Source organism: Bradyrhizobium erythrophlei, from assembly GCF_900129425.1.
Classification (GTDB): Bacteria; Pseudomonadota; Alphaproteobacteria; order Rhizobiales; family Xanthobacteraceae; genus Bradyrhizobium; species Bradyrhizobium erythrophlei_C.
Map to the genome: position 1 here is coordinate 7,504,852 of NZ_LT670817.1, position 461,373 is coordinate 7,966,224.

Annotated in this window: 405 protein-coding genes, 3 tRNA genes, 1 other RNA gene and 24 pseudogenes (1 of these 433 only partly in view); 241 read left to right on the top strand and 192 right to left on the bottom strand. The window is 60.8% G+C overall.

What is annotated here, in order from left to right:
* Nucleotides 1-90, bottom strand: partial view of a LysR family transcriptional regulator gene (locus tag B5527_RS35700; RefSeq protein WP_079605679.1) — the start only. It extends 807 nt beyond the left edge of the window; only the first 90 of its 897 coding nucleotides appear in the window; it begins with the start codon at nt 88-90; the stop codon falls past the left edge of the window.
* Between the two features lie 128 nt (nt 91-218).
* Here B5527_RS35700 and B5527_RS35705 point away from each other — a divergent pair, with 128 nt between their 5' ends.
* Nucleotides 219-875 carry a pyridoxamine 5'-phosphate oxidase family protein gene (locus tag B5527_RS35705; RefSeq protein WP_079605680.1) on the top strand — a complete coding sequence of 219 codons (657 nt, stop codon included), beginning with the start codon at nt 219-221 and terminating at the stop codon, nt 873-875.
* 3 nt (nt 876-878) lie between these two features.
* Here the strand turns inward: B5527_RS35705 and B5527_RS35710 are convergent, their stop codons facing one another.
* Nucleotides 879-1,607, bottom strand: coding sequence for a glutathione S-transferase C-terminal domain-containing protein (locus B5527_RS35710; protein ID WP_079605681.1), 729 nt, complete (start codon nt 1,605-1,607; stop codon nt 879-881).
* 217 nt (nt 1,608-1,824) lie between these two features.
* On the opposite strand from B5527_RS35710, the gene B5527_RS35715 reads away from it, so the two are divergent.
* Nucleotides 1,825-2,523 carry a helix-turn-helix transcriptional regulator gene (locus tag B5527_RS35715; protein ID WP_079605682.1) on the top strand — a complete coding sequence of 233 codons (699 nt, stop codon included), beginning with the start codon at nt 1,825-1,827 and terminating at the stop codon, nt 2,521-2,523.
* A 50-nt stretch (nt 2,524-2,573) separates the two neighbouring features.
* Nucleotides 2,574-2,894, top strand: a complete 321-nt coding sequence (locus B5527_RS35720; RefSeq protein ID WP_079605683.1) for a YkgJ family cysteine cluster protein — start codon at nt 2,574-2,576, stop codon at nt 2,892-2,894.
* 61 nt (nt 2,895-2,955) lie between these two features.
* On the opposite strand, the gene B5527_RS35725 is transcribed toward B5527_RS35720, so the two are convergent.
* Together B5527_RS35725 and B5527_RS35730 are read right to left on the bottom strand one after the other, a co-directional pair.
* Complete coding sequence (locus tag B5527_RS35725; protein ID WP_079607764.1) at nt 2,956-3,348, bottom strand: hypothetical protein; 393 nt, start codon at nt 3,346-3,348, stop codon at nt 2,956-2,958.
* A gap of 122 nt (nt 3,349-3,470) precedes the next feature.
* Nucleotides 3,471-4,352, bottom strand: a complete 882-nt coding sequence (locus B5527_RS35730; RefSeq protein ID WP_079607765.1) for a haloalkane dehalogenase — start codon at nt 4,350-4,352, stop codon at nt 3,471-3,473.
* Nucleotides 4,353-4,525: 173 nt separating this feature from the next.
* Between B5527_RS35730 and B5527_RS44835 the strand changes: the two genes are divergently transcribed.
* Nucleotides 4,526-4,690, top strand: coding sequence for a hypothetical protein (locus B5527_RS44835; RefSeq protein ID WP_154072696.1), 165 nt, complete (start codon nt 4,526-4,528; stop codon nt 4,688-4,690).
* Here B5527_RS44835 and B5527_RS35735 read toward each other — a convergent pair.
* Nucleotides 4,671-5,075, bottom strand: a complete 405-nt coding sequence (locus B5527_RS35735; protein WP_079605684.1) for a DUF3307 domain-containing protein — start codon at nt 5,073-5,075, stop codon at nt 4,671-4,673. The two genes, B5527_RS44835 and B5527_RS35735, sit on opposite strands and share 20 nt — an antisense overlap.
* Before the next feature lie 358 nt (nt 5,076-5,433).
* Between B5527_RS35735 and B5527_RS35740 the strand changes: the two genes are divergently transcribed.
* Entirely contained in the window at nt 5,434-6,834 is a 1,401-nt protein-coding gene (locus B5527_RS35740) for a TAXI family TRAP transporter solute-binding subunit (protein WP_079605685.1), read from the top strand.
* Between the two features lie 9 nt (nt 6,835-6,843).
* On the opposite strand, the gene B5527_RS35745 is transcribed toward B5527_RS35740, so the two are convergent.
* Complete coding sequence (locus B5527_RS35745) at nt 6,844-7,713, bottom strand: DUF6537 domain-containing protein (RefSeq protein ID WP_425305045.1); 870 nt, start codon at nt 7,711-7,713, stop codon at nt 6,844-6,846.
* A gap of 29 nt (nt 7,714-7,742) precedes the next feature.
* Entirely contained in the window at nt 7,743-8,402 is a 660-nt protein-coding gene (locus B5527_RS35750) for a Crp/Fnr family transcriptional regulator (RefSeq protein WP_079607766.1), read from the bottom strand.
* 303 nt (nt 8,403-8,705) lie between these two features.
* Here B5527_RS35750 and B5527_RS35755 point away from each other — a divergent pair, with 303 nt between their 5' ends.
* Together B5527_RS35755 and B5527_RS35760 are read left to right on the top strand one after the other, a co-directional pair.
* Nucleotides 8,706-9,818 (top strand): cyclic nucleotide-gated ion channel, encoded by a 1,113-nt coding sequence (locus B5527_RS35755; RefSeq protein ID WP_079605687.1) that lies wholly within the window; start codon nt 8,706-8,708, stop codon nt 9,816-9,818.
* A pseudogene (locus B5527_RS35760) lies at nt 9,818-10,613 on the top strand (enoyl-CoA hydratase/isomerase family protein). The gene B5527_RS35755 and the pseudogene B5527_RS35760 overlap by 1 nt, the downstream one beginning before the upstream one ends.
* Nucleotides 10,614-10,784: 171 nt before the next feature.
* Here the strand turns inward: B5527_RS35760 and B5527_RS35765 are convergent.
* The 6 genes from B5527_RS35765 to B5527_RS35790 form a co-directional block, all read right to left on the bottom strand.
* The gene (locus B5527_RS35765; protein ID WP_079605688.1) at nt 10,785-11,489 is read right to left on the bottom strand and encodes a nitroreductase; all 705 of its coding nucleotides are present in this window, start codon (nt 11,487-11,489) and stop codon (nt 10,785-10,787) included.
* Nucleotides 11,490-11,636: 147 nt separating this feature from the next.
* The gene (locus tag B5527_RS35770) at nt 11,637-12,881 is read right to left on the bottom strand and encodes an acyl-CoA dehydrogenase (RefSeq protein ID WP_079605689.1); all 1,245 of its coding nucleotides are present in this window, start codon (nt 12,879-12,881) and stop codon (nt 11,637-11,639) included.
* Between the two features lie 148 nt (nt 12,882-13,029).
* Nucleotides 13,030-14,274: an acyl-CoA dehydrogenase gene (locus tag B5527_RS35775; protein WP_079605690.1), complete on the bottom strand. Its 1,245-nt coding sequence runs from the start codon at nt 14,272-14,274 to the stop codon at nt 13,030-13,032.
* Between the two features lie 125 nt (nt 14,275-14,399).
* The gene (locus B5527_RS35780; protein WP_079605691.1) at nt 14,400-15,527 is read right to left on the bottom strand and encodes an acyl-CoA dehydrogenase family protein; all 1,128 of its coding nucleotides are present in this window, start codon (nt 15,525-15,527) and stop codon (nt 14,400-14,402) included.
* Nucleotides 15,528-15,683: 156 nt separating this feature from the next.
* On the bottom strand, nt 15,684-16,442 hold the full coding sequence (locus B5527_RS35785; protein ID WP_079605692.1) for an SDR family NAD(P)-dependent oxidoreductase: 759 nt from the start codon (nt 16,440-16,442) through the stop codon (nt 15,684-15,686).
* A 121-nt stretch (nt 16,443-16,563) separates the two neighbouring features.
* Nucleotides 16,564-17,214, bottom strand: coding sequence for a TetR family transcriptional regulator (locus B5527_RS35790; protein ID WP_172842762.1), 651 nt, complete (start codon nt 17,212-17,214; stop codon nt 16,564-16,566).
* Nucleotides 17,215-17,362: 148 nt separating this feature from the next.
* Here B5527_RS35790 and B5527_RS35795 point away from each other — a divergent pair, with 148 nt between their 5' ends.
* The 6 genes and pseudogenes from B5527_RS35795 (at nt 17,363) to B5527_RS35820 (ending at nt 22,844) form a co-directional block, all read left to right on the top strand.
* Nucleotides 17,363-18,535, top strand: coding sequence for an acetyl-CoA C-acetyltransferase (locus B5527_RS35795; RefSeq protein ID WP_079605693.1), 1,173 nt, complete (start codon nt 17,363-17,365; stop codon nt 18,533-18,535).
* 115 nt (nt 18,536-18,650) lie between these two features.
* Nucleotides 18,651-20,195, top strand: a complete 1,545-nt coding sequence (locus B5527_RS35800; RefSeq protein ID WP_079605694.1) for an acyl-CoA synthetase — start codon at nt 18,651-18,653, stop codon at nt 20,193-20,195.
* A gap of 156 nt (nt 20,196-20,351) precedes the next feature.
* Nucleotides 20,352-21,536, top strand: coding sequence for an alpha/beta hydrolase (locus B5527_RS35805; RefSeq protein WP_079605695.1), 1,185 nt, complete (start codon nt 20,352-20,354; stop codon nt 21,534-21,536).
* A gap of 91 nt (nt 21,537-21,627) precedes the next feature.
* Nucleotides 21,628-21,966, top strand: coding sequence for a hypothetical protein (locus tag B5527_RS35810; RefSeq protein ID WP_079605696.1), 339 nt, complete (start codon nt 21,628-21,630; stop codon nt 21,964-21,966).
* A 185-nt stretch (nt 21,967-22,151) separates the two neighbouring features.
* A pseudogene (locus B5527_RS46830) lies at nt 22,152-22,349 on the top strand (alpha/beta fold hydrolase); the annotation flags it as partial.
* A gap of 120 nt (nt 22,350-22,469) precedes the next feature.
* Nucleotides 22,470-22,844: a hypothetical protein gene (locus B5527_RS35820; RefSeq protein ID WP_079605698.1), complete on the top strand. Its 375-nt coding sequence runs from the start codon at nt 22,470-22,472 to the stop codon at nt 22,842-22,844.
* A gap of 217 nt (nt 22,845-23,061) precedes the next feature.
* On the opposite strand, the gene B5527_RS35825 is transcribed toward B5527_RS35820, so the two are convergent.
* Nucleotides 23,062-23,784, bottom strand: a complete 723-nt coding sequence (locus B5527_RS35825) for a hypothetical protein (RefSeq protein WP_079605699.1) — start codon at nt 23,782-23,784, stop codon at nt 23,062-23,064.
* A 181-nt stretch (nt 23,785-23,965) separates the two neighbouring features.
* Between B5527_RS35825 and mbfA the strand changes: the two genes are divergently transcribed.
* The 4 genes from mbfA (at nt 23,966) to B5527_RS35845 (ending at nt 28,148) form a co-directional block, all read left to right on the top strand.
* Nucleotides 23,966-24,937, top strand: a complete 972-nt coding sequence (gene mbfA / locus B5527_RS35830; RefSeq protein ID WP_079605700.1) for an iron exporter MbfA — start codon at nt 23,966-23,968, stop codon at nt 24,935-24,937.
* A gap of 18 nt (nt 24,938-24,955) precedes the next feature.
* Entirely contained in the window at nt 24,956-25,828 is an 873-nt protein-coding gene (locus B5527_RS35835) for a hypothetical protein (RefSeq protein WP_079605701.1), read from the top strand.
* A 79-nt stretch (nt 25,829-25,907) separates the two neighbouring features.
* Entirely contained in the window at nt 25,908-26,438 is a 531-nt protein-coding gene (locus B5527_RS35840; RefSeq protein ID WP_079605702.1) for a cytochrome b, read from the top strand.
* Between the two features lie 237 nt (nt 26,439-26,675).
* Nucleotides 26,676-28,148 (top strand): amidase, encoded by a 1,473-nt coding sequence (locus tag B5527_RS35845; RefSeq protein ID WP_079607767.1) that lies wholly within the window; start codon nt 26,676-26,678, stop codon nt 28,146-28,148.
* A gap of 256 nt (nt 28,149-28,404) precedes the next feature.
* Here B5527_RS35845 and B5527_RS35850 read toward each other — a convergent pair whose 3' ends face one another.
* Nucleotides 28,405-29,493 carry a Zn-dependent alcohol dehydrogenase gene (locus B5527_RS35850; RefSeq protein ID WP_079605703.1) on the bottom strand — a complete coding sequence of 363 codons (1,089 nt, stop codon included), beginning with the start codon at nt 29,491-29,493 and terminating at the stop codon, nt 28,405-28,407.
* A gap of 220 nt (nt 29,494-29,713) precedes the next feature.
* Nucleotides 29,714-31,498 (bottom strand): acyl-CoA dehydrogenase family protein, encoded by a 1,785-nt coding sequence (locus tag B5527_RS35855; RefSeq protein ID WP_079605704.1) that lies wholly within the window; start codon nt 31,496-31,498, stop codon nt 29,714-29,716.
* A 102-nt stretch (nt 31,499-31,600) separates the two neighbouring features.
* Between B5527_RS35855 and B5527_RS35860 the strand changes: the two genes are divergently transcribed.
* Genes B5527_RS35860 through B5527_RS35870 form a run of 3 tightly spaced genes read left to right on the top strand, consistent with a single transcriptional unit; the run spans nt 31,601 to nt 34,200 of the window.
* A complete protein-coding gene (locus B5527_RS35860) occupies nt 31,601-32,599 on the top strand; it encodes a glutathione S-transferase family protein (protein ID WP_079605705.1) in 999 nt (332 codons plus the stop codon).
* Nucleotides 32,600-32,630: 31 nt separating this feature from the next.
* Nucleotides 32,631-33,332 carry an SDR family NAD(P)-dependent oxidoreductase gene (locus B5527_RS35865; protein ID WP_079605706.1) on the top strand — a complete coding sequence of 234 codons (702 nt, stop codon included), beginning with the start codon at nt 32,631-32,633 and terminating at the stop codon, nt 33,330-33,332.
* Between the two features lie 37 nt (nt 33,333-33,369).
* Entirely contained in the window at nt 33,370-34,200 is an 831-nt protein-coding gene (locus B5527_RS35870) for an enoyl-CoA hydratase (protein WP_079605707.1), read from the top strand.
* 14 nt (nt 34,201-34,214) lie between these two features.
* Here the strand turns inward: B5527_RS35870 and B5527_RS35875 are convergent, their stop codons facing one another.
* Together B5527_RS35875 and B5527_RS35880 are read right to left on the bottom strand one after the other, a co-directional pair.
* Nucleotides 34,215-34,835: a GNAT family N-acetyltransferase gene (locus B5527_RS35875; RefSeq protein WP_079605708.1), complete on the bottom strand. Its 621-nt coding sequence runs from the start codon at nt 34,833-34,835 to the stop codon at nt 34,215-34,217.
* Nucleotides 34,836-34,908: 73 nt separating this feature from the next.
* Nucleotides 34,909-35,112: a DUF1127 domain-containing protein gene (locus B5527_RS35880; protein ID WP_079605709.1), complete on the bottom strand. Its 204-nt coding sequence runs from the start codon at nt 35,110-35,112 to the stop codon at nt 34,909-34,911.
* A gap of 115 nt (nt 35,113-35,227) precedes the next feature.
* Between B5527_RS35880 and B5527_RS35885 the strand changes: the two genes are divergently transcribed.
* The 4 genes from B5527_RS35885 to tcuB all read left to right on the top strand — a co-directional run bounded on the left by B5527_RS35885 (nt 35,228) and on the right by tcuB (nt 40,161).
* Nucleotides 35,228-36,127 (top strand): transcriptional regulator GcvA, encoded by a 900-nt coding sequence (locus tag B5527_RS35885; RefSeq protein WP_079605710.1) that lies wholly within the window; start codon nt 35,228-35,230, stop codon nt 36,125-36,127.
* 157 nt (nt 36,128-36,284) lie between these two features.
* The gene (locus B5527_RS35890) at nt 36,285-37,592 is read left to right on the top strand and encodes an MFS transporter (RefSeq protein ID WP_079607768.1); all 1,308 of its coding nucleotides are present in this window, start codon (nt 36,285-36,287) and stop codon (nt 37,590-37,592) included.
* 84 nt (nt 37,593-37,676) lie between these two features.
* A complete protein-coding gene (tcuA, locus tag B5527_RS35895) occupies nt 37,677-39,065 on the top strand; it encodes an FAD-dependent tricarballylate dehydrogenase TcuA (protein WP_079607769.1) in 1,389 nt (462 codons plus the stop codon).
* Nucleotides 39,052-40,161: a tricarballylate utilization 4Fe-4S protein TcuB gene (tcuB, locus tag B5527_RS35900; protein ID WP_079605711.1), complete on the top strand. Its 1,110-nt coding sequence runs from the start codon at nt 39,052-39,054 to the stop codon at nt 40,159-40,161. Before tcuA ends, tcuB begins: the two co-directional genes overlap by 14 nt.
* 137 nt (nt 40,162-40,298) lie before the next feature.
* Here tcuB and B5527_RS35905 read toward each other — a convergent pair whose 3' ends face one another.
* On the bottom strand, nt 40,299-41,519 hold the full coding sequence (locus tag B5527_RS35905) for an integrase core domain-containing protein (protein ID WP_245332377.1): 1,221 nt from the start codon (nt 41,517-41,519) through the stop codon (nt 40,299-40,301).
* Between the two features lie 1,092 nt (nt 41,520-42,611).
* On the opposite strand from B5527_RS35905, the gene B5527_RS35910 reads away from it, so the two are divergent.
* The 4 genes from B5527_RS35910 (at nt 42,612) to B5527_RS35935 (ending at nt 47,578) form a co-directional block, all read left to right on the top strand.
* Nucleotides 42,612-44,186 carry a L,D-transpeptidase gene (locus tag B5527_RS35910; protein WP_079605713.1) on the top strand — a complete coding sequence of 525 codons (1,575 nt, stop codon included), beginning with the start codon at nt 42,612-42,614 and terminating at the stop codon, nt 44,184-44,186.
* A gap of 23 nt (nt 44,187-44,209) precedes the next feature.
* Complete coding sequence (locus B5527_RS47230) at nt 44,210-44,335, top strand: hypothetical protein (protein WP_276329294.1); 126 nt, start codon at nt 44,210-44,212, stop codon at nt 44,333-44,335.
* A 475-nt stretch (nt 44,336-44,810) separates the two neighbouring features.
* Nucleotides 44,811-45,743 carry a hypothetical protein gene (locus tag B5527_RS46835; protein ID WP_245332378.1) on the top strand — a complete coding sequence of 311 codons (933 nt, stop codon included), beginning with the start codon at nt 44,811-44,813 and terminating at the stop codon, nt 45,741-45,743.
* A 1,448-nt stretch (nt 45,744-47,191) separates the two neighbouring features.
* Nucleotides 47,192-47,578: a hypothetical protein gene (locus B5527_RS35935; protein ID WP_079605717.1), complete on the top strand. Its 387-nt coding sequence runs from the start codon at nt 47,192-47,194 to the stop codon at nt 47,576-47,578.
* Between the two features lie 210 nt (nt 47,579-47,788).
* On the opposite strand, the gene B5527_RS35940 is transcribed toward B5527_RS35935, so the two are convergent.
* From B5527_RS35940 to B5527_RS35950, 3 genes are read right to left on the bottom strand one after another with little or no spacing between them, the layout of a single operon-like run.
* The gene (locus B5527_RS35940) at nt 47,789-48,202 is read right to left on the bottom strand and encodes a Rieske (2Fe-2S) protein (RefSeq protein WP_079605718.1); all 414 of its coding nucleotides are present in this window, start codon (nt 48,200-48,202) and stop codon (nt 47,789-47,791) included.
* A 54-nt stretch (nt 48,203-48,256) separates the two neighbouring features.
* Entirely contained in the window at nt 48,257-49,366 is a 1,110-nt protein-coding gene (locus tag B5527_RS35945) for an amidohydrolase family protein (protein WP_079605719.1), read from the bottom strand.
* Entirely contained in the window at nt 49,363-50,448 is a 1,086-nt protein-coding gene (locus B5527_RS35950) for an amidohydrolase family protein (RefSeq protein WP_079605720.1), read from the bottom strand. The genes B5527_RS35945 and B5527_RS35950 overlap by 4 nt, the downstream gene beginning before the upstream one ends.
* A gap of 170 nt (nt 50,449-50,618) precedes the next feature.
* On the opposite strand from B5527_RS35950, the gene B5527_RS35955 reads away from it, so the two are divergent.
* Together B5527_RS35955 and B5527_RS35960 are read left to right on the top strand one after the other, a co-directional pair.
* The gene (locus B5527_RS35955) at nt 50,619-51,584 is read left to right on the top strand and encodes an MBL fold metallo-hydrolase (RefSeq protein ID WP_172842764.1); all 966 of its coding nucleotides are present in this window, start codon (nt 50,619-50,621) and stop codon (nt 51,582-51,584) included.
* Entirely contained in the window at nt 51,584-52,069 is a 486-nt protein-coding gene (locus tag B5527_RS35960; RefSeq protein ID WP_079605722.1) for a CinA family protein, read from the top strand. The genes B5527_RS35955 and B5527_RS35960 overlap by 1 nt, the downstream gene beginning before the upstream one ends.
* A 501-nt stretch (nt 52,070-52,570) precedes the next feature.
* On the opposite strand, the gene B5527_RS35970 is transcribed toward B5527_RS35960, so the two are convergent.
* Both B5527_RS35970 and B5527_RS35975 read right to left on the bottom strand, forming a co-directional pair.
* The gene (locus B5527_RS35970) at nt 52,571-53,881 is read right to left on the bottom strand and encodes an HlyD family type I secretion periplasmic adaptor subunit (protein ID WP_079605724.1); all 1,311 of its coding nucleotides are present in this window, start codon (nt 53,879-53,881) and stop codon (nt 52,571-52,573) included.
* A complete protein-coding gene (locus B5527_RS35975; protein WP_079605725.1) occupies nt 53,878-55,623 on the bottom strand; it encodes a type I secretion system permease/ATPase in 1,746 nt (581 codons plus the stop codon). The genes B5527_RS35970 and B5527_RS35975 overlap by 4 nt, the downstream gene beginning before the upstream one ends.
* A gap of 354 nt (nt 55,624-55,977) precedes the next feature.
* Here B5527_RS35975 and B5527_RS35980 point away from each other — a divergent pair, with 354 nt between their 5' ends.
* Nucleotides 55,978-56,394, top strand: coding sequence for a DUF1236 domain-containing protein (locus tag B5527_RS35980; RefSeq protein ID WP_079605726.1), 417 nt, complete (start codon nt 55,978-55,980; stop codon nt 56,392-56,394).
* Nucleotides 56,395-56,503: 109 nt separating this feature from the next.
* Here B5527_RS35980 and B5527_RS35985 read toward each other — a convergent pair whose 3' ends face one another.
* On the bottom strand, nt 56,504-56,773 hold the full coding sequence (locus B5527_RS35985; protein ID WP_079607771.1) for a GlsB/YeaQ/YmgE family stress response membrane protein: 270 nt from the start codon (nt 56,771-56,773) through the stop codon (nt 56,504-56,506).
* Between the two features lie 223 nt (nt 56,774-56,996).
* On the opposite strand from B5527_RS35985, the gene B5527_RS35990 reads away from it, so the two are divergent.
* On the top strand, nt 56,997-57,200 hold the full coding sequence (locus B5527_RS35990; protein WP_154072698.1) for a hypothetical protein: 204 nt from the start codon (nt 56,997-56,999) through the stop codon (nt 57,198-57,200).
* Between the two features lie 285 nt (nt 57,201-57,485).
* On the opposite strand, the gene B5527_RS35995 is transcribed toward B5527_RS35990, so the two are convergent.
* From B5527_RS35995 to B5527_RS36015, 6 genes and pseudogenes are all read right to left on the bottom strand, one after another.
* A complete protein-coding gene (locus tag B5527_RS35995; RefSeq protein WP_079605728.1) occupies nt 57,486-58,898 on the bottom strand; it encodes an Asp-tRNA(Asn)/Glu-tRNA(Gln) amidotransferase GatCAB subunit A in 1,413 nt (470 codons plus the stop codon).
* 3 nt (nt 58,899-58,901) lie between these two features.
* Entirely contained in the window at nt 58,902-59,105 is a 204-nt protein-coding gene (locus tag B5527_RS36000; RefSeq protein WP_079605729.1) for a hypothetical protein, read from the bottom strand.
* Nucleotides 59,102-59,243: pseudogene (locus B5527_RS46840) on the bottom strand (dipeptide/oligopeptide/nickel ABC transporter ATP-binding protein); the annotation flags it as partial. The pseudogene B5527_RS46840 and the gene B5527_RS36000, both read right to left, overlap by 4 nt.
* A 161-nt stretch (nt 59,244-59,404) precedes the next feature.
* Nucleotides 59,405-61,294, bottom strand: a complete 1,890-nt coding sequence (locus tag B5527_RS36005; protein WP_172842765.1) for a tetratricopeptide repeat protein — start codon at nt 61,292-61,294, stop codon at nt 59,405-59,407.
* A gap of 27 nt (nt 61,295-61,321) precedes the next feature.
* Nucleotides 61,322-63,550: a CHASE2 domain-containing protein gene (locus tag B5527_RS36010; protein ID WP_079605730.1), complete on the bottom strand. Its 2,229-nt coding sequence runs from the start codon at nt 63,548-63,550 to the stop codon at nt 61,322-61,324.
* 85 nt (nt 63,551-63,635) lie between these two features.
* Entirely contained in the window at nt 63,636-81,860 is an 18,225-nt protein-coding gene (locus tag B5527_RS36015) for a hypothetical protein (RefSeq protein ID WP_154072700.1), read from the bottom strand.
* Between the two features lie 610 nt (nt 81,861-82,470).
* Between B5527_RS36015 and B5527_RS36020 the strand changes: the two genes are divergently transcribed.
* From B5527_RS36020 to B5527_RS36060, 9 genes are all read left to right on the top strand, one after another.
* The gene (locus B5527_RS36020; protein ID WP_079605732.1) at nt 82,471-83,268 is read left to right on the top strand and encodes a transglutaminase-like cysteine peptidase; all 798 of its coding nucleotides are present in this window, start codon (nt 82,471-82,473) and stop codon (nt 83,266-83,268) included.
* Nucleotides 83,269-83,415: 147 nt separating this feature from the next.
* Nucleotides 83,416-84,528, top strand: a complete 1,113-nt coding sequence (locus tag B5527_RS36025) for a lysozyme inhibitor LprI family protein (protein WP_079605733.1) — start codon at nt 83,416-83,418, stop codon at nt 84,526-84,528.
* A 246-nt stretch (nt 84,529-84,774) separates the two neighbouring features.
* The gene (locus B5527_RS36030) at nt 84,775-86,526 is read left to right on the top strand and encodes a methanol/ethanol family PQQ-dependent dehydrogenase (protein ID WP_245332379.1); all 1,752 of its coding nucleotides are present in this window, start codon (nt 84,775-84,777) and stop codon (nt 86,524-86,526) included.
* A gap of 10 nt (nt 86,527-86,536) precedes the next feature.
* The gene (locus B5527_RS36035) at nt 86,537-86,893 is read left to right on the top strand and encodes a c-type cytochrome (protein WP_079605734.1); all 357 of its coding nucleotides are present in this window, start codon (nt 86,537-86,539) and stop codon (nt 86,891-86,893) included.
* Nucleotides 86,890-87,825 (top strand): substrate-binding periplasmic protein, encoded by a 936-nt coding sequence (locus B5527_RS36040; protein WP_079605735.1) that lies wholly within the window; start codon nt 86,890-86,892, stop codon nt 87,823-87,825. The genes B5527_RS36035 and B5527_RS36040 overlap by 4 nt, the downstream gene beginning before the upstream one ends.
* A 129-nt stretch (nt 87,826-87,954) precedes the next feature.
* Nucleotides 87,955-88,707: an ABC transporter ATP-binding protein gene (locus tag B5527_RS36045; RefSeq protein WP_079605736.1), complete on the top strand. Its 753-nt coding sequence runs from the start codon at nt 87,955-87,957 to the stop codon at nt 88,705-88,707.
* The gene (locus tag B5527_RS36050) at nt 88,704-90,227 is read left to right on the top strand and encodes a permease (RefSeq protein WP_079605737.1); all 1,524 of its coding nucleotides are present in this window, start codon (nt 88,704-88,706) and stop codon (nt 90,225-90,227) included. The genes B5527_RS36045 and B5527_RS36050 overlap by 4 nt, the downstream gene beginning before the upstream one ends.
* A 94-nt stretch (nt 90,228-90,321) precedes the next feature.
* On the top strand, nt 90,322-90,573 hold the full coding sequence (locus B5527_RS36055; protein WP_079607774.1) for an AbrB/MazE/SpoVT family DNA-binding domain-containing protein: 252 nt from the start codon (nt 90,322-90,324) through the stop codon (nt 90,571-90,573).
* A complete protein-coding gene (locus tag B5527_RS36060) occupies nt 90,570-90,968 on the top strand; it encodes a type II toxin-antitoxin system VapC family toxin (protein WP_079605738.1) in 399 nt (132 codons plus the stop codon). Before B5527_RS36055 ends, B5527_RS36060 begins: the two co-directional genes overlap by 4 nt.
* 27 nt (nt 90,969-90,995) lie before the next feature.
* Here B5527_RS36060 and B5527_RS36065 read toward each other — a convergent pair whose 3' ends face one another.
* On the bottom strand, nt 90,996-91,931 hold the full coding sequence (locus B5527_RS36065; protein WP_079605739.1) for an alpha/beta fold hydrolase: 936 nt from the start codon (nt 91,929-91,931) through the stop codon (nt 90,996-90,998).
* 166 nt (nt 91,932-92,097) lie between these two features.
* Here B5527_RS36065 and B5527_RS36070 point away from each other — a divergent pair, with 166 nt between their 5' ends.
* Entirely contained in the window at nt 92,098-92,916 is an 819-nt protein-coding gene (locus B5527_RS36070; protein ID WP_079607775.1) for an MBL fold metallo-hydrolase, read from the top strand.
* A 13-nt stretch (nt 92,917-92,929) separates the two neighbouring features.
* Here the strand turns inward: B5527_RS36070 and B5527_RS36075 are convergent, their stop codons facing one another.
* From B5527_RS36075 to pqqA, 3 genes are all read right to left on the bottom strand, one after another.
* Nucleotides 92,930-93,289, bottom strand: coding sequence for a c-type cytochrome (locus B5527_RS36075; RefSeq protein ID WP_172842766.1), 360 nt, complete (start codon nt 93,287-93,289; stop codon nt 92,930-92,932).
* A gap of 75 nt (nt 93,290-93,364) precedes the next feature.
* On the bottom strand, nt 93,365-94,633 hold the full coding sequence (locus B5527_RS36080) for a PQQ-dependent sugar dehydrogenase (protein WP_079605741.1): 1,269 nt from the start codon (nt 94,631-94,633) through the stop codon (nt 93,365-93,367).
* A gap of 345 nt (nt 94,634-94,978) precedes the next feature.
* Nucleotides 94,979-95,059 (bottom strand): pyrroloquinoline quinone precursor peptide PqqA, encoded by an 81-nt coding sequence (gene pqqA, locus B5527_RS47235; protein ID WP_079607776.1) that lies wholly within the window; start codon nt 95,057-95,059, stop codon nt 94,979-94,981.
* A 141-nt stretch (nt 95,060-95,200) separates the two neighbouring features.
* Here pqqA and B5527_RS36090 point away from each other — a divergent pair, with 141 nt between their 5' ends.
* Together B5527_RS36090 and B5527_RS36095 are read left to right on the top strand one after the other, a co-directional pair.
* Nucleotides 95,201-96,253 (top strand): amidohydrolase family protein, encoded by a 1,053-nt coding sequence (locus tag B5527_RS36090; protein WP_079605742.1) that lies wholly within the window; start codon nt 95,201-95,203, stop codon nt 96,251-96,253.
* A 155-nt stretch (nt 96,254-96,408) separates the two neighbouring features.
* Nucleotides 96,409-97,281, top strand: coding sequence for a formate/nitrite transporter family protein (locus B5527_RS36095; protein WP_245332381.1), 873 nt, complete (start codon nt 96,409-96,411; stop codon nt 97,279-97,281).
* Between the two features lie 82 nt (nt 97,282-97,363).
* Here B5527_RS36095 and B5527_RS36100 read toward each other — a convergent pair whose 3' ends face one another.
* Together B5527_RS36100 and glk are read right to left on the bottom strand one after the other, a co-directional pair.
* Nucleotides 97,364-98,620 carry an aminopeptidase gene (locus tag B5527_RS36100; protein ID WP_079605743.1) on the bottom strand — a complete coding sequence of 419 codons (1,257 nt, stop codon included), beginning with the start codon at nt 98,618-98,620 and terminating at the stop codon, nt 97,364-97,366.
* Between the two features lie 113 nt (nt 98,621-98,733).
* A complete protein-coding gene (gene glk, locus B5527_RS36105) occupies nt 98,734-99,687 on the bottom strand; it encodes a glucokinase (protein ID WP_245332382.1) in 954 nt (317 codons plus the stop codon).
* 180 nt (nt 99,688-99,867) lie between these two features.
* Here glk and B5527_RS36110 point away from each other — a divergent pair, with 180 nt between their 5' ends.
* Nucleotides 99,868-101,115 (top strand): multidrug effflux MFS transporter, encoded by a 1,248-nt coding sequence (locus B5527_RS36110; protein ID WP_079605744.1) that lies wholly within the window; start codon nt 99,868-99,870, stop codon nt 101,113-101,115.
* 24 nt (nt 101,116-101,139) lie between these two features.
* Here the strand turns inward: B5527_RS36110 and B5527_RS36115 are convergent, their stop codons facing one another.
* The 4 genes from B5527_RS36115 to B5527_RS36145 all read right to left on the bottom strand — a co-directional run bounded on the left by B5527_RS36115 (nt 101,140) and on the right by B5527_RS36145 (nt 108,424).
* Nucleotides 101,140-103,140 carry a DEAD/DEAH box helicase gene (locus B5527_RS36115; RefSeq protein ID WP_079607779.1) on the bottom strand — a complete coding sequence of 667 codons (2,001 nt, stop codon included), beginning with the start codon at nt 103,138-103,140 and terminating at the stop codon, nt 101,140-101,142.
* Between the two features lie 183 nt (nt 103,141-103,323).
* A complete protein-coding gene (locus B5527_RS36120; RefSeq protein ID WP_079605745.1) occupies nt 103,324-103,815 on the bottom strand; it encodes a GlcG/HbpS family heme-binding protein in 492 nt (163 codons plus the stop codon).
* A 1,442-nt stretch (nt 103,816-105,257) separates the two neighbouring features.
* Nucleotides 105,258-106,670: an argonaute/piwi family protein gene (locus B5527_RS36140; RefSeq protein WP_079605749.1), complete on the bottom strand. Its 1,413-nt coding sequence runs from the start codon at nt 106,668-106,670 to the stop codon at nt 105,258-105,260.
* A complete protein-coding gene (locus tag B5527_RS36145) occupies nt 106,667-108,424 on the bottom strand; it encodes an SIR2 family protein (RefSeq protein ID WP_079605750.1) in 1,758 nt (585 codons plus the stop codon). Before B5527_RS36145 ends, B5527_RS36140 begins: the two co-directional genes overlap by 4 nt.
* A 342-nt stretch (nt 108,425-108,766) precedes the next feature.
* Here B5527_RS36145 and B5527_RS36150 point away from each other — a divergent pair, with 342 nt between their 5' ends.
* Nucleotides 108,767-109,282 (top strand): hypothetical protein, encoded by a 516-nt coding sequence (locus B5527_RS36150; RefSeq protein WP_079605751.1) that lies wholly within the window; start codon nt 108,767-108,769, stop codon nt 109,280-109,282.
* A gap of 115 nt (nt 109,283-109,397) precedes the next feature.
* On the opposite strand, the gene B5527_RS36155 is transcribed toward B5527_RS36150, so the two are convergent.
* Nucleotides 109,398-110,015: a hypothetical protein gene (locus tag B5527_RS36155; protein ID WP_079605752.1), complete on the bottom strand. Its 618-nt coding sequence runs from the start codon at nt 110,013-110,015 to the stop codon at nt 109,398-109,400.
* Between the two features lie 167 nt (nt 110,016-110,182).
* Here B5527_RS36155 and B5527_RS36160 point away from each other — a divergent pair, with 167 nt between their 5' ends.
* The 7 genes from B5527_RS36160 (at nt 110,183) to B5527_RS36190 (ending at nt 115,764) form a co-directional block, all read left to right on the top strand.
* Entirely contained in the window at nt 110,183-110,554 is a 372-nt protein-coding gene (locus tag B5527_RS36160; RefSeq protein ID WP_079605753.1) for a hypothetical protein, read from the top strand.
* 238 nt (nt 110,555-110,792) lie between these two features.
* Nucleotides 110,793-111,782 carry an LLM class flavin-dependent oxidoreductase gene (locus B5527_RS36165; protein ID WP_079605754.1) on the top strand — a complete coding sequence of 330 codons (990 nt, stop codon included), beginning with the start codon at nt 110,793-110,795 and terminating at the stop codon, nt 111,780-111,782.
* Nucleotides 111,783-112,027: 245 nt separating this feature from the next.
* Entirely contained in the window at nt 112,028-112,234 is a 207-nt protein-coding gene (locus tag B5527_RS36170) for an antitoxin MazE family protein (protein WP_245332383.1), read from the top strand.
* Nucleotides 112,231-112,581, top strand: coding sequence for a type II toxin-antitoxin system PemK/MazF family toxin (locus tag B5527_RS36175; RefSeq protein ID WP_079605756.1), 351 nt, complete (start codon nt 112,231-112,233; stop codon nt 112,579-112,581). The genes B5527_RS36170 and B5527_RS36175 overlap by 4 nt, the downstream gene beginning before the upstream one ends.
* 277 nt (nt 112,582-112,858) lie before the next feature.
* The gene (locus tag B5527_RS36180; RefSeq protein WP_079605757.1) at nt 112,859-113,317 is read left to right on the top strand and encodes a hypothetical protein; all 459 of its coding nucleotides are present in this window, start codon (nt 112,859-112,861) and stop codon (nt 113,315-113,317) included.
* 82 nt (nt 113,318-113,399) lie between these two features.
* Nucleotides 113,400-114,671, top strand: coding sequence for an IS701 family transposase (locus tag B5527_RS36185; RefSeq protein WP_079602812.1), 1,272 nt, complete (start codon nt 113,400-113,402; stop codon nt 114,669-114,671).
* Between the two features lie 418 nt (nt 114,672-115,089).
* The gene (locus B5527_RS36190) at nt 115,090-115,764 is read left to right on the top strand and encodes an HAD hydrolase-like protein (protein ID WP_079607780.1); all 675 of its coding nucleotides are present in this window, start codon (nt 115,090-115,092) and stop codon (nt 115,762-115,764) included.
* A gap of 290 nt (nt 115,765-116,054) precedes the next feature.
* On the opposite strand, the gene B5527_RS36195 is transcribed toward B5527_RS36190, so the two are convergent.
* The 5 genes from B5527_RS36195 to B5527_RS36215 all read right to left on the bottom strand — a co-directional run bounded on the left by B5527_RS36195 (nt 116,055) and on the right by B5527_RS36215 (nt 120,652).
* Nucleotides 116,055-117,044, bottom strand: coding sequence for a Bug family tripartite tricarboxylate transporter substrate binding protein (locus B5527_RS36195; protein ID WP_079605758.1), 990 nt, complete (start codon nt 117,042-117,044; stop codon nt 116,055-116,057).
* A gap of 33 nt (nt 117,045-117,077) precedes the next feature.
* Nucleotides 117,078-118,043 carry a D-2-hydroxyacid dehydrogenase gene (locus B5527_RS36200; protein ID WP_079605759.1) on the bottom strand — a complete coding sequence of 322 codons (966 nt, stop codon included), beginning with the start codon at nt 118,041-118,043 and terminating at the stop codon, nt 117,078-117,080.
* Nucleotides 118,044-118,053: 10 nt separating this feature from the next.
* Nucleotides 118,054-119,247 (bottom strand): mandelate racemase/muconate lactonizing enzyme family protein, encoded by a 1,194-nt coding sequence (locus B5527_RS36205; protein WP_079605760.1) that lies wholly within the window; start codon nt 119,245-119,247, stop codon nt 118,054-118,056.
* Nucleotides 119,244-119,864 carry a MarR family winged helix-turn-helix transcriptional regulator gene (locus B5527_RS36210; RefSeq protein ID WP_172842767.1) on the bottom strand — a complete coding sequence of 207 codons (621 nt, stop codon included), beginning with the start codon at nt 119,862-119,864 and terminating at the stop codon, nt 119,244-119,246. The genes B5527_RS36205 and B5527_RS36210 overlap by 4 nt, the downstream gene beginning before the upstream one ends.
* A gap of 350 nt (nt 119,865-120,214) precedes the next feature.
* Nucleotides 120,215-120,652 carry a RidA family protein gene (locus B5527_RS36215; RefSeq protein ID WP_154072701.1) on the bottom strand — a complete coding sequence of 146 codons (438 nt, stop codon included), beginning with the start codon at nt 120,650-120,652 and terminating at the stop codon, nt 120,215-120,217.
* A 215-nt stretch (nt 120,653-120,867) separates the two neighbouring features.
* On the opposite strand from B5527_RS36215, the gene B5527_RS36220 reads away from it, so the two are divergent.
* The gene (locus B5527_RS36220; protein WP_079605763.1) at nt 120,868-122,496 is read left to right on the top strand and encodes an NADP-dependent glyceraldehyde-3-phosphate dehydrogenase; all 1,629 of its coding nucleotides are present in this window, start codon (nt 120,868-120,870) and stop codon (nt 122,494-122,496) included.
* A gap of 356 nt (nt 122,497-122,852) precedes the next feature.
* Here B5527_RS36220 and B5527_RS45565 read toward each other — a convergent pair whose 3' ends face one another.
* Nucleotides 122,853-123,206 (bottom strand): hypothetical protein, encoded by a 354-nt coding sequence (locus tag B5527_RS45565; RefSeq protein WP_172842768.1) that lies wholly within the window; start codon nt 123,204-123,206, stop codon nt 122,853-122,855.
* A gap of 765 nt (nt 123,207-123,971) precedes the next feature.
* On the opposite strand from B5527_RS45565, the gene B5527_RS36235 reads away from it, so the two are divergent.
* On the top strand, nt 123,972-124,847 hold the full coding sequence (locus B5527_RS36235) for a GGDEF domain-containing protein (protein WP_245332384.1): 876 nt from the start codon (nt 123,972-123,974) through the stop codon (nt 124,845-124,847).
* A gap of 128 nt (nt 124,848-124,975) precedes the next feature.
* Here the strand turns inward: B5527_RS36235 and B5527_RS36240 are convergent, their stop codons facing one another.
* From B5527_RS36240 to B5527_RS36250, 3 genes are all read right to left on the bottom strand, one after another.
* Nucleotides 124,976-125,188, bottom strand: coding sequence for a DUF433 domain-containing protein (locus B5527_RS36240; protein ID WP_079605767.1), 213 nt, complete (start codon nt 125,186-125,188; stop codon nt 124,976-124,978).
* Nucleotides 125,189-125,268: 80 nt separating this feature from the next.
* Nucleotides 125,269-125,345 (bottom strand) — tRNA-Arg (locus B5527_RS36245).
* A 327-nt stretch (nt 125,346-125,672) separates the two neighbouring features.
* Nucleotides 125,673-127,151, bottom strand: a complete 1,479-nt coding sequence (locus tag B5527_RS36250) for a sensor histidine kinase (protein WP_079605768.1) — start codon at nt 127,149-127,151, stop codon at nt 125,673-125,675.
* Between the two features lie 413 nt (nt 127,152-127,564).
* Between B5527_RS36250 and rpmH the strand changes: the two genes are divergently transcribed.
* The 11 genes from rpmH (at nt 127,565) to dapE (ending at nt 137,173) form a co-directional block, all read left to right on the top strand.
* Nucleotides 127,565-127,699, top strand: a complete 135-nt coding sequence (rpmH, locus tag B5527_RS36260) for a 50S ribosomal protein L34 (protein WP_006609582.1) — start codon at nt 127,565-127,567, stop codon at nt 127,697-127,699.
* A gap of 24 nt (nt 127,700-127,723) precedes the next feature.
* The gene (rnpA, locus tag B5527_RS36265; RefSeq protein WP_079605770.1) at nt 127,724-128,149 is read left to right on the top strand and encodes a ribonuclease P protein component; all 426 of its coding nucleotides are present in this window, start codon (nt 127,724-127,726) and stop codon (nt 128,147-128,149) included.
* A gap of 18 nt (nt 128,150-128,167) precedes the next feature.
* Nucleotides 128,168-130,030, top strand: a complete 1,863-nt coding sequence (gene yidC, locus B5527_RS36270) for a membrane protein insertase YidC (protein WP_079605771.1) — start codon at nt 128,168-128,170, stop codon at nt 130,028-130,030.
* Between the two features lie 151 nt (nt 130,031-130,181).
* Nucleotides 130,182-130,835, top strand: coding sequence for a ribosome biogenesis GTP-binding protein YihA/YsxC (gene yihA / locus B5527_RS36275; RefSeq protein WP_079605772.1), 654 nt, complete (start codon nt 130,182-130,184; stop codon nt 130,833-130,835).
* Nucleotides 130,832-131,209, top strand: a complete 378-nt coding sequence (locus B5527_RS36280) for a DUF423 domain-containing protein (protein ID WP_079605773.1) — start codon at nt 130,832-130,834, stop codon at nt 131,207-131,209. Before yihA ends, B5527_RS36280 begins: the two co-directional genes overlap by 4 nt.
* Before the next feature lie 235 nt (nt 131,210-131,444).
* The gene (gene argB, locus B5527_RS36285) at nt 131,445-132,341 is read left to right on the top strand and encodes an acetylglutamate kinase (RefSeq protein WP_079605774.1); all 897 of its coding nucleotides are present in this window, start codon (nt 131,445-131,447) and stop codon (nt 132,339-132,341) included.
* A gap of 32 nt (nt 132,342-132,373) precedes the next feature.
* A complete protein-coding gene (locus B5527_RS36290; protein ID WP_154072702.1) occupies nt 132,374-133,363 on the top strand; it encodes a DUF1036 domain-containing protein in 990 nt (329 codons plus the stop codon).
* Between the two features lie 169 nt (nt 133,364-133,532).
* Nucleotides 133,533-134,222 (top strand): pyrimidine 5'-nucleotidase, encoded by a 690-nt coding sequence (locus tag B5527_RS36295; RefSeq protein WP_079605775.1) that lies wholly within the window; start codon nt 133,533-133,535, stop codon nt 134,220-134,222.
* A 230-nt stretch (nt 134,223-134,452) separates the two neighbouring features.
* Nucleotides 134,453-135,298, top strand: a complete 846-nt coding sequence (gene dapD / locus B5527_RS36300) for a 2,3,4,5-tetrahydropyridine-2,6-dicarboxylate N-succinyltransferase (RefSeq protein WP_079605776.1) — start codon at nt 134,453-134,455, stop codon at nt 135,296-135,298.
* Nucleotides 135,299-135,372: 74 nt separating this feature from the next.
* Complete coding sequence (locus tag B5527_RS36305) at nt 135,373-136,026, top strand: DUF805 domain-containing protein (RefSeq protein ID WP_079605777.1); 654 nt, start codon at nt 135,373-135,375, stop codon at nt 136,024-136,026.
* Complete coding sequence (gene dapE / locus B5527_RS36310; protein WP_079605778.1) at nt 136,019-137,173, top strand: succinyl-diaminopimelate desuccinylase; 1,155 nt, start codon at nt 136,019-136,021, stop codon at nt 137,171-137,173. The genes B5527_RS36305 and dapE overlap by 8 nt, the downstream gene beginning before the upstream one ends.
* A gap of 164 nt (nt 137,174-137,337) precedes the next feature.
* On the opposite strand, the gene truA is transcribed toward dapE, so the two are convergent.
* From truA to def, 3 genes are all read right to left on the bottom strand, one after another.
* On the bottom strand, nt 137,338-138,075 hold the full coding sequence (gene truA / locus B5527_RS36315; RefSeq protein ID WP_079605779.1) for a tRNA pseudouridine(38-40) synthase TruA: 738 nt from the start codon (nt 138,073-138,075) through the stop codon (nt 137,338-137,340).
* A gap of 126 nt (nt 138,076-138,201) precedes the next feature.
* On the bottom strand, nt 138,202-139,134 hold the full coding sequence (fmt, locus tag B5527_RS36320; protein ID WP_079605780.1) for a methionyl-tRNA formyltransferase: 933 nt from the start codon (nt 139,132-139,134) through the stop codon (nt 138,202-138,204).
* 139 nt (nt 139,135-139,273) lie between these two features.
* On the bottom strand, nt 139,274-139,801 hold the full coding sequence (gene def / locus B5527_RS36325) for a peptide deformylase (protein WP_079605781.1): 528 nt from the start codon (nt 139,799-139,801) through the stop codon (nt 139,274-139,276).
* A 172-nt stretch (nt 139,802-139,973) separates the two neighbouring features.
* On the opposite strand from def, the gene B5527_RS36330 reads away from it, so the two are divergent.
* Nucleotides 139,974-141,182 (top strand): DNA recombination protein RmuC, encoded by a 1,209-nt coding sequence (locus tag B5527_RS36330; protein WP_079605782.1) that lies wholly within the window; start codon nt 139,974-139,976, stop codon nt 141,180-141,182.
* Between the two features lie 227 nt (nt 141,183-141,409).
* Nucleotides 141,410-142,777, top strand: a complete 1,368-nt coding sequence (locus B5527_RS36335; protein ID WP_154072703.1) for an AmpG family muropeptide MFS transporter — start codon at nt 141,410-141,412, stop codon at nt 142,775-142,777.
* A 102-nt stretch (nt 142,778-142,879) separates the two neighbouring features.
* On the opposite strand, the gene B5527_RS36340 is transcribed toward B5527_RS36335, so the two are convergent.
* The 5 genes from B5527_RS36340 to ffs all read right to left on the bottom strand — a co-directional run bounded on the left by B5527_RS36340 (nt 142,880) and on the right by ffs (nt 146,314).
* Complete coding sequence (locus B5527_RS36340) at nt 142,880-143,284, bottom strand: hypothetical protein (protein WP_079605783.1); 405 nt, start codon at nt 143,282-143,284, stop codon at nt 142,880-142,882.
* 19 nt (nt 143,285-143,303) lie between these two features.
* The gene (gene recR, locus B5527_RS36345) at nt 143,304-143,909 is read right to left on the bottom strand and encodes a recombination mediator RecR (RefSeq protein ID WP_079605784.1); all 606 of its coding nucleotides are present in this window, start codon (nt 143,907-143,909) and stop codon (nt 143,304-143,306) included.
* Nucleotide 143,910: 1 nt separating this feature from the next.
* Nucleotides 143,911-144,231, bottom strand: coding sequence for a YbaB/EbfC family nucleoid-associated protein (locus B5527_RS36350; protein WP_079605785.1), 321 nt, complete (start codon nt 144,229-144,231; stop codon nt 143,911-143,913).
* A 20-nt stretch (nt 144,232-144,251) separates the two neighbouring features.
* The gene (locus tag B5527_RS36355) at nt 144,252-146,105 is read right to left on the bottom strand and encodes a DNA polymerase III subunit gamma/tau (protein ID WP_079605786.1); all 1,854 of its coding nucleotides are present in this window, start codon (nt 146,103-146,105) and stop codon (nt 144,252-144,254) included.
* Between the two features lie 112 nt (nt 146,106-146,217).
* An RNA gene (ffs, locus tag B5527_RS36360) (signal recognition particle sRNA small type) lies at nt 146,218-146,314 on the bottom strand.
* 195 nt (nt 146,315-146,509) lie between these two features.
* On the opposite strand from ffs, the gene B5527_RS36365 reads away from it, so the two are divergent.
* The 4 genes from B5527_RS36365 to B5527_RS36380 all read left to right on the top strand — a co-directional run bounded on the left by B5527_RS36365 (nt 146,510) and on the right by B5527_RS36380 (nt 149,512).
* On the top strand, nt 146,510-146,938 hold the full coding sequence (locus B5527_RS36365) for an HIT domain-containing protein (protein WP_079607783.1): 429 nt from the start codon (nt 146,510-146,512) through the stop codon (nt 146,936-146,938).
* Between the two features lie 13 nt (nt 146,939-146,951).
* Entirely contained in the window at nt 146,952-147,902 is a 951-nt protein-coding gene (nudC, locus tag B5527_RS36370; protein ID WP_079605787.1) for an NAD(+) diphosphatase, read from the top strand.
* Between the two features lie 76 nt (nt 147,903-147,978).
* Nucleotides 147,979-148,941, top strand: a complete 963-nt coding sequence (locus B5527_RS36375) for a sugar kinase (protein WP_079607784.1) — start codon at nt 147,979-147,981, stop codon at nt 148,939-148,941.
* 70 nt (nt 148,942-149,011) lie between these two features.
* The gene (locus B5527_RS36380) at nt 149,012-149,512 is read left to right on the top strand and encodes an Lrp/AsnC family transcriptional regulator (protein ID WP_079605788.1); all 501 of its coding nucleotides are present in this window, start codon (nt 149,012-149,014) and stop codon (nt 149,510-149,512) included.
* Between the two features lie 146 nt (nt 149,513-149,658).
* On the opposite strand, the gene B5527_RS36385 is transcribed toward B5527_RS36380, so the two are convergent.
* The 5 genes from B5527_RS36385 to B5527_RS36405 all read right to left on the bottom strand — a co-directional run bounded on the left by B5527_RS36385 (nt 149,659) and on the right by B5527_RS36405 (nt 156,843).
* Nucleotides 149,659-151,158, bottom strand: a complete 1,500-nt coding sequence (locus B5527_RS36385) for a phosphomannomutase/phosphoglucomutase (protein WP_079605789.1) — start codon at nt 151,156-151,158, stop codon at nt 149,659-149,661.
* A gap of 126 nt (nt 151,159-151,284) precedes the next feature.
* Complete coding sequence (locus B5527_RS36390) at nt 151,285-151,806, bottom strand: TIGR02281 family clan AA aspartic protease (protein WP_079607785.1); 522 nt, start codon at nt 151,804-151,806, stop codon at nt 151,285-151,287.
* A gap of 176 nt (nt 151,807-151,982) precedes the next feature.
* Nucleotides 151,983-152,669, bottom strand: coding sequence for an HAD family hydrolase (locus B5527_RS36395; protein ID WP_079605790.1), 687 nt, complete (start codon nt 152,667-152,669; stop codon nt 151,983-151,985).
* Nucleotides 152,670-152,776: 107 nt separating this feature from the next.
* Nucleotides 152,777-155,338, bottom strand: a complete 2,562-nt coding sequence (gene hrpB, locus B5527_RS36400; protein WP_079605791.1) for an ATP-dependent helicase HrpB — start codon at nt 155,336-155,338, stop codon at nt 152,777-152,779.
* 185 nt (nt 155,339-155,523) lie between these two features.
* Nucleotides 155,524-156,843, bottom strand: a complete 1,320-nt coding sequence (locus tag B5527_RS36405) for a UDP-glucose dehydrogenase family protein (protein ID WP_079605792.1) — start codon at nt 156,841-156,843, stop codon at nt 155,524-155,526.
* 176 nt (nt 156,844-157,019) lie between these two features.
* Here B5527_RS36405 and B5527_RS36410 point away from each other — a divergent pair, with 176 nt between their 5' ends.
* Together B5527_RS36410 and polA are read left to right on the top strand one after the other, a co-directional pair.
* A complete protein-coding gene (locus B5527_RS36410; protein ID WP_079605793.1) occupies nt 157,020-158,096 on the top strand; it encodes an acyltransferase family protein in 1,077 nt (358 codons plus the stop codon).
* A 173-nt stretch (nt 158,097-158,269) separates the two neighbouring features.
* Complete coding sequence (gene polA, locus B5527_RS36415) at nt 158,270-161,347, top strand: DNA polymerase I (RefSeq protein WP_079605794.1); 3,078 nt, start codon at nt 158,270-158,272, stop codon at nt 161,345-161,347.
* 62 nt (nt 161,348-161,409) lie between these two features.
* On the opposite strand, the gene B5527_RS36420 is transcribed toward polA, so the two are convergent.
* Nucleotides 161,410-162,036 carry a glutathione S-transferase family protein gene (locus B5527_RS36420; protein WP_079607786.1) on the bottom strand — a complete coding sequence of 209 codons (627 nt, stop codon included), beginning with the start codon at nt 162,034-162,036 and terminating at the stop codon, nt 161,410-161,412.
* Between the two features lie 244 nt (nt 162,037-162,280).
* Here B5527_RS36420 and pyrE point away from each other — a divergent pair, with 244 nt between their 5' ends.
* Together pyrE and B5527_RS36430 are read left to right on the top strand one after the other, a co-directional pair.
* Nucleotides 162,281-162,838, top strand: a complete 558-nt coding sequence (gene pyrE / locus B5527_RS36425; RefSeq protein WP_079607787.1) for an orotate phosphoribosyltransferase — start codon at nt 162,281-162,283, stop codon at nt 162,836-162,838.
* Nucleotides 162,839-163,032: 194 nt separating this feature from the next.
* Nucleotides 163,033-163,833, top strand: coding sequence for a DUF2865 domain-containing protein (locus B5527_RS36430; RefSeq protein ID WP_245332385.1), 801 nt, complete (start codon nt 163,033-163,035; stop codon nt 163,831-163,833).
* A 148-nt stretch (nt 163,834-163,981) separates the two neighbouring features.
* Here B5527_RS36430 and B5527_RS36435 read toward each other — a convergent pair whose 3' ends face one another.
* Entirely contained in the window at nt 163,982-164,413 is a 432-nt protein-coding gene (locus B5527_RS36435; RefSeq protein ID WP_079605795.1) for a hypothetical protein, read from the bottom strand.
* Nucleotides 164,414-164,561: 148 nt separating this feature from the next.
* On the opposite strand from B5527_RS36435, the gene B5527_RS36440 reads away from it, so the two are divergent.
* From B5527_RS36440 to B5527_RS36455, 4 genes are all read left to right on the top strand, one after another.
* Complete coding sequence (locus tag B5527_RS36440) at nt 164,562-165,683, top strand: tyrosine-type recombinase/integrase (protein ID WP_079605796.1); 1,122 nt, start codon at nt 164,562-164,564, stop codon at nt 165,681-165,683.
* A gap of 970 nt (nt 165,684-166,653) precedes the next feature.
* Nucleotides 166,654-166,839, top strand: a complete 186-nt coding sequence (locus tag B5527_RS36445; protein WP_079605797.1) for a hypothetical protein — start codon at nt 166,654-166,656, stop codon at nt 166,837-166,839.
* A gap of 534 nt (nt 166,840-167,373) precedes the next feature.
* Nucleotides 167,374-169,584, top strand: a complete 2,211-nt coding sequence (locus B5527_RS36450) for an ATP-binding protein (protein ID WP_172842769.1) — start codon at nt 167,374-167,376, stop codon at nt 169,582-169,584.
* Nucleotides 169,585-169,619: 35 nt separating this feature from the next.
* Entirely contained in the window at nt 169,620-171,203 is a 1,584-nt protein-coding gene (locus B5527_RS36455; RefSeq protein ID WP_079605799.1) for an RNA-directed DNA polymerase, read from the top strand.
* Between the two features lie 313 nt (nt 171,204-171,516).
* On the opposite strand, the gene B5527_RS36460 is transcribed toward B5527_RS36455, so the two are convergent.
* The 7 genes from B5527_RS36460 to B5527_RS36490 form a co-directional block, all read right to left on the bottom strand.
* Entirely contained in the window at nt 171,517-172,566 is a 1,050-nt protein-coding gene (locus tag B5527_RS36460; protein ID WP_245332386.1) for a DEAD/DEAH box helicase, read from the bottom strand.
* A 44-nt stretch (nt 172,567-172,610) separates the two neighbouring features.
* Nucleotides 172,611-174,209, bottom strand: coding sequence for a hypothetical protein (locus B5527_RS36465; protein ID WP_079605801.1), 1,599 nt, complete (start codon nt 174,207-174,209; stop codon nt 172,611-172,613).
* A 5-nt stretch (nt 174,210-174,214) separates the two neighbouring features.
* Entirely contained in the window at nt 174,215-174,700 is a 486-nt protein-coding gene (locus B5527_RS36470) for a carboxypeptidase-like regulatory domain-containing protein (protein WP_154072704.1), read from the bottom strand.
* Nucleotides 174,701-175,165: 465 nt separating this feature from the next.
* Nucleotides 175,166-175,621 (bottom strand): tautomerase family protein, encoded by a 456-nt coding sequence (locus B5527_RS36475; protein WP_079605803.1) that lies wholly within the window; start codon nt 175,619-175,621, stop codon nt 175,166-175,168.
* A 277-nt stretch (nt 175,622-175,898) separates the two neighbouring features.
* Nucleotides 175,899-176,495 (bottom strand): tautomerase family protein, encoded by a 597-nt coding sequence (locus B5527_RS36480; RefSeq protein ID WP_245332387.1) that lies wholly within the window; start codon nt 176,493-176,495, stop codon nt 175,899-175,901.
* 174 nt (nt 176,496-176,669) lie between these two features.
* On the bottom strand, nt 176,670-177,419 hold the full coding sequence (locus B5527_RS36485; protein WP_079605804.1) for an SDR family NAD(P)-dependent oxidoreductase: 750 nt from the start codon (nt 177,417-177,419) through the stop codon (nt 176,670-176,672).
* Nucleotides 177,420-177,447: 28 nt separating this feature from the next.
* Complete coding sequence (locus B5527_RS36490) at nt 177,448-177,738, bottom strand: muconolactone Delta-isomerase family protein (RefSeq protein WP_172842770.1); 291 nt, start codon at nt 177,736-177,738, stop codon at nt 177,448-177,450.
* A 159-nt stretch (nt 177,739-177,897) separates the two neighbouring features.
* On the opposite strand from B5527_RS36490, the gene B5527_RS36495 reads away from it, so the two are divergent.
* The 10 genes and pseudogenes from B5527_RS36495 to B5527_RS36540 all read left to right on the top strand — a co-directional run bounded on the left by B5527_RS36495 (nt 177,898) and on the right by B5527_RS36540 (nt 186,011).
* Nucleotides 177,898-178,386 carry a MarR family winged helix-turn-helix transcriptional regulator gene (locus B5527_RS36495; protein WP_245332388.1) on the top strand — a complete coding sequence of 163 codons (489 nt, stop codon included), beginning with the start codon at nt 177,898-177,900 and terminating at the stop codon, nt 178,384-178,386.
* 252 nt (nt 178,387-178,638) lie between these two features.
* Entirely contained in the window at nt 178,639-179,667 is a 1,029-nt protein-coding gene (locus B5527_RS36500; RefSeq protein WP_079605806.1) for an aldo/keto reductase, read from the top strand.
* A 212-nt stretch (nt 179,668-179,879) separates the two neighbouring features.
* Nucleotides 179,880-180,767, top strand: coding sequence for a LysR family transcriptional regulator (locus B5527_RS36505; RefSeq protein WP_079605807.1), 888 nt, complete (start codon nt 179,880-179,882; stop codon nt 180,765-180,767).
* Nucleotides 180,768-181,478: 711 nt separating this feature from the next.
* Nucleotides 181,479-181,961, top strand: a complete 483-nt coding sequence (locus B5527_RS36510; RefSeq protein WP_079605808.1) for a cupin domain-containing protein — start codon at nt 181,479-181,481, stop codon at nt 181,959-181,961.
* A gap of 355 nt (nt 181,962-182,316) precedes the next feature.
* The gene (locus B5527_RS36520; protein WP_079605810.1) at nt 182,317-182,706 is read left to right on the top strand and encodes a tautomerase family protein; all 390 of its coding nucleotides are present in this window, start codon (nt 182,317-182,319) and stop codon (nt 182,704-182,706) included.
* Nucleotides 182,707-182,913: 207 nt separating this feature from the next.
* Nucleotides 182,914-183,096 (top strand): c-type cytochrome, encoded by a 183-nt coding sequence (locus tag B5527_RS36525; protein ID WP_079605811.1) that lies wholly within the window; start codon nt 182,914-182,916, stop codon nt 183,094-183,096.
* A 91-nt stretch (nt 183,097-183,187) separates the two neighbouring features.
* Complete coding sequence (locus tag B5527_RS36530) at nt 183,188-183,541, top strand: hypothetical protein (RefSeq protein ID WP_154072706.1); 354 nt, start codon at nt 183,188-183,190, stop codon at nt 183,539-183,541.
* A complete protein-coding gene (locus B5527_RS36535; protein ID WP_245332389.1) occupies nt 183,538-185,400 on the top strand; it encodes an MFS transporter in 1,863 nt (620 codons plus the stop codon). Before B5527_RS36530 ends, B5527_RS36535 begins: the two co-directional genes overlap by 4 nt.
* The gene (locus tag B5527_RS44850) at nt 185,393-185,587 is read left to right on the top strand and encodes a hypothetical protein (protein ID WP_154072707.1); all 195 of its coding nucleotides are present in this window, start codon (nt 185,393-185,395) and stop codon (nt 185,585-185,587) included. Before B5527_RS36535 ends, B5527_RS44850 begins: the two co-directional genes overlap by 8 nt.
* Nucleotides 185,584-186,011 (top strand): annotated as a pseudogene (locus B5527_RS36540) (nitrile hydratase accessory protein). The gene B5527_RS44850 and the pseudogene B5527_RS36540 overlap by 4 nt, the downstream one beginning before the upstream one ends.
* Before the next feature lie 164 nt (nt 186,012-186,175).
* Here the strand turns inward: B5527_RS36540 and B5527_RS36545 are convergent.
* Nucleotides 186,176-186,424, bottom strand: a pseudogene (locus B5527_RS36545) (7-cyano-7-deazaguanine synthase); the annotation flags it as partial.
* A gap of 353 nt (nt 186,425-186,777) precedes the next feature.
* Between B5527_RS36545 and B5527_RS36550 the strand changes: the two are divergent.
* Entirely contained in the window at nt 186,778-187,635 is an 858-nt protein-coding gene (locus tag B5527_RS36550) for an alpha/beta fold hydrolase (protein ID WP_079605814.1), read from the top strand.
* Nucleotides 187,636-187,846: 211 nt separating this feature from the next.
* On the opposite strand, the gene B5527_RS46850 is transcribed toward B5527_RS36550, so the two are convergent.
* The 5 genes from B5527_RS46850 to B5527_RS36565 all read right to left on the bottom strand — a co-directional run bounded on the left by B5527_RS46850 (nt 187,847) and on the right by B5527_RS36565 (nt 191,385).
* A complete protein-coding gene (locus B5527_RS46850; RefSeq protein WP_338065064.1) occupies nt 187,847-188,119 on the bottom strand; it encodes an AMP-binding enzyme in 273 nt (90 codons plus the stop codon).
* Nucleotides 188,035-188,754 (bottom strand): AMP-binding protein, encoded by a 720-nt coding sequence (locus B5527_RS46855; RefSeq protein ID WP_338065065.1) that lies wholly within the window; start codon nt 188,752-188,754, stop codon nt 188,035-188,037. The genes B5527_RS46850 and B5527_RS46855 overlap by 85 nt, the downstream gene beginning before the upstream one ends.
* The gene (locus B5527_RS46860; RefSeq protein WP_245332391.1) at nt 188,736-189,479 is read right to left on the bottom strand and encodes an AMP-binding protein; all 744 of its coding nucleotides are present in this window, start codon (nt 189,477-189,479) and stop codon (nt 188,736-188,738) included. The genes B5527_RS46855 and B5527_RS46860 overlap by 19 nt, the downstream gene beginning before the upstream one ends.
* Entirely contained in the window at nt 189,476-190,507 is a 1,032-nt protein-coding gene (locus B5527_RS36560) for an enoyl-CoA hydratase/isomerase family protein (protein WP_172842771.1), read from the bottom strand. Before B5527_RS36560 ends, B5527_RS46860 begins: the two co-directional genes overlap by 4 nt.
* A 74-nt stretch (nt 190,508-190,581) precedes the next feature.
* Complete coding sequence (locus tag B5527_RS36565) at nt 190,582-191,385, bottom strand: SDR family NAD(P)-dependent oxidoreductase (RefSeq protein ID WP_079605816.1); 804 nt, start codon at nt 191,383-191,385, stop codon at nt 190,582-190,584.
* A 135-nt stretch (nt 191,386-191,520) separates the two neighbouring features.
* Between B5527_RS36565 and B5527_RS36570 the strand changes: the two genes are divergently transcribed.
* Both B5527_RS36570 and B5527_RS36575 read left to right on the top strand, forming a co-directional pair.
* Nucleotides 191,521-192,027: a MarR family winged helix-turn-helix transcriptional regulator gene (locus B5527_RS36570; protein WP_245332392.1), complete on the top strand. Its 507-nt coding sequence runs from the start codon at nt 191,521-191,523 to the stop codon at nt 192,025-192,027.
* Nucleotides 192,028-192,228: 201 nt separating this feature from the next.
* Complete coding sequence (locus B5527_RS36575) at nt 192,229-192,648, top strand: hypothetical protein (protein WP_154072709.1); 420 nt, start codon at nt 192,229-192,231, stop codon at nt 192,646-192,648.
* Between the two features lie 1,444 nt (nt 192,649-194,092).
* Here the strand turns inward: B5527_RS36575 and B5527_RS36590 are convergent.
* The gene (locus B5527_RS36590) at nt 194,093-194,992 is read right to left on the bottom strand and encodes a LysR family transcriptional regulator (protein WP_079605821.1); all 900 of its coding nucleotides are present in this window, start codon (nt 194,990-194,992) and stop codon (nt 194,093-194,095) included.
* Between the two features lie 136 nt (nt 194,993-195,128).
* On the opposite strand from B5527_RS36590, the gene B5527_RS36595 reads away from it, so the two are divergent.
* Genes B5527_RS36595 through B5527_RS36605 form a run of 3 tightly spaced genes read left to right on the top strand, consistent with a single transcriptional unit; the run spans nt 195,129 to nt 197,180 of the window.
* Nucleotides 195,129-196,037 (top strand): alpha/beta fold hydrolase, encoded by a 909-nt coding sequence (locus B5527_RS36595; protein WP_079605822.1) that lies wholly within the window; start codon nt 195,129-195,131, stop codon nt 196,035-196,037.
* Between the two features lie 17 nt (nt 196,038-196,054).
* Nucleotides 196,055-196,537, top strand: coding sequence for a cupin domain-containing protein (locus tag B5527_RS36600; protein ID WP_079605823.1), 483 nt, complete (start codon nt 196,055-196,057; stop codon nt 196,535-196,537).
* Between the two features lie 31 nt (nt 196,538-196,568).
* Nucleotides 196,569-197,180: a hydrolase gene (locus B5527_RS36605; RefSeq protein ID WP_079605824.1), complete on the top strand. Its 612-nt coding sequence runs from the start codon at nt 196,569-196,571 to the stop codon at nt 197,178-197,180.
* A 243-nt stretch (nt 197,181-197,423) separates the two neighbouring features.
* Here the strand turns inward: B5527_RS36605 and B5527_RS44855 are convergent, their stop codons facing one another.
* Nucleotides 197,424-197,891, bottom strand: coding sequence for a hypothetical protein (locus B5527_RS44855; protein ID WP_154072710.1), 468 nt, complete (start codon nt 197,889-197,891; stop codon nt 197,424-197,426).
* Between the two features lie 94 nt (nt 197,892-197,985).
* Nucleotides 197,986-200,523 carry an ATP-binding protein gene (locus B5527_RS36620; RefSeq protein WP_245332393.1) on the bottom strand — a complete coding sequence of 846 codons (2,538 nt, stop codon included), beginning with the start codon at nt 200,521-200,523 and terminating at the stop codon, nt 197,986-197,988.
* Between the two features lie 562 nt (nt 200,524-201,085).
* Here B5527_RS36620 and B5527_RS36625 point away from each other — a divergent pair.
* Complete coding sequence (locus B5527_RS36625; protein WP_079605828.1) at nt 201,086-201,820, top strand: response regulator; 735 nt, start codon at nt 201,086-201,088, stop codon at nt 201,818-201,820.
* 79 nt (nt 201,821-201,899) lie between these two features.
* Here the strand turns inward: B5527_RS36625 and B5527_RS36630 are convergent, their stop codons facing one another.
* From B5527_RS36630 to B5527_RS36665, 7 genes are all read right to left on the bottom strand, one after another.
* Entirely contained in the window at nt 201,900-202,277 is a 378-nt protein-coding gene (locus tag B5527_RS36630) for a hypothetical protein (protein WP_154072711.1), read from the bottom strand.
* 1,871 nt (nt 202,278-204,148) lie between these two features.
* Nucleotides 204,149-205,114, bottom strand: coding sequence for a Bug family tripartite tricarboxylate transporter substrate binding protein (locus tag B5527_RS36640; RefSeq protein ID WP_172842772.1), 966 nt, complete (start codon nt 205,112-205,114; stop codon nt 204,149-204,151).
* 47 nt (nt 205,115-205,161) lie between these two features.
* Nucleotides 205,162-206,001, bottom strand: a complete 840-nt coding sequence (locus B5527_RS36645) for an alpha/beta fold hydrolase (RefSeq protein ID WP_079605832.1) — start codon at nt 205,999-206,001, stop codon at nt 205,162-205,164.
* A 35-nt stretch (nt 206,002-206,036) separates the two neighbouring features.
* A complete protein-coding gene (locus B5527_RS36650) occupies nt 206,037-207,005 on the bottom strand; it encodes a Bug family tripartite tricarboxylate transporter substrate binding protein (protein WP_172842773.1) in 969 nt (322 codons plus the stop codon).
* Nucleotides 207,006-207,058: 53 nt separating this feature from the next.
* Nucleotides 207,059-207,991, bottom strand: coding sequence for an amidohydrolase family protein (locus B5527_RS36655; protein ID WP_079605834.1), 933 nt, complete (start codon nt 207,989-207,991; stop codon nt 207,059-207,061).
* A gap of 105 nt (nt 207,992-208,096) precedes the next feature.
* Complete coding sequence (locus tag B5527_RS36660; protein WP_079605835.1) at nt 208,097-208,690, bottom strand: thiamine pyrophosphate-dependent enzyme; 594 nt, start codon at nt 208,688-208,690, stop codon at nt 208,097-208,099.
* The gene (locus B5527_RS36665; RefSeq protein ID WP_079605836.1) at nt 208,690-209,223 is read right to left on the bottom strand and encodes a phosphonopyruvate decarboxylase; all 534 of its coding nucleotides are present in this window, start codon (nt 209,221-209,223) and stop codon (nt 208,690-208,692) included. Before B5527_RS36665 ends, B5527_RS36660 begins: the two co-directional genes overlap by 1 nt.
* Nucleotides 209,224-209,345: 122 nt before the next feature.
* On the opposite strand from B5527_RS36665, the gene B5527_RS36670 reads away from it, so the two are divergent.
* Together B5527_RS36670 and B5527_RS36675 are read left to right on the top strand one after the other, a co-directional pair.
* Nucleotides 209,346-210,299: a LysR family transcriptional regulator gene (locus tag B5527_RS36670; RefSeq protein ID WP_079605837.1), complete on the top strand. Its 954-nt coding sequence runs from the start codon at nt 209,346-209,348 to the stop codon at nt 210,297-210,299.
* A 527-nt stretch (nt 210,300-210,826) separates the two neighbouring features.
* Nucleotides 210,827-211,051: a dodecin gene (locus B5527_RS36675; RefSeq protein ID WP_079607791.1), complete on the top strand. Its 225-nt coding sequence runs from the start codon at nt 210,827-210,829 to the stop codon at nt 211,049-211,051.
* Between the two features lie 27 nt (nt 211,052-211,078).
* Here the strand turns inward: B5527_RS36675 and B5527_RS47240 are convergent, their stop codons facing one another.
* Nucleotides 211,079-211,213: a hypothetical protein gene (locus B5527_RS47240; protein ID WP_276329295.1), complete on the bottom strand. Its 135-nt coding sequence runs from the start codon at nt 211,211-211,213 to the stop codon at nt 211,079-211,081.
* Nucleotides 211,214-211,429: 216 nt separating this feature from the next.
* Nucleotides 211,430-211,648, bottom strand: a complete 219-nt coding sequence (locus B5527_RS36680; RefSeq protein WP_079607792.1) for a hypothetical protein — start codon at nt 211,646-211,648, stop codon at nt 211,430-211,432.
* A gap of 211 nt (nt 211,649-211,859) precedes the next feature.
* Here B5527_RS36680 and pdhA point away from each other — a divergent pair, with 211 nt between their 5' ends.
* From pdhA to B5527_RS36715, 6 genes and pseudogenes are all read left to right on the top strand, one after another.
* Nucleotides 211,860-212,924, top strand: a complete 1,065-nt coding sequence (gene pdhA / locus B5527_RS36685) for a pyruvate dehydrogenase (acetyl-transferring) E1 component subunit alpha (RefSeq protein ID WP_245332394.1) — start codon at nt 211,860-211,862, stop codon at nt 212,922-212,924.
* Complete coding sequence (locus B5527_RS36690) at nt 212,917-213,897, top strand: alpha-ketoacid dehydrogenase subunit beta (RefSeq protein WP_079607793.1); 981 nt, start codon at nt 212,917-212,919, stop codon at nt 213,895-213,897. Before pdhA ends, B5527_RS36690 begins: the two co-directional genes overlap by 8 nt.
* Nucleotides 213,898-213,929: 32 nt before the next feature.
* Nucleotides 213,930-215,017: pseudogene (locus B5527_RS36695) on the top strand (dihydrolipoamide acetyltransferase family protein).
* 143 nt (nt 215,018-215,160) lie between these two features.
* Entirely contained in the window at nt 215,161-216,558 is a 1,398-nt protein-coding gene (locus tag B5527_RS36700; RefSeq protein ID WP_079607794.1) for an NfeD family protein, read from the top strand.
* Nucleotides 216,555-217,316 (top strand): slipin family protein, encoded by a 762-nt coding sequence (locus B5527_RS36705; protein ID WP_079605839.1) that lies wholly within the window; start codon nt 216,555-216,557, stop codon nt 217,314-217,316. Before B5527_RS36700 ends, B5527_RS36705 begins: the two co-directional genes overlap by 4 nt.
* A gap of 1,544 nt (nt 217,317-218,860) precedes the next feature.
* Complete coding sequence (locus B5527_RS36715) at nt 218,861-219,043, top strand: hypothetical protein (RefSeq protein ID WP_079605841.1); 183 nt, start codon at nt 218,861-218,863, stop codon at nt 219,041-219,043.
* A 698-nt stretch (nt 219,044-219,741) separates the two neighbouring features.
* Here B5527_RS36715 and B5527_RS36720 read toward each other — a convergent pair.
* The 4 genes from B5527_RS36720 to B5527_RS36740 form a co-directional block, all read right to left on the bottom strand.
* Nucleotides 219,742-220,233, bottom strand: coding sequence for a hypothetical protein (locus tag B5527_RS36720; protein ID WP_079605842.1), 492 nt, complete (start codon nt 220,231-220,233; stop codon nt 219,742-219,744).
* Nucleotides 220,234-220,911: 678 nt separating this feature from the next.
* Entirely contained in the window at nt 220,912-221,820 is a 909-nt protein-coding gene (locus tag B5527_RS36730; protein ID WP_079605844.1) for a hypothetical protein, read from the bottom strand.
* Nucleotides 221,811-222,137 (bottom strand): hypothetical protein, encoded by a 327-nt coding sequence (locus B5527_RS36735; protein ID WP_154072712.1) that lies wholly within the window; start codon nt 222,135-222,137, stop codon nt 221,811-221,813. The genes B5527_RS36730 and B5527_RS36735 overlap by 10 nt, the downstream gene beginning before the upstream one ends.
* Nucleotides 222,138-222,886: 749 nt before the next feature.
* Nucleotides 222,887-223,396: a hypothetical protein gene (locus tag B5527_RS36740; RefSeq protein WP_154072713.1), complete on the bottom strand. Its 510-nt coding sequence runs from the start codon at nt 223,394-223,396 to the stop codon at nt 222,887-222,889.
* Between the two features lie 1,522 nt (nt 223,397-224,918).
* On the opposite strand from B5527_RS36740, the gene B5527_RS45860 reads away from it, so the two are divergent.
* The 10 genes and pseudogenes from B5527_RS45860 to B5527_RS36785 all read left to right on the top strand — a co-directional run bounded on the left by B5527_RS45860 (nt 224,919) and on the right by B5527_RS36785 (nt 236,924).
* Nucleotides 224,919-225,218: a hypothetical protein gene (locus B5527_RS45860; protein ID WP_197689243.1), complete on the top strand. Its 300-nt coding sequence runs from the start codon at nt 224,919-224,921 to the stop codon at nt 225,216-225,218.
* On the top strand, nt 225,215-225,796 hold the full coding sequence (locus B5527_RS36750) for a bifunctional DNA primase/polymerase (RefSeq protein ID WP_079605847.1): 582 nt from the start codon (nt 225,215-225,217) through the stop codon (nt 225,794-225,796). The genes B5527_RS45860 and B5527_RS36750 overlap by 4 nt, the downstream gene beginning before the upstream one ends.
* A gap of 76 nt (nt 225,797-225,872) precedes the next feature.
* The gene (locus tag B5527_RS36755) at nt 225,873-228,614 is read left to right on the top strand and encodes a DUF5906 domain-containing protein (RefSeq protein WP_079605848.1); all 2,742 of its coding nucleotides are present in this window, start codon (nt 225,873-225,875) and stop codon (nt 228,612-228,614) included.
* A 428-nt stretch (nt 228,615-229,042) separates the two neighbouring features.
* Nucleotides 229,043-229,204, top strand: coding sequence for a hypothetical protein (locus tag B5527_RS44860; RefSeq protein ID WP_154072714.1), 162 nt, complete (start codon nt 229,043-229,045; stop codon nt 229,202-229,204).
* Between the two features lie 71 nt (nt 229,205-229,275).
* On the top strand, nt 229,276-229,872 hold the full coding sequence (locus tag B5527_RS36760) for a hypothetical protein (RefSeq protein WP_079605849.1): 597 nt from the start codon (nt 229,276-229,278) through the stop codon (nt 229,870-229,872).
* Nucleotides 229,873-230,857: 985 nt separating this feature from the next.
* Complete coding sequence (locus B5527_RS36765) at nt 230,858-231,625, top strand: hypothetical protein (RefSeq protein WP_079605850.1); 768 nt, start codon at nt 230,858-230,860, stop codon at nt 231,623-231,625.
* Between the two features lie 296 nt (nt 231,626-231,921).
* Nucleotides 231,922-232,369: pseudogene (locus B5527_RS36770) on the top strand (hypothetical protein).
* Nucleotides 232,370-232,584: 215 nt separating this feature from the next.
* Nucleotides 232,585-234,030: a DUF1254 domain-containing protein gene (locus B5527_RS36775; RefSeq protein WP_079605851.1), complete on the top strand. Its 1,446-nt coding sequence runs from the start codon at nt 232,585-232,587 to the stop codon at nt 234,028-234,030.
* Between the two features lie 43 nt (nt 234,031-234,073).
* The gene (locus tag B5527_RS36780; protein WP_079607795.1) at nt 234,074-235,606 is read left to right on the top strand and encodes a DUF1254 domain-containing protein; all 1,533 of its coding nucleotides are present in this window, start codon (nt 234,074-234,076) and stop codon (nt 235,604-235,606) included.
* 157 nt (nt 235,607-235,763) lie between these two features.
* Nucleotides 235,764-236,924, top strand: a complete 1,161-nt coding sequence (locus tag B5527_RS36785) for an IS110 family transposase (protein ID WP_079607796.1) — start codon at nt 235,764-235,766, stop codon at nt 236,922-236,924.
* A 590-nt stretch (nt 236,925-237,514) separates the two neighbouring features.
* On the opposite strand, the gene B5527_RS36790 is transcribed toward B5527_RS36785, so the two are convergent.
* Both B5527_RS36790 and B5527_RS36795 read right to left on the bottom strand, forming a co-directional pair.
* Nucleotides 237,515-239,182, bottom strand: coding sequence for an arylsulfatase (locus B5527_RS36790; RefSeq protein WP_079605852.1), 1,668 nt, complete (start codon nt 239,180-239,182; stop codon nt 237,515-237,517).
* A 695-nt stretch (nt 239,183-239,877) separates the two neighbouring features.
* Complete coding sequence (locus B5527_RS36795; RefSeq protein WP_079605853.1) at nt 239,878-243,156, bottom strand: ABC transporter substrate-binding protein; 3,279 nt, start codon at nt 243,154-243,156, stop codon at nt 239,878-239,880.
* Nucleotides 243,157-245,439: 2,283 nt separating this feature from the next.
* Here B5527_RS36795 and B5527_RS36805 point away from each other — a divergent pair.
* The 3 genes from B5527_RS36805 (at nt 245,440) to B5527_RS36820 (ending at nt 250,063) form a co-directional block, all read left to right on the top strand.
* The gene (locus B5527_RS36805) at nt 245,440-246,495 is read left to right on the top strand and encodes an IS110 family transposase (RefSeq protein ID WP_079605855.1); all 1,056 of its coding nucleotides are present in this window, start codon (nt 245,440-245,442) and stop codon (nt 246,493-246,495) included.
* Between the two features lie 1,268 nt (nt 246,496-247,763).
* Entirely contained in the window at nt 247,764-249,602 is a 1,839-nt protein-coding gene (locus tag B5527_RS36815; RefSeq protein WP_079605857.1) for a glycoside hydrolase family 15 protein, read from the top strand.
* A complete protein-coding gene (locus B5527_RS36820) occupies nt 249,599-250,063 on the top strand; it encodes a HEAT repeat domain-containing protein (protein ID WP_079605858.1) in 465 nt (154 codons plus the stop codon). Before B5527_RS36815 ends, B5527_RS36820 begins: the two co-directional genes overlap by 4 nt.
* Before the next feature lie 513 nt (nt 250,064-250,576).
* Here the strand turns inward: B5527_RS36820 and B5527_RS36825 are convergent.
* From B5527_RS36825 to rpsU, 5 genes and pseudogenes are all read right to left on the bottom strand, one after another.
* Entirely contained in the window at nt 250,577-252,172 is a 1,596-nt protein-coding gene (locus B5527_RS36825) for an ABC-F family ATP-binding cassette domain-containing protein (protein ID WP_079607797.1), read from the bottom strand.
* Between the two features lie 609 nt (nt 252,173-252,781).
* Nucleotides 252,782-253,204, bottom strand: a complete 423-nt coding sequence (locus B5527_RS36830) for a hypothetical protein (RefSeq protein WP_079605859.1) — start codon at nt 253,202-253,204, stop codon at nt 252,782-252,784.
* Between the two features lie 1,248 nt (nt 253,205-254,452).
* A pseudogene (gene bfr, locus B5527_RS36840) lies at nt 254,453-254,938 on the bottom strand (bacterioferritin); the annotation flags it as partial.
* A gap of 448 nt (nt 254,939-255,386) precedes the next feature.
* Nucleotides 255,387-255,638: an ABC transporter substrate binding protein gene (locus B5527_RS36850; RefSeq protein WP_172842774.1), complete on the bottom strand. Its 252-nt coding sequence runs from the start codon at nt 255,636-255,638 to the stop codon at nt 255,387-255,389.
* 757 nt (nt 255,639-256,395) lie between these two features.
* Nucleotides 256,396-256,704, bottom strand: coding sequence for a 30S ribosomal protein S21 (gene rpsU, locus B5527_RS36855; RefSeq protein ID WP_079605862.1), 309 nt, complete (start codon nt 256,702-256,704; stop codon nt 256,396-256,398).
* Nucleotides 256,705-256,825: 121 nt separating this feature from the next.
* Here rpsU and B5527_RS36860 point away from each other — a divergent pair.
* Nucleotides 256,826-256,957: pseudogene (locus B5527_RS36860) on the top strand (aquaporin Z); the annotation flags it as partial.
* A gap of 230 nt (nt 256,958-257,187) precedes the next feature.
* Nucleotides 257,188-258,348 carry an IS30 family transposase gene (locus tag B5527_RS36865; protein WP_079605863.1) on the top strand — a complete coding sequence of 387 codons (1,161 nt, stop codon included), beginning with the start codon at nt 257,188-257,190 and terminating at the stop codon, nt 258,346-258,348.
* Between the two features lie 111 nt (nt 258,349-258,459).
* Here B5527_RS36865 and B5527_RS36870 read toward each other — a convergent pair whose 3' ends face one another.
* From B5527_RS36870 to B5527_RS36885, 3 genes and pseudogenes are all read right to left on the bottom strand, one after another.
* Nucleotides 258,460-259,809: a tetratricopeptide repeat protein gene (locus B5527_RS36870; RefSeq protein WP_079605864.1), complete on the bottom strand. Its 1,350-nt coding sequence runs from the start codon at nt 259,807-259,809 to the stop codon at nt 258,460-258,462.
* 546 nt (nt 259,810-260,355) lie between these two features.
* A pseudogene (locus B5527_RS36880) lies at nt 260,356-260,646 on the bottom strand (transposase); the annotation flags it as partial.
* Between the two features lie 66 nt (nt 260,647-260,712).
* Nucleotides 260,713-261,066 carry a hypothetical protein gene (locus B5527_RS36885; RefSeq protein WP_079605867.1) on the bottom strand — a complete coding sequence of 118 codons (354 nt, stop codon included), beginning with the start codon at nt 261,064-261,066 and terminating at the stop codon, nt 260,713-260,715.
* A 353-nt stretch (nt 261,067-261,419) separates the two neighbouring features.
* Between B5527_RS36885 and B5527_RS36890 the strand changes: the two genes are divergently transcribed.
* Genes B5527_RS36890 through B5527_RS36900 form a run of 4 tightly spaced genes read left to right on the top strand, consistent with a single transcriptional unit; the run spans nt 261,420 to nt 263,611 of the window.
* On the top strand, nt 261,420-262,244 hold the full coding sequence (locus B5527_RS36890) for a hypothetical protein (protein WP_079605868.1): 825 nt from the start codon (nt 261,420-261,422) through the stop codon (nt 262,242-262,244).
* A gap of 24 nt (nt 262,245-262,268) precedes the next feature.
* A complete protein-coding gene (locus B5527_RS44865) occupies nt 262,269-262,433 on the top strand; it encodes a hypothetical protein (RefSeq protein WP_154072716.1) in 165 nt (54 codons plus the stop codon).
* A 4-nt stretch (nt 262,434-262,437) separates the two neighbouring features.
* Nucleotides 262,438-262,965 (top strand): hypothetical protein, encoded by a 528-nt coding sequence (locus B5527_RS36895; RefSeq protein ID WP_079605869.1) that lies wholly within the window; start codon nt 262,438-262,440, stop codon nt 262,963-262,965.
* A 34-nt stretch (nt 262,966-262,999) separates the two neighbouring features.
* Nucleotides 263,000-263,611, top strand: coding sequence for a hypothetical protein (locus B5527_RS36900; protein WP_154072717.1), 612 nt, complete (start codon nt 263,000-263,002; stop codon nt 263,609-263,611).
* A gap of 87 nt (nt 263,612-263,698) precedes the next feature.
* Here B5527_RS36900 and B5527_RS36905 read toward each other — a convergent pair whose 3' ends face one another.
* The 5 genes from B5527_RS36905 to B5527_RS36925 all read right to left on the bottom strand — a co-directional run bounded on the left by B5527_RS36905 (nt 263,699) and on the right by B5527_RS36925 (nt 266,753).
* Nucleotides 263,699-264,523: a hypothetical protein gene (locus tag B5527_RS36905; RefSeq protein WP_154072718.1), complete on the bottom strand. Its 825-nt coding sequence runs from the start codon at nt 264,521-264,523 to the stop codon at nt 263,699-263,701.
* Nucleotides 264,524-264,533: 10 nt separating this feature from the next.
* Nucleotides 264,534-264,809 (bottom strand): hypothetical protein, encoded by a 276-nt coding sequence (locus B5527_RS36910; protein WP_079605872.1) that lies wholly within the window; start codon nt 264,807-264,809, stop codon nt 264,534-264,536.
* Complete coding sequence (locus tag B5527_RS36915; RefSeq protein WP_079605873.1) at nt 264,806-265,402, bottom strand: hypothetical protein; 597 nt, start codon at nt 265,400-265,402, stop codon at nt 264,806-264,808. The genes B5527_RS36910 and B5527_RS36915 overlap by 4 nt, the downstream gene beginning before the upstream one ends.
* Nucleotides 265,403-265,477: 75 nt before the next feature.
* On the bottom strand, nt 265,478-266,374 hold the full coding sequence (locus B5527_RS36920; RefSeq protein WP_079605874.1) for a restriction endonuclease: 897 nt from the start codon (nt 266,372-266,374) through the stop codon (nt 265,478-265,480).
* Between the two features lie 61 nt (nt 266,375-266,435).
* Nucleotides 266,436-266,753 (bottom strand): hypothetical protein, encoded by a 318-nt coding sequence (locus tag B5527_RS36925; protein ID WP_079605875.1) that lies wholly within the window; start codon nt 266,751-266,753, stop codon nt 266,436-266,438.
* A gap of 254 nt (nt 266,754-267,007) precedes the next feature.
* Between B5527_RS36925 and B5527_RS36930 the strand changes: the two genes are divergently transcribed.
* Nucleotides 267,008-267,364, top strand: a complete 357-nt coding sequence (locus tag B5527_RS36930) for a hypothetical protein (protein ID WP_079605876.1) — start codon at nt 267,008-267,010, stop codon at nt 267,362-267,364.
* 486 nt (nt 267,365-267,850) lie between these two features.
* On the opposite strand, the gene B5527_RS36935 is transcribed toward B5527_RS36930, so the two are convergent.
* Nucleotides 267,851-268,267: an ester cyclase gene (locus B5527_RS36935; protein ID WP_079605877.1), complete on the bottom strand. Its 417-nt coding sequence runs from the start codon at nt 268,265-268,267 to the stop codon at nt 267,851-267,853.
* Between the two features lie 430 nt (nt 268,268-268,697).
* Nucleotides 268,698-270,113: an integrase family protein gene (locus B5527_RS36940; RefSeq protein WP_172842775.1), complete on the bottom strand. Its 1,416-nt coding sequence runs from the start codon at nt 270,111-270,113 to the stop codon at nt 268,698-268,700.
* Nucleotides 270,114-270,438: 325 nt separating this feature from the next.
* Between B5527_RS36940 and B5527_RS36945 the strand changes: the two genes are divergently transcribed.
* A complete protein-coding gene (locus B5527_RS36945; RefSeq protein WP_172842776.1) occupies nt 270,439-271,074 on the top strand; it encodes a pentapeptide repeat-containing protein in 636 nt (211 codons plus the stop codon).
* Nucleotides 271,075-271,149: 75 nt separating this feature from the next.
* Here the strand turns inward: B5527_RS36945 and B5527_RS36950 are convergent, their stop codons facing one another.
* Both B5527_RS36950 and B5527_RS47460 read right to left on the bottom strand, forming a co-directional pair.
* Entirely contained in the window at nt 271,150-271,347 is a 198-nt protein-coding gene (locus tag B5527_RS36950; protein ID WP_245332397.1) for a transposase, read from the bottom strand.
* Nucleotides 271,348-271,886: 539 nt separating this feature from the next.
* A complete protein-coding gene (locus B5527_RS47460) occupies nt 271,887-272,042 on the bottom strand; it encodes a PilZ domain-containing protein (RefSeq protein ID WP_338065067.1) in 156 nt (51 codons plus the stop codon).
* Nucleotides 272,043-272,375: 333 nt separating this feature from the next.
* On the opposite strand from B5527_RS47460, the gene B5527_RS36960 reads away from it, so the two are divergent.
* The gene (locus tag B5527_RS36960) at nt 272,376-273,815 is read left to right on the top strand and encodes an IS1182 family transposase (protein WP_079600895.1); all 1,440 of its coding nucleotides are present in this window, start codon (nt 272,376-272,378) and stop codon (nt 273,813-273,815) included.
* A 249-nt stretch (nt 273,816-274,064) separates the two neighbouring features.
* On the opposite strand, the gene B5527_RS36965 is transcribed toward B5527_RS36960, so the two are convergent.
* The 6 genes from B5527_RS36965 to B5527_RS36995 form a co-directional block, all read right to left on the bottom strand.
* Entirely contained in the window at nt 274,065-274,907 is an 843-nt protein-coding gene (locus B5527_RS36965; RefSeq protein ID WP_079605880.1) for a DUF1194 domain-containing protein, read from the bottom strand.
* A gap of 254 nt (nt 274,908-275,161) precedes the next feature.
* A complete protein-coding gene (locus B5527_RS36970; RefSeq protein ID WP_154072719.1) occupies nt 275,162-277,162 on the bottom strand; it encodes a carbohydrate porin in 2,001 nt (666 codons plus the stop codon).
* 38 nt (nt 277,163-277,200) lie between these two features.
* Complete coding sequence (locus B5527_RS36975; RefSeq protein WP_079605882.1) at nt 277,201-277,902, bottom strand: MgtC/SapB family protein; 702 nt, start codon at nt 277,900-277,902, stop codon at nt 277,201-277,203.
* Between the two features lie 225 nt (nt 277,903-278,127).
* On the bottom strand, nt 278,128-279,819 hold the full coding sequence (locus B5527_RS36985; protein ID WP_079607798.1) for an NRAMP family divalent metal transporter: 1,692 nt from the start codon (nt 279,817-279,819) through the stop codon (nt 278,128-278,130).
* 2 nt (nt 279,820-279,821) lie between these two features.
* Complete coding sequence (gene hisE, locus B5527_RS36990) at nt 279,822-280,376, bottom strand: phosphoribosyl-ATP diphosphatase (RefSeq protein WP_079605884.1); 555 nt, start codon at nt 280,374-280,376, stop codon at nt 279,822-279,824.
* 201 nt (nt 280,377-280,577) lie between these two features.
* Nucleotides 280,578-280,922, bottom strand: coding sequence for a hypothetical protein (locus B5527_RS36995; protein WP_079605885.1), 345 nt, complete (start codon nt 280,920-280,922; stop codon nt 280,578-280,580).
* Nucleotides 280,923-281,244: 322 nt separating this feature from the next.
* Here B5527_RS36995 and B5527_RS37000 point away from each other — a divergent pair, with 322 nt between their 5' ends.
* The 7 genes from B5527_RS37000 (at nt 281,245) to B5527_RS37030 (ending at nt 287,849) form a co-directional block, all read left to right on the top strand.
* Nucleotides 281,245-281,508, top strand: coding sequence for a metal-sensing transcriptional repressor (locus tag B5527_RS37000; RefSeq protein WP_079605886.1), 264 nt, complete (start codon nt 281,245-281,247; stop codon nt 281,506-281,508).
* 81 nt (nt 281,509-281,589) lie between these two features.
* Nucleotides 281,590-281,931 (top strand): hypothetical protein, encoded by a 342-nt coding sequence (locus tag B5527_RS37005; RefSeq protein ID WP_079605887.1) that lies wholly within the window; start codon nt 281,590-281,592, stop codon nt 281,929-281,931.
* 396 nt (nt 281,932-282,327) lie between these two features.
* A complete protein-coding gene (locus B5527_RS37010) occupies nt 282,328-283,320 on the top strand; it encodes an ABC transporter substrate-binding protein (RefSeq protein ID WP_172842777.1) in 993 nt (330 codons plus the stop codon).
* A 104-nt stretch (nt 283,321-283,424) separates the two neighbouring features.
* Nucleotides 283,425-284,456 carry an IS110 family transposase gene (locus tag B5527_RS37015; protein ID WP_079603660.1) on the top strand — a complete coding sequence of 344 codons (1,032 nt, stop codon included), beginning with the start codon at nt 283,425-283,427 and terminating at the stop codon, nt 284,454-284,456.
* Nucleotides 284,457-284,911: 455 nt separating this feature from the next.
* On the top strand, nt 284,912-285,880 hold the full coding sequence (locus tag B5527_RS37020) for an ABC transporter substrate-binding protein (protein WP_172842778.1): 969 nt from the start codon (nt 284,912-284,914) through the stop codon (nt 285,878-285,880).
* A 219-nt stretch (nt 285,881-286,099) separates the two neighbouring features.
* Nucleotides 286,100-287,080, top strand: a complete 981-nt coding sequence (locus B5527_RS37025) for an ABC transporter substrate-binding protein (protein WP_172842779.1) — start codon at nt 286,100-286,102, stop codon at nt 287,078-287,080.
* Nucleotides 287,081-287,642: 562 nt separating this feature from the next.
* Nucleotides 287,643-287,849 carry a cold-shock protein gene (locus B5527_RS37030; RefSeq protein ID WP_079607799.1) on the top strand — a complete coding sequence of 69 codons (207 nt, stop codon included), beginning with the start codon at nt 287,643-287,645 and terminating at the stop codon, nt 287,847-287,849.
* Between the two features lie 11 nt (nt 287,850-287,860).
* On the opposite strand, the gene B5527_RS37035 is transcribed toward B5527_RS37030, so the two are convergent.
* Complete coding sequence (locus B5527_RS37035) at nt 287,861-288,118, bottom strand: hypothetical protein (RefSeq protein ID WP_079605891.1); 258 nt, start codon at nt 288,116-288,118, stop codon at nt 287,861-287,863.
* A gap of 715 nt (nt 288,119-288,833) precedes the next feature.
* Here B5527_RS37035 and B5527_RS37040 point away from each other — a divergent pair.
* On the top strand, nt 288,834-289,385 hold the full coding sequence (locus B5527_RS37040) for a hypothetical protein (protein WP_079605892.1): 552 nt from the start codon (nt 288,834-288,836) through the stop codon (nt 289,383-289,385).
* 970 nt (nt 289,386-290,355) lie between these two features.
* Here B5527_RS37040 and B5527_RS37045 read toward each other — a convergent pair.
* Nucleotides 290,356-292,200: a flagellar hook-basal body complex protein gene (locus B5527_RS37045; RefSeq protein WP_079605893.1), complete on the bottom strand. Its 1,845-nt coding sequence runs from the start codon at nt 292,198-292,200 to the stop codon at nt 290,356-290,358.
* Between the two features lie 554 nt (nt 292,201-292,754).
* Here B5527_RS37045 and B5527_RS37050 point away from each other — a divergent pair.
* Nucleotides 292,755-294,047, top strand: coding sequence for a serine hydrolase domain-containing protein (locus tag B5527_RS37050; protein ID WP_245332398.1), 1,293 nt, complete (start codon nt 292,755-292,757; stop codon nt 294,045-294,047).
* Nucleotides 294,048-294,103: 56 nt separating this feature from the next.
* Here B5527_RS37050 and B5527_RS37055 read toward each other — a convergent pair whose 3' ends face one another.
* Together B5527_RS37055 and B5527_RS44870 are read right to left on the bottom strand one after the other, a co-directional pair.
* A complete protein-coding gene (locus B5527_RS37055; RefSeq protein ID WP_079605895.1) occupies nt 294,104-294,370 on the bottom strand; it encodes a hypothetical protein in 267 nt (88 codons plus the stop codon).
* A 69-nt stretch (nt 294,371-294,439) separates the two neighbouring features.
* Nucleotides 294,440-294,604, bottom strand: coding sequence for a hypothetical protein (locus tag B5527_RS44870; protein ID WP_154072720.1), 165 nt, complete (start codon nt 294,602-294,604; stop codon nt 294,440-294,442).
* Nucleotides 294,605-294,794: 190 nt separating this feature from the next.
* Between B5527_RS44870 and B5527_RS37060 the strand changes: the two genes are divergently transcribed.
* From B5527_RS37060 to B5527_RS37075, 3 genes are all read left to right on the top strand, one after another.
* The gene (locus B5527_RS37060) at nt 294,795-295,034 is read left to right on the top strand and encodes a helix-turn-helix domain-containing protein (RefSeq protein ID WP_079605896.1); all 240 of its coding nucleotides are present in this window, start codon (nt 294,795-294,797) and stop codon (nt 295,032-295,034) included.
* Between the two features lie 103 nt (nt 295,035-295,137).
* The gene (locus B5527_RS37065) at nt 295,138-295,875 is read left to right on the top strand and encodes a hypothetical protein (RefSeq protein ID WP_079605897.1); all 738 of its coding nucleotides are present in this window, start codon (nt 295,138-295,140) and stop codon (nt 295,873-295,875) included.
* 566 nt (nt 295,876-296,441) lie between these two features.
* Nucleotides 296,442-296,621 (top strand): hypothetical protein, encoded by a 180-nt coding sequence (locus B5527_RS37075; RefSeq protein ID WP_079605899.1) that lies wholly within the window; start codon nt 296,442-296,444, stop codon nt 296,619-296,621.
* A 400-nt stretch (nt 296,622-297,021) separates the two neighbouring features.
* Here B5527_RS37075 and B5527_RS37085 read toward each other — a convergent pair whose 3' ends face one another.
* The gene (locus B5527_RS37085) at nt 297,022-298,998 is read right to left on the bottom strand and encodes an AI-2E family transporter (RefSeq protein ID WP_245332399.1); all 1,977 of its coding nucleotides are present in this window, start codon (nt 298,996-298,998) and stop codon (nt 297,022-297,024) included.
* A gap of 593 nt (nt 298,999-299,591) precedes the next feature.
* Between B5527_RS37085 and B5527_RS37090 the strand changes: the two genes are divergently transcribed.
* From B5527_RS37090 to B5527_RS37130, 7 genes and pseudogenes are all read left to right on the top strand, one after another.
* Nucleotides 299,592-300,548, top strand: a complete 957-nt coding sequence (locus B5527_RS37090) for an ABC transporter substrate-binding protein (RefSeq protein ID WP_172842780.1) — start codon at nt 299,592-299,594, stop codon at nt 300,546-300,548.
* A 594-nt stretch (nt 300,549-301,142) separates the two neighbouring features.
* On the top strand, nt 301,143-301,439 hold the full coding sequence (locus B5527_RS37100; RefSeq protein WP_154072721.1) for a hypothetical protein: 297 nt from the start codon (nt 301,143-301,145) through the stop codon (nt 301,437-301,439).
* Between the two features lie 12 nt (nt 301,440-301,451).
* Nucleotides 301,452-302,048, top strand: a pseudogene (locus B5527_RS37105) (dienelactone hydrolase family protein); the annotation flags it as partial.
* Nucleotides 302,049-302,057: 9 nt separating this feature from the next.
* A pseudogene (locus B5527_RS37110) lies at nt 302,058-302,405 on the top strand (transposase); the annotation flags it as partial.
* 780 nt (nt 302,406-303,185) lie between these two features.
* Nucleotides 303,186-304,628 (top strand): hypothetical protein, encoded by a 1,443-nt coding sequence (locus B5527_RS37120; RefSeq protein ID WP_154072722.1) that lies wholly within the window; start codon nt 303,186-303,188, stop codon nt 304,626-304,628.
* 321 nt (nt 304,629-304,949) lie between these two features.
* Entirely contained in the window at nt 304,950-305,456 is a 507-nt protein-coding gene (locus B5527_RS37125) for a YidH family protein (RefSeq protein ID WP_079605907.1), read from the top strand.
* A gap of 18 nt (nt 305,457-305,474) precedes the next feature.
* A complete protein-coding gene (locus B5527_RS37130; RefSeq protein ID WP_079605908.1) occupies nt 305,475-306,599 on the top strand; it encodes a sulfite oxidase in 1,125 nt (374 codons plus the stop codon).
* Between the two features lie 312 nt (nt 306,600-306,911).
* Here B5527_RS37130 and B5527_RS37135 read toward each other — a convergent pair whose 3' ends face one another.
* Entirely contained in the window at nt 306,912-309,659 is a 2,748-nt protein-coding gene (locus tag B5527_RS37135; RefSeq protein ID WP_172842782.1) for an ATP-binding protein, read from the bottom strand.
* A 291-nt stretch (nt 309,660-309,950) separates the two neighbouring features.
* On the opposite strand from B5527_RS37135, the gene B5527_RS37140 reads away from it, so the two are divergent.
* The 3 genes from B5527_RS37140 (at nt 309,951) to B5527_RS47245 (ending at nt 311,875) form a co-directional block, all read left to right on the top strand.
* Complete coding sequence (locus B5527_RS37140; protein WP_079605910.1) at nt 309,951-310,349, top strand: histidine kinase dimerization/phospho-acceptor domain-containing protein; 399 nt, start codon at nt 309,951-309,953, stop codon at nt 310,347-310,349.
* On the top strand, nt 310,346-311,443 hold the full coding sequence (locus tag B5527_RS37145) for an HD domain-containing protein (RefSeq protein ID WP_245332400.1): 1,098 nt from the start codon (nt 310,346-310,348) through the stop codon (nt 311,441-311,443). The genes B5527_RS37140 and B5527_RS37145 overlap by 4 nt, the downstream gene beginning before the upstream one ends.
* A gap of 96 nt (nt 311,444-311,539) precedes the next feature.
* Entirely contained in the window at nt 311,540-311,875 is a 336-nt protein-coding gene (locus B5527_RS47245; protein ID WP_276329296.1) for a DUF417 family protein, read from the top strand.
* 170 nt (nt 311,876-312,045) lie between these two features.
* On the opposite strand, the gene cynR is transcribed toward B5527_RS47245, so the two are convergent.
* Together cynR and B5527_RS45570 are read right to left on the bottom strand one after the other, a co-directional pair.
* On the bottom strand, nt 312,046-312,966 hold the full coding sequence (gene cynR / locus B5527_RS37155; protein ID WP_079605912.1) for a transcriptional regulator CynR: 921 nt from the start codon (nt 312,964-312,966) through the stop codon (nt 312,046-312,048).
* Between the two features lie 522 nt (nt 312,967-313,488).
* Nucleotides 313,489-313,632, bottom strand: coding sequence for a LysR family transcriptional regulator (locus tag B5527_RS45570; protein WP_079605914.1), 144 nt, complete (start codon nt 313,630-313,632; stop codon nt 313,489-313,491).
* Nucleotides 313,633-313,732: 100 nt separating this feature from the next.
* Here B5527_RS45570 and B5527_RS37170 point away from each other — a divergent pair, with 100 nt between their 5' ends.
* The 5 genes and pseudogenes from B5527_RS37170 to B5527_RS37190 all read left to right on the top strand — a co-directional run bounded on the left by B5527_RS37170 (nt 313,733) and on the right by B5527_RS37190 (nt 319,053).
* Complete coding sequence (locus B5527_RS37170; RefSeq protein WP_079605915.1) at nt 313,733-315,958, top strand: FUSC family protein; 2,226 nt, start codon at nt 313,733-313,735, stop codon at nt 315,956-315,958.
* A gap of 18 nt (nt 315,959-315,976) precedes the next feature.
* Nucleotides 315,977-316,177 (top strand): DUF1656 domain-containing protein, encoded by a 201-nt coding sequence (locus tag B5527_RS37175; protein ID WP_079605916.1) that lies wholly within the window; start codon nt 315,977-315,979, stop codon nt 316,175-316,177.
* 11 nt (nt 316,178-316,188) lie between these two features.
* Nucleotides 316,189-317,184 (top strand): efflux RND transporter periplasmic adaptor subunit, encoded by a 996-nt coding sequence (locus B5527_RS37180; protein WP_154072723.1) that lies wholly within the window; start codon nt 316,189-316,191, stop codon nt 317,182-317,184.
* A pseudogene (locus B5527_RS37185) lies at nt 317,185-317,391 on the top strand (DUF1348 family protein); the annotation flags it as partial.
* 222 nt (nt 317,392-317,613) lie between these two features.
* Nucleotides 317,614-319,053 carry an IS1182 family transposase gene (locus B5527_RS37190; RefSeq protein ID WP_079600895.1) on the top strand — a complete coding sequence of 480 codons (1,440 nt, stop codon included), beginning with the start codon at nt 317,614-317,616 and terminating at the stop codon, nt 319,051-319,053.
* Nucleotides 319,054-319,381: 328 nt separating this feature from the next.
* Here B5527_RS37190 and B5527_RS37195 read toward each other — a convergent pair whose 3' ends face one another.
* The 7 genes and pseudogenes from B5527_RS37195 to B5527_RS37220 form a co-directional block, all read right to left on the bottom strand.
* Nucleotides 319,382-319,687 (bottom strand): hypothetical protein, encoded by a 306-nt coding sequence (locus B5527_RS37195; RefSeq protein WP_079605919.1) that lies wholly within the window; start codon nt 319,685-319,687, stop codon nt 319,382-319,384.
* Nucleotides 319,688-319,825: 138 nt separating this feature from the next.
* Nucleotides 319,826-320,014: pseudogene (locus B5527_RS46885) on the bottom strand ((2Fe-2S)-binding protein); the annotation flags it as partial.
* Entirely contained in the window at nt 320,011-320,259 is a 249-nt protein-coding gene (locus B5527_RS37205; RefSeq protein WP_079605921.1) for a hypothetical protein, read from the bottom strand. The gene B5527_RS37205 and the pseudogene B5527_RS46885, both read right to left, overlap by 4 nt.
* A gap of 208 nt (nt 320,260-320,467) precedes the next feature.
* Nucleotides 320,468-325,945, bottom strand: coding sequence for a trifunctional serine/threonine-protein kinase/ATP-binding protein/sensor histidine kinase (locus tag B5527_RS37210; RefSeq protein WP_079605922.1), 5,478 nt, complete (start codon nt 325,943-325,945; stop codon nt 320,468-320,470).
* Between the two features lie 289 nt (nt 325,946-326,234).
* A pseudogene (locus tag B5527_RS37215) lies at nt 326,235-326,462 on the bottom strand (SOS response-associated peptidase); the annotation flags it as partial.
* A gap of 1,375 nt (nt 326,463-327,837) precedes the next feature.
* Nucleotides 327,838-328,383 carry a hypothetical protein gene (locus B5527_RS44880; protein ID WP_154072724.1) on the bottom strand — a complete coding sequence of 182 codons (546 nt, stop codon included), beginning with the start codon at nt 328,381-328,383 and terminating at the stop codon, nt 327,838-327,840.
* Nucleotides 328,384-328,399: 16 nt separating this feature from the next.
* On the bottom strand, nt 328,400-328,669 hold the full coding sequence (locus B5527_RS37220) for a hypothetical protein (protein ID WP_079605924.1): 270 nt from the start codon (nt 328,667-328,669) through the stop codon (nt 328,400-328,402).
* 41 nt (nt 328,670-328,710) lie between these two features.
* Here B5527_RS37220 and B5527_RS37225 point away from each other — a divergent pair, with 41 nt between their 5' ends.
* The 4 genes and pseudogenes from B5527_RS37225 to B5527_RS47920 all read left to right on the top strand — a co-directional run.
* The gene (locus B5527_RS37225; protein WP_276329297.1) at nt 328,711-329,154 is read left to right on the top strand and encodes a COX aromatic rich motif-containing protein; all 444 of its coding nucleotides are present in this window, start codon (nt 328,711-328,713) and stop codon (nt 329,152-329,154) included.
* Nucleotides 329,154-331,136: a cytochrome o ubiquinol oxidase subunit I gene (gene cyoB / locus B5527_RS37230; RefSeq protein WP_079605925.1), complete on the top strand. Its 1,983-nt coding sequence runs from the start codon at nt 329,154-329,156 to the stop codon at nt 331,134-331,136. Before B5527_RS37225 ends, cyoB begins: the two co-directional genes overlap by 1 nt.
* Nucleotides 331,133-331,759: a cytochrome o ubiquinol oxidase subunit III gene (gene cyoC / locus B5527_RS37235; RefSeq protein WP_079605926.1), complete on the top strand. Its 627-nt coding sequence runs from the start codon at nt 331,133-331,135 to the stop codon at nt 331,757-331,759. The genes cyoB and cyoC overlap by 4 nt, the downstream gene beginning before the upstream one ends.
* Nucleotides 331,760-331,878: 119 nt before the next feature.
* Nucleotides 331,879-331,956 (top strand): annotated as a pseudogene (locus tag B5527_RS47920) (hypothetical protein); the annotation flags it as partial.
* A gap of 15 nt (nt 331,957-331,971) precedes the next feature.
* On the opposite strand, the gene B5527_RS44885 reads toward B5527_RS47920, so the two are convergent.
* The 8 genes and pseudogenes from B5527_RS44885 to B5527_RS37275 all read right to left on the bottom strand — a co-directional run bounded on the left by B5527_RS44885 (nt 331,972) and on the right by B5527_RS37275 (nt 339,430).
* Nucleotides 331,972-332,532, bottom strand: coding sequence for an integrase core domain-containing protein (locus B5527_RS44885; RefSeq protein WP_245332401.1), 561 nt, complete (start codon nt 332,530-332,532; stop codon nt 331,972-331,974).
* A gap of 877 nt (nt 332,533-333,409) precedes the next feature.
* Nucleotides 333,410-333,652 (bottom strand): DNA-directed RNA polymerase subunit alpha C-terminal domain-containing protein, encoded by a 243-nt coding sequence (locus tag B5527_RS46890; RefSeq protein ID WP_245332788.1) that lies wholly within the window; start codon nt 333,650-333,652, stop codon nt 333,410-333,412.
* A 426-nt stretch (nt 333,653-334,078) separates the two neighbouring features.
* Nucleotides 334,079-334,288 carry a hypothetical protein gene (locus B5527_RS37250; protein WP_079605929.1) on the bottom strand — a complete coding sequence of 70 codons (210 nt, stop codon included), beginning with the start codon at nt 334,286-334,288 and terminating at the stop codon, nt 334,079-334,081.
* A 542-nt stretch (nt 334,289-334,830) separates the two neighbouring features.
* Nucleotides 334,831-335,073: pseudogene (locus B5527_RS37255) on the bottom strand (SpoVR family protein); the annotation flags it as partial.
* Entirely contained in the window at nt 335,070-336,341 is a 1,272-nt protein-coding gene (locus B5527_RS37260; RefSeq protein ID WP_172842783.1) for a YeaH/YhbH family protein, read from the bottom strand. The gene B5527_RS37260 and the pseudogene B5527_RS37255, both read right to left, overlap by 4 nt.
* Before the next feature lie 19 nt (nt 336,342-336,360).
* A complete protein-coding gene (locus B5527_RS37265; protein ID WP_079605931.1) occupies nt 336,361-338,304 on the bottom strand; it encodes a PrkA family serine protein kinase in 1,944 nt (647 codons plus the stop codon).
* A 156-nt stretch (nt 338,305-338,460) separates the two neighbouring features.
* On the bottom strand, nt 338,461-338,796 hold the full coding sequence (gene fdxA, locus B5527_RS37270; RefSeq protein ID WP_079605932.1) for a ferredoxin FdxA: 336 nt from the start codon (nt 338,794-338,796) through the stop codon (nt 338,461-338,463).
* Between the two features lie 34 nt (nt 338,797-338,830).
* A complete protein-coding gene (locus B5527_RS37275; RefSeq protein ID WP_079605933.1) occupies nt 338,831-339,430 on the bottom strand; it encodes a MarR family winged helix-turn-helix transcriptional regulator in 600 nt (199 codons plus the stop codon).
* A 95-nt stretch (nt 339,431-339,525) separates the two neighbouring features.
* On the opposite strand from B5527_RS37275, the gene rpoH reads away from it, so the two are divergent.
* Nucleotides 339,526-340,425, top strand: coding sequence for an RNA polymerase sigma factor RpoH (gene rpoH / locus B5527_RS37280; protein ID WP_079607802.1), 900 nt, complete (start codon nt 339,526-339,528; stop codon nt 340,423-340,425).
* A gap of 180 nt (nt 340,426-340,605) precedes the next feature.
* Nucleotides 340,606-340,842, top strand: coding sequence for a zinc-finger domain-containing protein (locus B5527_RS37285; RefSeq protein ID WP_079605934.1), 237 nt, complete (start codon nt 340,606-340,608; stop codon nt 340,840-340,842).
* Between the two features lie 87 nt (nt 340,843-340,929).
* On the opposite strand, the gene B5527_RS37290 is transcribed toward B5527_RS37285, so the two are convergent.
* Complete coding sequence (locus tag B5527_RS37290) at nt 340,930-341,277, bottom strand: thiol-disulfide oxidoreductase DCC family protein (RefSeq protein ID WP_197689244.1); 348 nt, start codon at nt 341,275-341,277, stop codon at nt 340,930-340,932.
* A gap of 324 nt (nt 341,278-341,601) precedes the next feature.
* Between B5527_RS37290 and B5527_RS37295 the strand changes: the two genes are divergently transcribed.
* Nucleotides 341,602-341,838: a hypothetical protein gene (locus tag B5527_RS37295; RefSeq protein ID WP_154072725.1), complete on the top strand. Its 237-nt coding sequence runs from the start codon at nt 341,602-341,604 to the stop codon at nt 341,836-341,838.
* Nucleotides 341,839-341,918: 80 nt separating this feature from the next.
* Complete coding sequence (locus tag B5527_RS37300; protein ID WP_079605936.1) at nt 341,919-342,170, top strand: DUF1488 family protein; 252 nt, start codon at nt 341,919-341,921, stop codon at nt 342,168-342,170.
* A 140-nt stretch (nt 342,171-342,310) separates the two neighbouring features.
* On the opposite strand, the gene B5527_RS37305 is transcribed toward B5527_RS37300, so the two are convergent.
* The 3 genes and pseudogenes from B5527_RS37305 to B5527_RS37315 form a co-directional block, all read right to left on the bottom strand.
* Nucleotides 342,311-342,472, bottom strand: coding sequence for a hypothetical protein (locus B5527_RS37305; protein ID WP_154072726.1), 162 nt, complete (start codon nt 342,470-342,472; stop codon nt 342,311-342,313).
* Nucleotides 342,473-343,442: 970 nt separating this feature from the next.
* Nucleotides 343,443-343,637: pseudogene (locus B5527_RS47250) on the bottom strand (DUF4167 domain-containing protein); the annotation flags it as partial.
* Nucleotides 343,638-344,073: 436 nt separating this feature from the next.
* The gene (locus B5527_RS37315) at nt 344,074-344,259 is read right to left on the bottom strand and encodes a hypothetical protein (RefSeq protein ID WP_079605939.1); all 186 of its coding nucleotides are present in this window, start codon (nt 344,257-344,259) and stop codon (nt 344,074-344,076) included.
* Between the two features lie 1,256 nt (nt 344,260-345,515).
* On the opposite strand from B5527_RS37315, the pseudogene B5527_RS47925 reads away from it, so the two are divergent.
* The 3 genes and pseudogenes from B5527_RS47925 to B5527_RS37330 all read left to right on the top strand — a co-directional run.
* A pseudogene (locus tag B5527_RS47925) lies at nt 345,516-345,647 on the top strand (LysM peptidoglycan-binding domain-containing protein); the annotation flags it as partial.
* 239 nt (nt 345,648-345,886) lie between these two features.
* On the top strand, nt 345,887-346,153 hold the full coding sequence (locus tag B5527_RS37325) for a hypothetical protein (protein ID WP_079605941.1): 267 nt from the start codon (nt 345,887-345,889) through the stop codon (nt 346,151-346,153).
* 458 nt (nt 346,154-346,611) lie between these two features.
* Complete coding sequence (locus B5527_RS37330) at nt 346,612-347,031, top strand: CBS domain-containing protein (RefSeq protein WP_079605942.1); 420 nt, start codon at nt 346,612-346,614, stop codon at nt 347,029-347,031.
* 44 nt (nt 347,032-347,075) lie between these two features.
* Here B5527_RS37330 and B5527_RS37335 read toward each other — a convergent pair whose 3' ends face one another.
* Nucleotides 347,076-347,378, bottom strand: coding sequence for a hypothetical protein (locus tag B5527_RS37335; RefSeq protein ID WP_154072728.1), 303 nt, complete (start codon nt 347,376-347,378; stop codon nt 347,076-347,078).
* Between the two features lie 172 nt (nt 347,379-347,550).
* On the opposite strand from B5527_RS37335, the pseudogene B5527_RS44895 reads away from it, so the two are divergent.
* Together B5527_RS44895 and B5527_RS37345 are read left to right on the top strand one after the other, a co-directional pair.
* Nucleotides 347,551-347,664: pseudogene (locus B5527_RS44895) on the top strand (IS110 family transposase); the annotation flags it as partial.
* Between the two features lie 35 nt (nt 347,665-347,699).
* Nucleotides 347,700-348,371 (top strand): SGNH/GDSL hydrolase family protein, encoded by a 672-nt coding sequence (locus B5527_RS37345; RefSeq protein WP_079605945.1) that lies wholly within the window; start codon nt 347,700-347,702, stop codon nt 348,369-348,371.
* A gap of 480 nt (nt 348,372-348,851) precedes the next feature.
* Here the strand turns inward: B5527_RS37345 and B5527_RS37350 are convergent, their stop codons facing one another.
* Nucleotides 348,852-349,229, bottom strand: a complete 378-nt coding sequence (locus B5527_RS37350) for a response regulator (RefSeq protein ID WP_079605946.1) — start codon at nt 349,227-349,229, stop codon at nt 348,852-348,854.
* A gap of 394 nt (nt 349,230-349,623) precedes the next feature.
* Nucleotides 349,624-351,768, bottom strand: a complete 2,145-nt coding sequence (locus B5527_RS37355) for a carboxypeptidase-like regulatory domain-containing protein (RefSeq protein WP_079605947.1) — start codon at nt 351,766-351,768, stop codon at nt 349,624-349,626.
* Nucleotides 351,769-352,398: 630 nt separating this feature from the next.
* Here B5527_RS37355 and B5527_RS37365 point away from each other — a divergent pair.
* The 4 genes from B5527_RS37365 (at nt 352,399) to B5527_RS37380 (ending at nt 355,580) form a co-directional block, all read left to right on the top strand.
* Entirely contained in the window at nt 352,399-352,827 is a 429-nt protein-coding gene (locus B5527_RS37365) for a TIGR02300 family protein (RefSeq protein ID WP_079605948.1), read from the top strand.
* A 62-nt stretch (nt 352,828-352,889) separates the two neighbouring features.
* Nucleotides 352,890-352,973, top strand: a tRNA-Ala gene (locus tag B5527_RS37370).
* A 991-nt stretch (nt 352,974-353,964) separates the two neighbouring features.
* Nucleotides 353,965-354,921, top strand: coding sequence for a sensor histidine kinase (locus tag B5527_RS37375; RefSeq protein WP_154072730.1), 957 nt, complete (start codon nt 353,965-353,967; stop codon nt 354,919-354,921).
* Entirely contained in the window at nt 354,918-355,580 is a 663-nt protein-coding gene (locus B5527_RS37380) for a response regulator (RefSeq protein ID WP_079605950.1), read from the top strand. The genes B5527_RS37375 and B5527_RS37380 overlap by 4 nt, the downstream gene beginning before the upstream one ends.
* Before the next feature lie 1,040 nt (nt 355,581-356,620).
* On the opposite strand, the gene B5527_RS37385 is transcribed toward B5527_RS37380, so the two are convergent.
* Nucleotides 356,621-357,532 carry an aldo/keto reductase gene (locus B5527_RS37385; protein ID WP_079605951.1) on the bottom strand — a complete coding sequence of 304 codons (912 nt, stop codon included), beginning with the start codon at nt 357,530-357,532 and terminating at the stop codon, nt 356,621-356,623.
* A 263-nt stretch (nt 357,533-357,795) separates the two neighbouring features.
* On the opposite strand from B5527_RS37385, the gene B5527_RS37390 reads away from it, so the two are divergent.
* Entirely contained in the window at nt 357,796-358,482 is a 687-nt protein-coding gene (locus tag B5527_RS37390) for an alpha/beta fold hydrolase (RefSeq protein WP_079605952.1), read from the top strand.
* 733 nt (nt 358,483-359,215) lie between these two features.
* Nucleotides 359,216-360,037 (top strand): ABC transporter substrate-binding protein, encoded by an 822-nt coding sequence (locus tag B5527_RS37395; RefSeq protein ID WP_276329360.1) that lies wholly within the window; start codon nt 359,216-359,218, stop codon nt 360,035-360,037.
* Between the two features lie 272 nt (nt 360,038-360,309).
* On the opposite strand, the gene B5527_RS37400 is transcribed toward B5527_RS37395, so the two are convergent.
* Nucleotides 360,310-361,764 (bottom strand): IS1182 family transposase, encoded by a 1,455-nt coding sequence (locus B5527_RS37400; RefSeq protein WP_079603234.1) that lies wholly within the window; start codon nt 361,762-361,764, stop codon nt 360,310-360,312.
* Nucleotides 361,765-362,075: 311 nt separating this feature from the next.
* Here B5527_RS37400 and B5527_RS37405 point away from each other — a divergent pair, with 311 nt between their 5' ends.
* Complete coding sequence (locus B5527_RS37405) at nt 362,076-364,469, top strand: PAS-domain containing protein (protein ID WP_079605954.1); 2,394 nt, start codon at nt 362,076-362,078, stop codon at nt 364,467-364,469.
* Between the two features lie 70 nt (nt 364,470-364,539).
* Here B5527_RS37405 and B5527_RS37410 read toward each other — a convergent pair whose 3' ends face one another.
* Together B5527_RS37410 and B5527_RS37415 are read right to left on the bottom strand one after the other, a co-directional pair.
* Complete coding sequence (locus B5527_RS37410) at nt 364,540-365,247, bottom strand: transposase (RefSeq protein WP_197689245.1); 708 nt, start codon at nt 365,245-365,247, stop codon at nt 364,540-364,542.
* Nucleotides 365,248-365,308: 61 nt separating this feature from the next.
* Complete coding sequence (locus B5527_RS37415) at nt 365,309-366,868, bottom strand: winged helix-turn-helix domain-containing tetratricopeptide repeat protein (RefSeq protein WP_079607803.1); 1,560 nt, start codon at nt 366,866-366,868, stop codon at nt 365,309-365,311.
* A gap of 158 nt (nt 366,869-367,026) precedes the next feature.
* Between B5527_RS37415 and B5527_RS37420 the strand changes: the two genes are divergently transcribed.
* Nucleotides 367,027-367,884 (top strand): class I SAM-dependent methyltransferase, encoded by an 858-nt coding sequence (locus B5527_RS37420; RefSeq protein WP_079605955.1) that lies wholly within the window; start codon nt 367,027-367,029, stop codon nt 367,882-367,884.
* Nucleotides 367,885-367,957: 73 nt separating this feature from the next.
* Complete coding sequence (locus B5527_RS37425; protein WP_172842785.1) at nt 367,958-368,830, top strand: alpha/beta fold hydrolase; 873 nt, start codon at nt 367,958-367,960, stop codon at nt 368,828-368,830.
* Between the two features lie 217 nt (nt 368,831-369,047).
* Here the strand turns inward: B5527_RS37425 and B5527_RS37430 are convergent, their stop codons facing one another.
* Both B5527_RS37430 and B5527_RS44905 read right to left on the bottom strand, forming a co-directional pair.
* Complete coding sequence (locus tag B5527_RS37430) at nt 369,048-370,208, bottom strand: IS30 family transposase (protein WP_079599908.1); 1,161 nt, start codon at nt 370,206-370,208, stop codon at nt 369,048-369,050.
* A 136-nt stretch (nt 370,209-370,344) separates the two neighbouring features.
* Nucleotides 370,345-371,412, bottom strand: a complete 1,068-nt coding sequence (locus tag B5527_RS44905; protein ID WP_154072731.1) for a hypothetical protein — start codon at nt 371,410-371,412, stop codon at nt 370,345-370,347.
* A 2,199-nt stretch (nt 371,413-373,611) separates the two neighbouring features.
* Here B5527_RS44905 and B5527_RS37445 point away from each other — a divergent pair.
* The 6 genes and pseudogenes from B5527_RS37445 (at nt 373,612) to B5527_RS37465 (ending at nt 376,415) form a co-directional block, all read left to right on the top strand.
* Complete coding sequence (locus tag B5527_RS37445; protein WP_154072732.1) at nt 373,612-374,112, top strand: hypothetical protein; 501 nt, start codon at nt 373,612-373,614, stop codon at nt 374,110-374,112.
* 250 nt (nt 374,113-374,362) lie between these two features.
* Complete coding sequence (locus B5527_RS37450; protein WP_079605960.1) at nt 374,363-374,713, top strand: integration host factor subunit alpha; 351 nt, start codon at nt 374,363-374,365, stop codon at nt 374,711-374,713.
* A 79-nt stretch (nt 374,714-374,792) separates the two neighbouring features.
* A pseudogene (locus tag B5527_RS37455) lies at nt 374,793-374,949 on the top strand (recombinase family protein); the annotation flags it as partial.
* Between the two features lie 367 nt (nt 374,950-375,316).
* Nucleotides 375,317-375,529 (top strand): hypothetical protein, encoded by a 213-nt coding sequence (locus B5527_RS37460; protein ID WP_154072733.1) that lies wholly within the window; start codon nt 375,317-375,319, stop codon nt 375,527-375,529.
* A gap of 91 nt (nt 375,530-375,620) precedes the next feature.
* A complete protein-coding gene (locus B5527_RS44910) occupies nt 375,621-375,845 on the top strand; it encodes a hypothetical protein (protein ID WP_154072734.1) in 225 nt (74 codons plus the stop codon).
* A gap of 336 nt (nt 375,846-376,181) precedes the next feature.
* Nucleotides 376,182-376,415, top strand: a complete 234-nt coding sequence (locus tag B5527_RS37465; protein WP_079605962.1) for a DUF6894 family protein — start codon at nt 376,182-376,184, stop codon at nt 376,413-376,415.
* Between the two features lie 719 nt (nt 376,416-377,134).
* Here the strand turns inward: B5527_RS37465 and B5527_RS37475 are convergent.
* Both B5527_RS37475 and B5527_RS44915 read right to left on the bottom strand, forming a co-directional pair.
* Entirely contained in the window at nt 377,135-377,398 is a 264-nt protein-coding gene (locus B5527_RS37475) for a PilZ domain-containing protein (RefSeq protein ID WP_079605964.1), read from the bottom strand.
* Between the two features lie 1,007 nt (nt 377,399-378,405).
* Entirely contained in the window at nt 378,406-378,624 is a 219-nt protein-coding gene (locus tag B5527_RS44915) for a hypothetical protein (RefSeq protein ID WP_154072735.1), read from the bottom strand.
* 767 nt (nt 378,625-379,391) lie between these two features.
* Here B5527_RS44915 and B5527_RS37485 point away from each other — a divergent pair.
* A complete protein-coding gene (locus B5527_RS37485; protein WP_079607804.1) occupies nt 379,392-379,850 on the top strand; it encodes a cupin domain-containing protein in 459 nt (152 codons plus the stop codon).
* 261 nt (nt 379,851-380,111) lie between these two features.
* Here B5527_RS37485 and B5527_RS44920 read toward each other — a convergent pair whose 3' ends face one another.
* Nucleotides 380,112-380,264 carry a hypothetical protein gene (locus tag B5527_RS44920; RefSeq protein WP_154072736.1) on the bottom strand — a complete coding sequence of 51 codons (153 nt, stop codon included), beginning with the start codon at nt 380,262-380,264 and terminating at the stop codon, nt 380,112-380,114.
* A gap of 303 nt (nt 380,265-380,567) precedes the next feature.
* Between B5527_RS44920 and B5527_RS37490 the strand changes: the two genes are divergently transcribed.
* Together B5527_RS37490 and B5527_RS45575 are read left to right on the top strand one after the other, a co-directional pair.
* Nucleotides 380,568-381,035, top strand: a complete 468-nt coding sequence (locus B5527_RS37490) for a sterol desaturase family protein (protein ID WP_079605966.1) — start codon at nt 380,568-380,570, stop codon at nt 381,033-381,035.
* A gap of 44 nt (nt 381,036-381,079) precedes the next feature.
* On the top strand, nt 381,080-381,301 hold the full coding sequence (locus B5527_RS45575; RefSeq protein ID WP_172842786.1) for a hypothetical protein: 222 nt from the start codon (nt 381,080-381,082) through the stop codon (nt 381,299-381,301).
* A 379-nt stretch (nt 381,302-381,680) separates the two neighbouring features.
* Here the strand turns inward: B5527_RS45575 and B5527_RS45580 are convergent, their stop codons facing one another.
* From B5527_RS45580 to B5527_RS46900, 3 genes are all read right to left on the bottom strand, one after another.
* Complete coding sequence (locus B5527_RS45580) at nt 381,681-381,890, bottom strand: hypothetical protein (protein WP_172842429.1); 210 nt, start codon at nt 381,888-381,890, stop codon at nt 381,681-381,683.
* Entirely contained in the window at nt 381,883-382,623 is a 741-nt protein-coding gene (locus B5527_RS37500; RefSeq protein WP_079605968.1) for a Crp/Fnr family transcriptional regulator, read from the bottom strand. The genes B5527_RS45580 and B5527_RS37500 overlap by 8 nt, the downstream gene beginning before the upstream one ends.
* Nucleotides 382,624-382,792: 169 nt before the next feature.
* Nucleotides 382,793-383,668 (bottom strand): integrase core domain-containing protein, encoded by an 876-nt coding sequence (locus B5527_RS46900; protein WP_245332405.1) that lies wholly within the window; start codon nt 383,666-383,668, stop codon nt 382,793-382,795.
* 397 nt (nt 383,669-384,065) lie between these two features.
* Here B5527_RS46900 and B5527_RS47930 point away from each other — a divergent pair, with 397 nt between their 5' ends.
* Both B5527_RS47930 and B5527_RS37515 read left to right on the top strand, forming a co-directional pair.
* The gene (locus B5527_RS47930) at nt 384,066-384,638 is read left to right on the top strand and encodes a rubredoxin (protein ID WP_079605970.1); all 573 of its coding nucleotides are present in this window, start codon (nt 384,066-384,068) and stop codon (nt 384,636-384,638) included.
* Nucleotides 384,639-386,149: 1,511 nt separating this feature from the next.
* Nucleotides 386,150-386,539, top strand: a complete 390-nt coding sequence (locus B5527_RS37515) for a hypothetical protein (RefSeq protein ID WP_079605971.1) — start codon at nt 386,150-386,152, stop codon at nt 386,537-386,539.
* Between the two features lie 262 nt (nt 386,540-386,801).
* Here the strand turns inward: B5527_RS37515 and B5527_RS37520 are convergent, their stop codons facing one another.
* On the bottom strand, nt 386,802-387,098 hold the full coding sequence (locus B5527_RS37520; RefSeq protein WP_079605972.1) for a hypothetical protein: 297 nt from the start codon (nt 387,096-387,098) through the stop codon (nt 386,802-386,804).
* Nucleotides 387,099-387,124: 26 nt separating this feature from the next.
* Here B5527_RS37520 and B5527_RS37525 point away from each other — a divergent pair.
* Nucleotides 387,125-387,634 (top strand): annotated as a pseudogene (locus B5527_RS37525) (transposase); the annotation flags it as partial.
* A gap of 20 nt (nt 387,635-387,654) precedes the next feature.
* Here the strand turns inward: B5527_RS37525 and B5527_RS37530 are convergent.
* From B5527_RS37530 to B5527_RS37535, 3 genes are all read right to left on the bottom strand, one after another.
* Complete coding sequence (locus tag B5527_RS37530; RefSeq protein ID WP_079605973.1) at nt 387,655-390,078, bottom strand: DUF5906 domain-containing protein; 2,424 nt, start codon at nt 390,076-390,078, stop codon at nt 387,655-387,657.
* 61 nt (nt 390,079-390,139) lie between these two features.
* A complete protein-coding gene (locus tag B5527_RS44930) occupies nt 390,140-390,304 on the bottom strand; it encodes a hypothetical protein (RefSeq protein WP_154072739.1) in 165 nt (54 codons plus the stop codon).
* 5 nt (nt 390,305-390,309) lie between these two features.
* Entirely contained in the window at nt 390,310-390,495 is a 186-nt protein-coding gene (locus B5527_RS37535) for a helix-turn-helix domain-containing protein (RefSeq protein WP_079605974.1), read from the bottom strand.
* Nucleotides 390,496-390,937: 442 nt separating this feature from the next.
* Here B5527_RS37535 and B5527_RS37540 point away from each other — a divergent pair, with 442 nt between their 5' ends.
* Complete coding sequence (locus B5527_RS37540) at nt 390,938-391,228, top strand: GIY-YIG nuclease family protein (protein WP_079605975.1); 291 nt, start codon at nt 390,938-390,940, stop codon at nt 391,226-391,228.
* A gap of 54 nt (nt 391,229-391,282) precedes the next feature.
* Here the strand turns inward: B5527_RS37540 and B5527_RS37545 are convergent, their stop codons facing one another.
* Nucleotides 391,283-391,516: a hypothetical protein gene (locus tag B5527_RS37545; RefSeq protein ID WP_079605976.1), complete on the bottom strand. Its 234-nt coding sequence runs from the start codon at nt 391,514-391,516 to the stop codon at nt 391,283-391,285.
* A 219-nt stretch (nt 391,517-391,735) separates the two neighbouring features.
* Here B5527_RS37545 and B5527_RS37550 point away from each other — a divergent pair, with 219 nt between their 5' ends.
* A complete protein-coding gene (locus tag B5527_RS37550) occupies nt 391,736-394,264 on the top strand; it encodes a glycogen/starch/alpha-glucan phosphorylase (protein ID WP_079605977.1) in 2,529 nt (842 codons plus the stop codon).
* A gap of 21 nt (nt 394,265-394,285) precedes the next feature.
* A pseudogene (locus B5527_RS46910) lies at nt 394,286-394,390 on the top strand (thioesterase family protein); the annotation flags it as partial.
* A gap of 120 nt (nt 394,391-394,510) precedes the next feature.
* On the opposite strand, the gene B5527_RS37555 reads toward B5527_RS46910, so the two are convergent.
* Both B5527_RS37555 and B5527_RS37560 read right to left on the bottom strand, forming a co-directional pair.
* A complete protein-coding gene (locus B5527_RS37555; RefSeq protein WP_079607805.1) occupies nt 394,511-396,127 on the bottom strand; it encodes a phosphoenolpyruvate carboxykinase in 1,617 nt (538 codons plus the stop codon).
* 177 nt (nt 396,128-396,304) lie between these two features.
* The gene (locus B5527_RS37560; RefSeq protein WP_079605978.1) at nt 396,305-397,045 is read right to left on the bottom strand and encodes a HugZ family protein; all 741 of its coding nucleotides are present in this window, start codon (nt 397,043-397,045) and stop codon (nt 396,305-396,307) included.
* Nucleotides 397,046-397,260: 215 nt separating this feature from the next.
* Between B5527_RS37560 and B5527_RS37565 the strand changes: the two genes are divergently transcribed.
* From B5527_RS37565 to B5527_RS37585, 5 genes are all read left to right on the top strand, one after another.
* Nucleotides 397,261-397,962: a response regulator transcription factor gene (locus B5527_RS37565; protein WP_029587720.1), complete on the top strand. Its 702-nt coding sequence runs from the start codon at nt 397,261-397,263 to the stop codon at nt 397,960-397,962.
* A gap of 108 nt (nt 397,963-398,070) precedes the next feature.
* Nucleotides 398,071-399,888 (top strand): sensor histidine kinase, encoded by a 1,818-nt coding sequence (locus B5527_RS37570; protein WP_079605979.1) that lies wholly within the window; start codon nt 398,071-398,073, stop codon nt 399,886-399,888.
* Nucleotides 399,885-400,412 (top strand): HPr kinase/phosphorylase, encoded by a 528-nt coding sequence (locus tag B5527_RS37575; RefSeq protein ID WP_079605980.1) that lies wholly within the window; start codon nt 399,885-399,887, stop codon nt 400,410-400,412. The genes B5527_RS37570 and B5527_RS37575 overlap by 4 nt, the downstream gene beginning before the upstream one ends.
* A gap of 131 nt (nt 400,413-400,543) precedes the next feature.
* Complete coding sequence (locus B5527_RS37580) at nt 400,544-400,945, top strand: PTS sugar transporter subunit IIA (protein ID WP_024509305.1); 402 nt, start codon at nt 400,544-400,546, stop codon at nt 400,943-400,945.
* The gene (locus B5527_RS37585) at nt 400,942-401,271 is read left to right on the top strand and encodes an HPr family phosphocarrier protein (RefSeq protein WP_079605981.1); all 330 of its coding nucleotides are present in this window, start codon (nt 400,942-400,944) and stop codon (nt 401,269-401,271) included. Before B5527_RS37580 ends, B5527_RS37585 begins: the two co-directional genes overlap by 4 nt.
* Before the next feature lie 21 nt (nt 401,272-401,292).
* Here the strand turns inward: B5527_RS37585 and B5527_RS37590 are convergent, their stop codons facing one another.
* Nucleotides 401,293-402,918 (bottom strand): glycosyltransferase family 39 protein, encoded by a 1,626-nt coding sequence (locus B5527_RS37590; protein WP_079605982.1) that lies wholly within the window; start codon nt 402,916-402,918, stop codon nt 401,293-401,295.
* Nucleotides 402,919-403,033: 115 nt separating this feature from the next.
* On the opposite strand from B5527_RS37590, the gene lepA reads away from it, so the two are divergent.
* Entirely contained in the window at nt 403,034-404,839 is a 1,806-nt protein-coding gene (gene lepA / locus B5527_RS37595) for a translation elongation factor 4 (RefSeq protein ID WP_079605983.1), read from the top strand.
* Nucleotides 404,840-404,972: 133 nt separating this feature from the next.
* Here the strand turns inward: lepA and B5527_RS45940 are convergent, their stop codons facing one another.
* Complete coding sequence (locus B5527_RS45940; RefSeq protein ID WP_210199307.1) at nt 404,973-405,161, bottom strand: hypothetical protein; 189 nt, start codon at nt 405,159-405,161, stop codon at nt 404,973-404,975.
* Here B5527_RS45940 and B5527_RS37600 point away from each other — a divergent pair.
* The 5 genes from B5527_RS37600 (at nt 405,160) to B5527_RS37620 (ending at nt 411,630) form a co-directional block, all read left to right on the top strand.
* Entirely contained in the window at nt 405,160-406,332 is a 1,173-nt protein-coding gene (locus B5527_RS37600) for an acyl-CoA dehydrogenase family protein (protein ID WP_079607806.1), read from the top strand. The genes B5527_RS45940 and B5527_RS37600 overlap by 2 nt on opposite strands.
* A 159-nt stretch (nt 406,333-406,491) precedes the next feature.
* Nucleotides 406,492-408,459, top strand: coding sequence for a methyl-accepting chemotaxis protein (locus B5527_RS37605; RefSeq protein ID WP_079605984.1), 1,968 nt, complete (start codon nt 406,492-406,494; stop codon nt 408,457-408,459).
* 202 nt (nt 408,460-408,661) lie between these two features.
* Complete coding sequence (locus tag B5527_RS37610; RefSeq protein ID WP_079605985.1) at nt 408,662-410,629, top strand: methyl-accepting chemotaxis protein; 1,968 nt, start codon at nt 408,662-408,664, stop codon at nt 410,627-410,629.
* 101 nt (nt 410,630-410,730) lie between these two features.
* Nucleotides 410,731-411,081 carry a plasmid stabilization protein gene (locus tag B5527_RS37615; RefSeq protein WP_079605986.1) on the top strand — a complete coding sequence of 117 codons (351 nt, stop codon included), beginning with the start codon at nt 410,731-410,733 and terminating at the stop codon, nt 411,079-411,081.
* Nucleotides 411,082-411,165: 84 nt separating this feature from the next.
* Nucleotides 411,166-411,630, top strand: coding sequence for a DUF1801 domain-containing protein (locus B5527_RS37620; protein ID WP_079607807.1), 465 nt, complete (start codon nt 411,166-411,168; stop codon nt 411,628-411,630).
* 55 nt (nt 411,631-411,685) lie between these two features.
* On the opposite strand, the gene B5527_RS37625 is transcribed toward B5527_RS37620, so the two are convergent.
* Nucleotides 411,686-413,923, bottom strand: a complete 2,238-nt coding sequence (locus B5527_RS37625; RefSeq protein ID WP_079605987.1) for a putative bifunctional diguanylate cyclase/phosphodiesterase — start codon at nt 413,921-413,923, stop codon at nt 411,686-411,688.
* A gap of 179 nt (nt 413,924-414,102) precedes the next feature.
* Here B5527_RS37625 and B5527_RS44940 point away from each other — a divergent pair, with 179 nt between their 5' ends.
* The 7 genes from B5527_RS44940 (at nt 414,103) to modC (ending at nt 418,793) form a co-directional block, all read left to right on the top strand.
* Complete coding sequence (locus B5527_RS44940) at nt 414,103-414,480, top strand: hypothetical protein (RefSeq protein WP_154072740.1); 378 nt, start codon at nt 414,103-414,105, stop codon at nt 414,478-414,480.
* 138 nt (nt 414,481-414,618) lie between these two features.
* Nucleotides 414,619-415,563 (top strand): penicillin-insensitive murein endopeptidase, encoded by a 945-nt coding sequence (mepA, locus tag B5527_RS37635; RefSeq protein ID WP_079605989.1) that lies wholly within the window; start codon nt 414,619-414,621, stop codon nt 415,561-415,563.
* A 173-nt stretch (nt 415,564-415,736) separates the two neighbouring features.
* Nucleotides 415,737-415,946 carry a TOBE domain-containing protein gene (locus B5527_RS37640; protein WP_079605990.1) on the top strand — a complete coding sequence of 70 codons (210 nt, stop codon included), beginning with the start codon at nt 415,737-415,739 and terminating at the stop codon, nt 415,944-415,946.
* Between the two features lie 2 nt (nt 415,947-415,948).
* Nucleotides 415,949-416,455 carry a hypothetical protein gene (locus tag B5527_RS37645; RefSeq protein ID WP_079605991.1) on the top strand — a complete coding sequence of 169 codons (507 nt, stop codon included), beginning with the start codon at nt 415,949-415,951 and terminating at the stop codon, nt 416,453-416,455.
* A gap of 175 nt (nt 416,456-416,630) precedes the next feature.
* The gene (modA, locus tag B5527_RS37650) at nt 416,631-417,416 is read left to right on the top strand and encodes a molybdate ABC transporter substrate-binding protein (RefSeq protein ID WP_079607808.1); all 786 of its coding nucleotides are present in this window, start codon (nt 416,631-416,633) and stop codon (nt 417,414-417,416) included.
* Between the two features lie 7 nt (nt 417,417-417,423).
* Nucleotides 417,424-418,119 (top strand): molybdate ABC transporter permease subunit, encoded by a 696-nt coding sequence (gene modB / locus B5527_RS37655; protein ID WP_079605992.1) that lies wholly within the window; start codon nt 417,424-417,426, stop codon nt 418,117-418,119.
* 2 nt (nt 418,120-418,121) lie between these two features.
* Nucleotides 418,122-418,793: a molybdenum ABC transporter ATP-binding protein gene (modC, locus tag B5527_RS37660; RefSeq protein ID WP_079607809.1), complete on the top strand. Its 672-nt coding sequence runs from the start codon at nt 418,122-418,124 to the stop codon at nt 418,791-418,793.
* Nucleotides 418,794-418,801: 8 nt separating this feature from the next.
* Here the strand turns inward: modC and B5527_RS37665 are convergent, their stop codons facing one another.
* On the bottom strand, nt 418,802-420,595 hold the full coding sequence (locus B5527_RS37665; protein ID WP_079605993.1) for a potassium/proton antiporter: 1,794 nt from the start codon (nt 420,593-420,595) through the stop codon (nt 418,802-418,804).
* Between the two features lie 230 nt (nt 420,596-420,825).
* Between B5527_RS37665 and B5527_RS37670 the strand changes: the two genes are divergently transcribed.
* The 3 genes from B5527_RS37670 (at nt 420,826) to radC (ending at nt 424,919) form a co-directional block, all read left to right on the top strand.
* The gene (locus tag B5527_RS37670) at nt 420,826-422,136 is read left to right on the top strand and encodes a mechanosensitive ion channel family protein (protein WP_079607810.1); all 1,311 of its coding nucleotides are present in this window, start codon (nt 420,826-420,828) and stop codon (nt 422,134-422,136) included.
* 171 nt (nt 422,137-422,307) lie between these two features.
* Nucleotides 422,308-423,132 carry a type I methionyl aminopeptidase gene (gene map, locus B5527_RS37675; protein WP_079605994.1) on the top strand — a complete coding sequence of 275 codons (825 nt, stop codon included), beginning with the start codon at nt 422,308-422,310 and terminating at the stop codon, nt 423,130-423,132.
* A gap of 1,073 nt (nt 423,133-424,205) precedes the next feature.
* Nucleotides 424,206-424,919, top strand: a complete 714-nt coding sequence (gene radC, locus B5527_RS37680) for a RadC family protein (protein ID WP_079605995.1) — start codon at nt 424,206-424,208, stop codon at nt 424,917-424,919.
* Between the two features lie 181 nt (nt 424,920-425,100).
* Here radC and B5527_RS37685 read toward each other — a convergent pair whose 3' ends face one another.
* The gene (locus B5527_RS37685) at nt 425,101-425,964 is read right to left on the bottom strand and encodes a LysR family transcriptional regulator (protein ID WP_079605996.1); all 864 of its coding nucleotides are present in this window, start codon (nt 425,962-425,964) and stop codon (nt 425,101-425,103) included.
* A 105-nt stretch (nt 425,965-426,069) separates the two neighbouring features.
* Here B5527_RS37685 and B5527_RS37690 point away from each other — a divergent pair, with 105 nt between their 5' ends.
* Nucleotides 426,070-426,939: an SDR family NAD(P)-dependent oxidoreductase gene (locus tag B5527_RS37690; RefSeq protein WP_079605997.1), complete on the top strand. Its 870-nt coding sequence runs from the start codon at nt 426,070-426,072 to the stop codon at nt 426,937-426,939.
* A gap of 40 nt (nt 426,940-426,979) precedes the next feature.
* Nucleotides 426,980-427,438: a nuclear transport factor 2 family protein gene (locus B5527_RS37695; RefSeq protein WP_079605998.1), complete on the top strand. Its 459-nt coding sequence runs from the start codon at nt 426,980-426,982 to the stop codon at nt 427,436-427,438.
* A gap of 301 nt (nt 427,439-427,739) precedes the next feature.
* Here the strand turns inward: B5527_RS37695 and B5527_RS37700 are convergent, their stop codons facing one another.
* Nucleotides 427,740-428,588 (bottom strand): LysR family transcriptional regulator, encoded by an 849-nt coding sequence (locus B5527_RS37700; protein ID WP_079605999.1) that lies wholly within the window; start codon nt 428,586-428,588, stop codon nt 427,740-427,742.
* 124 nt (nt 428,589-428,712) lie between these two features.
* On the opposite strand from B5527_RS37700, the gene B5527_RS37705 reads away from it, so the two are divergent.
* Nucleotides 428,713-429,717, top strand: coding sequence for a bile acid:sodium symporter family protein (locus tag B5527_RS37705; RefSeq protein ID WP_079606000.1), 1,005 nt, complete (start codon nt 428,713-428,715; stop codon nt 429,715-429,717).
* Between the two features lie 332 nt (nt 429,718-430,049).
* Here the strand turns inward: B5527_RS37705 and B5527_RS37710 are convergent, their stop codons facing one another.
* The 9 genes from B5527_RS37710 to B5527_RS37750 form a co-directional block, all read right to left on the bottom strand.
* Entirely contained in the window at nt 430,050-430,700 is a 651-nt protein-coding gene (locus B5527_RS37710) for a glutathione S-transferase family protein (protein ID WP_079606001.1), read from the bottom strand.
* 501 nt (nt 430,701-431,201) lie between these two features.
* The gene (locus B5527_RS37715; protein WP_079607811.1) at nt 431,202-432,458 is read right to left on the bottom strand and encodes an RNA polymerase sigma factor; all 1,257 of its coding nucleotides are present in this window, start codon (nt 432,456-432,458) and stop codon (nt 431,202-431,204) included.
* 31 nt (nt 432,459-432,489) lie between these two features.
* A complete protein-coding gene (locus B5527_RS37720; RefSeq protein ID WP_079607812.1) occupies nt 432,490-432,840 on the bottom strand; it encodes a YciI family protein in 351 nt (116 codons plus the stop codon).
* A gap of 267 nt (nt 432,841-433,107) precedes the next feature.
* Nucleotides 433,108-433,356, bottom strand: a complete 249-nt coding sequence (locus B5527_RS37725; RefSeq protein WP_079607813.1) for a DUF2171 domain-containing protein — start codon at nt 433,354-433,356, stop codon at nt 433,108-433,110.
* 440 nt (nt 433,357-433,796) lie between these two features.
* Complete coding sequence (locus B5527_RS37730; RefSeq protein WP_079606002.1) at nt 433,797-434,492, bottom strand: AprI/Inh family metalloprotease inhibitor; 696 nt, start codon at nt 434,490-434,492, stop codon at nt 433,797-433,799.
* On the bottom strand, nt 434,492-435,481 hold the full coding sequence (locus B5527_RS37735; protein WP_079606003.1) for a 2-hydroxyacid dehydrogenase: 990 nt from the start codon (nt 435,479-435,481) through the stop codon (nt 434,492-434,494). Before B5527_RS37735 ends, B5527_RS37730 begins: the two co-directional genes overlap by 1 nt.
* The gene (locus B5527_RS37740; RefSeq protein WP_079606004.1) at nt 435,481-436,317 is read right to left on the bottom strand and encodes an ABC transporter permease; all 837 of its coding nucleotides are present in this window, start codon (nt 436,315-436,317) and stop codon (nt 435,481-435,483) included. Before B5527_RS37740 ends, B5527_RS37735 begins: the two co-directional genes overlap by 1 nt.
* Nucleotides 436,314-437,129: an ABC transporter ATP-binding protein gene (locus B5527_RS37745; RefSeq protein ID WP_079606005.1), complete on the bottom strand. Its 816-nt coding sequence runs from the start codon at nt 437,127-437,129 to the stop codon at nt 436,314-436,316. Before B5527_RS37745 ends, B5527_RS37740 begins: the two co-directional genes overlap by 4 nt.
* An 11-nt stretch (nt 437,130-437,140) precedes the next feature.
* Nucleotides 437,141-438,163 carry an ABC transporter substrate-binding protein gene (locus B5527_RS37750; protein WP_079606006.1) on the bottom strand — a complete coding sequence of 341 codons (1,023 nt, stop codon included), beginning with the start codon at nt 438,161-438,163 and terminating at the stop codon, nt 437,141-437,143.
* A 114-nt stretch (nt 438,164-438,277) separates the two neighbouring features.
* Here B5527_RS37750 and B5527_RS37755 point away from each other — a divergent pair, with 114 nt between their 5' ends.
* From B5527_RS37755 to B5527_RS44945, 4 genes are all read left to right on the top strand, one after another.
* The gene (locus B5527_RS37755; protein ID WP_079606007.1) at nt 438,278-439,090 is read left to right on the top strand and encodes a creatininase family protein; all 813 of its coding nucleotides are present in this window, start codon (nt 438,278-438,280) and stop codon (nt 439,088-439,090) included.
* Nucleotides 439,091-439,236: 146 nt separating this feature from the next.
* Nucleotides 439,237-439,455 (top strand): hypothetical protein, encoded by a 219-nt coding sequence (locus tag B5527_RS37760; RefSeq protein WP_079607814.1) that lies wholly within the window; start codon nt 439,237-439,239, stop codon nt 439,453-439,455.
* Nucleotides 439,456-439,753: 298 nt separating this feature from the next.
* Complete coding sequence (locus tag B5527_RS37765; protein ID WP_154072743.1) at nt 439,754-440,038, top strand: hypothetical protein; 285 nt, start codon at nt 439,754-439,756, stop codon at nt 440,036-440,038.
* Nucleotides 440,039-440,718: 680 nt separating this feature from the next.
* A tRNA-OTHER gene (locus tag B5527_RS44945) sits at nt 440,719-440,813 on the top strand.
* A gap of 841 nt (nt 440,814-441,654) precedes the next feature.
* Here B5527_RS44945 and B5527_RS44950 read toward each other — a convergent pair.
* Both B5527_RS44950 and B5527_RS37775 read right to left on the bottom strand, forming a co-directional pair.
* The gene (locus B5527_RS44950) at nt 441,655-441,825 is read right to left on the bottom strand and encodes a hypothetical protein (RefSeq protein WP_154072744.1); all 171 of its coding nucleotides are present in this window, start codon (nt 441,823-441,825) and stop codon (nt 441,655-441,657) included.
* Nucleotides 441,826-441,891: 66 nt separating this feature from the next.
* On the bottom strand, nt 441,892-442,101 hold the full coding sequence (locus B5527_RS37775) for a hypothetical protein (protein WP_079606010.1): 210 nt from the start codon (nt 442,099-442,101) through the stop codon (nt 441,892-441,894).
* Nucleotides 442,102-442,567: 466 nt separating this feature from the next.
* Between B5527_RS37775 and B5527_RS37780 the strand changes: the two genes are divergently transcribed.
* The 6 genes from B5527_RS37780 (at nt 442,568) to B5527_RS37805 (ending at nt 447,360) form a co-directional block, all read left to right on the top strand.
* Nucleotides 442,568-443,140, top strand: coding sequence for a recombinase family protein (locus B5527_RS37780; RefSeq protein ID WP_245332789.1), 573 nt, complete (start codon nt 442,568-442,570; stop codon nt 443,138-443,140).
* A 32-nt stretch (nt 443,141-443,172) separates the two neighbouring features.
* The gene (locus B5527_RS37785; protein ID WP_079606012.1) at nt 443,173-443,715 is read left to right on the top strand and encodes a hypothetical protein; all 543 of its coding nucleotides are present in this window, start codon (nt 443,173-443,175) and stop codon (nt 443,713-443,715) included.
* Nucleotides 443,716-443,832: 117 nt separating this feature from the next.
* On the top strand, nt 443,833-444,288 hold the full coding sequence (locus tag B5527_RS37790; protein WP_154072745.1) for a hypothetical protein: 456 nt from the start codon (nt 443,833-443,835) through the stop codon (nt 444,286-444,288).
* Between the two features lie 334 nt (nt 444,289-444,622).
* Nucleotides 444,623-446,293: a hypothetical protein gene (locus B5527_RS37795; RefSeq protein WP_079606014.1), complete on the top strand. Its 1,671-nt coding sequence runs from the start codon at nt 444,623-444,625 to the stop codon at nt 446,291-446,293.
* A gap of 49 nt (nt 446,294-446,342) precedes the next feature.
* Complete coding sequence (locus B5527_RS45590) at nt 446,343-446,864, top strand: hypothetical protein (protein ID WP_172842787.1); 522 nt, start codon at nt 446,343-446,345, stop codon at nt 446,862-446,864.
* A 31-nt stretch (nt 446,865-446,895) separates the two neighbouring features.
* On the top strand, nt 446,896-447,360 hold the full coding sequence (locus tag B5527_RS37805; RefSeq protein WP_079606017.1) for a hypothetical protein: 465 nt from the start codon (nt 446,896-446,898) through the stop codon (nt 447,358-447,360).
* Between the two features lie 604 nt (nt 447,361-447,964).
* Here B5527_RS37805 and B5527_RS37810 read toward each other — a convergent pair.
* Both B5527_RS37810 and B5527_RS37815 read right to left on the bottom strand, forming a co-directional pair.
* The gene (locus B5527_RS37810; protein WP_154072747.1) at nt 447,965-448,231 is read right to left on the bottom strand and encodes a hypothetical protein; all 267 of its coding nucleotides are present in this window, start codon (nt 448,229-448,231) and stop codon (nt 447,965-447,967) included.
* A 356-nt stretch (nt 448,232-448,587) separates the two neighbouring features.
* Nucleotides 448,588-448,791 (bottom strand): cold-shock protein, encoded by a 204-nt coding sequence (locus tag B5527_RS37815; RefSeq protein ID WP_079606019.1) that lies wholly within the window; start codon nt 448,789-448,791, stop codon nt 448,588-448,590.
* 118 nt (nt 448,792-448,909) lie between these two features.
* Between B5527_RS37815 and B5527_RS37820 the strand changes: the two genes are divergently transcribed.
* The 5 genes from B5527_RS37820 (at nt 448,910) to B5527_RS37840 (ending at nt 452,368) form a co-directional block, all read left to right on the top strand.
* Nucleotides 448,910-449,248 (top strand): helix-turn-helix domain-containing protein, encoded by a 339-nt coding sequence (locus tag B5527_RS37820; protein WP_172842788.1) that lies wholly within the window; start codon nt 448,910-448,912, stop codon nt 449,246-449,248.
* Nucleotides 449,249-449,390: 142 nt separating this feature from the next.
* Nucleotides 449,391-450,173: a hypothetical protein gene (locus tag B5527_RS37825; protein WP_154072748.1), complete on the top strand. Its 783-nt coding sequence runs from the start codon at nt 449,391-449,393 to the stop codon at nt 450,171-450,173.
* 7 nt (nt 450,174-450,180) lie between these two features.
* Nucleotides 450,181-450,843 (top strand): SOS response-associated peptidase, encoded by a 663-nt coding sequence (locus B5527_RS37830; protein ID WP_079606023.1) that lies wholly within the window; start codon nt 450,181-450,183, stop codon nt 450,841-450,843.
* Nucleotides 450,844-451,040: 197 nt separating this feature from the next.
* Nucleotides 451,041-451,826 carry a hypothetical protein gene (locus B5527_RS37835; RefSeq protein WP_154072749.1) on the top strand — a complete coding sequence of 262 codons (786 nt, stop codon included), beginning with the start codon at nt 451,041-451,043 and terminating at the stop codon, nt 451,824-451,826.
* Between the two features lie 272 nt (nt 451,827-452,098).
* Entirely contained in the window at nt 452,099-452,368 is a 270-nt protein-coding gene (locus tag B5527_RS37840) for a hypothetical protein (protein ID WP_079606025.1), read from the top strand.
* 66 nt (nt 452,369-452,434) lie between these two features.
* Here the strand turns inward: B5527_RS37840 and B5527_RS37845 are convergent, their stop codons facing one another.
* Both B5527_RS37845 and B5527_RS37850 read right to left on the bottom strand, forming a co-directional pair.
* Nucleotides 452,435-452,650 carry a hypothetical protein gene (locus tag B5527_RS37845; protein ID WP_079606026.1) on the bottom strand — a complete coding sequence of 72 codons (216 nt, stop codon included), beginning with the start codon at nt 452,648-452,650 and terminating at the stop codon, nt 452,435-452,437.
* 330 nt (nt 452,651-452,980) lie between these two features.
* Complete coding sequence (locus B5527_RS37850; protein ID WP_079606028.1) at nt 452,981-453,196, bottom strand: hypothetical protein; 216 nt, start codon at nt 453,194-453,196, stop codon at nt 452,981-452,983.
* A 513-nt stretch (nt 453,197-453,709) separates the two neighbouring features.
* Here B5527_RS37850 and B5527_RS44960 point away from each other — a divergent pair.
* The 4 genes from B5527_RS44960 to B5527_RS44965 all read left to right on the top strand — a co-directional run bounded on the left by B5527_RS44960 (nt 453,710) and on the right by B5527_RS44965 (nt 455,006).
* Nucleotides 453,710-454,117, top strand: a complete 408-nt coding sequence (locus tag B5527_RS44960; RefSeq protein ID WP_154072751.1) for a hypothetical protein — start codon at nt 453,710-453,712, stop codon at nt 454,115-454,117.
* 53 nt (nt 454,118-454,170) lie between these two features.
* Nucleotides 454,171-454,371, top strand: a complete 201-nt coding sequence (locus B5527_RS37860; RefSeq protein WP_154072752.1) for a hypothetical protein — start codon at nt 454,171-454,173, stop codon at nt 454,369-454,371.
* A 215-nt stretch (nt 454,372-454,586) separates the two neighbouring features.
* A complete protein-coding gene (locus B5527_RS37865; RefSeq protein WP_079606031.1) occupies nt 454,587-454,778 on the top strand; it encodes a hypothetical protein in 192 nt (63 codons plus the stop codon).
* A 63-nt stretch (nt 454,779-454,841) separates the two neighbouring features.
* Nucleotides 454,842-455,006, top strand: a complete 165-nt coding sequence (locus tag B5527_RS44965; protein ID WP_154072753.1) for a hypothetical protein — start codon at nt 454,842-454,844, stop codon at nt 455,004-455,006.
* 819 nt (nt 455,007-455,825) lie between these two features.
* On the opposite strand, the gene B5527_RS37875 is transcribed toward B5527_RS44965, so the two are convergent.
* Entirely contained in the window at nt 455,826-456,077 is a 252-nt protein-coding gene (locus B5527_RS37875; RefSeq protein WP_079606033.1) for a hypothetical protein, read from the bottom strand.
* Nucleotides 456,078-456,286: 209 nt separating this feature from the next.
* Between B5527_RS37875 and B5527_RS37880 the strand changes: the two genes are divergently transcribed.
* The 4 genes from B5527_RS37880 (at nt 456,287) to B5527_RS37905 (ending at nt 458,968) form a co-directional block, all read left to right on the top strand.
* Nucleotides 456,287-456,601 carry a hypothetical protein gene (locus B5527_RS37880; RefSeq protein WP_079607815.1) on the top strand — a complete coding sequence of 105 codons (315 nt, stop codon included), beginning with the start codon at nt 456,287-456,289 and terminating at the stop codon, nt 456,599-456,601.
* A 1,312-nt stretch (nt 456,602-457,913) separates the two neighbouring features.
* Entirely contained in the window at nt 457,914-458,183 is a 270-nt protein-coding gene (locus B5527_RS37895) for a hypothetical protein (RefSeq protein WP_079606036.1), read from the top strand.
* Between the two features lie 382 nt (nt 458,184-458,565).
* On the top strand, nt 458,566-458,766 hold the full coding sequence (locus tag B5527_RS37900; protein ID WP_079606037.1) for a hypothetical protein: 201 nt from the start codon (nt 458,566-458,568) through the stop codon (nt 458,764-458,766).
* Nucleotides 458,767-458,779: 13 nt separating this feature from the next.
* Nucleotides 458,780-458,968: a hypothetical protein gene (locus B5527_RS37905; protein WP_079606038.1), complete on the top strand. Its 189-nt coding sequence runs from the start codon at nt 458,780-458,782 to the stop codon at nt 458,966-458,968.
* Between the two features lie 59 nt (nt 458,969-459,027).
* On the opposite strand, the gene B5527_RS37910 is transcribed toward B5527_RS37905, so the two are convergent.
* Nucleotides 459,028-459,231, bottom strand: a complete 204-nt coding sequence (locus tag B5527_RS37910; RefSeq protein WP_079606039.1) for a hypothetical protein — start codon at nt 459,229-459,231, stop codon at nt 459,028-459,030.
* A 274-nt stretch (nt 459,232-459,505) separates the two neighbouring features.
* Here B5527_RS37910 and B5527_RS37915 point away from each other — a divergent pair, with 274 nt between their 5' ends.
* The 3 genes and pseudogenes from B5527_RS37915 (at nt 459,506) to B5527_RS37925 (ending at nt 461,214) form a co-directional block, all read left to right on the top strand.
* Nucleotides 459,506-459,913 (top strand): hypothetical protein, encoded by a 408-nt coding sequence (locus B5527_RS37915; protein WP_079606040.1) that lies wholly within the window; start codon nt 459,506-459,508, stop codon nt 459,911-459,913.
* 66 nt (nt 459,914-459,979) lie between these two features.
* Nucleotides 459,980-460,390: pseudogene (locus B5527_RS47935) on the top strand (SLOG family protein); the annotation flags it as partial.
* A 470-nt stretch (nt 460,391-460,860) separates the two neighbouring features.
* On the top strand, nt 460,861-461,214 hold the full coding sequence (locus tag B5527_RS37925; RefSeq protein WP_079606042.1) for a hypothetical protein: 354 nt from the start codon (nt 460,861-460,863) through the stop codon (nt 461,212-461,214).
* Nucleotides 461,215-461,373 lie beyond the last annotated feature (159 nt).

The window sequence follows — 461,373 nt, forward strand, 5'->3', positions numbered from 1 at the left end:
CGGCGACAGCCCAAGTTTGCGGGCGGCCGGCGCAAATCCCTTGAGGTCGGCCACCGCGACAAAGGCCTGCATGGCATCGATACGATCCATGGCATTATTTCATATGTTGCAATGATGAAGTGTCAATGCGCCGGATTGCTTAAATTTCGAAAGGGCCCAGTTTACCGTGTGAAGAGGCGCGCGGCGGCGCGGCGGACGAACTTCCAGAGGAGTTTGCGATGTCAGACATTCACACCTATTCAAGCGACGTCGCGTTCACCCCGGCGGTGAAGGCCATTCAGTCCCGCAAGGGATCGCGCGACGCGTATGCCCGCGCCGAGGAGCGCGGCGGCTGGCGCACCGAGATCGACGAGGACCTGTCGGCGTTTCTCGCCGGCCAGGACAGCATGTTCCTGGCAACTGCGACCGCGCACGGACAGCCCTATATCCAGCACCGCGGCGGGCCGAAAGGCTTCGTCAAGGTGCTGGACAAGAACACGCTGGCGTTCGCCGATTACAGCGGCAACCGGCAATACATCACCCAGGGCAACCTGTCCGAAAACCCGAGGGCCAACATCTTCCTGATCGACTATGCGCATCGCCGCCGCGTCAAGATCTGGGGCGAGGCGCGCGTGGTCGATGACGATCCGGCGCTGATGCAATCGCTGATGCAGAAGGGATACCGCGCGCGGCCCGAGCAGGTGATCCTGTTCAAAATTTCGGCGTGGGACACCAACTGCCCGCAACATATCCCGCAAAAATTCGACGCCGCCGATGTCGCCGCGGCGCTGGCTTCGCGCGACGTGCGGATCGCGGAACTGGAGGCGGAGCTGGCCCGGCTGTCAGGTACAGCACAAGCCGCTCCGGCTCCGCAGCAAGTTTCAGTGCAGTCGTAAGACTCAGGCCGCCTGTCGAACCGAGGTCCAGGCAAAGTCGGGATAATACTGCAGCATCATGCGGCTGACATAGTCCGTGAGATTCTGGAACCGTTCGGTACGCTCGCGCAGTTGCGAAGTGAAGAACGGGGTCAGGATGCCGGCCAGCATGCCGAACGCGGTGGCATCGGTCCCGCAGGGCGCACCGCCCATCAGATACGGCTTGTCGCCAAGCTGGACCGACAGCGCGAACAGCGAACGCATGGCGAGGTCGACGTCCTCGTCCGGCGCGTGGCGGCCAAGGCCGCTCAACAGATAATTCTCGGCAACGCGGAACTGGGCGTCCTCGCGAAGTTTTTCGCGCAGATGCTCGGGCGCGCCGTCGAACAGATGCGACGGCCCCTTGGCAAAGTTATCGGCATCGACCCAGCGCGAGCCGATCAGCGCCGAATGGACGTGGTGTTCGATCATTCGTTCGAACGCCCAGGCCTGGGCGCGGTCCTGCAGGCTGAGCGGTGCATCGAAGTCGAAACCGTATTTGCCTTCAATATGCGCGCGAATGAAGGTGGAATCGGCAATGCGTTCTGCTTCGTCGGCGATATAAGGCAGTTGGCCCTTGGGAGAGGCCGGAGGCATCGCCCGCTCCTTGCGATAGGCAAGACCGGCCATCTTCAGCTGGACTTCGGTCTTGGTCACAAAAGGGCTGATTTCCGGCAAGCCGAAGCCGGGGCCAAAGCCATAGAGGGTAATCATGTGGGCGCTCCCGATTTTCTGAACAGGCGCTTCAGGCTAGCCATCCCCTGCTGCCACCGTGGTGTCAGCAGCGGCGACATCGTTGTCCAGAGTTCGAGGCCGTACAGAATCATCATGGACAAAATCCTCATGCTTGAAGTGTTGTCCCGATATACTGCTCCCCTGCTGCCAATAGGCTGTCAGCATCCGCGAGCCGCCGCCTGAAAAGAGACGCCCCATGAGACGAGCCGACCGGCTGTTCCAGATCATTCAAGTGCTCCGGCGCACGCGGAAGCCACTGACGGCAGACGCGATCGCAGCCGAGCTGGAGACCTCGAAGCGGACGATTTACCGCGACATCGCCACGCTGATCGGACAGCGCGTGCCGATCCGCGGCGAGGCCGGAATGGGTTATATTCTGGAAAAGGGATTTGACCTGCCGCCGCTGATGCTCACCCCCGATGAGATCGAAGCGGCCGTGCTCGGCGCGCAATGGGTCGCCGGCCATACGGATGCAACTTTGTCCCGCGCCGCTCAGGACCTGATCGCGAAAATCGCCGACACCGTCCCTGAACGCCTGAGACCTTTTGTGCTTGAACCCGCCAGCCGTGCCCGCCCAGGCTGGAACAAGGAGCCTGACCGCATCGACATGGCGCGGACCCGCGCGCAGATTCACGAAGGCAAGAAGATCGCGCTGCGCTATCGCGACGAGCATGGCCGCGACAGCGAACGCACGATCTGGCCGGTCGCCATCGGCTATCTTGAAGCCGTGCGGCTATTGGCGGCATGGTGCGAGCTGCGCAGGGATTTTCGCAGCTTTCGGACCGACCGCGTCGTCGACGCCATCTATCTCGACGAAAAATATCCGGAGCGGCGGGACTTGCTCCGAGCGAAATGGCGAAGAAGCGTGATCTGGGAACAACCGAGCGATACCTGATGTGTGCAGGGCAGCTAGCCGATCGGCCCGTTCCGCGCTAGAGGGAAGGCATGGAGACCAGCGAGCCAGCCATAGATGTCGAAAGCCCCTGCCAGGCCTGTGGTGCGTGTTGTTCATATTCGTCGAACTGGCCGCGCTTCACGACCGAGGATGACGCGGCGCTTGATTTGATTCCGGAAAAGTTCGTCAACGAAAAACTTTCGGGAATGCGCTGCGACGGTGAGCGGTGTTCGGCACTTTCAGGCAAGGTCGGCGTGGCGACGTCCTGCGGCATCTACGCGGTGCGACCTGAAGTCTGCCGGACCTGCGTGCCTGGCGATCCTGAATGCGAAATGGCGCGAAAACGGCACGGGTTACCCGCGCTCATCTAACTCTGTCGTCCCGGCCAAGCTTTTAGATTCCCCGAATCCGCGGGGATGACGCGTGGAGAGGTCAAGCCGTCACGGCTTCCGCAAAATCTTCGTCGAGTTCGTCCTCGACCGGCGAAAATGTGCTGAGCGGCTTGGTCGACAGCGTGATCGGCTTGCGGTTGCTGTACGACGGCGTGGAGCGCGCCGGTTCGCGCGACAGCGTGTAAAGCGTGGAACCGACGCGTCCGCCCAATTGCATCAGTTCGCGCTCGCTGCAGCTTGCCGCGATCGAGAGCGCCAGCGAGTGCAGATGGCTTCTGCGATAGCAGAACAGCGCCAGCATGGCCCGGACTTCGGAAGAAACGCTCTCCACCAGTCGCGACAGGCCATTTTCGTTGGCGCGGTACATTTCGCCGAGCAATTCTTCCCGGACCGGGCAGAAGTCGTTCTCGAACGCATCGCGGCTTGAAAACATTTGCATATCCCCCAACCCGCAGAATGCAGTGCAACTCTCTAACGAAAGGTTAACCACGGTACCCAGTAGTCACCCGGGTGACCTTGATGGATGCCAGCGAATCGGAGCGGTTCCGATTCGGGTCAGATCGAGTTTGCCTTGATCCAGTCGGCCACCGCCCGGCCGATCGCTGGCCCGGAATCCTCCTGGATGAAATGCGAGCCCGATACGGTGACTTCGGTCTGGTTTTTCCAGTTTCGGCAGAAGTCCCTGACAGCACCTATCAAAATTGCGCCGGGTTCGGCATTAACAAACAGTTTTGGAATATCGCTCGCTGCCATCCATTGCGAATAGTCCGTGACGATCTGCACCACGTCGTCAGGTTCGCCCGCGATCGGAATCTGCCGCGGCCACGTCAGCGTCGGCCAGCGGTCCTCGGGCTTTGCAAAGGGGCGGCGATATTCCGCCATCTCGGCCTCGGTTAGCTTTCGCAGCACCGACCCCGGCAGCACCCGTTCGACGAACATGTTGCGGTCGAGGATCATCACCTCGCCCTTGTCGGAGCGAAACCCCTGGAAGATCGGCGTTGCCGACGGGCTCCATTCGTCCCAGGAGGCGACCGGCCGCACGATCGCTTCCATATAGGCAATGCCGCGGATACGGTCGCGGTGATGGTTGGCCCAGTCGAAACCGAGCGCCGAGCCCCAGTCATGCACCACCAGCACGATGGGTTCCGTGGCCCCGATGACCGCATCGATGAAAGCGCCGAGATATCTGCGGTGGGTCGTGAACCGGTAGGTGTCGGCACCCGGATTCGGCAGTTTGGCGGAATCGCCCATGCCGATCAGATCCGGTGCGATCAGCCGGCCGCAGCCCTCCAGTTCGGGGATGACGTCGCGCCAGAGATAGGACGAGGTCGGATTGCCGTGCAGCAGCAACACCGGCGCGCCCTCGCCGCGCTCGTGATAGGCCATGGAGCTATCCAGCACATCGGCAGTCTTCTTTGTGAGCGGTTGTTCCGTCATGGTTTCATGCCTCCACAATCGAACCAACATGCCGCGCGACGGCGCCGGACGCAAATCAATGCCACGATCCTTCACGATGCGCGCCCGCAACTGACGGTGTGGGTCGATCCGCAGACTCAGCCAGCGCGGCGTCGGCGCCGCGCCGGGTCGGCTGCGCAACTCTGGATTGCTTCGTGCTCGGCGTCGGCCGCGTCTATCTGTGCGTGTGGCCCGAGCGTTCGGGTTTTTACGAAAGACCGGGCGGGATCCCGATCGAGCGGGACGTCGGGGAGCGCCATCCGAGCGCGTTCATCCGGGATGCGATCCCCGAAACGAAGATCAACCGTTCGCCGCCATGAAGATCGATAGCGCAAAACCGGTGAGATGGTGCAGCGCCTGGTCGATGCCGATCAGCCACCAGAACCATTGATGCTCCGGCGTCACGCCGAAGTTGGAAACGCAAAATCCCTTGGCGCGGTCGACCGTGATGTGAATCGCAAAATCGATCAGGGCGACGAACCAGAACCGCGGCGCGACAATCAGGATCAGCACCATCGCAACCGCAAGGTGTATCAGACAATGAACCAGGAGCGGCAGCGCCCAGCCGGTCTTTTGGTCCTTGCCGTGAGCCATCCAGGAATTTTGCAGGAAAAAATCCGCAACGACATGCTTGGCGGTCAGCAGCAGCATCCAGCCGACGAGCGCACCAACCGGAACCGACGAGGATAAGGTAGGAAACAACAATGCGGACGCCCTTCGCTGGGACTGATTTTGAATGGCACAATTGAAATTCAGGCGATCAGCGCAATTCCTCAACCCGAACAATTCAAAGGGTGTCGGTCATTTATGACACCTCCCGGGCCAGAATGCACCTCCAGCGAACCCGAAAAACATCAGGTGTGGCCGAACTGCGATAGCCCGGCGAACCGATCCAGGCGTGCCCGGTAAGGTTACCGAAAGACCCGGATTTGCATTCCGCCAGCAGGCGGATATCATGCTTAAACCTGAAAATTATAGTTCTTTTTTAGATATTTGCGATCTCGTCAGACGATCCTTTTCGAGCCGGTCAGGCCGCGAAGCGCCCCGGCGGCGGGTTTGAGCCATGAGCGCTGAAGTGCCAACACCGCAACCGGAGAAGCCGCCCGCGCGTTCGCGGGTTGTGCGAAGCAACCGGCGGCAAGTGCTGCTGTTCGCCGCGCTGACCGTGATCCTGACGGTCGCGACGGTATGGGGTGGCCGCATCTGGCTCAGGAATTCCGAGACGTTGATCTTCGCCGTCGGGGATGGCAACGGCGTGGAGGCCCGTTTTGCCGCCAGGCTCGCCGCCGTGCTCAACAACACCAATTCGCGGCTGCGGCTCAAGATCGTACCCAGTGGCGACAGCACCAAGGCGCTGGCAGAGTTCGATCGCAGGCAGGCCGACCTTGCCGTGCTGCGCACCGACACCAAAGTCCCGCCCCGCGCCCGTGCGCTGGCGATCCTGGAACACGATGTGCTGCTGCTGATCAGCCCCGGCAGCAAAAAGATCAAATCGCTCGCCGACCTGAAGAAGCGGAAAATTGCGGTTTTGGCCGACGGCGACAACAGCGCCGCGTTCGTCCGCAATCTGCTGGAAATCTCGGACAGCTCCGACGCTGCCTCGCGGGTCCAGATGGCGCCGCCGGATTCGACGCTCGACAAATTGTTTGCGTCGGGCGGCTATGGCGCCGTGATCGCGATTGCGCACGCCTCCACGATCGTCAAGGACAAGCGTTTTGAGCAATATGCCAAGCGCGGCGGATTTACCCTGAACGCGATCGATGAGTCGAAAGCGCTGGCGCGGAGAAATCCCGGCATTTCGGAGGAAACGCTGGCGACGGGCGTGCTGTCCTCCTCCCCTGCGCTTCCCGACGACGATCTCGATACCATCGGACTGCAATGGCTTCTGGTCACGCAATCCAGGATGTCATCGACCACCGCGGGCGATCTTGCCCGCACCATCTACGAGAACAAGGCGGAGCTTGCGCTGGAAGATGGCTTCGCCTCCAGGATCGAACCGGCTGACACCGACAAGGACGCCTTCGTCGTCGCGCACCCGGGAGCGGCGGAATACATCAATGACGAAACCAAGTCGTTCATGGACCGCTACAGCGACCTTTTATATCTCGGCGCGGCAGCGCTCAGCGTTATCGGTTCGATTTTTGCCGGGATCTACACCAAGGTCACCCGCATTGCGCCGGAGAAAGCCAGCGAACTCGCGACCGCCATTCTCGACATCGGCGAGCGGATGGAACACGCCACTTCGCAGGATGCGCTCGACGCGTTGCAGGACGAACTCGAAGCCATCCTGCGCGGCGCGGTGATCGGACTGCGCGACGGCACCATCTCGAGCGACGGGCTGGATACGTTCAAGCTCGGCTATGAATTCGTCCGCGACGAGATCGCCATGCGGCGCGAGAGCCTGAAGCGCCGCGCCGGCCATGACGACAATGTGGTCATCGTCAAGACCGCGCAAAGCGCGTAGCCTTAAACTCTAACCCGCCGCCGCGTTCGCGCCGGCACCGAGTGCCCGCGCCCTGATCTCGGCGATGGTGCGCTTGAGCGCGACTTGGCGGGGATCGGGCATCGCGGCGGCGCGCGCCTCCGCGACGGCGCCGGCAAGATCGGCCAGCGGCAGCACGCCGTCGAAGGTCGGCTTGGCAAGGCCATCGATAATGGCATGCCAGTCCGCGAGGCCCTGGCGATAGACGTCGCCGTAGCCTCGAATCATATCAGCGGTCTGCACGATGGCGGACGCGGACTTTGGCTGCTTGGTCAGGCTGCGGTCGATCATGTGCAGCCAGCGTTCGACCCAGACCCGCTCCTTGGCATAGCGCACCGACAGCCGCCGCCATCGCCGCAAGCCCGCCTCGGCCTTCAGCCGGCGAATGCCCCACCGGTTTTTTGCACTGAAGCGGATCGAGATCGGCATGTGCGTCCAACCCATCCATTCCAGCACGTCCAGCACTGGGTCTGCGACAACAGCGGGGAGCGCACCGATCAGTTCATCAACCCGGAATTTGGCGATATTGTCGGTGGATCGAGCCAGCGGTTGGCCGCCCCCGACCTCGAATTCGGCGAGCTTCAACTGTGCGATCCGGATCGGATCCTCGTAGCTCATGCGCAGCGCCATCAGGCGCGCGATTTCACCGACCATCGCGTCATCGACTCCGCGACGTCCGACGAACCGCCGCACCCGGTTGACATAAAGCTGCGCATAACTGGGGCCCTGATAGTCGATCAGCCGGTGGATGCCGTCGCTGACGGTCGCCGCAGCGCCGGTGGGCAGACCGTCGGGCAGCAACGGCGGCGCGGCGTCGTCCTCGCCGATGAAATCGGCGAACAGATAGCGCAGCGAGGACATGACGCTTCCCACTTCCGCGCTCCCGGCCCTTAAGCGGGGTTCGGCGCAGCGGAGGCTGGGGCCGCCTGCTGCGCCAGCCGCTGCTCCAGCGTTCCGATGTTCTGAAACAGCCGGGCGCTGGCGAGGCGAAGAAAGTAAAACCCGAAGGCCGGATTCTGCACGTAGAGTTCCTCGACCTTGGTGTAGCTGACACTCAGGATCACACCGGCTTCGACGCATTCCAGCGTCTGGGTCCGCACGTTCGACGGCGACAGCATGCCGAGTTCACCGACAATGGCGCCGACCGGCAGCTCGATGCCCGATTCGACCAGCTTGAAGCGGCCGCTGACGATGTAGAGCATCTCCTCGGCCTTCTCGTCCTTGTAAAACAGCACCTCGCCGGCTTCGCATTTGCGCTCGGTCATGAACGGCTTCAGCCATTCCATCGACAGGTCGCTGTTGACCGATTTTTTGACGTCGCGCACCAACTGCAACATCTGGTGCAGCCGATACGAATTGAGCACCAGCAGCACCGAATGCACCAGCGCGGTCGGGTAATTATGGGTTGGAATCGAAGTCGCGATCAGGACGATGTTGGTGAGAATGCCGAAGATCCGCAACGGGATCATGGTCCGCATCGTCGCGGTCGCAACGACGAAAATCGATGCGAACAGAGTGCCGGCATGTTCCGCTAAATGTGATGTATCCATGAGGAGCCAACCGATTTTCCAGAGTGAATAATTCGCGGGGGTCGTGTTGCGGCGCTCGCCCGTCATCATAATGTCCGCGGGAGCTTTTGATATATGGGGAAAAAGCGGCGTTTTGTCCGGATTTGGGCCAATCCCGGCCAAAATCCCGGTCCCGCCCCTGGGGTCACTGAGCGATATCCGGCCCGGCGATAACGCTGTTTTCTTCACGTCGTTGACGGCCTCCCCCTGCTTGGGCACCTTGGCGGCCGGTCACGCACCGCATGGCCGTGTACTGATTTCCTCCACCGGCAGGCGCCCCTTCTGATGTCTAAGCCGCTCGATTTTCCCGGTCTGGCGCAATTCGTGGCCGCAACGGCCGGCCGCAACATGACCAAGGCGGCCTATGCCGCGGTCGCGATCGGCGTCGTCATGATGCTGCTGCTGACGGTCGATCCCTCCTATGAGGCCGCCCATCATTCGGTCGATGCGCTGTTGTGGGCGTGCCTGGCTTTCTTCGTGTTCGAATGGGTGGTCCGGCTTCGCCACGCCTTTCTGCTGCGGCGCGGCTGGAGCTACGCGCTATCCGGCCGCGGACTGGTGGACGCCGTCGCCGCGGCGGCCGTGCCGCTCGCCCTCATCCTCGGCGCTTCGCCCAAAACGGCGTGGCTGCTCGGCGTATTCTGGGTGCTCAAGGTGGTTCCGGGAATCCCGGGATTGCGCCAGTTGCGCCGGGTGCTGGTGCGGGAATCCGGACCGCTTTTGAGCGTGCTGGTGATTTTCCTGATGGTGCTGTTCGTGGCCTCGGTCGCGGTTTATTTCCTGGAACGCGACGTCCAACCGGTCGCCTTTGGCAGCGTGCCGGCGACGTTGTGGTGGGCGGTCGCGACGCTGACCACGACGGGATATGGGGACGTGGTGCCAATCACGCCGCTCGGCCGGCTGGTCGCGGCCGTGGTGATGATCTGCGGCCTCGGCGTGTTCGGGCTCTGGACCGGTATCCTCGCCACCGGTTTTGCCGCCGAAACCCGCCGCGACAATTTCCTCAAGACCTGGGAATCGGTGAGCAAGGTGCCGTTCTTTGCCGCGCTCGGCCCGGCGGCGATCGCCGATGTGACCCATGTGCTGCGCACCATGGACCTGCCGGCGCGCACCATGATTATCCGCAAGGGCCAGACCGGCGATTGCATGTACTTCATCGCCGCCGGCGAGGTCGAGGTCGATTTGCCGGGCAAGAAGGTGACGCTCGGGGAGGGCGCATTCTTCGGCGAAATGGCGCTGCTCGGCAACAATTTGCGCTCCGCCAATATTACCACCACGCAGGTGTCGAGGCTGCTGGTGCTCGATCTCGTGGACTTTCGCCTGCTGATGGCGCGGCATCCCGATCTCGCCGAGACCATCGATGCCGAGGCGAGCCGGCGCGCGCTGGAGAACAAATAATGCAGGGACATGCTTCCGGCGCCGCCGGGACGGCGAGCACGCCGGTGCTCGAAATCAACGGAACGCGCGCCACCATCCGCCTCAACCGGCCGAAGCATTTGAACCGCCTCCAGCCCGACGACCTCGATGCGCTGCTGACACTGTTCGACCGGATCGAAGCCGACCCGGCGATCCGGGTATTGGTTCTCACCGGCACCGGCCGCGCCTTCAGCGCCGGATACGATCTCGGCTCGATCGCCGAACGCGCCGGCGGCGCCGAGGAGCAGACCGCCGGATCGGCGTTCGAGATTGTCGTCAACCGGCTCGAAGACCTCGCGATACCGACGATCTGCCGGATCAACGGCGGCGTCTATGGCGGCTCGACCGATCTGGCGCTGGCCTGCGATTTCCGTATCGGCGTCGACACTTGCGAGATGTTCATGCCGGCGGCCCGGCTTGGGCTGCACTATTACAGCAGCGGCATCAAACGCTATGTGTCGCGGCTCGGCGTCGACAACGCCAAGAAACTGTTCCTCACCGCACAAAAAGATCGGCGCCGCGGAGATGTTGCGGATCGGCTATTTGACCGCGATGGCGCCGGCGGAAGGTTTCGACGCAGAGGTCGATCAACTCGCGGCCAATCTTGCGGCCAATGCGCCGGTCGCGATGCGCGGCATGAAACGCGCGATCAACGAGTTCGCCCGCGGCGCGCTCGACGAGGAAGCCGCCGACCGGCGTGCCCGCGACAGCATGCGCAGCGCCGAGATCAAAGAAGGCATCAGGGCGTTTGCGGAAAAGCGCCCGCCGAAGTTTTAGATGGCATTTGCTTGCGCAAACTCTCTCGGCCTCATCCTGAGGAGCGGCCACTTGGCCGCGTCTCGAAGGATGGGGCTGCCCTCGTCCTTCGAGACGGCGCAAGTGCGCCTCCTCAGGATGAGGGCGGATTGAAATCTTGATCGCATTAACATCGATGGCTGTCCCCGCCCGCTACTCGTCGACGAACGTAACGGTATCGGCGATGCCGGCGCGGGTGGTGCGGTAGCTGTTGGCCTTGTGCTCGCGGTCGGGGAATCCGAATGAAATGCCGCATATCACCCGCCGGTCATCGCCGAGCCCGAAATGCCGGCGCACCGATTCGGAATGAAACGCCAGCGCCGCCTGCGGGATCGTGGCCAGTCCCAGCGCCTGCGCCGCCAGCATGAAACTCGTGACATAGCCGCCGCAATCGATCGCGCCGTAGACGCCGAGCGCCTCGTCGGTATGAACGATGGCGACGTGGGGCGCGCCGAAGAAATTGAAATTCTCCAGCGCCTGCCTGGCGTAGCCCGCCTTGTCGCCGCGGGGTATCCCCAGCGAGTTGTAAAGCTGAAAGCCGCTTTCGCGCCGCCGCTCCAGGTAGACGCCGCGGTATTCGCGCGGAAACGGAAAGTCGCCGCTGTTGGGCTGGCCGCTGGTGGCGGCGCCGTACATCACGTCGCGGAATCTTTTCGTGGCCGCGCCGGAGGTGATCGCCAGTTGCCACGGCTGGCTGTTGCACCACGACGCAGTCTTCTGCGCCGCAGCCAATATGCGCTCGATGGTCGCACGCGGCACCGGGTCCGGCCTGAAGGCCCGGCAGGAAAATCGTGACGCCAGCAGGTGTTCGAGAACCGCGATCGGTTCTTGCTTTTGGTTTGTGGCAACGGATGTCATGACGAAACTTTCTGATAACCGCATTCGTTCCCCGGACGCAGCGCGTAGCGGTGCGCTGCCGAGCCGGGGCCCATAAGAGTGTTGTGGGTCCCGGCTCTGCGGAGCACCGCGAAAGGCGCTGCACCGCGTCCGGGACACGATAGATTACTACCGCCCCCTGGTCGGGATCTTGTTGAACGGCACATCCTTGTCGACGCGGATATCGCCGGGCAGACCCAGCACCCGCTCGGCGATGATGTTGCGGAGGATCTCATCGGTACCGCCGGCGATACGTGTTGAAGGCGACGACATCAGCATGGCCTGGAACTGACCGGCCGCTTCGGCGGTCTCGGGATCGGTGAGCATGCCGCTGGCGCCCTGCAGATCCATCGCATACATCGCGATGTCCTGCAGCATCGAGCCCGCGACCAGCTTGCCGATCGAATTCTCCGGCCCCGGGCGCTCGCCCTTGGACAGCGCGGAGATCGCGCGGTAGCTGGTATATTTCAGCCCGCTCGCCTTCACCGCCCAGTTGGCGAGCTTCGAGCGCGTGGCGCGATCGTCGATGGCGAGCCCGTCGTCGGTCATCAGATTGGAGCAAAAATCGAACAGCTCGGGCAGGCCGGTCGCAAGCCGCGCGCCGATCGACATCCGCTCGTTCATCAGCGTGGTCAGCGACACGTTCCAGCCGTCGCCGACCGCGCCCAGCCGCTGCGAATCGGGAATCCGCAAATCGGTGAAGAACACCTCGTTGAATTCCTGCATGCCGTTGGCCTGCTTGATCGGTTTGACCTCGACACCGGGACTTTTCATGTCGATGTAGAACATGGTCAGGCCCTTGTGCTTGGGCACATTGGGATCGGTGCGGGTGATGAGAATTCCATAGTCCGAATAATGCGCGCCCGAGGTCCAGATTTTCTGGCCGTTGATGATCCAGTGATCGCCATCGCGCTCGGCGCGGGTGCGCAGGCCCGCGACGTCGGATCCGCCGGCGGGCTCCGAGAATAGCTGGCACCAGATCTCCTCGCCGGAAGCGATCTTGGGCAGATAGCGCCGCTTGTCGGCTTCGCTGCCATAGGTCATGACCGTCGGACCGCACATGCCTTCGCCGATCTGGAACGGGCTGGTGAGTTTGAAGTAGATGCCCTCTTCCTGCTGCCAGATCACGCGTTCCACCGGGGTCGCGCCGCGCCCGCCATATTCCCTGGGCCAATGCAGGCAGACCCAGCCGCCTTCGGCCTTCCTCTTCTGCCACGCCTTGGCGACTTCGACGATATTGTGCTTCCTCAGCTTGATCCGCCCGAGCGAGGATTTGGAGAGTTCCTCCTCGAATTCCCTGGGCGCGTTGGCGTCGATCCACTTCCGCGCCTCGGCGCGGAACGCGGCTTCCTGCGGGGTGTCGTCGAAATTCATCGGGCTTCTCCTGTCCTTGAAGCGTTCCCCGGACGCTGCGCAACGCGAAGCGGTGCGCTGCTGATCCGGGGTCCATCAATTTTGAGCGCATTGTGGGTCCCGGACGCGGAGCAGCGCGAAACGCGCTGCTCCGCGTCCGGGACACGAACTATCTTCCCCTGGTCGGTATCTTGTTGAACGGAACATCCTTGTCGACCCTGATGTCGCCGGGCAGTCCGAGCACACGCTCGGCGATGATGTTGCGCATGATCTCGTCGGTGCCGCCCTCGACCCGGGTCCCGGGCGCGCGCAGCAGCATCGCCTGGAATTTACCGGTGGCTTCCGCGTCCTCCGGCCCGCTCAGCACGCCGGCGGCGCCCTGCAGATCCAGCGCATAGGCCGCGACATCCTGGATCATCGCGCCAGCCACCAGCTTGCCTATCGAATTTTCCGGCCCCGGACGTTCGCCTTTCGACAGCGCCGAGATCGCGCGCATGCTGGTGTATTTCAACCCGCTGGCGCGCACTGCCCAGTTGGCGAGCTTCGAGCGCACGCTGCGATCGTCGATCGCAGGGCCATCTTCCAGCATCAGGTTGCTGCAGAACTCGAACAATTCCGGGAAGCCGGTCGACACGCCGGCGCCGATCGACATCCGCTCGTTCATCAGTGTGGTTAGCGACACGTTCCAGCCGTCATTGACCGCCCCGAGTCGCTGCGCATCGGGAATTTTGACGTCGGTGAAATACACCTCGTTGAATTCGGACTGGCCGTTGGCCTGCTTGATCGGCTTGATCTCGACGCCCGGGCTCTTCATGTCCAGGAAGAACATGGTGAGCCCCTTGTGTTTTGCCACGTCGGGATCGGTGCGCGTCAGCAGGATGCCGTAGTCCGAGTAATGCGCGCCCGAGGTCCAGATTTTCTGGCCGTTGACGATCCAGTCGTCGCCACTTTTTTCCGCGCGGGTGCGCAAGCCCGCGACGTCGGATCCGCCGGCGGGTTCGGAAAACAGCTGGCACCAGACTTTTTCGCCTGACGCCAGCGGCGGCAGATATTTTCGTTTCTGGTCTTCACCGGCAAAGGCCATCATGGTCGGGCCGCACATGCCGTGGCCGATGATGAACATTCCGCTGAGTTTGCCGAAGGCGCCCTCTTCCTGCTGCCAGATCACCCGCTCGATCGGGGTCGCGCCGCGGCCGCCATATTCCTTTGGCCAGTGCAGGCAGGCCCAGCCGGCGTCGGCCTTTTTCTTCTGCCAGGCTTTTGCCACCTCCAGGATATTGGCGCCCTTGAGCTGGGTGCGGCCGAGCGAGGATTTTTTCAGTTCCTCCTCATACTGCTTCGGCGCGTTGGCTGCGATCCAGGCCTTGGCCTCGGCGCGAAACGCGGCCTCCTGCGGGGTGTCATCGAAGTTCATGGACGTTGCCCTTGCTCGTCATTCCGGACGATCCGCCCCGCGGATCGATCCGGAATCCAGAAGTTACTCAGCTCGAGATTCCGGGTTCGCAGCGTCCCGCTGCGCCCCGGAATGACTCGTAAAAACTAAGCCGCATTCCGCTTGCGCATGCGGTCGATCAGGGCGTCTTCCCAATAGGAGAGAGAGCCCAGCGACAGCGCCATCGCATTGGAACGGCGGTAGTACATGTGGCAGTCGAATTCCCAGGTGAAGCCCATGCCGCCATGGACCTGGATATTGTTCTTCGAGCAATGCTGGAACGCCTGCGTCGCGCTGATGCGTGCCGCGGCGGCGGCTTCCGGCAATTCCGAGGCGTTGGTCGAGAGCGCCCAGGCGCCGTAGTAGCAGTTCGACCGCGCCAGCGTCGCCGAAACGTACATGTCGGCGAGCATGTGCTTGACCGCCTGGAACGAACCGATCGGCCGGCCGAAGGCGATGCGATCCAGCGCATAGTCGCGGCCCATTTCCAGCGCGCGATCGGCGCCGCCGACCTGCTCGAACGCCATCAGCACCGCGGCGCGGTCGAGCACCTGCGAGAGAATACTCCAGCCTTCATTGGCCGGCCCGAGCGGCTCGGCCTTGCAATTCCTGAAGGTGAGTTCGGCCTGGCCGCGCGACGGATCGACATTGGTCAACGCCCTGGCCTCGACGCCTTCGGCTTTCATGTCGACCAGAAACAGCGAGATATCGGTCTCGCGGCCGGTCGAGCCGGTGCGCGCGGCAACGATAGCGAAATCGGCAATGGCGCCGTCGGGCACCGGTTTCTTGACACCGTTGAGACTGCCGCCGGATGCGGCGAGCTTGATGGCTTCCGGCGACGGATTGCCCTTGCCTTCGAACAGCGCCAGCGTGCCGATCGCGGCACCCGATGCGATCAGGGGAAGCCACTTCTGCTTTTGTCCCTCGCTGCCCGCGAGCAGGATCGCTTCGGCCGCGAGATAAACCGTCGACGAAAACGGCACCGGCGCCAGCGCGCGGCCCATCTCCTCGGCGATCACGCAGAGTTCGAGATGCCCGGCACCCGCGCCGCCGAATTCCTCGGGGATCGCGACCCCGAGAAAACCCATGTCGGCAAGCCCCTTCCACAATTCGCGGTCATAGGGTTCCTTGCCGTCGAGCACTACGCGCACCGCCTTGGGCGGACATTTCTCGGCAAGAAATTTTCGCGCCTCGTCGCGCAGTTGCTTTTGTTCGTCGGAGAAATCGAAATTCATGGCGCTACTCTGTTGTGAGAGACATCTTTTCGAATGCGTCGTCCCTGCGAAGGCAGGGACCCAATCCACCGGCGTTTGGGTTTCCCCCGGAACTAACTCCAGCCTGACATCGATCGTTCTCGGCGTATGGGTCCCGCTTTCGCGGGGACAATTAAACTACCTCGGCGCCATGCGGATGGCGCCGTCGAGGCGGATGGTCTCGCCGTTGAGCATCGCGTTCTCCACGATGTGCACCGCGAGATTGCCGTATTCGGAGGCGTCGCCGAGTCGCGCCGGATGTGGTACCTGCGCGCCGAGACTCTTGCGCGCTTCCTCGTTCAATCCCATCAGCAGCGGCGTCAGGAACAGGCCGGGCGCGATGGTGTTGACGCGGATCTTGTGCTGGGCGAGATCGCGCGCCGCCGGCAAGGTTAGCCCGACCACGCCGCCCTTGGAGGCCGAGTACGCAATCTGGCCGATCTGGCCTTCATAGGCCGCCACACTCGCGGTGTTGATGATGACGCCGCGCTCTTCGCCGATGGGCGCTTCCGTCAGCAGCCGTTCTGAAAACAGCCGCAGCACGTTGAAGGTGCCGATCAGGTTGACGTTGATGATGCGCGCGAACTTCGCCAGCGGATAGACGCCGTCTTTGCCGACGATGCGCTGCGATCCGCCGATGCCGGCGCAGTTCATCAGCACGCGGGCGATGCCGTGCGCGGCTTCCGCCTTCGCGATTGCAGCCTTGACCTGCTCCTCGTCGGTGACGTCGGCAACGACGGCGACGCCCTTGACTTCGGCCGCGACTTTCTCGGCATTTTCCTTACTCTGGTCGAGCACGGCGATTTTCGCGCCCTTGGCGGCCATGGCGCGCGCGGTGGCGGCACCGAGACCGGAGCCCCCGCCGGTGATGAGAACGGCAACATCTTTCAACTGCATGACAAAAACCTTTCCTTGGACGTTTCTTCTAAAGGTGGCGAATGGCGAGTAGCGAATGGCGAATGGAAAAATCGGAACTCACTATCTACGTCTGATTTCTTCCTCCCCTATTCGCCATTCGCTACTCACTATTCGCCATTCCCCCGCAAATCAGCGCTTCCATGTGCCTGATATATTGGCGGCAAACCTCATCGGTCACCGGCCCGACGCCGGTCGCGCGCGACATCGCGTGACGGCCGAAAAACAGGTGGTCGCAGGCGCCGATCAGGCTGGTGTAGAACAGCACCGGATCGATATTGCGGAATTCGCCCGCCTTGATTCCTTCGGCGAGCAGGCGGCGATGGAAGTCCAGCAGCGGCGCGACAAAGAATTTCGAGACCTCGTCGGCGGCTGCCGCGCTGCTCTCATGCAAGAGATAGTGGCTCAGCCGGTTCATGTAGGGAAACTGGTGATAGGCGCGGATGATTCCGGCGATGTGCAGCTTGAGTTTCGCCGTAGGCGCCATCGGCTGCGCCAGCAGGTATTCGAGTTGCGCCATTTCGGTGGCGGCATCGCGCGCCAACAGCGCCAGCAGCAGGCCATCCTTGTTGCCGAAGTGATACTTCACCAACGCAGCGTTGACGCCGGACTTCTGCGCAATGTCGCTCAGGGACACCTCGATCGAGGAGCGCTCGATCATCAACTCGCTGGCGGCGACGAGGAGCTTCTCGGCGGTGGTATTTTTCGCCGCCACAAGCCTGTTCTGTACGCTGGTATTCAACTGTGATCCCATCACCTGCCTGCCGGGAAATCCGCGCCGCAGATAACCCGATGCGGGAGCCGCACTCAAGAGTTAATTGATTGATTGACTAAATCCCGCGGCATCACTTAAATCCGCGCCGACCTTCAAACACCACCCATAACAATCAGGGAGAACGCTCATGGCCGAGGCCTATATCGTCGCCGCCGCCCGCACCGCAGGCGGCCGCAAGGGAGGACGGCTCGCCGGCTGGCATCCGGCCGATCTCGCCGCTTCGGTGCTGGATTCGCTGGTCGAGCGCAGCGGTGTCGATCCCGAGCAGATCGAAGACGTCATCATGGGCTGCGTGATGCAGGCCGGCGAACAGTCCAACAACATCGCGCGCAATGCCATCATGGCTTCAAAACTGCCGGAAAGCGTGCCCGGCACCTCGGTCGACCGCCAATGCGGCTCGTCGCAACAGGCGCTGCATTTCGCGGCCCAGGCCGTGATGTCCGGCACCATGGACATCGTGATCGCCGCCGGCGTGGAGGCGATGACGCGGGTGCCGATGGGCCTCGCCTCGCAATTGCCGGCCAAGAACGGTTTCGGCACCTACAAGAGCCCGAACATCGAGAAACGCTACCCGAACATCGTGTTCAGCCAGTTCACCGGCGCGGAAATGATGGCGGAGAAATACGGCCTCTCCAAAGACGAGCTCGACAACTACGCCTATGAGAGCCACCAGCGCGCCATCGCGGCGACCCAGGCCGGCAGGTTCAAGGACGAGATCATTCCGCTGCAGATCACCCGCGCTGACGGCTCGACCGACACCCATTCAATCGATGAAGGCATCCGCTTCGACGCCAGCCTCGAGGGCATCCGCAACGTCAAGCTGATTGCGGAGAACGGCAAGCTCACCGCCGCCAGCGCCAGCCAGATCTGCGACGGCGCTTCCGGGGTGATGGTCGTCAACGAAAAGGGTTTGAAATCGCTCGGGCTCACACCGATGGCGCGGGTCCATCACATGACCATGATGGGCGGCGACCCCGTGATCATGCTGGATGCGCCGCTGCATGCCACCGAGCGCGCGCTGAAGAAGGCTGGCATGGGAATCGACGACATCGACCTGTTCGAGGTCAACGAGGCCTTTGCCTCGGTGCCGACGGCATGGCTGAAGACCACTGGCGCCGATCCGGCAAAACTCAACGTCAACGGCGGCGCCATCGCGCTCGGCCATCCCCTCGGCTGCTCCGGCACCAAGCTGATGACCACGCTGGTCAACGCCCTCAAGCAGCGCAACAAGCGCTACGGCCTGCAGACCATGTGCGAAGGCGGCGGCATGGCCAATGTGACCATCGTGGAGCGATTGTAGGAAGAGGCGAATAGCGAGTGGCGAATAGCGAATGGTGAGCGGGTGAAGGGAACACGATCCCCTTCTTCCCTATTCGCCATTCGCTATTCGCCATTCGCCCCCTTGAGGAACCCCCATGACGCACCCGTCGATCCACGCCCGCACCCAGCCGGACAAGATCGCCTATCAGATGGCTGGCAGCGGCAAGGCGATCAGCTATCGCGAGCTCGATGAATTGTCGAACCAGGGCGCGCAGCTGTTTCGATCGCTCGGCCTGAAAGGGGGCGATCACGTCGCGTTCCTGATCGAGAACCGGCTGGCGTTCATGGAGATCTGCTGGGCGGCGCAGCGCAGCGGGCTGTATTACACCGCGATCAGCCGTTACCTGACCCAGGACGAGATCGCCTACATCGTCCGGGATTGCGGCGCGCGCGTCGTCATCACCTCGCCGACATGCGCCGACCAGATCAAGGGGCTGGTCACGGGCGCGCCTAATGAACCGGTGTTCTACATGATCGATGAGCCATTGCCCGGCTTTCGCTCATGGGACAAGGAAGCCATGGCGCAGCCGACCACGCCAATCGCGGACGAAGTTGCCGGCTATGACATGCTGTATTCGTCGGGCACCACAGGGCGGCCCAAGGGCATCAAGCGTCAGTCCGAGCACAACCCGATCGACCTGCCGAATCCGTTCCTGAAAATTCTCTGCGCCGATATGTGCGGCATGAAGGCCGACAGCGTCTATCTGTCGCCGGCGCCGCTGTATCACGCCGCACCCCTGCGATTCAACATGATGGCGATCACGCTCGGCGGCACCTCGATCATCATGGAATCGTTCGACGCCGAGGCGTTTTTGCGCCTCGTCGAGAAGCACAAGATCACGCAGTCGCAACTGGTGCCGACCATGTTCGTGCGCATGCTGAAACTCCCCGAAGAGGTTCGGCGGCGCTACGACGTCTCGTCGCTGAAGGGCGCGATCCACGCCGCCGCACCCTGCCCGGTCGACGTCAAGGCCAGGATGATCGAATGGTGGGGACCGATCCTGATCGAGTATTACGCCGGCTCCGAGGGCAACGGCGTCACCGTTTCCACCTCGCAACAATGGCTTGATCACCGCGGTACCGTCGGCCGCGCGGTGGTCGGCAAGGTCAGGATATCCGACGAGAACGACCAGGAATTGCCGGCGGGGCAGATCGGCACGGTGTATTTCGCCGACGCCCCGGTGTTTTCCTATCACAACGATCCCGAGAAGACGAAGCGGGCCTACAACGCCAGGGGCTGGTCGACGCTCGGCGACGTCGGCTATCTCGACGACGAGGGCTTTCTCTACCTCACCGATCGCAAGTCCTACATGATCATCTCCGGCGGAGTGAACATCTATCCGCAGGAGACCGAGGACGTGCTGATCACCCACCCCGAAATCGCCGATGTCGCGGTGTTCGGCGTGCCGAACGAGGAGATGGGCGAGGAGGTCAAGGCGGTGGTGCAGCCGCACGACATGGCGCGCGCGGGGAAGGAACTGGAAGCCGAACTGATCTTGTTCTGCCGCAAGCATCTGTCGCCGATCAAATGCCCCAAGAGTATCGACTTCGAAGCCGAGTTGCCGCGCACGCCCACCGGCAAGCTGGTGAAGCGGCATCTGCGCGACAAATACTGGCCGAAGACGGTGGTGCGGGTATGAGGCGCGCTGCGCTTTCGCCCGCCTTACGGCTAGCACGGACCTCATCCTGAGGAGCGCGCCCTTGCGCGCGTCTCGAAGGATGAGCGATACATTCCACACATGGTTCGAGACGGCGCTGACGCGCCTCCTCACCATGAGGATCGGAGTGCACGGCCCATGAACACCACAACTGATCTTCCCGACGTCCCGCTTCCTCCCGGCATCCGCTCGCGCTACGTCGATAACATCAACGGCCTGCGCGTGCATGTGCTCGAAGCCGGTTACGAAACCGAAGGCCGGCCTTGCGTGCTGCTGCTGCACGGCTTTCCCGAACTCGCCTTTAGCTGGCGCAAGGTGATGCCGGCGCTGGCAGAGGCCGGCTATCACGTGATCGCGCCGGACCAGCGCGGCTACGGCCGCACCACCGGCTGGGACGCCAACTATGACGGCGACCTCAACTCGTTCCGGCTGCTCAATCTGGTGCGCGACGCGCTTGGCCTGGTGTCGGCATTCGACTATCGCAGCGTCGATGCCGTGATCGGACATGATTTCGGCAGTTCGGTCGCCGCATGGTGCGCGCTGGTGCGCCCCGACGTGTTTCGATCGGTCGCGCTGATGAGCGCGCCGTTCGCCGGCCCGCCACAGCTCGCCTTCGATACCGCGGATAAGCCCTTCAGGCCCAAGCCGGAGGATCCCGTGCACCGCGAACTCGCGGCGCTGCCGCGTCCGCGAAAACATTATCAATGGTACTACTCGACCCCTGAGGCCAATGCCGATATGCACCGCGCCCCGCAGGGCGTGCACGATTTCCTGCGCGCCTATTATCATCACAAGAGCGCGGACTGGAAAGCCAACACGCCCTACCCGCTGAAATCATGGTCGGCGAACGAATTGGCAAAACTGCCGACCTATTACGTGATGGATTTTTCGAAAAACATGGCCGAGACGGTGGCTGAGGAAATGCCGTCGGCCGAGGCCATCGCTGCCAATAAATGGCTGCCCGACAGCGAACTGTCCTTCTACGGCGGCGAATATGCCCGCACCGGATTCCAGGGCGGACTGCAATGGTATCGCTGCGGCACCTCCGGCGCGTTCACGGCCGAGCTTGAGACATTTTCCGGCCGCCAAATCGACGTGCCCTCGTGCTTCATCTCGGGCCAGAAGGATTGGGGCACTTATCAGCGCCCAGGCGTGTTCGAGACAATGCAAAGAAGCGCCTGCACACGGATGCTCGGCTGTCATCTGGTCGAGGGCGCCGGCCACTGGGTGCAGCAGGAGCAGCCGGCGCAGGTGAGCCGGCTGCTGCTGGAATTCATGAAGCAGGCCCGGCAGCGCGCCGCCCGCCAAGCCATTGTTACCTGAATCAACCGCAGATTGCGTTGGGAACCTTTTCCGGATACCGGCGTTGCCGACTACCGGGTAATGCGCCCGGCGACAGTCATTGGAGAGAACTATGGAAAAGAAGATCGCAGGACTTTTGGGAGCGATGGCGACGCTCGGAGCATTCAGTGCCGCCCAGGCCGCGCCCATTCCAAGTCCGGCGCCGACCGACGTGCTGAGGGCCAATTCGTTTACCGACCTGCTCGAGCCGATCCCGAACGCCGCGGCGCTGTTGCAGGCTGTCGACGAATCAGGGCCGGTCTCGTCAGCCGACGGAAACGTCCAGCTGGTGCAGTACCACCATCATCACCACCATCATCACCATGCCTATCGCCGGGTCGTTCCCCGCATCATCATAGCGCCTCGCCGCCATCATCATCACCACCACCATCATTACCACAATCACTACTGATAATCGACGCGACGATTGAAGTCGCGTGCCATCAGATGATGAGAAACAGGACCTCCGGGTCCTGTTTTTTGAGCTGGCGAGGATGTTTCAGGCTGGGTCGAATCCGCATCGCGCATCCAACCGCCCCAAGGTTCGAGACGCGCGGCGAAGGAGCCGCTCCTCAGAGTCTGACCGAAAAAGCAGTCATCTCCGGTGAACAGGACTGGGGCACTTATCAACGTCCCGGCGTATATGAGGCGATGCAGGCGACCGCCTGCACCCGCATGCTCGGCTGTCATCTGGTTGCCGGCGCCGGTCACTGGGTCCAGCAGGAGCAGCCCGAGCAGGTGAGTGACTTATTGTTGCAATTCGTAAAGCAGGCCAGAGAACGTCTGGCTCGTTAGTTCATCACCTGTTCATTTCGGTCTGACATCATGGCGAGATCGTCGCTGGAACGATCTCCGGGTAGCAACGTTTTTCGACTACCGGGCGTTGCGCTCGGCGACAGTCACTGGAGAAGAACTATGGAAAAGAAGATCGCTGGACTTTTGGGAGCGATGGCGACGCTCGGAGCATTCAACGCCGCGCAAGCCACGCCAATTCCTGGTCCGGCACCGACAGACGTGCTGAGGGCCAATTCCTTCGCCGACCTTCTCGAGCCGATCCCGAACGCCGCTGCGCTGCTGCAGGCTGTCGATGAATCTGCGCCGGTCCCGTCAGCGGACGAAAATGTCCAGCTTGCTCAGTTCTATTACCCTCACCACCACCATCATCATCATCATCACCACCATAGCTTCTATCCGAGGTATGCGCCCCGGGTGGTGATCGTGCCGCCGCGATACCGCCGATACCACCATCATCACCATCACCACCATCATCACAGCTTCTACCGCTATTGAGGTTGTGCAATCGATGACGATTTAAACAGGACCTCCGGGTCCTGTTTTTTTGTGCTGTCCAGGGCGCGTGAATCATAATCGCGCATTCAACGACCCCATGGTTCGAGACGCGCGGCGTTGCCACGCCCTTCGCCATAGGAGGTTTAGAGGACCTCATCCTGAGGAGCATCGCGTGGCGATGCGTCTCGAAGGATGAAGCCACGGGGCTGGAGAATGCTCAATCCTCGCGAGCTTTTTCCTTCGCGGCGCGATGCAGATGCCGGTAGATGCCGTCGAACACGGTGTCGGTCGAGGAAGTCCATTCGGTGCCGGCCGCCAGCGTCGGCCGGTTGGCATAGATCCGTCGCGCCTGCAGCTCGCGCTCGGCGGATTCCTCCTCGCCCATCGGCTCGAGGTCGAAGGAGGCTTCCTCCGGGATGACGATGATCTGCGCGAACGGCTCGTTGTGACGGAAAATATGGGTGCGGCCCTCGGCCGGCGCCTTGAAGACCGTAAAGAACATCATCGGCCACCAATTGCGCACCAGCGCCGGCACCGCGATCGGCACGGTGTCGGTGCGGTCGGTATAGAACCGGGGGTGGGGCTCGGTCCTGATCGCCATGCCCTTTTCGACCTTGAGATCGAGGAGGATCTGGTAAGTATAAAAATGATCGCCGAAGTTTCGAAACGGCGGCCACTGCACGCCGCCCTCCGGCGCCGGTCCCCAGTCGCCCTCCAGTATCAAACGGCCGTCCCTGGTGCTGACGTGCAGTTCGTTGTCGTAGGGGTAAAACAATTCGATCCCGTATTGCGCACCCTCCGAGAACGGAACGCAATGCCACACCTGTTCGCGCGATCCGTCCGCGCGCGGTTCGCGCTTGCCGGCCCATCCGGGAATCTCGAGCCTGGTTCGGCGCGGCGCCAGCCGCGGATCGTTCAAGCGGTATTTGACCTTGTCCATAAAAGCTCCGGATCGATGTGACGCTGCTATAGGAACTCGAACGAACACCGACCGCAACAGTTCCAGCCTGCAAGACAGGGGAGAAACCCCGAAAGCAGCTCTCCGCCGATCGGATTTGACCCCGCCGGGTTCAGCCCCTATATCTTTAGAACCATTCTAAAAACTCACTCAGGAAGTTCCGATGAAGAATTTTGCCGATCTGACCGAACGCGAAGTGCTGGCGGTCGCGATCGCCTCCGAGGAGGAAGACAGCCGGATTTACATGACTTTCGCGGAGGATCTCGCGGAGCGCTATCCGGATTCGGCCAAGCTGTTCGAAGAGATGGCGGAGGAGGAAAAAGGCCATCGTCACATGCTGCTGGAAATGTACGAAAAGCGCTTCGGCCCCAACCTTCCGCCGATTCGAAGAGACAACGTCAAAGGATTTTTGCGCCGCCGCCCGATCTGGCTGACCAAGAACCTGCCGCTCGACACCATCCGCAAGGAGGTCGGGACGATGGAGTTCGAAGCCGAGCGCTTCTATGCCAAGGCCGCCCAACAGACCCAGGATGTCGGCGTCCGCCGGCTGCTCGGCGACCTCGCGGACGCGGAAAAAGGCCACGAAAAGGTCGCGGCCAAGCTGACCGACCAGATTCTCAGCCCGGACGTGCGCGCGGAGGAGGACAAAACGCGCCGGCGCGTGTTCGTGCTGCAATACGTCCAGCCGGGGCTCGCCGGGTTGATGGACGGGTCGGTATCGACACTGGCGCCGCTGTTTGCCGCAGCCTTTGCCACCCACCATAACTGGCAGACCTTCCTGGTGGGACTGGCCGCCTCGATCGGCGCCGGCATCAGCATGGGCTTTGCCGAAGCGCTGTCCGACGATGGATCCTTGACCGGTCGCGGTTCGCCCTGGCTGCGCGGACTGACCTGCGGGCTGATGACCACGGTCGGCGGTCTCGGCCACACCATGCCCTATCTGGTTCCGGATTCATGGGCCAATGCGTTCTGGATCGCGACCGCGATCGCAGGCGTCGTGGTGTTCTTCGAATTATGGGCCATCGCCTATATTCGCGCGCGCTATATGGACACGCCGTTCCTGCAGGCGGTGTTCCAGATCGTGCTCGGCGGCGTCATCGTGCTTGCCGTCGGCATTTTCATCGGAGCGGCTTAGGAAGCGTTTGCGGCGACGATGAAACATCGTTTCAAGTGTGGCCCCCGGCGCCTGTTCCGTCTGCTGGCCGGCACCGCCGTATGGGCGGCGCTGGGGCAGCCCGCGAAAGCTGTCGACGAAATCCAGGTCTATAACGCCAGCATTGCGGCGCCAGGCCAATTCACGATTCAGCAGCACCTCAATTACGTCGGCGCCGGCCTGACGCCGCCGCCGTTTCCGGGCGGCCTCGTCTCCAATCACAGCATCAATGGGACGCCGGAATTCGCCTATGGCGTGACCGACTGGTGGGAAGTCGGGCTTTATTTGCCCTTCGCGATTCAGGATCAGCAATTCCTGTCGGACTCCTTCAAGCTGCGGACCCTGTTTGTCTCGCCCAATGCCGAGCAGCGCAGCCTGTTTTATGGCGTCAATTTCGAGCTGAGCAACTCAACGCCGAAATTCTCGCAGACCAGGTTTGGCCTTGAGATACGCCCCATTATCGGCGTCCGTAACGCGGACTACGAATTCATCGTCAACCCGATCGTGGACGTCGGCTTTGGAAAATATGGCGAGGCGGACTTTGCCCCCGCGGCACGCGTCGCCAGAAGGCTCGACACCGATCTGTTCGTGGGCCTCGAATACTATGCGGATTTCGGCGAGATCGGGAACTTCGCAAAGCTTGCCGATCAGCAGCACACTTTGTTTGCCGTGACGGATTTCAAGCTCGGCGTCTTTGACGTGAACTTGGGGATTGGCTACGGATTGACGCCGGCATCCGATCGCTTCGTCGTCAAGACGATTTGGGGATACGCGTTTCCGGTACCTGGAAGCAGTTCCGGCACCGAACGCGCCTCGGCTTCGGGGCCTGTCAATCCGATGTCGCACTCCACCATGCGACTCCCGCAGCCCTAGCGAATCGGCGCATGTAATGCTCCGGCTTCGGGATTCGCGACCTTCTCGAAGAAACTCCTCCAATCCCTTAGGGAACCTCATGACCGATCGTTTGCAATACGGCACCACCGCGAAGGTGTTGCACTGGCTCGTCGTGGCGCTTCTGCTCGTGCAATATCCGCTCGGCTGGCTGATGCCGGACATTCATCGCGGCATGAAACCCGGCGCCGGCATGACGCTCCATATCTCCTTTGGAATCGTCATCCTGATCCTGATCGTTATGCGCCTGGCGTGGCGGCTGGCTCACCCCGTGGCGCCCGAGAGTTCGCTCCCGGCATGGCAGCGGCTGAGTTCGGAAAGCGTGCATTGGCTGCTCTATGTGCTGGTATTGGCGACCACCATCACCGGTTGGCTGTTCGCGTCGTTCCGCGGCTGGGGGGTGTCCTTCTTTTTTCTCGTGCCGATGCCGATGCTAGCTTCGGAAAATGCCGCGGCCGGCAAGATCATCGATGGCTGGCATCAGGCGATGGAATGGAGCCTGCTGGTGGTGATCGGCATCCATGTGGCGGCGGCGCTGGCCCACATCTTTGTCTATCGCGACCGCATCATGCAGCGGATGTTGCCGGGATGATTCCCAGGCGACATCGCCGAATTCTGTAACATCTTTCAGCGTCGGCGCGCGCAATGTCAGCCGCTCGGTGGACGGAACGGGGAATTTCCGGCTCGCGATCGGTGACATCGGATTCTTTTAGATATCCCTCGCAAACGTTACGACAGATTCCGTGGGCGTGCTCGGCATCGTCTTGCGGCCCGCGCCGGAACTGCGCATCATCCGATGGACAACGCCAGTAACTTCAGGAGAAACGCCTTGGCCAAATCGCAATGGAGCTTCAAGACCGCGACCGAATTGTCGGCGGCCCTGAAAGCGAAAAAAGTCTCTGCCGTGGAGCTCGCGCAGGACGCGATCGACCGCATCGAGCGTCACGACGGCAAGATCAACGCGGTCTGCGTTCGCGATTTCGCCCGCGGTCTCGATGCCGCCCGTGCCGCCGACGCGGCACTTGGGCGCGGCGAGAGCAGGCCCTTGCTCGGCATCCCCATGACGGTGAAGGAATCCTGCAATGTGGCGGGGTTGCCCACCACATGGGGCTTTCCGGCGCAGAAGGATTTCAAGCCCCAGGAAGACGCGCTGTCGGTATCCCGCATCAAGCAGGCCGGCGGCGTGATCCTCGGCAAGACCAACGTGCCGCTCGGGCTCGGCGACTGGCAGAGCTACAACGACATCTACGGCACCACCAACAATCCGTATCATCTCGGCCGCACGCCGGGCGGCTCCTCCGGCGGATCGTCGGCGGCGCTCGCGGCGGGTTACGGGGCACTCTCGATCGGCTCCGATATCGGCGGCTCGCTGCGCGTGCCGGCATTCCATTGCGGCGTCTATGCCCACAAGCCGACCTTTGCGCTGGCGCCGACGCGCGGCAATACGCCGCCGCCGCTGCCGCCATTGCCCTTCGACCGCGACCTGTCGGTGATCGGACCGATGGCGCGCAGCGCCGCCGACCTGACGCTTCTGCTCGATACCATGGCCGGCCCCGATCCGCTGGAAGCCGGCGTTGCCTACAGGCTTTCGCTGCCGCCGCCGCGTCACAGCGATCTGAAGAATTTCCGCGTGCTGCTGATCGATACCGATCCGGTGCTGCCGACGGACAAAAGCGTGCGTGGAGCAATCGAGAGACTCGCCGCCAACCTCGGCAAGGCAGGTGTAACCGTGACGCGCGACAGCCCGCTATTGCCGGACTTCGCCGCCTCGTCGCGGCTCTATATGCGGCTGCTGATGTCGTTCCTCGGTGCATCGTCCGCCCCGGAAGAGTATGCCGGCACCCAGGCCGCCGCGGCAAATCTGCCACCGGACGATCTGAGTCTGGCGGCGGAGCGCTTGCGCGGCCTCGTGCTCAGCCACCGCGACTGGGTGATGGCTGACGGCGGACGCGCGCGCCTGCGGGCGCAGTGGCGCGAGCTATTCAAAAGTTTTGATGCCGTGATCTGCCCCGTGATGCCGACGCCGGCTTACCCGCATGATCATTCCGAGGATCAGGAAGAGCGCCGCATCGATATCGACGGCAAGGACTACCCCTACCCCGATCAGCTGGCATGGCCCGGCATCGCGACGCTGCCGGGACTGCCGGCCACCGCGATCCCGATCGGCCTGTCGCCGGAAGGATTGCCGATCGGCGTGCAGATCGTCGGTCCCTGGCTGGAAGACCGCACACCGCTGAAACTGGCCGAACTGATCGAGCGCGAATTCGGCGGGTTCGTGCCGCCGCCTGATTTTGATGATTAGAGACGGCCTGAGCCTGAGGAGACGCGTCAGCGCCGTCTCGAAGCATGGCCGCGCCGGCCTCATGGTTCGAGACGGCGCTTGCGCGCCTCCTCTCCATGAGGCGGAGGTCGGAGGCCGTCATTCCGGGGCGCGAGTGCAACGAGCGAACCCGGAATGACGAACGGTTATCGTCATTGCCGGGCTTGACCCGGCAATCCATCCTTTTCAGAAAGTTAATGGATGCGCGGGTCAAGCCCGCGCATGACGACCGAGCGTTTCACGCGTCGAACATGATCACGCTGCGCACGGTCTTGCCGGCCTTCATCGCGGCGAAGCCTTCGTTGATCTCGGACAGTTTCAGCTTCGCCGAGATCCAGTCCTCCAGATGCAACCGCCCGCGCATGTAGAATTCGACCAGCCGCGGCATGTCGACGCGGAAATGATTCGAGCCCATCGACGAGCCCTGGATCTTGCGCTCGCGCAGGAAGTCAAAACCGTGGAGTTCGATCTTCTGGCCGAACGGGATCATCCCGACGATGGTCGCGGTGCCGCCGGGCGCCAGCATCGCAAAGGCCTGCTCCGCGGTTTCCTTGCGGCCGAGCACTTCGAACGAATGATGCACGCCGCCCTTGGTGAGATCGCGGACCTGTTGCACCACGTCGCCGTTTTTGGGATCGACGATGTCGGTCGCGCCCAGTTTCGTCGCCAGTTGAAGTTTGGCCGGATTGGTATCGACCGCGATGATGCGGCCGGCGCCGGCGATCTCGGCGCCGTTGATCGCGGCCATGCCGACGCCGCCGCAGCCGATCACGACAACGGTTTCACCGGGCGCGACCTTGGCGGTGTTGACCACCGCGCCGTAGCCGGTGATGACGCCGCAGCCGATCAGCGCCGCGAGGTCCAGCGGCATGTCCTGGCGAATTTTGACGATGGCATTCTCGTGCACCAGCATCTGCTCGGCGAACGACGACAGATTGAGGAACTGGTTCAGTTTCTCCGATCGCGCCCATGACAGCCGGTTGGACACGCCGGGCATCATCTTGACGGTCGTGTCGGTGCACAGCACCGGCCGACCGGTCGAGCAATTGTCACAGGTGCCGCAGAATACCGAAAGACAAGTCACCACATGATCGCCGGGTTTCACATAGGTGACGTCGGAGCCGACCTGCTCGACGACCCCGGCCGATTCGTGGCCGAGCACCGCCGGCAGCGGATGCGGATAAAGCCCTTCCATGAAATGCAGGTCGGAGTGACAGAGCCCGGCGACCGACGTCCGGATCAGGACCTCGCGGGGTCCGGGTTTCTGCAGGCTGACATCCTCGATCACGAGCGGCTTGTTGACTTCATGCAGGACGGCGGCCTTCATCGGTGTTTCCTCTTTTTGTTACGTGTCTCTTTGTTACGCGTCTTTATTATGTGCGCGCACTCTTAAAGCGCGGGAGGTGAGCTCCCTCTCCCCTTGCGGGAGAGGGTTGGGGTGAGGGGTTACGGTCTATCGAGAGACCTTAACCCCTCACCCGGATCGCAAGAGCGATCCGACCTCTCCCGATGGGAGAGGTGAGATCACGCCTGCGGCAAGATCGAGCCTACGCTGCGATGAGCAATTCGCCAACCTTGACCATCCCGACGGCGCGCTCGCCGAGCAGATGGTCGGTGATGGCGCGCTGCACTGAATTTTCCGTGAGCCGGAACGGATCGCCCGCGGAGACCCGGTGATCGATCACCATGCGCGACAGCAACAGCCGCCGGGCATCGCCGCGCATCTCGTGGATGCGTCCGCCCTCCCACGCCAGCGCTACCGCGCTTGCCACATGATAGAGCAGGCTGGTGGCGCGCCGCGCTTCGGCTTCATTGTCGGTGCGCGCGGCCACCTCGCGGGCAAAGCCGATGGCGCGGTCGGTGAGACCGCGCAAGGTATCAAGCCAGGCTTGCGGCACATTGGCGCTGTCATCGAGGCGCGCATGCAGGTCTGCTGCCAGCGCGGCATCGGCGCCGTGGCGGCCGACTGCGCGCTTCAGCGCATCCAGCGCGACGATATTGCCGGTGCCTTCCCAGATCGAGCCGAGATGGGCGTCGCGCAGCAGCCGGCTGGTTGCAAATTCCTCGATGTAGCCGATGCCGCCGCGCATCTCCAAAGCGTCGCCGCAGACCTTGCGCGCATCGCGGGTGGCGCGGAATTTCAAGGTCGGCGTCAGGATGCGCAGCAGCGCGGCGGCGTCCTGGCTGCCGGCCTCGGCGCGGTCGAGCGCATCGGCGGTGAGAAAACTCATCGACAGCGCCTGCTCGGTCGCCAGCATGATCTTCATCAATTGCCGCCGCGCCAGCGGCAGGTCGATGATGCGGCTTCCGAACACCACGCGATTTTGCGCCACGGTCATGGCGTCATGATGGGCGCGCCGCATCAGCGCGGTGGACTTGACACCGTTCGAAAGCCGCGACGAGTTGACCATTTCGGCCATCTGCACGAAGCCGCGATCGAGATTACCGACCGCGTAAGCAATCGCGCCTTCCAGCTTTATTTCGCCCGAGGCCATCGAGCGGGTGCCGAGCTTGTCCTTCAGCCGAACGATCCGGTAGTGATTGGGCGAGCCGTCGTCGAGCCGCCGCGGCATCAGGAACAGGCCGACGCCGCGGGTGCCGGCTTCGGCGCCTTGCGGCCGCGCCAGCAGCATCACCACCTGAGCGTCCGCGTTGGAGCAGAACCATTTTTCGCCCGACAGACGCCAGTGGTCGCCTTCCCTTACCGCCGTTGTCGTGAGCTTGCCGACGTCGGAGCCGCCTTCCTTCTCGGTCATAAACTGGCCGCCCTGGGTCAGCTTGTTCATGTCCGTCTGGGTCAGGCCATCAAGGTATTTTTCTTTCAGCGCCTCGCTGCCGAATTTCGAAAGCAGCTTGGCGCAGCCATCGGTAACATTGATCGGGCAACCCAGACCGAACTCGGCCTGGTTGAACAAAAACGTAAAGGCATGCTTGGCCACCACGGGATAAGGCTGCGGCCAGCCCATGATGCCCTTGCGCAGCGACATCGCGTGAATGCCGAATTCGCCGAACGCGGCGCGCTCCAACTCGCGATAGGCCGGGTGATACTCGATCCACTGCGCGTCGCGCCCAAAGCGGTCGCGCTGATGCAGCACCGGCACGTGCCGGTCGGCAAGCCGCGCGCATTCGTCGAGGTGACTGCCGGCGAGCGCCCCCAGGCGGTCGAGATGCGGCTCGATATGGCGGAACAGCGGATCGGGCAGATGAATACGCAGCAGATCCGTCAGCGCCGGATCGGCGCGGTAGAAATTCATGCCGGATGTATCCGGTGCAAGCAATCCCGGCGGCTCGGCTGGCGCTGTCACATCACTGTGCTTGGCTGGCTGGTGCATTTTGCAACTCTTGTACGTTCCGCCCCGTGTTTTAGATGATATAGATCATGTCAGGACCAAGCAGGCGATAAAGCCGTCGAAAACGCAATCAGAGGAACCCCCATGGCGGACGGCTATCGCATCTTCGGCGCCGAGATGTCGCCCTATTCGGTCAAGGTGCGCTCCTATTTTCGCTACAAAGCCATTCCGCATCAATGGATTTTGCGGAACGCAGCAAGCCAGGCGGAATTCGAGACATACGCCAAGATACCGATTATCCCGCTCGTCGTTACGCCCGACGGCACAGGCATTCAAGACTCCACGCCGATCATCGAGGCGATGGAAAAGCTCTATCCGGAGCCATCGATCCATCCTGATGACCCCATCGCCAGCTTCGTTTCCGCCTTGGTCGAGGAATTCGGCGACGAGTGGGGCAACAAATGGATGTTCCACTATCGCTGGGCGCGGGATGTCGATCAGATCAGTTCCGCGGGGCGCATCGCGCGGATGCGCGGCCCCAAGGCCGGCGAGCCGGAGCATGCGGCGTTCGCCGGTCAGGTGCGCGCCCGCATGGTGGATCGGGTGTGGTTCGTCGGCTCCAACGAAGTCACCGCGCCGCAGATCGAGGCAGGTTTTATCGATATGCTGGGAATGCTGGACGCCCATCTCTCGGCGCGCCCCTATCTGTTCGGCGGACGGCCGGCATTCGCCGACTTTGGTCTCTGGGGCCAGATCTACGAAATGTGGACCGACCCGACCGCGGGCGGCATCATCGGCGGCGGCGCGCCGCATGTGCTCGATTGGGTGCATCGCATGTTGTGGCCGAAGGCCGAGGACCCGTTCGAGGCCTGGTCCACGCTGCAGCCGACCCTGATGCCGATCCTGCAGAAGCAGGTTGGCGCGCTATTCCTGCCGTGGACGCTGGCCAACGAGAGGGCGCTGGCGGAGAAGCAGGAAGAATTCGGCGTCACGCTCGCCGACAAAACCTGGACCCAAAAACCGCAAAAATATCACGCGCGTTCGCTCGGCATGCTGCGCGCCAAATACGCTGCCGTGGAAGACAAGACCACGCTTGATCCGGTGCTGGAGGCCGCCGGTTGCCTTGCCGGATTACGCGGCTGAAACGCCATTCCCATTAATGAGGAGCAGGCTCATGGAATTGCCAAAATACAAAATCGCATTGATCGTCGGTGCCGGAGAAGGCCTCAGCGCCTCGCTGGCGCGGCTGTTTGCCAGGCAAGGCATCCGCGTCGCGCTGGCGGCGCGCCAGATCGAAAAGCTTGGCGCGCTGTGCCATGAGACCGGCGCCCGCGCCTTTGCCTGCAACGCCACCGATCCCGACGACGTCGAACGCCTGTTCGGCCTGGTCGAGCGCGAGATCGGCGTGCCCGACGTGGTCGTCTACAATGCCAGCGGCCGGGCGCGCGGCGCCTTCCTCGATCTGCTGGCCGCGGATGTCGCGCAGGCCATTGCGGTCAGCGCGTTCGGCGGCTTTCTGGTGGCGCAGCAGGCGGTGAAGCGGATGCTGCCCGGAAAACATGGCGCGATCCTGTTCACCGGCGCTTCCGCCAGCGTCAAGGGTTATCCGCAGTCCGCACCCTTCGCGATGGGCAAGTTCGCGCTACGCGGTCTGGCGCAGAGCATGGCGCGCGAGTTGTCGCCGCAGGGCATTCACGTCGCGCATTTCGTCATCGACGGCGGCATTCGCAGCGCCGCGCGCGTCGAGCCTGCCGAGCGGCCGGACTCGATGCTCGATCCCGACGCCATCGCCTTCAGTTATTGGAACGTGCTGCAGCAACCGCGCAGCGCCTGGACCTGGGAACTGGAATTGCGCCCGTGGGTGGAGAAGTTTTAGGCATCGCCGTCATTCCGGGGCGATGCGAGGGGGGAACATGACCAGCGACATCACTATCGACACCGGCACCAGCGAATTGCTGTGCGTGATCCGCGACCGTGTCGCCGTCATCACGCTGAACCGGCCCGAGGTCCGCAACGCGCTGTCGGACAACCTGACGCCGGCGTTGCGGAAGATGATAAAAGCCTGCGGTGAGAACCCGGACGTCGGTGCGCTTCTGATTACCGGCGCCGGTACCGCGTTCTGCGCCGGCGGCAACGTCAAGGGCATGGGCGCGCACCGCGATCAGAAGAAGCTGGACATGTCCCATGACGAGAAGGTCGCCGACTTGCAGGAACGCCAGCGCCTGTTGACCGGCGCGCTGGTCGCGGTGCGCAAGCCGACCATCGCGGCCTTGCCCGGCCCCGCGGTCGGCGCGGGCCTCGCCATCGCCATGGCCTGCGATCTCCGCATCGCCGCGGAATCGGCGTTCGTGTCGACCGGCTATCTGCGGGTCGGCCTCAGCGGCGACTACGGCATCGCCTGGCTGCTAACGCGGCTGGTCGGGACATCGCGGGCGCGCGAATTGATGTTTACGTCTGACAAGGTCGATGCGGCGAGATGCGCAGCCATCGGCCTCGTCAACCGCGTGGTGCCGGACGCAAAACTTCAGGACGAGGCCTTTGCGCTTGCCAAGTCGATCGCGGAAGGCCCGACCATCGCGCTGCGCTACATGAAGGACAATCTCGACGAAGCCTTGCTATTCGATTTTGCAACGGCGCGCGACCATGAGGCCGAGCGCCTGATCCGCACCACGATGACAGCGGATCACCGCGAGGCGGTGCAGGCTTTTATCGAAAAGCGGAAGGCGGTGTTTAGGGGAAATTGAGCGGTCGCGCGGGCTCAGTTCGCCGCAGCACCACTCAGCGCCAGACTTTCGGCCGCGAGACGCCAACTGGCGCAGGGAATCTCCTGCGGCGCGAGGTCGATATGTTTTTCGAAGCGCACCAGCTTCCAGTCGTCCGGGTTGCGCGTAAAGGCGAAACCGGATTTGCGGGCAAGGCCGATCATGACGTCGTTGGAGCGCAGTGTATCGCCAAACAGACGCGTGGCGCCAAATGCGGCGGCGCGGCATTGCAGATTCCCGAGCAGCGCCGACCCGATGCCCTGGCCCTGCCAGCGGTCGTCGATCGACAGCCCGAATTCGAAACTCGCAGTGTCGGCCTCGAACCCGTAGCGGGCTTCGCCGACGATGGTCTCGATGCCGTCGATCATCATGGTCGCGATCACGCTGAAGCGGTCGGCTTCGCCGGCATGGATGAAATGGGCGAGTTCGGTTGGCGGCAGTTCGCTCAGGGCGCCGAGGAAGCGGTTGTAGCGCGAGCGCACCGAGAGCGCCCGGAAGTAACCCTGCAACGCGTCGGCGTCAGCAGGCTCGACGAAACGCACCATCAACGTCTTGCCCGTCCGCAACCGCAGCACGTCGGAATGTTGCCGCAGATCATCCAAACGAATCGCCATCATGGCAAGCCTCCCGTGCTTTCGAAAAGACGATGGCCGGCATCCCCCGGACGAGGCGACGCCGGCCTGGCTGCACTCAAGCCCGCCAAAATGGCTTTTCGACTTCGCGAGCGACATCGCTCCAGGAGAGTCCGACGTCGTGCAGGTCGCGGTCGGTCCAGTGGGACAGTTCAAGCCGCTGTTGCCGACGCAGCCGCCAAATGTGCAGGGTCTCGCCGATCTGGGCCAGAAAGCCCGACCCATGATGATTTATCATCGATTGATGTGTGCAAGTGGACATTTTCGCCTCCAAAAGCTAACTTGCTGTAGGGAATATCGGCGCTATCCGGATTTTCGACAAACGACACTTTGTACCGCTTCAGATGATATAACCTCATGCATCAGGGGTCCGCGAAATGACCGCCCGGTTGCCCTCGCTCAATGGATTGCGCGCGTTCGAAGCCGCGGCCCGGCATCTCAGCTTCACCAATGCGGCGTCCGAACTGAACGTCACGCAGACCGCGATCAGCCACCAGATCCGGCGGCTGGAGGAGGAATTGGGGATACGCCTGTTCGTCCGGCAGAACCGGGCGCTGGCGTTGACGCCGGAAGCCCGGGATTACCTGCCCGGGGTCCGCGCCGCGTTCAACGATTTGCGGCTCGCCACCGACCGGGTGCTGCGCCGGGATAACGACCATGTCCTGACCGTCTCGACGCTGGCGTCGCTGGCCGCAAAATGGCTGCTGCCGCGGCTTTCCTCGTTCCAGGAAGCCCATCCCGGCATCGACGTCCGCATCACCACCTCGACCGCGCTGGTCGATTTCAGGGCCGGCGACGTCGATGCCGCGATCCGCTACGGTCGCGGAAATTGGGCCGGCCTGCGCGCCGACTGGCTGACGGCCGACGAACTGTTTCCGGTATGCAGCCCGGCGCTCCTCACCGGAGCCAAGCCGCTGCGGTGCCCGGAAGATCTGGCGAATCAGACGCTGCTGCACAGCAGCGGAGGCTATGACGACGACTGGCGGCTATGGCTCACCGCCGCCGGGCTGCCGGCCAATATCTCGAAACAACCCGGACTGACCTTCGACCTGATTTTGATGACGGTCCAGGCCGCGATCGACGGCTTCGGGGTCGCGATGGGCCGCACCTCCTATGTCGAGGCCGATATCGCCAAGGGCCGTCTGGTGGTTCCGTTCAAGATCACGCTGCCGGCGGACGCCGGCTTCTATCTGGTCTCGCCCGAGGCCAAAGCGGATTCGCCAAAGCTCAGGGCGTTCCGGCAATGGCTGGTTGCCTCGGCGCAGAACAAAACCTGAAAGACGATCCACGCGCGAGGGGATATCAGGTTCGACCGGCGTTTTCCGTTTGGTCGCACCGCGCAGGCATGGCAGATTGCGGCACCAACAAGGGCAAATGTCGGCTAGCGAGAGACCTTTCCGCACCGGCCAATTCAAAAACGGGGAGAGACTCGCGATGTCGCAAACAACGTCACCACCGCCTCAAATCAAGTCGCGCATCGGCGCCATCCTGCGGGCGACCAGCGGCAATTTTCTCGAGCAGTTCGACTTCTTCCTGTTCGGCTTTTATGCGAGCGCCATCGCCAAGGCGTTCTTTCCGGCCCAGAATGAAACCGCGGCGCTGTTGAACGCGTTTGGCGTGTTCTGGCTTGGCGCCCTGATGCGCCCCGTCGGCGCGATCGTGCTCGGCGCCTACATTGACCGTATCGGCCGCCGCCAGGGTTTGATCGTCACGCTCGGGATCATGGCGATCGGCACCGTGGTTATCGCCTTCTGCCCAACCTATGCGACCATCGGACTAGCGGCGCCGATCATCGTGCTGGTGGGCCGCCTGCTGCAGGGATTTTCCGCGGGCGTCGAACTCGGTGGCGTCTCGGTCTATCTCGCCGAGATTGCTACCCCCGGCAACCGGGGCTTCTACACCTCGTTCCAGTCCTCGAGCCAACAGGTCGCGATCTTCGTCGCCTCGATCCTCGGCTTTGTGCTGAGCGAGATGATGCCGGCAGATACGGTGGCGGATTGGGGCTGGCGCATTCCGTTCTTCGTCGGCTGCCTCATCATCCCCGTTATTTTCGTGCTGCGGCGGACGCTGGAAGAAACGCCGGAGTTCCTGGCCATGAAGAAACATCCGACCGCCAGCGAGGTATTTGCTTCGGCGCTGGCAAACTGGCGCATCGTCATCCTCGGCATGATGATTGCCGTGTTGACCACCACGACTTTCTACTTCGTCACCGTTTATACACCGACCTTCGGCAAGTCCGTGCTGAAGCTTTCCAGCCAGGACGCCCTTCTCGTCACGCTTCTGGTGGCCGTCACCAACTTCATCTGGAATCCGGTCGGCGGCGCCGTGTCGGACCGGATTGGCCGCAAACCCGTGTTGCTGACGATCGCGGGCCTGTCGTTTCTGACGGCCTATCCCGCGCTGCATTGGCTGGTGGCCGAGCCGACGTTTGGAAAGCTGCTGGCAGTCCAGATGATGTTCTCGTTCTATTTCGGCGTCTATAGCGGCACGATGCTGGGCTGCCTGGTGGAGATCGTTCCGGCGCATGTCCGCACCACCTGTTTCTCGCTGGCCTTTGCCCTTGCCGCGGCGCTGTTCGGCACCTTCACGCCGTTCGCGTCGACATGGCTGATCCAGCATACCGGCGACAAGGCTTCTCCCGGATACTGGCTGATGTTCGCCGCGACGCTTGGCATCATCGCAGCACTTGCGGTCTATCGCGGCGGCCGGACCATCGAGACCCGCGAGGCGGTCGCCGCCTGAGTCCTCACATGGCGGGCCAGGCAATTGCCTGGCCCGCCTGTTTGATTTCCATGCAAACAACGATAACAACACAGCATGGTCGATTTGACTCGTAAGTTCGACGTGCTGGTGATCGGCGGCGGCAACGCCGCGCTGTGCGCCGCGATCAGCGCGCGGCGGGCCGGTGCATCCGTGCTGGTGCTGGAAGGCGCGCCGAAATTCTATCGGGGCGGCAACACCCGCCATACCCGCAACATGCGTTGCGCCCACGACGCCGCGACCGACATCCTCACCGGGCCCTATACCGAGCAGGAATTCTGGGAAGACCTTCAGCGCGTCACCGGCGGCCAGACCGACGAGGAGCTGGCGCGCTTCATGATCCGGGAGTCGAAGGATATCCTGGGCTGGGTCGTCGAACAGGGCGTGCGCTGGCAGCCCTCGCTCGGCGGTACGCTCAGCCTGGGGCGGACCAATTCGTTCTTCCTCGGCGGCGGCCGGGCGATGCTCAATGCCCTCTACCTCACTGCCGAACAGCTCGGCATCGACATTCTCTACGACGCCGAGGTGCTCGATCTCGAGATCGACAACGGCATGTTCCTGTCCGCTGCGCTCAAGCAGGGCGACGGCCGCATCAAGGTGCGCGCCTCGACCCTGGTCGCCGCCGCCGGGGGTTTCGAGGCCAACATCGAATGGCTCAAGCAGTATTGGGGCGAGGCCGCCGACAATTTCCTGATCCGCGGCACGCCCTATAATCGCGGCTCGATCCTCAAACTGCTGCTCGCCAACGGCGTGCAGGAGGTCGGCGATCCCACGCAGTGCCACGCCGTCGCGATCGACGCCCGCGCGCCGAAATTCGATGGCGGCATCATCACACGGCACGATTCCGTGGTGTTCGGCATTGTCGTCAACAACCAGGCACTGCGCTTCTACGACGAAGGCGAAGACATCTGGCCCAAGCGCTACGCGATCTGGGGCCGTCTGGTCGCAGCCCAGCCCGACCAGATCGCCTATATCATTTTCGACGCGACCTCGCGCAACAGCTTCATGCCAACGCTGTTTCCGCCGATCGAAGCCGGCTCGATCGCGGAGCTGGCCGGCAAATTCGGTCTCGATCCGGCCGTGCTGGAAAAAACCATCTCCGAGTTCAACGCCGCCGTGCGCCCCGGCACCTTCGATCACACCATCCTCGACGACTGCCGCACCGAGGGTTTGACGCCGCCGAAAACCCATTGGGCGCGCAAGATCGAGACGCCGCCTTACTATGCCTATCCGGTGCGGCCCGGTATCACCTTTACTTATCTAGGCACCCGCGTGAACAAGCAGGCGCGCATGCTGATGAAGGACGGCAAGCCCGCCGCCAACATGTTCGCCGCCGGCGAGATCATGGCCGGCAACGTGCTGGGCAAGGGTTATGCGGCCGGCATCGGCATGACCATCGGCAGCGTGTTCGGACGGGTTGCGGGACGGGAAGCGGCGCAAAATGCACGGAACTAGCATTCTCGAAGAGGCCGACCGCCTGATGACGGTCTGCAATTCCTGCCGCTACTGCGAGGGGCTGTGCGCGGTGTTTCCGGCGATGGAAATGCGCCGCTCGTTCTCCGATGGCGACCTCAATTATCTCGCCAATCTCTGCCACTCCTGCGGCGCCTGCTACACCGACTGCCAGTTCTCGCCGCCGCATGAATACAACGTCAATGTGCCGCAGACGCTGGCCATCGCGCGCGCCGACTCCTATGCCGCCTATGCCTGGCCGCGCGGCTGTTCGGGCCTGTTCGCGCGGAATGGCCTCGCCATCAGCATTATCGCTGCGCTGAGTGTTGCAGCGTTTATCTTCGGCTTTACCGCCTTTAACGACCGGCAGGTGCTGTTCGGCATCCATACCGGGCCGGGCGCCTTCTACGCGCTGATGCCGCATAACGCGATGGCGGCGCTGTTCGGCGCGGCGTTCCTCTACGCGATCCTGGCGCTGGCGATGGGCGTGCGCGCGTTCTGGCGCGATATCGGCGAGCCAATCGGCATGCTCGCCGATCCGCCCTCGCTCTGGCAGGCCATGAAGGACGCGAGCCAATTGCGCTATCTCGACGGCGGCGGCGTCGGCTGCGTCAACGAGGACGAGCGGCCGACCGACCGGCGCAAGGTCTATCATCACTTGACGTTCTACGGCTTCATCCTTTGCTTCGCCGCGACCTGCGTGGGGACGCTGTATCATTACCTGTTCGCGCGCGAGGCGCCCTATCCGTGGTGGGACCTGCCGGTCGTGCTGGGCACGCTGGGCGGCCTCGGGCTTCTGATCGGGCCCGCGGGCCTGCTGGCGGAAAGATTCAAGCGCGATCCGGTGCTGGTCGATCAGGCCCGCACCGGCATGGATGTCGCGTTCATCGCCATGCTGTTTATGACCAGCCTCACCGGCATCGCGCTGCTGCTGTGGCGCGACACCGCTGCGATGGGACCGCTGCTGGCGCTGCATCTCGGCGTGGTGTTTTCGTTGTTCATTACGATGCCCTACGGCAAGTTTGTGCACGGCATCTATCGCTTCGTAGCCCTGGTGCGCTACGCGCGGGAGCGACGGATGATGGCGGGCACGGTCTAATCTAATCTAGAGCCTGGCGAGTTCTTGAACTCCCCTCCCTCCACGCGCCCTTGCGCGTGGTGGGGTCGAGACGAGCGAAGCTCGCTCTCGAGGTCGGGGGTGGCGCGGCATGCACCGAAGCAGCGGTTCCTGCCGGTTCAACCGGCATGATTGTCGACACTTTGGACCGGCATGATCCCCGACAGTTTGGGTTGAGCGGCCTGTTCACCCGGGTCGCGGAGCCGCTCACGAAGCGGAGCGAACCGGGTGAACAGGCCGCGGCGATCGATGAGGCCGATGTCCAGATCGCAGAAGCGCACGATGTGGTCACCGGTCTGGAGCTCAGCAACGCCAACAAGTTCATCCACCAGCGCTTCACCGATGAATACAAACTCGCCTTTCCATTTGATCTCGCCGTTGCCGCGGACGCGACGGACCTGATGATCGGCGTCGTACCAGGGATCTTCCGCGCGCGGCGGCATGGTGCGCGGGGAGCGGCTGTAGACCTCTGCCGGCGGCCGTTGGTCCAGCGCTTCGTGCGGACGTTCCTCGTTGTAATGCTTTCGGAACATGTCAAAGCGGGCCTGCTGCTCGGGTGCGTTGCTGGCTGGCGGGACCGAGGTCTGTGCCTTCAGCGTGCGGTGCATGCGCTCGTGTCGGCCATTCTCCTGCGGCGAGGCGGGATGGATGAAGTGCGGTGTGATGCCGAGCTTCATCCACCAGGCCGACAGCCGGGTGAGACCGCCTGGGCCACGCGAGCCAAACGGCGAGCCATTGTCGCAGCGGATCGCAAGTGGCAAGCCATGCTCACGGAAAGCCCGTTCAAAACAGGGGCGAACGCCCTCGATAGTGGGGGCGACAATGCGGAGTTCGATCAGAAAACGGCTGTGACTGTCTGCTACCGTCAAGGGATCGATCCGCCGCTGGTCGCGGGTGCGAAACCAGCCCTTGAAGTCCGTACTCCACTCATCATTGGCGCTCGTCACCGGCGTGCAGGGCCGCCGCTGGTCGAGCGGGCGACGGCGCCGCTTCACCGGCGAGACCAAGCCTGCGCGCTTGAGAATGTCCCCGATCGTCGAGGCGGCAGGCCAGGCGATCTCGGGGGCATCCCGATCAAGCACCGCCAACAGCTTGCGCGGCCCCAGATACGGAAATCGCCGCCGCGCCGCGATCACCTTCTCTGCAATCGCACCGTTCGTGGTCTGCCAACACTGCAAGGGCGCATGCGAGCGGTCCTGAAACCAGGCCGGATCGCCGCTCTCTTTCCGCTTGCGCCATTCGTAAAACGTGTCGCGGCAAATCCCGTAGCGCCGGCACACCTCCGATACGCTCCAGTTCCCGCTCTCGTACTCCAAAAACATCCGAATACGCTCTTCCATCCGACCGGTCTCTCTAAATGGCATCGAAGGGTCCTCCCTCCGGCGCATTCTGAAACCTGTCGGGAATCATCCCGGTCTAAAATGTCGGGAATCTATCCGGTCCGTACCGCCGATAGACCCCCCACCCCCGACCCCTCCCCGCCGCTTCGCGGGGGGGAGGGGAGAAGAGCGCACCAGATGGGCACACGGTTTAGCCTATCAACGTCATTGCGAGCGAAGCGAAGCAATCCAGTCTTTCTTTGCTTGGTGAAATGGATCGCTTCGCTGCGCTCGCAATGACGTGGTGACATTTAGATTCAACTGCCAAACAACAGATACACGTCCGCCATCCCGCGGCACGATTTTGCCCGGGGTTTGCGTGTCGTTGTCCCTCAAACATGAGGGAGCAGGGAATGCCGGATGCGCGCTGCACCCGCGGTCCCGTGTGCAAATGGACAAAGGAAAACGCACACGAGCATACAGGTTCAGCGGAGGCAATCCGACATTCCCTGCGCAATGGCTTTACGGCTTATTTCGCGCTCTCCCCGGAGAATCGGGCTTTGTTGTCTCCGTCGCCTGCGGATAGCTGGCTCATCCGCGCCCGGTCGGGCCGACTTGCCTTCCGCAGACTTGACGCCAACCACTGAGGCGTCAGGACCACACGACTTCACCGTACGCTTCAGCACCGTTCGTCCGCACGTCCTGTGATCGCTCACGAGCCGTGAAGCTCGCCCTGCAATCCCATCGCGCGCCCGACGCTGCCGCGTCCACCGCATCCCATCCCAACGTTCGTGACGATGGCCAACGCCCCTTCCTCCGGGACAGGATGGCGGGAGTCCTAAAGGCGATTTGCCCGACGTCGAAAGCGAAATTTGCCCGTCGGGTTATTTTGCCGCAGCCACGGTTGCCATCAAGGCGTGAACCCATGAATTCGGATTGGTGGGCGGACGTCCGCTTTGCCACGCATTTTCGGACTCAAATCGGGCATCGCGTCGTGCCCCGCAATGTGCCAATTTCGGCCGCGAACTACCCTTATTCCTACGCGGGCTGTTGTATATTAGAGAATCACTTGATCGACGCACGCGCCGACAGGCATTTCAACCGGGGCATGGCATGTTAAATCGATTTATGACGGCGCAACCCAATGTGGCGATGCGGCGTTGGGGGCTTCCCGCCATTGTAACGCTCGCGTCGATGGCCGCACTGACGGCGCTGACCGCCGGCGCAGCGGCGAGACAGGCGCGCCCCGCGCAGCCCACCGAGGCGACGGCGCCGCGCGAGGCAGGCGAGCCGATCATGGCGATCGTGTCGATCAAGAGCCAGCAGGTGACCTTCTACGACGCCGACGGCTGGATCCTGCGCGCGCCGGTATCGACCGGCATCGCGGGGCGCGAGACGCCCGCCGGCGTCTTCGCCGTCCTGGAGAAGGACAAGGACCACCACTCGAGCCTCTATGACGATGCCTGGATGCCGAATATGCAGCGCATCACCTGGAACGGCATCGCGCTACACGGCGGGCCGCTGCCCGGATATGCGGCCTCGCACGGCTGCGTGCGGATGCCCTTTGGCTTTGCCGAGAAGCTGTTCGAAAAGACGTGGATCGGCATGCGCGTGATCATCTCGCCCAACGACACCGAGCCGGTCGAGTTCTCCCATCCGGCGCTGTTCGTACCAAACCGGGAGGCCATCGCGGCCGCGCCGGCCAAGGCCGAGGCGCTGGCGCGCGAGGCGGCCGAGGCCGCCACAACAGCCGACGAGGCGAAGAAAGCCGCCGCGACAGCGTCGCGTGAGACAGCAACGCTCACGGCGTCGCTGCGTAAGCTGGAGGGGCTCAAGACCCGCGCCGAAGCCGAGCTCGCGTTCGCCGGCAAGGCGCTCGCCGCCGCAAAGACGGACCAAGCCAGGGCGCGAGCCGAGGATCTGAAGCAGAAGGCCACTCCCAAGGCTGCGGAAGCGGGGACGCAGCTCGACGCCGCCAGGGCCGACGCGAAACTGAAGCTTGACGCCGCCGCCGCCGCAAAGGACGCCGCCAAGGCGGCCTTAATCAGGAAGGTCGACACCGCCAAAGCGGCGAGCGAGGCGAAGCTCGCGCTCGAGCCGGCGTCGATCTTCATCAGCCGCGCGACGCAGAAGCTTTACGTGCGGCGCAACACGCATAAGCAGTGGCCGGACGGGGGCGAGGTGTTCGATGCGAGCATCGAGGTCCCGGTCACGATCCGCGATCCGGACAAGCCGATCGGCACGCATGTGTTCACCGCGCTGGCGCGCAACGATGGCGGCCTGCGCTGGACCGCGGTCACGATCGACGACGCCAGCGACGCCAAGGCCGCGCTCGACCGCATCACCATGCCGCAGGCGGTGCTCGATCGCATCGCACCGACCGCATTGCCGCTATCCTCGATCGTCATCTCGGACGAGCCGCTGAGCAGCGAGACCAATTATCGCACCGAGTTCGTCGCGGTGCTGAGCAATCAGCCGCAAGGCGGCTTCATAACGCGCAAGCCCACGGCCGATATCCTCGTCGCGGACCATAGCGTCCAGGGCGACGGCTTCTTCGGCTTCTTTTTCCAGCCCAATCCGGGGCCCCAACCTGCAAATGTGCGCCGGCGCGGCGGCCAGCCCTATCTTCAGGGCCAACCCTATCCTCAGGGCCAGCCCTATCCTCAGAGGCAACAGGGCTGGTGGTAAGACGCGGCAGATTGCCCGCAGGCATGGTCGCTCAGACCCGCACCGGCATGGATGTCGCGTTCATCGCCATGCTGTTTCTGACCGGTTTTACGGGCATCGCGCTGGTGCGGTATGCGAGGGAGCGACGGATGTTGGCGTATACCGCCTGAGCACGTCATTCCGGGGCGCGCGTAGCGCGAACCTCAGATGTGCAATTGCACATCGGGGAATCCTTGGGTTCCGGGTTCGCTCGCTTCGCAAGCGCCCCGGAACGACAATCACAAGTCCACCACCACGCAATCGCTTTCGACCGACACAGCTAACGTCTCCGCGACATGCGATCTCGCCGGGATCGGAGGATTGCGCGAGCCCGATCAGCGGCCCCTCGCCCAGCGTCGCGACGTAGGCGCGGACGTCGCGATCGTCGCTCGTAAGCATCGCGGAGACGCTTCGACCCGCCGGCAAAGCTAATCACCTGCCGCGGAACCGCGCTGCGCCGACATTAACCATGCAAGAGCTTCTCGCGGCGAAGGTCGGACGCTTAATGAGTGATTAACATTTTTACACAACAGATAGACGACCAGCGCCAACATTACGACGCAGCAAGAATTGCGAGCGGAACTCAAGCCTCCAAGGGGGGATTGCATGAGGACGCTTCTCATCGGCGTGCTGGCGGCCACCTTGGTCGGCTGTAGCTGCCTTTTACCGCCGCAAGCGAGCATGGATGCGTGCACGGACGCGAACTGGTTCCCCTGTTTCGACAGGACGGCTAGCATTCAGCCGATTGAACCAAAGCCAGCGTCATTCAAGACCAGTTCCGCGGCAATAGAAATCAAATCCACGATCGCGGCGAAGACCGAAAAGCCGTCGTCCGCTCGCGTCCGCGATAGGGCCCATCTCGCCAGAAAAAAGGGAAAGTCCACCAAGATTGCAGCGAAAGTCGAGCCTCCAGCATCTCGCATCCCGGTGTCGCCTCGTTCATTGAAGACACGACCGCCCGCTGCCGATTCCGATACGACGCGAGCAAACATCGCGACTTCGGATGCCACAGGCGGCGGTGCAGTTGCGAATTCGGATACCAGAGCGATACAGGCGAAGGTGGCGGTCGCTACGGCGGTCGCGGAGCGAATGACGATCGCTACTGTGGCCCCGGCGTCCGAACCGCAAGCGAATAATAAGGACCGTTCCAATCACTCCGAAACCGTGCTGCGTGGCGATGCCCAAAAGAGCGCACCTGCGTCGCCAAACACCACGGACCTTCTGGTTGCCGTTCTAATAGCTCGCCCCGAAATCAATTTACTATCGGATCTAACCAGTAAAATCATTGCGATAGATGACAGGTATTCTGCATCCAACGGTAATGTCAGGACCGCGATCGTGGCAGCGGGTGCGGCCGAAGTCCAACTGAGCGAGGGTAAAGCAAAGGCGATCGACCGGCTGATCCGCGGAGAGGTGCCGGCTGCGGTTCTGACTTTGGTGTCTGCGGAAGCGGCAGATCAGTTTCCCGAAATCGCAGGCTTCAAGATATTTCGAATCCCGCTCTCGCCTCGTTCATTGAAACGAGGGGATACACCATGACAAATCGGCCATTCGTCAGTCGAATGTGCGCCGTGTTCGAAGCGCGGGGCAAAGAGACGATCCCGACCTGACCGCGAGACCCGATGTCCATTCCGGGCCGATGTCCTGCTAACGCTTTTTCCAGTTGTATCGAACCACAATCAGGCACCCAACGGGCCTGATCGTTCGAGACGCGCGGCGTTGCCGCGCCCCTCACCATGAGGGTCTCAGACCTCATCCTGAGGAGCATCGCGAAGCGATGCGTCTCGAAGGATGATGCCACCGAACTGGAAAGTGCCCTGGTCCCAATGTCCGGTTAGGGTCCAATCGTGTCAGTTTGACCATCGACCAGCCACTTCCGGTCTACCCCGATCAACTGCCATCGCCAGACCAGCCGGTCTGGTCCGTTTCGTGCCATATCCGGACTCATGCACTGCGGCGTTCCGGCCGTCGATGAGTATGCACGTGCCTCATGCAACGACACAGCTTCTGTGATCGACGATTTGTAGTCACGCGAATGTTAGGTCGTCGATGCCGATGCTTATCCCGGCAAGCGCAGTTCGTCGGAATAAATCGATCGGCCGTCCGGTCTCTTGGTTGGTTGATTTGATGCGCAATAGCAAAGCCATCTCATCGACGCTGTGGCTCGGCAATCGCCGCAAGCCAAACCCGCAATCGGAGGGAGCCAAGTGGTATTGGCTTTTCATATCCAATGGAGGAATTGAATGACTACGCTCAAACTTCTATCGGCTGCATTGATCGCAACCGCCACGCTCGCAACTCCCGCTATGGCTCGCAAGAGCCATGTAGCCTCGCGGCACCTCGTACTGGACGCCAATGCGAGCGCCTCCCCCACTGCCCGTTATATTGACGGCCGTGTCTGCATTCCAGCGCCGCGCGTCGGCGCATTTGCAACAGCGCCCTGGGGCGGGAACAATGTCCCTTGCGAACCGCAGTGACATTGAGTCGCAGCGGCCCGGCAGAAAAGCAAACATCACGAAAATAAGAGGAGTGAGACAGCTCACAGACGTGCCTCGCATCAGGCACTAACCAGACCCTTGCAAGGTTTTCGTCGGTTCCAACCGGATCGTGAAAATGAAAACCATGTCGGACTGGTTGAGCCGGGCAGCGCGAGGGATCGACGACCCTTCAGGAGTCGAGTCACCCCCGTGTTCTCGCGGCATGATTTCGTCACGACGTCCTGTCGCGCCGCAATCAGCTTTATTGTCCTCGAATGCCGGTCCGCTGGCGATTGACTCGGTAACGCGCGTTTCAAGCCGAGTTGAGTTTAGTGAAGTGGAATTTAGTGGGGCGGGCGCGCGGTCTCCCTTACATCTAGCGTCAGGCATCCGCATCGGATGCTGCAAGCAGATAGCTCGCGCTCCAGACAGCACGCTCGCCTCACGAAGCGTGATCAATTCGTCTCGTCCTACGCGGGTCTACCATCGATCCATAGAGGAGAAACGAAAATGATTTCATTCAAAGCTCTTGCAGCGGCGGTGCTGCTGTCCGCGACCGCAGCGGCGCCGGCATTGGCGCAAGACCGCGCCCTGTATCTCAAAAACCTACACGACTCCGGGTATAATCCGGAGAACGACTACAATCCGAACGGGACCATAAGGGCCGCCATCCAGGAGCCGGGCGAGTTCGCGTTCTATTATCCCAATCTGGACGTTCTGCGTGGTGGGGCTCCAACTCCTGCTGCCAGATTGTCTCCCGACTGGCCCGCGTTGAAGGGGGCCTGTGCGGCGATCGGCGGCGGTATCACTTACTGCGGCACCCGGCACGAAGACTCTTATGCTTTTGCGCCCGACGCATTCCCGCGTCATCATGCCCGCCGTCATCACCGGTCGTGACTCGACCGCGCGGTACAGCGCCATGCGCGGAATTTATCGGCATCTCGCGCTGGTGCGGTATGCCCGAGAGCGACGGATGATGGGGCACACTGTTTAGTACCGTCATTCCGGGGCGCGCGTAGCGCGAACCTCAGATGTGCAATTGCACATCGGGGAATCTCGAGGTTCAGGGTTCGCTCGCTTCGCTCCCGCCCCGGAATGACGATGTCATCACAAATCCACCACCACGTAATCGCTTTCGACCGACACCGCTAACGTCTCGGCGACATACGGTCCCTTCACCACGCTCGAGCCCGGCTCGACATTGACCGGATAGGCCCTGGCGCGGAATCGCTTGGGGTCGCAGTAGGACTGGCCGGTGCGGATATCGAATTCCCAGCCGTGCCAGGGGCAGCGAATGATTTCACCGAGCCTGGTGTATTCGATCTCGCCGGGATCGGAGGATTGCGCGAGCCCGATCAGCGGCCCCTCGCACAGCGCCGCGCCCTGATGCGGGCAGCGGTTCAAGAGGCCGAAGAACTCGCCCTTGATATTGAACACCGCAATCGGGCGTTGATCGATGGTGAGAAATTTGCGCGTGCCCGGCGGCAGCTCATCCACCGGCGCAATGACGTGGCGGGTCATGTTTTTTGACGCATGATCTGTTCGAAAAACCGGCTTCCACTTTTTCGGATCATGCTACGCCAACCCGTACAGCTTCCGCGCATTGTTGAGATAGAACGCCTCGCGGTTGGCATCGCTGACGCCGGCCGGCAGCACCCGCGACGGCTCGTCATAATCCCAGTGCGGATAGTCGGTCGCGAACAACAGCTTGTCCCAGCCGACCCAATCGATCACGTCGAACAGATGATCGCGCCGTTCAGGATCTTCCATTGGCTGGGTGGTCCAAAAGATGTGATCGCGGATATATTCCGACGGCGGGCGCGTCAGATGCGGCACCTCGCCGCGCAGCCGCTGCCAGCTTTTGTCGAGCCGCCACGACAGCGACGGCGCCCAGCCGAACCCGGCCTCGACCATGATCATCTTGAGTTTGGGGTGACGTTCGAACACGCCCTCCAGCACGATGCTGGCGAGCGCGGTCTGCTGGCACTGCGAATGGCCGACCATCTCCTCGATGTAGTAGCTCGGCCAGCCCGACGCCGTGATCGGATTGCCGCCGAAGCCGAAGGCGTGCACGCCGACCGGAAGCCCCGCCTCCTCCGCCGCTTGGTAGATCGGCCAGTAGCGACGCTGGCCGAGCGGCTCGACGTTGCGGCTCAGCAGCAGCACCTGGACGAAATTCTTGTCGCCGGCGCGCTTACGGATTTCGGCGGCCGCCGCCGGTCCGTCCTCGTTGGCGACCACGATCGAACCCTTCAGCCGGCTATCCCGGCCGGTCCATTTGTCGATCTGCCAGTCATTGATAGCCGAGCAGATCGCAGCCGCCAGATCGTGATTGCGGATGCCCTGCCCGGTGTTGAGCGGATTGAGCACGCCGAGCACGACGTTGTTCGGATCGAGGTGCTGCTGCTGCATGAACGACAGCGACGAACCCTGCGGGCCGCCTTCCGGCGGATAGGCGTCGCGGCGCGACGCGTTGGGCTGCGCCTTCGGATAGGGCGGGCCTTCCATCATCCCCTGGTAAGGATGCTTCTCGTAGGTTTCGAGATGCGCGTGCCAGCGTTTGGCGAGATACGGATACAATTCCGTTTTGGTTGCGCGCGCCGGATGGATGTCGCAATCGGCAATGGCGGTTTTGACGCCGGCCGACGAAGCCTGATCGGGACGGTCGCGGAACTGGATGTTCATGGCGTTGCCTCCTTGACCGCAGGCTGCTTCAGGCGCGGATAGGTCGCATGCGGATTATCGATCATGATCTTGCGCACGAGATCTGATGACATCCCCTCCGGCAGCGCCGCATCATCATCGAATTGCCAGTGCGGATAATCGGTCGAGAATAGGAGCAATTCGTCCGACTGCATATGGTCGAACAGGCGATTTAACACTTGCGGATCGGGCGGCGCATCGATCGGCTGCAGCGAAAACCGGATGTTGCTGCGCACAATCTCGAGCGGCGCGCGATCTACCCACGGCGTTTCCATGCGGATGCCGCGCCAGAACTTATGCAGCCGCCACAGATAGGACGGCAGCCAGGTGAAGCCACTTTCCAGCATCACCATTTTAAGCTTCGAGTGCCGGGCGAAAACGCCTTCGACGATCAAGCTGGTCAATTGCGTCTGAAAGGCCTGCGCCTGCGCGACATAATCCTCGATGTGATAGGAGCCCCAGCCGACCGACGTCGGCGGATTGTGATAATTGCTGCCGGCGTGAATGCCGATCGGAAGTCCCAGCCGCTCGGCGGCGGCGTAAATCGGCCAGTAGGCGCGTTTGCCGAGGGGAATGTCGCCCATGACCAGCATCAGCACCTGGACGAACCGCTTGTCCTGCGCGCAGCGTTCGATCTCCGCGACCGATTTCTCGATGCTCTGCACGGGAATGACGATCGAGCCGCGCAGCCGCGCGTCCTTGTCGAGCCATTCCTTCACCAGCCAGTCGTTCAAGGCGCGGCAGAACGCGTCCGCCATATCCTCGGAGAAAACCATCTGTACGCCGTAGAGCGGATTGCAGATGCCGCAAGCGACGCCGAACCGGTCGAGCGCCTGCGTCTTCATGTCGTCGAGGCTCGATCCCGGCTTGCCCCTGGCCGGGCGCCAGTCCGGCCGGGCGGAGATCGGCGAATTCAGGGGGTAGGATTGCGACACCAGATCGGTCATGCCCCGGGTCGTGACCTGATCGCGCCAGTAATCGTTCAGATAGGGCAGCAGGCTGGTCAAATGCGGAACGGCAGGGTGCAGATCGCAATCCACGCCGCCCGCGATCGGTGACGTCATGAGCCTGGTTTCCTCTGCTGCTTGAGGGACGCTCGATCACGGCATCTTGTAATGCCGCGCCGCTTGGTTCTTGATCGCCATTCAAGCAGGCTCGCCGCGGGCTCGCAACTGGCGCCAACGAACCAATCGTGTGCTAGGAAAAGCGGAAAATGGGCGCAAGGGAGGTTTTCATGCTTCGGACTGGAATAGCTGTGGTTGCAACCACCATGTTGCTGGCGGGGGCTGCCGTCGCGCAACAGCAACAACAGCCGGCCGCAGCGCCGCCGCCTCCCGATTTCTCCAAGGTCGAGATCAAGACCACCGATCTCGGCGACAACGTCTATATGCTGGAAGGCCAGGGCGGCAATATCACCGTCGCGGTGGCGAAGGACGGGATCATCATGGTGGACGGCGAGTTCGCCCCGCTGCATGACAAGATCAAGGCCGCGATTTCGAACGTCTCGAATCAGCCGATCAAATATCTCATCAACACGCATTTTCACGGCGACCACACCGGCGGCAATGAACCATTTGCCAAAGATGGCGCCGTTGTCGTCGCCGAGGTCAACGTCAGGAATCGGCTCGCGGCCGGCACCACCAACGGGCTGACCGGCGTCAAGACGCCGCCGGCGCCGCAAGACGCGCTGCCCGCAAAAACCTACACCGGCGCGTTTCACATCCGGCTCAACGGCCGCGTCGCCGACCTCAAGCATATCGCCAATGCGCACACCGACGGCGACACCTATGTCTGGTTCAAGACCGCCAACGTGCTGTCGACCGGCGATACCTTCACCAATGCCCGCTATCCCAATATCGATTTCGCCAATGGCGGCAACATCAAAGGCATGATCGCCGCGGCCGACACCTATCTCAAGCTGACCAACGGCAAGACCCGGATCGTGCCGGGCCACGGGCCGCTCGCCGACAAGGCGGCGCTGATGGAATACCGGACCATGCTGACAACCGCGCGCGACCGCATGGCCAAACTCGTCAAGGAGGGCAAGAGCGAGGACGATGTGGTCGCCGCCAAGCCGTTCGCGGACCTCGATGCGAAATGGGCGCCCAGCGAGTTGGCCAGCAAGAATTTTATTCGCGTGGTCTATCACTCGCTCGCCGACAAAAAAGACACCGGGAGCAGCACCGGGAAAGGTGCGTGATGAAAGAGCTGGTTGCAATCGCCGAGAAGATAGCCGCTCGCCTGATCGAGCGGCGCCAGACCATCGCGGTCGCGGAATCCTCGACCGGCGGCCTGATCTCGGCGGCGTTGCTGGCAGTGCCCGGCGCGTCCGCCTATTTCCTCGGCGGCGCCGTGGTCTATACCCGCGACGCGCGGCGGATTCTGGCTGACATCCCCGATGAGGCGATGAAGGGCATCCGCTCGGCCTCGGAGCCTTATGCAAAATTGCTGGCGAGCCGGATCCGCCAGCGCTTTGCCACCGATTGGGGCCTGTCGGAGACCGGCGCCACCGGACCTGCCGGCAACCGCTACGGCGACGCCGCCGGCCATAGCTGCATGGGCGTCGCCGGCGGACCGGAGCCAACGGCGATGACGCTGGAGACCGGCAGCGCCGACCGGCTTGCGAACATGCTTGTGTTCGCTGAAACCGCGCTGAATTTTCTGCTGCAGAATTTGTCGCGGTGAGGAGCCCACACTCGTCGTCCCGGCCAAGCGAAGCGCGACCGGGATCCATGCGCCGTGTCGCTTGTTGCGAGCTATGCCGTTCGACGATTTTCGCGCAACAACGGCGGTGAGCCCCCTCTCCCCTTGCGGGAGAGGGTTGGGGTGAGGGGTTCAGGTCTATCGATCGACCGTAACCCCTCACCCGGATCGCATCTGACGATGCGATCCGACCTCTCCCACAAGGGGAGAGGTGACGCGCATACGCGCGTGCACCATCCATATCGGATTCAATTTTTTCAACAGCCAAGGCGAAAATGATTGCAAGACCGTCATTGCGGGCCACGCAATGACGGCGAATGCAAATACACCTTCGCGATCTCGCGGCGCGATTTCGCCCGAGTTGTGCATGAATTTTCCGTCGTTAAGAAAAGAGGGCGTGGGCTACGCTTGTTGTTCGAGGGCTTTGCCGCACCACAAACAATTGTGATGGTGGCTCCCGGCTCAAGGCCGGGACGACGGGCGTCACTTTTCGCGGAAGGCGCGCATCAGCTGGTCGTGCAGCGGCTTGATCAGGTAGGACAGCATGGTGCGGTCGCCGGTTTGCACGAAGGCTTCCACGGGCATGCCGGGGATCAGCTTGGCCTCGCCGAGACGGGCGACCTCTTCCGGCGGCATCGAGACGCGGATGGTGTAATAGGATTGCCCGGTACGCTGGTCGGTGGTGACGTCGGGCGAGACGCGGGTGACGACGCCGTTCAATTCCGGCGTGGTGCGCTGGTTGAATGCCGACAGCCGCAGCAGGGTTTTCTGGCCGATCTGCAGCTTGTCGATATCCTGCGGATTGACCTTGGCCTCGACCTGCAGGTCGTCGGCCTGCGGCACGATCAGCATGATGGCGTCGCCGGCGGTGATCACGCCGCCCACGGTATGAACCGTCGACTGCTCGACCATGCCGTCCTGCGGAGCGCGAATGTCGGTCCGGCGCAACTGGTCTTCAGCGGTGACCTTGCGTTCGACGTATTCGCCGATCTTGTCGTTGGTCTCGCGCAAATCCTTGGAGACGTCGCTGACCATATCCTTGTCGACCTGGATGATCTGAAGCTCGGTTTCGGTGATCTTGCCCTTGGCCTGGGCTTTCGAGGCGACATATTGCGCCCGCTCTCCGGCGAGGCGCGCCCCGTCGCGCTCCAGCGTGGTCAGGCGTGTCATCTGCACCAGATGCTGGTCGTAGAGGGTGCGAACCCCGACCAGTTCCTTGTTCACCAGGTCGATCTCCAGGTCCTTGGCCTTCTCCTGCGCCACCAGGCCGGCGATCTCCTCGTTCAGCTGCGTGATTCGCTCGCGCAACTGCGCCTTTTGCCCAACCCTGCCATTGGTGCGAACCTCGAACAGCTTGGTCTCGTTCGCGATGATGTTCTTGACGTCGGGATCGTCGGCTTGATCCAGCAGCATCGGCGGGAATACCACCTTGTCGAGGCCCTGCTGTTCGGCCTCGAGCCGCGCGGCCCGCGCCCACAAGCCGTTGAGGTTTTTGGTGACGATGGCGAGGTTCGCCTTGGTCACGGTGTCGTCCAGCCGCACCACCACGTCGCCGGCCTTGACGATGTCGCCGTCGTGCGCGAGCAATTCGCCGACGACGCCGCCGGTCGGATGCTGGACTTTCTTGACGTTGGATTCGACGACGATCGCTCCCGGCGCGATCAGCGCACCCGAGATCTCGGCGGTCGAGGCCCAGCCGCCAAGGCCGCATGCCAGAACGATGACCACCGACAATCCGACGATCAAATGCAGCCGTATCGATTGCCGCGCGCCGCGCAGCTCGCTGCCGCTCATGGTTTGGTCACTCCTCCTTCGGAGACGATCTTGATCGGCGTGGGCGGCGCGACCCGCTGCAGCACCTGGCCGAGAACGGCTTCCTTGGGGCCGAACGCCTGCACACGGCCGTCCTTCAGCACCAGAAGCTGGTCGACCGCCTCGATCCCGATCGGCCGGTGCGCAACGACCACCACGATGGCGCCGCGTTCGCGCGCCGCGCGAACCGCCCGGGACAGCGCCTCGTCTCCCTCGGTGTCGAGATTGGAGTTCGGCTCGTCCAGCACGATCAGGAACGGGTTGCCGAACAGCGCCCTCGCCAACGCCACCCGTTGCGCCTGACCGGCCGAGAGCGCGGTGCCCTGCTCGCCGATCTGAGTGTCGTAGCCGTCGCGCATCTTGATGATCATCTCGTGGACGCCGGCTTCCTTGGCGGCCGCGATAATGGAGTCGGCGCCGGCTTCGAGATCGAACCGGCAAATATTCTGCGCCACCGTGCCGGCGAACAGCTCGACATCCTGCGGCAGGTAGCCGACGTGACGGCCGAGCACGTCGGACGACCACTGATCGAGCGCCGCGCCGTCGAGCCGCACCTTGCCGCGGGCGGGCTGCCAGACGCCGACCAGCGCGCGCACCAGCGAAGACTTGCCCGACCCGCTCGGTCCGATGATGCCCAGCCCGTTTCCGGCCACAAGCGCGAAGGTCACGTCCTGCACGATAATTCTCTGATCGCCCGGCGGCACGATGCTGACGCCCTCGACCGAAAGCCGGCTCGTTGGGTTCTGTAGTATCGTCTGCGTGGCCCGCGCCGGCATCGATTCGAGCAGCCGGTTGAGGCGGTGCCAGCTCTGGCGCGCGGCGACGAAGCCTTTCCAGTGCGCGATGGCGAGATCGACCGGCGCCAGCGCCCGCGCGCTCAGGATCGAGCCCGCGATGATAATGCCGGCGGTCGCCTCCTGATGGATCACCAGGTAAGCGCCGACCGCGAGCACCGCCGATTGCAGGGTCATGCGCATGACCTTGGCGACCGCGCCGAGACCGCCGGAGACGTCGCTGGCGCGCTGGTTGCCGGCGAGATAGTTCTGGTTGGCCTCGCCCCAGCGCTTGGTGAGGCGCCCGGACATTCCCATCGCGACCAGCACTTCGGCATTGCGCCGGCTGGTGGCGGCCAGATCGTTGCGGCGCGCCGCCAGACCCATCGCCTCACGCGCCGGCCGGCGCGACATGAACTCGGTCGCGATGGTGAGGGAGATCAGAATGACCGCGCCGATCAGCGCCGTCAGGCCGATCATGACATGGAACGCGAAACAGATCGCCAGATAAAACGGCAACCACGGCAGATCGAAGAACGCGCCCGGCCCCATGCTGCCAAGGAACGATCGCACATTGTCGAGGTCGCGCAACGGTTGCAGGCCCTCGTTGCGTCCGCCGACCATCAGCGGCAGCCGCACGATGGTGTCGAACACGCGGGCATTGAGGGCTTCATCGAGGGAGGTTCCGATGCGCCCCAGGATTCGCGAGCGGATCAGGTCGAGACCGCCCTGGGCGATGTACAACCCGCCGGCGAGAATAGCCAAACCGACGAGGGTCGGCACGCTGCGGCTCGGCAGCACACGGTCATACACCTCCAGCATGAACAGCGAGCCGGTCAGGTAAAGCAGGTTAATCATGCAACTCATGACGCCGACGCCAATGAATGCACTACGGCAGGCGCGCAGCGCATCACCGAGTTCGGAACGCCGGACACCGGGGACGGCTGTCATTAATCCTGATCTCTTCACAAGGGGTATGCACACCTCCCTTAATTCACCGGGCGTTGTGCCATTCGCAACCTACCGATTTTTGCAGCGAACGTCTATCGAAGTCGCGGTTAACCTAAATGCCATCCGCGGCCTGTCCGCCTGGCATGCAAGGCGGACAAATGAACGAAGCCCGGCGACAACCGTTGACCCCGTCTTGGACGTGGAAGGCAGGCGTGGCGCGGTCTGCCAGCGGGAATAGTCATTGCGAAGGGCATTGCCGGTTCCGGGTTCGCGCACCCCGCCCCGCTGCCGAAGGAACCTAATCGGGTCCCAACACTTGTCCTGCCACCCAAGCCATTATTCACAGGAGATATCATGATCCGCCGTCTTATCGGAATTGCCGCCCTTGTCGCCACAGTCGCCCTCCCTGTCATGGCGCAGGCCCAAGGGGTTCCCGGCGGGGTTGAGCGAGGCTCAAGAGATGGCGAAAGGGCTGCCGGCCCTGTCGGCGCCGTCGTCGGAGGTGTCATTGGCGGCGTGGTCGGTGGCGTCAACGGGGTTCTGGGCGTCGATGAACGTCCCCGCTTTCGCAGCTACGTCGTCGAACAGCATCGCCCCTCCTATCAATACCGCGAGGACGTCCGGATCGGCGCGGTTCTGCCCGAAGAAGGCGTCACCTATTACGATGTGCCGCCGGAATATGGCGTGCGGGATTATCGCTATACGGTCGTGAACAACCGTACGGTTCTGGTCGATCCGCGGACCCACCGCATTGTCGAGGTCGTCGAGTAACACGACGACGTATTGATCGCGTTCAGGGGGCCGTCCGTAGGGACGGCCCCTTTGCTTTGGTGGGTTTTTGGCATCCGGGATTTCGTAGCCCGAGCGCTCTGTCGCAGCGTCAGAAGCGGCCGCCGGTTCGAAGCAGCCGCACGATCAGCAGCAGCACGACAGCGCCGATCGCCGAATAGATGATCTCCGATACGAGGCCGGTGCCGAGATGGATGCCGAGCTTGGGAAACAGATAACTGGCGACCAGCGCGCCGGCGATACCGACGAGAATATCGCCGATGATCCCAAAGCCGGTGCCGCGCACGATCTTTCCGGCCAGCCAGCCTGCAACCAGGCCGACGAACAGAATAACGAGAATGCCTTCATTAGACATCTGCATCAGAAACAACCCCCTGTTGGTGCGCGTCTCGGCGCCGCGTCCGAACCTATCGATAATTGCCCGAGGTGACGACTACAATCTGCGGGGCGTTTGGTTCAATCGGCGTCCGCTTGACGAAATACGGGCCGTCTTTGGCGCCAACGAAACTTTCGACCGCGTTTAGCGTTATGTTTCAATGACGCAACCCGATACATGGTATGTGGCCTTCGGGCCCGACAAAGCGGTGAAAATCGACGACAGCGCCACCACCGGCGCTATTCGCTCGACCCGTACCTTCAAATCGGAAGTCGACGCCAAATTGTTCGCCATGCAGATTCTGGCGAAAGGCTGGACGGCCAGCGCGGGCACGCTCAATCCTCATCAGCCCAAGCAAGTCGTCGGGTCTTCCCAGATCGAGCACTGGGCCGCCCCCGGCCTCGGCGGCTGAGGCGCCGCGCCGCCGCCAGCGCGTTCCTTCCTTCCAGTTCAGCGGCTTCATCCTTGGAACGTGCGCACATGCGCGCCACTTACCCTCCCCTGGAGGGGGAGGGTCGGATCGCATCGAGCGCAGCGAGATGCGAGACGGGGTGGGGTGACAGTCTCTCAACTCGGGCACCGTTTGCGGGGAGAGACTGTCACCCCACCCCGCTTGCTTCGACGATGCGGAGCATCGTCGAAGCAAGCGACCCTCCCCCTCCAGGGGAGGGTAAGCCGCGGATCTCGACGAGATGGGTCATGCCGGCTTCGGCACCCGATCATGGAAATCGGTGGCGCGCTGGAACGCGGCACCGATCCGCAGCAGCATGGCTTCGTCGAACGAACGGCCGACCAGCTGCATGCCGACGGGAAGACCGCCGCGCGTAAACCCTGTGGGAATCGAAAGCGACGGCAGCCCGAGATAATTGACCGGGCGGGTAAACCGCGTCAGCCGCTGGATCACGGCTTCCGCGTCGGGACTGTTGCCGACGTCGCTTTCGGCGATGGTCGGAGCCGCGACCGGCGCCACCGGCGCGATCACGGCATCGACGCCGGCAACGGCGGCGAGGTGCGCCGCCAGCGCCGGGCCGCGCCAGCGCATCGCTTCGAGATAGGACACGCCGGGTATGGCGAGCCCGTTTTGCAACCGCATCAGAACCTGCGGGCCGTAATCCTGCGGGCGTTCGATCAGCCATCGCTTGTGGAAGGCCGCCGCCTCGACGGCCAGAACCAGCTGACACGCCGCGGTGAGCTGGCGCTGGTCCGGCAGTTCGACCTGAACGGTATTGGCGCCCTCACGCTTGAGAACGGCGATCGTCTCGTCGAGAATCGCTGCGACTTCGGGATCGAGGTCGTCGACATAGAAGGCGGTGGGTACGCCGATGGTGAGGCCCTTGATCGACTCGCGCGCCGCCGCCGCATAGTCGGGCAACGGCCCGGCCACCGCCGTCGGATCGTCGGGGTCCGCACCCGCCATCAAGCCGAGCAGCAAGGCGCAATCCTCCACGCTGCGCGCCAGCGGGCCGACGGTATCGAGCGACTGCGACAACGGCATCGCGCCGGCGCGACTGATCCGTCCCACCGTCGTCTTCAATCCGGTGACGCCGCAGAAATGCGCGGGCATCCGGATCGAGCCGCCGGTGTCCGAACCCAAGGCCGCAAAGGTCAGCCGCGCCGCCACCGCCGCGCCCGATCCCGACGACGAGCCGCCGGTGATGTGATCGAGGCCCCACGGATTATGCACCGGCCCGTAATGGGAATTGTGGCCGGTCGGTCCATAGGCGAATTCCACCATCTGCAGCGAGCCAAGCCGAACCGTGCCGGCATCCTTCAGGCGCTGCAGCGCGGTCGAGGTCGTGGTCGCGACGAAATCGCGCCGGATTTTCGAACCGCAGGTGACCACCTTGCCGGCGTCATAATACATATCCTTGTGCGCCATCGGCACGCCGTGCAACGCGCCGCTCAAATTGCCTTTTGCGAACAGCGCGTCGGCCGCATCGGCTGCCGCCAGCGCCGCGTCCGCTTCGATCGCCATGAAGGCATTGAGACGAGGCTGCCATTGCGCGATCCGCTCGAGACAGGATTGCGTCGCCTCGCGCGACGAGAAACGCTTCTGCGCGATGGCGTTCGCAACTGCCGTCAGCGACATCAGGGCCGGTTCGGTGCTCATGTTCTAGGCCTTCTTGCTGCGCGCGGCGGCTTGCACGACGAGGAACGTCGCAGGTTCCAGATCGAACGGCAGCGTGCCGGCGACCGCGGCAAAACCCTCGAACGCCGGGCCGATGGAATTGGCGATGCGCGTGGCGACTTCGGCGCTGACGGGCACGCCGGCGACATCGGCCATGGCGTGAATCGCTTTGGGGCTCGGTCTTGTCATGCGGTGTCTATCTCCTTTGCGGGCGCGCGGCTGTGGCCTGAGCCCGGTATGGCCATGTAGCAGGCGGCCTGGTGACCCATTGTATCGGGCGCGGCGAGTTTTTGGGGCGGCATTTGCGCAGAGCGGCTCCGCGAACGGACGGTGTCCGACCGCGACGCCGTGGTCGGGTTGATGAACGGTTTGGCCAAGCTTGCCAAGGGTCAGGTCGATCCTTCGAGCCCTCCTGGTTCGGCAAGCCGATTTTCGACCTCACCTACGATCCTGTGGATGGCCGGGACAAGCTTGGTCATGACGAGGACTCAGGAGTTTGCCTCATCCGCGTTCGAAATCGCGATATGGTCCGGCGCCAGGCCGGCTTGATGCCGCGCGTGCATGGCGGTGTAAGCGGCTTCGATATGCGCCGTGAAGCGCTGGGTATCGAATAAGGGCGTGGTGAGACGATGGGCCTCCAGCTTCGCTCTGATGGCCGCCAATTCGTCCGGGTGCGTGGCAAGCCTGATCGCCAATCCCTCGTAGTCCTCCACCGTGGTCGTTATCAACTCCGGAAGACCGACGGCGTTGAGCAGGCTCGCCGCTACCCTGCCGACAAATGTCTCTCCGAGACAGGTCAGCACCGGCAAGCCCGCCCACAGCGCATCGGCGGCGGTGGTGTGGGCGTTATAGGGCAGCGTGTCCAGAAACAAATCGGCGGCGCGATGCCGCGCCAAATGGTCCGACGGCGGCATGCGGCCGGCAAAGATCAGCCGTTCGGCGTTGACGCCGCGTGCCAAAGCTTCTTTCTTCAAATTATCCGCGGCTTTCGCATTGTCCTGAAACAGCCAAAGCACGCTGTCCTCGACTTGCCCGAGGATCCGCATCCAGCCATCGAAAACGCGCGGCGTGATTTTGTGGTTGTTGTTGAAGCAACAGAACACAAAGCCGTCCAGGGGTAGTCCCAGCTCGGTGCGCGTGAAGGTTCGGTCGGCAATCGAACGCTTGCGATCGTTGACCAGATAGCTGTCGGGCAGAAGGACCAGCTTTTCCGAGTAGAACCCGCGCTGATTGTCCGGGACGACCACCCGATCGGCAATGAGGTAATCGATATAGCGGGCGCCGATGGTGCCGGGATAGCCGAGATAATGCGCCTGGACGGGCGCCGGCCGGCGGGCAAAAATACCGGTTCGCGAATCCGTGGTAAAACCCATCAGGTCGACCGCGATGTCGATTTCCAGCGCTTTGATGAGATCGGCGATCTGCTCGTCGCTATAGCTCCTGGCGTCGACAAAGCGCTCGAACGATGCCTTCACGCGCCGGCCTATTTCCGAGTTGTCGTCGACGCCGAACGAGATCGCCGTTACTTCAAAACGTGATTTGTCATGGCACTCGAACATTCCGGCCATCAGGAATGAAAGTGCGTGCTGGCGAAAGTCGGCGGAGAGATAGGCGACCCGAATCCGGTCGTGATGGTATCGCTCGCCCTGCCAGACCGGCTTTTCATGAGCCGGATAATTGTTCGCGGCCCACAATCTGGCGCATTGCAGCTGGTCTTCGGAAGACGAGGGAATAGCGAGGAAGATGAACGGCTGTGTATTGGCGTGTCCGTTCCTGATCGAGGCAATTAGATGCGCGCATTCGGCCTCCCAACGGCTCCAGTCGCACAGATGCATCCTGGCATACAGGCGGTGACCTTCGGCGCCCGGTAAATTCGGCTTCAGCGCGAGCACCTTGTCATAAGCGGCAAAGGCTTCGTCGTAGCGCCGGAGCTTCGAAAAAATATTGCCGCAGTTTCGATGGGCCTCCGCATGGTCCGGCCGCAGTGCGACGGCCTGCTGGTAGCCAACAAGCGCGTCCTCCAAACGCCACAGTTTCACCAGCGCGTTGCCGCGGTTGACATGCGCTTCGGCGAAGCCGGGGTCGAGCGCTGTCGCCTGGTCGAAACTCGCCAGCGCTTCGCCGGGACGCCCGAGATCCAGCAGTGCCTTGCCGAGGTTGTTGTGGGCGGCGGCGACCTTTTCGTTGAGGCCGATCGCTTTCCTGATCAGTTCGATGCCGCGCTCGGCGCGCCGTGTCTGCAGCGCAATGACGCCGAGCATGTGCAGGGAATCGAAGTGCCGCGGCTGCTGCTCGAGGACTTCGCGATAGATGCGCTCGGCGGCCGTCAACTCTCCCTGCCGATGCAGCGCCAGGCCTTGCCTGAACCGGGATTGCAACCCCACCGCCTCGTGCTCGCCGCGCACCTACTTGGTCAGCAGCGCATAGGCGCCGTTCCAGTCGTCCGGCGGCGGATTTTTCCGGTAACCGAGAATCCGCGCCTCATACAGATTATAGAGGAGCTCCAGGGTGCCGCCGTCATCGCTCCGGCGCCCGCGCTCGATCGCTTCGAGCGCACCGTCCCAGTCGCGGCTGCGATAACACGCCAGCATCTCGATGGTCAGGTTGCGCAAGCGCTGGAACCGGCCGGACTGCGCGGTGTCCTCGCGCCCGGCGATGGCATAGATCACCTCGGGCTCCTTCTTGCCCTTGACCATGATGAAATCGAGCTCGAGGATCGCAAACTTGTCCTTGACCGCGAGCGCGGTCTTGGAGCCGACGATGATCGGGAATCCATACTCCTTGGATTGCCCCTCCAGGCGCGACGCCAGGTTGACGCTGTCGCCCAGCACCGAATAGTCGAAACGCAGGTCGGAACCCATATTGCCGACCACGCAAGTGCCGGTATTCAGGCCGACGCCGACATTGAGCGGAATGTAGGGATGGCCGCCCTCCTGCGCCTCCTGCTTGCGTATCTTGTTGAGCACGTCGATCCGGTCGAGCATGTCGACCGCGGCTTCGCAGGCGTTGAGCTGATGCTCGCCGTCGTCGAGCGGCGCGTTCCAGAACGCCATGATGGCGTCGCCCATGTATTTGTCGATGGTGCCCTTTCGCGCCAGGATCGCATTGGTCAACGGCGTCAGGAACCGGTTCATCAGCGCGGTCAGGCCCTGCGGATCGTGCTTGTAGGACTCCGAAATGGTGGTGAAGCCCCGGACGTCGGAGAACATGATGGTCATCTCGCGCTCCTCGCCGCCGAGCACGAGCTTTTCCGGCGACTGCGCCAGCTGCGCGACCAGCGCCGGCGACAGATATTGGCCGAACGCCGAGCGAATCTGCCGCCGCTGTGCCTGCTCCCTGACGAAGCTGGTAAAGATCAGCGTGAGATAGATCGTTGTGGTCGACAGTAGCGGATAGGTAAAATCGATCAGCAGCCGGTCGTGGGTGTAGAAATACCAGGACGTTCCGACCAGAAGCGTGGCGAACAGCGCGCCGACGGCCACCAGGGTGACGGGCCCGAACATCGGCGCGAACGCGATCACCAGAATTCCGAGCAGCAGAGCCGCACCGAATTCGAGAGCGGGGCCGTGGGGCGGCTGCGACAGCAGCGATTTGGTCAGCGCCGCCTCGAGCACCTGGGCGTGGATCTCGACCCCGGGCATCGCCCGCGAAACCGGCGTGGTCTTGATGTCGTTGAGCCCCGCCGCCGACGTTCCGATCAGCACCAGCTTGCCCTTGATCTTTTCGGGCGGCGCGTCTCCCTCGAGCACGTCGACCGCCGGGACATAGATCGACGGATCGTTACGCGCAAAATGGACCCAGAGCTGGCCGTTGCGGTCGGTCGGAATCTGGAACCCCTTGACGCCGATGCTCTGGATACCGGCCTGATCGGTCTTGATGAAGATCGTGTCGGTGCCGGTGGCCACCCGCAACATTTCGAAGCTCAGGGACGGCATGATGGTGCCCTGGGCCTGCATGATCATCGGCACCCGCCGGATAATACCGTCGCGTTCGGGATTGATCGAGAACAGGCCGCGGCCGCCGGCCGCCGATTCCAGCACCGGCGTGTTGCGCAGCAGGCCCGGAAATTCGAACATGAAGCGCTGGGGATCTTCGCCCAACATCGCCAGGCCCGTCACCGGAAGCGTCTTGTCCAGCTCCTTGATAATCTCGGGAAGCCCGGATTCGCCGAGCACCACGCGTGAGCGCCGCATCGCATCCGCGAAGACCTGATCGTTGCTCGGCAGCGCGTGCAGCTTGGCGCGGGTTTCCTCGTCGAGATCGCGAAAGGTGTCGGCCGCGACGTCGGGATTGAGCCGGTCGGGCTCGGAGAAGACCACGTCGAAGGCGATGACCACGGCGCCGAGCCTGGTCAGATCGGTGATGAGGTCCGCGATCCGCGTCCGCGGCCACGGCCACTGGCCGAATCTCGCCAGGCTCTTTTCGTCGATATCGACAATGCTGACCGGCCTTACGGTCTTCACGCGGGGATCGATGCGCTGGAAGGTGTCGAAAGTCCGCACCCGAAGCTCTTCGATCGGCGCGAAATCGGCAATGCGCAGCGCCGCGAGCCCGATCAGGAGCGCCAGGCACACCAGCCTCGCATACCCGAACCGTCGGGCGAACCAACGCCGCAATATCCTCAGCCGTTTCATGTGGTCTGGATATCAGGTTCGGGCGGGTTGATCACGTTTCTTGTTTCCGCAAGGTGCGCCTGCCGGGTTTCGCCCGGCAGATACCCTACACGAAGTGGAAGTCGGCGGCGTGTAGTTGCGCCTTCACGACCCCTGACAAGGTGATCGCATCGTGGGCATCCAGGGTGACGACTGTGTTTCCGTGGCCGTCATCCTGTATCGCGTTCAGGACCGCCTGCGCGGTTTCAAAAATCGCACCGCCGAACTGAAGCGTATCTGTAGCCGGATGGAAGTTGGCCACGGTGTCCTGGCCGATGCCCGCGAAGTTGAACACAAAGGCATTGCTGCCGCTGCCGCCGGTCAAGGTCTGGTTCGGAACACTTGCGACGATCGTATTGCTGGTCGCCGGACCAGGACCATACGCGACCGCGGCACTCGGCGGCGAGCTGTTGGCAGCCGGCGGATCGAAGACAATCGTGCCGCTCGTCCCGCTCACGCCGTTGATCGGATTTCCGTCGTCTACGAAACTCAGGCTGCCGATATTGCCCGTGAACTGGATATTGGCGGTATTCGTGCCATCGGTGACGGTAAGCACATCATTCGCGGTATTGAACGTTTCGCTGAAACTGAGCGAGTCATGATTGATGTTCGCGAGATCGATCTGGTCCGAGTGTGCCTGCGTTCCGTCGGTTGTGCTGAAGCCTGAGACTACGCCGTGGAAGTTCTGGGCGTTGTCGAGCTTCAGCATTCCGGTTGTGCTGTTGAAGGTCACGGTCTGACCGGATGACGCTCCGGACGCAATCTCCAGGGTCGTGCCGGCATCGATTTTGAACGAACCCGTTCCCGATATCCCGTTCGTCGAACCGATTTTGAGGCTGCCCGATTGCACCTCGATCGTCCCGGTGTTGATGAGGCTCGAAAGTCCGGAGAAGCTCGACGTCCCATTGCTGTCGATCGTCCCGGCATTGGTGAGGCTGCTTGAACCTCCGAATGCGTTGCTCCCGTTAAGGGACCAGTTTGCGCCGATTTCGTTCGTGATCGTCGAACCGCCGGACGTAACTACGTCGCCGGTCAGATCGCCGAAATTATCGACGTTCGCAGTACCCGCGCCCGTGGTCGTCGCATCGATTGCGTCGGTACCTCCGGTGATCGAGCCATGGTTGGTCACGCTGACGTTGCCGCCCTGCCCGAACGCGTCCACGCCATAGCGTGGTCCGTCAATGGTCGCGCCGGACTCGACCGTGATCGTCACGGTGCCGGTGCCGTAGTTGTAGCCGCGAATTCCGTCCGTACCGGCGGCAGCGGTGATCGCGGCGAAATCATCGATGCTCACATTGCCAAGATCGCTGGCATCAGCCGTCGAGTTGAAGTTGTAGCCCGCCAGGATACCGGCTGCTGCCTTTCCGCTGCCGGTCGGAATGTCGCCCGATATGATGGTGCCGTAGGCCACAATGGAGATGACGCCGGGGCCGCCGGGCGGAGCCGTCGCATCCGCATCATTGGCGTAAATGCCGGAGCCACCGGAGTGTATCTCGGTGCCCGCCGCGGTCGTCACGTAGCTGTTGCCGGTGCCGAAATTGTCCACCGATATGCCGTAGCCATAACCATTGGTCGGGCTGGTACCGCCGAGCGCCGTGATCGTTCCCGCGGTGTCATTTACCGTGATGTTGCCGTCGCCATAATTGTAGGCTCGGATGCCATCCCCGGCGGCCGCGTTGATATTGGCAGAGTTGTTGACGAAAACCGTGCCGTAAAGACCGGAAAGGGGATAGGTGGCGGGATTATTTGGGCCGGGTCCGAAATAACCGGCCAAAATACCCGCGGGGGGATTTCCGGAGTTCGTGGCAGTGCTGCCCGAATTTATCGTCCCGGAAGCATTGACGTCGATGACGCTGTTTGCCGAAAGCGCGATCGACGTGTCCTCGTTGACCGCGTTAATGCCGGCGCTGCCGGATGTGATCAGGTCCCCTGACGAGGTCGTGACGTTGATGTTCCCGGTTTCAAGGTTGAGTGCCAGGATTCCATAGCTGACGGTCGAGGTGACCGTTGCATTCGCGTAAACGTTGACCGCTACGTCTGCGGTGCCGTTGCCGGCGTTGCCGGAATCGGCGAAAATACCGTATTTGCCGCCCGACACGCTGGTGTTCGCCAGATCGTTGACCGCGACATTGCCGGTCCCGAATGCATATATTCCGACGCTGCCGATTCCAGTCGCGGAGATGGAGGACGCGGCATTGAAGACGACGAGACCTGCGGCTCCGCCGCTAAGACTGATGCCGTCGTAACCACCCGATACCGAAATGGAAGAGAGGGGATCTGTCTCGACAACGATATGGTCCGACGAATTGCTGTCGGTCGATGAAATCGACAGGCCATTTCCGGAGCTTCCGGAAATGCTGGCACCTTGAAGCTGGAAGAGTTCGCTCGTCGCGGTCGTTGCACTGACCGGCGCGATCGCTCCCGAGATAACGTCCACGGTTGCCGGCAATGCCGCGCCATCGAACTGGATCGAGATCTGCTGCGTAGCCGTACCACCGTGACCGTCATTGACGGTTACATCGTAGACTTCGTCGAAGCTCGGCATCAGGCCGGCATTGTCGAGCAGCAGAAGGTCTGTCGAGTTCAGCGTAAAGCTCCAGTTGACGACGCCCGGAGTTCCGCTGCTCGAATCGCTCAGCAGTGTCGCGGAAAACTCGCCGATCGGCGCATCGAGCGCGCCGAGATTGCTGGCAGCGCTGTCAAACGAACTGCTGACGGTGTGCGTGTTGAACGGGTCCGGATCACTGAACGTAAAGTTATTGCTCGAGATGACCGGAACGTAACCACCCTTGCCGTCCGGTGTGCCGGCCGGTATCTGGATCGCTCCCGGCTGGCTGACGCCCGCAGCGATGACTGGATTGAACGCGTTGAGTTCGGCCGTCGTCACGCCGAGCAGCGTCAGAATGTCGCCGTTGCCGAAATTAACCGTGACGTTGCCGTGGCCATCATCGCTCACGCTCGGCGTAACGCCGGCAAGATTCTTCAGCTGGATCTGATCGGCTTCGGTTGGGTCGTACGAGCCGCTGTTGCCCTGATCGAAGTCGGTGATCGTGACCGCACCGTAGCCGGCGCCGAACACGAACGTGTCGCTGCCGGCGCCGCCGGTCAGGGTGTGCTGGCCGCCGTCGGCGGCGCCGGGATCGAGCAGGTCATTGCCGGCACCGCCATTGAGCGTTTCATTATGGCCGGCGCCGCCAAAGCCGTCGGGTCCGGAGTTGCCGACGAAGCTGAAATTGTAGGACGAAACCAGCGTATTCAACTCGCTGAAATCGCCGGCCGCCGCGTCCTTGACGTCGGCCATCCACGAAGCGGCATCGAACTGGCCGGTGAAGTCCACAATCGGGTTGCCGCCGGCGTCGAATTCGTGGATCGCGGTGATGGTGCCGCCGGTGACGTGGCCGCTGCCGTCATAGCTGAAGTTATATCCGTCAAAGACAAACTCGTTCGACGAGCCGCTGTCGACGATTGTGAATGTCGAACCGCCCGCGCCGGACTGGATAGTGCCCGACCCCATCTCCGTCAACGGATTGGGTTTGGTCTGGAAATCCAGACCGGCTGACGTCAGTACCGTGATCGTGGCGGTCGGCTGGAACAGTACTTCCGTGCCGCCATTATGATCTCCCACAAGCACGAAGTCCGACGCCTGGTAGGTGCCGGCGAGCGTGATGCTTTGAGACCCAAGCGTCAGGACGCCGGAGCCGCTGTCGTAGCTGAGTTGCGGGTGCTGGCCGGGAGCGATTCCGGTAAAATCGATGATGTCGCCGCTGGTAAAACCGGAGACCGTACCGGTGATGGTCGATGACGAATCCAGTGCAAGCGTGTCGCCGGTGCCGGAGAGCGTGATCGCGGTGCCGACGATGGAAGCGTCTTGGAGCGTCAGGGCATCGCCGCTGTCGATCGAGAGCGTGCCGCCGGTGATCGTGGTACCGTCGTCGAGCGTCAGCGTTGCATCGACGACGACGGTTGTGCTTCCGACCTGTATCGTGCCGGAATTGTTGACCTGGACGTCGTCGAGGGTAGCGCCGTGGACGAGGCCGTTGGTACCGGCCTCGATGTGGAGCGTATCGCCGGAGTTGATGGTCAGCGTCCCAATGCCGCCGCCGGACACCGTCGTGCCGTCGTCGAGCGTGAGGATCGCGCCGGAGGCCACGTCGCCGATGTCGAGGGCGCCATTATCGGTGACCGCGACGCCGTCGAGCGTAGCGCCGTAGCCGGGGCCGTTGGGACCGGCCTCGATGTCGAGCGTGTTGGCGGAGTTGATGGTCAGCGTACCCGTGCCGCCGCCGGTCACCGTCGTGCCGTCGTCAAGCGTGAGGATCGCGCCGGAGGTCACGTCCCCGATGTCGAGGGCGCCTTTATCGCTGACCGCGACGCCGTCGAGCGTAGCGCCGTAGACGGGGCCGTTGGGACCGGCCTCGATGTCGAGCACGCCGGAGCTGCCGATCGACAGCGCGCTGCCGGTGATCGTGGTCCCGTCATCGAGCGTCAATGTGCTAGTCGTGGGCGACGAATTGAGGTCGACCTGAATGGTTCCGGAATTGCTGACGCTGACGCCATCCAGCGTGGCGCCGAGGCCGTTGGTCAGACCGGCTTCTATATAGAGCGTGCTGCCGCTGTCGATCGTCAAGGTGCCGTTGGTAATCGTCGTGCCGTCTTCGAGAGTCAGCGACGCCGTGGTCGTGACTTCAAGTATGCTGGTGGTATCGGTGGCGTTGACGGCAACGTCATCCAGTGTGGTGGGATTGGCCGTCTCGACATCGACGGTGCTGTTGCTGTCAATCGACAGCGTTCCGTACTGGACATAGGTCCCGTCCAGATTCACCAGCCCGCCGAGAGCGGCGATGGTGCCGCCGCTGCCGTCGACATCGACCGCGCCAAAGGTGACGACGGCGCCTGTCCCATCGGCCTGGATGGTTCCGGTATTCAAGGTGTTGCCGGTGATGTCGAAGGTCGCATTCTGGACATCGATCAGACCGGCGTTCTGCACTGCTTCATAGACGTCATTGGCGGGGTCTTGAGCGCCAGTGACGTCGAAGGTGTACGAAGGGCCGGAGCCGCCGGAAGCGCCGGAATTGGAGAGGTCGAGCGTGGTGCCCGAGAGAATATGCAGCTGGGTGACGGATTGATCGGTCCCGTTTTCGTTGAGATCGTCGCTGACGGTCGCATTCCCGCCGATATAGACGTAGTCGGTCGAGATCGGAGCACGGCCGAGGCTCCAGTTACTGCCGTTGGGGCTAGTGGGGTCATTCCAGTCGCCGCCATCGCCGCCGCCGGTCCACACTTCCCAGGTCGGCGGCACCAAAACATCGACCGTGGACGTCGCGGTGACGCTGTCGGTGGTGCTGTCGCCACTGTCGCTGACGGTAACGGTGAAGGTCGCCGTCTGCGGATTCCACGACTGGAATGTGATGTGGCTGAGCACATCGACGAAGTCGGCCGTCGTGGCCCCGGCAAGTGCAGTGAAGTCGTATCCGTTGCCATCGGGGGTGACCCTGATGTCGTCCACCACATTGCCCGTGAACGACAGCCCGTTGAACGAGATGCCGCCACCGTCACCGGTGGTCCACGTCACCGTCGCATGGTCGATGCCCGTCCCCGGATCTGAAATCGTCAACGCCGGGAAGACGAAATGCTGGAGATTGTCCGGCGCGAACGAGAGCGTCGCCGGGGAGAAGGCAACCACCGGCTGGGTGCTGCCGCCGGATGGCGGCGCGGCGCCGACGGTGCCGGCCGATGCCGAGGGGTTCTCGGCATTGCCGTGGCTGTCGGTGAACGACGCCGACACGGTGATGGTCTTGCCTTCGTCGGCTTCGGTCGGGGTGTAGGTATTGCCGCTGTCGCCCTGCACCGTCTGGCCGCCGACGGTCCAGGTGTAGGTGATGCCGCTGCCCGCATCCGGATCGTTCACCGCGGCGGTGATCTGCTGACCTTCCACCGCGTTCTGGTTGTTATCCAGGCCGCTCAGCGAAAGCGTCTGATCGGCCGCGCTCTCCTGCACAGTGCCGGCCGATGCCGAGGGGTTCTCGGCATTGCCGTGGCTGTCGGTGAACGACGCCGACACGCTGATGGTCTTGCCTTCGTCGGCTTCGGTCGGGGTGTAGGTATTGCCGCTGTCGCCTTGCACCGTCTGGCCGCCGACGGTCCAGGTGTAGGTGATGCCGCTGCCCGCATCCGGATCGTTCACCGCCGCGGTGATCTGCTGACCTTCCACCGCGTTCTGGTTGTTATCCAGGCCGCTTAGCGAAAGCGTCTGATCGGCCGCGCTCTCCTGCACGGTGCCGGCCGACGCCGAGGGGTTCTCGGCATTGCCGTGGCTGTCGGTGAACGACGCCGACACGCTGATGGTCTTGCCTTCGTCGGCCTCGGTCGGCGTGTAGGTATTGCCGCTGTCGCCTTGCACCGTCTGGCCGCCGACGGTCCAGGTGTAGGTGATGCCGCTGCCCGCATCCGGATCGTTCACCGCCGCGGTGATCTGCTGACCTTCCACCGCGTTCTGGTTGTTATCCAGGCCGCTCAGCGAAAGCGTCTGATCGGCCGCGCTCTCCTGCACGGTGCCGGCCGACGCCGAGGGGTTCTCGGCATTGCCGTGGCTGTCGGTGAACGACGCCGACACGCTGATGGTCTTGCCTTCGTCGGCCTCGGTCGGGGTGTAGGTATTGCCGCTGTCGCCCTGCACCGTCTGGCCGCCGACGGTCCAGGTGTAGGTGATGCCGCTGCCCGCATCCGGATCGTTCACCGCCGCGGTGATCTGCTGACCTTCCACCGCGTTCTGGTTGGCATCCAGGCCGCTCAGCGAAAGCGTCTGATCGGCCGCGCTCTCCTGCACGGTGCCGGCCGACGCCGAGGGGTTCTCGGCATTGCCGTGGCTGTCGGTGAACGACGCCGACACGCTGATGGTCTTGCCTTCGTCGGCTTCGGTCGGCGTGTAGGTATTGCCGCTGTCGCCCTGCACCGTCTGGCCGCCGACGGTCCAGGTGTAGGTGATGCCGCTGCCCGCATCCGGATCGTTCACCGCCGCGGTGATCTGCTGACCTTCCACCGCGTTGTGGTTGGTATCCAGTCCGCTCAGCGAAAGCGTCTGATCCGCGGCGCTCTCCTGCACGGTGCCGGCCGACGCCGAGGGCGTCTCGGCATTGCCGTGGCTGTCGGTGAACGACGCCGACACGCTGATGGTCTTGCCTTCGTCGGCTTCGGTCGGCGTGTAGGTATTGCCGCTGTCGCCCTGCACCGTCTGGCCGCCGACGGTCCAGGTGTAGGTGATGCCGCTGCCCGCATCCGGATCGTTCACCGCCGCGGTGATCTGCTGACCTTCCACCGCGTTGTGGTTGGTATCCAGTCCGCTCAGCGAAAGCGTCTGATCCGCGGCGCTCTCCTGCACGGTGCCGGCCGACGCCGAACCGGTCTTGAAATCGCCGTTGGTCTCCTGGAACGACACGGACACGCTGATCGCCTGGCCTTCATCCGCCTCGGTCGGGGTGTAGGTATTGCCGGTGGCGCCCTGCACCGCGTGGCCGCCGACCGTCCAGGTGTAGGTGATGTCGCTCCCGGCGTTCGGATCGTCGAAGGTCGCGACCAGTTGTGTGCCTTCGACCGCGTCGTTGTTGCCGTCGAGGCCGGTCAGCGTCACGGTCGGGTTGACCGACACATGTTCGCTCGCCGTCCCGGTCGTGCTGATGTCGCCGTTGCCGTCCTGTTCGGTCGCCGTCGCGGTCAGGGTGAAGTTGGCGTCGTTGGTCGTCGCCACCGTCAGGCTCGACAGCGCCCAGCCCTTGACGTCGATCGGGGTGCTGCCGTCGCTGATGACGCTGTTGGTGCCATCGCTCAGGGTCGCGCCGTCAGGCACGCCGCTGATCGTCAGGCTGTGCAGGGCATTGGCGTCGCCGGTCTGGCTCGCGATCGTGACCGCGAGATCATTGCCGAGCGCGATCGGCGCGTTCTCGACCCCGGACGCCGTCGCCGTCCAGGTCACCGCCGGCGCGGCCGGATGCACCGTCACGACTTCGCTCGCCGTCCCGCTCGTGCTGATGTCGCCGTTGCCGTCCTGCTCGGTCGCCGTCGCCGTCAGGGTGAAGTTGCCGTCCGGAACCGCAGCATGGCTGGTGTCGACCGTCAGGCTCGACAGGTTCCAGCCCTTGACGTCGATCGGGGTGCTGCCGTCGCTGGCGATGGTATGGGCAATGGTGCCGTCGCTCAGGATAGCGCCATCAGGCACGCCGCTGATGGTCAAGGTGTTCAGCGCGTTGTTGTCGCCGGCCTGGCTCGCGATCGCGACCGCGAGATCATTGCCGAGCACGATCGGCGCGTTCTCGACCCCGGAGGCCGTCGCCGTCCACGTCACCGTCGGCGCGGCTGGGTCGACCGTCACGACTTCGCTCGCCGTCCCGGTCGTGCTGATGTCGCCGTTGCCGTCCTGCTCGGTCGCCGTCGCCGTCAGGGTGAAGTTGCCGTCCGGCACTGTCGCATGGCTGGTGTCGACCGTCAGGCTCGACAGCGTCCAGCCCTTGACGTCGATCGGGGTGCTGCCGTCGCTGGTGATGGTATGGGCAAGGGTGCCGTCGCTCAGGATAGCGCCATCGGGCACGCCGCTGATGGTCAGGGTGTTCAGCGTGTTGTTGTCGCCCGCCTGGCTCGCGATCGCGATCGCGAGATCATTGCCGAGTACGATCGGCGCATTCTCGACCCCGGAGGCCGTCGCCGTCCACGTCACCGTCGGCACGGCCGGGTCGACCGTCACGACTTCGCTCGCCGTCCCGGTCGTGCTGATGTCGCCGTTGCCGTCCTGCTCGGTCGCCGTCGCCGTCAGGGTGAAGTTGCCGTCCGGCACTGTCGCATGGCTGGTGTCGACCGTCAGGCTCGACAGCGTCCAGCCCTTGACGTCGATCGGGGTGCTGCCGTCGCTGGTGATGGTATGGGCAATGGTGCCGTCGCTCAGGATCGCGCCATCCGGCACGCCGCTGATGGTCAGGGTGTTCAGCGTGTTGTTGTCGCCCGCCTGGCTCGCGATCGCGACCGCGAGGTCGTTGCCGAGCACGATCGGCGCGGTCTCGACCCCGGAGGCCGTCGCCGTCCACGTCACCGTCGGCGCGGCCGGGTCGACCGTCACGACTTCGCTCGCCGTCCCCGTCGTGCTGATATCGCCGTTGCCGTCCTTCTCGGTCGCGGTCGCCGTCAGGGCGAAGTTCGCGTCGTTGGTCGGCGCCACCGTCAGGCTCGACAGCGTCCAGCCCTTGACGTCGATCGGGGTGCTGCCGTCGCTGATGACGCTGTTGCCGTGACCATCGCTCAGGGTAGCGCCATCGGGCACGCCGCTGATGGTCAAGCTGTTCAGGGTGTTGTTGTCGCCGGTCTGGTTCGCGATCGCGACCGCAAGATCATTGCCGAGTACGATCGGCGCATTCTCGACCCCGGACGCCGTCGCCGTCCACGTCACCGTCGGCGCCGCTGGGTCAACCGTCACGACTTCGCTCGCCGTCCCCGTCGTGCTGATATCGCCGTTGCCGTCCTTCTCGGTCGCAGTCGCGGTCAGGGTGAAGTTCGCGTCGTTGGTCGGCGCCACCGTCAGGCTCGACAGTGTCCAGCCCTTGACGTCGATCGGGGTGCTGCCGTCGCTGATGACGCTGTTGCCGTGACCATCGCTCAGGATCGCGCCATCCGGCACGCCGCTGATGGTCAGGGTGTTCAGCGCGTTGTTGTCGCCGGTCTGGCTCGCGATCGCGACCGCAAGGTCGTTACCGAGCACGATCGGCGCGGTCTCGACCCCGGACGCCGTCGCCGTCCACGTCACCGTCGGTGCCGCAGGGTCGACCGTCACGACTTCGCTCGCCGTCCCGGTCGTGCTGATATCGCCGTTGCCGTCCTTCTCGGTCGCCGTCGCCGTCAGGGTAAAGTTGCCGTCCGGAACCGCGGCATGGCTGGTGTCGACCGTCAAACTGGACAGCGTCCAGCCCTTGACGTTGATCGGAGTGCTGCCGTCGCTGATGACGCTGTTGCCGTGACCATCGCTCAGCGTCGCGCCATCAGGCACCCCGCTGATTGTCAGGGTGTTCAGGGTGTTGTTGTCGCCGGTCTGGCTCGCGATCGCGACCGCAAGATCGTTGCCCAGCGTGATCTGGGTCTCGATCCCCGATCCGTTCGCGGACCACGTCACCGCGGGCGCCGTCGGCTTCACCGTTACACTCTCGCTCTCCGGCAAGGTGTAGTCATAACCGTTGCCGTCGACGGCGGTCACCATCGCCGACAGCGTGAAGTTCGCGTCGTTGGTCGGCGTGACCGTAAGGCTCGACAGCGTCCAGCCCTTGACGTCGATCGGGGTGCTGCCATCGCTGACGACGCTGTTGCTGCCGTCGCTAAGGATGGCGCCGTCCGGAATTCCGCTGATCACGAACTTGGACAGGGTTGCGCCGGTGACCGAATCCGAGAAGTCAAGCTGGATCGCCTGGGTCTCGACGCCCGTGGCCACAGCCGGTGACCCGACGGCGAGCACCTGCGGCAGCAGCTTGAGGTCGGTCCCGCCTGACGGGTCGCTCTTGAAGGCAAAAGTGTCGCCGGCGGGCACGCCCGAGATCTGGAACGACGTCGGCTGACCGTTCACGATCAGCGTCGGGCCCTCGAAATACGCGCTCGTGACCGCCGTATTCGTCAGGTAGATGACGTCGCCGGTCGCAAGGCCGCTGACGGTGCCGGTAAAATTCGAGGAAGCTTCGAGCTGCAGCGTGCCGAGGCCGTTGAACGTGACCGCCTGCGCGTCGGCGCCGCCGAGATCCAGCGTTCCGCCACCGCCGATCGTGGCCGTTCCCGCGCCGCTGATGTCACCATCGACGACGAGCGTGCCGCCGTTGGCTTCCAGCGTGCCGGCGTTGTTTACGGCGTCATGGATCTTGAGCGTCCCGCCGGTCGCCTCGATCGTCGCGTAATTGTTGACGGTCGTCCCGGTTCCGATGCTGCTGTCGCCGGTCGCATCGATCGTGCCGTGGTCGGCGATCGTGCCGCCGGTGATGGCCGTGCCGTCCAGGAGCGTCAGCGTCGTGCCGGCGTCGACCTGCACCGTGCCGGAGTTGCCGACAGTGACATGATCCAGCGTCGCGCCGGTGCCGGCGGTGCCGTAGGCGATATCGAGCACGCCAAGGCTGCTGCCGATCGACAACGTACCGCCGCTGACGCTGGCGCCGTTCTGCAGCGTCAGGGTGTCGCCGCCATCGACCGACAGCGCCGCCCCGGTCGCGGTATCGGTGAATGCGGTCCCGTTTACCGTGGTGCCGTCCAGGGTCAGCGTCTGGCCGCTGTCGACCGTAACGCCGCCATGGCTCAGGTTCGCGCCATTGATGGCGCTCGAATTGGTGACCTCGATGGTGCCGTTGTCCGTCACCGTCCCGCCGGTGACGGTCGAGGTGTTCAGCGTCAGCAGCTTGCCGGTGTCGACCAGCAGAACACCGTTGGCGCCGATGTTCAGGAGGCCGCCATTGATCCCGCTCTCGCCGGTGATTTCGATCGTGCCGTTGTTCGTGATCGTGCCGCCATGGGTGCCGGTATGGATAAGCTTCAGAGTCGCGTTGGCTTCAACCTTCAGGTTTGCCGACCCGCTGAACACTTCATCGCTGCTCAGCGTGGTGGTGCCGGTGATGTCGACCAGGCCGCTATTCTGGCCGCTCGGGCCCGCGATCCTGATCGCACCGCTTGCGTCGGTAACCTGGAAGGTGGGAGACACGCCCGCGGTATTGATCGTCACCGTCCGGAATGCCGTATCGCCGGACCCGTCGTCGATCGTCATCGCCAGCGTATTCGAGGTGCCGACCGGGCTATAGGTCAACCCGCTAGCGAGCGCGGCGTTGACGGCCGAGAGCGTTCCCGTGACCTCGATCGTGCCGTTGGTTCCGTTCTGCCCGCCGACCACCGTGAGACCGGAGCCGGACAGCGCGGCAAGCGAGCCGCTGCTTGCCGTGATGGTCAACGTCACCTGGGGATTACCGGTTTTGAGATTTCCGATCGAAACGCCGCTGAGAAGGACGCTGCCGGGAGCGGCCTGGGCCACCTTGCCCTGGCCGATCGCAAACTGACCGCCGGTGATGGTATCCGTCCCGGCCAGGGTCAGCGTCGTGTTGGTCTCCACCTTGATGGTGCCGGGATCAGCAATCGTCGTCCCGGTCACCGTGACGTTGTCCAGCGTCAGGATCTTGCCGCTCTCGACTGTCACACCACCATTGTTCAGGCTGGCGCCGCTGATCTTGCTCGAGCCGGTGACGTCGATGCTGCCGAAAGTCTTGGGTGTGCCGGTGCCGCCGGTCGTGCCGTCATTGATGGTGCCGCCGTTGATGATGGCGCCTGACAGCGTCAGCGTGGTGCCGTCGTCGATCTGAATGATGCTGGTGGCGGCATCAACGTCGTTGAACGTGGTGCCCGTCACCGTGTCATTGTCCAGCGTCAATGTCACGTTGCTCTCGACCGTCACGCCGCCATGATTCAGGCTGGCGTTACCGTTGATCGTGCTCGCGCCGCTGACGTCGATGCTCCCGGCGAGGACCGTGATGCCGTCGGTACCAAGGCTGTAATCGTTGATCGTGCCGCCGGTGATGCTGGCGGTGTTCAGCGTCAGCGTGGCGGTGCCGTCGACGGTAATGGTGCCGCCGTTGGTGACGCCGGTGCCCTGGTCGAGCAGCAGCGCGCTGTTGGCCATCACCTCCAGCACGTTGTTGGCGGTGACGGTCTCGCCGTGCAGCGCGTTGCCGCTGCCGGTGACGTCGATGGTGCCGGCATTGCCGAGCGAGCCGGTCTGGATCACCCCGGTGCCGGTCAGGTCGATGGTGCCGCCGCTCTGGTTGGTGACGGTGCCCCCGGTGACGGTGGCCGCATTCAGCGTCAGCGTGCCGCCGCTGTCGATCTGGGTGGCGGTATTGGCGACCGTCGACGTCTGGTCGATGGTCAGCCCGCCGCCGGACATCACCTCGAGCATGTTGTTGGCGGTGACGGTCTCGCCGTGTAGCGCGTTGCCGCTGCCGGTGACATCAATCGTGCCGGCGTTGCCGAGCGAGCCGCCCTTCACGATGCCGCCACCGGTCAGGTCGATGGTGCCGCCCGCCTTGTTGGTGACGGTGCCGCCGGAGATGGTCGCGGTGTTCAGCGAAAGCGTGCCGGTGTTGTCGACGGTAACGGTGCCGCCGTTGGTGACGCCGGTGCCCTGGTCGAGCAGCAGCGCGCCGCCGGACATCACTTCCAGCAGCGAATTGGCGGTGACGGTCTCGCCGTGCAGCGCGTTGCCGCTGCCGGTGACGTCGATGGTGCCGGCGTTGCCGAGCGAGCCGGTCTGGATCACCCCGGTGCCGGTCAGGTCGATGGTACCGCCGGCCTTGTTGGTGACGGTGCCGTCGGTGACGGTGGCCGCATTCAGCGTCAGCGTGCCGCCGCTGTCGACCTGGGTGGCGGTATTGGCGACCGTCGAAGTCTGGTCGATGGCCAGCCCGCCGCCGGACATCACTTCCAGCATGGTGTTGGCGGTGACGGTCTCGGTATCCAGCGCGTTGCCGGTGCCGGTGACGTCGATGGTACCGGCATTGCCGAGCGAGCCGCCCTTCACGATGCCGCCACCGGTCAGGTCGATGGTGCCGCCGCTCTGGTTGGTGACGGTGCCGCCGGTGACGGTGGCCGCGTTCAGCGTCAGCGTGCCGCCACTGTCGACCTGGGTGGCGGTATTGGCGACCGTCGAAGTCTGGTCGATGGTCAGCGCGCCGCCGGACTTCACTTCCAGCAGCGAATTGGCGGTGACGGTCTCGCCGTGCAGCGCGTTGCCGCTGCCGGTGACGTCGATGGTGCCGGCATTGCCGAGTGAGCCGGTCTGGATCACCCCGGTGCCGGTCAGGTCGATGGTGCCGCCGGCCTGGTTGGTGACGGTGCCCCCGGTGACGGTGGCCGCATTCAGCGTCAGCGTGCCGCCGCTGTCGACCTGGGTGGCGGTATTGGCGACCGTCGACGTCTGGTCGATGGTCAGCCCGCCGCCGGACATCACTTCCAGCAGCGAATTGGCGGTGACGGTCTCGCCGTGCAGCGCGTTGCCGCTGCCGGTGACATTGATCTGGCCGGAATTGCCCAGCGAACCGTTCTTCAGCACCGCCGTCCCGGTGAGGTCGAGCGTGCCGCTGTCGGTGACGGTGCCGCCGGTGACGGTGGCCGCGTTCAGCGTCAGCGTGCCGCCGCCGTCGATCTGGGTGGCGGTATTGGCGACACTCGAAGTCTGGTCGATGGTCAGCGCGCCGCCGGACATCACTTCCAGCAGCGCGTTGGCGGTGACGGTCTCGCCGAAAAGCTCGTTGCCGATGCCGCTGACATTGATGGTGCCGGCATTGCCGAGCGAGCCGGTCTGGATCACCCCGGTGCCGGTCAGGTCGATGGTGCCGCCGGCCTTGTTGGTGACGGTGCCGCCGGTGACGGTGGCCGCATTCAGCGTCAGCGTGCCGCCACTGTCGATCTGGGTGGCGGTATTGGCGACCGTCGAAGTCTGGTCGATGGTCAGCGCGCCGCCGGACATCACTTCCAGCAGCGAATTGGCGGTGACGGTCTCGCCGTGCAGCGCGTTGCCGCTGCCGGTGACATTGATGGTGCCGGCGTTGCCGAGCGAGCCGGTCTGGATCACCCCGGCGCCGATCAGGTCGATGGTGCCGCCGCTCTGATTGGTCACGGTGCCCCCGGTGATGGTGGCCGCATTCAGCGTCAGCGTGCCGCCGCTGTCGATCTGGGTGGCGGTATTGGCGACCGTCGACGTCTGGTCGATGGTCAGCCCGCCGCCGGACATCACCTCCAGCAGGGCGTTGGCGGTGACGGTCTCGCCGTGCAGCGCGTTGCCGCTGCCGGTGGCCTTCATCTGGCCGGAGTTGCCGAGGTGGCCGCCGTTCAGGACGCCCGACCCGGTCAGGTCGATCTCGCCGCCGCTGTCGACCGTCACCGTGCCGTTGTTGATCGTCGCACTGTTGAGCGTCAGCGCGCCGTCCACCGTGGTCTGGGTGTTGGCGACCGTCGAGCCCTGGTCGATCAGCAGCGCGCCGCCGGAAAGCACCTCGAGCGCATGGTTGGCGGTGACGGTCTCGCCGTAAAGCTCGTTGCCGATGCCGCTGACATTGATCTGGCCGGAATTGCCCAGCGAACCGTTCTTCAGCACCGCCGTCCCGGTGAGGTCGACGATGCCGCCACTCTTGTTGGTGACGGTGCCGCCGGTGATGCCGGCGTCGTTTACCGTCAGCGTGGCGGTGGCATCAACCGTGATGGTGCCGGTGTTGGCGACCGTCGAGCCCTGGTCGATCAGCAGCGCGCCGCCGGAAAGCACCTCGAGCGCATGGTTGGCGGTGACGGTCTCGCCATAAAGCTCGTTGCCGATGCCGCTGACATTGATCTGGCCGGAATTGCCCAGCGAGCCGTTCTTCAGCACCGCCGTCCCAGTGAGGTCGAGCGTGCCGCTGTCGGTGACGGTGCCGCCGCTGATGCCGGCGTCGTTTACCGTCAGCGTGGCGGTGGCATCAACCGTGATGGCGCCAGTGTTGGCGACCGTCGAGCCCTGGTCGATCAGCAGCGCGCCGCCGGAAAGCACCTCGAGCGCATGGTTGGCGGTGACGGTCTCGCCGTAAAGCTCGTTGCCGATGCCGCTGACATTGATCTGGCCGGAATTGCCCAGCGAACCGTTCTTCAGCACCGCGGTGCCGGTGAGGTCGACGATGCCGCCACTCTTGTTGGTGACGATGCCGCCGGTGATGGTGGCGCCGTTCAGCGCCATCGTCGCGTTTGCATCAACGGCAATCTGGCCGGAATTGGCGACACCGACCAGAACATTGAGCGTGCCGCCGGCTACTTCGATGGTTCCTGAACCAAAATTCGTGATCGTACTGTTATCTTTGAAGTCGCCGCCATCCTGGAGTGTGATCTGGCCGTAGTTCTGCAGCGAGCTTTGATCCAGAACTTCCATTTGGCCGGCAACGCTGATGGTTCCGGAATTATTGACAATGGAATCGGCGCTGAGACTGACTCCGCCCGCGCCAACGGTCAGCGTGCTGTTGTTGATCAACTTCGGAGAATTGGTGAACAGGGTTCCGTAATCATTCATCGTCAGCGACTTGGCGGCTGCCGCGGCATTGATCGTGACCGGATAATACGGCGTCAGCGTTTGCAGCTGATCGGTAATGATGATCGCATCGTCGGTTGCCGTCGGAACGGTTCCGGTTTCCCAGTTGGCCGTGTCGTTCCAGTCCCCGGTCGAGCCGGTTTGCGTGGTGGCGATCCAGACCACAGCCGCAGCGTCGGTGCCGGTAATCGTGACTGTGATGGTCTGAGTTGATGTGGCCTGCTGCGAATCCGTCAACGTCACCGTGTAGGTGAGCGTCAGCACCTCGCCGGTGGGGATGAAATCCGCGAGGTAGACGGGCAGGTCGGCAAGCGCCCAGTCGATCGTCCCGCTGCCCGTCAACGTACTGTCGTTCGCAACCACCGCGGAGAGGGCTTTTTCGAATGCCGCCATGGGCGCGGGGGCCAGCGCATCAAGTGCCGCCATATCAAGCGTCGCTGCACCGGGTCCGGACATTGACGCGTCCGTCAGCTGCACGGCAACCGTATGGGTGTCGGTCAGATCGACATCGGTAAACGAAAGCGTTCCCGTGGTCGGTGCATTTCCGATCGTCGGCAGGTTTCCGCCGGGGGTGAATTTGCCTCCAGAATACGCCACGCTTTCCGGCCCGGCGGTGATGACCGGGACGTCATTGGTGCCGGTAATCGTGATCGTGAACGACGTGACGCTCGCCTCGTCGTTGGGCGCGTAATTGTTGTCGACCCGCCCCTGATAGGTCAGCGTCAGCGTCTCGCCGGCGGCGAGGAAGTCGAACGCACCGTCCGCGACGCTGTAGGTCCAGGCCACCGAACCGTTATTGTTGTTGCCGGGGTCGGGAACCAGGGAGAGCTTGACTTCGACCGCCGCGATGTCCGCCAGTTGCTGCGCGTTCAGCGTCGCGGTGACGTCGATGTGCTGGGCGTTCTGGTAGCTGAACGAATCGAACGACGTCTTCACCGACGGCGCATCGCCGGGATTGATGTCGACAAAGTTGATGATGCCGGTCACGGTATCGAGCACGGAACTGCCGGTAAGGAGGGCATGTTCGGTGAACCCGTTGCCGAAGGCATGAATCGCCGGCGGCAGGTCAACGTGCTGATTAGGGGATCCTGTGCCGGTCGGAGTCGACGGAGGCGGCGAGTTGTTGGGCTGGATCGGATTCAAAAAAAACGGAGCCGCGACCGTTCCATCCGGCAGTCTGATGAGCCCGAAAGACTGAGGCGTGACCGTATCGGTCGAGAGTCCGGCCGTTTTGGTGTTGGTGTTGGTGTTATCCGTGAACTTCAGGGCGAACACGTCGGTGATGAGCTTTTGGATGTCGGGCGACATCAGCGCGTTCCCGACACTCACATCGCCGTTGTGGATCGACACGAACTGTCCGGCCTTGTCGACCGTCACCAGCGGCGTAAGCGTGCCCTTTTCGAACAGGATGTAGGAACCGGTATGGCCGTCCGGTTCGACCAGAACCTGGAATTTGGCGTCGGGCGTGCCGCCCTGGCCCGGCACGTCGAAGTCGATCTCCACCAGCACCGCGGTGCCGCGGATACCCATGGTGGCGACCGGGGTGTCGATCTTCATGTCGCCGTGCTTTGCGGTCTCGCCGGCGACGAATGAGATGGTGCCCGCCACCAGGCTGAGCAGCGACGAATTGTTCGACCCGTTGGGGTCGTAGACCATTTCGTTCAGCACCATCCTCGCATTCGACGACAAGCCGAACACGGTGCCGTCGATGAAGGTAATGCCGAGCGTCGAACCGGATCCGGACTGGACCACGTCGCCTTTTTCGACGTTGTCGCCCTGGTTGAGAATGATCGAGACGCCGTTACGAACCGCAGTCGCGGTGCCCGCGAGCTTGGTCACATGGCCGATGACCTTGCCGGCGCTCGCGCTGCCGTCGGCCTGGCTGTACTCGACGTGGCCCGTCAGCGCGTTGACGAGATCGCCGGTGAGGTGGGCGCCGTCGGGTGACGCCAGCGGAGCGCGCTTCTCGCCCTTGAAGTAATCGTGCAGGACCAGTTCGCGGTCGTCGTTGGAAAGAATCAGGTCGACGCCGGACCGCTTGAAATCCCCGGTAAAGAGCAAATGCGCGTCCGGGACGACAATGGCGTCCGAAGGAGCGTGGGGATGGGAAACCGTCTCGACATGGGCCTGCGCGTGGGAATGCGCATCCAAACCGTCAGCAGCAAGCTCGCCGCCAAAATTACCTTCGAATTTCAAATGACCACCGCAAATGGTTAATATTGAAATAATTTTAGAAGTCTAAACGTCCATACCATTGCAAGATGCATTGCGAAACCATCTCCTGCTTGCAGAACTGCGATCGGCCAAGGCCGCCACGAACGACTCTTCTGTACAATCCTTCAAAAATCCAAGTAGTATATAACTACTACCCAAGTATACCTCGGCCATTGGCAGGTTTCGTCGGATCCTTTCGTGTAAATCCGAGTATAAAAATCAAGCAGATGTACTTGTTCGACCTTTACCTGCATTTCCTTGCAGGATACTGCGCCGATTTCGGCGCCAATACTGTGATCTAAATAACAAAGCGGACGATTCCGGCGAATTAGCCATACCGAGCGGAAGTCGCCGCGACACAACCTCCGCGGGTCCTTGTCGCGCCTCGCAAGGGGACTTTCGCCCCCTGAACGGGTGTTGTGTAAAATTTTCAGCAAACTGGCGAGACGGATTTCAGCCTGTTTCACGGTTTCCGCGGCCCGGCGTCCGGCTTTAAGCAGAATAAAAGCCCGACCTCCCATCATCGCCTGCGAAACGATCCGGTCACGAGCTGGCTAACCAGCCTCGCCGATGCCCGGACATGGGGCGTCAGATGGGGTTTTTCAGTCATTCGCACGCATGGCGTGCCGTCATACTTGCCTGCGGCCTGACCTGGATCGGACCGGCGGCAGACCTCGCAGCCGGAACGCTGATGTCACCCGGCGCGGCGGGTCTGATCCGGAAATCCGCCGAACCCTTCGGGCTTTTCGCTTCGGCACTGTCCTGGGGGGCCTTGCGGGAAAAGTGGCTTGACGTCGAGCGCAAGCTCGACGACGAACGGGTGCAGCTGGCGCTTTGCGACGGCGACCGCGATCGCTGCGCGTCTCCGGCCGCCCTTCAGCTTCTTGCCATCGTGGACGACGGGAGAGCCCGCGAGGGACGCGCCCGCCTCGGCGAGATCAATCGCGCGATCAACCTTGCGATCAGGCCGATGAGCGATCTGGCCCAATACGGCGAAGTCGACGTCTGGAGTTCGCCGCTGGTCACATTCGCCCATGGCGCCGGGGATTGCGAGGACTACGCGATCGCAAAATTCGTCGCCTTGCGGCTGGCCGGCATCTCGCCCGACGATCTGCGGATCGTCATCATGCGCGACACCATCCGCGGCGAGGACCACGCCGTCGCCGCGGCGCGGCTGGATGGCCATTGGCTGATGCTGGACAATCGCCGCATGGCGATGGTCGAAGACGGCGATGTCAGGAACTACCGGCCGATGTTTGTCATCGATCAATATGGCGCCATGCGGTATGACGAAACGCCACTGCTGGCCAGCGCGACCGGCCAGGATGTGCCGCCGATAGCGCCGAATTCGGCCGTCCAGCCCGGCATGACTTCGCCCTCCAACCAGTAAGGTGCGGATTCAAAGACAGGTTGCGGCGAGCCCCTGACGCTGCAATCTGGAAACCCCGGCCGATAATTTCATTTCGCCGCGAGGTTTGAGCAGCTACCATGGCCGCCACAATAATGTCGTCGTCGTTACTTCGGGGCGGAGATGGGGATGCGGGCAATCGCGCTGGTTATCGTTGCAATCCTGATTGGATCAGGGCACCCCGCCCTTGCAGAAGACTCACCCGGCCGCCCGATCAGCGAGGCGCTGCCGCTGTTTGACAACAATCATTGTGCGGGATTCAGGGACCCGGCCGAGCAACTATTCTGTGGCGACCCCGAACTGAACGCGGCCTCCACCAAGCTGAACAGCGCGATCCAGGACAGGCTGAACCGGCTTGCCAATCGTCGTCTCGCGATCGCGGAAAACGCGGGATGGGTCAGGGAGCGCAATTCGAGTTGCGGTATTTTTGGAACACTGAATATTTCGAACCAGAACTTCCGATCGATCAAGGCCTGTCTGCTGAAAGAAACCGAGGAAAGAATCGCAATATTGATCGATCCCAATTTCGATTGCCTGGCGACGAATACCACCGCCGGCATGCTGATATGCAGCGATCCTTTGTTGGCTATCGCCAAGACGGAACTCAATGACCAGGTTCTCGGCCTCGTCGCCAGGCTGAAAGCAGACGACGCCAAACAGGCGTTGGCCGAATATGAGCGATGGAGCCGGGAACGCGATCGGAAGTGCGGCCTGGCGGACAAGGATAATGTGCCGCTGGACGAGCTATCGTCATCCGCGGATTGTCTGGCGGAATATATCAGTCAGAAGACCGCCGAGATCGTCGCAGCCAAGGGCGATCCGAAACGGGTTTTTGGACGGCATCTGGTCTCTTCCTCTCCCGATGCCGACGCGGTTGATTTATGTGTCGCGCAAATTCATTCGGCCAATAGTTGCGATGATTTTTTGACGGTCAGTCGCGTTTCGCAGATTGACGACAAGGTGGCGGAGCAGAGCGCCGTGGTGACGGCCGATGTCGAAATGGTCGTGCTCTCGCCGTTTGCGGCCTGCAGTCCGGTCGCGTCAAGCTGCACTGGAGCCTGCTGGGATTTGAAATCGGGCAAGGCGAAGCCGTCGCCGGGAAGCCGGGAGAGTTTGTCGGTGGCACACCGGGTAAGAATCGAGAAGGCGTTCGCGTTCGAGAAAACCGAAGGCGGCCTCTGGCGCTGCAATACGACCACGCTTCAGCCGATCGATTTCGGCACTGCGCTGAGCGGGCCTTGATTGCTTGAGCCGCAGGTTGGGTTTGCTCGAATACGCCTGGCGATCGATTGACGCCTGCCAACTGAATCAATTTGAACCGTTTTTCCGATGCTGCAGCGCATCCGAAGTGGGCGGGATTTCGTTTGGCGGAAAAAGATGACGATGCAAATTTTCTCTTTTTGTCTTCGCGTCGTCCCTTGATTGACGCCGTCCTCACCGCGGGCATAGCATCCCGACAGATCCGCTAGAGATCGATGGGAGGAAGAGATGACATGTGTCGCACGTCAATTCTGTTCGCCTTTTTTTCTTGATGCCAAAATCCGTCTTGACGCGAAATCCGGCTGCCACTGGCCGGCGCGTCTCGCGCTCGCCGCGGGCCTTGCCGTTCTCGCTCCGCTCGGCGCGAACGCCCAAACCACCGATCAGTTGGTCAAGGGGGCGACCGACACCTCGAACGTCCTCAATTACGGCATGGGCTATAATCTGCAGCGGTTCAGTCCGCTCACCCAGATCAACAAGGATAACGCCAAAAATCTGGTTCCGGTCTGGAACTACAGTTTGGCCGACGACCGAAGCGAGGAGTCGCAGCCGCTGGTCTACCAGGGCGTCATCTATGTCACCAGCAACAGCGCCACGATGGCGGTCGACGCAAAAACCGGCAAGCAGATCTGGAAGACCAAGGTCGAATACCCCGCGGAAACGCCGCGCATCGTGTGTTGCGGCATCATCAATCGCGGCGTCGCTATCCACGAGGGCAAGCTGTTCCGCACCACCCTCGATGCCAATGTCATCGCGCTCGATGCCAAGACCGGCAAGGAACTCTGGCGTCAGAAGACGGCCGATATCAAGGAGGGCTACTCGATGACGGTGGCACCACTGGTCGCTGACGGGGTGGTCCTCACCGGCATCTCCGGGGCAGAGTTCGGCACCCGTGGTTTCATCGACGGCTGGGATCCGGAGACCGGCAAGCATCTGTGGCGCACCTATACGGTGCCCTCCCCCGACGAGCCCGGCGGCGACACCTGGAAGGGAGACACATGGAAGCTCGGTGGCGGATCGACCTGGATCACCGGCTCTTACGATCCGGAGCTGAACACGGTCTATTGGGGCGTCGGCAACCCCGGACCGTTCAACGCGGCGGTGCGTCCCGGCGACAATCTGTACACCTGCGCGGTGCTCGCGCTTGAACCGAAGACCGGCAAGATCAAATGGCATTACCAGTTCTCGCCGAACAATCCGTTCGACTATGATGCGGTCGCCGAGATGGTGCTCGCCGACCTCAATGTCGAGGGCAAGCCGACCAAGGTCCTGATGGATGCCAATCGAAACGGCTTCTTCTACGTGCTTGACCGCACCAACGGAAAACTGCTCGCGGCCAATCCCTATGTGAAGGTCAACTGGGCTTCCAGCATCGACATGAAAACCGGCCGCCCGGTCGAGACCGACGTCGTCAAGGATGCGCGCGAAGGCAAGAAGGTCGTGGTCTACCCGTCTATTCTGGGCGGCAAAAACTGGGAGCCGATGTCGTTCGATCCGCAGACCGGCCTTGCTTATGCCAATACGCTCTCAATCGGCGGCCACTACAAGACCGAGCCCGCGACATACAAGGCCGGCGAATGGTATGTGGGCATCGACCTGACGGACTTATGGGAATGGCCTCAGGGGCCGCGCGGCCACCTCACGGCCATCGATCCCATGACCGGGAAGGCAAAGTGGGAAGTGCCGAGCGATATCCCGCGCTTCTCCGGCGTGCTGTCGACCGCCGGCGGGGTCGTGTTCTCGGGCCAGCTCACCGGCGAGTTCGAAGCATTCGATGCCAGCGACGGCAAGAAATTGTGGCAGTTCCAGACCGGCTCCGGCATCGAGGGGCAGCCGGTGACGTGGCAGCAGGACGGCATCCAGTATGTCGCGGTGACCAGCGGCTATGGGGGTGTCTATTCGCTGTTTTCCGGCGACGAACGCCTCGCCAATATTCCGGCGGGTGGGTCGTTGTGGGTCTTCGCTGTAAAAACCCAGTAGGGTTTCGCGCATGATCGAGGGACGCTTCAGCTGGACGGCGGCGTATTTCGCCGCCGTCGCGACGACGGCAAGCGTGCTGGCGGCGACGCATCCCGCCATGGCGCAGCAAGATGCCGGCGGCGATCGGGCGCAGATCGACCAGGGCAAGGCGACCTACGCGGAGAAGTGTTCGCACTGCCATGGCCCAAACATGATCAATGCCGGCACGATCACGCCCGACCTGCGCAGGTTTCCGGACGACAAGCAGCGTTTCCTCACCACGGTGAAGCTGGGCAAGAGCGGCAAGATGCCGCCCTGGGGCGACCTGCTGAGCGATGACCAGATAGCTAGTCTGTGGGCTTATATTTCGAGCCAGAGGAAGCCATGAGAACCTGGCTCAAAGCATCGGGAGCGGCGGCTGCGTTGATCGCGGTCTTCACGATGCCGGCGGCCGCCGGCGGCGAGGTGCTGAAAGTCTGTCTCGACGAGGATCTGCCGCCGCTTTCGGCGCACCATCGCGGCGAGCCCGACAGCGGCTTCGATGTCGCGCTGGCGCAGGCCGTCGCAAGCAAGCTCGGCCGACCACTCAGCATCCAATGGTTCGGCAGCAAACTCGACGAGGATTCGAGCCCCGCGCTTGAAATCAATGCGTTGCTTTCGGACGGCCGCTGTTCCCTGGTCGGCGGCTACGCCTTGACGACGGACTCGCTGGTGGTGCCACGCGTCAAGACCGCGAAGCTGCCCGATTTCGAGGGCGCCACCGGCCCCGACCACAGGCGCCGCGTGCCGCTCGGCGTGCTTGCGCCGAGCCGGCCCTACATCTATTCGCCGCTGACCATCGTGCTTGGTCCCAAGGCGCACGACCGCCGCATCGGCGGCGTCGGCGACCTCGCAGGTCTCCGCATCGGCATCGAAAGCGGCACCGTTGCCGACGCGATCCTGATGACGTTCGGCAACGGGCGGCTGATCGACGACATCACGCATCTGGTCCCCGGCCGGGACGATCTTCTTGGTGCGCTGGAGCGTGGCGACTTCGACACTACGCTGCTCGACTTGCGCCGGTTCGATGCCTACCGCGCCGCCCATCCCGACACCCGGCTCGCGGCCTCCGGATATTTTTATCCGATCGGCGCCAATCGCGGCTATGTCGGCCTCGCCGACGACCCGGCTCTGCTCGCCGCGGTCGACAAGGCGCTCTCCGACTTGCAAGCCGCAGGAACCATCACGGAGCTCGGTCAGGCGGCCGGTCTCACCTATCTGCCGCCGCATGAGCCGGCGATCCTCGGCGACGCCATGATGAAGGTGCTTGGGAAGCAATGAGGCGCCGCTTGCCTGGTGCAGGCAGATTCTTGCGGGCATTGGCGGGATTTGCCGTCCGCGATTCACCGCGCCGCAATATCTTGGGTCCATGGTTCGCACGCGATGTGAAACCGGGATTGTTCCGCCATCATGAAGCCGCAAGAGTCCGCGCTGCAAGTGCGAGGGTTAACAAAGCGTTTTGACCGCCTCGCGGTCGATTCGCTCGATCTCACCGTCCGAACAGGGGAATTCTACGCGCTAGTCGGCCCCAACGGCGCCGGCAAGACCACGACGCTGCGCATGGTGGCCGGGCTCTCGCCGCCCGACGCCGGTTCGGTCGCGGTGTTCGGCATCGACGCCTTGAGCGATCCGGTCGCCGCCAAGCAGATGATGGCGTGGGTCTCGGATGAGCCGATGATCTACGACAAGCTGACGCCGCTGGAATACCTCGCCTTCGTCGCGGGGTTGTGGGGGATCGATCCCATCGTTTCGGAGCCTTCCGCGCACAATCTGCTGGTCTCGCTCGGACTCGAGCCGCATCTGCATGAACGCTGTGAAGGATTTTCCAAGGGCATGCGCCAGAAGGTGGCGCTGGCGGGAGCCTTGGTGCATGACCCCCGCCTGATCATCCTGGATGAACCCCTCACCGGCCTCGACGCGGTGTCCGCGCGTCACGTCAAGGGATTGCTCGGGGATCGCGTGCGCGCCGGCTGCACCATCATCATGACCACGCATATTCTGGAAGTGGCTGAACGCATGGCCGACCGGATCGGCGTGATCGCCTCGGGACGGCTGGTCGCCGAGGGAACACTCGCCGAACTGCGCCAGCAGAACGGGCACCACGATACCAGCCTCGAAGACCTGTTCATCGCGCTGGTCGATACCGAGGCCGTCGCCGCATGAGCTCCGCGGCGGCCCTTACCTGGTTTGCCCGGCACGAACTCCGGCTGGCGTGGCGCGAGTGGCTCGCGATGATGACGGCCGGCCGGCTGGGGCGAAAGCGCCGCGCGGTCATCGGGCTGGTTTTCCTTGCCGCGTTCATGCACCTGCCGGCCTATGCCGTGATCGGCCGCTTCGCCGGCCTGCAGGCGCCGCTCGACAAATCCAGCCTCATCGTGATGACAGCGACCATCTTCCTGGCCTGGGCCTTGATGCTGTCGCAGGCGATCGAATCGGTGACGCGGGTATTTTACGCCCGTGCCGATCTCGATCTGATCATGTCGTCGCCGGTGAAGCTGGCGAATGTGTTTTCGATCCGGATCGCCGCGATCGCGCTGTCGGTCATCGCGATGGCGTTGTTGTTGTCGACGCCCTTCGTCGACGTGCTCGTGATCGGCGGCGGTATCCGGTGGTTTTCCGCCTACGGCGTCGTAGCCGCGATCGGATTGTCGGCCGCGGCGGTCGCGATCGCGATCACCATTATACTGTTTCGGCTGATCGGCCCGAGCCGCACCCGGCTGGTCGCGCAAATTCTCGCGGCGATCATCGGCGCCGGTTTTGTGATTGCGCTGCAGATCGCCGCGATCCTGTCCACCGGCACGCTGTCGCGATTCGCGGTGCTGACCTCGGATGCCGCGGCAGCCTTCGCGCCTGACGCCGCGAGCATGATCTGGTGGCCGGCACGCGCGGCACTCGGCGACGGCGAGGCGCTGTTGCTGCTCTTGGCCTGTGGCCTCGTATTGCTCGGCGCGGTGATGGCGATCTTCTCCCCGCGGTTCGCCGACACCGTCGTCAGCATTTCTGCGAACGCCGCGCCGTCCAGAGGCTCGCGCACAACGGCGTTTCGCACCGGTTCGCGACAACAGGCGCTGCGCTGGAAGGAATTCGTCCTGCTGCGGCGCGATCCGTGGCTGGTGTCGCAGACCCTGATGCAGCTGCTTTATCTGGTGCCGCCGGCGCTGATGCTGTGGCGAAGCTTTTCCGACAGCTCTACCGCCATCGTGCTGATCACGCCTGTGATCGTGATGGCGGCGGGCCAACTCTCCGGCGGCCTCGCATGGCTGACGATATCGGGCGAAGACGCGGCCGACCTGGTGGCGACCGCGCCGCTGCCGCCTTCGCGCGTGATCCGCGCCAAGATCGAGGTGGTGCTGATCGCGATTGGCGCGATCTTCGCGCCGCTGGTCATAGCCCTGGTATTTGCCTCACCGCTGCAGGCGGCGGTGACCGCGTCAGGCGTTGCCATCGCCGCCGCCTCGGCCACTTCGATCCAGCTCTGGTTTCGGGTGCAGGCCCGGCGCAGCCAGTTTCGCCGCCGACAGACCTCGTCGCGGCTGGCGACCTTCGCGGAAGCCTTTTCCTCGATCGGATGGGCCGCGACTGCGGCCCTGGCGCTGGCGATCCCGATGGCCGCTGTCATCAGCGGCCTGATGACCACAGCCATATTGGCGGCGACCTGGAAGATCAGCCCGCGGCGGGGGTGAGGCGCCGGCTTGTTGTTTCCGATCGGTCCAGTCTCAGGCCACTTGAATGTAAGGAAATTCTGCCTTACATCTGGTTGAAATGAAGGTTCGATTTATGAGCACGCTTACCGTAACCGCCAAAGGGCAAGTTACCCTGCGCAAAGATCTTCTGAAACATCTGGGTGTCCACCCCGGGGAGAAAATTACCGTGGACAAGCTTCCTGACGGCCGGATCGAGGTGAAGGCCGTCCGGCCTAAGGGCAAGATTTCGGATGCTTTCGGCTTCCTGAAAAGGAAAAATGGCCCATCATTGTCGATTGAAGAAATGAACGAGATCGCTGCTCGAGGCTGGGCCGGTAAACGATGAAGATCACGGCCGACACCAATGTGTTTGTCCGAGCCGTTACCGAAGATCACGAGCACCAAAGCAGAGCCGCCCAAGCAGCTTTAAAAAAGGCGGAACTGGTGGCAATCCCGATATCCGCCCTCTGCGAATTGGTCTGGGTTCTGTCACAGGGTTACAAAGTACCGCTCTCCGAAATCGCGGAGGCGATCCGGCGCTTTATAAATGGCGCGAACGCCGTGGTGAACCGACCGGCGGCGGAAGCTGGACTGGCCATGCTGGATGCAGGCGGGGATTTTGCCGACGGCGTTATCGCCTATGAAGGAAATTGGCTCGGCGCTGATATCTTCGTCTCTTTCGACAAAAAAGCTGTGAAACTGATGGAAGCGCAAGGCGAATCCGCGCGGTTGCTATCGTAATGTCAAAAAGTGCTTCCGCGATTCTGCCTACGCCTTGATCAACTCCATCACGGCAGATGCGAACGCTTCCGGTTCTTCCTGCGGAAGATTATGGCCTGCGCGTGGAATGACGCGATGCGCGCGGGAGCCGGTAAACTTTGCCGCGGATGCGGTGCCGTCGGTTGCGGGGACAACTCCGTCGGCGTCGCCGTCCAGCGTGATGGCGGGCACTGTGATGGCAGGCAGCGCCGCCAGCCGGCGCTGCAGCTCGGCATATCGCGGATCGCCGTCGGCAAGGCCGAAGCGATGGCGATAACTGTGGATCACGACGTCGACATAATCGGGATTGTCGAACGACGCCGCCGTCCGCTCCAAGGTCGCCTCGTCGAAATGCCAGTTCGGCGACCATTGCTGCCATAAAATCCGGGCGATCTCGCGCCGGTTGGACGCAAGACCCGCACGGCCGCGCTCCAGTTGAAAATAATATTGATACCAGAGCGGGACCTCGCGCTCCGGCTTCGCCGGGACCATGGCCCTGGCGATATCCTGGATCAGATAGCCGTTCGCCGACACCAGTCCCGCGCAGCGGTCCGGCCACAACGCCGACGCCACGCAGGCGGCGCGTCCGCCCCAGTCATAACCGGCGAATACCGCGCGCTTGATACCAAGCGCATCCATCAGCGCGATTAGGTCGGCGCCGACAGCCGCCTGCTCTCCCGAGCGCGGCGTCGCCTGCTCACGGAAACGCGTCGGACCGTAACCGCGCAAATAGGGAACGATGGCGCGGCAACCCTGAGCCGCGAGCATCGGGGCGACGTCCACATAGGAGTGGATGTCGTAGGGGAAGCCGTGCAGCAGCATCACGACCGGTCCGTCGACAGGACCGGCCTCGTAATACGCAATATCGAGTACGCCGGCGTCGACGTGGCGCAGCGGTTCCAGGCGAAACGAAGAAGGTGCGCGTGGTGTCGCAGTAAACTCCATGGCTGTAACTCCCGATCTGGCCGCGGCCGGGAATGAGTGACCCGGCGGCCGCTCTGTTTGCCGAGTCTATCGTTTAAGTCACGCCGCGGCGAAGGGGAAAAATGCCGCCATGACGGCGATGGCGTTGCGCGATAAAGTGCCGGCGTTATCGGACACGGGCCCCGCCATGCTGCGATTGTTTTCCGCCGTCTTCGCCTTGCTCGCTTCGGTGGTCGCGCCGGCTGTCGCCCAGGAAGCTCCGCGCAGCAGCGAATGCCTGGCGATGTCCAATGCGCCGCCGCGCGCCACGCCGGTCAGCCTGCGCCAGGCTGCCGCGACCACCAACGAGGTCGCCATCACCTATGCCGGCCATTCGACCTATTACATCGACACGCCCGGCGGGCTGCGGATCGCGACCGATTTCAGCGGCACCTACACCGTGGGGCGGCTGCCCGACATCGTCACCATGAACCGCGCCCACAGCACGCACTACACGCTGTTCCCCGATCCCCGCATTCCCCATGTACTGCATGGCTGGGGCGACGACGGAGCACCTGAAAAAATCGCGCAACGCATCGGCGACGTGTATATCCGCAATGTGACGACCGACATCCGGCGCTATTTCGGTGAGGATTCCGGCGGCGAGATGATCAGGGATGGCAACTCGATCTTCATCTTCGAGGTCGCCGGCCTCTGCATCGGCCATCTCGGGCACCTCCATGTCAAGCTGGACGACAGCCAGTTCGCGGCGATCGGCCGGCTCGATATCGTGATGGTGCCGATCGACGGCACCTATACGATGTCGCTCAACGGTATTTCGGATATCACGCGGCGGCTGCGCGCCTCCGTGGTGCTGCCGATGCATCGCTTCATGACGCCGCTCGACGAATTCATGCGCCGGATCGGCCAGCAATTCACGATCGACGTGCGGAGCGAGCGAACGCTGACGATTTCGCGGGAAACGCTGCCGGGCACCCCGACAGTCATTATTCTCGACGGCGTTTGATGGCGTCGGCCCGCTATCCGCCCGGCAACTTGCCGACGCTGATCTCGATTGCCGAAAAATAAGCTGAGAGATCCTCGATGTCGGCGTCCGACAGCGAGGGAGCGACCACCGACATCGCGTCGTTCTTGCGTGCGCCGGATTTGAAGGCCTGCATCTGTGCGACGAGGTAGGGCTCCGGCTGGCCGGCGATGTTCGGCGCGTCCGGAACCTTGGACAGGCCGTCGAGGCCATGACATGCCTGGCACATCAGGGCCTTGGCACGGCCGGCCTTGACGTCGCCGGCGACGCACACGTTGCCGCAGGCCGCGAGAAGGGAAAGCGCTGCCAGTGAGCTGAGCAAAAGCTGTACCGCCTTGGGACGCGTAGACCTCACTTAAACCCTCACCGATTTGGACCCTGCAAGGCGTGATGGCCCCCTTTGACAGGGGGCCATCAGCCAGATCGTATATTACTTGCCGTCGTAAGATATCCGATAGAGCGCTCCGACCAGATCGTCCGAGACCAGCAGCGAACCATCGGGCAGCTGGGCCACATCGACCGGCCGACCCAGATAATAGCCGTTCTCGTTCCAGCCTTCGGCGAAAGGCTCGGATTTTCCTGCGACGTGGCCATCATCCTTGAGGAATGTCACCATCAGCCGAGCGCCGACCGGCACGGTTCGATTCCACGAGCCGTGCTGCGTCGAGAAGATCGCGCCCTGATATTTCTTCGGAAACATGCTGCCGGTGTAGAATATCAGGCCGAGGTCCGCCGCATGCGCAGCCTGTTCGACCTCCGGGAAAACTACATTGGCCGGCGGCGTATCGGCCTTGTATTCGTTGGTGCGCGTATGACCGCCGCCATACCATGGGAAGCCGAAATCCTGACCCGCATTGGCAATGCGATCCATTTCGCCCGGGGGCTGCTCGTCGCCCATGCCGTCGACCTGATTGTCGTTGGTCCAGAGCGACTTATCCTTTGGATTGAAGTCCATGCCGACCGGGTTGCGCAGTCCGACGGCATAGACTTCGCGGTTCTTGCCGTCACGATCCATGCGGATGATGCCGCCCATGCCGACTTTGCGGTACAGATCGAATTTGTCCTTGGCCGGAACGTTGTAGGGTTGGCCGAGCTGGATATACAGCTTGTTGTCGGGTCCGACCCGGCAAACGCGCGCGGTGTGATTATAGCTCTCCTCGGATTTCGGAATCAGATCGCCCTCCGGGACCACAGCCCCCGCGACAACGTCTGGGCTTTCATAGAAGAACTCCGCCGCGGCATATTCCAGCACGCGGTTCTGCTCGGCGATGTACAGGAACCCGTCCTTCGAGAAGCAAACGCCGTTGGGTATCTTCTTCGGCAGGGTCGGCGCGAACTCCTTCACGTCGTCGCCGACGCCGCCGCGCGATCGGTCGGTCACTACCCAGACTTTCGATTTGCGCGTGCCGACGAATGTCGCGACGCCCTGCGGGCCGACCGCGATATGACGGGCATCCGGCACCAGGGCGTAGAGAGAAATGTGGAAGCCCGGCGGCAACTTGATCTTGGTCAGGTTCTGCTTGACCTGATCGGCTTTCTGACCGGTCTGCGGGACTGCGGGCCAATCGGCGGTACTGCCCGTCTGATGCATTGCGCCCAACGTTTCGAGTGCGCTGGGCGCTGGTGGCGCCGGCTGCGCAGCAGCCGGCCACGCGGCCATGGTCAACAATGCCGCCGTCGTCTTCAAACGAAGCTTCATGAATAACCTCCCTGGAATGCCCCCAATTCTAACGGGTGGTCACCCGCTGTCAGGGGAATGCCGATATCAATGCGCCGGTCCGGACAATTGTCAAATGGCAGGCGTCATATGCGGCAGTCGATAGCGCCCCTGCGCCGCACCGCGATGCAGGCTGCGACGGTGCAGCATCCGACATTGTGGATCGTTGCCCATGCGAGGATCGCGCCGGCCTTCTGGCACGTTGCCCACGTTCGCGTTCTAGAGTGCGAGAAATTCGTCGGCGTCAGCATTCAACCGCTCGTGCCGGCCAATTGCCGTCCACCGCGCGTTTCAGAAAAACCGGCGGGGCCAGGCGCGAAGTCTCTCCTACTTGCGCGCCGCGCAGGCGTACATATTGATTTCCATGCCGACCGGCACTTCAACGATCTCGGGCGTTTTCCAGGCCATGACAGTCTCCTCCGTGTTGCGGTACGATCGCCGCTGAAAGGCTAAGGCCGCTTCGACGACGCGCAAGCTTTCGTCCCCGGGATCATGGGGCTTTGCGGGCGAGAACGGTTTTGCCAATAGTACGCAGGGGAGCGACGACCGATGGCCACCAGCACTGCCGCCGCATCGAAGAGCGGGCTCTATGCCGATCCGCGCCCGGACTGGCTCGCGCTGCGAAAAGAGGAAGTGATCGACCCGCAGCGCCCGATCGTCGATCCGCATCACCATTTGTGGGATCGCGGCGGCCAGCGCTATCTGATCGAGGAGATCACCGACGATATCGCCTCCGGGCACAATATTGTTGCAACCGTCTATGTCGAGGCCCGCTCGATGTACCGTGCCGGCGGGCCGGAAGCGTTGCGCCCCGTCGGCGAAGTCGAATTTGCCAATGGCGCCGCGGCGATGAGCGCGAGCGGCGGCTACGGTACCGCCTCGATCTGCGCCGGCATCGTCGGCCACGCCAATCTGCTGCTCGGCGAAGGCGCGCGCGCCGTTCTCGAAGCGGAAATGGCCGCCGGCAACGGCCGCTTCCGCGGCATCCGGCACTCGTCGCCGTGGGATGCCGATCCCGAGGTTGCCGGCATCTATGCGATGCGGCCGAAAGGCCTGCTGCTCGACGAGACCTTTCGCAAGGGCTTTGCCTGCCTCGCGCCGCTCGGCCTGAGCTTCGATGCGTGGCTGTATCATCCGCAGATCGGCGAGTTGGCCGATCTCGCGCGGATTTTCCCGGACACCAAAATCGTGCTCGACCATTGCGGCGGCCCGATCGGCCTCGGCGGCTATGCCAGCCGGCGTCAGGAAATTTTCACGGGGTGGAAGGCCTCGATCCAAGACATCGCGAAATGCCCCAATGTCGTCGTCAAGCTCGGCGGATTGGCGATGCGGCTGCTCGGCTATGATTTTCACGAACGCCCGGTGCCGCCATCGTCGGAAGACGTGGCGGCGGCGTGGCGTCCCTATATCGAGACCTGCATCGAGGCCTTCGGACCTGCGCGCTGCATGTTCGAGAGCAACTTTCCGCCCGACAAGGGCCAGTGCAGCTATCAGGTGATCTTCAACGCCTTCAAGCGCATCGCCGCGCCCTGCAGCGAGGCCGAGAAGACCGCGTTGTTCTCGAAGACGGCGACGGAGGTTTACCGGCTCAGGCTGAAGTGATGGCGGTGCCCGCGTTCAAATCGCGTAGATTCAACATTGATCGAATCGGTTCCTTCGCCTGGCCCCCTGGAACCTTTTGACCCCTCCACCTCTTATTTCTTGCTCCGCTACGGAAGCATAGGCGCGGCGCGCTTGGCGTTGGTCGAGGAATTGAATTGAAGAAAGGCAGCAAACTTCCCCAGACGACCAAAACGCGCGACGAGCAGCCGCACGCCAAACAGGGGAACAAGCAGATCACCGAAAAGGAAGCCGGCGACGTCGAGGAGATGTCGAGCCCGCGCACGCCGGTGATCTACGAAATCGTGCGCCGGCTCGGCGACGAGGAGATGGACCGGCCGATCACCTCGTTGTGGTGGTCGGGGGTGGCCGCCGGACTTTCGATCAGCTTCTCGCTGCTGGCGCAGGCCGTCTTGCAGTCGCACCTGCCGGAAGCCTCGTGGACGCATCTTGTCACCAGCTTCGGCTATTCCGTGGGGTTCGTGATGGTGGTGTTGTCCCGGCAGCAGCTTTTCACCGAGATTACCGTCACCGCGGTGTTGCCTGTCATGGCCAACCTCACGTTGGCCAGTCTCTGGCGGCTCGGCCGGCTCTGGAGCGTGGTCCTGGTTGCGAACATGGCCGGCACGTTCGCCGCGGCGTTGCTGTGCACCTTCACCCCTGTACTGACACCGGAACTGAAAGCGGCGGTGCTCGATATCGCCGGTCAGATCACCAACCATACCTGGATGGAAATGATGGTGCGTGCAATCGCATCCGGATTTCTGATCGCGACCATGGTCTGGCTGATTCCGAGCGCCGAAGCCGCCCAATTCCACGTCATCGTCATCATCACCTATTTGATCGCGGCGGCAGGATTCATGCACATTGTCGCGGGCAGCGTGGAGGCGTTTTTTCTGGTGCTGAACGGACATCTCGGTGTCCTGCCGATGGTGACGGACTTCTTCGTCCCGGTTCTCATCGGCAATATCATCGGCGGCACCGCGCTGTTTGCGCTGATCGCCTATGCGCAGGTCATGAAAGAGATATGAGCGCCGACGGACCGCAACGCAAATCCCAGCAGAACCGGCTGGGTTTTGCGACAGAACGCAAGCTTCCGCGGCTAAGGACCTGTCAGGCCCACTCGCCCTTGCGGAAGACGGGGACCCTCCTGCCGTCGGCGTGAACGCCGTCGATGTCGATCTTGTCCGAACCGATCATCCAGTCGATGTGGATCAGGCTCTTGTTGCCGCCCTGCGCCGCGATCTGCTCGGGCGTCAGCTTGTCGCCATCGACGAAGCATTTCGAATAGCATTGGCCGAGCGCGATGTGGCAGGCCGCGTTCTCGTCGAACAGCGTATTGAAGAACAACAGTCCGCTCTTCGAGATCGGCGAGGAATGCGGCACCAGCGCCACTTCGCCGAGACGCCGCGCGCCCTCGTCGGTGTCGAGGACCTTGTTGAGGACTTCCTCGCCGCGCGTGGCCTTGGCCTCGACGATGCGTCCTTGCTCGAACCGCACCGCGATGCCGTCGATCAGCGAGCCCTGGTAGGACAGCGGCTTGGAACTGACGACGTGTCCTTCCACCCGCCTTGCATGCGGCGTGGTGAACACTTCCTCGGTCGGGATATTGGCGTTGCAGGTGATTCCGTTTTTGGCGGTGGAGGCGCCGCCTTCCCATTCGTGACCGTCCGCCAGCCCGATCGTGAGATCCGTGTCAGGTCCGGAATAATGCAGCGCCCTGAATCGCTGGCCGTTCAGCCATTCGGTGCGGCTGCGCAGGGTCGCGTTATGCTTCTGCCACGCCGCGACGGGGTGATCGATATCGACGCGTGAGGCAGCGAAGATCGCGTCGGCAAGCTTTGCCACTGCGACATCCTCTTCGTCTCCCGAAAACACCCGCTTCGCCCATGAAGCGCTCGGATAGGCGATGATGTTCCAGTTGATATCGAAGTTGACGATCCTTTCCAGCGCCGGCTTGTAGGCGATCGAGTTGGCCTTGCTGGCGCGCGCGACCTTGGCCGGGTCTTCGCCGGCCAGCAGCATCGGATCATCGCCGACGATGGCGAGCCGCGCGGTGTTGGTGGCAAACGCCTTCGACATTCCCTCATAGAGCCAGCCGGCGGCGCGATCGAAGCTGTCGTCCGGCGCGAACCGGTAGCGCGCCAGCGTGACCGCCTCGTCCGAAAGGATCGGGGTGACCAGACCCGCGCCGGCGCGATAGGCGTGTTCGGCGATCTTGCGCACCAGCGGCAGCGCCACGGTCGGCGCCGTCAGCAGCAGATCCTGTCCCGGCTTGAGCTGCAACCCGACCTTGATCGCGACCTCGGCCAGACGGTCGAGTTTGACGGGATCAATCGGTGCCGAAATGCTGCGTTCGTGTATGGTCATGGAAGTCCGGCCTGAGGTTGGTGGGATAGACGGTTATAAAGTGATTGTTGCAGGACAGATCAAGGTCGCCAAACCGCGGGGCGCGATAGCTATCTAAATCCTGGTTGTGCCCGTCAAGGCGCGATCGGTACGTGCGCAAGACCGAGCAGCGCCGGCGACTCCTCCAAAATGAGATGGGTCGGAATTTTGGCGAGCAGACTGCTGAAGCGGCCCTTGCTCTCGAACCGTTGGCGAAATGCCGAGGCCGCGAGCGCCTGCTTGAACCGCAGCAAGATGCCGCCCGCAATATAGATGCCGCCGGTCGCACCAACCGTCAGCGCGAGGTCGCCGGCGACGGCGCCCAGCATTGCGCAGAAATGCCCGAATGCTCGCGCGCAAGTCGCGTCGCGCCCGCCGATGGCGCGATCGGTGACGTCAGCCGGCGTCAGCGCCTCCGGCACCCTGCCATCGATCGTGCAGAGCGCCTGATAGATATTGACGAGACCGGCGCCGGACAGCGCGCGTTCGGCCGACACGTGGTCCCAGCGCGTGCGCATGACCCGAACGATCTCGTCCTCTTCCGGGGTCGACGCCGGCAAGGTCACGTGGCCGCCCTCGCCCGCGACCAGAACCCATTCACGCCCGTTGGGGATCAACGCGCTCATGCCGAGGCCGGTGCCTGGCCCGATGATCCCGATCGGGCCGGCAGCTTGCGGGCACGCGGGTCCGACCAGAAAGCGGTCGCCCTCGGGCAGATGCGGCACCGCCATCGCGGTGGCGGCGAAATCGTTGACGACCGCCAGCGACTTCAGCCCCAGGCTCTTCTTGAGTTCCGCGACCGAAAACGACCAGGCAAGATTGGTCAGGGCTACCCGATCGCCCAAAACCGGTCCGGCGACGGCGATCGCGCCTTCCGACACTGGCCGCGACGCCGGCGGCAATCCCTTGAGGTATTCAGCCAGCGCATCGTGCAGCGATCCGAACTTGCGCACCTCGACGTGCAGGAGGTCGCGATACCTGCCGCTTTCGGCAACAGCAAAACGCGCATTGGTGCCGCCGATGTCTCCGATAACCCGCAGACTGCTCACTCGACCTCTCCGTGGCGCCCTGACGTTCCCTGCCGTGCGCGCGTCTATCACGGAAAGGCCGCCACCAAAATCGGCTGTGCAACCGGGTTCCATCACGAATTTTGACGGGGCTGCCATCCCTGAAAGGGGGTTGTGCAGCGCAACATGGCCGATACAAGGGCGTCCTCCATGAGGTGCTAAGTGACTGACATCAATGCCGACGCCGGGGTTTCGTCGAACCACCGCCCGATGGGCTTTCCCGAATTCGTTATCGTTATCGCCTCGATCATGGCCCTCAATCCGCTGGCGACGGACATGATGCTTCCGGCGCTGCCAAAGATCGCCTCGACATTCCACATCGTCACCGCCAACCGGCCGCAGGCGGTGCTGTCGACGTTCCTGATCGGCTTCGGCGTCGGCCAGTTCGTCATGGGACCGCTGTCCGATCGCTTCGGCCGCCGCCCGGTTCTGGTCGACGGCATGGCGCTGTATTGCATCGCCAGCATGCTCGTGGTTACGGCGCAGTCGTTCGAGACCCTGCTGCTGGCGCGGGCGCTGCAGGGCCTCGGCACCTCGGCCACCCGCGTGATTGCCACCTCGATCGTTCGCGACTGCTATGCAGGCCGCCGCATGGCCAGCGTGATGTCGCTGGCGATGATGGTCTTCATCAGCGTCCCCATCATCGCGCCGTCGTTCGGTCAGGCGGTGATGCTGCTGACGCAATGGCGCGGCATCTTCATCGTGCTGATGCTGTATGGGGTGCTCGCGCTGCTCTGGAGCGCGCTGCGGATGCCGGAGACCCTGCCGATATCGAAGCGCAAGTCGCTCGCCATTCGCGACGTGCTGGGTGCTTTTCGCCAGACCGTAATTAACCGGCAGACGCTGGGCTATGCGCTGGCGGCGGGCGGCGTGCAGGGCTCGCTTTTTGGTTTCGTGTTTTCCTCGCAGCAAATATTCACCGGGATCTACAAGCTCGGGAATTATTTTCCGATGGCATTCGCGGCGATCGCGATCGGCATCGCGATCGCCGGATTCCTCAATGCCCGTTTCGTCGGCCGGCTCGGCATGCGGGTGATTTCGCATAGCGCTCTGGTCGGCTTTGTCGCGGTGGCCGGAATCATGCTGGTCGCGGCGAAGGCGCAGATGCTGCCGCTGCCGCTGTTCATTGTGCTCGCGGCGCTGATGATGTTCGTGTTCGGGCTGATCTTCTCCAATTTCACCGCGCTCGCAATGGAACCGCAGGGCCATATCGCCGGCACGGCCTCGTCGCTGTACGGGTCGATCACCACGCTGCTCGGCATCGGCATCGGCACCGTGATCGGCCAGGACTATGACGGCACGCTGCTGCCGTTTGCGACAGGGTTTTTCCTCTGCGCACTGGCGGCGCTTGCGGTCGTTGCGGTGGTGGAAAAGGGCCGGCTGTTCACGCCGCACCGGATGGCCGACTAGTTCCATCCGCGCCATCCGCTTGCATCAGCCGCGACGATTCTTCTTTGCCTTCTTGCCGAAGGCCGGTTTCGCTGGCGACGCGCCGGCTGGCCGCGATGGTGCGACATAGGCGGGCCTGTCCTGATGCCGCTTTTTCTTCTCGAAACCCTGCTCCCTGGCAAATCCCGGCCCGCTTTCGCCGTGAGGTTTGCCATGCTGCTTCGGCGCTCTCTCATCGCGGGATTTTTCGTACCGGTGCCCGTTGCGGTCGGTCTCCCTGGTTTCGCGCCGAGGCGGGTGTGACCGGTTTTCTGAAGCCGCCTGCCGCTGGGGACCATCTGCCAGCGCCTCGATGCGGATGTTGTCTTCCTTGTCGGGACGCCCGATCTTGACGGCAAAGGATTCGGCGACCCGTTCGGAGATCTCGAACTCGGTGGTGGTGTCCATGATGCGGATCGCGCCGATGTCTTGCTTGTCGATGCCGCCGCGACGGCAAATCATCGGCAACAGCCAGCGCGCTTCGGCGTTCTTTCTTCGTCCGATCGCGGCGCGAAACCACACGCTGCCTTCCGCCATGCCGTGACGCGGCGATGATTTCCCGGGCTTCGATCGCGGCTCAGTAGCGCGATCCTCGCCGCGCGGCGTTCGGCCGTCTTTTCCCCGGCCGCGATCTTCGCGCGACCGGCCGGCCCCCTGGCCGGGGTCGAGAATGTCCTCGGGCGAAGGCAGCCGCGCCCGGTACAGCCGCGCCAGCGCCGCGGCAATATCCTCGGCCGACCGCTCGGCGAGCAACGCCCGCGCCAGGATCAGATCGTCCGATGTCGTTTCCTCCGCGAACAGCGCATCGCGCAGCATGCGCTCCTGATCGAGCTTGCGGATTTCATCCGCCGTGGGAGCAGCGCCCCAGGCGGCATCGATGCCCCCCAGGTTAAGCAGCAATTCCGCGCGCCGCTTGCGCGCCGGCGGTACCAGCAACACGCTGACGCCCTTTCGGCCGGCGCGGCCGGTGCGGCCGGAGCGATGCTGCATCACCTCCGCGTCATTCGGCAGATCGGCGTGAATCACGAGGTCGAGGTTGGGCAGATCGATGCCGCGCGCCGCCACGTCGGTCGCCACGCAGACCCGGGCCCGTCCATCCCGCAACGCCTGCAGCGCCTGGGTGCGCTCGTTCTGAGTCAATTCTCCTGACAGTGCGACCACCGAGAAGCCGCGCTCCAGCAGCGTCGCCTGCAAATGCCTGACGGCATCCCGGGTATTGCAAAACACCAGCGCGCTCGGCGATTCGAAGAATCGCAAGAGGTTGACGACCGCGTGCTCGACATCGCCTGACGCGATTCGGATGGCGCGGTACTCGATATCGGCGTGGCCGCCCTCGTCGCCCTCGACCTCGACGCGAAAGGCCTGCTGCTGATACTGCTTCGCCAGCGCGACGATGCCGCGCGGCAGGGTCGCCGAGAACAGCAGGGTGCGGCGGGTATCCGGCGTGGTCTTGAGGATGAACTCCATATCCTCGCGAAAACCCAGATCGAGCATTTCGTCGGCCTCGTCGAGCACCACCGCCTTCAATTCCGAGACGTCCAGACGGCCGCGCCGGAGGTGATCGCACAGCCGACCCGGCGTGCCGACCACGATATGCGCTCCGGCCGCAAGCTCGCGCTGTTCGCGGCGCGGATCCATGCCGCCGACGCAGGAAACGACGCGCGCATCGGCATATTGATAAAGCCACGCGAGCTCGCGCTGCACCTGCAGGGCAAGTTCCCGGGTCGGCGCGACGATCAGGGCGAGAGGTGCGGCTGCCCGCTCGAACCGCTCGGCGCCATCAAGAAGATTTTTTGCAATCGCGAGCCCATAGGCGACGGTTTTGCCCGAGCCGGTTTGCGCCGAAACAAGCAGGTCGCGGCCGGCGGCGGCGTCCGCGAGCACCGCGGTCTGGACGGGGGTTGGCTGATCGTAGTTGCGCTCCGCCAGGGCTCGGGCGAGCGGCGGATGTGTGGGTAGGAATGTCACGGGATGAAAAACCTTGGTTGGCGCCTGGCGCCGGAACATTGAGGGCCTCGAACGGTCGAAGCTGCCGCCAAAGAAGATGCGCAGCCGCGTGGCCCGACGGATTTCGGTGAGTTGGTTGTCCTTTAGGCCATTCGAGGCCAAAGCGCCATTGGTTTGGTGCGCCGAAATAGCAGACATGCGGCCCGGAGGACTGAGCCGAGGCGGCGGGCGTCCTCAACGCCGTCAATTCTGCTGTTGTGTCTTCGCCGACGGGCCGAGCACCGCCGCCGCGGTGTTTGCGATTTCGGTATCGGTGTCCTTGTTCAAGCCGGCAACACCCACCGCGCCCACGACTTCGCCGTTGACGCGTATCGGCATGCCGCCACGCAGCGCCGCGATGTCCGCGGTAACGAAGGCGGTCCGGCCGCGATCGATGCTGTCCTCGATCTCCGCCGTCGGCCGCCGCAGCCGCGCCGCCGTTCGTGCCTTCTGGATGGCGAGGTCCGCGCTGTCCGGGCGGACACCGTCCATCCGCTGGAACGCCAGCAGATCTCCGGCGGGATCGACCACCGCGATGGCCGAGGGCGCGTTGCGCTGCTGCGCGCTCTCCTTCGCTGCCTGCAGCACCGTCTGGGCTCCGGCTTGATCGAGCGTCATGACCTTGATGGTCTGCGCCCCCAAGGGCAGGCAGAGCACCGTCGCCAGGAGTCCAACGATGATTCCAGGTTTCATCATGGCGAGTTGATTTCGATCCGACGCGAGGAGGCTGTCGCTGAGAGAGCTCGCCAACCCGACGTTCCCAGGGCAAGCCGGCTCTCATTCCCGGATGTAGGATGAAACGAGTACCATGCTCATCACGCTTGAGTGTTCGGCGACCCCGCCAGACCTCGCCCATGTCATGGGGCAGCTTTCGCTTTGGACCAGCGCCAAACCTCCGCGGCGTTACGCAGAAGCTTCACGCCGTCGATATCTTTCACGAACGCATCGTTCCTCAAATAGATCATGGCTTGCGCCTGGGCTGACGCGAGATTTTCAGCCCGAAAGTTCAAATACAGAAGGCCGATCTCATTTTGGTCAGGCCCCATCCGAAAGGGCTCGATCGTATAGTTCCGGCTGGTGCGCCTGGAGGCCATGAAGGCGAATATGGTCCTCAGGCACAGCCGTTCAAGCCGGATTCAGCTACCGCCGTGGCTAACGGTTCGAGCGCCGTACAAAAGGTAATCGATACCCCGCGTCATTGCGAGCGCAGCGAAGCAATCCAGCTTTCTTGCTTGCCGCCATATGGATTGCTTCGTCGCTCCGCTCCTCGCAATGACGATGAGATACGCGTCCGCGATCTCGCGGCGCAGTGCGTCCGAGGTTTGCATTAATCTCCGCCCTGAAAACAGAGGGCGTGGGGAATGCCGGGCGCCCGATGCACCCGCAGCCTCGTGTGCGCATGGGGTAGTAAGTATGCACACGAGCATTCACAGCGAGCCATCGGAAAACACCCGACATTCCCGCACGCAATGGTTTACGGCTTATACCGTGCTCTCCCCGGTGATCGGCTTTCTTGCCACCGTCGCCAGCGGAGTTGCCTCCACCGACTTGACACCAGCGTCGGGGTGTCAGGACCACACGTCTTCGCCGTCCGCTTCAGCATCATTCGTCCGCACGCTTTCGCGCGCATGAGCCGCCGCGTCCATCGCATCCCGCTCCCAACGTCCGTGACGACCGCGAAGCGCCCCTCTTGTGGGAACAGGACGGCAAAGGATATAGCGGTGATTCGGGTATTCTGAAAATCAGAATATTTTTCGCGAAGGGGCTGGACAGGGGTGAAGTGATTTGCCCGTCAGGCGCGAGAACCGACGAAGTTGCCCGGAGTGAAGCTCTCCGTGCTAGACAATCCTTGAAATGATAATTCGGTCGATTGTGAACTTGCGCTCCTCTTGTGGGAAACAGGATGGCAGGAGTCGCACGAGCGGCTTGGGTAATACTCCGTGCGTCAAGATATATTGGAGAGCCGAGTTAAAGCGCGGCCGCAGTTACACTCCCTCTGCGTATCCCTTGAAATTTGATGCAACATGATATCGACGGCGTCGTCTATCAGCATAAGTCCCGGCCTTGCTAACGCCACCCATGGCGACATGTTAGGTCGGCCTGCATCGACGATGCCGAACAGACAAACTCAGCCTGAGTCACATAAACATGCGGAAGTCGTACACGTTATCGACGATGTCCGGATTCTGTTGAATGATGTCCGCAAACGCCTTCGAGTAAACAAGTGTGACCGGCAGCTTCTTGTAAAGCGTGTTGTTGTTCCAATCCATTTTGGTGAGGCCCATGATGCCGGCGCAGGTGTCGTGCCAGCCCCCTGCGCCGGTGAAACGCCGGACGAGTACTGGCGAAGGCGTTGGCTTGAGCGCTCCTTCTTTGTAAATCTCATATCCGGAGTTCTTGAGATTTACAGCTCGAACGCCGCCTTGCGTCCAAAGGAGGGCTTCGTTGCCGTCGATAGGAAGGTAGGATCCACGGGTGACAGGAAAGCCATGCGGCTCCGGGTTCCTTCCCGGCTTGAATCTTATGCCTTTCCATCCAACCCCCTTCACAATTTGGACGAGCTCCACCTCGGTCCCATCACGAAAGCTGTCGAGCGCGCCAAGAATTTCCTGTTCCTTGAATTCCGTGTTCTTGTGGACCGTTATCTTCTTTGGAAGCCTGCCGAAATTCGCCCGCTGATAAATCTCAAGGCTGCGAGACAGTACTGACTGCATCTCGTAGTACGACAGATAGGGGTTCTTGGCCCGATCCTGCGTAAACTCCTTGGCATCATACGCAACGAAGCGGAATCCTGTGCCGTCCGGATCAAAAATCTGACTGCAACAGGTGCTGTATTCGGCTCCAGACGTGAGCCGTTTCACCGCATAACTGATTCCGATGAATGCCTCGTCAGGGTGAAGGCCGGTCAGCTTCCATGGAATGCCGCCCGCTTTCACATACAAAGCAACGCTTATGCCCCACATGACATTCGCGCGGCATTCACGCTCGAAGCTCGATTGCCGCACGATTTGCACAGGGATATTAGAAGGAGCGCAGAAAGCCTTGAGATAATCGTGGAAATCGAAGCTTTCGTCCTCGAAGCAAGCGGCCCACGCTGGAGGCAAGTAAATGAATGCCACGTCGAAGTTGGAACGGACACCCTTTAATTGGGCGATGCATTGAAACAGACCGCTGGCAAGCGCCCGTTTATCAAGTCGCCTGGCATGCTCGTCCAATTCGTCAGGAAACGCGAACACAAGGTTCTCGTCGATCGGTGCAACCGGAATTCGGAACACTTTTTCGAAGCCAGGATAGTCGGGATAATAGGCGGGAACGTCTTTTGTCTTCGCGCCGCCTGTCAACTCGTTGATGAGCCCGCGTAGGTGCCGGACATTCGCTTTAGGCGCGAGAAGCGCGAGGCGCAACGAAGAAGGTGTTCCGTATTTAAGGCCAAAAGGGCCATGGTCTATGAGACCCCGCAATGGATGCTTGTCGAGCTTCCCGCTTGCAAACATCAGGGCTGGTTCCGGAATGGTCAGCAACCCCGGTAGCTCGCTACGGTCTGCCGTCATGCTAACCCTCGGGTGTAGGCAGTCCTTGAGCCAATGCTGAACGAGGGAGTTTCCGCAGGAGTGCCGGCTTCGAAAGCCGAGAGTTTGGTTTCAACTGGGCGGTCGCTTCCGAGCAAGACCGAGAGCCATGCTTCAAGAAGAGCGTTATAGATATTGTTGTATCGGTTGCCCCTTCTCCTATCGAGGAAGTTGGTAGCATCCCTTCTCGCTCGCGGCGGCCAAATCCAAACATCAGGATCGAGAAGAAGCCAATTCCTGTCATCGATCATGCCTATGGAAATCCGGACCGCCTCAGCCCAGTGAACTTTCTCGGGATGCGGATGATCCTCATCGACGGGCGTGAAGAGACCGGGGATTTGACCCGAGATTTTGCCCACGACGTCATGCAAACGGGAGAACGGCGATTGATCCCTGTTGTGCGCATCGGCGATGAGGTACGAGCCCGATTTGGTGGTTCGGGTGAGCAGCGGTTTTCCTAGCGAGAGTGCGTGACAAATCGCTTCTTCAAGGAAGCCTTTGACATAGAGATGATCGCTGATATCGGCGATCTGCGACGAAAGGTCGTGAGGCGATATCGAAACGAGGTCGTTGAACTGGTCCCGGATCAGCGCCTCCGCGCCCCAGCATAAAATCGATTCTGCCTCTGTAAAAATGAGCCGTCCCTTGGTCGCCCCGGTCGCTGCCCGCAAGTCCGTCCACTCCTTTGGGTTTCTGAACGAGAGCGATTGACAATGTAGCGGTAGATCAAAGATTGGCACGGCGTTCATTCTGACGATCGCGCCTTTTCCCGATTTCGGCAAAGGGATGCTGACTTGGGCTTGTGCAGACTTCCGCACCTTTGCATCGAGCGCGGGGTCCTTATTGTCGAGGTTGCGCCATAGCCTCAACATGAATGCGTCGAATGTTTCGACCTCAACGAAGGCGGCATCGACGCCCGATTGCTTCGCATCCTCGATGAGTTCTGTTACGGAAGGCAGTACCCGCGATCCTTTCATACCCGTCCAAAACAGGCCGTGCGGAAAGGGATTGGGTGTAGTCAGCGCCGAGCGGAACAGCTGTATTACGCTGTCGTCGCGCCCGCTGTATCCCGCTACAATGAAGCCGAACCGGTTCGCTGCATTTATGAGAGCCCTCGACAGGTCCTCGTTTTGAGTAACAAGGTCCGCTGGTAGGTTTTTAATGCTATCGTAGCGGAAGTCCCCGTGCAGCTTGCAATATACCGGGTACTCTTCGTTACTGATCGCTTTGTTCGCGGACGCCGCCCCCTCTAAATGGAACGCTGCAAGCGACAGCCCGCTCACCTCGGCGACGGCACGCTCAACCACCGTATCGAAGTTGGTTGTGAATACGTTACGCGCCCCTCCGGAGGCTAGAAGAGCACCCAAGATTCGATTGCCTATCGAAAGCGTGACGTTCTTTTCTGAAAGAGTCGCCGCCAGATATTGGCGCTGCTTCTCCTTATCGTCACCGAAAGCCTTCTCGAAATAGGTGGTGTATTCGCCTGCGTCCCCTTCCTCCGGAAAACCTTTGGACAGCATGTAAGATTGAACGCGTGCCCTGACGGCGTCGAGTTGCATGTCCTGACGCGAGATGTCCTGGCTTTCCTCGCGGCGGTAATAGCGGCGCTTGAGGTCCCAGATGATATCCCATGCGGTGAGCAACCCGGCAGCGGCGGATGCTCCAGCACCAAGAAACCACGCGAACTGCTGAGGCCGGGCGCAAACAATGCCAGTGAGTTTGTATTGATCCGTCATGGCGCTCCTTCGGGCGCGCTCGATTTTTGCGGGCGACCGCTCTCAGTTACCAAATTTGGTATGGTGAACTACGCTAGCGGGGAAGATTTAAACGCTCCCATCTCGACGACTCAGTCCCCGGTTGTTAGATGGGCAGGCTGCTACTTTGTAGCCAGTTCATCTATAGCGAAGTCGCCTGAGGCATAAAAGTCGTACACATGATTTTGCAAGACTTTCGACTCCTCGCCCCGGTTACAACGGGTTTCGTACGCATCACAACGCATTCGGACGCGTTGGTGCCTTCGACGTGAGACCTACAATACCGTCCGGTAGCACAGACCGTTGCAACGGGCGGGGATAGTCATGTTGTTTGAGAGATTACGGCTCAACTGGAAGATCCGTCGGCTCAAGCGGCTAAAGGGCCAATACATCGGCGTGACACTCGAGGCTATTTGCGAGGTCGCCTACGAGACCGGCGAGATTCCGGACAAGGAGGCCATAGGGAAGGAGATACTTAGCACCGTCAAACTGAACCGCCAGATAGACGAGCAAATCGCCATCCTTGAGAGCGATTACTGGCTTGAACAAGCGCAGCGTTACTTGCTCCTTACACCGAACGACGAAGCGTACATTCCTTCAAAGCTGGACCGACGCTTCCACTATTTCGACGAGAACACATTGACCTCCCTCCGCTCTTCGGTTCGTAAGGAGCAGAAGGAACGTTCGGAGAATTTCCGCATATGGGCAACGCTTGCTATCGGTATCATAGGTGCCCTCATCGGATTGGTCGCCGTGCTTAAAGAAATAGCCGGGTTCGGTTTGGAGAGGAATTGCCTCGCAGTCATTCTTCTCAACGGCGATGTCGCCAAAAATACTTAGCGGAATATTTTTTCAAAAGGGGCTGGACAGCCTGTGACTGATTTGCCTGTCGGGCGCGAGAACCGGTGAAGTTGCGACGGGATTCCATGGTCGCACCGGCGAAAGCAGACCAGCCTCAAGCCGCCATCTCGAAACCGAACCCGTCATCGCCGAGCGACTTCCGCAGTTGCTCGATCCGCCGGTGAATGAGGGGGGCGGTGTCGTTCGAGCCGGGAATATAGAAAGGCTTGCCGTCGCGACCGAACCGAAAGCCCGCGTCGCTTGCGTCAGCGCTGACGTCGCCGAACAACCGCTCCACCGCTGCGAAGTCCCGGTGCGGCGCGAAACCGATCGATTGCGACCACGCGGCAAGATCTCGCAGCAGCTTGCGGGCGTAACTGGGATCGACGGAAACCATCGGCGACCCGGCATCCGTCGCGTCCATGTACATCTCGAAATCTTCGCGCTCGACCGATTCGAACATCACATCCTTGATCCCAAGGCAAAACACGTCGATCAGAAACGAACTTAGCGCGATGTGATGGGGCGTGGCGCCGCGCGCCAGAACCAGCGTCCCCATGCCGATGTCGAACACGGATTCGGTGAGGAAGCAGTGTCGAATGGGCGCAATGGCAGCCCGGAGCACACGGGCGGGCAGGCTTGCTTCCAATACCTCGGCCCGCCGTTTCTGGGCCACCACCTGTTTCCGCCGTTGCGCTTTCCTGGCGCGCTTCAGCGCCATGTTCGGTGCCATGGCCGATTCCTCCGATGATTCGGAATTGCTGCATGATACAGGCCAAGATTCACTTGGTGGAGTGGCGGCACATCAAATATTCTGGGGACAAGCTCCGATCGAAATTGCAGGGCGGCCGCTCCGCCCGGCGAGTTTTGCCATGACCTCAACGTTCCGGGCCTGGTGCCATGAGCGTTTCAGCCGAAGCCTTGTACAGGATGTCCGATGTGGAATTGCTGGCGGCCTATGGCGAAGCCCGGCGACAATTCCTGGAAAAGAAATTCACGCGCGATACAAATCGGGCGCGGCTGGTATGGATCAGGGCCAAAATGTTCGTCGGCAGCTCGGGCGGCGTTACCGAGCGCAACATGGCGATCGACGTCTCCGAGGAGATTGCCCGCAAGGGTCAGGAACTGCGCGAGATGACGCGCGACCTCGATCTGCTCAAGGTCGATGTCGACATCATCGCAATCGTCATTCGATTCCGCGGCGCATCGCCGCCGCCGGCGGCGCACGGCGAGGACACGTTGGAAGAAGAGCCTGAGCGCGAGAGCCATTGATATCGTCATGGCCCGGTTTGAAAGCACCGTCGCCGTCCGCGGGGTGTTAGTCCGGGGATCAAAAGCGCGCAGCAAGGTACGCATCGCCCTTCCCGGGGACCCAGCCGATTGACCCCCATCGAGGCAGTCCCCATATGGGGCGAGGCAAATGCACGGGGTCTCCCTTTTCCGACAAGCGTGAACGCGGCCGGGCATCCCGGGCGGCGTCCTTCGCAAACGGTTTCATTCGGGAGTCCCCATGACGGCACTGTCCATCCTCGATCTGGTCCGAGTCACCGAAGACACCGATGCGCGCGGCGCGCTCGACAATGCCCGCGATCTCGCAGTTCATGCCGAGGCCTGGGGCTATCGCCGCATCTGGGTGGCGGAGCATCACAACATGCCGGGCATTGCCAGCGCAGCGACCTCGGTCGTGCTTGGCCATATCGCGGCAGGAACAAAGACCATCCGGGTCGGCGCAGGCGGCATCATGCTGCCCAACCATGCTCCCTACGTCATCGCCGAGCAGTTCGGGACGCTGGCGCGGCTGTTTCCGGGCCGCATCGATCTCGGACTGGGCCGCGCACCCGGGACCGACCAGCTGACGCTGCGCGCGTTGCGCCGCACGAATGAAGCGGCCGAAAATTTCCCGCAGGACGTTCTCGAAGTGCAGGCTTTCCTGGCTCCAGCCGTTCCCAATCAACGCATCCAGGCGGTGCCGGCGGCGGGGACGGACGTGCCGTTGTGGATTCTCGGATCAAGTCATTTCGGCGCGATGCTCGCGGCCGAGCTCGGGCTTCCCTATGCCTTCGCTTCGCATTTCGCGCCCGAACTGCTGGTCTCGGCGCTGCAGATCTACCGCAGCCGCTTCAAACCGTCCGAGCAGCTTGACCGTCCCTATGCGATGGCCGGCGTCAACATCATCGCTGCGGAGAGCGACGCCGAAGCGCGCCGGCTCGCGACGACGCAGCAGATGTCCTTCACCAACATCTTCCGCGGCGCGCGCGGCCTCAGCCAGCCGCCGATCGACGACATCGAAAGCTACTGGTCGCCGACGGAAAAAACCCAGGCGATGGGGATGCTCGCCCGCTCCATCGTCGGATCGCCCGACACGGTTCGTTCCGGTCTCGATGCGCTGGTCGCAGAAACCGGCGCCGACGAACTGATCGTCGTGTCCGATGTCTACGATCACGCGAAACGGCTGCGCTCGTTCGAACTGATCGCCGGAGCCGCCGGTATCGGCGGCTGATGGGAAAGTACCAGACTGTATCTGCAGATCGGGTTGCGTCGTGGTCGAGAAAGCCCGCTGTCGCTGAAGCCGGCGCTCCCCTCAGAATAGACTGCCATCACGCAAGCTATTGAAATTATTTTCATTATTGCAATATTCAATTGCTCTCCAAAGGAGGCTTGGCCAATCGCCTCACCCATATTAGGTTACATGTAACTATTTTGGAGGATTGCCAAGTGTCATCACCGAAGCCGAGACCCTCTCGTGTGAAAGTTCGCGAGCATCGCGAACGGCTGCGCCGGCAAGGACTGCGTCCCATTCAGATTTGGGTCCCGGATGTGCGTGCGCCTGCGTTCCGCTCGGAGGCGCGTCGTCAGTCGCTGGCCGTGGCCGCAAGCTCCCGCGCCCACGAGGATCAGGCGTTCATCGACGCAGTATCGACATTCACTGACGAAGTGGATGGGCATGAATGAGACGCGGCGACGTATGGACGGTTGCGGGCGGCAAGGACTATGCGGGCAAGGCGCGGCCCGTCGTCATCCTTCAGGATGACAGTTTCGACGGAACTGAATCCATCACGATCTGCGCGTTCACGACCGACGAGACCGACGCACCCCTGTTCCGGCTTCCTGTCGAGCCGAACGAGCGCAATGGATTGCGCGTCCCATGCCGCCTGATGGTGGACAAGGTGACAACCGTCCCGAAATCCAAAGTCGGTGCGCATATCGGGCGGCTGGACGACGAGGATGTCCTTCGCCTCAATCGCGCCGTGCTCGTATTCCTTGGACTGGCAACGTCTCCAAGAACCAAGGAGGCATGAGCTGTAACGGACCTCGCCGCGAGTTGCACCATTCCGTCCTCGCGCCTGACGCCGCCGCGTCCGATTTAGCCCTCAGGGACCCCAAAATTCGGCTCTTTCAACAACGCGCCGCGCCGGTTCGGTTGCATCGATCGACAGCCACGATCCCGATGATTTGAAACAATCGCTCTGCATTAAGCTTAAGCCTTAACTAATAATTAAGTATACGTTTGCGGGCACGAAGGGCCCGGCCTAGCGTTCGCTTTGCTGCTCAGTAACCAACGAATTGGTGCGTGCCATGGCGTATAGATTGTATGGGGCATTCATCGCCTCGCTCGGCGTGGTCGCGCTCATGCTGGCCGCGAACGCGACATTCGCCAGGTCGGGAGCAGCCCTTGGGGGAGCGTCTGTTGCGGCGCATCCGGTGTTCCGTCCGTCAGGCCCCCGACCGTTCGGGCATCACCGGGGACGCCGTCTGGGCGGCTTCTGGTCAAACGGGGCCTTCTTCTACGACCCATCCTATGGCGAATCCTATGGCGGCGGCCTGGGAGGACCCTTGGGAGATGTTGGGCAACCTCCATCAGGCGATATCCATTACACCTATACGAATGATGTTCCCTGGGACTGGGTACATCGGTTTCCACCGCAGGTCGTACCTTCCGACCGGCCTTATGTGCCGAGTTGCCCCGAGGAGACCGTGACGGTTCCCGGGCGCAACGGTGAAGAACAAACCATCAATATCATGCGGTGCTACTAATACTACTGAGTCAGAAGGTCGCGGCCGTCTGATTTGAGAATCACTTAACGTAGAGCTTCCCATTGAGAAACAGGAGGTTGGGATGGCTCTTCGGGAAGCGAAGGGTGTTCAAGCGCGTTTTACGCGGTATATCGAGAGTCTTGTCAGCGTGATCGGCCACGCAGATCGGGCAGGCCCGTTGCGCGACTATTGCACGGGCCTAATTGTGTCGGAAGCACGCAAGAGCGTTGAGCCGATGGCGGCGATCACAGCGCCGGATCGAACGGGCGCACAGCATCAGTCCTTGCTGCATTTTGTCGGCCAAGGGCCGTGGTCGGACGAGGTGGTTCTGGCCAAGGTTCGCGAGATGGTGTTGCCACAGATTGAACGGCGCGGACCGATCACGGCGTGGATTATCGACGACACGGGCATTCCCAAAAAGGGGCAGCACTCGGTTGGGGTAGCGCACCAATACTGCGGACAACTTGGCAAGCAGGCGAACTGCCAAGTCGCCGTATCGTTGTCGATTGCCAACCACGCGGCGAGCCTTCCTGTGGCCTATCGGCTGTATTTGACGAAGGATTGGGCTTCGAACGAGGCGCGTCGGCTCAAGGCGAAGGTGCCAGAAGAGATCTGCTTCAAGACCAAGCCGGAGATAGCGCTTGAGCACATCCACTGGGCCTGTGAGACCGGCCTTCCTGGCGATGTGGTGCTATTGGACGCGGGCTACGGCCACGACTCCAAACTGCGCGCCGGCATCACAGCTCTCGGGAAGGCCTATGCGGCAGCTATACAGCCGCAGACCTTGGTGTGGGCGCCGGGCATACGGCCGGGCCGTGCCCCGAAGAAGGGCCGCCGGGATGCGCCTGATACGATCTCGGTCAAAGAGCTTGCCCTCGGGCTGCGTGCGAAAGCATGGCATACGATCGAATGGCGGGAGGGCACGAATGCACGGCTCCGCTCGCGGTTTGCCCGCGTACGGGTTCACGTTGCATCGAGCCATGAACAGGCTGAGAAGCCGGCAAAAGAGTGGCTGCTGATCGAATGGCCCGAGGGAGAGGATGCGCCGACCAAATACTGGTTGTCGACCTTGCCAAAAAGCATTCCGTTCCGCGATCTGGTCGACACGGCCAAACTGCGCTGGCGCGTGGAGCGTGACTATCAGGAACTCAAGCAAGAGCTCGGTCTCGGTCATTTTGAAGGTCGAGGATGGCCAGGCTTTCATCATCACGCCACGCTGTGCATCGCTACCTACGGGTTCCTGATCTCCGAACGGGAGACGATTCCCCCCTCAGGACTACGTAGCGCCCGGCTGTTCCCGGAGATTGTCGTATCCGACGGCTATCGACCCAGAGGATCCTCCATTGCGGCCTGAGCGACACATCCCGAACTCAATCGCAACGATGCGCCGTAGGCTCATCGACGCCATCGTTAAACGCCTGCCACGATGTCCCTGCTGCCACTCTCTCAACGCACCGTATGCAAGGCAGACCCGATAAATGACACAGTAGTACTAACGCATTTTCCAGTTGTATCGAACCACCATCAGGCACCCAACGGGCCTGATGGTTCGAGACGCGCGGCGTTGCCGCGCTCCTCACCATGAGGGTCTCAGACCTCATCCTGAGGAGCATCGCGAAGCGATGCGTCTCGAAGGATGATGCCACCGAACTGTAAAGTGCCCCAGGTGTGGACTCATTAGCCGCCGGGTCGCCCCTGTCGCGAATGGCCCGAAGCAGAAACGAAACCAAACGAACGTGTACTCGTTTGGTTTTGGCCGCTATCTTCGGATCATGACTTGCTCCATTCTTCTGGACCTCGACGGCACCCTAATCGATTCGTACCCCGGCATTTTGGCAAGCTGCCTTGCGGCACTGCGCGCCCTTGGACATGAGCCGGATGAAACCGTCGATATAAGAGGTACCATCGGGTTCCCGCTCGAAGATGTGATGCAGATCTTGCTACAGTCATACGGAGACGACAGGGTCGGTGAAGCAGTCGCTGCCTATCGTCAACATTACGGTGAAAGTGGGCTGCTCGGAAGCGTGCCTTATCCGGGAATTGGCAAATCCCTTGAAGAGATGAAGCAGTCCGGATTGCGAATCTATCTTGCGACCTCAAAGAGGGCGATTTTCGCAAGCCGCATTCTGGACCATCTGAAGTTTGCCACATACTTCGATGGCATCGATGGCTCAGTGCCGGGCGGCGAGCTGGATCACAAACCCGAACTGCTCGCCCATATTCTGTCCAAACACAGTCTTTCGCCGTCTCACAGTCTGATGGTCGGGGATCGCCGCCATGATATTTCCGGCGCCCATGCGGTCGGAATGCGCGGTCTTGGCGTGCTCTGGGGTTATGGTACCCGCGACGAACTTGAAACTGCTGGCGCAGACCAGCTGGTGGATTCCCCTGCCGATCTCGCCCGCACGGTGCTCTCGATGGTCAATGGGAAGGAATCCAGAGGCTAGGGCACTTTCCAGTTCGGTGGCATCATCCTTCGAGACGCATCGCTTCGCGATGCTCCTCAGGATGAGGTCTGAGACCCTCATGGTGAGGAGCGCGGCAACGCCGCGCGTCTCGAACCATTAGGCCTGTTGGGTGACTGATGGTGGTTCGATACAACTGGAAAATGCTAGGGCAGCTGCATTCAAGCAGGCCGCCTGATATCCGCTGCTGGCAGTTGGCGTCGTCTCGCTGCGATGCGCAATTTGGTCCGCTATCGGCGCACACCGAACGAGGCGCTCTCGCGTCGGGCGATTTATGGCTCCGCCTGGAAGCCCGATTCCCTGACGATGTCGCGATAGCGTTCCCAGCTTTCACGGACCGTCGCGGCGAATGCCTGGGGAGTCTGGGTGCCCACTTCCATGCCGAGCGTGGCCATGGCCTCCCTGACGCTGGGGGATTCCACCGCGGCGTTGATGGCCGCGTTGGCGCGGGCGACGATGTCGGGCGGCGTCCCGGCCGGCGCCAGAAAACCGGACCAGTCCTGCACCACGATTTTCTCGTAACCCAGTTCGAAGAACGTCGGAATATCGGGGGCGAGCGTCGAGCGTTGCCGCGCCGTGGTGGCGAGAATGCGCAGCTTGCCCTCGCGGGCGCTGGGGAGAACTTCCGCAAGCGGCGTGACCACCGCGGCGATATGCCCGCCGAGCGCGTCCACCACCGACGGCCCGCCGCCGCGGTAGGAGACCAGCTGCAACTGGATGCCGGCGTCGCGCGCAAACATCAGACCGGTAAAGTGCTGCGCACCGCCCGCCGGTGCGCCGAAGGTTGACCTGTCCGGGTATTTCTTCGCCCATGCAACAAAGTCCTTCAACGTCTTTACATCGTCGGGGACGCCGGGTCCGATCGAAAAGGCCAGCGTTCCGAAATGCGTGGTGGCGACCGGGACGAAATCCTTCAGGGTGTCGTAGCGCAATTGCTTGTAGACGTGCGGATAGATCACCATCGGGAATGCCGGCGTAAACAAAAGCGTGGCGCCATCGGGCGGCATGGCCTTGACGTCGGCCGCGGCGAGTTGGCCGCCGGCGCCGGTTCGGTTTTGCACGACCACGGCGGCCGCATAGGTGCCGCGAACCGCATCCGCCACCAGGCGCGCGACGGTGTCGGTCGCTCCGCCCGCCGGAAAGCCGACGACGAATGTCGCCAGCTCCAGCGGCTTCTGCGCGCGCGCGGCGCCGCTGATCCCGACAAGGGGCAACGCAAGTGCGGCCGTGGTGAAAGACAGGACATCTCGACGCGTATGCATGTTTCGTCCCTCGATTTGAGTTTCCGCGCCGCCTCAGCTGACGAGATGCTGCAGCGGCTCGTTGTTGATGAGGCGTTTGAGATTGCCGGCGGCGCTTTCGGCGAGGCGCGTCTGGCTGACCTCGCTGCCGCCTCCGGCAAAGTGGGGTGAGATCAAGAGATTGGGCGCGCCCCAGAGCGGATCGCTGGCGGGCAGCGGCTCGGGGTCGACGACGTCGAGACCCGCCGCGCTGACCTGGCCCGAGGTGAGCGCCGCGGCCAGCGCCTGCTGGTCGACCAATCCGCCGCGCGCGACGTTGATCAGGACAACGCCGGGCTTGCAGGCCGCCAATCTTCGCGGGTCGAACAGGTGATGGGTTTCCGGCGTCAGCGCGATCGTCAGCATCACGATGTCGGCTCGCGCGAGCACCTGATCCAGTTCGGACAGGGTATGGCTTTCATCCAGCCATTCGTCGGACTTGCGCGCGCGCGAAACCGCAACGGTCCTGATGCCGAAGGGCCGGGCGCGCCGCGCGATCTCCCGGCCGATCTGGCCGTAGCCGACGATCGCCATGACCTTGCCCTCGACCGACGTCGCTTTCGCCGAAACATCCAGCCGCGACCAATTGCGTTTGGCCTGTTGCTCCAGCATCGCGGGAACGCGCCGCACCAGCGCCAGCAGCAGCGTCATGGCGTGTTCGGCCACGGTCGGCGCCACGCATCCGTGGGGATAGCTGACCGCGACCCTCGCGGGCAGTCCGACCGCGTCAAAACCCTCGCGGCCCGCGGTGAGGAAATGCATCCAGCGCACGGTGTTATCGGGCGCCGACAGGGCGTCGACGACCTGTCGCGCCTGATGGGGCGGCGCGTCGTACAAGATCAGCGCTTCCGCGCCGTTCAGCGCGCCGAGTAGCTCGGCAAGCGTTTCCACCACGACAAGGTCTGCTCCCGGTACGGCCTGCAGTGCGTCGAGGACCTGTTGCCTCGCCAGTTGCAGCCGCGCCCAATAGACAACGCGCATTTGCTCTTCCTTATCGCGCCGACCGGGGCGGGTGTGCCCTCAGCGCTTCTTCGTTGATGTCGGAGCCCCAGCCGGGACGCACGGGAACCAGCATTTCGCCGTTTTCGATGGTCGAGGGATGGGTCAGGAAATCCCGCGTCCACGGCGCTTCATCCGGGCGCAGCTCCATGATGCGGAAATTCGGAATCGCGGCGCACAGATTCGCGCTCATCAGGTTCGCCAGATCGCCGACCGGGTTATGCGGCGCGACATGGGTCTCGAACGCATCGGCGAGCGTGGCCACGCGCACCGACTGCCAGACCCCGTTCCACATGGGGTCGACGATGGCGGTATCGACCGTGCGCTGCGCCAGATAGGGACGGAAATCGTGGATTCCGTGCAGCGATTCCAGCGAGGCGATCGGTGTTGCGGTCGACTGGCGGATCAGTGCGAGACCCTCGGGATCGCGCATGTCGAGTTCGAGCCAATACAGATTCAGCGGCTCGAGGCGGTGCGCGAGACGCAGATAGCCTTCGGTGCGCTGGCTGAAGCTGACATCGAGCATCAGCCCCCGGTCGGGACCGATGCCTTGGCGCAGCGCGTGGAGCTGGTCGACGATCGCGCCGATATGGTGATCGCCGATGCTGCGGTCGAGGAAGCCGGGCTCGATGCGGAATCCGCCGTTGAACATCCGGGGCTTGTCCTTGTCGAAGAAGACCGGATTGGTCTTCACGGCCCGAAATCCCTGTTGCGCGGCCTCGCGTCCCAGCCGGGTGAAATCGTCGAGGGTGCGAACCGGCTCCAGGCCGAGCTCTTTTTCGTAAAAGTCGGGGTAGCGGACCCGGTAGCTACCGCAATGCGTCCAGTACACCGGTATGCGCTCGCGAAACGGTCCGCCGAACAGGGCATGGACCGGCACGCCCAGGGCTTTGGCCTGAATGTCGAGGCAGGCATTCTCGATCGCCGCGACCGCCTGATGGGCGAGACCGCCCCACGACAGACGTGTGGTCGCGAGCAGGCTTTCGCTGAGCCGGCCGACCGGGCGGGGATCCATGCCGATCGCTACCTTGGCCAGACCCTTGATCAGCGGCGTGACCGAGATGCCGGACAGCCCTTCGTAATATTCGGCCCAGCCGACGATGCCTTCGTCGGTGGATATCTTGACGTAGCAGCAGACGCGATAGCCGCCGTCGGCGTGCAGGGTTTCTATATCAGTTATCTTCATGATGGCTCGTCCCTGGAGGCGGCGATGGGTGCGGGAATCTCGGTGCCGTAGACCGCGAGCAGCTTTCGCAGCGCGTTGAAGGTCACCCGCCGCTCCTGCGGCGAAAGTGCGCGAAGCAGTTTTTGTTGTTCGGCGATGGCGTGGGGCAACACCGCTTCGGCGAGCTTGCGCCCGCTCGGCGTGATGTCGACGATCCGGCGATGTTTATGCGCGGCGTCGGCGGAGGTCCGCACCAGCCGCCGTGCGGTCAGCCCGCGCAGCACGCGGGTCGCCTGCGCCTTGTCGAAGTGCGATACCCGGCAAAGCGTGGCCAGCCGCATCGGCGCCGATTCGCGCAAGCGCGCCAGGATTCGCCATTCCGGCAGCGCCAGGCCGTGCTTTCGGGCGTAGACCGCCGTGCCTTCCTGGTGAATGACATTCGCCACCCGCAACAGCAGCGAGCTCGGATATTCCGCCAGTTCGAGCTGGCGCCCGCCTTCCAGGGCGGCATTCCAGGGATCGGACAGGCTCGCATCGACGCGGGCGCCGGATCGGCGCGCCGCAGGCTGCGAAGCCGCAGGCTCCGGGCTTGCAATCGTGTCACCGGCGCGTTTTCGCAGCGGGCGCCCCGTCGACATGCATTTCCTCCCGAGCCACCGCCGGCGATTGAGGGCCCGGTCATGTGGACTAGTCCACATTGCGGCCTGTTGGTGGACTTGTCAACGTGGCCCGGCAAGGCACGGTCGTTTCACAACGACTTCGCCGGCGCCGACCCCAGGCGAGTTAATCGGGAGATGCGCCGTTACCAATTTGTAATCCGTCCGTTTCGAACGGCCGTCGTGGCGGCCCCGACCAACCTTCATCGGAAACCCCGGCGGACTTTCTCCCTGGCATCGGCCCGCTGGTTGAACTTCCATTCTCCGGGTTGGACGGTGCGGTTGCTTAGAACCGCCGCCATATGTCTGGAATGCACGCGGCTTCGGTGGGACTATTTGGCAATGACGGCATCAGCTTCGATCTCTATGAGACCGCCGCCTCGTACCAACGAGACAATCTGAACGAGAGTACTTGCCGGATATTTCCCCTTCGTGAAATATCTCGAGCGCACTTCGTGAATGTCATGGAGCGATTTGGCATCGATCTTCGTCGTAAATACTCGAACGCGAACGATGTCGTCCATGGTTGCATTCTCGTGCTCAAGCACTTGCTTAATATTTTTCAGAACTTGATCCGTTTGCTCGGCCATCGTCTTTCCCACCAACCGGTGTTCCGCGTCGATCGGCGTCTTTCCGGATATAAACAGGAGAGAGCAATCAGCGAGATCCACACGAACGGCATCGGAGAACACCGCTGGTGTCCCGTCCGCAGAAAGACCCGCCATTCCCCGCGAACGATCTTCAGTTAAATTGATGTGATGTCTCTTCACGGGGCAGTCCTTTCATCAGTCTGCTGGTTAGCGATGGCAGCAAGTTCGGACTTCAGAATGCGTCCGAACTCCGCTGGTTCCTCGTAATAGGGAGCGTGCCCGGCAACGCCCTTGCGAAAATGCCATGATCTGCTGCGCACAATGCAATCCCTTGCGACTGGAACCGAAACACCAGGCGGCGAGTGACAAGTGCCGCAACGTAGCACGAGGCCATCATGACCAAGATCGACGATCTGAGACTGCTGTTCCCGAGAGCAGAGGATATTCCGCTGGCGTATCGGCTAGCTCAGCCAATCCATCAAAAATGCTACCTCGTCGATGGAGAACTGAAGGCGTGGGCAGGCCCTTCTCAGAAGGTGTATTCTCCAATTCACCTGCGCGACGACTCCGGCGAGTTGGCGGCGTTGGAGATCGGAAGTTACCCCTTGTGCGGCGTTCCGGAGGCTGAAGATGCGCTGATGGCCGCATTCCGGGCCTACGACAATGGCCGGGGCGCGTGGCCGACTGCGACCGTCGCTGAACGAATTTCCTGCATGGAGGACTTCACCCGGAAGATGATCGCGGTTCGTCGCGAGGTCACCAACCTGCTGATGTGGGAGATCGGAAAGGGTAGGGTGGACAGCGAAAAGGAGTTCGATCGCACGGTCGAATATATTCGCGCGACGATCGATGCGTTGAAGGCGCAGGACAACGAAAACTCCAGATTTCTCGTCGTGGAAGGCACGATTGGACAGATCCGCCGTACACCCCTGGGAGTTGTGCTGTGCATGGGCCCCTACAACTATCCGCTCAATGAGACATTTGCGACGTTGATCCCTGCCCTGATCATGGGAAACACCGTTATACTCAAGCCACCGAAGTTCGGCTTGCTGCTGTTCCAGCCCTTGCTTGAGGCATTCCGGACCTCCTTTCCGAAAGGCGTCGTCAATACCGTCTATGGCAAGGGAGCGGAAGTGATACCGCTGATGCTGGAATCCGGAAAGGTGAATGCACTGACGCTCATCGGATCAAGCAAGGTTGCCGACCATCTCAAAAAGCTTCATCCAAAGGTCAACCGGCTTCGCGCGATCCTCGGCCTCGACGCAAAGAATGCCGCCATCGTTCTTCCCGACGCTGACATCGACCTTGCCGTCAAAGAGTGCCTGTTGGGCTCCCTCAGCTTTAACGGACAACGCTGCACGGCCCTTAAGTTCCTGATGGTTCATCGTTCGATCGCGGACGAGTTTCTGCGGCGGTTCGTTGACGGGCTGAACAAGCTGACGGTTGGCATGCCGTGGGTGGAGGGCGTGAACATCACCCCGTTGCCGGAGCCCCACAAGGCCACCCAAATGCAGAGTCTGGTCGATGACGCGATATCGAAAGGCGCCCGCGTCATGAATCCGGATGGCGCGACGAAGTGTGCATCGCTTTTCACGCCTGCGGCCATCTACCCGGTTATGGATGGCATGAGACTCTTTAGAGAGGAGCAATTCGGTCCCCTCGTTCCGATCATGCCCTTTGACGATATTGAGACGGCGCTCAACTATGTGATTACTTCAGAGCATGGCCAGCAAGTCAGCATCTTCAGTTCCAACCCGGCTCAGATCGGCGAATTGGTAGATCCACTCGTCAATCAGGTTTCGCGTGTCAACATCAACTGTCAATGTCAGCGGGGTCCCGACGTTTTCCCATTTACGGGCCGCAAGGATTCCGCCGAGGGAACCCTTTCGGTAACCGATGCACTACGCTCTTTCTCCATCAGATCGATGATCTCCGCCAAGGCCACCGATGCAAGCAAGTTACTCATCGAAGACATCATACAAAACCACCGATCAAAATTTATCAACACAGGCTTTGTCTTCTAAATGTTCGGAGCAGGCGACCGCCGCGCTCTATGCCGCGGCTTATCGATTCCATCGCTGGCCTCTCTGGAATAATGGGTCACCCGCCGGAGCCTGTCATCGGGCTCGCCGAAGGCGAGACCCGGTGGCGGGGATGACGCGAGAGTGTATGCGCGAGCGCGGACCAATGACGGTCGTCATACTCCGGGAAAGCGGAGTATCCAGTACGCCGCGGCTTATCGATTTCATCGCTGGCGTCTCTGGAATACTGGGTCTGCTCGGCATCTCCGATGATTGCGGAATCGCACGACGATATCTGCGTGAGCATCCGAGTCTAACACCGAAGTTAGTTGCGCTCAAAGCGCTCGCGCTCACTTTCCTCATTGCGCAGGTCGTAACCTGTCGTCGACGGGCATTGCCCTGAAGATCGCGTCGATGACGGAAAAAATGCGCCTGCAAAGTTTGGTGCTCGAAACACGATGATGGAGATCCTGATGCTGCGAAAAGCACTGTTCATAACCGCCACCGCTATCCTTTTGGGTGGTTCTGCAATCCCGACAATGGCCTTTGCTCGTGGTGGAGGCGGTCATGGAGGTGGCGGACACGGAGGCGGCGGACACGGAGGCGGCGGACACGGAGGCGGTCACTTTGGTGGGGGCCACTTCGGCGGCGGTCACTTTGCCGGGGGTCACTTCGGCGGACGCGGTACCCATGTGCACGTTGGCGGCACCCATGTGCACGTTGGCGGGACCCGCGTCGCCCGAGGCCGCGACTTGCGGCGTGACGGCGGCCGCTTTGCTGGCGATTGGGGTGGAGGGTATTGGGGTTATGGACCCTATGGCTCCTGCTACCCGTACGGCGGGGCTTATCCGGACTGCAACTGGCCGCAATGAGTTGAAGCCAATGGGCGTTCTTCTGAACGTCCATTTGGCGTCGCACGAAAGCTCCCGCCTGGTCACCTCTGTCCCCAGCCGATGATGGCCGCGCGATCTGCGTCGCGTTGCGCGACCATCACGGGCGCAGGCGGAAGCGGTCCTCGCCGCGGCCCATCGATTGCATTTAGACTGCTCCCATCGCAAAGACCGGTTTATCGTCGCGATCGACGACGTCGCGGTCTTGCCGGGATTAGCCGATAATTGAAATAATTATAGTTCAAGACAGCACATTCTCTGCCTGGGCGAGAGCGAGCTTCGGTTCGCCGGCGGGCTTTGGTCGCGGCAAGCTCGACTGCATCCCCGCTTCCTCCCGAAAGACGCTGGTAGAATTCCGCACACGCATAGCGGCCAAGCGGTGGTCGAGGAAGGCGTCCGTCCTCGATATCTGCGGCCCGCACCGGCCGGCTGCAGGCGGAAGTACAGAATTCGTTAACGCGGCCGCCCTAAACCATAGAGACAAGGGCAAAATCCCGAAATGCCGCTGGATCATCGATGAGAGATGAAGCAGACCATGCTGGCGGGCCTCTGCGGCCCGAGGTTCGTGTACGTCTATACGATCAGGCCTTGGATCTCGCTCGCATCGGCGCATGGGAATGTGAGCTCGAGACGGAGCGCCTGACCTGGACTTCGGGCGTCTACGACATCTTCGGCTATCCGATGGGCAACCCGCTGCGGCGCGCGAGCATCGTCGATCTCTATGTCGAGGAGTCCCGGCGCAACATGGAACTCGCTCGTGCCGAGGTGATCCGGAGCGGCCGCGCGGTATCGCTCGATGCCGAGATCAGGACCTGGCGCGGCGAAAGCCGCTGGATGCGCCTCTTGATCAACACGGACGGCGGCGGCGGACGGCGGGCGCGGATCTTCGGCTCCAAACAGGACATCACCGCCGACCGCCAGGCCATGGAGAACCTGCGGCGGCGAGCCGAAACCGATCCGCTCACCGGGCTCGCCAATCGCTCCGTCTTCCAGGCGCGCTATCGCGAGGTTGTCGGCGACAGCCTGAATCATGGTTTCGCGTCGGCACTTGTCCTGATCGACCTCGATCGTTTCAAGGAGCTCAACGATACGTTCGGCCATGCCGCCGGAGATGCATGCCTGTGTGAGGTCGCGCTGCGTCTGGGGCGGGCCTTCCGCAATGCCGGCCCGGTCGCCCGGCTCGGCGGCGACGAATTCGCGATCATCCTGCGCGTTCCGACAAACCCTGCCCGGATCGCACACGTGCTGCAGCAGACCGTCGTGATGTTGAGCCGACCGCTTTTCTGGAACGGTCTTCGCCTCGAGGTCAGCGCCTCGATCGGAGCTGCTCTCGTCGGCCGCCCGCATTGCCGGCCGATCACCGAATTATTCGCGGAAGCCGACATTGCGCTCTACGATGCGAAGGCCGCCGGCCGCAACAAGGTCCATCTGTTCGGCGACGAGGGGCATAGCCGGGCGGCTTAGAGCCGGTTGCGGAGAACGCTGGAGGAGCGTCGTTGTGTACGCTTCCTTGTCCTTCGGTATTCAGTCGAGGGCCCGGTGATGCGCGGAGGGGACGAGACGCCAATCGACGCATTCGTCGAGCAGGACCTTCACGAGGCCGCTTCAACCATTCGCGTCTTGGCTTCCTCCAGGAAAGCGATGACGTGCTCCCGCGTCACCAACGGAAACCCTTCGAGGAAATCGTCGATCGACTCACCTGCTTCGAGATAGTCAAGCAAGGTTTGCACCGGAACTCTTGTCCCGTGAAACACGGCGGAGCCGCCCATGATTTCGGGGCTGCGTGAGATGATCGGCTGTTTCATGTCAGGAGATTACACCTCGCCTCCGGCGACGCGCAATGAAGACAGGTAATCGAAGGACAAGACAACCAGTCGTCCAGAAATGGCGCGCCCGAAGAGATTCGAACTCCTGACCCCTAGATTCGTAGTCTAGTGCTCTATCCAGCTGAGCTACGGGCGCGTGTTTCGCGGGCATTTCGGGGCGCAGGGCCCTGGCGATGCCGCATGCATTCGACAAACATGTGAGAGGTCGCGAAAGCGCGCCATAGCTACCGGCTTGGAGCGGGCTTGGCAAGGTCCGGAAAGCGCGATCTGCCGGGGCCTGATGTGCCCGTCATTCCGGGGCGCGCGGCGGCGCGAACCCGGAATCTCGCGCGATTTACCTCGGGATTCCGGGTTCGATGCTTCGCATCGCCCCGGAATGACGATGAGGAGGCGCCCCGGAATGACGAAGACAGGTCGCGGTGCCCTGCGGATGACGACCGTCGGCGGAACAGGCCGCCTTTGGCTACGCCCGCGCCCGCTCGTTGCGCACGCTCAGCAGTTCCACCGGCCGGTCCGGAATCGCGATCCGGAAGGTGGCGCCGATGGTGCCTTCGACCAGATGGATTTCGCCGCCATGGGCGCGGACCAGTTCGGCGGCGATCGCGAGGCCGAGCCCGCTGCCGCCGGGCCGCCCGGAAGTCTGGAACGCCTCGAACAGGTGGTCGCGGGCCTTTTGCGGCACGCCGGGGCCGGTATCGGACACCTCGACGATCGCGACGGTGCCTTCGCGGCGGCCGGTGATGCGGATCTGCGTGCTCGCGAAGTCGCCCCTGGGGCGGTTTTCGAGCGCCTGCGCGGCGTTGCGCACCAGATTGAGCAGCACGCGAAACAGCTGATCGGGATCGGCGTCGATGGTCAGCCCGCGCTCGATCGCGCTGATCCAGGTGATCGACGCATCCGAAGCTAGCCCTGCTGATTCGCGGACCTCGGCGACCACGCTCTCGATCAGGATCATGCGGCGGTCGGGGGCGGCCTCCTGGGCGCGGCCATAGGACAGCGTCGACTGGCAGAACGCGATGGCGCGCTCCAGCGAGCGCATCAGTTTCGGCGCGAAGCGCTGCACCCGCGGATCGGGCACGCTTGCGAGCTGGTCCGACAGCAGCTGCGAGGACGCCAGCAGGTTGCGCAGATCGTGGTTGATCTTGGAGACCGCCAGGCCAAGGGCGGCAAGCCGGCTCTTCTGATGCAGCATCGACACCAGGTCGCGCTGCATGTCGGACAATTCGCGCTCGGCGACGCCGATCTCGTCGCCGCGCTGACTGGGCACGATGATCCGGGCCGAGCTTTCAGGATTTTCGTGGAAGCCGACCAGGCTCGCGGTCAGCCGCCGCATCGGCCGCACGAACAGGAAATGCAGCGCCAGATAGACCAGCGCGGCGGTGAGGACCGCGATCACCAGCGAGATCAGCAGCAGATTGCGGGAAAACCGGTACATCGCCTGGCGCAGCGGCGCCTCGTCGATCACGACCTCGATGAATTGCGCCCCGCCGGGCGCCGGCCCGATCACGCGGATCGCCTGGTTGCCTCGTTCCAGCATGATTTCGAAGGAATCGACGATCGCGGACCACACCGTCATGCTGCGCATGTCGACATCGTGATCGATCGCCGACGGCAGGCCGGCGCTGGCCAGCAGACGGCGCTGCTGGCCCATCTTGATGGCCACCGCGCGGGCGCCGATGCTGGTCAGGATTTGCCGCGCCAGCGAATCCGGCACCATGCCGGAAGGCGCGGCATCGAGCACCAGCGCCGCGGTGTTGGCCGCGGCCAGCCGGTCATTTAGCCGGTTGATTCGGAAATTCGCAATCGCGGGCACGTAGATCAGGATTTCCGCGATCATCACCAGCGGAATGGTGAGCAGCAAAAGCTTGCCGGACAAGCCGAGCCGGCGCGACGGCTTTGGCCGCGGCAATCGGATGGTCGGCTGTTCGTCGGTTTCTGACACTATATCTATCTGCCTTCGATGCCTCGCGTGGTGACGATGCGTCGTGCGCCCGAACCGGTCAAATTACGGTTCGATAATGTCTGCCGGTCGGGAATCTAATGCGCGCCGGCTCGGAATCCAGTGCGCGGGGCGCGGCCCCGCCATGCTCGTCCGTTTAAAAACACCGCGAAGATCAATATATTCGACGAAATTACGCCATTTCGAAGGGCTCCGAACGGATGCCCCCGCCACATTGACGAAAACCGGGCGCTCCCGTATAAGCCGCGCCAACTGTCCGCGATGACCCGGCCCGACCGGGGCGGCTCGTTTTGGGCCGGAAACGGCCCGCTTTGGGCCGGCCAGCATCGGCGGACTTACCTCAATATCAGGCAAATTGTCGGCCTTTCGGGCCGATTGTCAGCGGAGAACGACCCGTGAAGCGGACTTATCAACCCAGCAAACTGGTGCGCAAGCGCCGTCACGGCTTCCGTGCCCGCCTCGCCACGACCGGCGGCCGCAAGGTCCTCGCCGCGCGCCGTGCGCGGGGCCGCAAGCGCCTGAGCGCCTGAGCCGGGCCTCCCGGAGATACCATCATGGATCGGCTAAGGCAGCGGGCGGACTTTCTCGCCGTTGCCAATGGCGCGCGGATCAACAGCGCCGCCTTCGTGGTACAAAGCCGGTACCGCGCCGATGACGGCCCGGTCCGGGTCGGCTTCACCGTTACCAAAAAGAACGGCACCGCCACCGAGCGCAATCGGATCCGGCGCAGACTTCGCGAACTGGTGAAGCGGCTGGAGATCATATCATTGCGACCGCACAGTGATTATGTGCTAGTCGGCCGTCGTGCTGCCCTGAACCGTGACTTCGCGACCATGCTCGACGATCTCCGCTCGGCGCTCCGTCGCCTCGACCGGCCGCCATTGAAAGCGTCCAAAGCGGTTTCGAGCGAAGTGGAAACCGGTTCGCGTAAAGAAAACGCGCCATATAAAGACGATAACGCCAGCCGCAAACCACATTGAATGACGAGAGCTTGAACGATGACCGATAATCGCAACACCATCCTCGCCGTCATTCTGTCCGGCCTCGTGCTGATCGGCTGGCAATATTTCTTCAACATTCCGCAGATGGAAAAGCAGCGCGCCGCGCAGCAGATCCAGAGCGAACTGGTGAAGCCCGCGCCGCAGGCGGGAACCACGACCACGCCGCAGGCCGGCGGCGCGCCGGCGCCTGCCAACGCCCCTGCGGCAAATCAGCCCGGTTCGGCCGCGCCCGTCGTCGACCGCCAGATCGCGATTGCCTCGGAACCGCGCGTCAAGATCGACACCCCGCGGCTTTCCGGCAGCATCTCGCTGAAGGGCGCGCGGATCGACGATCTGTCGCTGGTCCAGTTCCGCGAGACCGTCGATCCGTCCTCGCCCGCGATCGTGCTGTACTCGCCCTCGGGCACGGAAGCGCCCTACTACGCCGAATTCGGCTGGGTCCCCGCGTCAGGCTCGACCGCGAAGATTCCCGACCAGAATACCGTGTGGCAGCAGGAAGGCACCGGCAGCTTGACGCCGTCCACGCCGATCACGCTGAAATATGACAATGGCGAGGGCCTCACCTTCCACCGCACCATTTCGATCGACGACCGCTATCTCTTCACCATCAAGGACGACGTGACCAATGTCGGCAATGCGCCGGTCACGCTTTACCCGTTCGCGCTGATCTCGCGGCACGGCACCCCGAAGGTTGCGGGCTACTACATCCTGCACGAAGGCCTGATCGGCTATCTCGGCGACCAGGGCCTGCAGGAATACAGCTACAAGAAGATCGACGACGCCAAGGCGGTCAGCTTCAAGGTCACCGACGGCTGGCTCGGCATCACCGACAAATATTGGGCGTCGGCGCTATTGCCCGACACGTCAGCGCAGCTGCAGGCGCGGTTCTCGTCCAACCTGGTCGGCACGGTCAGGACCTATCAGACCGACTACCTGCAGGATCCGCAGACCATCGCGATCGGCGGCACCGGCAGCGCCAACGCCCGGCTGTTCGCCGGCGCCAAGGAAGCCAGCGTCGTCGGCATCAATTTCCCGATCGGCGGTTTCGGCGGCTACAACAAGGAGCTCGGGCTCAACCACTTCGATCTCCTGATCGACTGGGGCTGGTTCTATTTCATCACCAAGCCGATGTTCCTGGCGCTGGACTTTTTCTACCATCTGGTCGGCAATTTCGGCATCGCCATCCTCCTGGTGACGGTACTGGTGAAGCTCTTGTTCTTCCCGCTTGCCAACAAGTCCTACGCGTCGATGGCGAAGATGAAATCGGTGCAGCCGCAGCTGGCCGCGCTGAAGGAACGCTATCCCGACGACAAGGTGAAGCAGCAGCAGGAGATGATGGAAATCTACAAGAAGGAGAAGATCAACCCGATCGCCGGTTGTCTTCCCGTCGCCTTGCAGATTCCGGTGTTCTTTTCGCTCTACAAGGTGCTGTTCGTCACCATCGAAATGCGCCACGCGCCGTTCTTCGGCTGGATCAAGGACCTGTCGGCGCCCGATCCGACCAACCTGTTCACGCTGTTCGGCCTGCTGCATTTCGATCCGACCACGCTGCCGGTGTTCGGGCATTACCTCGCGCTCGGCATCTGGCCGATGATCATGGGCGTGACGATGTGGTTCCAGATGAAGCTCAACCCGACGCCGCCGGATCCGACCCAGAAGCTGATCTTCTCGTGGATGCCGCTGATCTTCACCTTCATGCTGGCGGGCTTCCCGGCCGGCCTGGTGATCTACTGGGCCTGGAACAACACGCTCTCGGTGCTGCAGCAGAGCTTCATCATGCGCCGCAATGGCGTGAAGGTTGAATTGTTCGACAATCTGAAAGCGACCTTCATGCCGAAGAAGGCCGTGTCGAAAAGCTGACAAGCGCTTTCGATGGGTGGGTGCAGGACGCGGGATTTCCAACCCGTCATGGCCGGGCTTGTCCCGGCCATCCACGTCCTCCTCTCGCTAAGGCCACAAGACGTGGATGCCCGGGACAAGCCCGGGCATGACGACGAATGAAAGCCTTCGCATGACCGCCGAATCCGATGCGAAGCTGATGGAACAAGGGCGAAAACTGTTCGCGGGCGACTGGCAGTTCTTCTGGGCCTCGCCCTCGATCGAAACGCTGCCGCCGATGGCGGGCATGGAGGTCGCCTTCGCCGGCCGCTCCAATGTCGGCAAATCGAGCCTGATCAACGCACTGACGGGACGCAACGCGCTGGCGCGGACCTCGCATACGCCGGGCCGCACCCAGGAACTGATCTTCTTCGAGGGTCCCGACAAAGCCGGCTTCCGGCTGGTCGACATGCCCGGTTACGGCTACGCCTCGGCGCCGAAGGCCAAGGTCGCGTCGTGGACCGCGCTGATCCATCAATTCCTGCAGGGCCGCAGCAGCCTGGCGCGGGTCTATGTGCTGATCGACGCGCGGCACGGCTTCAAGGAAGTCGATCTCGATGTCCTGAAGACGCTCGACAAGTCAGCCGTGAGCTATCAGGTCGTGCTCACCAAGGCCGATCAGGTGAAGCCGGCCGAGCTGGAAACAACTTTCGCGGCCGTCACCGCCGCATTGGCCAAACACCCCGCCGCCTTTCCGGAAGTTCTGGTGACCTCCTCGCGCACCGGCGCCGGGATGGCGGAATTGCGCGCCGCGATGGTGCGGCTGCTCGGCGAGCGCAGCCGATGATGGCTCCTCGCCTGTTTCGCATCCTGATCATTCTGGCCGGAATCATGGGCGCCGACGGCATCATCCTGGCGGCGGCCTCCGCGCATCAGCCCGATGCGGCGCGGCTGGCGTCGGCGTCATCGATGCTGCTGTTTCACGCCACCGCCGTGCTTGCGGTGGTGGCGCTGAGCGAACGCGGCGTCATCCATCTCCGGATCGCCATCGCGGCCGGATTCGGTTTCGTGATCGCGGCCACACTGTTCGCGACCGACCTGACGCTGCGGCAATATGCCGGCCACAGCCTGTTTCCGATGGCCGCGCCGACAGGCGGCACGCTGCTGATCGTGAGCTGGCTGCTGCTCGCGGTGGCGGCGGCCTGGCCGCGGCAGGTGTGAAGGCTTCGTGTCCCGGACGCGGTGCAGCGCTTTTCGCGCTGCTCCGGGACCCACATCCCGTTAGATGGACCCCGGATCAGCAGCGCACCACGCCGCGAAGTGCGGCGCGCTGCGCAGCATCCGGGGAATGGCCCGTTGTTACCGGAAGGTGAAGAGACCGCGACCGACACACTTTGCGTGGTGCCCGCCAATCGGATAGAAACCGCCCCACCCCGCTGACCACGAGACCCCCTTCATGACCGACCTGTCGCATATCAGTCCGCTCGACCAGGCCCGAATCCTGTCCGAGGCGCTGCCGCACATGCAGCAGTATGACGATGAAACCATCGTCATCAAATATGGTGGCCACGCCATGGGCGCGGAGGAGCTCGCGAAAGCGTTCGCGCGCGACATCGTTCTGTTGGAGCAGACCGCCATCAATCCGGTGGTGGTGCATGGCGGCGGGCCGCAGATCGCGACGATGCTGAAGCGGCTCGGCATTCAGTCGGAATTCGCCGCCGGCCTGCGCATCACCGACGCCGCCACCATCGAGATCGTCGAAATGGTGCTGGCGGGGTCGATCAACAAGCAGCTGGTCGGCTACATCAACGAGGCCGGCGGCAAGGCGGTCGGCCTGTGCGGCAAGGACGGCAACATGGTGATGGCGTCGAAGGCGACGCGCACCATGGTCGATCCGGATTCGCATATCGAAAGGGTGGTCGATCTCGGCTTCGTCGGCGAACCCGATAAGGTCGACCTGACGCTGCTGAACCAGCTGATCGGCCATGAACTGATACCGGTGCTGGCGCCGCTGGCGACCTCGAAGACGGGGCAGACCTTCAACGTCAACGCCGACACCTTTGCCGGTGCGGTCGCGGGCGCGCTGAAGGCCAAGCGGCTGTTGCTGCTGACCGACGTTCCCGGCGTGCTCGACAAGTCGAACAAGCTTATCCCGGAATTGTCGGTGAAGGACGCACGCAAGCTGATCGCCGACGGCACCATTACCGGCGGCATGATCCCGAAGGTCGAGACCTGCATCTACGCGCTCGAGCAGGGCGTCCAGGGCGTCGTCATCATCGACGGCAAGATCGCGCACGCGGTGTTGCTCGAACTGTTCACCAATGCAGGCACGGGCACGCTGATACACAAGTGACGACCGGAGCGGCCACGCGAATGAGAACCGTCATGGCCGGGCTTGTCCCGGCCTTGCTCGCGCTGCTCGCAAGCGCCGCGCCGGCCCATGCCGACTTGAAGCTCTGCAACCGCATGAGCTATGTGGTCGAGGTCGCGCTCGGCATCGACGACAAGGCCGCCACCGCGACGCGCGGCTGGTTTCGCATCGATCCCGCCGCCTGCCGCGTGGTGGCGCAGGGCACGCTGACCGCCGACCGCATCCTGCTCAACGCCCGCGCGCTCGGCGTCTACGGCTCCTCCCCGATTCCGCAGAACGGCGGCGACACGCTTTGCGTCGCGCCCGCCGATTTCGTGATCGCCGCGGCCCGCCAGTGCCGCGCCGGACAGACGCCTGCGCCCTTTACCCAGATCAACCCGACCCAAGCCGATGACGGCAACCTGGTGGCGTATCTGGCCGAGGACAGCGAATATGACGACGATCAGGCACGGCTCGCCGGCATTCAGCGGCTGCTGGTGATCGCGGGCTACGATGCGGCCCCGATCGATGGCGTCGATGGTCCGAAGACGCAGGCCGCGCTAGCCGCGTTCCTGAAAAGCCGCGGCCTGGCGCCCGATATCGTGCAGGCGCCGAATTTCTTCGCGATCATGATCGACGCGGTGCAAGCGCCGTCCCCCACCGGGCTGACCTGGTGCAACGACACGCAGCACAAGGTCATGGCCGCGGTCGGCACCGATGACGGCAAGACCGTGATCAGCCGTGGCTGGTACCGGATCGATCCCGGCAAATGCCTGCATCCCGACGTCACCGGCCAGCCCAGGCAGATCTTCTCCTTCGCCGAAGCGGTCGATGCCGAAAACCGCACCATCAAGCTCAAGGACAGGCCGCTGAACTGGGGCGGCACCACCCCGCTTTGCACGCGCGACAACAAGTTCGAGACCAGTGAACAGGGCGACTGCGGCAGCCGCGGCTTCGCCGCCACCGGCTTTGCCGCCGTCGATATGTCGAGCGGCGGCAAGACGCTGCGCTTTGCGATACCGTGATGGAAAAATTACGTTTGATATTGAGCGAGACGCCGCGCAGACGCACGATGCGCTCCCTCTCCCGTGGGGAGAGGGCTGGGGTGAGGGCGTACGGTCTATCGTTAAATCATAGCCCCTCACCCGGCGCTACGCGCCGACCTCTCCCGATGGGAGAGGTGAAGAAAGGACCATGATGCATACATTCGCCCACGTCGACACCTGGGTATTCGATCTCGACAACACGCTGTATCCGCATCACGTCAATCTGTGGCAGCAGGTCGACAAGCGGATCGGCGAGTTCGTCGCTGCATGGCTCAAGGTTTCGCCGCAGGAGGCGCGCCGGATCCAGAAGGACTATTACCTCCGCTACGGCACCACCATGCGCGGCATGATGACCGAGCATGGCGTGCACGCCGACGACTACCTCGCCTATGTCCACCAAATCGACCATTCGCCGCTGCAACCGAATCCCGCGATGGGCGCGGCCATCGCCAGACTGCCGGGGCGCAAGCTGATCCTCACCAACGGCTCGATCGACCATGCCGATAAGGTGCTGCAGCGACTCGGCCTGGCTGCGCACTTCGAAGCGGTTTTCGATATCATCGCCGCCGAGCTCGAACCGAAACCGGCGCCGCAGACCTACCGGAAATTCCTCCGGGATCACGGGGTCGATCCCGCGAAATCGGCGATGTTCGAGGATCTGGCGCGCAACCTCGTGGTCCCGCACCGGCTCGGCATGACCACGGTGCTGGTGGTGCCCGATGGCAGCCAGGAAGTCGTGCGCGAGGATTGGGAGCTGGAAGGCCGCGACGACGAGCATGTCGATTATGTCACGGACGATTTGACGGGATTTTTGGAAGGGCTGAGCGCGAAGTCATAACTCAGTTCGTCGTCCCGGCGACCCATACGCCGCGGCCTATCGGTAGAGCACAGAGCACGCCGCCGGTTGTCTTTTCCACTTCGAACACCGGGGATTATGGGTCCCTGCTTTCGCAGACGAAGGAATTGCGCTCGGCCGGGACGACGGCAGAGTGAGCCTTGACTCTCCCCCGCCAAATCCCGACAAAAGCCCCTCGCCTGCCCGAACAAAATCCGCTCTAAGGAAATCCCATGTCTCTGCCCGCGCTCGAATCCACCATCAACGCCGCGTTCGATGCCCGCGACGGCATTTCGGCCGCGACCAAGGGCGAAGTCCGCGACGCGGTGGATCATGCGCTCGAGCTGCTCGACAAGGGCGAGGCGCGGGTGGCCGAGCGCGAAACGAGCGGCAAGTGGAAAGTCAATCAGTGGCTGAAGAAGGCGGTGCTGCTGTCGTTTCGCCTCAACGACATGAGCGCGATTTCCGGCGGCCCCGGCAAGGCCTCGTGGTGGGACAAGGTGCCGTCGAAATTCGACGGCTGGGGCGAAAATCGTTTTCGCGACGCCGGTTTTCGCGCGGTGCCGGGCGCCATCGTGCGCCGCTCGGCCTTCATCGCCAAAAATGTCGTGCTGATGCCATCGTTCGTCAATCTCGGCGCCTATGTCGATGAATCGACCATGATCGATACCTGGTCCACCGTCGGCTCCTGTGCGCAGATCGGCAAGCGCGTGCACATTTCCGGTGGCGTCGGCATCGGCGGCGTGCTGGAGCCGCTGCAGGCCGAACCCGTGATCATCGAGGATGATTGCTTCATCGGCGCGCGTTCCGAAGTCGCCGAAGGCGTCATCGTGCGCAAGGGCGCGGTGCTGGCGATGGGCGTGTTCTTGGGCGCCTCGACAAAAATCGTCGACCGCGACAGCGGCGAGACCTTTGTCGGCGAAGTGCCGGAATATGCCGTGGTGGTGCCGGGCAATTTGCCGAGCCGCCCCTTGAAGAACGGCCAGCCCGGACCCTCCACCGCCTGCGCCGTCATCGTCAAGCGCGTCGACGAGCGTACCCGCGCCAAGACCAGCATCAACGAACTGCTGCGGGACTGAAATCGAACCTAGCCACCTCCTCCACCGACCAATGCACCGAATCGCGGAATTTCCCGCCATTCGGGGGTTAAGCCATGGACTGGAGCTGGTTTCTGTTCGGCTTTGGGGGACGCATCAACCGCGCCAAATACTGGCTCGCGATATTGATCGTCGTGTGCTGGATGATGTTCCTGGGCTTGCTGACGCTGGCAGTCGCAAAGGTGGTCGGCGCTCCCCCAAAATCGCTCCACCTGGGGGTCAACGACGTTTTCAGCGTCGTCGATCCCGCGTCATTCCGCGCCGCCGTCGCAGCGTTTCAACAGGGAAACCTCGCCTCCGCGGGCCATCTCATTCCGATGGTCCTTAGCGCGATCGGCACGCCGTTATTCCTGTGGGTCTATCTGGCCATCTCGATCAAGCGGCTGCACGATCGCGACAGGAGCGGCTGGTGGATGCTGCCGTTCTTTGTCGTCCCAGGCCTGTACAGCCAGTTTGTGGATCGGTTGCCTGATTCCTACGTCGTATTTCCGCTCGCCCTTGCCGTGTTCGTTCTCGGCATCTGGGGCTTCGTCGAAATGTATTGCCTGAGGGGCACCAGATGGACCAACCGGTTCGGTACCAACCCGCTGCCCAAGGTTCAGACCCGGCCGCGCTCGGCATCGTCCTGGAGGCAGCACCGCGAGGTCGAATTTATCCCTCGCACCGCTGGTCCACTGGCGGCGACGCATGTTAAGCGGGGGCATGACTGATGCCCTTTCCATTGCCCGCGACCTGCTGCGCTGTCCCTCGGTAACCCCGGCCGACGCCGGCGCGCTCGGTGTTCTTGAGACGGTGTTGAAGGACGCCGGCTTCGAGGTGCATCGCGTCACCTTCGGCGAACCCGGCACCGCCGATATCGACAACCTCTATGCCCGTATCGGCACCTCGGCTCCCCACATCACCTTTGCCGGGCATACCGACGTGGTGCCGCCGGGCGACGAGAGCGCCTGGACCCATGGCGCGTTCTCCGGTGACGTCAAGGACGGCTTTCTCTATGGACGCGGCGCCGTGGACATGAAGGGCGGGATTGCCTGCAGCGTCGCGGCGGTACTGGACTATCTCGCCGACAACGGTGGAAAGGCAAAAGGCTCGATCTCGTTCCTGATCACCGGCGACGAGGAAGACCTCTCGGTCAACGGCACCATCAAACTGCTGCAATGGGCCGCGGCGCGCGGCGAGAAATTCGACCACTGCGTGCTCGGCGAGCCCAGCAATGTCGAGGTACTCGGCGACTGCATCAAGGTCGGCCGCCGCGGCTCGCAGTCGGGCACGCTGTATGTCGACGGCGTCCAGGGCCACGTTGCCTATCCGCACCGGGCCTCGAACCCGGTGCCGGATATTTCGGCGCTGATCGTGGCGCTGAGCAATGAGCCGCTTGATCACGGCAGCGCGCAATTTCAGGCCTCGAACCTCGAATTTACCTCGGTGGATGTCGGCAATACCGCTGGCAATGTGATCCCCGGGCAGGCGCGGGCGAAATTCAACATCCGCTTCAACGATCTCCACACGCAGGATTCGCTGCGCGCGCTGGTCGAGCAGCGCCTGACGACAGCGGCCGGCAACCGGATCCGCGCGCGGATCGTGTGGGAGCCCTCCAATTCCAACGTGTTCGTGACCAAGCCCGGCGCCTTCACCGATCTCGCGGTCGCGGCGATCGAGCAGGTCACCGGCCGCAAACCGGAATTGAGCACGTCCGGCGGCACCTCGGACGCCCGCTTCATCGCGAGCTATTGTCCGGTCATCGAGTTCGGTCTGGTCGGCCAGACCATGCACCAGATCGACGAGCGCACGCCGGTCTCCGATCTGGAGAAGCTGACGAGGATCTATCGCGGCGTGCTGGATCGGTATTTCGGATAAAGTATTCCGTCATGGCCGGGCTTGTCCGGGCCATCCACGTTCTTTGAGTCTGGCCCAAAAGCTCGTCATGCCCGGGCTTGTCCCGGGCATCCACGCGCGGCGACAGCAAAAAGGCGTGGATGGCCGGGGCAAGCCCGGCCATGACGGCTTTTGAAAACTGGAGCCTAATACTCCACCCGCACCAGATAGAGTCCGTCCGGCGGCGCGACGGGGCCGCAGGCGGCGCGGTTGCGGGCGGCCAGGGCGGCGGCGAGGTCGTCGGCGCTCCAGCGGCCGTCGCCGACCCACACCAATGATCCGACCATCGAGCGCACCTGGCTGTGCAGGAACGAGCGCGCCGAGGTTACGATGTTGACGGCATCGCCGTCTCTGATGACGTCGAGCTGGTCGAGGGTCTTTTCCGGCGACTTCGCCTGGCACTCGGTGTCGCGAAACGTGGTGAAGTCGTACTTGCCGACCAGCCGCTGCGCGGCAATATGCATCGCATCGGTATCGAGCGGTCGCGGCAGCCGCCAGGCGTGACCGATGTCGAGCGCCAGATTGGCGCGGCGGTTGGCGATCCGGTAAAGATAATGCCGTCGTTTCGCGGAGAACCGCGCCTCGAAGGTATCGGGCACGATCTCCGCACTGAGCACGCCGATCGGATGCGGCCGCAGATGCGCGTTCAGGCCATCGCGAAAGCGGCCCGGCACGAAATGCTTGGCAATATCGCAATGCGCGACCTGCCCCAGCGCATGCACGCCGGCGTCGGTGCGGCCCGCGCCATGAACCCGAACCGGCTCGCCGCAGATCGCCCTGACCGCGGTCTCCAGCGCGCCCTGCACCGAAGGGCCGTTGTCCTGAAGCTGCCAGCCGCAGAACGGCGCGCCGTCATATTCGATGGTGAGTTTGTAGCGGGGCATCAATGCAACGATCTATCTCGGTTGTCATTGCCGGGCTTGACCCGGCAATCCATCGCTCTTGAAAGACTCACGTGAAGATAGATGGATACGCGGGTCAAGCCCGCGTATGACGGCTTGGCGTTCCAGTTAACTCATTCGCGCGCCGGCCTTCAGCGCCGTACCGCGCAGAAATTCTTCCGCCTTCATCACGCCCTTGCCGGCGCGCTGCAATTCGAGAATGCGGATCGCGCCTTCCTTGCAACCCACCGCGAGACGATCGTCGAGCAATTCACCCGGCGCACCCGACCCCTTCGCCACCTCGCAGCGCAGAATTTTCACCCGCGCCGGCTCGCCGTCGATGGCCAGTTCGCACCACGCGCCGGGAAACGGCGACAGTCCGTGAATATGGCGCAGCACTTCGCGCGCCGGCTTGTTCCAGTCGATCCGCGCCTCCGTCTTTTCGATTTTGGCCGCATAGGTCACGCCCTGATCGCTTTGCCTGGTGAGCTGCAGCTTGCCGCGCTCCAGCGCACCCATCGCGCGCATCATCAGATCAGCCCCGAGCGGCGCCAGCGCGTCATGCAGATCGGCCGCGGTCATGGCGTCTGTAACAGCCAGGCGCTCGGCCATCGCCACGTCGCCGGTATCGAGCCCGGCATCCATCTTCATCACCATCACGCCGGTTTCGCTATCGCCGGCCATGATGGCGCGGTTGATCGGCGCCGCCCCGCGCCAGCGCGGCAGCAGCGAGGCGTGCAGGTTGAAGCAGCCGAGCTTTGGGGTATCGAGAATAGCCTGCGGCAGGATCATGCCGTAGGCGACGACCACAGCCGCTTCCGCGTTGTGCGCGCGAAATTCGGCCTGCGCTTCCGGCGTCTTCAATGTAGCCGGATTCAGCACGGAAATGCCGAGCCGCCGCGCCTCCCGTTCGACCGGAGTGGGTTGCAGCTTCATGCCGCGCCCGGCCGGTTTTGCGACGCGGGTATACACTGCTGCGATGTCATGGCCATGGGCCACGAGTTCCAGCAGCGTCGGCACCGCGAAATCGGGCGTGCCCATGAAGATCAGGCGAAGGGGCATGTAGTGAACAATCCCGGGGAATTCAGTTTACTCGTCATGGCCGGGCTTGTCCCGGCCATCCACGTCTTTGCGTCCGCGAGAAAGAAAGGCGTGGATGCCCGGGACAAGCCCGGGCATGACGGCTGAGAGTTTCGTGGGCTCACTCCGCCGCGCGCTTGGCGGCCTTGGCGAATTTCTTCAGCACGCGGTCGCGCTTGAGCTTGGACAGATAATCCACGAACAGCACGCCGTTGAGATGGTCGATCTCGTGCTGGATGCAGGTGGCGAACAGGCCGTCGGCGTCTTCCTCCTGCACCTTGCCGTCGAGATCGGTGAAGCGGATGCGCACCTTCGCCGGCCGCTCCACTTCCTCGTAATATTCCGGGATCGACAGGCAGCCTTCCTCGTAAATCGACATTTCTTCCGACGACGACAGAATTTCCGGATTGATGAAGACGCGCGGCCGCGGCTTGCTCTCGCCGTCTTCGTCCCGTTTGGCGAGATCCATCGTAATCAGCCGCAACGGCTGGGCGACCTGAATCGCCGCAAGCCCGATTCCGGGCGCGTCGTACATGGTCTCGAGCATATCGTCGGCGAGCTTGCGCACCTCCGCCGTGACCTTCTCGATCGGTTTGGAGACGAGCCGCAACTGCTTGTCGGGAAGGATGATGATTTCTCTTAATGCCATGGCCGGCGATTTAAGCGGTTGATTTGCCGGGGTCAATCCGCTGCCACCCGCGCGTTAACGTCTCACTCACCACGAATCTTAGGCAGGCGTTAACCACGAAAATTAGTCCGGGATTAACCATAACTGTTCCCTCTTCGTTCGCGTTACGGCGCGAATCGGCTACAAGGGCCGAATGAACGAGATTCTTTTCACGATCGGCGACCTCCCGGTTCGCACAGGCGGCGCGCTGATGGCTTTCGGCGCGGCGGCGCTTTTGTTGCTGTTGATCATTACCATCGCGATCGCCCGGTCCGGCCGGCGCGGCGCCGATCTGGCGATGGCGCAGGCGATTCGCGCCGATGAGCTTGAGCAGCGCCTCAGCGAGATGCTCCGCGCCCAAAGCGAGGCCACCGGCCGTGTCGATGCGATGGGGCAGGCGCTGGCGGGCCGCCAGGCCGAGATGGCGCGCGCCGTCAACGAGCGGCTGGATTCGGTGACCCATCGCGTCGGCCAGTCGATGGAGCAGACCACGCGCAACACCATGGACTCCCTGCGCGTGCTGCACGAGCGGCTCGGCATCATCGACAATGCGCACAAAAACCTCACCGATCTCACGTCGCAGGTGACCACGCTGCGCGACGTGCTCGCCAACAAGCAGTCGCGCGGCGCGTTCGGCCAGGCGCGGATGGAGGCGATCGTCCAGGACGGCATGCCGAAGGGGTCTTACGAATTCCAGTTCACGCTCTCGTCAGGCAAACGGCCGGATTGCGTGGTGTTCCTGCCCGACCAGCGCCCGCTCTGTATCGACGCGAAATTTCCGCTGGAGGCGGTAACGGCGCTGCATGACGCGCGTTCCGATGAAGAGAAGAAAGCCGCCACCCAGCGGCTGCGCAACGACGTGATGAAGCATGTCAGCGACATCGCCGAGAAATACCTGATCACCGGCGAGACCCAGGATACCGCGCTGATGTTCGTGCCGTCGGAATCGGTTTACGCCGAAATTCACGACGGTTTCGACGACGTGATCCAGAAGGCCTATCGCGCCCGCGTGGTGCTGGTATCGCCGTCGCTCTTGATGCTGGCGATCCAGGTGATGCAGCAGATCCTCAAGGACGCGCGGATGCGCGACGCCGCCGACCAGATCCGCACCGAGGTCCTCAACCTCGGCGACGACCTCGATCGGCTGCGCGATCGCGTACTGAAGCTGCAGAACCATTTCGGCCAGGCCAACGAGGATATCAGGCAGATCCTGATCTCCGCCGACAAGATCGAAAAGCGGGCGGGGCGGATCGAGGAACTGGACTTCAGCAAGGCCGAGGCCCCCGCCGAGGCGCCGCGCGTCGTCAAGCCAGCCGCGCCCGAGTTGTTTCCATTGCCGCGCAAGTTGCAGGCGGGGGAGTAGGGCAGGCGAAATAAGGTGTTGTCCCGCGACATACCAGGTGTCATCGCCCGGCTTCTTTCCCTTCTCCCCTTGTGGGAGAAGGTGGCGCGGACAGCGTCCGCGCCGGATGAGGGGTCTCTACCCGCGGAGACAGACCCCTCACCCGTCTCGAATTCGCTGCGCTCATTCGAGCCACCCTCTCCCACAAGGGGAGAGGGGAAGAAGCGCGAATCTGCTAGCACTGCGGTATGATCAACGCGCCAGACCGCCCGCCTGAAAACACCGCAACTCCCCCCTCTCCCGCCTCCTGGCGCGATGGGCTTGCCGTGTATCTGCAGCGGCGGGTGCTGATCGTTCTGCTGCTCGGGTTTTCCTCCGGGCTGCCGCTGGCGCTGTCGGGTTCCACGCTGCTGGTGTGGATGCGCGAGTCCGGCGTCGACCTCGGCACCATCGGACTGTTCGCGCTGGTCGGGACGCCCTACACGCTGAAATTCCTCTGGGCGCCGCTGGTCGATGCGCTGCATGTGCCGTTCTTCACCCGCGCCTTCGGCCGCCGGCGCGGCTGGCTGGTGTTCTCGCAATTGCTGCTGATCGTCGCGATCCTGCTCTTGGCGCTGACCGACCCGGCGCGCTCGCCATTATTCGTTGCACTCGGCGCGCTGCTGGTGGCGGCGATGTCGTCGACCCAGGACATCGTGGTCGACGCCTTTCGCGTCGAAAGCTTGCCCGAGAGCGAGCAGGCCGCCGGCATGGCATCCTATGTCGCGGCCTACCGCATCGGCATGCTGGTCTCGACCGCGGGTGCGCTGTTTCTCGTGAGCGCATTCGAGAGCACCGGCATCGCGCGTTCCTCGGCATGGACGTGGGGCTATGTGGTGATGGCAGCGATGGTGCTGATCGGCACCGCCACGGCGCTGTCGGCCACCGAGCCCGAGCAATCGGCGCGCGCGGAGGCCGCGACGCGCACCGAGACCGCCTTCGCACGCGTGATCCATGCCGCGGCCGGTGCATTCTCCGAATTTCTCGCCCGCAAGGATGCTCTCGCGGCGCTCGCCTTCGTGGTGCTCTACAAATTCACCGACGCGTTTTCCGGCACCATGACCGCGCCATTCGTGATCGATCTCGGCTTTTCCCGCAACGATTACGCCGCCATCGTCAAGGGCGTTGGCCTTGCCGCGACCCTGATCGGTGGTTTCGCCGGCGGCTTTCTGGCGCGGCGGTATTCGCTGGCGGCGAGCCTGTGGATCGGCGGCGTGCTGCAGGCCGTCGCCAATCTCTCGTTCTCGTGGCTGGCGCTGGCCGGCGTCAACCAATGGGCGCTGGCGTTCGCCATCACGGCGGAAAATTTCACCAGCGCCATCGGCACCGTGATCTTCGTCGCCTACCTGTCGGCGCTGTGCCAGAACCCGCTCCACACCGCGACGCACTACGCGCTGCTCACGGCCCTCGCCGCGGTGGGGCGCACCTATCTGTCTTCCGGCGCGGGTTTTGTGGCGAAGGCGACCGGCTGGCCGCTGTTCTTTGCGATCTGCGTCCTGGTCGCGGTGCCGAGCCTGATGCTGCTGGCCTGGCTGCAGCGGCGCGGGCATTTTGCGGCGCTGGAGGCGAGGGTTTAAGAATCGTCATGGCCGGGCTTGTCCCGGCCACCCACGTCTTCCATCCGTGTTGTCGTAGTAACGACGTGGATGCCCGGGACAAGCCCGGGCATGACGAAGAGTTCAATGCTTCGTCACCACGCTCCATTTCGTCACCACGGCTTCGCTGTACTGCGCGGCATCCTGCGCGCAGGCGACCTCGTCGACCTTGACCGAGACTTCCTTGCCGACAAAACTCCTCAACTGCGCCGCCTGCGCAGCGTTGTTGGGAACAATCTGAAACGTCTCCGGCCCGGTTTCCAGGCCGCAAAGCCCGTTCGGCGGCGGCAGCCGGTGCGGTTCGCTGACAAGCTGAAAGGTGTTGACGCGCTTGCCTTTGACAGCGCGGCTGCGCAGGGCGTTGAGCTCGCCGGTCAGGACATCGCCATTCCGGATCGCCTGCTGTGCCTGCGCGTCGACCGCGCCCGCAACCAAGATCGCCAGAACAGCCGCGGCCAGAGCGGATCGTTTACTAAAATCGCTTCTCATGTATCCTCTGATTCCAGTTTCAAAACAACGTTCGCTGCCGCATCGCCGCGGACAGCGTGCCTTCATCGAGATAGTCAAGTTCGCCCCCGACCGGTACGCCGTGGGCGAGCCGTGTCACCTTGACGCCGGCCTCCTGCAACAGGTCGGTGATGTAATGCGCCGTGGTCTGGCCATCGACGGTCGCATTCAAGGCCAGGATGATTTCCGTCACCCGCGAATCGTGCGCCCGCGCCACCAGCGCATCGATGGTCAGATCCTGCGGACCGACGCCATCGAGCGGCGACAGCGTCGCGCCCAGCACGTGGTAGAGCCCATTGGTGGCGTGCGCGCGCTCCAGCGCCCAGAGGTCGGCGACGTCGGCGACCACCACGATGATGGTGGGGTCGCGCCGCGGATCGGTGCACACCGTGCAGGGATTTTGGGTGTCGATATTGCCGCAGGTCTTGCAGACCTGGATCTTGTCGATTGCCACCTGCAATGCGCCGGCCAACGGCGTCATCAGCGCTTCGCGCTTCTTGATCAGATGCAGCGCCGCGCGCCGCGCCGAACGCGGGCCGAGCCCCGGCAGCCGCGCCAGCAGCTGGATCAGGCGTTCGATTTCGGGACCGGCAACCGCAGTGGGCATATCAGGTGAGACCGAGCCCCGGCGGCAGACCCAATCCGCCGGTCAGCGATTGCATCTTGTCCTGCATCGCGGCTTCGGCCTTCCGCCGCGCCTCGTTGTGCGCGGTGACCAGAAGATCCTCGAGGATTTCGCGCTCGTCCGCCTTCATCAATGAAGGGTCGATCTTGACCGCCTTCACTTCCATCTTCGCGGTCATGCGCACGCTGACGAGGCCACCGCCCGAGATGCCCTCGACCTCGACGTGGCCGAGCTCTTCCTGCATCGCCTGCATTTTCGATTGCAGTTGCGCCGCCTGTTTCATCATGCCGAGAAAATCAGCCATGAACCATTCCTCTGAATTTGCTATTGATCGTCGCCGTCGGAACTCTCGGCGAGGTCTTCACCGCTAGCATCGGATTCCGGCGGCTCGGGGGCAAGCTTGCGTACCTCGACCACCTTGGCGCCGGGAAACCGCGCCAGCACCTCCTGCACGCGCGGATCGGATTCGGCGGCGCGCTCGCGCTGGTCTTTTTGGACCTGGTTTTGCGAGCGCAGCGTCGCCTGTCCGGCTTCGTTGGACACGATCACGGTCCAGCGCCGCCCGGTCCATTGCTCCAGCTTGCGGGAGAGATCGTTGATCAACATCCGCGAGGCGCTGCGCTCCAGCGCAACCTCCAGCCGTCCGTCTTCGATGCGGACCAGACGGACGTCGGCTTCCAGCGCGGCTTTGGTCAAAAGATCGCGTTTTTCGCCAGCGAGCGCCACCAGTTCCGGGAAGCTTGAGATCTTCAGGGCCGCGGGCGCGGACTGCGCGTCGGAAACCGGCGCAATCATCTGCGAGCGCGCCGAGGCCTCGGCGCCGGAGCGCGGCACGGAAGCCGCGCGCGCCGGTGACGATTGCATCGACGATGCGGGAAAGGCCGGTGCGCCGCGCGGCGCCGCGTTTCCTGCGATGGCAGCCGCTGCGCCGCGGCCGTTCTGCTCGATCATCCGGATCGCTTCGTCCGGCGTCGGCATGTCCGCGACATAGGCGATGCGCACCAGCACCATTTCCGCGGCCGCCGCCGGCCGGGTCGCGGCCTGCGCCTCGGCGATGCCCTTGAGCAGCATCTGCCACATCCGCGACAGCACCCGCATCGAGAGTTTTGCGGCGAAGTCGCGGGCGCGCAGCCGCTCGGTTTCGGCGAAGGCGACATTGTCCGCCGTCGCCGGCACGATCTTGACGCGGGTGACGAAGTTGACGAATTCGGCCAAATCACTGAGCACCACGATCGGATCGGCGCCGGTGTCGTACTGCTCGCGAAATTCCCTGAACGCGCTGGCGATGTCGCCGCGCGCCAGCGAATCGAACAAATCGATCACGCGCGTGCGGTCGGCCAGGCCGAGCATCTGCCGCACCGCATCGGCGCGCACGGTTCCGGCGGCATGGGCGATCGCCTGATCGAACAGCGACAGCGAATCGCGCACCGAGCCTTCCGCCGCCCGCGCGATGATGCCGAGCGCCTCCGGTTCCGCGTCGACATTTTCCTTGGCCGCGATATTGGCCAGATGCCCCATCAGCACGTCGGCGTCGACCCGGCGCAAATCAAAACGCTGGCAGCGCGACAGCACCGTCACCGGCACCTTTCGGATTTCGGTGGTGGCGAACACGAATTTGGCGTGCTCCGGCGGTTCCTCCAGCGTCTTGAGGAACGCGTTGAACGCCGCGGTCGACAGCATGTGGACTTCGTCGATGATGTAGACCTTGTAACGCGCGCTGGCCGGCGCATAGCGCACGCTGTCGTTGATCTGGCGCACGTCGTCGACGCCGGTATGGGAGGCGGCGTCCATTTCCAGCACGTCCATGTGCCGGCTTTCCATGATCGCCTGGCAATGCACGCCGAGCATGGGCATGTGGATGGTCGGCCCCTTCACCGATCCGTCCGGCAGTTCGTAGTTCAGCGCGCGGGCGAGAATCCGCGCCGTGGTGGTTTTTCCGACGCCGCGCACGCCGGTCAGAATCCAGGCCTGCGGGATCCGGCCGGTTTCGAACGCGTTCGAAACGGTGCGGACCACGGCATCCTGGCCGATCAGATCGTCGAAACTGGACGGGCGGTATTTCCGCGCCAGCACGCGATAGGGCTTGCCGGCCTGCGGCTCGCCGGCGAGGCCGAAGCCGCCCTGGGGCACGCTGTCGGGATCGGTGGAGGGCATTGAAGGAGCGCCAGCGTCGGTCATCGATCGATCCGCACTTGAATTGTCTCTCGAGGCCGGCTTGCGGAATAAATAACGGGCGAATCCTGGCGCAGGACGGCTCGCTGCCTTTTGCGCGATTCGCTCAAAAAAACAGGTAGGAGACTGACGAGCGACCCGATCCGGACCTCGTTAGGGCTGCTTCCTTCCGGACCTGACCCGGTTGGCGAGTGGCTCGTCCACCGCCAATCTCCCGGCCCTTATTTGGGGCCAAAAGCCCCGGAAAGCAAGCGGTGCGAGAGAGGTTTGCGGGACTTGTGCAAAAACGCGGAAAGGCATTAGTTGCCGTCATGGCCGGGCTTGTCCCGGCCATCCACGTCCAGCTTTCTTGCCACACCAAGGAAGACGTGGATGCCCGGCACAAGGCCGGACATGACGAGGGAATATTGATGCCTTCTGACACCGCCGCCTGGTCGCTGCATTCCCAGCTCAAGAAAGACACCATCGACATCGGCGATCTGCCGCTGTGCCGGGTGCTTGTCATCAAGGATGCGCATTTCCCCTGGCTGCTGTTGGTGCCGCGCCGGGACGAAGCCGTTGAGATCATCGACCTCGAAGAGGTCGAGCAGGCGCAGCTGATGACGGAGATCAGCCGCGTCGCGCGCGCGCTGAAGGAGATCACCCGATGCGACAAGCTGAATATCGCAGCACTCGGCAATCTGGTGCCGCAGCTGCACGTGCATGTGATCGCGCGCCGCTCCAGCGATGTCGCCTGGCCGCGTCCGGTCTGGGGGGTGATGCCGGCGCTGCCCCATGACGCCGAGGAAGTGCAGGCCTTCATCAGTGCGCTTCGCCGTAAAATCTGGCTGGGATCTTGACTAGGTTGAACGCATGACAGCATTCGATTCGTTTCCGCTGGGGCAGCCGGGCTTTGTCACGCATATTCTCGATCGCACCGCGCATCTGCGCGGCGATGACGCCAAACTGCTGGCACTGGAAGGGCGCGGCGACGCCCGCGCCTACGTGGTCTATCGCGACTCGCTGGTGGTGAAGCAGGAGGCCGAAGGTCCGCGCGCCCTGCTCACGATCGACGAAGCACTGAAATTCGGCGCCAATCCCGGCACCATCTTCCTGGGCCTGCGCGAGGATGCCCCGGTGTTCGGCATGGGCATCTCGGCGGCGGCGGCGGAAAAGTTGCTGCCCCGTACCGACGTCGCCGTCACCGAACTGCGCGGCATGGCGATGCAGGGCGTGGTGCCGCCAGACCAGCTCTCCGCGATCGCGATGGCCAAATCGATGGTGAGCTGGCATCAGCGCCACGGCTATTGCGCCAATTGCGGAACCCGGACCGCGATGAAGGAAGGCGGCTGGAAGCGCGACTGCCCGAACTGCAAGGCTGAACATTTTCCGCGCACCGACCCGGTCGTCATCATGCTGGTGACCTCCGGCGACAAGTGCCTGCTGGGCCGGCAGAAACAATTTCCTGCCGGCATGTGGTCCTGTCTTGCCGGGTTCGTCGAAGTCGCCGAGACCATCGAGGACGCGGTCCGCCGCGAAATCTTCGAAGAATCCGGGATCCACTGCGCCCATGTGAATTATTACATGTCGCAACCGTGGCCCTATCCGTCCTCCCTGATGATCGGATGCACCGCGCGCGCCACCAACGAGGACATCGTCGTCGATCGCACCGAACTGGAGGACGCCCGCTGGTTCGACCGCGCCGAGGCGACCCTGATGCTGAAGCGGGAACATCCGGATGGCCTGGCGGGGCCGCACCCGTTTGCGATCGCCCATCATCTGGTTGGGCGTTGGCTGCAAACCATCCCCGGGCCCCGCGCATAGGTGGAACCCGATCATGGCTCGTCGATTAGGAATGCCGGTTCCGTCGGGTGGCAGGGCGGGCCTGATGGACGAGCCGATGAACTTTCACGCCGCCGCGCCGAAAATTCCTGCGCGCATCCTCTGCATCGGTATGCCGGTGCGCGACCTCACGTTCCGGATCGGGGAATTGCCCCAGCGCGGCTACAAGGTCGGCGCCAGCCATTTCGAGCAAATCTGCGGCGGCAACGCGCTCAACGCAGCGGTCGGGATCGTACGTCTCGGCGGCCGTGCCTCGATCTGCGGGCCGATGGGCGATTCCCGCGAAAGTTCAGCCCGGTATATTTTCGACAAGCTCGCGGATGAGGGCATCGACTTCAGGCACATCGTGCACATGCCGGGCCTGGTGACGCCGATCTCGACCATCATGATCGATCCCAGCGGCGAACGCACCATCGTCACCTTCCGCGATCCGGAATTGTGGAAGGTCCACCTGCCCGATGCCGGCGAGTTGCTCGCGGACTGCAGCGCCATCCTGACCGAGAACCGCTGCGCGGAATTCTGCACCGATCTCTGCGTCGAGGCGTGCCGGCGCGGCATTCCCGTCATCGTCGATGTCGACCGCACCATGTCGCTGCGGGAAGGCCTGCTCACCGCTTCGTCGCACCTGATCTTTTCCAGCGAGGCGCTGCAATCGACCGCCGGGGTCGCCGACGACGCCGAGGCACTGAAAAAGGTGGCGAAGCTGACGCCGTCGTTCCTGGCGGGAACGCGCGGCGCGCAAGGCACGCTCTGGCTCGACGAACAGCAGAACCTGCAGCAGACGCCGGCCTTCCCGGTGCATACCGTGGATACACTGGGCGCCGGCGACGTGTTCCATGGCGCGTTCGCGCTGGCCATCACCGAGCAGCAGGATCTGCGGGAGGCGCTGCGGTTCGCGTCCGCCGCCGCGGCACTGAAATGCACCCGGTTCGGCGGCGCCTTTGCTGCCCCGCAACGTGCCGAAGTCTCGGAATTTTTGAGGCATGCCCCGGCGGCCAACCCGGTCCGGAGCGACCAATGAGGGGCTTGTATTAGAAGAATTTTCTCTATATGAGGGTAATAAGCCCTATTAATGGAACAAAGTTCTTCTCATGACCGAACTCGCCCTTCAAATCCACGAGCCCAATCGCCGCCTCGACGCCATCGACCGCAAGATTCTGACGGTGCTGCAGGAGGACGCTTCCCTATCGGTTGCCGAGATCGGCGACCGGGTGGGGCTGTCATCGACGCCATGCTGGAAGCGGATCCAGCGGCTGGAAGCCGACGGAGTGATCCTGCGCCGCGTCGCGCTGGTCGACCAGAACAAGATCGGGCTCGGCATCTCCGTATTTGTGTCGGTGGAGAGCGCCGACCATTCCGAGACCTGGCTTCGCAAATTCGCCGACGCCGTCAGCGCAATGCCTGAGGTGATGGAATTCTACCGAATGGCCGGCGACGTCGACTACATGCTGCGCGTCGTGGTCGCGGACATGCAGAGCTACGACGTGTTTTACAAGAAGCTGATCGGCGCGGTGCCGCTGAAGAATGTCACCTCGCGTTTCGCGATGGAGAAGATCAAGTCGGTCACCGCGCTGCCGGTGCCGGCGGCGTAGGCATTTTTTTCAGCTTCGGGCAAATCCCGACGACACCGGCAATTGCGGTTGTCATACGCGGGCTTGACCCGCGTATCCATCCATCTTTGAAGACTCTCGCGAAGAAGATGGATTGCCGGGTCAAGCCCGGCAATGACGGGTTGGGCTCAAATCTTCTGATTGTACGCGCCGACTTCCGGATGCGTTCGCAGCACCGAATCCATCGCCTCGAACAGGTCGCGCATGCGCTGCTCGGACACCGGGCTCTCGACCACGACCACCAGTTCCGGCTTGTTGGAGGAAGCCCGCACCAGGCCCCAGCTGCCATCCTCGACCGTGACGCGCACGCCGTTGACGGTGACGAGATCGCGGATGTTTTGCCCCGCAACCTTCTCGCCCTTGGTCTGCATCGCCTCGAAATGCTTCACCACGCTGTCGACGATGCCGTATTTGGCTTCGTCGGCGCAATGCGGCGACATGGTCGGCGACGACCAGGTTTTCGGCAGCGCGTCTTTCAAATCCGCCATCGATTTGCCGGGCGCGCGATCGAGCATCTCGCAGATCGCGATCGCCGAGATCAGGCCGTCGTCATAGCCGCGGCCGAGCGGTGCGTTGAAGAAAAAGTGACCGGATTTCTCGAAACCCGCCAGCGCGCCCAGTTCATTGGTGCGGCGCTTCATGTAGGAGTGGCCAGTCTTCCAGTAGGTGGTTTTCGCACCCTGCTTTTGCAGCATGGGATCGGTGATGAACAGCCCGGTCGACTTCACGTCGACCACGAACTGCGCGTTCTGATGGATCGCCGACATATCCCGCGCCAGCATCACGCCGACCTTGTCGGCGAAAATCTCCTCGCCGGTATTGTCGACCACGCCGCAGCGGTCGCCGTCGCCATCGAAACCGAGGCCGACATCGGCCTTGTGTGTCAGCACGGCGTCGCGGATGGCGTGCAGCATTTCCATGTCTTCGGGATTGGGATTGTATTTCGGGAAGGTATAGTCGAGTTCGGTATCGAGCGGCACCACCTCGCAGCCGATTGCTTCCATCACCTGCGGGGCGAAGGCGCCCGCGGTGCCGTTGCCGCAGGCGACCACGACTTTCAGCTTGCGCTTCAGCTTCGTCCGCCTGGTCAGGTCGGCAATGTAGCGCGCCGGAAAATTCTCGTGAAACTGATATGAGCCGCCAGCCTTGTTCTTGAAGTCGGCATTGAGCACGATCTCCTTCAGGCGACTCATCTCGTCGGGGCCGAACGTGAGCGGCCGGTTGGCGCCCATCTTGACGCCGGTCCAGCCATTGTCGTTATGCGACGCCGTCACCATCGCAACGCAGGGCACGTCGAGTTCGAATTGCGCGAAATAGGCCATCGGGGTCATGCACAGGCCGATGTCGTGGACCCTGCAGCCCGATGCCTGCAGCCCGGAAATCAGCGCGTATTTGATCGATGCCGAATAGCCGCGGAAATCATGGCCGGTAACGACCTCCTGGCTGGCGCCGAGTTCGGCGATCAGCGCGCCCAGCCCCATGCCCAGTGCCTGAATGCCCATCAGGTTGATTTCCTTGCCGAATAGCCAGCGGGCGTCGTATTCGCGAAAACCGGTCGCCTTCACCATCGGCTCGGATTCATAGGCATAGGTGTTCGGAACCAGCAGGGATTTCGGCTTCGGAAACATTCAAATGGCCTCGTCATGAAACGGAAAAGGAATACGCTGAAGCCATAGCGAATGCATGGGCGCAGCGGAAGGCGGGACAGCCTTATCTTGAAAATTGATTGCGGCGGATTGGCAGCAAAAGAGCCCTTATTGCTCCAGCACCATCTGGCCGTTGGCGTATTCGAACCGCTTCAGTTTCGACAGAAACGACAGGCCGAGCAGGTTTTCCGACAGCGCCTCATCGGGCAATACCATGGCATCGACGTCGCGCACCACCAGTTCGCCGAGTTCGACCATGGCAAGCCGGGTGCGCGCCGCCTTGACGGTGCCGTTGGCGGTGGTGACGGTGGCGTTGTAATCGCCGCGGGACGGACGTAGCCCGAACCGCGCCGCCGAGGTTTCATTCAGCGCGATCACCGACGCGCCGGTATCGACCATGAAGCCGATGCGCTGGCCGTCGATCCGGCCTTCGGTTTCAAAATGGCCGCGGGCGTCGCGCGGGATGCTGAGGGTGCGTGAACTGCTCTGCCCGACGGTTTCGACGGAGTCAGCCTTGCGCGAGGCGGCATCGGCGAGCGCCGGCGTCGTCGCCGTCATCTTGTCTGCCATCTGCGCCATGTAGGTGCCGAGACCAATCATGACAGCGGCAAAAATCATAATGTTACGCATTACGCCACACTCGATGAGAAGACCGGCCGATATCACCACGTCGGCCGCCAAGCCGCGACTAACGGAGGCGACGAACGCTGCCATTTTGGCGAAAAGGATGAGCGAAGCGTTAACGCGGCCCGCTATTTCTCCCGCAAGAGCGGGCGCGCGGGCAACCCGTGCCGGCAGTTATTTAGTCAATGTTCGTGCATCGAAACCGGCGAGGCCAGCGGTTCTTCTCGCGCCAGATATCGCTCGAAATCGCCAACCGAGGAAACCACCAGGGAGCAACCGGCATCGATCAGCGATGATCTGGTATGGCCTCCGCTCAGCGTTCCCCAGGCCGAGGCGCCGGCGCGCCGTGCCGCCTGCGCATCGAACGGGGTATCCCCGATCATGGTGGCGAACTCGGCCGGCGCACCGCCGAGATGACGCAGCGCCAGTTCCACCAAGGCTGGATCGGGCTTGCCTTTGGAAACCTCGTCGCCGCACGCGACCGCGTCGAAGAGATCGTCGACGTTCATCAGAGCGCGATAGCGTTTCAGTTCGTCGTCCTTGCAATCGGTGGCGAGCGCAATGCGCCCACCCCGCGACTTGATGGCGGCGAAAGTCGCGCGCACCCCGGGAAACTCTCGCACCCGCGGCAGATAGAGCGCGCGATAGCGCTCGCCTTGCGCTTTCAAGACATCCTTGCGGGCATGTTCGTCGAGACCGGGAGCCAGGATCGCCAGCATCTCGTCGCCGTCCATGCCCGACAGCCGCTGCAAATGCGCCGACGGCACCCGCAGAGCGAAGGCAGCCAGTGTCTCGCCCCAGCATTGCAGGATCTCTGCGACGCAGTCGATCAGGGTACCTTCGACGTCAAAGATATAGGCCGCGCTCATCCGACACCTACCGGCGACAGCTTCCGGAAGGGAACGCGCGGAGCTCCAAAGGGTTCACTGCCCCGCCATATTTCTGTCATCCAAACTTCATCCGGATGGAGCGGAAATCAGGTTCCGCGTGGCTTCACGCGCCGGGTCGGCATCGCACTCGCCGGATCCTCTGGCCAGGGATGTCTGGGATAGCGCCCGCGCAGATCGGAACGCACCGCCGCATAGCTGCCGCGCCAAAAACCCGGCAGGTCCCGCGTGACCTGCACCGGGCGGTGTGCCGGCGACAACAGTTCCAGCACCAGCGGTATTTTGCCTTTCGCGATCGACGGGTGGGTGTTGAGCCCGAACAGTTCCTGCAACCGGACGGCAATTGTCGGCCCCTGCTCGGCCTCGTAATCGATCGCGAGCTGGGTGCCGGTCGGCGCCTCGAAATGCGTCGGCGCTTCGCGCTCCAGCCGCGCCCGCAATTCCCAGGGCAACAGCGTCATCAGTGCATCCGACAGATCGCCGGCTGAAATGTCCTTCAGCGAAGTCTTGTCGGAGAGCACAGGCACCAGCCATGCCTCGCGCTGCGCCGCCAGCGCGTCGTCGGACAGATCAGGCCAGGGTGCGCCTTCCGCGGCGCGCAAAAACATCACGCGATCGCGCCACTGTTTCAGGGGTTTCGACCATGGCAGCCTGTCGAGTCCGGAAGCAATCAGGCCATCGGCGAGCACACGCGCGGTTTCCGCCGAGGGCTGCAGCGCCATCGGCGCCTCCGACAGCGTGATCGCGTGCAATGTTTTCCTGCGGCGCGCCCGCAGGGCGAGCGCGCTTCGGTCGAACGTTATCTGATCCGCGGTCTCGATCTGATCGGCGAAGTGCTGTTCGATTTCCCCTTGGGTAATCGGCGCCGCCAGCAGGATGCGCCCCTGCGCCGCCGCGCCGGTCAGTTCGGCGACCGCGATATAGGGCGCGCGCGCCAGCGCCGAGGCCTGGTCAACCGCGGCGCCGCGACCGTTGGCCAGCACAAAGCTGCTATTGCCGCGGTTGCGCGCGACGCGGTCCGGGAAGGCGAAGGCCAGCATGACGCCGGTGGTTAGCTCTTCTTCATCCGAGCGGAAGCCTCTCTGCTCCCCGCCCCGCCCCGCCCCCACAAGGGGGGAGGGAGAAGAAAAGGCGGTCGCGCCGACTGTCTCGCTGGCAGCCTTTTCACTCGCAGCCACCTGCGACGCCCAGCGTTGCGCCAGGCTGCGCGCGCTGGCGGCGCGTTGCGAGCGGTCGCGGCGGAATTGATCGAGCCGAAAATCGAGGTCGACGCCATCGCCGCCTAGGCCGCGCTCGGTGAGCACGGCGGCAATTTCGGAGGCTTCCTCGCCGGCGCCGAGGCGATGCGAATCCACGATCATCCGCGCCAGCCGCGGCGGCAGCGCCAGCGCGCGCAGGCTCCGGCCTTCCGCCGTGATCCGGCCGTCGCCGTCGAGCGCGCCGAGTTCGCGCAACAGGCTGCGCGCTTCCTTAAGCGCCGGCGCGGGCGGGGCATCGAGAAACGAAAGCGTGGTGGGATCGCTGACGCCCCATTGCGCGACGTCGAGCAGCAGCGAGGAGAGATCGGCGCTGAGAATCTCGGGCTGGGTATAGGCCGCCAGCGACGCGGTCTGCGGCTCATCCCACAGCCGGTAGCACACACCAGGCTCGGTGCGGCCGGCGCGGCCGCGGCGCTGATCGACCGCGGCGCGCGAGGCTCGCACGGTTTCCAGCCGCGTCAGCCCGATATCAGGCTCATAGCGCGGCACCCGTGCCACGCCGGAGTCGACGACAATGCGGACACCTTCGATGGTCAGCGATGTCTCGGCAATCGACGTCGCCAGCACAACCTTGCGCCGGCCTTTCGGCGCAGGCGCAATGGCGCGGTCCTGCACAGCGGCATCGAGCGCGCCGAACAGCGGCACGATTTCGATGGCAGCGTCGTGGACGCGTTCGCCGAGAAAGGTCTGGGTGCGGCGAATTTCCGCGGCACCCGGCAGAAACGCCAGCACCGAACCCGGATCGGCGCGCAGCGCCATCGCGATCGCATCCGCCATCTGCCGCTCCAGCGGCGCGTCCGCCCTGCGGCCGAGATAGCGGGTCTCGACCGGAAAGGCGCGGCCTTCGCTTGATATCACCGGCGCGTCGCCGAGCAGTTTTGCCACGCGCGCGCCGTCGAGGGTTGCCGACATCACGAGGATACGCAGGTCCTCGCGCAGGCCCACCTGCGCATCGCGGGCCAGCGCCAGGCCGAGATCGGCATCGAGCGAGCGCTCGTGAAACTCGTCGAACAGCACCGCGGCAACGCCCGACAATTCCGGATCGTCGAGGATCTGCCGCGAAAAGATGCCCTCGGTGACGACCTCGATCCGGGTTGCGCGAGATATCTTCGAGCCGAAGCGGACGCGGTAGCCCACGGTCTCGCCGACCCTTTCTCCTATTGTCTGCGCCATGCGCTCGGCGCTGGCGCGGGCCGCGATCCGCCGCGGCTCCAGCACGATGATTCTCCTACCCTTCGCCCACGGCGCATCCAGCAGCGCCAGCGGCACCCGCGTGGTTTTGCCGGCGCCCGGCGGCGCCACCAGCACGGCGGCGTTACGGCCTGCGAGCGTGCGCGCCAGTTCGTCGAGTACGGCGTCGATCGGAAGCGGGATGTCGAAGGAGCGGGGCAATCAAGACTCGCATTCGGATTCTTCCCCTCGCCCCTTGTGGGTGAGGGTGGCGTCTCACGAAGTGAGGCGACGGGTGGGGGGTCTGTCTCCGCGGATAGAGACCCCTCATCCGGCGCGCTCAGGAGCACAAGTGCGCTCCAAAGCGAGCCACCTTCTCCCACAAGGGAAGAAGGGAAGAAAGCGCGTCATTGCCGCGGTTCTGGACCTCGCCCGACGCTTTCGTAGGTAAAGCCGAGCGCGACCATCTCCTCGGGCCGGTAGATGTTGCGCAGGTCGACGATCACGGGCTGCGCCATCTCGCGTTTCAGGCGTTCCAGGTCGAGCGTGCGGTACTGCACCCACTCGGTCACCACCACCATCGCGTGGGCGCCGCGCACGCACGCATAGGGGTCGTCGCAATATTCGATATCCGGCAATTCGCGGCGCGCCTGCTCCATGCCGACCGGATCGTGGGCGCGCACTTTGGCGCCCATGTCGAGCAGCCCGGTCACCAGCGGTATCGACGGCGCCTCGCGCATGTCGTCGGTATCGGGCTTGAAGGTGAGGCCGAGCACCGCGACGGTCTTGCCACGCAGGCCGCCGCCCGCCGCGTTGGAGACCTTGCGCGCCATCGCGCGCTTGCGGTTGTCGTTGACCGCCAGCACCGCCTCGACGATCCGCAGCGGCACGTCATGATCGAGCGCGATCTTGACGAGCGCGCGGGTATCCTTGGGGAAACAGGAGCCGCCGAAGCCCGGCCCTGCATGCAGGAATTTAGCGCCGATGCGATTGTCCAGCCCGATGCCGCGCGCGACCTCCTGCACGTCGGCGCCGACCTTTTCGGACAGATCGGCGATCTCGTTGATGAAGGTGATCTTGGTGGCGAGGAACGCGTTGGCCGCGTATTTGATCAGTTCCGCGGTGCGCCGCGCGGTGAACATCACCGGCGCCTGATTGAGCGACAACGGCCGGTAGATATCACCGAGCACCTTGCGCCCGCGCTCGTCCGATGTGCCGACCACGATGCGGTCCGGAAACTTGAAGTCGCGGATCGCGGCGCCCTCGCGCAAGAATTCCGGATTGGAGGCGACCACGACATCGGCGGAGGGATTGGTTTCGCGAATCAAGCGTTCGACTTCGTCGCCGGTGCCGACCGGCACGGTCGATTTGGTGACGACCACGGTGAAGCCGGAAAGCGCAGCGGCGATCTCGCGCGCGGCGCTGTGGACATAACTCAGATCGGCGTGGCCGTCACCGCGCCGCGACGGCGTCCCGACCGCGATGAATACCGCGTCGGCCTCGGCGACCGGAGCGGTCAGATCGGTGGCAAAATCTAGCCGCCCGGCCTTGACGTTGGAAGCCACCAGCGAATCGAGGCCCGGCTCGAAAATCGGGATTTCGCCGCGGCGCAAGGCTGCGATCTTGTCGGCGTCCTTGTCCACGCAGGTGACCTGGTGGCCGAAATCCGCAAAACAGGCCCCTGACACCAGCCCCACATAACCTGTGCCAATCATGGCAATCCGCATGAAACAACCTGCCTCTAATGGTTAACGCGATCGATGGTGAGCGCGTCTTAAAGCATTTCCCCGCACAGGGGAAACCCAGAAAGGTTTCAAAAATCGGCATGTCATTTGTATGAATAAAGAAGAAAGAAACCACCAAGCCCGATGATGCCGCCACGTCGGGCCGAAAAGGGACATCGATGACTAAAAACGGCACATCCGCTGCCACCCAGCATTCCCTGCATTCCGTGCCATCGGCGGCAGGACGCATCGACTGGGTCGACTATGCCAAGGGCATCTGCATCGTCATGGTGGTGATGATGCATTCGGTGCTGGGCGTCGAGCTGGCCGCCGGCCAGACCGGATTCATGCATCTTCTGGTCGCGTTCGCAAAGCCGTTCCGGATGCCGGACTTCTTCCTGATCTCGGGCCTGTTCCTGTCGATCGTGATCGACCGCGACTGGCGCACTTATCTCGACCGCAAGGTTGTGCATTTCGCCTATTTCTATGTGCTGTGGGTGACGATCCAGTTCGGCTTCAAGGCGCCGTCGTTCGCGGCCGAAACCAGTTGGAGTCATGTCGGCTTCCTGTATCTGGAATCCTTCATCGAGCCGTTCGGCACGCTGTGGTTCATCTATCTGCTGCCGGTATTCTTTGTCGTCACCAAGGCGACACGGCGGATGCCGCCGCTTTTCATCTGGGGCGTGGCGGCATTGCTGGAGAGCGCGCATGTCGCGACCGGCTGGACCGTGATCGATGAATTTGGCGCGCGCTTCGTCTATTTCTATTCCGGCTATCTGTTCGCCCAATATGTGTTCGCATTGTCCGATCGCGCGCGGGCGCGCCCTGCGCTGGCGCTCGCGGGACTGGCGCTGTGGGCGTTCATCGACGGCAGCCTGGTTTATGCTGGTTGCAGCGAATGGCCGCTGATCTCGCTGATGCTCGGGCTTTCCGGCGCCTGCGCCATCGTCACGCTGGGCACGCTGCTGGCGCGGGCGCACTGGCTGAATTTCCTTCGCTTTTGCGGCGAGCATTCCATCGTGATCTATCTGGCGTTCTTCCTGCCGATGGCGGCGACGCGGACGCTGCTGCTGCGGGCCGGGCTGATCCCCGACATCGGGACGATCTCGCTTGTGGTCACGATCGTGGGCGTCACCGGTGCGCTGGCGCTGTGGCGGATTGCGCTGAAGCTCGGCGCCGATTTCCTGTTCGAGCGTCCCGCCACGTTCTGGATCGCGCCGAAAAAGCCGCAGGCGGCGCTGCAGCCGGCGGAGTAATTTTCGCACGACAGCCACAGCTGTCATCGCCACGGGCCTGCCCGGTGACCGCACGGGGGGCATGGAACGGCTGCGGATGCAATTCAATCCGGGAGCGCTGGAAAGAGCAAAAATCACGACTCATTCCGGCCTCAAAGGCTGTCAATCAGCGCAAAAATCCCTAAATTGCGGCCATGCCCAAAACCTCAGAACAAGCCGTTGCAAAACCCGTTGCCGTCAAAGCCCCTGCGAAAGGCGACCACGTCTTTCTGGTCGACGGCTCCTCCTATATCTTCCGCGCCTACCACGCGCTGCCGCCGCTGAATCGCAAATCCGACGGCTTGCAGGTCAATGCCGTGCTGGGCTTCTGCAACATGCTGTGGAAGCTGCTGCGCGACATGCCGCCGGACAACCGGCCGACCCATCTCGCTATCATCTTCGACAAATCGGAAATCACGTTCCGCAACAAACTCTACCCCGATTACAAGGCGCACCGACCGCCGGCGCCCGACGACCTGATCCCGCAATTCCAGCTGATTCGCGAAGCGGTGCGCGCATTCGACCTGCCCTGCCTCGAGCAGGTCGGTTTCGAGGCCGACGATCTGATCGCGACCTATGTGCGGCTGGCCTGCGAACGCGGCGCCACCGCGACCATCGTTTCCTCCGACAAGGACCTGATGCAGCTCGTGACCGACTGCGTCACCATGTACGACACCATGAAGGACCGCCGCATCGGCATTGCCGAAGTGATCGAGAAATTCGGCGTGCCGCCGGAAAAGGTGGTCGAGGTGCAGGCGCTGGCCGGGGATTCCACCGACAACGTGCCGGGCGTGCCGGGCATCGGCGTCAAGACCGCCGCGCAGTTGATCGTCGAATATGGCGACCTGGAAACGCTGCTGGCCCGGGCCGGCGAGATCAAGCAGCCGAAGCGGCGCGAGGCGCTGATCGAGAATGCCGAGAAGGCGCGGATCTCGCGCCAGCTGGTGCTGCTCGACGACAAGGTTGCGCTCGACGTGCCGCTCGACGAACTCGCGGTGCAGGAGCCCGACGCGCGCAAGCTGATCGCGTTCCTGAAGGCGATGGAATTTTCCACCCTGACCCGCCGCGTCGCCGACTATGCGCAGATCGATCCTTCGGATGTCGAGGCGGATGCGGGCAACAAGAGCGGGGCGAGCGCGTTTGCGTCGCTTCCGCTGGCGGAGAAAGTCGACGAAAATGGCAACGCACCGGTGCGTCAGAGCACAGCGGGTGGCGACCTCTTCGACGGCGTTCGCGGAGGCACCCCCACGCCGCCCTCCCCCGCAAGCGGGAGAGGGGGCGCGCCGAGTTCTGCGAGAGGCCGAACTTCAGCCCACGAACAGCCCCTCACCCCGATCTCGCTCGCGTCAGCGCGCGCCGAAGCTGCGCGCAAAATCCCGGTCGATCGCAGCAAGTACCAGACCGTGCGCAGCCTCGAAGAGCTCCATGCCTGGATCGCGCGGGTGCATGAGGTCGGCCATGTCGCGATCGACGCCAAGGCGACCTCGATCGATCCGATGCAGGCGGAGATCTGCGGCATTGCGCTGGCGCTTGGGCCGAATGACGCCTGTTACATTCCGCTCAGCCACAAACAATCCGGCGATGGCTCGGGCCTGTTCGCCGCCGGCCTCGCGCCGGACCAGATCAAGGCCAGTGACGCGCTCGACGCGCTGCGGCCGCTGCTGGAATCGGCCAGCATCCTGAAAATCGGCTTCAACATCAAATTCAACGCCGTGATGTTCGCCCAGCATGGCGTCGTCATCTGCAACCATGACGATGCGCAGTTGCTGTCCTATGCGCTCGACGCCGGTCGCAATGCCCATGGGCTCGATGCACTGGCCGAGCGATGGCTCGGCCATGCCAATCTGAGCTATGGCGAACTGACCGGCAGCGGCAAGGGCAAGCTGACGTTCGATCAGGTCGCGATCGACCGGGCGACCGCGTACTCGGCCGAGGATGCCGACGTGATCCTGCGGTTGTGGCGGGTGCTGAAGCCGCGCCTCATCGCCGAGCGCATGACCGCGGTCTACGAGACGCTGGAGCGGCCGCTGATCTCGGTGCTGGCGCGGATGGAACGGCGCGGAATCTCGATCGACCGCCAGGTGCTGTCGCGCCTGTCGGGCGAGTTCGCCCAGACCGCCGCGCGCGTCGAAGCCGAAATTCAGGAGATCGCGGGCGAGCCGATCAATGTCGGCAGCCCCAAGCAGATCGGCGACATCATCTTCGGCAAGATGGGAATTTCCGGCGGCAGCAAGACCAAGACCGGCGCGTGGTCGACCTCGGCGCAGATTCTCGACGAACTCGCCGAGCAGGGCCACGAATTCCCGAAGAAGATTCTGGAATGGCGGCAGGTCTCGAAACTGAAATCGACCTATACCGACGCGCTGCCGACCTATGTGCATCCGCAGACCCATCGCGTGCATACGACCTATGCGCTGGCGGCGACCACCACGGGAAGGCTCTCGTCGAACGAGCCGAACCTGCAGAATATTCCAGTTCGTACCGAGGACGGCCGCAAGATCCGCCGCGCCTTCATTGCCTCGCCCGGCCACAAGCTGGTGTCGGCGGACTACTCGCAGATCGAGTTGCGGCTGTTGGCTGAAATCGCCGACATTCCCGTGCTGAAGCAGGCGTTCCGCGACGGGCTCGACATTCACGCCATGACCGCGTCGGAAATGTTCGGCGTGCCGATCAAGGACATGCCAAGCGAGGTGCGCCGCCGCGCCAAGGCGATCAATTTCGGTATCATCTACGGCATCTCGGCATTCGGCCTCGCCAACCAGCTCGGCATCGCCCGCGAGGAAGCCTCCGCCTACATCAAGAAATATTTCGAGCGCTTTCCCGGCATCCGCGCCTATATGGACGCGACGCGGGATTTCTGCCGGGTCCATGGCTATGTCGAGACGCTGTTCGGCCGGAAATGTCATTACCCCGACATAAAAGCCTCCAACGCCTCGGTCCGCTCCTTCAACGAACGCGCCGCCATCAACGCGCGCCTTCAAGGCACCGCAGCCGACATCATCCGCCGCGCCATGACCCGGATGGAAGCGGCGCTGGCGGAGAAAAAGCTCTCGGCGCAGATGCTGCTGCAGGTGCACGACGAACTGATCTTCGAGGTGCCCGACGACGAGGTCGCCGCGACCTTGCCGGTGGTCCAGCACACCATGCAGGACGCGCCCTTTCCCGCGGTGCTGCTCTCGGTGCCGCTGCATGTCGATGCACGAGCGGCGGACAATTGGGACGAGGCGCATTAGACGCCGCCGCTGTCGTTCGTCACCGCTGTCTTCGCCCGGCTTGGGCGATGACAGCGGTGCCCTCAATCCAGCTTCGCTTCCATGCCGCGCTTGACGCCGGGACGCGCCATCAGCGTGTCGTACCAGCGGCCGACATTTGGGAAGTCCGCAAACGACACCTTGTGCCGCTCGTGCCGCCACGCCCAGCCGAGAATCGCGAAATCGGCAACCGAGAGCGCACCTGCGACAAAGTCGTGGTTGGCAAGCCGGCGATCCAGCACGCCGTAGAGCCTTCGCGTCTCCGCCATGTAACGCTTCAGGCCGTAGGCGCGTTCCGCTTCGTTTTCCAGCGCGATGAAGTGATGCACCTGCCCCGGCATCGGTCCGAAGCCGCCCATCTGCCACATCAGCCATTCATACACCGGAATGCGCTCGATCAGCGGCGCGGGCAGGAACTTGCCGGTCTTCTCGCCGAGATAAAGCAGGATCGCGCCGGATTCGAAGATGCTGACGCGCTTGCCGCCCGGCCCGTCGGGATCGATGATCGCGGGAATCTTGTTGTTGGGGCTGATGGCGAGGAAATCCGGCGCCATCTGTTCGCCCTTGCTGATATTCACCGGGAAAACCTTGTACGGCAGCCCCATCTCCTCCAGCGCGACGCTGATCTTGCGGCCGTTCGGCGTGTTCCAGGTGTGGAGTTCGATGGTCATGTTTGTCATACCCCGATCTTTGTCATACCCCGCGAAAGCGGGGTATCCAGTACGCCCAAATGTCTCGGCCTTACAACCACCGTCGCGGAATAGTGGATCATCCGCTGAAGCCTGTCATCGGGCGCGCGCTTCGCGCGACGCGTTGGCGGATGATGACACCAGCGCTGTTGACGGCGCCATTCCGCTCTGGAATCTGTGTCCGTCCGCCGATAGATTGCGCCACCTTCCGCCCCGAGAAAAAACCTTGTCCAAATCAGCCTCCCGCGCCCGCCTCGCCGAGATCATCCGCAAGCGCTCGTTCGGCCGCGGTGAGATCACGCTGGCCTCGGGCCGCAAGAGCGATTTCTATTTCAATCTCAAGCCGACCATGCTCGATCCCGAAGGCGCTGCCTTGCTGGCTGAGCTGACGTTCGAAGCGCTGAAGGACGATGGCCTCGATTATGTCGGCGGTCTCGAAATGGGCGCGGTGCCGCTGGCCGGCGCGATCGCGCAGCTGTCCTGGCTCAAGGGCCATCCGATCGCGGCATTCTTCGTGCGCAAGAAGCCGAAGGAGCACGGCGCCCGCCTCGCCGTCGAGGGCCTCGCCAAGGGCGAGAGCCTGCAAGGAAAGCGCGTGGTGATCGTCGAGGACGTCACCACGACCGGCGGCTCGGCGCTCAAGGCGGTGGAAGCCGTGCGCGAGGCCGGCGCCGAGATCGTCCTGGTGTTCACCATGGTGGACCGCGACGAAGGCGCTACTGAAGCCTTTGCGCAAGCCGGGCTTCCGTTTCGCTCGCTCTACAAGGCCGGCGAGTTCTTGTAGGATTGATGGCGTGTGCGGCTGTATCCTGCCGGTCTGCCCGCTCTTCGCGGCGGCAAGCGGGGCGAGGTGAAAAGAAGCATTTTCTTTTCGCCATCCGGCGCGCGCTCATGGCTCGTTTACCATCCCGAACTAATGTGATTCCGGGCTGAGGCACTTCCCGCCCAGCGGTTTTGCGGCGTCGGGTGGAGTAAGCGTTGCGTACAGAGTTGCCTTATCAGCGCGTGCGGCGCCGCATGATGCTTGTTGCCACCGTCGCGCTCGCTGGCTCCGTCACGCTGGCGCCGCGCATGGCGTCCGCCGAAAGCCTGTTCGACTTTTTCTTTGGCGGCACCCAGAAAGCGCGCCAGGCCCCACCGCAGGCCAGTTTCTTCGCCGATCCGTTCGGCCTCAACCAGCCGCCGGCGCCGCCGCCGCGCCCGGTGGCCTCCAGCGGCTCCGGCCCCGCATTTTGCGTGCGCAGCTGCGATGGCCGGTATTTTCCGCTGTCGCGCGGCAACGCGACGCCGGTGCAGATGTGCCAGGCGTTTTGCCCGGCCAGCGTCACCAAAGTTTTCTTCGGCAGCACCATCGACAGCGCCTCGTCCGGCAATGGCGAACGCTATGCCGACAGTGAGAATGCCTACGCCTATCGCAAGGCATTGCGCGCGGACTGCACCTGCAACGGCCGCGACGCCGCGGGGCTGGCGCCGGTCGATCTGACACTCGACACCTCGCTGCGTCCGGGCGATGTGATCGCCACCACCAGCGGGCTGGTGGCCTATTCCAGCGCCAAGGCCGGCAGCGGCCAGACCGCGGAATTCACCCCGGTCGCTTCCTATCCGGGCCTGACCGCCGAAGTCCGCGCCCGGCTCGGCGAGATGAAGGTGGCGCCGGTGAACGCCGAAATGATCACCAGTGAAGCACCATTGCCCGAGACCAGCCGCGACGTCGCGCTACCGGCACGCACGGCGCCGAAGGCCACTTCGCCGCGGGGCAAGCGCGCGGAAGCGGACTGAGTCGAATTGTCATTCCGGGGCGATGCCAACGGGTCCGGCCTCTGGCCGGCCCGATGACAGGCTCCGCATCGAACCCGGAATCTCGAGATTCCGGGTCTGGTCCTTCGGACCATCCCGGAATGACGGAGAATGCGGAACGTCAGCAACATCACCGCCCGACGATGACGCCGATCACGTTCGGCGCCGACAGATATTTTTCCTCAATGGAAGCGCGCGCCGCGGCGCGGTTTTCCGGCGTCAGCAGGCCGCGTTTTTCGGCCAATATCATCCAGCAATAGCCCCACCAGTCCGTCAGCATGCCCTCGTCGTCGACGAGGTCGTAGCCCTGCTCGGCGGCGAAGATCCGCGCATGCGCCTCGTCGAGCGAATCGAGCCAAGCGTGGTCCTTGTCGGAAAACAGGTCGTCGCTGAAATCGTCGGTGGTGTAGCCCCAGACCGATTGGCAGACCGCGTTGAATTCACGGTCGATCGCGTCGTCGTCAACGGCCTGGCGGCGGGAAGCCTGATGCAGCCGCGACAGCGAACGGGCGAAGTCGGCAATGCGGGTGAGCGCGAATTGATCGAAGGCGATGGTGGACATGTAGACCTCTGGATTTTATATCTCAGGATAACTCCGGACTACTCGAGATCACTAACTCGTTGATTTGTCCACAATTATGACTATTATGGATGCGTTAAGATATCTCGGGATATGACAACGCACGTGGAAACAAACGTGGAAAGAGATCATGGCCATCGAACTTATCACGGGGAACGAAAAGAAAGGCGAGCTTGCCCGGCTCATGCGAACAAAGGGTAAACATTGTGACGGAGGCGGGCTCTATTTGCAAGTCGCATCTCCCGGTCAGGCGTCGTGGGTCTGGCGTCACAAAGAGACATGGCGGAGCATTGGCCCGGCCAGCGTCTACCAGATCGATAAGGCCCGTGAGATCGCCCGCAAGCTCCGGGAAGCCGCCCACGAGGGGCGCGACCCGTTCCAGATGCTTACTGCCGGGCGAGCGCGGCCCGTGGGCGCGACGTTCGGGGAATGGCTCAGCAAGTACCTCGACAAAAAACAGGTGCAATGGACGCCCTCCAATCGCGCCCGGGAACGGCGGGACCATGAACGGACCTTCGAGCAGTTGCCGGCGTTCACGGCCCTGCCCGTCAAGGCCATCGATCAGGCAGCCAAAAACGACGCACTCGAAAAGCTCGGGAAGTCGGCACGGCGGAAAGCCACAAGCTGGATTGAAGCCGTCATCCGGTACGCCGAGACCGGGGTCATTATCCAACGCGGCCCGGCCGACGATGAGGTCGAGCACCACGAGGCCATGCCTTGGCGCGACGTGCCCGGCTTCTACGCACGGATTGCCAAGCTCGACGGTGACGACGCTCGGGCGCTGCAATGGACCATTCTGACCGGCGCGCGGACCGATGAAGTGATCGGCGCTAAGCACAAGGCTCCGGCGACGTGGGGCGAGATCACGGACGTTGACGGGCAGCCGACTTGGGTCATCCCAAAAACCCGAATGAAGGGCCGGAAGATGCATCGCGTGCCGCTGTCGCCGGCTGCGCTGGCACTGCTCGGCGAGCGTCGCGCCGACAACATCCCGCTGTTCAAGGTCTCCAGTGTGAACGCCTTGCTCAACACATTGAAGGCCAACGGCGGCGACGGCTACACGGTGCACGGGATGAGAACTTCGTTCACCGAATGGGTTGCTGCGGAAACCGATTGGCCGGACGACCTCGCCGACCGCTGCATCGCGCACGAGCGGAGATCGAAAGTTCGGAAGGCGTATCAGCGCGACGACCTCTTGCCGAAGCGCCGGCTCATCATGCAAGCTTGGGCCGACTTCGTGACCGTGCGTTAGGGGCACGATAAAACCCGGAGCCGATCACGTGTCCGATAGGAACGACCAAACCGAAGAGGCCCGCGAGCCGCACGGGCACGACGCGGCGGCATGAGCGAAGCATCGCGAAGCGCAGCGCCGGGCATTGGTGCCGACTATCCCGAGCCGGCCTGAAAGGGAGGGCCTGATTATGGTCGAATACACATTGAAACAGATAGCAGCCGCGGGGATGCCGCCGGATCAAGCCGCGCCGACGCTAAAGCTTGGGAAGCTGCCGTTCTGCCATTGAACTACGCCCGCGAACTTATTCAATAAAATCAGGTACTTCTCGCACTTTTTGACCCGATTTTCGTCTCGCATCATTGTGTCATCGTGATGTCGGCTGACTACCCGGCCCGCTTTCTATAGACCGCTCCAGCGTCACGCGGCAAGTCAAGCGAGCGCATGCGCTGATTGACAGAAATGCCATTTACCCGATGATCCCGTCCCGGGGAATTGGCGATGGGGGGCGATCAATGGTTGCCAAGCTGGAACGTGTCGCGTTGCGGGAGGCAGTCGAATGCACCGCACTCGAAATTCGGTTGCAGCCATCTCAGCCAGTAATGGCCCGTTCGGCTCGATCCTGTTTTCTTTGAGGATTTCGGCATCGCCGTCCACCACATTTCGTTTTGTGTCACGCGCTGCTACCGGGTCGGGTAGCAAAATGGTAGCAAGATGTTCAGTTTTCGTTCGATGGTCAAAATCGGGACGCGCAACCTGCCGACGAGGCCGGAAAATGCGCACAATAAATGACCGCGTACGAGAGATCGCAGCCGGAGTTTCTGAAGCGCGAGCGGGACCCCAAGTCCCGGTCCTTTGAACCTACAGTGCTGACGTTCGCCGTTACGCTATAGGGGATACTGAAGCTGTCCTGAACATGGCTAGGGGATATGGGGTACCTTGATGGCTCCCCCATGACTGGTGGGCCCCCGAAGATAGGACACGGATCATCATGACTGATGAGATCGCCAACACAGCCCGCCTGATGAAGGTGGCCGAGGCTGTGGTCGATGAGCTGGACCGACAGGGTGTTGCCGAGGCTCTGGCCAGCCTTGGGTTCGATCCGATGGAGATGGCCAAGGCGGTCATCAAGGCGGCAGAGGGTGACGTGATCCCGTTCCCCGGTCCTCGTCATTAACCCATCGAGCCACCCTCTTGGCCTAGCCCACGAGGACGCTTCGCCCCGTACCCCCTCTTCGCCTTCAAGAATGTCTGGCTGTATGAACTTCGTGATGTTGCGAGGGCTCCTCCCTCAACATCGTCTCCCTTGAGGAATTTTTTTTGAAATTTACGACCGCTACGCGGCCGAAATCTCGTGAGCGCAGAATGACCGCTGATCCCATCACCGAAGGTGCAAAAGCCGCGAAAGAAATTGCCAAAGCTACCGACCGAGGAATAGCAGCCGTAAGCCGACTTGGCGGATGGCTAGACCGATCTTTGGCGAAGCCATAAGGCTGCATTGGACTGCAGCCGATCGGAACTATCGAGGCACGATTGTCTTTAGAGATGGCTATCCATTCGGCGAGGAGTGCTTCGAACATCTGCGCAGCGTCTTTCTTGTGGCAAACCTGCGCTGCCTCCAAGCAAGTTTACTTTTTTCTCCTCACAACCTTGAATTTAAGCCAAGATGGAGTGGCTCAAGCCTATACATACACTCGCATCAGGGCTTTCTATGACAGTTTTCCCCGAAGCTGGCCCGAGGCAGAGGGTCATCGCTCTTATTATCTACTGCGGGGCGCTTCTCGCGATCCAATACTGGATTGTTGAGCCGCATCTGCCGCCTGGCACAATAAATGGCCTCTGGTTCTACAGCGGCATAGCCAGCCTGCTGTTGGGAAGCCGGCTTCTCAACCCGTATTTCACCCCTCCGGGTGACGCTGCGACCAATGCGTTCGTCAGTTGCGTATCCATCCTCGCGGCATGGGAAGCGGCGCATGAAAAATCCATGCCTCTGGCCGCACTTTATTGGGCTGGTGCTTACTGCGTTGCCGTATTCATCATTTCGATCATCAGTCTTCTTCTTCGTCCGCCTCTGGGAATGCGTAGCCCTCCTTGGCTGATCGCATCAGAACGGTTCGCCCGCGCCTTGGGTGCACCAAATGTCATTTTCACAGTAGTAATCGTGGCAGCCGTATGGGTGTTTCACCGCTCGCAGCCGCTTCAAGTGTTCGCAATACTCACAGCGACCTTGTTCATTGTCGCCTTTGCGCCCATTGACCGGTTGCTCGCTTTTATTTCTTGGCTCAATGATCTCGGCACTAGAACCGCGCCTGAGGGAGTAATTGGATTAATCGCGGCGCATCAATCGCCAGGCATAGTACTCATTCGACAGACCGATGGGGCCGCCATCCCTGCGGGATGTCCACTGTTAGTTTGCGATGATGGCGGACCTCAGGCTTTAGGGGTCGCGTTGAATTATGTGGGTCGTGACGAAGGCAATCTGCTTCGTGTCCTGACCGTTCCCGTGCCTGCCCTACTGGCCCAACGTACAAATGCTGTGGCTACTGGTGTTGGCACCGGCGTTGCTGTGCAGCTCACACTTACGCCAGATGAGAAGGCGGCCATCCCGGCAGCGCACGCAGCCAGTATCATTCGGCGGATGGATCAATTTTGTGGAATTGTAGATCAGGACACCTCGCTCGACTTCCTACAGTTTGAAGTCATCGAAGATCGAGAAATGACAGAGGGCTGCCTTGTCGAAACGAACATCGCCGGGCAGCCTGTGCTCTATCAAGTGATTGAAGGTCTCACGCGTGAGGAAATAGTCCAACAGAAGAACAAGTATGGATATGCTCGCGCGAGGGCACGAAAAATCGGGCGCTGGGATGTCACGGATGCTTGCTTCAGGCCCGTCAAATGGTTGCCCAAGATCAATAGCCCTGTGTTCCTAAAGTTGGCAGAGGATTTCGTGCATTCCCCGACTGCCGTCGGCCATTTTCCTCGCACCGCGTACGGTGTGGACATAAACATTTCAGAAGCAGTGACGCACAACACCGCAGTGCTCGGAATTTTAGGGATTGGGAAGAGCTTTTTAGCCATTGAACTCGTGGAGCGAATGATTGCTGCCGGGATTAAGGTAATCTGTCTCGACCTTACGAACCAGTATTCAGACCTGCTCAACACCTTCCTCGACGTGGCGCATGAGACCGCGCAGCTCGATCTGCTGCGACTTGCCGAAGGACGCGGTGTGCCACATCAGAATAAAGAACAAGGCGGCACTCGGCCAGCATTCAAGGAAGCAATGAAGGCGCAGCTGACGGAATTCTTGCAAAACGAAAACCAACGGTTGCTGCGGGTGTACAATCCGGCCCAGTTTGACGTATGGCATCAGACGGGCGGCCTGTTCCAGGGCAGCGCAGCGATGGCGTCGCTAACAGCATGTGAGATCACGGCCATTATCTCAGAGGCAACGCTTGATATTGCTCAACAAGGAGGCATGACTGATACGGCTCGCATATGTCTCGTGTTCGAGGAAGCCCACTCCATCGTACCAGAGTGGAATTCGGTGGCATCCGAGGGCGACCGAACGGCGACGGCAGCGACGGCACGCGCTATACTTCAAGGTCGAAAATACGGGCTTGGATGCTTGCTGATCACGCAGCGCACTGCCAACGTTACGAAGACCATTCTTAATCAGTGCAATACGATCTTTGCTATGCGTACATTTGATGAGACCGGAAAGGACTTCCTTTCAAACTATATAGGCAGCGATTACGCTAAAATCCTACCCAGTCTTGAGGCTCGTCACGCCGTCTTGTTTGGCAAGGCATCTTCCTGTGAAAATCCCGTGCTGATCCGATTAAACGATAGAGATACCTTCGTCGCCTCCTTCAGAGCTGCGCACCCGCCTCAAACGTTGCCAAACGCAGCTGTCCCGACATAACGCTCGATTAAATCCCCCGGAAAATCTGGTGCAAAATGCCGACGCGGCTTAGCAAATTGAGCATTGGTCGAGCTATTGACCATCTAGCAGCGTTCGGGGACACGGACGTCTTCCCGCACCTCATAGAGATCGCGTTCCTTTCGGCTAGACGAGACAAGATTATTGATGAACTCTCGAAGCTGGACCTTGATTTGTTTCAGCCTGCCCAAGCTATCGAAACAATTGCTCCAAAAAGTCGCCTGGGTTTCAGGATTGTGCATCAGTTGCCCGTTCTGGAGACAATTCTATTTACTGCGGCTGTGGTCGAGATTGGAGCGGACTTAGAAAAGCTCAAGCGTCCGATTGATGAATTTGGACCATTTGCATACCGCTTCTCGTCCAAGCCTAGTTCATCGCTCTTTGTCGAAGACCACTCGTATAGGGCTTGGTTGGAATGGCAGCGCGCTTTCGTGGCGAAAAATCATTTCACTCACGTTGTCCTAACCGACATAGCGGATTTTTATCAGCGCATTTACTTTCATCGTATCGAAAACATACTAGATGTCGCGACCACAAAAAAGGGCATCAATGCGTTCATAAAAACTTTGATTAAGCAAATTCGGTCGAGACAGTCATACGGCATCCCAGTGGGAGGAAGCGCATCTCGTTTGTTGGCCGAGGCCGTATTAAGCGACGCGGATAGTGCGCTAGCTGATGAAGGGTTTCTGTTTACTAGATATGTGGATGACTATCGACTATTTTTAGACGGCAATCAGTCGCCGTATAGTGCTTTGGCATTTCTAGCGGAGCAATTAGCAACCAGCGAAGGTCTGTCACTTAATGCCCAAAAAACAAAGCTGCTGAAAATTGATGATTTCAATGAGTTTCTATCTTCTCAATTGGTTGACGTTTCCGATGAGGCTGAACAATCGGCATTATATCAACTCAATCATGCTTTGTATTTTGAGGAAGAGCCATCTCAAGAGGATATAGAAAAGCTCAAGGCACTCAATCTTCTTGAAGTTCTGGAGAAAGAACTTTCCGAGGAGATGTGGGACTTCGGTAAGATACGCGCTATTTTTCTGGGGTTGCGTTTGACCGAAGACGAAAATGCTGCGGACTTTATTGTCACCCGCTTGGATGATCTAATTCCATTTATTAAGGAGGTTGTCTTACTTTTGCATGAGCTTCCTCGGGGAGCACCGTTTTTGAGTGAAGCCCTACGCCAGGCCATCGTAGGGCAGCTAAAAGCCGGTCCCGCGTCGTCTGTGCCAACAATACGGGTATGGCTGATGGAGCTTTTCCTAAGGGGATGTTTGGAAATAGACCACCGCGGGCTGGTTGAAATCGCAAAGGATGAAACGCTCAGTAACCGACACAGTTTGATTATTCGAGGTCTCAACAATGATGTTAATTTCTTTCGTCGCAACAAAACTCGCTTCGACGAACTAAACGGCTTCGAGAAGATGGCGTTTTTGATGGGTGCGACTTGCTTGCCAAAAGACGAGTTCAAAGCCTGGGTGGGAGCGGTCAAACCGAACATGACGCGTCCACTCGACGGGCTATTCTGTAATTGGATTGCTTCCAAGCCAGGCGAGTTGGCTGACCTGATCCGGGATCGCGGCGAAAATCGATTTTGAGACCCCGTCAGCCACACGCACGAGGACGGCCCCAGGGAAGGTGGCTCAAGACAGCCTCCAGCCCATGGTTGCGTATCAAACAGCCTGGGGCCACGATTGGTGTCAGCAAGCTGCCGCGAAACAATCGCGATCATCGATCCCATGGAAGCCGAACGCGAGAAGGTCGAGGTCGTTCGTCGCCTGACGCCCAAGCTGCGGGGCGAGAAACCAACGTTTCAATCTGCCTTCAGGTAGTGAAGAAAATGACCTGATGTCTCCGTGCCGCCGGGTTCAATCTCAACTTCGTCCGCAGTTATTGGATGACGAAATGCCCTCAGTATAGCGGCGCGCCGTCAAATTTTTTAAGCTCCTCCTTTGTGAGGCGCCGCATGAGGTCAGACACATCAGCCTTGCGGGCTCCTTCGCGGGGCCGCCCCTCAAAGCGGTCAGCGTCAAGAAGTCCCATGAACAGTTGGAAGTCGGCATTGTTGCCGTTGTGGGGCGTCGCGGACATTAGTAAGAAGTGGCGCGCGCGACCGCCGACGAGCTGACCGAGTTTGTAGCGTTTGGTGTACTTCACCTCGGTGCCGAATAGGCTCGCTGCCATGCGGTGCGCTTCATCACAGATAACGAGATCCCAATCCGAAGCAGCCTGCAACTTCGCCTGCAGCGTCTCCGAGCGTGCGGCCATGTCGAGGCGCATGATCAGGTGATTGCGCTCAACAAAAGGGTTCCCAGTGACCGAGGTCTCGATCTGCTCGCGCGAGACGATATCGAAGGTGAGATCGAACTTTTCCTTCAGCTCATCCTGCCACTGCTCAACCAAGCTGCCGGGCGCAATGATGAGACAGCGCTCCAGGTCGCCACGAATGATAAGTTCTTTAATGAACAACCCGGCCATGATCGTTTTACCGGCGCCAGGGTCATCGGCCAGTAGGAAGCGCAACGGCTGCCGCGGCAACATCTCCCCATAGACAGCGGTGATCTGGTGCGGCAGCGGCTCGATACGGGAGCTGTGTACTGCGAGGTAGGGGTCGAAGAGGTGTGCGAGCCTGATGCGTTGGGCCTCGGAGGCGATCCGGAACGCCTCGCCATCACCGTCGAAGCTGAAGGCGCGGCTGGCCTGGACCAGTTCAAGTCGAGGCTCGGCATCGCGATAAAGCAGTACCTCCGCCGGACCGTCGGCGCCTCGGTAGACGATATTTAGGGCGTCCGAGCCGATCCACTGGACGCGCACGACCTCGACGACCGCTGGGCCCGCCACCCCCCGTATCTTCGCTCCCGCAACAACCTTATCCAACGCCAACACAGATTGTGCTCCCCTGCCGGCGCACGGAATAGCACGTTTACCATGGGTCAGGTCTAGCTCGTTGATGCCATCCAAGGCGTCTTTTCAGGCGCGTTTCCTGACAGGCCAAGCGTCGTACTTCACAAGCTGACCCGCATCTTTTGGGAGCGGCCCCGGCGTCCCGGCGTATCCGTCCGGCCCTCGTAGTCCGGCGCATCGGTTGCCAGGATACGCCCGTCAAAACCCTTGGCGTAGAAGCTGAGCGGATAAGGAATCCGGATCGTGATCATCTTGCCATCCTTTAACGCCACGAAGCCGTCACCGAGATTGGCGGTGGACATCGGGATATTCTCGCCAAGTCCGGACGTGTTGTGCTGGTCGACCCAGGTGTAATAGCTCGACTCGGCGCTGTTCTCGCCGATGCCGTCGAAGCCAGGGCCGGGATACTGATAGATGGTCCAGCCCTCGGGGCAATGATTGCCGGTGGCGGTCGGCCCATTGAGCGGGCCCTTGCACTTGCGGCGATCGAAGCTGCCGAGGTGGCCGCTCGACAACGACGCCCAGACCACGCCGTTCTTGTCGATATCGCCGCCGCGGATTCCGAATGCCGGCGCCGGAACATTGAACACCTCCGACAGTCCGGTAGCCGGGTCAAATCGCAGGAACCCCGGAGGCCCACCGAAGATGCCTACGGTGTACCAGATCGAGCCGTCGACCGGCGACGGCATCACCGCGTAAGGTCCCGAACCCGGGACGATCCGCTTGTCCTTGTTCGGATCGAGCGGGGCGTTGGGCTCGACATAATCGTCGCGCTTGCCGTTGCCGTTGGTGTCGAGCACGAACGGGGACCAGCCTTGCGACTTTGCGGCATCGCCGGTTTCGTCAAACATCTTGGTGTTGATCCAGCCGGCAACCGGGCCGGTGCCGCTGAGCCACAGCGTGTCGTTGGCGTCGTAGCCGAACTGCAGGTGATGGGTGCCAAAGCAGGTGTTGATGAAACTGTACTTCATCGTCCTGGGATCGAGCATCGCCACCTGACGGGCCGACTTTTCCAGCGGGAACACCTTGGCCGACGGGTGGTCGGAACCCTGTTTGCAGAACGCCGGGTTATCGATGCCGCGCACGGTGGCGGAGAGCCAGAGCCGGCCCTTCTCGTCGAACATGGAGTTGTGGTTATTGGCTCGCGTATCCCAGAGTTTTTGCTCGCCCCAATAGGCGGACGGCTCCAGCGGCTTCACGCTGGCGGCATGCCCGGGACCCATCGACTCCGGCATCTCTGGGTCCGCGACCGGCATCTTGAAGAACGACACTTCATTGGTCTTCGGATCCAGGATCGGCATATTATCGGTCGAATATTCGGGCGAGCCGTAAAGCGGGCCATAGGCATTGACCGTCGGATTGCGCCGGTCGGACGAAATCAGATCGTGCAGGTATTTGTCGGGCGTCGACCACTCCCATGAAGTGATCACGATATTGCGTTCGACGCCTTGTGGACGTGGCGGCTTGCTCTTGGGCAGTTCGCCCTTGGCGACGCGGTCGGTCCAGTCGCCGAGATATTTGAAGGGGACGCCGCCGAAATTGCCGGCAAGTTGGTTAGTCATCTGCTCGCCGGACTGCCCCGATTGGACGCGCCGCATCCAGGCCGCCGCGCCGGAATCGAACTTGCCGAAAGCAGCTGGTATCGTGCGAGTGCCTTCCTGGCCGAGCTGATGGCACCCGATGCAGCCGATATTCTTCATCTGCTTCAGCCAGTAGTCTGCGTCAGCTTTTCGGGAATGTCGCTCTTGCCGCCGAAATCGCCGGCAGGCGGAATTTTTATCATCGCATACCAGTAAATCGCCGGGTAATAATGCGCCGCTGCCGCTTCGTTCGGTGCCGGCACCGCCGTGTGATTAAGAAGCTGGCCCGGCTTTGCGGTGAGCTTGGCCGAATCCACCAAGCCATAACCCCGCACCCAGACGCTGTAATTCGCGGCCGGCAGATCGGGGATGAGGTAGCGGCCATGGTCGTCGGTGACGACGATGCGCGCGAACTTCGTCGGCAGTTCGGTGGTCTCGGCGATCACCCAGACTCCGGCTTCAGGGCCGGCCGCGCCGACAACAGTGCCGCCGATGTCGGTGGCGCCGATCGCTACGGCCTGCTGCGCATAGGCTGCGGTGGGGATTGTACCTGGCAGCGCTATCAAGCCGGCAAATATCGTCAACCGTGCAAGTACTCTGGTCACGAACACGGCTCGCCTCCCGGCATGGAACCGACTCTTTGGCCGGTTTTCATTGTCGCCATTTTAGCAACAAGGTCGGCAGCGTCCAATGGCTTGAATCAGCCTTCGACTGACGTCCGCGCATGGCACTGGCCTCGCACGAAACTCTGTCTCGCCATCGAAGAGCATTTCACGCCCGCGGGCGTTCGCTTGTGCATCACAAGCCTAATAGCGATCGCTTATGGTAACGGCGGGATCGCTTAGGTATCGGACAACATTAGCGAATGGCGCGCCATTCAGAACAAAACCACGAACTCTTATAATATTGAAATAATGACGTAATTTAATCAGTTCGCCCAGCATAGACGTTGCTTGTCGGATCATATCGAAAGTCGCTGCGCGAGAAGGTGTCATCCTCTCGCGTTGACTTGTGGGCACGCTTCCGAGTTGTGCCAACATTGGAGGCGGTTTGCGCGGCCCCTCGCCGTTGAAGGATCAAAGCTTAAAGTTTGCCTTTATTGTTCCCAGCTTCGCCAGATAGGTCCTGACGGACCCGGGAAGACCTTCAAACCAGGCCTCCTCCCGCCCCGGCGCGGGCAAAACGTGTCCGTATTCGATCATATCTGTGGGGTCCAGGTTGCAAAGATAGATCCAGACGTTTTCTTGCCTAACGCTAGTGACGAGGCTGATGTCCTGCATCATCTTCGTCATCATGCCGGTCCGCTGTTCCTCGGTGCGACCCGCACGTATATCACCGCGGACCCAGATGTGATCAGACGTGTGTTCGCCCCCCAAATAGCGATCCGCTCGGGCCTCCTCGATCACCACTTGCACGAAATAAGAAGGGGCGCCTGTCGCCTCGCTATGGCGAAAGGTGATCGCGTCCGCAATCTGATGTTTTTGATCTTGGCTGAACCTGTCTCTTGGCAGGTAACACACGTAGGTTGGCATCGATATCTCCTTACGAATGAAATTCCTTTTCGAACGAACCCCGTTTGGCCCGAGGCGACTTTGTGCGTTGCATGTAATAGCCGGCACACGCACATAAGCTACACTTGGCAACTTGCGATCCTGGCACGATGGCGGCGACTCGGCGATGAGATGGCGGAATGGGCCATGATGACCAAAACCTGCTGGTGCCCCGGAGCCAACGATACGGAGGCACAACCTTGGAAACATCTGTCATGATATTCTCCTCACATCAGGTGCATGTTTTGGCGGATAGCTTTCACTTGGGCGCATATTGCATTTCGCCGTCGCCGAATGACCAGTCTTCGCGATTTGTGTCGACCAAGTTGATCCAGATATCCTCCTTTCGCACATGAGCTTTCTCGTGGATCTCGTCAGCGATCCGGTGGAAGAATTTCTTCTTCACGTCGACCGAACGCCCGCTGACCCAGGTGATCTGTATGATGATGAGGTCGCGTGTATAGTTCAGGCCTAGGTAACCCTCTTCCGGGTATATGATTTCGTCGGGAGCATGACGCGTTACTACCTGAAACTTGTCGTGCAACGGTACATTGGCGACCTCAACCATGGCATGATAGATCGCTTCGCTCACTACCCGGACACGCTCGGGTGGCGCGTCCTTACTCAAGTCTATTCTCGCTAACGGCATCATTGACCTCCTCTGCCTGTCTCGAACAGTCTCGACTTGTTGCTCATCAAGCGCGCGCAGCGGAGCCGCCGCGCCCGCCTTCATCGCGATACCCACGACCGCCCCAATCAGCAAACACGCCTTTATAATGCGGCGTCGCGGGTAGGCGGAGGGCTGCGCCTCTTCGTCCAGTCGACCGATTTTCATTGAATCAAAGAGCATGGACATAGGCTCCGTCTCAATGTTGATGGATTTTGTGCGAAACGTTGGATGCGATGCCTCAAGCCCCTTTGACCTGCAGTCCAAGGTCCAAGAGAGATTGACGTGCATCTCCGAACAGCATCGACGTCTTCGGTTCTACGAAGAGATCGTTTTTCACATCGGAGAGCGGACCGCCGTTCGTCAGATCTGGGCTATGCCGCCATCGACGAAGATCTCGCTGGCCGCGATGAAGCTGCTGTCGTCGGAGGCCAGGAAAGCGGCGACCTTCGCAACCTCCTCATCGGTTCCCGTTCGGGCAAGGGGCGTTATGCTTGCCGCGTATTCCATGAAGCTGTTCAGCGCGTCACGGCTGGCGGCGGCGTTTTCGTGCGCGGGTGACGGGATCACGCCAGGGCTGATCGCGTTGACCCGGATGCCCTGGCCCCGCAAATCCGACGACCATGTCCTGGCGAAGCTGCGGACCGCCGCCTTTGAGGCGCTGTAGACGCTCCAATTGGCCCAGCCTTTTGAGGCGACGATCGAGGCGTTCAAGATGATCGAGCCGCCCGGCCCCATCAGAGGCAGAGCCTTCTGGACGGTCCAGATCACGCCCTTCACATTCACTTCCAGGTGACGGTCGATGTGCTCCTCCGTCAGGCCGCCGAGCGGAATCGGAATCACCACGCCGGCATTTGCGAAAACGACGTCGACACGTCCCACTTCACTGCGGATCTGGTCGTAGAGGCGGTCGAGATCAGCCGGCTTGGAGACGTCGCCCTGGACGGCCCTAGCACTCGGTCCAAGAAGGGAAGCGGCGGCATCGAGTTCTGCCCGCCTGCGGCCCGTGATGTAAACGCGCGCGCCTTCCTTCACGAAAACCTTGGCCGTCGCCAGGCCGATCCCAGAGTTTCCACCAGTGATGACAGCGATCTTTCCATCGAGTTTCGGCATATCTTCCTCAAGCTTGTTGGTTGAACCATCAGTTTCGGGGAGCGAAGCCGGAATACGGCTTCAGTGGAACGATCATCGGAGGCTGCAGGTAGCCTTCGCGGATGAGAGGAAGCGCGTTGAACTTTTCCGCGACTTCGTCAGTCGAAGCGGCTTCCACAATTGCGCAGGCGCCTCCGGCGTCACCGCGAAACCAGATTTGTTGAACCAAACCGGCCGCGTAGAGGCCACGTATCATCTCGAACTCCGCCTCCCTGAGGTCTGCGGGAGCAGGGGTTTCCCCCTTATCGGGATGCCAGGAGAACAGGGTCATGAACTGCATTTTGAGCGCTCCTTGAGTTAATACCAGCATATGCTTGTGTTAACCAGCATATGCTTATAAATCAAGACGGGCGCAAATCACATGCAGTTGATTCCAGCATATGCTTGTGTTTGGGAACGATGCCGGCATATGCTTACAAATCAAGACGGAGATCATCACGTGAAAGAGAGAACCCGGTACGCACGACCGGAAAGCGAAGGACGTTGCCATTGCACGGAATTGCGAAAGGCGTCGCGACGAATCTCGCAGCTTTACGATACGGCGCTCGCGCCGAGCGGCCTGAAGACGACGCAGCGCGCGATACTGGCGGAAATCGGGCGTTCCGAGCCGGCGACGGTCGGCGCACTGGCCGACGCGTTGGTGATGGACGCCGGCGGTCTTGCTCACACCTTGAAGCCGCTCACCCGTGAAAAGCTGGTCACGATCGCTGTCGATCCGCAGGACCGGCGCAACCGGTTGATCAGTCTGACCCGCTTGGGACGGTCCAAGCTCCGTGAATCGGATGCCCTGTGGGAGGCTGCGCAGCGGAGCTTCAAAGCCGCCCTTGGGGCCACCGGATCCGAGGACTTGCGCGTGGTGATGCAGCTTCTCGTAGCGAACGACTTCACTGAAACTTTCGAAAAGGCGCTGGCATCGACCGGCCGATAAATATTCCGGAGATCTTATGATCGATTTGATGATCGATTTGAGAAGCGACACCTGCAGCCGGCCGACGCCTTCGGGGCCGGGCGCACGCGGACAGAATTTGGGACCTATCTTCCTGCCCTGCTCGTTGCCGGCGCCTTCTTGCTCGTGGCATCGCTTCTCGTTGTGACCCTGCCCAAGCCAGGCAAGCCGAACGTCGTTCCGGCCACGGCTTGAACAAGCCCGTCGAATTGAAAAACAAGTTGGAGAAACCTAATGAACTATCGATATCTCGGCCGTTCCGGCTTCCGCGTTCCGGCACTAAGCCTTGGAACAGCTACCTTCGGCGGCAAGGGCGATTTTTTTGCCGCTTGGGGTGATACCGGGGCGGAACAGGCGACGCGCCTCGTCGACATGTGCCTCGACTTTGGCCTGAACATGTTCGACAGCGCCGACGTCTATTCCGCCGGACTTGCGGAGGAAATCCTCGGCGCGGCGATCAAAGGCAAGCGTGATCGCGTTATCGTCTCAACGAAGGCCACTTTCCGCTTTGGAGAGGGCCCCAACGACGTGGGTTCTTCGCGCTATCATCTGATTAACGCTTGCGAGAAAGCCCTGAAGCGCCTGGGGACCGACTATATCGATATTTTTCAGCTTCACGGCTTCGACGCCAGGACGCCGATTGAGGAGACCTTGAGCGCCCTCGACGATCTCGTTCGCGCCGGCAAGATCCGCTATGTGGGCTGCTCGAACTTTTCAGGCTGGCATCTGATGAAGTCGCTGGCGGTGGCGGAGCGTTACAATTTGCCACGCCATGTCGCGCATCAGGCATATTATTCGCTGGCCAACCGCGAATACGAAAGTGAACTTATGCCCCTCGGGCTCGACCAGGGGGTCAGCGCGATCGTCTGGAGCCCCTTGGCGTCGGGGCGCCTCACCGGCAAGATCCGGCAGGGCCTATCCGTGCCTGAGGGCAGCCGACGCGGCCTGAGGCCCGAAGACGGTCCTTTCGTGCAGGACGGGCATCTCTTCACGATCATCGAGGCGATCGATGAGATCGCCGGCGAGACCGGGAAATCGGTGACGCAGATCGCGCTCAATTGGCTCCTTCAACGTCCCACCGTCGCGAGCCTCATCATCGGCGCGCGCAACGAAACGCAACTGTCGGAAAATTTCGGAGCCATTGGCTGGGCCCTCACGCCCGATCAGGTTCAGCGCCTGGATAAGGCCAGCCGGGTCATCCCGACCTATCCTTATTGGCACCAGGAGGGATTTGCGGAGAGAAATCCATTCCCTACCTTATAGAGGTCCAAGAGAGCACATCAGGCATCCTGATCGGGATTCTCGTCATAGCGACGCGAGAATGCCAGATGTATGGATGCCGTCGAGGGCCGACCAGGACGGACCGTGACTGCTGACCGAATACCTCAGCGCAAATGCCTGGCGTTAGTGGTTGATCAATGCGGCCGTCCTTTTCACCTGATGAGCGTCCCAAACTTGCCGAGCATAAGCATCCCATGTTCGATTGGAACAACCTGCACGTCTTTCTCGAACTCGCACGCCAGGGCCGACTAGCCCCCACAGCGCGGCGCTTACGCGTAGACCACACCACGGTCAGCCGCCGCGTAGCCGAACTCGAGAGATCGCTCGACCAAAAGTTGTTTGACCGGACCGACGACGGCTTCGTGCTGACCGAAGCTGGCGCCCGCCTTCAGCCACTCGCCGAGGCCATGGAACAGCAGGCGCTTGTCATCGCGGCCGGCAAGCCCGCCGCCCCCGCTGGCAGCGTGCGGGTAGCCAGCATGGAAGGATTCGGTAGCCAATATGTTGCCCAGTACCTGCCCTCCCTGACGGCAAGCTATCCCGAGCTGCTCGTCGAACTCGTGACCTCGCCTAATCCGATCAACCTGACCAAGCGCGAGGCGGATGTCAGTCTGTCCTTCATGCCGCCGCGCGGGCCGCGGTTGCAAGTTAGGCAAATCGGGTCCTTCGCCCTGTTCCTTTACGCAGCACCAGCGTACCTCGCCGCACACGGCACCCCGGCTATGCCCGAAGACCTCGCCGCGCACGTATTTGTGGACTACATCGAGGACGTCGTACAAATTCCTGAGGTGCTTTGGCTACACGAATTCGTTTCTTGCCCCCGCGTTTGCTTCCGCTCTTCCTCTCTGTATGCTCAGGCGACTGCTGCTGCTGCCGGGGCCGGTCTCGTGGTTCTCCCCTCCTTCGCCGGCGAAACCGACCCGCGCCTCGTCCCGGTGCTCAAATCATCCGTGCGAACGGAGCGGCCGATCTACCTCGGCGTGCACGAGGATCTGGCCTGGATCCCGCGCGTGCGCGCGGTCGTACGTATACTGGAAGAGCAGGTCGCAGCGGATCGTGACTTCCTCATGCAAGACACATAAGTTCAGGACCTTCCCTTTCGCATTGTTCCGCGTTGTTGTTCTGCGGCGCTCGAAAGAAATGTGGAATCAAGAGCGATGCGGATGGAGCAGGGCTGATGCAGACGGCGAGTTAGTCGTTGCATAGCCTCATCGCCAAAGCCGCCAACGGGACGTCGGTGTGCACATGACGGTGCGTCAGCAATTACCAACTGGCATGAAACCGCGTGGTGCCTTCCATGCGTAGGTACGTAGATCATGGTTGGCGTCCAGTGCTCGACCAGCGGCCCTTTGTGTGACGGTACCATTGGCGTCAATGCACTGGCAAAATGCGGCCTGAATATTCGCGTACTTGGCCGGCGGCATGCGAATGATCATCCTACAGCGGCGAGGCCTGCTGGTGCGAAGACACCAACACCGCCTTGCCTCTCGCGTTGTCACTGTGTCGATCCTGGACATCGCAGTGGCAATCGCATCAGCTAAGGTCTGGAAATATACTCCGTTCTTTCTCCGTGCGGTACCCGACGTGACCTGAGCACCGTGAAGCTGCGTGATGCCGACTGCGTCGCTTCGCAGCAGCGGGCGCATCAGCGGCCTCGTCATTGCACGGGGACCGTGATTCAGCGCGACGGGGCTTGCACCTTTTCCCAATTCTCAAACACCAAGTGGAGCACATATCCCTATTCGAGTGGCTATCAGTTAAATCGCAACCCACCCAGCGTATGGAGAAAAGTCATGCAACAAATCGAGCCGACTACCATCCCCGATCTTTCACAGCTCTCCTATAATGGGAATGATGCACCACCTCGCGAAAATGACGCGATACAGCATGTGCTGCGTCAGGATAATAGCGTGTCGGTTCGTAAGGCGCTTGTCCACCAGCAAGACGAGGTTCACATCCACGTCTACGTGCTCGAACCGGGCGGCCGTATCAAGAGCCATTACCACACCAAGAACTGGGACATCTTTTTCGTCATAGAGGGTGAATTCGAGGCATCCCACAGCAGGAACGGGCCGTCCATCCGTTGTGGCAGGCATGCCATGCACCTTGTTCCACCCGGCACAATCCATGAAATCGTCAATGCCAGCACGACGGAGCCGCTAAAATTCCTGCTGATACAGAGTCCTTCGAAAAAGGGCTACGATTTCATCCGATCTGATCTGCCAACTTTGGCGATGCCGGTTGAGGTGAATTTGTTTAGCTCCCGAACAGCATGATCCAACTCTCGAATGAGAGTAGAACGACCAGGCGGAACGAGGGGCCGAGCGGTGCTGTTCTCCCGAAGCATGCAGCAATGCATCACCAATCGCGGCAGAGCGGTCGGCCCCTCAACCTCGTCGGTCGTATCCTTCAGTGCTTGACGCTCTTTGAAGCGTTGGTGTGGAGGCTCCGATTTGCCGTTCATGCTCAATCGTCCGGGTCGTGGACTAGCGTAAGCTTCGTGAGCTACGGCGTCATGGGGGGTGTGCGGAGCGTTCAGCGGATTCGCGAGAACGTCGTCGAACTGCAGCTCGCCCCAGTGAAATCCTCGGTACACGTTCCTGCGCCGACGCTCAAATAAGGAAAGCCATCATGCCGCTCCTGCGCTTCGACCTCATCGAGGGACGCTCGGAATCTGAGCTGAAGAAGATCCTCGACGTCACGCACGAGGTGTTGCTCGACACCCTCCAGGTACCGAAACACGATCGCTACCAGGTCGTGCATGAGCACAAGCGCTCTCGCATGGTGATCGAGGATACTGGGCTCGGATTTGCCAGATCCGACAAAATAGTTGTGCTCCAGATCACCAGTCGTCCACGAAAACGCGAAATGAAGCAGGCCTTCTATCGTTTGCTGGTCGAAAGGCTTTCCGCCAGTTGCGGAATTTCACCAACCGACGTGGTCGTGAATTTTGTGACGAGCGCTGATGAGGACTGGTCATTCGGCGCAGGCCGGGCGCAATTTCTGACCGGCGATCTATGAACCCGGAGGGGTGGCACCCGAATTGGAGTTGTGGTGGACGCAGAAATCATTATTCGACGCACCTTCCTCCATAGCTCGGGAATCAACTGTAACAAAAATTGCGCGTTGCTGTGGCGCAAACATCACCGAACATCAAGGAGACTATCGTGACGATAACCAGGCGCCTGGGCGGTCAACGATCCCGGCGCGACCAATGTCGCGCAGATCGTGATCGCCGGTACCAAGCGGCAGGCGCCGGAAGGCGCGATATCGATGCCTGCGTTCGGTGACGCGTATTCCGACGACGAGATTGCGGCCGTGGCCAACTACGCCACCTCACGCTTCGGCGGCAAGGGATCGCAGCTTACCGCCCAGGACGTGGCGGAGTTGAGGAAGCAAACGTCCGAATGATCGCCGGCGGGTGCCGATAACGGTGCAAACCCCACGTAACAGGAGTGTCAGCCGCACCGGCCGGGTACTCTAGGAATACTGAGAGACTTCCATGAGCCTTCCATCAACCATTATGAACGTTCAACTCGAGGCTCCCGTCCGATTTAGTCCATCGGTCGAACGGCCAGACGCGGATGAGGATAAAACCACCCAGGCTCTGATCGCGACCATGCGGTATATCAACGAAAAGACCTTCGCTGATGGCGGTCATGCGCTCAGAAGTGTGCACGCCAAGACCCATGGAATTTTGCAGGGCTACCTGGAAGTGGATACGGACCTCCCAGGTGACCTTGCACAGGGATTGTTCGCGAAGCCCGGTCGTTATCCGGCTGTGCAGCATCTGGTCGATGCTTTAGCGGCAGTCCGCGCGCAACTGGGCTGGTCACTCGGGGAGGAAGCGGCTTGAAACCCGGTGCTTCCCTGGCGGTCCTGCTGACTGCTTCGACTGGATGCGCGATGACCGTGCTGGACACCAATGTCGTCGCCGTCGTCCTCCCGACGATTGCGCGCGACCTGGATGCTTCCTTTGCCGATGTCGAGTGGGTGGTCAGCACCTATGTTCTCTGCTTCGCCGCACTGTTGCTCCCCGCGGGTTCAATCGCCGATCGTTTCGGCCGGCGGAAGGTGTTTCTCGGCGGGATCGGCTTGTTTGCCCTCGCTTCACTGCTGTGCGGGGCCGCGCCGAGCGCGCCGGCACTTTATCTGGCTCGCGGCGCCCAAGGAGTAGGGGCCGCGTTTCTACTCGCACCTGCGCTCGCGGTCATTGGCCATGCTTTCCACGGCGAGGCCGAGCGCGCACGTGCCTGGGCGATCTGGGGCGGAATCATGGGCCTCACAATGGTCCTTGCGCCGATCATCGGTGGCGTCATCGCCTACGGACTCGGCTGGCGCTGGGCCTTCTATGTCAACATGCCGGTCTGCGCGCTTTTGGGCGCCGCTGTCCTTCCGCTCATCCAGGAGTCGCGCGACAGCGAGGCGCGCAGCCTCGACCCGGCGGGCATCATCCTCTTCGCGGCTTCCATGTTCGGCCTGACCTGGGGTTTGATCCACGGCCAAGCGCAGGGCTGGCTATCGACCTCCGCGCTCGCGGGCTTTGCCGGCGGCTTCGCTGCATTCATCGGGTTTCTCGCGGCTGAGACCAACCAGGCCCGGCCGATGCTCGACCTCGCGCTCTTTCGGTTGCCACGCTTCATCGGCGCCGTGCTTGCCATGTTCGCTTATGCGGCCTCGGCGCAGGTCATGGCACAGCTCCTGCCGCTCTACTTGCAGAACGGTCTCGGGTTGCCGCCGCTTGATGCCGGCTTGGCCATGTTCCCCTTCGCGATCGCCATGCTGGTCCTGCCGCAGATCGGACAATGGCTCGGCCGTTATCTCGCATCCCACCAAATCCTTGCGCTCGGGCTCAGCGTTGTCTGTCTCGGTAACCTCGTCACAGCCTGGGGCGCGGCAGGAAGACTGTGGCCGCTCCTCATTCTCGGCATGATTATCCTCGGCAGCGGTGGAGGCCTCCTGAATGGCGACACTCAGAGGGCGATCATGGGTGTGGTGCCGCGCGAGCGAGCCGGCATGGCCTCCGGCATCAGCACGACGTCGCGATTCAGCGGCATCCTTTTGGGCTTTGTGGTGCTGAGCACCATAATGGCGATCGTCGCGCGAGCCGCTCTGACGACAACTATCTGCGCGTCTATTGCGAGCCGTTGCGAGGCCGCTACGGAGTTCGCGAGGCTCGTCGCCGCCGGCGATGTGCCGAAGGCCGTCGCGTTGATGTCCCCAGTCTCGCCGACGATCGCCAACGAGATTGCTCATCGCGGCTATGCCACGGGTTTCGTGGCCGCGCTGCTTACCGCCGCTGTCGTCGCCGGTCTCTTCGCGGTCGTGGTCGCAATCCAAATGCGGCCGGCGAGGGGCCGGTCATCACCAACTGTCTTCGACCGGGCGCTCCATCGTGAGGAGTCATTCGTCAGCCGCCGGCATATGGATGTGCTAATCGAGAAGTGGAACGAACAGCACCCGAAGCTGTGGCGCTACTGGTCGCTCGAACCGAAAGAGAAGCCGAAGGCTGAACCGGTTCAGCGGGTCAACAAGGTTCACAGCGCCGCCGAGATCGTCGCACGCATACGCGAGGACATCGCGGCCTGGGACAATATGATCCTGCGCTTGATCACAAGCGATCAGAGCGGTCCGGATATCGCTGAGCTGGAAGCCTTGATCGAAGGCTTCGAGGACGATCTCAATCTCATGTTGGATGGGGAAGACGATGCCTAAGTTTCGACAGACTGAAACCAGCCGGTGTCTTGTGACCTGGATAACCGAGATCGAGGCCAAGGATATCGAGGAAGCGCGCAGGCTGTTCGACATGGGCGCCGGCACCCAACCAAGCGGACCGGTGTACAGCGATGACGTGGCTGATATAAGCACCAAAACCAAAGTCGAACAGATCGGGGAACGATGACCGACAAACCAAAATTTCCTGAGGCCATTGTTTCCACTCGCGGTTTTGTTTGGGAACAGCCTGCCGCGCATGCGGCCCGCGCCGTGCCGGGCATTCCCCGCGACGAAAATGGCCCGGTATTTCGCGAACCCTGGGAAGCGCAGGCTTTTGCGATGGCGTTGACGCTGCATAAGCGGGGCCTGTTCACTGGAACGAATGGGCAGCAACGCTTGCCGACGAAATTGCAGGCGCGCAAGCAAACGGCGATCCCGACACCGGCGAGACCTATTACCAGCACTGGCTGGCGACGTTGGAACGCCTGGTTGCCGAAAAGGGCGTCGCCTCCTCCGAAACGCTGCATCGCTACCGCGATGCCTGGGACGCCGCCGCCGACCGCACGCCACATGGTTCGCCGATCGAACTTAAGCCGGAGGATTTTGGCTAGTACCGTCGGTGCGGAGGAGCTACGCCTCTCCAAGAATGGCCGTGATACCCGCGAAAGCGGTTATCCAGTACGCCGTGGCTTCGCGATTGATCTCCGGCTGCTCTGGAATACTCGATCATCCGCTTTCGAGGATGATGACACTGTGGGCTTGGTGAACCAGCAGCTTACGAGTTCGCCGTGCGCCCCGCATATGCGCGCCAGCCCTTCGCGCGCAAAGCGCAAGCCGGGCATTCGCCGCAACCAAAACCCCAGTCATGCCGCGCGCCGCGTTCGCCGAGATAGCAGGTGTGGGAGTGTTCGCGGATCAAATCGACCAGCCCTGCCCCGCCGAGTTCGCTTGCGAGCCACCACGTAGAGGCCTTGTCGAGCCACATCAGCGGCGTGTGCAATTCGAACTGCGTGTCCATGCCGAGCGGTCATGCAGCAATGCATCACCAATCGCGGCAGAGCAGTCGGCCTCTCAACCTCGTCGGTCGTATCCTTCAGTGCTTGACGCTCTTTGAAGCGTTGGTGTGGAGGCTCCGATTTGCCGTTCATGCTCAATCGTCCGGGTCGTGGACTAGCGTACCGGAAGGGTCCACAAGTACTACACTTGCTCCACTTGCGCGCGTCAGGATAAGACGGCCTGCAAGGGGCGCTCGGTCTCGATGGATAAGCACTTAGATTCGAGCTTTGTTACCGTCGTAACTCACTCGCGAAATCATGAAATGATCTTGTTGTGTGGTCGGTATACTTTCGTGTCCTTGACATTGGGAGGCCCGATCGAATGCCGGTTGCATCGAACATCAAAATTGCTTCGAAATACTTCAGAACAAATGACGGAGTTCGATTGCACTATTTGGAGGCGGGTGCGGGAAAACCGCTCGTTCTGATTCATGGCCTCTCGCAAACCGCGGAGCAATTCACGTTTCAGATCGAAGGCCTGGCAGATCGTTATCAGGTGATTGCGCTCGATCTACGCGGCCATGGAGAATCGGAGAAGCCAAACTTCGGTCTCAAGATACACCGCCTTGCCCAGGACTTGCGCGAGGCGCTGATCGCCGCGAATGCGGACGATGTCACCCTGCTCGGGCATTCGATGGGGTGCTCGGTCATCTGGGCCTACTGGGAATTGTTCGGCGCAGATCGCCTTGGCAAGATCGTGCTGACCGACGAACCGCCGATGCTGACCTCGAACCCTGCCTGGACCCCCGAAGAAGTTGAGGCGGCCGGATCGATTCTCACACCCGCCTCCTTGTGGGAAACGGCCAATGCCCGGTCGGGTCCAGACGGTGAAGCAGCCGCCCGCGTTTTCATCGAGCACTGCGTGTCGAGAAACTGTCCGGAGGATGTGAAAGAATGGATCATCCAGTGCACCTTGCGCATGGCCGGCAAGGACGCCGCAACTCTGTTCGTTAATCATGGATGTCAGGATTGGCGCGACATCATTCCACGCATCACGCTCCCCACTCTTGTGATCGGGGGGCGGGTCAGCCTCATACCCTGGAAGTCACTCGCATGGATTGCGAAGCAGATAGCTGGCGCCAAGCTGGAGATCTTTGAGGAAAATGAGGGCGGAAGCCATTTTATGTTCGTGGAGAACCCGACCAAGTTCAATCAGATCGTGTCAAAATTTGTCGCTTAGGTCGCTTACGAGAAGTGCCGATGTAATTCCGCCATCCTGCACCAGGGACAAGTCCGGCCAATCGAATACCCACTCAGGCTTAGAAGAGCGAAAGTCCAAGAGTGCTACGAAACATTATTGCCCTCCGGCCGGCTGGCCTCCTCCGCCTGAGCCTTATCGTCGATATCGCCAGGCCCCTTTGCATAGATCACCGCGGCCCATGCGATGACATTCAGCTGACCAGCCGCTTTCGGCCTTCCCAGAACGGTGCACGCAGTTCACGCTTAAGAATCTTGCCAGGGCCAGACATCGGTAGTTCATCGCGAATTTCGACGCTGCGCGGGCATTTGCAGTGGGCGATGCGCTCCTTGCAGAACGCGATTATGTCGACTGGGTCAACCTTGGCGCCCGGCCTGCGCATCACGATGGCGTGCACCTGTTCGCCCCAGGTCTCGTTCGGGATGCCGATGACCGCGCACTGCGCCACGGCAGGATGCTGCGCCACAATGTTCTCGACCTCGGCAGAGTAGACATTCTCCCCCCAGAAATGATCATGTCTTTGAACCTGTCCACTATGTAGACGAATCCATCCTCGTCCATGTGGCCGGCATCCCCGGTGTGCATCCAGCCGTCGACGATTGCCTTGGCGGTCTCCTCGGGACGGTTCCAATAACCCATCATGACCACATCGCCACGGGCGCAGATTTGACCGACTGTGCCGCGCGGCACCTCTCGATCGTTCTCATCGACGATCCGGACTTCGACGCCAAGCGTCGCCCGGCCGCCCGACCGGTGGCGTCCCCGAGAGCGCCCTTCGCCGAGACGCTCGCGCGCGTGCAGAATGGTGGCGATCGGAGACAGCTCCGACTGGGCGTAGGCTTGTATGAACGCGACCCGCGGCAGGGCTGCACTCGCTCGGTCGACCACGGCCTCGCTGATCGGTGAGCCGCCATATAGGATCTGCTTGAGCGAACCGAGATCACGCAAACGCACCGCCGGGTGGTCCGCCATCATCCGGATCATGGTGGGTACCAAGATGGTCTCGGTCACCTTTTGTTGCTCGATCGCGTCAAATACGGTTTCCGGCGTGAATGCCTTGATGACTACGCTGGTCGCGCCACTCAGAAACAGGGAATACATTCCGGCGCCGTTCGCCATGTGGAACATGGGTGCTGCATGCAGATAAACCGCGGTTTCGCCGCATAGCCCTCCGCCAGGCAGTTGAACGCGTTCGCCGCAATATTGCGGTGACTGAGCATCACACCTTTCGAGCGGCCGGTGGTGCCGCCGGTATAGAAGATGGCCGCGAGATCGTCGGGCGCCGCCATAGCATCCGGCATCGGCCCGCTCGCAGCTATCAGCGCTTCGTACCCGAACATTCCATCCGGTACGGGATCATCGTCCGCGTAAATCAGCATCAGGCTACCCGACGCATTTGCTGCAAGCGTCATTCCGGCTTTCGCGAAAGCATTATCGACGACGAGCAGCTTGGCGCCGCAATCGCTCAGGGCATCCGCTTTTTCCTGGATATTCCAGCGGATGTTGAGCGGAACGATCACGGCTCCCGCCCAACTGGCGGCCAGGTAGCACTCGATGTAACGATCCTGGTTGAGCATGAGGACCGCAATGCGATCGCCGCGGCCGAGGGAATGGGCGCGCAACGCTCGCGCAAAGCGTGACACGCGGTCCCCGATCTCTTGCCACGTGCGGCGGCGGCCCTCGAAGATCGTGGCAGTGCCGCGCGAATTGACCTGCAAGGAACGCCGTAGTCCATGGGTGATATTCATTGCGTTGACCTCTCGTCTATGAAGCTCATAGGTGCGTTCCTCATTGACTATCGCTAATCCGGTCGCCGCCGGGTTCACTTGCCGGCAAAAGTCGCCCTGGGAAACGGCTTGCCCGCATTGATCGCCTCGGCGGCATTGCGCAGGGCTGTCCGCGCATCCTCGGTCTCGAAAAGCGGCATCGAAAGGTCGTAGAGCTTCGCCTTGGCGGCCTTCACGCCCTGCTCGGCTTGCATGCGCCAGAGCGCCTTGGTCGCAGCGAACGCTTTTGTCGGTCCCTCGGCGAGGCGGGTGGCCAGCGCGGCGGCTTGCGACTCTAACTCGGCGTCGTCTACGACCCAGTTGACCACGTTCCACTGCCGCATCTGTTCGGCAGTCGCCGGCTCGGAAAGGAACACCATCTCGGCGGCTTTCGCGCTGCCGACGCGCTCGGCGATTTGCATCATGCCGCCCTGCAAAGTCACGATGCCGACACGCGCTTCCGGAAATGCGAAACGGGCGGACCTGGCGGCGAGGATCAGATCGCAGCTCAACGCGAGTTCGAACCCGCCGCCCATGCATCCGCCCTGCACAGCAGCGATGGCTGGAATCGGCAGGCGTTCTAGATGGTCCAGCGCTTCGGCGAACACCTGTATCTTTGGCTGCAGGATCTCCGTGGGAGTGCCTGGCCAGTCCCGTACATCCCCGCCAAGACAGAAGTCGCCGCCTTCGCCCCGGATGAGGAGAGCCCGTGCCGGGCTCTTTTCTATTCGTTGAATAGCCTCCCTAAGCTCAACACGCATATCGAAGTTGATCCGGTTGCCGTCGGCATGATTGAGGCTGAGCGTGGCGACGGGACCGCCGATGTCCAGGTGAGTGAACGGCATGATGTTATCCTGATGTTGAATGAAAGTGACGGCGCGGGTCGTCGGCGTCGGCCTCATCTTCCTTAAGCAGCGGATCGCCAGAACCTGTGTCCCTGTCTGGCGCCGACGGCGTCCCTCGATAGACCGTAGTGATTCCTGACCACTCGACCCGCTTCTTGCGATCGAGGGGCTCGTAGAAGATTCGTCGATCATCGCAACTCTAGCTTTTTGCGCGAGCGTGCGACGGAGCTTGCCGTCGTTCATGCAGAAGAGACCGCCACGTCTAGGGAGTCGGGAGTTTGACCAAAGCCGAAGCGACTTGCGCTCCGTGAGCGATGTCATATGGCGTTGTAGCGCGCGGCCGGCTTGTTGGTCTGGGTGGCGGCGAACAGCGTCGAACGGGCGGCGTCGTACTTGTCCCAAAGGCTCGCGTCCGCCACCGTGGGCCACGTGATGGCTTCACCCTTGTCGAGGCCGGCGAGGGCGGCATCCACCAGATTCTCCGCCGACATCACGGTGTCCTGGTCCAAGGCTGATAGCGGAAGGCCTGATGCATCCCAAATTTCGGTTGCCGTCGAGGCGGGAAGGACCACCTGGACCTTTACGCCAGTCCCGACCAGTTCGTCCTGAAGGCCTCGGCTGAAGTTCATCACAAAGGCCTTGGTGCCGCTGTACACGGAGCTGACCGGGAGCGAATGGATGGCTAACACGGAGGCAATGTTGATGATCACTCCGTCATTTCTCGACAGCAGTGCGGGAAGAACAGCATGAGTGAGGCGCGTCACCGAAGTGATATTCAGCGCTATCTGGGCCAGGGATTGTTGCACGGGCGCCTGCGCAATCGCCGCAAGCCTAGCAAGTCCGGCATTGTTTACGAGGATGTGCACCGCCGGATTCGTTGCGAGGACCTTTTCGACACGCACAAGGTCAGATTCCTTCGCGAGGTCAGCGGCGATCACCTCAACTTTGGCGCCAGCATAGGTCTTCAAAATCTTTTCCGAGAGGGCCTCTAAGCGGTCGGCGCGTCGCGCCACGAGGATGAGATCGTAGCCCCGAGCGGCAAGGCGGTCGGCATAAACAGCGCCGATGCCTGAGGATGCTCCGGTAACGACTGCGATTTTCTTGAAAGTGGCCACAGACATGGGGGTTCTCCATTGGTTGAGCCCTAAACCATTTGGGCGGGCTTAGCCCCTTTTCAATGGTACAGTGCTCAACTATATTTTACGCAGATGGGAAAGATGCGTGGTTCTCCGGCAGTTGATCTGGATGACAGGGGCATGGAGGCGGTCGCTGTGCCAGCCAAATTTGCTTGCACGAACAACGCGTTGCGCCGTGCGGCGCGTCGCCTCGGCCAATTGTATGATGAGGCGCTTGCCCCGATTGGACTAAAGGCCACCCAGGCCGGTCTGCTCGCCCAGATCGGCGAACTAGCCCGCGGTCAAGAAGGGCCGACGCTGCAGGATTTGGCGGAGCGGTTAGCAATTGGAATCTCGGCGCTAACGCACGCCGTGCGGCCGCTCGTTAGGGACGGACTGGTTGAACTGCGACAAGACCCCCAGGACGGGCGCACGAAGCGCGGTATTCTGACCCGCTTAGGAAAGGCCCGGCTCCGGCAGGCGTACCTGCTGTGGGCAGCGGCGAACCGCCGCGTGGAAACTGTCTTAGGGCCAGTCTCGGCCGAGAAGCTGCGAAGCTTGGCGGATCAAGTCGCCTCTCAGGAATTTCTCGCCGCTTATACCGCCCGCAAGAAGCTTGGAACCAATCCCGAGGTGACGTCCGAGTGATCTTTTGTGTCGGTATCATGTCGAGTTGGACAATCTCGTCAGGACCAAAATTTGTCCCAAAGGACAAATCGACGACCTGCCCCCTAGCGGGGCTCGTCCCGCAGTCTCGCGCCACACGCGATCGATGCCGGCCTATCAGCAGACCGCGCACGCGGTATCCTAAACATCTATCTGATGCCTATCTCCGAGGAGCCTTTCTCAATGTCAGCACTTACCTCCATGTCCGGCCTTTCGTCGCGCACGACAGCTATGCGTGTGGCTTCGCTGATTACGGCGATCAACGTTCTGGTTGCGGTCGGGTTTGCTGTCGCAGGACTCGTCAATCCGAAGTGGATACTGCCGGCGAGCTATGTTCCAACGGAAGCCTCGTTCATATTCGCCCTATACGCTGCAGCTCGCACCATACCACTCGCCGTGATTGCTTTGGTTGCGATCTACCAACGTTCGGAATCAGCAATATTGCTATTGGGCACCCTGGCAGGTTTCATACAGTTGCTGGATGCGGGGGTTGGACTGTTGCAACATGAACTAGGAAAATCAATTGGACCTCTTGTCATTGCTGCATTCCAGCTTCTTGCGGTGTGCCTCTTGCGTGGATCTGTCCGAGGCAGCGTGGAATAGCGGCCGCGCTCGGAAGCAGGGGATCGCCTCAATGTTCCGCTTTAGGAAATGCATATGGTAGAGGAACTCCGCGCGCCTGCACGCCCGCAATTTTCTCGAACGGAAAAGCGCGTCCGTGCCGCACGCGCAAAAAAAAAAATTGCGCCACTAAGCGTGCCGTGGGCAGCAACAAAAGCAGCCGGTTGATCAAACAGCCGCTGACCCGGCTTCTCGGAATTGCATCACCGGTCAGCTGTAAGCTATTGAAAACCCTTGGTGCGAGCGAGCGGAGATGGAAGGACGATCGAGATCGTGCAGTTGCGTTCGGCCCAGTCGATCGCGAAGCCGCCTAGAATAACTCGATGTCGGGCTACTTCCGGCTGAGGCTGGTCTGCCCGGTTGGCGCGCTTAGCCGATATCGTAAATCGACCAATGTCCGCTTGGCGCCAAGAAGGGCCGTTCCTGAAAGTCGGGCTCGGCCCGAAACCGCCGGCACCTGACTGGCCCGGCGATAGGCCTAGTCTGCGAGGCGCTAGTTCAATTGAGGGGGAATAACAATCCCTCTGACGCTGTATCGACGCGGCTTGGATCAGTCTTGGACGCGTGCTCTAGGCCGCTGAGCATAATAGCTATGAAAGCGCAAATTCCGACCCAGGTGCCTATTATACTCTTCGTGCCCATATTCGTGGTTAGTTCGGCCGCGTCTGCAGAGCCGACTTTCGGGTGCCTCCCTCCGAGGTTGGCGACGCTGGCTCGCGGCGCCGTCGACCGCCCGAGCTCAGCCAAGTGATGAGATGCGGCGGCTCGCGATGGTGCGACCCTCCGGCCTCGCGCGGTGTTGATGCGACGTGAGAAAATGTTTTCTTCTAGCGGATCAATCGCTTCACCATTTCCATAGCGAACCTAGACGCCGTTAGTTTGCTCCGGAGAAATGACATGAAAAGGCCTTCTCTTTGGGCAATTACAACATGTTTTTTAGTTGCTCTAGCAAGTACCGCACACGCACGATCGGCCTATGATGGTTCCTGGGACCTCGCCTTCGTGACGCGACGAGGTGCGTGCGATCCCACCTACAACTTCACTGTCAATATTTCTAACGGAGTTGTGACGGAGCCTAATCTCGTAAGATTCAGGGGATATGTCGCGAAATCCGGCGCAGTTCGCGCTTCGGTGACCGTTCAAGACAAATACGCATCGGGCTCAGGCAGACTCTCCAGCAGCTCTGGCCGCGGGACATGGAGCGGCTACGCAGGAAATGCGCGATGCTCGGGTTACTGGACTGCACAACGAAATTGACATCCTCACAAGGCGAAAACGGGAGGACATTCCGAATCCATACTATGCGAACGACCGCTTTGCCTCCACGAGCAGTTATTCGCTCATCAAACGTTTCTGGAATGTCGATCTCCCCGATCAGCCGATTCTTGTCGGCCTCATCGTCCGAAAGATCGAGCGAGCTGAGTTTTCATCGCTCCCAATAGGTCGGATCAGCAAACGCATCGCGCAAGCAATCGGCGAAGGCCCTCAACTTGGCGGACGGCCGCCGACCCTCCGGGTGGGCCACATAGATAAACTCCTCCTCAGGTCGCACCCCGACGTCGACGACTTGCAAGCTGCCAGTCTTTATGTCGGCGCCCACAATAAACATCGGCAGAAGCGCGATGCCCAGCCCGGCGAGCGCCGCGTCACGCATCATGTCGCCGTTGTTCACGAGCAGCGCTGGTCGGCCGCGCACGATCGTTGCTCCATTCGATCCTGAGAAGCGCCAGTCGCCGACGCCCCGGTTCGTGTAGAAGATCCCACGATGACCATCGAGATCGGTCATCAAGCCGGGTGTACCTTGTCGCGCAAGATAGTCCGGTGACGCGACGAGAACTCGGCGGCTCGATGCCAAGCGCCACGCCATCAGACGCGAGTCCGCGATTGGACCGTGCCGAACCACGGCGTCGTAACCACCGGCGCTTGCGTCGACACGGCGATCGTCGAGATCGAGCGTCAATTCGATGCGGGGATGTTTGGCGATAAACGGGTAGATGGCTGGCCCCAGGTGCATGCGGCCAAAGGTGACGGGCGCCGAGATGCGCAACGGGCCTACCAGGGCTCCGCGTCGCTCCGCCATATCGGCGGCGGCCTCCTCAACCTCCTGCGCGATGCGGGAGGCCCGCTCAAGGAAGGCGATCCCGTCCTCGGTCAGCGTCAGCTTGCGCGTGCTGCGGTGCACAAGATTAGCGCCGAGACTTCTTTCAAGTTCGGTCAGCCGGTCGCTCACCACGGACTTGGACAATCGCAGCCGCCGCGCGGTCTCGCTGATCGACCCGGCCTCAGCGATCGCAACGAAAGTGGCTAAGCCATCGAGCTTCAGCATCGTTCGGGTTTTCCGGAAATCAATTCCACCAATGTAAGTCTAATCCCGACAATGCATGAATGCTACCGACGTTTCGCCCAGCGGGGCTTATGGCGTCGGTCGGAGCGACCGCCCCCCGAATGGAGGGAGATGTGCGATGCTCAGCTTTGTCATCGGGGTTCTTGGGGCGCTCGCTATCGCGCTCCCGGCGGCGGCGCAGGTGCAGCCCTTCCCTGCATCATTCCGCACGCAGGAAATCGAGACCAACGGCGTAACGCTTCATGTTCGCGTCGGCGGCGACGGGCTGGCGGTCGTTCTGCTCCATGGGTATGGCGAGACCGGCGACATGTGGGCGCCGCTCGCCGCCGCGCTGATACATGACCACACGGTTATCGTGCCCGACCTGCGCGGCATGGGCCTATCCTCACATCCGGCAGGCGGCTACGACAAGAAGACCCAAGGCGAAGACATCGCAGGCCTGCTCGACGCGTTGCATATCGACAAGGTCGAACTCGTCACCCACGACATCGGCAACATGGTCGGTTACGCCTTTGCGGCGGAGCATCCAGACCGCGTGACAAAGTTCGCCTTGCTCGATGCACCCCTGCCCGGTGTCGGCCCGTGGGAAGAAATTCTGAAAAATCCGTTGCTATGGCACTTCCGCTTCGGCGGTCCGGACATGGAGCGGCTGGTCAAGGGCCGCGAGCGCATCTACCTCGACCGCTTCTGGAACGAGTTTTCGGCTGATCCGAAGAAGTTTGATGAGGCCTCGCGCGAACACTACGCCAGGCTCTATGCCCGCCTCGGAGCCATGCATTTCGGTTTCGAACAGTTCAAGGCCTTCGATCAGGACGCCATCGACAACAAGGCGTTTCTGACCAAAGGCATGCTGGTCATGCCGGTGTTGGCGGTGGGCGGCGAGAAATCGTTCGGTCCGATGATGGCAACCGTCATGCGTTTCGCAGCCACAAATGTGCAGCAGGCCATAATCCCCCACTCTGGACATTGGCTGATGGAAGAGAATCCAGCTGACACCGTCAAGCTGCTCAAGGATTTCCTGCAATGATGACACTTAGAGAATGCATGCAAAGCACAACCGTGAGCATCATCCTCGCGCTCGCCAGCGCCACCGCCGCGCTCGCCGGCTCGCAGGAAGAGCGGCGCCGGCTGACACCGTCCGACATCGCAGCCATGGCCAAGAGCGGCGCGGGCGCCGGCACCTCGGGTGTCTCGGGAATACAGACCACGGTGTTGTCCGGAGATCCAACCGCGGCGGGGCCTTACACCATCGCGCTTCGCGTTCCGGCGCATATGAAGATCGCGGCCCATACGCACAGGGACGATCGCGCCGCAGTCGTCATTTCGGGAGTGTGGTTTTTCGGCTACGGCTCCAGCGCCGACGAGACGGAGGTCAAGGCTTTGGAGCCGGGTAGCTTCTACACCGAGCCGGCCGATGCACCGCACTTTGCCATGACCCGTGATGAGCCTGCGGTCGTCTACATTACCGGATTTGGTCCCACCGACACACACTACATCGACGCCGCCGCCGATCCCCGACGTCCCTAACCCTTATCTCACTATCGATAGGACAACTGCCATGACCTCTCCCAGAGCCATTCGCGACCCGCTCGCCGATCACATGCTCACACCGCAGAACGCCGCGCTGTTAATTATCGACTTTCAACCGGTGCAAGTTACGTCAGTCGCCTCCATGGACCGCCGCGCGCTGGTGACAAATATCACCGCGGTCGCAAGAACTGCAAAGTTGTACGGTCTGCCAATCGTGGTTACGACCGTCAACGTGAAGACGGGCTTGAACCAGCCTCTCATTCACCAGCTAGTGGACATCTTGCCCGGCGTCGAACCAATCGATCGCACAGCAATCAATGCTTGGGAAGATGACGACTTCGTCGCGGCCGTAAAGGCTGCGGGTCGCCAGAAGCTGATCATGGCGGCACTCTGGACCGAGGTCTGCCTGGTATTCCCGGCGCTCGACGCCCTGAAGGCAGGTTACGAGGTCTATCCGGTGGTGGATGCCGTCGCGGGCACATCGGCTGAAGCCCATCGCGCGGGTTTGGAGCGCATCGTTCAGGCTGGTGCGAAACCGACGAGCTGGGTGCAGTTGATCTGCGAGTTGCAACGCGACTGGCTGCGCAAGGAAACGGTTCCTGGCTTCGTCGATATCCTGTTTGCGGTCGAAGGGCACTGATCGCTCGCCCGCGCTATCCATTTGGATACCCGAGAATTGTGGTGAACGGCAGTGGCGAGATGCTGCTACATGAACGACCGCTTTGCGCCAAGACCGGACATTCCCTCAGAGCCAGCTTTTGACCCTGGCTGCGTGAAAACGAACTGTCTGCTATGATTCGCTTGGCGATTTGCCGGGGGCAATCATGAAGCGCTTCGTTGAGGGTGCCGATCGCGGACAATCGACGTTGTTGCCGGAATATCCTTATGCTTCGAAACTACAATCTGATTTCGGCGCCTCGCGCTCGCGTTTCATCTGGAATAAAGGTTGCGACCAGTGAGCTGCCGATGTCTTGACGGTCCGGACGCGGGCGATGAAATCGCCAGCAATCGACATGGGGCGCTCAACGAGCAAAGTTAGCTCAGCAATCAGATCACTGCTGCAAAATTCAGGAGCGCGGTTCCTCATCCGATCCTTAATTATCGCTCCTATACCGGCCTCACAGATCTGAACATTGATCATGCTGGAAGCGCTCGCCTCCAACCATGGAGTTGAGTCAGTCAGAAACGAGACCGCACTCACTATTACCAAGGCTACACTTCGCCCACCGGTGTACAGCGCCATGTTGCGGGCTTCGTTTGCAGTATTGAAGGCCGCCGCGACAGAAAATCCGAGACTTATGACTGCGCTCACAGCCGTGATAAGCGCGCAGAAGAGGAACCGAATGTTCATTGAGGATACCTATCGTGTCGTGCTGACGCGCTTTCTTGGGATGCTGCTCACTCTAGCAATCCCCGCAAGAGCAGACAAAGGCCGGACGAGGATCTTAAGCTTCGTGCAGGATTGACCGCAGGCGCCACGCCAAGTCCGCCAGGCGGTAAGGTTTGTCGATGATCGGAAACTCGTCTGCCGCTCCATGTCGCTCCAACACGTCTCCCGCGTAGCCCGAGGTGAGCAGGACCTTGATGCCTTTGCTCAGCCGCCTCGCTTCGCGGGCAAGCTCAACACCGCTCATTCCGTTTGGCATCACTACATCGCTAAACAAGAGATCAAATTCTTGGCCACTCTCGAACATCTGGATGGCCTCTGCACCATTCCGGGCGCAAAGAGCCCGATAGCCGAACGAAGTTAGCATTGCCGATGAGACTTTCAGGAGATCCTCATTGTCATCAACCACCAGGATTCGCTCCGAGCCTCCCGGTATGGCCTGCGGTTGGATGGCTTCCACCCCGCCATCGGGTTTTTGCGTGGCTTTAGGCAGGTACAGAGCGACCGTGGTCCCCGCGCCGGGCGCGCTTTCGACGGCAACATACCCCCCGGATTGTCGGACAAAGCCATAGACCATGCTTAGGCCGAGCCCGGTACCCTTGCCAACCTCCTTGGTTGTGAAGAAGGGCTCAAAAACCCGATCTCGTACTTCAGGAGGCATCCCGCAGCCAGTGTCCGTGACGGACACCTTGACATACGATCCGGGTAAGCACCCGGTCGCGGTTCCCTCATCTAGCACGACGTTCCGCGTCTCGATCACGAGTACGCCGCCATCCGGCATGGCATCGCGCCCATTCAGGGCTAGGTTAAGGAGAGCAGTCTCCAGCAGTGGCGGATCGACGTGGCACAGCCACAGTGGCCCATCGGTCAGCAGCTTGACCTCGCAAGCTCCTCCGACCGCTTGGCGGATGAGCCCCTGGAATTCAGAAATCAGCTCGTTTGCGTTGACCAGTTTTGGGCTCAGTCTCTGCCGCCGGGAAAAGGCGAGAAGCTGCGCCGTTAGCTTTGCTCCCCGATTAGCGGCACCCCGTGCGGCCGCAGCGAGCTGCCGGACCCTGCCATTATGTGCCGCCTCCTCGATGAGCTCGAGGTTTCCGGAGACCACCATAAGCAGGTTGTTGAAGTCGTGCGCGATGCCGCCGGTGAGCTGGCCGACGGACTCCATCTTCTGGCTCTGGTGAAGCTGCTCCTCGGTCAGCCGGCGCGCTTCCACTGCGTGCTTGTGCTCAGTGACATCTCGGAAGAAGATCGCGAGCCCTTCGCTGGAGGGGAACGCGTTGATCGCGTACCAGATACCGCGGCGAGTACAGCACGTTTCGAACGAGACCGGGCGCTGCTCCGACATAGCCTCGCGAAGTTGGCGGAAAATTTCCGTGTCGGCAGTCTCCGGAAAGGCCTCCAACAGTTTCGCGCCGATCAGATCGCGCCCTCCGGCGACCTGCGCCCAGGCCCGCCCGTTGAGGTAGCTGATGCACCAGTCTCGATCGACGATAAGCACGCTGTCGGTCGTACTCTCAAAGATTGTCGTGATCCGAGCCGCGGCTTCCTCGGCCTTCTCCTTCGCCTCGAACAATTCGCGCTCGCGATGCTCCAGTGCATCGGCCATGGTGTTGAACGCACCGGCGACCCCAGCGATTTCCGATTTATCCTGGATGTCCACGCGCCGGCCAAATTCGCCGAGCTGCCATTGGTTCGCGGCGTCGACCAATTGACCCAGCGGGCGATGGATGAAGCGCCGGGCGCCCAACGATGTCAGGACCAATACCAGCGAGGCGCTCAGGGCGATCAGGAGGATGTCGCGTTGCGTGTGATTTTGGATCTCGGCGAAAGCCTGCGCCTTGTTGAGGCCGAAGCTGACAACAAGGGTCCCGGAATCAGCCCGCAAGGCTGAGTAGCCGTCGATCCGCTCCACGCCATCGATATCGAGGATATCGACTGCGCCGCCGTCGTCCATTTTCAGGTATTTGTCACCGGGCATCTTAGTGCCGACGAACCGATCGTTATGGGGGTAACGCGCGAGGTAAGTGCCGTTGCGGTCCGTAATGGCGAGCGCAGCTCCTTCCGGAACACCCTTCCGAGCGATGTAGTCAGCGAGCCAATCCAGGCTCAGACCCGCTACGATGACGCCGCCCATGCGGCCATTGTCGCCGTAGAACGGCAACACAAACTGGATGACGTTCCGGTTGGTTGACAGACCTTTCGAGAATTCTCCGACGGTGAATGCGCCGGTCTTCAGGACGCTGGCAAAGTAGGTACGCGCAGAGATGGTGATTGGTCTATGGTCGCTGTTCGTGTCGCAGAAGGACTGGCCATTCAAGTCGGCAACGAGAAAGGTAATGAACGCCGGAAATCGCCGCTGCATCGCTGCCAGGTAAGCATTGCACGCTTGGCTGTCCCTCGTTTTTATCGAGGGGAGTTCCGACATCGCAATCAGGACCTGACGAATTCCTTGTACGATCTGCTGCTGTTCTGCCGCGGCGAGCTTAGCCAGGCTGAGCGCCTGGTTCTGCACTTCGACTTGGCGCGCGCGGCGCAGGTCGAATTCATTGTATGCTTGGATTGCGATCGTGGGCAGTAGCGCGACAGCTACCAGCACGAATAGGCGTGATAAGAGGGGCACTTCAGCTGACCCCAATCATGTAACGTTCGCCCATCTGGGGGAGCGATGCTGAACTCTCCTCGATCGACGGCGAAGCGCTATAGGTGATACGCTCGACGATGGTCCTTGTCCCGGCCGTAATACGAGCGTCGGATGAGCGTGGTTCCGGACTGATCTGTCCCATTTCAATACTCTATGCCATCCGGAAGATACAGGCGCCATGTGGCGGCTCAGTGCCATCGGGAGAAAAACTTCGTTACGGTTGTAACGTGTCTCGGGCTCAAGACTGGCGGAAAGCTGATACCATGGCGTCGAAGGCAAACGCGGGTGCCTTGTCGTAGGCAGTGCCGCCGAATTTAGCGGCTTCGACGCCGACGTTGCGCAGCGGTGGAGCGATGCTCTCAAAGCGGCGCGGGCTGAATTTTTGAAATCTATAATTCAGTCCAACTACCGGCAAATCTCATGATCCAAGGACAGCCGAATGTTTGTTCAAGCTGCATTCGGTCGTCCAAACCCTTACGCTAGCAAACAGTCAGCAATCGAAACTAGGAGCGGAGGAATGCCCGGCGACACCGGCGCGGTGGGCCACATTCTTGTAGTCGATGACGACGCGATGGTGCGGCAGACGATCACCAATTATCTAGAGGAACACAATGTGCCGGCGGCTTCCGTGTCCAGCCGGCAGGACTTGAGTCGCCACCTCGAAAAGGCACATCCCGGCCTGATCCTGCTGGATCTGCGGCTCGGCCAAGAAGATGGGCTGGACGTCTTGAAACAGATCCGGTCTCATTCCGACGTCCCTATCATCATCATGACAGGCCACAGCCGTGAGGAGGTGGACCGCGTGGTGGGTCTCGAACTCGGTGCGGACGATTACTTGGCAAAGCCGTTCAGCCTCAGGGAATTGCTGGCGCGCGTCCGCGCCATTTTACGGCGGCACGAAATGGGCCGCGCAGCGCGAACCCGCAACCCGGAGAGGGGCGGGTACCGGTTTAACGGCTGGTCGCTTGAACGTCGCACCCGTCGCCTCGTCAATCCGGACGGCGCGGCGGTTTTGCTGACCAAAAGCGAATATGCCTTGTTGCTCGCGTTTCTCAAAGCGCCACAACGGCCGCTCACGCGGGAGATGCTTCTCCAAGCAACGCGAGTCCGCGAGGACATTTTCGACCGAAGCATCGATGTCCAAGTCTTGCGTCTGCGACGCAAGCTCGAGATCGACCCGAATGCGCCACGTGTAATCGAGACGGAGCGCGGCGTTGGCTATATCTTTACGGCCATAGTCAAGCCGTTTTGAACAGCGGAGCCCGATTGTCGGGCATTTCTTCAATCGCGCTTCGCGAGGCGAGAAAATTTCCCGCCGCGTCTTCGAACTGCTAGGGCTGTAATTCATCCGGCGCCCGTTCGTCGCCGGGCGCCGTCAAGCCATCAATGATGGATTGCCGCCGCCGCCGCTTGTCTTCCTGCTCTTCAATGAATGCCCGACTCGGGAAGTGGCCACGCATAAGAGCGGTGAGAGCTGGGTTTGCCCCGCATGCGTCTTCCGCTTCATGGCTTTTGCTGGATAGGGCCACGCTCATAAACTCGCCGCTCTCTTGATCAGAGAGTCCTAGCTCTTCGGCCAACTGGCCAGCCAGGTATTCGACTTCGCAAAACGCTTGCGAGAAGGTGATATGGTTCAAGCAAAAATATGCGAGGTCGGCAGCGGTCATTGTCTTTGCGGCCCATGCCGGTGGTTTGGCTTCTTCCGTCATGTGATCAACTCCTGGGGCGGGATGCCCGTCGCCGTCGGGGTTCGGCGCATTCGTCGCAGTGATGCAGCGACGCGCCGATATCGTCCCATTGCTGATCCTCAGTGCGTTCGGTTGCCGGGCTCGCCTCAGGCCGGCGCTGATATTCATCCTTGCCGCATACCTTGCGATACTGCCGGCGAGGGTTAGCCATAGGAATTCTCCGTTTTATTTTGCTGCCGGGACATCCGGAAGCCGCGCAAGAGGTCCACCTTGGGTCGAAGTAACCTAGGTTGGCAGACAGCCCAAATTGGGCCACCACTCGGTGCATATTGAGAGATATAGCACTGCGAAGCGACGGACACGAGCCCGAATCTATTTGATGGTTAAGGCGGCGGTGCCGCGAACTACGTAACGTCACAACGATGGACGCGACACGAGCTCGCGCTGCGCTATCCGCCCAAGCCTAGCCCTGGAAGCAGACGGACTTTAACTCTACCGCGCCGCACGCCTGGAACTTCCCCCATGCCTTTATTTTTTTTTGCAAAGCCGCTTTCAGAACAGGGGCTAGCGCGTAGGAGTTAGGACCTATTCGGCTTGTCCAAGAGGCCGTCAGTTGCGGGATGCGGCCATCGCTCATCTGGGCGACTTAGTGCCAGACCGACATTGCGATCGTTCTTCCTGCCACAGTCTTCACGAACCCGGCATAAGCGGCGAGAACCACCTAACTTTTTACTCAGACCATTTTCATTTTTTTTGAAATCTGATTCAAATTTCGAGCAAGTGTGCATGCGCTAGGGCATATGACCATTTGCGAAAGGTGCCGCCATTTCCGAACGACCCCATGTCTCGCCCAGCCGCGACGTAGATCCAATCTCGATAGTGCCAATCCTGAGCGATCGAAGTCGTGGTTATTAACGACGATCTCAGGAAAATGACCCGCAAGGAGAGACCTTCGCTTGTCACTCCCATGGTGCGGACTCCTCCTGGCTGGGTTTTAGTCTCGATGCCATCCAGGACGCGGACGAGCGCGTCTATATAGGTCTCATCTTCGCGCCCGCTGTTGCCGTACATACGCGGGGAGGCTTAGTCCTCTGTTCGCCAGGAGCTTCTGGAGCGCCGGCGCCCAGTCCGTATTGGGGCTCGGTCGTGGCTATTAACGACGATCTCAGGAAAATCGCGCGCATAAGTTGTCCGAAGCAATGAATGGGCGTCCCGAGATTCCGTAACATCCGATCAGCGAATCGCAACGCGAATTGTCTAGATGAGCAAGGCTCGTGCCAGCGTCAGGTTGTACGCGCCGTTTAACCATTGGTCCTAGGACTAGTGGGTGTCGACGAGCGATGCCCAGCAAAACCGGGAGCGAATTAACGGAGAATAAATTGCTACGCGTTCCCGGCTCGGACAACGATCCGAACAATCTCTCAACAGGTTCGCGATCTCGCATTCTCTAAGCGCATGAAACATTGGTCAGAACGCGCCACAACTCGGACAGGACCTCTTCCCTTATCGATGCCGACGAACCGCTGCTTTGCGCCACAACCGGACGCTCCCACAAGAATGCGATTGGCCCGACTCCGACTTGGGGCAATCACAGTCAATCAATAACTTCATTGGCACGGCCGAGTAGCGGTAGCGGTACGTAACATCCCGGTCTCTTCAGCCGTGAAAGTTGGCAGCCTGGTTTTTGTTTCAGGAACTCCAGGACTTAAAGATGAAAAGTTAGCTTCGGGCGATTTCAGTGCTCAGATGAAGCAGGCTATGGAGTCGCGACATCAAAGCGGAAGCTCATCATCGCGTTTCAAAGAACACGAGCAAGCGGTCCTTATGGACTCGACGAATTATACGCCGAAAGCCCAAGCGTTTTTGAATAAGACGAGCTTTCATCCTGACAGCTATTCAGTTGCTAGCAATCCGGCAGCTTCCATTGCCTGGGCGCGCTTGTCTTCGCCCAGCATCTGTTCACGAAAATTTTTAGCGGAGGACTTAAGCGCGTTGCTACCAATCGAATGCATCCGGTTTTGCAGTTCACCGTTCCCCAGCGCCTTTACTAGAGCCTGCTCGAGGGTGTCGACAATGGCATCCGGGACACCCGCCGGAGCATAGATCCCCAACGTCGTCATCACGTTCAAATTGACGCCGGCCTCTTCTAGCGTCGGCACGTCCGGCAGCAGCGGGTCGCGGTCGCGCGACATTACCGCCAGCGCGCGCATTTGACCGCCTTTCAGATACGACAGCGAACTCGTCATTTGATCCACCGCCGCGTCCACCTGACCGCCGAGCAGATCGGTCAGCGCCGGCGCGGAGCCCTGATACGGCACCAGGTTGAAACTGCGGTTAGCCGCCTTGGCGAATTGCAGCAGCGCAAGCTGGCTGGCTGAACCTGGCCCATCGTGGGCCACCAATATTGATCCTGGCTTGGCTTCGGCCGCGGAAAGGAAATCCTGGATCGTCTTGAATCGGCTGTCGCTCCGGACCACCAGCAGCGGAGTCGTGGTGGCGACCGTACCAACCGGCCTGAAGCTGTCCATTTTGTAGGACGTCGTCATCATGCGTGGCACGATCGTCAACGTATCGGGCACCGTGATCAGCAGGGTGTTTCCGTCGGGATCGGCTTTGGCGACATAGCTTGCCCCTATGGCCCCGCCGGCGCCGGGCTTGTTGAGAACAACAATCGGCTGTTTCAGGACCGTGCCAAGCGAGAGTCCGGCGATGCGCGCGGTCGAGTCAACATTGCCTCCGGGGCTGAAAGGCACCACCAGGGTTATGGCTCGCTGAGGAAACTCGGTGGCCGCAGAGCCGTCGACGCTCGCCAGAAATATCGATGCCACCGCGAACAGAACTCTGCGGTCAATGATCATGCTTCCTCCGGCCTTCAGCATTATCCGGCATGCCGCCGGCATGTATTCTATTCACGTGCAACAAAGCCGTCTTTCAGCGCAGCAAAATTCCGAATTTGTTCGCCGCACGCCGCCGGATGCAGCAGGCCCAGCATCTGATACGGCGATTGCAGATAGGTCACGCGAGCATCGGCGATCGAGTTGGTCAGAATGCTCGACTGCTCCTTGGTCGCGATATCGCCCCCATCGGGATACAGCGCCAGCACTGGCGCCGTAATCTTCGACAGAAGCGGACGGGCATCGACGGTGGCTGCGAAATTCACCATAGCGCAGACGACTTCGAGGTCCGCCTTGCCGACCTCTTTCGCGTACCACTCGAGAAATGCCGGGCCGATTTCCTTGGGAAAGCGCGCAAGCGTGTTCGATTTCCGGGTCCAGCCTTCGACCCCGAGGTCACGGATCGCTCCCTCCCAGGTCGGATAGCCTACCGCATAGGTCGAACGAATCCAGTCATTGGCGAAAATGGCCGGCGCAATGACCGAGAGCGTGCGCACCCGGTCAGGGTGGTGTCCGGAAAACGAGAGCGTGATCGCGCCGCCAATCGACTCGCCGACAAGGTGGAAGGTTTCCGCGTTAGCGTGGTCGGCTACCGCCAGCAGGTCATCGATATAGGCGTCGATCGTCACCGTCTTCGGATCCGGCAGCGGCGCCGATTTACCGAGTCCTCGCAGATCGACACAGACCACGCGGAAGAAACGGCTGAGATACGGCACCATGTTGAACCAGAACTCGCCCGAGCGCGCAAAGCCGTGCACCAGGATGATGGTAGAGGCTTGGCGCCACCGGTCGGTATGGTCGTGAACCGCATAATGCAACGGACTGCCGTCGCGGGCCTTAATAAGCGGCATGTTCTCTCCTGATCTTTGCGAAAACCGAAATGATTTCAGTTCAGCGTGGTCAATTTGAGGGCATCCGCCAAGGTGCCCATCGTTGCGTATTCGTCGCGGACATATTTGTCGATATTGGCGGTATCGACGGTCCAGGGTTGCTCGCCCCGCACCAATGCGATCTTCTGGAATTCCGGATCTTGCGCGGCCTTGCTGAACACCTCTTTCAACTTAGCCAGTCGATCGGCCGGCACCCCCGCCGGCGCAATCACCGCTCGCCACAGCAATGTCTGCGTGTCCGCCAGACCCACATCGCTGAGGCTGTCGACGTTTGGCAGCACCGAGTAACGCGATGCCGCGGTCACCAGCAGGCATTTGGCGGTTCCCTGCTGCACATAGGGCAGCACCGACATGATCGCGCCGCCATAAATGCTGATGGTGCCTGATAAAAACGCCGTCACGGTCTGATCGGCTCCCGAGAACGGAATCATCCGTGCCTTGACATGCGCGGCAGCGAAGACGCGCTCGGTGGCGAATTGGACGAAACCACCGATGCCGTCTGCCCCGTAAGTGTATTTATCAGGATTTCGGCGCAATTCGTCGAGCAGTTCGCGTCCGTTGTTGGCCGGAAAACCCTTGGAAACACAAAGCACCCCGGGAGCCTCGCTCACCATGGCGACGATCGTGTAATCGCCCGGCTTATAGTCGGGCATGTTGACATGCGGCGCCATCGTCAAAGGACCGCTCCATGTGCCGCCAATTGTATAGCCATCGGGCTTCGCCTGCTTAACTTGCGCTACGCCGATCATTCCGCTGGCACCGGGACGGTTAATGATGACGATGGGTTGCCCCAGTAGCGGCGCGGCGTATTGCACCAGTGCGCGCATTAAGGTGTCGGTGCTGCCTCCGGCACCGACCGAAACGATCATTTGTACCGGGCGCTCGGGAAATTCCTCTGCTTTTACGTAACTAGCGTAGGCGCTGAACGCCAGCGTGAGCACTATGGCAGAGGCGAAGCTCGGCATCCATCGACGCGATGCCGCCGAAGTCGGCCAGGAAATTTTTGCAATATCTCGGCTCATGATCTCATCACCTTGTCGTTGACGCCGTCACTCGATGCTCGAAACCCATATAGCCTTTGCGGGTTGTCAACCAGAATGCGGTTTCGCAACGTCTCGTCGGGAACCCACATCGCCAGCGTATCGAGCAGATCGCCGACATTGATGATCGAACTCCAATGAGCGACGTGCGGCCAATCGGAGCCCCAGACGCAGCGACCGGGGGCCGCTTCGGCCAACGCGCGCGCCAGCGGGATCGTTTCGCTGTAAGGGGGCGCTTCGGCCAAGCGATAGGCGCCGGACAGTTTGACCCAACCGCCGTCGCGAACCAATCCGATCAGCGTCTGGAAACCGGGCGTCTGGCCGCCGAGGGTTGCGGGAAAATGTCCCATATGGTCGATGATGAACGGTACCTTCAGCCGCGACAGCCGCGGCGCCAGGTCCGGCAATTCGCGCACATCGAGCAGAAACTGCAGATGCCAGTTCATGTCGCGCGCCAGCGCTTCGAATTCGTCGAGGTCCTGATAGCCGATACCACCGCCATAGAGTACGTTGAGGCGCAATCCAACGACTCCACTCGACGCGGCCTTGTCGTAGTCCGAGGCAGGAAGACCGAGCGGCAGCACGCTGATGCCGCGCAGACGCTGCTGGTTAGCGCGCAACGTCTCACGCATCAGGCGATCGTCCGTTCCATGTACGCTGACCTGGATCAGCACGCCATAGGTCATCCCGATGGCATCGAGCATTTCGAGATATTTTGCCGGCTTCGCCTCAGGCGGCGTGTATGAGCGCGCCGCGACGAACGGATAGTAGGGCGGCAGGCCGATCACATGCGCGTGGGTATCGACCGCACCGGTCGGTACCTCGAAGGAGGTGGGTGCACGCGGCTGCGGATCAGGCCCTGGGCATGCCGGTGCGCTGTCCTGATCTTGGTGAGGATGAGCACTGCTCATGAAGCGTTCCCTGCAACGTAGTTTTTTATTGTTGGCGGCGGCAGGTTGATCTGTTTGCCGCGAATTCAGACTGATCCGGCGACCGCAACGCCGCCGGAAAAGCGATCAGATGGGCCGGAACCCCAACGCCTCGCGGAAACGGTTCTTGACGAAGACGCCATCGCGCGGCGGCAGAGCCTTTATCGTTTCGACGGCACTCACCCGCACCTGCGCAAAGGTGCTGCCGGCCCGCGCGTTGACGCGCTCGGCAAGCTTCGGAATACCGGCCATCTCGGTCACCTCAGTCACGTCGTCAAAATTGCAACCCCGCGCGATGTCTGTCAGCCGGGTGCCGAGACCAGAATGGCTGCGTTGCATCCCCGTCTCACCGAAATGCCCATTGTCGATCACGACCAGCGACAGGTTAGCCAGGCGCTGAACACCAATGGTCGCCATGGCGCCGAGGCCCATCAGTTGTTCGCCATCCCCGGTGATCACCAAAACGGACTTTTGCGGTTGGGCAATCGCCAACCCCAGCCCCAGGGCCGCGGCTCCGCCCATCGCGCCCCAGAGATAAAAATTGCGCGCGTCGTCGCCCGCGGCGAACACGTCGTATGAGGTCGAGCCCAGTCCGGTGACGATCAGCGCCTCGCGGCACTCCGCAACCAGTTTGGAGACGAAGAGGCGCCGATCGATGGTTCCTTGTTGTGCGACCTCCATCACTTTGCCTCCCAGTTCTTGCGTCCGATTAGCCCCTGCGAAAGCAGCACGGCCACGGGTTGCTCACTGCCGAAAGCCAGATCGAAGCCGGCTTGCACGGTGTCGCGTACTTCCTGAGTCCGTTCAGCGCGCAACACCGTAATTCCCATCAGTTCCAGCGAGGCCGCCGTCGCCTTGCCCATCGGAACCTGCCACGGATTGAACTCGGCCCATTCGCCGCGCATGGTCACGATGGTGAGGAACGGAAAGCGGCAATTTTGCACCAGAGAAAGCATGTTAATGCAGTTGCCGACGCCGCTGCTCTGCATCAAAAGAACCGCGCGTTCGCCGCCAAGCCAAGCTCCACACACCGACGCCACACCTTCTTCTTCGGTTGTCAGCACTACCGCGCGCATCTCGGGGTCGGCGATCGCGCTGCGGATCACATGAGAGTGCCCGGCGTCCGGCACGTAAGCGATCTGCTTCACCTGCCCCGCCCTGAGGATTGAATAAATTTCCTCCTGCCACGCCAGAGGTTTAACTTCGCCACGCATCGCCACAATCCCTAGCTTTACCTGTCATCATCTTAATCTGTGATGGCTGAGCTTCCATAATAGCAATTTCTGATCTAACTATCTCCTTTGGGCATGGCTGCGCGCGCCCATGCGGAGAGCCGATGGATTTCAAGCAATTGCGGGCGTTCTTGACGATCGCGGAGACCGGGAGCGTCACGCGGGCGTCCGAGGTGCTGCACATCGTGCAGCCAGCAGTTTCGCGTCAACTGCGTCTGCTGGAGGAAGACCTCGGCACGCGGCTGTTTCATCGCGGCCGCCACGGCATGGAACCGACCGAAGCTGGCTCCATTCTGATCGACCGCGCGCGACGCGTGCTTCGCGAACTCGATCAGGCTCGCGACGAAATTCGACCAAAACCGGGTGCATTGACCGGACTTGTTTCAGTGGGGCTGTTACCGAGCACCAGCGATCTGTTGGCGGCGCCCTTGGTTTGCCGTTTGAAGGAGTTGCACCCGTATCTTCAGGTCAACGTAACCGTGGGTTACGCCGGGCATTTGCGGCAATGGCTGGATAACGGCGAAGCCGATGTTGCACTGCTATACGATATCAGGCCTTCCACTGCGCTTGCAGTCCAAATGCTATTGGAGGAAAGGCTCTATTTGGTTGGTCCCAGCCAGGCCGGCTTGCGGGCCGACATACCGATTTCGCTTCAAGAGGTCGTCAACCATCGCCTCATTTTACCCACGCCCCCTCATGGGCTGCGCGTCCTCTTTGAGCATGCCTGTGCGATGGCCGGAATGAAATTCGTCGTGTCGGCGCAGACCAATGCGATGAGCGTGCAGAAGGATCTGGTGATTCAAGGCCAAGGATTTACCCTGCTGCCGAGCGCCGCGATTTATCTGGATTTGGCGCAAGGCAGGTTGAGCGCTTCCCCAATCGCCGATTCCGTTCTTTGCCGGAAGATCGTACTGGCCAGACGCGCCGGCCGCCATACCTCCGCGCAGATCCACGCGTTGAGCGAGGCGCTGTTCACGCTGATTAGAACGACCGTGGCAGAGGGCCTGTGGCCTGATGCAGATTGGCTGGCCGATAAGCAATATTTGTCGCCAGCATGAGGGATCGCCACCGGAACGCCATCGAACAGAGCAGCTATCGGCTGTCCCAGAGCCGGATCATCATTCCGCGGGGCCGCAGCATCTCGGTCGTCGCCCGATGTCCCACGACCAACACTCTGTGGACGAATGCGAAAAGCATCCGCCCTCGATTGCCTGCGAGTAATCGAACGCGACCCAGAGGCTCCCTGGGCGCTCGTGATAGCCACCTTCAAGACCATCGATGTGCGCCGCCCAATTCCCCGCCCGACCAATGACCAGGGCCTTGAGTCGAAGCCGGGCGACTCATGGCTCCGCCCTATCTGGGACCCTGCAGGCGTCGATGCGTTGTTTCAGCCACGTGGCGCATGAACGGCCGCTTCGCGCCAAAACCGGGCCTTCCGCCGTCGGCGCTTTTGACCCCTTGCGGCTATTCCGAAGATGTAGAGTTCGATCCCTGCGGTCCGCGCCAGCTTCCCTCGCAGAAGCAGCGGAACTCGAGAGGGCAGAACTCGTTCAGAATAGACCTGGCTCACCAGCGGAGGTTCGCCATGCCAGTCACCGAAATGAAGGATCACGTTTATAAGATCCTAGAACTCGTAGGATCTTCCGAAAAAAGTATCGAGGATGCCATTCAAAATGCCATCACCCGCGCATCAAAGACCATTCGCGAAATGAAATGGTTCGAAGTCGTGCAAACGAGAGGCCATATCGAAAAAGACTCTGTCCGACATTATCAGGTCACTTTGCGAGTTGGATTCACACTAGAGGAGTAGCTTTAGCGGGGAAAGCACAAGTGGATCTCAGATCGTTAAACCGGCGCCGGCGCGATTGTCCCTGTCGTTCTCGCATTCGGTTCCGGCGCGGTGAAGGAGCGTGCCCGCTTCGCGCTTGCCGGTGCGGCGGCCGCCAGGATTGCGCTGTTTGGCGCCTGCCATTATCCTCCGGCCCGACACACGCTGGCCCGCATCCAATAGGATCATGGCTCGCAGAGCCGACTTTTCCCTCTGTGCTGACGAGGGCTACGAAAGATCGGGCGCGATCGCAGGAAATCGTAGGCAGGCGAGCAAGATCGTCGAACTTGGTAGCGGGGGAGCGCTACAACGCGATACCCACTATCGCAGAGGCCCTGTTTTCGTATCGCCGGGCGCCGGTCACCCGTGCGTGAAGTCGCCGGGTTTCAATCCGAGTGCTTTGACAGCAACTTCCGGAAGCGGTCCGTACGCCTCAACTCTTTCATTCGGCGCCATCATGGCCGCAATGATTGCCACGGCCTTGGCCGAATCTCCTTCGGCCACGAAAAAGACCGAGCGAACCGGTGGGCCGCCACCTAACGGCTCAGTTGTGACCAGGACAACCTGACCATTTGCCATGCTCTCGCATACCGCAGTCGCTGCCTCGTTTCCACGATCGTTTGGATCTATCCCCGCAAACCTGCAGTGCAGCAACAACTGGGCACACATCAAGGCGGACCCGCCGTGGTCTTGCATCGACTCGGCACAAACACCAACTGAATTGCTATAGAAGGTACAATCGCTCCGGAGTGAGCGCGTGGCCAGCCGAAGGGTAAACCAAGATCTCCCCGTGATCGCGCGCTTTGAGGTGCGCCATCGCAACTACCTCGCGCCAGACGGCTCGATAGCTCGGCCGCTCCCCGCCTTCGCCTCCGATGCAAACCTGCTCATCGCACTCTACCGGGCCATGGTGCTGCTGCGCCTCTTTGACAAGAAGGCTGTTGCATTGCAGCGCACCGGCCGGCTTGGGACTTATGCCGTTTCGCTCGGCCAGGAGGCGGTATCGGTTGGGATAGCCAGTGCGATGCGGGAAGAAGACGTGCTGTTGCCCTCCTATCGCGACAATGGCGCGCTGCTTTGGCGCGGCGTCAAGCTTGAAGAGATCCTGCTGTTTTGGGGCGGGGACGAACGGGGCAATTGTTTCTCCGGACCGCTTCACGATTTTCCATTCTGCGTTCCCGTGGGATCTCAGGCGCCTCATGCCGCCGGCGTCGCCTATGCGTTTAAGCTGCGCAAGGAGCCGCATGTCGCCGTGTGCCTGTTCGGCGATGGCGCCACCTCGAAAGGCGACGTCTACGAAGCGATGAATTTTGCCGGCGTGCACAAATTGCCCGTCGTGTTCGTCGCCACCAACAATCAATGGGCCATATCGGTGCCGTTGCGACTGCAGACCGGTTCCGAAACGCTGGCGCAGAAAGCTATCGCTGCAGGATTCACCGGCGAGCAGGTCGATGGCAGCGACGCGGTGGCGATGCGCGCCGCTGCCGAAGAGGCTATTGCCGCAGCCCGTGACGGCAAAGGCCCCCGTTTCATCGAGGCGGTCACTTACCGCCTCGGCGACCATACAACCTCCGATGACGCATCACGCTATCGTTCGGCTGACGAAGTCCAGGCTCATTGGAAGGAAGAGCCGATTGCCCGCTTGAGGGCTTATCTTGTGGGTCAAAAAATGTGGGGCAAAGCAGACGAAGAGCGGCTCGCCACCGAGTGCCATGAGCGCGTCGAGGCGGCGGTCGAGCGCTATCTGGCAACGGCACCGCGCCGTCCGGAAGCCATGTTCGATCACCTCTACGCCGATCTGCCCGAGGTCTATGCCGCACAGCGCCGTGAACTCGCGGGAGAGCGCGATGCCTGAGGTAACGCTGGTGGAAGCCGTCAATCTGGCGCTCGGACGCGCGATGGAGGACGATCCCGATGTGGTCGTGCTTGGCGAAGACGTTGGCGTCAACGGAGGCGTCTTCCGCGCGACCGCGGGCCTGCAGAAGCGCTTTGGAGCCGAGCGCGTCCTCGATACGCCGCTTGCTGAACTCCTGATCAGCGGGCTCTGCGTGGGCATGGCGGCGCAGGGGCTGAAGCCCGTCGGCGAGATCCAGTTTATGGGGTTTATTTATCCCTGCCTGGATCAACTGGTGAACCACGCATCCCGAATGCGTAACCGCACCCAGGGACGGCTCACCTGTCCGATGGTTCTGCGTACGCCGCATGGGGCTGGAATTCGAGCGCCCGAGCATCATTCCGAAAGCACCGAGGCGATGCTCACCCATATTCCTGGCTTGCGCGTTGTCATCCCTTCTTCGGCGGAACGTGCCTATGGACTTCTCCTCGCCGCGGTCCGCGATCCCGATCCGGTGGTGTTTCTGGAACCAACGCGCTTATACCGCGCGGCAAAAGGCAAGGTGCAGGACGATGGCGAAGCCTTGCCGCTAGATCGTGCCTTTGTCCTGCGGGAAGGTCGCGACATCACGCTGATCGGTTGGGGCGCGGTGTTGAAAGAGACCGTGGCCGCGGCCGATGCGCTCTCCGCCGAAGGCATCGCTGCCGAGGTCATCGATCTTGCCACGCTCAAGCCCTATGATGAAAGCACCGTGCTCGGTTCGATCGCGAAGACCGGACGTTGCCTCATCGTGCACGAGGCGGCACACACCGGCGGATTCGGAGCCGAGATCGCAGCCTTTATCGCCGAACGTGGTCTGTCCTCGCTGCTTGCGCCGGTAACCCGCGTCACCGGCTATGACGCCGTGATCCCGATGGCACGCCTCGAGCAATACTATATGCCTTCGGTCGAACGCATCGTCACCGGGGCGCGCAGGGTGTGTCAGTTCAGCTGAATCCCAACGGACTTTGTCCTATGCGCCATTTCATGCTGCCGGATCTAGGAGAAGGTCTTGAAGAGGCGGAGATCGTCACCTGGTATGTCAACGAAGGCGATCACGTCATCACCGATCAACCGCTCGTTTCCGTCGAGACCGACAAGGCGGTCGTTGAGATACCGTCGCCGTCGAGCGGACGCATCGCCCACGTGTTTGGCGCCAAGGGAGATATCGTGAAGGTCGGCATGCCGCTCGTCGAATTTGCCGAAGGCGCCGAACAGGACACCGGCACAATTGTCGGCGAACTCGGCGGCGGCGAACATCCACCCGCGGCAGGAATCTCCTCCGAGCGGCCGACCAGGCAGCAGCCTCAGGTGTTTCCGGCTGTGCGCGCACTCGCGCGCAAGCTCGATGTCGATCTTGAGAGCGTCGAGGCCACCGGACCCGGCGGCACCATCACACGGGCCGATGTCGAACGGGCTGCGAAGCGTATGTCCCAAACCGGTCCCGCGGAGCCCCTGCGAGGCATGCGGCGCGCGATGGCCCAACGCATGACAGCAGCCCATGCGCAAATCGTCCCCGCCACCGTGACCGACGAAGCCGATATCGACGATTGGCCGACTGGCGAGGACGTGACGATCCGCCTGATCCGGGCCATTGCTGCCGCCTGCAAGGCAGAACCCGCTCTCAATGCCTGGTATAATTCCAGCACGGGAGAACGGCGCCTCATCGCGCGCGTCGACCTCGGCATGCCGTCGATACCGAGGGCGGCCTCATCGTTCCTGTGTTGCGCAATGTCGCAGCGCGCAGCGTGTCGGACTTGTGGGCCGGCCTCGACCGCCTGCGGGCTGACTCGATCGCGCGCTCGATACCCCCTGAAGAGCTGCGCGGCGCGACCATTACGCTGTCGAATTTCGGGATGATCGGAGGCCGGTTTGCCAATCTGATCATCGTGCCACCGCAGGTGGCAATCATAGGAGCGGGGCGGATTTCCCAGCGGGCAGTCGCGCATCGGGGCCAGCCTGCGGTGAGACGTGTGCTGCCGTTGTCGCTCACCTTCGACCATCGCATCGTGACCGGCGGCGAAGCCGCTCGCTTCCTGGTCGCACTCAAGTCGGAGCTTGAGCTGATGTCGTGACCCAACTGTTTTGCGTGTGCTCCAAAGAAGGGTCTTCCGCGCCATTGCATTGCACAACGGCCTACGGGGACTTCCTGATCTCTATCCACGGGCATTGAGGTTCCGGAGTGGAACCCCATATTTTCGGCAAGGGAGTCCTTGCCGTGCAGACCGTAAAGGCGGCCCTCGTTGCGGCGATAGCAATCGTCGCTCTGGTTGTCTCCCTCCATCCCGGTTTAGCGGAGGAGAGCGGCAGTCTTGCACTGACTATTTCGATCGACGGAGCGATCGGACCTGCGTCGGCCAGTTACGTGAAGGACGCCCTGGCCAGGGCAGGCGAACGACGCGCCGAGATTGTCATTCTGCGTCTGAATACACCGGGCGGTCTCAACACCAGTATGCGCGAGATCATCACGGATGTGCTCGCTTCACCCGTTCCTGTCATCGGTTACGTCGCTCCCTCCGGAGCGCATGCGGCGAGCGCCGGCACCTACATTCTCTATGCGACCCATATCGCTGTGATGGCGCCAGGCACCAACATCGGCGCTGCAACGCCGGTGCAGATCGGTGGTTCGATACCGGGTCTGCCGAGCGGCACCCCTGACAAGGAAAGCAAAGACAAGAAGGATGGCGACCGCCAGCCCGAGCCGAAGGACGCCATGACGGCAAAGGCGACGAATGATGCCGTCGCCTTCATCCGCAGCCTCGCCGAACTGCGTGGCCGCAATGCCGACTGGGCCGAGAAGGCGGTCCGTGAGGCTGCGACCCTCACTGCCAACGGCGCGTTGCAGGCAAATGTCATCGACCTCATCGCGCGCGATCCGGCCGAATTGCTCAAGCAGGTCGATGGTCGCGTGGTGGAGGTTGCTGGTGGCAAGACGCAACGCCTGGCGACGAAGGATGCCTTCGTCGAAGCCATCGATCCCGGATGGATCTCCCGATTCCTGGCCGTCATCACCGATCCCAACGTCGCGTTCATTCTCCTGATGGTTGGCATCTACGGCCTGATCTTCGAATTCATGTCCCCCGGCGCGGTCGCCCCGGGTGTCGTCGGCACGATCTGCCTGCTGGTTGGCCTCTATGCCCTCAATCTGCTGCCGATCAACTATGCCGGCCTCGCCTTGATGCTGGTCGGGATCGCGCTCCTCGCCATCGAGGCCTTCAACCCGACCGTCGTGATCGGCCTCGGAGGGGTCATCGCCTTTGTGCTGGGAGCGGTCATGCTGTTCAGGGTCGAAGCGCCTGGCTACCGACTGTCGTGGTCGGTCATCGGCATCGTTGCGGCGTTGTTCACTGGCTTTGTTCTTGTCGTGCTCGGCGCGCTTCGACGCGCTCGCAGCGGTCCAGTACGAGTCGGCGCGCAAGCCATGCGAGGCCTGTCTGCAGAGATCCTCGATTGGTCCGAGAATGAAGGTCACGTCTTTGCGCATGGTGAACGCTGGCAAGCGCGCGGCACCGAAGCCTTTAAGCCCGGCGAGGTGGTTGAAGTCGCCAACATCGTCGATCTGACGCTGGTTGTGCGGCGCGCGCCGGTCCCAACCGGCGAGGGAGGTACATCATGATGCTTGATTATTTGACCTATGCAGCGCTTGCGCTGCTCGTCATCATATTTCTATCCCAGGCCATTCGCATCCTGCGGGAATACGAGCGCGGCGTCGTCTTCACGCTCGGCCGCTTCACCGGAGTGAAGGGCCCGGGCCTCATCATCCTCATTCCGGTCGTACAGCAACTCGTAAAGGTCGATCTCAGGGTGATGGTGCAGGTCGTGCCGCCCCAGGATGTGATTTCGCGCGACAACGTCTCGGTCAAGGTCAACGCCGTTCTCTACTTTCGCATCGTCGATCCCGAGCGCTCCATCATAAAGGTCGGCGATTACATGGCCGCGACCAGCCAGCTCGCGCAAACCACGCTTCGCTCGGTGCTCGGCAAGCACGAACTCGACGAGATGCTCGCCGAACGTGACAGGCTAAGCGCCGACATCCAGGAGATCCTCGATAAGCAGACCGATGTCTGGGGCATCAAGGTCACCGCGATCGAGATCAAGGATGTCGATCTCAACGAAACCATGGTGCGCGCGATCGCCAAGCAGGCCGAGGCGGAACGACTGCGACGCGCCAAAGTGATCAATGCGATGGGGGAGCAGCAGGCCGCTGAAAAGCTCGTCGAGGCCGGCCGGATCCTCGCCCAGGAGCCGCAGGCGATGCAGCTACGCTATTTCGAAGCGCTGCATGACATCGCTGGCGAACGGTCCTCGACCGTGGTCTTTCCGCTCCCGATGAATCTGTTCGACCATCTTGGTCTGCGGAGCGAGTCAACGTGACTTTGGTCGTTTTGCCGGAAGGGATACGAACCGTCTGATTCAATCAGAACCGCTCAAGCCCTGTTGGGCTAGGCCCTAACACCGGGCGAGCAGGGTCGCAAAAAATCGCAACAAAGCGGGCAAGATCGTAGAATTTGGTAGCGGGAGCGCTACATCGCGATACCCACTATCCCGGAAGCCCTGCTTTCGTATCGGCGGGCAGCTTAACTCGCTAGGCGACATCGGCATAGTTCACCAAAAGCCGCCATTTGTGCGCTATCATCGCACGTTTGAACTGTCCGCTATTAGGTTCAAATCCCGGACATGTAACACCCGATTCTTGCGATTGGTCGAACAGGCGATTCCCCAGCTCGCCGCATAGCAATGCTTACTATGTTCGAAACCCTCCACGTCCTACATCCCGCCGAACTCTGCGATATGGCGCGACATCCTGCGACGCAGCCGCCGACGGATTCGGAATGATGTCAGATTGGTCACCGATGCTACGGCGGCGTTCGGCTCGAAGGTGATGAAAGCGGCTGCGACGAATGCCCCGATGTTCGCACACGCCACCGAAGCATTGATGTCGCGGCTTCCCACTGTGAACGGCTAAGCGCCCTCTCCCGAGCCTGTTTCAAACCGATAGACTCTCCACTTATTCCTTATCGCTCACGGGATGCTGTTTGCGTACGAACGGCCGCTTTGCGCCAACAGCCGCCGTTCGCAAATCGAATGTTATTTTCTGCTGAAGCATTTTGGGCGAAGTACTCGCATGAGCTGAGGAGCCTTTTCTAAGCTGAGCGAGCCTCAGGCCTTCCGGCGATGTTTCCTGATGGTCTGGACACGAATACCGACGGGTATGGTCCCACTAATGCAGCGTCTCACCAGTCGCTCTGACGTGAGCACGCGCTGCTTGATCTGCGCGAACGCCGCGCATGACGAACCGTCGCCAACCCTCGCGGTCAAACGGATTTGACTTTCTTCGCGCCAGCCGCTTTCGCTTTTTTGCCTCGATGGATTTCATGCGCCCACAATATGAAAATTTTTCTTAGAGCGCTTTTTTTATTTTTCTAGATTTAGGCTCAAATTCAGGTGAGTGAGTGCAGCGAAGGGCACATCGCGTTTTTGCGAGAGGGCCTCGATGTGGGGAAGACCCCATAGCTCGTTCCAGGCGAGCCGAATGACCTGATCGAGAGCAGCAACGCTCCTTCGATCTTAACCACGCTCTCAAGTCAGTTTGGGGCTCGCCAGGGGAGAGGTGAGTCAAAATGGGATTTAGATTCGCGTAATGTGCCTTATGGAATCTTTTTAGCGACCCCCAAGAAGCGTGCCAACTGACGGCTTAACCATCGCGTCTGCATCTAGTGGCGTCCAATCTGGAGACGCCCTCGGGAAAAATATTGTCCGGGACCATCTCGTCCGATGACATCAGTCTTGTTGCCCCGCGCACGCAAGACGTGCAGACAAGTTTAGTTGTTAACTGGCCATGTGTGGCTCGCATGGTAAACAACAAAGCTAAAGAAATAACGTTAATGCTGTCAGTGGCGTAAGGTGCGCTTGAGGCCATGGTGGATTCAGACACCGCAACCCAAGCCGAAATCAATGCCACCGAGGTCGAGTACGAGGCAAAGGTCGATGTACTCGTCGAGCTTGATACGACGATGGGTGTCGCCTGCGACGATATCGTGACCGAATGCTATACGGCGGTTTTGGCCGATGCCAACCCGGAGGGCATGGCCAAGGCGTGACGCTCAAAGGGAGAGATCAAGCAGGCGATTCTTGCTTGCCGATTTCTCCTTCGCCGCTTTCGGTGTGACAAGAACTCGTTTCGGTGAGCGGCCTAAATTGTAGGACGGTAAGGCGGAAGCCATCCTTTTGCCCGCGCACGCGCGACCATTTGGTGGGCTTCGGCTACAGATATTATTTTGCCGTTGTTAAGCACAGTCGTCATGACGCGGCCCGCCCTCAAGTCACTGTCGAGCGAGCGATAAAAGCAACCTCGGTAGAATTCTCCCTCTGGATTCAAAGCCCCTAATTGCAAGGTACGTACCGGCATTAGACTTGCCGCTCGAATAATCGAGGGCGCGCATATCAGGGAAGCGGTAGCACCAAAGAAGACAATTCTGCGCGTCATTCTGGAGTCAGTGACGGTCATTGCGAGTCTCGGATTTGGCGGTTGTGCAATAGAACGACCCGACAAGCTAGAATGAAATCGGCAGCTTCGCGTCGCTCCCAAGAGATTCGATGATCAGCCCGGGGCGGTTGCTATCCCGTCCCGGACTTCGTTTCTCCAGCGTCACCCGTCTCAACGAATTTGCCGTGGTCGCGTCTGTTGCGCGTGGCTATGATCGCTCGGCCACATGGACCTTCCCCGAATAGGCAGCCGAACGATCTTTTGTAATCGACCGCCAAAGCCGATTCATCGCGCCAGTTCGGGGTAGCTCTTCTAGTTGAATTTGCTCGAATCACCGATGATTTCGATTTTATTTTCGCTCAGAGACCACATCGCCGAACGAACGCCTTGATCGTCGGCCCCGGCCGCCATCAAGGCCGCGAACTGATCAGGACAAAGCTCGTTGATTGGTACCTGTCCGAGCAGATCCTTCGGCAAGTTGTGTTGCAGGCCCATGCCTGCCATCTCTTGAAGCAGACAGGGAAGCACGAGAGTGACAGTCTTCCAATCGTCCGGAAAGAACGGTCGAGCGGAGCCGAAGGTATCAAACCAATGAATAACGTACTCGGGAAAGAGTTTCTCGACAGTTCTGCGACCTGCCGGAGAGGCCGCTACTTGGACTTCACCAAGGTGCTCACCATCAAGACCGATGAAGAGAACATCGACCATCTTAGTCAGATCGTCGAAAGCCATCATGAATTTGCCTGGCTTCACTCGGCGCTTATTGGCCATCCTCTCGGACAGCTTCGTGTGCAGTTGTGGCATGGAGATGCCCTTTCACTTATCCCCCGGTAAAGACCCGGTGAGGGGAAGATTTTTGACGACAGATAGTCGGTCGCCCACGTCTACACCTTGCCATCTTGCACACACCGCATTTGCGCCGATGTGATCCGTCTGTGGCCCCGTGAAAAGGGATGAGGGCCATAAGGTAGGTTGGTAGAAGTCACCGTCTTTGGTGCTTCAGCTTTTACGCATGGTCATATCTGCATATTGCGGCGCCGACTTCAAGAGCTTCGCGACGTAATCGAGTGGCGTGCTTAATGAGTGTCGTAGGCCCGCTTAGCAAGTGCTGTTCAAACGCATGCCGGCATTAGGTTAGCAGCTCGCATGACAACGGAATTTAGGTTTAGAAATAAATCCGCGACGGAGAATATGATGATCCACCCGCGCGCGTGAAGGCAACAATGCTCAATCGCGACGATTGACCCAACAAGCTCGACGTGTGCGCGCTCCAGTACGTTGCACCAGGCTTCCGCCTGGGGTCAGGACGTTAATTCGGTCGTTCATCGTTCCGATTCCTTTCCGCGTCGAGCTTCGCAATGACTGCTTTAGATTCCGCGTCGCTCCAGCCGCGCACCGCCGCGACGTGATAAGGCGAGCCGAGCGACGCGAGGTGACGATAGTTTTTCATCTGTGTCTCCGCGTAGGAGAGACCTTCGCTTGTCACTCCCATGGTGCGGACTCCTCCTGCTGGGTTTTAGTCTCGATGCCATCCAGGACGCGGACGAGCGCGTCTATATAGGTCTCATCTTCGCGCCGCTGTTGCCGTACATACGCGGGGAGGCTTAGTCCTCTGTTCGCCAGGAGCTTCTGGAGCGCCGGCGCCCAGTCCGTATTGGGGCTCGCCAGGTAAGCCTGCTTGTGTCGCTCGATGAGGGCGTGACAGCGCTTGGTTTCCGCCAGCTCCGCAGCGCTCTTTTCTCGGATCAGCCGATAGTGCTCGTTCCGGGCCTCGACCTTTGCAAGCAACTCCGGTGACGGGTTCATAAAGTCCGCGTCGGTCAGCCCGTGCTTTTCCCACTGCTCCAGTTGATTGAGAAATCGAAACTGCTCTCGCGTCGGTCCCTCGGCGTATGCGGTGTTCACCACTTCGGCGGTGATGTCGCCGCGTAGCATCTCGCGGTCGGCCGCGATCCGTTTGAGTTGATACTTGACCGCCCCGTTACCGAAAACCGAGTAGGCGACCTGGGGCGGCTTATCAGTGCGGATGAAACCGGGGTTCTCTTGATTGCAGCGTTGAAGGAATCCATGCTTGATCAAGTAGCCTATGGCGTCGCCTACTTCCTCGTATACGCCATGATCTAAATCGGGATCATAACCAGGAAAGTGAGCATCAGCCCATCGCAGTAGCCCGCTCCAGTCGAGCAGATCGCCGGGGAGCATCCACCGGACACTCGTCCGGAGGTCCCCTGTGATTTTGTTGCGCACGGCGTTGCCCAGGCCAATGTATGGCTTGTCGCCCCTCCAGCGAAGATCAGACGGGTCTCGATAGTCGCGGAGGTTGTCGGGAATCAGCGCCTCTGTCGGATTCGCACGAGCGCGCTGTCCGCTGCCGGGTGATTTCAATGCCATGGTTGCACCTCCACATGCTGCGAGGCCCATTCGATCCGGGTCTCTTCGTTGCCGGCGCGCTTGCTGCGCTCCGGCCAGACAATCCACGCATGGGTATAGGTCTGCGAGGAAATCGGGCGCTCGAAGCTGTCACCTTCGATGAAAAAGATTCTCCACGGCACCAGGATAATCAGTTCCGGTTTGAAGCCCCTCAGAATGCCGGCGGTATAAGCGCGGACGGCTTCGATGGTTTGGAACTCCGCTTTGGAGGTCGCAGGCTTCTTGGCCGGAAGATCGATCCGGCGGGCGATCATGTCTTCATAACTAAGCTTTGGCATGGGAATGCCCTTTCACTTATCCCCCGGTAAAGACCCGGTGAGGGAAAGATTTTTGACGACAGATAGTCGGTCGCCCACGTCTACACCTTGCCATCTTGCACACACCGCATTTGCGCCGATGTGATCCGTCCGTGGCCCCGTGAAAAGGAATGAGGGCCATAAGGTAGGTTGGTAGAAGTCACCGTCTTTGGTGCTTCAGCTTTTACGCATCGTGGTATTTGCACATCGAGGCGTCGACTTCAACAGTTTCGACGTGATCGAGTTGCATGTTTAATTAGTGTCGCAGCTGCGAGAGCAATCTGATTGATAAATCTGAATTCCGTTTATTCGGAATCCAGAAATGGACCAGCGGCTGCCAAGCCTATTGTAGGACTGGAAGGTGGAAGTCACCCTTCTGCCCGCGCCTGCGCGACTATATGAAGTGATCATAGTCGCCTTCGCCTAGGCCCGACGGAGAGTTTAAGAGCTAAGGCAAATTCGCGCGCGCATACACCTTGCCGTCTCGATCGCGGCGATGGGCTTCAAGAGCTTCGCGACGGAGTGTCGCAGGGACAGCAACGCGCGGACTCCTAAATCTCAATTCCGGTTTATTCTCCGGCGCTGTGAAGCTCCACTTTGCGAAGAAACGGATCCGCTAGCAAAATCGACATCGCTGCAGCATGGGCTACGGTGAGGACATCGAGTGCGTTTTTTAAGCTAGTGCATTTTTCGATTAGAAGGAGCGTGAGTGCTGAAATCGCGCATTGCGATCAATCGAGATCGCCATGCCTCAGCTTCCGCTTGAGGCAGAGTATGCAACAGGCGCTCCGGCAAAAGTATCTCGACGCCATCGCCCTCATCCTCTGCCGTTGATAGCTGTCTAGAGCCGCCTGCTTCACCTTTGCAAGCGTGATCGTGTCTGGCACGGTCATGTGATAGCTCGTCCCCGCACACACGAAGAATCCGAGTCGCACAAGCAGTGTCAATTCACTGCAAAAAAGTCCAATTTCGTCCGAGTACAAACCAAGTGCCGCGACGTGCCGCGAGCGCTCTAATTCTCCCAAGATTTCGAGCCCAAATGCTGCAAGGTGAGGGGTTGCCATTACATGAATCAAGCCAATTTGGTCCGAAAACTCAGGGTCGGTCAGCGCTTCAGACCAGAACTCTTGAGCCTCTGCCACCTTGATGAGCCAAGCCGCGACAAACCGGCAGTCAGGCTCATGGGTCCTTTCGAGCAAAATATGAGGATTGACGGGTTCTCTCATCGTTGAATCTTCCATTGCACATACTCCGAACCGCGAGCTAAGAGGTAGCAAGTGGGCGGCTCAACGCTCGCCTGAAAATCCGCTTCGTACGAGTCTAAGGGCTTGTATTGAAGCCCTCAGAATGGGGGCGGAATCCGCCAATTCGTCGAAGGTGGCGCGGGCTTCTTTGGAGCAGGACGGGTCGTCACGCCCTCGTGAGAACATCCGCGGTACAAGCGCGAATTGCCTCGATAGTTTGGAACACCGCTTTAGAGGTCGCAGCCTTCTTGGCTGTTGCAGTCTTACTCATGGTGGAATCCCTTCCTATTTGTATTTTGCCGCCGAGACTATTCTCGATGACCGCGTAAGGCTGGCCAGTAGTTGGCCACCAAGTTAGCTCCGGTCTGGGCTGGAGCTACTTTAGGTGGAGATCGATCCAAAGGATCGACCCCTCTCGATACGCTGGGACATCACATAAGAACGAGCGCCGTTGAGAACAAGGGTATATGAAGTGATCATAGTCCGCCTTCGCCTAGGCCCGACGGAGAGTTTAAGAGCTAAGGCAAATTCGCGCGCCCATACACCTTGCCGTCTCGATCGCGGCGACGGGCTTCAAGAGCTTCGCGACGGAGCGTCGCAGGGACAACAACGCGCGGACTCCCAAATCTCAATTCCGGTTTATTCTCCGGCGCTGTGTGTCCTAGAAGCGGATGGCCGGTACAGCCCGAGCGCATTGGGCATTAGGCGGTAGCTCGCATGACAAGGAAATTTAGGTTTTTATGAATCCGAGACTATGAATTAAGGAAAATCTCGCGTGCGCGTGTAAGGTTAACAAAAAAGGTTAACGCGCCCTCGAATGCTATTTATCTTAATCTGGATACCGAGAACGGACGATGAGGCGTCGATACTCCAAGCCCAGAGAGGACCGCAAACACCGCGGCCATCACCACCCTAGAGTCAGTCAGATCAGTCGGATCAGTGATTTCTCTATGTCCTCGCTCTCCCTGCTTTTGTTGATTTTCCAAGAAGGAGAATGAGGGAGCAAGGGCGGAGAAGATGAAAGGAGCGACAGAGAGATTTGACTGATCCGACTGATCCGACTGATCGTCATCAGGGTGCGCTTCTTGCTCGTCCTGCTGAGTTCGGTTCGAAAACACCTAGCAGGCATTTATCTGAATTAAGAAATAGTGAGGCCGCCGCAGCCGCGTCAATAATAGCTTGAGAAGCTCAGGTGTCCTTGGGCGCCTTCGTCTCGCGCCGGGCTCGGGGGCATAGTTCGGCCGCCCCTTCCGAGTTAAAACATTTTCTCACAAATCAATTGAACTTATTCGGTCTGACCTACTTATCATTTGTTCCTGCGACGCTCGACAGTTGTCAACCGCGCCCTCCAGAGAACGTCGGCCCCGCGTCAAGGGCCACCGCAAGAGATAGGCAACGTGAAGCCTATACCCGGTGGCTTTTCCCCGGCCCCCTCGGGCGCGACGGCGAATTGAAAACGATGGCATCCGCTCGTAACCAATGAGCGGGATTGGTGGCCTTCCTAACGGAAGGTCGAATCATGTCCATCAATACTCAAGTCGAAATCCCACAAGCTTTGTTCCTAAAGGCCCGCCAAGTACGTGCACGCTACGGCGACGTTTCGCACATGTGGCTTGTCAGGCGCCAAAAGGATTCTGGCTTCCCGTCACCGACCATCTTGGGCGGTATCAGGTTTTGGAAGCTCAGCGATCTGGAGCGCTGGGAGACGGACCAAAAGGCCGCACCAAAGGTTCGCGCGTATAACTTGTCGACGTCAGCCGCGGGCAACCTCGCTGAGGGCGCTGACGGTTCGATCAAAGCGCGGGAGTCTATATCATGACCCGCTATCGGAAACCGCGTGCGCACATCGGATCCAACGACCCGGCGCGGGTCAAACATTGGGCGAAAGAGTTTCCCGATTGCAATTGGGCAATCGAAGTTGATCGCTCTTGCATCACCGTTGTGGATCTTACCCAAGCGCGCAAGCCCCCTGCCGATCATGGCCTTCGCCCCGTCACTGTAACAGTGACCACCGGCGGAACGCACCAGTTCTACCAAAACCCTCATCGCGATCCGATCAACGACGAGCCCGAAATCATGAAGGCGAAGGTCGGCCCCGCGGGCGGGGATGGAGATGCTGATGCCGCGTGGTTCTGGTTGAACATGAACCACACACTTCGCCTTAGGAGGGCGACGGCGAACGAGCGGAATATTGAGAAAGATATCACCGTTACAATCGTGAGAATGCTCGGGTCTGGAGTGCGGACTCGAGAATTTTGGATGGTACCCGAGAGTCTGGTCGGATACGTCCTCAAGTATGGCGAAAAGTGCCTAGTAGATGACGGATCGGGGATTGTGATGCCTGGTTCGTGTGTGGACGGAGAAATCCTCGCTTGGTCGGAGGATGGGGGCGCTTGAGACAGGAACAAGCTCGGCTCATTGCCGGGCTTCGTACCAAAAGCGTTGAAGTCCGAAGCCAAAAGGATCACGTAACATGTCAGAAGTTAGCAACCTCCCTACCGGCGCCGACGCCAGATTACAGCGCCTCTTTGATAGCGCGTTCCGCGGGCATCGCATTCATGCGCTACCGCCAAAGGGTGGAACGCGCACATGGGATCCTCCGCCCGACGCCACGCAATGGATAGCGGCCGCCCGCAGGTGGATTGACGGGCAGAAGGGCTGTAAGTTCTATTTTTCGCCGGCGTCGATTAAACTAGGCAGCGATACCACGACCAAGGCCGACATGCTGTCAAGCGAGTGGGTATGGGCCGATCTTGATCCTCGCGACGGTAAGCCCCTAGAGTCGGAACGCGCCGAGATGCTTTTCATACTTACGATCGGTCTTCCCATCGACGTCCCCGAACCCACGTTTATCGTGGATAGCGGTCGTGGCTGTTGGGCATTCTGGCGACTTGAGGCCCCCCACGTCTTCGACGGTCGGGACGGTGATGCTACGCGCTCCTTCGAAGCAGTATTGCGCGGCCTCGCAAACACATTTGGGGAATTCGGTGACCGCAGTGTGAAGAATATCAATCGGATCGCTCGGCTGCCGTCTTCAATCAACCCTAAGACTAACGTTGTAGCCACAGTCATTGCATACAACAATGTACGATACACACTACGCGACTTCCCGGTGATAGCTATTGAACGACGGCCTCTTGCCGATGTTGCGGACGAAGCCGTGCCGCTCGATTTGTTCAAACGCATGCTGGCAGCCACGCCTTATACCGGCGGACCTGAAGGACTCGACGATCGAAACGGCGACGAGGGTTGGCTCCAATTTGCAATGGCCGCTCACGAAGCGGCGCGGGGTGATTGCGCCGATTATCTCTACGCTTTCATTGAGTGGTGCCAAAACGATCCGAACGGAAAAGACAGTTGGTCAACCGAGAGCATCCAAGCCCGCTGGGAAAGTTTCGACTGCGACGAGGGTAGTGGCATCACGCGCGCTTCATGGGACAGGCTGTTGCTGTACTTCGGGCAAGATGATCTTGTTTCCGATGCATCTCAAGACACAACGGCAGTCGATGACTTTGCGGGTTCTGACGAAGCGGACTTTATGCTGCCGCCACCAAAGTCAGAGGAGGAAGCCAAGGCCAGGGCCAAAGCCCAAAAAGATGCCACCGAACGCGAGCGCATCAGGGCGGCCAGGAAACGCACCGCCATCGTCCGCGAGGTCCGCGCGATGCTAGACAAGACGGTTGCAAACGGTTGCACTGAGGAGGAGGCTGCATCGGCGATGGCCAAAGCAACTGACCTCATCGAGGAGTATAAGCTCACCGCAGAGGATCTGACTGCCGATCTTCCGCCGCAAGAGGATGACGAGGGGAAGGGCGGCGATGTTGGCGGCGACTTCACCGACATACCGACAGGCTCATCGCCAAAGGACTTCTACTGCCATCTACCAACCAATACTTTCATTTACCGCCCAACCCATGACATGTGGCCGCCGAGCACCATCAATGGTCGCTTTGGACGAGGGGCAGCCAACAAGCTCCAGCGTAATCGCGGAGTTGAGCAAGCTACATGGGCGCCGGGTTCCCCGCCTTTGATACGAGATAAGCTCATTGCGAACGGCGCATGGGTTTCAGAGCGGGGCACCTCGTGCTTCAATCTCTATCGGCCACCGTTGCCGAACAAGAATGGCGACAAAGACAAGGTTGGCCCGTGGCTTGACCACCTCAAGAAAGTCTTCCCTGACGACTGGGAACACATTCGAAACTGGTTCGCCTACCGCGTCCAGCGTCCCGAGGTCAAGATCAACCACTGCATCGTCATGGGTGGCGGCCCCGGGACCGGCAAAGATACCTTGATCGCTGGCGTTCGCGAAGCGATTGGCGCGTGGAATTTTCAGGAGTGCAATCCGCCGCAGCTGTTCGAAGCATTCGACGCGAGCTTCTTGCAGTCTGTAATCCTGCGCATCAATGAAGCGCGCGATATGGGGGAATCTAAAATTGATCGCTATCAGTTCTACGAGCGCACAAAAACCTTGATGGCATCCCCACCCGAAACGCTAACCGTGCAAGAAAAATATCTGAAGCGCTACTCTATCATGAACCTTGTCTGTATCATCATCACGACGAACAACAAGACGAATGGTCTTTACCTGAAAGGCGACGACCGCCGACACTTTGTGGCATGGTCGCCGCTGACGGAAGCCGACTTCGAAGCCGGCTACTTCACCAAGCTCTGGGACTGGTACAACAAAGAGGACGGTTTCGCTCACGTCGCTGCTTATCTTAGGGGAGTCGATGTAACCGCGTTTGATCCCAAGGCATCGCCGCCGAAAACGAGCGCGTTCTGGGAAATCGTCGGCGCGAACCAAGCTCCGGAGGACGGTGAGCTATCGTCACTGCTGACGATGATCGGAAGACCGTTTGAGCAACTGGACGCGGTGACCGTCGAACAAGTCGCCGCCATGGCAGCACAGAACCTGACGGAGTTCGGTGAATTCTATTCGATGATTACCGACAAGAAGAGCCGGCGAACCATGCCGGGCCGATTTGAGCGCGCAGGTTACGTCAGCGTTCGTAACCCGGGTGATCGCAAAGACGGATTGTGGGCGGTCAACCGGAAGCGGCAGGTCATCTATGCCCGCAAAGAACTTTCGATCAACGCTCAATACACAGCTGCTGAGGCTCTAATCAGGGAAGCCGGAAGGGCCGCGAAAGTGATGGCGATAAGGCGCGCCGTCCGGTCAGCCGATGAGATCGACGATTTAGCCGACCTAATGTGATCTCGTTGCTAATGAATTGGTGAGCTCCGCGAGGCCCCTTCCCGCTCCAATAGCCGACTTTGGTTTTAGACCGTCATCGGCAGCGCACGTTCCAGGAAGCCTTTGCTCAATCACGGCCAAGGCGAAAAAACTCGGAAGCGTGCGCCGCGTTAAACTTAATTCCTAACCGCTGTTGCGCGTCTTTACTCAACAGGCTTGCGCTCGGCGTTACGTCGTACCAACATTCACCTTGCGTAAATTGAAGGATGACAACCGCACACAACGACGTGCGGGGCTTCATCGGCAAATGTCCCTTTGGCCCTTTCGCTCTCACGGGGCCTCTGACGCTCCGCTGCTCATAGCAGCGAGAGCCTTGTGGAAATGGTGCAGCGACACGCGGCCACCGGAATAATCCGAGCGGCAAAACCTAACAGTGAAAGGGCATCCCCATGCCACAGATCAATGACGACGGCCCCGTGCCTTACGTGCGGAGCATCGAAGGCAAGACAGAAACCATGATCCCTATCGGGCCTCATGAGGCTGTCAACGAAACCAGCGCGAAGACGCTGGGCCTTCTCGCCAAGCAAAAACTTGAGCGGCGCAGCCGCTAACAGCGACCCGGAGCCGTCAATCATGATGGCCTCGGGACCACCATCATCACATCAACAGATAGGAGACAACGATGAGTAAAACGAAGCTCACTCCTGAGCAGAGCATCGAGAGAGCGCAGGCCGCGCTTGATCGTGCGAAAGAGAAGGCCGCCCGCGCCAAGAGTAAAGAGCGCGAGCGCGAGCAAGCCAAATACTGGGCCGAACGCCGCGAGCTTCGCAACGCGGTCGAAGACTTTCAGCCGATCATGGAACGGGTCGATGATGAGTTGGCCAAGCGGTTCTTCCCGGGCTCGACGGCATGGGAAGACGAAGAGGGCCACGACCACAACAGCGGCCCTCAAGTCGCTTTCGACTTGGCAGATCGTTACGCCAAGCGTGACGATGACGGCTCGCGCTATATCGGGTCGAGCAACGCGCTCGAAGAAGAGGCCGAGACCGCTGCACTGATCGCGGCGGCCAAGGCATCGCTGGAAACCTTCGAGCGCGTCTATCGCTCGAAGCTCGAAGCGGGCCTCCAGGAATGGCTTGGTAGGCCGCAAGCCGAGGTGGCTGCCGAGATTGAAGCGCAGCAAGCCGAGAACGTGGAGCGCGAGAGCACCAAGAGGTGCACCACTCTCGCTCACGAGGCCGCGCTCAGCAACGCTCGCAAGCTCCGCGCCGTTTCGTAACGGACAACTCGCCTCGGGGCATACGAGCCCCGGGGTCTCCGGTCCGCGCTCTAGGGCGCGGTTCGGGGTCCATACCGAGGTTCCCATCATTACATCACACTATAACCGTCTCTGCGCTGGCAACCGCGATAGGCTGTAGGCCGGGATTGGTTCGCCCCGATATGTTGGGCGATTGCGCGAAGCAGCGCGGCGCGCTCTGATGCAGGATGCCCGTGATGGACGAAGCGCCGTGTGCGAGCGCGGATTGTCCGGGAAAGATGGCCTTGTGGCCCGATGAGGTGAAACCCGGGACCTACTGGACGTGCAAGGAATGTGGCGCTGTTTCAGAGATTTCATTGCGCGTCGGTGTGAAGGGCACGGGATAGTCAGCGTCCTTGCCTCTTCCTTAGAACAAGCGGCGACGTTAGCGCCATTTGGGGGTCAGGCTCCGTATTTTGGGAAGCGGTCGGCGTAGACCAGATTCCATTTCCCGATAGCCGCACCCGGTCTGTTCGCATGTTTTTCACTCATGGCTTGCTGGGACCACGTGGCAGCATTGCCCAACTTGCTCAGCGCATCTGTCCTTGATGAGGTGCTGGAGCACGCGCTGAGAACAAAGGCGTCGTCTGGAAATCGAGGATCATTAACCAAAAACGTGATGCCCCCTAGCTCTTGTCGGACGCTTCGATTGATGACTGAATTTAGAAAAATTCGAAAAAGTGTTGGGATTGAATTTTTCAACCGACAAGGGCAAACACGTTTCTACGGGAGAGCATGGTTAACTACAACTTCATGTTGAGCTAGGCACTGGCGCCGCGACATGCGATGATCGGCCCCGAGTTGGAAGTTTAGTTGCGGCCGGACATGTTAGTCCAGCCGGGCGCGAGCATCGCGCTACCGGGGCAGGCTCTATCTCTAGAGCCGATTGGACGCCCAAAGAACTGGACCAGCGCGACGGGGCCGCATGATGCGACCTCGTTAGCCTCCGACCCATAGGAGGTTTGCTATGATCGATATCTCAAAGAAACGTAAGAAGGCGGAGACGGAAGCGCAGCGCAAGCGGCGCGGCGTTGCCAATCCGCAGCGGACGCAAGAGATGCGGGATCGCGCCGCGTCCCTTCGCTACATGCGGAAGCAGAAGCACCCGAAGGAAGTGGAAGCCATATTGCTCGAAGCAGGCTGGAAAGCAGCATTAGAGCAAGTGTGCGCTTCGCAAGCCATAGCCGCCGCGACCAAAAAGCGTGAGGACGCGATTGCGGCCGTGCTCGACAACTGTGTCCATAATTTTAGCGCCGCTAAAATTAGGGTCCGGTCCGGTAGTCCTTCTTTCTATGAAGCGCCTGAAAGTTTGGCAGCGTTCAGCGTCGCGATTAACAATCTTAGGCAGGCCCAATCGGACTTGTCTGAGAAGATCGCGAATGAGAAGGCCGCCAATCCTGTTAGCGAGGAAGCCCACGGGCCGCAGGCCCATGGGGAAGGTGCCGCGATGCTGTACGTGCAACAGCAGGTGCTCGGAAATCCGATGCTGTCGCCCGCTCAACATGCCCAATGGCTCCGAGAGGACATCGCGGGCGCCGAGCCGGGTAGTGAACTGGCTGCGATCGGCGAGACCTTGGCGCGCTTTGGCATTGAGGCGGCGATTGAAGAGGTCTTGCTTCAAGAGGCGCAGAGCATCCAGTTCATGAACGAGGACGTTCTGCCCTGTGAGCCTATCGACGCCCGCACCATGCGGGAGATCACTGGGCGCGCTCTGCCCTTGCGCGCCGTCAAGTAACAGACAACTTCCTCGGGAACCATGGCTCTCCCGGGCCGCTACGCGCTCCGGGAGGGGTCCCCATCATCCGCATGATCGTTGATGGTTTCTTTACCCGGTGCCGCGACACTCCGCCCCGGGCCGCGTATCATGCCTAAGCCGTCGCCGATCTCTCGACCCCGGCGGCGGCTTTCGTGTTTCTAAAACGCTTGACGGCGGTTGCCCGACTAACCGCGACGGGGTGTAGGGACCATGATCGCCCGACCCCGACATATAGGGTGATTGCGCAAAACGGGCGCGGCGCGCTCTGATGAGTGATGGCTCGGAAGCACCATCACATGCCGCTGTCCGGCGGCGACCGCAAAGCCCTCACGAAAGAGCTTTCGAAGTCGCGGGCGATGATGCACATTTTCGCCGAGCGCTCGGCGGAAAAGCGACGCGAGGGCGAGGCGCTGATCCGGGAAGCCGATAACCTCGCCTGTCAGTCTTGGAATGAAAAGATGTGGAGCGACGGCGGCCCCATCGATCCGAGCCCGACGATAGATCAAGCCATCAACGGCGGCTTCCCGTGGCTCGAAATAAAATGCTCGCGTTGCCAGACGCCGCGATGTCGATCTATGCGCGCTGCCCCACGTCTCGACAACACGCGTTCATGATCTCGCCGGGCGGCTCGTTTGACAGAAGTGCAAGAAGGCCGGAAAGCGCCCGGCAGCGACGATGCTCCAGCTTGCCCCGCGCTCGCGCCAGCCGCCGCCGGAAAACTAAACGCAAAACTGAAATCCGACTTCCGTTGTTACCCCAACAACGGACATGCGGCGACTGCATCGGCAGGTCCGTTTTGTGCCACAAGCGGACAATTGGCGGCTAGCGGGGACGCTGTGGTGAGCGTAATCTACACCAAGAGCGAGTGTCTGATTTTGCATAGTCGCTCAAACGGATCACTCTCGCTACCTACAAATCGAACAAATGGGAGATTTGCGATGACCGTACCCCTTCGTGCGACGCCACGTTTCCTGAAGCCAGCGTCTGTCGGTCTGGCCGGCGCACTACTGTTGCTATCCAACGGGTTCGCGAAAGCCGAATGGCCCAACCCGCTTGAGGCGAAGGCCATCGCCGAGGAAGGGTTTATCTACGGGCTTCCCATCGTGATGAACTACGCGGTGATGTACGAATATTCCGTCGACAGGAACTCGGGGCAATACAAGGCGCCGTTCAACCAGATCAAGAACGAGGCGCGGGTCTTCACCTACAAGGACACAGCCATCATAACCCCCAACAGCGACACGCCGTATTCCCTGCTATTTCTCGATCTGCGTGCCGAACCTATAGTTCTTTCGGTGCCGGCTGTGGAGAAGACGCGCTATTACGCGGTGATGCTGTGCGACGGCAACACCTTCAACTACGGATATATCGGTAGCCGCGCGACCGGCGGCGAGGCCGGTGACTACATGGTTGTCGGCCCCGATTGGAAGGGGGCAACCCCGTCCGGTATCAAGAAGGTATTTCAGTCCTCGACGCAGTTTTCTGCCGCTGCCTACCGCACCCAGCTTTTCAATCCGCAAGACATGCCGAATGTCGAGAAGGTCCAGGCTGGCTACAAAGTGCAGCCCCTGTCGGCCTATCTCAAGCAGCCCGCGCCGCCCGCCGCAGCCGCCATCGACTTTCCCAAGGCCAATGCGGAGTTGGTGAAGAAGAACTTCTTCGAATATCTCGACTTCGCTCTCCAGTTCGCGCCGGCGGGGCCGGAAGAGCGCGGCATTCGCGAGAAACTCGCCCGTATCGGCGTCGGCCCTGGCAAGACTTTCGACTTCAAGGATCTTCCGTTGACGCACAAAGTTGAGATCGGACTGGGTATGAAAGACGGCGAAGAGAAGGTTGAAAAGTATCTCGCCAGCGGACAGAAAGACGTAAATGGATGGAAAATCGGATCGCTGTTCGGGGACCGGCTGTTCTATAGCGGCGACTGGCTGAAGCGGGCCGCCGCCGCCAAGGGCGGCATTTATGGCAACGACGCGGTCGAGGCCGTCTATCCCATGGCGAAGACGCTTGCCGATGGTGAGGTCCTCGATGGTTCCAAGCACAAATACACAATCACTTTCCCCGCCGGACAATTCCCACCGGTGGACGCCTTTTGGTCGGTGACCATGTATGACGGCAAAAGCCAATTGCTGATCAAAAACCCGATCGACCGGTATCTGATCAACTCGCCGATGCTGCCAGGCATGAAGAAGAATTCCGACGGCTCTCTGACGCTTTATATCCAGAAGGATTCGCCGGGCGCCGACAAGGAATCGAACTGGCTCCCCGCGCCGAACGATCTGATCTATCTCGTCATGCGTCTTTACTGGCCGAAGGTTCAACCACCTTCGATCTTGCCCCCCGGTGAAGGAACTTGGCAGCCGCCAAAGATCGAGCGCGTGACGTGAGTAAAAATCCGATCAAGCAGAAAAGGCGACGAGCATGAATACCATGCGCAAAACAAGCCTCCTTGCCGCAGGGTTCGTCGGTGCGCTGGCGGTTCAGGGGACAGCCCTTGCTCAATTTGCCCGTTTCGACGAACTCGCCAACCTGCCGTTCGCGGAAGGCCGACCGACGAAGGAGACCGCGCAGACACTGCGCGACGAACTGCTTTTCGAGCGGGCGACGCAGACCTATCTCTGGGCGATGCCGCTGATCAATACGCTCGGCATGCAGGTCGGGTCGGAAAAGACGTTTGGCGCCGGCTACAACGTCCTACCGATCTGGAAGCAGCGTCTCGATGCTAGGACTCTGGTGACCACACCAAACTCCGATGTCCTCTATGCGATGAGCTACCTAGACCTAGGCAAGGATGGTCCGCTGGTGATGGAAGCACCGCGTGGGCTGCAAGGCATCCTGCTCGACTTCTGGCAACGCCCCATCCCTGGACCCTCTGTTGGCGGAAAACAGTTCTCCGGCGACGTCGGCCTGGCTGGACCGGACGGCGGCAAGGGCGGCAAGTTTCTGTTGTTGCCACCCGGCTATAAGGGATCGGTGCCGCAAGGTTATTTCATCTACCGTTCAGCCACAAACAACGTCTTCGTCTTCCTGCGCGGTTTCTATGAGGACCCGAAGAATCTGACCCCGGCCGTCACACACCTTGAACAGACGAAAATCTATCCGCTGAACGGCCAGGCTGGCGCGAAGCCGATGAAATTCCCCGACGCCTCCGGCGTCCCGGCCGACATGCTACCGGTCAGCGACGGCAGTGCCTTCGATCAACTCAAGCTGCTCGTAGACAGGGAGGGCGACAACCTCGCCGGTCCCGACTGGCTCGGCATGCTGGCGGCGATCGGCATCGTCAAGGGCCAGCCGTTCACACCAGATGCGCACACACGGGAGATTCTCGATCGGGCCGCGAAGACCGGCTACAAGACGGCGCGCGTCATCGGTTTCGAACAAGTTGTCGGTGGCATGTCCTACGTGATCTACCCAGATCGGCACTGGATCAGGCCCTTCACCGACGGCACGCCATCAAAGCCATCAGGTGTACTGAATCTGTCCTGGTTAAACACCGCTGGAGGCTATCTGGCACTTGACGCCCGGATCAACTTCTTCAGCTACGTTTACTCGATCAGCCCCGGCATGATCACATACACGCCTGGCAAAGGCGCAAATTACATGGTCGGCTTTGCGGATGGCGAGGGCGCGCCCTTGTTGGGTGGCACCAACTATCGCCTGAGGCTGCCGCCGAATGTCCCGGCCGAAATCTTCTGGTCGGTGACGCTCTACGATGCGTATACCGGCTCGGGACTGGCCAACGGCCAGCCCTTCCCTTCGCTCGGCTCGCGCGACAAACCAGCGCGGAATGCCGACGGCAGCACAGACCTTTACCTCGGCCCCAGAGCCCCCGAGGGCAAGACCGGAAACTGGCTCGCGACTGTGCCGGACAAAGGGTATTTCGCGGTCATCAGACTCTACGGCCCGACCGAAGCGGCTATCGACAAAAGCTGGAAGCCCGGCGACATCGAAGCGGTGAAGTGACGTTAGGCTGCCGATGCCGGCGGTGAACATGATGCGGATGAGACCCCTCGTCTACGGCGTAGGCGAAATGTCCGAGTTGGGTCGTCCAGAAGCTATGGGGACGGCGGCAAAGGTCTGGCACCGTTGTCGTTGTGCGAAAACCGATGGAGGTGCCCCCATGACCGATGACCTGAGCCGTTCTCTGATCGCCTTCGAACAGAATAGCACCATGGTTGTAGTACTGGAGATGAGCCAATCAAGCTGGCTCGCCGCCGGAGTTGTTCCTGGCATTGAAAGACGACCCTTGAAGAAATTGAATCCCGATCCAACGGCGCTCCTGCGTTTGGTGGAGGGTTGGCGCGATCATGCGATGAAAGCCGGTCGAATGATCACTCGGATCGTTCTGGCTTTCGAGGCCGGCCGGGATGGATTCTGGTTGGCCCGTTGGTTGCGCGCTCGCAGTATCGAGCCCTTTGTCATCCATTCGACGAGCGTCGCAGTGTCACGCGAGCATCGCAGGGCAAAGACAGATCGTCTCGACACCGAGATGCTCATTCGTGTGTTCTTAGGATGGCTGCGTGGTGAGCCTCGTCACTGCAAAATGGTCGCGATCCCAACGCTTGAGGAAGAAGACGCCAGGCGCCCAAGCCGCGAGCGCGAAAGCCTGATCGGTGAACGCACTAGGATTATCAATCGCATGAAAGCGGCGCTGATCCGTCTTGGCATCCGCGGCTTCAAGCCAGAACTGCTCAAGGCGCCACAGCGCCTTGAAGCACAGTATACAGCGGAGGGCGTGCCAATCCCACCAAACATGCTTGATGAATTGCGGCGCGATATGGCGCGGCTGGCTTGGGTCCGCGAGCAGATCAATGCAATCGAGCAGGCTCGGCTTGAACGCCTGGAACAGGCGCCGAGCACTGGCCCGCATGCAATGGTGCGGATGTTGGCAAGCATCATCGGTGTTGGTGTCGAGACAGCGGATATGCTGGTGCAGGAGATCCTGTCGCGAAACCTTCGAGATCGACGGGCCGTAGCTCGTTACGCCGGCCTCACCGGGTCTCCTGACGAGAGCGGGGTCAAACGACGTGAGAAGGGCTTGGCGAAGGCGGGCAATGCACGCGTGCGGCGCGGCCTCATTCAGCTGGCGTGGCGCTTCCTGCGCTTCCAGAAGGAAAGCGCACTGGGGCAATGGTATCGAGCCAGGACCGAAGGTGCGGCGGGAAAGCGCAAAACGACGATGATCGTTGCACTTGCCCGAAAGCTTCTGATCGCACTGTGGCGCATGGTTACGACCGGAGAAATCCCCGCTGGTGTCGCGTTGCGGACGGCGGCGGCTTGAACATCTTATCGAGGAGCAGCAAATCCAGTTTCAGCGTCCTTTGCGCCTTGGCGACAGCCGCTGATCATGATCCGAGGTGGTGGTGACCCGAACACAGCCATGGCTTTGAAGCCGTGTCCAGAATGGGCCCGCCGCCTCGGAGCCTCACCGCAGAAGCGAATAGTTGCTTCATGGTCCGGGTCCCGCATGGCCCAACCGAATACAAGGTTGCGGCGCGACCATCGCGCCCGAGCGTGGGCTCCCCTCGGATCAACTATACCGAACCTCGAACAACGAAGGACATAGAGTTGCAGTAACACTTGACACGAAAGTCCTCATACAAGGCTGTGTGAAAACGTGCACGCGCGGAGAACTCGCAGAATTGTTTTCTCTCTTTTCTTCTTCCGACGGTGACTGGCAGATCGCCTCTTCTCTTATTGAACGCAATCGAGACTAACTTTCTACGCGCAAGTTCGACGTCGGAGTTTTCACACAGCCTGGGTCAAAACCGGAAAAGCTCTCTGCGAGCATATGTTTTTCGCGGTAGGGACGCGAGTTACCCCGCGCCCACCCGCGCCGTCATGACAGACCAACCTGGGCTACTACCTTATCTAGCCGCCCCCCATTCCGACGGTCTTCGGCACTTTGAGCGGATCGTAGGGCAACGGGTTTTTCGGGTTCTGCAGATTCGGGAGCATGTCAGTCGAGGCTCCGCCAGGGAAGCGCTCGATGTTCGGATACTTGATAATCGACTGGTTGAACTCGTTAAGCGGAATGTCAATCAGCGAAAGAGCCCAACCATTGTCCATGCCGGCGTAGCGACCCGGCGACGAGGTCGGGTTGCGGGTCGCGACCGCACCGTTGAACATCATGTCGTATTTCTCGTAGGGGTCCATGGTCAGGTTGTAAATGGAAGGCACGGCGCCCATGCTCAACGTCGCACCCATCCAGGTATCTTTCGAAGAATAGAGTGCCTTCCACGCCATCTTTACGTCGGGCGCCTCGGGGTCCAGAGCGATGTCGGCACGAACGCCTGAGAAGTTCTCGCCGTCGATGTAGATCCACCCGTTGCGCGCCGAGTGGTTGGCTTCACCCGTCACGTAGGCGCTGTTGTCGATGCCATCGAAATAGATCGGCTTGCCGTTGTTGTCCAACGTCTCGCCCTTGGTCGGCGACTTGAGACCAACCATCGCGGCCGTCGTCGGCCACACGTCCATGTGCGACATCATTTCGTGGAGGACCAGCCCTGCCGGAATTTTGCCCGGCGCCCACATGATACCGGGAACGCGCCAGCCGGCCTCGAACGGTGAGCCCTTTTCGCCGCGGAACGGATGGGTGCCGGCGTCGGGCCACGCGTCCTGCCAGGCCCCGTTGTCGGCGGTGATGATGACAATCGTATCGGGCGCTTCGGCGCGGATGACGTCCATGATCCGGCCGATGTTGTAGTCGAGCTCCAGCATCGAATCCGAGTAGTTGCCAAGGTGCGACTTGCCCGCGAACATCTTGTTCGGGCTGGTGGGCTGGTGCATCTTCATGAAATTGACGTCCATGAAGAACGGCTTGCTGTCCTTTGCGTGTTTCTTGATGTATTCGATCGCCGAATCGGTCTGTCGCATATCGAAATCGGCGAGATTTTCGAGCGTGATCACCGCGCCGTTGTTGCCCTTCACTGCCGGCTTGCCCGCCGTGCCTTCCCATTCGTAGAGGTTCACGACGCTCTGGTACATCTTCCAGTATTCGGCGTTACCTTTCGGGAACCACGGGTGAGCGTCGTGAGCCGTGTCGCTGTAGCCGTAGACGCCGGGATAGTATGCGGCGAACTCCTTCATCTCGTCGAAGCCATGATTGATCGGATAAAACTTCTCCACATCGCCGAGATGCCACTTGCCGGAGTAGTAAGTGGAATAGCCGTTCTTCTGGTAGAACTCGGCGATGGTGGGTGTTTCCGGCCTTAGGCCGTTCGGGTCGCCGGGAACGACGACGACCGACATGGCCGAGCGGATCGGAATGCGCCCGGTTATGAACGAAGCTCGGCCCGCGGTGCAGCTGGCCTGGCCATACCAATTGGTGAACATCGCTCCTTCCTTGGCAACGCGATCGATGTTCGGCGTCGGGTGCCCGAGGGCCGAGCCACCGAGGTAGCAACCGAAGTCGGCCCATCCGGTATCATCGGTCATCAGCATGACGACGTTGGCCTTCTTCTGCGCCGCTGCGGGCGAGATTGCCACTGTCGCCGCTGCCAACAGACCGAACCACATGCTCCTTGTATGAAACGTCATTCGCGTCCTCCCAATGCTAGTGGATGCTCACCTCTATAAATCCTGCTGACGCCTGCCTTCGCGCTGAAGTGCATAGGTCGACTTACTACAACCAATCACCTTGGTAGCTAGTCCTCCGCTCTGTTCCCTTCGGCCGACAATCTGCGCGCCGCAGGCTAAGCAAATTTCATTCAGTCCCGAAAGCGGGGCTGACGGAATTCGATCTGCATACGCTTTTTAAAGTGTCGAAGATAAATTTTAAAGTGTCGAAGATAAAACTTTGTCACAACCCTGCAGTCAGCTCCATAAGCACGTTAATGCTCCGCTGCGCCGCCGATAGGTGTAATAAACTCGCGTCGCTGCATGCGCGATCCCATCAGAATGCGACAGTGTATCTGTCCCAACATCTGGAAGACGTTGGGCGCGGTTTCGTGAAATGTTCACCGAAGTCCGTAGGGTCAGACTCGGACGTCGGCGCTCGTAAGCGTGCGGTCCGCTCTAACCCCCCCCGGTGAGCGGACATCGTAAGGCTGGCCACTCAGGTCCGAAAAGTGCCAACAGCCGACGCGATAAAAGAAGCCGCCAACTGCGGCGGCCTTACCTTCTCCACGGCAGTTAGCGGCCGCTGCTAAAGCAGGCTCGCTGATTGCCGCGATCGTTTCGTTCTCCGCATGATGGTGGACCGGTCGAAACACAGGCAGCTACAGTTTTATTGCTCAGCTGTCGTCACGGTTGGGGGCAACGACGGCAAGATCTGATCGTCGTTTTCCCGCGCATTCCGCCATCATGAACTTCGCCAGGGAATCTTCGGGAAACTCTTTCAGGATGTCACGGTAGGCACGCTCTGCCGCAGGAAAATTGCCGATCTCGAACTTTTGCGAGGCCTGCCAGGTCATCGCGCTCAGCTCCTCATCCCGATCCCGAACTCCTAGGTCAGGGTCGTCGCTGGTACGAAGAGCGAGTAATTCATAGATCATGAACTCGGTCTTGCGGCCCTTTACCTGAACCGGCTTGATCGGCCGCGCGAGTATGTCGGCCTTTGCCTGGTCGTAAATGCTGTCGCTGATGCAGATGGTGGTACCAAACTGCTTGTTGATGCCTTCAAGGCGGGCGGCAACGTTCACGCCGTCCCCCAAGGCCGTGTAGCTCAGCCGGTTTGAAGACCCGACATTGCCGACAAGGACGTTGGCGCAATTGAGCCCGATCCTGACGTTGATTCGCGGCCGTCCTTCCGCCTCCCAGGCATCGTTGACGCGCTCCATGCGGCGTACCGCCCGCACCGCCGCGGCGCAGGCGCGTAGAACGTGGTCACGGCGTTCAACCGGGGCATTCCAGAAAGCCATGACGCCATCGCCGATGAACTTATCGACGGTGCCACCTTCCTCCGAGATCGCGGACGAGACCTCCTCGAGATAGGTCGATATCTGGACAAGCAGGTCATCAGGCGCGAGCGTTTCGGAGTGGCTGGAAAAATTCTCCAGATCGGAAAAGAACACGGTGAGGAATCGCGGCTCTACGCCCAGCGTCAGCGGAATGCCGGACTTGATGAGTTGGCGCACCACATCGAGCGGAACAAAGGATGAGAACGATTTCAGCGACGTTCGCAGCAGCGAGGCCGCCGATTCGAGTTTCGCGATCTCCTGGATATTCGATGGTGGACGCGCGGGCGTATCGAAATCGAGGCTTTCGATCGCCTGCAATTGCCGGGACACATTTTCGACCGGACGCGACAGCCGGCGAGAGGCGAAGAAGATGAAGAACAACTCGACCATGGTGAGACCAATGATGACGACCATCATCAATCGATTGGTCTTCTTCAACGTGCCCACGAAATCGTCGATCGGCGTCAACGTGATCACCTGCCAGGGTTGACCGAAGCCACCCGGGAAATTGGCGAAGGCCGCGATCAAATCCTCTCCGTTCGTCGGTGACTGGAAGGTGAATCTGTCAGCACCGGTACGAGCGTGCTGGCGGTGAGCCTCGCGCACGTCGGGATCGTCGATATCAGCCAGGGTTGCGATCTTGAGGGTTCCGTTCTCGATCCGAACGCCCTTCTGCTTATCCGGGAAGGCGATGATCTTGCCGTTGCTGCGGTGGGCGATGAGGGTCGTGCTGCGCGCGCTGGCTCGGTGCTTGTCGAGATAGCGCGACAGGACATCCACGGTAATGTTGGCAGTTGCGCAGCCGACGAAGTCGACACCATGGAATATTGGAACACGCAAAAAGAGAATAGGAAAACCGGTGTCGGGGTTGATGGAGGGCTCGGTCACCGCGAGCGTCCGCGTCGTTTTGGCGGCCTGATAGCCGGGCAAGCGGCGAATGTCGGTATCGGTGGGAACATCATAGGCACCGACTTGATGGGGCCATATGTCGAAGAATTTGCGGTGGCGGACCCGTGAGAACGCAAAGGTGATCGCATCGATGTAGCTGGCGTGCCAGTTCGCGGCCGCCGGGATCTTGGGATCCGCGCGCCGACGATCCTCGTCAATTCGCGTCACGACCCGATGATAGCCATCCTCGAAGCTGACGTAGATGGCGTCGATATGCGCGGCCGAGGTCAGCGCGCGGTACAGCAGGTCATTGCTTTGCTCGGTACGGAAATACCCGGAATCGGCGCCTGCTACTTCGGCGAGAAAGCGCAGCGGGCTTTCCGTGCTCTCGATCAAATTCTCGGTGCGCTCGATGCCGGCCTGGCTGGTCTGCGCGACCGCGTCGTTCAGGACCGCCACCATGCCGGCCGAGTTCTTGTTATAATTGTAGATCAGGATGAAAATGAGAACGGGAATGCTGAGGCCGATGAACAGCAACGACATGATCAGGCTCAGCCTCGGCCGCCTCATCGTGACAAACCGCGGAAGCGCGCCCAATCGGGCTATTGTGCCGCGCAGAGTGCGGCGACTTCGGTAGGCAACCAGGACTGCAGTCGCCAATCCGGCCGTCACAAGCAGCAGCACAATCAACCAGCGCCGCAGGCTGCCGTCATTTCCGTTCCAAATCAGTGCGGCGGGCAGCGTATCGTCGGTCAACAGCCCGAGTTGCCGGTAAGTCTTGGCGATACTTCGCCAGCGCGCAGGATCCTGTTCGCCGATCCGATCGGGGTCGCGTCCGACCAAGGCCTCCGTGTGCTCCGCCTCAAACAGCAGGGCCTCACGGCTCTTTTTTGCCGAATAGGTTCTAAGGATCAGATCGACCGTCGCCTCCTTATGCGCGAGGGCGTAGGCCCAGCCTTTCACACTAGCTGCCCTGAACGCCGCGACCCGGTCCGGATGGGCTTTCACCTCTGCCTCAGAGGTGCACAAATTGTCGCCGTAGAAATCGATGCCGGATGCGGCGGGCGCGAAGGTGCGGTACGCCGCGCCCAGCTGTTCAAGGACAAAAGGCTCGTTCGTGCTGTAAGCGACCATCGCGTCGGCCCGGCCGGCCAGGAGGTCGCGCGGATTTCCCTCGTGATCAACGCGCGGCAGGGCTTGATAGTCGACCCCTTCGCGCTCCAACATTGCGGCGATCTCATCGCTTCCCGGCGCGTCCATCAGCGTACGGCCGCGCAGTTCCGACACGTTGCTGATATCAGCCCGGCGCGCGACCAGGATGACGGCCGGGGAACGCTGGAAGATGGTGGCCAACACGACCAGCCGGCGGCCCGCCGCCCAGCCACGCAGAACGCTTGAGGTGCAGACCCCGTAATCCGCCTTGCCGCCGGCGACAGCTTCGGCGGCGTCGATGCCGGGACCGCCTTCGCGGATGGTGACGTCGAGACCCGCGTCGCGGTAGAAACCCTGTTCAAGTGCCTGGTAATAGCCGGCGAACTGAAATTGGTTCTTCCATTTGAGCTGCATCGACACTTGATCCAGCGCAGCGGCAGGATGCGATGCCAGCAGGACCAGGCAAGCCGCCATGGCTAGCCGTCTCAACATGTCCGGTTGCCGCGCAAGCGTGGCGAGCGGCCAAGCTGCCGCCACGCCGCCAAAAAACGTGATGAACTCGCGCCGTCGCATGTGGCCTCGCCGAGGACGTGCCTTGCGCAATCCCTGAACTATAGCAGCCTATAGCCGTCCTGTGGGTGATAAATGGCAGCTACCAGTCTCAGGCGGTGATCAGGTTTCATGTCCGGTAATGGGATCATTCGCGACTTGGTCGAGCCCGCAGCAAGTCCGGCCATGTCCGCTATGCCGCCGATATTGTTGCAAAAGTCTTTTTCGGGTGAAGTACGAAAATTCTAATGACCGCTGATGCGTTTCGCAGGCGGCAACGTGAGGGACCACATCGTTTCACCCAAAATCGACCACGGTCCTTCGTAGCGGCGCTACAGGACGTGACAGCGGAAGAGAAGTCTAAAAATCAACTTTCGCGAGATTTTTGGTGTTGTCCGATTTTCGACTTTTGCAACAGTATCCCCTCAGGAGCAGACGTCGTCAGACTACCCGGGCATGTCTGAAAAGTGCCAATTTCAGGCATACAGGTTCATGCTGCTGCATGTGCGCGGATGGCTCAACCAAAAGCGGTTATGTCTCGATCTCGTTCATGAAGATGATTGGGAACTCGGTGAGATGTTTCGCGTTTTTTGGCAAAGCTAACCCTTGCGCGCCGGTTTCGCCAAGCGCACGCTTGCCAGGCGATTTCACAAGAACCTACGGAGGATGCGACCATGCCACGGGTCAAGCAAGCTTCGAAGCAGAAACGCACAACCAAAGCCGCCGCCGTGAAGGCGCTGGGTGCCGCCGGACTGAGTTTTTCGCTGGTGGGTAGTGGTGCACCCGCATCCACGATGCCCACTGCCAGTATCCCGCAATCTGACAATACCCCGCCAAATCAGCGCTTCGTTCTCAGCGAAGAGGAAATGACCGACGTCAGTCTCGCCACGTTCTATGTCTTCGATAGGGAAAACGTTGGCAGCGGCGTGCAGCTAGCGCGCGGAGGCGGTGGGTGCGGCGGCTGCGGCCATGGTGGCGGCGGGTGCGCCCATGTTGGCGGCGGATGCGCCCATGTTGGCGGCGGGTGTGCCGGCTTCCGTGGTGGCGGTCGTGTCGGGTTTGTTGGCTGCCGAGGTTGCGGTGGCTTCCGTGGTTGCCGTGGCTTTCGTGGTTGCGGTTGCGGCGGCTGCGGGTTCGGCATCGGGTTCGATGACGACATCGGGTTCGGTGGCTGGGGAGACGGTGGCTGCTGCGCATCCTGGGGAGCGTGCCGCTTGTGCTAAGTCCCACGACCTAACGGCCCGGCCTCACCAAGGACTCTGCTAAGCTGCGATCAGCCTCTCGCTGGTTGCGAGTTTAAGGTCGCCTTCGGGTCAAAAACGGAAATGGCCGCGCTGGAACGACATGTCCGTTCTAGCCTCCACAACAGACATCGTCAGGCCGCCCCGGCTTATCCGTTTCGTGCCACAACCAGACTCATGCACCGCAACAAAACAGCTTCTCTATTCTATTACCTCGTCGGCGGCGGCGAGCAGCGACGGCGGCACATCAAGCCCGAGTGCCTTGGCGGTCCTGAGTGGAGTTAGCAATCGCGTGCTCAACTACCGTGAATTTTCCTTTGGGCCGAATTGCGCGTTTCGGTTCAACCGCCAGCGTGTGGTCCATCGCGGGCAAGCCTCGTACGTCGTCGCCGTCATGGCACCTTCCGATTTTGCACAGCTATAGTAGCAAATCTTGGTTAGTCCCGAGATTTTCTCTCCAGATTTATTGCACAGCAAAGGCAGTCGGTAAGGCTCTCCCGTTAGCGGCGATTGTTTTGCAAATGCTGATGACGACGCTGCAAGAACGGCTAATGCCAAAACTATCCTCATCTTGCCCCCCCGTTGTGTCGCTCGCACGGCGCGCTCGGATTGGCGAACGTACAGTTGACGCCCGCCGCCGGACCGGGAGCGGAATTAGCAATCTTGCATCTAGTGAGGCCTGATAAGGTGAGCCCTGTTACCGGCTAAAAATTCCCTTTTCGCTGAAATATTTTCGTCGCGAAGTTTTCCAAGGAAAAGCCGCCCGAAGACGGCTCCTCAATTCAAAGCTGTGATCATGGTTTGGTCTCCGCCGCAGCCCGCTCCAGTGCAAGTCTGATGTCACGCGCATTGACACGGTCCGGTCCATTGCGGCTCGTCCATTAGCGTTCTCCTCTCAGGGCGCCTCCGAGCCGATGCAGCTCCATTTCTTCCAGCCATCAGCGGCGTGGATCATCTATCGAGCGCCAAATCGGAATGTCTCAGAATGGGATGGACCGGCCGTGCTTCCGCCCAGAACCGCTCAGAGCATGAGCGGGGGGCTTAGAAGCACGAGGAGCACATCGCTATGTCCCATAAGACAGCCGCTGCAGCCGCACAAACCATTGGCATCGATACGGGCAAGAACACCCTGCATTTGATCGGCCTCGACGACAAGGGGGCAATCGTTCTGCGGGAGAAGGTTTCACGCGGCCGGATCGCAGCTCGGTTCGCCAATGCGCCGCGGTGCCTGATCGGAATCGAAGCTGGCATGGCAACGCACTACGTCGCTCGCGAGCTAATTGCGCTCGGTCATGACGTAAGGCAGGTACCGCCAGCCTATGCCAAACCGTTCCGGCAAGGCCACAAGAACGACTTCAGAGACGCACACGCGATCGCGGAAGCCGTGCAGCGGCCGTCGACACGCTGCGTTCCAGTGAAGACCGACGATCAGCTTGATCTACAAGCGCTGCACCGGGTGCGATCTCGCCTGGTCGGCCAACGAACGGCCGTGATCAATCAGATCCGCGGCTTTCTCTTGGAGCATGGCATTGCGGTACGTCAGGGGCTTCGCTTCCTCCGCCAACAGCTTCCGGACATCCTGGCTAAACGCGGCGACGTGTTGTCACCTCGCATGACCAGGATCATAGAAGATCTCAGCGGCGATTGGCGGCGTCTTGATGAGCGTATCAAGCACATCACCGAAGAGATCGAGGTTCTGGCGCATGGCAGCGAGAGTTGCCGTCAATTGATGACCGCTCCGGGCATCGGCCCGCTCATCGCCAGCGCCACGGTAGCGGCCATTGGCAATGGCACCGCCTTTGCCAAGGGCCGTGACTTTGCCGCCTGGCTCGGCTTAGTGCCGAAGCAGATGTCGACTGGCGATCGGACGATCCTTGGGCGCATCAGCAAGCGCGGCAATCGCTATCTACGCACGCTGATAATGCAGGGTGCTCGCGTTATTCTGCTCAGACCAGCAAACTGGGCGAAGCATAGTTTTGGGTTGTGGCTCACGGCTGCGGCACAACGCCTACACCATAACGTCCTAGCAACCGCACTCGCCAATAAGCTGGCGCGGATCGCTTGGACTGTGTTGGCACAAGGTCGCAGCTACGAAGCGCGCGTCGAACCAAAGGTCGCATAAGATCAACGCGTTCGGACCCGCCGAGGGGATGTCCAAGGCTGATCCCTGGGCGCAACCGAGGAATGTTACAGCTATACCTGCCGAGGTCTGCGAGTTGGATTTGAGGAGATGGAGAAATGGTCTCGCCGTCGCACACGTGATCTGGTGACCCAAGCGGCCTCTCAGGGCCTTTCTCAGAATGAGATCGGGTGCGCGCGGATATCCATGATGGCCAGGAGCACAAACGCTCCATGCAAGGGCCGGATACAGATGCGCAAGACCAACCCCCTCCATTTTTCACATTCGGCTTGCAACGCACGGCCGGTCCATACAGTTGGGTCAAACCCAGAAGTCTCCATAGCTCGGCCCAGTTCCCCGCCGCTGTCGGAAGGGAATTGTCTCCGACGCGCGCCAGCAAAAGCTAACGTTTATGTGATCAGTCTCTGGGCGGTCCTTTGTCTTTGCAACGGCTGCACTTTTCAAAATTTGCGGCTCATCGCTCGAGAATCTTGGGCGACCTGACGGAATAGGATGCGCCGCGATACGGTCACACACACACAACGCGACCCGCATGGGGTTGCCGAAGCGTCATTCGCCCTAGTTTCTCATGAGTGGAGAATCGAAATGACCTTTGGAAAATCACGACGTACTGCTCTCGTCTTCGCAACGTTAGCAGTCAGCACTATCGCGCTTGCTGCCCCCGCGGCACTTGCCGCCCCGCCACTTCACAGGGGACCATGGCCGATTCGCAATGGTCGCAATTACCAGCCAACCGAGCATGAGCTGAGAGCCTTGCATAAGGAGGATGTCACGCCCGGTCAGGCGCGCGAGATCGACCGATTGTACGATCAACTCCTGGCAAGCAGTGAACAGGTTCGCAACTGACCGTGCGGCGACGACTTCTGGTCTACCCCGATGAACGGACATCTTCCGAACCGGTCCGCATGTCTCAAAAGTGCCAGAAGTTGACCTCCCACTCCGGCTCCCTCGCGACCAAAAGCGCTCCTAATCGCGCCAACTTAAGCAAGACCTTGGTCAAGCGCCTCAAGGCTCAACCCCCGGCCATCTCCAATCGATTAAGCCGTCAATATACCGGCGTCGGGTCAGATCATCCAATTAGTGGGTGCGCCATTCGCTCGGGGCTGAAACTCTACTGGCGAGGGGCCGCGGGAGCGAGGTTGCGAGCAAAAAAGTTGAATATCCGGTGTCGCTTTTCGCCGCCTCAGGGCATTGACGATACGCCCATCGTGGGGCTCGATCAGCGTCGAGCGAGCGGAGGAGGCGAGATCATGGGCTACAAGCCGATCGAGTCCTACGGCGTCATCGGCGACCTGCACACCGTTGCCCTAGTCGGCATCGACGGGTCCATCGACTGGTGCTGCCTGCCGCACTTTGACTCGCCGAGCGTCTTCGGGGCGATCCTCGACGACCAGAAAGGGGGCTCATTCCGCATCGCCAGTCTCTACGAGGCGCAGCACAAACAGATGTACATGCCTGACAGCAACGTCCTGGTGACGCGCTTTCTTAGCGACCAGGGCGTCGGTGAAGTCGTGGACTTCATGCCGGTCCAACGCCCGCGCGAGATCAGAAAGATCCACGAGATCGTCCGGGTAGTGCGGGCTGTGCGCGGGTCGGTCCGCTTCCGCCTCGACTGCCGGCCAGCTTTCGACTTCGCCCGCCGGCCCCACCAGGTCGTCCTGGAGGGCCGGGGAGCGATCTTCGAGGCGCAAGGCATGAAGGTCTCGCTAGTCAGCCGCTTCCCGCTTGGTCGGCAGGGCGACGGCGTCGCTGCCGAGTTCGTCCTCAACCCCGGCGAGACGACCACGTTCATCCTCCGCCAGGTGGAGGAGAACGGCCACGACAGCGTTCATGACGGCGTCCTGCTCGAGGCGCGGCTGGTCGGCACGGAGGCCCTGACGCAGACCCAAGCCTTTTGGCGGCAGTGGCTGAGGAAGTGCAACTATTCAGGTCGCTGGCGCGAGATGGTCCACCGCTCGGCGCTGGTGTTGAAGCTGCTGACGTTCGCGCCGACCGGCGCGATCGTGGCGGCGCCGACCTGTGGGCTGCCGGAAGAGATCGGCGGGGTGCGCAACTGGGACTATCGCTATACTTGGGTGCGCGACGCCGCTTTCACCAATTACGCCTTCCTGCGCCTGGGGCTGACGTCGGAGGCAGAGCAGTTCATGGCCTGGTTGGAGCAGCGGGCCGTCGAGGGCGCCCGGGGCGACCCATTGCAGACCATGTATCGCATCGACGGCGGGCACGAGCTGCCCGAGGAGGTCCTCGGCCACCTCGACGGTTACCGCGGCTCGCGTCCGGTGCGAGTCGGCAACGCCGCTGCCGAGCAGCTGCAGCTGGACATCTATGGCGAGCTGATGGACGCCGTCTACCTGTACGACAAGTACGGGACGCCGACCGCCTATGACTTCTGGTGCCACCTGCGCAAGATGCTCGACTGGGTGGCGAACAACTGGGAGCGAGCCGACGATGGCATCTGGGAGGTGCGCGGTGGACAGCAGCAGTTCGTCTACTCCAAGGTGCAGTGCTGGGTGGCGCTGGACCGAGCGATCCGCCTTGCGCAGAAGCGGAGCCTGCCGCTGGACCGCACCCGCCTGGCCGCGGAGCGAGACCGCATCTACGAGGCCATCATGACGCGCGGCTGGGACACGGAGCGGCAGACCTTCGTGCAGCACTTCGCCACCGACGCGGTGGATGCGTCCAACCTGATCATGCCGCTCGTCTTCTTCCTGTCGCCGACCGACCCCCGCATGCGCGGGACGCTGGATCGGACCATGGCGGAGCTGGTCTCCGACAGCCTAGTGCACCGCTACGAGATCGGCAGAGGAGCCGGCGACGGCCTGACCGGGAGCGAGGGGACGTTCAATATGTGTACGTTCTGGCTGGTGGAAGCGCTGGCCCGGGCGGGCCGCGCCGAGGAGGCCCGCTTCATCTTCGAGAAGATGCTGACCTACGCCAACCACCTCGGCCTGTACGCCGAGGAGACGGGTCCGTGTGGCGAAGCGCTGGGCAACTTCCCCCAGGCATTCACTCACATCGGGTTGATCAGCGCCGCGTTCAACCTGGACCGCCGGCTCGGCCGTGGGGCCTTGAGTAGGGTCGGACCATGAGCGCGCAGGTCGCTTACCTAGGGACTTCCACCGCAGACTGGGTGGGGGAGCTTTCGAGCAGCGATCCGCTCCAGCGCCGCCTCGGCGCATATGCCCTAGGCGAGATTGGCCCCGCGGCAACCGAGGCTGTGTCCGACCTCGCCGCGGCCCTCCAGGACCCGGTTGGGTTCGTGCGCGTTTGGGCGGCGGCGGCCCTCGCCCGGGTGGCGCCGCCAGGTGGAGAGTCGGTCACCGTCCTCATCGCGGAGTTGGGCAACGAGCTCGCCTTCGTCCGCAGCTTGGCGGCCTGGCACCTCGGGCGCCTCGGTCCGGCCTTCCCGGGGATCGAACAAGCCCTCCTCCCCCTCCGACAGCTAGCGGGTGATAAGGATCCGAGCGTGCGGGTGGAGGCCGCGCTAGCGCTGGGGATGCTCGAGGGGAAGGGCGCCCCGCCGCCGGAGCTGAAGTCCTTGTCCTCTTGAGCCTCCGGCGGCGTCGCCTCGCGCGGATTTGTTCGCGCTCCTCCAGCAATTCTTTGATGCGGGCAGAAATGCTTGGATTTTATTTGAGGTAGATGAGATGCCAAGCGGAATTGCGGCGAACCTGCTTGGGCGCTCTGATAGCGTCGCAGCTTGTTGCCAGAACGCGGCCGTCAATGTCGCTGAGGCAAAGCGTTGACGCCAGAGTCACACCGGCTCTTGAGATTCGGATGGCCCTCGGTATGGAGTGATAGCTGTTCTCACCGGCATGCTCTATTGAGCAGGCAATTTGCGAGGACCAGAGGTCCCTTTTGGGTCAATCGCGCCACTTTGGCGGTGCGCGGGCTACTTCCGATCTTCCCCGGTAAGCGGACATGCCAACCGGCCGCGGGGATGTCTCAAACGATCCGGACGTTCGCCCGATAAATCTAGACGCTCTGATTGATTCAAAGGAAATTTCGGCAAGGTTTGAGCCCGAAACGGTTCCGTCAGCGGAGGGAAGGCTGAATGGCTTCTTCAATCCGGTTTTTCCGGGGATAATTCGAGGCTCCGCGAAGTCCCGATATTTTCCAAGAATGCCTCATCGTGGCTGACGATCAACAGAGCACCGTCATAGGAGCGTAAGCCGGCCTCGACAGCCTCAATGGAGTCGATGTCCAAATGATTTGTCGGCTCGTCAAGGATCAGGAGAGAAGGCGGCGTTGATCCCGCCAGCACGCAGGCTAGACCTGCGCGCAGCAATTGACCTCCACTGAGCGAAGAAACAACCTGAAGGGCTGCGTCGGCGCGGAACATGAAGCGGGCCAAAGCCGCCCGACAGGCATTCTCATTCGCCTGCGGGTTGATCCGCCGGAAGTTGTCGCGGATCGAGATCGAGGGATCGAGAAGGCTCACCCGCTGGTCGAGCATGGCGTAGTCGACCATGATCCGAACAGCTCCGCTCCAGGGCTGCAGCTTGCCGGTGATGATCGCTAACAATGTCGTCTTTCCGCAGCCATTAGGGCCGCTAACGGCAAGACGCTCCGGACCGGTGACCGCAAAAGACAGGTCGCGAATAATAGGCCAGTCGGGTTCGTAGCCGGCAGTTACTGCGTCCACCTTCAAAACAGTCTTGTTGGCCGAAAGCCCCGTTGACGGAATAACAACTGACAGAGGTTGGAGGATTTCGATGGGTTCGCGAGCGGCGGCCGCGGCTTCGATCGCTTGCGCGCGCCGGCGTTCTGCCAGACGGGCGTTCTCGCCGCTCGTGCCCTCGCTTCTATCCTTTAGACCTCCAAGAGCAATGCGCGGCATGCCGCCCTTGGCGCTCTTCCTTCGGCCCGCCTGATCCCTGCGTGCCTGCCGCTCGGCTGTCGCCTGTGCGCCGCGTGCGACTTCGGCGACGCGTCTCTCTGCGCCCGCGACGTCGTGCTGCGCCGCCGCGAGTTCGAGCGCCTTGCGTTCGCGATAGTGGCTCCAGTTGCCGCCATAGCGCGTGGCACCGAGCGAGGTCAGTTCGACAATGGTATCCATTATTTCGAGCAACTCCCGGTCATGGCTCACGACGATCGCACCCACTCGCCACCCGGCCAACAGGTCGATCACTGCCCGGCGGCCATTGCGATCGAGGTTGTTGGTCGGTTCGTCCAGCAGGAGGAAATCAGGTTCAGAAAAAACAAGGACTGCAAGACTGGCCCGCGTGCGTTGCCCACCAGACAGCGCAGCCAGAGGAGTTTCGTGTTCCGTGTTCAATCCGACACGTCCGAGGGCGCCAGCAATGCGTGGTTCAAGAGTCCAGTCCACGACTGCAAGCTCCTCGCCGGTGGCTTCACCGGCTTCTGCCCGACGAAGAATGGCCAGATTTTCGGTCGCGCCAAACAGGTCGGCGATCGTTCCATCCGGACTCACCTCTACGGCCTGACGAAGGATCCCCAGATTGCCGTTGACGGACACTTTTCCTGACTGGGAGGTTAGATCGCCAGATATGAGCTTGAGAAGTGTGGATTTGCCAATGCCATTTCGACCCACAAAGCCCGCCCGCTCCGCGCCGAATCCAAGGTCAAGGTTCGAAAAAAGGGTTCGGCCGTCAGGTGTCGACCATGAAAGATTGGAAATGGTGATGGAAGCAGACACGGACAAGAATCTCCCTGGAAACAAAACGAATCGGCGTTGTTGCCTGGGTGGGATCCATTGCTGCACACATCCTGTTGGAATTGCTGACCCGCAGATATCTAATCTAGAAGGGAGGGTGTGGCAAATCCTGTTGGGAGGGCCAGCACTTTGCCGCTAGAGAGAAATAGCTATCGAATGGCAGCAGGAGAGGAAAAATTCGCCTATGCTCTCGCGCTATCCCGTCAGTCAAGCCGACTTCCGCTTTGGGTCGATTTTGTTGCAAAAGTCGAAAATTGGACAACACCAAAAATCTCGCGAAAGTTGATTTTTAGACTTCTCTTCCGCTGTCACGTTCTGTAGCGCCGCTACGAAAGACCGTGGTCGATTTTGGGTGAAACGATGTGGTCCCTCACGTCGCCGCGCGCGAAGCGCATCAGCGGTCTTTAGAATTTTCGCACTTCACCCGAAAAAGACTTTTGCAACAATATCGGTCAAAAACGGAAATGACCCTGCTTCCTCGGCAAGTCCGTTCTACCCTCAGGAGCAGACGTCGTCAGACCACCCGGGCATGTCCGAAAAGTGCCATGAGCCGACATCGCTCCAATCAAGCAGCGATACTTGTCAGGCTCCTTAGCGGCCGTAGGGGAAGCAGCGGTGGCGATCGAGTGTGAGACCGAAATGCGCTCCTAGCGCAGCGATGGCCGCGTCCTGCTCAGGATAAGGATCGGCATTGGATGCGGCAACGATGATGATCCGGAACCCGCCGCGATCCTTGCCACCCGGTGGCAGCATCGCTGTAGCCAGTGCATTGCCCTCCCTGTCGCGCAACGTGAGGAAAAGCGGCATCTCTCGCTGTACATGGGCCTCGAGGCCGATGTCGCGCTCGATCGCGTTGGGCCACACCGGACGCCAGGATTGGACTGCCTTCTCCCGCTCGCGGCAGAAATATTTCTCGACTGTGTGGCTCATCAGGCGCGACTCATGCGCCGCTTCACCTTCCGTCTCGATACGGAACCAGGTCTTACCCTTCGGCGCGTCGCAAACATACTGCATTTCGCCCGTCCTGCGATCGCCGCAATTCTAGGGTGGCGGGCCCGCAAAGCCAATAGCTGCCATTGGCGAAGGCAACTTGCGCCCGATTTGGACCGGCGGGATGACTGCTTTGGGGGTCTTGGCCGCGTGAAAACTCCGACGTGCAATCTGCGCGTAGAAATTTCGCCTCGATTCGGTAAATCAGAACACCAAAAGTACTTGCGGCCACTACTAGGAGAAGACGACAGAGAAAACAATTCTCCGCGTTCCTGGCTCGTGCACGTTTTCACGCAGCCAGGGTCACAATCGCGTCGTTTCGACCGTGGTTCGTCACTTTCGCGGTAGGGACGCGAGTTACCCCGCGCCCCCCGCACAGATCCGTGCGAGCCCAATTCGGGCACACGGCTCCCACCTCGGGTGTGTAACGGCGCGTCGTGATATTCTCACGAAATTCCGTATGCGCTTCAGCGCCTGTGACACGGTTTCCCGGTACTGTGCCCGGCCCGTGCTTTGCTGACTCACATTCCCCTCGGCCCCCGCCCTTGGCTCCACCAACTCCGCAGCCGGTTGCCCGGCCTTGTTCGTCGGCTTCACAGCTACTATGGCGGGGTCAGACTTCTCATGATCGTACATCATCGGCTACGGCTCCTCGCCTTCCCGACACGGACCAGTGCTACACGCATGTGGCGCTGGCCGACCATGAGATCTCCCGGTTCCCGAGCAAAGAGCGTCCGCACATGCCAGTGTCTAAGACCACGCCGGGTCGTCTGGGCGCTCGCACTATCGCGCCCATCCGTGTTGCCTTCCGTCACCGGAACGACGTCGGCACCCAGGATGAGGGTACTATCGCGGCTCAATGGCTGGCCTATGCGCTCCCCTGTCAACGCTTCGCCGATGCCCTCGCGGGCATCTGCGCATGACTCGGGGTCGATGCGGGTCGCTACTCCTTCATCGTGATGGACTTGCACCATCTACTCCTTGCCGGTCTCCCGGCGCACTCCGGTCTACCCCGATGAACGGACATCGTCAGACCGCCTCGGCATGTCGGAAAAGTGCCAGCAACGGACTCATGCACCGCAGCAAATAGCATCGCTTTCGATCACCTGGAGTTGCGAACCGGCGGCCCTATGAATAGACGCCGCAGACCGACGGAGCGTCTTGTTGTCGCGCGAAAATGCCAGATAGATAATGGCCTATCGACAAAAGATATTTGCGGAGTGGACCCATGCTCATGAAGCCGCGCGTCGTGGCCGCAAAACCTCAGCGTTATCAGTCTTCGCCCCCGCCCATCTTGCCGATATGATGCTGCGCGTAGAACTCAAGCCCGAGCCTGCCGACGAGATCGAGCTGCGTTTCGAGGAAATCGATGTGGTGTTCCTCGTCCGCCATCAGCTTCTCGAACAGGTCGCGTGTCACATAGTCCTGCGCGGCGTGGCAGTACGTCGCGGCTTCTTGGTAGAGCGTGCGGGCGGAAATCTCCGCCGCCAGGTCGCAGTCAAGCACCTCTTTGACGTTCTGACCGATGCGGAGGGGATCGAGCAGTTGCAGATTCGGGAAACCTTCGAGGAAAATGATACGCACGACCAGCTTGTCAGCGTGCTCCATTTCTTCAATCGATTCCTTACGCCACTGCTTGGCCATATCCTTGTAACCCCAATTGTCGAGCAGCCGGTAGTGCAACCAATATTGGTTGACCGCGGTCAATTCATGCCGCAGCGCCTTATTTAGAAATTCGACGACCTTTGCATCACCCTTTCATAACCACGCTCCTGTTCTGGCCATGGCTCAAACTCTAGAAAATTTACTCTGAACTTTCTAGCAGCACCAGCGCGCGATGCCACTGGATGGCGGCACCATTGAAGCCTAGGGCTGCTTGTCCGCGGGCGCAGCGAGTACCGGGCCGCCATCCGCACGACCGATTTTCGTTCCGTCCAATACCTCGTCCATGATTTCTCGGATGGTGCGCGCGCAGCGACCGCACTGAGCTCTGCAGCCAAGGCAGCTATAGACATAGCTGGTGGTTCGGCGCGTCGCAGTGTTGGCGACAGTTCGCACCTGGGTGTCGCTTAGGACGTTGCAGGAACAAACGATCATCGGAAGCCCGCTAGCTCAGATTCCCATGTCTGCTTCATCGCTAAAAGCGGACATTCATCACGACGACGGCTTTTGCAACACTATCTGCCATCAACGGAAGTGGCCAATCTCATTCGATCACCTCATCGGAACGCTGCTGGACGGACAGGGGCACGTCGAGATCGAAGGCCCTGGCCGTCTTGAGATTGACCACCAGCTCGTATTTAGTGGGCGTCTGCACCGGAAGGTCGGAGGGTTTCTCGCCCTTCAGGATGCGGTCGACGTAAGGTGCCGCGCGGCGAAACGGATCGGCAAGATCGGTCCCGTATGATATCAGTCCGCCGCTCACCGGAAAAAGGCGATAGGCGTAAGCCGCCGGCAAGCGATACCGATCCCAATGCAATGATCTGGTCGCGGTGGGCCAGGATGAAAATATCCGGCATGACGATCAGGCCGGAGTTCGGCTCGCGCGCGAGCGATGCCATGATGGAATCAATATCGGAAGAATTGTGAACGGGCGCGGCGACCATCGCCATCTTGAGCAACGGGGCTGCAGCCTCCACCGGTTTTAGGAAATACGATCCACCCTCGGGAGACGTCGCCGGATTGAACATGAGCGCGACACGGCGCTCCCCACAGCGGATTGGCAATGCTCGTCTCGCGGATAAGCTTGCGTATCTGCAACGGAACCGTTGGCCTGCCACCCCGCGCTCTCGATTTCCAGCGCCAATATAATCGGAAGCCAGCGCGATGCCATTTGACTACGGTCTCCGGCTTAACAATCGCCAGCGCATCGCGAACGCCAGGGAGAAGCCGATAGAGGCAAACAAAAATCAATCGGTCGATCGAGCTGAAGGTTTGTTTCTTAGGAGCGGTTCGCCGCAGAACGTTTATCTGCTGCCGCAACATCCAAATTTCAGCCTCGAGCGCTGCCCGCGACCGAAACAGATCTGCGACCATCCAAACAACGAGCCTGACAAGATCTCTCATCCCGTAACAGCATCGCCCGATTCTCGATCAACTGCTAGTCAGATTGAGTTTGCGACAGGGACAAGCCCGCCGGCTCCCAAATGCAGGGTCAAAACAACAACGCGGGCCTTTCGGCCCGCGTCATGGATCGAAACGATAAAGAGAAAAGCTCAGCGCGGCCCGCGCGGACCGGCACCAGGACCGCCACGGCCGCCACCGGGACCACCGCGGCCGGCGCCTGGACCGGCGCCAAACACCGGCTTCGGCTTCATCGGCAACAGGCCTTCGCGCTGCAGCTTCTTGCGGGCGAGCTTGCGCGCACGGCGCACGGCTTCGGCCTTTTCACGGGCCTTCTTCTCGGAGGGCTTTTCATAATGACCGCGGAGCTTCATCTCGCGGAAAATACCCTCGCGCTGCATCTTCTTCTTCAGCACCTTGAGGGCTTGATCGACATTGTTATCGCGAACGAGAACCTGCACGCGGCATCCTCCTCGTAAAGCGCACGGCTGGCGAAAGGCCAAGCCTCAACCTTGAGCGCGCGCATGTATCAGACAAAGGCGGGAATGTCCACCTGCGGACCTGCTTTTTATGGCCGATAATGAGGCGCATTCGCCGGGCCAGTACAGCCTCGTCGCGTGCTTCCTGGTGGAAGTAGTGATGACGATGATGTTCCTGTTCATCATCATGGGAGCCGCCCATGGCAAAGCGCCCGCAGGCTTTGCGCCGCTCGCGCGAAGTAGCGGCCACAAGGCAGCGCATAGCTTTTCTAGCGGGGTGCAAAGGTAGAAACGTCCTCCTCGCGCGACACTTGGATTTGTCAAACTTGGGCCGTGTCCTTGCTAGGTCCGTTCATCCCCTCAACAGCGGACATCCGGCGACTGCATCGGCATGTCCGTTTTGTGCGGTGGGCTCAACCGGTCGATGCAACACTTTATCTTAGAGGGAAAAGATGGAGTGAGACGATGGAACAGAGATTTCGTCGAGGTTTTACAACGGCCGAGAAGACGGAGTTATGGGATCGCTGGCAACGCGGGGAGTCTTTGAAGGGGATCGGGCGAGCGTTTGGGAAGCCGTCATCGTCGATTTATTTCCAGGTGGCCCCGCACGGGGGCATCCGTCCTGCAGCAAGGCATCGCTCAAGGCTGGCATTGGCGCTTTCGGAGCGGGAGGAGATTTCCAGAGGGATTACAGCGCATCAATCAGCCCGATCGATAGCCAAGATGCTGGGCCGCTCGCCTTCGACGGTGAGCCGAGAAATTAGCCGGAATGGCGGCTATGATCGATACCGAGCGGCTCTGGCGGATGACCAGGCCTGGGCCCGAGCCCGCCGTCCGAAACATTGCAAGTTGGCGACTAATCCCGGGTTGCGACAGGCGGTAACCAGCAAGCTGAGATTAAATTGGGCACCCGAGCAGATAGCCGGCTGGCTTAAGAGAGCCCATCCTGAAGATGAGAATTGTCAGGTGTCACACGAGACGATCTATCGCAGTCTCTTTGTTCAAGCTCGCGGAGTGCTTAAGAAAGAGCTACTTTGCCATCTTCGATCGAAGCGCACGATCCGTCGATCGAAACAGGCAGGTCTTCACGGCGATGGACGGGGACAAATCAAGGATCCCGTCTCGATCCGTCAGCGCCCGGCAGCAGTTGAAGATCGAGCGGTGCCTGGCCATTGGGAAGGCGATCTGCTGTCCGGTTCGAAGAACAGCTATATCGCGACCTTGGTCGAGCGTCATACCCGTTACGTGATGTTAGCAAAGGTGGCCAACAAAGACACCCAATCGGTCGTCTCCGCGCTCATCAAGCAAGCTAGAAAGCTGCCGACCGAACTGTATAAATCGCTAACCTGGGACCGGGGCAAGGAACTTACGGATCATCGACGATTTACGTTGACGACCAACATCGACGTTTATTTTTGCGATCCGCAAAGCCCGTGGCAGCGCGGGTCGAATGAGAACACCAATGGCCTGCTGCGACAATACTTCCCGAAGGGCACCGACTTGTCGGTGCACTCGCAAGCCCACTTGAACAAAGTGGCTCGCCAGCTTAACGAACGGCCGCGTAAGACCATGCAATTTGAAACCCCAGCAGAGAGATTTAACGCCTGTGTTGCATCGACCGGTTGAGCCGGCTGCCACAACCGGACTCATGCACCGCAGCAAACAAAGCGCGTCGTTCAATCACCTCGTCGGCGGCGCCGAGCAGCGAAGGCGGTTGGGCTAAGCCCTGACAATTGCTTAGTGCCGAAATTGCCGTGCCGCTTGGGCATATCCGATCCGGCGTTCGGGCGGAGTCGGGTACCGCGCAGTAACCCGAGCGAGCATCAGGCGGACGTCGTCGCCGCGATTTGCCTTGACTGCTGAATCCAGAAAGACCTGCTCCAGAAAGTCCTGTTGCGCGTGACTGCCGCCGAGACGGTGCATCCCGTCGAGGATTGGTTTCATGAGATCGACTGCACGGGAGTGTTCACCTCGCCGATGCGCCAGCACAGCCTCAGATACAGGCAAAGCTATAGTTCCAACGACCTGCGCGACGGCTCCGTCGCCAAGACCGAACAAGCGCATCGCATCAAGCATTCGGTGTGCCACGCCGTCGCGTCGGGTCGCGGCCAGCGCCATCATCCAATGCGGTTGAGTGAACGCGGAGAGGCAATCGCCGATCCGCTGTTCGGCCTTGTCGGCAATCTCGATCCAGCGATCGCCCACGTCGATGCCTTGTCGCTCAAGGCGAAACAGCATCGATGCCGCATTCTGCACATCGATATAGAGATCGGGCAGCGCCTGAGTGAGCGGCGAATCGAGGTTGCGGAACCGCCGATCGTAGAGGTCAAGAACCGCCTCGAATTCGCGCTGCTCCAGATGGAACATCGCGCGATGCCACCAAATGTGATGGATCAAATTGTTGCCCCCAGCGAAGTATCGCTCGTGCCTTTCAAGCAGATCGATGCCTTCGGGCTGACGACCCTGCATTTCCATAACGTGAGCAACGGCGTGTATACCCCAGAAGTCTGCTGGGTCGAGCTCTAGGGCGGCCCATCCAGACGGCTCTGCCGCAGCATAGTCGCCGCACTCTTCGTTGGCGAAGCAGCGACAGGACAGGATGGTGCCATAGCCTGGCATGTCCCGCCCCCATTTCGGAAAGACTTGTTCGGCGGAAGCACGCATGGCCTCGCGTCGGCCAAGCCAAAAATTGTTGAAGTGGGCAAGCCGGAAGGCGAGTACGTCCATCGGATGTTCGGTGACAATGTCGTCCCAGATCGTCAGGGTACGGTCGATGTCGCCGGCGATCCAGGCATCGAGTGCCTCGACGTGAGCCCGTTCCCGTGCAGTAGCCTTCATCGTCATCGCACGGGCGGTTCGAGCCGCCTCGGCAGCGACCGGGACGTTGGTCAGTTTGTACGAGAGCATCGCGAAGTAGCCGGCCAGACAATGCGCGAGACCGAACTCGGGATCGGCAGCGAGGGTACGGGCGAGATGCTGCGGGGTATCGGCGCGGAATTTTAGATAGGCCAGGATTGTGCGGTCAAAGCTTGCAGCTGCTTCCATGGACGATGTCGACATCGTCAGTCCGTGTTGGTCTTGCAGCATTGCTGTTTCCCTTTCTACCGAATTGATGATTCCAGTAGAGCTGGTTCTTTGTTCACTCCGGATATTCGATTGGGACGTTGCGACCGTCGGTCCATCCTAACTGCTTCCGTTGAAACGCCGCGCCGCGACGGTGATCCTCCGGATCGTCGGTGGTCAAGCTTATCAGCCAGCCGATGCGCTGTATCCGATCGGACTGCTGGAGGCGCGGCGAGCGGAATACTTGCTGCCGCGCCTCCAGCAGCGTGATGAATGCCCGCCGTTTCAGTACCCCCAAACGGACGCGCCATTTGCTGTAGCTAAAGCCTAGCACTTTGCGGTTGGGAGTGCGGGAGAAATTGCACCCAACCGGCCTCAGAAGCTGATTCGGCCGAATGTCCGAGTTGGGTCCAGGTCGTGTGGAAACGTTTTTCGTTTCCCACGCAACCGGGCGCGACGGGCCTCGACGCGGCCGTCTGAGCCTATTTTTGCTGTATCGAGCCTGGAGTCAACCTGAGGACCGCGCTGAGCGAGATGAACGGTCACAAAGCGCGTACAACACAACACTCCTCATGCCCGGATCGCCGCGAGGAACGGTTTGATACCGACGATATTCATCACGCGCGTGAGGTTGTAGGCGAGCACGTGCAGCGCCATCTCAGTCGCCACCTTCGGCAGCGTCTTCATCAGAAAGTGCGTCGCACCCATCCGCATCTTCAGCGTGGCGAACGGATGCTCGACGGTTTCGCGGCGCACACGCATGGCTTGCGGGTTCTGATCGAGCCGCGTCTGCGCGGCCTCGACGACGTGTTCGTGTTCCCATCGTTTGATGCGGCGCTCGTTGTAGAAGCATTGTCGTTTTGTTTTTGTTACTCACGCCTGTTACCCCTTCACCGGTTGTTGTCGTTGATAATTAAAATGAACAGACTAGGCCCGCAGGAGCAGGCTTAGAGCTTTGTATGCACTGTCTAGGAACGACGCGCCCTTGTGCGTTATCCACGCGCGATTGATGCGCATGTCTTTGCGGTCGCGGACTTGCTGTATAAATCCAAGCCCGTCCTCACCGTGGCGGTCGCGGTCACCCAGGTCTAATAGGTGCCGCGTCATCACCGTTTTGTAGACGCCAGCAGCGTCAGCGTATTCCGTCACGCCCTTTCCCTCGGCACTGGCGACCCGCAGGAACGTCATAAAGTTCCCTAGGGTAATGGTCGGGCTCTCTTTCACAAACGGCTCTAGGGCCAAGAAAAGGGCCTGAGCAACCGCTTGGCGTTCGGCGGTCATAAGTGTCTTTTGGTGTGGGCTTAAATTCGTCACAGTATGTACTCCATTCCCAGTCTTTACGCGGAACCTCGTCTACTACCGCGCGCCCGGGCCGCGTCGCGTGTGATGATCTCAGTCATGGGGCAACCCCTGCCATGGCTTCGTCACCGCGTCAAAACGATATCGCACAGTTAATTTTTAACCTCGTTTCCAGTGCGCTACGGTAGAAGGCCGGTTCGCTTGCAATCGCGGGCCTCATACTCCTAGCTTTACCTGAGCGAACGCAATCCGCGTGCGCACAAAGGACCAACGACAATGAGTAAAGCTATCAAAGAGAAGACTTACGCGCTGGCGCTCGAATAGCCGAAACGAACATGGCAAAGATCGCGCCCCAAAATATTGACTATCGCAACAGGGCTCGCCGCAATCTTGAACGAGCGCGGGGCCAACTCAATTCGAATGATGATGAGCGACTTCCCTATGCGGTCTTGGAATTGCGGTTCGCGATGGAGGCGATCACCTATGATCGGGCGCAAGCCTTCAAGGATGACCTTCCTTACGAAGAATACAGCACGTGGCAGCCGAGGAAGTTGGTCGCGGTGCTGGCGGGCATCGACCCCAGCATTATGAAAACTTCGACGCTTCGGATTGGTATTGAAGATCAGCCGGGCGTGCCCTCAACGAACATGGAGATCCTTGGCACTGAGTTCGTTTTGACCGCCGACGATATCAAAGATCACTACGATGTGTTGGGAGGTGGACTTCATATTCCGACGATGGCCCAATTCCAAAAAGACAAACTCCCTGACCCTGTTATCCTTCGTGCGCGCTGTGACGAGATCGTTTCGATAATTGATCGCGTACTCACTTCGCAAGTGTGGAACAGCACGTTCAATGTGAGCAGTCACATCGATTGCTTTCGCTGTAAAACTCCGATGCGGAGACGACTGCCGCACGGCGTGAAAACTCTAAAAGCCGTGTGCTTCGAATGCAAAGCGGAATATGCCGTCAAGGACGAGGCCGATGGCAAGGTACTATGGTCGCCTGTCGTGAGCGAAGCGCCATGTGCCAATAGTGATTGCACCGCCAAGGTTTCCCTGTGGCCCGATGAGATCAAACCGGGGACATGTTGGACGTGCAAGGAATGTGGTGTTGTTTCAGAAATTTCGTTGAATGTCGGAGTGAAGGGTGCGGAGTGACGCCGGATTGGTCCCGGAAATTCGATGAGCCGGTCCCGCTGGGGAAAGGTCGGCAGCTTGTTCACCCTCAAGGACGCCGCGACCTACATCATCAAGTTTCCCGAAGCCGAGTACACGGCTCCGGCTGGCGCGCGACCGCTAGTAAGCGCGCTGAAGACTTGCCTGCCCTGTCCGACCCGTCTAGGTTGAGAACATGCCGAGCGCCACGAGCAGCACTGTTGGATGGATCGTCCTCTGGGCATGTCTCGCGCTCGGAATAAAGCTGATACTAAATCACTTCAGCAAAAGGACACGGGAAAAGCGGGAGGCCGAACACCGCGCGACGCTCAAAGCACGCCGCGAAGAGCGGGAAGATAAGCGGCCGACCATGGCTGAAGCTCTGGAGAGCGAGCTAGATTGGTATCGTCGCTTCGCAATCTCGGGCGATGACGAGGCGCGAAGAAACAACGCACTTTATGCGCGCCTCTTGATGGAAGACGACCTAGGCCTCTACGCCGAAGGCCCGAGGCCCTATGAGATTGATCAGGTGCACCGCGATATCCTTTTGGCCCATGCCCGCAAAGACGCAGCTGAAGCGCTCGCAACTAGTCGGACGCTGTTGCAGGAAGTTCGCAGCCTCACAAGTGCACTCAATGAACTTGTCCGTGCCGTTATTGTCTCGATGGTGGTTCTCCTAGCCGTGAGGTGGTGGAAGTCCGGCTTCGCTCTTTGGTGGCAGTGAGCCTTCAAAGGCGCGACTGTGGGGACGGTATTCGATGACAAAAGAAATGACAGAATACGGCCGGGCCGATCTAATTCAGGAGCTATTGGGGCTAAGTCCGTCGGTCGGCCAGAAACTCGCTGCCATCATCACCTTTGCGGGCAGCATCGAATATCATTTAGAGCGCGCGCTGTGGAAACTCCGGCGCATCGACCCGAAGGGCGTAAAACCCGACACGGATGCAAGAATGATCACCGATTTGATCGCGATGCTCGAAACATTCGCGGCCAGTCTGGCACCGGAAAAAGAGAAGACACTGCTTGAAGGTTGGTGCAAGTCAGCGCGCTCTGGTTTCACAATCAGGCACAACATCACACATGGTGTTGCGATGAAATTTCCTAACACGCTGGCTTACGCGCGAAATCCAAGATGGCATGGCGAGGTACGCAAGCGAGAGTTCGGTGATTTCTGGGCCGATGAGCCCACGCTTGATCTCGTGCGCGAGGCGATGGCTGTTCTCTTGCGGATCGTAATTCAACTCTCTAGAGAAGATGTTTCGCTGAAAGAGATTGCGAGCCCGCTAGCCCTCAAGGCACTTCGAACGGCGGGTTCGGTGCTCGGGGAGTTCGCCAGTCAGGATTACAATCCAAGCTTCGAAAAATACTAAGCGCGCCGCGCGGCGGCGCCGCCGGGGCGCATGTGCATGGACCTTATTTTGAGCCTCTTCCCAAGATGTCTCCCTTGCGCTTAGCAGTCATGGCTTTCCAATCAAAAAACATTCATGCCTGCCAGCCTTCGGTAAGTCGTCCCCGTTGTTTAGTTCAACTAGTTTTGTGTGCATTTCTCGCCCCATCGCGATTAACTGAAAGATGAATTGGTCACCAAACTGGACGACCGCGTACATCACCTGACCCTCGGGGCTATTATTGAAACGATAAACGAATTGTTCCGATAAGGGCTTTCTGTTTCTTTCAATTGCCGCCAACGCTGGAGCCATTCTTAAAATGCTCTCAATGTACTCCGGCGTCGTATCCCTAGCAGCGAGATCGATGTGATTGACGTAGAGGATGCCGTCAAAAATATGAGCGTTGTGCTTGTAGTAGAGAGCTTTGCCCAACTTGATCATAAAGCGCGTTATCATACCCTCCGTCAGCAGCCCGATATTTGCCGCTCCCCATCCCCGTTGCCGGAGTAAATCCCCCACGTCGCGACCAAACGTCGAGCGAAGGTCTCGCTTGATTTCATTTCGGCTTATGTCGGTCCACTCGGCGAGTAGGCGCGGCTGATTGTTTCTTACTCCGTCAACGAGCTTCCCCCATTCTTGCTGGTCAAGTTCGTTTAGGGTTTCCCTCAATGGGGTCCGGATCAGTACGGCAAGGCCCTGTTCATCAAGGCGCGCCTCCGCATTACACTTCTCGCAAGCAGGAAACTCATATGTCTCCGGCCAATGCCGTCTCACGAAAAAGCAGCGGGGAGGACAATGATCTGTCGTTGAGGCCGCGTCGCCGCAATAGACACATGAAGGATGCAGTTTCAAGAACTGCAATCTTCGAGTTTCTTTGAGTTTGGCTTCGCCCATGGCGTGAGGCTCACGGCTTCAATCCGACCATCACTCGGGCGCAATCGCTGATAACGTCCCCAGGATATCGCTTTCCTGACTTGGCAAATGCTGCCTTCACAACTTCCGCATCGTTCGGGTCGAAAGTCTTTCGGCTGACGAACGCCGTACCCAGTATCTCGCCAATCGACGACGTGCTGCCAACCACCAGACTGTTCTCGTTGGCAATACGATGGATGAGGTCTTTGCCGTCGGCCAGATGGTGATAAGCCAGCATCAAAAGCCGGTATTTTTGCGCTTCGTTCATTTCGTCAGCATAACCTGTTTGCCGCAGGAACTTCCTAGTGCGGTGGCCTTATCCACAATGCTTGAGGGTTGTTTTCCAGTGGTCACCATGGTCCGCAATTCGTCCACCGTGATCGACGCCGCCATACCGTTGGAGTAGCAGTCGCAATAGGCAGCGATCTTGGCATCGGTCAGACCGATCTTCGGCGTCAGCGGATTGGCCTTCTGGCTCTGCGCACAACTGAGTTTAGACGACCGAATGAAGTCATCGCGGTCCTTTCCGGAAAAAACCCCATTGGGCATAGCGTTGGCAACTTTCTCGTTGCGTTCGTAACGTGCGCCGTAGTCGGAGAAAAACGCCATGACGACCGCGAGGATCGCCCACAACACGAAGATGCCGCCTGCGTTGGCGGAACGAAAACGCAGGAAAGCCCATATGATCATTGGCAGTATCCCGGCGAGCACGTAAAGGCCAACACCGCCGCCAACGACATGCCCGACAAGGAAAGCCGGATCGGAGCTTAATAATGGGTCCAGCCACGCTTCAAAACCGGCAAATAGGATTGCCGCGACGAGATAGTAAAAACACAGCAACCCAATCGAGCTTCGCGACATCTCCAATTACCCCAAATTTGCGATGCAATTATAGGATGAACGCGGGCGCGTACGGCGGCAAAAAAAAAAGATACCTCAGCGGGGGAAGATATCCGTCACCTTAGCGAACGGCTGCCGCTTCTCACTGTGGTGCCGCGCCTTCGCGCCGATCACACGGCCCAGATCGAGCCTGCGGTTGAGGGCGAAGTAGACGTCGGTCCCATCCATCATGATCAAGCGCCGTGCTGTGAAGGCGTTGAAACTCTCCCCCGAGAAGCCGCCATAGCTGACGTACAGTCCCCGCGTCCAATCCGGGCGCTCAAGCAGTTTGCCTTGGAAGCCGTGAAGCATGCTCGCGTCGGCCGGTTTGTTGTGCCACTTGGCCTCGACAAGATACGTTGCACCGTCGTGCTGGAACGAGCCATCGATCTGTTCGCCGATGGTCCGAAACGATGCGTGCGCGTCGAGACCCCATGTGTCGAACCAGCGCTTAAGAAATCGCTCGAACGCGTATCCGCGTTGCTGCGGCGCTTCTCCCATCTGGGTTAGCGCCATGAACTCGGCCTCCAGCGCGGCTAGAATGGTCTCAGTCGGTCCGGCCAGTTTCTCAGGTGCCGGTCCCGGCGGCGGTTCGGTTGACGGATCAGCAGCGAGCGGTCTGCCGCCTAGTTTCACAATGAGCGCGCTGAGCCGGGTGCGGGCTTGCAGTACCTTGTCCTCCTCACCGCGCTCCATGCGTTCGGCCTCGCGGATTTCCCACAGCGCGCACAGCGCCTTAGTCACTGCATTGGTCTGACCGACTTCCAAAAAGCGCCATAAGCGCTTGCCTTTCGAAGTGCCGTGAATGGCATAAGCATCGTCGTAGATGTTAATGCCGATGTCCCGAGAGAAGAACGATGCGAACGTCTTGTTGCTGAAATTGAGCACGTATCCACCATACATGCCGAACAGGCTGTCGATCAGCTTCATGTCGACGGTAGAAAGGGTCGCCATCGTAGGGTCCTCGTTAGTTTCGCGATCATCATAGATCGCCAACAGCCATCGGCGATATGAACTAACTCTCGACCGTTATTTCCCGATTGCATTCGCTGCACCGGAAGTAGTCTTCGTGGCGAGTACCGCCGCCGATGGGATAGAGCGGGGGCCGTTGCTCCCTTTGCATCCAGCAGTATGGGCATTTGTACTCACCGCTGACCTTCGGCTGATACTTCCCGAGACGACCACTTGCATCCGCCGCAAGCTTTAAATCCGCGTGTATCGCGCTCCGGCGCGCTTCAAGCTCGTGAAGCTCCCGATGCAATGCAGTCTCACGAGCCTCAAAGCTCTCCTTCAAATGTATTGCGATATCGACCAGAGTGCTTTCGGTGCTCATGCAAACCTCGCCTCAACGGCACGTTGCATGTTGATCTAACTGTTTCGCCGGACGGAACCAACGGAAATCTGCTTTGGGCTAACCTTTTCTTCGCGGGATGCGGCGACATTGGCGCACGGGTTGCGTATCACGCCCGCCGTTCTGGAAAGCCGTCGCCGACCTCAACCCGGCGACGGCTTTGTCTTGCTGCATGAGGCTTGCGCATTCGGGCGGCTCCGCTACGTTGGGTTGAAGCCAACCTTCGGGACCTCCCTATGACCATGCCGACCCATCATCAGACAGAACGTGTTCGCGAAAAGACTGACACTGTCGAAGCAATTGAACATGCTCTTTCGAAGATTGAGGGCGAGGGCCGCGAACCGGACCAATGGGAACGTGCGTTCCTGCTTCAGGCGATGAATTGGCTCTTTCGCGGCGGCTACCGGCTTGCCACGGTGAACGCCGAGCTTGCCATGACGCCGCAGCACGAGCGCAGCCGGACCACGAATATCGAACCCGACCCGATGCTTGATCTCTGCGATATCGCGACGTTGAGGTCGGCATTTCGAGAGGGCACGGCGGAGCCAGTGCGAGAGTTCCCGGCTTTCGGTCGTATCATCAGAGGATCATAGATCGCGCGAACGTGCGCCGCTTGTAGATCCGAACGGTGAAGTTGCGTTAGTGCGATGAGGGTACCCATGGCTTGAACTCGAATGCTCGCGATGCAAGGCCCGGCGCGACGTTGATCTCTGCATCCTCCGCCACGTGCCAAGACATAGGTGCACGACCTCGCCGGGCGGCTCGTTTGTCAGAATTGCAAGAAGGTCAGGTAGCGCCCGGCAGCGACGATGCTCCAGCTTGCCCCGCGCTCGCGCCAGCCGCGCCGCAGGCTTCCAATACGTGTGTATGTGCCTTCCTCATCGCGCTCCATCAGCGCGGAGAAACCAACCACGTCAGCGGCGAGAATAGCTGCGAGGCGTCTGGTCGTACCCAGTCGGTAAGCCCATCTGACCGATCATCTCCTTCGGGTAGCGGTAGTCCCGAAAGCGACCGAACGCGGACGTAGTGGAATGTCTCACTTTTTGCGACGGCGGGGCAACCGGTACGAGCGCTGCCGCTCAAGCCCAGCCCAGCTCCTTAAACGCGACACCGGAATTCCAAATCTTCGTCATGTGGCTGATCTTGCCGTCAGTGAATTGCATCACGTAGACGTAGTCCGAATTCGTCTTCTTGCCGGTCGGCGCACACGGACCACCAGCTCCGGTATGAGTACCCGAAAAGACTGCATACGCCGCGACGTTGTTTCGTTCGGTATCGGTGGCGAAGGATTTCACCTCATAGGTGCCATCCGGCATTATCGTCAGTAGTCCCTTCATCCAATCCGCGTATTCCGCGAGAGTTTTAATTCCCGCCAGCGGCTCGACCTGAGCGGCGAAGGTCGCGTTTGGAGCACAATAGGTCTTGCAGACTTCCCAACCTTTTCCGGTCTCGCAGGCGACAAAGAAATCGTTAGCAATTGCGCTGATCGAGGTCATGAGTGCTGCCCCTCTGTTGGTTCATTGAACATCTCTTTAGCACCTTAGCTACGTTCAGACTATAATGCCGTTCTGCGCTCGGGTTGGCGAGCGGCCCCAAATGTTCTTTGGCCGGACCCCGGGAGGCCTCGGCGTTGGTAACAGTTAATGTCGCATATGGGCTTCTTCCGACGGTGACCGGCAGATCGCCTCTTCTCTTATTGAACGCAATCGAGACTAACTTTCTACGCGCAAGTTCGACGTCGGAGTTTTCACACAGCCTGGGTCAAAAGCGTCGTTTTGACCCTCCGCCTTCCGGTCTTCCCCGATAAGCAGACATTCTCACCGGCAACCCTGATAGGCTGTAGCTTCCCGCGCCCGGTGCGCTGACTTGCCCTATGAGCCCGGGCAAGCGTCCTAATGCCCTCCAGCGCCCTCGCCTGCCCCCGCCTCAAGCGATGCGGGCTGGAGCAGCGGCTTTGCTCTTCTTCCGGGTCGCCTCGACCCGGGTCGGCGTGTCTGGCACGAGCGGGGCATCGTGATGGGGTCCGAGCGTAAGCCCTAGCAACTCGAAAATCCGGCGGCTGATCTTCTCTTGCGCCTCTCGAAGAGCTTGCGAGTTCGCGATCATCAACTCGTTTGTGTACCTCGCGGAGACGCCTTGCAGACTGTGCCCCATGAGGAACGAAATCAGCATCTCGGAAATCTCCAGCGAGACCGCGATGCTGCGGAACGTATGCCGAAGCGCGTTGCCCGAGACCGGAATGCCCGCGCGATGGCCAGCCTGACGGACGCCCGGGAAGACAAGATCGGGAGCCGCGATCTCGTGATGCAGTTTCTTTCGTTCGATCACGCGGACCTCGCCGGACTTCATTCCGCGAAGGCCCTTCATTGTGATGGTTTGTGGAGGCGCGTTGATGGCCATCGCCAGCGCGAAAGCAATCTCGCCAGTGATCGGCAGCGAGATATCATTTCCGGCTTTCGCGTTCCGAATGATCATGCGCCGCGCGTCGAGATCGATATCGCTCTCGCGGATCATGGCCAGCTCGGTCGGACGACAGCCAGTCAAAAGCGCGGCGAGATGATAGCCCTTATGAACCGGGTTTTCGATCTTGTCCCACGCCTTGCGCCACGCCGAGAAGTCGGGGAAGTCAAGCACAGCTTTTGAGACCTTGATCTTTCCCAGCCTTATGCCCGAGGTCGGCGAGGCTGCCGGGTTGAGCGTGCGATCAAGCCGCGCCTCTTCGCGGTAGCAAGCTCTGATCAGCCGGGCGCAATGGTCTGCCGTCGTCGGGGTGGCCTTCGAGAGCTTCGCATGCCACGTCTTCACGGCTCGCGGGTTCTGCGACATCTCGGCGAGCGTCCACCCCTCCCATTGCGGCATGATGTGCGCCTCGGAAAGCTTGCTCGCATTGGCCCACCATCGCGGCGGCTTGCCTTTGGCTTCGGCTTGCGCCTTGAGATGGGCGAGGTAGTTTTCGAAGGCCGTTTTGAATGGCATCGCTTGGCGCTTGCCTGGGGCAGCAGTGCCAGCGGCGACAGCGCCCGAATAGATCAGGGCTTGCTTGCGCGCCTCATCCACGTCCATCGCAGGCCAGTTGCCGAGCGTCTTGAAGACCGACGACCGCTTACCTTTCGTCCGGCTCTGTTGACGGAAGCGCCAGACACTCGACTTCGCGCCGAGGAAGATGGTCAGGCCGAAGACCTTGCTGTCGGGATAGTAGCCGCGCTGGGCCTCGTCATCGTCGGCGAGATCGCGCAACCATTCGACTTGCTGATCGTCGAGCAACCTCGGTTTTCGCTTCGCGTTCGGGTCGGAATGCTGCGGAGCTTTGCCGTTGTGCGTGGTCGGAAAATGTTGTGCCATCGTGATGTCACTATGATGCCATTTGACTAGTTCGGATGCTGGGATTTTCAGCCACCGAGGCATCACAGATAACACTAGAAGCCTGCGAAACATGGGCTTTAGTCAATGGTTTCGGGCGTATCTCGTAACGTGGTAAAAAATCGGCTGATTAGATTGGGAAGCTGCCGTTCTACCATTGAACTACGCCCGCAAATCAATGACTTAGCTAAGTTCGACCTTCTATTTTAGTGGCCATTTGGTGGACACGAGCGGCCGTCGAACCTGCCCTACGAAAGGCCCTTTATACTGAATGTTTCGGCGCAATCTAGTGTGCTTTGGCAACGAGTTGAAACAGGACTTCTCGCAAGCCGATCTCTCCGCGACAGAGGCCGACAGAATTCTGCTTCAACATTCTAGTTTTAATGGAGCCAAATTTGACGGCTGCCGATGGACACGTCCAGTTTTCGCGCATGCAGACATGGCCCGAATATCGACCAAAGCGGTCGAGTGGGGCACCCCAGGTGACCGCGATTCAGACGATCGTGTTGCTGCTGACTTCAGTCATGCCAGACTGACTCATGCCGACCTCACGAAAGCGCAGATTTGTGGATTTTTCTATGGATCAGATCTTCGCAACACATCGCTTGTAGAAGCTGATCTATCTTTTAGCGATTTCGTGGGTCCGAACTTTTCTTTCGATATGAGCTTTGGTGGCGCTCGAATGAGGGGCGCCAAACTCCGACACTGCCGCATATCAAATGCAAGCTTTTACAGTTCTGACTGTCGCAACACTGACTTTTTTGGGACTCAGTTCTCTGATGTAAGCGTGGATGGCTGCGACTTGAGTCACGCGCACTTCGAAAATGCAGAAATCGAGCTGACAATGTTTTCGCCCGATCAGATGCAACAAGCCGAACTTTCGGCTGCTTACGATGTGGACAAGCTAGGGTTAGTGCAAATTGGTAACCGTTCTGTAGACTGACGCGGCATAAACGAAATAGTTCGCTTGGTTCGCGTGTGCCTTACCTGCTACTCTAAATATAAATAAGGTTCGTTATCAAAACCGAGCCGCCGCCGGCAACGGGCAGCCAAACAACTGCTGTGGCGATAATTCGTGGCGTCGAGCTACAGCACAGACCGAATCTCCGCTCGTCGCGATCTCCGCGACAATCCGGGCCTTGTCTTCTTCACGCCACGTCCGCCGCCGCCCGGCGCCGGTAAATGTTTCCAACCGGCGCCGGCTCGGTGATAGCACTACGTTCAGTGTCCATTCTAAGCCCAACGATCAAAACCAGACCGCAGACTTCCAGATCAGGGTATCATCCGGAAGGTGGGCACAGAACAGCGCAGACGATAGCGCTGTTGCACCGAGAGCTTTCATGAGCATCGCCCTTTGGTTCGATGAAGTATTGTTCGTAGACGCTGCATGCGACAAATGAAGCCTAAATAAAAATGCTGACGGTTTGCAGCACATGGGCAATTTTTACTTAATGGTTCGCTGATATCTTGCGGACTGTCCCGGAACTGCTTTCGCGTGCCGCGGCCATTGGTGACAAGCATGCAAACGATCGAAACGACCGATCCAAAAGAAGCGAGACGCTGCCGATACGCCCAGTACCGAGGCGAAAAAGCGCGTTGGCGTTAATGGGATCCACCATCACGGGGATGGTCCGGTCGGTGATGGAAGATAGGTCCAGCAGCCCCACACGTTGGATTGTCACGGTCGTTGGGATGCAGAGTATCGCAGCCTAACCCATCGGGTTTGGCGGCCGAAAAATAGCGAAGGCGCTGCATTCACTCGAATGCGACACCGATCCTGTTTGCACTTATCCAAGCGACCCGGCAGTTCCGGATCACACGATCCCTTTTGATCATCAACTGAAACCGATCTGGAACATAGGAGGGACTCGGAACTTCGATCGCGGCCCCTTCAGCAGAGACGTTTATCACGCGACAGCTCGTGACTCGATCCGCCGATTGAAATATACGCCGGTTCGTCAATCTCTGTACGCGGATGTTGACGCCTCTCGTCCATCTCGGCGTTCTACACCATTCGTCTCAAGCAAACGTAAAGCCGACTCCTCAAACGAAAAACCCCGCCATGCCGCGCGGAGGCGTGAACTTCGGCTGGCACCGAACGGACATGCCGAAGCAGTCGCCTCATGTCTGTTGTTGGGGAGAAGCGGACCTAGCTCAGATCCGCCCCGAGGTCTGAGTTTGACCCTGGCTGCGTGAAAACGAACTGTCTGCTATGATTCGCTTGGCGATTTGCCGGGGGCAATCATGAAACGCTTCGTTGAGGGTGCCGATCGCGGACAATCGACGTTGTTGCCGGAATGCCTCGATGAGTGGGTCGAGGAGAGCAATTGCGTTCGTGTGGTGGATTGCTTTGTCGACGGGCTCGATCTGGCCGATCTCGGTTTCGAAGGCGTCGAGCCTGCAGCGACAGGCCGGCCTGCCTACCACCCCTCGGTTCTTCTGAAGCTTTACATCTACGGCTATCTCAACCGAGTGCAGTCGAGCCGCCGGCTTGAGCGCGAAGCCGGCCGAAACCTGGAAGTCATATGGCTACTCGGTCGGCTCGTTCCCGATGACAAGGTGATTGCCGATTTCCGCAAGGACAATGGCCCGGCGATCCGCAGGGCATGCGCGAGCTTCGTCAATCTCTGTCGCCAGATGGGTCTGTTGGCGAAGGCGAGCGTCGCGATCGACGGCAGCAAGTTCAAAGCGGTCAATAATCGAGATCGCAATTTTACCCGGGGGAAGATCGATCGCCGGCGCGCGCAACTCGAGGAGAGTGTGGCGCGGTATCTCTCCCAGCTCGATACGGCGGATAGGCAGGAACCGTCCGAAGTGCTGGTGCTCAAGACGACGCGGCTCAAGGAGAAGCTCGACAAGCTGAAAGAGGAAATGGGCAAACTCGCAGCCTACGAGAAGCAAATGTTGGCCTCGCCGGATCACCAAATCTCGCTCACTGATCCCGATAGCCGCTCGATGGCAACAAGTGGGCGTGGCTCGGGCGTCGTCGGCTACAATGTGCAGGTCGCGGTCGACACCGTGAACCATCTGATCGTGACGCACGATGTGACGAATATCGGCTCGGATCGCTCACAACTGGCGAACGTGGCGCGGGAAGCCAAGGCCGTTCTGCAAGTCGATAAACTCGAAGCCGTCGCCGACCGCGGCTACTTCAATGGCGAAGAGATCCTGGCCTGCGAGCAGGCAGGCATTTGCGTGACGTTGCCCAAACCGATGACGTCGGGCGCGAAGTCGGAAGGCCGCTTCGGCAAGCAGGACTTCGTCTATGTGCCGGAGGAGGATGTCTATCGTTGCCCCGCCGGCGAGAAGCTCAAATTCCACTATGCCAATGAGGAACACGGGCAGAAGATGCGCCGGTACTGGACGAACGCCTGCAAGACCTGCGCAATCAAGGATCAGTGCACCACAGGCAAAGAACGCCGCATCACGCGATGGGAGCATGAGCACGTTCTCGAAATCGTGCAGCAGCGGCTGGATCAAGATCCCCAGGCCATGCGCCGCCGGCGCGAGACGGTTGAGCATCCCTTCGGCACGCTCAAGATGAGAATGGGCGCGACGCACTTCTTGATGAAGACGCTGCCGAAGGTCGCGAGCGAGATGGCGCTCAGCGTACTCGCCTACAATCTGACGCGGGTCATGAATATCGTCGGTACAAGGGCGTTGCTGGCAGCGATCAGAGCGTGAGTGTGGAGACCCCACTGCGTGCCGATACCGAGCCAGACCATGCCCAGCATTCCCCGCCACGACTCGGAGGCGGCCCCTGATCGCCCAACAGGAAAAAATTGCTCAGATCGGCCGTGTCGGACTACGCCGACCGGATCGTGGACGTTCCCGGCCCGCGTCAGCGCGTTATCACGCAACCAAGACCCTAAGGCGACTTCGGTCTCACGACCGATTTCCGCTTCGCCCCATAGAAGTCCTCCGAATTTCGGATTAGCGTCCCCAGCGATCCTGCCACAATCTTTCGCCGATCGTGCAGCTGACGCGCGGCTCCTTGTCCGATGCAGGCCTGACCGGGCGCTCGGGAGTTCGGCCTGCGACCTCTCGGATCAACTTCGTGCGGATCGCCTCCTTGAAATTCTCGCGGTCCTTGATCGGCACCACAAAGGCGCCCGGGCCGCCGATAACGCAATCCTCGTAGTACCAATCGAGATTATCGATATCCATCGTCGAATAGGATGGCTCCTTTATCATGATCGGCAAGCCGTTGATGACGATGCCTTTGGCCAGCGCCTCATCGCGAACGGGCGTGACCGGCACGCCATTATTGTTCGGCCCGTCGCCGGAAATGTCGATGACACGCCGTAATCCCCGGTAGGGGTCCTCATCAAACAGCGGTATCGCGAACGAAATCGCGCCTGAGATTGAGGTGCGCGATCCCCGGCGGACTGGTGTGTTCATGATTTCATCGGCGACGGCGTCAGCCGTCTCGGGACCGTCGATCACGCGCCAGGGAATAATGATCTTCTGATCGCTGGACGCGGACCATTCGAAATAAGTCACGGAAATCTTGCTGTTTGGACCAGTCCTCAACGCCTGCAAAAATTCCTTGGACACGATCGCCCGGGCGTACCCCTCGCGCTGGACGGCAAGTTCGTCCAAATCCATCGAATAGGAGACATCGACGGCGATCACGAGTTCGACATCGACGGACTGCAAATTGTCTTTGGCGTCGGTCAGTTGGCGTCTGGAATCCGGCGCGGCAATGCCAGCAACGTCACCAGCGGCCATCGCCCCCGCGACAAGCAACGCCCCGATCGAGACACACCAGCGCATGGCGGCCCTCCCGTTTCAAAGGGTATCGTGACACGCAAAACGCGCCGGTCAAAGCAGGAATATAAGCTATCCTTCACGTTGCAGTTAGTAGCGTCGGATCGACGGAATTCGTAGTGACTCTCTCCACGGCGGGGCTTTCTCGTTGTCCTGATTTCAAATCCAGCATGTCCATGTTCGTTTCGTCGTCAAAAGCAACTATGGCACATTATCTGATCGGAACATCGACGCTAAGCGAGGAACCTTTGTCTGATTCCTCAAAACTCCGCATGCGCGCGCGCCGAAAATACTGAAACCGGTCCCCGGTCAGCGTTGTAGGCGGGATCAGCGATGAACTGGTAGTCGAACGTCAGCGTGCTCCATTTGTTGAGGTTATAGGCATAGTATGCCTCGAGAATTTTCTCTTCGCGGTAGTTCAATTGGCCATCACCGATCAGCAAGCCCATGCCACCCGCTGCCAGGAAGTCACGGTGCGCGGCGGAAAGTCCGTTGATCGCCCCTCCAATTCCGATTGTGTCATTCGTCCGCCCCCAGGAGCTGCCCTTGATTGAGACACCGCCTGATATGCTGCGATCGATGTCGGTGAAGGACAGGGTCTCGGTCTGGCCATCGTTCCAGCTGGCGCGGGCGAAGATGCCGATGTCTTTGGTGATCGCCTGCTCCATGTTGGCGTAGAAGCCATATTTGAGCTGGATATGACGGATGCTTGCCGTCGTGGCATTAATATCGAGCGAAGGGTCGGCCGCCACCAGGGCCAGCGCCTCGCTATAGTTGGCCGTGTTCCCCTGGTTTCCAAAGACACCGAGCCGGAGTTTGCCGGGTCGATCTGATATCGCGTAGCGTTCTTCCAGTTCAACGACCGCGCCACCACCCTTGGAAGTCAGAACGTCGCTGTTGGGGGCTGACGGAACCTGGAACAGGCCGGCACGCACAGCCCAATCCTTGCGATTGAGTTCGACGACCGCGCCGCGCGTGAATCCCGGCAGATCGGCCGGGAAGTCATAGGCACCGGAGGACCAGATTGCCCAGTTCATGAAATCCGCGCGCGGATCCTTGGCGTAAGAATTGCCGTCGAAAAAGTCGCCGACGGCGAATCGCCCGACCGTCAGCGTGACGCGGTCGATATCGCGCTTTCCGGCGAGTTGAAGCGGACCATCCGCAACCTCTTCCTGCTCGCCGCCGAGGCCGAATGTCTGGCGGAAGAAATAGCGTTGCGGGCGGAATTTCGGAAAATCCGTGCCGCCCTTTTGCGCTTCACCATTCGAAAAGCCTGCCAGCCCGAGCGTAGTGTCCAAGCCGAATCCCTGCGCCAGTTCCGGGTTTAAATACAATTCGCCGCCGTCCCACAACCGCCATCCGAGAAACGCATCCGCCGTTAATGTCTCTCGGCCCTGGCCGCCTCCCGGAAGGCTGTTGGCGCCCTCATAGGGCGAGCGGATGCTCGGATACCCTTGCGCAATGAACGTGGTCTGCCCGTGAACATTCCAATCAGGCGATTCCGGTAGTTGCATCCCGTTGATGGGGGACGTGGCGGACGGAGCCCAGTGCGGCGTGTCCCCAAGCTGATAGTTCAGCCCGACCTTGATGGTGTGAATCCTGGGATCGACGTTGATGACCGAAAGCATTGCCTCGCCGAGACCATACGTCCTGCGCGCCAGGTCGATATAGTCGTATTCGATCTTTGCACTCCAATTGCCGCCAACGGCCATTTCCATGCCGAGGCCGGCCGTCCAGCCGACGTGCGGAAGCAACTGTGACGACAGCAGGCTGCCGTCACCCGCGTTGATATTGACCCTGGTTTGACCCCACGCCAATCCGCCGGTGACATAAGGAAGAATCGTTCCGAAAGCGTAGCCGATCCGACCTCGCGCCGTCGCTGCGTATTCCAGCGTCGTATTGAATGGCGCCGGATCAAGCTTCGGACGATCAACTGGGCTTGTGAATGACGCATCCGCCTCTACGCCGAGCACCACTCGATTTGGCAACTGAAGGTTATAGCCTGCCTGAAACCCAGCGATCATGCCCGTGAGGCTGTGGGGAAAAAATACCGCCTGCTCGGGAATAGGATTGGTGCCGGGACCAAGGCTACCTTGGCCGTAACCGACGTGCCCTCCGACATAAAGGCCGGTCCAATTGTATATAGCGGCTGGGACCGGCGCCTTGATCGGCTTGCTCGGCGGTAAATCGGCGGCGGCCGCGAAAGGACAAGTCGCAAGAACAACCGATGTCGTGCTTCCAATTATACAAATCCGCTTCATCACGTTTCTCATTACTTTGATCGTTTTGTGGGTGACCGCTATTCGATGATTGGTCCGACGCTCCAGCTCGCGGCCGAAACGGTTGGTTCAAGGCTGAGGCGACCAACGACTTGCTCAAGCACAGCGTCGCTCTTCGCGTGCGCCGTTAGCTGCGCGCTGACTTCAACACGTCCGCAGTCCGCAAGATCGGTGCTGTCGAGCCGCCGTAGGCTGAGCTGACCATTGCTGGTGCTTTGCAGCAGCAGCGCTCGGATATGCGCCTCTTCCGGATTTCGGCAGACAACGCGAACGCGATAATGGAAGTCCGTTTCGGTCTGCGCGATCGGCTGCCGGTTGATGAGCCGAACCAATGGTCGCAACAGCAGGTTGACGAGAATGACAAAACTGGTCGCCAGCGCCGCATGCAACGAATGCCCAGCGCCTGCGAGCATTCCTACCGCCGCCGAGCGCCACAAAGTGGCCGCGGTGTTGAGGCCGGTGACATGAAGTCCCTCGCGAAAGATGATTCCCGCACCCAGGAAGCCGATTCCGGAGACGACTTGCGCCGCCACCCGTGTGGGACTTCCTTCATCGGGAAACAAACCTGCGAAGATCACAAAGCTTGCGGCACCGATTGCGACCAGCGTGTTGGTCCGCAAGCCCGCCATCCGCTGACGCCATTGGCGCTCGAACCCGATGCTCGCGCCCAGCAGCGTTGCCGCTGCGAGGCCGATAGCCGCCTGATCAATCGATGCGCTCACAGTGGAAATCCTTCTCTACTTCCTGGTGCGTTCGCCGGCGGCGGCCCAGAGCCAGCAATGCTCCGGCCCGCTCCAGCAATCGCGTCGCTGACAAGGCGGTCTGAAGACCGCGGCGTGAGATCCTGCGCTGCCGGTGCAGGATCATCGCGCAGCGCAAGATGCTGCTTGCCAGCCGGAAAACTCCGATGGCGCCCCATCGTCTCGCGTTTGCAATCGGGGCCCTGATCAAGCCCCACCCGTCGCGAGTTGGAAAATACGAAGCAGGACGAGGCCACCGGCGGCGATAAGGTAGCCACGCAACACGATCATCCAGATGCGAGATGCAAGCGAAAGGCGGGCCGGAGGCAACTGGTCCAGTGGCGGCATGCGCCATTTGTCAGCGGCGACGTTCACCGCCCTGGATATCGACCCGATGTTCTCAGGTTCCAGTGTCTTCAAGCCACGCTGGGCAAACGAGACCCCAAGAGCCACTAGAAGCCCGACGACACTGCCCCCGATCAGGATGCTCAAGATGACCGTGTCGGAAATGTCGGGATAGAGAACCGATCCGGTGAGAATCACCGAGAGCATCACGAGCACGGCAACGACGCCGCCGGTGAAGAGGTTGAGCCTGCGCGAATTGACCCACGGACCGAGTACCGGCTTGTCGTTGCAAAGCAGCAGGAGAAACACGGTGGCGCCTGGCAGCAATACGCCGGCGAGCGTCTGGACGGCGCTGGTCAGCAGCCCAAGCTGGATGCCGGGAGTGAGGACGAGCACGGCCGCGAGAACGATGAGGCCGCAATAGATCGCATAGAATCCGAGCGCCTCGGTCGGCTTGCGGTGCAGGGAATGCCGCCATGAGAACACATCGCCGAGGGCATAAGCGGTGGACAGCGACACAGCGGATGCACCGATGATGCAGGCATCGAGCAGCGCAAGCGCGAAGAATATCGCCGGAGCTTTCCCGAAATACTTCTCCATGCCGGCGGAGACCGCGCCTGCATCGACGAAATTCCCGAATTCGGGGTGGCCGGCAAACGTTTGAGCCGTGAACGCCATGATCGCCAGTGCACCCGCGATCACGATCGCGATGCCGATCATGAGATCGACGCGCTCATACTTGATGAAGCGCGGCCTGATCCTCTTGTCGACCACATAGCTCTGTTGAAAGAACAGCTGCCAGGGTGCCACCGTGGTACCGACGATGGCGATGATCAGCAGCATCACTTCATTCAACGGCGCCCCCTGCGGCATCTTCGGCACCAGCATGTCCTGGATCATCTGGCCCGCCGGCGGGTGGATGAGAAGGAGGACCGGAAAGAGCAGAAAACTCCCGAGAACGAGGATGAGCGCGAAACGCTCAAAGCGGCGGAAGTTACCGGTGCCTGCCGCGAGCATGACGAGCGCAGCGGCTGCCACGACGCCCCACAGCTTTGGCAGTCCGAGATAGTCGAGCGCCAGCGTGATGCCGATGAACTCGGTGACAATCGTCAGCGCGTTGAGAAGAAACAGATCGATGACGCTGAACGCGCCCCAAAATTTGCCGAAGCGCTCAAAGATGAGCCTGGCATGGCCGACGCCAGTGACCGCGCCGAGACGCAGCACCATTTCTTGGTTCACGTAGAGAACCGGGATCAGCAGCACCAGAGTCCACAGAAGTGTCGTGCCGTAGTTCTGGCCAGCCTGGGTGTAGGTACCGAAGGCACCGGCGTCATTGTCGCCGACCATCACGATGAGTCCTGGTCCCAGAATGGCGAGCAGGGTCTTGAGCCGCGCTCTCAAGGTTAGCCTCGGCCCGAAATCGTCCTCCGCGATGCTGCCGAGCGCGCCGTGGATGTCGCCGAGATGGGCCTTGTCCAGTACGGCGGTGTGGATGGCAGGCGCGCCGCCTTCGTTGCCGAGCGTTACTGCGTTCAGGTCATTGATGACAGTCATGTTCATTCCTGTTCGGTCTTGGTCGGGGGCGGATTACGATGGTCGCTACGGGCTTTGGGACGCTTTTCGGCAATGCCGAGGGTGTCGGCGCGGCAGCGCATCTCGGTCCAGACATCATCAGGATCGATGCCGGCGCGATGCCACAGCGCGACGAGGTGGTAGAGCAGATCGGCGCTCTCCCGAACGATGCCTCGAGGGTGATGCTTGACCGCCTCGAGCGCCACTTCTCCGGCTTCCTCGATGACCTTTTGCGCGGTCTTGCGGGTGCTCGACGCGAGCAAGCGCGCCGTGCGCGGATGACTCTCGGGCGTTACCTCTGCAAGCGATCGGTAGAGTCGATCGAGTTCGCCCGGCTGCTGGCTTGGCGGCGCGATGCCGGAAAGTGAATCCGGCGCCAGCGGGTTTTCGGTCTCGCGTGGAGACGATGCGGGGGCTTGCGCGCGCACGGCGCGGGGCTGGCGCGGGCCGCTACTGCGACGGCGTGTCTCGCTGCGGCGAGAGCCATCGCCGTGCAAATCGTGATATTTCAGATCGGAAAATTTGACGGCGTCCGTCATCCTCTGCCTCCGTAGTCGCCTCGGTGCCGGTAACCGGCGGCACGAAGCGAGCGGAGCAGCTAGACGCCCACGCCACCTCGGCCGGATCGGATCACGGCCTCTACAAACTCAGTGCGGTTGTTCCCCAAAGGGGCTCCCGTCGCGGCACCGGAGCGGTGGGCGGCGGGACGTCTAGGTCCTTCGTCCATGTCGTTCCCTTGCTTATCCGGCCAGCGCCAAGCCGCAGCCGCGCGGTCGCGTCGACGACAGGCCGGAAGTCCGGCCCGCCGCAGCGTGTTCATCGAAGTCGCTGATCGGTGCATCGCCGTTGGGCTCGGCCTGCCAGCGGCATTCCAGCCGGCCATGATGATTGAACCAATGACAGACCAGCGCCGGGGTTGGAATCCGGCGCTGGCCCTTCGGGCGGCGAAAACCCGGAAGGTTGTCATTGGAATGCGGTTCGTTGAAAAGCCCGGCCCCGCCCAGCGCAATGCGCCGCGACTGCAGAGGCCGGAATCCTCCGAATTTAAAGTCTGCAAGTCTGGATTTAGCGAGTCTTTTGAACATCGCTCACCTCCACTTCCGCTTTGCGCGGCAGGCCAGTGAGCGAGACAGTCAGCTAGGCGCGACCATCACTTCTCACGCGGCCCGGGCCGGCGCGATTGATCTTGATGTCTTGCGGCATCGCTGGCCCGGTCATGATCGCCGGGGTGACGTTGCCAAAGGTGGTACTGCCCATGTGCTCTTCATTAGGGTTGAAACGCTTGTCTCGAACGTATGCTCTCGACATCAATCGGCAAGTACGCCTGACCTGTTTCGCTGTCAAGCGCCATTTCTCTATCCTCCGGGGAGGATCTCTGATATCCTGCCAGGAGGATAGGAGAATTTCATGGACACCTCGCATTCCGCGATCGCCCGTCGTCTGAAACGCGCCAATGGCCACCTCGAAACCATTATCGAAATGATCGAGAAAGGCCGGCCTTGCGCTCAAATCGCTCAACAATTGCAGGCCGTGGAGAGCGCCATCGAAAGCGCCAAGAAGGCGTTGATCCACGACCACATCAGCCACAGCCTCGAACGCTCGCTCAAGGCTGCCGGCTCGAAAGGTCAGGCTGCGCTCAGGGACTTCAGCCTGATCGCGAAGTATCTGTGACGCTACGCCGCGGATCCGTGCACCTGGTGCAAGCCGGTCGCAAAAAAGCTTGCGTCAGTTTCAACTAAGAAGCGTTCGCAGATGACACTTCAAGAGGCGACGATGCGCTATGTGAGCTGTCCAACCGCCGCGATCAATGCACCTGTCGATGTCGTGTGGGTTCTCATAGAGCCCGCCGCCTGGGGAAGCGTGTTCGATGTGCGCGTTGGCAGCATCGATCCGCCCGGGCCGGCGATCGTCGGACAAAACATCAGCGGCGAGACCGGCCTTCGAATCTTTCATCTGAAGCTGACGTTTCGGATGATCGAGATCGATCCGCGCCAACATCGCCTTTGCCCGGATGTACATTTGCCGTTTGGCATGGGCAATATCCGAGAAACGCCGGATTCGGAAATTCTTCAAATCCAAAATCTGCGGCAATGATCAACCCGCCTCAGGTCCTTTCGGAAGAGCCCACTGCGGTAACGCCGCACGGTGGGTTCTGTGGGGGCGAAAGCCAGCAATGGCCGAGCTACCCGACAAATCTGCCTGTCCGGTTCGATGAGCGGGGTGTGAAAACGGGCAATGGTCGAACCAGTGAGGCACCGCCAAACGAAAGGGGCGGAAACAGATATGTTCGAACCTAAAGCTACCGCGTCACACCTCGACTCTACACGAAACTGACATGGGCGGCCTGGTCGGCGATGTCCGGTCTCGGGGGCAGAACGGAAGTCGGATTTCGGGGCCGTCAGGTCCAAGTCTGACCCAACTCGGACCTTCCCGAAACCTTCCAAGGTTCCTATGACGGATGCTAAGATGGCAGCACCTCGGGGGGCTGATATGGAACGGCGGAAGTTCATCGCGATTGCGGCAATAGGCGCGGCTTGGCCTTTGATGGCGCGCGCGCAGCAGAATGTAACGAGCGCAAAAAAATCGAGAATTGGTGTCCTGTGGCACGCCAGTAATGCGGATGAAGAGAAGATCTACTTAGATGTTTTAACAAAATCGTTCAGCGATCTTGGCTATGTCGAAGGCAAGAACATTGAGTTCCTTCATCGATTTCCTGCCGAGCAACCGGAACGGTTTCGTACGCTCGCACGCGAGCTTGCCGAGGACAAAGTCGACGCGATTGTCGCGGTAACTGGGTTGGGCGCAAAGGAGGCTAAACAGGCCACCAGCACCATTCCGATCGTATTTGTCATCGTATCCGATCCAGTCGGTGGCGGTCTTGTCGAGAGTCTTGCGCGACCCGGCGGCAATGCCACCGGTCTCTCACTGATGGCAATCGACCTGAGCGGGAAGCGTTTGGCGTTATTGAAGGAAGCGGTTCCGAACCTGTCGCGTGTAGCACTTTTGGTCGATCCGACAGATCCGTTCACGCAACGCGCGGTCAAGGCCAATCAGGCTGCGGCCGAGGCGCTAGGAATTTCGTTGTGGCCGACCGAGGTACGGACGCCGGATGACATTGAGCCTGCGTTTTCCAAAATTGCTCAAGACCGCGCCGACGGCGTCATCTTGGGAGCTGGATCGATGCTCTTTAATGAGCGGGCACGTATTGGTTCGTCGGCTTTGGCACACAGGCTGCCAGCGCTGTCATTTATCGCGGAGATGGTCCCACACGGTCTTCTGCTGTCGTACGGACAGGATTTCCCCGATTTTTTCCGCCGCGCAGCGGCCGACGTCGACAAGATACTGAGAGGCGCAAAGCCCCCGGATATCCCGGTCGAACAGCCCACGCGCTTCAAATTGGCTATCAACCTGAAGACCGCCAAGGCCTTCGGCCTCACCGTTCCGCCTTCGCTACTGGCGACAGCCGACGAGGTGATTGAATAGGCGCGTCACTTCCGTTGTTGATGCTGTGGACGGCTCCTCCACCGGCACATCGGCGCCATGGATGTTGGCGCTGTTAGTGCTCCCACGATTCAGAGGAGCGAGCCATGCAGACGATAACGACAATCGGTTTAGACATTGCCAAGTCGGTTTTCCAGGTCCACGGCGTTGACGCTGGCGGCAAAGCTGTCGTTCGCCGTCAGTTGAAGCGTCGCTATGTGCTGGCGTTCTTCCAGAAGCTGTCGCCATGTCTGGTCGGTATAGAAGCCTGCGCCTCAGCGCACCATTGGTCGCGCGAGCTGCAGGCACTGGGTCACACCGTGCGGCTGATGCCGCCGGCCTATGTGAAGCCCTACGTCAAGCGGCAGAAGAATGACGCGACTGACGCAGAGGCCATTTGCGAGGCGGTTACCAGAGCCAACATGCGGTTCGTGCCGACCAAGACTGCCGAGCAGCAGAGCGGCCTGGTGCTCCACCGCGCCCGCCATCTGTTCATCGGCCAGCAGACCTCGGTGATCAATGCAATCAGGGCCCATCTTGCCGAGTTCGGGATCGTTGCGCCGGTCGGGCGTCACGGTGTCGAGGAACTGCTCAATGTCGTCGCCGATCCAAGCGACAGGCGGGTTCCGGAAATGGCCCGCGTGTGTCTCCTGGCATTCGGGGCTCAATTGCGCAGGATCAAGGAGCAGATCCTGGAGTTCGACCGTCTGATCAGGGCCTGGCACCGATGCAACGAGATGAGCATGAGGCTCGATGAAGCTCCTGGCGTCGGTCCGGTGCTGGCCACTGCTTTGGTCGCTGCCGTTGCCGATCCAAAGTCCTTCCGATCAGGTCGCAACTTCTCGGCATGGATTGGGCTGGTTCCTAAACAGCATTCAAGTGGGGGCAAGAACAGGCTCGGCAATATAAGCAAACAAGGTGACCGCTATCTGCGCGGCCTGTTCGTGGCCGGCGCGCTTGCTGTCATCCGTTACGCCAAGATCCATGGCACCAACCATCGGCCCTGGCTGACGGCCTTGCTGGCGCGGCGGCCGACCAAAGTTGTGGCTATCGCGCTCGCCAACAAGATCGCCCGAATGGTCTGGGCCATGATGGCCAGAGGCGAGAGCTACAAGGAACCCGTCGCGCTTGCGCGATAAACGAAATCGCGCCGAACAACCGGCGTGATGTGTTGGTTGGGAGGGCGAACAGCACGTAATGCAGAGCCGGTCGATTCGGCGATCAGGACAACCCACTCGTGCCAAAGCATTCTTGAATGCGAGTTGTTGGTCGGGACCTGATCCGCGGAGGGCATTATGGCCAGCGGCCATGTGAGCCGCATTAAAAGGCCGAACACATGGCTGCACCGACCAATGCTGCAAAACGTGAAAAAGCTCTTGCCAACACGGAGCCGTCCACACATGGCACGAAACGGACCAGATCGGCTGGTCCGGCGATGTCCGTTGATCGGGGTAGACCGGAAGTGGCTGGTCGATGGTCAAAACGACGCGATTGACCCAAAGAGACATTTCTCGCATTGCGGCAATCGTGTTTATGCTGGTTTAAAGTACTTGTTTGAGCCGTTAGGATGGCTTGTCTGAGGGTGAGGGCGAGCATGCGGCGGCGGGATTTTCTCGGTGTTTTGGGCGGCGCGGTGGCGTGGCCCGCTATGGCGCACGCGCAACAGCCGACCAAGACCGTCGGGGTCCTCGGCGCTGGCGGGGCGGCCGCGTGGGCTCCGATGATCGCGGGGTTCGAGCAACGCCTTCGCGAACTCGGCTGGATCAATGGAGGCAACGTCGCGATCGTCTACAGGTGGGCAGAAGGCAAGAGCGAAGGCTTCCGGGATATTGCTGCTGAGTTTGTCAAGCTGAAGGTTGACGTCATCCTTACGGCGGGAAGCGCTGTTCCGGTAGCTAAACAGGTGACTTCGACGATTCCGATCGTTTTTGCTGTTGCCGTAGATCCTGTCGCCAGTGGATTCGTCGAAAGCCTCGCCCGCCCCGGTGGCAACGTCACGGGGCTTTCGCTTCAGTCGAGGGATATCGCGCCAAAGCGTATTGAAATTCTACGCGAGGCCATCCCGGGCCTTAGCCGCATCGCGGTGTTGGCTAATGCAGGGTATCCGCCCTCTACCCGAGAATCCGAGATCGTCCAGAAAGTTGCCGGCAAGGTTGGAATTGGGGTTAACGCTCTCAGGATCAACCGTGCCGTAGATATTGCACCTGCGATTGCGTCGCTCAATGGCGGCTCACAAGCGCTCTACGTGTGCACCGAGTCGCTCGTCGTTACCAATGCGGCCAATATCAACGCCTTGGCGCGTAGCGCTCACGTCGCGACTTTATGGGGTGCGCGCGAGTTTATACGCACGGATGGATTCATATCTTACGGCCCTAATGAGGTGGATCAATTCCGGCTCTCCGCTGATTATGTTGATAAGATCCTCAAGGGTGCAAAGCCAGCCGATCTTCCGGTGGCGCAGCCCACCAAAATCGACCTTGCAATCAACCTTAAGACCGCCAAAGCGCTGGGTCTCGTCATACCAGAGTCGTTTCTCGTGCGTGCCGATGAGGTGATCGAATAGGACGCAATGCGGCGTAGCACGAGTCCGGTTGTGGCACGTTTCGGACGTGCCGATCCTTTCGACGAAGGTCGGCTATGAGGGGCAAAGCGGAAGTGACGGAGAGGTCGTCAACCCGACGCTTTTGACCCGATTCGGACAGAGAACCCATTTTTTATCTGGCACAATTTGTTCATGGTAACGTTGATGAAAAAGAGAATCTGTCCTATCGGGAGTGAGCTTATGAAACGCCGTGAGTTCATGGGGCTGCTCGTCGTCTCGGCGGCAGTGCCAATCGTTGCGCGAGCGCAGCAGCAGCCGATGCCGGTGATTGGGTTCCTCCATGCCGGTTCGCCGGAGGCTAATGTCAAGCAAGTGGCGGCTTTCCGCAACGGTCTGAGCAAAGCCGGCTATGTCGACGGGCGCGAAGTGACAATCGAGTACCGCTGGGCGGAAAATCGCGACGATCGACTGCCCGAACTTGCAGCCGATCTGGCCCGCCGCAGGGTTGCGGTAATAGCGACTCCTGGCACGACGCAAGCAGCACTCGCGGCTAAGGCCGCGACCACGACGATTCCGATTGTCTTTAGCACTGGCGGCGACCCGATGGCGCTCGGCCTCGTTGTCAGCTTCAATCGGCCAGGCGGAAACGTCACCGGAATCGTCAATACGAGCGCTCGGCTTGCCGGAAAGCGGCTTGGGCTGCTGCGTGAGTTGGCACCTGAGACAAAGCGTTTTGCAGTGCTTGTCACTCACGATGGGCCGCTCACGCAAGCCACGTTGAAAGACCTGCATGCAGAAGCCCCGCAGCTCGGGTTGCCGGTAGAAATCCTCTATGCTGATACCGCGGACGAGATCGAGGGTGCTGTGACGAAACTGTCGGGAGTTTCCGGCTCCGCATTAATGGTTGGTCCGGATGCGTTGTTCACCAATCTGCGCACACGAATCGTCACCCTTGCAGCGCAGCGTGCGGTACCAGCAGTCTACTCCGTGCGAGAGTTCGCTGAGGCGGGCGGGCTCTTGAGTTACGGGCCAAGCTTTTTAGATACTTATCAGCAGGTAGGCGAGTATGCTGGTCGCATCCTCAAAGGCGAAAAGCCGAGCGACCTGCCAGTCATGCAGGCGAGCAAGGTCGATCTGGTGGTCAACCTCAAAGCCGCGCGTGCGCTTGGCGTAGCTGTACCGGATAAGGTCCTCGCGATCGCTGATGAGGTGATCGATTAGGTCACTTCCCTTGTTGGCACGAAACGGACATCGAGACCCCGCCTGTGAATGTCCGCTCTTGAGAGTGGAGCAGACCTAGTCCAGAGCTTGCCAACAGTCGATTTCAAAGGCTTAATTGTATGATGCGGTACACGATGGAAAAGTTGCCGGGTCGCGACCTGTGGGCACCGGCCTGCGTTGGTGAACGACGTGGAACAGATCGACCTTGATCTTGATGACGCCGACGACCTTACCGATCTGCTCAACAGGCTCGATCGAGAGGCTTCCGCTAGTAACAAACACTGAGGCTCAGGATTGATTAGCAGCGTCCACCTAGCCACTTGGTCGATGGCAGCCAAGATGGACATCCGCCAGCAACATTGCGTGATGGGCCCGCATTTTCGCTAAGGGCTTGTCTGCCGACGCCGCCGCCATTCCGCTCACTACTGCGGCTGATCGACATAAACCCGCGCAGGCCCCGCCGGCTGACAGCATGCGACCTTTCGCCGTCGCATAGATTCTTGCGGTGCCTCCCACAACCAATCTAGGTTTGTTGCCCATTCGGTTCAAAGGGAGAGCGGACGTGGCGACAGGTACTGTGAAGTGGTTCAACGCGATTAAGGGGTATGGTTTCATCGCGCCGGATGGCGGTGGCAATAAGGACGTGTTCGTCCATATTTCGGCCGTTGAGAAGGCTGGCCTGAATGACCTCCGTGAGGGCGACAAGGTCACCTACGACGTCGTTCCAAACAAGGGCAAAGAGAGTGCGGAAAATCTGCAGGTGAAGTGAAGGTGGTGCCATCAAGGCGCCGTGTCGGTACCGGTAGGTTCCTCGAGCCATTGGCTCATCTGCGCCGACGATATCACACGTTTCGGGAGATGAGGATTGAGCGTGCCCGCGCTGATGTTTTGGGTCTCGGTTAGTTTTTGTTTCGCGAACTCCTTCGCCTCTAGCTCGCTGCGAAATGTCTCGGTCGCTCGAGAGAAAGCTCGTTTCGCCAGGTCGCATTTTTTTTGTTCAAATGAAACGTACCAGGTATCCTGGCGCCTAACAGCCATGGGAGTTCTCGCGGGCAATGAGATAGCTTCATCCTTTCGCTTGCCGGCCGCAACACGTCATCGTGTCGCATGGACGGGGAGTGCGGCGGCCGTGACGGCCGGCGCAAATTGGCCTCTCCCGACGACGTCGCGCTCGATCGCAATATAGCGAGCAGTTCGCCGTGGCTGTTCTAGCTTCGCAGGCCACAGCGCAGGTCCCTATTCGTCATCAGTCACGCATGACGAAGCCATAGGATGAACGCCCGGGAAGCTGGCCTCCATCCTCGGGGTCGATCCGGCCGAGTTCTTCCAGCGGCCCTCCAGGTCCGGCTCTCGCAGGAAGGTTGGCTAGCCCGCCTGCCGGCCCGGCCCATCACTTGAGACCGTCTGGCCCCATATGTCCTTCCCCGGGATTTCAGTTTACGGCCACCCTCCTCAGGAGACTGGAGGCCCAGGGTGAACATCGACCGTCGGCAGCTATTGATCGGCGGGACTTGCGCCGCCATGGCCGGATCGTTCAGGACCTTGGGTGCATGTCCACTCCAGCCCATCCTAGGCGACTATCGATGGCACCCGTTGACCCGGTCCCTCCTCGAACGTGCCCGTAGGGCCAACATGGGCTGTGAGCTCCCGGACAGGGCTCGGGCCTACCAAGCAGAACCCAGCGTGCAGATTTCCTGCACTGGGCTCCCCAGATGACTTTTGCGAAGACCTCCGTTTCATACCGCTGGATGCAATGGAACGGACGATCCGGCAGTTCAGCGACGCTTCGGGCTGGACCAAACCTCTTGTTATAAAATGGATGGACGGCCCGACGGATGCGTTCGACCACCTCAGCCGATACGGCCTCGACGCGCTCCTCGACATGGGAACGGCGAGTTTCTGGCGGCGGGCTCATGCTCCGGTACCACCCGACGAGGAAGCGTTCGAGCGCGCCTTCGAAGTCCGGATGCTGGCGAACGAACTCCTCGGAGTTGACGAGCGCGACCGGACCCTGATGGCGCCAAAACAGCTGGCGAAGTCCAAGGCGATCTCGGCGCAAGCGCCGACCGAAGACGTGTTCCGGGTCAGGGCCGCCTCGGCTCAGATCGGCTGGCTGGAAACATCGCTGGCCGAAGCCGCGGCACAGGCCGTCTCGAACGTCGAGCGGCTCCTGAGCTCGGGAGCGTCCGAGGGTTCGGCGGCGATAGATCATCAGTTGAATGTCTACGAGTCGTACGAACACGGCCTGATGGCCACGTGGGAGACCCCGGCCGCGCTAGTCTGCGTGCCGAGGATCCGGGTTTAAGCCGTTTGCCAATCCGTTGGATTCGGTGGGCCGGGCTACTCCCGACTGGGTCACCGCGTTCGGTGACGTCCTTCTTGGACGAAAAGCGGACCTAGTTTAGGTTCGGGTGCACACGGAGTTCTGCAACTTCCATTTTGTCCCGATCTGTTATGTGGGACTTCATTTCGAAGAAGTGATTGCTATGAAGAAGGCCTCCTCTAAACCTGACGAAGTTTGGACAGAGATCAAATGTCCTGCATGTAACGGCACTGGATTTCCCACCAACATTCGGTCGATGCAACCAGGCCGCAAAATCTACCCAGCGCCGTGCAAGGAGTGTTTCGGCAAAGGACGGATAAGGAAGGTCGCTCGTTAGCTGACGATGTCCGCTTTCCTTTCAGAGGGAAACCAGAAAACATATGCTCGCATCGAGGTTTTCAGCTTTTGACCACCTCGGACGTCCGCACGTTTACGTTGGTTCCTGAACGCAGTTGTACCCTTCCAATCGGCTCAAACTATCAGATAAGGTTCCAGACTCAATGCTGGGCAGATATTGAACGGCGCGAGGCGCACGTATCAAGGAGCATTGCCGTGATTACGGCGTAGCATGGGTGATGATTGAACCCGCGTCGGCATATGTCGCGCGGCTCCGGAGAGCCGGAATTTTCAGTCCGGCCGTGCGGGAGCGGCTCCGTTCGCGGGATCCTGTTTTCGGTCTTGGACCGGATGGCCTCACGATGCCGGCTAAACAATGCCGCCAGACGCCGCCGGAAGCTCACGGAGAGGCCGAGGACGGTAATCGCGGTGGAAACCACAAGGACCACCTATTTTGAGAAACTGGAGGGTCGCTACCAGGACCCGTCCGTCTCTGGAGCCGCTGCGGCCGCCCCATCCAGATCCAGCCGTTCCGGACGGGCCGGATCCTAGCATTTTGCGGGGCCAGCCTAGTCTAGCGGGTGTAGCCCATCTTCATTCCAAGCCAGCGCGCCGATCAGCGTATTACGGCCAGCAAACTCCGAACCATGTCGTTGGCCGTGGTGATTACCTTGGTGTTTGCCGAGTAGGCCTGCTGAGTGACGATCAGCTTGGTGAACTGGTCGGCGATGTCGGTGTTCGATCCTTCGAGCGACGAACCGCTGATGGTTCCGGAGGCGCCGGCGATGGCCGCTCCCGACTGTTCGGTCGGAGCATAGGCTTCGCCGCTGAGCGCCTGCAGGTAATTCGTACCGTTGAAGTGCGACAGCGTCACCGAGGCAAGATCGAGGTTTTGACCGTTGGAAAACGTGCCGACCACGAGGCCGTTATTGTTGATGGCAACCGACTGAAGCTGGCCGGCGGCATAACCGTTTTGCGATATGGTGTTGATGGTCGCGGTGCCGCCGGTGCTGGCAAATTGCGTCAAACCGTTGGAGCCGAGGTTGAACGAAACGTTTCCGAGGGATTGACCGCTCACGGTCACTCCCGGGATAGTGATGGCGGTACCCGACGGACTCGACAGAGATCCATTGGAGTTGAACGTAAAGTTTTGACCAACGTTGACCCAGCCGACCTGCGTGCCGGTTGCGGTAGGATCGGTCTGATAGAAAAGATTCCAGGTGTCCTGATGCGGGCTGCCGAGCGCGGCGCTGTCGCTCTTGACCCAGCGCAGCTGCACGTTGACCGGCGTTCCCGCCGCGTTGTAGCCCGTCACCGCGCCGCCGCTGATGGATTCATTGTTAAAAGCCGTGAGGTCGTTTCCAACCACGAAGCCGGTGCCGATGCCGCCGCCGCCGGTGCGTGCTGCCGTCATAGTGGTCGGGAATCCCAGCGCGCCGAAGGCCGACGCGTTGTTACTGGCGACGCTCAGATCCGCCGTCGTGCCGGTATGCAGCGTAATCGCGCCGGTGCTTGTGTTGATGGTCGGTGCAACGCCGGTGATCGCGGCGATCTTCCCGAGGAGTGTCCCGACAGTGTCAGAGATGTCGATGTTGATAGGAGTAACGCCGGCGGCGGTGGTGCCGGCCGTGGAGCCGGTGTTCACGAAGTTGATAACCTGGCCGTCCACCGTGATGGTGTTGCCGGCCACAAAGCCAGACGTCAGCGAGTTGCTTGGGGCCGTCCCGGATAGCGTCGTTGCGGCTGTGATCGGGCCCGGCGTTGCCGCCTGGTTCAACGCGGCGGAGCCGGTGACTGCGTTGTCGCCAAAAGGCGTCGCCGGCGTGCCCAACACCAGGGGATTCTGGGTGAAGTCGGCGGTGTTCAGCCCTCCGTACCCGGTGATGGTGCCCGCGGCCGCGGTCGTGCTTGCCGTGGTCGCCGGCACCGTCGGAAGGTTCGCGGCATATTGAATGGAGCTGGTGGCCTGCGCGGGAACGAAGTTATTCTGGAATTGAAGCACCGACGCAACGCTGCCGGTTGGGTTTCCGGTCTTGGAATCGACCGTGACGCCCATCAGATAATATCCCGCGCCGTTGACGAGATTGCCGTTGGCATTGACCTGAAAATCGCCGGCGCGGGTGTAGTCGGTGATGCCGCTAAAGACCGGCTGATTGTCCACCGTGCCGGTGGAGGCCTGCACCGAGAAGAAGCCGTCACCGTTGATCGCCATGTTGGTGGCGACGGTCGATGCGGAGACGGTGCCTGACGTCGAGATCGTCGCTTGGGCGTAGGCGGTGACGCCCCCTGACACCTGCCGGCTGGGCGTGGTTGCGTCCGGAATGAGATCCTCGAAACTGGTATTGATGCCCTTGTAGCCGACGGTCGAGGCATTCGCGATGTTGCCGGAAATATTCTGCAGCGAGAAGGATTGAGCCTGCAGGCCGCCAACCGCGGTAGTCAGTGCATCGAAGATACCCATAACATTGTCTCCACATTCGACGCTGCGCCTGACCGGCTAGCACCATGCCGTCATCGAAGCAACGCAAGCTCTGTGCCAGAAACATTCTGTAACAAATTCAGAGGCGAAAGTTACAAACTCAAGTTTCGGAAAGGACGAAATTGCCTAGCGCGGCAAATTTTGCCGCGACGCATCCACGTTTTCACCGAAGGTGAAGAGCTAAGGTCCGCTTACAGCATCCGATATCAACCTATTGCCACGGACAAGTGCGCGCTCACCAGACCGGGAAAAATGGTGAAGTGCCCATTTGAACACTACGAGAAAAACCGGGCCCGGCGAGGCAGTCCTACGGACGGACCGACCAATAGGGCTAGAACGAAGGCCTCATTTACGAGTTGACCGACGCGCGGAAGACCCAACAGCGAAGCATTCGATCATCTGAGCAAACAAGGATTACGCGCCATTTGCTGTCGCGCGTCTTGCGGACTTGCCATGGATGACCGACCAAGCAAGTATCAGCCTATCGCTCGCCATCTGGCGACGCCGAGGTCGCCGGATACTCAAGACCCGGCACAATGAGGAAACAAATGCTCTCTTCCACACGCCTGCACAGTCTTGTCGTCGCCGCGACGTTGATCTTCGCCCTCCCCACCGCTTTCGCCGAGGGTCCCGTCACCGTCGAACCCGCGGCGGCGGGGTTCACGACGGCCGGACTGGCAAGGATCGACGCCTATCTCAAGAACGAGGTCGCCGGAAACAAGATTCCGGGCGCCGTCATGATGATCCAACGCCACGGAAAGACTGTCTACTTCAGTACTTTCGGCGTCAGGGATCCCGGCACGAAGCAACCCATGACATCCGACAGCATCTTCCGCATCTATTCGATGTCGAAGCCGATCACCACGGTGGCCGCCATGATGCTGGTCGAAGAGGGTAAGCTGCAACTCGATGACCCGTTATCAAAGTACATCCCGGCGTTTGCGAACGTTAAGGTCGGCGTCGAGAAGGACGAGGACGGTACGATGGTCCTGCATACCGTCCCGGCCAAGCGTCCGATCACCATCCAGGACCTGATGCGGCACACCTCGGGGATCACCTACGGCTTCTTCGGCGAAGGTCTGGTCAAGAAGGCATACGTGGACGCTCACCTGTTCTCCGGGGACGTGGACAACGCCGAGTTTGCTGAACGAATCGCCAAACTGCCGCTCGCCTATCAGCCGGGCACGACGTGGGACTACAGCCATTCGGTCGACATCCTGGGCCGCGTCATCGAGGTGGTTTCCGGGAAGTCGCTCTACCAGTTCGAAAAGGAGCGGTTGCTGGACCCACTGGGCATGAAGGACACTGCCTTCTACGTGACCGATCCGGCCAAGAAGTCCCTCGTAGCCGAGCCCTTCCCGAACGACCGGACGATCGGCAACGACGCCGTTATGAATGACCCGCGGGAGGTGCAAAAGTGGGAGTCCGGCGGCGGCGGCATGGTATCCACCATAGGTGACTACGCCCGTTTCGCGCAGATGGTTCTGAACGGCGGCACGCTGGGCGGACGCAGGTATCTCAGCCCGAAGACGGTCGCCTACATGGGCTCCAACCATATCGGACCCGGTTCAGGGGTGACACCAGGTCCGTACTACCTGCCCGGACCTGGCTTCGGATTCGGGCTTGGTTTTGCTGTGCGCACGGAGGCCGGCGTCAGTCCGGCCGAAGGATCCGTCGGCGAGATGAACTGGTCAGGGGCCGGGGGCACGACGTTCTGGGTGGATCCGAAAGAGGACATGTTCGTGGTGTTCATGGCGCAGACGGTCTCGCAGCGCGGAAGACTTCGGGTGGCACTGAAGAACATCGTGTACGGAGCCTTTGAAAAGTAACCTCAGAACTTCCGGGCGGCGAAGCGGGTCTCGCCGTCCGGAGTCGAGCCGTGTCACTAACGGTCCGATGTCGTCTTGACCAATCCCAACTTTTTGGACCAGGCACCCCATAGCGTCCCTTGCAAACAATAGGTGCTGGCCTCCGTAAACTCCCAGTCGTGAACCCCATTGGAGGTAGACTGCTTTTGGTGCGCGCTGGCTGGTCGTGAGTCCTCGATCCCGGCGCCGCCGAGACAATAGAATCCGTCCGGGAAGATAGGCCCCGTCTTGTAATCAAGCGCGACGGCACCGATGGCGATGGCGAGCAATATCAAAAACTTCATGCCTCGCCCTGGCACTGTGCTTTGAATCTCTTTTCAAACCACAGGTCGAGCGTGAAGTGCAGGTAGATGTTACTCTGAATCGTACTCCGGCCGGCTACACCATGCCAGGAAGCCCAGGAGCAACCAGAGGACGAACGCGATCCACGTCGGGTGCACGGTAATCAGGATTATCAGGAGGGGAAAGCCCTTCCCCAGCGCGACGGCGATCAGGGTGGCGATCAGATCGATGGCCAACCAGAAGACGACCCCAGCCGAACAGGCTGGACGCTCTCTTGCAGAACAAGTGCATGGCAATTCTTTCCTAACCACGGTCATTTTTCTAAACACCAATCGTTCCTCCCGTGATCGACGAACAGAGGAGATCGAGTCGGATTTCGGCTTTAAAGCCGTGGGCTAATAAACCACAGGTTGGTTGGCTGGGTACATGGACCTGCGCCAACTTTTCGCGACGAATCTCCGCCGCCTCCGGCATGAGAGGAGGGTCTCGCAGGAGCAGTTGGCCCACGATGCCGAGGTCGACCGGGCTTATCTCAGCCGGGTCGAGCGGGCCGCGACCTATGTGGGGCTGGAGATCATCGAGAAGCTGGCCACGATCTTGGAAGTCGATCCGGCAGAGTTCTTCCGACGGCCCAGCAGGTCCGGCTCTCGCAGGAAGGCCGACTAGATCCCCTGCCGGCCCGGCCCATCACTTGAGACCGGCTGGCCCCATATGTCCTTCCCGAGGATTTCAGTTTACGGCCAGCCTCCTCAGCGATCGGAGGCCCAGGGTGAACATCGACCGTCGGCAGCTATTGATAGGCGGGACTTGCGTCGCCCTGGCCGGATCGTTCGGGGCCTTGGGTGCCTGTCCCCTCCCCTCCATCCCGGGCGAGGGTCGATGGCACCTGTTGACCCGGTCCCTCCTTGAACGGTCACGCAGAGCCAACCGGGGTTGTGGGCTCCCGGACAGGGCTCGGGTCGAACGGACGATCCGGCAGTTCAGCGACGCTTCGGGCTGGACCAAACCTCTTGTTATAAAATGGATGGATAGTCCGACGGACGCGTTCGACCACCTCAGCCGGTTCGGACTCGACGCGCTCCTCGACATTGGGACGACCAAGTTCTGGCGTCGGTTTCAGCCTCCGGCGTCACAGGATGCAAGCGCGTTCGACCGGTCCTTCGAAGCCCGGATGCTGGCGAACGAACTCCTCTGCGTGGACGAGCATGACCGGCTCCTCATGGCTCCGAAACTGCGCGCCAAATCCAGAGCGGTGTCGGCGAACGCGTCGGACGGGGAGGTCTTCCGGGTCAGGGCCGTTTCGTCGCAGATCGGGTGGCTGGAGACTTCGATGGCCGACGCTGCTGCACAGGCCGCTTCCAACATCGAGCTGCTGCTCGGCACAGGGGAGCCCGAACGATCGGTGGCGATAGATCATCAGTTGAAGGTCTTCGAGTCGTACGAGCAGGGACTGCTGGCGACCTGGGAGACGCCGGACGCCCTAATCTGCGTACCCAAGTACATTTGAGCCACCGCCCGTTGATCCCGGCCGCTACGTCCGGCGGCAACCCGGACTCCCTCTCAGCGTCTCGCGATGTCCGTTCATCGGGGCAAAGCAGAAGTCGCGTGGAAGCGCCGCCACTCCGAGTTTGACCCCACTTCGGACCTCAGGCGGCGGATTGTCGCGGCTACCCGCCGTTAAGCCACAAATATAAGTTGTTGGATTGGAACAATTCGTAACAAGGGTTGTTGGCTTGATAATCCCCAAGCGAAGCGGGATTGATTTAGCCACCGTCCGCCGCCCACAATGATCAAATCATTTGCAGCCACCTTCGCTATACTCGCTGTCTTGGGAGCCTCGGTGATCGCGTTACCGTCGTTCGCTCCGAAAGCGGATGCCAGCGAAGGACTTGCACTGGCAAAGTCCGATCGGCTCGCAGTCCGATCCCCTCCTCAGGATTGCTTCAAACAGATTTGGCCGGACTTCGCCACGGCTTGTTTGCGCAACGGCGGTTCGGAAGCAAAGGTTATCGAAGCGCGCCTCGTGGCCGTCCGTCGCTAGGACTCTCGGCGAATAACAGTTTAGGAATTATGATGCTTGATGTCCAAATCAGCCGGATTCACAGCGGTGCAATTTGTAATGAAATCGGTGAACGGCTTTCCGCGGCTCTAGGCCAGCAATCGAATGAATTGCCCGCTCGCTTGCTTGCGCTGATCGACGAACTGGTGAAGGTCGAACCTCCCGTCGTGCCGTCAGACGCCCGGCCGATTTGAACGCATGAAAGATTTCTCAAACGCATCTTTCCCACCCGACACCATCGCGGTCATGACGTTGGCAATGAACGCTGCGCTCTTGACCCTTCCGCATCCGGTCAGTTCGAGGCATCAATTCTGCGGACAGCCAAAGACGGCGAGCGAGACCAAAGGGCTTTGGAGCGTATGGCCCTGCTGGAACTTCAAATTTCGCCGCGCCTCTAGTCATTGTTCTCTTAAATTCATTCTGGTTCTTGGCGGCACGGCTGTGGTCCGCCGCTCGCCTGTATGTAGCCCGCTTGGAGCGGCCGACATTGGTCGGTCGTAATGCGGCAATCTTGCCGTCAAGATGAAACAAGAGAGATTGATCGGACGATCATGGCAGCCATCTGCTCCGTGTTGTCAACCAATTCTCACGCAACTACCGTTGCAAACTTTTTCTTCTTGGAGGCTGCTGGTCCTCAACTCCCGTCGCCTCAATACACAGCTTGAGGGCTTCGCCCAGGCTGGAGGCAACGAGGTCTGCTTTCGCTCCCTCCCGCAACAGTTCCAGCGCGGCCGGTTCGATATCCCTGACCCAACAGCCCAAGATAATTGTTGCCTTTGGCGACTTCCGCCTTAGGCGCCGAACTGAATAACGCATGTGTGCCGGTCCACTGGAATCAAGATACACTAAGCAGATGATGGCAACGCCGGTAGTCTCAAGTCGGAAGACGTTCGTCGTAGAAAGCGCTTCTGCCCCTTCGACCCGTGCCGCTAGACCGTGGGCTGTCGATAGCTGCGCTAGCATAATCGCGGCCGCTTCGTCGATGAGGCTACGTCCGGCCAGACAGAGGACGGGATGTTCACCTTGCCATTCAAGCGGTAGGTCTTCCTTGCTGAGAAAGGACAAATTTTCACGCGCCGAATCTTCAGCTACGCTTTCCACCGCAGACGATGCTTCCGCATCGGTGGTTAAATTGACTTTCGCCGACGTCCGATCTTCCTGATCGGAAAGATCGCCAGCAAATTCGCTGACGGCATCTCGAATCTTTGTGAGACGTGCGGGGTCTAGCGCGCCGCGCTCAGCATCAACTTGTGCCAGCTGCAAACCCTTCAAAGCGACCTCATCATAGTACGAGGCGAGAGACCGTTCCTTCAGGAATTCTTCGGCCTTTTCGGCAGCTTCCGTAGGATCACCAGCCAACATCCGCTGGTAAAAGATCTCGGGGGGAGAAAGAGCAGGTCGGTCCCCAAACATGACGTCAAGAAATTCGAGGCGTTCCACGTGACGCCCGAGTACAACTAGGCACACCGTTAGAGGCGTAGCGAGGACGAGCCCAATGGGACCCCAAAGTGCGGTCCAAAACGTTGCCGACGCTACCACGGCAACGGGAGAAAGCCCCGTGCTGCGGCCGTATACCATCGGCTCGATAACATGGCCGACTACCGGTTCAACAATTATAAAGAGCGTAAGCGTCCACAAAAGCATCGACCAGCCGGGATCGACGGCGACCGCAAGGGCGAGCGGGAATGCAGCGGCGATGACGGCGCCTATGTATGGTACGAAGCGGAGTACCGCCGCCAGGATGCCCCAGAGGATCGCACTTGGAATGCCTATGAACCAAAGGCCTAAACCAATCACCACGCCAAAGGCACCGTTCACAATGAGCTGAGTCAGAAAAAGTCGACTGAGGCGTCTCGCCGCGTCGTCCAGCGCTGCAGTGGTACGTTGGAGGTCATATGACCCCGCCAAGCGAATGATCCGGTTCCGCAGATCTTCGCGTTGAAGCAGAATGAATATGACAAAAATAATGATGATGCCGGTCGTCGCGAGCGGATGAACGAGCGGGGAAATCAAAGTTCGCAGGCTCTCTAGTGCACCAGGATCTGGCTGGCGGACTTCCACGGGAACGGGCGCCTGTGGTCGCGTTGAATTCGGACTAACGATCGAGCTTGACGCATCCGCGGGAACGGCGACTTTTGGCTTATCGAGTTCTTTGCTAAGATCCTTCAACATGTCGGAGGCGCGTTCCAGTGTACCCCTGCCAGCTTTTGTATCCCGGAAAGATTGGATTTTCTCGCTTATCGTCGATTGATAACGTGGAAGATCTCCGGCGAGCTGGGTCAGTTGCGTGGCGAGAAGACTCCCCATCGCAAAAATGAGCGCAAAGGCAAGGACGACCACGCTCACGACCGCAAAGCCGCGCGGCACATGGATGCGTTGTAGTATTGCTACTAGCGGTGCCAGCACGAAGCTCAGCAGAATCGCCAATGCAATGGGCACGAAGATCTCGCGACCAAAATAGAGCATGCCAATAATCATAGCCGCGAGAATCGCAGTGGCCACTGCGCTGAGCAGCGCCATAAGTTCTTCAGTAGTACGCGCTTTAAATGGCTGCCTGATCAAAGGCTTCATTTGCTTTCCATAACCTGGATCCTAGCTTTCCAACATGCTCGTGCAACAAGGGCGCCCCATTTCCATAAAAAAAGCCGCTCGGGCATGACACCGTGCGGCTTCATAAAGCGACTGCTGGGCTCCCAGTTCCGCCGCTTTCACCCAATAGATGGGCAGCGCAAAGGTTGCGTGGATAAAAAAAAGAAATGTTCGTCAGGTTGCTACCTCCGGTGCATGGGGTGGCCCGAACAAGTTTCTCATTTTCTCTGTGGGGCGCCTTTTTTGGTAATTTTCGGGGATGACAGACGTACTGATGGAGAGGCGGCGACCGATCAGGCCATGACGTCTAGGAAGGACCGGCGCCGGCGCGATGTCGCTTGATGGCACGAAACGGACATGCCGACCCTATTGAGCGATGTCCGTTGTTGGGGCCAAAGCGGAAAACATCTGCTCGCAGCGAGTATTTCGCCTTTTGACCCCGAACCGGACCTGGCCCCGACAGGCGTTTTGACACCCAATCCTGCCAATTGGCGTTCGCTGCGCTATCGCGAGGCTGCTATAATCTCAATATCGTCATCACGTTTTGACGAGGCCATATGCGTCGGCGCGAGCTCATGGCACTTGTTGGGGCTGCAGCGGTTTGGCCGTTCGCAGCGTACGCGCAACAGCGCGCGATACCGGTCGTTGGGCTCTTCATCCCATCGGAAACCGCGACCGCGAAACCACGGGTCGAGGCTTTTGTTCAGCGCCTCCACGAACTCGGTTGGATCGAGGGTCGCACGGTTGCAATTGAGTATCGGTGGGCGGAGGGACGCACCGAGCGCTTCGCTGAGATCGTCGCCGAGCTCACCCGGCTCAAAGTTGACGTCATCGTCACCGCGGGGGCATCGCCGGTCGCTGCCGCAAAACGGGCGACGTCGCTCATCCCCATCGTCTTTGCAGTTTCTTCGGATCCGGTTGGTACCGGCCTTGTCGCTTCGTTGGCGCGTCCGGGCGGCAATATCACCGGCTTGTCGTACCTAGGTCCAGATCTCGCGGCCAAGCGTCTTGAAATTGCCCGCGAGGCTCTTAATGGTCTCGCTCGGTTGGCGATCATGGCTGACAGCGGCGCATCTGGTGCGATGCTAGAGATGCACGAAGTTCAAGCCACGGCAAGCAAGCTCGGTCTCCCGGTGGTCCTATTGGAAATTCAGCGGAGAGACCAGATCGCACCGGCCTTTACGACGCTAAGAGAACGCGCAGACGCGCTTTATGTCTGTTCTGATCCACTGGTCAACGCTAATCGCGTCCACATCGTTACCTTGGCGCTCGGCGCATGGCTTCCGACTGTTTTTGGTGAGCGAGAGAATGTTGATGCGGGAGGGCTCTTATCCTACGGGCCAAACATTCCAGACCTGTTTCGCCGCGCTGCTGGGCTTGTTGATAAGATCCTACGCGGCACGAAGCCTGCCGACATCCCGGTCGAGCAACCGACCAATTTTGAACTAGTCATCAACATCAAGACCGCCAAGGCGCTTGGTTTGACTATACCGCCGACCCTTCTGTCCCGCGCGGACGCGGTGATCGAATGAAATGGTGGCATGTCTGCTTCTGGCGGCACCTTTGAGACATGCCGCCCGACACTGTAGACGTCTGCTTATTGGGGTGGACCGGAAGTGACCGGCCGGCGGTCAAAACGGCGCTTTTGACCCAGGCTGTGTGAAAACGCTGTCAGTGATATGATTTCTCAGCGATTTGGCCGGAGGATTCGATGACGCGCTTTGTCGTTGGCTATCCTACTACGTCACTCTCTTGCTTTTTGCCTGCAAAAGTGAAGCTACATTCGCGGCCGATGACGACCATGGGTCAACTTTGGCGCAACGTTGGTGCGCGCACTTGCCACGTTGTATCAAGTGCTCAGCGTGTGGAAATTGATCACAGCCCGTCATTCGCATCAATCGCCCAGAGAGCGGATTTCAGTGTGCTGAGAAGCTCGCCTTTTTCCTGCTCGAGCCGCGTCCGAAAATGCCGAACATGTCACTGAGCCGCAAGGAAGCCGACGACCTTGCCGCCTACATTGCCGGACAGACGGTGATATTCCGTAGTCAATGCTTTCACTTACCCGCACAAATGCGCGGGTCTGTCGGACAGGGTCGTAACACAAGCGCTGTTAAGCGGAATATTGGATGATGAGCCTCCCTCTTCGCGTTATCTCAATCGCGCTGTCCGCATTTCTGATTATTCCGCTGATGGGCGCGGCTCCGCCTCCGATTCTCCCACTCTCTGAACGCGTCACCTTTCTCAGCGCCGATGGCGCAACGATGCTGGTAGGCTACATCTTCAGACCGCAAGGTCGCCACGCCGCAAGAATGCCGGCGGTCGTCATGATGCACGGGCGAGCCGGCGCCTATTCGTCGGCGGCGGACGGAACCTACAGCGCGACGACACTTTCGAGGCGTCACCAGCAGTGGGGGCATCTCTAGGCGCAGCAGGGCTATCTCGCCATTCTCGTGGATGGCTTCGGTCCGCGGGGCTATCCGCAAGGTTTTCCACGTTTCAGCTACTTCTCTCGGCCCGAGACGCTTAACGAAGTCACCGTTCGCCCGCTCGACGCTTATGGTAGGCTCGCGTGGCTTCGCAAGCGCAACGATGTAATCTCGGATCGCATCGCGTTGCAGGGATGGTCGAATGGCGGTAGCGCCGTACTCGCCACAATGGCGTGGGTCAGCGCACCCGGCGTTACGTCGCTGACGCCGGTCACAGGTTTTCGGGGCGCGTTGGTGTTTTATCCGGCGTGTGGATTGAAGGGTCAGTTTGACAGCGGTCTCGTTCCCTATGCGCCGGTCCGGGTCTTCCAAGGCTCCGCTGATGAGGAAGTCTCGCCGCGCTATTGCGGTGAACTGATCGACAGGAGCCGCGCGCGAGGTGGGGACATCCAGATCACGACCTATCCCGGCGCGACCCACGACTTTGACGATCCTAGCAAGGACCGCCGCGATGTGCCGGCGAATGCGGCGGCAACCAAGGGCGCGATGCCGCGTGCCATAGCGTTTTTTGCAAGCGTTCTAAACGCGCAAGCCGTCCCCAAATAGGTATTCGCTGTTGAGGCGATCGGCAACGGCACCGGATTCAAGCAGGGCCGCGACTTTGGCGCTTGGCTGGGGCTCGTGCCGAAGCAGGAGTCGACGGGGGATCGCACAATCCTGGGCAAGATCTCCAAGCGCGGCAACAAGTACCTGAGAACACTGTTCGTGCAGGCCGCGCACGTCGTTCTCGAGCGGCGGCCGAGCGCAGCGATGCGGGGTTTGTGGCCCTGGGCCGAGCAAGCTTCAAAACGGCTGCACCGCAACATGCTGGCGATCGCGCTCGCCAACAAGCTCGCCCGCATCGCCTGGGCGGTTCTTTCGCGCGGTGGCACCTATCAACCGAGGATCACCCATGCCGCATGACAAAGGCCCGCTCAGGTTCACCAAGGAGATGCCCGCCACCCCTCTCCGCCACCATCACTCGCCTCATGGGGCGAGCGAGCGACGGTGGCTCCGAGGGGATGGCTTCACGTGATCCGGCTGACGTCAAACATCAGAACGGAGACTAAGTAGTTTAGTATCGACAGCTTTCCCACCGAGGTCTGCGAGATGGAATGAAGAGATGGACGAACGGTCTGCCCCGGCGCAACCAAGAGACTGGCTGCCATGATGGCCCAACGAGGTCTTTCTCTTAGTCAGCCTGGATGCGCGCGGATAACCTTGCTTATGAAGGTTACTCGTGAGCGCAGAATATCTGCAAGATTGAAGAACGCGCGAGCATTGCATCGGCCATGTCGGTTCATGGCACCTTTGAGACATGCCGGACCTAGCGATGAATGTCGGCTTTCAGGGCGAGACCGGAAGTAATGGCGACGACGCCAAACTGTCGCGATTGACCCATAACGGTCATCGGCCGTTTGATTGTCCGGCATTTGATTGATCGCGGTCACCAGCGGTAAACTAGCCAGTTATCCGCCGATATTCTCCCACGATTACACGATCTAGTTTGAGCACCTATCTCCTCGGAGATATTGAATGAAATGCATGTTCTAAAAACGTGCGAGGCCTACCAGGCAATTTCCCAAATGAGATACTCTGCTTGGTTCAACGCGCAGATAAACTATCCATGATCCGATGGCGACTGGTGGGCGATTCATGATTCGAAGAATTCTTATATCGATTGGTCTTTGGATAGCGCTTACAGTGACCGCACTCGCGGATGGTCAGTACTGCATTGTCAAGATTGGCGATCTCGGCAAAAATCTGTTGATCGGGCGCAACTTCCATCGAATACCCGGGCTGGCTCCGATTTTTACGCCGACAGGAACAGGTGCGCGCTATACCATTTCGTCGGATCGGCGTCTAATTCCGTATGGCGAACCATACCCGACAAGCTATTTGGATCAAAATCCCGACCCACGCAGCAGCTTTGCATTTAACGACCATTGGAGGGTCGAGCCTTGGAGTGGTCGAATAGTTGCCTCGGCGTGGGCCCCACATGTGGTTGCTGTTCTTAAGCCCGGGGCGCATTCATTCCAAACGATAGGAGAGCCTAACTACAGCTATTCTCCACCCTTTGTCCTGCCGCGATCCCACGAAACCGTTATAAGCCGGGACGGCAAAGCATGGGTGGTTGGCATAGGCTCGCTTGAACCATGGAAACCAGCCGACGGTCTTATGAAAGCCGGGGCTGACGGAATTGATAGTGTTTATGATGCACCCTCCATCCCGGCAGTCATTGTTATCGATACTGCGCATCGTCTTTGGGGTTCTCTAGACAATGTCAAATGGCAGAAACTGGCTAGTCTGGATAAAGATGCTTTTGGAAGAGTGTTCGATTCGCCGGGGGCTAACTCCGCACTGTTTGTCTCATTGAAATCGGTCACAAGAATCTCGAAAGCGGACGAGGGTGGCAAGTCAGTATTGTTGGCCGAGACTTTGTCGTCGACTAACGCGAATGGCGCGGATCGCGATTTTGCCTATCTCCCTCAGTTCGGCGAAGTGCTGCAATATGCTAGGGGCACTCTCGGTGAAGTTCTGCGGCATCCCGGACTGTCGCTACTGAGGCAAAGTTGGCGAAAGCTTACAACTAGAGGATTCGAGCCCATAAGCGGCGCGGATGATGCCGGTGCCGCGCCGCAGGGTGCGGCCGGCTGGAGAGTGACGGCTCTAAAATCTCTGAATGTTGCCCTGATTGACGGCAGTGGAGGCCTTTTCACCTATGATGGAAAGCAAGTTGTTTCAATTAAGAATGGTGAGCGAACAAAAATCGGGAAATATCCAACGTATTACGATTTGCCCGCCATCGAACGCACGCTTGTAAAAACGCCGCTTGGATTGAAAGTATTGAGCGGCCAAGAGTTGGTTGACGTTCCCATAGAGTTTCCGAGCCCGGTGATCATGGTCAGCGATTGGCCGGAAGCAGACCGTGCTGTCATTTTCTCTGCTGACAAAGTTTCGATAATTGATCGCGAACTGAAGGTCAGCGAGACGTTGGACAGCAAAGGGATAGACTTTGATTCTTCGGTCTCGGGTGGCACAAATCCTGAGACCGGAGATTTAATCTTTACAGGCAAGCGCGGGACCTACTTGATTGTAGATGAAAAACGAAACGGAAGCGATGCCTGCATTCCTAACGGTAACTGATTTGGGATGGCAGGAAACGTTCGCCTGCTCCGGGCAATTTCAATGCGAGGGTACGAAGCTGACCTAATCAGCAGACAGCGCGAAGTCTGCTTTTGGCACGAAACGGTCATGGCGTGATGCTGACTTGAGTCCGCTTTCGGGTGTAGAGCGGAAAACATCTGCTCCAGATGAGTATTTCGCATTTTGACCTAATGAGACATCTGCTCTTGATAGGAGGCGGCCCGATCGGAGTCGCCTCCGCCTACATCAAACGATTCTCCGACCACTAAAATCAAGCGCAGCCAACTCAAGAATAAACTCGAATTTAATGGGCAAGTCAGCATGGGCCGCCACCTCTCAAGTATCGCACACAAGAAGGCTGCGCGATCCCGTGGAGCCGGTGAAGTTGAAATGGATACGCCCATAAAAGCAAAGCCAGCGGTGGACCTGCGGGACTATCTGGCGGAAGAGCGAACGTTTCTCGCCTGGGTTCGCACCGGCATCGCGCTGATGGGATTCGGGTTCGTGGTGGCGCGCTTTGGGATTTTCTTGGAGCAGCTCCACCTACCGCAACGGTTTTCCGCCGCTCAGCCCCACGAGTTTTCACCCTGGTTTGGAGTCGCGCTCATCACGACCGGCGCACTCGTGAACCTGTTTTCCGCACGGCGTTTTATGCACCTGGCCGACGAAGTAGACCGGAACCAGTTCGCAGATCGCTCGCTCTCCAGGCAAGGTGTGTTCACGGCCTCGTTCCTGACGCTGGTCGGCATTGCCATGACCATTTACCTGATCTTATTTCTGGCGCAGCCGCCGGACGCGGCATTCGTCAGCATCGCGAGCGGCAAATAGGCAAATAGGGAGAAAATCATGGAAGGCTCGGAAAGGCGCTACGTCGACAATACGATTCAGTTCCCTTCGGCGGGTCTCATCATCCGGCAAAAGGAGCCAAAGAATCTGGAGGCTCCATTCGACCGGATCGACTCATATCTCACTCCCACAGAACTGTTCTACATCCGCAGCCATTTTCCGATACCAGCCTTGGACCGTGCCGCCTATCAACTACGCATCGACGGTGCGGTCAGGCGTCCATTCACATTGAGCTACGACGAGCTGCGCAACATGCCGTCCGAGACCCGGGTGGCGACTTTGGAGTGCGCCGGTAATAGCCGAGTCTTTCTCGTCCCGCAGGTGCAAGGCGCTCAGTGGGAACTCGGAGCCGTCAGCAATGCAGAATGGACTGGTGTGCCCCTGCGGGCCTTGCTGGATCGCGCCGAGTTGTCAGAAGATGCCTGCGAGATCGTGCTGGAAGGAGCGGATCGGGGAACACCTAAAGAAGAGCCCATACCTCCCGAACCGATCTCGTACGTCTGGGGTGTGCCCCGGGCCAAGGCAATTCAGCCGGAAGTCCTGATCGCCTACCAGATGAACGGTCGCGATCTTCCGCGGGATCACGGATTTCCGGCCCGCGCAATCGTTCCTGGACATTATGGAATGGCGTCCGTCAAGTGGCTGACGGGTATCCACGCCGTACGCGAACCGTTTCACGGTTATTGGCAGACATCGGATTATGCCTACTGGGCTTCGATGGATGGAAAGCCCGTGCGGCGCCCGTTGGGAGAAATGCAGATCAAGTCCGAAATCGCGCGACCACGTGTCTACGAAACCCTGGCCCCGAACCAGATCTACACGGTTTCCGGCGCTGCATGGACGGGCGAGACCGACGTGACCGAGATTGCAGTGAGCACCGATGGTGGCCGGACCTGGGCCCAGGCAGAATTCCTGGACCCTGTGCGACGGCATGCGTGGCGACGGTGGACATTCGATTGGCTGACACCGAAAGAACCGGGGCAGTACACGTTGCTGGCTCGTGCCAAGGACGCGGACGGCCTGATCCAACCTGACAAGCACGACCAGAACTACGGCACCTACGTGATCAATCACCCTCTCCCAATTGACGTGTTCGTAGACGGTTCTGGAGGCCCGCGACCGTGACGCCGGAGCACGCGCTCACCGAACACGCCAGTTGGATTTTGATCCACCCGAGGTCACGTCCGGTTCTGACCCCTTCTCGGACATCGAGCTGTTACATCCGAGATGCTAGATGGCGTAGCGAATACCAGTTGCAGTTTCGCGGCTTTTCTGACGTTCCTCACGGCGCTTCTCCCAATGTCATGCGTTACGGCGGCAACCCCTCAAGCAAGGTGCGGGCAGCCTGCAAATCCGCGGTCGCGAAACCTTCGGTGAACCGATCATAAACCGATGCAAGCGGTGCTCTCGCCTCGTGGCGGCGACCTTGGCTCACCCTCAAACGGGCAACGCTGAGGGCGACCCGCAGCTCCCAAATAGAGCGCCCTGCTCGCGGACCATTTGGGCCGCCTGGGTAAAGCAATCTTCGGCCGCCAAGACGAGTTGATCGGCCGCTTGCTGGAGCAGAACTTCGCCTTTGATGCGGAACAACTCAGGGGCATACCACCCGCGCCCGCCCGCGCCCTTGCGGTCGGCCGCCATCGCGTCATCCAAGGCAATGAGAGCCTCGTCGAGCCGCCCTATCCCGGCAAGCCCTAACGCGAGAGCGCCCTTGTACTCCTCATACGATATGTGCCACCCGGTTCGGTCGCAGGTCTCGAAGGCATCGCGCAACACCAGCAGGCCTTGCGCGAACTCGCCGCGTTCGACCAACAACTTCCCTTTCAGGAAGTGAGCCGCGGTCTCCCAGAGGTGCGCGTTCGAACCTTTGGCCACCTCGATCAAGCGCGCGATCTCCCGATCGGCGGTTGCGAAGTCACCTGTCATCTTTGACATGCGGCTGATGCCGTACAGTGTCCGGCAAAGCAGGAGTGGGTGATCTGCGCCTTGCAGCTCTTTCAGGCTCAGGCGAGCTTCATTGAGCGCCTGGTCTGTGAAACCCTGCATCCAAAGCGCCGCAGCCAACGTCGCCCGGTCCGCCGCATGGTCGTTCGAATTGTAATAAATCGCGTCGCGGCGGTCCCCCGACGCGGCGGAAAATCGAAGAACGCGTTCCAAATATTGCTGGGCCTCGCGAGATCTGCCTCTCGTGAGAAGCGTGGCGGCCATTTGCTGATAGGCGAAGCGGAGGTGTATCGGGTCGCCGATCCGATGCGCAATTTGCTCGATCCGTTCCGCGGCGATCTGCGCCCTACCGTATTCCCCGCGAGAGAAGTAAATGGATATCAGCATCGACAGAGCCCCCGCCTGCGCATTGAGATCATTCAGCGCATCGGCAGTTGCGAGGGCCTCGATCAGGAGAGCTTTTGCCTGTTCTGGGGAGCCCATCGTGATGAAGATCGCGCTCGCGAGGTTTATCTGCAGCTCCATTCGCAGCGGCATGTTCGCGGTCACATGTGGTTCAAGACTGAGCAACGCGCGTTCGCAGCGCTCGCTGCACTCACTCATCTGCGACAGGTGTCGCCAGACCGGCGCATAGGCGACTGTGAGGTCGATGCCAATCGCCTGGTCTCCGGCCGAGGAGAACGACCAGTCGAGCGCCGCGCGAACGTTGTCGATCTCTCGGACATGGCGCGCCAAGTCCTCATCCGATAAAGACGATCTGGCGCCTCGCGCCTGCGGTGTGAAGAGATCGCGAAAATACAATGCATGGTGTTCCGCGGCAATGCCGGCCTCGGCGTGCTCGACAAGCTTCTCGAGCGCGTAGGCACGGATCGTTTCCAGCAGAGTCCAGCGGGCGGCGGCGCCCGATTTGTCCAGCGCCACCCATGATTTTGCGATGAGATTGGCGATGCCGTCCAGCACCGCCGACGCATCGAATCCGGTATCCGTCATGACGGCGACGGCGGCATCGATGGTGAAGCCGCCGGGGAAGACGGCCAGGCGCCGCAGCAACCACCGCTCTGTTTCGGGCAGCAGCTCATGGCTCCAATCGAGCGTCGCGCGCAGTGTCCGCTGCCGCGGAAGCGCGGTGCGGCGGCCGGCCGTCAACAGCGCGAAGCGATCGCGCAAGCCGGCGGCTACCAGCTGAACGCCGAGAACCGCCGCGCGAGCCGCCGCGAACTCGATAGCGAGCGGTATGCCGTCGAGGCGCCGACAGATCGTGGCAATCGAGGCGAGGTCTTCGGCGTGCGGCGAGAAGCCTGCGTTCAGCGCTTTTGTCCTGGCGATGAACAGCTCCACCGCGCTGTATTGCAATATGTAGTCCGGCGCCGCTTGCCCGGGAGCGGGCACGTCGAGCGGCGGAACGCGATAGACGGATTCACCGTCGATCCGCAGGACTTCGCGGCTGGTTGCCACAATCGTGGTGCGGGGGCACAAGCGCGTGAAGGTCTCGGCCAGGTTCGCCACCGCGTCGATGACGTGCTCGCAATTATCGAGCACAAGGAGAAGATGTCTTCCACCAACGGCGCGAGCGACAGAGTCCGCCGAAATCTCGCCGGCGAGCTTGAGCCCGAGCGTGCTGGCTACCGTGGACGGGACGAGGCCGGGGTCGGACAGCGAGGCCAGTTCGACGATCCACCCCCCGTCTTCAAAGTCGGGCAGGAGGTAACGGACGGCTTCGATGGCCAGGGAGGTCTTCCCGATGCCGCCGGGGCCTGTCAAGGTCACCACCCGATAGGCAGAGACGAGGTCTCGGACAAACTGCGCAGCCGCGGTCCGACCGATCAGGCGCGTAATGAGCGGGAGAAGATTGTTCGCCGGTGGCGCTCCGGATGTGCGGGTCAGGGGTGAATAGACCGGCGGGGCGGTCCCTTCCCGCTGCTGGGGGGTCCAGCTCCCGAGCAGGCGATAGCCGCGACCGGAAGCGGTCTTCGGCAGGCCACGATCCGGACCCAGCGCCTTGCGGACCGCGGAGATGTGAACGTGGAGCGTACCTTCGCCGACGATGGCGCCCGGCCACACCCGTTCCATCATATGGTCCTTGGTGACGAGCTCGGTGGCCGATTGTACGAGGACCTTGACGATCTCGAAGGCCCGGCCGCCGAACGGCACCGGAATCCCGCGCGACCGCAGCTCGCGCCGGCCGAGGTCGATTTCCCATTGCTCGCACGCATAGACCAGATTGGCGCTTGCTTCAGACACGCCGGCCTCGCGGATTAAACAGGCTGAAGTCTTGCCCTCTCATATAGCCCGCGGCTACGGCGAAACCGAAGGTATTGTCAAACGTAAGACCATCAACGGTAACCATGCACCGCGAGCATCTGCGCCAGTCGCGATCCGAGCCCCGCGGTTGGTAGGCGTGGACGACAGAAGCGGTCTTTGAGAGACAGCCAGGCGACCTCACCGGGACAGCCGCAATTAATAATTCTTAAGATCGGCCCTAAGGAATCGCCCTCCGGGAGCGGCTACACCACCCAAGTTCGGAGGTGTGCCATGCCCAACGCCGTCGACGAGACCAGCGCCGTTACCGCAACCGTGTTTGCCAAGACGTTCCAGCCGGACCCTCCGCGCGCCATCATCTCCGAGGAGCCCGCGTGCGACAGCGAGCCGCGCTGTCACGAAACACAGACGGAGTTGGCGCGCGCGAACCGGGTCGCGATCCCAGGACAGCTATCGGCGTCGACTGCCGAAATCAACCAGCCGATCAGCGCCGTCGTCATGAACGCCGAAGCCGCTTTGCGGCTGCTCCTCGCCCAGCCGACAGATACGGAAGCAGTCCGGCGGTTGCTCGCTTGTATCGTCAAGGACGGAATGCGCGCTGGGGACATCGTTAACCGCACCCGTGCGGATGCCGGAGATCGGCACGTCCGGTTCGATGATAGTGGTTCTTGAAAAAGGTCAGTGTGACTAAGATCGAAATAAATATTTCGGCACGCGTTTCAATTTCAATTTTTCACGCCACGTTCCCTGTGAACGGAGCGCGCCGAGGCTGCCATGTGCCAGTAATGGCGGCGATCGTGCTATCGGCGGGCATACACCTACCAACCGGCATTCCTTTATCGCCGGTGCAAGAAGCGCTGACAATTTTCGCGCCCAAGCACCGCTTGGGCGAGCGTTGGGATGTTCCGTCGAGGGGGAAGAACCTCAAGGAGAGAGCCATGATCCAGATGAAGCCTCGAAAATTAATGCATCGCCGCGCGTTTTTGAAGGTGTCTTCCACCACAGCGGGTGCCATTGCAGTCAGTAGTCAGCTCAGTGAGCGGGCCGCTGGGCAGTCTGTTGACGAGTCGTCAACATTTCGTCGCCCCAAGACCATTCTTCCGGTGCCAACTCCTTCGCCCCAGTTTCAGCAGGTGGAGGCCGGAGTTCCCGACACTCAATTGACCCGTGAGGCGGCCGGGTTGCTGCGAGAATTCAGCACGCCGGTGCTGATCAACCATTCGCATCGCGTGTTCTTCTGGGCAAACGAGATGGGACGCCAAACGGGACAGAAGTTCGATGCGGAGCTTCTGTTCATCTGCGCTGCCTTCCACGATTTGGGTCTGGTTAAGAAGTTCAGCAGCGACACTGACCGTTTCGAAGTCGATAGCGCGAACGCGGTCCGTCAGTTTCTCGAGCATCATGGCGTGCCCAGCGCCCGCATTCAGACCGCCTGGGACGCGATAGCGCTTCACACCACTCCCGGCATTGCGGCGTACAAGCCCTTGGAAGTGGAGCTTCTGTACAACGGCGTAGCCCTGGATTCACTCGGCGTTGGGTACGAAACCTTTCCTGCCGAGGTTCGTACGAAAGTGGTCACCCAGTTTCCGCGGGTCAATTTCAAGCAGCAAATCGCAGAGGCATTCTTTCATGGCTTCGAACACAAGCCTGAAACGACTGTGTATACCTGCAACGAAGACATCTGCTCGCATTTCATCCGCAACTACAAGCACAGCAACTTCTACGATCAGGTCCAGAATTCACCGTTCCAAAACTCGCCGGTGTGAGAAGCGCCGACAATTTGCACACGCAAGCATCGCCTGGGCTCTCCTTGTGCTGTCCTACCAGGGTCGACATCAAGGAGAGCGCCATGATGGGGCATCGTGGGCGCAACGCTCTCGTTCCTGACGCCGTTCGTGACGTTGTCTTTCCTGATCACGACGCCGGATGCGTGGGTTTCGGCGCTTGGCGATGCGCAGCACGGCTTTCCTTATCTGTCAGGCGCCGGTCGGCTCGTGCTGAAGGATATCATGCTGCTGGCCGGCGGCCTGCTGATTATGGCCGACAGCGCCCGCGCCTTCCTTGACGCGCCCTTTGGCCAAACTTCAGACGATGCCCGCCAGCAAGACCTCAGCTGCCCCGACAGAGTGAGCGCAGTCAAAGCGAGCCTCGCGCGCGCATCGTCCGAGGCTCGCGGCTTGCACCCGACGCCGGGATAGCTACCGCAGAGCGGTACATTGCAAGATGTCTCAGACGTTAAGTAATCTCACTCGATTACCTCATCATGACGGTCGCCAGGGCAGACTATGACCGCGCAGGTTCTTTGGATTGTCTGCCGCAACTCGGCACAGGTACGAAGCATGTACTCCCATCGGCTCCACATTACGCTCTAGCCGATACGATGATGCCGCCCGCGGCCTTGGCCCTCGATCGCCTTCGTATAGTCCTTCGCCACCGCAACGAAGGCGCGGGAGGCAGCAGTACGATAACCGCCGCGCCGTTGGAGCAGCGCTACGCGCCGGGATTCGATTGCGGGTGTGAGCCGTACGACGCTGAGGCAAACGTGTTCCTGCGCCACTGTCTCGGGCAAGATTGTCGCTAAACTGGTGGCGCCGACGATCTCCACGATCGCGGCGATCGAATTGGCTTCCACCGCCACATGCGGCTGAATGCGGTGACGGCGGAGATAGCGGTCCACCGTTACGCGCGTCGCGAAGGTGGGCCCAAGCAGTGCGAGCGATTCCGCGGCCAAAGCTATCGTGTCCATCTCCCGATCGCCGCTGGCTGCCGGATGCTCTTGCCCGACGATTAGGGACAGCCGCTCCGCGTGCAATGGCAGCCACTCGACGTCCTGCGCAACGACGTCGCTGAAAGCCAAGCCGACATCGAGTGCGTCTGTGCTCACCGCGCGCTCCATTTCTTCTTGCGCCATCTCAGTGACGGTCAAGACAATACCAGGGAAGCGATCGCGGTACCGCCTGATCAACGGTGCGAGCAGATAAATCGCAAAGGAAGGCGTAAAGCCCACACGCAGCGCACCGCTCGAAAGGTCCTCAACATCGCGGATCGCACGGCTGCCGACTTCCAACTCATCAAGCGCCCGCTGCACATGGCGCAGGTAGGCCTCGCCCGCATCGGTGGGACGTACCTTTCGACCAGTGCGGTCAAGTAGCTGCACCCCCATCCGCTCCTCGAACTCGCGAATCTGTTGGGAAAGGGCAGGCTGGGACACATGCAGCGCACTAGCGGCGCGAGTGAAGCTGCCGTGGTCCGCGACGGCCTTCAGATAGCGGATGGGGCGCAACAGCATAAGCCTGGCTTATCGCGATCTTCAGAGATGGATCTTGAACGGTTATAGCCCGAACGCGCAGCTTTGTCTTCGACACGTTCAGGAGCGAGAGGCCTCATATGAAAGCACTGGTCGAGGCAGGTTCCGGAAGGAGGTGCCTGGATCACTTCCTCTCACAGGAAGATCGAGGTCCCATTCGTAGTGAGCCCTTCTGTCCTCGCCGCTCTGCCGGCGCTTGCGGCAGAGAGATGTGAGTACTTTTGCCGCCGACGCCATCGCCACCGACCGTAGCGGCCAAGCGCAGGTAAATGGCATCAGCATCCATGCTATTGCCGCGAAGATAGCGGTCCACCATCCCGCGCGCCGCGAAGGTTTGCACAAGCAAGGATGGCGGCGCTGTGGCCAGCGCTGCCGCCGTCTCCCGATCACCGTTCGCGGCCGGATCCTGTCGCACGATGTGGGACAGCCGCTCCGTGTGGGCCGCCACCCTCCAGCTCATCCGGTGCCCGCCGCACATGGCGCGGTAGGCTTCGCCCACTGGGATCAAGCAGCTGCACCCAACCGCTCCTCGAGGTCGCGGGTCGACCGGGAGAGCGCGGGCTGGGACGCCTGCAGCGCTGCGGCGGCGCGGGTGAAGCTGCCGTCATTGGCAACGGCCTTAAGATACCGCACGTGGCGCAGCAGCATGTATAATCTCAGCTTATGAAGATGTTCGGAAATCAGTCTTGGACAGTTATAGCACGCGGGGCCACCTCAGCTCCTACAGGTTCACGGAGCGAGATGCCTCATGCAAAGACTGCTCGAAGGATTTCACAGATTTCGGGAAGCCTTTCCTGCGCGAGGCGATCTCTTCCACAAACTGGCTCACGCGCAATCGCCGCACATCAAGCGTCACCCCTCCGCCCTTGGCTGTGGTTCCCCAGTTGCGAAGGGGCTCAGCGGCGCGGCTGAGGGGCGGTCCCCTGCGCAACAGTCCAGGCGAACAGAAGCGCGTTGGTCCGGGCTGATCTTTGCCGGGACGACGACCGCGTCGGCGCTGATCGCCCTGCTCGTGGCCTTCATCTTCAACTTCGATCAGCCGCAATGGGCACTGCTGACCGTCTTCATTGTCGCGCAGCCGCAAAGCGGCCTGGTCTTGGCAAAGAGCTTCTACCGGATCATCGGGACATCGATCGGCGCCTGCGTAGCGCTCCTCTTCGTCGCGCTCTTTGCCCAGGAACGCGTACCGTTCCTCGGCGCGCTCGCCTTGTGGATCGGCCTCTGCACCTTTGGTTTCGAATACTCGAGGAATTTTACCGCCTCAAGGAATTTTATCGCCTATAGCTTCATCCTATGCGGCTACACCGCCGTTATTGTGGGCGTCCCGGCAGTGCTCGATGCCGGGAACGCCTTTTACATCGCCACGGCGCGCGTCACCGAAATTAGCCTCGGCATTATTGTTTCGGCGACGGTCAACCACATGGTGCCGTCGAACTCGGTGGCCGCGTCACTGACGCAGGCAATCGCCGATGCGCGTAAGGGATTGGCTGACTATGCCATTGCGCTTTTCAGCGCCAGCGATGGTGCACCGCTGCGGGCGAAGCTTCTAAGCCAGTCGATAGCGATCGAAAGCCTGCGTGCTTCTGCAATGTTTGAAGACCGGGATATCCGCGACCGGAGCAATGCACTCCGGCTTCTCGACGCGGCCTTGGTTCGTGTCATCGGCGTTGCACAACTTCTCGCCCGGCGGCTCGACGCATTCGGGCGAGCCAACGCGTCGAGCGAAGCAGGGCTTAATGACGCGATTGCCGAAGCCACTGCTGCGATCGAGGCATGGCGCACCTTCGCGATCGACACCGCCGCGTTCCGTCAACGTCTGCTCCGGGCACGAGCGCGCCTCCCAATCGTTTGGCAGCTAAGCCAAGAACCTTCAGCGCTGGACGAGGAGGCGATCCGGCGAGTTGCACTCATCGCGAGGCTGCGCGAGTTCCTTGCGGCCTTGACCACCTATGCCGAGGCATACGAGGCCTTTGTTTCGGGCAAGAAGCTGGCGCCGCGCGGGATCGACATTGCCCATGCCAACGACGCGGTGGCCGCCCTCTGGATAGGAGTGCGCGCCGCACTTGCGATCTCCTTCGTCAGCACTTTCTGGATCCTCAGTGATTGGCCGCACGGGTCGACCGCGACAACTCTCATCGCCGGAGCGACGGCGCGGCTCGCAGTGTTCGGGCCCGCGGTGCCGATTGCGGTCTCCGGCACCTTAATCTACATTATTTCGGCCATCCCCGCCTTCGTGCTTATCGAGACGTTGCTGCCCCTCACCTCGGGGTTCGGATTTTTCGCGCTGATCGTCACGCCGATGCTGTTTTCGTGCGCCCTTCTGATGGCGCACAAGAAGACCCATCTGATCGGCTTCTTTTCGGCACAGTTGTTCGCTTCGGCTGGTTTGTTTCAGAACCGAATGGCCTACGACCCCGCCGACCTGATCAACACTTCCATTGCAGCCGTGGTCGCCTCCGCGGTTGCCATCATGCTGTGGGCCATCGTAGCGCCGACGACGACGGAAGCCGCACGCCGCCGTTTCGTCCGCGCCGCGCGCAAGGTACTGACCAGGATCGCGAAGCGCCCACGTAGCCGGCTCGCGGAATTCGAGACCGCGATGAGCGAGACTCTCGGCGACCTGCGAAGGCATCTCCGCCCCGATCGGCCGGACGATATTACTATGTTCGAGGCCCGCATCGCTCTTCTCTGCGTCGTCCGCGAGCTGATCCGGGTACGCGCCGACCGAACTTCGTCCTCTGCTGCGACCGCCCGCGAGCTCGAGATCGTCAAACTAGTGGGTTATCAGCGAGCGCAGTGGTCCGACCGTGCTCGTCGCACGGCGCAACAAGCAGCCCTGAGGTGCCTTACCGAGCTACGCGAGAACGCGCTCGGCACCAAGCAAGCCCAGGCCACCGCTCGCGAGATCGTCGCCTTCACCGCCATCCGGGACGAACTCGAACGCGCTGGCGCGTTGCCCACGGGTCAAACATGAAGGAAGGAGCACAATCCAATGCTGCGTGAAATTAGCCTCTTTGGCGCAGGCGTGCCGTCGCTTTTGCTTTATTTCCTGGCGGCGATCCCGCTGTTTTTCGTGATCGATCAACTCGCATCGGCACTCGAACTCTATCGCATCGTCTGGCATCCCCCACTGGTTCGACTCGCCCTTTTTGTCTGCCTCTTTTCGGGGCTCGTCCTATTGCCAAGACCATGAGGGAAGCTCCTATGAAAACCATCGCCCGTGTGCTGATCACCCTCGTCCTCGTATCCGCCGGCTCCGTCGCCGGATACGAGCTTTGGGATTACTACATGCTATCCCCGTGGACCCGCGATGCCCGTGTGCAGGCCGACGTGGTATCGATCGCACCAGACGTGTCGGGTTTTGTCGAGGATCTCAAGGTCAAGGACAACCAGTTCGTTCACAAAGGCGACGTCCTGTTCGTGCTCGATCAGGAGCGCTATACCCGGGCCCTCGCCTCGGCCGAGGCGAATGCCGCGGCCCGCCAGGCAGAGATGGGGATGCGCCAGCACGAGGCCGCGCGGCGCGCAAAATTGACCACATTATCGATCTCCGTCGAGGCGCAAGATGACGCCATGCTTACTGCCAACATCGCAGCCGCCTCCTACCAGCAGGCACTTGTCGATCGCTCGACCGCCCAGCTCAACCTCGATCGGACCGTTGTGCGCGCGCCGGTCAATGGGTTTGTCACCAACCTCACCCTCGATACCGGTCAATACGCCTCGATCGGCACCAAGGTCATGGCTCTGATAGACAGCGACTCTTACCGGGTTACTGGGTATTTCGAGGAAACCAAGATCCCGGCGGTGAAGCAGAGCGGCGGCGACGTCGATATTTATCTGATGAGCGGCGGCCCCTTGCTGCGCGGCCATGTCGATAGCATCAGCCGCGGCATCACCGATCGCGACAATCCCGCCGGTCCCGAGCTTCTGGCAAATGCCAATCCGACCTTCGAGTGGGTCCGGCTCGCTCAGCGGATCCCAGTGCGTATTCATATCGATGATGTGCCGAAGGGTGTGCTGATCAGCTCAGGCATGACCTGCACCGTCGTCGTCCAGGCGGCGCCGCACCAAAGGGCGATCCTCGCGGCACTGCGCGGATGGCACACAGCGGCGCGAGAAGCACCCAACGGACATGGCCGGGTTGGTTTGCGGGCCGATAGCGCTTCTGACGCTGCGAACTTGCAAAGAAGTTTTCGATGACTGCTCTCGTCCCCGTTCACACGTGAGACTGCGATCGCCAAGAATAGGATGGCAAACGGCGATTGGAACAGCCGCGATCCGCATCGGCTTGCTGAGGATAGCCGCTGGCGGAGCCGGGCGGAATTCATCTATGGGAGCGCCGAGATCGTCGCCTTCCTCACACGTAAATGGCACAAGGAGCTGGTTTATCGCCTGACCAAAGAACTCTGCTTGCGCAGGCGGATGAGTTGATCGAGTGAAGATGTTGTTTATCGCAGTGCACGAGTCTCCTTGTGGCACTTTCCCGACATGGCGGCGGTGTTGAGCGATGTCCCTTGTTGGAGGCAAAGCAGAAAATGCTGCTCCTAGCGAGTATTTCGCCTTTTGACCCTGGCTGCGTGAAAACGAACTGTCTGCTATGATTCGCTTGGCGATTTGCCGGGGGCAATCATGAAACGCTTCGTTGAGGGTGCCGATCGCGGACAATCGACGTTGTTGCCGGAATGCCTCGATGAGTGGGTCGAGGAGAGCAATTGCGTTCGTGTGGTGGATTGCTTTGTCGACGGGCTCGATCTGGCCGATCTCGGTTTCGAAGGCGTCGAGCCTGCAGCGACAGGCCGGCCTGCCTACCACCCCTCGGTTCTTCTGAAGCTTTACATCTACGGCTATCTCAACCGAGTGCAGTCGAGCCGCCGGCTTGAGCGCGAAGCCGGCCGAAACCTGGAAGTCATATGGCTACTCGGTCGGCTCGTTCCCGATGACAAGGTGATTGCCGATTTCCGCAAGGACAATGGCCCGGCGATCCGCAGGGCATGCGCGAGCTTCGTCAATCTCTGTCGCCAGATGGGTCTGTTGGCGAAGGCGAGCGTCGCGATCGACGGCAGCAAGTTCAAAGCGGTCAATAATCGAGATCGCAATTTTACCCGGGGGAAGATCGATCGCCGGCGCGCGCAACTCGAGGAGAGTGTGGCGCGGTATCTCTCCCAGCTCGATACGGCGGATAGGCAGGAACCGTCCGAAGTGCTGGTGCTCAAGACGACGCGGCTCAAGGAGAAGCTCGACAAGCTGAAAGAGGAAATGGGCAAACTCGCAGCCTACGAGAAGCAAATGTTGGCCTCGCCGGATCACCAAATCTCGCTCACTGATCCCGATAGCCGCTCGATGGCAACAAGTGGGCGTGGCTCGGGCGTCGTCGGCTACAATGTGCAGGTCGCGGTCGACACCGTGAACCATCTGATCGTGACGCACGATGTGACGAATATCGGCTCGGATCGCTCACAACTGGCGAACGTGGCGCGGGAAGCCAAGGCCGTTCTGCAAGTCGATAAACTCGAAGCCGTCGCCGACCGCGGCTACTTCAATGGCGAAGAGATCCTGGCCTGCGAGCAGGCAGGCATTTGCGTGACGTTGCCCAAACCGATGACGTCGGGCGCGAAGTCGGAAGGCCGCTTCGGCAAGCAGGACTTCGTCTATGTGCCGGAGGAGGATGTCTATCGTTGCCCCGCCGGCGAGAAGCTCAAATTCCACTATGCCAATGAGGAACACGGGCAGAAGATGCGCCGGTACTGGACGAACGCCTGCAAGACCTGCGCAATCAAGGATCAGTGCACCACAGGCAAAGAACGCCGCATCACGCGATGGGAGCATGAGCACGTTCTCGAAATCGTGCAGCAGCGGCTGGATCAAGATCCCCAGGCCATGCGCCGCCGGCGCGAGACGGTTGAGCATCCCTTCGGCACGCTCAAGATGAGAATGGGCGCGACGCACTTCTTGATGAAGACGCTGCCGAAGGTCGCGAGCGAGATGGCGCTCAGCGTACTCGCCTACAATCTGACGCGGGTCATGAATATCGTCGGTACAAGGGCGTTGCTGGCAGCGATCAGAGCGTGAGTGTGGAGACCCCACTGCGTGCCGATACCGAGCCAGACCATGCCCAGCATTCCCCGCCACGACTCGGAGGCGGCCCCTGATCGCCCAACAGGAAAAAATTGCTCAGATCGGCCGTGTCGGACTACGCCGACCGGATCGTGGACGTTCCCGGCCCGCGTCAGCGCGTTATCACGCAACCAAGACCCTGAACGGACGTGGCAGATGTAAAAAAACTGGACGCAGTGCGGTCTCATGTCCTGGGCGTTGGTTTGCTCGGACAGCCATGGGGACGCGCGGAAGTGCAAGCCCGAAATCAAACACGCCGCATTCGTAGCATTACGTGGTTCGGCTAGATCAATTCGACTGCCGCGACCTTGTTAAGCGCCTGGATTTGGTCGGCCGACCCCCGGGAAACCGAGTCTTCAGCGTAACGCACAATATCCAGTACCCGTGCAAAGACCTCGTCGGCGACGTCGACCGGTAGCGGCTCTTCGTCAAATGAATCGATGTAATGATCGATCATCGATGCAAGAAGCCTGTAAAGCGCGGCGTGCTCTGGATCAGCGCTGGCTCGCGCTATCAACTTCTGCTTTAGGGATTTGTAGGTCCTGAGGCCGTGATGCTGAGTGCTCAGCCAACTGTGTAGTTCGGACATGTTTCATCTCTCCATACGAGAGGAATTCGCGGCGACAATGATTGCGGAACTTGTGTATCAAATGGCCTACACGGCCTTGCGTGCGCCTGAAATTGACAAGTCAAACGCGTTTTATCGTCCGCTGAGTCATCGAACGCTCGTTGACGCGCACAGGTCGATAGCCTGATCGATGATAGTCTTGATGGTGCGGGCACATCGGCCGCATTCGGCGCTGCAGCCTAAGCAGCCATAGACCTGCTTGGCATTGCATGGCAGATCATCTTCCGATGCGCGGACAGCACTGCGGACGTCATGATCGCTAAGGATATTGCAGGAACAGACAATCATGAAGACCGATCGTTGTGGCTCTTAGTTCGTTCTCCTAATCGCCAAGACATCGACAACCACATGTGATGAGACTCCCGCGTGATGCCGGCATCCAGGTTCTCAAAAAGCCATGAAATCCGACCGCGTGCAATCTTCTCTCGCAAAACGATTGCCTCCTTGTCGTCGAGGCCGATCAAATGCAGGGTGTTCTTGCCCGTATCGATGCCAATGGTGTGTGCGACTGTAGCGGCCGTCTTATGGGACATAGCGATGAGCTCCTTATCTTCTAAGCCCCCCGCTCATTCTCTGAGCGGTTCGGGGCGGGAGCACGGCCGGTCCATCCCATTCTGAGACATCAAGCGGCATAGGGCCGGCCATCAACCTGAAGACCGCCAAGGCACTCGGCATCGATATCCCTGCGACGCTGCTCGGGCGCGCCGCCTTCTGTTCTTTGGACGGCTTACGCGCGCAACCTCACCACGCAGTGTCTGCGTTCACCGGCAGCGTGAATTGAAACATGGCGCCGTGGGGCACGGTTGCCGTGGCCCACAGCCGGCCGCCATGGGCCTCCATGATCGAGCGGCAGATCGAAAGTCCCATACCCATGCCGCCGGATTTGGTGGTGAAGAAGGGGTTGAACAGCCGGTCCACATTCTCGGCGGCGATCCCGACGCCGCAATCCGCCACACTGATGAGCGCTTGGCCTGGTTGGTCCTGGCCTGATCGGACCACCAGTTCGCGCGGCCGATCCGTGACCGATTGCATCGCTTCAATGCCATTCATCACCAGGTTGATGATCACCTGCTGCAATTGAACCCGATCACCCAACACCGTGGGTAGGGCTGGTGCCAATTCCATTCGCAACGACACCCGGTGGCTGATTAGCTCACGCTGCACCAGCGTGATGACCTCCCTTATGATTTCATTGACGTCGAGCGGCACCTTCTCAATCTCGGTCTTGTTCGCGAGCGCCCGGACGCGCCGGATCACCTCACCCGCCCGATTGCCGTCGTCGATGATCCATTCCACCGAGCGGCGCGCGGCGTCCAGGTCGGGAGTCTGGCGGTCGAGCCACCGCAGACAGGCCTCGCCGTTGGCGACGACGGCGGCGAGCGGCTGGTTCACTTCATGCGCGATAGAGGCCGCCAGTTCGCCCAAGGTTGTTACGCGCACGACATGCGCCAGGTTCGCTTGCGCGTCGCGCAACGCCCCCTCGACATGCTTGCGCTCCGTTAGATCCAACACAAAGGCAACGCCTTCATCTCGGTTCCACTCGAAAAGCGCGCGGGCGACCAGCACCGGCACGCGGCTGCCGTCTTTGCGAAAGTACTCCTTCTCACGCGGTTTGACAGTTCCAACCGCATTTAGCTCTGCGAAGGCCTGGTCGTCGACATCGCGCCATTCGGCCGGCGTCAGCTCCCTCCATCGCAACGAGGCGAGATCTTCCCGGGCATATCCGACAATATCGAGAAAGGCCTGGTTGGTTTCGATAATTCGGCCCTGAAAATCCCAGATGACGATCCCGACGATGTTCGCGTCGACCAAGCGGCGGATCCTGGCCTCCCGTTCCCTGAGATCGTTGTACAGACGGGCGTTCTCCAGCGAGATCGCCGCTTGCGACGCCAGCACTTCCAGTACCGAGATCCGTGCGGGCGTGAACACGTGCGATGCCAGCTTGTTCTCCAGATAGAGCACCCCGATCAGCTTGGACTGCTTCACCAGGGGCAGGCAGAGGACCGACCGGGCGTGCTTCTGACGGAGGTACTCATCCGCCGAGAACGGATTCTGCGCCGAGGCGTCATCAAGGATCACGCTCTCCCGCGTCCGGATCACGGTGTGGAGCACGGATTCGGGAAGCTCGGCCAGTGAGGCGGCCGTCTGGCGCAGCGTGACCTCAACCTGGCCGCGGCCGGTCGTCGCTTCCGCTGCGATCCGTGGCTCGTCGCCCTCGAACAGGATGAGCAGGCCTCGCTCGGCGCCGGCATGTTCGACTGCGATCCGCAGCAGCGTCTCGATAAGCTTGTCGAGGACGATCTCGCCGGACACCGCCTGCGCGGCCTTGAGCACGGTTCCGACATCGAGCTGCTCGACGGGCGCGCCAATGGTCGTCGTGTGAGATGCAGGCACCGGTGCCTCGCGGAGATGCAGATGAAGCTGCTCGAGATGCCGCACCTTGCCGGACGCGCCCCAGCGAAGGTAGCAGCGCCGCGCCTCCCGCAGATACGCGCGGGCGAACGTATCGAAGCCGCGCGCCGCGTAGAACCGCGCGGCTACCTCATGGGCCAGGCCCTCGTTCTGCACGAAGCCCTGCTCGCGGGCCGAGCGGATGGCCTGTTCGTAGAGGCGCTCGGCGTCCAGTACCCGCTGTTCCAGACGCGCGAGTTCGGCGCCGACCAATGCCGCGCGGTTTGCGAACGTTGCAGGACCGTTGTGTGCCCAGACCGCTATCTGCTTAAGATGCGATGCCAGCGCTTCCAGATGCTGGGGCCGCTCCTCGGCCGCAGCAATCTCGCAATACGCCGCTCGCGCAAGCGCCGCGTAGAAATGGTACTCAGCGCGCTCGAATTGCGTCGGCGTCGTCCAAAGCACCGATGCAGCTTTCGATGCAGCCGAAACAGCCGACGCGTAGTCGCCAGCGTAAACGCACGCTTGCAGCTTGCGAATCCAATACCACGAGGCGGCAAAGGCCAGCTGGGGCTTGCTCTCCAGACGTTGCTCGAAGCGGCCCTCGTCGAACTCCGCGCCATCGAAGGATGTAAAGGTCGGCCTCAGTCCACGGAGCACGCGGATGAGCCTGAGCTGCCCCGTCATACAATCGCTGATGAGTCCGAACGACATCTTCCGTACGAATTCGAGTCCATTCTCGGCCTCCCGCTCGACTTCGCCGAGCGGATCTCCGGAGGCGAGAAAATTGGTGACCAGGTCGACGCAGCTATAGGCTACATAGGAAAGATCACCGGTCACCTGCGCCGCCGCGAAAGCCCGCCGCAGCAAGTCGCGACTCATCGACAGGTTCTGCGTCCAGTTGACGACGTGGACGGCAAAAACGAGGTAGACACGCGCTCTGAACCGGTCGAGCCCGCGTTTTTCGACCAGATCCAGGCCAAGCCTGCCGAAGCGGAACCCTGCCTGGTAGTCTCCGAAGTACATCCCCAGGACGCTGCCCAACCACGCATAGGCGAGGCATGATCCGTCGCTGTTGCCATGCTCCAGGCTGAGGGCCGCCATCCGACAGACGACGAGGCGGAAGAGATTCTCTTCAGTGAAAAGGGCCGGCGACGTGAGCATCGTGAGCACGTCCATGGTCGCGCGCCGGTCGGGATCAGTCATCAGTGGCAAGTCGACCAACGACTCGATTGAGTCGGACCCGAGCCGCTGCAGCAGCCGATCATAAGCCTGATGGACGTCCTCCGCTGTCGGGTGCAGCGGCCACCGTCCGTCATCGACCCGCCGCAGATAGTCCAGGCCTACCTCGACCGCGCTGTCGCTATGGTCCAAGGTCGTGTAGAGATTGAGGCGCACGCAGGTGACCGCGGCAGAGTCGACGATGGTCCGCGCGCGGGTTGACAGCAACGAGAGCCGTGCTTCAGCCGACGCCAACTGTCCGGTCAGATACTCGCACTCCGCGCGTTCAAGCCACAGGCTGAACGTTAAATCGTAGTGGCTGTCCCAGTCGCTTTCGTCGAGCAGGGCCATGCCGGCCACGAGATAGACGCACGCGGACGCATAGGCCGTCGACGCCTTGGCCTTTCGCCCGGCGCGCAGCTCGATCGTCGCCACCTGCGCTTTCTCGTCCCGGTCGACTAGAAGCGTTGCGCCCCGATTGAAGTGGTTCGCGACATCGAACAGGTCCTCGGCGAGCTCGTCTGCCGTCATGCTCGCCAGCAGCACGCGGCCTATGCGCAAGTGGACTTCGGCACGCTGCGCTTCAGGAATAAGTGAGTACGCCGCCTGCTGGATCCGGTCATGCATGAATCTGCAGGCGTTGTCCTGATGGACCACGAGGCCAGCGCGGATCGCTTCCCAGAGTGCCGCGTGCATCGCCTCTTCCGATTCGCCGTGAACCCGGGCCAGGGTGGCGATCGGAGCAACATTGCCCAGGCAGGCGAGCTGCTTCAGGGCTTCCTGGGTGGTGGCGGACAATCGCTTCAGCTTCCCTGCCATGAGGTCCACCACGTTGTCGGCGTAACTCTTGGCCCGGATGCGATCGATGTTCCATTGCCACGCCGACGCGACTGGGTCGAATGCGAGCAGCCCCTCGTCGGCCAACGCGATGAAGAATTGGATTGCAAAAAATGGATTGCCGCCGGTCTTCTTCTGGACTAGCTCCGTCAATGGCCGCGCGCGTACCGGCTCGCAGTGGAGCGCGTCGGCGATGAGCCGGCCAACATGGTCGAGCTCGAGGGGCGCCAGCACGATCTCATGCACCCTCGCATCGACCGCGCGGATCGACTCCAGCGTCCGCAGAAGCGGGTGCGTTGGGCCGACCTCGTTGTCCCGGTAGGCGCCGATCAGCAGCAGGTGCCGCACTTCGGGGTGTGTGACCAGATGCTCGAGAAGCTCAAGCGTCGCTGCATCCAGCCATTGCAGATCATCGAGGAACAGCGCGAGCGGGTGCTCCTGGCGCGCGAACACCCCGAGGAAGCGCCGGAACACCATCTGGAAGCGGTTCTGCGCGTCCTGCGGCGGCAGGTCCGCGACCGGTGACTGTTTCCCAATCACGAGCTCCAGCTCGGGAACGAGGTTGACGATAATCTGACCATTCGGGCCCAACGCCTCGCTCAGTGAGTCCCGCCACCGGCCAAGCTCTGCCTCGCTCTGGGTGAGGAGCGAGCGGACAAGGCTCTGGAAGGCTTGGCCCAAGGTAGCGTACGGAATGTCGCGCTTGTACTGATCGAACTTGCCGGACGCGAACAGGCCACGCGGCGGCACGAGCGCCTTGTGCAGCTCATTCACCACCGAGGACTTGCCGATACCGGAATATCCGGACACGAGCACAAGCTCCGGCGTGCCGTTAGCCACGACCCGGTCGAAGGAAGCGAGCAGAGTGTTGATCTCGCGCTCCCGACCGTAGAGCTTCTCCGGGATCAGCAGCCGGTCCGATACGTCGTGAGCGCCCACCAGAAACGGGTCGATACGGCAATGCGACTCCCATTCCGCCAGGCAGCGCTTGAGATCGGCCTCGACACCGGCGGCGGTCTGGTAGCGCACCTCGGCGGTCTTGGCGAGGAGCTTCATCACAATAGCCGAGAGCATCCCTGGGATGCCGGCGACCCGCTCGTTGGCCGGCACCGGTTGCCGCGCGATATGGCAGTGCACCCACTCCATCGGATCGGCAGCCGTGAAGGGCAGTGTCCCCGTAAGCATCTCGTAGAAGGTGACGCCCAGTGCATAGAGATCGCTGCGCGAGTCCACCGAGCGGTTCATCCGACCGGTTTGTTCCGGCGCCATGTAGGCGAGCGTCCCGGCAATCACCTCCGGCGGCGCTGCGGCTTGATGCTCGCGCGGCAGACGCGAGGCAATGCCGAACCCCGTCAGCCATACCCCGCCGCTTACCGCGTCCGCTAGGATATTTACCGGCTTGATGTCCTTATGGATCAAGCCGCGCTCGTGCACTCGGCGGAGCGCACCCGCGAGAGGAATCGCGATGCGCAGGAAATGCGATACGTCCAGTGGCCGGCCAAGCAGTCGATCGAGCGACGTACCGCCGGGATCCTCAAGCACCAGCGTCATGCGGTCGTTGTAATGTGTCAGCGCGATCGGTCGCGCCGCCCAGTCAGCGTCAAGTTCTCCCTTGAGCGCATATTCGTGTTCAAGCCCCTCGACACAACCGGGCGAGGTTTCCTCTGCGGCAACAAGCAGGATCGGCGCCAGGCCGTTGCCAGAGCCACGGTAGAGAGAGATGTCGCCCTCCCGAAGCGGCAGAAATACGTAACCCGAGAGCTCGTTCACGAGGGCCTCCTGGCAGGAGGACTATTTTAAGACATTGATTAGGTTACGTTTGGTTTTGCCCGTCAACCCAAAACAGACGCCAAAAATGCGATCAAATCACGATCGGTGAACCTCGCGGGCGTCTTGCTTATAAAGCCAAGATGCTTTGGCAAGGAAGGGTGCACCGACAAGTGAACGAGAAATCAACTGACTTCCGGTGATGGCACATTTCGGACCTGACGCGATGTCTGACTTGAGTCCGTAATGCGCTCCAAAGCGGAAGTGGGCGAGAGCAAGGCAAGGATCGGCATCACGCAGCCGCTTGATCTTCCTTGTCGGCACCCCGGGCGACGATCTTGAGCGCGTCATCCGGCAGCGGCCTTTGTAGTGCCCGCGCCTCATCCCATGGCGCGCGCATCCAGACGTCACGCTCCTCGTCCGTCGTCAGGATCACCGGCATGGCTTTGGGATGGATCGGCTCGACCACCGCGTTCGGCGCAGTCGTCAGGAAACCGTACACGAGATGCGGCCCGGGAATTGCCCCACGTTAACCTCCTTTATCACCCTTAGCGCGCGCGAGGGCGCTGATGGCCAGGCCGTGGCCTGCCCGTTGCTACGGGGTAGCTCGCCAACGAGAGGGGTCGCGCCAAAACAGCATCGGGGCGCGCCCCACGTTAACCTCCTTTATCACCCTTAGCGCGCGCGAGGGCGCTGATGGCCAGGCCGTGGCCTGCCCGTTGCTACGGGGTAGCTCGCCAACGAGAGGGGTCGCGCCAAAACAGCATCGGGGGCTCCGGCGTGCTTTCTCTCCGGCATTTTTCGGGCTGGTTCTCTTTATCCCTTGGCGCGTGGGTGCCGAAGAATCTGGCGCGGCGTAATTTTGGTTTATTGGTTTTGGCGGCGCGATGCTGCTCGACCGGATCGGGCCGCCTAGGCGGTGCCGCGGCGGCGTAGTTATGATTTATTGGTTTCGGCGGCCCCACGTTAACCTCCTTTATCACCCTTAGCGCGCGCGAGGGCGCTGATGGCCAGGCCGTGGCCTGCCCGTTGCTACGGGGTAGCTCGCCAACGAGAGGGGTCGCGCCAAAACAGCATCGGGGCGCGCCCCACGTTAACCTCCTTTATCACCCTTAGCGCGCGCGAGGGCGCTGATGGCCAGGCCGTGGCCTGCCCGTTGCTACGGGGTAGCTCGGCAACGAGAGGGGTCGCGCCAAAACAGCATCGGGGGCTCCGGCGTGCTTTCTCTCCGGCATTTTTCGGGCTGGTTCTCTTTATCCCTTGGCGCGTGGGTGCCGAAGAATCTGGCGCGGCGTAATTTTGGTTTATTGGTTTTGGCGGCGCGATGCTGCTCGACCGGATCGGGCCGCCTAGGCGGTGCCGCGGCGGCGTAGTTATGATTTATTGGTTTCGGCGGCCCCACGTTAACCTCCTTTATCACCCTTAGCGCGCGCGAGGGCGCTGATGGCCAGGCCGTGGCCTGCCCGTTGCTACGGGGTAGCTCGGCAACGAGAGGGGTCGCGCCAAAACAGCATCGGGCCCCCACGTTAACCTCCTTTATCACCCTTAGCGCGCGCGAGGGCGCTGATGGCCAGGCCGTGGCCTGCCCGTTGCTACGGGGTAGCTCGGCAACGAGAGGGGTCGCGCCAAAACAGCATCGGGGGCCCCCGCGTTAACCTCCTTTATCACCCTTAGCGCGCGCGAGGGCGCTGATGGCCAGGCCGTGGCCCCGCGTTAACCTCCTTTATCACCCTTAGCGCGCGCGAGGGCGCTGATGGCCAGGCCGTGGTCTGCCCGTTGCTACGGGGTAGCTCGCCAACGAGAGGGGTCCCGCCAAAACAGCATCGAACAAGCGATTGCTGACCAATCGCCCTTGCTCAAGCTTAGTCTACTAAGAGTCCGATTCCAAAGAACGTCTACGCGTCAGCAATTGGATTGTGCAAAGACTCTATAATTATGCAGTCAAGAAAACCGTCGAACTCTGACTTCTGACGGTCTTTCAACATGTAGTCGATCCAACCCGCGTTCGCACCGTCGCGGACAAGAATTCTGCCGTGACCCCACTCGACCTTCGCCCAACACTCGCGGATCATGTTTTCAAGGGTAATGGCATCGAAGTGTGAGGGCAATTCAATTGCACAATGAATATGCCATCGACCTGACGCGCCGCACTCCCATGGACGTAACGCGCGGGCGCGGACCTCGCCTTTTTCAAGTACGGGTAATACACGAAGACGTTTGCCGTGCCGACGAAATGCAGATCCATATACAGCTCTGTTGAGGAGGTTCATGAAGTGCCGAAAAGCTTGTCTGCACCGATAGTCGTCGATTTTTACCCAGCCACCGCGGTCGGGCTGCCAGGCTTGCTTCAAGGTTAGAGTGACGTCGCAAAATTCACCCCAGCTGCTGGTATCGAAGAAGTGTGATTTGGCGGATTCAAAAGGATCAGATCTAACTTCCATCGAATAGTTATGCGCCTCACCGAGGGAACTCAACGCCGGGCGCACGCGTCAATACAAGCTTGTGGTAAAGGACGCCGTCCGCTCCTCCGGCTTCCCGGAGTTCAACCTCGACGTGACGGAAACCCAGGTGCACTAGTTCGTCTTTGAAGCTTTGCTTGAGCTTTTCAGAAACTGCCGTCTTGGTGACGGCTGTACTCTTTTGCGTTATGGCCTGCGTCCTAGTCTCGTCGATGCAGAGACCATAGGCGGCATATTTCTTTTTGCGTTCGATCTCGTCTAGGATCATCTGCTGATACTTTGCAAGCAGCTTCCGAGCACGCAGCTCCCTTGCCGCAGCGATTATGGTTCACCTCCGAGTCGATCATGAACTCCTTCTTCATCCCTCAGCTCGGCAGCCAGATCTACGCGATGGCCGGGATGCAGACCCAACTGCACCTCATCGCCGATCAAGCCGGCACCTATGCCGGCCGCTCCTCGGCCTTCAGCGGCCCCGGGTTCTCGGACATGCATTTCGACACCGTCGCGATGCCCCGCGATCAGTTCGACGCCTGGCTTCGGCAGGCCAAAAGCGCACCGTCGGTCCTCGATCAGGCGACCTACAGGTCGCTCAAGGAGCCGAGCATCAAGTCGCCGGCAACGACATACGCGAGCGTCACACTTGGGCTCTTCGCCAGCATCGTCGATCAATTCGAGGCCGGTGGGATGCCGGCGATGGCTCTCAACAACCAGATCCGCACGCCGCAAGGACCGGTCTCGCGGAGGAATAACTAATGCTTGGAAAACTCTCCCTCGATGCCATTCCGCTACATGAACCGATCATCATGGGAACCGGAGTGGTCGTCGTCATTGGCGGATTCGCCGTTCTTGCACTGATCACCTACTTTCGGCAGTGGGGCTATCTGTGGTCGGAGTGGATCACCTCCGTCGATCACAAGAAGATCGGCGTGATGTATTTCGGGCTCGGGCTCGTCATGCTCCTTCGCGGCTTCGCGGACGCGATCATGATGCGCACGCAGCAGGCGATGGCCGCGAACGATGCGGCCGGGTACCTGCCACCGCACCACTACGACCAGATCTTCACCGCCCACGGCGTGATCATGATCTTCTTCGTTGCCACGCCCTTTCTCCTCGGCCTGATGAACGTCGTGGTGCCGCTGCAGATCGGTGCACGTGACGTCGCCTATCCCTTCCTCAACTCTCTCGGCTTCTGGCTGTCGGCCGTCGGCGCCGCGCTCGTCATGGTTTCCATGTGGGTCGGCGACTTCGCCGCGGTGGGCTGGGTCGCCTATCCGCCGCTTTCCGAACTCGGATACAGTCCAACGGTCGGCGTCGACTATTACATTTGGTCGCTACAGGTCTCAGGAATAGGCACGACACTCGCTGGGATCAATTTCATCGTCACCATCCTGCGCATGCGCGCGCCCAGCATGAACGTCATGAAGATGCCGGTGTTCGTGTGGACGTCACTGATCACCAACATCCTGATCGTCGGGATCTTCCCGGTGCTGACCGCCACCTTGGCAATGCTCACCGTCGATCGCTACTTCGACATGCATTTCTTCACCAATGAGCTTGGTGGGAACGCGATGATGTACATCAACCTCATCTGGATCTGGGGCCATCCTGAGGTCTATGTCCTCGTCCTGCCAGCCTTCGGCGTCTTCTCCGAGGTGATTGCGACCTTCTCAGGCAAGCCGCTCTTCGGCTACAACTCGATGGTCTACGCCACCTGCTCGATCGGTGTCCTCAGCTTCTTGGTCTGGCTGCACCACTTCTTCACGATGGGGTCGGGCGCGAACGTCAATGCCTTCTTCGGCATCATGACCACGATCATCTCGATCCCGACCGGCGTGAAGCTGTTCAACTGGCTCTTCACCATGTACCGGGGCCGGATCCGCTTCCATTCGGCAACGCTGTGGACCATCGGCTTCATGGTGACCTTCGCTGTCGGCGGCATGAGCGGCGTCCTGCTCGCCGTGCCAGGCGCTGACTTCGTCCTGCACAACAGTCTGTTCCTGGTCGCCCATTTTCACAACGTCATCATTGGCGGCACGGTGTATGGGATGCTCGCCGGCATGAATTTCTGGTTCCCCAAGGTCTTCGGTTTCAAGCTGAACGAATTCTGGGGGAAGGTCTCGTTCTGGTGCTGGCTGGTCGGTTACTGGCTCGCCTTCACGCCGCTCTACATCCTCGGCTTCAAGGGGATGACCCGGCGTATGAACCACTATGACATGCCCGACTGGCAGCCCTATCTACTTATCGCACTCGTCGGCGCCGTGATCATCGGGGCGGGCATTCTGGCCATCCTGATCCAGCTTAGGGTCAGCATCAGGGACCGGGAGAAGAACCGGGACTTGACCGGCGATCCGTGGAACGCCCGCAGCCTCGAATGGTCGACGGCCTCGCCTGCGCCCTTCTACAACTTCGCCCATATCCCCCACATCACCTCGCTCGAGCAGCATTGGGAAGACAAGGAGTTCGGCCGAGCCTGGCGGCCCGCCTCCCGTTACGAGGACATCCACATGCCGAAGAACACCTCGGCGGGCTTCGTAATCGCCGTCTTCAGTTTCATCCTGTGCTTCGCGCTCGTCTGGCACATGTGGGCGATCGCGGCGATCGGACTCCTCGGCATGGTCGGCACCTTCATCGCGCGAACCTATGACCGGAATACTGACTATTACGTCCCGGCAGCCGAGGTCGCGCGCATCGAACGAGAGCGCCACGCACTCCTAGCCAAAGCTTCATACCCATGAACATCTCCTTCTCTCCCATCTCTCTGGCCGCGAACGAAAGCTCCGCGGCCGTACATCACGAGCACGACGATGGATCCAAGACCGTTCTCGGCTTCTGGATCTATCTGATGAGCGACTGCCTCATCTTCGCAAGCCTGTTCGCCACCTTCAGCGTGCTTGCCGACAGCGTCGCGGGCGGTCCGAGCGGAAAGGAGCTCTTCGATCTCCCCTATGTCGCCGTCGAGACGCTGCTGCTTCTGGGGAGCAGCTTCACCTTCGGCCTTGCGGCTCTCAACGTGCAAGCCGGCAACCGCGACAAGGTGATCGGCTGGCTGGCGGTCACCTTCGTCCTCGGCGCCGCCTTCATCGCGATGGAGGTCCACGAATTCGCCCACCTCATCGCGGAGGGAGCGGGTCCGAACCGCAGTGCCTTCCTTTCCGCGTATTTCACGCTGGTGGGCACCCATGGTCTGCACGTGACCGCCGGCCTGCTCTGGCTCGCAGTGATGATGCACCAGACCCTCCGCTTCGGGCTCGACGATGTCATTCAGTGCCGCCTCGCCTGCCTCAGTCTGTTCTGGCACTTCCTCGACCTGGTCTGGATCTGCGTCTTCACCTTCGTCTATCTGCAGGGGGGCTTCTGATGTCAGGCGCGCATATTTCGAGCCACGCCGCGCATGGCGCGTCCCACGGCAGCCTGAAGTCCTATGTCGTGGGATTCATCCTCTCGCTCGGATTGACGGCGCTCTCTTTCGGTGCGGTCATGACCGGCGTCCTTCCGAGGGACATGATCCTTCCGGCGATCACGCTTCTTGCCGTGGTCCAGCTGCTCGTGCAGCTTCTGTGCTTCCTCCACCTAGGCACGGCGCCCGAGCAGCGGAACAACACGGTGATCTTTCTGCTCGCCGAACACAACAACGTGGTCAAGGCACTCCCGTCGGATCGAACCGATCAGCCGTTCGGCATATCCGTTTTGCCATGGGGAGCGCGGCGATGTCGGCCGGTCACGAATGCCCATTGATCGAAGTCTTCGGATGAAGACCTCACCATAGGCCCCATCCCGGTCACGGATCAGGTAGCGGGGAGCCTGTTCCCAACCGCATGCTTCCGTAACCTGATTTGCGATCCATTCTGCAGTGGGGTTAGCTGTGACGCCAAACCACAAAATTTGTCGTCGGCCGTGCCCCATGATCAGCAATCCATAGAGCAGGCGAAACGAGATCGTCGGCACGACGAACAAATCCATCGCCGCGATGGCGTCGGCATGGTTATGAAGAAACGTCTTCCAGCCTTGCGACGGTGGCCCTCGTCTCTTCACCATATACTTGGCCACGCTCGTCTGGCCGATATCGATGCAGAGCTTAAGCAGCTCTCCGTGGATCCGCGGCGCTCCCCACAACGGGTTGGCGATGCTCATCTCGCGGATAAGCTTGCGTATCTCTGTCGGTAAGGTTGGTCGGCCGCCACGACGTCGTGACCTCCAGCGCCAGTACGATCTGAACCCGGCGCGGTGCCACTTTATAACGGTATCTGGCTTCAAAACCGCCAGAGCGTTTAGGACTGTTGGCGCCAATCGATACACCCCGGCAAAGATCAAGCGGTCCATGGCGCTGAACGTCTGCCTCTTGGGCGAATGCCGTCTCAGTATGTTAATCTGATGCCGAAGAACCAGGATCTCGGCTGCCAACGAGGCACGCGATCGGAACAATAATACCAGCGCCGACCAGATCAGGCTGCAAGCTTCTCTCATAAGATAGAAACATTGCGCGATTCGGCTTCACTTGCCAGCCGAATTAGGTTTCCGACAGGGACAGCCAGCATCGCGCGATTCTCAGTCAACGGCCAGCACGATTGAATTTACGACAGGGACAGCCGGATGAGATCGGCAAGCGGATCGAGCCGACGCTTTCGCACGCGATCTCCGATAGCCCGCAAGCCGATCGCAGCGAAGCACAAGTGAGGCGCTATGTTGCTTTGTCGTTCCGGATTTCGGAAAAGAGGCTGATCAACCCGACAACAACGGGTATTAGTCCGACGAGCGTCCAGACCAAAAGCGAGCCAGATCCGGCCTTGGCGGCGACTATCCAAACGCCAAAGGCAATCAGTCCGACTGAGATTAGATACGAGAAAGCGGCGTCCATGGCCTCAAGGCTATCACCATTTTTTGCGACCTAGTTGACGGATGATCATTAGATGGCGTGGTCAAACCTGAGCGGGCGCGCAAGGCCGAGGCGCCATGACCTCAGTCCGAGTCTTTTAGGCTGCTGCTGCTCGGCCTTTGTCAAATCGGCAAATCAGGCTGGCTTTTTGCTCACGGGTCGGACCCCATCGGTCGACGGCAGGCCCAACTTCTCGCGGAGATCCGAGAGCGAGCCCTTTCCAAAATCCGGAAGGCTGATCAGCGTCTCGTCCGATACCTCGCGCACTTCGCCGATGGTTTTTAGGTCGGCTGCTCGGAGCGCGTTCTGGATCCTGGTTGAAAATAGGACGCGTTCGATCGGCGTATCGTCCGGCAGCTCTGGAGTGGGAGCGACCATCGGACCCTCGGCCGCCTCTCGAGCAAGGCGTTCTCCCCGTAGGCGTTCCCGATTTTCATGGAATGCCTTCTGAGCGTCCTCATGTTCGGCGATCGCCTCTTGCGCCTCGCGGTCTCTGAGCTCCTTTCGCTCAGCGGCAGACAGGCCGGGATCAGTGCTTTTCTCTTTCCCGCTCATTTCCCCTTCGCCTTTAGCCCAGCCCCTGATTACGCGACTTTGCCACCACTATCTTCAACCGGACGGCGCGGTTCCGGTCCCGCTGCTATGCTGCGGTGCATCTGCTTTGCCATCGCGGCGCCACTTGTGCCCGTCAACGCTAGCGTGCCGGAGCTCCCTGCCAGTCACCATCCCGCCGTGACACTTCCGCAGGGCCCGCGAAAGCCGCCCATGAGGGCTCGGCAATCGTCGCAAATCAGCGGACCGCGCCTAACCTTCCGGGAACAGCTTGTCGGTCGTTTTGTCCAAACGCTTCTCCTTGTCGCGCGCATCCGACAAATGACCAACTAGGTCGCCATTCAACTTGTAAATGTTCGAACCCTTAAGATCGTAAAGCTTTTGACCTTTGAGGCCGAAGACCGCGTCGCCCGTGACCACGCCGACATGGACGCCTTTGCTGTTGAATATATTACCGTTCACGACCGACCTCCTATCGAGGTGCCCCACGGCAAAGGCTGCGCTCGTTGGGCGGCAATAGCGAGACAAATCGCGCTCTCGGCTATTTCCACTTCGCCTTCAGCCCCAGCTCTACCGCCTAGGATCAAATCAGCAGCGACGCCTGGCAATCTTTCTCAAAGGAAGCCTCAGTGTGCTTGCCCTGCGACGTACCGCAAAAGTGGTCCGGCTTAGAGCCTTGGCAATAGTCTCAGCGCTGCTCGCACTGAAGACGAGCTCTCGGAGCTCTTTATCCCGTTCGGGCGTCCAAGGCCGTCGTGGCGTTCCTGTCATTTCCCCTTCGCCTTCTCCCACGCCTTCTCGCCCGGTTCAGCGAACCGGTGTGATCAGTTCACGCGCCATCCTGGGCGGACTTCATCACCGCTAGCCGCGGGTTTTCGAGCGGCGGCGATGAAGTCACAACGCGCTGCGGCGCCCACCTCGGGATAATCTCTTTGGCCGCATCGCCGTAGGACGACTGCCAAGCGATGGCAGCGACACCGATGCACGCTGCCAACAGGAGCCCCGCGATAGAACGCCTCGTGATGTGCGAAATGCTTGCCGAACGACCAATGCTTGTAGAACAGCGGCATGCCGACCGACGAATAGGCATCCAGCATCTGCTCCGCGGTGATGACCTCGATCTGGTTGGGGTAGGTGTCGAGGCCCAGTTCAGTTCGCGCAATCTCCTCGCAGGCATCGTGGATGCGCTGCAGCTTTGGGAAGTCCCAGTCCGCTCCCTCAAACAGGTATTCCGCTGTCGCGGTCATGGCGCGGTTTTCTCCTGCTTGCGGCGACGGTGAAACAGGTCGTGAAACACCGGAAAGATTTGGCTGCGGTCGCTGACCTTGCGCATCGAGAGCGGCGCGCCGTCGGCGCGCAAACGCTGATACAGCGCCCAAAGCGATGAATCGGACATATCGAACGTGCTGCCACCGGCCTCACCGACTTCCAGGTAGGCAAAGAACTGGCTGACCGGAAGTATCATCTCGGTCAGCAGCCGGCCCACGGCAGCTGCATCCGAACTGGAATTATCGCCGTCGGAGGCCTGGGCGGCATAGATGTTCCAGTCCGCCGGACGAAACCGCGACCTGACGATCTCGTGCATCGCCTGCAGCGCACTCGACACCAGGGTGCCGCCGGACGCCGGGCCGTGAAAGAACGTATCCTCGTCGACCTCTTCGGCCCGATCGGTGTGGCGAATGAAGACGATCTCGACGTGCCGATAGCGCCGCGTCAGAAACACGTAGAGCAGCATGTAGAAGCGCTTGGCCAGATCCTTCATGTGCTCGGACATCGAGCCGGACACGTCCATCAGGCAGAACATCACGGCCTGGGCCACCGGCTTCGGCACGGTTTCGAAGCGGCGAAATCGGATGTCGATCGGATCGATGAACGGAATCCGGCGAAGCTTTGCCTTCAATGCGTCGATCTCGGCCATCAGTTCGATGCGGCGCGCCTCGTCGCAATCTGCAAGTTCGGCCTCCAGTTGAGCGATCGTCTCCGGCCGCGGCCGCCGCAACGCGACCCGCCGGGCCAAAGCGAGCCGAACCGTGCGGCTCACCGAAATATTCGCGGGCGAGCCGGAGGTCGAATAGCCGGCCCGGCGAAGTCCTTCGCTTTCCGCCTCGGCGAGCTTGCGTTTGGCGAGATCCGGCAATTCGAGATCGTCCAGGAACAGATCGACGAATTCATCGCGGCTCAGAACGAACCGGAACGCATCCTCGCCGTCGCCTTCGCCCGGCGCGGACGCTTTCCCGCTGCCTTCCCCCGAACGCGGAAGCATGTCGCCTTCGACGAACTTCTTGTTGCCGGGGAGCACCATATCGCGCGTGCCGCCTTCGCGGCGAAACCGCGGCTCATTCATCCCATCGAGCGGGATGCTGACCTCGCCGCCCTCCAGGACATCCTTGATGTCGCGTTCCTGGGAGGATTTCTTGACCGCGCCCTGAACCAACGACTTGGCACGCCGCAAAAACCGCTGGCGGTTTTCCAGGCTCTTGCTGCCCGGATTCAGGCGCCTGTCAATGATGTGCATAACCACGTTGCATCCACCCTCAACCGGCTTGCTTCACCCGCATATACCATTCGACCAGCCGGCGAACCTGACGCTCGGTATAGCCGCGTGCCGTCATCCGCGCGACAAACTCGCCGTGCTTCTTTTCGGTATCGCCGTCCTTTTTCGTGCCGAACGAGATCACCGGAAGCAGGTCTTCGACCTGCGAGAATATCCGTTTTTCGATGACTTCGCGGATCTTTTCATAGCTGGTCCAGGACGGGTTCTTGCCGCTATTCTGAGCCCGCGATCGCAGCGAGAATTTGACGACCTCGTTGCGGAAGTCCTTGGGGTTGGCGATACCCGCGGGCTTCTCGATCTTGGTCAGTTCCTGGTTGAGAAGCTCGCGATTGAGCAACTGGCCGGTATCGGGGTCCTTGAAGTCCTGATCCTCGATCCAGGCATCGGCATAGTCGACATAGCGATCGAACAGGTTTTGACCATAATCCGAATAGGATTCGAGATAGGCCTTCTGAATCTCGTGACCGATGAATTCGGCATAGCGCGGCACCAGTTCGGCCTTGATGAATTCGAAGTAGCGCTTTTCGACTTCCTCGGGAAGCTGCTCGCGGCGGATCGACTGCTCCAGCGCATACATCAGGTGAACCGCGTCTGCGCCCAGTTCCGCGGTGTCGTGATTATAGGTCGCAGCCAGGACCTTGAATGCGAAGCGCGTCGAAACACCGTCCATGCCTTCGTCGACGCCGGCGGCATCCTTGTATTCCTGGACGCTGCGCGCCTTCGGATCGGATTCCTTGAGGCTTTCACCGTCATAGACCCGCATTTTCGCAAACAGCGTCGAATTCTCGTGCTTGCGCAGCCGCGACATCACCGAGAAGCGCGCCAGCGTCTCCAGCGTCGCGGGCGCGCACGGCGCCGCCGCCAGCTCCGATCCCTGAATGAGCTTCTGATAGATTTTCTGCTCCTCGGTCACCCGCAGGCAGTAGGGCACCTTGATGACGCAGATGCGATCGATGAAGGCTTCGTTATTCTTGTTGGCCTTGAAGCTTTGCCATTCGGACTCGTTCGAATGCGCGAGCACGACACCGGTAAAGGGAATCGCGCCGATATTCTCGGTGCCGATATAGTTGCCTTCCTGCGTCGCCGTCAGCAGCGGGTGCAGCATCTTGATCGGCGCCTTGAACATCTCGACGAATTCGAGAATGCCCTGGTTGGCGCGGTTCAGGCCGCCGGAATAGCTGTAGGCATCGGGGTCGTTCTGGGCAAACGTCTCGAGCTTGCGAATGTCGACCTTGCCGACGAGAGTCGAAATGTCTTGGTTATTCTCATCGCCGGGCTCGGTTTTTGCGATCGCGATCTGCCGCAGGCGCGAGGGCTGGATCTTGACGACGCGGAAGCGCGAAATATCGCCACCGAAAGTTTCGAGCCGTTTGTAGCACCAGGGACTCATCAGTCCGTTCAAGCGCCGACGCGGAATGCCGTATTTTTCCTCGATCATCGGTCCCAAGGCCTCGGGATCGAACAGGCTGAGCGGACTCTCGAACACCGGACTGAGCTCGTCGCCGGCCTTCAAGACATAGATTGGATTGACTTCCGTCAATGATTTCAGCCGCTCCGCAAGCGACGATTTTCCGCCTCCCACCGGCCCGAGGAGATAGAGAATCTGCTTGCGCTCTTCCAGGCCCTGCGCCGCATGCCGGAAGAACCCGACGATGCGCTCGATGGTTTCTTCCATGCCATAGAATCCGGTGAAGGCCGGATAGGTCCGCATGGTCCGGTTCAAAAAGATACGGCCAAGGCGGGCGTCCTTGGCCGTATCAATCATTTGAGGCTCACCGATCGCGGCTAACAGCCGCTCGGCCGCATTGGCATATCGCATCGGATCGCCCCGACACGATTCCAGATATTCCGCCATCGACATGTCGGTCTCGCTCCGAGCCTCGTAGGACCGAGCGAACGCATTGAACATAGAATCGTTGTACATGATCCCTCTCCTCATATGGTTTGCAGCTCTGCTGGGACGTGTTGCGGTCTCCGCGAACCAATTGAAGGGACTGTGATCACGGCCGCAGTTGCGCCCGGTTGGATCAGTTGGACCGATCTCGGGTCCGGCACCCATACGGCGCGGGCGCTGTCCGCCTCAATCACCCGCGCCGGGATTTGGTGAGAAGTATTGGAGTTTGTCCGGCTTCCCCTCCCACTCCTTCGAGTCGGGCGGCGGCGCTTTTTTGACCATAATATTTGGCCAGATTTTCGCGTATTCCGCATTCAGCGACAGCCATTTCTCAAGCCCCGGCTCGGTGTCACGCTTGATCGCGTCGACCGGGCATTCCGGCACGCAGACCCCGCAATCGATGCATTCGTCCGGGTGGATGACGAGCATGTTCTTGCCCTCGTAGAAGCAGTCCACGGGGCACACGTCGACGCAGTCCATGATTTTGCAGCGAATACAGCTCTCGTTGACGACGAAGGTCAATTAAGCGTCCTTTCAGCAGATCGCAGTGGCGACCTCATTCATGTTCGTCCTCGCGGTGCTCGTTCACTGGTTGAAAATGGACGCACAGAAGACCTATGTCCTCTGGCTGAATCGGAACACCGAGGAGCAGGCATTCAACGGCCGAGGGGCCCGTGCTCGGCAGCTTGCCGGACATCTCTCTGCCGAAGTGCATGCAGTCCTGGCAAACACCGATCTGCCGACGCGCATCACTCGTAGCTAGAGTGCACAGCACTTGGTGCAGCGCGCGACGCATCGCAGTTCGCGCTGTCGCGTCGAGCGAATCCACGGCGCGCACCAGAACCTCGAACGGATCGCGTGCAAGCGCTTTTTTGCCCTTGCTCGTCAATCGCAGACTTACGCTTCGCCCGTCCGTCTTGAATCGCTGTCGGACCAAGTACCCACCCGCTTCAAGCGCCTTAATGGTTTGTGTCGCGGTGCCGCGGGTTGTCGCTTGAAATTCCGCGAAGGCCGACGGGGTCCGCGAGAACGGGTTGGCACGGGCGAAGAAGCGGAGCGCCATCCATTGGGCCGGACTGAGTTCGCCGTCATAGCCCTCAGCTTGGACGAGCCGTCCCACCTGCAGCAGGAGCTCTGCCGTTTCGCGCGCTGACATGATTGCCTCTCGACATATAATAGCGCTTCGAAATTAACTTGACAACCGATCGGATGCAGATAATTTTGTTTCGAAACTAGTTGGAGGGCTTGATCATGGCCCGCAACGCGGCCCTGCCGATCCTTACGGCCGAACCCGGCCTCACCCATTATCTTGAGGAAATCCGGCGGTTCCCGATGTTGGAGCGCCGGGAAGAATACATGCTAGCCAAGCGCTGGCGCGAGCAGGGCGATCGCGACGCGGCGCACAAGCTGGTCACCAGCCATCTGCGGCTCGTGACCAGGATCGCCAGGGACTATCGCGGCTACCGTCTGCCGATCTCCGAGGTGATCTCCGAGGGCAATGTCGGCCTGATGCAGGCGGTCGAGCGCTTCGAGCCGGAGAAGGGCTTCCGGTTCGCCACCTATGCCGTGTGGTGGATCAAGGCGGCGATCCAGGAATACATCCTGCGGTCGTGGTCGCTGGTGAAGATGGGCACCACGGCCAACGAGAAGAAGGTGTTCTTCAACCTCCGCAAGGCCCAGAGCAAAATCTTCATCCTCGACGATGGCGATATGCGGCTGGACCAGGTGAAGATCATCGCCCGGCGGATCGGCGTCACCGAAACGGACGTGATTTACATGAACCGGCGGCTTGGCGGCGATGCCTCGCTCAACGCCGCGATCCGCGAGGACGGCGATTCCGGCGAGTGGCAGGACCGGCTGGTGGACGAATCCCCGGACCAGGAGACGACGCTCGCCGCGAGCGAGGAGTTCGATAACCGCCACAAGACGCTGTCCAGTGCGCTCACCGTGCTCAACAAGCGCGAACGGCGCATCTTCGAGACGCGCCGGCTCGCCGAGGAACAGATCACGCTTGTGGAGCTGGCCGAGGAATTCGGCGTCTCGCGCGAGCGCGTGCGCCAGATCGAGGTGAGCGCCTTCGAGAAGGTGCAGAACGCGGTGCATCAGCGCGTCGCGGCGATGGCGACCCCGGCGCCTCTGCAAGTGCGTTAGCTTCCAACCCTCTCCCGTGGTGGGAGAAACTGACGATGGACGTGTCGCTCTGGGTACGTTTTACGGCAACCGAACGACGCGAGAGGGGCGCCGCTCGCCGGGTGCTGATCGAGCCCTCGCTCGACGATCCATGCACGGCACTTTGCGTCATCAATCGGGCGCCTAAGCCGCGCGCTGCAGATGGAAGGTTATCCGAAGTTTCATAATGAAGTCGGGGTGCCGATCGTGCGCATTGGCTGCCGCGAGTTCAAGTGCATTGGGGATAAACCACCGCAAGATCACCCACACATCTACCTCAAGATCGGCGATGCCAGTGAGATCGTCTGCCCCTATTGCTCTACGCTATTCCGCTTCGATCCGAGCTTGGGCGCGCACGAAGCTGATCCGGCAGATTGTGCTTACGGTGACAGGGACTGAGTTGAATTGTAGTAACGCTGCTTCCTTCGTCATGCCGGCCGCAGCCAATTCGCGTCAGGCGCCATCGTCCCGCAGTCTCGGGGCGGTTCACGATGGCCACGAACGATCCGAATTCGGCAAGATGCAAGCGTCACGACGGCCAAACCAACGATAGCGGTTGCGCGCGACCAAGTCATAGATCGCGTCGCGAATCCCCCGTGGGATGAATTGGAAGACCCATGTCCACTGCCAAAGCGGAAGCTCGCGCGCAATGCGCAGCACGGACGTGGATTTTACACAGGCCTGGCCGCTCGCCAAGAAGGCAAAGGAATCCGGGTGATCAGGATCGATGCCGAGCTGCTCAGCGAGCGGGCGTCCCTCGGCCAACTGGATCGGAACGAAGCGAAAATAGCCGCGGCGATCACGTTTGCTCACGAGCGGCAGCCGCGCGAGCATAGGACGCATACGCCGTCGAACAGAATCAGGCCGTGCGGCGAGTTGATGCCGCCAGGACTTTTTGGGTCAACGACGATTGACTGCTCCGCCTGCATGGAAAAAGCAAACACCCGCGGGAAGGCCGGCGCAACAGGGGTGGTTGTCGCCTTAGAGCCTGTCTGCCGACATCACTGATGACCGAGCACTGGGCGGCAACCTTCGCCTCATTCGATCATCGCGCCGACGCTGCTCGCCCGCGCTAACGTGGTGGATCGAATGAGCGGGTCCATGCGGGGTAACAGCGCCGCCTCCGAGAGGTCGATATCCCGAAGCCGGAGAACCTTGATGGAAGAGATGCCACGTAAATCCGCAGCCGAACTTGAGGCCGAGTGCCTTCGGCTTCTGGCGATGGATCCGCACACGCGAGGCATTAAGCACGTCGAGATAATTCGCATGTACCTTAAAGGAACGGGGCCGAGTTGGACCTACGGCGCGCGTGATCCGATGCCGACGCGAGCGGGCTCGGCCATTGCCCAAACGCTTATCGCGTCGGTCTATGGAAGATGGGCGCTGGCAGATTAATGCGCTCATGCAGCCCTCGCTTGTAGGGGGCCGGATAACTCACCATATGTTAGGCTCACCCCCGTCTGAGGACCATTCTCATGGCTGTTGCTGGCGGTGATTACGTCCATTTCGTTGTGGAGTACGGCGGCAAAATCGAAAAGTGCCGGGTAACGGAGACTGCCCTACTGAACAGAGAGCGTATGAGCAGAAAGGACGCAGGCTATGCACAGCTCATCGCTATCTTTGTAAGGCACCGAGCCGAGATCGAACATCTCGCTCTCGCGAAGTTGCAGCGGCAGGGTCACTCTGACCGCGGTGTCGTGGTAACCACTGAGGATCTGAACCATTGATGCAGACTGGCTGTTCGGTCTATCCAAGTCGTAAGCGGCGAAGGCGTTGACCCCAAGCCACAAACCGCGCTGCGATTTACGCCAAGCACAAGAATACAATCTGTTGACAGGTTAAGCCACTCATGCCGGCATCAAACGCCTTAGCTCTTTCTGGGCGGCGGTTCGTTCGCTACTTCCTCTGCGAGTAGCTTTAAAAGCTTCTCCTGCCGCGCGTCAGCTTTCGCTGCCGCCGCCTCCGATGCAGCCACGAGACTGCGATAGAGCTTAAGGTTTTGCTGGCGAGTGAAAAATTGATGTTCCATAGCTACCTCCTGTGAGGGCATGGACCGAAAGGCATCGTGCGCCTAAGAATGGGAAGTGTCGAAGAAGGCGGATTGGGAGCCGGAAGAACTCTGCTAAACAAAACTGCTCGTGGAAGCGAGCAGTTCGTTTCCATTAGCGTCGCGGATCTCTTTGCTGGCCGCCACCCTGCTGGCTGCCCTGGTTTGGATTTTGCGTCTGTTGGCCAGGCGTCTGATTCGGGTTCTGGCCGGACTTAGCGGAGTAATCGCCCGGTCGATTCTGCTGACGATACCTGTTGGGACCATTCTGTTTGTCATCACGTCTCCTTAATGGTCGGAAACATATGACAACCGAGCATACGGTGGTTTCGTTCCGGCAAATCAAAAAGAAAGCCGTTCAATTCAAATGTGGCAGACTACTTGCTAATTATCGCGACCTTTGCCTTCAGTTACCCCCTCGTGCTGAGCGACACATCCAAGATATGCATATGCGCTTTTACCGTTGTCGCACCTGGAGTGCGATTCAATGCCTTTGCGATTTCTTAGCGCCGGCTTTTTGCTTTGCAAGAGACTTTGGTTGACCGATATCCGTTACGGTCCAAGGCGGGAACCTCGTTTTTCCTTAGCTAACCCAGCATCGCCGCATTCACCTCTCGCGCCGAGGTCTCAAGAGTCAGGTGCAGCTCGCCGCCAGTCGCGAACAGCGTCAACTATTCCATCGCTGGCGATATAACGCTGCCCGCGTGTCGGGACACTGCTAATAGCGCATCATATAAACGGCTTGCCGCCGGTCGCCCCGCAGACCACCGAATGTCGATTTCACTAACGAACGGGCGGAAGCTGGGCGTATACATCACCAGCACGAATTGCACATGCACGGATGCTCGCTGTTGGTGGTCCAGGTTGAAGCTTCGAACTTCGTCGCCTGGTTTGAGTCACTCGGAGGAACCGAGGGCGGATCATTCGGTTACCGCGCGCTCTCGCTCATGGAGCGGAAATAATGTTCGGCGTGTTGGTAGGAATTCTCCGCCTCGACTTGATCGCCGGCTAGAGTTTGGGCACGAGCCAACGCGAGATACCGCTCATAGCTCGTCCTCACGCTTTGGCGGTTTTTGGAACGCCCCTCCGCGGGAGGTGAGCGCTCCGCCCGTCTTCGCGACAGCGCGGCGGATCTGGATTGATTCATAGTCTTGGTTGTCTTCGAGCCGTCGTTCACGGCTCGCTCCTTATATGGCAGTTGTAAAGGGCCACACTGATTAACACAGCGATGCGGCACCGAACTTGCGCAGTTATTTCAGCGTCAACCCGTAAGAGTTAAGTTTCCAATCGGGATTATCGCGGCGTTGCCTTAGCCGTATCGGCGATATGTGAGCGCACTGTGCCTTGTGGCGGATCGCGGGCCGCATCAGCGACCTCAAGCGGCGCTTGCTTTCGAAATCGCATGCACAAGACGGAACGGCTGCCTTGCAGCCAAGCCGTCCTCCGTCGGCGACTGGGCTCGCCGCTTGATCAAGAGCACTGTGAGCATGCTATCCCACATTACTTAGGGGCGCAGTGTGGTGATTTCAAGTTGCGGCGTAGCGCAAAGCGGTGCCTCCAGGGGGCGGCACTAGATTTTGTCGCTATCGATCAATTGCACCGGTAGTTCGCACAGCATTGCATGCTTCGAAGTGAGAGGCGATTTCCGCTTCGGCCTCGTGTTCCCATTTTTCAGCTTCGGCGAGCCATATGAAACGTTTAGTCGGGTCGCTCACTGCGAGCTGGCGAAACTTAGCCTCTAACTTGCGGCACTGCACAAGGTCTTTCATTGTCACCTCCTGGGAGATGCATTTTCCGAGACACTTTATGCCCTTCTTGACGACAAAGTCATTACGTTTCGGAGCGTATATCTTGCGTGCGTCCCTGAGGCGCGGGAGTTAATGACGAAGCGTCAAGATCTCTACTTGCTGCGACGCTCGCGACCGGAACAATCCGATCAGCGCCAACCAAATCAGGCTGCAAACATCTCTCATCAACCAAGAGCATCGCCCGATTCGACTTCACTTGCTAGCCGGATTGAGTTTCCGACAATGACAGGCGGCTCATTTGTTCAGCCTGCGGAGAGCAAAAGGAATAAGGCGCTATCAACCTTAATCTGGGCTGTTTCGCGCGTTGTCTCATAACCCATAACTAGGGGCGTATCGTCTTCGCAAACTTGCCACTCCTACTGATCAGGTTTTAGGGGGATTACCCTCACTTCAAGCAGGCGCGGTCGGTATCTCTGGGCCATCTTGCAAATATGCGCTGCGGACCCTCCGTTTTCCAGTGCGGAAGTCCGGTATTATGGCGCAGACGGCACCTACCGAATTTTAGCGGGGCTTTTTAGGTGGTGGCGTCGTGTTGTCCCTAGGGCGTTTGGGGGTGCTTGTCAGTCATTTGCCTTCCGCAATCCTCAGCCTGCCAGCGTTCGTTAGTCGAAGTCCGCCCGACAATTCCTGTATGTACCCTAGTTGGATCAGTCGATCTTTGTGTTCGGCTGGGATTGTCCGGTGCATCAAACCCTTAGCGCAGTCCCGCAACGAGACGAATTCTTCATGGGTCAATGGCGCAGACAAATCAGGGTTCATTTTCCAAATATGCGCCTCCGGCGCTGCCGTTCAAGCCAGTCATCCTGCCACAATCAAACTGACCCACTACCGGGCTTTTCGTCTGGACGTTTGACCAGCTCGAATGTAGCAGCGTGGGTGCTTTCCAACCAAGACTCTAGCGTGGCCCCGCAGATTTTACAGGATGCGTGACCGGTGTGCGGTACCAAGAACTTTGCTTCAGTGCGTTTGTACTCAGCGCCGCAATTGCATCTGACAATTGTCGCCATTCTCGGAATATGCGCCTACGGCACCCCGAAACAAGTGGAAAGCCGTTTTCACACTGTCTCAGCTTCGTGCCGAACTGGCGGGGAAGCTTTTGGAAGGCCATCAAAATCCGAACCGCCATGATGCAGGTCGGAGGCGGCCCCGCCGAACATGAACAACGCCGCCGCCAACACACAGCCCGGCACCGGCCATCGCGCGCGCCAGCCGATGGCGGCGCGGGCGTGCGATACGCAGTCGTTTACAAAGCAAACCGGGACCAAATCCGAAATCCAAATCGTATTTATCCCGGCCAGATCTTTGTCCTTCCTATGAAAGCGCGCGAGCGGGCAGGCCAGAATCATTGACGGCGACACGCTGGAAATTCATGGGACGCGTACCTCGCCTGTGGGGAATTGATGCGCGGAAAGCAGTCAGCTTCGTCGGGGCGGACGATAGCTTGCAATACCAATGCGGCGCGAAGGCCGTGAACTTGACGCCTTGATCGCGCGACGGCTGGTCGATTGCTCGGCCCGTGAGCCTTAACATTGCTCTTCCTTTAGGGAGGGCAGTGATTAGATAGGAGAGCAACTACCTAGGAGGTGCCATGAAAAAGCCTCTGACGATGCCCGAGGAGGCGCAGCCCCGAAATATCACCCGCGCCGACCTTGTCCTGACCGAGGGGTTTGGCCTTGAAGTAGACGGCCGGATGAAGACGATATTTCCAACGCATCAAGCCGCTGAGAAAAAGGCTCGGGCCCTGAAAGCCGAATTCCCGATGCTCCAAATCAAGGTCTATGACGCTGCGGAGAAGACCAGGACGCTGGTGGAATTGCCACCGGGTAAAGCAATCCCCATCGAAGAAGGAAGCTAGAACGGGAGAAATAGGAGACCGTGATGGTTATCCTGGGCGAGGTCTTAGTGGTTGGAGTGAGCGCGCTGGTAGTCTGCAGCGCAATTTTCTGGGCCTGGTCCGCCATCAAACAAAGGCTCTTGCGGGGACCGGATGAGGCTCTGGGCCAACCGCCGGAAGTCCCGTGATGATGAAAAGCCTCGGCATGGTTCTGATCGGCGGGGCAGCTATCGCTTTCCTAGTGCCCCACTTTTTGCGATGTTGGGCGGGAACCCGGGCCGTGAAGTCGCCGTCAAATGTTCAGGAGGGCGGCAGCGACAGCGACGCCGTTTGTCTGGTCCGATCGCGTAGGAATGATGCTTTCTTCTGCGACCTTGAGGCAGGTCTCTTCGCATCCGATCGGTTGTATAATTGAGAAAACGGGGGGCTGTGCTGCATTGCATCAAGTGCACCTGAAACTCCAGTAACGGAGGTCCTTCATGAAAGTCAAAGACGTGATGCACAAGGGTGTCGACTGGGTCAGTCCCAACACCCCTGTCACCGAACTCGCGAAATTAATGCGGGAGCATGACATCGGCTGCATTCCGATTGGGGAGGACGACCAACTGATCGGGATGGTGACCGACCGCGACATCGTCTGCAAAGGGCTTGCGAGCAACAACTTCGACGCTGGCCGTGCGATGGCGCGCGATGTGATGACCGAAGGCATCCATTGTTGCCGGGAGGACGATGACCTCGCAAAGGCGGTGCATCACATGGAGAAGCTGAAGCTCCGCAGGCTGCCGGTGATCAACAAGAGCAAGCGGATGGTCGGCATCATCAGTCTGGGTGACGTCAGCCGCTCTACGTCCGGTGATTTGCTGTCCGAGTGCGTCAAGAACGTTTCGGCCCATCACTGAAACGCGGCCGGCGCTCTTCTCGCGATAGCCGCCAAGCCGCACGGTCAGGCGTTGAGACGCGGCCGAGCGACACCCTTATCATGCAACAATCGCACGGCGCGAAAAGCTGGGGCGCGGAAGTGTTCTGTTTTGCCCGAGAAATGGCGCGCCACGAACACGTAATCTTTCCCTTCGAAAAGGCCGAGCTCGCGCATACCGGCGCCCAGCAATTCCATCTGCGTCTTGCTGGAGGGAGAGTCTGCTGCGCCGGTGCCGAGGATCGCGATCACCGTTCCTTGCTGCGCCCGTGCCACAACTGGCCATGCCGCCGCAACACCAATAACTCCGAGAAGTTCCCGTCGCCTCATGCCAGCCCTCTTGTCCCGGAAATGGCATCCTAACTGTTCAATTGAGCTTCAGGGGTCGGCGCGCGTAGTTTCTCGGCAGGCGGTCAGAGTCCGCTAATGGGATGGTCCGGCCGTGCTCCTGCCCCGCTAGCGTTTTAAGCTGGCAAGGGGCGCCAACGACAAGGAGCGCGCCATGTCTCAGACACCCAAGACTGTCGGAATCGATATCGGCAAGAACTCCTTCCATGTTGTCGGCCACGATGAGCCTGGCGCGATCGTGCTGCACGCGGTCAGTTGGAAGCACGGTTTTACGCGACTGAGTTGCGGGATTAGAAAAGGCTCATGAAAACCACTCGATGGGCGATATTTTTATTGGTGTTGGTCGCCAGCAACATTACGACGGGCTACGTCGTTAAGGAGAACGTCGATCACCAACGCGATATGGTCGAAGCCCTCGCAAAAATGAGCCGCACTAATGGTCCGTTCATTGTAATGATCGGCGATAGCCTGACGCAGAATGCGCGCTTGCCAGCATCAGTTTGCGGAATACCTTTAATCAATGCCGGGATCGGCGGGAGTCGTGCATCAACCTTCATTCCGTTTGCCGAAGAGATTACGGCTCGACAATTATCACCGGCCCTTATTGTCATTGCACTCGGCATCAACGATGCCGTGCTCGCATACCGAACCGACTTTAGGGCAACTTATGGATTGCTGATCGACAGCCTTCCTAAATCTCCAATCGCTCTCGCCACACTCGCGCCCGTTGATACCAATTTTCCTGTCGCTAAGATGCTAAATCCATCCACCATAAAATCTATCGATGCGGCGATAATCGAAATAGCGGCATCAAGAGGGGCGCCCATCATTGACCTCGGCGCGATAGTTGGAATTGAGTCTCGGGATGGCATTCATCCCACCGAAAGTACATACCATCTTTGGATCACGGTCATCGTTGCCGGTATTGAAAGCGCGTTGAAATGCGATGGCGCGTTAAGCCGCGAGCCGCACTAAAGGAATCTGAACGGAAGATTGACGGATGGGCCGACCACGCGAACGGGTTTGCTTGCAAGACGGATTGAGGCTGGATCTGAACCGGCTGACTCGATGGGGGTTCATTAAGCCCGGTGCAAACATTGGCTGTCGTGGAATTACATGGCCGCATTCTTACTGGGGTGAGGTCGCCACTGGCACGATTAGCGCCAACATGAGCGGCAAATATGAAGGCTGGTTCCGCATCCAGCTTGGCAGCCTCGACCATTGGATCATGCCTACGAGGTAATCGAATAGAACGGACAAAGGTCGCGTATTGGCACTTAGCTGACGTCGGAGCTTTGCCAAAAGTCCGTAGCACCAGAATCGGTCATTCGCGGATCCACTGTTATGAGATTTTCGAGGTCCGCTTTGCGTCAGCAGCCGCGTTGATCTAGGCATCTGCGAATCTCGGATCGGTAACCTGCCGACATAAAGGCAGCAAACCGCGCGATGGCTGAGTTAACCGGTCAAAGCCGCCAATCGGGAATCGATCTCAGTTCGCAGCAAACTAAAATCAACCGGCTTAGTTATGACGCCGGCCGCCCCACCAGACAGAGCGTTTGCTTCGGTTTGAGAGTCCGCATAGGCGGTATTCATGATGACGGGCACATCAGGCCGCATCGCCTTGATCTTCGGCAGCATCTCAAGACCTGTCATTCCCGGCATGTTGATATCCGAAAGGACCAACATTAGCCTCTTCTCAACGTCCTCGATCCGCTGGAGCGCGTCCGAAGCGGACGCTGAGAAATCCAGAGTAAACCGCTCCGCGCGCAGGTCACGGCGGAATTGCTGTCGAAAAAGAGCTTCATCGTCGACAACGAGAATAAGCACACTCATTGTTCGGCTCCTCTCGTTCATTCAATGGCTTGACGTGGCAAAGTAACGATGAAGTCGGTGAATTCATTTGCCCGGGTCTCAATATCAATTGTGCCCCCGTGTTGTTTCACGACGAAATCGTGGCTGTTCGTGCGCTGAAAACATCAGGATCCGCAACCCTGGAGGCGTCAAAACCATACGCCCACTGACGCGATGCAAAAGTGAACGGCCTCACATCTAGTTGAATTTTTGCTCGAAGCGGCAGATGCTCCGCTGGGACCGCCGGATGACACCTGGGCCAACCAGAGCTGAGACCAGATGTCCGCTCAGCGCCAAATGCGGTCACTGAGTACGTATGATTGAGCGAACGCATCGCAGCCACGGGACGCGTGGCATTCAAATTTCTCCGCGAACCTCAGTTCGCCAGCGGATCGGGCCGAAACTGGATGTGCACGGCGCGCGGCATCGAGCCCTTGCCGCCTTCCTTGAGCCAGGGCGTGCGGTCGCCGTTCGTGCTCCACAACCCGCGGCCTTTCCACCCGGCGTTGGGATCGTCGATACGCCCGTCAAAACCCTTGGCGTAGAAGCTGAGCGGATAAGGAATCCGGATCGTGATCATCTTGCCATCCTTTAACGCCACGAAGCCGTCACCGAGATTGGCGGTGGACATCGGGATGTTCTCGCCAAGTCCGGACGTGTTGTGCTGGTCGACCCACGTGTAATAGCTCGACTCTGCGCTATTCTCGCCGATGCCGTCAAACCCAGGGCCGGGATACTGATAGATGGTCCAGCCCTCGGGGCAATGATTGCCGGTGGCGGTCGGCCCATTGAGCGGGCCCTTGCACTTGCGGCGATCGAAGCTGCCGAGGTGGCCGCTCGACAACGATGCCCAGACCACGCCGTTCTTGTCGATATCGCCGCCGCGGATTCCGAATGCCGGCGCTGGAACATTGAACACCTCCGACAGTCCGGTAGCCGGGTCAAATCGCAGGAACCCCGGAGGCCCACCGAAGATGCCTACGGTGTACCAGATCGAGCCGTCGACTGGCGACGGCATCACCGCGTAAGGTCCCGAACCCGGGACGATCCGCTTGTCCTTGTTCGGATCGAGCGGGGCGTTGGGCTCGACATAATCGTCGCGCTTGCCGTTGCCGTTGGTGTCGAGCACGAACGGCGACCAGCCTTGCGACCTTGCGGCATCGCCGGTTTCGTCAAACATCTTGGTGTTGATCCAGCCGGCAACCGGGCCGGTGCCGCTGAGCCACAGCGTGTCGTTGGCGTCGTAGCCGAACTGCAGGTGATGGGTGCCAAAGCAGGTGTTGATGAAACTGTACTTCATCGTCCTGGGATCGAGCATCGCCACCTGACGGGCCGACTTTTCCAGCGGGAACACCTTGGCCGACGGGTGGTCGGAACCCTGTTTGCAGAACGCCGGGTTATCGATGCCGCGCACGGTGGCAGAGAGCCAGAGCCGGCCCTTCTCGTCGAACATGGAGTTGTGGTTGTTGGCTCGCGTATCCCAGAGTTTTTGCTCGCCCCAATAGGCGGACGGCTCCAGCGGCTTCACGCTGGCGGCGTGTCCGGGGCCTAGCGATTCCGGCATCTCGGGATCTGCGACCGGCATCTTGAAGAACGACACTTTATTCGTCTTCGGATCCAGGATTGGCATGTTGTCGGTCGAATATTCCGGCGAGCCGTAAAGCGGTCCATAGGCATTGACCGTCGGATCGCGCCGGTCTGATGAAATCAGATCGTGCAGGTATTTGTCGGGCGTCGACCACTCCCATGATGTGATCACGATATTGCGTTCGACGCCTTGTGGACGCGGCGGCTTGCTCTTGGGCAGTTCGCCCTTGGCAACGCGGTCGGTCCAGTCGCCGAGATATTTGAAGGGGACGCCGCCGAAATTGCCGGCAAGCTGGTTGGTCATTTGCTCACCGGACTGCCCGGATTGAACGCGCCGCATCCAGGCAGCCTCACCGGAATCGAACTTGCCGAAAGCCGCCGGTATCGTGCGAGTGGCTTCCTGGCCGAGCTGATGACAACCGATACAGCCGATGTTCTTCATCTGCTTCACCCAGTCAGTCTGCGTCAGCTTTTCGGGAATGTCGCTCTTGCCGTCGAAATCGCCGGCAGGCGGAATTTTCATCATCGCATACCAGTAGATCGCCGGATAATAGTGCGCCGCCGCTGCTTCGTTCGGCGCCGCCACCGCGGTGTGATCAAGAAGCTGGCCCGGCTTTGCGGTTAGCTTGGTCGAATCCACCAGGCCATAGCCGCGCACCCAAACGCTGTAATTCGCTGCCGGCAGATCGGGGATGAGGTAGCGGCCCTGGTCGTCGGTGACGACGATGCGCGCGAACTTCGTCGGCAGTTCGGTGGTCTCGGCGATCACCCAGACCCCGGCTTCAGGGCCCGCCGCGCCGACAACAGTGCCGCCGATGTCGGTGGCGCCGATCGCTACGGCCTGCTGCGCATAAGCTGCGGTGGGGATTGTACTTGGTAGCACCATCAAGCCGGCAAATATCGTCAACCGTGCAAGTGCTCTGGTCACGAACATGGTTCGCCTCCCGGCATGGAACCGACTCTTTGGCCGGTTTTTCATTGTCGCCATTTTAGCGAAAAGGTCGGCAGCGTCCAATGGCTTGAATCAGCCTTCGACTGACGTCCGTGTATGGCACCGGCTGGCGCCCGCGGTTCGTCCGACGTCTCCGCGCCATAAGCAGCCGGACAGCGAGGACTCCGGTTATACGATAGTAGCGCGTTTCTGATACGTCATTCAGCTGAACATCAGATTAGCCCAGAAATATTGGACTTCTATAGCCTGAGCACTCCATTGGTAATGGAGAGGTCGACAGTTCAATCCTGTCTGGCAGCACCATTTTTAAATCAATGACTTAGCTGTTATTTTCCAAAAATACCGCACCGCTGTTTAGCATTTGGGGCAGCACGGGCCGAATCCGCTTTCCAAGCCCTGATCCGCGCGGAAACAGCCCAAAACCGCAGGTGAATCGGCCCCCGCCACCAAGGACCCTTGACCCCGGCAAACCGCGCGGACGGCCCGCGCTGGGCGATTCTGGCGGCGTTTTTGGCTGGGGGGCGCGGCCCGCGAATCCTACTATTGACAGCGGCGCGGGCCAACTAGCCAAGTGAAGCACCGTTTTTCGAAAAATTCCGGAGGATTGCACACGTGGCCAAATCCGATCTCGGAACCAAACGCATTTGCCCGACGACGGGTAAAAAATTCTACGACCTCAACAAGAATCCGGTGATCTCGCCCTATACCGGCGAGGTCGTGCGGATCGCGCCGATCGCGCCGATCCCGCCGCCCCGGACCCGCGCCGACGCCGCAGCGCGCGCCAGAGCCGCAGCTGCCGCCGCTGCCGAAGCAACGCCGGAGCCCGTCGAGGCTGAAGAGTTGGTGCCGCTCGACGAAGCCGACGCCGAGGAGAACACCGGCAAGGTCAAGGCCGTCGTTCCCGAATCGGAAGACGATATCGAGATCGACGAAGACGACGATGATGACGATTCCACCATCATCGCCGACGAGGAAGAAGGCGACGAGGACGTCACCGACATCATCGGCGACGTCGGCGATGACAAGGAGAAGGAGACTTGAGATCAACCCTGAACTGTGTTCAGGGTTTTGCCCCGCGCCCCCAAGCCGCGCGGAAGGTCCAAGGGGCCATAGCTTAGCTGGGAGAGCGCTTGCATGGCATGCAAGAGGTCATGGGCTTGGCGGCAGGATTCAAAAGCACGGCCCCGCCTCTTTGGGGTAGGGATGCAAGGCAGGACCGTACCGGGCCACGAACACTCGGCTTACGTGGCTCGAGGCGATAACGGGGACATGGCGAAAGTGGTTCCGGGCTGTGACGAGAGCTGTTCCGGCGTCATCGCGCATCCCAAATGACCCGACCGCGATTTTCAACAGGCCACACGATTATGACGGGCCGTTCTGCCAACAGCGATGCGCTCTTGGTCCGTGCCTCACGCAAATAACGCGGCACTGCTTCTATCGGCGTCTCGTTCTTGGGCATCCTGATTGACCGACCGATCACGTCTACCTTACGCCCCTTGAAGGCATTTCCACTGTCAGGGTCACGCCCAAATTTCGATGGTCCGAAATCGTGTTCGCCGCGTCGCCGGTATGGAAAGGGATGACCGGGGACCTCTTCAAAGAAACCCCCTAGATCGAAGTCCCAGACGCCGCGATCATGATGGACGTAATGACGGGCCGCGCCTTGGCACAAACAGATCAGCCGCAACCGGTCGGCGTATCACGGCAGTATTCCTTTCGTTGGCAAAGATCGGCAAAATCGTCGAGAGCAATTTGCGCGAGGCGAGCAAGGTCGTTTCGCGTGATACGCGCGAATGACCGATGTGGTGAATTGCTCATGATCGCAGGGCAACCTCGGTGCATGTCCGCTTTTGCGCGCATAGCGGACTCAGCTCAGACATCACGCCATGTCCGAAAAGTGCCATGAACAGACTCATGCGCAGCAGCAAATGTCCCGGCTTTCGCCGTCTCCGACGACCCCCCGCGTTAACCTCTTTTATCACCCTTAGCGCGCGCGAGGGCGCTGATGGCCAGGCAGTGGTCTGCCCGTTGCTACGGGGTAGCTCGCCAACGAGATGGGTCGCGCCAAAACAGCATCGGGGGCTCCCCCGCGTTAACCTCTTTTATCACCCTTAGCGCGCGCGAGGGCGCTGATGGCCAGGCAGTGGCAGGGTCGTCGTCATTTCGGACCTATCAGCCGTGACGGCGCGCGCCTGGTCTGACATCTCGCGGATGCTCGGTCTTTCCGTCGCGACGATCAGCGCTCTTGGCATCCTGGTGTATTTTGTCGTCGAGCGCGCGCTGCGGCCGACGAGAGATGTCGTTAGCGGCCTCAACCAGTTAGCTGCGGGCGATCTGAAGTGCCGTCTTCCTCCGTTCCGGCTTGCCGAGTTGCAAAGAATAAGTAACGTCTTCAACGATCTGGCGACCACCCTGGAAGTCGCGACCTCCGAGCGCGCCGATCTTGCGAGACGTCTGGTGGAAGCCCGAGAGCAGGAACGGCGTCACCTTGCATGGGTGCTTCATGACGAACTGGCTCAGAGCCTCAGTGCCATGAGTGCGACGGCAGCTTCGATCAAGGTCACCGCCTCGACTGATTGTCCATCTCTTATTCCCGAAGCACAGGCACTAACGGAAACTGCGGGAAATATCATGAAGGGGCTCCGCAGGACTGTGCAGGAGTTGAGACTGCAGGAGATTGACGAGATCGGTCTGCTCGCGAGCCTTGAGGGATTAATCACCGATTATAATCGCCGCGGTTGCGGGAAGACCCAATTCATTCTTGAGACACACGGCGACGTCAACGCGCTACCCCCAGCGATTACCGGTCACATCTTTTATATCGTTCAGGAGGGTCTAACAAACGCAGTGAAGCATGCTCAGGCAGCCAACGTGCGTGCCGTGGTGCGCATCGACCCTACTCAAGACGGTGCGCCACGGTCTGGGACTGGCTTAGTCGAGGCGAGCGTTGAGGACGATGGTGCGGGATTGGCGCATGAGATCAGGGGAGAGGCTGGTTTTGGCCTCGGGCTGATCGGGATTCGCGAGAGAACGCTCGCGCTGGGTGCGGAGATGAGCGTTGTGGTGAGGCGAGAGAAGGGCCGCATCCTCAGCGTCACGATTCCTATTTCGAATACCCAGGGTCCAGCATCATGAGGTCGCGAAGTATCCGCGTCATGCTTGTCGATGACCACGCGGTTGTGCGTGAGGGATACAGTCGGCTTCTTGAAAAGCATGAAGGCATTACCGTCGTCGCCGAGGCCGCCCATGCGGCAGGTGCCTATCAAGCCTATAAGAGTCAAAAGCCCGATGTAGTGGTCATGGACGTCTCACTGCCAGGTCGCGGCGGCATTGATGCCATTCGCCAGATACGTCAATGGGATCCAGCGGCGCGCCTGCTAGTTTTCACCATGCACTTGAGCGCGACATTCGCTCTCCAGGCCTTCAGGGCCGGTGCAAAGGGTTTTGTCACAAAGAGCAGCCCGCCCGAGTTGCTCGTTAGCGCGGTACGTGACGTGGCTGCCGGCCGTGTGGCAATTTGCCCCGAGATCAGTGAAGCCCTTGCAAGGAGCCGCTTGCAGGAGGATGCAAGCGTCATTGACACTCTTTCCCCACGTGAATTCGAGATACTGCGCGAGTTACTCGATGGCCGGTCGGCCGAGGAGATAGCCGCCGCATTCAATCTCAGTCCGAAGACCGTCTCGAACTACCACTACGCCATTAAATCGAAACTCGGCGTTTCGTCCGACGTTGAGCTTGTGCATTTCGGGCTGCGAAGCGGGTTAATAACTGTTGTAGAGGGGCGCGAGTATTAGACTGAAGCCGATTCGCATTAACAACTGCTCGATTGCATTCGGTCCGTCCCGCCGTTGGTCAGACCAAAATATAGGATATCGAATTGGCAGGCATCAGTCAGTGGGCATGGCGATCCGCAAGTTAGCGCCGCAGACCCAAAAAGGCTACATCCGCGGCCTGCCACGTAGGTCGTATCGGAAATGTCATGCGAGAAAGGTAATCGATACATCGACAGAGCTCTCGACGTGCCTACGCGAAGTCTCCGACACGGCTTTCTTCGACTGAGAGGTAACGTGGACGCAATGATCGGATCGATCGTAGAACTGGTATCCAACACACCGCCCGATAAAGTCGGACAGCTCGCCGACAGGATACGGAGGCTCGACCTCATAGCGTTTACGCCGGCTTTGGACGAATGGGCAGCAAATCCCCGGGGCGCAACTCAGGCTTACAATGCTCATATGTGCTGGTCATGCCGTCGGCTTCCCTCCTGTATAACTGTCCGGCATGTTGATCAGTGCAGCGGCCGCTCGCCGGACGTCGTCCGCCCACCGATCGGCATCAAGGTGTATCCAGTGACTTGCAGCAATAGTCGGAGTAGTACGCCGGGACTCCGCGCACTCCGGACGGCGCGGATCTCGGCGAAGGTGATTGCGGCGCTAATGCGCGGCGGTGAGGTCTAGATTGCTGCCATGCCGGTCATCCTCTCGGTCGGTGGCATGGTCATTATCGTCTGCTCGATGCTTGTGGCGTCGGTGGATAATGCTCGATCAACCGCGGCTCGATTGAGCAAACAGTGGGGCAGTCGTCAACCGAACCGAGCAGAACGGCGGGATTGCTATAATTCCGGAAAACACCGCGTCGCCACTAAAGACGCCATTTGCTGCGGTGCATGAGTCCGAAAGTGGCACTTAGCGGACGTAACCAGGCGAGCTGCCGATGTCGGTTCATCAAGGGGGTAGACCGGAAGTGTCGGGCCGACGGTCAAAGTGTCGCGAATAACCCCGCTCAGACGCGGCGTGCTCTTGCGAGGATCGACCGCGCGGACCCGTGTCAAAGTCTAGCGGTTAGGCAGCGGATACGCCGCATCCAGCGATTGAAGCTCCTGCGGTGTCAGCGTCAGTGAGAGCGCGACGGCGTTCTCCTTTACATGCGCCACCGAACCGGATTCGGGAATTGCAATGACGTTGCCGTTGCGGATGGTCCAGGCCAGCGCAACAGCGGCTGCCGAGCAACCGTGTGCTGCGCCGATACGTACAAGCGTGGGATCACGCAGCAGGCTGGCACCGGTTCCGCCGAGCGGAGAATAAGCCATCACCGGCATGCCGTGCTGCTCGCACCATGGCAGCAGGTCACGCTCTATGCCGCGGTCGGCGAGGCTGTAAGGGAGCTGATTAGTCGCGCAGCTATCGCCTTTTGGAATACGGAACAGATCTTCCATGTCGCTGACCTTAAAATTGGACACGCCCCAAGCGCGAATCTTCGCTGCCGAGCGTAGATTTTCAAATGCGGTCACAACGCTGGAGAGATTGGTGACCCCATTTGGCCAGTGCAGCAGATAGAGATCGAGATGATCAGTGCCGAGGCGCTCGAGGCTCGCCTCGCAAGCGCGCATGACGCCGTTTCCCGCCACGTGATTGGGCCACACCTTGGAGACTAGGAACACGCGATTGCGCTGACCAGCGATCGCGCGGCCAATGAATTCCTCGGAGTCGTACACTTCTGCCGTGTCGATCATCGTCATTCCGAGCGAAAGGCCAGTGTGTACCGCTTCTTCTTCAACGGCATGAGGATGTTTTCCCTTTCCGAGACCCGCAGAGCCCTGGCCCAATGCCGGGACGACAGTGCCGTCGCGAAACTTTGCCGTGCGCGCTGCGCCGGTTGACGCTGCGCCAGCTGTACCTGTCGGAGACGCGAACGAACCAAGCGCCACCCACAGTCCATTGAATTCGCGCCGATTCAGCAATCTCATATCTTTACTCTTCTTACGATCCCTTCCACCACGCCAAACGTTTTCGGTCGCGAAATGGTTCCTCTACTCGGCTGGCGCACGGAAGGCTGCGGCTGGGTATCATCAGCGCACGGTCAGAATGGCGCTTTTGACCCTAAGCCGACAATCAGCCCGGCCCCTCGATTTTGGTTTCGCAACGAGCCAACATCATTGCGAGATCAATCCTGATCAAGCAAGCCATGCTCGTTGAGCAACTAATCCGGCAGCAGCGGAGGAAAACTCATATGGCATCATTCGTCCTTGTCCCCGGGGCAGGCGGCATGGCTTGGTATTGGCACCGCGTGGTCCCGCTTATTCGCGCGGCGGGGCACGAACCCATCGCGGTCGATCTGCCCGGCGACGACAGGCACGCCGGTCTCGCGGCGTATGTGGACATTGTCATCCGCGCGATCGCGGAACGAAGCGACGTTATTCTCGTTGCTCAGTCGCTAGCGGGCTTCACGGCGCCCCTTGTTTGCGCGCGTGCGCCCGTGCAGATGGTCGTGTTCGTCAACGCGATGATCCCCAAGCCCGGCGAGACCGCTGGTGCGTGGTGGGGCGCGACTGGAGCGGCCGAAGCGCGGGAACAAGCTGCGGCGCGCCGCGGCTATGCGACGGCATTCGATGTGGGGACTTACTTTCTGCACGACGTGCCGCAGGACGTGCTGCGCGCCGGCCCGGAACAACCACGCGAGGAAGCCGAGATCGTTTTCGGCGAGCCCTGTCGCTTCGAGCGCTGGCCCGAAATCCCCATTCATGTTCTCGCGGGAAGCGACGACCGTTTTTTCCCGATCGAATTTCAACGCCGCGTCGTGCGCGAAAGGCTCGGAAAGGAGGTGGAGGAAATTCCCGGTGGCCATCTCGTCGCGTTGTCGAATGCGGAAGGGCTGACCGAGCACCTTCTTGCGTATGAGAGGGGCCTGACACGCTAGTCCCTTGCCGTTGTCTCTTGAGCAAGCCCGAATTTGTCTGGCGCACCTCCGCTATCGGTTTCACACCACGCCCGATCGGCAAGGCCAGGGGCGCAGGTCAGCTTTTTGAAAGGAGTAGCGGGCCAGCTTTCGTGAAATCAGCCAAGGTCCGATTCCGGCACGTTTCGGACGTACCGCTCCTGGCGACGCAAGTCGGTTATCAGGAGTAAGCGGAAGTGACTCGGACATCTTCAGATCGACGTGATTGACCCTCAACAGACGTGGCGTATGGACGCGCCGGTCGATCATTGATGGCCTTCTACTCGCAAAGTGTTAGGGTCCGAGCATCGGATTATGCGTGTCCTTAGCCGGCGTGCGCCATGCGACGCCGGGATTTTAGCATTTTTTGTTGCGCGTGCGGCTTCGATGTGGCCGGGCACAGCGTTTGCGCAACTATCGGCCTGCAAGGTGTGGCGTGTCGTATACTCTACCCGAGCAAGCGTTGCCCGTACAAAAAGGTCGACGCCACCTCAGGTGATCGAGTGAGGTGAGTTCCTTCGGCATCCAAGAAGCAAGGGAGGATGAGATGAGGCTTCGAGCTCTCCGGCTAGATCGGATCGGCCGCTTGTCGGCTCCACTTGTTGCCGCTGCGCTGCTCCTCGGGAGTTTCGCTCCTGCGCAGTCAGAGCGGCTTCCGAAAGTCGGGTATCTGGGTTTTGGCGCCGCAGTTCCGCCAACTCATTTCCAGAACCGGATGAGGGAGCTCAGATATTCCGAAGGCAAGGAGGTCACGGTGGAATACCGCTTTGCCGGAGGACGCCCGGGGGAGCTCCCGCGCCTCGCCCGCGAGCTTGTCGATGCGAAAGTGGATGTCATCATGGCTGTCGGCGACGAGGCGATCGTGGCCGCCAAGAATGCTACGCGCACCGTTCCGATCGTCATGGTCGCCTGCGATGCGGTCACCACCGGCTTCGTCGAGAGCCTCGCTCGTCCAGGCGGCAATCTCACGGGCGTGACTTGTATCACCTCCGAGCTCATGCCGAAGCGCATGGCGGTGTTCCGCGAGCTTCTGCCGTCTGCGTCCCGCCTCGTGGTCCTTTACAACCCAGAGAACGTCAGTAAGCCCCCCGAGGTGGCGCGCCTTGTCGAGCTCGCGAAAGAGCTGGGTCTCGACGCCAAAGCCGTTCAGTTCCGCACGGCCGAAGACATCGAGCGCGCCTTTTCCGCCCTTGCGACCGATCGCCCCGATGGCCTCGTCGTCCTGACCGAACAGCGCTCGATTGCCCACGCGAAGCTCTTGGGAGATCTTTCGCGCAGAGATCGGCTCCCAGTCCTGCATTCCTTCAGCGAAGGGGTCCACGCGGGCGGTCTCATCTCCTACGGTCCCCACTTTCCGGAGATGGTGGTGATGGCGACCAACTATGTCGCGAAAATCCTCAAAGGAGGGAAACCGGCCGAGCTGCCCGTCGAGCAGCCGACTCGGTTCGAACTGGTCATCAATCTGCAGACTGCTAAGGAAATCGGTCTGACGATCCCAGCCTCTCTCCTTGCCCGCGCCGACGAGGTGATCGAATAGACGGCCATGTCCGTTCATGGCACATTTCGGACCAGTCGGCCCGGTCTGACGATGTCCGTTCATCGGGGGTAGAGCGGACTCTCCGCGAATGGCTCACCACTTCCGAGTTTGACCCAGGCCGTGTGGAAACGTTTTCGTTTCCCACGCAACCGAGCGCGATGGGCCTCGACGCGGCCGTCTGAGTCTATTTTTGCTGTATCGAGCCTGGAGTCGACCTGGGGGCCGCGCTGAGCGAGATGAAGGGTCACAAAGCGCGTACAACACAACACTCCTCATGCCCGGATCGCCGCGAGGAACGGTTTGATACCGACGATATTCATCACGCGCGTGAGGTTGTAGGCGAGCACGTGCAGCGCCATCTCAGTCGCCACCTTCGGCAGCGTCTTCATCAGAAAGTGCGTCGCCCCCATCCGCATCTTCAGCGTGGCGAACGGATGCTCGACGGTTTCGCGGCGCACACGCATGGCTTGCGGGTTCTGATCGAGCCGCGTCTGCGCGGCTTCGACGACGTGTTCGTGTTCCCATCGTTTGATGCGGCGCTCGTTGGCCGTTGTGCACCGATCCTTGAGCGGGCATGTGCGGCACGCCTTCGTCAAGTAAATCAGCATTTTCTGGCCATCTTCATCAGCGGTGAAGTGGTGCGCCAGCGTCTCGCCGGCCGGGCAGCGATAGACATCGTCCTTGGCCAAATAAACAAAATCAGGTTTCCCAAAACGGCCTGCCGACTTGGCGCCAGAGGTTTGCGGCTTGGGCAGCGTGACTGCGACGCCGGCCTGTTCGCAGGCCAGGATTTCCTCCCCTTTAAAATAGCCCCGATCCGCAACGACTTCCAAGTTATCGCTGCGCAGCGCGGCTTTCGCCGCCTGCGCCATCGTCGCCAGTTGCGATCTATCGGTGCCGACGTTGGTGACCTCATGCGCGACGATCAGATGGTTCGTAATGTCGACCGCACTTTGCACGTTATAGGCAACCATGCCTGAGCCGCGCCCGCTCGTTGCCATCGAGCGGCAATCGGGATCGGTCAGCGATATCTGCTTATCGGGCGAAGCGAGCAATGTCTTTTCAATCGCGGCCAGCCGTTTCACTTCTTCGTCGAGCTTCGCCAGCTTTTCCTTAAGCCGTGTCTTGGTAAGCAGCACTGTTTCCGACGGCTCTTCTCCTGCGGCAGTCTGGCGGTCGGCGGTATCGAGTTGGCTCATGTAGCGTGCCACGCTCTCTTCGATCTGCTTCTGGCGGCGTTGGATCTTGCCCTGCGTGAAGTTGTTGTCACGACTGTTCACGGCCTTGAACTTGCTGCCGTCGATGGCAACGCTGGCCTTCGCCAGCAGGCCGATCTTTCGGCACAAGGCGACGAATCGCGCGCAAACCTTCTTAATCGCGGGGCCATTGTCCTTGCGGAAGTCGGCGATGGTTTTGTGATCCGGAACGAGCCGCCCGGTCAGCCACATCACCTCAACATTGCGGCCAGCCTCACGCTCCAGCCGCCGGCTCGATTGGACCCGGTTCAGATAGCCGTAGATGTAAAGCTTGAGCATCGCCGAAGGATGATACGCAGGCCGACCGGTCGCTGCCGGATCGACGCCGTCAAACCCGAGGTCGCGGAGTTCCAGCGCATCGACGAACACATCGACCGCCCGAACAGGATTGCTCTCGTCGACCCAATCCTCAAGGCATTCTGGCAGCAACGTCGCCTGCCCGCGATCCAGTCCCGCCACAAAGCCTGGCATCAAATCCCCCGTCGATTCAGTAGGGGATCATGGCATGGGAAGAGTTTTCACACAGCCTGGACCCACAACGGACGTGGACACCGGCAAAAAATGCGAAGCAAGGAACGGACTAATGACTTGCGTCGTCGACCTCCGGCGATGGTTCCCTCTTCAAAACCCTCTGGTAGATAACCGCCCCGGTGTGCTGTACTTCGTTCGAGTAGGTTCCGGCTCTTTGCCAAGGAGACGGTTTAGCAGCGGCTGCAGCACAGGCATCTAGCCCCGAAACGGTGCGCTATTTCTCGAGGCCCGCGGGGAACAGAGTCGGAACGATGGTAGTCATTGATACGAGGCTCGCCGCCGGTCTGGACGAGATCAGTGCAGGATTTGCGGTTTTCGACGAAAACCTGAAACTCGTCTTTTGCAATGCTCGTTATCCGCTGATCCGCGGCTATCCTGCCGCCCTTTGCAAACCTGGCGTCGAGCTGACCGAACTGTTCCGGTACAACGCCGCGCGCGGTGACTATGGTGATGGCGATGTCAAAGTGCATGTCACGGAACGGGTGGCTCAGATCCAGCGCGGGAACGTCACGGTGGATCAGGTGTTGGGAGACGGCCGTGTCCTCGCCGCGCGGTATAGGCCGTTAGCCTGCGGTGGCCTAGCGACGACCTACGAAGACGTCACGGAGATGCGCCGCGCCGAGATTGCGCTGCGCCACGACCAAACCCGCTACGAGCTCGTCACCCAGGCCGTCAGCGAAGGACTCTACGACTGGGACATTGGGTCCGGTCAGCTTCAGGTCTCCACCCGCTTGAATGCCCTGTTCGATTTCAAGCAAGGAGAGTTGACCTCATATGACTGGGTCGCGAGGGTACATCCCGACGATATTGCGTCATACCGCGCGGCGCTGCGGGCTCATTTCACTGGCAAGACCTCGGTGCTCCACGCAGAATACCGCATCCGCGATAAAGCCGATACGATCCGTTGGGTCGAGGATCATGGACTATCGATCCGCAATGAAGCCGGGCGCGCAGTCCGATTGGTGGGCGCAGTCAGCGACATTACCTCCCGGAAGAATGCCGAGCGGGCGCTACGCGAAAGTGAAGAACGCTACTCGCTTGCAATGAGCGCCATTAATGAAGGTGTTTATGACTGGGACCTAACCCGAGACGAGATCTTTTACTCGCCAAATGTTATGGAGGTGCTTGGGTTCACAGGGTTGGAGATGTCAACACCGAAGGATTGGATCAGACGTATTCATCCCGAGGATCTTCCTGCCTACCAAGCTGCTTGGGCCGCTCATTTCCGTGGCGAAACGCGACGGTTTTTCTGCGAAATGCGATACCGACATGCGGACGGATCTACTCATTGGGCGCGTCAGCACGGCACGGGCGTTCGAGATGGTAGCGGTCGGGTCGTCCGCGTGGTCGGGTCGACGGGCGATATTACGGCTGAGAAGATCCTCGCACACGAGCGCGATGAAGCGCGGACCCGTTTGTTCGTGGCTCTCGAATCCATCTCTCAAGGTTTCGCACTGTTTGACGCCGAAGATCGGCTGCTAATGTGCAACAGCCAGTATCGTAGGTTCTTTACGCAAGCCTCGGATCCAGAAGTCTCTGCCATGATTGTGCCAGGCATGAGGTTCGAGGATTACGTACGGAAGGCTTACGAAAAGGGCATGTATCCCGACGCCGGATCGGATATCGACGCCTACCTGCGAAGTCGACTCGAGCGCAGACGAGCGGCAGGTTCTGGATTCGAGCTAAAATTGCGGGACGGCACCTGGCTTTACGTAAGCGAACGGCGCACAAACGATAGCGGCCTCGTAGCCGTCTACACCGATATTACCGATGTAAAGAACAGGGAGTCGGAATTGCGAGCTGCCCGGCTCGCCGCCGAGACGGCTCTGGCCGATTTGCGCGCGGCACAGGATCGCCTGGTGCAGACCGAGAAGCTGGCCTCCCTCGGCCAGGTCACCGCCGGCATTGCCCACGAAATCAAGAACCCGCTCAATTTCGTCAACAATTTCTCAGCGCTATCGGCCGAACTCGTAGGAGAAATGAAGGAGGCACTTTCGGGTATCGACCTCGACAAGAATAAACGGGAAGAATTGGACGAGATCGCACAAATGCTGAAAGACAACCTCGAAAAGGTTGTTCAGCACGGCAAGCGCGCCGACTCCATCGTGAAAAACATGCTGCAGCACTCCCGTGAAGCTTCCGGCGAGCATCGCCCTTCCGACATCAACGTGATAGTGGATGAGAGCCTGAACCTCGCCTATCATGGTGCCCGGGCAGAAAAGGCCGGCTTTAGCATTGCTTTGCAACGCCATCTTGATCCTTCCGTCGGCATGGCCGATGTCTATCCGCAGGAGATTACGCGAGTCCTGCTCAATCTGATATCGAACGGATTCTATGCCACGACCAAACGCAAAGCGGAAGCCGGCGATGGTTTCGAGCCAACGCTTATCGCTGCGACGAAGAATCTCGGAGACAAGGTTGAAATTCGTATTCGCGACAACGGGACCGGCATCCCGGAAGGGGTCAAGGATAAAATATTCAACCCATTCTTCACGACCAAGCCGACGGGCGAAGGCACCGGGCTTGGCCTGTCGATGAGCCACGACATCATCGTGAAACAGCATGGCGGCAGCATTGATGTCGAGACGGAGCCCGGACTTTTCACCGAGTTCAAGATCGTATTGCCGCGGACGAACCGAAGGTAATCGGCGAGACCCATTCTTCCACTGACAGCGCCAAATTTGCTGCGGTGCATGAGTCCGCTCTTGGCACTTTTCAGACATGGCACGTGTGATGCGCGATGTCTGTTCTTAGGGGGCAGAGCGGACCTAGCGGTTGCGCGCGCAGAGGTCCGAGTTTGACTCGACTCGGACATGGATGCCTTGCACGGAGTACCGCTGCGTTCACCCCAATTTTTGAGGTGTTATGCCGCCTAGTCCCGCGATAGGCTGCCAGGCGGATCAAGGGGCGTATCTTGGCGAAACCGATTGATACTGAGCCGGTCTTGATCGCCATCGCGACGGGCGCGACCCGCGTGGGCTTTCGCGCGAGCAGATCGGACAGGCGTGAATCGATCATCTTGGGATTGTACTTTGCACGGCGGACAAGTGAAGTCATGCCGACAATGAGCAGCTTTCGCAGATACTTGTCGCCCCTCTTGGTGATACGACCGAGCCGCTCTTTGCCACCGCTCGACTTCTGAAGTGGCGTCAGTCCCAACCAGGCAGCGAATTGCCGCCCCGAGCGGAACTGATGCGGATCGGTGACCGATGCGGCAAGTGCCGTCGCGCCAACCGGCCCGATGCCGGGGATGGTCGTGAGACGACGTGCAACATCGTTGCTACGTAGCCAAACGAGCAGATCGCGATCGATCTCGCGGAGCCGAATGTGGGTGTCGAGCGCCTGCCGTGACAGTGTGCCGACGATCTTGGCAGCTTCAATCGGTACATCTGGCGCTTTACCATCGACGATCTGTCGCGCCATCAGCAGCGCCCGTGCCAGCCCCTTGGGGATGTCGATAACGAAGGCTGCTGGATTTTGGAAGCTAACGCAAGCCGGCGCGACGAAAGCCGTCCAGATAGCAAACGCGGTCCTCTTCGTGCTTGAACGGCATCTCGTTGGAAATCCACTCAAGTGATATGTCCGGCTGCACGCGCCGCAGTTCTTTCAGCGCTGCGCTTGCAACGTCATTGAATCCGCCCGCCGCGGCCGCCGCGGTTAGCACCCGATGTGCACCGACAAAGTCGGCGCGATGCCGCAACGCTTCCCGGGACAGGCGCATCGCTTCTTCGTAATTGCGCCCGACGAATTGCGAATAGGCGGCAACACCGCAATAGATCGCGGCGAACGGATCGCGTGGGCTGAGCCGGAGCGCATGCCGCGCGGCACGGTCACCCTCTTCCCATCGCCCGCAATACGTCAGCGCGACCCCGTAATATCCCCTTGCCGGGGAGAAGTTGGGGTTCAGTCCGAGCGCGAGCTCGAATTCAGCCAGCGAATCCTCGAACCGGCGATTGAACAGGTAGACGCTGGCAAGTGCGTAGTGGGCCCAGGCGTCCTCGCTATCGGCGCGGATCGCCGCCAGCGCCGCCCGTTCGGCGACCGGCACCGCTTTCGCCATCGTTTCCCAGCCCATGTGGGCGCTGAAAGTATGGCAGGAGGCGAGCACGCCCAGCGCTTGACCGTAGTTTGGGTCGATATCGATGGCTTTCTCCAGAAGCGCCTGGGCAACCATGTTGTCCTGCCGTGTCACGCGCCAGTAGTGAGACAACGCGCGCATCACAAGATCCCAGGCGTCCATGCTGTCCGGCGGCTTGCGCTGGGCCCGGAAGTTTTCGGCCGCATAGAGTTGCGGTTCTATAGCGGCGACGATCGCCTGAGCGATTTCGTCCTGAACAGCAAACACATCAGCGAGACTTCTGTCGTAGCGCTCTGCCCAAATATGACTCCCGGTGGTCACATCGTTCAACTGGACCGCGATGCGTACACGATCGCCGTCCTTGCGAACGCTGCCATCGACGACATAGCCGACGCCAAGCTCTTCGCCGATCTGCTTCAGGTGAACGGATTTTCGCTTATACACGAAGGAAGAGTTGCGCGCGATCACGTAAAACCAGCGCAGCTTCGAAAGCGCTGTGACGATATCCTCGCTGATTCCATCCGAAAAATATTCTTGTTCGGGCTCTTCGCTCATATTCGTGAACGGCAACACCGCGATGGCGGGCCGATCGAGCGACGCGAGATTGTCCTTGTTTGAGTGATTTGCCGAACCTTCCCCCGGCTTCATCTCGGGCTGGCTCACGCGCACGTCGCCGACAAAGCGGAATCCCTTACGCGCGATGGTGCGGACCAAACGCTGATCCCTGCCGCTGTCGCCTACAGCCTTACGAACCGCATTGATCCTGCTGGTCAGCGTCGACTCCGAGACAATTCGTCCTTCCCAGATATTGTCGAACAGGTCGTCCTTACTGACGACGCGGTCGCGATTTTCGATGAGGTACAGCAAGAGATTGAACACCTGTGGCTCAACCGGCACGCCCTCGCCGCCACAGCTCAGTTCCTGGTGGCTGGTATCAAGTACATGATTTGAAAAGATAAATTGCACGCTGAAATCCTGGCCCCGAAAACCCTCAAGAAACAATCAAGCCAGTCTCAGGGCAAAATCAAGGTGCCCCCAAATCTTTTAGGTCAGCGCCCGCTCATTTTGGGTTTACCGGTCGGACCACCCATGACCGGGTTGCATATCCCGAAAAGGAGATAGCCATGGAAGCCACAACCACACCTGCAAGACAACCCGGCAATTCCAAAATTATCGCGACGACTGATCTGGCCGCCCTGAAAATTCGGCAGCAGGCTGCCTGGTCATCGGGCAATTATGCCGTCGTCGGCACAACCCTGCAAATCGTCGGGGAAGAACTTTGCGAGGCGCTCGATCTGCGCTCCGGCTCAAAAGTACTCGATGTGGCCGCTGGAAACGGCATGGTTAGCCTGGCGGCGGCTCGCCGATGGTGCGAGGTCACTTCAACCGATTATGTGCCGGCTTTGCTTGAATGCGGACAGGCGCGCGCGTCCGCGGAAGGTCTGTCAATCGATTTCCTCGAAGCGGATGCCGAAAATCTGCCGTTTGCAAACGCCGCATTCGACGCGGTTGTGTCGACCTTTGGTGTGATGTTCACACCCAATCAGAGCCAGGCGGCCAACGAACTCCTGCGGGTCTGCAAACCCGGCGGCAAGATCGGTCTTGCCAACTGGACGCCGGAAGGCTTCATCGGACAGGTCTTCAAGACGCTCGGGAAATATTTGCTGCCTCCAACTGGCGCCAAATCGCCGGCGCTCTGGGGCACGCGCACATGCCTCAACGAAATGTTTGAGGCCGACGCCAGTTCGATCAAGGCTGAGCCGCGCCTGTTCAACTTCCGTTATCGATCGCCCGAGCATTTTCTGGACGTCTTCAAGACCTTCTACGGCCCAGTATTGAAGGCGTTCGCGGCACTGGATGCGCCGACCCAGGAAACTCTCAGGAACGATCTGCACGCGCTGATCGTGCGCATGAACAGGGTCGGTGACGGCACCATGGTGGTGCCGAGCGAATATCTGGAGGTCGTGATCACCAGACGGTGAAACGACCCCTCATCAACTCCCTCACTTCCACCGCTGGAGAACTCTAATGGGCAGACTAATTAGGAATGATACGATGATAACTTCTGCTCAAGCCGCTACTGAATCCGGCTTCACCAGCTCCGTGATAGCGCTCCATTGCTCGCTGAGTTCGGGCCATCAATGGAGTAGTCTTGCTCAGGAACTTACAGGCAAGCATCAGGTCATCACGCCGGATATTTCCGGTTATGGAAATAATGATGTGGGACGGTTCTTGCTGCCGACCACCATGGCGGAGGAAGTAGATTTACTGAGCGATCGCGTTGGCGAAGCTATAGAGCCCATACACCTTGTCGGGCATTCCTACGGCGGTGCGCTTGCATTCAAGATTGCGACTGACTCGCCGTTGGCGAGTCGCGTTCGTAGCTTGACACTGATTGAACCGGTGTTGCCGACGATCTTGATGGAAAGCGAACCGGACCGACGGCTGTACGAGCAATTTGTTGGTTTGGCGCAAGCAGTTTGCAAAGATCTTTGGAAAGGGTCGTCTTCGGAGGCAATCGAAAAATTCCTCGTATTCTGGCAAGGATCCGGGCCCACAGAGCAACTTTCGTCGAAAGCGCTCGTGCGTATGATAGAGCATGCGGAAAAACTTGCTTATGAATTCTGGGCGATTCTCGGCGAACGAAATGTAACGGTGGCGGCGACTGCGATCCGCGTGCCGACGTTGTTGGTGTCCGGCGGATTGTCTCCCTACTTCACCCAACGGGTGGTCGGGCGACTTGCATCCACGATCCCCGGCGCCGAGACCAAGCATCTGCCTGCAGCTGGTCATATGCTGCCTATTACACATGCCGCCATGATCAACCCCGACATAGCGCGGCACATCGCACGAGCTGACGAATTCGCCAGCCTCTCATTGGCGCTCGAAGAGTTCCCAACTCAAACTCAAGCTTCAGTAAAAGGCTGAAACTAGCCAAGCGGGGACGTTTACGGGCAACCGCAGACACCCGTTTGTCGCCCGCGTCGGCCAACAACATACAACGGTTCTGTGACTCAGCAGCGCTTATGGCGCCTGTTGGCGAAAAATTGTTGCATGATGACATGATTTCACTGGCAGCTTACGTTTCATCCTTAAAACTCTAAGCGATGCCAGCGAGCGACAACTTCCGTTATTGGCAGCCGGCTCAACCGGTCGATGCAACACAGGCGTTAAATCTCTCTGCTGGGGTTTCAAATTGCATGGTCTTACGCGGCCGTTCGTTAAGCTGGCGAGCCACTTTGTTCAAGTGGGCTTGCGAGTGCACCGACAAGTCGGTGCCCTTCGGGAAGTATTGTCGCAGCAGGCCATTGGTGTTCTCATTCGACCCGCGCTGCCACGGGCTTTGCGGATCGCAAAAATAAACGTCGATGTTGGTCGTCAACGTAAATCGTCGATGATCCGTAAGTTCCTTGCCCCGGTCCCAGGTTAGCGATTTATACAGTTCGGTCGGCAGCTTTCTAGCTTGCTTGATGAGCGCGGAGACGACCGATTGGGTGTCTTTGTTGGCCACCTTTGCTAACATCACGTAACGGGTATGACGCTCGACCAAGGTCGCGATATAGCTGTTCTTCGAACCGGACAGCAGATCGCCTTCCCAATGGCCAGGCACCGCTCGATCTTCAACTGCTGCCGGGCGCTGACGGATCGAGACGGGATCCTTGATTTGTCCCCGTCCATCGCCGTGAAGACCTGCCTGTTTCGATCGACGGATCGTGCGCTTCGATCGAAGATGGCAAAGTAGCTCTTTCTTAAGCACTCCGCGAGCTTGAACAAAGAGACTGCGATAGATCGTCTCGTGTGACACCTGACAATTCTCATCTTCAGGATGGGCTCTCTTAAGCCAGCCGGCTATCTGCTCGGGTGCCCAATTTAATCTCAGCTTGCTGGTTACCGCCTGTCGCAACCCGGGATTAGTCGCCAACTTGCAACGTTTCGGACGGCGGGCTCGGGCCCAGGCCTGGTCATCCGCCAGAGCCGCTCGGTATCGATCATAGCCGCCATTCCGGCTAATTTCTCGGCTCACCGTCGAAGGCGAGCGGCCCAGCATCTTGGCTATCGATCGGGCTGATTGATGCGCTGTAATCCCTCTGGAAATCTCCTCCCGCTCCGAAAGCGCCAATGCCAGCCTTGAGCGATGCCTTGCTGCAGGACGGATGCCCCCGTGCGGGGCCACCTGGAAATAAATCGACGATGACGGCTTCCCAAACGCTCGCCCGATCCCCTTCAAAGACTCCCCGCGTTGCCAGCGATCCCATAACTCCGTCTTCTCGGCCGTTGTAAAACCTCGACGAAATCTCTGTTCCATCGTCTCACTCCATCTTTTCCCTCTAAGATAAAGTGTTGCATCGACCGGTTGAGCCCACCGCACTTAACGGACGTAACCAGCCGAGCTGCCGATGTCGTTCATCAAGGTATAGCGGACATCACGATCCCGCTGGCCGTCACCCGACGCCAGCCTGCCGCGCGACGAGGGTGACGTTGGCTCCGGCCGATGACGGCGCGTTCAGCGAGAACCGGTATCCGGCAATCGGCAGCATGCTGGTGACCGTGACGAATTGGTTCGACGACCCGGCGAGCAGGGTGAACGCGGTCGGTGACGACGAGACCGGTGACGGGTAGATGTCAGAGGGGCCTTCATAGGCGACACTGATCGCGCACGAGGAGCCACCGGTCGACAGCACTGCGAACGTGATCTGTTGCGGCGTCGTCTGCCAGTTTGCGATCTTCCACGGCGACGAACTACAAGGGGAGCCGTACTCTCCCGGTGGGGCCCGCCGGTGAAATCGGAGTCTCAGAATTTTTATCCGCCTCTCGTTCAAAGGGGACCCGTTTTCCGGCGGCAGTTCTGTTTCGAGAACAGAACTGCGGGGACCGCATTTATTTTTTGGAATTTTCCGGGACCCGTTTGCGACCGCGCCGACCACGGTGGGTATGGGGGCGGTAGAGCGGCGCGATCGGGGGATGGTGGCTGGAGTGGCCTCGTCGCGAAAACGAATGCCGCCGCGCCCCGCCGACCGGGAAACATTCTCCAAGACGGGAACCTCGGTTTTGGTCTCGAAGACTGTGCGATCCGATTTTCCGATTTCGCATTTTATTTTTTTTGCGCCGTGAGCCTCATCGTGGGGGGCACCTTCACTGGTGCGGCGATCACTCGTGGCGGGGATGGTAGCTGCCCCATCGGAATGACGAATGCTTGGGGACACCGCCGACCGGGAAAACGGCTTCCAACGCGCGAACACCGTTCTGGTCTCGTCAACTGTGAGCCCGGTGGCGATGCCGAGCTTTCCCCTCAAGGCGAAGGCTGTTGCTCCCGGCCGCCAGCCTTCGAGCCAACTGTCGGGGTCGTAGTCCGATGCGATCAGAACTCTCGCCGCATCCAAAAATGGCTGTCGGCTCGAACCGACAAGTACCGTCCCATCCGGTAACGAGGCTCCGAACCGGCCGTGCCGTGGTTCGATCTCTTTCGAGATGATGATTTTGATCGTCGTGGGAGGGTTTGAATGCATCATGCCCCGCTTGTGCAAGCGTCGCCTTCCCATGAACCCTGGCAAAGCGCCGCCTGGGCCCAATGGCAATTTGCGAAATCACTTTTGTTGGGGTGTTCTGTTTTGGACTCTGCGGTAGCGCCTACTGCACCGATGTTGATCCGGCAAAAATGAAAGTTCAACGGTGCATGACTTATCAATTTCGCGAGCTGGTAGAACCACGAGGATTCCGGCAGCAGGATCAACGGCAAATTTTTTTACACGGTGTTGGCGCGAGACCGCGAAAGGCAAGCATCGGTGATGACTAAGCGCGCGACGATGGTGTGAGCATCTGCTCACGTAAACGCTTCAATTGCAGATGCGCGATAGTTGCCCTGCGGCGAGTTCATAATTAGTGAATTGCATTGCGTACTGATCGGATCATGATCCGCACGTTGATCAGTCTTCTCCTGCTGATCGATAAGGTCCAGCGACCAGCATCCAAGCGACCAGTATCCAGAGCGTCCCGCGTCCATAGGACCTGCGACCAGAGCGATCAGCGTCCAGAGAGATCAGCGTCCAGCGCCTTCAGGAATGGCACGGTGTGGCGTGGCTCGGCGAGGCAATGCGTCGTGCGTCCCCAACACGACACAACACAACACGAGCCGCAGGGTCGCCACCTGCGGCTCACTTGTGTTTGGCACGCTTGGCGTGGCCCGTGGAGAGCTGCGCGGGTCTCGTCGCTACGTCTCGATGAATGTCTGCTATTGGGGGCGAAGCGGTCATGAAGCCGCCGGGCCGTTACTTCGCCTTTTGACCCAAAAGCCGTCATCGTGGCGTTCTATAACCCCGCCATTACAGAAATAGTGATCCGCCGACCGTCACAACGCGCTTTTCGTTGGACTTAGCAAATGCGGCACGCTCCCCAGCGTGCGCAGCAGCCCCCGACACCGCAACCCCCGCAACCCCCGACACGGCAACCTCCGCAACCCCCGACACGGCAACCCCCGCAACCCCCGACGCGGCAGCCCCCGACACGGCAGCCACGGCAGCCACGAACAACAACGGCTAGCTGCACGCCGCTGCCAACGTTTTCCTTATCGAAGGCATAGAACGTGGCGAGACTGACGTCGACCATTTCCTCTTCGCTAAGAACGAACCGCTGATTGGGCGAGATATTGTCAGGTTGCGGGATACTGGCAGTGGGCATCGTGGATGCGGATGTAATCCCCACCAGCGAAAAACTCAGTCCGGCGGCACCCAGCACCTTCACGGCGGCGGCTTTGGTTGTGCGTTTCTGCTTCGAAGATTGCTTGACCCGTGACATGGTCGCTTCCTCCGTAAGTTCTTGTGAAATCGCTTCGCAGAGTGCCCTCGGTGAAATCGGTGTGCAAGGGTTACCTTTGCCATAAAACGCGAAAACATCTCATCGAGTCCCATTCATCTTCATGAACGAGATCGACACATAACCGCTTCTGGTTGAGCAGAATCCTGCCATCTGCGGACATACAGCAGCATGGACCTGTATGTCCGGTATTGGCAGATCTTGTTGCAAAAGTCTTTTTGCGAGGTGGGACTCAAATTCTCCGACCCGTAAAGGGCATGACCAGCCACGCTGACTATGTCGGTTCGTCGGGGTAAAGCGGACGTCGCGGCTGTGTCCGGGGAGCGCAGTTCGATCAGATCGTTCTCGCTGCGGATCGCGGCTTCCCCAGCGGTGTTCTTTCACCGGGTCGGTATTCTTTGGTGCTCGGCATTCCAGTGCAATATTACGTCGAGGCCATTGGCGGAACAGCGAACATCGCAAAGCTCGGCAACGTCGTCGAGAAGATCGGCACGCCCCAGCGCATCTTGCCGCACGCGTTGCGCAGAAGTTCGAGGTCACGTCGAGCGGTGCGCTCGTCCCGGCGACGAAGGCTCGACGAAGCCGGTGACGGTGCAGGTCACCAACGCCGGGATCGCGACCGTCGAGCAGTACGACCTTCGCATGTCCTGACGCGGCAACATGCGGTGCCGCAAGTCGCTGTTGATGGGCCCGCCGCCAACGGCAGTCAGGGAACGTTCTGGGTTTCCCGGTCTGTTCCTATACGTGGACTGGCATTCGCCCCTTTCCATCCCGCCGGATGGTTAGTGGTCCCTTTAGATTTTGGGAGTGGTCCCTTTTGGCTTGGCCAGAAATTTCTGGTTTGAACCGCGGGACCCCAACGCTCGACCTATAGAGGCGAGTTCCAAGGAGAATAGCCCATGACAACGCCGACAAAATTGACGCTTGTAATTGCTGTCTTGGCAACGGGGTTGATTTCGAGTGCTGGCGCTGCGACCCACGGCGAAAAAATGTACTACGACACCATCCGTTCGCACGGACATCCGCGTAGCGACGCTGTCCATGATGCAGACGTCAGCGCCTGTTACGCAGCAACGGGTGAGAGCCGCACCGCAGTCTACGATACCGCTGCTTTCAAGAAGTGCATGCTCTCGCGCGGCTACCGCTTCGAATATACAAAAGTGGTTCAAGATCCACCGACCACCGCCGCGAGATCGGTGGCCCAACGGTCTTACACTGGCCCGAGTGACGGGGGTGATTGGTCGACGCAAAACGAGACCAGTACCGTCGCTCCGGAGCTTGATGATGAGCAAAACGCGATTGACGCAGCGAATGCGGGCTATGCCCGGGATGCCGCGACCGCCGCTGCGAACGTCGCAGCGGCTGCAACCTTCGATGCGCAGATGACGGTGGGCAATTAGTCCCGCTTCTATGAAAAACCCGCTTCCAAAAACCGCAGCAGACCGGGCATTTGTTGAGATGATCGGCCTCGGTTCGATCTCGCAGCCCACCGGGCTCAAGAGCGCATCGACCTGGAGCTCAGGAAGCGGCGCGGCCTAGGGGAACAGCCCGTGCCGTGCACCCGCCTTGCGGAGCGCGCCCGAACGCGCACTGACTGTTGACCACATTGCGTTGGGCTCTATTTTTTGGCGCACACTGGGGGGCCGTGCGATGCCAAAAACTAGCAGAGCGGTCACACGCGTCGATCTGTACGAGGCGGTCTACCAGAAGGTAGGACTGTCCCGAACTGAATCATCCGCTTTTGTTGAACTGGTCTTGCAAGAGATCACCGACTGCTTGGAGAAGGGCGAGACGGTGAAGCTGTCTTCGTTCGGGTCATTCATGGTACGCGAAAAAGGCGGACGTCTCGGGCGCAATCCCAAGACCGGCATCGAGGTGCCGATCTCTCCGCGACGCGTGGTGGTGTTCAAGCCCTCAGCTATTATGAAACAGCAGATCAACAGCCAGCCACCCGGTAGCGGCGCGGTCGCGGAAACCCGGTCGTCCTTGGCGGGCGGCTGAAACTGCAGCGCGGGTCAGGCGCAAAGTAAACCGCCTCGGTTGGCAATAGAATACCGCACGGCTGCGGTGCCGACGTTGGGTCGACTTCGTTTCCGCCGACATGCCGAATGCCAACCGGCTCACGGTCGGCATCATGGCGATGGCGGCCGAGGAGGAGGAGGGGCGCATGATCTCGGCCCGCACCAAGGCGGCGCTGGCTGCGGCCAGGAAGCGCGGCACGGTGTTGGGCGGGGAGGCCGCCGCACTGTTGCGACCGCGAGAGCATATCGTGCGCGCGTTGACGGCCGAGCTAATCGTCCGCCGTACAATGAACGGCGATCAGGTCGACACGATCATCAAGCAGGCGGACGCGGCGAAAGCCTTGGCGGATGAGCATGCACATCGCGCCGCTTGGCGGCGCGTCGAGGAATCTGCCGCGAGCTTTGTTGCCGTTCAAGCGCCCTCCGGGCCAACAAAACGAGCCTCGCAACAGTCGGCTAAGGCAGTGATGCTGTCCCACATTTAGTTCACCGCGTTCGCTAATTTAATTGCATTGAATTTGGAACCTCACATAGTCGGGTTCCGGTGGCACGCCGCCTTCGCTCACGGCCCATGGAGGTCGCAATGGAGCGCTTCGTCAACACAGCAAACATCGGCCTCTATCGACGGCTCGTATCCGAGTCCAGGCTCGATCCATCGAGCGACCAGCAACGGCACAAAATGCTGCTGACGTTGCTTGCCGAGGAAATAGCCAAGGACAGGAAGCCAATAGACCGTGTCGCAGTTTCTTACAGGGTGAAAGACGGACGTCTTGTCCCAAAGGATCCGCGACCATAAGCGTTTGATCCGCCCGGCGTCCACTCCGTCGATCAATAGACCGCTGCATGGGCGGCGCTCGCGCGCCTCGCAAACCAGAGCGGCTCCGAAGTTGATCTATCGCAACATCGGTTCGGCGGCTGTCGGCAATTATGCATACTCTGAGTATCACCCTGAGAACGAACGGAGCAAAAAATCAACAACAGGGGAGGACGCCATGACAAGTGCCGCGCAAGCATTTCTGTTCACCGCAGAACTATTCGCTCTCTCGTTTCTTGCGATCTTTTTGATCTGGCTTGCTGACAGGCTGTGGTCTGGTTTTTTAGGGAAGCGTTAGCGCAAACTCGGGGATGGGGCTACTGCGGCATGTCGCAGGCCGCGCGGCCCCCTTTGTGATCTAGCACCGCGCCGAGATCGCGCATGTCGATCCATCCGCCGCTCGCATTGGAAAGCGCTCTTTAGCGAATTCCGTCGATACGCCTGTGTCGAACGCGACCGACCATTTCCACCTGCCGCCCGATACCGCGAACAGCTCCGCCCCGGCAGGGGTGCACGAGTATCCACAATGAACGCGACCGGTAGTTTTACGGCGGCCGTATCTTCGTCGTTTGATCCCGATAGACGAGTAATCTTCTCGGTGCTTGAGTCGCCCTAAAACGGAAAGGAGTGGCACATGGGGCTCTATTTTTTCAGAATCATCCACGGGAAATACTGTGGCGTTTCCGATCCAGACTTTGATGTCGTCGACCGTAATGCTGCTTGGGCAGAGATGACGAAAGTCTGCGGCGATCTGATCGACGGCGCTGCGCGCGATCTAAAACAAAACGCCGAGTGGCAGGTCGAACTCCTGGACCAGGCCAAAGAGCCGGTGTTTAGAATCCGCCTTGTAGCGGAGACGTTGGACTAGACCGCCTCAGTTGGCGGCCTCTTTTTCCAAACAAAACGGCCTCAGTGGGGGGGCATCTGAGGCCGCTTGAGACCTCCCGCCGGGCATTGGGGCAAAATGTAGACCGGTCGGTGGCTTGGCTTTCGGAGATAGGATCGCCAAAAGCTAAGGGACCAAGAACCCCCAAGATGAATCGTTCCGTCCTAATTTGAAATATTGACTGTTCCAATTCGGATAGCATCCGGTGGGGGTGCTGGCCTGTTTGACCCTCAGTGGCCTAATTTGAATTTCGCAGTGGCCTAGTTCAATTTGGCCGATTGAAATCGTGTCCTAGATTACACTTTTACGTCAGCTCCCGGACATATTGCCGGTGTAGAGTGCCCGATCACCGCCCCGTCCCGGCTGTCATCGGTGACTGAGAGTGTTGCGCTCCCGCCTTAGTGTAGAGGAGCATCACATGCATCTGGCTTATCCCACAGAACCATCGCTGATCCTGATCGAGCGGCCCCGCTGTCGGAAGTGCCAAACTCGAATGAATTTGGCGCGGATCATGCCCGGCCCTAAGGGGTACGACTATCGCACCTTTGAGTGCACAAAGTGCGATTGTACCGATATGATCGCAGTCTGCACGGACCCAATGAAATCTGCCTCTGCTGGCTGGATCCACAGTAACCTGAATCCGCCAGTATAAGGCCGCCTCAGTTTGCGGCCCCTTGATCAAGTGCGCGGGCGAACCTCGGCTAAAGCTCTGGCTGATTGGCGACTTGTTCGAACGTGACGCCGAGCCGGTTGTCTTTGCGCCATATGACGCGGCAATTCCGGCTTGCCCCATCGGTCTGCATGATCAGCGTGAATTCGTGAGGAATAGTTACCGCATATGGAACGTCAAGGGCTGCACCCGCCTCTGACAAGTTTCGAACCGAGCAATTGTGTGCGCCGCAGTTGAATTCGATAGTCGCGCCTTTGAGGACCCGACGTCGATTAGCCCTCCGTTTTTCATCCATTCCAGCCGCCCCTTTTTGGCAACCGTGGAAGAAAGTTCTTGAGCTGCGGTTATCAAGGGGAGTTAACAATCGGTTCCAACTTATAGGCGGACTCGCTGGCGGATCGGACAATTGCCGAAATGATCGGCCTCGGTTTCGGCCACGCCGTCAGGATCGCAAGACACCGCCCTGTTCAGGGAGGTGAAATCGAAGCGAGGCCGCCCGATGGTGATGGCATCACAGGCCGACCGACGTCCACTTGCCGCTCACCTCATTCACCGAAAGTTCTGGTTTCTCGGCCTGTTCCTATGGGCCTGTTGGTACTGGCCTGTTTTAACCCCTAGTGGTCTAATTTGAATTTGGCAGTGGCCTGTTTTGATTTTGTTCTACCCACCGCTGATCTACGTCAGGGAAATTAATCCGCGTGAACATAGCGAGAAAGGCCGCCTCAGTTGAGGCCATGTAGCGGGTTGCCCAATGCAAACCAAATCGCCATTGCGAAGAAAATAACGATAAAATCACGATCAAGACGTAGGGCATCGATGCGCGCATTCGCTAACGAATGCCGCAAGCATCTGTGTTACTCAAGGGGCGGTACTGGCCCCTTTCCATCGCATCCCTAAGCGACTGGTCCCTTTTGGTTTTGGGGAGTGGCCATGGACAATGCACAACACTGCCGAGATCAGGCGAAAGAATGTATTCGCCTGATGAAATCAACGCAGAGCAAGGATCAAGCCGAGGTTCTAAGAAATATCTCTTCTAGCTGGTCAAGACTTGCTGGCCAGATCGACCGATACAGCGCGCTCGTGCGGGAACAGGGCCGCGTCGTCCGGAAGTAAGGCCGTCTCAGTTGGCGGCCTCTGTTATGCGCCCCTTTCCGAAATGATCGGCTTCGCTATCGGCGACGCCATCAGGATCGAAGCCGCGATGATTGCGAGCTTCCGTCATTGATCCTGCGCCAGCTTCCGGTGTCCCCAATGCTTGTCCTACCGCGACGGGTCGAAGGTCAATCTCGGAGAACGGGTTTTTCAACGTAGGTATTGATATGGGCCCCGCCCGCTATGCCTTGCGTTTCCTGCTTTTGGAGGCTGCTCATTTTCGAGCGATGGCCGGGCCGAAAGCCATTCGGCGGTGCAGAGAAGTCCCCGGTCACATTCATCCGCGAGCTTATGCAGCAGATCCGCCTTGGCCTTGTCCTGCTCGGCGCGGGCCAGTCTGCGATATCGGTCGGCGCGGGCGTTGCTCATGGCAACTCCCACCAACTGCAACAGGACCGGGACTCAAGCCCGCATGTGTCAATTCATTCCAGCAATACCCGCGACTTGTCAGATAAGTCGCCCATACCTGCGCGCCGCGCCGCAGCATCCGACGCCTTGGGGCACCGCAAACAAAACCCCGGCACGAAAGCCGGGGTCCGCCGCAGGCGCTCGCGTACATCACGCGACCGGCCCACGGTTGAACAAGGGCATTCTTCTCTAGTGGACCCACTGGCTCAAACTGGACACCATCGATGCGAAGGAGACCATGAGGGCACAGGCGAAACCTACCACCAACATGCCAAAAGTCACAGCCAAGACCAGATCAATTGACCTTGGTTGCTTTCCTCCGCTGATCAAGTCGAAGTGTCTAGAGCCGCTTTCGTCCCGATATGTATGAAGATGCATGGCAACACTCCCCGCGAGTGTTCACCCATCAGTCAATCCGCCATTGCCAAAAAAGTTCCGTGGAAGGGGTGTCACGCCGCCGCCCGATCCTCCTTATCGGCCGTTCTGCATTCGCGAGCACTGGACCGCCAGCGATGGAAAGCCGCCACTGATCGCTTGATCGGCGGCGGCGACCACGCCCTTTCATTCCAGCGTTGGCAAGCCGAGGTCAGCGTCCCTGTCACTTTTTGCTGGGACTAGCAATCCGCAAAATGGGAAGTCCGGCAATCAGGTTGAGCGACAGCGGGAATATCAATTGACTTGGTTCACCATTGGCACAGGATAATACTTCACCAAAAAAGGAGGTAATCATGCCCCGCCGATTGATCGCCTTGGCTTTCGTCTTGGCAGGTGCGAACACGGCCATTGCCGATGATATGAAAATGCCAATCAACTCTGGCGACCTCAAATGGGGACCAGCACCTCCCGCGTTGCCGAAGGGAGCGGAAATCGCCGTTCTCTCGGGGGACCCCTCCAAAGATGGCCCCTTCGTTCTTCGCCTAAAAATGCCGAGCGGTTATAAGGTTCCCGCTCATAATCATCCAACGGATGAAAGCGCTACTGTCATATCAGGCAACTTTCATATCGGAATGGGCGACAAATTCGATGAGAGCAAAGCAATCGAGCTAACGGCGGGCGGATACGCCGAAGCACCTGCCAAAATGAACCACTACGGTTGGGTAAGCAGTCCTTCCGTCGTTCAACTTCATGGTCAAGGGCCATTCGCGATAACTTACGTTAATCCAGCCGATGACCCGAGTAAGCAGTAGCATTCTTGAATAGCACAAAAAGCGAAACCCGAGCCGGTCGAAGCCGACTCGGGTTCAGCGGTGCAGGGGCGGCGCGTTTCGCCCTTCTGGCATGACCGGCATTTCAGCGCCGCTTCAAGTTTCCAGATCGGCTATCACGCGGGCGCAGCATCGACATGATCAAGCTAACGCAAGAGCGCGAGATCACGGCCTATCCTTAAGCGCATCCCGGGAGATCATGATTGGCGATAGGACCGAGGCCGCGCTAGCCTCGCCCACGGCTTAGATCGCCGTGGCCGCCATCACCGTAGCGGCGAGCGCAGCGGCCACGGGCGGGGCGCTCAGGGCGACGGCAGTTGGGTTCGTCTCGGTTTTAAGCCGGTCGCCAGTGCATCCGGTCAACACGAAGGCAAATAACAGGGCGACGATCTTCATTCGTGCAATCCCATTCTGTCAGGTTTCCAAACAGGGGATACGCCGCGAAGGGAATGCTATCACCGGAATTGGCGGCTGGAAATATGGTCTGTGCGAAACACCGATAGCGAAAGCGTGAGATCGCGCCTTACGCGTGGATACATCCGGACGATGCTCGTTGATATCCAAACGATTTGGATCGCGCCGCCGTGATGCCGTGCAATCAATCCGCATTAGATTATAGTCGCGTCGCTAGACGCCTTGGATGTAGAGTGCCGCACGGGTGGCCGTGTTGGCATCAGCATCGCCCGCGCAGATGGGCCCATGACCGCTATCATCTATTTCGGCGAAATGCTGGTTGTCTCTGTGCTCGCAATCTTCCTGCTAGCGATCTCGCCGCTCAGAGTAGCCGCCGCCGCAGCATCGTTCGCCGGTGGCGTCGTGGCGTGGACGCTTGCCGAATATCTCGTTCATCGTTTTGTGCTGCACGATCTCGCGCCAAGAAAGCATGGGATTCATCATGCCAATCCTGATGAGCCGGTCCTTACAATTTTTTGGCAGATATGGGTTTGTTTCGCGTTGGTATATTTGATTGCTGGCGGCGCTTTGCTTGCGGGTGCGCTAGTTGCCTATGTCGGGTATTTGTTTGTGCATCACTGCGCGCATCATGCTCCCGATAAATTGCCGTTATCACTGCTCAATCATCACCAAATCCATCATAGATTTGCGACGCGAAACTACGGCGTTAGCACAACGCTGTGGGATCGCGTATTCGGGACGGTACTGCGATAGCAATTTGGTGCGATTAAACCTTCTGCGCGCAGGGATTGCAGGCTATGAGCCGCAAGTGGAACCATTGGGGCTATTACGTAATGGCGACCCGCCAGTCGGTCTACCCGCCTTCGTGGCGCTGGCGAATTGTTCGGCGAGGCGAACCGATGGGCGTGCGGATCGAAGGCGGTGGCTTTACCACGCATGAGACGGCGCGACTTGCGGGCAGGCGGGCCTTGACGGAATTCCTTGAGCAGCTTGAGCTTGAGAGTCTTCGGATCGACTAATGGTGTCATCCGGTGTCCGCGCGACACGCCGATCTGGAAACTTGAAGCGGCGCTGAAATGCCGGTCATGCAGGAAAGGCCGATACGCTCCGCCCGTCCATATGATCAAGCTGACGATGGAGCGGGAGATCGCGCCTTGCGCCTGGGGGCACCCGGATGATGATGATCGGTGATAGGTCGGGGCAGTATTGCATGGGCCGGGCGTTCAGGACGTCGGCAGCCCAGCGGCTGTCGTCGCGATATTGGAGCAATGGGAGTTGGCCAGCTTCAAGTGAGTAAAAAATCTGTAAGCGTCATGTGGCGCGGGGGCGAAGTCGATACGATTTTCGGATTTGAAAGGGAGGCCGACGCGCTGCAATGGATAAGGAGAAGTCGCAGGGTTATGACCTCACCCCCACCGGCGACGGCGAGCGCATCGTGGCAACCGCGATCACCGAGCGGTTTTGCAAACGCGCTGATGGCCAGTTGGAGTCGTTGACCTCGGGCTCCGCCCGCGCGGTCGCGCAGGTCGTGACGCATGCAGGCATCTGCAAGGTGAAGCGGTATGGCTTCAGCATATCTTTGAATGCCGGGCCGAGATCGCTATCCATGAGCGACCCCGCTCATCGAGCGCGCATCATGTGCCTTCCGGTTCCTGCCCAGCAACTTGGCATATTGTGATCTTACCGTTTCGTAGCATTCACATGCGCCTTCATGCAGGCCGTCAACATTTAGAATTTGAATTTTGCCACGTGAATACTTGATCAATCCGGCCTGCTGTAGGGCATGCGCATCAAATGTGACGCTTGTCCGCCGAACACCTAACATTTCTGCCAAAAACTCCTGGGTGAATGCCAGGTGATCGCCGCCGGACAAATCCCGCGCTCGCAAAAGCCATCTACAGAGCCGCGACCGCACGTCGTGAGCCGCCATGCAGGCGGTTGATTGCTGAGCTTGCGCGTAAACCGCTTGCTCATGGCGGAAAAGCAAACTTAGCAGCCGTTCACTTTGCATCGCAACACCTTTAAAGGCGGATGCATCGCAGACAAAAGCATCGCCTGGAAGCTGCACGATTGCTTGGGTGAAGGCGAGCTTGCTATCCATCGCGGCGGCGACGCCCACAATGCTGTCTTTACCGACCATTGCGCCTTCGACCATTTCGCCCGTGGAAAGACCCACCACCAACGACACCACCGCGCTGGTCGGGAAATAGACCGAATCGATAACATCCCCGACATCGAAGAGAATCCTCCTCGATTCGAGGTGAACGCTTTTCAGATGTGGCCGGAGTGCGGAGGCGTCGCTGGCGGACAGTGACGCAAAAATCGCATTGGAATTCGGCATGGCCTCACTCCCCTAAACAGGCGGGAGTGCTACCGAACTCTCTGTTACCGACGCCCAGAAAACAGTCGGCAATGAGCGTCTTATACACGCTATTGCGCGGCCGTTCTGTCCGGCAGGCGTCATAGTAACAGCATCGTCGGCCGCCTCAGTTGGCTGTGCCTGTCGTAAATTAAATCCGGGCATATTGGTGATGCAGTCCGCCCAGGATTGGGCGACAAAGAATGTGCCCGGCGCGATCGACGGCACGCGAGACCGGTGCATCTTTCGCCAGGGATAGATGCGTGCGGGCCCCATTGTAATATTTCATGTACGACAGCAGTAGGTGACGGAGGTGGCACTCACTGAACACAACAACGTGGTCAAGGCATTCTCTGCGGATCGAGCCGATCAGCCTTTCAGCATATCCATTTTGCCAAGGGGAGCGCGGCGACGTCGGTCGATCGCGGATGCCCATCGATCGAAGCCTTCGGATGAAGACCTCACCATAGGCCCCGTCCCGGTCACGAATGAGATAGCGGGGAGCTTGTTCCCAGCCGCAGGCTTGCGTGATCTGATTGGCGATCCATTCTGCGGTCGGATGCGCTGTGACGCCAAACCATAAAATCTGCCGTCGACCATGCCCCACAATCAACAAGCCGTAGAGCAGGCGAAACGAGATTGTCGGCACGACGAACAGATCCATCGCGGCGATGCCGTCGGCATGATTGCGAAGGAACGTCCTCCAGCCTTGGGATGGCGGGTGTCCTCGCTTGGCCATGTACTTGGCCACGCTGGTTTGTCCGATATCGATGCCGAGCTTGAGGAGTTCTCCATGGATCCGCGGCGCTCCCCACAGAGGATTGGCAATGCTCATCTCGCGAATAAGCTTGCGTATCTCAGTCGCTAAAGTTGGTCGGCCGCCACGGCGCCGCGACTTCCACCGCCAGTACGATCTGAACCCGGCGCGGTGCCATTTAATCACGGTCTCCGGCTTCACGATCGCCAAGGCGCCCAGCACCTTCGGAGCCAAACGATACAAGCCGGCGAATATCAGACGGTCCAGCATCCCGAACCTCGGCCGTTTCGGCGATTGCCGCCGCAACACGTTAAGCTGATGACGCAAAATCGTGTTTTCAGCCTCAAGCGAGACCCGCGACCGGAACGCTTCGACCAACGCCAACCAAAGGCTACAGACCTCTCGCATAAGGCAGGAGCATCGCCCGATTCGATATCAGTTGCCAGCAAGATTGAGTTTCCGACAGGGACAGGCGATCAGGTGGTGCTGGACTAAATTTGCTGCGTGGGCAACCCAACGCTCCGACCGTGGACCAGAAGAACAGCCCTCTAGTCTAAATGCCCACTATGTTGGCCGATTAGCTGACCTAGCTGATCCGCCGTACGTCCGCATTGCGCCAACAGCGGATGTCGCCGCCAATTAGAACGAAAGGGCGCTCTGGATCGATTTGGTCCTCCAGGAACAATGGGGGATCAAAATCGATCCGCTGCGGTTTCGGGCGAATCTCTACATCGACGGAGCGAGACCCTGGGAGGAGTTCGATTGGGTGGGCAGCGACATCCGGATCGGAGAGGGGCTGTTTCGCGTTGACCGGCGCAACGGCCGCTGCGGCGCGACCAACGTCAATCCGGAAACCGGCCGTCGAGACCTCGATCTGCCCGGCTCGATGCGAGCAACGTTCGGGCATAAGGAACTTGGGATCTATCTCATTGCGCGAGAAGGAGGCCGCCTCGCTGTGGGTGATCAGGTCGCGACGCCGAGCACCGTCGACATCGGTCATGCTCCGCTTCCCGTGGCAGCCAAGCCACTCACCAGCCACCAGAAATACATGTGTGGCGGGTGCTATTTCATCTATGAGCCCTCCTCCGGACTGCCTGACCAATCGATCGCCTCAGGCACGCCGTTCGCTAAAATCCCGCCAGATTGGCGTTGCCCGGATTGCGGAACGGAAAAGACGACGTTCCGGCCCTATGTTGAGCCAAATCATCACCAAAGCACCGGCAAAAGGCAGATCTCCTGAAGCTTGCTCGGTTCTGGTTGAATCAGAACCGAAGCTCTCGCTAGAAGCAGGTCACCCGCTCGGCGGCGATGTAGCCGAACAACGAGCCCACACCGAAGTATCGAAGAGGTGAAAGAAGCCGGCTTTAGTGTTCGATGCAACGCTCGGAACTCGATGCAGCGTGTCGCCGTTCGGGCCCTGCCGCGTTTCTGCAGAGGGGCTCTCAGTTGCGGAGTGACCCCGTAGCTCATACCCGACCTATCTTGCAAGGCGCAGGCCCAACGACGTCGGCGCGATCTTAACCAGGGTCAGCGAGTACTGATCCAAGCGTGGCCACAATGGCGGCCGGCGGTCGGCTGTCACGCATAGTTTAGAAAAACCTCGTCGCGCGGCGTATAAGGGTGTGAAGATGGGTTGACGTGCCCCCCTGCCCGCTTTCTGCAGAGGGGCTCTCAGTTGCGGGGTTGACCCCGTAGCTCATACCCGACCTATCTTGCAAGGCGCAGGCCCAACGACGTCGGCGCGATCTTAACCAGGGTCAGCGAGTACTGATCCAAGCGTGGCCACAATGGCGGCCGGCGGTCGGCTGTCACGCATAGTTTAGAAAAACCTCGCGCGCGCGTATAAGGGTGTGAAGATGGGTTAACGCCCCCCGTGCAATTTTTCGGAACTCCTCCCGTAAGCGAGCGACCCCATAGCTCCGCGCGGGCCGGTGTCCATAAGGAGCCCGAGCCGCCAACTCGCGTCAGTACGCTGTCACAGTCCCAGTCACACCGCCCCGTCCAAACTACTTTATATGCCTCTGTCCGACTGCCCGTCGAAGGCCAGCGTTGAGCCAAGATTGGCCGTGGGCGGCAGCAAAGTTCGGGCTGTTCGACAACGGCGTCGTCCGTGTGTTGCTTCCCATGGGTTACTAATCGTCGAGTTCCGCCGCACGGGAAGCTCACATCAATCGGCATTTGGCTGCGTGCTAATGAGTGCGCGCCCTAGATAATTAGACAGCCTGCGAGCCGCCAAGCCGATGATCGAACAGCGTCACAGTCACACCCCAAGATAGAGTATGTAAGCCTTTAAGAGGCAAACAAAGTAGTTTGGACGGGGCGGTGTGACTGGGACTGTGACAGCGTACTGACGCGAGTTGGCGGCTCGGGCTCCTTATGGACACCGGCCCGCGCGGAGCTATGGGGTCGCTCGCTTACGGGAGGAGTTCCGAAAAATTGCACGGGGGGCTTCACGCGTGCTCACTTTCCAAAAAAATAAAAAAATAGTCTTGGAAAAAAGCGCGCCGTTCAGAAACATAGAACGCTGCCCGCAAAGGGATGGCCGGACACGACCATGTGGAGGTGACCAAAGAAATAATCGACTTCTCGCCGCCCTTGGCGGAAGCTTGTGCGATACAGCGCATCGTTTAAGCCCATCGTCACGAGTTCGGGCTTCTGCGAGATCGGCCCGATGCCAGCCTGCCTCTCCCAGCAAGGTGGACCACATAGACGAGGCGGCGTTCTGCGCTGCAAATGACCCGGAGAAATTCCATGGCACATTTGAGCAAGAAGCAGCCGCAAGAGCGGTTAATGGAAGAGTTTCTGCGGCGAATACGCGAGGCGTCTCCGGGCGGCGGGTCTATATGGCCGTTGGCGATCTGTTCAAGGCCGCCGAGGTTGCACGACCTTAACGAGGTGCGGAGGACCGCTCGCCGTGCCGCGGAGACCCCGGCGGTGGCGATGAGGACGGCTGTTGAATTTTGGTTGGAAACTCTGAGAGCGTTGAAGCTGGCGATGAGCATGACACGGCTCTGGCGCGATCAAGGCAAGCCACAGCACCGTCGCGAACTGCTCGCCCCGATTTACGGCTGGTTCACCGAAGGTTTCGACACGCTCGACTTGAAGAAGGCCGAGGCGCTGCTCGCTGAGCTATACGCCTGACAACGAGTTCGCACGGCCGGCGAAATCGCGCTGATGTCGCCCGAGCCGGATACAGCGAAAGCGGAAGCTTATTTCGAGAGTGCGCTCGCGGTTGCGCGTCAGCAGCAAGCAAAGTCTTGCGAGTTACGCGCGGCGCTTTCAACGATGTCCCCCGTATCCAGTAGGGACCTGCCCATGAGGCGGTGCCCAATCATGATCGGGACGGTCCCCTTTGCTTATTCGCGAGCCCCAGGAATTGGGCCCGAGCTCGCGCACGGCGTCGCTATGAGTTTGGCGACCCAGAAGCCGTAGAGGACCGAGAATAGCACCAACGGGTCTTCGGGAGGTTCTCCCAGTCTTTCGCTCGCTCGATGAACAAGCGTGCCTGGTCGAGAGACGCATTGGTTTCGTCCGCCGCGAAGCCTTTGACGTGCATCAGAGCGTTTGCGAGCGCGACCTGAAGCTTGACCTGCTCGCGCCGCAGATCGGCGGTAGCCGGCAAAAAGCCAAGCTGGTCGAGCGCGCGCGAGAGCTGCGCCGTCGCCTCTACGAGCGCCGAGCGTGCCAGTGCCGTGAACAAAGCGCTGCCGGCGGATGTGCTGGCGGAGAAACGGGACCAAGGGCCGGCTGGAAGCTCGCTTTGCCGCGGTTCGCGTGCGGACCGCCGATGGACCTCCGCAGCGGATCAAGGACATGGGCCAGCAGCATCTTCCGGGGGACGAAGCGTGGCTCATCGGCGAACACCGGGCGTCGGGAGAGAAGAAATATTATCTCGCCAATCTGTCGGCCAAGACGGATCTGCGCACGTTAGCTGCTACGATCAAAGCGCGATGGATTTGCGAACAGGCCCATCAGCAGTTAAAAGAGGAACTCGGGCTTGATCACTTCGAGGGACGATCCTGGCAAGGCCGTCATGCGCTCATGACCATGATCGCCTACGCATTCCTCCAGCACCGCCGTCTCGCACAAGCGGGACGGAAAAAAAAGAATCAACGGCCCACCGCCTCAGCCGAGCCTGCCGGCCGTACGCCACCCCATCGTCGAACTCATCGTTCGACCGCGGCCGCAGCGATGCCCGTACTGCAAAAGACAAATCACCGAGGCGCAACGGCGTGAATAAATCTGCCAAAGTAGTGCTAGCTTGCCGGATCATAGTCGTCGAGGATGATCGGCTTGCGTGTCTTCTGCCGCTTGTAAAGCTCGGCGAGCGCGGCGGGCTCCATGGTAGAGAATTTGGCCGCGAGCTTCTTTGACAGCGCCCAGAGCCGCACCTGTTTTGCATCGACGCGGATTTGTCGGTTCTTGCCGTCAAGCTGTCGGCAGCCGGCTTCGCGCATCGCCTTGGAGATCATCACCAACCCTTTCTGATTATCCTCGAAAGAGAATTCCAGCTTGTCCGCTACATCGGCAGCGGTACAGAGTGTGCCGACGAACGGACCGGTGCGATCTCGGTGGGCTTCGAGCACAGTCTGTTCGATATCAGTATGCTGGTTGTCCGCGACCTCGATTTTCATTTCAGTCTGCGGCGCCAATCCCTTACCATTATACATCGAAAGATCACGGGTCATCAGCCAACCCTTAATGCGGCGAACCTCATCGCCGGGGGCTTCAGGCGTACCGAGACAGCCGAACAGTATTTCATAGTAGCGCGTCGTCAACACCGTAGGCTCGCCATTGTCATCAACGCCGAACGGGTCGGATGCACCTTGAACAACGAGCCATCGGCGATCTTTGCGTGCGATCTTTAAGACATCGCGATGGTTAGAGCAGCAGAACAGGTTGGTTCGATTCTCCGCTCGGAATCGCGCTATAAATTTCTCGTTGACCCAGAAGTGCGATTCGGTGATCACGCCCTTAAGCCGTGACGCGAGATCGACCCGGCGGTCAGGCATAAGCTCGTGAATGAAACCTAGCTGGCGATTGAGCGTCCAACCATTGAACATATCTTTGACCGGGTCGTCGCTTTCGATCATTGCGACATTCTGGTCACCCAGCAAGACGCGGAGCATGTAGCCAATCCAACCCTTGCCGGTCCCGCCTTCATCAACGATCAACAGCGCGAACATCTGTTTTTCGCTCGGCTTCTGCACGCACCATGCGAGCCAGTTCAATGCTAGTTCGCGCTCGCGCCGATCTGGGATCAGATAGGTCATGTGCGCTAGAAAAATTGTCGGCGTCTCGGGTAATGGCTCAATCTTCGGGTCTTGCCACATGTTGAATAAGTTGCCGCATACGTCCGGCTCGCCAGGACGATAGCAAGTACCATCGATACGTTCCAGCACGCTTTGCGAGATCGCGAGCTTAGGCGCGCTGTCCTTATAGCGGGATTCAAGTTTCGGAATGCAGTTCACCAGCGGCGCATAACGACCGTTGAACGATTTCTCCGAGATCATTTTCTTGTCGGCACGACGAATGAAGCTCGGCGGATCGAGACAGTACCGGAAACCGGCAAGTTGCTCGCGAAATTCCGTCAGGGGGCTAGGCGGTGCGGTGAACTCTTCGACCTCTTCGTCGCCGAAATCTTCCGATGCTTCGATGAAGACTTGCTCGACGCCCTTGCGGTGCATGTCCATGAGGACGCGGCTCGCCTGCTCAATCGGCTCGCGCTGCTTTTGATCGAAGATGTGATCGGCGATGCCGTTCGACGGGTTAGTCAGCACGAAAAGAATGTCGCCATCGCTCCAGCCAATGCGGCGGAGATCGCAAGCGCAGCTGTAGACGGCTTCCGAGCGCGACTTCGCGTAACTTGTCGGTGGTCCGTTCTCAATGATGCTGCGGAGACTTTCGTCGAGCGTCGAGAGATCGAGCGTTTCCGGTATGTCAGGCGAGCCGATTGTCTCATACGCCGTCCGGCTCGACTTCGTCGACGTCGCGGTCTCTTCATTAGCATTTGCAGCCCGCTCGAATTGGTCGATCGTATACACAACGAAGTTGCGAAGATCGGTGACGATGTCGGCGAGCACTGGCACGCGGCCCGCCTTGATCTTCTTAGCGCTCGGTCGGTTGACGGTGAACGGCAGCCGCATGACGCGGTCCAGGTTCTCGCAGTCGTCCCCGCCGAGTTGATCGGCCAACGCTACGTTGCGGGCTTTGATATCTTCGAGATTCTCAGCGGTGACGGTGACCGGCTCGGCGAGTTCCCAGAACAATCCAAACCCATTGCCCGAGTTGATAATCAGCGACGGCACGAGTGGAGCCGCTTTGATCTTCGCGAGCAGTTCGGCGCGTACGGTCTCAACATTATCGCGCGTGGTGCCGGCGGGGAGATCAGCATCAACGTGCAGAAAGCGAACGGTCGAGACTTCGGCCTCTTTCGCCTTCGCACGTCCCTTGCCGAGCGGCTTCACTTCGTTGGCGTTGAAATAAATGCCGTATCCCTTGCGGTCGGCTTCGGTCAGCCATCGCAAAATGGCGGCTTGTCCGGATTCTGTCTTCGGGAAGCTCTGGCCAACTACCGGACGATTGCCAGCGGGATGAATAGCGCATAGATGCACTTGATCAGTCGGCAAGCTGACGGCGAACGCGACGGCGTCCGCCAAGTTCGATTTGATGTCAATCATCGTTGATCTCCTGATATGGCGGGATCGCGAAAACGGGCTTGCGTTCAGCGTCCATCAATTTCTAGACGCGTATCTCCAGCCCGTGCTCTTCTGTGATCGCGAAGTCGAGACGGTGAACCAGCCCGCAGTCGCAGCGTTGGAAATAATATCCGCCGGCATCGGCCATGCGCGGCAGAACAAACTCGCCCGCCACCCCCTTGTGATAATCGCCTTTCGGGATGCCCATGGCGATTACGCGGGGTTCGCGTCGAGATACGCCTCAAGGTCGGCTGGCCGTATCCGGACGCGGCGCGCGACCTTTGAAGCTTTAAGTTTCTTGGCCTTAATCAGTCGCCGCACCGTCAACGGGACCACGTTGAGATATTCGGCGACCTCTTCGACGGTTTGGCAATTGCTCGGGATGATTTGGGCACTCATGGCAAAGGTCTCCCTTGGAGACCTCAACGGGGCTTTAGTATCCCGTCATTGCCGGAGGATGTCGGCGGTGCCTATGCCTTCATGGTCGCTAGACCATGCTGCCCGTTTAGGACCGGGCGAAGGCTGGTATATAGCACGGCCCGGGCAAAAACCCAAAACGATATCGCCAGATAGCCCCGGATGGCCAGAGACCAAGTCGCCTTTGTGGAAACAGACGTGGAAAGAAAAATTTGGAATTCAAGAAAACCTTATAAAATCGGCATAATTTGTATTATCAGGCGGACATGTAGTCCTCGAAATCCCGGAGAGACCCTAGATGTTGTATCGGCGCGGCGCCGAATCACTATGATATATCAAAGACTTGCTAAAGTGTTCTTAATTTGTTCCGACGTCCCGGCCTTGAGCCGGGACCCATGGCGCCGCGATCGAGGTCGTTCGAGCGATGAGCGCGGGCACCTATTGGGTCTACATTCTCGCCAGCCGCAGAAACGGAACGCACTATATCGGCGTCACCAACAACCTGCGGGCAAGGCTTGAGCAGCATCGCGCCGGTCTGGGCTCGGAATTCGTCAAGAAGTACGGCGTGCACCGCCTCCTGCACGTGGAAGAGTTTTCATCGCCGCTGGATGCGATCGCACGCGAGAAGCAGCTTAAGAATTGGCGACGGGCCTGGAAAATTCGGTTGATCGAAAAGGTGAATCCAGAGTGGAATGACTTATCCCACTTGCTTTGACGCCACAAAGATGGGTCCCGGCTTTCGCCGGGACGACGAACGAATCTTCAGAACTCACATCGCCGACAGCATCTTGTCGCTGCAATAATTGGCGTAGAACTTTCCGCCGCACTGCGTTCGAATCGCGGCACAGCGCGCCGCGGGAGATGCGTTGGCCGGGGCACTGAACGAGCAGCCCAGGCCGTCGGCACTCCGGCCCGTCTTGCTGCCGGCGGCGAAGGCCGCGCTGGTGGCGGTGATGCAGAACACCAGCACTGCGGCGGCGACAATCTCGATGGTCAATCTCATGGCCGGTCCCTTTCCAAAGTGACTTCGCGCAAAAATGATCACGACATCGGATTTCCCGGATGCCACTATATCACCACGCGGCGCACGCGCAGATGCCGACAACCGGCCCGGTCCTTGCATAAAAACATGGCACCGCACTGCAAACAACGCCGCTGGCGGGTTTCGATCGGGCCATAACGGGCGTACATTTCGCCAGGACCAATTTCCAGGATTTGAGCTTTGCCAGATCAACCCTTCGCAGCGAATTTTCCGACGCTCGGACAGCCGGTCGACGAACTGGCGCTGGCCGAGATCAAGGGCGCGATCCTCGCCAAGCTGCGGCTGGCGATCGGCAAGGACACCGGCATGGCGAGCCGGCACGACTGGTACAAGGCGGCGGCGCTGGCGCTGCGCGACCGCATCGTGCACCACTGGCTCACGGCTGAAAAGCAGAGCTACGACGCCGGCCGCAAACGGGTCTACTATCTCAGCCTGGAATTTCTGATCGGCCGCCTTTTCACCGACGCGCTGAACAATATGGGGCTGCTGCCGGTGTTCGAGGCAGCTCTTGGCGATCTCGGCGTTGATCTTGCGGATTTGCGCAAATGCGAGCCGGATGCGGCGCTCGGCAATGGCGGTCTCGGACGGCTTGCGGCGTGCTTCATGGAGAGTATGGCGACGCTTGCGATTCCCGCCATCGGCTACGGCATCCGGTACGATTTCGGCCTGTTCCGCCAGATCATCGCGCAGGGCTGGCAACAGGAATATCCCGATGAATGGCTGAGCTTCGGCAACCCCTGGGAATTCCAGCGGCCGGAGGTCGTCTACCACGTCCATTTCGGCGGCAGCGTCGAACACCTCGACGTCAACGGCCGCGACTGCGCGAGCTGGCGCCCGGCCGAAACCGTGCAGGCCGTCGCCTACGACACGCCTATCGTGGGCTGGCGCGGCCAGCACGTCAACGCGCTGCGGCTGTGGTCGGCGCGCTCGCCCGATCCGCTGAAGCTCGACGTCTTCAACAGCGGCGACTATCTCGGCGCCAGCGCTGAGGAGGCACGCGCCGAATCGATCTGCAAGTTCCTCTATCCGAACGACGAGAGCCCGGCGGGCCGCGAATTGCGGCTGCGGCAAGAATATTTCTTCGTCTCTGCCTCGCTGCAGGACCTGATTCAGCGCCATCTGACGTCGGACGGGCAGTTGCGCGGTCTGGCGTCAAAGGCCGCGGTGCAGCTCAACGACACCCATCCCAGTCTCGCCGTCACCGAGCTGATGCGCATTCTGGTCGATCTGCACAACTTCCGTTGGGACGACGCCTGGAAGATCACGGTGGCGACGCTGTCCTACACCAACCACACGCTGCTGCCGGAAGCGCTCGAGACCTGGCCGGTCGAATTGTTCGAACGGCTGCTGCCGCGCCATCTGGAAATCATCTACCGCATCAATGTCGCGCATCTGGCACTGGCGGATGCCCGCTGCCCCGGCGACGTCGATTTCAGGGCCTCGGTCTCCCTGATCGACGAGAGGTCCGGCCGCCGGGTGCGGATGGGACAATTGGCGTTCGTCGGATCGCATCGCATCAACGGCGTCTCGGCGATGCATTCCGACCTGATGAAGGAAACCGTGTTCCACGATCTCAATCATCTCTATCCGGGGCGCATCACCAACAAGACCAACGGCATCACCTTCCGCCGCTGGCTGATGCTGGCCAATCCGAAGCTGACCAACCTGTTGCGCGAGGTCTGCGGCGAAGCCGCGCTCGACGATCCCTCAAGGCTTGAACTGCTCGAGGCCCACGCCAGCGACACCGCGTTCCAGCAGCGTTTCCGCACCGTCAAGCACCACAACAAGATCGTGCTGGCGCGGCTGATCGGCGAGCGCCTCAACATCAAGGTCGATCCGGGCGCGTTGTTCGACGTCCAGATCAAGCGCATCCACGAATACAAGCGGCAGCTGCTCAACATCCTCGAGACCATCGCGTTGTATCAGGCGATCAAGGACGAGCCGCAGCGCGACTGGGTGCCGCGGGTGAAAATCTTCGCCGGCAAGGCGGCGGCGAGCTATCGCTACGCCAAGCTGATCATCAAGCTGATCAACGACGTCGCCGAGGTCGTCAACAACGACCCCGATATCGGGGGGCTCCTGAAGGTCGCGTTCCTTGCCGACTACAATGTCAGCCTCGCCGAGGTAATCATTCCCGCCGCCGACCTCTCCGAACAGATTTCGACCGCGGGCATGGAAGCCTCCGGCACCGGCAACATGAAGCTCGCGCTCAACGGCGCGCTGACCATCGGCACGCTCGACGGCGCCAATATCGAAATCCGCGACCACGTCGGCCCGGAAAACATCACGATCTTCGGCATGGAGGCGCTGGACGTGGTGGTGCGGCGCAAGCAGGGGCTGGATGCGACCGACGTAATCCGGCGGTCGCCGAAGCTCGGGCGCGCCATCACCGCGATCGAAAGCGGCGCGTTCTCGCCCGGCGAACCCGCGCGCTTCGAATCGATCGGGCACGCGCTGCGCTATCTCGACCATTACATGGTGAGCGCGGATTTCGACGCCTATTACGAGGCGCAGCGTGGCATCGACGCGCGCTGGCAGGTGATCCCGGCCTGGACGCGGGCCAGTATTCTCAACGTGGCGCGGATGCCGTGGTTCTCTTCCGACCGCACCATCCGCGAATACGCCCAGGATATCTGGAACGTGCCGGTGCGCGGGATTGCGCCGCAGGGACTGCAGGAAACGGGCGCGCAGCGCGAGGCAACCCGCTGACGCCGGTCTTCCCGCCCGACCGCCAAGATCTTCCACAAGAGCTACGGCGACCAGGCTGGCGAGTTGTGGTCACCCGGCGGACGCCTGCTCGCGACCACGCATCAGATTGCGTATTTCAAGGCGTAGGCTTGGCAGATTGAATTAGTCGTCATGCCCGGCCTTGTGCCGGGCATGAACGTCTCGCAGATCGAGCATGCAAGAAGCGGTGGATGGCCGGGACAAGCCCGGCCATGACCGAGTGCGATCTCACTCCGCCGCGAGCTTCAGATCCGGCGCGGCGGCGCGGACGTCGGCGTCGACCTGGGCTTCGAACTTGGCAAAGTTCTTCTGGAACATGCCGACCAGCGCCCGCGCGGTCTTGTCGAACTCGAGCTTGTCGGCCCAGGTCTTGATCGGATCGAGAATATGCGGCTCGACGCCGGGCAGCGAGGTCGGCACCGCGAAGCCGAAATACTTGTCGGTGCGGAAATCGGCATGGCGCAGCGAGCCGTTCAGCGCCGCGGTCAGGAGCGCCCGCGTCACCTTGATCGGCATGCGGCGGCCGGTGCCGTATTTGCCGCCGGTCCAGCCGGTGTTGACCAGCCAGCAATCGACATCGTGTTTGGCGATGAGGTCGCGGAGCAAATTGCCGTACACCGACGGATCGCGGGGCAGGAACGGCGAGCCGAAGCAGGTCGAGAATTCCGGCTGCGGCTCCTTGCCGAGGCCGCGCTCGGTGCCCGCCACCTTCGCGGTATAGCCGGACAGGAAGTGATACATCGCCTGCGCCGGCGTCAATTTCGCGATCGGCGGCATCACCCCGAACGCATCCGCCGCCAGCATCACCAGGTTCTTCGGGTGAGGCGCGCGGCCGCTGCGCGAGGCGTTGGGGATGAATTCGAGCGGATAGGCCGAGCGGGTGTTTTCCGTTTTCGAGCCGTCATCGAAGTCCGGCTCCCTGGTATGTCCGTCGAGCACGACGTTCTCCAGCACCGCGCCGAAGCGTTTGCTGGCGGCATAAATCTCGGGCTCGGCTTCCTCGGAAAGCTTGATGCATTTGGCGTAGCAGCCGCCCTCGAAATTGAACACGCCGTCCGCGCCCCAGCCATGCTCGTCGTCGCCGATCAGGGTGCGTTTCGGGTCGGCAGACAGCGTGGTCTTGCCGGTGCCGGACAGGCCGAAGAAGATCGCGGTGTCGCCGTCGGGTCCGACATTGGCCGAGCAGTGCATCGGCATCACGCCCTTTTCGGGCAGATAATAATTCAGCGTGGTGAACACCGACTTCTTCATCTCGCCGGCATAATAAGACCCGCCGATCAGGACGATCTTGCGGGCGAAATCGATCGCGACCACGTTCTCCGAACGCACGCCATGGCGTTTGGGATCGGCCTTGAAGCTCGGCAGATCGATGATGGTGAGTTCAGGCACAAAGCCCGCGAGCTCTGTCGTCTCGGGTCGAATCAACAAGGTGCGGATGAACAGCGAATGCCAGGCGAGTTCGGTAAAAACGCGGGTCTTGATCCGCAAGGCGGGATCGGCGCCGCCATAAAGGTCTTGCGCGAACAGCGTCATGCCTTCGGCGTGCTTGAGGAAATCGGCGTACAGCGCTTCGAATTGTTCCGAAGTGATCGACTGGTTGCCGGCCCACCACATGTTCTTGTCGGTGGTGGCGTCGCGAACGGTGAATTTGTCCTTGGGGCTTCGGCCAGTGAACTCACCGGTGTCAGCGCACAACGCGCCGTCGGCGGAAAGCACGGCTTCGCCGGCGGCCAGCGAGTGCTGATAGAGTTGCGGCGCGCCGAAGTTCCAGTTGACGCCCTTGAGTTTTTTTAAGCCGAATTTATCGGCGCCGAAGGCACCGTTATGCACGCCCGTCTCTTGCACGGAAGAATCCTCCTCGAACCCGCGTATCTCCAGCGCCAATAGTCCGACGCGTCTCTGTCGCGGTAACCGTCAATATAGCCTCGCAGCCCCGGTCCGGCGACCTAATACTGATCAACGCCGGGCTTGCCAAGCCGATCCCGGAATATTTGGTATATCCGGCGCGGTCATAGTTTCGGCTCAAATGCTTGCTGCAGCGCGGGCCCGATCGGCCAGTTCCTTGAGCATCTGCCGCAATTCGGCAGGGGCGACAATGCGTCGCGGAAAATCCAGCCGCAGCGCGTGTGTGCCAGCCTGCATGTCGAGTCCGTCCGGATCGCAGCCGGTGCAGCGCCAGTCCGCCGGCGAGGCGCCAAGTAGCCTCGTCGCATAAAGGTTCATGGCCTCGCGATGATCGGCATTCATGTGCTCGATCGCGCCCTGCTCGGCCTCGAGCAACGCTCCCGTATCGGAAATGTCGGTCAGAAACTGCTCCGGCTTGAGGTCCACGATCCGCCCGAACCCGGCCACCAGATGGGCGCCCTTCGGCCGGATCCGGAAAAACGAAAAATCCTTAAAATTCACAAAGGCTTCCGCTGAAGGATGGGCGTTGAGGTAGCGCCGGCGTGGAGTTTCCAGACCATCGCCATCGGCCTCTTCCGCCCGTCCCGCCAGCATGATCCGCGATCCCTCCAGCGGGTCGCCCTGGGCCCGTTCGTCCAGCATCAGCGAGACCCGGCTATCGCCGAGGATGTTCCTGGTGTGCAGCGCCAGACGCGAAATCAGCAGGATCGGCGCGCCGTCGGCGTCGCTTGCGACATTCACCAGCGAGCAATAAGGATCGCCGCTGTCGGCCATCAGCGTGGCCAAAGCCCCCTGCCGGCTGCGCCGCAGCAGCGACCGGGCCAGGCCGGCTGCGTCGAAATCAGGGGTGGGTTGCATCGATCATCTCAGCATATCCCATTGCAAAAAGGGCCTTTTCCGGGCTAAATCGGTATCTATATAGGCTCGGAACCTACGGCTAGCCCGGCATTCGGGAACTAGGTCACACTTCAGCCCAGCTTGCATTGCTCGTTGACCGGGCTGTAAAGCCCAACTATGCGGCGCATCGCTGGATTGCTCGCCGTTTCAGCCACTCCGTTACGGAAAGCAGGCTCATGCCCACAATCGCCTTGGTCGATGACGACCGCAACATTCTTACCTCCGTCTCGATCGCGCTCGAAGCCGAAGGCTATCGCATCATGACCTATACGGATGGTGCTTCGGCGCTTGACGGTTTTCGCACCAGTCCGCCGGACCTTGCGATCCTCGACATCAAGATGCCGCGCATGGACGGCATGGAGACGTTGCGGCGGCTGCGGCAGAAGTCGGACTTGCCGGTGATCTTTCTCACCTCCAAGGACGAGGAGATCGACGAATTGTTCGGCCTCAAAATGGGCGCCGACGATTTCATTCGCAAGCCGTTCTCGCAGCGGCTGCTGGTCGAGCGGGTGAAGGCCGTGCTGCGCCGCGCGGCGCCGAAGGATCCCACGGCTGTTCCGAAGGAAACCGATGCCAAGGCGCTCGACCGCGGCCTGCTGCGCATGGACCCGGAGCGCCACACCTGCACCTGGAAGAACGAGCCGGTGACGCTGACGGTGACGGAATTTCTGATCCTGCAGGCGCTGGCGACGCGCCCCGGGGTGGTGAAGAGCCGCAATGCCCTGATGGACGCGGCCTATGACGATCAGGTCTATGTCGACGATCGCACCATCGACAGCCACATCAAGCGGCTGCGCAAGAAGTTCAAGGTGGTGGACGACGATTTCGAAATGATCGAGACCCTGTACGGTGTGGGCTACCGCTTCAAAGAAACCTGATCATGCGCATTGGGTTGCGGTTTGTTACCTGACGCCGCCGCCCGGCTGGGATAGGATGCGAAGGCGACGCGCATCGTAAAGACTCGAAACAACCGGCAGGTTTGGCCATTGCTTGATCGAACGCAGCCTGATGTAAGCATGGATGCCGAAGGCGCCGCGGCGGCCCTCGTTTTGGACGATGCTGCCGTTGAAAATCCGCCGGTGCAGGGCTGGCAGCGGCCGCTTGGCTGGTTGCGCCGCGCCGGGCAGTTCTTCTTCGCGCTCAGCTTTTCGAGCCTCACCCGCCGCATCGTTTCCTTGAATCTTGCCGGCCTGGTCGCGCTGGTGGCGAGCATCCTTTATCTCTCGCAATTCCGTGCCGGCCTGATCGACGCGCGGGCGCAAAGTCTTTCGGTGTCGGCCGAGATCATCGCCGGTGCGATCGCGGCTTCCGCAACCGTCGAGACCAACACCATCACCATCGATCCCGACCGGCTGCAGGATCTGAAGCCCGGTGAAACCTACGGCGCTCCGGACGAATATTCCGGGCTGGATTTTCCGATCAATCCGGAACGCGTCGCGCCGGTGTTGCGGCGATTGATTTTACCGACCAAGACCCGCGCCCGCATTTACGACCGCGACGGGGGGCTCATTCTCGACAGCCGCAATCTGTACGGACGCGGCGACGTGCTGCGGTTCGAACTGCCGCCACCGTCGGTCGAGAAGCCGGGCATCGTCGAACGCACGACCATCGCGATCCGTACCTGGCTCAATCGCGGCGACCTTCCGCTCTATCGCGAACTCGGGCCGGAGAACGGCAAAGGTTATCAGGAAGTCGGCGAAGCGCTGCAGGGCCAGAAGAGCAGCATGGTGCGCATCAACGAGCGCGGCGAAATCATCGTTTCGGTCGCGGTGCCGGTGCAGCGGTTCCGCGCCATCCATGGCGCGCTGATGCTCTCGACCCAGGGCGACGACATCGACCAGATGGTCACCGCCGAGCGGCTGGCGATCTTGAAAGTCGGCGGCGTCGCTTCCGCCGTGATGATCGTGCTGTCCTTGCTGCTGGCGAGCACCATCGCAGGTCCCGTGCGCCGGCTCGCCGACAGCGCCGAGCGCGTCCGCCGCCGCATCAGGACCCGCGTCGAGATTCCCGATTTCACCCGCCGCCGCGACGAGATCGGCCATCTCTCCGGCGCGCTGCGCGACATGACGGACGCGCTCTATAACCGCATCGAGGCGATCGAGATGTTCGCCGCCGATGTCGCCCACGAGTTGAAGAATCCGCTGACCTCGCTGCGCTCGGCGGTCGAAACGCTGCCGCTGGCGCGCAACGAAAACAGCCGTGCACGGCTGTTGTCGGTGATCGAGCATGACGTCAAGCGGCTCGACCGGCTGATATCGGACATTTCCGATGCAAGCCGGCTCGACGCCGAACTGCAGCGGCAGGATATGTCGCCGGTCGATCTTCGCCGCCTGCTCACGACGCTGACGTCGGTCGCCAACGAAACCCGGCTCGGCCACGACGTCGCCGTCGAAGTCCGCTTCGAAGGCCGCAGCGCCGCCGATACCTTCTCGGTACCCGGCCATGATTCGCGGCTGGGACAGGTGATTTCCAACCTCCTGGTCAACGCCCAGTCATTTTCCAGCGCCGGCGGCAAGGTGCGGATCTTCTGCCGCCGCGTGAGATCGGAAATCGAAATCGTGATCGACGACGACGGGCCGGGGATTCGCGAGGATGCGCTGAAGAAAATCTTCGAGCGCTTCTACACCGATCGGCCGCATCAGGGTTTCGGGCAGAATTCCGGGCTGGGGCTGTCGATCTCGAAGCAGATCATCGAAGCGCACGGCGGGCGCATCTGGGCCGAGAATCGCGCCGGCCCGCCCGGCGCCGATGGCGAGGCGGCGGTTGTGGGGGCGCGCTTCGTGGTCAGGCTGCCCGCGCCATGACGAACGCCACAGGCGCGAGCGTCCACGCTTCCGCGGTGCTGGTAGAAAATCGCGCGGTGCTGATCCGCGGGCCCTCCGGCGCCGGCAAATCGCGGCTGGCGTTCGATCTCGTCCTTGCCGGACGCTCGGGACAAATTCCCCGGGCCGTGCTGATCGGCGATGATCGCGTCCATCTGGACGCAGGCGAGGGCCAATTATGGGTCCGCCCGGCCCGCGAACTGGCTGGCCTGATCGAAATTCGCGGGCTCGGCATTCGCCGCTGCGACTTCGCCGCCCAAGCCATCGTGGGTCTGGTCGTGGACCTCTGCGCCGCCGATGCGGAGCGCCTGCCGCCCTCGGAAAAGCTGCTGACGCGCATTTACGGTGTGCAAATACCGCGAATTCCCGTGGCAGCCGGTTTTACGGCACTCCCCTTGGTTGTCGCCGCGCTAACGACAACCGGGGGTACGATTTCCACCCTTCCTTCATCCGATTGTTTGAAGGGAATTGGTAACCATATAAGTCACACTATCGCGACCGAATAGACCGACGCAGACTCTCCTCTCTACCGCTAATTTCCGGGAGAAACGCGAAGATCCCCCCTTGCGCAGGGGCTCTGGATGGTCAAAGTGGCGCGTTCGTGCGGTGCACCAAAAGCACCCGCGAGGAGTTTCCGATGATTGGTCTAGTACTTGTGACCCATGGGCGCCTTGCCGACGAGTTCAAGGCGGCGCTCGAACATGTCATGGGCCCGCAAAAGCAAATCGAAGCCGTTACGATTGGAGCCGAGGACGACTCCGATTTGTGTCGCAGCGACATCATTGAAGCGGTCAACCGCGTCGACAGCGGCGATGGCGTGGCCATCCTGACCGACATGTTCGGCGGCACGCCCTCCAATCTCGCGATCTCCTGCATGAGCCGACCGAAAGTGGAAGTGCTCGCCGGAATCAACCTTCCAATGCTGGTCAAGCTTGCCAAGGTTCGCGAAGAGCGCTCGCTTCCCGACGCCATCGCGATGGCTCAGGAAGCCGGCCGCAAATACGTCACCATCGCCAGCCGGGTTCTCGCCGGCAAATGAGCGACGACGCCCCGTCGCCCGAGAACGATGCCGGGCCAGCCGTCCCGTCGGGCGCGGTGTCTCGGGAACTCCCCATCATCAACAAACGCGGTCTTCACGCGCGCGCTTCCGCAAAATTCGTGCAGATGGTCGAGCGCTTCAATGCCGAGGTCTGGGTGACGCGCGGCAGCGAGACGGTCGGCGGCACCTCGATCATGGGACTGATGATGCTCTCCGCGGGCCCGGGGACCACCATCACCGTCTCCGCGATCGGCCCCGACGCCGAAGCCGCCATCGAAGCCATCACCGAACTGGTCGCCAGCAAGTTCAACGAAGAAGGCACGTGATCGGCGCTTAGGATCGGGGCGCTACTTCGCCGGCGGAACGATATAGACTTTCCAGGTGATGGCCGGACCGGGATGCCCGTGAAAGAAGCGTTGCGTCGTAATCGCAAGTTGCTCGGCATCCTTGCCATTGGCCGCCATCCACGCCTCGCAGGCCGGCAGCCGTCCGTCCGACGTGTCGCAGATGCCGATGAAGCCAAGCCGCTTGGCCTCCTCGAGCGACGTCAGCCCCGACGACCAGACTTCGCCCGGCGTGAACGGGGCCGGATGATCCGGGCTGTAGAACGTCATGGGTTCGCCGACCTCGGTGGTGCCGGCGACCACGGCCCAGTGCGTACCGAAACGCGTCTGCCAGGCTTGCGTCAGCTCGTGGGCAAGCTGCGAGCGCGCGCCATAGCCTGAGGCGCCGTTGGGATTCGCGGCCATCTCGCGGACGGCGATATAGGGCGACGCGGCAAGCGCTGCCAGCGTGATCGCAAGCCAGATCGCGGCGATATGAAACAGCGCCATCCGTTGAACGCGCAGCGAGGGTATAGCGACCAGCGCCAGCGGGGTCAGAAAGAACAGCGATATTCCCCAATCGGTCTTCATGTAGACCATGAAAATCAAGCCGCCGAGCGGCGGTCCGATCGCGACCACGATCTGGATGATCCAGATGTTGAGCGCCTGCGAAAAGTTCACGCCCGCGTTGGCGCCGCGCGACCATGGGCGCATCACCAGCGCCAACGGTTGCCGCACCAGGGTCACCCACCATCCCGGCCGCCATGCCAGGGCAATCGCTGCCAGCGCCACGGGGGCCGCGAGCAGCGCCAGATTGTGGACGACATAGCCGAGCACAAGCTGGGCGGTCTGGGCGCGGCTCGACAGGCCGTAGACATCGCCGGCATAGGTCAGCGGCACGAAGTCGACCTGCCACAGCCACCACAGATGCGGCAGCATCGCGACCACCAGGGTGGCAATGGCGACCCACGGCGCCGGCGAGCGCAGGAAAAGCCAACGATCGGGATGTAACAGCGCGGCGATGCCGATGGCGCCGATCATGGTCAGCACCCAGTATTTCGTCATCAGCGCCAGCGCGCCGGCGAGCCCGAGCCACAGGCCGGCGCGCACGCTGCGCTTCTCGAACGCATGCAGATAGGCCAGCACCACTAGCGGCAATGTCACGAGTTGCAGCAGATCGGGATTGTACTTGAAACCCTTGAAATTGAAGATTGGATAGAGCGCGAGCATCACCACGACGAAGAACGCGCGGCGGCGATCCACCACACGCAAACTGATCAGCCAGCAGATCACCAGGCCGCAGCCGAGCGTCGTCATCGCCAGCGCGTAAGTGGCCCAATCGGCGACCGGAAAGAACCGGAACCAGAGACCTGCGACCCAGCCCGCCAGCGGCGGATGCTTGCCATAACCGAGCTGGAATTTCTGGCCCCAGGCGAAGGCTTCCGCGACGTCCATATGGACGTCCTGCGCCGCCTTGAGATTGATCAGGATGAAGGTCCACAGCACGGCGTGCGCGGCGGCAAAGCCGATCACCAGCCACGGGCCGGCCTCCGGATCGCTGGCGCACGCCGCAAGCCACGCCGCCAGTCGCCGGATGCTTAGCCTGCGGCGCGCACGCAAAGCCGCGGGCAAAATTGATGCAGTAGACATGGCCCTGTGCGTAGCGCGTTTCGGCTTAAAGTGGAATCAGCTTGGCGTGAAGTTGTGCCGTTAAAACGGCGCATTATGGTTGCCGCAACGGGGTGCGAATGCTATCCCGCGCCCCATGACATCCGTCCCTATTTCCAACATCCGCAACTTCGCCATTGTTGCGCATATCGACCATGGCAAATCCACGCTGGCCGACCGCCTGATCCAGACCACCGGCGGCTTGCAGGCGCGCGAGATGAAGGAACAGGTGCTCGATTCCATGGATATCGAGCGCGAGCGCGGCATCACCATCAAGGCGCAGACCGTGCGGCTGACCTATCCGGCCAAGGACGGCAAGACCTACATTCTCAATCTGATCGACACCCCCGGCCATGTCGACTTCGCCTACGAGGTTTCGCGCTCGCTGGCGGCCTGCGAAGGTTCGCTGCTGGTGGTCGATGCCAGCCAGGGCGTCGAGGCGCAGACGCTTGCGAACGTCTACCATGCGCTCGACGCCGGTCACGAGATCGTACCGGTGCTCAACAAGATCGACCTGCCGGCGGCGGAACCGGACCAGGTCAAGCGACAGATCGAGGACGTGATCGGCATCGACGCGTCGGACGCGGTGATGATTTCGGCGAAAACCGGTCTCGGCATCGACGAGGTGCTGGAAGCCATCGTCCACCGGCTGCCGCCGCCCAAGGGCGACCACGATGCCTCGCTGAAGGCGCTGCTGGTCGACAGCTGGTACGACGTCTATCTCGGGGTGGTGGTGCTGGTGCGGGTCGTCGACGGCGTGATGAAAAAGAGCCAGCGCATCCGGATGATGGGCACCAACGCCGCCTATGACGTCGAGCGCGTTGGCTTCTTCACCCCGAAGATGACGCAGGTCGATGAACTCGGTCCCGGCGAGATCGGCTTCATCACCGCCGCGATCAAGGAAGTGGCCGACACCCGCGTCGGCGATACCATTACCGACGACAAAAAGCCGGTGACCGACATGCTGCCCGGTTTCAAGCCGGCGATCCCGGTGGTGTTCTGCGGGCTGTTTCCGGTCGATGCCGACGATTTCGAGACCCTGCGCGCGGCGATGGGCAAATTACGCCTCAACGATGCCAGCTTCTCGTTCGAGATGGAAACTTCGGCCGCCCTGGGCTTCGGTTTCCGCTGCGGCTTTCTCGGGCTGCTGCATCTGGAAATCATTCAGGAGCGGCTGCATCGCGAATTCGATCTCAACCTGATCGCGACCGCGCCGTCGGTGATCTACAGGATGCATCTGACCGACGGACAGGAGATCGAGATTCACAATCCGATCGACATGCCCGACGTGGTCAAGATTGCCGAGATCGAGGAGCCGTGGATCGAGGCCACGATCCTCACCCCCGACGAATATCTCGGCAGCGTCCTGAAGCTGTGCCAGGATCGCCGCGGCTCGCAGAAGGAGCTCACTTACGTCGGCAATCGCGCGATGGTGAAATACGAGCTGCCGCTCAACGAAGTGGTGTTCGATTTCTACGACCGCCTGAAGTCGGTCTCCAAGGGCTATGCGTCGTTCGACTATCATCTCACCGACTACAAGCCGGCCGATCTCGTCAAGATGCAGATCCTGGTCAACAACGAACCGGTCGACGCGCTCAGCATGCTGGTACACCGCCAGCGCGCCGAAGGCCGCGGCCGCGCCATGGTCGAGAAGATGAAGGAACTGATCCCGCCGCACATGTTCCAGATTCCGATCCAGGCGGCGATCGGCGGCAAGGTGATCGCGCGCGAAACCGTGCGCGCGCTGCGCAAGGATGTGACGGCAAAGTGCTACGGCGGCGACATCACGCGCAAAAGAAAACTTCTGGAGAAGCAGAAGGAAGGCAAGAAGAAGATGCGGCAGTTCGGCAAGGTCGACATTCCGCAGGAAGCGTTTATTGCCGCGTTGAAAGTGGATAGCTGAAGCTATTGGCCCCGTCATTCCGGGATGCGCAAAGCGCAGATCCGGAATCTTGGGCGTCGAAATCCTGTCCGCCAGCAAGATTTTGTCGCCTGGCGACTGGAAGGCAGATTGAAAATATTGGACAGTGCCACTTTTAATTGCGTCGGTTGTGCAATGTTACATTTATGGCCGGTGTCGTAAAGCAGGCACGAGGGCACAGCAGGCAAGGATCCGTCACATTCGGTGCTTCGGCGAAGCTGCCCATCTTGATTGGCGGCGGCAGATGGACCACCATTGCCGCTTCGCCAATCAGAGACTCCAAAAAAGGGGCGAGGAAACGCATGAACAAGCTTCCCGGCTTCGGACTAGTCGAGCGCGCGCGCGCGCTTGCCCCATTGATCGCGCAAGAAGCCGACGAGATCGAGCGGACCCGGCGTCTCACCCGGCCGGTGGTTTCGGCCCTGATCGAGAACGGGCTTTATCGGGGGCTGTTGCCGCAAAGCGTCGGTGGTGCCGAGGCGCCGCCTGAGGTCTTCATGCAGATGCTGGAGGAGATCGCCAAGGTCGACGCCTCCACGGCATGGTGCCTCGGCCAGTGCTCGGTCTGCGCGATGACGGCCGCCTATCTCGACCCCGACGTGGCGCGCGAGATTTTCGGAGCGCCGGACGGCATCCTCGCCTGGGGCGCGATCGCCAACGAGGTCCGCGTCGTTCCCGGCGGTTTTCGCATCACCGCACGCTGGGACTTCGCCAGCGGCTCGCGCCAGGCGAACTGGCTCGGCGCCCATGTCCAGGTCGTCGAAGCCGACGGCACCAAGCGGATGAGGCCGAACGGCACGCCGGAAATACGCACCATCGTCTTTCCGGCGGCCAGCGCCACGATGTACGACGTGTGGGACGTGATCGGCCTCAGCGGCACCGGCACCGACAGCTATTCGGTCGACGACCTGTTCATCCCGGAAAAATTTTCGGCCCTGCGCGACGATTTCACGGCGCTGCGCGAAAAGGGCCCGCTCTACGGGATCACCACCTACACTATGTTCGGACTGGGCTTCGGTGCGATCTCGCTCGGTGTCGCGCGCGCCACGCTCGATGCGGCCATTGAACTGTCGCGCGGCAAGGCATCGGTCGGCCTCAAGGCGATGCGCGAGAACAATGCCGTTCAGGGTCTGATCGGGCGGACCGAAGGCAATTTGCGCGCGGCGCGCGCCTATCTCTATGCGACGGCCGCAGAGGCCTGGGGCGATCTGACGCATACGGGAAAGCTGACAGAGGAGCACCGCGCGGCGCTTCGTCTTGCCTCGACCTGGACCATCCATCAGGCGGCCTCGGTGGTCGACGCCGCCTATCACATGGCGGGCGCCACCGCGGTGTTCCGCGCCAACAAGTTCGAACGCCGCTTCCGCGACATGCACGCCATCGCGCAGCAAATTCAGGCCCGCGACACCCATTATGAGGATGTCGGCAGGGCGATCCTGACCGCCAGCCCCGTGGCGCGCGGACCAACAACGTAGGCTCGATCTTCACACCGCCGCTAAATCCGACGCGCGCCGAGCTTCAACCCTGATAAAAATTCGCGCTCGGCGAGTTACGGCCCCGTGACACCACCCGCAATCAGTTGTTAAGTACTTTCTGGGACTTTCCGAACTCCTCTCTGGAGCTTCGGTTTCCCCATGTTCAAACTTCGATCAATCGCGGCCCGTATGATCCTGGCCATTTCGCTGACGGTTGCGGTCGCCTGCGGAATCCTCGGCACCTTTTCGATCATGCAGCAGCGTTCGTTGACGCAGCTCGCGCTCGACCAGCAGCTCAAGCTGCAATATGACAGCGTCATCGCCGCGATAGAATATGAAGGGCGAGCCGCGCGCGCGGTCAGCGCACTCGTGGCCTCCCTGCCGCCGGTCGGCGACGCCATCGCCAAAGGCGATCGCGACAGTTTGGTCGGGCTGTTTGGCGGCGCACAGGCGGCGTTGAAGGCGCAAGGCATGCCGCTCCTGAACTTCGCTCTGCCGCCCGCAACCTACTTCCTGCGCGTCCAGGATCCAAAGACGCATGGCGACGACGCGTCGGGGCGCCGCACCACCGTGGTGGAGGCGAACAGGACCGGCAAACCGATCGTCGGCGTCGAAATGGGACACGACTCGCTCAGTATCTTCGCCATGACGCCGATCATGCGCGACGGCAAGAGCCTCGCGGTTGCCGAAAGCGGCATCCCCTTTGGCAAGGAATTCGTCGACCGTGCCAAAAAGCGCTTCGGCGTCGACCTCGCGGTGTACGGCTTGGATGGAAAGACATTCACGCGGCTCTCCTCAACTTTTGGCGACACCATGGTCGCCACGCCGGACGAGATGAAGCGCGTGCTCGATGGCGCGGCGCTGCATCGCGACGCCACCTTCAGCGGTCACCCCGCCGCGCTGTATATCGGGCCGATCAAAAATTACGCTGGCCAGCCGGTCGCTGTGATCGAGATTATAAAGGACACCACCGAATACGAGGCCGCGGCGAACCGCGCTCAGTTCAACCTTCTGCTCGGCACCCTTGCCATTCTGGCCGGCGCCGTTGTGCTGGCATTTTTGCTCGGTCGCGGCCTGTCGCAACCGCTGACGGCGATCACCGCAGTGATGAACCGCCTCTCGAGCGGCGATACGGATGTGACGATCCCCGGCGGCGACCGCAAGGACGAACTCGGCACCATGGCAATGGCGGTCGACGTATTCCGCCGCAACATGGTGGAAGCCAGTACCCTGCGAGAGGCGCAGGATGCCACCAAACAGCAGGCCGAGCTCGAGAAGAAGGCGCTCCAGCGCCGGATGGCCGACCGCTTCGAAGCTGACGTCAAGACCGTGGTCGGGGCGGTCGCGCAGGCGACGGCGGACATGCAGCGCGTCGCCGGCGAGATCACGGGAAGCGTCAACGGCACCTCGGAGCGCGCCGCGGCAGCGGCGGCGGCTTCCGAGGAGGCCTCGGCCAACGTCAGCACGGTCGCCGCCGCCACCGAGGAGTTGGCGTCTTCGGTGGCCGAGATCGGCCGTCAGGTCACCCATTCCAGCGGCGTCGCCGATGCTGCCGTGGTCAAGGCCGGACAAACCACGGAGATGGTCGGAAGCCTCGCCGTCGCCGGCGAAAAGATCGGCGACGTGCTTCGCCTGATCGGCGCCATCGCCAGCCAGACCAACCTCCTGGCGCTCAACGCCACCATCGAGGCGGCGCGGGCCGGAGAGGCCGGCAGGGGCTTTGCCGTGGTCGCATCCGAAGTCAAGGAACTCGCCAGTCAGACCGCGAAGGCGACCGAGGAAATCGCCGGACAGGTCACCGCGATCCAATCCGCCACCGGCAATTGCGTGACCGCGATCGGTGGCATCAGCGACACCATCCGGGAGATCAGCGGCATCGCCACCACGATTGCCGCCGCGGTCGAGGAGCAGGATTCGGCGACGCGCGAGATCGCGCGAAGCGTGCAGCAGGCCGCCGCCGGCACCAGCGAAGTCTCGCTCAACGTCGCCGGCGCAAGCCAGGCCGCCGACCAGTCGCGCGTGCTGGCCGAAAACGTCATGGTCGCCTCAGGCGAACTCAGCCAGCACGCCATCGCGCTGTTCAAAAGCGTCGACAGCTTCCTGGCCGGCCTGCGCGAGGCGGCTTAGTCTCTAACCCGGCCAATGACGCTGGGCCGGTAAGCGCGGCGCGCGGACCCACAACGTAGGCCCGATCTTCACACCGCCGCTAAACCCGACGCAACTTGCTGAAAGCCGCGCGGCAAGTTGCGGCCCCGCAGCACCACACGCAATCACTTGTTAAGCACTTTCTGGGACTTTCCGAACTCCTTTTGCGGAGTTCGGTTTCCCCATGTTCAAACTTCGATCGATCGCGGCCCGCCTGATCCTGGCCATCTCGCTGACAGTAGCTGCGGCTTGCGGAATCCTCGGGACCTTTTCGATCGTTCAGCAGCGCTCGTTGACGCAGCTGGCACTCGACCAGCAACTCAAGCTACAATACGACAGCGTCATCGCCGCGCTCGACTATGAAGGACGCGCCGGACTCGCGGTCAGCGCGGTCGTGGCCACGTTGCCGCCGGTCGGCGACGCCATCGCCAAAGGTGATCGCGATGCACTCATGGCGCTGCTGCAGGGACCCCTGGCGGCGTTGAAGCCGCAGGGTATGCCGCTGATCAGTTTCCACACCCCGCCGGCAACCGCCTTCTTCCGTGTTCACGAGCCGAAACTGTTCGGTGAAGACATCTCGGCGCGGCGCAAGACCGTGGTGGAGTCGAACGCGTCAGGCAAATCGATTGTCGGCGTCGAACCCGGGCGGGATTCGCTCGGCATTTTCGCCATGACCCCGATCATGCGCGATGGAAAAAGCATCGGCGTAGCCGACATCGGCGTCACCTTCGGCAAGGAATTCGTCGATAGCGTCAAGCGGCGCTTCGGCGTCGATCTGGCCGTCCACCGTTTCGACGGCAAGGCTTTTGCCAGTATCGCCTCCACCCTTGGTAACGGTTCGGTTGCCACCCAGGATGAGCTCAAAAGCGCATTGGATGGCGGCACTGTGCGCCGCGAGGCTACTGTCGATGGCCACCCGGCCGCGCTCTATCTCGGGCAGATCAAGAACTATGCCGGGCAGCCGGTCGCGGTGCTCGAACTGGTCAAGAATACCACCGAATACGAGGCGGCGGCTGCGAGCTCGCAGCGTCATCTCATTCTTGGCACGGTCGCTATTCTCGCCGGCGCCGCGCTGCTGGCTTTCCTGCTCGGCCGCGGCATGTCGCGACCGCTGACGGCGATCACCGCAGTGATGAACCGGCTTTCGAGCGGCGAGACCGAGGTAGCGATCCCCGGCGGCGATCGCAAAGACGAACTCGGCAGCATGGCGGCGGCGGTCGACGTGTTCCGCCGCAACATGATCGAGGCGCGCGCGCTGCGCGAGTCGCAGGAGGCCGCCAAGGCGCAGACCGAACTGGAGAAGAAGGCGCTGCAGCGCCAGATGGCCGACCGCTTCGAAGCCGACGTCAAAAGTGTAGTCGGGGCGGTCGCGCAGGCGACAAAGGACATGCAGCGCGTGGCCGTCGAGATCACGGGAAGCGTCAAGGGGACGTCCGAGCGGGCCGCCGCGGCAGCCGCCGCTTCCGAGGAGGCCTCGGCCAGCGTCAGCACGGTTGCCGCCGCCACTGAGGAGCTGGCCTCTTCCGTGGCCGAGATCGGCCGTCAGGTCACCCATTCCAGCGGCGTCGCCGATGCTGCCGTGGTCAAGGCCGGACAAACCACGGAGATGGTCGGAAGCCTTGCCGTCGCCGGCGAAAAGATCGGCGACGTGCTGCGCCTGATCGGCGCCATCGCCAGCCAGACCAACCTCCTGGCGCTCAACGCCACCATCGAGGCGGCGCGGGCCGGAGAGGCCGGCAGGGGCTTTGCCGTGGTCGCATCCGAAGTCAAGGAACTCGCCAGTCAGACCGCGAAGGCGACCGAGGAAATCGCCGGACAGGTCACCGCGATCCAATCCGCCACCGGCAATTGCGTGACCGCGATCGGTGGCATCAGCGACACCATCCGGGAGATCAGCGGCATCGCCACCACGATTGCCGCCGCGGTCGAGGAGCAGGATTCGGCGACGCGCGAGATCGCGCGAAGCGTGCAGCAGGCCGCCGCCGGCACCAGCGAAGTCTCGCTCAACGTCGCCGGCGCAAGCCAGGCCGCCGACCAGTCGCGCGTGCTGGCCGAAAACGTCATGGTCGCCTCAGGCGAACTCAGCCAGCACGCCATCGCGCTGTTCAAAAGCGTCGACAGCTTCCTGGCCGGCCTGCGCGAGGCGGCTTAGTCTCTAACCCGGCCAATGACGCTGGGCCTCTAGGCGCGGAACTCGGGCGCGACCATGCGCGTTGCGCAAGTTGGCAACCGCACCACCGAAGGGAGACGATCATGCCCCGCGGCGACAAATCTGGTTATACCGACAAGCAGAAACGCCAGGCCGAACACATCGAGGAAGGCTACGAGAATCGCGGCGGCGGCAATAAGGAAGCCGCGCGGCGGGCGTGGGCGACCGTCAACAAGGAGAGCGGCGGCGGCAACAAGAGTGGCTCCGGGCGCGGCGTTCCCGACACCAACGTATCATCGAAGCGCGGCGGCAGGATCGGCGGCCCGCGCGGCGGCAAGGCCTCCGCGAGCCGGCCTGCCGCGGCGCGCTCGCGCTCCGCGAAAAAGGCGGCTGCGACGCGCAAGCGAAACGCGACGGCGAAGTCAGGTGCGCGCAAGGCCGCGCGGAAGAAATAGTTTTCGGGAGATTTGCTTCCGCCCGTCGGGCGCGTTTTAGTCTGTCGCCGCAAGGGCATCGGCGAAGTGCACGGACAGGCCGCGATGAAGAGCACCGGCAGCAGGAGTTCCGCGCGCAAGCGGCGCGCAGGATTTTCGGATCCCGCGGTTGATGCGGTTTTCAGTGCCTACCCGAAGCCGCTTAAGGCCAAATTGCTGGCGTTGCGCCGCCTGATCTTCGACACCGCGAAGACAACGAAGGGCGTCGGCGCGCTGCATGAAACCTTGAAATGGGGGCAGCCGAGCTATCTCACGACCGAGACGAAAAGCGGTAGCACGATCCGTATCGACCGGGTCAAATCGGCCACCAGCCGATACGCGGTCTATTTCCATTGCCAGACCGATCTGGTCGAGACTTTCCGCGAGCTGTACCCTAGGGAATTGCGCTATGGCGGCAACCGAAGCATCCTGCTGAACGCGGAGGACGAACTTCCCGAGCCGGCGCTGCGTCACTGCCTGGCGCTGGCGCTGACCTATCATCTGAACAAGCGCAAGGCCGCGCGCGCCTGAGCGTCCAGCGAGAAACACCGACCTGTTTGCATGCGCTGCGTGTCCCGCCGGTCGCTCAGGCGACCAGAGGGGCTGTCCGGACGGGATTCGCGGGCGCGGTGACATCCGCGCCGCGTTGGGCGTTGAGCAGGCTGACGATGTCGGCGTTGGGCCGGGCACAACTGAACAGGAAGCCCTGTCCCTCGTGGCAGCCCTCCGCGCGCAGGCAGCTCAGCTCGGCTTCGGTCTCGACACCCTCGGCCGTGATGGTGACGCCGAGGCCGATGCCGAGGCTGATGATCGAACGAACGATCGCCTGCGCGTCGCGGTTGGCGCCGAGGTCGCGCACGAACGACTGGTCGATCTTGATCTTGTCGAACGGAAAGCTTCTGAGATAACTCAGGCTCGAATAGCCGGTGCCGAAATCGTCCATCGAGATGCGCACGCCGAGCGCGCGCAGCGCATGCAGCGTGGCCAGCACCTGGCCGCTCTTTTCCAACAGCAGGGTCTCGGTGATTTCCAGCTCCAGCCGCTTTGGCGGCAGCCCGGACTGCTTCAAGGCATCCATCACGATCGACAACAGGTTGCCGGTGCGAAACTGCAAGGGCGACAGGTTGACCGCGACGCGAACGTCGTCCGGCCATTGCGCCGCATCCAAGCAGGCGCGGCGCAGCATCAGGCCGCCGAGCCCGTTGATCAGGCCGGTTTCTTCGGCGACGGGGATGAATTCGGCCGGCGAGATCATGCCGCGTTCGGGGTGCGGCCAGCGCACCAGCGCCTCGAAGCCGGTGATGCGTCCGGTCGCAAGATCGATCAGCGGCTGATAATACGGCCGCAGCACGTCGTTCTGGATCGCACCCCGCAGGTCGATTTCGATCTTGCGGCGGCTCTGGGCGCGCGCGTCCATTCCGGCTTCGAAAAAGCTGAACGTGCCGCGCGAATCGTTCTTGGCGCGGGACAGTGCCATGTCGGCGTTCTTCAGAAGCTTTTCGGACTCGTCGCCGTCGCCAGGCGCCATCGCGATGCCGATGCTGGCGCCGATCACGACCGAATGGCCGTCGAGCAGATAGGGATCGCCGATTGCCTCCAACAGGCGCCTCGACAGCAAGGCCGCGTCCTCGGGGCGCGCCAGCCCGCTCTGGACGATCGCGAATTCGTCGGAGTTGAGACGGGCGAGCGTGTCCTCCTCGCGCAGCACCGATCGCAGGCGCTTGGCGACGCCGCGCAAGAGTTTGTCGCCGATGCCGTGGCCGAGCGTGTCGTTGACCGCCTTGAAATTGTCGAGGCCGAGTATCAGTACCCCGACCTTTTCGGCGCTGCGCCGCGTGTGCAGCAGGATCTCGTCCATGTGCTGGCGCAGCAGATTGCGGTTCGGCAGCCCGGTCAGACCATCGTGCTGGGCCATGAAGGCGAGCCGCGCCTCGGCCCGCTTGCGCTCGGTGATATCCATCAGCGCCACCAGCACCGCGGGCTGGTCGCCATAGACCAGATGGCGCGAATAGATCGCCAGATCGATCAGCGTTCCGTCGGCCCTGACATGCTTCCAGGTCCGCGCCGCCATTTCGTCGCTGCTGGGGTCGCCGGCCCATGGCGGTTCGGATTCGAAGGCCTGGACGCTGCGGATGGTCAGCTTCTCGAATTCGGCGCGGCTGTAGCCGTAGTGCTCGACGGCGGCCGCGTTGACGCCGAGAATGCGCTCGTCATCCAGCGCGCAGACGATCATGGGAATGGGATTGCTGTTGAACAACAGCCGGAACGAGGCCTCGCGCTGCTTCAGCTCGGTGATATCGACGCGCAGACCGATGATGCCGCCGCCTTCGGTCAGCCGCTCGTCGATCAGGATGCAGCGGCCGTCGGCAAGGATCTGCTCATGGCGTTCGCCGGGCTGATAAAGCCTGGCGAGACGCTCGGCGACCCATTCCTCTTCGCGGCCGATCGCTTCGGGATAATCGCCGCGCTCGACGCCGATGCGGATGGTGTCCTCAAGCCGCGCGCCCGGCCTGAAAAGGTCCGAACTGCGGCTGTAGATCTCGGCATATTTCTTGTTCCAGAGAATGTAACGACCGTCGGCATCGAGAAACACGATGCCCTGCGGCAGGATGTCGATCGCCTCGCGCAGCCGTTCGTGGGATTTTCGCGCCTCCGCAATCGCCGCTTCGGCTTGCGCGCGCTTGCGCACGATCTCGCCGATCTCAACCGAAACGCGCCGGATCTTGCCTGAGAGTTTCGGACTGAGCTTTGCGCGCTGGCCGGGATTGCGGGCGATCGCCGCATGCTTCAGTTTTTTTACTGTCTTTGGCCGATTCTTCGGCATGGCTGCGCCCCACTCGCATTCTGCGTCGTGCTGTTCTCCGATAAGTGTCTGAAAAAATGGTGTCCCTTGCCGCTAAGCGCTGTCGATCGCTGGGTTCCACCGGACGGATTTCCGGTCCGCGCGCCTGTTTAACAGGCGAATTCGCGAGCCTGCGTACAATGAACGCAGCGTTCGGCCGCGTGGGCGGCGGCGCGGGCGAATGCGCCAGGCAAAATCGACTACGAACGGCGACGGATGTCCTGACGGCGCCGAGATTGCCCAATGAATGCGCGAGCTTCCCGACCGGCGCACGAAATTTCGTCAATGATCGACAGGGTTATCGAACCGTTAAAATAACGTCTCGCCTGGCTCAAAATCTCGATCCGCGTTTGCGCGGCCCATTGCATTCGACCAATGCGAACAACGCCGCGGCATGCGAACCGCATCGCGCCGTCAACGCTCACGGCCATGCGCTGCGACGACTTGTCGATCTGCACCACCACATCGGCGCGCGCCAATCCCACCAGAACGACGGCAGCCGCAAATGCCAGCCTTGCCAGCCGACGGCTGTTTCATGATCGGCAGTCGCGGTTAATCCTGACCCGGCTGCCGCGGGCCGATCATGAAAGCTCCGGGCGCGCGCGATCAAGCGATTGCGATGGGCGCGCCTTACCGGCAGGCCTTTTCCCGGGCCACGCTTGCGCTAGAGTGATCCAATGAACCCCCGCCTGATTCTCCTTCCCGTTCTGATCTCCGCCGCCATCGTCAGTACCGCCGTGCTGGCGCAGGACAAGGGCAGCGTCGATCCAAAGCCGTTGCCGCCGCTGGCCAATCCAAACGATCCCAAACTAGGCGCCAAGGAGTTGTTCGCTCGCAAGCTGTTGCCGGCGGCGATGCCGACGCGGGTGATCGGCTCCTATTCCAAGGGCTGCATCGCGGGCGCCCAGCGGATGCCGATCAACGGCGACACCTGGCAGGTGATGCGGCTGTCGCGCAACCGCAACTGGGGACATCCCGACCTTGTCGCGCTGCTGAAGCGCTTGTCGGTCAAGGCGCACAAGGATGCCGGCTGGCCCGGTATACTGGTCGGCGACATCGGGCAGCCGCGCGGCGGCCCGGCGCTCAGCGGCCACGCCAGCCATCAGATCGGGCTCGATGCCGATGTCTGGCTGACGCCGATGCCGGATCACCGATTGTCGCGTGAGGAACGCGAGGAAATGTCGGCGGTCATGATGGTGCGCGATGATCGGCTCGACGTCGATCCCAAAGTCTTCACACCGGGTCATGTCCTCGTTCTCCGCGACGCCGCGCAGGAGCCAAGCGTGCAGCGCATCTTCGTCAACGCCGCGATCAAGAAGGCGCTGTGCCGCGAGGCCAGGGGCGACCGCAGCTGGCTTTCGAAGATCAGGCCGTGGTGGGGCCATGATTATCACTTCCACATCCGTATGGCATGTCCGCCTGGCAGCAGCGATTGCAAGGGCCAACCATTGCAGGCAGGAGGCGAAGGCTGCGGCGCGGGCGACCTCGCCTATTGGTTCACGGATTCCATTCTTCATCCGACGCCGCCAACCAAGCCGGAGAAGCCGAGGCCACCGGTGACGCTGGCGCAATTGCCGGCCGCCTGCCGTCAGGTTTTGGCCGCTCCGGATGCCAGGCAATAGCGTACCGGGGACGCAAGGCGTTTTGATTCGACCCGAAGATACGTTAGGGTCGGAAATCGCGGCGCCGTAAGCGCTGGCGAGGCTTCGGATCAGGGCCACTGATCCCGTCCCCTTCCCGATTTGTCGATGCGGGCCGTCGCCACGTGCGGGAAGAACATTGTGAAGGATCGATCATGCGCATCAGTGCACGAAACCAGATCAAGGGCACCGTCGTCGAAGTCAAGAAGGGCGCGACCACCTCGCATGTCCGCGTCGATATCGGAGGCGGCCAGATCATGACTTCATCGATCACCAACGAGGCCGTCGATGATCTCGGCATCAAGGCCAAGGGCAGCGTCACGGTCGTGATCAAGGCTTCCGACGTCATGATTGCGGTGGATTGACCATGCGTGCGCCTCTCCTGATCGCATTGGTGTTGCTCGGGACCACCGCTGCACGGGCGGCAGAGGAGCCGAGCGGCTGCGACAAGTTCAAATGGAGCATCGACCGGGAGAAGGCGGCGCTGACCGCTCCGGATCGCATCAAGCTTGTGTCGGGCGGCGAACTGACCGCGCTGCCGTCCACCGGGGTGACGCTCGCTTTGCGTCCGCCGGCCGATGCGAACCTTCCCTCGCCGCCCGAACGCGCGCCGAAGGAAGGCACCTTTGCCGGTTTTGCGAATATCAAAGCCGCGCCGAAGGCGGGCCTGTATACCATCAGCCTGTCCGCCGGCGGCTGGGTCGATCTGGTGCAGGACGGACATTTTCTCAAGCCAAAGGGTTTTAGCGACGCGACCGACTGCGACGGCATCCGCAAGACCATGAAGTACGAGATTTCGGCAAAGCCGCTGCTGCTGCAGGTCAGCGGAACCAAGGAGGATTCGATCTCGATCGCTATCCTGCCGTCTGAATAGCCAAACGGGCACTTTTACCCTGACTTTCAGCCTGCTATTGTTTTCATTGCGATATCCCGATCGGCCGTAAGTCGCCGGGACCAGCGGAACGGCGCTTCCGCCTGTCGCATCCATGTTCAACCAACGCCTGATTTGCGCGCGCGAAGTTGCGCCGCGAACACGCACGGAGCGCCCCATGCATCGTCTTGCCCGACTGTTCGTTGCCTTCGCCCTCCTGTGCGGATCGGCCCATTCGCCCGCGCTTGCGCAGGACAAAAGCCTCATTGTGTTTGCCGCGGCCTCGATGAAGAACGCGCTCGACGATGTCAACGCCGCCTATACCGCCAAAACCGGGGTCAAGATCAGCGCCAGCTATGCTGCAAGCTCGGCACTCGCCAAGCAGATCGAGCAGGGCGCGCCGGCGGATATTTTCCTGTCCGCCGACACCGTCTGGATGGACTATGCGACCGCCAAGAAGACCATCAACGAATCGACACGGGTCAATCTGCTCGGCAACAGCATCGTGCTGATCGCGCCGAAAGATTCCAAAATCGACAACGTCACGATCGGCCAAGGTTTCGATCTCGCCAAGCTCGCCGGCAATGGCAAGATCGCCACCGGCGACGTCAATGCGGTGCCGGTCGGCAAATACGCGAAAGCGGCGCTGGAAAAACTCGGGGCGTGGCAGGCCGCCGAGCCGAAATTCGCGATGGCGGAGAGCGTGCGCGCGGCGCTCACCCTGGTGGCGCGCGGCGAAGCGGTGCTCGGGATCGTCTATTCGACCGACGCCAAGGTCGAACCCGGCGTCAAGATCGTCGGCACCTTCCCAGCCGATTCGCATCCGCCGATCATCTATCCGGTCGCGGCAACGACCACCGCAAAGCCGGAAGCCGCCGACTATCTCGCGTTCCTGCGCTCGTCGGCTTCCAAGACCATCCTCGAAAAATATGGATTCACATTCCTGATCCGTCCGACCTCCTGATCCCGGCGTGTTCGATATTTCGCCAACCGAATGGACGGCGATCCAGCTTTCGCTCCGGGTCGCGACGGTGGCGACACTGGTGGCGACGCCGCTCGGGATCGCTCTGGCGTGGCTATTGGCGCGGCGCGAGTTCTGGGGCAAATCGGTAGTCGATGCGGTGATCCATCTGCCGCTGGTGCTGCCGCCGGTCGTCACCGGTTATCTGCTGCTGCTGACGTTCGGCCGGCGTGGCCTGGTCGGCGCCTGGCTCGCGGACCATCTCGGCATCGTGTTCGCGTTCCGCTGGACCGGCGCGGCGCTGGCCTGCGGAGTGATGTCGTTTCCGCTCCTGGTGCGGCCGATCCGGCTGTCGATCGAAGCGGTGGACCGAAGGCTGGAGCAGGCCGCGGGAACGTTGGGCGCCGAGCCATGGCGGGTGTTTGCGACCATTACCCTGCCGCTGGCGCTGCCGGGCGTGCTGGCCGGCATGGTACTCGGCTTTGCAAAGGCGATCGGCGAGTTCGGCGCGACCATTACCTTTGTGTCGAATATTCCCGGCGAAACCCAGACCATTTCGTCGGCGATCTATTCGCTGATCCAGACGCCGGATGGCGATACCGCGGCGCTGCGGCTGGTGGTGGTGTCGGTCGTGATCGCGATGGCGGCATTGGTCGGCTCCGAATGGTTCGCGCGGCGCGCCGTGCGGCGCCTGCACGGGAATTGATCATGCTCCGCGTCGACGTCGCAAAGCAGCTCGGTGAATTCTCGATCGAAGCCTCGTTCACCAGCGAGGGCCGCGTCACCGGACTGTTCGGCGCCTCCGGGGCCGGCAAGACCTCGCTGATCAGCATGATCGCGGGCCTGCTGCGGCCCGATCGCGGCATCATCGCCATCGACGGTGAGGTACTCGACGATACCGAGAAGCGCGTCCATGTCCCGCCGCATCGCCGCCGCATCGGCTATGTGTTCCAGGATGCCCGGCTGTTTCCGCATCTCGATGTGCGCCAAAATCTCGACTACGGGCGGCGCATGAACCGGCTGGCCGACAATGCGGCGGCGCGGGCACGGGTCACCGACCTGCTTGATATCGGCGGTCTGCTCGATCGCCGCCCCGGAAAGCTGTCCGGCGGCGAGCGCCAGCGGGTGGCGCTCGGCCGCGCGCTGCTGACGCAGCCGCGGCTGCTGCTGATGGATGAGCCGCTAGGCTCACTGGATGAGGAACGCAAGGTGGAGATCCTGCCCTATCTGGTGCGGCTGCGAGACGAGGCGGCGATCCCCATGGTCTATGTCAGCCACGACGCGGCCGAATTGCGCCAGTTGGCGACCCAGATCGTGATAATACGGCGCGGGCGGGTGACGGCTCTCGGTGGAGTCACGGTGCTGCCCGGCGCTTCCTAAGATGTTCCTCAAATCCCCGCCACCGACGACCACATCTCCGACAGCTTGCGCTTGAGCGACGCCACGCCCGTCAGCGGCGCGGATTTCTCTTCCTCCTCGGGCAGTCGAAGGCCGACGACATTGACCCTGCCGCCGCTGATGCTGCGCGCCACCAGCACGATAGAGTCGAGCTCCAGCGTGGCGCCTTCCTTTGGCGCATGATCGAGATGAACGTCGAAATAATCGGCCAGCGTCAGGCCGGCATGTTCGGCGTCGGTGGCGATGCCGTAGATCTCGGCAAGCTCGCCGAGCGTATGCTCGCCGGAGACAACAAAGTCGCCCAGCAGATGCGGATCGGGTGCCGTGCTCGGCTGCATGTCGACGAAGAAGCGATCCAGCGCCTCGGCTTTCTCCGGGGGCGCCAGCAGGTAGATGTAGTCGCCGGGGAGAACCGGATCGGCCTCCGCGGGCGAGAGAATGTGCTGATCGCGGATCACCAGCGTCGGCTTCGACCAGGATGGAACGAGGCCGCGCCGGAAATACAGGCTTTTCGGGCGCACTGAATAGCCGACCAGCTGCTGCTCGAGCTGGCCGGGCAGATCCAGTTCGACCCGACGCGGCCCGCGATCCGACCGCGGCAGCGCCACATGCAGCCGCCGCGCGGCGGCCGCCAGCGTCCAGCCCTGCAGCAACAGCGAGATGATGACGACGACGAAGGCGACGTCGAAATAAAGGTATGCCTTCGACAGTCCGACCAGCATCGGGATCGAGGCCAGGAAGATCGCGACCGCGCCGCGCAGGCCGGTCCAGGCGATGAAGACTTTCTCGCGCCAGTTGAACCGGAACGGCGCCAGACAGAGAAACACCGCCAGCGGCCGCGCCACCAGCATCAGCACCAGCGCCACCAGCACGGCCGGAACGACGCTGCTCATCAGCCGATGCGGCGAGACCAGCAGGCCGAGCAGCACGAACATCACGATCTGCGCCAGCCAGGTCGCGGCGTCGAGAAAGGTCACCACCGAATTATGCGCGCGGGTCGGCCGGTTGCCGATGATGATGCCGGCGAGATACACGGCCAGAAACCCCGAGGCATGCGCGATCTGCGCCGCGCCGAAAATCACCAGCGCGGCGGTGGCGACGAACGGCGCGTGCAGGCCCTGCGGCAGTGCTACGCGATTGAGCGCCAGCACCACCAGCCGCCCGCCGAGCACGCCGACGACGGCGCCGAGCACGGCCTCGCGGCCGAATTCCAGCGCGACATGCCAGGCCGAGTTGTGGCCGGCCGAGATCAGCTCGACCAGCATCAGCGTGAGAAATACCGCGAACGGATCGTTGGTGCCGGATTCGGCCTCCAGCGTCGCGCCGACGCGGGGACGCAGCCGCAGGCCCTGCGCATGCACCAGAAGAAACACTGCCGCGGCATCGGTCGAGGCCACCACGGCGCCGACCAGCAACGCCTCGGCCCAGTTCAGGTCGAGCGCATATTTGGCGACCGGTGCGGTGATCAGCGCCGTCAGCAGCACGCCGGCGGTGGCCAGCACCATCGACGGCGCCAGCACCGCGCGGATGCTTTGAAACCGCGTTCGCAGGCCGCCATCGAACAGGATCAGCGCCAGCGCCACCGAGCCCACCAGATAGGTGGTGCGCACATCGTCGAAGCCCAGTTGGCCCGGACCTGAATCGCCGGCCAGCATGCCGATCACGAGAAACACCAGCAGCAGCGGCGCGCCGAAGCGCAGCGCCAGCAGGCTCGACAGAATGCCGGCCATCACCAGGACCGCGCCGAGAAGAATGGCTATGCTGACCGAATCGAGAGAGGCCATGAAGCTCCGTAAATCATCGCAAATACCTGCACTTGCATCCTTATCGTCGCCACAGTTCGACGCCAACCCATTTCTGCCGCCAGCGGCAATGTGCCCGTTTTGCTGGCGTTGCCTTGCTTTGCCGCCGTATCGTCGCGATGGCGCCGGCGCTGCCGTTATGGAAATCTGCCGGATATTCGAATCACGTTTTGTCCGATCGGGCCGAGTTGCCTTTAAATGAGATTTTGACGATGGACCTCAACGACATCATCGACTTCCTGCATGCCGCGGCGCGCTCGGTCGGCGTGGAGGTCACCTCGCCAGGGTTCTATCTGCAGCTTGGCCTGATCCTCGCGGGCGCCGGGATTTCATTCGCCGCCGGTGCGGCGATTCGCTCGCGGGTCGACATGACCTCGCTCGCCATGGGCTGGCCGGCGCCGCTTCGGCTGTTCATGCGCGTCCTGATCGACAGCGCCTCGACCGCGGTGTTCGCGGCGCTGACGGCGCTGGCGCGCGTGATCATGGTGCACTCGACGTGGCCGAGCCGCAGCTATCTGCTCGCGGTCGCTGCGAAACTTGCCTTCGCCTGGCTGATCATCCGTCTCGTGACATCGGTTATCCGCAACACCTTTATCGTCCGTCTGGTATCGCTGTCGGCGTGGCTGCTGACGGCGCTGAGCATCCTCGGACTGCTCGATCCGACCATGGATACGCTCGACTCGGTCTCGATCGTGCTGGGCGGTCTGCGGCTGACGCCGCTGTTGCTGATCAAGCTCGGCGTGCTGCTGGCGGTGGCGCTGTGGCTGAGCAACATCGCCAGCAACTTCGTGGAAAGCCGGATCACGCAATCCGGCGACCTGACGCCCTCGATCCAGGTGCTGCTGGTCAAGATGATCCGGCTCGGCCTGATGGTCTTCGCGGTCGCGGTGGTGATGAGCGCGGTCGGCATCAACCTCTCGGCGCTGGCGATCTTCTCGGGGGCCGCCGGTGTCGGCATCGGCTTCGGCCTGCAGAAGATCGTCGCCAATTTTATCAGCGGCATCATTCTGCTGGCGGACAAATCGGTGAAGCCGGGCGACCTCGTTACCATCGGCGACAGCACCGGGCGCATCAGCGCAATGAAGACGCGTTATATTTCGGTTGCCGCCGGCGACGGCCGCGAATTCCTGATCCCGAACGAGGATCTGGTGACGCAGAAGGTCACCAACTGGACCTACACCGACAACAATACGCTGGTGAAAGTCAATTTCGGCACCAACTACGATGCCGATCCACGGCTGGTCTGCAAGCTGGCGATCGAGATCGCCGCGGCGGCGCCCCGCGCCCTCAAGGGCAAGCCGCCCAACTGCATCCTGATGGAGTTCACCGAGGCCGGGATGAAATTTTCCCTGACGTTCTGGATCGCCAACCCCGACGGCATGGACAGCGTGAAGAGCGACGTGATGCTGGCGCTGTGGGAAGCCTTCAAGCACGAGAACATCCGGGTGCCCTATCCAGTGCGCGAAATCCGCATCCGCGGCGGGGCGCTGCCGGTCGAGACCACGGTGGAGGTTCCAGGCTGAAGTTCCCACAGCCGCGTGGCCGATTCCTCTTTGGCAAGGCCTGCCCAGGTTCCGGCCGAGCCAATTAGTAGGGGGCGACCAACCTTGGCTTGCATGGGTCGCCCCGATCATTAAATTAACGCCGCAATTGTCTATCACCGTCCCTCTTGCCCGCCAGAACATGATCAGCCCATGAGCTACATCGAAGCCTCCGATACCTCCTTGCGCAAAACCGGGCAGATCAAGCTGCACGGGCCGAGCGGGTTTGCCGGCATGCGCAAGGCCGGCGCGCTGGTGGCCAGGTGCCTCGATGAGCTGACCGATATCGTCAAGCCGGGCGTGCCGACCTCGCGGATCGACGATTTCGTCCGCGACTTCGCTTTCGGCCATGGCGCCTATCCCGCTACCCTGATGTATCGCGGCTATCGCTATTCGACCTGCACCTCGATCAACCACGTGGTCTGCCACGGCATGCCCGGAGACCGGGCGCTGAAGGAGGGCGACGTCGTCAACATCGACGTCACCTTCATCGTCGAGGGCTGGTATGGCGATTCCAGCCGGATGTACGCGGTGGGCCCGATCGCCCGCAAGGCCGAACGGCTGATCGACGTGACCTATCAGGCCATGATGCGCGGCATCGCCGCGGTAAAGCCCGGCGCCACCACCGGCGACATCGGCCACGCCATTCAAAGCTTCGTCGAGCCGCAGGGCATGAGCGTGGTGCGCGATTTCTGCGGCCATGGCCTGGGACGCATGTTCCACGACGAGCCGAACATCATTCATATCGGCCGGCCCGGCGAAGGCGTGGTGCTGAAGCCCGGCATGTTCTTCACCATCGAGCCGATGATCAACCTCGGCAAGCCGCATGTGAAAATCCTGTCCGACGGCTGGACCGCCGTGACGCGCGACCGTTCGCTGTCGGCGCAGTTCGAGCATTCGGTCGGCGTCACCGCCAGCGGCGTCGAAATCTTCACACTGTCGCCGCGCCATCGCGAGAAGCCGCCGGCGGCGGCGTAATTCTCCGCGCGCGCCTTTGCATAGCCTGCCCCCACAACAAGCCCTCATACCCTGCCACCGGGTCTCGCCTTCTTTACAAACTGTCGTCATCCCCGCCTTCGCGGGGACGACCGTTGAGAGTATGGCTAGCCGTCATTGCGAGCGCAGCGAAGCAATCCATAGAGCAACAAGTAAACAAGAGTGGATTGCTTCGCTGCGCTCGCAATGACGCCAAGATATGAGTCCGCGATCTCGCCGCATGTTTTGCGCGAGGTTTGCCATCAATGTTCCGCCCTCTCCAATCAGAGGGCGCAGGGAATGCCGGGCGCCCGATGCACCCGCAGCCTCGTGTGCGCTAGGGTAGTAAGTATGCACACGAGTATTCACAGCGAGTCACCGGAATCATCCGGCATTCCCCGCGCAATGGTTTACGGCTTATACCGTGCTCTCCCCGGTGATCGGCTTTCTTGCCACCGTCGCCGGCGGAGTTGCCTCCACCGACTTGACACCAGCGTCGGGGTGTCAGGACCACACGTCTTCGCCGTCCGCGTTGGCATCGCCCGTCAAGCGCGCCGTCGCGTCCACCGCCCCCCGCCCCGCGTCCGTGACGTTCGCGAAACGCCCCTCTGAGTGGAACAGGATGGCGGGGGATATAGAAGTGATTTGGGTCTGGCGTCAAGAATAATTTCGGAAAATAAGAAATAGGTCCGAAAGGCAGCGGAGCCGGATGACCGGCGCCTTGAAGGGAAGCGCCAACGCAGCCCCCGTCATTCCGGGGCGATGCGAAAGCATCGAACCCGGAATCTCGAGATTCCCCGATGTGCAATGGCACATCTGAGGTCTGGTGCTAACGCACCATCCCGGAATGACGGAGTCTCCCGGAATGACGGAGTCCTCAGGTGATTTGGGGTCTGGCGTCAAGCCCTAATTTCTGAAAAACAGAAACTAACGATCCCAACCCCGTTGCCGCTGAGCGGCGAGGTGCGAAAAATCCGCGCCTGCCCCGGCCGCCGGTGTCGTCATCCGGCAATTCACGGTTGCAAAAGTTGGCCGGCACGGCATGGTTAGCCGTTCTCCGAACGGTGCTACCGCCGATGGCCGCGGATACCAGCGATACGCAAGACACGTCTGCAGAGAAGCCGCATTATCACGGCCATCGGATGCGGCTGCGCGAGCGCTTTCATGGCGCCGGGCCCGACGCCTTGAGCGATTACGAGTTGCTGGAAATGGTGCTGTTCACGTCGCAGCCCCGGCGCGACATGAAGCCGCTGGCCAAATCGTTGCTCAAGAAATTCGGCTCGTTCGCCGAGGTCATTCACGCGCCGGCGACGCGCCTTCGCGAAGTCGACGGCGTCGGTGACGTCACGATTACCCAACTCAAGCTGATCGCGGCAGCCGCCAGCCGGATCGCCAAGGGCCAGTTGCAGCAGCGCACCATGCTGTCGTCATGGAATGACGTGATCGATTATTGCCGGACCAGCATGGCGTTCGCCGACAAGGAGCAGTTTCGCATCCTGTTTCTCGACAAGCGCAACCAGCTGATCTCGGACGAGGTGCAGCAGACCGGCACCGTCGACCACACGCCGGTCTATCCGCGCGAGGTGATCAAGCGCGCGCTTGAATTATCCGCCACCGCCGTGATCCTGGTGCACAATCACCCCTCCGGCGATCCGACGCCGTCGCAGGCCGACATCCAGATGACCCGCGCGATCATCGACATCGCCACGCCGCTCGGCATCTCCGTGCACGACCACCTCATCGTCGGCAAGAACGGCCATGCGAGCATGAAGGGGCTGCGGCTGATCTGAAGGGACATGGGCAACTGCGATGGCAACCGGTTCGAGCGAGTGCCTAGCGATATCTGCCTGGGCCGTTGAGGCATCAGGAGCCTGATTGAATGAACCGTCCAATGCGAAGGCTCAATTATGGCACTCTCCCACGGAACATCCGCAGCGACGCACCGCCCCCCAGCGTTCGAGTGCGCGCCAACTATCCGAAATGCTCAATCAGCAATTCAGTAAGAACTCGGACTTTCCGTGTGGAGTGTTGACCAGGAGGCCGGACAACGAACATGCCGGCCGTCGGAACACGATAGCGCGGCATAACCTGAACAAGGGCGCCGGAATCCAGATAGCCTTTGATGAGATGATCCGGAAGCCAAGCGATGCCGAGCCCCGCCACCGCAGCAGCCGCGAGTGCGCTACCGTTGTCCGCTTTGAACCGCCCCTGCGGATGAATGGAAATTGTCTTGTCGCCATCAATAAATTGCCAGGTTTCCGTTCCCTGCATGAGCGCCTGATGGGTAAGGAGTTCGTCCGGCGTCCCGGGAGTCCCGTGCTCCCTGACATAGTCCGGGCTTGCGACGAGCGTTCCAGAAACCGGCCCGACACGACGTGCGATCAAGTTCGAGTCGTTGAGATAGCCGACACGTATCGCACAATCGAAACCCTCCCCAATGATATCCACGAAGCGATCGCTGTAGCTCGCCTGGACGTGGAGCAGCGGGTGGCGCCGAGCCATTTCTGCAAACACCGGCGCCAAATGCGTCGGTCCCAAGGATAGCGGCGCTGCGATACGGAGACGACCGCGCAGTTCGCCAGCAGGCATGATCGTTTCAAGCGCGATGTCGATTTCGGCGCAGACGCGAGCGGCGTGCTCGCGAAACGTGACGCCGGCCTCCGTCAGCGCGGCACCGCGTGTCGTCCGCGCGAGAAGCTGGACGCCGAGTTCGGCTTCCAATCGGAATAACCGCCGACTGACGATCGACTTCGAGACGCCAAGGCGGCGGGCAGCCGATGATACCCCGCCAGCATCGGCCACATCGACAAAGGTCCGCAGATCTTCGGTATCCATCGCCAGTGTTCCGCATTTCGCGACACAGATGGGCAATTTGTAAGGCTATCGCGTCGCTTTTTGCGACGATAGCTTGTCCATCAATCGGAACCAAGGGAGATTCTCATGCCATCAACAAAACGACATCCCGGCCGCTCGGCTGCAGTCACCGGTGCCGGCGGGGGCCTCGGCCGCGATATCGCGCTCGGCCTCGCGGCCAAGGGTTACGTGGTTTTCGGCACGGCCATGTCAGCCGTGGAAGTCCAGGACCTGAAAGACGCTTCCGGAGGACGTGTCAGCCTGACTGTCTGTGACATGACCAAGGAAGAGTCCGTGAAAGCCTGGGCGGCCGGCGTGTCCGACGCCCTCGGCGATTCCGGCCTCGATATTTTGATCAACAATGCCGGCATTCTGACCCCGGGACCGATCGAGGTTCTTCCGCTCGACGCTATCCGGCGTGAATTTGACGTCAACGTGTTCGGTGCCCTGTCGGTCATGAATGCATTTCTGCCGGCGCTGAGGAAGGCGCGCGGTCGCATCGTTCAGGTCAGCACTTGGACCGCTAGCGTGCCGCTCCCATTCAATGGACCGTCGGGCGCATCGAAAGCCGCGATGGAGGTATTTGCGACGGTCTACCGCGCCGAGCTGAAGCGGTTCGGAATCGACGTCGTGGTGGCAGCGGCAGGCAACATGAAAACCGGCGGCCCGGCGAAAACGGCTGCAGCCCTCAAGCGGGTGGCCGACGGAATGACGCCCGAACAACGCGAGCTATATGGAAAAACCTTCGGCTCGTTCGCAGCCGCCCTTAACGGCATGCAGAACAGCGGGCTCGACTCGGCCGCCGCCGCCCGGAGGGTGATCGAACTGGCCGAGCAAGTCCCCGCGCCGAGCCGAGCGCCGGTGGGAGCAGACGCCGGAGAGATGCTCCGTGTCGTTCGAGAGAAATCAGACGCGGAGCAAGATGCGTTGCGCCTTCAGCTCGTCGGCCTGAGTTAAGTCCACCTGATAATCACCCATCTTACAAAAGGAGCCAGCCATGATCGAAGTCATTGACACCAACGATGGCCGCGCCGTTCGCAACAAGAACAACGTCCTCGCCCTCTACGATCTGATGATCAACACGAAGAAATCGGAAGAGGGCACGGCCAAATTCGTAAGCCCCGCTTACATCCAGCACAACCCGCTGATCGCAGACGGTTCGATCGCGCTAGGGAAATTCTTCGCCCAGATCACGCGGGAACGCGCCCGGGCCCGCGTCGTCGTCCACCGCATCATCGCGGTCGGCGACTATGTATGGGCTCACGTAAACTTTCTGAATCTCTTCAATGACGACCCGGAGGATACCGGGATCGCCGGCGTCGACATCTACAAGATGGACGCCGACGGCAAGGCAATCGAACATTGGGACACCTTGCAGATCGTCGGCGACCCGAAAAACTCGGCACCTTTGATCGCGCCGAACATTCCGCGCGCCAACCCGAACGGAATGTTCTGAGCGAGAGAATCTGCCATGAGCGATTCGCCCGGTCCTTTGATGGAGAGACCCTGCTCGGAGTATTGGGGCGCCAAGATTCCACATGCCGGGCGATCGTGATCGCTGAGATCTAGGGCGCTTTCCGGTTCGGTGGCATCATCCTTCGAGACGCATCGCTTCGCGATGCTCCTCAGGATGAGGTCTGAGACCCTCATGGTGAGGAGCGCGGCAACGCCGCGCGTCTCGAACCATCAGGCCCGTTGGGTGCCTGATTGTGGTTCGATACAACTGGAAAATGCGTTAGCCGCAAGCTTCCAGCCAGCTACATCCGTATGCCGCTTGCCAGAATGGCCTCCGCGAGTTCGGCGGCGGGTCCGCTTAAGGTTTTGCCCGTGCCGAGCAGAACGAATTCGACGGTGCCGAGATCTGGCAGACCGTGACCGCTCGGGAGTTCGACAAGGCCCGTCGGGATCAGGTCTCCAGTGAAAACCGTGATGCCGAGTCCGGCGAGCGCCGCGGCTCGCAACCCGCTCAAGCTGCCGCTTGTGCACACGATGCGCCAGGGACGAGCGCAACGCTCAAGCGCGGCGAGAACGATGTCGCGGGTGATGCTGGGCGGTGAATAGAGGATCAGCGGTACCGGCGCTGATGGATCGAGGCGTGGCAGATCGCCGGACACCCAAGCTAACCGATCGCGCCAGACAACGCGCCCGCGATCCTCTCCCGGACGACGTTTGCCGCAGACGAGGTCAAGCTCTCCGCGCTCAAGCTTCTCGTTGAGCTCACCGCTCAGGCCAACCGTGAGCTCGAATTCGACGAGTGGATGTGTGCGAACAAACTCCCGCAACACTTCCGGCAAAAGCGATGTCACAAAATCCTCCGACGCGCCGAACCGCAGCCGGCCGCGCAGTTCGGAGCCCGCGAAATAGCGCTCCGCCCGTTCGTTCGCGGCCAGAATGCCCCGAGCGAACTCGATCATGGCTTCGCCGTCGGCCGTCATTGTTACCGAATGGGTATCGCGGACGAAAAGCCGGCGTCCGGCCTCGTGCTCAAGCCTTCGGATGTGCTGGCTGACCGTCGACTGGCGCAAGCCGAGCCGCTCGGCAGCCCTGGTGAAACTCCGGGTCTGGGCAATCGCCAGGAAAGTCTGAAGCAGGACGGGATCCAGCATGGCTCTATCATCATGATATCCGATTACACTAATAGCTGTGTGCGGTATTCACAATGACAAACGTGCACTGATATCAAGGGACGATCACCTGCAAACGAGGCTTGCAAACGAGGCTTGAATTACTTTGGTCCGCTCCATCTGGTCACGCATCGATGGGTTCCTCGCGGCCATCTTGCTGACTGTTGCTTTCGCCACCGTGATGCCGGCCCGCGGCGATGCGGCATTGGCCGTCGGCTGGCTAACGGATGCCGCCATCGCGCTGTTGTTTTTCATGCACGGGGCGAAGCTTTCGCCCGAAGTCGCGCTTCTTGGAGCGCGGCACTGGCGACTGCACACGATGGTGTTCCTGAGCACGTTCGCGCTGTTTCCGTTGCTCGGAATTTCCGCGCGCTTCCTGGCCCCAGGTTTCCTCCCCGGGCCACTCTGGGCCGGGCTGATCCTGCTCACCGCGCTGCCCTCGACGGTGCAGGCCTCGATCGCTTTCACGTCGGTGGCAGGCGGCAACGTGCCGGCGGCACTGTGCAGCGCTTCCGCCTCGAATCTGCTCGGCGTTTTCCTTACTCCCCTGATCGCCGGTTTCCTGCTCACCCGCCACGGCCTCGACATCTCTGCGCGCTCGGTTCTTGCCATCGTGATGCAGCTTCTGCTGCCCTTCGTCGCCGGTCAGCTGTTGCGGCCGTGGATCGGCGCCTATCTCACGCGCCATCCGCGCGCGCTCAAGAGCGTGGATTACGGCTCGATCCTGCTCATCGTCTACTCGGCTTTCAGCCACGGCGTCGTGGATGGCATCTGGCATCAGATCGATGCGCAAGATCTGTTCAAGGTCGCGCTCGTCGATGTCGCGCTGCTCGCGGCCGTGATGGCGATCCTGACCTTTGCGAGCAGGCAGTTCGGCTTTTCGCGTGCCGATGAAATCACCATCGTTTTCTGCGGATCAAAGAAAAGCCTCGCCAGCGGCCTGCCGATCGCAACCTTGTTGTTCGCCGGGCACGTGGGGCTCGTTGTCATCCCGTTGATGTTGTTCCACCAGATCCAGCTCATGGTCTGCGCGTCGCTCGCGCGGCACTACGCAGCGCGCCGGGTCACCGCGAGTGAACCGCTTCCAGCTCTCCCCGCATCCTCCGCCTGAGCGTTGGACATCATCGGCATCGGAAAAGGGGCTGCGGCATTGCGCCCGCCGCGGCAGGACGCACGAATATCAGAGCGTAGCCGGCATTGAACGCCGGCTCCCGTGTCCCGGACGCGGTGCAGCGTCCTTCACGATGCACCGCAGAGCCGGGAGCCATTCGGCGCTGTAAAAAAAAGGACCCCGGATCAGCTGCGCACCGCTTACACGCTGCGCAGCGTCCGGGGAACGTCAATGGGTAAGCAAAACATTGATGCCTGCGATCGCCGCCTGTGACTCTCAAGAGACATTGGACTTCGCGGGTCTCGAACCACGAGGCGGTAGATCCGCGAGCGCTATTTCGGCCTGGCCCGGCCCGGTGGGCCGGGCGGCGGGATGGTCCGCTTGAAGCTCGGCCGCGCCGCGTGCCGGTCGTAATAGCCGGCGAGGTGGTGAGCTGCGGCGAGCGCCTCCGCGCCTTCCGGGAGTTGCCGGACCTGAAACAGGATCGGCAGCAGGTTGATGTCGGCGAAGGTGAAGCGATCGCCGACGAGATAACCGGTCGCGGCGACCGCCTGGTCGAGAACCCCGATCTGCTGGCGCAACGCCGGCGTCGCCGCGTCGATCGCCTTCCGGTCGGGCTTGCCGTCGGCCGTCCTGGGGAAGGCATAGGCGAGCAGATAGGTCCGGATCATGGTGCGATCCACCACCGTGTTGACGAGCGAGACCCACTGTTCGGTGAGCGCGGCGAGACGCGGATCGGACGGGAACAGATCCGGGCCCGGGAAAACGCGATCGAGATAGGTGGCGATGGCCTTGGATTCGCAGAGCGCGACATCGCCGTGGCGCAGCACCGGCATTTTGCCGAACGGATGAATGGCGAGGATCTCCGGCGCGCCCAGCATCGTCTCCGTCAGCACATATTCGATGGCCTTCTCCTCGCAGACCATCCGCACCACGCGGGTGTAGGTCGAGCGCACAGAACCGATGATCTCCGGTTTCGGCATGGCCTGTCTCCCTGCGCTGCCACGCAGCCAAGTTCGCCAGACGTTCGGAGCGTCGATCCGATCAGGAATCCAAAATCGAATCAACCTCAGGACATCCCGCTCTATCCTTGCGCGCGCCGCAACCGGCTTTGCGGGTCATCGGGTTTCTCAATGGCGGCTCGTCCACTGACCGGCTACTGCTCGACAAACGCGCGATTGATTTGCTCCGTGATAGGCTTCGGCAAATAGTTCATCATGGTCCGGCTGCCGGTCTGCATGAAGACTTCGGCCAGCATGCCCGGGACGAGTTGCAGGCCAAATAAATATTATCAGTCCCCGCCCGTCTAGCTCGGCGAGAAAACGAGGCCGAATGAAGGTCGCTTCAGGATAATACGATGAGGCTGCGTCACGGCGTCATTGATATTACTGGATTTTCAATCAGTAATTGCAGAGAGGCCGCCGTGGTTGTCGACGATGTCGTCGCCCGTCCGTGAAGCCAATCCGACGAAGGCGCGGAAGGCATCAAGAGGACCCCGCCGCACGCCGCCTCAGCAAATCCCGTTCGCGCTGGTTGCCCGCCAGCGCCGCCGCCGCTTCGAACGCGGCGCGGGCCTCCTCGTCACGACCTAGCTTTTGCAGCAGGTCGCCCCGAACGCTTCCCAGCAGGTGATAATTTTCAAGCGCTGGCTCGTGCGCTAGGCGCTCGACGATCGCCAGTGCTGCTTCCGGACCCTCGGCCATGCCGACGGCAACCGCGCGGTTGAGTTCAATGATCGGCGAGCGCACGAGGTTCGCGAGCTCCGCGTAAAGGGCTGCTATGCGCGGCCAGTCGGTGGCATCCGCCGTGCCGGCTTGAGCATGACAGGCGACAATCGCCGCCTGCAGCGCGTAGAAACCGCCCGCGCCACCGAGTTCGCGCGCCCGCCCCAGCACCTGAAATCCACGCCGGATCTGGAGCTGGTCCCACAATGCGCGGTTCTGCTCCAGCATCAGGATCGGCTCGCCCGTCGCGTCGGTGCGCGCCGCCGTGCGCGAAGCGTTCAGCTCCATCAAGGCGAGCAGGCCGTGGGCCTCGGGCTCGTGCGGCGCGATCGAGGTAAGCACGCGGCCGATCCGAAGCGCTTCGTTGCAGAGTTGCGGACGCAGCCAGTCGCTGCCGCGCGCCGCGGTATAGCCTTCGTTGAATATGAGGTAGACGACCTCCAGCACGGAGGCGAGCCGCTCCGAGAGTTCTCGCGCGCGCGGGGGCTCATAAGCCAGCCCAGATTCCGAAAGCGTGCGCTTGGCGCGCACGATACGCTGGGCAATCGTCGGGTCCGGCACCAGGAACGCCCGTGCGATCTCCTCGGTGGTCAGGCCGCAGATCATCCGCAGCGCAAGCGCCACGCGGGCCTCGCGCGAAAGCAGCGGATGACAGGCGGTGAAGATCAGCCGAAGCAGCTCATCGCCGATGTCGTCGTCGAGCGCTGCGTCCGGATCGGGCATGGCCTGCTGCTCCTGCTCCATGTCCCGAACGATCATCGCGTGATTGCGCGCGAGCATCCGGCCGCGGCGCAGATGATCGAGAGCCCGACGCTTGGCGGTCGCCATCAGCCATGCGCCGGGCTTTTCCGGAACGCCTGTCGCGGGCCAATGCTCGAGGGCGGCCAACAGCGCTTCCTGCGTCAGATCCTCGGCCAGCGGCACGTCGCGCAGCATCCTTGAAAGGCCTGTGATCAGCCGCGGCTGCTCGATGCGCCAGACCGCGAGGATCGTGCGATCGATGTCGGCGGCCGTCATCGCCGCCGACTGCGTAGGCGGGGTCCTCACCTCAAGGGCCGGCGAGCGCGCGAACCTCGCACGTCCCATCCCAGCCCGGCATGTGATCCCTGTGGAGCTGCATGAACTCGACCGCCGCGGCCACGGCCTCCTCCTTGTCCCGAAGTTCGAAGATCGCGTAGCCCCCGATCACCTCCTTGGCCTCCACGAACGGACCGTCGACGACGCTGAGTTTCCCGTCCATGATGCGCACCTGGGCGCCGGTGGCGCGCGGCATCAGCCCGCCGCTGTCGAGCATGCGGCCGGCCTTGATCTCGCGGTCGGCGAGCTTGTGCACGGCCTCGATGAGTTCGGGTGTCGGCGGTCCGGGATGGGCGGGTACGACGATATACATAAAGCGCATCTGCTGGGTCCTTCTGGGGCGAGCCGCCGGCGCCAAGCCCGCGGGACTGTCTCGCTCATGGAATCGACGATCCAGCCGGCGGCGGATCGACATGGATGTTGAAAAAAAGTGACTACAATGTCCGGCCTGCCTGCCGTTGGGCCCCTCTCCCAAACAACGCCCGCGCGAGCCAGCCGGCGCGACCGCAAAGGCTGCTCAGCATATCGAATACGGTTGCGAAAAGAACGGTCTGTTTCGCCGCGCCGATGGCCGAGGTGGCCAACCGGTTCAGGTGGTCTTGCCGGAATGTTCCTCTTCCAGGGTAACGGCTACGTCGGCATTCGCCGACAGCCGCACGTTCTGTCCTTCCACGTCCGCGACCAGCCCCAGTTCGATGAAATGATGGTGGCCTTTGTGGTGCCCTTCGCCGCTGTCGGCTTTTGTCAGTTTGATCCTGCCGTTTTCCACGCGATCGACGGTTCCGATGTGAACGCCGTCCGCTCCGATCACCTGCATATGCGGCTTTACGCTTTTCATTACTTTGCTCCTCGCTGCAGTTAACCCTGGTTTGGTCAGTTCATCGCGCTGTCGGGTCAGGAGTTCGAGTTGCGCCTGCTGGTCGGCGATACGTTGCGCGTTCAATTCCTCGTCCGCGGCGCCGGAATAGGCCGCTGCCTGCTCCTCCAATTCGAGGAGGTTTTCTCTGATGGCAGCGATGCGTTCTTCAATCTCGGCGAGGTTCAGCGGCATGTCTGGCATGGATCATCTCCTCGGCACGCGCCCCCGCGGAGGTACATCTCTCGAAGCGCACAGACTTTTGGCATCCCGTGCGGGCCTCGCACCCGCAACGATTGGACGGGATCGCGGCGCCAACAAGGCCATTCAGCCGCTCGGCGCGCGACTTGCGGCTCTCACCAGCGCCCACGGGAGGAGGCCGAACGCCCGCCGAAATTGACGGGCAAGGATGTTGTGAGGAATTATTGCCGCAGCAGGATCAGCGGATCGGTGCTGTCGGGCACCCGCCGCCACTGCGCGTTGTCGTCGGCCTCGAACTGCCAGGTTTCGCCGCTGGCCGACATCAGCAGGATCTGCCCGTGATCGAGCCGCCACTGCGTCGGCGCGAACGCCGCTATCGCCGGGTCGCATTTCGGCTTGAGAAATACCTGGAAATTATCCTGGCTCGCCTCGGTGTTGGTCAGGGTCAGGCCGCAGATCGATTCGCCGTTGCCGCGAACCATCGCCCAGTCGCCGATCATCTGATCCATCGACTTGGCCAGCGAGCGCGCGGCGGCAAGATTCTGCAGGATATAGATGCCCTCGCCCTGTCGCAGGCCCTCGAAAATCCCGGTCTCGACTTCGGTGAAGTCGATCACCGACTCGCCGGCGGCATCCTGCAGCCGGACGATATCCAGTCCCTTGATGCTCCAGGCCGTGATGTCCTTGGTGAACGGCAGCGCCGCCGGACAGCCGGGCTCGAGTTCAAGCTTCAACCCCTGCGGCGTGGAATCGCTCTTCAGCGTGACCACGCAGGTCTTGCTGCGTTCGGTGGTCGAGAGCTCCCACTGGCCGATCATCTCTTTCTTCAAGGTGGCGGCGTCCTGCGCCCGCGCCGCCGATCCGCAGGCGACCCACGCCAACAGTGCCGCAAGCGCAATGGAAGGACGCCCTCTCATCAGCGACCCTTTGCCGGGGTTTCTGCAACCGGCGTCAGCGGACCCTTGCCGGCGAACCAGGTCTTGAGATTGTCGACCACCAGTTGATCCATGGCGTTGCGCGTCACCACCGACGCCGAGCCGATGTGCGGAAGCAGCACCACGTTCTGCATGGCGCGCAATTCCTCCGGCACCGCCGGTTCGTTGGCGAACACGTCGAGCCCCGCGGCCAGGATCGTCCCCGACTTCAGCGCCGCGATCAGCGCCGGCTCGTCGATCACCGAACCGCGCGCCACGTTGATGATCACGCCGCGCGGCCCGAGCGCCTTCATGACGTCGGTGTTGATCATCTTCGCGGTCGAAGCGCCGCCCGGGAGGATGAGAATCAGCGTATCGACCGCCTTCGCCATCTCGATCAGATCGGGATAATGCCTGTACGACACCCCGGGCGCCGGGTTGCGCGAGTGATAGACCACGGGAACGCGCGACGCCTCGAGCCGGCGCCCGATCGCCTGGCCGATCCGGCCCATGCCCACCATCCCGATTTTGCGATCCCTGAGCGAACCGACGCTCAGGGGAAAATTCTGTGTCGTCCACAGGCCGGAACGCAGGTAGCGGTCGGCCTTGATGAACTCGCGCAGGGTCGCGATCAGAAGGCCCATGGCGATATCGGCGACCTCTTCGGTCAGGACGTCAGGGGTATTGGTGACGACGATATTGTGGTCGCGGGCATAATTGGCGTCGACGTGATCGTAGCCGACGCCGAACGAGGAGACGATCTCGAGTTTCGGGAAACGCGCCAGCGTCTTGCTGTCGCCGCCCACCGAATTGTAGGTAATCGCGGCGCCGCGGATTTTTTCCGCGGCCGCCGGCGTCAACCGCTCGAGGTCGGCAACGGTTTCGAACGAATGCAGCACGAACTGGTCGGAAAAGCCGTTGTCGACGATCGGCTTGCTCGGCCCATAGATCAGCAAATCGATCTTCTCCGAAGAAATATTCCCGCCAGCCATCAGTTTTCCTTTCCAAGCGCGCTCTCGTGCCAGCGCCGCAACAGCAGATGCGAGGTTAGCGCCAGCAGCCCATAAATGACAATCCCGGCGGCCGAGAGCAACAGCAAGGCTGCGAACATCCGGGGAATGTTGAGACGATAGCCGGATTCGGCGATTCGATAGGCGAGGCCGGAACCGGCGCCGGCGGAGCCCGCCGCGATTTCGGCGACCACCGCCCCGATCAGCGACAACCCGCCCGCGATCCGCAATCCGCCGAGCATGAACGGCAATGCCGCGGGCACCTTGAGATAGACCAGGGTCTGCAGCCGCGACGCGCCGTAAAGCTGAAACAGGCCGGCCAGATTGCGATCCACCGAATTCAGCCCGAGCGTGGTGTTGGACAGCACCGGAAAGAATCCGACGATCCAGGCGCAGACGATCACCGCGGTCTGCTGCGGCAGATAGATCAACAGCAGCGGCGCGATCGCGATCACCGGCGTGACCTGCAGGATGACGGCATAGGGAAACAGTGAATATTCCAGCCATTTCGATTGATTGAACAACAGCGCCAGGGCGACGCCGCCGACGCCGGCGGCCACGAAGCCTTCGAACGTGGTCTTCAGCGTGGTCAAAAGCGATTGCGACAACACCGGCCAGTCCGCAATCAGCGTCTGGAACACCGCGCCTGGGCCGGGCAGGACATAGGGCGGGATATTGTTCAGCCGCACCACCAGATCCCACACCACGATGCCGGCCGCGAGCACGACGATGGGCAGCAGGATCCGGACAAGGCGCAGCGTGCGGCTGTCCGGGGCAGCCTGCGCGGCGGACAATGGCGGTGTCTGCAGGGAGTTCATGAGCCGGACTGCCCTGGACAGGACGGCGCCAGCGCGTGCGAAACCTGGCGGCAATAGCCGGCATATTCGGCGGAGGTGCGAAACTCCTCGCCGCGCGGCTCCGGCGTGTCGATGCGAATCTCGGCGCTGAAGCGGCCGGGCCGCGATGTCATCACCACCACCCGCTGCGACAGATACACCGACTCGAACACCGAATGGGTGACGAAGATGACGGTCTTGCGCAAATTGCGCCACAGCGCCAGCAGATCGTTGTTGAGCCGGAAACGGGTGATCTCGTCGAGGGCTGCGAACGGCTCATCCATCAACAGGATATCCGGGTCGGTCACCAGTGCGCGCGCCAGCGACACCCGCATCTTCATGCCGCCGGACAATTCGCGGGGATAAGCGTCGGCGAATTCGGCAAGTCCCACCTGCGTCAACGCCTGATCGACGCGGGCGTTCGCTTCGGCGGCCGGTGCGCGCGCCAGTTTGAGCGGCAACCGCACATTCTCGCGCACACTGGTCCATGGCATCAGCGTCGGCTCCTGGAACACGAAGCCGATGGCATGCCCGGCGCGTGGCGGACCGGCACGATTTGAAACACTGACCGTGCCCGAGGTCGGCGCGCTGAGGCCTGCGATCAGCCGCAACGCCGTCGATTTTCCGCACCCCGATGCGCCGAGCAGCGACACGAATTCGCCTTTGCCGACGTCGAGGTCGAACGGCCCCAGCGCCATGACGCCGCTGTCATAGACCTTGGTGACCCCGCGCAGGCTCACCGCGAGGCCGGCCGTGCGGGATTCGATCTCGGACAAGGCTGCGGTCTCGACCATCGGCCTGCGTCCTAATTCTTCGGCCGCAGATCGAGACCGACACCCTTGTTGATGAAGCGAAGCGTGTAGGATTTGCGGAAGTCGATATCCGGGCGCACCACGCCGGCCCGCACCATCTTGTCGAAGAAGCTCGTCACCCGGACGTCGCTCATGGCGCCGATGCCGTCGTGCAGGGAGTCGCCGGAATCGACAATGCCGTATTCCTTCATCGCGGCCACCGAGTAGGCCAGCAGCTCGTCGGTCATCTCCGGATTGAGCTTCTTGATCAGGGCGTTACCAGCCGCGTTGTCGCCGTACAAATAATGATACCAGCCGATGATCGAGGCGTCGACGAAACGCTGCACCAGGTCCGGCTTCTTGTCGATGAGGTCACGACGGGTCTCGATCAAGGTCGAGTAGCTGTTCAAGCCATAGTCCGCCAGCAGGATGATGCCCGGTTTGAATCCGCCGGATTTTTCGACCGCGAACGGCTCCGAGGAGACATAGCCCTGCATCGCGCTCTGCTTGTTCACCAGAAACGGCTGCGGGTTGAATGTGTAGGGCCTGACTTTGTCCTCGCTGAATCCATATTCGGACTTCAGCCATTGAAAGTAGCTGGTAATCCCTTCCTTGGACACCAACAGCGTCAGCGGCTTGAGGTCTTCGAGTTTCGTGACCTTGGATTCCGGATGGGTCAGGAAAACCTGCGGATCCTTCTGGAAGATGGCGGCGACCGTCACCAGCGGCACGTTGTTGGCGACCGCGTCGAACGACATCAGCGTGTTCGCGGCCATGAAGAAGTCGAGCTTGCCGGCAATCAGCAGTATGCGGTTGTTGTCGTTGGGGCCACCCGGCACGATGGTGACGTCGAGCCCGTAATTCTTGTAGGTGCCGTCGGCCAGGGCCTGGAAAAACCCGCCATGCTCGGCCTCGGGGACCCAGTTGGTCCCGAACGAGACCTTGTCCAGCGTGGTTTGGGCGGCCGCAGGGGAGAGCGCCACCAGAACAGCCACAAAAGCGGCCGTTAACGCTCGCGGCAAAAGGGCCGGGTTCATGATTGGACTCCGTCGATCGTTCTGGCCCATGATAGGAAGCACGGGACGTTGGTTACCGCCCTCGTAATGCATTCAAATGGCCTTGCAAGTCCACCCCGGGAAACACTTCGCGCGATGACTTCAATTGTTCCTCCCCGCGATTGGACCGACATTCACTGGCCCGACATATCCGGGGCGGCGGCGCGATGGATCGCGGTGTTGCCGCTGGCGGCGACCGAGCAGCACGGTCCGCATTTGCCTGTCGGCACCGACGTCATGATCGCGCAGGCCTATCTGGCGCGGGTGCGCGAACTTTTACCCGACGCCATTCCGGCGACGTTCCTGCCGCTGCAGCCCGTGGGGATTTCCACCGAGCACATCGATTATCCGGGGACGCTGACCCTGCCGACCGAGATTGCGCTGAAAACATGGATGGCGCTCGGTGAATGCGTCGCGCGCGCCGGGCTCAAAAAGCTGGTCATGGTCACCAGCCATGGCGGCAACAGTGCGGCCATGACCCTTGTCGCGCAGGATCTGCGCGCGAAATATGGACTGCTCGCGGTGACCACCGGATGGTCTCGCTTTGGTGCCCCGGATGGATTGTTTCCGACGGAAGAAGTGCGTCATGGCGTGCATGGCGGCGCGGTCGAGACCTCGATCATGCTGGCGCGATACAAGCAGCAGGTGCGCGGTGACGCGATCGCCGATTTTCGTCCGGCCGGGATCGCGATGGAAAAGGATTATCGCTGGCTTTCCGCGCACCGGCCGGCGCCGTTCGCCTGGCAGGCCCAGGACCTGCACCCGAGCGGCGCCGCCGGCGATGCTACGCTCGCCACCGCGGGGAAAGGCGAAATCCTGATCGAGCACGGCGCGCGCGCATTCTGTGAATTGCTCGCCGACGTCGATCGATTCGATCCGGAAACGCTCGCGCCCGGCCCCAAAAACTGACGGCACTCCCATAACCGTCTGTAATAGCTGAACAACTATCGTTACCCAGAATTAATAGAACGCCGCTCGAACCGGATTCGAAGAGGCTCCGTCCAACTGGGCATGCGGACCATAACGGACCCGCGCTCAACCGGATGGAGTTTCTGATGTCGATCAAGTCGAGAATTGCCGCGCTCGCGCTCGCCGCACTTGCCGTCACCGGCAGCATCGCGTCCACCACCACCCAGGCCGAAGCCAGGGGCCTCGGCTGGGGCATCGGAGCCGGCCTGATTGGCGCAGCCGTGGTCGGCAGCGCGATCGCCGCCAGCAACGACGGTTACTATTACGGCGGCTATCGCCGCTGCGGCTGGGTCCGCCTGTCCTAGTCACTGATTTCGTTAATAAATTCCGCTAGTTACCTACGCTGTTACCTACATCTCTCATCCGGGCATGGCAGGGAATAGCAAGGTAACGGGTTGAAAAATCGGCTCGTCCGTGCTAAGCAACATTCAGTTCTGCAATCTCGCTACCGGAAAAAGCGCCTTGTTTTAAGCGCCTCTTGGCCGGGCCCGGAAGGGCTGGCGATCAAGACTGTAGACGCTGCCCGAGATGCCGCCCCCTCGGCACGGGATCAACAGCCAAAGCACGTGTGAGGCATGGGTTCTCCAGTTTTTGGAGGGCTCTATGCCCCTGCTAGAAGTCAAATCCATTGAACCGTTTGCTATGTCGCCGGTGGCTGCCGGTGCCTCGCTGTCTCTGACGAAACGCCAGATTTATAACCTGATCACCGATGGCGTGTTGATCGCCAAGCGATCAGGCTCGCGGACGCTCGTCGATTTCGAGAGCGTCAAAAAATACTACGCGTCGTTGCCATTGAAGACAGTCAGCGCGTCGATACCGAACGCGCCTCAGTGCATCGGCGCGGCGCCCGCGCGGCGCCGTACCGTGCGCAGCGCGGCGAGGACCTGATGATGACATCCCTCAGAACAGAGAACGAAGGAAGGCAGGCCCGCCTTGGCGGTCTGTAGTGTTCACAGCTCCCACCGATTTTGCGAAGAATTTTGAAGCTGCATTGAAGCGAGCGTAGACTTTGAAGTCGAGCGCGACCTGCAAGGGTTCGTATTTTGTGAACTCAATCGCGCTAGTCGGCAAAGCTAGCGGCAGCGATCCTCGGAGCCGCGTTAGCTGAGAAAGATCCTGTCCGGAGATGGGTGCCTTGGATCGGGGCATACTCCGGGGCTCGAGTTTCTGAGATTTGCCAGTTGCGAGCAGAGGACGTCCTTCAGATCGAAGATATCTGGTGCATGAAACTCGATCCTGAAGTTGGCTCGTTGAAAACGAGTGGGTCGGAGCGCATTATTCCTGTGCACCCCGCGCTCATTGAAAATGGTTTTTTGAAATTCGTGGCGACGATTAAGTCAGGACCGCTCTTTGCGGCGCTGTCACCGGACAAGTTTGGTAAGCGCGGCGGAAATGGCACGAAAGTCATCGGTCGGTTCGTTCGCCAACTTGGTCTAACAGACACGCGACTTTCGCCGAGCCATTCGTGGCGCCATCGCATTAAGACTTTGGGCCGGAAATTTGCACTAGCTCCGGACATTCTAGATGCCATAACCGGTCATAGCGCCCGATCTGATGGAGACTCGTACGGAGAGGTTCCCATTGACGCCCTCCTAAGGGAATTATCCAAAATCCCCAGACTTGAACTGTAGGATGAGGCGTTCGAATCCCTCCCTCTCCGCCACGAACTTATGCAAGCGCCTCCACCCCACACCCCGTTTTGGGTGGTTCCGCCTGTTTTAGATCTCCGAAGCTGGCCGGGTCTTAGACTCTTGGGCACGCCATTTCGACGATGAGACTGAGCGTGCGACGTCTTCCAGCTTGCGGCCAATATGGGGACTTCGATGGAGATGCTGGAGGACATCTTCCAGTAAGAGCCAATGCAGGACCGACAGATGGCACCTCCAGATTCTCGCCCGATAAAAACAATTGAAAAAATCCCCCGCGCAGGAGCAAATTTTTCCGCTTCAAAATCCTAAATACTCTGCAGACCTCCGACTTTTGATGGATTGGCCACTCAAGCGAACCTGCTGCAGAGGGTTTACGTCATGCGCGCCGCATCAAGCCGCATATGGTCACCAAGAAGGGTGACACTCGCCCGTGGTACGACATTGAGGCGTCAGTGTCCGCCAAGCGGCGGATACGAGCAGACAAACAGAAAGCCGCTGTGGAACGCTCGCAAGCCAGGACACGGGAATGCAGCCGATACCGTCCCCTGCCCGGCCGATCGATCGCGGATCGCATGTTGCAGGCTATGCAGCCTGGTGCTTGGTTCGGAATGGGCGATATCGCGAGGATGGCCGGCGTCGATCGGAGCGCACGCGGCAAGGTCCACCAAGTGTTGCTCCGGCGCCGTTGGATCGAAAAAGCCGTTAACCCGCGTTCCGTGGCAAGCTCGACCCCTGGCAGATCCTGGCTGGCGCTGAACCCGAACCGCAGCACCTCTATCGGCTGACGGAATTGGGGTTGCGGGTCAAAGCAGTTTTCCCGAGCGAAACGCGCTGATTAACGCGGCGGCGCGACTGTTATTTGTCCTCTTGCGCGAATGCGCGCCACAAGGCGCCGAACACAAACAAGATGCCGAAGAAGGCACCGTGGCCGTAGCCACTGGCGGACCCATCGTCGCGCCAAAGATGTGGCACGTTGTAAATCAACATTGTTATGCCGAGTGCGGCCAAAATCGCGGCTGGTTTCATCTCGAAAGTCCGACCGGCTACACGCGATCCCGCGCCACATGGCGCGGGAAGAATGTCTGTTTTAGCTTATATGGTGCGCTTTTTCTTGCCGGTCTTCCGTTTGGCCTGTGAGGCCGTGGCGCGCTTCGTCTTATAAGATTGGATCCTCTCCAGCATCAGGAGAGCGATTTCCATTGGCACCAAGCCTTCGATGTCGGCAAAACCGCCGGCCTCGATCTGTTTGATGCTGAACACCGGCTCAAAGTTGGCCCAGTCAATTTTGATTGGCCGCGGCATCTCTTCCTCTGCTCTCTCGACAATTCTCGGAACGAACGGAATTATGTTTGTCATGGGTGTGCCTTTCCGCTTTCGGGCGGGATTGGACGAATGATCCCGGTGCGAAAAGACCCGCACACGGCCCGCAGCGCCTTTGGACTTTCGTCTTGGACGTGTCACTGCCACCGGGATTCAAATTTGAAAACGCGTGCTTACCGATTTGGGTTTTCGGCCCAGGCGCGCAGAATGCGCTCATTTCGCCCGTGTCAACTAAGCCATTGATATTATTGGTGAAAACTGAGAGTTTTCAATCTCTACAAATCACGAAACAAGCCCGTTTCCAATTGGTTGGGATCGCAGAAAACCCTACAAAATTATTTTCGAGCAGATGGCGCCGCCGGCCGCTCCCCGCCACACCGTCGCCGCATACGGGAACAGCCAGGCGCTGCGAGACAAGGGCGTCGACCTCTTCCTCCATCAGCAGGGCATGGACACGTCGACCACCGCCGGCCGCGCCATGTTTCAGATGCTCGGCGTCTTTGCCGAGTTCGAACGGGGGATCATTCGGGAAAGAGTCAACTCCGGGCTAGCGCGGGCCAGGGACAAAGGGACGGTGCTCGGCCGCCCGCGTACGGCACCGGCTGTTGAGAAGCGCATGAGGCCTCCACGCGAAGGGCGCTGGCATGCTCAAGATTGGTCGCACGTTGGGAATCGGCACAAGCGTAGTGCAGCGCGTCGTTCGGGAGATGTGACCGCGGGGACAAATCGACGCATGAATCGGAGTTGTAGCGCCGATAACGCGCCACAGCTCACGCAAGCGTTTGAATTGATTGCATTGCTTGCGCCTATCCTAGGCTACCGACGGAAGCGCACGGCTTGCGCGGCGTGTCGGCGCCACTATAGGCGGTGCTCGGTGCAGCTGGTCGCGCGAGCTGAGTGGCGCGCGGACCAGTGCCCAGGAAAGGAATTTCCGTCGCGCGCGGGCACCGCCCCAGCCAGGTCGCCCCCCGGCTACCCCCCGCGCGCTCAGGGAGAATCCTCCGTAAGCCGCCTCCGCTAGTGCACGATTTTTTGAGATTCAGGGTCACCACGATGGATCCCCAATTCTACGACCGGATGTGGGACACGGCACACGAAGCCTGGCGCTCGGCGAAACTGCCGCGCTCGCTCGCCCGCAAGCACCCGATAGTCGCCGATTGGCTGGCCGACGACGCCCGCGGAGGCGATCCCGCGATCAACCCGCTCCACTTCCTCCACCGACCGCACTTGCGACACCCAGCTAGATTGCGCCGGCTCCGCATCTTCAACACGCTTCTATTGACGCTCGAGCGAGAAGGCTTCGGCATGGCTCTCGACCGCGATCGAGATGACAGCAACGTCGCGGTCGGTCACCGAGGACACCGCGCCACGCTTTCGATTTCCGCAGAGATGACGGGGCCGATCCGGGCGACGTCACCCACCCGGACGAACCTCACCGGGTGCCTGATTTGCCAGCTTGAGGCGAAACTTCCCGGCGGCATCGAAAGACGCTGGGCCGATGAGGTGGACGCCGCACTGGAAACGCGGATCCCGAACATCCTGGCCAGCTTCGCGGTGTGGGTCGAACACCAAAACCGCCAAGCGCCACATCGTTGAGGCGCGCGAACAACCCTGCCTCGAAAGTATTTCGTCACTTTGGCCGAGCAACGCGAGACAAAGCCTCGCGTTCAGGTCATCTTCGGGATCAGCTACAACCACAGCAGGGGTGCAGAAATGAACCGGGATTTCAGCAACAAAGACGCCATGTTCCACTTGCGATACGGCCTAGGCTGCGCTCTTGAAGGGACTTTCGCGATTTGGCTTTTGATCCACGCCGAAAGCTACCACCCCCTTGGAGTTTGGATCGCCTACTTCCTACTGGCCGTGACTACCGTGTGCCTGGTGACCGGTTTCATTTGGTACTTTTGTTGGGCATACGAGCGAAATGCGACGCTCTGGTACCTGGCCGGTGTCGCCTCATTGATTGGCGCCGCTTGCGCCGCACTAGACAGATTGTTCGCATTCGGATTTCAAGGTTGGGACGTCGCCCTATCCTTCGGCATTCTATATTTCGCTGCTGGGTATGGCATCTGGCGTCTGGTGCGATCCGCCGTCGTTCGAAGTTTCAACGTCCTGCTGCTGGCCGTATCGGAAGTTGGATCAGCATGGCGTGGCGAGTTGCGCCGCTGACCGATAATTTTTGCCGATGAGCGAGCGGCGGCCCTCACTTGGTCTATGGCTACCTGGCGATGTCGACTCGTCGGGTTGAAGTCTGATTTGCCCCGATGAGCGGATATTATTCGAGAGCCCTGGCATGTCTGAAAACTGCCAGTTGCGGAAACCGGTGCACGCCCACCGCCGAGACCGCCCTACGCAGCGCCGCAGCCAATGTTGCGAAACGAAAAACTCCCATAGGATGTGAGGTGTTTCACACACGCGATCCCGTTTTAGTTTTATCGTGTGCTTCGAGATCCACATAGAGCGGCCTGTTTCGAACTATCTCACTCAAGAGGGAGTTTCGGAAATGTTGTGCATCGTCTTGGGAATCATCGCTGCCGTTTTCGTTCCAACCCAAGCCCTCACGGATCAAGGCAGTGGCGCCTTGCCCGAAATACTTCCCTCGTTGGCGCACTGGACGATCACTTTGCTGGGCCTGGTCGTGGCAGGCCGATTGGCCTGGCAAGCGTTCGGCCGCGCCGTCACCATTGCCGAAGTCCCGACGTTTCCGAGATACATGACGAGCCGGCAGCAATACCGGTTGGGAAGTTTCGCCTTTGTCCTATTCTCGTGTGGCTTCTTCCTTCTTCTTGTTCATGAGAACCGAGACGTCATCGCCTTGGCTCCGCTGCTTCCGGCAATTCCCGAAAGCGTCCTACAGGCAGCCAAAGACCAGTCCGCGCCCTATTTGGTCGTCATCGCCGCAATGGGTGCCGTCTATTTGTACCTCCTTACGAAAGAGGCTCAGTGGAACGTCCTCCTGATGATGCGGGACGCGATCCAGAGTTGGATCAGCGTTCCCCAACTTGCCAAGCAAATCATAGCGCAAATCCGTTTTGCGCTCCGCATACCGCAGGATGCGCTTCCAAAAGTAATCGCGAACTCGCCGGAAGTGGTAGAGCAAGACTTCCGCAAGGACTCCAATACGCCGGATCGGATGTGGGCAGAAATCTGCTACATGAAGTGGTGGCTGACGCAAGGCCACGACGCTGGAGATGACGCAACCTTCTTCACTGAGGAAAGCTTCGGCTTCGAGAAGCTTATGGATGAGTTTCAGCAGGCGTCGCTGACAATGAGTCAATGGAAATCCGGTGCACCGGCTGGCCTCGCAGCATCACAAATCACTCAATCCATCAGGGACCTTTTCAGCCGGTTTGCCCGGCTCGTTGCGTGCTACTTGATCTACCGTAATGGCTCCAGAGCGGACCTGCGCAATGAGGCCGGCAAGTTTGGAATCGAAGTTGACGCTCCAATCTATGATAATCCCATGCGGTACTGGATTGTGTATATCGTCGTGCTAATCGGCTCTGTCTATATCGGCGTGATCGTCTCGGCGGTTGCCTACGACGTGCTTCAGGGCAAGGGTCTCGTTCTGGCACAGGATCCCAATCGCTCGCTGGCGTGGGTCATGTATTCTCTTTGCAACTATGGGTTGGCGATCGTTGTAGTCCTTCTGCTTCGATTTGCAGTTAGTTCATTGACAGGCGATTCAATTCCGTCGCACCTCACCACCTATTGTTGGACATTCCTGGTAGCAGTGGTCGTGGGCCCGTGTGGCCTGACGGTGGCCGTCCACTATTTCGGACAGGGTGATTTGCAGCAAATGCCTTTTGTAAGTCTCTACTACCGTATGCTGCGGTGGGGTTTGGGACCTGCGCTCGTCACAGTTTATATCTCTTACTATCTCGACAGACAGAGTTGTTCTGATTTGCCGGACATCGACAGTTCCGTTGGAACGGTAGCATGGCGACTGTTGAATTGCTTCGGCTTCGCGGCAACGTCACTGTTTTTGCTTCTTCCACCCTTGCTGTCGTTGACTGCCCCAGCGGGCGCCACCTGGGAAACAAGCAAACTGCGCTTCATTGCTGCCGGCACAACGTTCTGCGTGGCATTCGGACTGGCCCTCGCGGCACAGTTCGCGCTCAAAAAGGAGCCGCGCGCTACGGCGCTCGAGCGAGCTAAGCCTTCTTTCAGCTAGCTAATGTCCGCTTCGGGGCGCTGTCCGACAGCGGCAGCGGTCCGCATCGGTGACCTCTGCGACCGGCATTTTCGTCGGCATGTACGTGTCGCACCCGAAAGTTCCTGTCGGGACCACGATCGACTCCATCGTTGGTACCGCCATTCACATGACAGCGAACGCGACCGCGACCGTTTCATCCGCTGCGCGCTTCTCGCCGGTGCTCGACGCGCAGACCTTGGGTCAGAAGGGTGGCGTCCTCAGTCGGGCGCTGACCTTGCTGCAACTGCCGACCGGCATCACGTCGTCCAACCTGGCGTCGATCGCGCTGAGTGTCGTTTTCGACGGTCAGCGACATCGTGCGGAACGCTGCTGGCATAGGATCGTCCAACGCTGGCGGAGGCGTCAACGGACAGCTGACAGGGACATTGGGAACCATATCGGCTGTCAATTCTACAGGCACATTGGCAATCGGCGCCGTGCCGGTCACGTCCAACAACACAGGAGGGCAGCTGACGCCGAGTTTACAGCCAACGATCGTGATGAACTACGTTATCAAACGGTGAACGCACCATCCCCTGCGCTAAAATAAATGATCGCAGCAACCAAAGGCGTATTTCGACATGGCTGGCTTTTTCACGCACAATGCTCCGGATTACGGCGAAGAGAATGAACTCTCCCCTCCGGGCACGCCCATCGCCGATGCTCTTCGCCGAGCCGCGCTCATCATGTCGAGAACGACCAAACATCTTTGGCAAGATCCGACCGGCACTCTTCTCCCCTGGACTGGCGCCGTAGGCGGACTCGCCAAAGAGATACCGGCGTATGTTTCGGACCTTCGTGACCGGGACCCCAACACACCCGGCAACAGCTATTTTTCCGCGTCCAACCCGCGTGCGCCCAATCCCGATCCTGATGCAAGCTTGTCCGGCCGCTATGTCGGGCCGAACGATATGCTCGCCCACAACACCGTGCCGGGCTACATCCCGCGGCAGGAAATGCAGAACCTTGTGCGGCAGGACCCCCTGGCGGGTTTGTTGGGGCCAATGCAACAGCAGCCAAGGCCGGTGACGCCGTACGGAAACTGAACGTAAGGCGACTGTCGCGCCTGCATGAGCGGCAATTTCCTTTTTCGAAGCGGTGACGCGCTGCCCTGCGCACGCTTGCTCGCGACGGCGGCGGCTGTAGGCCCCTCCACACTCGGGGAAGCCCACCGGTGCGTCTGGCCGCTGCGGCCTCCGAGATCGGCGCCAGCGCAGGGCTTGCCAGCAGTGGGCAGCCGCGGCGGGGTTAGGCCGGTCTCCTCACGAAACAATTCCGGGGCGCTGACGAAACCATTTTCTCGCCCTTGCGAAGCCGTCCGGAAATGAACACCAGCTACCAATGGCTTTCGATCAAGCAACGGGGGTCGATCATGTGGGCATTCATCGTCAGCGCGTTTTATCGGCGGGCCTGCAGGCAATATCTGAACGCCATGCGAAGACAGCAGCACCGCTGGGCCTGAGATCCATTACCCGGACCGGGCCGTTTGCCCTCCGCCATCGGAACCGATCGTTACCTGCCGGGTTGTTTTCAAATGACCAGTACTTTGAACGCAGCAATTTATGCATTCGGCGGCTTAATGTTGTTCGCCCTCGCGATCGGATTTTTCTGCTCGCCGGTTTGATTAGGCCAGACCTGAGCCCGCGCCCTTTACTGTGCCGGCGTGGTGGGCTTCTTTGGTTGAGCGCGCGCGGCGCCCCCTCTGGCTTTACCGCCAGGGGCCTGACGATCGCGCGTGGCCGACAGCTCTTTCTTTAGCTTCAACTGTTCATCGGCCGTCATGGCAGGCTTCTCGGGCCTCGGCGGCACGTCTTCCGCGGCCGGATAACCGGTCGTTTTCGGATGCGCCAGTTCCTCAGCTCGCGTGCCGAGAGGTGCAAGCACGACGACGGATAGCAGTATCGCTGATGCGGCCAACGCTGTGAATCTTCCATCGTTCGACATCGAAGATCCTATGCACTCGGGGACCGCCATTTGCGCGGGCCAGCATTGCTCGCAATTATGACCATAAGGGCTGGATGACGCGGGGCCGAAACCCCGTGCCTTGGTCTATGTTTCCGCCTGAGCCCCCTCGCATGAGAACCGTTGCCGGTTGCACTTTCTGACCGATCGGCGCCGGCGCAGGGGTTGCCAGCCCAGCTTGACCTTGGCATCAGCTGGGCGGCCAGTAGAATTCCCCATGAACGATTCGAGACTAGGAGACGAGCTTGGCGCCCTGCGATGGGACGTGGAAAGGCACCTCAACGATGAACTGGCGAGGGTTGGCATGCGCGTCACTTCAACTGCAGGTTTCCGGCCGACTCCTTGCCGCGGTCGCTGATGATGTCATAGGTGATCTTGGCGCCATCCGGCAGGCCGTCCATGCCGGCTTTCTCGACGGCCGAGATATGGACGAACACGTCCTTGCCGCCGCCGTCCGGCGCGATGAAGCCGTAACCTTTTTGTCCGTTAAACCACTTCACTGTCCCACTCGGCATGCCGCACTCCCCTCCAAGAAAATTGACTGCCGGCAGAGTAGATCGAAGATTGCTTGCATCGCAAGGACCTCCGTACTACGTGCTGTCTCCCCTCAACCTAGCCGAGGCCTCAGCGACAATGAAGAAACTGCGTCCTCCGTCTCCCAGAAGCGCAAACTCGATCGATAAACATTTCGGCGATCAAATTCGCAACCGAAGGCAGGCGATAAGTATGACCCAGGATCACCTCGGACAGGAATTGGGCGTCAGCTTTCAACAAATTCAGAAATATGAGAGCGGCAAAAACCGCATAAGCGCTGCTCGGCTGTACGCAATATGCCATGTCCTCGGCGTGCCGATCGCGTCGATGTTCGAGGACATCCCGCGCAATGCGCCCAAACCGAAAAAGAACGGCCACACGGCCGCGCGTTCAAAGAAAAAAAAAGCCGCCGGTCTGACCACCGGCGGCGTCGCGTGAGCCGCGGGAGAGCGGCCCGGGGCGCCCGCAGTAAGGTTGGACGGCGGCGCGCGGAATTCGGTTCGATCCTCAACGTGAATTCGTTCGAAACAAGATCAGTGCCAGCGAACCGGCATCGACATGGTGGCCAGGGGAGAGATGATTGGCAATGCCGGTTGAAACTGACGAGGTCTACTCAGAGCGGTACGTTGTCTTCCTCGACATACTGGGTTTTAGCGACATTGTCCGTCGGTCGATGACTTCGCCGGCTCAGGCAAAAGAGCTGATCGACATACTTGAGCACATCGCCAACGCAGGAAAGCAATTTGGGGACCAGAATGACTTGCAACAAGATGACTTTAGAGCCCAGTCATTTTCCGACTGCATCGTTTTGTCTGAGAACGTCAGTCCGGTTGGTTTGTTTCATCTATTAGCGTCAACGATGTTGTTGAGCTTTAACCTGCTTCAAAAGGGTATCTTCGCGCGAGGCGGGGTTGCGAAGGGAAAACTTCACCACTCGGAGAAGGTCGTTTTTGGCCCAGCCATGTTAGAGGCGTATCGCTTGGAGTCCACGATAGCGAGATATCCGCGAATTTTAGTCGATAGATCGGTACATCTCGACTGTAAAAGTCCGGAATTTGTGGCTCTGCAAGGAACAGTCACCGCCTATCCTCAACTGAAGTTCGACCATGATGGCCCGCCATTTTTGGACGTTCTGTGCATCGTTCGAAACGTAATGCTGACGCCAATGATTGAAAGTGAGGTCGCAGATTGCCGCAACGCCATCCAAACTGCGCTGGACGCTTCCGTATACGAACCCAAACACTATGAAAAACTTCGTTGGCTTACAATTTACTGGAACAGCGTGGCCATGGAAAAAGGTGCGGCGGTGGTGGAATTTCCACAACTTGCAGACCTTGGCAACAAAGCTGACTCCAAGAACTGAGCGCAAGATGTGCAACCTCTACAGCATCACCACCAACCAGGCTGCGATCGTCGCGCTGTTCCGCGTCGTCAACCGCTACGTCGGCAATCTGCCACCGATGCCAGGCGTCTTTCCGGACTATCCAGCCCCGGTGGCGCGCAATGCCGCCGGCGAGCGCGAGTTGATCATGATGCGGTGGGGCATGCCGCCGCCGCCGAAGTTCGGCGGCCCGCCGGTCACCAACATCCGCAACACGTCTTCCCCGCACTGGCGCGGCTGGCTGAAGCCGGAAAACCCCTGCCTGGTGCCGGCAAACAGCTTCTCGGAATACGCACCAGAGGCGAATCCCGCGACCGGCAAGAAGGACGTCGTGTGGTTCGCGCTGGACGACGCCCGGCCCCTGTTCGCGTTCGCCGGGATCTGGACCGAATACCGCGGCGACCGCGGCACCAAATCGAAACCAATCCCCGGACCGCACAACGTTTACGGCTTCCTGACGACGTCGCCGAACGCCATCGTCGAGCCGATCCACCCGAAGGCGATGCCCGTGATCTTGACGACCGACGAGGAGCGCGATGTTTGGATGCACGCGCCCTGGGATGAGGCAAAGGCGCAGCAGCGGCCGTTGCCGCACGACGCGCTGAAGATTGTCGCCCATGGCGCCGACAAGGAAGATCAGGCGGCGGCCTGAGCTTCAACAGCAGCGGCCTTACATTTTTAGGGGTCGTCTGTGTTCAGCGGAATCGTTATCTGAACGACTGACCAGGGCACGTTCTCGCGCATCAAGCCAGGGGTGGAAAGGGCTCGCCAACTTTGGACTTTCCGCTTGCTAGCATTTCTACCTTAAGTCATTCTCTGCTTATGAGACAATCGAAGGGGGAGATTGACATGACGGCACTTATACGGACCTTGACGGGCGCGTTCTTCGGCTTGTTTGCGTGCCACGCAACATTAGCCGCAGTCGACTGCCACGACGTCGATTCTCAGGGTGCCGCACCCCTGCGAGCCGTCGCGCTGCCGCCCCTAAAGGTCTGTACGCAGCGGGTGGCGCCCGGCGGTTTCATCCTGCCTGATCCGGAATGCACCCCGGGCGCGATCAATCCCACGGTAACGATCAACGTTCTCCAGGACCCCAATTACCGGACGAGTTGCACGCGCGATGGTGCGACTTCGGCCACTCAGAAAAATAAGACTTATAGCTGGTATGGTCTCCCTCATCCCGCCAATAACACGGGGGCAAACCAATTCTGTGAGCTGGATCATCTGATTTCGCTTGAGCTGGGTGGGGCGGACACGCTCGAAAACATATGGCCGCAGTGCGGACCGGACAAAGTGACGCTTTGCGAGCGATATTTCAAACAAAAGGACGCGGTCGAAAACTATTTAGCCGCCCAAGTGAAGGCGGGGACGATGAACCTCCATGACGCACAATGGGGCATCGCAAATGACTGGACCCAATACCTCGAGGCCGCCCGCGGGAGTCCGCAGGTCGCAACGGTTCGCCCTCCGTTCGGTTCCCCGTTCTTGACCGTCGCAAATGTAGTCCCGAGCACTCAGTTGGTGGCGGGCAAGATCCGAGTCAGACGTGGGCAAAAGCACGTTGTTCATCGACACACAGCCACGACGCGACATATGAAGAAGCGGTCCCGCACAAGATTACCCACGCGCTCCTAATCACATTTCTGACCGGCAGCGATGTTCCGCAGATCCGGCAACCCGAGCTGCTGCAAGCGGCGGGGCGGCGGATCAGGCGGCGGATCGCAAACCCACATCAGAGTCGTGCCGTTTCTGCCCCTCGGTACAACCCCAAGACGGCCTCAGCTTCCCCCCCAAGCTGGGGCCGTTTCCTTTGGCACACTCGCGTCTGGCAGGGTTTTTGCGATGGGTGTTCTCAGAACCCTCGCATCCTTCAAGCTGTGCCAAAGCAAATCGCCGGAGCGACGAAAATGAAACATCAGCGCCATTTTGGGACTGCAACCCCGTCACGGGAGGCGGTCCAAACGAGGTCCTTAATCGCGGACATTGGCCGCATCGTCCAGATCCTCGACACCGACATCGCCGCCGAAGAGGAGCAGGCTCGCGTATTCGATCCCTCACAGGCGGAGTATCCGATGCTCGCAAGGACGATGGCAGCGCGCCGAGACAATCTCTGGGAGACCATAGCGGCACTGGAAAGGCGACTTTCAGAACTCCCGCCGGACCGGATGCGAGCGTAAGCCGCAGTAATGGCGCGGACCTGAGCCCGCGCCCTAGTCGTTACCGCCTCAGTCTTTTAGCGCGGCTCATGCGCCGGCCCTCAGCTCTTGCTCGATCGCCTTCAATCTTCGGCCGACAGCGCGGTCGATCGCACGCGCCTCTCTCGTGGTTACGTCTCCCTTGAGGATTTCGGACATCATGCGGGCCGTGAGCGCTTGAACCTCATCGAGGTTCATCCCTTCAATCTCTTCGATCCGCCTCTCGACTTTGGGGCTTAAACTCGCGGGCTTCTCGTTTCCCATGTTGGCTCCTATTGTTTTGATGATTCTAATCCTGAACCCCGGCGGCGCCGAAACAAGACGCCAGCACCGCCGGGATTGTGGATAAGCTACCGCCGCGGCCGTCTCGCGTGCATGGCGAGTCGTTGCCGGTTGCGCTTTCTGAATCGGCGCCGGCGCTTCATAGGCCGCGCTCCTTCAACAACTGATCAACCACGGCCTCGACCGTCCGTCGCGACGTGGGCAACGAAGCAAGACGACGGTCCGAACCGATCGCAAGCCATCCGCCGCCTGGTCGAGTTCGGGCTGAAGGTGAAGAAGTAAGGTTCTACCAGCCTTTGCGGGGTAGCGAGATTAGGGGAATAGCCGCTCGACATTCAGCGCTGCGAGCTTCGCGCGCTCATCCTGGGTCTCATCGAGAGGAGCTAGGATTCTGATTTTCATTTGTGGGTTTTTCTTGGCGATATCTGCAACTTCGGCAGCACTGCCGACGCCGCCGCTCGCCACCAAAGAACCGCGGCCGACATCCTTTCTATGAATTTCGTAGCGCCATCGCCATCGCAGCGTCATTGGTTACCCCCCAAATAAAGCGCCCTTAACCTGCCTCGCCCTCCACTTTTTGTCGAGCCGGGCGGGAGGTACTATTGCCTTCGACCTCCGGTTGCGCTTGGATCAGGCTGAAGGCGAACGGGAAATGAACCTTGTCGACAAGATTGTTACATCGGTTGGCCTCTTGGCCTCACTCGCAGCGGCTGGCTTTTGGCTTTGGGGATCGCTTATCGAGGTTCCCGATAATATCGACACAATCGTCGGTGAACTACAGCGAGTCGGTCGGCTGAATGCTTGGGCCGCACTAGCGGCTCTCATTGCGGCGTTGTGCGCCGCCCACGCATTCTGGCGCCAGATGACCTGATTTGCTGATTTGACAATTCCAGCTGTGGGGAAGCCTCCTGCGCCACCGGGTAACCGTAACCCGCAATCCCTCTTGCTCTCGCCCTTTGGTTGCGCTTGGATGGCACCGGGTCTGGGGCGTGTCATGTCACTGCGTGCTTGGCAAATACTATCCGCAGTAAGAACCTCTGGATGAGAGCGCTTTTTACTCTCGTATTTGTTTTTGGGGCGGTTGCCGTTGTCTATGCGATGCATTGGGCGCGGCGCGCATCAAGCGCCGTTTCTGATGCCTCCTCAATATTTCAACAAACAGGCAGCGTTGCGGAAACTGCACGCCAACTCTATCGCGAACAATCCATGCCCAACCAGATTAGACTTTCGCACCGGCAGCGTGAGTTCGTGGGTGCTAATTTTGCTGATTTTCAAAGGGTTTATGGTATTGCGATTGATGAGGATGCGGCAGCGTATCTGCGGAAGTGGGGATCTTCATTGGAAACGAAGCCCTCAGAGCAAGAGGTTAGGCGAAAGGCGGATGAGTTTTATGCTCTTTCCAGCCTCGTGCACGGCAGAATGTACTGTCTTTCGAAGGGCGTGCACTGATCTGAGCCGACCGCAAGCCTTCCCTGTTGGCTAAATTCGCGCTTCAATAGCGCATGCCCAAAGATCCCTTCATTCGCGAGAAGTTCACTAGGGAGCGCTCGGCCGCCAGAAAGTTCGCCCAAGAATATTTCGAGCGCTACCCCAAGGATCGATATCAGACAGCTGTCGAAAACTGGCGCAATCTGCAGTCGGCGAATATCGAGTTCACGATGAAGCGGCTACGCGAGCCGATCGAGGTGGATCCCGAGTCATGAAATGCTCCCGTTGCGAGGACTGCGGCTGGGTCTGCGAAAATCATCCTGAGCGGCCCTGGGAAGGCGAGCACGCCTGTACCTGCGGCGGCGCCGGCTGAAACCTTTTGACGTAATTTTCGCGTGGCTGCCCCGGAATCGCCCCCGCGCTGCAGGAATTCACGACGCATTTTCTGACGAATTGCTCCCGGCCTCACTGCAGAGGTCGGGAGGTAAGAATGCGCTTTGTTAGTTTTGTTAGTCGGCCTTGGTGGCAGCGCGCCCGGCTGGCGCTGTTCGGGAAGAGTGGCGCTGTTGGCACGGCATACGCGCTCGTCGGGCTTGGCGTCGTCGCGCTCCTCATTGGCGGCTATCTCAGCGCCCTCGCTTGGGCAGTCCACGAGATCGATAGGCAAACTAGCGATGAATGAGCGGTCGCAGCAAGCCCAGCGTCAATAGGGCCGTGCAGCTTGATTTTCATAAGCGCGGCGGTCTTGCTCATTCTGGCTTTGTGGATCGCTTTCGTGCGAAAGGAGGAACGCAACGGCGAATGGCAGTCACATTTCGGCAGGATGCGGCGCTGGAAATCGGGCGTGTGGGAGTATCGCCCGATGACCGATGATGAGATTATCGACGAAAATAGTCGCGATGCGTGGTGACGGTTACTTCCCGGTTTGGCGGCGCTGTGACGGGCGGCACTGAGCGCCATGGGACCAAGGCTCTACAGCGGCCGTTACCGAACGATAAAGCCCCGCGAAAACGCGAGGCTTTCTGCTTATTTGGTCACGCCAGAGCCTGGGCCACTCGGTGTCAGAGTCGAGCCGCTCGGAGACGAGCTTGGGCCTATCGTGCTGCCGGATGGATTCATGTTGGTGTTGGAGCCGCTGTTCGCGCCAGGAGTGGTGCCTGTGGAGCTTCCGCTGCCGCTAATCGTGCTTCCGCTGGATCCAGCCGTGCCGGAACTCGTGCCAGTGGAGCCGCCCGCTCCGGCACTAGCGCCGCCACCCGCACCGCCTCCTGCTCCACCGCCAGCTTGTGCGAATGCGAACGTGCTGGACAGCGCGAATGCTGTAGCCAATGCAATTGTCGTGAGTTTCATGGTTGCCTTCCTTGGTTAGTGACCAAGAATAAATCGCAACGACATCTTATGTTCCTGCTTGTCTTCAGCGTGTTAGAAGCCACCTTGCCGCAAAGGTGAAAATCAAATGATCAAACCGAAGCGGGCCGCGGGAGCAGCAGGTCGCGGACGAGGCCGATCGAAAGGCTCTCAAGCCGCTGGCATCGGCAAACGATATCGGACGGCCAATCCGAAACTGATTCCAGGAAACCCACAAGCGCCTCAAAGCGGAGCGGCGGGCGCGAGAGGCGGAGGAGCTGAAGGAGGAAACGGCGGCTTGCAATTGCGAGCGACCATGCGGGACAGCTTAAGGCCGACGCCCACGACAATCGCGCCAACGACGTCGCGGTAACGGCCGTGATTATCGCCGACGCGCGACGAGCACACCAGCCAAGAAGGCAACCGCCAAGGCCTGCAACGGCGCCTGTCGCGACCAGCGGCTGAGAATGTCCAAGGGCATGCCGGGCTCTTGGACGGCCTCTATCGCCTCGTTGACCCGTTGGCTGGCCGATCGAAATGCCCGTGCAGCCTGATCGGCGAGCGATTGAACAGGCTTTCCCGGCCCACGCACGCCGTTGTCCAATGCATTAAGCTTATCGAGTAGTTCGCCCATGGTCAGAATTCCTCCAAGCCTACGAACTCAATGAGAAGGGTGGGCAAACGTTCCGCCGCATTGTATCCGATCTGGCCAACCTCGCGCCTCTCATTGTCGCCCGCGGGGATAAGTCTTGCGATTAGCGGAACCTGCTCTTCGCACCTTTGTTTTCGTAAATCCTCAAAGTGGCGCCGAAGACGCTACTTGGAAACCAAGGGAGAGGCATAATGATTACAAAACGAGTCATCCTCGCAGGCTTTGCAGCAATCGTTTTGGGCGTTGGTGCCGCACACGCCGGTCCCTGCAACACCGGCGGTAAGGACGCTGGCTCTGGTCCCACGCCCGGCTACACCGGTCAAACAACTGGCACTGATTCGGCAAAAACCGATCAGCATCCGCCGACCGAAACGATGAACCGCGTGGCAGGAGAAAAAGCCACATCATCGCAGGATGCTCAGAGACAGCAGCAGGGCCAGCCAACAGCCGCACAGCAAGCCCAGGGCGCGAAGCCTTCGGCGCAGACGGCCGATCAAGGTTGCTGAACACTAAGGGTGACCGTCGACGCAAGTCGACGGCTTACCGCTCATCATCCGGATGCACCCAGACGTAAGGCGCGATCTCGCGCGTCTCGTCGGTCAGACTGGATCATCTGCGCCGGAGGCGATTAGCGGGCCCCCGGCGGGAGCAGCCTTTCAGCGCGCGACACCCGGAACTTAATACCCCTGACTAACGTTCTAACGGCGGTATTTTGGTAACCGGGGCACAGATGAACGAAGTCCACTAGCTAGCCACCGCAATGTTGGCGATAGCGTTCGCCGCCGTGATGTTGGTGGCTGGGCAGTTGTTTATCGAAAAAAGGTCAGCCGTGCTTCCGGCCGCCCCGGCCGCACGAACGGCGTCGGTCCCGGGGGGATAAACCCTTTGCGAACCTACCTCAGTAAAAAGTAAGCCCTCTCTCATCGTCCGGATGATGCCAGGCCAAGCCGCCCGCGTGAACCGGATCATGCCGAAGGCGTGTAGCACCTTGGCGGACCTTTAATCGATGGCGTGGGGTTGAAGCCTTTAATCGGGGCGATCAGGAGCCAGGAGCTTGGCCATGAGCGCGATACCGCTTCACCTTCAACGACGTTTTGAACAGAGATGGGCCTCTCGTTTCACTCTACCGGTCGCGTCAAACGCACCGAAGAATGTTGGAACGAAAGCCGCACCATCAACAACTGATCGCCGCGCCCCGCGGCAAAGACCAAAGAAAAATCCGCCGGCGTGAACCGGCGGGCGAGTGGGCGGCCTTACTCCGGCTTGTGACTGATACGGGTGACGAGACGTGCGCCGCACCAAAGCTCAATCGCGGGACCTTCGAAAAGCGCGTTGGCTTGTTCGATAGCTTCGCCGTCGTCTCGGCAAACGAAGCCCCGGTATCCAACAAAACGATCCTTAGGTACGAAATAGACCCGATATTCTGGCATGGTGCCGCTCCCTTGTATTAGGCGGGAGCGCAACACTCTCAGTCACCGGTAAAAGCCGAAGGCGGCGCGGTGATGGGGGCAGTGAATTCCCTTTATGTTCGGTAGTCGATTAAATTCAAAAGGGACCGCTTCACTTTTTAAAAAGGGACCAATCCCTTATCCGAATGATGGAAAGGGGCCAGTACCCGCGACCAGGTGCCCGCAAGAAAAACCCGCCCGGCGTGAATCGGCGGCCCCTCACCTCTCATCGTCTGGATGATGCCAAGCGCTCAAGGCGCGCCAGCGCGCTCGGAACATCTGAACGAAACGTGAGGTTTGCGCACCTTGTGGTCGAGACTCCCCGCTACCATAAACGTAAGAAGGGGGCCCCAGACTCGGAAGACCCATCATGCGAAAGCTGATCACGACGATAGCGTTGCTGGCCCTGATCGACACTTCGGTGGCGATGGCGCAGACGGTTGGTTCGCGAAATCCAGCCCCAGCTCCGTTGATGAGCTCGAACCAGCAATCGATACCGGAGGCGCCGATCGGGCATCGACAGCCGCGTGTTGATCAAGTGCCCTCGGAGAAGAACCTGATGGATGATCCGAGCGATCCAATCAATCGCGAGAACGCGGAGCTCGACCGCATGACCAAGGGCATTTGCCGCGGTTGCTAACAACTGGCCTTCTCACCTCTCCTCGTCCGGATGCACCGACAGATACGCATCAATCTCCCGCTCTTCCGTGAGACACGCATTGGGGAAAGCGGAAGTTGAAACGGGATGAATAGTGTCCGCCCCGCAACAATTTGTTTGTTCCTTTGATGGAACAGCAGTTTTGATTGGCGCCCTTCGCTTGGCAATGCAAGTCTCCCGTAACCGGGGCGGACGGGGCCATTTCGAAAGCACGCAATTTTGAGCCCGGTAGGCCGCCGGATATTGCCCGGCGGCCTTTTCAGGCCTTCCCCGGATGAGCCCATTTCGGCGTGACCCCGTGGACCTTTAAGCCGACGCGCGCGTTCTGTGAATGTAGGGGCGATCCAGAACGGAAGCCTCACCCATGAGCATTATTCCTCTTCACCTTCAAAGACGCTTCGAGCAGCGATGGGCTGCTCGTTTCGGTTCGCTGGCAATCCCGGCCGCACCAAAGAACGTCGGATTGAAAGGACCGGTCAACATGCGCCGCGCGCGGCAAAAGCCAAAGAAAAACCAGCCGGGCTGGGTCGGCGACGGCGCATTGATTGTCAATGTCGCCAACTGAGGCGGCCTTACCGATGGCCAAGAAGTCCGACCCGCGCCTGCTTGAAGTCACGGTAACCCCCTTGGAGCCAGCGCGATGGGAGTGGCGAGTTTACGAAGGCGATACGCCACTGATGACGGGCTTTGAGACCTCGCGCGAGACCGCCCAGATTGAGGGTGATCGTGCTCTCTTCCGCTTGCTTTCCGCAGGTCTAGACAAATAACCGACCTCAAACGCCCCAGCGTCAACCGGGCGCCCTCACCTCTTCTCGTCCGGGCGAGTCTACTTGAACATCGTCTTGACCGCCTGCCAGAACGATAGGCCTTCCCGGTGTTGATGCTCAGCGGTTGGCGCCGGCTGAATGGCGCTCACCGGATCGATCAAACTCGCTTCCAATCGAGCATGCTTCTCCAGGTCGAGCCTCTCGGCCTCCCGGCGATCCGACTCATACTCGTCGACAGGGGTGAGATTGGCTTTCTGAGCCATTGCTTACCCTCCCCGTTTTCTGTGACAGAAGCCAAACGGGTCCCAGGTTGAGTTCGTTCCGCTCCCAAAAAGAAAAGGCCTTGACCTTACCGCTCATCATCCGGATGCACCCAGACGTAAGACGCGATCTCGCGCGTTTCCGTCAGCTTTGGATCATGTGCGCACGGGGACAAGCGAGGGACAGCGGCGCGATCGGGTCTCGGGGTAAAGTACGCCCGCTACTCGACAACGAAGCTTTGGGCGGTTTACAGGTAACGTTTTGCGGGGGAGTTGAATGACCAAGAAGCTATCGATCGTCGTTGCGGCCATTGCTCTGGCTTCGTGCGATGCAGGAAACGGCAAGAACGACATTATGGGGTTTATGCCAGGGATGAAAAAGGCTGACGTCCACGCACTTGCCGAGAGCCACAAGTGGAGGTGCTTGAACGAGTCTAAGACAGGCGAGACTTGCTACACCATGAGTGGCGCGATGAGGGTCGCGTACGCGACCAACACGGAAGGATGGCCAGTGTCAGGGCTGGCATTCGCATTCTATACCGATCAGAAGGTCCCGCTTGAGATCCAGGCTGAGGACATTTCAAAGCAATTTGGCAGAATGTTGCTCATCTCGAGGGACGAGGACACTGGTCGTCAGAATTCCATACAAAATGTCAAACAATCAAACCCAACTCCGAAGTTCTGAGATGCCACCTCGAGTCTACAACAAAAACCACGGCGACGCCCCGCCTGATGCGGCCTACATGCGCGTTCGCCGATCACGGTGATCATTGAAGGGGAAGCGTCTGGAGCCGATAGGATGGCCGCTCAATGGGCGGAGAGTCGAGGAGTGGATGTCGATCCATATCCGGCCGATTGGGACAACATCGATCGTCTAGGAGCAGTGGTGAAGCGCAACACCCGCGGCAAGCTTTACGATGCTCTTGCCGGCCACGTCCGCAACGAGAGAATGCTGAGAGAGGGTCGCCCGGACAGCGCTGTTGGTTTCCGGGCGGAAAAGGAACCCGCGATATGTGGGTCCGATGCCTTGAGTATGGGATTACGCCAGTTCGACCCTGACGGACTCCTCTTTCCTGGGTGCTCTGGCTTGGTGTTACGGACACCAAAGTTAGCCCGCGATAGGTTAGAGTCGCTCGCGGCAGGGGTAATCCTTGATGGGTAGGAACCCTTTTTAGAAATTCCGCGTTGACCATTTGCGGCGGGGGGTCCTCTCTCCGATGTGTGTGTAACACCTGCCGCCCGCGGCCCTGGCCCTTGCGGTTCCATAAGACGGGCCCCTTTGGCGGCAACCGACCCTCAAGCGCATAACGCCACCGAGCGGAGCGGAATGACAGGACGGCAATGCGATATCTCAAGCTGGCAATCCTAGTTTTGGCATATGCGCTGATATCGCCCGCGTTTGCGCAAACCTGTTGCCCCGAGGGCTGCGCGCCAGAGGCCAACCGGTGCGTGACCACAGGTCCGCTGTGGACCAGATGCATTCCCATCGCCTGCGCCGAGGGTTCTGGAAGGCCGTCCGCCGGGTCCTCTGGCCCCACGCGCGAGCACCGAAAAAGCGCGGTGCCCGCCCGCCCGCTACGCACAGCGCGTACTTACGTCGCCCCACGTCAGATTCCCCCGCAGTGCCCATTGATGAATCCGACCAAAGCACAGGTCGACGAGGCGACCAATCAATGCGTGAACGCGTTGACCGGAAGTGCGCGGTTGCGGGGTTGCTTTTTCGAGGACGATGCCGGCAAAGCCGAAGACAAAAGGACTGGCCTGAGCTGCCCTGATCGTCAAGCTGCGCTGGCCAAGCAGTGTCGAAAACGCTGCGCCAACTACGCATCCGATACGACCCATTTGGTGTGCACCGGCAGCTATCCGAACACCGTCTGGCATATCTCCTTTGGAGATATCTCGGGCGACACCGGTGAGTCCCCGCGTGTGGAGCGCTGCGGGCCTCGGCTAAGAAGCATCTTCGCGAAAAAGCCGCCACCGGGTTGAGGACGGTAAGCCACATAAAAGCCCGCCGGCGCGAACCGGCGGGCTTTGTTTTTTCAGGCTTGATCGCGCACGATCGAGAGTACCGGTTTGACAGTTATTGGCCTGTCAGCCTCGAAGAAAACTTGCTCGTCTAATCCATCATGATCGGCGATGCCGGAT

Excerpts from the sequence above, each read along its gene's own strand:
- B5527_RS35705 (WP_079605680.1), top strand. The coding sequence starts at position 219 with ATGTCAGACATTCACACCTATTCAAGCGACGTCGCGTTCACCCCGGCG.
- B5527_RS35710 (WP_079605681.1), bottom strand. The coding sequence starts at position 1,607 with ATGATTACCCTCTATGGCTTTGGCCCCGGCTTCGGCTTGCCGGAAATC.
- B5527_RS35715 (WP_079605682.1), top strand. The coding sequence starts at position 1,825 with ATGAGACGAGCCGACCGGCTGTTCCAGATCATTCAAGTGCTCCGGCGC.
- B5527_RS35720 (WP_079605683.1), top strand. The coding sequence starts at position 2,574 with ATGGAGACCAGCGAGCCAGCCATAGATGTCGAAAGCCCCTGCCAGGCC.
- B5527_RS35725 (WP_079607764.1), bottom strand. The coding sequence starts at position 3,348 with ATGTTTTCAAGCCGCGATGCGTTCGAGAACGACTTCTGCCCGGTCCGG.
- B5527_RS35730 (WP_079607765.1), bottom strand. The coding sequence starts at position 4,352 with ATGACGGAACAACCGCTCACAAAGAAGACTGCCGATGTGCTGGATAGC.
- B5527_RS35740 (WP_079605685.1), top strand. The coding sequence starts at position 5,434 with ATGAGCGCTGAAGTGCCAACACCGCAACCGGAGAAGCCGCCCGCGCGT.
- B5527_RS35745 (WP_425305045.1), bottom strand. The coding sequence starts at position 7,713 with ATGTCCTCGCTGCGCTATCTGTTCGCCGATTTCATCGGCGAGGACGAC.
- B5527_RS35750 (WP_079607766.1), bottom strand. The coding sequence starts at position 8,402 with ATGGATACATCACATTTAGCGGAACATGCCGGCACTCTGTTCGCATCG.
- B5527_RS35755 (WP_079605687.1), top strand. The coding sequence starts at position 8,706 with ATGTCTAAGCCGCTCGATTTTCCCGGTCTGGCGCAATTCGTGGCCGCA.
- B5527_RS35765 (WP_079605688.1), bottom strand. The coding sequence starts at position 11,489 with ATGACATCCGTTGCCACAAACCAAAAGCAAGAACCGATCGCGGTTCTC.
- B5527_RS35770 (WP_079605689.1), bottom strand. The coding sequence starts at position 12,881 with ATGAATTTCGACGACACCCCGCAGGAAGCCGCGTTCCGCGCCGAGGCG.
- B5527_RS35775 (WP_079605690.1), bottom strand. The coding sequence starts at position 14,274 with ATGAACTTCGATGACACCCCGCAGGAGGCCGCGTTTCGCGCCGAGGCC.
- B5527_RS35780 (WP_079605691.1), bottom strand. The coding sequence starts at position 15,527 with ATGAATTTCGATTTCTCCGACGAACAAAAGCAACTGCGCGACGAGGCG.
- B5527_RS35785 (WP_079605692.1), bottom strand. The coding sequence starts at position 16,442 with ATGCAGTTGAAAGATGTTGCCGTTCTCATCACCGGCGGGGGCTCCGGT.
- B5527_RS35790 (WP_172842762.1), bottom strand. The coding sequence starts at position 17,214 with ATGGGATCACAGTTGAATACCAGCGTACAGAACAGGCTTGTGGCGGCG.
- B5527_RS35795 (WP_079605693.1), top strand. The coding sequence starts at position 17,363 with ATGGCCGAGGCCTATATCGTCGCCGCCGCCCGCACCGCAGGCGGCCGC.
- B5527_RS35800 (WP_079605694.1), top strand. The coding sequence starts at position 18,651 with ATGACGCACCCGTCGATCCACGCCCGCACCCAGCCGGACAAGATCGCC.
- B5527_RS35805 (WP_079605695.1), top strand. The coding sequence starts at position 20,352 with ATGAACACCACAACTGATCTTCCCGACGTCCCGCTTCCTCCCGGCATC.
- B5527_RS35810 (WP_079605696.1), top strand. The coding sequence starts at position 21,628 with ATGGAAAAGAAGATCGCAGGACTTTTGGGAGCGATGGCGACGCTCGGA.
- B5527_RS35820 (WP_079605698.1), top strand. The coding sequence starts at position 22,470 with ATGGAAAAGAAGATCGCTGGACTTTTGGGAGCGATGGCGACGCTCGGA.
- B5527_RS35825 (WP_079605699.1), bottom strand. The coding sequence starts at position 23,784 with ATGGACAAGGTCAAATACCGCTTGAACGATCCGCGGCTGGCGCCGCGC.
- mbfA (WP_079605700.1), top strand. The coding sequence starts at position 23,966 with ATGAAGAATTTTGCCGATCTGACCGAACGCGAAGTGCTGGCGGTCGCG.
- B5527_RS35835 (WP_079605701.1), top strand. The coding sequence starts at position 24,956 with ATGAAACATCGTTTCAAGTGTGGCCCCCGGCGCCTGTTCCGTCTGCTG.
- B5527_RS35840 (WP_079605702.1), top strand. The coding sequence starts at position 25,908 with ATGACCGATCGTTTGCAATACGGCACCACCGCGAAGGTGTTGCACTGG.
- B5527_RS35850 (WP_079605703.1), bottom strand. The coding sequence starts at position 29,493 with ATGAAGGCCGCCGTCCTGCATGAAGTCAACAAGCCGCTCGTGATCGAG.
- B5527_RS35855 (WP_079605704.1), bottom strand. The coding sequence starts at position 31,498 with ATGCACCAGCCAGCCAAGCACAGTGATGTGACAGCGCCAGCCGAGCCG.
- B5527_RS35860 (WP_079605705.1), top strand. The coding sequence starts at position 31,601 with ATGGCGGACGGCTATCGCATCTTCGGCGCCGAGATGTCGCCCTATTCG.
- B5527_RS35865 (WP_079605706.1), top strand. The coding sequence starts at position 32,631 with ATGGAATTGCCAAAATACAAAATCGCATTGATCGTCGGTGCCGGAGAA.
- B5527_RS35870 (WP_079605707.1), top strand. The coding sequence starts at position 33,370 with ATGACCAGCGACATCACTATCGACACCGGCACCAGCGAATTGCTGTGC.
- B5527_RS35875 (WP_079605708.1), bottom strand. The coding sequence starts at position 34,835 with ATGATGGCGATTCGTTTGGATGATCTGCGGCAACATTCCGACGTGCTG.
- B5527_RS35880 (WP_079605709.1), bottom strand. The coding sequence starts at position 35,112 with ATGTCCACTTGCACACATCAATCGATGATAAATCATCATGGGTCGGGC.
- B5527_RS35885 (WP_079605710.1), top strand. The coding sequence starts at position 35,228 with ATGACCGCCCGGTTGCCCTCGCTCAATGGATTGCGCGCGTTCGAAGCC.
- B5527_RS35890 (WP_079607768.1), top strand. The coding sequence starts at position 36,285 with ATGTCGCAAACAACGTCACCACCGCCTCAAATCAAGTCGCGCATCGGC.
- tcuB (WP_079605711.1), top strand. The coding sequence starts at position 39,052 with ATGCACGGAACTAGCATTCTCGAAGAGGCCGACCGCCTGATGACGGTC.
- B5527_RS35905 (WP_245332377.1), bottom strand. The coding sequence starts at position 41,519 with ATGGAAGAGCGTATTCGGATGTTTTTGGAGTACGAGAGCGGGAACTGG.
- B5527_RS35910 (WP_079605713.1), top strand. The coding sequence starts at position 42,612 with ATGTTAAATCGATTTATGACGGCGCAACCCAATGTGGCGATGCGGCGT.
- B5527_RS47230 (WP_276329294.1), top strand. The coding sequence starts at position 44,210 with ATGGTCGCTCAGACCCGCACCGGCATGGATGTCGCGTTCATCGCCATG.
- B5527_RS46835 (WP_245332378.1), top strand. The coding sequence starts at position 44,811 with ATGAGGACGCTTCTCATCGGCGTGCTGGCGGCCACCTTGGTCGGCTGT.
- B5527_RS35935 (WP_079605717.1), top strand. The coding sequence starts at position 47,192 with ATGATTTCATTCAAAGCTCTTGCAGCGGCGGTGCTGCTGTCCGCGACC.
- B5527_RS35940 (WP_079605718.1), bottom strand. The coding sequence starts at position 48,202 with ATGACCCGCCACGTCATTGCGCCGGTGGATGAGCTGCCGCCGGGCACG.
- B5527_RS35945 (WP_079605719.1), bottom strand. The coding sequence starts at position 49,366 with ATGAACATCCAGTTCCGCGACCGTCCCGATCAGGCTTCGTCGGCCGGC.
- B5527_RS35950 (WP_079605720.1), bottom strand. The coding sequence starts at position 50,448 with ATGACGTCACCGATCGCGGGCGGCGTGGATTGCGATCTGCACCCTGCC.
- B5527_RS35955 (WP_172842764.1), top strand. The coding sequence starts at position 50,619 with ATGCTTCGGACTGGAATAGCTGTGGTTGCAACCACCATGTTGCTGGCG.
- B5527_RS35960 (WP_079605722.1), top strand. The coding sequence starts at position 51,584 with ATGAAAGAGCTGGTTGCAATCGCCGAGAAGATAGCCGCTCGCCTGATC.
- B5527_RS35970 (WP_079605724.1), bottom strand. The coding sequence starts at position 53,881 with ATGAGCGGCAGCGAGCTGCGCGGCGCGCGGCAATCGATACGGCTGCAT.
- B5527_RS35975 (WP_079605725.1), bottom strand. The coding sequence starts at position 55,623 with ATGACAGCCGTCCCCGGTGTCCGGCGTTCCGAACTCGGTGATGCGCTG.
- B5527_RS35980 (WP_079605726.1), top strand. The coding sequence starts at position 55,978 with ATGATCCGCCGTCTTATCGGAATTGCCGCCCTTGTCGCCACAGTCGCC.
- B5527_RS35985 (WP_079607771.1), bottom strand. The coding sequence starts at position 56,773 with ATGCAGATGTCTAATGAAGGCATTCTCGTTATTCTGTTCGTCGGCCTG.
- B5527_RS35995 (WP_079605728.1), bottom strand. The coding sequence starts at position 58,898 with ATGAGCACCGAACCGGCCCTGATGTCGCTGACGGCAGTTGCGAACGCC.
- B5527_RS36000 (WP_079605729.1), bottom strand. The coding sequence starts at position 59,105 with ATGACAAGACCGAGCCCCAAAGCGATTCACGCCATGGCCGATGTCGCC.
- B5527_RS36010 (WP_079605730.1), bottom strand. The coding sequence starts at position 63,550 with ATGAAACGGCTGAGGATATTGCGGCGTTGGTTCGCCCGACGGTTCGGG.
- B5527_RS36020 (WP_079605732.1), top strand. The coding sequence starts at position 82,471 with ATGGGGTTTTTCAGTCATTCGCACGCATGGCGTGCCGTCATACTTGCC.
- B5527_RS36025 (WP_079605733.1), top strand. The coding sequence starts at position 83,416 with ATGCGGGCAATCGCGCTGGTTATCGTTGCAATCCTGATTGGATCAGGG.
- B5527_RS36030 (WP_245332379.1), top strand. The coding sequence starts at position 84,775 with ATGACATGTGTCGCACGTCAATTCTGTTCGCCTTTTTTTCTTGATGCC.
- B5527_RS36035 (WP_079605734.1), top strand. The coding sequence starts at position 86,537 with ATGATCGAGGGACGCTTCAGCTGGACGGCGGCGTATTTCGCCGCCGTC.
- B5527_RS36040 (WP_079605735.1), top strand. The coding sequence starts at position 86,890 with ATGAGAACCTGGCTCAAAGCATCGGGAGCGGCGGCTGCGTTGATCGCG.
- B5527_RS36045 (WP_079605736.1), top strand. The coding sequence starts at position 87,955 with ATGAAGCCGCAAGAGTCCGCGCTGCAAGTGCGAGGGTTAACAAAGCGT.
- B5527_RS36050 (WP_079605737.1), top strand. The coding sequence starts at position 88,704 with ATGAGCTCCGCGGCGGCCCTTACCTGGTTTGCCCGGCACGAACTCCGG.
- B5527_RS36055 (WP_079607774.1), top strand. The coding sequence starts at position 90,322 with ATGAGCACGCTTACCGTAACCGCCAAAGGGCAAGTTACCCTGCGCAAA.
- B5527_RS36060 (WP_079605738.1), top strand. The coding sequence starts at position 90,570 with ATGAAGATCACGGCCGACACCAATGTGTTTGTCCGAGCCGTTACCGAA.
- B5527_RS36065 (WP_079605739.1), bottom strand. The coding sequence starts at position 91,931 with ATGGAGTTTACTGCGACACCACGCGCACCTTCTTCGTTTCGCCTGGAA.
- B5527_RS36070 (WP_079607775.1), top strand. The coding sequence starts at position 92,098 with ATGCTGCGATTGTTTTCCGCCGTCTTCGCCTTGCTCGCTTCGGTGGTC.
- B5527_RS36080 (WP_079605741.1), bottom strand. The coding sequence starts at position 94,633 with ATGAAGCTTCGTTTGAAGACGACGGCGGCATTGTTGACCATGGCCGCG.
- pqqA (WP_079607776.1), bottom strand. The coding sequence starts at position 95,059 with ATGGCCTGGAAAACGCCCGAGATCGTTGAAGTGCCGGTCGGCATGGAA.
- B5527_RS36090 (WP_079605742.1), top strand. The coding sequence starts at position 95,201 with ATGGCCACCAGCACTGCCGCCGCATCGAAGAGCGGGCTCTATGCCGAT.
- B5527_RS36100 (WP_079605743.1), bottom strand. The coding sequence starts at position 98,620 with ATGACCATACACGAACGCAGCATTTCGGCACCGATTGATCCCGTCAAA.
- B5527_RS36115 (WP_079607779.1), bottom strand. The coding sequence starts at position 103,140 with ATGTTCCGGCGCCAGGCGCCAACCAAGGTTTTTCATCCCGTGACATTC.
- B5527_RS36120 (WP_079605745.1), bottom strand. The coding sequence starts at position 103,815 with ATGATGAAACCTGGAATCATCGTTGGACTCCTGGCGACGGTGCTCTGC.
- B5527_RS36140 (WP_079605749.1), bottom strand. The coding sequence starts at position 106,670 with ATGACGGCAGACCGTAGCGAGCTACCGGGGTTGCTGACCATTCCGGAA.
- B5527_RS36145 (WP_079605750.1), bottom strand. The coding sequence starts at position 108,424 with ATGACGGATCAATACAAACTCACTGGCATTGTTTGCGCCCGGCCTCAG.
- B5527_RS36150 (WP_079605751.1), top strand. The coding sequence starts at position 108,767 with ATGTTGTTTGAGAGATTACGGCTCAACTGGAAGATCCGTCGGCTCAAG.
- B5527_RS36155 (WP_079605752.1), bottom strand. The coding sequence starts at position 110,015 with ATGGCACCGAACATGGCGCTGAAGCGCGCCAGGAAAGCGCAACGGCGG.
- B5527_RS36160 (WP_079605753.1), top strand. The coding sequence starts at position 110,183 with ATGAGCGTTTCAGCCGAAGCCTTGTACAGGATGTCCGATGTGGAATTG.
- B5527_RS36165 (WP_079605754.1), top strand. The coding sequence starts at position 110,793 with ATGACGGCACTGTCCATCCTCGATCTGGTCCGAGTCACCGAAGACACC.
- B5527_RS36175 (WP_079605756.1), top strand. The coding sequence starts at position 112,231 with ATGAGACGCGGCGACGTATGGACGGTTGCGGGCGGCAAGGACTATGCG.
- B5527_RS36180 (WP_079605757.1), top strand. The coding sequence starts at position 112,859 with ATGGCGTATAGATTGTATGGGGCATTCATCGCCTCGCTCGGCGTGGTC.
- B5527_RS36185 (WP_079602812.1), top strand. The coding sequence starts at position 113,400 with ATGGCTCTTCGGGAAGCGAAGGGTGTTCAAGCGCGTTTTACGCGGTAT.
- B5527_RS36190 (WP_079607780.1), top strand. The coding sequence starts at position 115,090 with ATGACTTGCTCCATTCTTCTGGACCTCGACGGCACCCTAATCGATTCG.
- B5527_RS36195 (WP_079605758.1), bottom strand. The coding sequence starts at position 117,044 with ATGCATACGCGTCGAGATGTCCTGTCTTTCACCACGGCCGCACTTGCG.
- B5527_RS36200 (WP_079605759.1), bottom strand. The coding sequence starts at position 118,043 with ATGCGCGTTGTCTATTGGGCGCGGCTGCAACTGGCGAGGCAACAGGTC.
- B5527_RS36205 (WP_079605760.1), bottom strand. The coding sequence starts at position 119,247 with ATGAAGATAACTGATATAGAAACCCTGCACGCCGACGGCGGCTATCGC.
- B5527_RS36210 (WP_172842767.1), bottom strand. The coding sequence starts at position 119,864 with ATGTCGACGGGGCGCCCGCTGCGAAAACGCGCCGGTGACACGATTGCA.
- B5527_RS36220 (WP_079605763.1), top strand. The coding sequence starts at position 120,868 with ATGACCAAGATCGACGATCTGAGACTGCTGTTCCCGAGAGCAGAGGAT.
- B5527_RS45565 (WP_172842768.1), bottom strand. The coding sequence starts at position 123,206 with ATGGGTGCCGCCAACGTGCACATGGGTACCGCGTCCGCCGAAGTGACC.
- B5527_RS36240 (WP_079605767.1), bottom strand. The coding sequence starts at position 125,188 with ATGAAACAGCCGATCATCTCACGCAGCCCCGAAATCATGGGCGGCTCC.
- rnpA (WP_079605770.1), top strand. The coding sequence starts at position 127,724 with ATGGATCGGCTAAGGCAGCGGGCGGACTTTCTCGCCGTTGCCAATGGC.
- yidC (WP_079605771.1), top strand. The coding sequence starts at position 128,168 with ATGACCGATAATCGCAACACCATCCTCGCCGTCATTCTGTCCGGCCTC.
- yihA (WP_079605772.1), top strand. The coding sequence starts at position 130,182 with ATGACCGCCGAATCCGATGCGAAGCTGATGGAACAAGGGCGAAAACTG.
- B5527_RS36280 (WP_079605773.1), top strand. The coding sequence starts at position 130,832 with ATGATGGCTCCTCGCCTGTTTCGCATCCTGATCATTCTGGCCGGAATC.
- argB (WP_079605774.1), top strand. The coding sequence starts at position 131,445 with ATGACCGACCTGTCGCATATCAGTCCGCTCGACCAGGCCCGAATCCTG.
- B5527_RS36290 (WP_154072702.1), top strand. The coding sequence starts at position 132,374 with ATGGCCGGGCTTGTCCCGGCCTTGCTCGCGCTGCTCGCAAGCGCCGCG.
- B5527_RS36295 (WP_079605775.1), top strand. The coding sequence starts at position 133,533 with ATGATGCATACATTCGCCCACGTCGACACCTGGGTATTCGATCTCGAC.
- dapD (WP_079605776.1), top strand. The coding sequence starts at position 134,453 with ATGTCTCTGCCCGCGCTCGAATCCACCATCAACGCCGCGTTCGATGCC.
- B5527_RS36305 (WP_079605777.1), top strand. The coding sequence starts at position 135,373 with ATGGACTGGAGCTGGTTTCTGTTCGGCTTTGGGGGACGCATCAACCGC.
- dapE (WP_079605778.1), top strand. The coding sequence starts at position 136,019 with ATGACTGATGCCCTTTCCATTGCCCGCGACCTGCTGCGCTGTCCCTCG.
- truA (WP_079605779.1), bottom strand. The coding sequence starts at position 138,075 with ATGCCCCGCTACAAACTCACCATCGAATATGACGGCGCGCCGTTCTGC.
- fmt (WP_079605780.1), bottom strand. The coding sequence starts at position 139,134 with ATGCCCCTTCGCCTGATCTTCATGGGCACGCCCGATTTCGCGGTGCCG.
- def (WP_079605781.1), bottom strand. The coding sequence starts at position 139,801 with ATGGCATTAAGAGAAATCATCATCCTTCCCGACAAGCAGTTGCGGCTC.
- B5527_RS36330 (WP_079605782.1), top strand. The coding sequence starts at position 139,974 with ATGAACGAGATTCTTTTCACGATCGGCGACCTCCCGGTTCGCACAGGC.
- B5527_RS36335 (WP_154072703.1), top strand. The coding sequence starts at position 141,410 with ATGATCAACGCGCCAGACCGCCCGCCTGAAAACACCGCAACTCCCCCC.
- B5527_RS36340 (WP_079605783.1), bottom strand. The coding sequence starts at position 143,284 with ATGAGAAGCGATTTTAGTAAACGATCCGCTCTGGCCGCGGCTGTTCTG.
- recR (WP_079605784.1), bottom strand. The coding sequence starts at position 143,909 with ATGCCCACTGCGGTTGCCGGTCCCGAAATCGAACGCCTGATCCAGCTG.
- B5527_RS36350 (WP_079605785.1), bottom strand. The coding sequence starts at position 144,231 with ATGGCTGATTTTCTCGGCATGATGAAACAGGCGGCGCAACTGCAATCG.
- B5527_RS36355 (WP_079605786.1), bottom strand. The coding sequence starts at position 146,105 with ATGACCGACGCTGGCGCTCCTTCAATGCCCTCCACCGATCCCGACAGC.
- B5527_RS36365 (WP_079607783.1), top strand. The coding sequence starts at position 146,510 with ATGCCTTCTGACACCGCCGCCTGGTCGCTGCATTCCCAGCTCAAGAAA.
- nudC (WP_079605787.1), top strand. The coding sequence starts at position 146,952 with ATGACAGCATTCGATTCGTTTCCGCTGGGGCAGCCGGGCTTTGTCACG.
- B5527_RS36375 (WP_079607784.1), top strand. The coding sequence starts at position 147,979 with ATGAACTTTCACGCCGCCGCGCCGAAAATTCCTGCGCGCATCCTCTGC.
- B5527_RS36380 (WP_079605788.1), top strand. The coding sequence starts at position 149,012 with ATGACCGAACTCGCCCTTCAAATCCACGAGCCCAATCGCCGCCTCGAC.
- B5527_RS36385 (WP_079605789.1), bottom strand. The coding sequence starts at position 151,158 with ATGTTTCCGAAGCCGAAATCCCTGCTGGTTCCGAACACCTATGCCTAT.
- B5527_RS36390 (WP_079607785.1), bottom strand. The coding sequence starts at position 151,806 with ATGCGTAACATTATGATTTTTGCCGCTGTCATGATTGGTCTCGGCACC.
- B5527_RS36395 (WP_079605790.1), bottom strand. The coding sequence starts at position 152,669 with ATGAGCGCGGCCTATATCTTTGACGTCGAAGGTACCCTGATCGACTGC.
- B5527_RS36405 (WP_079605792.1), bottom strand. The coding sequence starts at position 156,843 with ATGCGGATTGCCATGATTGGCACAGGTTATGTGGGGCTGGTGTCAGGG.
- B5527_RS36410 (WP_079605793.1), top strand. The coding sequence starts at position 157,020 with ATGACTAAAAACGGCACATCCGCTGCCACCCAGCATTCCCTGCATTCC.
- polA (WP_079605794.1), top strand. The coding sequence starts at position 158,270 with ATGCCCAAAACCTCAGAACAAGCCGTTGCAAAACCCGTTGCCGTCAAA.
- B5527_RS36420 (WP_079607786.1), bottom strand. The coding sequence starts at position 162,036 with ATGACCATCGAACTCCACACCTGGAACACGCCGAACGGCCGCAAGATC.
- B5527_RS36435 (WP_079605795.1), bottom strand. The coding sequence starts at position 164,413 with ATGTCCACCATCGCCTTCGATCAATTCGCGCTCACCCGCATTGCCGAC.
- B5527_RS36440 (WP_079605796.1), top strand. The coding sequence starts at position 164,562 with ATGGCCATCGAACTTATCACGGGGAACGAAAAGAAAGGCGAGCTTGCC.
- B5527_RS36445 (WP_079605797.1), top strand. The coding sequence starts at position 166,654 with ATGACTGATGAGATCGCCAACACAGCCCGCCTGATGAAGGTGGCCGAG.
- B5527_RS36450 (WP_172842769.1), top strand. The coding sequence starts at position 167,374 with ATGACAGTTTTCCCCGAAGCTGGCCCGAGGCAGAGGGTCATCGCTCTT.
- B5527_RS36455 (WP_079605799.1), top strand. The coding sequence starts at position 169,620 with ATGCCGACGCGGCTTAGCAAATTGAGCATTGGTCGAGCTATTGACCAT.
- B5527_RS36465 (WP_079605801.1), bottom strand. The coding sequence starts at position 174,209 with ATGAAGAATATCGGCTGCATCGGGTGCCATCAGCTCGGCCAGGAAGGC.
- B5527_RS36475 (WP_079605803.1), bottom strand. The coding sequence starts at position 175,621 with ATGCCAACCTACGTGTGTTACCTGCCAAGAGACAGGTTCAGCCAAGAT.
- B5527_RS36480 (WP_245332387.1), bottom strand. The coding sequence starts at position 176,495 with ATGTCCATGCTCTTTGATTCAATGAAAATCGGTCGACTGGACGAAGAG.
- B5527_RS36485 (WP_079605804.1), bottom strand. The coding sequence starts at position 177,419 with ATGCCGAAACTCGATGGAAAGATCGCTGTCATCACTGGTGGAAACTCT.
- B5527_RS36490 (WP_172842770.1), bottom strand. The coding sequence starts at position 177,738 with ATGCAGTTCATGACCCTGTTCTCCTGGCATCCCGATAAGGGGGAAACC.
- B5527_RS36500 (WP_079605806.1), top strand. The coding sequence starts at position 178,639 with ATGAACTATCGATATCTCGGCCGTTCCGGCTTCCGCGTTCCGGCACTA.
- B5527_RS36505 (WP_079605807.1), top strand. The coding sequence starts at position 179,880 with ATGTTCGATTGGAACAACCTGCACGTCTTTCTCGAACTCGCACGCCAG.
- B5527_RS36510 (WP_079605808.1), top strand. The coding sequence starts at position 181,479 with ATGCAACAAATCGAGCCGACTACCATCCCCGATCTTTCACAGCTCTCC.
- B5527_RS36520 (WP_079605810.1), top strand. The coding sequence starts at position 182,317 with ATGCCGCTCCTGCGCTTCGACCTCATCGAGGGACGCTCGGAATCTGAG.
- B5527_RS36530 (WP_154072706.1), top strand. The coding sequence starts at position 183,188 with ATGAGCCTTCCATCAACCATTATGAACGTTCAACTCGAGGCTCCCGTC.
- B5527_RS44850 (WP_154072707.1), top strand. The coding sequence starts at position 185,393 with ATGCCTAAGTTTCGACAGACTGAAACCAGCCGGTGTCTTGTGACCTGG.
- B5527_RS36550 (WP_079605814.1), top strand. The coding sequence starts at position 186,778 with ATGCCGGTTGCATCGAACATCAAAATTGCTTCGAAATACTTCAGAACA.
- B5527_RS46855 (WP_338065065.1), bottom strand. The coding sequence starts at position 188,754 with ATGTATTCCCTGTTTCTGAGTGGCGCGACCAGCGTAGTCATCAAGGCA.
- B5527_RS36560 (WP_172842771.1), bottom strand. The coding sequence starts at position 190,507 with ATGAACGACGGCAAGCTCCGTCGCACGCTCGCGCAAAAAGCTAGAGTT.
- B5527_RS36565 (WP_079605816.1), bottom strand. The coding sequence starts at position 191,385 with ATGTCTGTGGCCACTTTCAAGAAAATCGCAGTCGTTACCGGAGCATCC.
- B5527_RS36570 (WP_245332392.1), top strand. The coding sequence starts at position 191,521 with ATGGAGGCGGTCGCTGTGCCAGCCAAATTTGCTTGCACGAACAACGCG.
- B5527_RS36575 (WP_154072709.1), top strand. The coding sequence starts at position 192,229 with ATGTCAGCACTTACCTCCATGTCCGGCCTTTCGTCGCGCACGACAGCT.
- B5527_RS36590 (WP_079605821.1), bottom strand. The coding sequence starts at position 194,992 with ATGCTGAAGCTCGATGGCTTAGCCACTTTCGTTGCGATCGCTGAGGCC.
- B5527_RS36595 (WP_079605822.1), top strand. The coding sequence starts at position 195,129 with ATGCTCAGCTTTGTCATCGGGGTTCTTGGGGCGCTCGCTATCGCGCTC.
- B5527_RS36600 (WP_079605823.1), top strand. The coding sequence starts at position 196,055 with ATGCAAAGCACAACCGTGAGCATCATCCTCGCGCTCGCCAGCGCCACC.
- B5527_RS36605 (WP_079605824.1), top strand. The coding sequence starts at position 196,569 with ATGACCTCTCCCAGAGCCATTCGCGACCCGCTCGCCGATCACATGCTC.
- B5527_RS44855 (WP_154072710.1), bottom strand. The coding sequence starts at position 197,891 with ATGAACATTCGGTTCCTCTTCTGCGCGCTTATCACGGCTGTGAGCGCA.
- B5527_RS36625 (WP_079605828.1), top strand. The coding sequence starts at position 201,086 with ATGCCCGGCGACACCGGCGCGGTGGGCCACATTCTTGTAGTCGATGAC.
- B5527_RS36630 (WP_154072711.1), bottom strand. The coding sequence starts at position 202,277 with ATGACGGAAGAAGCCAAACCACCGGCATGGGCCGCAAAGACAATGACC.
- B5527_RS36640 (WP_172842772.1), bottom strand. The coding sequence starts at position 205,114 with ATGATCATTGACCGCAGAGTTCTGTTCGCGGTGGCATCGATATTTCTG.
- B5527_RS36645 (WP_079605832.1), bottom strand. The coding sequence starts at position 206,001 with ATGCCGCTTATTAAGGCCCGCGACGGCAGTCCGTTGCATTATGCGGTT.
- B5527_RS36650 (WP_172842773.1), bottom strand. The coding sequence starts at position 207,005 with ATGCCGAGCTTCGCCTCTGCCATAGTGCTCACGCTGGCGTTCAGCGCC.
- B5527_RS36655 (WP_079605834.1), bottom strand. The coding sequence starts at position 207,991 with ATGAGCAGTGCTCATCCTCACCAAGATCAGGACAGCGCACCGGCATGC.
- B5527_RS36660 (WP_079605835.1), bottom strand. The coding sequence starts at position 208,690 with ATGGAGGTCGCACAACAAGGAACCATCGATCGGCGCCTCTTCGTCTCC.
- B5527_RS36665 (WP_079605836.1), bottom strand. The coding sequence starts at position 209,223 with ATGCGTGGCGAAGTTAAACCTCTGGCGTGGCAGGAGGAAATTTATTCA.
- B5527_RS36670 (WP_079605837.1), top strand. The coding sequence starts at position 209,346 with ATGGATTTCAAGCAATTGCGGGCGTTCTTGACGATCGCGGAGACCGGG.
- B5527_RS36675 (WP_079607791.1), top strand. The coding sequence starts at position 210,827 with ATGCCAGTCACCGAAATGAAGGATCACGTTTATAAGATCCTAGAACTC.
- B5527_RS47240 (WP_276329295.1), bottom strand. The coding sequence starts at position 211,213 with ATGGCAGGCGCCAAACAGCGCAATCCTGGCGGCCGCCGCACCGGCAAG.
- B5527_RS36680 (WP_079607792.1), bottom strand. The coding sequence starts at position 211,648 with ATGGCAAATGGTCAGGTTGTCCTGGTCACAACTGAGCCGTTAGGTGGC.
- B5527_RS36690 (WP_079607793.1), top strand. The coding sequence starts at position 212,917 with ATGCCTGAGGTAACGCTGGTGGAAGCCGTCAATCTGGCGCTCGGACGC.
- B5527_RS36705 (WP_079605839.1), top strand. The coding sequence starts at position 216,555 with ATGATGCTTGATTATTTGACCTATGCAGCGCTTGCGCTGCTCGTCATC.
- B5527_RS36715 (WP_079605841.1), top strand. The coding sequence starts at position 218,861 with ATGGTGGATTCAGACACCGCAACCCAAGCCGAAATCAATGCCACCGAG.
- B5527_RS36720 (WP_079605842.1), bottom strand. The coding sequence starts at position 220,233 with ATGCCACAACTGCACACGAAGCTGTCCGAGAGGATGGCCAATAAGCGC.
- B5527_RS36730 (WP_079605844.1), bottom strand. The coding sequence starts at position 221,820 with ATGGCATTGAAATCACCCGGCAGCGGACAGCGCGCTCGTGCGAATCCG.
- B5527_RS36735 (WP_154072712.1), bottom strand. The coding sequence starts at position 222,137 with ATGCCAAAGCTTAGTTATGAAGACATGATCGCCCGCCGGATCGATCTT.
- B5527_RS36740 (WP_154072713.1), bottom strand. The coding sequence starts at position 223,396 with ATGGAAGATTCAACGATGAGAGAACCCGTCAATCCTCATATTTTGCTC.
- B5527_RS45860 (WP_197689243.1), top strand. The coding sequence starts at position 224,919 with ATGTCCATCAATACTCAAGTCGAAATCCCACAAGCTTTGTTCCTAAAG.
- B5527_RS36750 (WP_079605847.1), top strand. The coding sequence starts at position 225,215 with ATGACCCGCTATCGGAAACCGCGTGCGCACATCGGATCCAACGACCCG.
- B5527_RS36755 (WP_079605848.1), top strand. The coding sequence starts at position 225,873 with ATGTCAGAAGTTAGCAACCTCCCTACCGGCGCCGACGCCAGATTACAG.
- B5527_RS44860 (WP_154072714.1), top strand. The coding sequence starts at position 229,043 with ATGCCACAGATCAATGACGACGGCCCCGTGCCTTACGTGCGGAGCATC.
- B5527_RS36760 (WP_079605849.1), top strand. The coding sequence starts at position 229,276 with ATGAGTAAAACGAAGCTCACTCCTGAGCAGAGCATCGAGAGAGCGCAG.
- B5527_RS36765 (WP_079605850.1), top strand. The coding sequence starts at position 230,858 with ATGATCGATATCTCAAAGAAACGTAAGAAGGCGGAGACGGAAGCGCAG.
- B5527_RS36775 (WP_079605851.1), top strand. The coding sequence starts at position 232,585 with ATGACCGTACCCCTTCGTGCGACGCCACGTTTCCTGAAGCCAGCGTCT.
- B5527_RS36780 (WP_079607795.1), top strand. The coding sequence starts at position 234,074 with ATGCGCAAAACAAGCCTCCTTGCCGCAGGGTTCGTCGGTGCGCTGGCG.
- B5527_RS36785 (WP_079607796.1), top strand. The coding sequence starts at position 235,764 with ATGACCGATGACCTGAGCCGTTCTCTGATCGCCTTCGAACAGAATAGC.
- B5527_RS36790 (WP_079605852.1), bottom strand. The coding sequence starts at position 239,182 with ATGACGTTTCATACAAGGAGCATGTGGTTCGGTCTGTTGGCAGCGGCG.
- B5527_RS36795 (WP_079605853.1), bottom strand. The coding sequence starts at position 243,156 with ATGCGACGGCGCGAGTTCATCACGTTTTTTGGCGGCGTGGCGGCAGCT.
- B5527_RS36805 (WP_079605855.1), top strand. The coding sequence starts at position 245,440 with ATGTCCCATAAGACAGCCGCTGCAGCCGCACAAACCATTGGCATCGAT.
- B5527_RS36815 (WP_079605857.1), top strand. The coding sequence starts at position 247,764 with ATGGGCTACAAGCCGATCGAGTCCTACGGCGTCATCGGCGACCTGCAC.
- B5527_RS36820 (WP_079605858.1), top strand. The coding sequence starts at position 249,599 with ATGAGCGCGCAGGTCGCTTACCTAGGGACTTCCACCGCAGACTGGGTG.
- B5527_RS36830 (WP_079605859.1), bottom strand. The coding sequence starts at position 253,204 with ATGCAGTATGTTTGCGACGCGCCGAAGGGTAAGACCTGGTTCCGTATC.
- B5527_RS36865 (WP_079605863.1), top strand. The coding sequence starts at position 257,188 with ATGGAACAGAGATTTCGTCGAGGTTTTACAACGGCCGAGAAGACGGAG.
- B5527_RS36870 (WP_079605864.1), bottom strand. The coding sequence starts at position 259,809 with ATGCTGCAAGACCAACACGGACTGACGATGTCGACATCGTCCATGGAA.
- B5527_RS36885 (WP_079605867.1), bottom strand. The coding sequence starts at position 261,066 with ATGACCGCCGAACGCCAAGCGGTTGCTCAGGCCCTTTTCTTGGCCCTA.
- B5527_RS36890 (WP_079605868.1), top strand. The coding sequence starts at position 261,420 with ATGGCAAAGATCGCGCCCCAAAATATTGACTATCGCAACAGGGCTCGC.
- B5527_RS44865 (WP_154072716.1), top strand. The coding sequence starts at position 262,269 with ATGAGCCGGTCCCGCTGGGGAAAGGTCGGCAGCTTGTTCACCCTCAAG.
- B5527_RS36895 (WP_079605869.1), top strand. The coding sequence starts at position 262,438 with ATGCCGAGCGCCACGAGCAGCACTGTTGGATGGATCGTCCTCTGGGCA.
- B5527_RS36900 (WP_154072717.1), top strand. The coding sequence starts at position 263,000 with ATGACAAAAGAAATGACAGAATACGGCCGGGCCGATCTAATTCAGGAG.
- B5527_RS36905 (WP_154072718.1), bottom strand. The coding sequence starts at position 264,523 with ATGGGCGAAGCCAAACTCAAAGAAACTCGAAGATTGCAGTTCTTGAAA.
- B5527_RS36910 (WP_079605872.1), bottom strand. The coding sequence starts at position 264,809 with ATGAACGAAGCGCAAAAATACCGGCTTTTGATGCTGGCTTATCACCAT.
- B5527_RS36915 (WP_079605873.1), bottom strand. The coding sequence starts at position 265,402 with ATGTCGCGAAGCTCGATTGGGTTGCTGTGTTTTTACTATCTCGTCGCG.
- B5527_RS36920 (WP_079605874.1), bottom strand. The coding sequence starts at position 266,374 with ATGGCGACCCTTTCTACCGTCGACATGAAGCTGATCGACAGCCTGTTC.
- B5527_RS36925 (WP_079605875.1), bottom strand. The coding sequence starts at position 266,753 with ATGAGCACCGAAAGCACTCTGGTCGATATCGCAATACATTTGAAGGAG.
- B5527_RS36930 (WP_079605876.1), top strand. The coding sequence starts at position 267,008 with ATGACCATGCCGACCCATCATCAGACAGAACGTGTTCGCGAAAAGACT.
- B5527_RS36935 (WP_079605877.1), bottom strand. The coding sequence starts at position 268,267 with ATGACCTCGATCAGCGCAATTGCTAACGATTTCTTTGTCGCCTGCGAG.
- B5527_RS36940 (WP_172842775.1), bottom strand. The coding sequence starts at position 270,113 with ATGGCACAACATTTTCCGACCACGCACAACGGCAAAGCTCCGCAGCAT.
- B5527_RS36960 (WP_079600895.1), top strand. The coding sequence starts at position 272,376 with ATGAAACGCTTCGTTGAGGGTGCCGATCGCGGACAATCGACGTTGTTG.
- B5527_RS36965 (WP_079605880.1), bottom strand. The coding sequence starts at position 274,907 with ATGCGCTGGTGTGTCTCGATCGGGGCGTTGCTTGTCGCGGGGGCGATG.
- B5527_RS36970 (WP_154072719.1), bottom strand. The coding sequence starts at position 277,162 with ATGAAGCGGATTTGTATAATTGGAAGCACGACATCGGTTGTTCTTGCG.
- B5527_RS36985 (WP_079607798.1), bottom strand. The coding sequence starts at position 279,819 with ATGACTGTCATCAATGACCTGAACGCAGTAACGCTCGGCAACGAAGGC.
- hisE (WP_079605884.1), bottom strand. The coding sequence starts at position 280,376 with ATGACGGACGCCGTCAAATTTTCCGATCTGAAATATCACGATTTGCAC.
- B5527_RS36995 (WP_079605885.1), bottom strand. The coding sequence starts at position 280,922 with ATGTTCAAAAGACTCGCTAAATCCAGACTTGCAGACTTTAAATTCGGA.
- B5527_RS37000 (WP_079605886.1), top strand. The coding sequence starts at position 281,245 with ATGGACACCTCGCATTCCGCGATCGCCCGTCGTCTGAAACGCGCCAAT.
- B5527_RS37005 (WP_079605887.1), top strand. The coding sequence starts at position 281,590 with ATGACACTTCAAGAGGCGACGATGCGCTATGTGAGCTGTCCAACCGCC.
- B5527_RS37010 (WP_172842777.1), top strand. The coding sequence starts at position 282,328 with ATGGAACGGCGGAAGTTCATCGCGATTGCGGCAATAGGCGCGGCTTGG.
- B5527_RS37015 (WP_079603660.1), top strand. The coding sequence starts at position 283,425 with ATGCAGACGATAACGACAATCGGTTTAGACATTGCCAAGTCGGTTTTC.
- B5527_RS37020 (WP_172842778.1), top strand. The coding sequence starts at position 284,912 with ATGCGGCGGCGGGATTTTCTCGGTGTTTTGGGCGGCGCGGTGGCGTGG.
- B5527_RS37025 (WP_172842779.1), top strand. The coding sequence starts at position 286,100 with ATGAAACGCCGTGAGTTCATGGGGCTGCTCGTCGTCTCGGCGGCAGTG.
- B5527_RS37035 (WP_079605891.1), bottom strand. The coding sequence starts at position 288,118 with ATGGCTGTTAGGCGCCAGGATACCTGGTACGTTTCATTTGAACAAAAA.
- B5527_RS37040 (WP_079605892.1), top strand. The coding sequence starts at position 288,834 with ATGGAACGGACGATCCGGCAGTTCAGCGACGCTTCGGGCTGGACCAAA.
- B5527_RS37045 (WP_079605893.1), bottom strand. The coding sequence starts at position 292,200 with ATGGGTATCTTCGATGCACTGACTACCGCGGTTGGCGGCCTGCAGGCT.
- B5527_RS37050 (WP_245332398.1), top strand. The coding sequence starts at position 292,755 with ATGAGGAAACAAATGCTCTCTTCCACACGCCTGCACAGTCTTGTCGTC.
- B5527_RS37055 (WP_079605895.1), bottom strand. The coding sequence starts at position 294,370 with ATGAAGTTTTTGATATTGCTCGCCATCGCCATCGGTGCCGTCGCGCTT.
- B5527_RS37060 (WP_079605896.1), top strand. The coding sequence starts at position 294,795 with ATGGACCTGCGCCAACTTTTCGCGACGAATCTCCGCCGCCTCCGGCAT.
- B5527_RS37075 (WP_079605899.1), top strand. The coding sequence starts at position 296,442 with ATGCTTGATGTCCAAATCAGCCGGATTCACAGCGGTGCAATTTGTAAT.
- B5527_RS37085 (WP_245332399.1), bottom strand. The coding sequence starts at position 298,998 with ATGAAGCCTTTGATCAGGCAGCCATTTAAAGCGCGTACTACTGAAGAA.
- B5527_RS37090 (WP_172842780.1), top strand. The coding sequence starts at position 299,592 with ATGGCACTTGTTGGGGCTGCAGCGGTTTGGCCGTTCGCAGCGTACGCG.
- B5527_RS37100 (WP_154072721.1), top strand. The coding sequence starts at position 301,143 with ATGATGAGCCTCCCTCTTCGCGTTATCTCAATCGCGCTGTCCGCATTT.
- B5527_RS37125 (WP_079605907.1), top strand. The coding sequence starts at position 304,950 with ATGGGCCGCCACCTCTCAAGTATCGCACACAAGAAGGCTGCGCGATCC.
- B5527_RS37130 (WP_079605908.1), top strand. The coding sequence starts at position 305,475 with ATGGAAGGCTCGGAAAGGCGCTACGTCGACAATACGATTCAGTTCCCT.
- B5527_RS37140 (WP_079605910.1), top strand. The coding sequence starts at position 309,951 with ATGCCCAACGCCGTCGACGAGACCAGCGCCGTTACCGCAACCGTGTTT.
- cynR (WP_079605912.1), bottom strand. The coding sequence starts at position 312,966 with ATGCTGTTGCGCCCCATCCGCTATCTGAAGGCCGTCGCGGACCACGGC.
- B5527_RS45570 (WP_079605914.1), bottom strand. The coding sequence starts at position 313,632 with ATGCTGCTGCGCCACGTGCGGTATCTTAAGGCCGTTGCCAATGACGGC.
- B5527_RS37170 (WP_079605915.1), top strand. The coding sequence starts at position 313,733 with ATGCAAAGACTGCTCGAAGGATTTCACAGATTTCGGGAAGCCTTTCCT.
- B5527_RS37175 (WP_079605916.1), top strand. The coding sequence starts at position 315,977 with ATGCTGCGTGAAATTAGCCTCTTTGGCGCAGGCGTGCCGTCGCTTTTG.
- B5527_RS37180 (WP_154072723.1), top strand. The coding sequence starts at position 316,189 with ATGAAAACCATCGCCCGTGTGCTGATCACCCTCGTCCTCGTATCCGCC.
- B5527_RS37190 (WP_079600895.1), top strand. The coding sequence starts at position 317,614 with ATGAAACGCTTCGTTGAGGGTGCCGATCGCGGACAATCGACGTTGTTG.
- B5527_RS37195 (WP_079605919.1), bottom strand. The coding sequence starts at position 319,687 with ATGTCCGAACTACACAGTTGGCTGAGCACTCAGCATCACGGCCTCAGG.
- B5527_RS37205 (WP_079605921.1), bottom strand. The coding sequence starts at position 320,259 with ATGTCCCATAAGACGGCCGCTACAGTCGCACACACCATTGGCATCGAT.
- B5527_RS44880 (WP_154072724.1), bottom strand. The coding sequence starts at position 328,383 with ATGGAAGTTAGATCTGATCCTTTTGAATCCGCCAAATCACACTTCTTC.
- B5527_RS37220 (WP_079605924.1), bottom strand. The coding sequence starts at position 328,669 with ATGATCCTAGACGAGATCGAACGCAAAAAGAAATATGCCGCCTATGGT.
- cyoB (WP_079605925.1), top strand. The coding sequence starts at position 329,154 with ATGCTTGGAAAACTCTCCCTCGATGCCATTCCGCTACATGAACCGATC.
- cyoC (WP_079605926.1), top strand. The coding sequence starts at position 331,133 with ATGAACATCTCCTTCTCTCCCATCTCTCTGGCCGCGAACGAAAGCTCC.
- B5527_RS44885 (WP_245332401.1), bottom strand. The coding sequence starts at position 332,532 with ATGAGCATCGCCAACCCGTTGTGGGGAGCGCCGCGGATCCACGGAGAG.
- B5527_RS46890 (WP_245332788.1), bottom strand. The coding sequence starts at position 333,652 with ATGGTCGCTCCCACTCCAGAGCTGCCGGACGATACGCCGATCGAACGC.
- B5527_RS37260 (WP_172842783.1), bottom strand. The coding sequence starts at position 336,341 with ATGCACATCATTGACAGGCGCCTGAATCCGGGCAGCAAGAGCCTGGAA.
- B5527_RS37265 (WP_079605931.1), bottom strand. The coding sequence starts at position 338,304 with ATGTACAACGATTCTATGTTCAATGCGTTCGCTCGGTCCTACGAGGCT.
- B5527_RS37275 (WP_079605933.1), bottom strand. The coding sequence starts at position 339,430 with ATGTCAGCGCGCGAAACGGCAGAGCTCCTGCTGCAGGTGGGACGGCTC.
- rpoH (WP_079607802.1), top strand. The coding sequence starts at position 339,526 with ATGGCCCGCAACGCGGCCCTGCCGATCCTTACGGCCGAACCCGGCCTC.
- B5527_RS37285 (WP_079605934.1), top strand. The coding sequence starts at position 340,606 with ATGGAAGGTTATCCGAAGTTTCATAATGAAGTCGGGGTGCCGATCGTG.
- B5527_RS37290 (WP_197689244.1), bottom strand. The coding sequence starts at position 341,277 with ATGCTCGCGCGGCTGCCGCTCGTGAGCAAACGTGATCGCCGCGGCTAT.
- B5527_RS37295 (WP_154072725.1), top strand. The coding sequence starts at position 341,602 with ATGGAAGAGATGCCACGTAAATCCGCAGCCGAACTTGAGGCCGAGTGC.
- B5527_RS37300 (WP_079605936.1), top strand. The coding sequence starts at position 341,919 with ATGGCTGTTGCTGGCGGTGATTACGTCCATTTCGTTGTGGAGTACGGC.
- B5527_RS37305 (WP_154072726.1), bottom strand. The coding sequence starts at position 342,472 with ATGGAACATCAATTTTTCACTCGCCAGCAAAACCTTAAGCTCTATCGC.
- B5527_RS37315 (WP_079605939.1), bottom strand. The coding sequence starts at position 344,259 with ATGAAAGACCTTGTGCAGTGCCGCAAGTTAGAGGCTAAGTTTCGCCAG.
- B5527_RS37325 (WP_079605941.1), top strand. The coding sequence starts at position 345,887 with ATGAAAAAGCCTCTGACGATGCCCGAGGAGGCGCAGCCCCGAAATATC.
- B5527_RS37330 (WP_079605942.1), top strand. The coding sequence starts at position 346,612 with ATGAAAGTCAAAGACGTGATGCACAAGGGTGTCGACTGGGTCAGTCCC.
- B5527_RS37335 (WP_154072728.1), bottom strand. The coding sequence starts at position 347,378 with ATGAGGCGACGGGAACTTCTCGGAGTTATTGGTGTTGCGGCGGCATGG.
- B5527_RS37345 (WP_079605945.1), top strand. The coding sequence starts at position 347,700 with ATGAAAACCACTCGATGGGCGATATTTTTATTGGTGTTGGTCGCCAGC.
- B5527_RS37350 (WP_079605946.1), bottom strand. The coding sequence starts at position 349,229 with ATGAGTGTGCTTATTCTCGTTGTCGACGATGAAGCTCTTTTTCGACAG.
- B5527_RS37355 (WP_079605947.1), bottom strand. The coding sequence starts at position 351,768 with ATGTTCGTGACCAGAGCACTTGCACGGTTGACGATATTTGCCGGCTTG.
- B5527_RS37380 (WP_079605950.1), top strand. The coding sequence starts at position 354,918 with ATGAGGTCGCGAAGTATCCGCGTCATGCTTGTCGATGACCACGCGGTT.
- B5527_RS37385 (WP_079605951.1), bottom strand. The coding sequence starts at position 357,532 with ATGAGATTGCTGAATCGGCGCGAATTCAATGGACTGTGGGTGGCGCTT.
- B5527_RS37390 (WP_079605952.1), top strand. The coding sequence starts at position 357,796 with ATGGCATCATTCGTCCTTGTCCCCGGGGCAGGCGGCATGGCTTGGTAT.
- B5527_RS37395 (WP_276329360.1), top strand. The coding sequence starts at position 359,216 with ATGAGGGAGCTCAGATATTCCGAAGGCAAGGAGGTCACGGTGGAATAC.
- B5527_RS37400 (WP_079603234.1), bottom strand. The coding sequence starts at position 361,764 with ATGCCAGGCTTTGTGGCGGGACTGGATCGCGGGCAGGCGACGTTGCTG.
- B5527_RS37405 (WP_079605954.1), top strand. The coding sequence starts at position 362,076 with ATGGTAGTCATTGATACGAGGCTCGCCGCCGGTCTGGACGAGATCAGT.
- B5527_RS37410 (WP_197689245.1), bottom strand. The coding sequence starts at position 365,247 with ATGGCGCGACAGATCGTCGATGGTAAAGCGCCAGATGTACCGATTGAA.
- B5527_RS37420 (WP_079605955.1), top strand. The coding sequence starts at position 367,027 with ATGGAAGCCACAACCACACCTGCAAGACAACCCGGCAATTCCAAAATT.
- B5527_RS37425 (WP_172842785.1), top strand. The coding sequence starts at position 367,958 with ATGATAACTTCTGCTCAAGCCGCTACTGAATCCGGCTTCACCAGCTCC.
- B5527_RS37430 (WP_079599908.1), bottom strand. The coding sequence starts at position 370,208 with ATGGAACAGAGATTTCGTCGAGGTTTTACAACGGCCGAGAAGACGGAG.
- B5527_RS44905 (WP_154072731.1), bottom strand. The coding sequence starts at position 371,412 with ATGATGCATTCAAACCCTCCCACGACGATCAAAATCATCATCTCGAAA.
- B5527_RS37445 (WP_154072732.1), top strand. The coding sequence starts at position 373,612 with ATGACAACGCCGACAAAATTGACGCTTGTAATTGCTGTCTTGGCAACG.
- B5527_RS37450 (WP_079605960.1), top strand. The coding sequence starts at position 374,363 with ATGCCAAAAACTAGCAGAGCGGTCACACGCGTCGATCTGTACGAGGCG.
- B5527_RS37460 (WP_154072733.1), top strand. The coding sequence starts at position 375,317 with ATGGAGCGCTTCGTCAACACAGCAAACATCGGCCTCTATCGACGGCTC.
- B5527_RS37465 (WP_079605962.1), top strand. The coding sequence starts at position 376,182 with ATGGGGCTCTATTTTTTCAGAATCATCCACGGGAAATACTGTGGCGTT.
- B5527_RS37475 (WP_079605964.1), bottom strand. The coding sequence starts at position 377,398 with ATGGATGAAAAACGGAGGGCTAATCGACGTCGGGTCCTCAAAGGCGCG.
- B5527_RS44915 (WP_154072735.1), bottom strand. The coding sequence starts at position 378,624 with ATGAGCAACGCCCGCGCCGACCGATATCGCAGACTGGCCCGCGCCGAG.
- B5527_RS37485 (WP_079607804.1), top strand. The coding sequence starts at position 379,392 with ATGCCCCGCCGATTGATCGCCTTGGCTTTCGTCTTGGCAGGTGCGAAC.
- B5527_RS44920 (WP_154072736.1), bottom strand. The coding sequence starts at position 380,264 with ATGAAGATCGTCGCCCTGTTATTTGCCTTCGTGTTGACCGGATGCACT.
- B5527_RS37490 (WP_079605966.1), top strand. The coding sequence starts at position 380,568 with ATGACCGCTATCATCTATTTCGGCGAAATGCTGGTTGTCTCTGTGCTC.
- B5527_RS45575 (WP_172842786.1), top strand. The coding sequence starts at position 381,080 with ATGAGCCGCAAGTGGAACCATTGGGGCTATTACGTAATGGCGACCCGC.
- B5527_RS45580 (WP_172842429.1), bottom strand. The coding sequence starts at position 381,890 with ATGGATAGCGATCTCGGCCCGGCATTCAAAGATATGCTGAAGCCATAC.
- B5527_RS37500 (WP_079605968.1), bottom strand. The coding sequence starts at position 382,623 with ATGCCGAATTCCAATGCGATTTTTGCGTCACTGTCCGCCAGCGACGCC.
- B5527_RS46900 (WP_245332405.1), bottom strand. The coding sequence starts at position 383,668 with ATGCTGGACCGTCTGATATTCGCCGGCTTGTATCGTTTGGCTCCGAAG.
- B5527_RS37515 (WP_079605971.1), top strand. The coding sequence starts at position 386,150 with ATGGCACATTTGAGCAAGAAGCAGCCGCAAGAGCGGTTAATGGAAGAG.
- B5527_RS37530 (WP_079605973.1), bottom strand. The coding sequence starts at position 390,078 with ATGATTGACATCAAATCGAACTTGGCGGACGCCGTCGCGTTCGCCGTC.
- B5527_RS44930 (WP_154072739.1), bottom strand. The coding sequence starts at position 390,304 with ATGGGCATCCCGAAAGGCGATTATCACAAGGGGGTGGCGGGCGAGTTT.
- B5527_RS37535 (WP_079605974.1), bottom strand. The coding sequence starts at position 390,495 with ATGAGTGCCCAAATCATCCCGAGCAATTGCCAAACCGTCGAAGAGGTC.
- B5527_RS37540 (WP_079605975.1), top strand. The coding sequence starts at position 390,938 with ATGAGCGCGGGCACCTATTGGGTCTACATTCTCGCCAGCCGCAGAAAC.
- B5527_RS37545 (WP_079605976.1), bottom strand. The coding sequence starts at position 391,516 with ATGAGATTGACCATCGAGATTGTCGCCGCCGCAGTGCTGGTGTTCTGC.
- B5527_RS37560 (WP_079605978.1), bottom strand. The coding sequence starts at position 397,045 with ATGCAACCCACCCCTGATTTCGACGCAGCCGGCCTGGCCCGGTCGCTG.
- B5527_RS37565 (WP_029587720.1), top strand. The coding sequence starts at position 397,261 with ATGCCCACAATCGCCTTGGTCGATGACGACCGCAACATTCTTACCTCC.
- B5527_RS37575 (WP_079605980.1), top strand. The coding sequence starts at position 399,885 with ATGACGAACGCCACAGGCGCGAGCGTCCACGCTTCCGCGGTGCTGGTA.
- B5527_RS37580 (WP_024509305.1), top strand. The coding sequence starts at position 400,544 with ATGATTGGTCTAGTACTTGTGACCCATGGGCGCCTTGCCGACGAGTTC.
- B5527_RS37585 (WP_079605981.1), top strand. The coding sequence starts at position 400,942 with ATGAGCGACGACGCCCCGTCGCCCGAGAACGATGCCGGGCCAGCCGTC.
- B5527_RS37590 (WP_079605982.1), bottom strand. The coding sequence starts at position 402,918 with ATGTCTACTGCATCAATTTTGCCCGCGGCTTTGCGTGCGCGCCGCAGG.
- lepA (WP_079605983.1), top strand. The coding sequence starts at position 403,034 with ATGACATCCGTCCCTATTTCCAACATCCGCAACTTCGCCATTGTTGCG.
- B5527_RS37600 (WP_079607806.1), top strand. The coding sequence starts at position 405,160 with ATGAACAAGCTTCCCGGCTTCGGACTAGTCGAGCGCGCGCGCGCGCTT.
- B5527_RS45940 (WP_210199307.1), bottom strand. The coding sequence starts at position 405,161 with ATGCGTTTCCTCGCCCCTTTTTTGGAGTCTCTGATTGGCGAAGCGGCA.
- B5527_RS37605 (WP_079605984.1), top strand. The coding sequence starts at position 406,492 with ATGTTCAAACTTCGATCAATCGCGGCCCGTATGATCCTGGCCATTTCG.
- B5527_RS37610 (WP_079605985.1), top strand. The coding sequence starts at position 408,662 with ATGTTCAAACTTCGATCGATCGCGGCCCGCCTGATCCTGGCCATCTCG.
- B5527_RS37615 (WP_079605986.1), top strand. The coding sequence starts at position 410,731 with ATGCCCCGCGGCGACAAATCTGGTTATACCGACAAGCAGAAACGCCAG.
- B5527_RS37620 (WP_079607807.1), top strand. The coding sequence starts at position 411,166 with ATGAAGAGCACCGGCAGCAGGAGTTCCGCGCGCAAGCGGCGCGCAGGA.
- B5527_RS37625 (WP_079605987.1), bottom strand. The coding sequence starts at position 413,923 with ATGCCGAAGAATCGGCCAAAGACAGTAAAAAAACTGAAGCATGCGGCG.
- mepA (WP_079605989.1), top strand. The coding sequence starts at position 414,619 with ATGAACCCCCGCCTGATTCTCCTTCCCGTTCTGATCTCCGCCGCCATC.
- B5527_RS37640 (WP_079605990.1), top strand. The coding sequence starts at position 415,737 with ATGCGCATCAGTGCACGAAACCAGATCAAGGGCACCGTCGTCGAAGTC.
- B5527_RS37645 (WP_079605991.1), top strand. The coding sequence starts at position 415,949 with ATGCGTGCGCCTCTCCTGATCGCATTGGTGTTGCTCGGGACCACCGCT.
- modA (WP_079607808.1), top strand. The coding sequence starts at position 416,631 with ATGCATCGTCTTGCCCGACTGTTCGTTGCCTTCGCCCTCCTGTGCGGA.
- modC (WP_079607809.1), top strand. The coding sequence starts at position 418,122 with ATGCTCCGCGTCGACGTCGCAAAGCAGCTCGGTGAATTCTCGATCGAA.
- B5527_RS37665 (WP_079605993.1), bottom strand. The coding sequence starts at position 420,595 with ATGGCCTCTCTCGATTCGGTCAGCATAGCCATTCTTCTCGGCGCGGTC.
- B5527_RS37670 (WP_079607810.1), top strand. The coding sequence starts at position 420,826 with ATGGACCTCAACGACATCATCGACTTCCTGCATGCCGCGGCGCGCTCG.
- map (WP_079605994.1), top strand. The coding sequence starts at position 422,308 with ATGAGCTACATCGAAGCCTCCGATACCTCCTTGCGCAAAACCGGGCAG.
- radC (WP_079605995.1), top strand. The coding sequence starts at position 424,206 with ATGGCCGCGGATACCAGCGATACGCAAGACACGTCTGCAGAGAAGCCG.
- B5527_RS37685 (WP_079605996.1), bottom strand. The coding sequence starts at position 425,964 with ATGGATACCGAAGATCTGCGGACCTTTGTCGATGTGGCCGATGCTGGC.
- B5527_RS37690 (WP_079605997.1), top strand. The coding sequence starts at position 426,070 with ATGCCATCAACAAAACGACATCCCGGCCGCTCGGCTGCAGTCACCGGT.
- B5527_RS37695 (WP_079605998.1), top strand. The coding sequence starts at position 426,980 with ATGATCGAAGTCATTGACACCAACGATGGCCGCGCCGTTCGCAACAAG.
- B5527_RS37700 (WP_079605999.1), bottom strand. The coding sequence starts at position 428,588 with ATGCTGGATCCCGTCCTGCTTCAGACTTTCCTGGCGATTGCCCAGACC.
- B5527_RS37710 (WP_079606001.1), bottom strand. The coding sequence starts at position 430,700 with ATGCCGAAACCGGAGATCATCGGTTCTGTGCGCTCGACCTACACCCGC.
- B5527_RS37715 (WP_079607811.1), bottom strand. The coding sequence starts at position 432,458 with ATGACGGCCGCCGACATCGATCGCACGATCCTCGCGGTCTGGCGCATC.
- B5527_RS37720 (WP_079607812.1), bottom strand. The coding sequence starts at position 432,840 with ATGCGCTTTATGTATATCGTCGTACCCGCCCATCCCGGACCGCCGACA.
- B5527_RS37725 (WP_079607813.1), bottom strand. The coding sequence starts at position 433,356 with ATGAAAAGCGTAAAGCCGCATATGCAGGTGATCGGAGCGGACGGCGTT.
- B5527_RS37730 (WP_079606002.1), bottom strand. The coding sequence starts at position 434,492 with ATGAGAGGGCGTCCTTCCATTGCGCTTGCGGCACTGTTGGCGTGGGTC.
- B5527_RS37735 (WP_079606003.1), bottom strand. The coding sequence starts at position 435,481 with ATGGCTGGCGGGAATATTTCTTCGGAGAAGATCGATTTGCTGATCTAT.
- B5527_RS37740 (WP_079606004.1), bottom strand. The coding sequence starts at position 436,317 with ATGAACTCCCTGCAGACACCGCCATTGTCCGCCGCGCAGGCTGCCCCG.
- B5527_RS37745 (WP_079606005.1), bottom strand. The coding sequence starts at position 437,129 with ATGGTCGAGACCGCAGCCTTGTCCGAGATCGAATCCCGCACGGCCGGC.
- B5527_RS37750 (WP_079606006.1), bottom strand. The coding sequence starts at position 438,163 with ATGAACCCGGCCCTTTTGCCGCGAGCGTTAACGGCCGCTTTTGTGGCT.
- B5527_RS37755 (WP_079606007.1), top strand. The coding sequence starts at position 438,278 with ATGACTTCAATTGTTCCTCCCCGCGATTGGACCGACATTCACTGGCCC.
- B5527_RS37760 (WP_079607814.1), top strand. The coding sequence starts at position 439,237 with ATGTCGATCAAGTCGAGAATTGCCGCGCTCGCGCTCGCCGCACTTGCC.
- B5527_RS37765 (WP_154072743.1), top strand. The coding sequence starts at position 439,754 with ATGCCCCTGCTAGAAGTCAAATCCATTGAACCGTTTGCTATGTCGCCG.
- B5527_RS44950 (WP_154072744.1), bottom strand. The coding sequence starts at position 441,825 with ATGAAACCAGCCGCGATTTTGGCCGCACTCGGCATAACAATGTTGATT.
- B5527_RS37775 (WP_079606010.1), bottom strand. The coding sequence starts at position 442,101 with ATGCCGCGGCCAATCAAAATTGACTGGGCCAACTTTGAGCCGGTGTTC.
- B5527_RS37780 (WP_245332789.1), top strand. The coding sequence starts at position 442,568 with ATGGACACGTCGACCACCGCCGGCCGCGCCATGTTTCAGATGCTCGGC.
- B5527_RS37785 (WP_079606012.1), top strand. The coding sequence starts at position 443,173 with ATGGATCCCCAATTCTACGACCGGATGTGGGACACGGCACACGAAGCC.
- B5527_RS37790 (WP_154072745.1), top strand. The coding sequence starts at position 443,833 with ATGAACCGGGATTTCAGCAACAAAGACGCCATGTTCCACTTGCGATAC.
- B5527_RS37795 (WP_079606014.1), top strand. The coding sequence starts at position 444,623 with ATGTTGTGCATCGTCTTGGGAATCATCGCTGCCGTTTTCGTTCCAACC.
- B5527_RS37805 (WP_079606017.1), top strand. The coding sequence starts at position 446,896 with ATGGCTGGCTTTTTCACGCACAATGCTCCGGATTACGGCGAAGAGAAT.
- B5527_RS37815 (WP_079606019.1), bottom strand. The coding sequence starts at position 448,791 with ATGCCGAGTGGGACAGTGAAGTGGTTTAACGGACAAAAAGGTTACGGC.
- B5527_RS37820 (WP_172842788.1), top strand. The coding sequence starts at position 448,910 with ATGAAGAAACTGCGTCCTCCGTCTCCCAGAAGCGCAAACTCGATCGAT.
- B5527_RS37830 (WP_079606023.1), top strand. The coding sequence starts at position 450,181 with ATGTGCAACCTCTACAGCATCACCACCAACCAGGCTGCGATCGTCGCG.
- B5527_RS37835 (WP_154072749.1), top strand. The coding sequence starts at position 451,041 with ATGACGGCACTTATACGGACCTTGACGGGCGCGTTCTTCGGCTTGTTT.
- B5527_RS37840 (WP_079606025.1), top strand. The coding sequence starts at position 452,099 with ATGAAACATCAGCGCCATTTTGGGACTGCAACCCCGTCACGGGAGGCG.
- B5527_RS37845 (WP_079606026.1), bottom strand. The coding sequence starts at position 452,650 with ATGGGAAACGAGAAGCCCGCGAGTTTAAGCCCCAAAGTCGAGAGGCGG.
- B5527_RS37850 (WP_079606028.1), bottom strand. The coding sequence starts at position 453,196 with ATGACGCTGCGATGGCGATGGCGCTACGAAATTCATAGAAAGGATGTC.
- B5527_RS44960 (WP_154072751.1), top strand. The coding sequence starts at position 453,710 with ATGAGAGCGCTTTTTACTCTCGTATTTGTTTTTGGGGCGGTTGCCGTT.
- B5527_RS37860 (WP_154072752.1), top strand. The coding sequence starts at position 454,171 with ATGCCCAAAGATCCCTTCATTCGCGAGAAGTTCACTAGGGAGCGCTCG.
- B5527_RS37865 (WP_079606031.1), top strand. The coding sequence starts at position 454,587 with ATGCGCTTTGTTAGTTTTGTTAGTCGGCCTTGGTGGCAGCGCGCCCGG.
- B5527_RS37875 (WP_079606033.1), bottom strand. The coding sequence starts at position 456,077 with ATGGGCGAACTACTCGATAAGCTTAATGCATTGGACAACGGCGTGCGT.
- B5527_RS37880 (WP_079607815.1), top strand. The coding sequence starts at position 456,287 with ATGATTACAAAACGAGTCATCCTCGCAGGCTTTGCAGCAATCGTTTTG.
- B5527_RS37895 (WP_079606036.1), top strand. The coding sequence starts at position 457,914 with ATGCGAAAGCTGATCACGACGATAGCGTTGCTGGCCCTGATCGACACT.
- B5527_RS37900 (WP_079606037.1), top strand. The coding sequence starts at position 458,566 with ATGAGCATTATTCCTCTTCACCTTCAAAGACGCTTCGAGCAGCGATGG.
- B5527_RS37905 (WP_079606038.1), top strand. The coding sequence starts at position 458,780 with ATGGCCAAGAAGTCCGACCCGCGCCTGCTTGAAGTCACGGTAACCCCC.
- B5527_RS37910 (WP_079606039.1), bottom strand. The coding sequence starts at position 459,231 with ATGGCTCAGAAAGCCAATCTCACCCCTGTCGACGAGTATGAGTCGGAT.
- B5527_RS37915 (WP_079606040.1), top strand. The coding sequence starts at position 459,506 with ATGACCAAGAAGCTATCGATCGTCGTTGCGGCCATTGCTCTGGCTTCG.
- B5527_RS37925 (WP_079606042.1), top strand. The coding sequence starts at position 460,861 with ATGAATCCGACCAAAGCACAGGTCGACGAGGCGACCAATCAATGCGTG.